The organism is Sinomonas sp. B1-1 (assembly GCF_050474465.1).
Classification (GTDB): domain Bacteria; phylum Actinomycetota; class Actinomycetes; order Actinomycetales; family Micrococcaceae; genus Sinomonas; species Sinomonas flava.
This window is the reverse complement of the sequence record NZ_JBCHVF010000002.1, coordinates 112342-527245: the sequence shown is the minus strand read 5'-3', so window position 1 is coordinate 527245 and position 414904 is coordinate 112342. Positions and strand designations below refer to the sequence as shown.

Below are 414904 nucleotides of genomic sequence, written 5' to 3'. Positions count from 1 at the left end.
CCTCGGCGGCGCGCTGGCGCACGCCCTCGGGGTCGCCGTCGCCCCAGACGGCGGAGCCGACGATGGCCTGGTGGCGGAAGTCGATCGGGTCGTCGCACACGGCCTGGCCCTTGAGGTGGTTCGAGATCGCCCAGAGCTTCAGGCCGTGGCGCTCGAGGATGCCGAGGCGTTCGTCGATGTAGGCCGCATCGTCCCAGCGGGCGGCGTCGAGGTGCTCGCCGGAGACGGCGATCTCGAGGCCGTCGTAGCCCCAGCCGGCCGCGAGCTCGGCGACCTCCTCGAGCTTCAGGTCGGCCCACTGGCCGGTGAACAGGGTGAACGGGCGGGGCATCATGATCTCCTTAAGCTGGCTGGCCGTCGAGGTCGGCTTGGCTGTCCCAGCCCTCGACGATAGGTGGAAGGGGTGAGAAGCGGCGGTGCGGCCCCTCACCCCTTGCGCTGTTCCTGTTAGCCCGCCAGTTCGGCGACGCTGGAGACGTCGATCCATTCGCCCTTCGCTGACGACGCAACGATGGCCTCGTCGATGAGCGCCGTCTGGTACCCGTCGGCGAAGTTCGGGCTCACGCTGCCACCCTCGGCGATGGCCTTGAAGAAGTCGTGCGCCTCGATGATCTTCGTTTCCCCGTACCCGATGCCCAGAGCCGGGATGGGCCAGAGGCCCTCGCCGTACGGGTGGGCCGGGCCGGTGTAGACGGTCCGGAAGCCGCGCCGGTCACCGCCGTCTGACGCGAAGCAGACCTGGAGCTCGTCCCGGCGCTCGTAGTTGAAGACGATGCTGCCCTCGGTGCCGTGGATCTCGAAGGTGATGAAGTTGTTCCGGCCCCAGCCGTTGCGCGTGGCCTCGATGGAGCCGACGGCCCCGTTCCCGAAGCGGATCATGGTCATGACCTCGTCATCGACGTCGACCTCCCCCCGGGGGCCCTCGCCGCCGCGGACGTTGCCGAGCGCGTCGGCGCCGCCGGTCTGCAGCGGTCGATCTGGGATCCACGTCGAGAGCAGCGAGCTGACGGAGGCGAACTCGCCCACGAGGTAGCGGGCCATGTCCACCACGTGCGTGGCGATGTCCCCGAGCGCGCCGGAGCCCGCGATCGACTTCTGGAAGCGCCACGAGAGCGGCGAGTCCGGGGAGGCGCTCCAGTCCTGGAGGTAGGTGCCACGGAAGTTCAGGACCCGCCCGATCGCGCCCTCCTCGATGTACTTCTTGGCAAGGGCGACGGCGGGTGTGCGGCGGTAGTTGAACGCCACCATGTGCACGATCCCGGCATCCTTGACCGCGTCGTACATCGCCTTCGACTCGTCGACGGTCCGGGCGAGCGGCTTCTCGCAGATGATGTGCTTGCCGGCCTGCGCAGCGGCGATCGCGATCTCGGCGTGGAGGTGGTTCGGGGTGGCGATGTCGACGACGTCGATTGCCGGGTCGTCGATGATGCTGCGCCAGTCGGAGGTCGACTGCTCGAAGCCGAAGCGGCGGGCGGCCTCGGCGGCGAGCTGCTCGTTGGCCTCGGCGATCGTGTGGCGGACGGGGATGGCCGGTGCCGGCCAGAAGAACATGGGCATGGCGGAGTAGGCGAGGGAGTGGGCCTTGCCCATGAAGCCGCCTCCGATGAGGCCGACATTGAGGTTCTTCACGGTGATCAGTTCCTTCTCGGTGGTCAGGGTTGGGGTCAGAATCGGGGCGGAAAGGTTACGGGAGGAGCTCTTGGAGATACCTGCGGCTGGCCTCGGCGGCGGTGCGCGGGTCGCCGTCGTACTCGTCCAGCTCGACCATGAGCCAGCTGTCGTAGCCGCTCTCCTTGATCGCCTGGACGATGTCCGGGAAGTCCAGCTCGCCCTGCCCGAGCGGCAGGAACGCGAACGGGTCCCGGCGGAGGTCCTTGAGGTGGACGTGCCGGATCCGCTCGGGGTACTTGCGGATGACGGCGGCGGGGTCCGCGCCGCCCGCGGCGAGGTGCGCCGTGTCCGGGCAGAAGCCGATCCGGGTGAGGCCCATGAGTCGCTCGAGCTCGTCCGGGCTCTCCACGATCGTGGTCAGGTGAGGGTGGTAGCTCGCCGAGAGTCCGAACTCCTCGGCGATGTCGGTGACCCGGTCCAGGGCCTCGCCGAGCCGTCGGTAGTCCTCCTCCGTGGTCCCGGCTGCCCGGCGCGCGCCGCCGCCGACCACGAGGCGCTCGGCCCCGAACTGGGCCGCGAGCTCGGCAGCGCGCCGGATCCGGTGCAGCTCGTCCGGGAGGATGTCCGCGTAGATGAAGTTCGCGCCCGTGTAGACGCTCACGAGCTCGACGCCGGCCCGGTCGAGGATCCCGCGGAGCTCCTCGGGCTTCTCGGCGTAGTCGGCGAGATTCCCGTCGAACATCTCGACGCCGGCGTACCCGGCGGCGGCGATGTCCGCCACGGCCCGGTCCATGGGCCCGTGCGTGAGGTAGAAGAGGTCCTTGACGCTCGTCACCCCGACGGGATGGCCTACAACGCCGCCCCACGTGATGGTGCAGTATCCGAGTTTCATGGTGAGGCCTTTCAGATGCTGGGAGAGAGAGGAGAAGGCTGGGAGGGCACGTGGCCCGCGGGAACGTCGGCCCAGGAACCGCCGCGCGCCGACGCCACGAGCGCCTCGGTGAGCTGGGCGGCCCGCAGCCCGTCCCGGAAGGTCGGCAGGCCATCTGGCGCGTCCCCGCGGACCGCGGCGTAGACGTCCGCCACGAAGGCCGTGAAGCTGTCCTGGTAGCCGAGGGGGTGCCCGGCCGGGAGCCGGGCGTAGCGCCGGCCGCCGTCAGTGGTCAGGGTGTCCGGTCCGACGGCGACCCGGGTGGCGGCGCCCGTGCGGCCCACCCACAGGGTGTCCGGCTGCTCCTGGTCGAAGCTCAAGGACGCCTCCGTGCCGTCGAACGAGAACCACAGCCGGTTCTTGCGTCCCGGGCTGACCTGGCTGACGACGACGGAGCCGGCGGCGCCGTGGTCGGTCTCGAAGAGCACCGTGGCGCCGTCCTCCGTCGCGACGGCGGCCGGGCCGGCCGGGGTGGGCCGCTCCTCGAACGCCCGCGACGTCGAGGCAACCAGCCGCACGATCCGCTGTCCCGTGACGAACTCCATGAGGTCGCACCAGTGGACGCCAATGTCTGCGAACGCGCGGGAGGTGCCCCCTGCGCGGGGGTCCACGCGCCAGTTCGTCGCCTCCGGGCTCGCGAGCCAGTCCTGCAGGTAGGAGCCGTGCAGGAGCCAGGGCCGGCCGGCGTCGCCCCTGGCCACGAGGCCGCGCGCCTCGCGCACCGCCGGGTAGAACCGGTAGACGAACGGCACCGCCGCGACGACCCCGGCCCGCTCCGCCTGCTCGGCGAGCTCGGCGGCGTCGTGCGCGGACGTCGCAAGCGGCTTCTCGCACACGATCGCCTTGCCGGCGTCGATCGCCGTCCTGGCCAGCTCCGCGTGGGTCGCGTTGGGGGTGCAGATGTGCACGACGTCGACGTCGTCCCTCGCGATGAGCTCCTCTGCCGAGGTGGCCGCCGACGCGGCCCCCAGCGCGGCCGCCGCCCGCTCGGCGCTGGCCGGGCTGCTTCCGGCGACGGCGCTCACGAGTCCCCCCGATGCCCGAACCGCGTGCGCGTGGACGGACCCCATGAACCCCGTGCCGATGATCCCCGAGCGCAGGCCCGCGGAAGGGAGCGTGCCCACGGCTACTTCTTCCGGGCCAGCGCGACGGCGAGGATGATGATCGCGCCGCGGACCACCTGCTGCTGGCTGCTGTCGAGGCCGGCGAGGATCAGCCCGTTGTTGATCAGGCCGATCAGCAGGGCCCCGAAGAGGGTCCCGATGACTGACCCGGCGCCGCCGAAGAGGCTCGTCCCGCCGAGGATGACGGCGGCGATGGCGGAGAGCTCGTCGCCCGTGCCCCACTGGAAGCGCCCGGACTGGAGGCGGCCGGCGTAGAGCATGCCCGCGACGCTCGCGACGGCACCGGAGATGAGCAGGACCTGGAACTTGATGCGCTTGGTGTTGATGCCGGTGAACTCCGCGGCGGTGCGGTTGCCGCCCGTGGCGAGGACCTGCCGGCCGAACCTGGTGCGGTTCAGCACGACGGCGCCGATTGCCACGAAGACCGCGCTCCACACGATCAGCCCGGGGACGGGGCCGAAGTTGCCGGAGCCGAACAGGGTGTTGAACGTGTCGTTGAGGATCGGCTGCGGGGCCGAGGCGGTGATCCACTGGGCGGCGCCGACGGCGATGCCGAGCATGCCGAGCGTCACCAGGAAGGAGGGGATGCCCAGGAGGCTCACGAGCGCGCCGTTGATGGACCCGACCACCAGGCCGACGGCGAGGCCGGCCAGGATGCCCGGGATGAGCCCCCACTGGGACAGGGCCATGGCCGTGCACACGCTGGAGAGGCCAGCGGTGGAGCCGACGCTGAGGTCGATCTCGGCGCACGAGATGACGTAGGTCATCCCCACGGCGATGACCGTGATGGTCGCCGTCTGCCGGAAGATGTTCAGCAGGTTCTGCGGCGACAGGAAGCCCTGGTCGCGCAGCAGAACGGCGAAGAAGAGGAACACGACGACGAAGCCGATGTAGATGACGTACCGGCGCCAGTCGAGCTCCTTCAGCGTCGCGCCGAAGCTGCGGGACGCGGGGGCGGTGTCGCCGGCGGTGATGGTGGATGCCTTGCTCACGGGTCAGACTCCCTGGACTGCGAGTTGGAGATATTCCTCGTCAGCGATCTCGCTGCGGGGGATGTCACGGATGACGGAGCCGTCCTTGAGGACGAGAACGCGGTCGCTGACCGCGAGGAGTTCGGGATATTCGGAGGAGATGACGATGACCGCCTTCCCCGCGGTGGCGAGGTCCCGGATCATGTCCAGGATTTCGCTCTTCGTGCCGATGTCGACGCCAGCCGTGGGCTCGTCGAGGATGAGGATGTCCGGGTCGGTGCCCAGCCACTTCGCGATCACGACCTTCTGCTGGTTGCCGCCCGAGAGGAGGCGCACCGGCCGCTGCGGGTGCGCGACCTTGACCGCGAACTTCCGGATCAGTGCGGTGGAAAGATCCTTCCCGGCGCCCTGGTCAAGGAGCGGGCCCCGCTGGATCTGGCCCAGGAGCGGCAGGAGCAGGTTCTCCCGGACCGAGTGGTCCAGGACGAGCCCCTGCGCCCGGCGGTCCTCCGGGACGAGGGCGACGCCGGCGTCGATGGCCTGCTGCGGGGAGGCCAGGCTGACCTTCTCGCCGCGGATCCGGATCTCGCCGCTGTCCACCCGGTCGATCCCGAACAGCGCCCGCGCCAGCTCGGTGCGCCCGCTGCCCATCAGTCCAGCGAGGCCGAGGATCTCCCCGGGACGGAGCGTGAAGGACACGTCCCGCACCCGGCACCCTGCGGTGAGGCCGCGCACCTCGAGGAGGGGGGCGCCGTCGTGCGCCGTGTGGTCCCGCTCGCGGTAGGCGAGCTGGCCCTCGATCTTCTTCCCGACGATGCCCTCGACGATCTGCTCGGGGGTGACACCGGTCAGCGGCTCGGTCAGAAGCCGGCGGCCGTCGCGGAGGATCGTGATCCGGTCCGCGAGCCGGTACACCTCGTCCATGCGGTGGGAGATGTAGATGATCGAGATCCCGCGCGCCTTCAGCCGGTCGATCAGCTCGAACAGGGCCTCGGACTCGTGGCGGGCCAGGCTGGCGGTGGGCTCATCCATGATGAGGACCTGCGCGTTCTGCGAGAGCGCCTTGGCGATCTCCGTCAGCTGCCAGTAGGCGGTGCCGAGGCGGGAGACCTCGGCGCGGGGGTCGACGTCCACCTCCATTTCGGCGAAGAGCTCCTTGGCCTTGCGGACAGCGGTGCGGTCGTCGATCAGCCCGCCGCGCCCAAGCGGCTCCGCCGCGAGGAAGATGTTCTGCGCAACAGTGAGGCTCGGCACGAGGCTGAATTCCTGGAAGACCATGCCGATCCCAGCGGCCTTCGCGTCCTGGATCGAGCTGATCCGGACCGGCTTCCCGCTGATGAGGATCTCCCCGGCATCCGCCTGGTAGACGCCCTGGAGGATCTTCATGAGGGTCGACTTCCCGGCCCCGTTCCCGCCTGCCAGGGCGTGGACCTCGCCCCGGCGGACATCGAAGCCGACGTCCTTGAGGACTGGGACGCCGTTGAAGCCCTTGGAGACCGAGCGCATCTCGACGACGTTGTCTGCGGTGTTCATGGTTGCCCTTTCGGATCGGTGCGGGGGCGCGGGCCCCCGCACCGTCGGACGGTGCTAGTTCTTGTAGGAGTCCTTGAGCTCCTTGGGGGCGTCCTCGTGGTAGACCTGCTTCCACGCGTCGAGGACGTTGGCGTGGTCCACCGGGAGGGCGCTGAGGGCGACGTAGGCCGGTGCCTGCTTGCCGATCAGCGAGCCCGCTGCGAGGCGGGCCTCCGCGGCGCCCTGGTCGAACGGCACCTGCGCGCCCAGGCCGACCACGAGCTCGTTCTTGGCCAGGCTGATGGCGACGTTCTTGCCGAGGTCCTCAGTGGCGATCTTCAGGTCCTGCCGGCCGGAGGCGCGGGCTGCGGCCATGACACCCTCCGCCGGGACGTCCCAGACTGCCCAGATCCCGGAGAGGTCGGCGTACTTGCTGAGCATCGCGTTGGCCGCGGCCTGCGCGTCGCCGGCGAAGTCGGGGCCGGCGATGCCCTTCTCCTCGACGATCTTGATGTCCGGGTAGTCCTTCTCGATCGTCTCCTTGAAGCCCTGGTAGCGCTGCTTCGTCACGAAGAAGTCGGCCTGGTGGAAGACGACGCCGATCTTGCCCTTGCCGCCGAGGGCCTTGGCCATCTCGTGGGCGGAGACGACGCCGTTGCCGTAGTTGTCCGCAGAGACCGCGGAGACGTAGTCCTTGCCCGCGGTGAGCCCCTGCGGGACGTTGTCCATGAAGACGAGCTTGGCGCCGGCTTCCGAGGCCTTCTTGTATGCGGAGGCGGTGGCGACCGGGTCCGTGGGGATCGAGACGATGATGTTCGGTTTCTGGGTCAGGACGGTCTCGAGGTCCGAGACCTGCTTGTCCGGCTTGAAGTTGGCGTCGGTCGTGGCGACGACCTTGATGCCGAGCTTCTCGAACTCCGCCTTGAGGCCGTTCACCTGGGCGGTGGCCCAGTCATTGCCGCCGTAGTGCATCACGATGGCCGCAGTCGCCCCAAGGGCCTTGACCTTGGCGACCTCGTCAGGGGTGAGGTCCGCAGCGGAGACAGGGGAGGGGGCCTCACCGTTGGGGCCCTTGCTGAGCACCTTTCCGGTGATCTCCTTCAGGGCGGCGTCGGCCTTCTGCGAGACGCCGGAATCGACGGTGGCGGTGCTGCTCGCCGATGAGCTGCATCCGGTGGCGGCGAGGGCGAGCGCGAGGCCCGTGGCCGCTGCGAGGAGGGGCGTCCTGCGGATCATGGTGTTCTCCTGGTGGGGATGAGGGTGTGCGGCGGCGGCCCTTAGCAGCTGCCGACGGGTCGGTGACGGGACCGCCGGGGGCCCTGGGCAACGGCGGGGACGGGGAAGCTCAGGCGAGGGCTATCGCGAGAGCGGGGGGAATCGGCGAGAGGACGAGGCCGCCGCCGGCAGCGGCTGCGCGCACTGCGGCAGCCTTGTCGGAGGAGGCGAGGAAGGCCTCGGCGTAGGGCTTGTCGAAGAAGAGCCCGAGGGAGCACGGGCCCAGCCTGCGGCGGACCCACGCCACGACATCGGACGACACCGTCGCCATGTCGCCGCACAGGTCCACCTGAGTCGGATCTGCGGTTGTCACTGTGGTGAGGACCTGGGCCCGATCCACCGTGACCACGAGGCTTGCCCAGAGGGCTCCCTCATGGAAGACGCCGACGACCGCGGAGGAGCCCGGGCGGACGAAGGCGTCAACCGCCCGGGAGATCTCCGCGTCCTTCACCGGCCCGGCGAGGAGCCGCTGGACGTGGGACCACTGGCCGGCGTCGAGGTTGAGGGCCTCGACGGCGGGGTGGAGCGCCAGGACGTCGTTGACATTGCTGCGGTGCATGGTGCTTCTCCTCTCCCTCGAGGTCCGAACGCGGTTCCGTGAACGTTCACGGTCGTTCTATCGTGAACGTTCACGGTGGGCGGTGTCAAGGGTCACAGATAAGTCGGCGTTAGGTCTCGGTTTTGCTCAGGCCTCGGCGCGGAGCCGGGCCGGTATGGCGCTCTCACGGACCACAAGCGTCGGCACGCTCGGCGTCCGGTCTACCTCGCGGCCCTCGATCGCGCCGATGAGCACATCGATGCTGGCCTGTGCCAAGCCGGGGAAGTCCTGCCGCACCGTGGTGAGGGGCGGGAGGAAGTAGTCGGAGCCCTCGACGTCATCGAAGCCCACGATGCTGACGTCGTGGGGAACGCGGATGCCGTGCTCGGCGAAGGCGCGGATGAGGCCGAGGGCCGTGTGGTCGCTCACGGCGAAGATCGCCTGCGGCACTCGCTCCTCATCCACGAGGCGGAGGCCGGTCTCGTAGGCCCATTTGGGGCTCCAGTCGCCCTCGAGGCAGAGCCCCGGCGTGAGGCCCGCCTCGCGGAGGGCCGCCTCCCAGCCGCGCTTGCGGACGCGTCCATCGAACCATTCCATGGAGCCCGCGATGTGGGCGATGTCCGTGTGGCCGAGGTCGATGAGGTGCTGGGTGGCCATGCGCGCGCCCAGCTCCTGGTTCTCGGAGTAGGTGAACACATTGGGGGTGGAGGACGCGCCTGCGGCGATCATCTCGACCGGGACCCGCAGCGTCGCATTCCAGACGGCGGCGGCAAGAGGAACGCGTGGCGCGATCGCGATGATGCCGTCGACGCCGGCGTCCTCGAGCGACTCGAGGGCTTTGGCGACTGAGTCCTCATACGGCTCTTCGACGGTCACCACCGTCGTCCCGTACCCCTTCTGGCGTGCCACGTTCTCGAGGGCGATGAGGGTGCCCATGGGGCCGAATCTCGGGGAGCCGTCCGTCAGGATCCCGAGGACAGTCGACCGGTTCGTGACGAGCGCTGTCGCTGTACGGTTGCGGCGGTAGCCGACCTCCTTGATGACTTCAAGGACACGTTCGCGCGTTGCGGGGCTGACATCCGGGGCACTGTTGATGACCCGCGAGACGGTCTGGTAGGAGACGCCGGCAATTCTGGCCACGTCCGTGATGCTTGGCTTGCGCCGCGCCGGCTCTGCCACCAGCCACTCCCCTCACGCTCTGTTGGCTCAACATTACGGGCGGTGCCGCTCTGCGGGAAACGGGCCCTCTGCGTGGCCTCCCGGGTGACGCCGCCCTGTAGATTCCTGACATGCCTGCAACCGACGCCGCCGCGGCCACCCTCGAAGCCCTCCTCCCCGAGGGCCGCGTCCTGACCTCGGAGGCCTCCTTCGCGGGCTATCTCCACGACGAAGGCGAGTGGGCCGTCTACGGCGACCCGCTCGCCGTCGTGCGTCCCGAGAGCACCGAGGAGGTGGCCGCGGTGGCGCGCTGGTGCGCCGAGACTGGCACCCCTCTGGTGGCGCGCGGGGCAGGGACCGGGCTCTCGGGCGCGGCGAACGCGATGGAGGGGTGCGTGGTCGTCTCGTTCGAGCGGATGAACGCCATCCTCGAGGTCAACGAGGCTGAGCGGTGGGCCCGGGTCCAGCCCGGCGTGGTCAACGACGACCTCCGCGCCCACGTCGCCCAGCACGGCCTCTGGTACCCGCCGGACCCGGCGTCGTCGCCGTGGTCCACGATCGGCGGGAACGTCGCGACCAACGCCGGCGGGATGTGCTGCGTCAAGTACGGCGTCACGCGGGACTACGTCCTCGAGCTCGAGGTGGTCACGGGCACCGGGGAGGTCACGCGGCTTGGCACCCGCACCGCGAAGGGTGCGGCGGGCTACGACCTGGTGGGCCTGATGGTCGGCTCGGAGAGCACGCTCGCCGTCGTGACCGAGGTCGTGGTGCGGCTGCGTCCGCTGCCGCCGGCGCCGATCACGGTGGCCGGCATGTTCGACTCGGTGGTCGACGCCGGGCGGGCCGTCGCGCTCGTGGCGGAGTCCGGAATCAGCCCCTCGGTGCTCGAGCTCGTGGACCGGCACTGCCTCAAGGCCGTGGACGACTGGAAGCACATGGGCCTCTCCACCGACGCGAATGCGGTGCTCATCGGCAGGACCGACGCGCCGGGCGAGCAGGGCCAGTTCGAGGCCGCCGAGCTCGCGCGCTGCTTCGAGGAGGCCGGGGCGAGCCTCGCCGCGATCTCGGCGGACGAGCAGGAGTCCGAGGCGCTCTATGCGGCGCGGCGCCTCGCGTACCCGGCGCTTGAGCGGCTCGGCCCGGTGCTCACCGAGGACGTCTGCGTGCCCAAGGCCAGGGTGCCCGAGGTGCTCGCGCGGATCGAGGAGATCGCCGTGGCCCACGACGTGCTGATCGCCAACATCGCCCACGCCGGCGACGGGAACCTCCACCCGCTCATCATCACCACGCCCGGGGACGACGCCGCGCGGGGCCGCGCGCACGAAGCGTTCAGCGAGATCATCGACGCCGCGCTCGCCGTCGGCGGGACCGTGAGCGGCGAGCACGGCGTCGGGACGCTCAAGCTCGACGGGCTGGCCAAGGAGCTCTCGCCGGTGAGCCTCGCGATGCACCACGCGGTCAAGAACGCCCTCGACCCGCGCGGCATCCTCAACCCCGGCCGCGCGATCCCGCCGCTGGGGTAGGGGCGGGAGGCACGCCGCCCACTTCGCCATGCCGCGCTACACCCCCAGATACACCGTCTTCCCCCACGTGTAGAACTCCACCGCACTCCGCCCCTGCTCCCGGAACGTGTTCGTCGAGGAGTCCTTGACCCCGCCGAACGGCGCGTTGAGATCCAGCCCCGACGTGGGCCGGTTGACCTTCACCACGCCGGCTTGGGCCCGCGCCGCGAAGTCCGTCGCGAGCGCCAGGGAATCCGTGCAGATCCCGGCCGTGAGCCCGTACCGGGACGAGTTCACGGCGGCGAGCCCGGCCTCGTAGTCCGGCACCTCGAGCACCGCGACCACGGGGCCGAAGACCTCCTCGGTCACGATCGGATCGTCCTCCGCCATCCCGGCCAGCACCGCCGGCGGGAAGAAGAGGCCGCCGGTGGGGTCGGCGTCGTGCGCCCCGGCCAGCAGCTCCGCGCCGCGCTCCACGGCCAGGCGCACGGCGGCGGCGTCCTGCGCGAACTGCGCCTCGCTCACCACGGCGCCCATCCGCGCCCCCGCCAGCCCGTCGCCGGGCGCGTACTCGCCGGCAATCCGCACGAGCGCCGCCGTGAACGCCTCCCGCACGCCCGGCGTCACGTACACCCGCGACGTCGCCGTGCACGCCTGCCCCGTGAGCCCGAACGCCCCCGCCGCGACCACCGCGGCGGCCGACTCCGGGTCCGCGTCGCCCAGCACGAGCACGGCGTTCTTCCCGCCCATCTCGAGCTGGACCCGCGCCCGGCGCGCGTCCAGGACCCCCTTGAGATGCAGGCCCACCGCCGTGGACCCCGTGAAGGACAGCCCGGCGACCCGCTCGTCGCGCGCGAACGCCTCGCCCACCACGCGCCCGGACCCGTGCACCACGTTGAACACCCCAGTCGGCAGGCCCGCGTCCTGCAGCGCCCGCGCCAGGTGCGTCGCCGAGAGCGGGGTCAGCTCGGCGGGCTTGAGCACGACGGCGTTGCCCGCCACGAGCGCCGGCGCCGCCTTCCACGCGGGGATCGCGATCGGGAAGTTCCACGGCGTGATGAGCGCGAACACGCCCAGCGGCTCCCGTCGGGTGGTGATCGTGGTCCCGGGGAGACCCGAGGGCAGCACGTCCCCGGACGGCGCCCAGCCGAGCGAGCCGAAGAACCGCAGGACGTCCGCGGCGCGCTTGACCTCGCCGGTGGCCTCGGCAAGCGTCTTGCCCTCCTCGCGCACCAGGTCCGCCGCGACCGCAGTGGCCCGGTCCTCGAGCAGCGACGCGGCCTTGAGCAGGATCGCCCCCCGGGCCGGGGCCGGCAGCGCGGCCCACGCCGGCTGGGCGCGGACAGCTGCGGCGACGGCGGCGTCGGCGTCCTCGGCGGTGCCCGCGGGAGAGAGGGCCACGATCTCGTGCGGCCGGGCCGGGTTGCGGCGCTCGGTGATGGGCGTGCCGGTCCACGCCCCGTCGATGAGGTGGCGGGCGAGGCCGGGCTGGGGGCGGGCGGCCGAGTCGGTGGTTGCGGTTCCAGCGGCGAGCGTGGTCATGGGAGTCCTTGCTGTGTCGGGGAGGCCGCCCAGGGGAGGCCGGGAGGGGAGCCTGTCAGAGGCTGCGGATGAGCCCGCCGTCGCACCGCAGCGCGACGCCGGTGATGTACGACGCGGGCGCGCTGCACAGGAACGCGGCGGCGGCGCCGAACTCCTCGGGCGTGCCGTAGCGGCGCGCGGGAATGGTCCTGCGCGACTCGAGCTGGACCTCGTCCAGAGTGGTGCCGCGGCGCTTGGCGGCGGCTGAGTCGAGCTCGGCGACGCGGTCCGTCGCGATGCGCCCGGGCAGGAGCAGGTTCACGGTCACGGCGTCGAGCGCCACCTCCGCGGCGAGGGTCTTGAGGTACCCGGCCAGCGCGGCCCGGCCCGTGTTGGACACGGCCAGGTTCGGCAGGGGAGCGGTGACCCCGCTCGAGCCGACCGCCAGGACCCGCCCCCAGCGCCGCTCGCGCATCCCGGGCAGCACCCGGGAGACGAGGGCGTGGTGCGGGCGGACGAGCAGGTCGAACGCGCTCGCGATCTCGTCCACGCCCAGCGCCGCGGCCGCGCCCGGCTTGGGGCCTGGGCCGTTGAGCACCGCGATGTCGATCGGCTGCCCGAGGGCCTCCTCGGCCCGGTCCACCGCCTCCGCTGCGCCGGCCGGCGTGCCGAGGTCCCCGCCGACGGCGACGGCGCCCGGCAGCTCCGCGGCGATCCGCTCGGCCCGCTCGCGGCGGCGGCCCGTGATGGCCACGCGGGCGCCCTCGGCCGCGAGGGCCCGCGCGATCGCGAGCCCGAGCCCGCCCGTGGACGCCGCGACGAACGCGGCCTTGCCGTTGATCCCGAGGTCCATCAGCGCACCCCCGCCGCGAGGCTGTCGAGCGCCTCGAGGGCCGCGTCGAGCTGGCCCTGCAGCATAGCCCCGAGCTCGGCCGGGAAGGGCGCGGCGGGCGTCCGCACTGACGCGTCCGCGATGAACCCGCGCCGGAGGAACAGCTCCTTGCGCAGCGCGAGGGCGATCCGCGGCTGCTGCTCGAAGTTCACAAGCGGCAGGAACGGCGCGAACACGGCGGCGGCCGCCTCCGGCCCGCCGTCGTGCGCCGCCCGGACGGCGGCGACGAGCGCCTCGGGGAACGAGAACCCTGTCATCGCCCCGGCCGCACCGGCGGCGAGCTCGTCCAGCAGGCCCTGCCCGCCGAGCCCTCCGAACACCGGCACGCCCCCGGCCCCGAGCGCTGCCAGGAGCCGGGCGATGTTCAGCGCCGTCGGCGGCGCCTCCGCCTTCACCGCGGCCACGAAGGGGCAGCGGCGCACGACGGCGGCAACCGCCCGCGCGGGCACGCTCACCCCGCTCGCAGCCGGGTAGTCCTGGAGCACGATCCCCGCGCCCGTGGCCCGGTGGATGCCCTCCAGGTGCTTCGCGAGGGAGTCCGGGTCCGCGGTGTTCGCCTGGACCATGACGGCCCGGAGCCGGTCGCCGAGGACGGCCTGGGCGGCGAGGACCTCGTCGATCGCGGGGCGCGTGGCCAGGGCCGTGACCCCGGCGACGATCGGCAGGGACGAGGCCTCCGCGGCCGTCTCGAGCACGAGGGCCTTCTCGGCCACGCTCAGCGACGCGGCCTCGCCGAAGACGCCCAGCACGGTCAGGCCCACGGCGCCGACGGCCTCGTAGTGCTCGACGAGCTGCGCGAGGCTGTCCGTGTCCACGTCCAGCGCGCTTCCGGTGAACGGCGTGGGGACGACGCCCCACACACCGCGGTCGAGGATGATGCTCACGGTTCCTCCTACTCTCCCGGCCAGACGGGCGCGCGCTTCTCCTGGAAGGCGAGCACCCCCTCGGCCGAATCCTTGCTGTCCATCGCGTCCATGAGCGCCGGCAGGCGCATGGCCCGCGCCTCGGCGGCGGTCAGGTGCGCGGTGCGGGTGACCATCTGCTTCACGGCGCGCACCGAGGTGGGCGCGCAGGCCCGGATCATGCCCAGCCAGCGCTCCACGGCGGCGTCGAGCTCCGCGGCGGGGACCACCTCGTTCACGAGGCCCATCGCAGCCATCTCCGCCGCCGGGGCCTTCCGGCCCGTGAGCAGCATCGACATCGCCTGCGTGTACGGGACGCGGCGCACGAGCTGGTGGATGCCGCCGTCCAGCGCGAGCCGGCCCACGCGCGGCTCGGTGAGCCCGAACTGGGCGTGCTCGGCCGCGACGACGATGTCCGCGCCGAGGACCATCTCCATGCCCCCGCCGAGCGCGTACCCGTTGACGCGGGCGATCACGGGGATGTCGAGGGTCTGGCGCACGCTCAGCCCGCCGAACCCGTTCGGGTCCAGGTCCGCCCAGTACTCGAGGCCGGTCTTGTCCACGGCGCTCGCGGACATGTCCGCGCCGACGCAGAACGCGCGTTCGCCGGCTCCCGTGACCACGACGGCGCGCAGCGAGCGGTCGGCCTCTATCTGCTCCCAGATCCCGTTCAGCCTCGCAGTCGTGGGACCGTCGACGGCGTTGAGCACCCGCGGGCGGTCGATCACCACCCAGGCGACGCTGTCCCGCACGGCCAGCCGGACGCCGTCGTGCGCTGCCGCCTCCGAAGACCCCTGCGAAACCGCCTCCGCGGCGGCCGCCGAAGCAGCCGCGCTCATCGCAGCACCCCCAGCTCCTGCAGGCGCGCGATGGTCTCCTCGTCGAAGCCGTTCTCGCGCAGCACCTCGGCGTTGTGCTCGCCGAGCCGCGGGGCCGGGCGGCGCACCGAGGCCGGCGTCTCGGAGAGGCGGATCGGGGCGTTGAGCATGCGCACGGTGCCGACCGTGGGGTGCTCGGCCTCGACGATCATGCCGTTGACGCGGGTCTGCTCGTCGGCGAGGGTCTGCTCGAGCGTGAGCACGGGCGCATTGAGCAGGTCCTCGGCCTGGAGCCGCTCGGTCCAGTACTCTGTGCTGCCGGTCGCGAAGCGCTCGCGGAAGATCGCCTGGAGCGCGGCCTTGTTCTCGAACTGCCGCGGCAGGTCGGCGAACTCGGGCCGCTCCGTGAGGTCCTCGTCGAGCCCCAGCGCGCGGGAGATGCGCAGGAGCGGGTCCGGCGTGAACCCGCCCACGAGGCAGATGGCGCCGTCGGTCGTCTCGAAGACGCCGCTGAGGGGCATGGCTCCCCAGTTCACCTCGTAGCCGCGGTTGAGCTGCATGCACGCCTCCTGCATCTGCAGGTGAAGCATCGAGTCGTACATTGCGACCTCGACCTTCTGGCCCACGCCCGCGGTCTCGCGGGTGCGCAGCGCGAGCAGGATGCCCTGGAACAGGTGCATGCCGGTGATGTAGTCGCACAGGGTGGTCGGGTAGATCGATGGCGGCAGGTCCTCGCGGTTCCGGCGCCACATGACGCCGGAGTAGGCCTGCGCGATCGCGTCCTGCCCGCCCTTGTGCGAGTACGGGCCCTCCGGCCCGAAGCCCGTGCCCGAGGCCCAGATGACGCCCGGGTTGGTGCGGCGGATGTCCTCGTAGCCGAAGCCCATGCGCTCCATGACGCCGGCGCGGAAGTTGCTGACCACGACGTCCGCGTCCGCGACCAGCCGGGCGATCACCTCGCGGCCCTCCTCGGTGCGCGTGTCCACGCTGATGCCGCGCTTGTTGCGGTTGATCGAGAGGAAGATCGGGTTGTCCTTGCCGTCCGGGTCCGGGAAGGAGTTCCGCGAGATGTCCCCGACGCCCGGCCGCTCGACCTTGACCACGTCGGCGCCGAAGTCGCCCAGCAGCTGCGTGCAGCTCGGCCCCATGAACACCTGCGTGAAGTCCACGACCTTGATCCCGGCCAGCGGAAGCACGACGCCGGTGCCCGCCTCGGGTGCCTCGGCTGCGGTCGGGCGCGGGCTGGGGCGCTTCTCGGCGGCGAGCGCCTCGGCGACGGCGCTCATGCCCCCACCCCCGCGAGAGTGGCGGCGGAAGCGGGAGCTGCCGAGCCGGCGTCGACCGTCGCGTTCGCCGCGGGCACGTCGCCCGGGTCCGCGCCATGGCGCCGCATGCCCGCCTGGATGTCGCGGGCGTCGACGGCCCGGACGAGCGTCCCGGTCTCCACCGCGAGGGCCGCGGCCACCCCGACGGCCTGGCCCATGGCCATGCACGGCGGGATCTCGCGGGACATCTTCTGCGCCTCCGGCGTCGCCGAGTAGTGCCGGCCTGCGACCAGGAGCTGGTCCACCTCGCGGGGCAGGAGCGAGCGGTACGGGTAGTAGTAGTCGCGGCCGCGGGCCACGGAGTCCTCGAAGTGGCGGCGCGAGACGACGTCGTCCTTCGTCATGACGTACTCGCCCTGCAGCAGGCGGGTCTGGCGGACCCCCATCTGCGGGGCCGTGTCCAGGATGTGGGCACCGCGGAAGCCCGGCAGGTGCTCCTTGACGTACGCGACGGCCTCGGCGATGCGGTCGCGGGCCGCGAACTCGGCAGCGGTGAGGTCCACGGGGTCCACGCCGTCGAACCCGCTCATGTGCGGGGCGTTGCACCAGACGACGCCGTCGAGCGGGGTCTTGAGCCACCACAGCTCCCACGCACCGCCGAGGAGGCGCTTGACCTTGCGGTTGATGGCGCGGGCCTCCTTCGGGTTCTCCTGCTCGAAGCGCTCCGCCTCTGCCGTGTCCACGCCGCCGAGGCGGAACACGAGGGTCGTGATGTAGGAGTCGTGGGCGTGGGCTGCCCCGGCCCGGGAGGCGACGTCGATGTCGCCGGTCGTGTCGATCACGACGTCGGCGAGGTAGGCCTGCGGGCCAGCCTTGGTCTCGGCGAGCACGCCCTTCATGACGCCGTCCTCGACGATGGGGCGGGAAAACCACGAGTGGAGGCGCAGGGTGACGCCAGCCTCGCGGACCAGATCGTTGGAGACGCGCTTCCAGCCGTCCGGGTCGAACGCGGCGGCGTAGCAGATGGGCTTCGGGTTCGAGTGGGAGTGGAAGTCGAAGGTGCCGAACCGGCCCCACGTGTTCCACAGCTCCTGCGAGGTCCTGCGGTCCTCGGCCGGGGGCACGACGGCGAGGCCCAGCGCCTGGAGCCGCTCGACGTACTCGGAGACGATGCCGGTGACGGTGATCTCGGAGCCGTTGATCATGTCATCGAGGACGAGGACCATGCCGCCGGAGGCGAGGCCGCCGAGGTACGAGTAGCGTTCGAGGAGCGTCACGCTCGCGCCGGAGCGTGCGGCGGTCACGGCGGCGGCGACGCCGGCGGGGCCGCCGCCGACCACGAGCACCTGGGAGCGGTTGACCACGGGGGCGGCCAGCTCGGAGGGATGGATGCGGAGGTCAAGGGTATCCACGGTGGGGGGGTTCCTTACTTGCCGATGTAGAGGCCGGACGAGCGGCGCGCGAGGATGTAGAAGACGACGCTCAGGATGGACAGGACGGCCACGTAGACGGGGAAGACCCAGTCGGCGTGGAGGGACTGGAACCAGACGAGCAGGTAGGAGGCGGTGCCGCCGAAGACCGCGACGCCGATCCCGTAGCCCAGGGCCACACCCGTGCCGCGGATCGACTTCGGCATGAGGGAGGCGCTGACCACGTTGTAGATCGTCATGTTCAGGACGAGCACGAGGGACCCGCCGAGGAGCACTGCGGCGAAGCCGGCGATCCCGGGCTGGACGTAGAAGAGCATGAGGAACACCGAGGGGATCGCCGCGAGGCGCGTCACGATGAACCAGCGCGAGAGGGCCCTGCCGTCCGTGAAGCGCCCCACGACCCAGCTGCCGACGACCAGCACGACGGCCAGCGCCGTCGTGAGCGCGAAGACCGCGGTGGGGTCCTCCTTGAAGCTGCTGCGGGCGGCGGTGGGCAGGCCCACGTTCCACGCGTAGTTGTACGCCTGGGCGGCGCCGACCACGAAGATGATCGCGAGGACGGCGAGCCAGTGGCGGCGGATCCCGCCCCAGACGCCGCTCGTCTTGGCGGCGGCGAGCTCCTCGGGGCGCATGGTCTCGGGCAGGGAGCGGCGCAGGTACACGACGACGAAGCCGAAGAGGCTGCCGACGATGAACGGCACGCGCCAGCCCCACTCGCCCATGGCCGCGCCACCGATCATGAGGCTGCTCGCGAAGCTCACGAGGGAGGCCATGAGGATGCCCAGGTTGACGTAGAAGCTCATGAGGCCGGCGACCATGCCCTCGCGGCCGGGAGGCGCGAGCTCGACGGCGTGGGAGGTGGAGAGCGGTGCCTCGATGCCGGTGGAGATGCCCTGTACGCAGCGGCAGACCAGGAGGATGACGCCGGCCCACGCGCCGATCGCCGCGTAGCCCGGGGTGACCGCGATGACGAGCGTGGTGACCGCCATCAGGACGATCGAGAGGAGCATGACGCGCCGTCGTCCGATCCTGTCGGCGACGGTGCCGAGGATCACGCCGCCGAGCGGGCGGAACGCAAAGCCGACGGCGAACACCGCGAGGGTGTTGAGCGTCGCTGAGAGAGGTTCCTGGGACGGGAAGAAGTTCGGCCCGATGTAGGCCGAGAGGAGGCCGAAAACCATCCAGTCGTACCATTCGAGGGCGTTGCCGAGCCCCAGGCCGAGGAGGCCCCGGCGGACCTCGGGGGTGAGCTTGCGGGATGTCGAAGGGTCAGCAGTGACCACATTGTCGATCATGGGGGGTCCTTTGCCGCGCCGCTACCGGGCGCGCGAGGGTATGACGCATCGTCAGACGGGCGATGCGAAAGAGGGGTGGGTGGGGTCAGACCACCGACGACGTGCCTGGCTGTGCCGAGGACGCCTGACGGGCTACCACGCGCGGGGGGCGCTGACCCAGATCGCTACGCATTCCTCTTCGTAGCCGTTGATGTACCAATGGGGGATCTCGGAGTTGAAGGTGATGGAGTCGCCCTCGCTGAGGGTGTGGCGGACTCCGTCGAGGTAGATGTCCGTCCGGCCGGAGACGATGAGGCCGAATTCCTCGCCGCTGTGCCGGAAGGGCGTCGCGCTCGTGTCGTGCCCCGGGGGCGAGACAATCCACTGGACCTCGAGGGCTCCGTTGAGGCTGGGCGTGAGCAGTTCATGGACTGCCTCGCCGACCGACTCGCGGGTGACGCCTTTGAGGTTTCTCCGCTCGGATTTCCTCACCACGGGGGAGACGCCGTCGTCCTGGCCGGTGAAGAACCGGCCGACGGGGATGTCCAGCCCATGCGCGAGCTGCGCGAGGGTTGTGAACGACGGGTTGGCCAGGCCCCGCTCGATCTGGCTCACGATCGCCTGGCTGAGGCCAGTGGCGTCGGCGAGCTGCGCGAGGGTCATGCCGAGCTCCTTGCGGCGGGCGCGGACCTTGTTGCCGGCGGAGGCCAGCAGTGCGGTCGTTGCCGCCGGGGTTCCGGCAATGCTCTCGGTCGTCATCGCTGCCTCTCGCGGGGGTGATCTGATTCACATAACTATAGTGAAGATCTTCACCGGATCAAGGGGTTCTGTTCACTTTCCTGAAATTCTTCACTGGCGGGGCCATACTTGCGCAGGGGACGTGCGGGTCCGGACGGCGGACCGTTTCCCACGGCTACCCTTGCAGCCATGACGCACGCGTCGTCGCCCATCGATCGCATCAGCAGCAACGACCTGACCGTGCTCGCCACCGACCACGGGTCCGTGCCCATGCAGATGGCGGCCATTCTCGAGTTCGACGCCGCCGACGCCCCCACGTTCGCCCAGCTCGAGGCAGTCATGGCCGCGCGGATCCAGCGGGTCCCGCGCCTGCGCCAGCGCCTCGTGCGGACGCCCCCGGGCTGCGGCCGCCCCGTCTGGGCCGACGACGCCGACTTCACCCTCGCGCGCCACCTTACCCAGACCGTCGGCCCGGGCGGCCGGGAGGCCGTGCTGGAGATCGCGGCAGACCTCGCCTGCACGCGGCTTCCCCTGGACCGTCCGCCGTGGACGGCCCGGTGGGTGCGCGGCGCCACGGGTGGGACGTCCGCGCTGGTCTTCGTGGCCCACCACGTCATGGCTGACGGCCTGAACGGCCTCGCCGTCCTGACTGCACTTAGTGATTCCGGCGCGGGCGACGGCGCCCCCGCGCCCGCCCCTGCGCCGTTCCCCCGCCCGATGCCGGGCCGGCGCGACCTCCTCATCGACGTCTGGCGGGAGCGGCTGGCTGCGCTCGCACACCTCCCGGCGCGGCTCGTCGGCGTCGTGCGCGGGCTTCGCGAACTCGGCGTCACTGCCCGCCACGGCACCCACGTAGCGTCGACGTCGTTCAACCGGCCCACAGGCAGCACACGCCGCATCGCGACGGCCGCCGTTCCGCTCAAGCCAGTCCTCGACCTCGCACACGCCCGCGGCTGCACCGTGAACGACCTAGTCCTCGTCGCGGTGTCCGGGGCGATGGCCTCCACGCTGCGCGCCCGGGGCGAGTCACCGGGCCCGTTCGTGGTCTCGGTGCCCATCTCAGCACGGCCCGGCACAGACGTCGCGCGGCTCGGCAACGCCGTCGGCATCGTCCCGATCGAGGTGCCCAGCGACCCGGACCCCGAGGTGCGGCTCGCCCGCGTGGCGGCGGAGACCGCGGCGCGCCGGGGCAGCGCCCGCGGCTCCTCGGCCGCGCCCCTCGGCTTCGCACTCCGGGCGCTGGGCCGGACCAGCCTCTTGCAGCGGTACATCGACCGGCAGCGGCGCGTGAACACGTTCCTGTCCAACATGCGCGGCCCCGCCGAACCGATCAGCATCGCGGGACATCGCGCCGTCTCCGTCGTGCCGTTCGGGCTCACGCCTGGAAACGTGGGCGTCTGCTTCGCCGTCGTTTCCTACGCCGGCCAGCTGGTCGTGACCTTGGTGGCCGACCCCGACGTCGTGCCGGAACTGGACGAGCTCGCGGGGAGGCTCTCGGACGAACTGCGCGCCCTCACGGAATCAGCGCCCCCGTGATCTGACCTTCGCGCCCGACGGCGACGCGACCCGGATCCGCCCGCCTACGCCGCCTGCCCGAGGAAGCGCCGGAAGAGGCTGAGGATCTTCTCCGAGGGATGGTTCAGCGCGCTGTGGCCGGCCCGCGGGATGACCACGCTGGTGCTCCCCGGCAGGGAAGCTGCGAGGCCGGAGGCGATGGTCCGGAAGTACCAGGGGCTGTGCGCCCCGGCCAGGAGCAGGAGGGGAACCCGGATGCCGGCGTACCGGTCGGCGGCGGCGTGGGTGCCGTCCAGCAGCGTGATCTCGTGCGCGAGGGAGGGGACCATCTCCTTCCAGGAGTGCCCCTCTCTGGTCAGGCGGGATGCGGCCCAGACGAGCGCCCGGGCGGCCGGATCGGGCAGCGGCACCCGTGCCAGGACAGGGTCCATCTCCCGCGAGAAGACCATGACGGCGCCGACGTGATCGCCCCTGGCCGCCGCCGCGACGAGATCGGGGAGTGTCTGCGTCGGAAGGCACCCGTCGATGTTGACGGCGGGGTCGTAGACGGCGACGCGGCTCACCGGCAGGCGGAGCGCCGCCTCGAGCGCGATGCCGCCGCCGTAGCTGTGCCCCAGGACGACCCGGCTCCCGGTGGCGTCGAGGACGGCCTTCAGGTCGTTCACCTCGGTGTCCATGGAGTAGTCGGGCGGCTGGGGGCTGGAGCCGCCGCGGCCCCGCCGGTCGTACACGTGCACCGGCATCGTGGCCGAGAGCCTGCTGGCGAATCTGCCGTAGAGCAGAGTGCGGGTGAGGCTGCCTGCGGCGAAGACCGCACCGGGTCCGCTGCCGTAGCTGAAGACGCGCAGCGAGCCGCCGTCTGAGGTTCGGACTAACTGGACTTGGGGGGCGTCCACAGCGTGCTTCTTTCTTGCTGGACTGCGCCCCCAGCCGCAATGTTGTGTGGACATGATAGGCCCGTCCCCTGATGGGGCACAGGGCGCGATGCGATCTCGGGCAAAGAGAGAGCGACGCCGTCACCAGCCGCTGCGGGTGGGCGTGTGCCCCTGGCGGGCGTCGTCGGGCATGGCCATCTCGGCTCGGAGCCCCAGGAGCCGGATGGGCCGGCCGGGCTCGATGGCGGCTGCGAGGCCGAGGGCGTGGGCGAGGATCTCGTCCCGGTCGGAGGTCTCGGCGATCTTCCGCCCGTGGGTCGTGGTGGTGAACGGGGCGTACCGGACCTTGAGGGTCAACCCCACCACGGGTCTGCCCTCGGCCGCGACGTCCTCGAGGACCCGCGCCGTCAGCTCACGCACGGCCGCGTCCACTTGCGCTGGGTCGGTCAGGTCGCGCTGGAAGGTCGTCTCGCGGCTGTGCCCGTGGGCCACCCAGGGGGTGTCATCGACGACGCTGCTGCCCTCCCCGCGGCCGAGCTGCGCGTACCACGGGCCCATTCTGGGGCCGAACTCGGGGACGAGGTCCTCCGGGTCCGCCGCCGCGAGCTCGGCGACGGTGGTGATGCCGAGCTTCCCGAGACGAGCGGAGACCTTGGTACCGACGCCCCACAGGTCCCTCGTGGGCCGGCCGCCCATGACCTCGAGCCAGTTCCCTGAGGTCAGACGGAAGACGCCGGCTGGCTTCCCGAAGCCGGTGGCGACCTTCGCGCGGACGAGGGTGTCGCCGACGCCGACGCTGCAGTGAAGCCGTGTCCGCTTCAGGACGGCTGCCTGAAGTTGGCGGGCGTAGGCCTCCGGGTCCTCGGTCTCGACGCCCACGAACGCCTCGTCCCAGCCGAGGACCTGGACGACGGCGCCGGGCTGGGCGCGGAGCGCGGCCATCACCTCCTCCGACGCCGCGAGGTAGGCCTCGTGGTCGACGGGCAGGATGACCGCGTCGGGCACCTTGCGGGCGGCGATGCGCAGGGGCATCCCGGAGCCGACGCCGAAAGCCCGGGCCTCGTAGGACGCCGTCGAGACTACCGCGCGCTCCGTCGGGTCGCCCCGGCCGCCGACGATGATCGGCCTGCCGGCGAGCTTCGGGCGCCGGAGCACCTCGACGGCAGCGATGAACTGGTCGAGGTCGACGTGCAGCACCCACCGCATTCCGCTCACGGCACCCGTCTGGTCCCAGACTCGCCCGCGGACGTCACTGCTTGTCCGTGAGGGCGAGGACGGCGGCCGCGACCTCCGCGGGCCGTGTGATCTGCCAGTCGCGGAGCGGCGGCCGAGAGGAGGAACCCGCCCCAGCTGTGCCCCACGAGCGTCACGCCGCGGAGGTCGCGCCATTCGACGTACGCGACGAGCGCGTCCACGGCGACGCCGAGCCCGACGCCGGCTGGGTCGTCACCGGGCGTGAGGCCCGGCGACGTCGGGGCATGCACGACGTGCCCCGCTGCATGGAGCCTTGCCCCGACGGGCCGCCACGCCCACCCCCCATGCCACGCGCCGTGCACCAGGACGAAGGTCTCAGCCATCCCCGCAGGGTAGTGCGGGTGCGGGTGCCTTGAGAACGGGTGGCACGGTGCTCTTGGCGGCTACTGTCTGAGCGCCTACTGCAGCAGGTCGCTCAGGGGTCCGCTGGGGATGTGGATCCAGCCCTCGGAACGGGCGAGGTCGGCCTGTTCTTCGTTCGGTCGAAGCGTTGCGCCGATGGCGACGGCTCTCGCACTCAGGGACGCGACGACGGCGTCGAACGCGTCGTCCGAATGGGCCATCGCGTCCTCGTGGCCGTTGGTGCCGAGCCACGGCGCCGCCGCGGAGAGCTGGCTGATGACCTCGGCGCGTGCGGCCGCCTCGGTGGCGTTCGTCCCCTTGTACCGGCGGGCATGGAAGCCCCATAGCCGGAGGGAGGCTGCCGGGTAGACCTCCGCGAGACGGCCGGCGCCGTCCCGCGGTTCCGGGCCGAAGCGCTGGACGATCTTGGCCTGGATGACGGCGCATCGCATCGCGGGATGTGCGAGGCGGTCGGCCGAGACGCTGAGCGGGACGAGCCCCGTCCTGCGTGTGACGAAGCGGTCCGTCTCGCGGTAGGCGAGCAGCCGGCGCCCCTCGAGGCCGTCGTACTCGAGCACCTTCGCGAGATCGCCTCCGAGGTGTCCGCTCACGAAGTCCAGGAACGGCAAGGGCCAGCCCACCGGGCAGTCGATGCCGGTCACGTCGCAGTCTCCGAAGAGGCCCACGATCATCTCGTCGGAGACTCCGAGGCGGAGCTCCTCGATCCAAGCCATTTCCGGTGCCCATTCGATGACCGCAGCCGCCGTCTTCTTCGGATCCGCGGCCAGGTCGATGCCGAGGGTCCTCACCTGGACTCGCTCATGCTCCCGGCACCCCCGACACCTCGAACACCCGTCCCAGCGCCGGCAGATGCATGAGCACCCGCAGCACGGGCCTGCCGGTCGCCGCCTCGACGGCCTCCCGGTAGGCGGCCATCTGCCCGAGGTAGTGGGCACGGATGTGACCCTCAGGGTCGGTGCCCGGGTAGGTCTTGTGGTCCACGAGCACGAATCCGTCCGGTCCCTCGAGCAGCAGGTCGATCCAGCCTTCCATGGTCTGCCCCTCCGGCCGCCACCCGATGGCCGCCTCGCGGTGCCGCGCCCAGCCGGGGAACTCGGCGTCGAGCCAAGCCTCGAAGCGCTCACCCGCGGTGGTGAGGAGCGCGGCGTCGACCGTCGTCCCCACACCCCAACGGGCCACGAGACGCTCCGCGAGGCGGAGCCGTCCCGCATCGTCGAGGGCGCGGAACTCCGTGCCCAGATACGCGTGCACCGCAGAGCCGACGGCGCCCCAGTCGTCCGAGCCGTGCTCCGCGAGCCTCCCGCCGAGAACGGCGACCTCGCGGATCTCTGCGTCGAACCCGGCTGCCAGAGACTCGCTCGCCTTGAGCCGTGCCGGCTTGCGCGCCACGGCCGGAGTCGTGACCGGCGCCTCGACGAACCGGCCCAGCCACTCGCCGTCGGACGCGGGCACGGCAGCCGGCTCGAGCGCCTCGATCCGCGCGGGCACGGAAATGTCCCCGCCGATCGACACGGCACCGTCCTTCCAGGAGACGAACCGCTCGCCGAGCCCCAGGTCGTTGAGCACGCCCGGGGACCCGGTCTTGGAGGTCAGCACGGTCGTCTCCGCAGCCCGCGTCATGCCGACGTACATGAGCCGCGCCTGGCTGCGCTGGTCGCGCTCGAGAAACCGGGCGGCCGCGTCACTGGCCTTCGCGGCCGTGTCCAGGGGCGACCCGCCATAGGGGAACGGGCTCGGCCACAGCCGGATCCACCGGCCCGCGAGCGGGTCTGCCAGATCCAGCGCCCGGGTCGACTCGACGCCCGCCCCGAACGGGCGCAGCTTGGACTCCTTGTCCAGGCTCTCCATCACCACCACCGGCCACTCGAGGCCCTTCGCCTTGTGGTACGTCAGGACGTTCACCACGTCGGGCCCGGCGTTCTCGGCGGAGTCGTGGTCGTCGGAGGCGAAGAAGTCCAGGAACCCGCGCAGCGTCGCCGGCGACCGCAGTGCCCTGCACCGCTCGTAGTACAGCTCGATCGCCCCGCGGAACGCGTCCAGATTGCGGAGCCGCCGCTCCGGGGCCGACCACCCCGCCACCAGCCGCGGCAGCCCGACCACGCCAGTCACCGCCTCGAACACCTCAGTCGGCGTCGCCGCCGCGGCCTGCTCGCGGAGGGCGTCCAGCGCTGCGACGACGGGCGCCTGCCGCCACGACGCGTGCACGGCCCGGGTGCCGACCGGCTCCGGCGCGGCCCCGCCGTCGTGCGCGCCCTCCTGCAGCGCGTCCGGGCTCGTGGGGCGGGGCACGACGGCGGCGAGCAGCTCCCGCTGCCACGTCCCGTGCGAGGGGTGCTCGGGGTGCAGGGCGACGAGCTCGGCCAGGGCGACCGTGTCCCACCCGTCCGCGACGTAGGCCATCGCGGCCCGCGCCAGCTGCACCTCCCGCGCGGCGCCGAGTGCGCGGGGATTGCGGCTCGCGCGCAGGCCCAGCTCGTCGAGGGCCGCGGAGAGCTTCTTGACCTCGTCGTTGGACCGGGCAAGGACGGCGATGTCGCAGGGCCGCAGGTCTGGGCACCGTGCCAGCAGGCCCGCGACCCCGGCGGCGGTCGAGCGGAGCCGGTCCTCCGCCTTGCCCTGGTTCCTGGTCCACGCCTCGACCGACCCCATGCTGCCCGCGTACTCGGCGGCCTTTGACGGCGGGAGCTCGAGGTGCACGGACTCGGTTGTCATCCCGTGCGCCGCGAACACGCGCTCGAACACCGCGTTGGAGAGGTCCACGGGCGCCTGGCGCGAGCGCCACGTCTCGGAGAGCTGCCTGCGGCTCGCGTCCGGCACGGCGGCCATGACGGCTTCCATGAGCTCCGGGTCGGTGCCGCGGAACTCGTAGATCGCCTGCTTGGGATCGCCCACCCACACCGCCTGCTCCACCAGCGAGCTGAGCTCGAGGAACAGGGCGAGCTGGAGCGGGCTCGTGTCCTGGAACTCGTCGACGACGAGCACCCGGATCCGCCCGGCGAACGATGCCCGGAACGCGGCGTTGTGCCGGGCGAGCTCGAGGACCTTGGCCTCCTGGTCCACGAAGTCCATGAGCGCGTTGTCCCGCTTGAACTCCTCGTAGGCGTCGAGGCAGTCGGCGGCGCACGTGAGCACGCCGCGGATGTACCCCTCGATGTCGCGGTGGAACGCGGGGTTGGAGAGCAGCTCGGCGTGGATGCGCTCGCGCAGGTCCCAGAAGACCTTCTTCAGCGGCGCCGCGGGGCTCGAGCCGACGAACCCGCGCCACACCTCCCACGGTGTCGTCTCGACGGCCTGCGCCTTGGCGATCTTGGCGAGCGCCTTCGGGTACTGCTCCTCGAACGCCTTCGTCGAGAGCTTGGCCTTCGTCCCGTCGCTGTGCTCGCCGCGCTCGACGGTCTGCTCCATCTCCGCCCGCAGGGCGTGCAGCTCGCGCAGCCAGTCCGCACGGTTGTCTGCGGACGGGGGGTCGAGGAGAGCCTCCCGGAACTCGGTCCACGACCGCTCCGCGCAGGCCCGCACCGCGTCGGCGTCGAGCAGGTTGGTCCGCGCATACGTCACGACCCGCTGCACGGTCGTGCCCCACGGCTCGGTGCTGTACTCCGCCTCCTGATCGGGGTGCGTGCCCAGGCGCCACGCGACGGGCGAGAGCGTCTCGGCATGGTCGGCCAGCACCTCGTCGGTCGCGAGCCTGAACATCGCGTCCAGCTGGTCCTCGCCGATCACCTCCAGCGCGGGGGAGAGGCCGGCGTCGATCGCATATTCCGACAGGAGCTGGCCGCACACGCTGTTGACGGTGCCCACGAGGCTCGCGCCGAGCTCCTGCGACGCCGTACCCAGTGCGGAGTCGCCCGCGTCGAGGAGCCGGGCGGCGATGCGCTCGCGCAGCTCGCCGGCGGCCTTCTTCGTGAAGGTCGTGGCCATGATCTGATCGGGACGGACCCCGGCGCGGATGTGCTCCACGATCTTCTCGGTGAGGGTGTACGTCTTGCCCGTCCCGGCGCTTGCCGAGATCATCGAGACGTTGCCCAGGATGTCCCGGTTCAGGACGTCCCGGTCCACGACGCCGTGGTCCCCGAGGCCTAGTGCCCTGCTCTCCGTGCCGACCGCGCTCATGAGTAGTCCCCCTTCAGCCCGCACAGGGCTCCGAACCGGCAGAACCGGCACCCCGGCTCGACATAGAGCCGGCCTTCCGCGGTCTCCCTCTCCTCGACAGTCGTGGGGCCGGCGGGGACGGGAGCGGACCCGCCCTCCGCGCCCGTCGCAGCGGAGCTCTGCGAAGCCTGTGCCGCTGCGGCGGCGAACGCGTCGGCAAACGGCTTCGTTGCCGTGACATGCCCGGCAAGGACATCCGCGACCACGTGCTCCGCCGCATGGACCGCCCGCCTCCACAGCTCCTCGGGCGCCCACACCCGCGGCACCGACGGGCCGAAGTGCGCGTGCGCCGAGGCGAAGTCGTGCTGCTTGAGCAGGTAGTACGCGGTGGGGTGGTCCGGAGGGGCGTCGCCGCCGTTGAGCGCCCACTGGTACAGGGCCAGCTGGAGCGCCGTGCCCTTCTGGACCTTCTCGCGCAGGTACCGGCCGGTGGAGGACCACTTGAGGTCCACGACGACGGTTCGCCCCTCTTCGTCGACCCCCACCGCGTCCGCGCTGCCCACGACCGGGATGCTCAGCACGCCGTCGTCGGTGACGAGCCGCAGGTCCTTCTCGAACTCCTTCTCGACCGCCTGCAGCGCGACGCCGCCGCGCTGGAGCGTGGCGAAGAAGGTGCGCGCGGCCTCGGCGACCGCGGCCACCACCGTGAGCCGGCGGGCCTTCTGCCCGGGCAGCAGCAGCTCGGAGGCGAACTCGGGCAGGAGTTCCTCGATCGCCGCGTCGACCTCGCCGCCGGTCGGCACCGCCCGGTTCTCGGCGCGCAGCACCTCGTGCAGGCGCTCGATGACGCGGTGCGCGAAGGTCCCGATCATGCGCGACCCTTCGGGGATGTCGGCGGCGTCGGGGACCGTCAGCCGTCCCTTGCGCTCGAGCGCCCAGCGCAGCGAGCAGCCCAGGAGCACCTCGAGCTGGGAGAACGAGAGCCGCTCCGGAGCGAGTGCGGCGTTCGGCCCGACCTCCAGTTCGGCCCGCGGCACCACCGGGCGCCGTGCCGCCGCGCGCGTGAGCCGGGCCTCGCGCCCGGCGAGACGCCACACGCCGTCGTGCGCCCCCGCGCCCGGCACCATGAGGTCCGACGGCGCCCTGGTCACCGACGCGATCCGCTCCGCCGTGCCGCTGCCCGCCTCCGCCGCGCCGGACCCGGCTCCGGTGCTCGCGGGCTGCCCCGCGACGAGCGCCTCGAGGAGAGGGTTCGCCTCGACGCGCTCGCCGTTGCGCTGGGCGATCTGGACCACGACGAGCCTCCGGCACCGGCCCGCCGCGGCGAGCGTCTCCCGCACGGCGAGGGCGGTGAGCTCCTGCGGCGTGGGAAGCTCGACGCCCACCTGGGCGAGGGCCGCGGCGTCGTGCGCGTCCCAGCGGCGGACGGCGGGCGTGGACGCGGACTGGAACCCCCACCACAGGGCGTCGTCCACGTCCTCGCCCAGCTCCGCGAGGTGGTTCAGACGCAGCCAGGGCGCGGCCTCGGCACCCACGAGCGGTTCGGCGCCTTCGGTCACGACCGAGGCGATGATCCGGCGCAGGTCCCGCCGGGATACCTGGGGCAGCGGCGCGAGGAGCGCGAGGACGCGGCCGAGCTGCGCCGCGGTCGCCTGCAGGCGGGGCACGACGGCGGCGCGGGCGGTGAGCGCGGACGTCAGCCATGCCGTGGCCTCGACGAGCTGCGCGCCCGACGCGCGGTCGGCCTCGGACAGGAGGCGGGTGCGGAACGTCCGGTCGAGGGCAGCCGCGAGGTCGGGTCCGAGCGATTCGTCGGCGGCGATCGCCGCGATGGCGCCGGACCATGCCGCACCGTGGACGCCGGGTTCCTCCGCGAGGGCCCTGAGCAGGTGCTTCGCCGCGCCGCGGCGGACCGGCGAGTCCGGGAGCGTGAGGAACTCGGCCAACAGGTGCACGTTGGCTGGCTCCCACACGAGCTCGAAGAACAGCGGAATGAGCTGGTCCTGGGCGCGCCACGCCGAGCGCTCGCCCACCCCCAGACGCGGCCGGCCGTGAAGCGTGAGGTACTGGTCGAGGACAGCGGTGGGGTCGGAGCACACGACGGCGGTGCGCTCGTTCGTTCCGGCGGCGAGCCAGCGCGCGGCGTGCTCGGCGGCCTCCCACTCCGTCTCGGCATGGAGCACCGTCAGCTCCGGGACGCGCTGTGGCGTCGCGGCCACACTCACGCGGACGCCACGGTGACGGAGCGCACCGATGATCCGACGCCACACCGCTGGGAACGTGTCTTCCGGGTGCGCGAGGACGAGCTCGTCGATGCCCAGCGGCAGGGGGGTGGACTTTAGTTCGGCGATCAGCTCGACGATGTCGTCCGCGAGCGACGGCGCGAGCTCGCCTCCGGGGACGCCCTGGCCGGCGCTCTCCGCGGCGGCGAGGGTGCGCAGCAGCGGCGAGGGGCCGCCGTCGTGCGTTCCCCGCTCGGGCTCCGGAAGGGTGCCGTCCCAGCCGTTGGCGACGGCATCGTCCCGGGCGCTGAGAAGCTCGTAGGCCGTGGACCACGGGTCGGCGGCGAGGGAGCGGTGGAACCACGCGTCAGACGAGTCGAGGCGCTCGAGCCGGCGCAGGTACTGGCTCACTCGCTCCGCGTTCTGGGTGTCGGGGCGCGTGAGGCCGAGGCGCGTCTGCAGGAGGGAGACGAAGCCCTTGCGGCCCACCCGGACACGGTTCAGTCCCGGGCGCGTGTACGCCCACGGCGCGCGGTCCAGGAACCACCCGAACTCGACGATCATTGTGTGCCCCCTCTGCCAGCCCCGGCTGTTCTATCACGGTACCGAGGGGCTCCGACATTCGAGCCCCGTCGCCGGGTGCGAGGTCGGATCAGGGGCGGGCTCTCATGCCGGCAGAAATCGCACGGGCGGACTCGTCGAGTGCGAGGTGCCCGCCCGCGACGCCTACAACGAGGTCGAAGCCCTCATCGGCGCCGATAGCGAGGATGTAGCCGTTCATCCAGAGGAACAAGGACGTGAGCGTCCACGCCGTACGCTTGTTTCCATCAACGAGCGCGTGGTTCCGGGCCAGGGACTCCAGTAGGGCTGCCGCCTTCTCGGGGAGTGACGGATATGCGTCTGCGCCGCCGACGGTGGTGATCGGCCGAGCGAGTGCCGAGGCGAGGAGGCCAGCATCCTTGACATGGAAGCCCATGCGTTGAGCAACGAACAAGGCGTCGTCCAGATCAAGGAACACCGTCATGCGTCAGCTAGCCGCTCGAGAAGCTCTCTGTCGCGCGTGAGGACGAAGTTCAGACCTTCTTCCAGCTGCTTCCGGCGCTCGTGACGTTCGATGACGAGCTTCGCTCCTTGGAGCAGGAGGGCGTTCTTCGACATGTGCTCGGCAGCGGCGACCGCCTCGAGCTGTCGGTCGAGTTCCTCAGGGATTCGAACGTTGATGGCCATGCTCCATGGTACCGCTTTGGTACTACGCAGCCGCAGCGTCCTGCAAGGATTCCCTGAGCTTTCGCGGACACCCCTTCCCGCCGGTCGCCGCGTCCCCCTAGCTTCTTCTGTGGAGCTGGCCGCCGGCCAGCTTCAGAAACCACCACCAGAGGGGGCGTTTCCTATCAGGAAGCTACTGTCTGCCGCCGTCGCCGGACTGCTCGTCGCAGCGGCCGCCGTCACCGGAACCACTGCCGCCAGCGCGACGCCGCCCGTCGGGAAGGCGGATGAGCACTCGATCAAGGTCTGCTCGGACCCGCGGCCTGGCGAGGCCGCCTGCGCTGCGCGGCAGGCCACCGACCCCGCCGGCCGGGTCATCACCAACGCCACCACCCCGCCCGGGACAGCTCTCACCCCCTCGCAGCTGCGCTCCGCGTACAGCCTGGACGGCACCGCCTCCGGGGGCCGCACGGTGGCGATCGTGGACGCATACGGCTACCCGAACCTCGAGCGCGACCTCGCCACGTACCGCCAGCAGTACGGCCTCCCCGCCTGCACGACGGCGAACGGCTGCCTGACGATCCTCGACCAGAACGGCGGCACCCGCCTGCCCAGGTTCGACCTCGGATGGGCGCAGGAGCAGGCCCTCGATGTCGACGCCGTCTCCGCAGCCTGCCCGGACTGCAGGATCACCGTGGTACAGGCCGCGTCGGCGTCGTTCACCAACCTCGGGACCGCCGTCCAGACCGCCGCCAGGCAGCCCGGCGTGGTCGGCGTCTCCAACAGCTACGGCGGCTCCGACGCCTCGGACGCGACCTACGGGAAGTACTACAGGTTCCCCGGGATCGCCGTGACCGCGAGCGCCGGCGACTCCGGCTACCAGGGTGCCTCCTACCCGGCATCGTCCTCCTACGTCACGGCCGTGGGCGGGACGAGCCTCAACCCGGCCCCCGGCACCGCGCGCGGCTGGGCCGAAACCACCTGGTCCGGCACGGGCTCGGGCTGCTCCGCCTACAACGCCCCGCTCGCCGCGGCGGGGGGCTACGGGACGGGCTGCGCGAACCGGGCGATGAACGACGTCGCCGCCGTCTCCGACCCCTCCAACGGCGGCCTCGGCGTCTTCTACCCGACATCGTCCAAGAGCTCCACGTGGGGCCAGTTCGGCGGGACGAGCCTGGCCTCGCCGATCATCGCGTCCGTGTACGCGCTCGCGGGCCACACCGGCGCAGGCCTCACCGGCTACGCCAACGCGATCCCGTACGCCAACGCGGGCTCCCTGTTCGACGTCACGTCCGGCTCCAACGGCTCCTGCCCCACCGCCCAGTGGTGCACGGCGCGCAGCGGGTGGGACGGCGTGACCGGGCTCGGCACCCCGAACGGCGTGGGGGCCTTCTGACCGACGGGACACCGCCGCGCCCACGGGGCGACGGTTCCCTGATGCGCGGTGACGGGTCAAACCCGGTTTGACCCGTCACCGCGCGGGGGCAGGCATGCCCCTGCCATCGTCCGCGCCATCCCCTCGGCCCACGGGAGGGCGCCGCAGGATTCGCCAAAGATCGGCTCAGGACCGGAGGTCCCGCGCCGCCCACGGCACCGAAGCAGCGCTCCTCCTCGAGACGATCCCGGTCAACGCGAGTAGCCGCGGGCGAGCCTACGCTGGTCCTACCGCAGCCAGACCGGGAGGCAGCCATGGGACGCAGGCCGAGCATCGACCGCATCAGCAGCAACGACCTCACGCTCCTCGCGACGGACCGCGGTCAGGTCCCGATGCACATGGCCGCGGTCCTGACGTTCGACGCCGGGGTGGCGCCGTCGCTCGCCGAGCTCACCGCAGCGCTGGGGGAGAGGATCGCGCGCGTTCCGCGCCTGCGCCGCCGCCTCGTTCCGTCGCCGCCCGGGTTCGGGCGCCCGGTCTGGGTGGACGACGCCGCGTTCAGCCTTCCGCGACACCTCTCGGAGGGTGCCGTCCCCGGCGGCCGCGAGGACCTCCTGCGCGAGGCTTCCAGGCTCGCGTGCGAGCGGCTCCCGAAGGACCGGCCCCTCTGGAGGGCCCGACTGGTCCGCGCCGAGAACGATGGCGCGGGGGCGCTGGTCTTCATCGCACACCACGTGATGGCCGATGGCCTCGGCGGCCTCGCCGTGCTCTCCGCACTCGGCGACGACCGCCCGGAACCCGGCGCGGCGCCAGTGCTGCCGGCGCCAGAGCTGCCGGCCCCCGTGCCGAAGCCCCCCGTGCCGACGCCGCCCGTCACGCCGTTCCCGCAGCCCGGCCCCACACCGCGCGAGCTGCTCGCCGACGCATGGCGGGAGCGCCTGAGCGCGCTCGCCGACGCGCCCCGCGCCCTCGCCTCGGCGGCGCGGGGGCTGCGCGAGCTCGGCCTCACCCGCCGCCACCGCACCCATGGGTCCGCCACCACCTCGTTCAACCGGCCCACCGGGAGCACCCGGAGCGTCAGGACCGTGGCGCTGCCCCTCAAGGACGTGCTCGGTGCCGCCCACGCGCGCGGCTGCACGCTCAACGACCTGGTCCTCGTCGCCGTCTGCGGGGCCCTGGCCTCCACGCTCCGCTCCCGCGGCGAGGCCCACCGGTCCTTTGTGGTGTCGGTGCCCATCACCCCGCGCGGCCCCAGAGAGGCCACAGCGCTGGGGAACATCAACGGGATCGTCCCCACGGAGGTGCCCGCCGATCCGGACCCCGCCGTGCGCCTCGCGCGGGTCCTGGAGCAGGCCGGGGCCCGGAGCGGGCCGTCGCGCGGAGCCTCGGTCGGGCCCCTTGGCGTCGCCTTCCGGGCGCTCGCCCGCGCTGGCGTGTTCCAGCACTTCATCGACCGGCAGCGGCTCGTGACCACGTTCCTGACCAATGTGCGCGGCCCGGCCGAGCCGATCCGCCTGGCTGGCCACCGCATCGCCTCGATCGTCCCGATCACGATGACGCCCGGGAACGTGGGCGTGTGCTTCGCCGTCCTCTCCTACGCCGGCGAGCTCGACACCCTCGCGAAAACCTGACGGTGTGTGTTCCGGCGGCCGGGCGGACCGTACGGTGTATCCATGACCCAGGTCACTTCCCCCGACGGAACCACCATCGCCTACGACCGCCTCGGTGCGGGCACCCCGCTCATCCTCGTCTCCGGGGCCTCGGTGCACCGCCGCGCGGACGCCCACATCGCCGAGGCGCTCGCCGAGGCCTTCACCGTCTACAACTACGACCGGCGCGGGCGCGGCGACAGCACCGACACCCAGCCGTTCGCCGTCGACCGCGAGATCGAGGACATCGGCGCGCTGCTCGACGCCGCCTCGCACGAGCGCGGGGGAGCGGCCCTCGTCGGGCTGTCCTCCGGCGCGGTGCTCGCCGCCCGCGCCGCCGCCGCGCTCCCCGTCAGCGCGCTGGTGATGTGGGAACCGCCGTTCATGACGGACGACGCCGGCCGCGCCCGCGCCGAGGACTACACCCGGGACCTGAACGCCAGGCTCGACGCCGGCGACCGCGACGGCGCGCTCGAGACCTTCATGCGCTACGTCGGCGTGCCCGACGAGGCCATCGCCGGGGCGCGCCAGTCCCCGTACTGGCCGGCCGGCACGGCGCTCGCCGCGACCCTCGCCTACGACGACGCCGCGATGGGCGAGGGCTCCGTGGTCCCCGCAGACGTGTTCGGCCGGATCACCGCCCCGACCCTCGTCCTCGCGGGCGGCGCGAGCCCCGAGTTCCTGCACGCCGGCGCCCGTGCCGCCGCGGAAGCCATCCCCGACGCCCGGCTCGAGGTCCTCGAGGGCCAGACCCATGACGTCGACGCGCAGGTCTTCGCCAAGGCGCTCCGGGGCTTCTTCGAGGTCTAGCAGCGAGGCCTGGCAGTGCGAGCGTGAGACTGAATGCCGGTTGACCTGAAACGGAGTTTCACGCCACACTCGATGTGGCCTACGCCACAGTAACGTCCCGTCAGGAGCCTCCATGAACCTCGCCGAGCACCTCGTCGCCACAGCGTCCCGGCACGGCGGCCGCACCGCCATCACGTGCGCCGGGGAGGCCTGGACCTACGCCGACCTCGAGGACGCGACGGCCCGGCTCGCCGGCATGCTCGTGCGGGCCGGGATCGCCCCCGGGAGCCGCGTGGGCGTGATGCTGCCGAACGTCCCCGAGTTCGCCGTCGCCTACTACGGCGCCCTGCGGGCGGGCGCGATCGTCGTGCCGATGAACCCCATGCTCAAGGAGCGCGAGATCGCCTACTACCTCGGCGACTCCGGCGCCGAGGTGCTCCTCGCCGCCTCGGCCGTCGCGGACGAGGCCGCGGCGGGCGCTCAGGGCGCCAGGACGCGGATCATCACGGTCGAGCCTGGCGCCTTCGCGGGTGTCCTCGAGGGCGAGGAGCCGCTCGGCGACGTCGCCGAGCGCGCCGAAGGCGACACCGCGGTGATCCTCTACACCTCGGGCACCACGGGCCGGCCCAAGGGCGCCGAGCTCACGCACCGGAACCTCATCCTCAACGCGGACCTGACCGTCCGCACGCTCCTGACCCTCACCTCGGAGGACGTCGTGTTCGGCGGCCTGCCCCTGTTCCACACGTTCGGCCAGACCTGCGCCCTCAACACGACCGTCCTGGCCGGGGCGACGATCGCCCTGCTGCCGCGGTTCGCCCCGCAGGACGCCCTCGAGATCATCGAGTCCCAGCGGGTGACCGTCTTCGCGGGCGTCCCCACCATGTACGGCGCGCTCCTGAACCTGCCGGACCACGGCCGCTACGACACCTCCTCCCTGCGCGTGTGCATCTCGGGCGGCGCGGCCCTGCCCGTGGAGGTCCTGCACCGGTTCGAGGACGAGTTCGGCTGCATCATCCTCGAGGGCTACGGCCTATCCGAGACGTCCCCGGTCGCCGCGTTCAACCACCCCGACCGCGTCCGGAAGCCCGGCTCGATCGGCACCGCCGTGGAGGGCGTCGAGCTGCGCGTGGTCGGGCTCGAGGGCGAGGAGGTGCCCGAGGGCGAGGTGGGGGAGATCGCCGTCCGCGGGCACAACGTCATGAAGGGGTACTGGAACCGGCCCGACGCCACCGCCGAGGCCATCCGCGACGGCTGGCTGCTCACCGGGGACATGGGCCGCGTCGACACCGACGGCTGCTACTCGATCGTGGACCGCAAGAAGGACCTCATCATCCGCGGCGGCTACAACGTCTACCCGCGCGAGGTCGAGGAGGTCCTCTACGAGCACCCTGCCGTGGCAGAGGCCGCCGTCGTGGGCATCCCGGACCCGGAGCTGGGCGAGGAGGTGGTGGCCGTCGTCGCGCTCACCGCGGAGGGCGCGGCGACCGCGGAGGAGCTGCGCGACTTCGTCAAGTCGCAGGTGGCCGCCTACAAGTACCCCCGCGAGGTGCGGATCGTGGACCAGCTGCCCAAGGGCCCCACGGGCAAGATCCTCAAGCGCGAGATCCGCTCGGGGCTGGCCCCGGCGCACGACGCCGCCGGGTCGCCGAGCGCGGGGAACGCCAGCTAGGACTGGTCCGGCGGGGCGACGCGGCTCGCGGCGTCGCGTGCCTGGAGGGCAGCGGTGAGCCGGGCGACCTGCTCGGTGAGGGCTTGGACCCTGGCTTCGAGCGACTCGTCGAGGGCCTCGACCTCCGCCTCGACCTCCTCGACCTCGGCCTCGACCTCATCCAGCTCGGCGGCCGTGCGCGCGGACACGCTCTCCACGAGCCACGCGGCGATGGAGGCCGTGATGACGCCGAGCACCGCGATGCCCGAGACCATGAGGGCTGCCGCCACCAGCCGCCCGATCACCGTGATCGGGTAGTGGTCGCCGTAGCCGACCGTCGTGATGGTCTCGAGGGCCCACCAGATCGCGTCGCCGAAGCTGCGGATGTTGGCCCCGGGGATGTTCTGCTCGACGTCCTCGACTGTGAGCGCACCGCAGTAGGCGAGGGTCGCCGCGGCGGCAATGACGTACACGACGAGGCGCCCGCGGAGCGCGGAGCCCGCCTTGTTGTGGACGATCCGCAGGAAGGTCACGAGCCGCAGCGGCCGCAGGGCCGGCAGCGCGAGGATCGCCAGCTCGTGCAGGTTCCGGATGAACCAGCGCCCGCGGCGCGGGGCCAGCCACAGCTGGCCTGCGTAGTCCACCACGAACACCGCCCAGGCTCCCCACAGGAAGATCTCTGCCCAGAGGCCCTCCTCGGGATCCAGGTTCCCGATCACCTGCACGGAGTACGCGGCGAGGAACACGAAGGCGGCGGCGAGCGTGGGCCACTCAGTCAGCTTCCGCCATCGCTCCTGGGTCATCTATCGAAGGGTACCGCCGGAATCACGCCCCGCCGCGGTGCTGCTTCAGCACGTCGAGGCGGGCGCGGTACTCGGCCTCGTCGATCTCGCCGCGGGCGAAGCGGTCCGCGAGGACCTGCTCGGGTCCGGGTCCGGGGCCGGGGTACTGCCCGGGAGGCATGCCGCCCGGCATCGCCCCGCCGCCCCACCCGGGCTGTCCCCAGGATCCCGAGCCCTGCCCGCCGTGCCGGACGGAGCGGGCGAGGAACACGATCCCCGTGATGATGGCACCCCAGAACAGCAGGAAGCTCAGGATCATGAAGATCCAGCCCCACACGCCCATGTTGCCGTTCCAGTACATCATCGCGGCCACCTCCGATCGGTAGGGGACGCCGTCCGCGTCCCCTACCCGCAGTGTCCGCCCGCCCGGCGCTCCTGCCCAGAGTCCACGGGCCCTACTTCGCCCGCGCCTGGGCCGCGGCGCCGTACGCTGATGCCATGGATGCCGCCCTGATGGCCCGGGTCCTCGCACTGCGCTTCCTGTGGCGCGCCCGCGACCGCTGGAGCGCCGAGCGGATCGCCGCCCACCGCGAGCGGGCCGTGGCCGCGGCCCGTCGCCACGCCGTCGAGCGCTCCCCGTTCTACCGCCGCCTCCACGCCGGGCTCGAGGACGCGCCCCTGACGGCGCTCCCGCCCGTGACCAAGGCCCAGCTCATGGAGCACTGGGACGACGCCGTCACCCGCCCCGGCCTGCGCCTCGCCGACGTCGAGGCGCACCTCGCCGACCTCGTGGAGCACGACGGCAACCCCGGACGCCCGTGGCGCGGGCGCTGGTGGGCCGCGGCCACCGCGGGCACGACCGGCCGCCGCGGCGTCTTCGTCTGGGACCGCCGCGAATGGGCGACTGCGCTTGCCTCCTACTCGCGTCCCAACGACTGGGCCGGCATCAAGGCCGGCCCCCTGCACCCTCCGCGCATCGCCTTCGTCAGCTCGGCGCGCCCCACCCACGCCTCGGCACTGCTGGGGGCCACCCTGGGCGCGGTCACCCCGACCCTCCGGCTCGACGCCGGCGCGCCCCTGGCCGAGACCGTCGCCGCGCTGAACGGCTTCGCCCCGGACATCGTGGTGGCGTACGCGTCGGCACTGCGGCCCCTCGCGGCCGAGCAGGCGGCGGGGAAGCTGCGCATCTCCCCGCGCCAGATCACGAGTTCCTCCGAGGTGCTTTCCGCCCAGACGGCGCGCGACGTCGAACGCGCGTGGGGCATCCGGCCCCTGGACTCCTATGCCGCCACCGAGACCGCGGCCATCGCGTCCGTCTGCACAGCCGGGCGGCGGCACCTCTACGAGGACCTCGTCATCGCCGAGTCCGTCGACGCCCGCAACCGGCCCGTGCCGCCGGGGACGCCGGGGGAGAAGCTCCTCGTCACCGTCCCGTTCGCGCGGACCCTCCCGCTCATCCGCTACGAGATGTCGGACCGCCTGGTGATCGACCGCCCGGGCTGCCCCTGCGGGCGCGCCTTCGCGATCGTCACGCGGATCGACGGCAGGGCCGAGGACGTCCTCGAGCTGCCCGGCGTCCACGGAGCCGTGAGCGTCCACCCGATCGTGTTCGAGGACGCGCTCGAAGACCTGCCCGCCACGGGGTGGCAGGTCGTCCAGCGCCCGGACGGCATCGACGTCCTCCTCGAGGGGCTCCCACCGGGGACGGAGACGGACGCCGTCGGCGCCCGGGTCGAAGCCGCGCTCGCCGCGGCGGGCGCCGCGGGGGTCCCCGTGCGCATCGTGCCGGTCGCCGCACTCGAGCGCACGGCCCTGGGCAAGGTGCCGCTCGTGCGAGGCCTGCCCCGCGCATGATCCCTGCGATACCCTGTGCCCGGGGAGAGGGGCCGGAACGGACAGCAATGACGCGCGCGCGTCCCCTCGCCACGGCCCCCGCCCTGGCCCCCGCGGCCGCCCTGGCCGCCGTAGCCCTGGCACTGGTCATGGCTGGCTGCACCCCGGCCTCCACAGCTCCGGCGGCCTCGTCGTCGGCCGCTGCCAGCACCCCGACGGGCGGTGCGGAGGCCGGGAACGGCGCGTCGCCGTCGTCGTCTGCCCCGGCGATCGCGAAGGTGAGCGACGACGAGATCCGCACCGCCTTCAACGACGCCGCTAAGGAGATGCAGGTCCCCGGCGCGGTCCTGCTCCTGAAGCGACCCGGCCAGCCGAACCTTGAGCTTGCATACGGGACGCGGGAGCGCGGCGGCGGGGAGGCGGTGACGGTCGGGGACCACATCCGGGTCGGGTCCAACACCAAGACCTGGACCGGGACCGCCATCCTCCAGCTCGCGCAGGAGGGCAAGATCGGGCTCAAGGACCCGGTCTCGAAGTACCGCGACGGAGTGCCGAACGGGGACAGGATCACCATCGAGCAGCTGCTCGAGATGCGCTCGGGCCTCTACAACTACACCTTCGACCCGGACTGGAACCGGGCCGTCGACGCCGACCGGATGCGCGTGTGGAAGCCCGACGAGCTGCTGAAGGTGGCGTTCTCGCACGCGCCCACGTTCGACCCGGGCGCGAAGTGGGAGTACTCGAACACGAACACCGTGCTCCTCGGGACGATCGCGGAGAAGCTGGACGGCAAGCCGCTCGAGCAGATCTTCCGCGACAGGCTCTTCACCCCGCTCGGGCTGACCGAGACGCAGCTCCCGGCCCCGGACTCCTCGGCGATCGCGGCCCCATTCGCACGCGGCTACTCGTACGGGACGTTCGAGAGCACGATCGAGACCTCCCTCCTTCCGCCGGACCAGCTCGCCTCCGCCCGCGCCGGCACGCTCGCCCCGACGGACTACACGGAGGTGAACCCCTCATGGGCGTGGGCCGCGGGATCGGGGATCTCGACCGCGCCCGAGCTCGCAACCTGGGTCGAAGCCCTCGGCTCGGGCAGGCTTCTCTCCGCGGACATGCAGCGCACCCGCATGGAGAGCATCCAGATGACCCAGCCCAACGCCGGCTACGGCATGAACATCGCGCAGTTCGGGGCGATGTTCGGCCACACCGGGGAGCTCCCAGGCTACAACTCCTTCATGGGATACGACCCGGCGAACAGGGTCACGCTCGTGACGTGGGCCAACCTCGCCCCGCTTCCGGACAACCGCGCCCCCGCGACCGAGCTCGCCAAGCTCGTCATCGGGAAGCTGTACCGGGCATCCTGAGCGGGGCCCTTGACCGGGCCCCGAGGGGTTTGTAAAATCGAGTTACAAATTAACAGGCCGGCCCGGATATTCCCCAGCTGACGGGCCGGCCGCACTCTTCGGCCAGGCCACGGTCTTCGGGCCGGGCACCTACAGGGGCCACGCACGACGGCGGCGACGCACCCAGCGCGGATGCGTCGCCGCCGTCGTGGGCAGTGCGGGCAGGTCAGCCGAACGTCGAAGACGTCGCGTAGCCCTTGCCGTTGTACTTCTGGACGAGCACGGTCGAGATGGCCGGCTGGCCGTCCTTCGTCGTGTCCACCGAGGTGCCCTTGAGCATGAGCGGCGCCTCGAGGCCCTTGATGTTCCTCAGCGCCTTCATGAAGCTGTCGCGGGTCGGGTCGGTCATGCTCCCGAACGCCTTCTCGAGGGTCGCTCCGGCGATGTAGCTCCACATGCAGTGCGGGAACGCGGGGGCGTCCGAGTAGTTGCCGTACTGCTTGAGGTCGGAGAGGAACTTGACCACGTCGTCGTCCTTCGCGAACTCGGGGCTCTGCGGCGCCTTCGCGAAGGCGACCGTGTACACGCCCGGGTACGCGGTGGCGCCGCCGGGCTGCAGGATCGCGGTGGGGCTGGACGTGTTGGAGGGCAGGAACCAGCTGGGCTTCCAGCCGATCTGCTGCGCCTTCTGCAGCGAGGCGATGACGAGCGGGGTGATCGACATGGCGTTGAAGAACACGTCGGCGCCCGTCGCGGCGAGCTGGGTGAGCTGCGCGTCCACGGACGTGTCCGTGGCCTCGTAGGTCTGCTCCCCGACGACCGTGATGTTCGAGTTGCCCTTGATCGCGTCCTTGAAGCCCTGGACGTAGCCCTTGCCGTAATCGTCGTTCTGGGACAGGATCGCGACCTTGTGCGCTCCGCCGGACGCCGCGACGAGCTTGCCGAACGCCTCGCCCTCGTTCTGGTAGATCGGCACGAGGCCGAGCTGCCAGGGGCTCTGCTTCTGGTCGCTGAACAGCGGGTCGCCCGTCATGACGAGGATCTGGGGGACCTTCTGGCTGATCGCGGCCTCGCGGAAGGCACGGTTCGTCGGGGTGCCGAGGCCGATGCCCTCGGCGAAGACGTTGTCCGAGACCATCTGCTGGAAGTTCGCCAGCGACTTCTGCGGGTCGTAGCCGTCGTCGTAGGTCTTGATTTCGACCTTGCGGGTCTTGCCGTCACCGAACTTGATGCCGCCCTCGGCGTTCTTCGCGCCGAAGTACGCCTTGGCGCCGGCGACCGTGCAGGTGCCCGGGCCAGCGGTGGCGCCGCTGAGTGGCGTCGTGATGCCGAGCGTGATGGTGGTGTCCGTGATGCCGGGGGAGGCCGCCGAGCCCCCGCCCCCGCCGCTCTCGTTCGCGCTTCCGCGGCAGCCTGCCAGGGAGAGCGCGAGGACCGACGCCACTGCGACGGCGCCGAGGACTCCGTGCGTCCTTCTTCGTTCCTTCATGACGGATCGTGCCTCTCTGTGGTGGCGGGTGCTGTGCCTGGGGGTGCTGTGCCTTCGGGTGCTGGGTTCTGTGGTGCCGGGTCCGGGGAAGCGTGGCTCGAGGGCGGTGTTCCGGCAGGGGCCGCCCGGGCCGGCTTCCGGCGGGTGAGGCGCCGGAGCACGCGGGGGAGGCTCACGAGCCCCTCGGGCAGCAGGAACAGCACCGCGAGGAGGATCACGCCCTGGCTGATCGTGGTGAAGTTCGGGTCGACCGCATTCGTGAGCTGCGGGACGAACACGTAGTACGCGCCGCCGATGAGCGAGCCGACGATGCTCCCCGCCCCGCCGATCACCATCGCCGCGAGCAGGCTGATCGAGTGCCCGAAGCTCAGCGTCTCCGGGGACGTGTACTGCACCGCGGCGAGGTAGAGGAAGCCGCTAGCACCGCCATAGACCGAGGCGATCGTGAAGGCGAGGACCTTGGTCCAGTACGGCGAGATGCCCATCGAGGCCGCCACCGCCTCGTTGTCCTTCACGACGGCGAACGCCCGGCCGTACTTGCCCCGGACCAGGGCCCGGGCCAGCAGGAACCCGCCGGCCGTGACGATCAGGATGATGTAGTACTGCCACTGGTCGTTGAACAGGCCCGACCAGTCGGGAGCGGTGGAGAAGATCGCGGAGATTCCCTGCGAGCCGCCGGTGAACATGTCGAGGCGCTTGGCCAGGGGGACGCCGACGATCGGCAGGGCGATGGTGACCATCGCGATCGCGAGGCCGCCCAGCCGGGCCGCGGCGAGCGCGAGGAGCAGCCCCACGAGGCCGGCGATGACGCACGCGGCGACGAAGACGATGAGGATGTTCCAGCCCTGCTTGACGCCGTAGGCCGTCACGTAGGCCCCGAGCCCGAGGAAGAAGATCTGGCCCAGGTTGACCTGGCCGGCGTAGCCCATGACGATGTTCAGGCCCAGGACGGCGACGGCGTACACCCCGACACGGACAAGGCTCTGGTTCGTGATCGCGGGCAGGAAGAGCGGTGCCGCGAGGAGCACGATCACGACCACGGCGATGAGCGCGATCCGTGCCGCCCTGCTGCGGAGGGATGAACTGAGGGTTGCCATCAGACTCGCACCACGACCTTCCGCCCGAACAGGCCCTGGGGCCTCAGCACGAGGATCACGAAGATGAGCACGAACGGCACCGCGATCTTCAGGTCGTGCCCGATGAGCGGGATGTACACGGCCACGAGGTTCTCCAGCACGCCGATCGCCCAGGCCGCGGCTACGGCGCCGACCGGGCTGTCGAGGCCGCCGAGGATCACGGCCGCGAGCGCGTAGACGAGCGCGCCGTCGAGCATCCCCGGGGTGAGGGTCAGCTGCGGTCCGACGAGGGCGCCTGCGATGGCCCCGAGCGCGGCGGCCAGGCCCCACCCGACCATGAGGAGCCGCCCGACTGGGAGCCCGGAGAGCGCGGACGACGCCGGGTTGTCGGCGACCGCGCGCAGGGCCAGTCCGAGCTTGGTCTTCATGAAGAGCAGCTGGAGGATGCCCATGATCGCAAGGATCGTGAGGGTCGTCGCGAGCGAGCGGAGGCTCACGACGGCGCCGAGGATGTCCACGCTCGTGAGCGGGAAGAGCGAGGGGAACTGCCGGTTGTTGTACCCCCAGACCACGGCGACGATCCCCGTGACGAGCGTGAGCAGGCCGATGGTCGCGACGACGGCCGTATCCGGGTCGCCGCGCTCGAAGCGTCGGATGAGGAAGCGCTCGACCAGCGCGCCGATGCCGAACGAGGCCAGGACCGCGACGAGGAGGGCCAAGATGAGCGGCAGGCCCGCCTCGAGGAAGGCGTAGGCGAGGTACGCGGACAGGACGGCCATGCCGCCCTGCGCGAAGTTGATCAGGCCGGTGGCCTGGTTGACGAGCACGATGGCGAGGGCGAGGGCGGCGTAGACAGAACCCGTCGAGAGGCCGTCCACGGTGAGCTGGATGAAGGTTTCCACGCGGGTCAGCCCCCCAGGTAGGCGCGGCGGATCTCGTCCATGCCCTTGAGCTCGGCGGAGGTCCCGGTCAGCACGCTGTGGCCGGTCTCGAGCACCGTGGCGGTGTCGACGAGGGTGAAGGCGAGGTTGGCGTTCTGCTCGACGACGAGCATCGCGATGCCCGACTCGACCCTGAGACGGCGGATGGCCTCGTACACGGTCTTGGCGGTTCCGGGGGCCAGCCCGAGGGAGGCCTCATCGAGCAGCAGCAGCTTGGGCTTGGCCATGAACGCCCGCCCCACCGCGAGCATCTGCTGCTCGCCGCCAGACAGCGCGGCCGCACGGGAGCCGATCCGTTCCCTCAGCTGCGGGAAGAGGTCGAGGCAGTACTCGATGTCCGCCGAGATCTTCTTGCGGTCTTTGCGCATGTAGGACCCGACGAGGAGATTCTCCCGCACGGAGAGCTGCGCCAGTGTCCCGCGGCCCTCGGGGACGTGGGCGATCCCGAGCGCCGCGACCTGGTCGGGGCGGCGTCCGCGGATGTCCCGGCCCGCGAACCTGATGCGGCCGCCGGTGCGGACCGTGCCGCTGATGGCGCGCAGCGTCGTCGTCTTCCCTGCGCCATTCGCGCCGAGGATGCCCACGGAGCCGCCCTCGGGCACGGTGAGGGAGACGCCGTCGAGCACCTGGACCGGGCCGTAGGAGGCGGTGACGCTGTCGAGTTCAAGCAGCGTCATCCGCGGCGTCCTTCCCGATGTAGGCCTCGATCACGCGCGGGTCGGACTGGGCCTGGGCGGCCGTGCCCTCCATGAGCTTGCTGCCGTGGTCCAGCACGACCACGCGGTCGGTGAGCGCGGAGATCAGGCCCATGTGGTGCTCGACGATGACGATCGTGATGTCCTGCTCGGTGCGGACCTGCCTGACGGTGTCGATGAGCTGCTCGACCTCGCCGTGGGAGAGCCCCGCAGCGGGTTCGTCGAGCAGCAGCAGGGACGGCTTCGACAGGAGCGCGCGCCAGAGCTCGATGCCCTTGTGGAGCCCGTGCGAGAGCTCGTCCGCGGGCAGGTGGGCCGCCCAGCCGAGGCCAGCGCGCTCGAGCAGCTCGAGGGCCTCCGCGCGCATCGCGCGCTCGGCGCGGGTGGTGTGCGGCAGCGAGAGGGCCCACGAGACCGGGCCGCCCGGGAGCCGCAGGTGCCCGCCGAGGAGCACGTTCTCGAGGACGGTCGCCCGCAGCTGCAGCGCGGGGTGCTGGAAGGTGCGCGAGAGGCCGAGCCGTGCGAGCCGCGACGGGGCGCTGCCCACCACCTCGGTGCCGTCGATCGTGATCGAGCCGGAGCTCGGCTTGTAGTGCCCGCTGATGCAGTTGAACAGCGAGGTCTTGCCGGCCCCGTTGGGCCCGACCAGACCGAAGATGCTGCCGGGCTCGACCTCGAAGCTCACGTCCTGGAGGACCTTGACGCCGCCGAAGTGCAGGCTGACGTCGTTCAGGGTCAGGCGTGCCGCCATCCCGCACCCCCTTCCGCGTCGTCGCCCTCGAAGAGCGCGGCCGATGTGACTGCTGTCACTGACGCTACGGATCCGGAGACGAGATTGTCAACGATTTTGGATGGGTCTTAGGATTGCAGCCGACGCCGTCGCCTGCGTCGGGGCCGCCGCCCTGTCCGCCGATTCCGGGGAGTGAGTGCACATGTCGTCAGCCGCGGAGAAGGCGCCGGCGGGGGCGGCTGTCCCGGTGGGGGAGCGGGGCGTCGCAGACCTGATCCGCGACGCGATCATGCGCGGCGAGTACGCGCCGAACCAGCGGCTCATCGAGGCGGACCTGACCGAGGCGTTCTCGGCGAGCCGGGCCACGGTGCGCACGGCACTGCTCGAACTGGCGGCCGAGGGCCTGATCGAGAGGCTGCCGAACCGTGGGGCCCGGGTCCGGGCGGTGACGCTCGAGGAGGCCATCGAGATCATCGAGGTGCGGATCGGCGTCGAGGGCCTGTGCGCGGCCAAGACGGCGTCGAGCCTGTCCGAGGCGGATGCGGAGGCCTTCGCGCGGCTCCGTGCGGACATGGTCGCATCCGTCGCGGAGGGCGACCTCGTGGAGTACGCGCGGCTGCACCAGCTGCTCGACCGGCGCGTCCGGGAGCTGGCCCATCACGGCACCGCCGCGGAAGTGCTCGGGCGCCTGCACGCGCAGAGCGTCCGCCACCAGTTCAAGCTCTCGTCGCGTCCGGCGCGCGCCAAGGTCTCGGTGCTGGAGCACGCCGCCATCATCGACGCCATCCTGGCCCGTGATCCCGATGCCGCCGAGCAGGCGGTGCGCCGCCACCTGCTCAGCGTCATCGACGCGCTCCGGGAGCTGACCGCCTGACCCCCGGCCTCAGCGGCTCCCGGCGCCGGCGGTCCTCCAGCCCCCGTGGTACTCGGTGCGGGCCGTCACCGAATACGGCGCAGGGCTCACGACGGCGCGCACGCTGATCTGCTCGTGCGGCTCCACGGTCGTCTTGCGGGACCCGCCGTCGGGCTCGCCCCACATCACGCGGACCTCGGCGCCGAGCGGGACGTTGGGATCCAGGGTCGCGAGCGAGAGCCCCCGCCGCTCGTTGGCGGTGAGCCCGGTGAAGAGCGAGAGGCCCACCACGGCGCCGTCGGCGTCGACCACCGAGTCGTAGTTGGACGAGCCGTAGTTGGCGTTGGGCACGTCGAAGAACTGGTAGCCCGGCCGGTCGCGGTCCAGGAACGAGGCCCAGATCTCCGCGAGGTCGTCGTCGTTCCACGCGAGGGTAACCTTGCGGCGCTGCGCGGCCGGCTCGAGCTTCTCGAGGGCGTCGCGGCCGATGAAGTCGTGGTCGAACTTCACGAAGGACCCGTAGCCGAGCTCCCACGGGTTCAGGTAGTAGTCCTCGATGTCCCCGGACACGAAGGAGCCGGCGAGGGCGTTGATGGCCTCGTAGCTGTTCGCGGGCAGCCACTGCCGGTAGGACCGCTCGGCCTCGCCCGTGTAGATCGCGGGCAGGGGCGAGGGGATCCAGCCCGACTCGAGGGTGTTCGAGGAGTAGGCCCGCGAGCCGCACGGCTCGATGCCGAACTCCGCGCCGGCTTCGAGGACCGCGTCGCGGATCGCGCCGTGCTGGGCGTAGGGACCCCAGATCTCGAGGCCCGGCGCCCCGGCCATGCCGTGGCGGAGCGTGCGGACCTGCTCGCCGGCGATCGTCATGTGGCCCATGTGGAAGAACTTCACCTTCTCGACCGGGCCGCCGGCGAGCTTCTCGATGATCTGCCACGCGTTGGGGCCCTGGATCTGGAAGCGGTAGTACGAGCGCGTGACGGCGGCGCCGTAGGGCCTCGAGGGGGAGCGGTCGTCGTAGGCGACCTCGACGTCGTAGCCGCCGGTCTCGGCGTGGAACTGGAGCCAGTTCGCCACGGGCGCCCGGCCGACGAACACGAAGTCCTGCTCCGCCTCGTGGAACAGGATCCCGTCTCCGATCACACCGCCGTTGGATGCGACCGGCACGAACTGCTTCGCGGTGTCCACGGGGAAGTTCGCGAAGCTGTTGATGCCCGTGTCCGAGAGGAGCCTGAGCGCGTCCGGCCCCTTGAGGAAGAAGTTCACCATGTGGTGCGACTGGTCGTAGAGGACCGCGGTCTCCCGCCAGGCCTTCTGCTCGCGCCGCCAGTTGGTGAACTCGGCGGGGACCACCGGGTAGATGTACGTGCCGAGCTGGGAGTTGCGCAGGAGCTCGACTGTGCCCTGCGGCGTGCCGCCCGCCGCGTCGAGAACGTCCTGGAGGTTCTGGGGTGCCATCGTGCCGATCTCCTTCGGTTGACGCGATTGTGGACAATAATGTATTGGACTGCTTGACCTGAGACCAGAGCGGTGGTTGTCTGGCACCAACCCCCGCCTCAGGGCGCCTGCCCTGCGCCGAAAGGAAAGGTCGACGATGACCTCCGAATCCCTCGCCCAGGCGATCGCCCGAGCCGGCAGCCCTGTCGAGCTCCTGCGCAACCAGAACTGGCCTGCCTTCACCTTCCCCGTGGCCCCCGAGTTCACGAACTGGCGCGACGAGATGCGCGCGTGGAACACGACGGTGGCGCTCATGGACCAGTCGCACCACATGACGCAGCTGTTCCTCTCGGGGGCGGACCTCATCCCGCTGCTGTCCTCGATCTCGCCGAACACGTTCGGCACGTTCCGGCAGGGTGTCGCGAAGCAGCTCATCGCCGTCAACCAGGACGGCTACCTGATCGGCGACGGCATCCTGTTCTACAACGCCGAGGGCCCGGAGGGCATCGTGCTCATCGGCCACCACCTCCTCATCGACTGGGTGCGCTTCAACGTCGAGAAGGCCGAGGCCGACGGGCGGGACGTCCACTACCGCCTCGAGGCGAACTCGCACATGCGGCAGGGCCCGCCCACCTTCTACCGCTACGAGCTCCAGGGCCCCCGCGCGAACGAGGTCATGGAGAAGGTCTTCGCCGGGCCGATCCCGGAGATCAAGTTCTTCCACATCGGCGACGTCGAGATCGCCGGCCGACCGGTGAAGGCGCTGCGCCACGGCATGGCCGGGCAGCCCGGCTTCGAGTTCTACGGTCCGTGGGAGGACAACGAGGCCGTGCTCGAGGCGCTCATGGACGCGGGCGCCGAGTTCGAGATCCGCAGGGTCGGGGCGAAGGCGTACTCGGCCTCCCCCCTCGAGTCGGGCTGGGTCCCCACGCCGTTCCCGGCGATCTTCGACGACGACCTCGCCGAGTACCGGGACTGGCTCCCGGCGGCCCGCGCGGGGTCCATCGGAGGCTCGCTGTATTCGGCCGACGTCCACGACTACTACATGACCCCCTACGACATCGGCCTCGGCAAGTCGGTGCGCTTCGACCACGACTTTCACGGCCATGCGGCCCTCGAACGGCACGCCGAGGACCAGCGCCGCCGCAAGGCCACGCTGATCTGGAACGCGGAGGACGTCGCCGCCGTCGTGCGCTCGCAGATGGAGCCGGGGACGCCGGCCAAGTACCTCGACTTCCCCAAGGCCCGCTACGGGCTGTTCCAGATGGACGAGGTCCTCAAGGACGGCCAGCGGGTCGGGATCTCGACCGACGCCGGGTACGTCGCCTACGACCAGCTGTACATGTCCCTCGCCACGGTCGACACCCAGGTGCCGGACGGGACCGAGGTCGAGGTGGTGTGGGGCGAGGACCCGGTCTCGCGCAAGGCAGCGGTCGACGCCGACCACCGCCAGGTGCGCATCCGCGCCACCGTGGCCCCCGCCCCGTACCACGAGTTCGCCCGGACGGTGTACCGCGCATGAACGGCAGGCCTGGGGGATGAAGGCGATCGAGACGTTCCACACGCACTGGACCCCGATCGTGCAGAAGTGACACCGTCAGGAGGCACACCATGACCGAGACACTCAGCACCGCCGCGCCGAAGGCGCCCGTCAGCACCGGGCTGTACATCGGGGGCCGGGAGCGCCAGGCCGCCGCGACGCTCGAGGTCCCCGACCCGGGGAATCCGGGCACCGTCGTCGGGCACGCCGCCGCAGCGAGCCCCGCCGACGTCGACGACGCGATCGCCGCCGCGAAGGAAGCGTTCCCTGCGTGGTCCGCGCTGAGCGCGCAGGAGCGCGCCGAGCACATGCGGGCGGCGATCGAGGGCATCGCCGAGGCCCGCGACGAGGACGCGGCGATCCTGTCCCAGGAGAACGGCAAGATCCGCATGGAGGCGTGGGTCGACTCGCTCGTGTTCGAGATCCGCTGGAACCTCGCCGTCGCCCTGGCGGACGAGGTCGACACCGGCAAGGTCCTGGACCCGGCTCCCGGCATCCCCGTCACGACCACGGTGAAGTACCAGCCGCTCGGCGTCGTCACCGTGATCGTGCCGTTCAACTGGCCCATCGCGATCCTCGGCGCGTCCCTGCCGCACGCCCTCATCGCGGGCAACACCGCCATCGTCAAGCCGCCGCCCTCAACCCCGCTCGCGACCACCCGCGTGGTCCAGCGCGTCGCGGAGAAGCTGCCCCCGGGAGTCCTGAACGTCGTCACGGGCAAGGACGCGGACATGTCCGCGCTCATCACGAGCCCGGACGTCGCGAAGGTCTGCTTCACCGGCAGCGTCGCGGGCGGGAAGCGGATCATGGAGATGGCCGCGAAGTCGCTCACCCGCGTCACCCTCGAGCTCGGCGGGAACGACGCCGCAGTCATGCTCGAGGACGCGATCGTCGACGACACCCACCTCGACCGCCTCTACGCGGCGATCTTCGACACGACCGGGCAGATCTGCATGAACGCCAAGCGCGTCTACGTGCACCGCTCCCGGCTCGACGAGGTGGTCGCCGGCCTCTCGGCGCGGCTCGAGAAGGCGGTGATCGGGTACGGGCTCGACGAGGGCACCACGATGGGGCCCCTCAACTCCTCCGCGCAGAAGGCCTTCGTCGCGGAGATCATCGAGGAGGCCAAGTCCTCCGGTGCGGACGTGCGCGAGTTCGGCGCGCTGCCGACCGACCCGGAGCTGGCCGGCGGCAACTTCCTGCGCCCGGCGATCGTCGTGGACCCGGACCCGTCGCTGCGGGTCGTGACCCAGGAGCAGTTCGGCCCAGTGATCCCCGTGATCCCGTTCGACACCGAGGACGAGGCCATCCGCGCCGCGAACGACACGTGGGCCGGGCTCTGCGGGTCCGTCTGGACCGCGGACCCCGACGCCGCGAACCGCGTGGGCGGGCAGCTGGCGTGCGGCTACGTCTGGGTCAACGACCATGGCGCCACGAGGCTGGACCTGCGCGCACCCTTCGGCGGCATGAAGCAGTCCGGCTTCGGCCGGGAGCAGGGGATCGAGGGCGTCCGCGCCTTCCAGGACACCCGTTCGATCGCGCACCTCGACCCGGACGCGCTCGCGGCCGGCTGAGCGTCCATGGGTCGCGAGGCGCGGGAGCAGGCATCCACCCGGGTGCGGCGCCCGCGCCTCGCGCTCCTGGCCGCGGTCCTGCTCGTCGCGGCGAACCTCCGCTCGCCGATCACCGGAGTCGGGCCGCTCCTGAACCAGATCGCGGCGGACCTGGGGACGACCGAAGCAGCGCTGGGGCTGCTCGCGGCCATCCCGCTCATCGCGTTCGCGGTCGTCTCGCCGCTCGCCCATGCCCTCAGCGCGCGGTTCGGCACCGGCCCGGTGGTGCTCGTCTCCCTCGTCGCCCTAGCACTCGGAACGCTCTGGCGCTCGGTGCCGGGCGCCGAGGCGAACGTGTGGGCCGGGACGGTCCTCGTCGGCTCGGCCCTCGCCATCGCGAACGTGCTCCTGCCCGCCGTGATCAAGAGCGACTTCGCCGACCGCGTCCCTGCCGCCACCGCCGTCTTCACCGCGACGCTGAGCGGTTTCGGCGCGCTCGCCTCGGGCGTGGTGGTGCCGGTCTCGCACCTCGACGCCGGCCAGGGACCGCTCGGCTGGCGCTGGGCGCTCCTCGCCTCGGGTGCCCTCGTCCCGGTGGCGATCGCCGTCTGGGCTGCCGCCCACGGGCTGCGTCGCCGCGCGCCGTCGTCCGCCGCCCGCGCTGGAGTGGCGCACGACGCCGCCCGGCCGCCCGCCGCGGGGCGCGGCCCCTCGCGTCTGGGGGTCTGGGGCGACGGGGTCGCGTGGCAGGTCCTCGCGTACATGGGTGTGCAGGCGATGACGTTCTACATGCTCGTCACCTGGCTCGCGCCGCTCTCGCTGAGCAACGGCAGGCCCGAGGTCGTGGCGGGCGCCGACGTCATGCTGCTGCAGGTCAGCTCGCTGGGCGGCTCGCTCGTCACCCCGTTCCTCCTGCGGGGCCGGCTCGCCCGGTGGGCACCCGCGCTGATCCCGGTGGTCGGGCTCGCGGCCATGGCGGGCCTCCTCGCCGTACCGGGCCTGTTCCTCACGTGGGTGCTGCTGTTCGGGCTGTCCTCGGGCGCGTCGCTGGCCACCTCGTTCAGCCTGTTCAGCCTGCGCGCAGGGACTCCGGCTGTCGCGGCGCGGCTCTCGGGCATGGCCCAGTCCGGCGGCTACGCGATCGCCGCGGTGGGACCCGTGGCGTTCGGCGGGCTGCTCACGGCCACGGGCGGGTGGCTCGTCCCCCTGCTGTTCGTGGTCCTCGTGCTGGGCGCGCAGCTCGCGGTGGGGCTCGCCGTCGGCCGCGAGCGGCACGTGCTGGCCGGCCCCTGACAGATACCTATAGACAGTCCCTATGTGCATAGGTAAAGTCGAAGGAGGCGCACCGCCGCGCCGCCGAAAGGAGTCCGGCACCGTGAGCAGAACCGCCCCCGCGAGGAACCGTTCAGCCTCGCTCCAGCTCGTCAACGGCTTCTCGCTCGAGATGACGGGCAAGGACGTGCCCGCCCTCCTCGAGGCGAAGGACCGCATCCCCGAGGGCACGAGGATCAACGTCACGTTCCTCGGCAACGAGGACCTCGAGATGCGCGTGGCCGCCGCGAAGGCGGTGCGGGACAGCGGCTTCGTCCCCGTCCCGCACGTCTCCGCCCGCCGCCTCGCGTCCCAGGCGCAGCTCGAGGAGTTCCTCGGGCGCCTGCAGGAGGTCGGCGCCTCCGAGCACATCTTCGCCGTGGGCGGCGACCCCGCCACCCCGGAAGGGCCCTACGAGGACTCGCTGTCCGTCATCGAGAGCGGCATCCTGCCCCGGTACGGGGTGAAGGAAGTGGGCATCGGTGGGTACCCCGAGGGCCATCCGGACATCCCCAAGCCGGTCCTCGCCAGCGCGCTCGAGGACAAGGCCGCGGCCCTCAAGCAGCAGGGGCTCGGAGCCGTCATCATCACGCAGTTCGCGTTCGACATCGACCCCGTGGTCGCATGGATCGACGCGGTCCGCTCCCGCGGCATCGACGCGCCGGTCCGCGTCGGAACCCCGGGCCCAGCCGGCATCAAGCGGCTCCTCGGCTTCGCCCGCCGCTTCGGAGTGGGCGCCAACGCGATGATCGTGAAGAAGTACGGCTTCTCGCTCACCAACCTGATGGGCGACGCCGGCCCCGACCGCTTCGTCGACGACCTCGCCGCCGCGCTCGCCGTGCCGCGGCAGGGAGAGCCGGCGCAGGAGAGCGAGGCCGAACGGCTGAGCGGGGTGGGCCTGCACTTCTACACGTTCGGCGGCCTCGGAGCGACCGCCGACTGGGTCCGGTCCTTCACGGCAGAGCGCAGCTGAGGGGACCGGGCATGGTCGTGCACACCGGGCCCGAGCGGGACCAGGCCTGTCTGATCGTCCACGGCCCGGACCGGCCGGGGATCGTCGCCGCCGTCGCTGCCCTCGTGACGCGGCACGAGGGCAACATCGTCAGCCTCGACCAGTACTCCACCGACCCAACGGGAGGGGACTTCTTCCAGCGGGTCGTGTTCGGCCGGCGGGACCTCGCCGTCGCGATGCCGGACCTCGAGGCGGACCTCGCGCAGACCCTCGGGCCGATGGGCATGGAGTGGTCGCTCACCGACCGGTCCGTGCCGAAGCGGATGGCGATCATGGTCTCCACCTCGGACCACTGCCTCCTCGAGCTCCTCTGGCGGCACCGCCGGGGGGAGCTGCCCGTGACGATCCCCATGGTCATCTCGAACCACACCAACGCGGCCGAGGACGTCCGCTCCTTCGGCGTCCCGTTCTTCCACGTCCCGTCCGCGGGCCCGGACAAGTCGGCCGCCGAGGCCGAGATCGTCAAGCTGCTCGCCGGGAACGTCGACTTCGTGGTCCTCGCGCGCTACATGCAGATCCTCTCGCCGGACTTCCTTGACGGCATCGGCGTGCCCCTGATCAACATCCACCACTCGTTCCTTCCGGCGTTCATCGGGGCCGCGCCGTACCGCAAGGCCAAGGAACGCGGGGTCAAGCTCATCGGGGCCACGGCGCACTACGTGACCAAGGACCTCGACGAGGGGCCCATCATCGAGCAGGACGTGGCCCGCGCGACCCACGCCCATTCCGCCGCCGACCTCCAGGCCCGCGGTGCCTACGTCGAGCGCGCCGTGCTCTCCCGGGCCGTCGAGTGGCACGCCACCGACCGGGTGATCCGGCACGGCAACCAGACCATCGTCTTCTAGACCACCGTCAGAACAGCACCGAACCAGCCCTACCGAGACAGAACGAGAGGTTCACCGTGGCACCCAGGAATCTGCAGGAAGTCCTCGACGCATCGGGCAACACCGTCGAGCTCCTGCGCAACTCCCAGATCGGCTCCTACATCTACCCCGTGGTCCCGGCCGACTTCCAGAACTGGATCAAGGAGCAGAGGGCCTGGCGGGAGACCGCCGTGCTCTACGACCAGTCGCACCACATGGACAACCTGTTCATGCGCGGCTCGGACGCCATCAAGCTCATCACGGCCACGGCCATCAATTCGACCGCCAACTTCCCCGTGGACAAGGCCAAGCAGTACGTCCCGACCACCGCCTCCGGCCACGTGATCGGGGACGGCATCCTCTTCCGCGAGGCCGAGGACGAGTACGTCTACGTGGGACGCTCTCCTGCGGCCAACTGGCTGCTGTTCCACGGCGAGACCGGCGGCTACAGCAACCTGGACATCGAGGTCGACCGCCGCTCGCCGTCGCGTCCCTACGGGCACGCGGTCTCGCGCCGGTACTACCGCTTCCAGATCCAGGGCCCCAACGCGTGGCAGGTCATCGAGAAGCTCAACGGCGGCCCGCTCGAGAAGCTCAAGTTCTTCAACATGTCCACCATGACGATCGACGGCACCACCGTCCGCACGCTCCGGCACGGCATGGCCGGCGCGCCGGGTCTGGAGATCTGGGGGCCGTACGAGGACCACGACCGGATCATGAACGCCATCGTGGAGGCGGGCGCGGAGTTCGGCCTCGTGCCGGTCGGGTCCCGGGCCTACCCGTCGAACACGCTCGAGTCCGGGTGGATCCCGTCCCCGCTGCCCGCGATCTACACGGGTGAGGCGGAGCGCGCCTACCGCGAGTGGCTCCCGGCCGACGGCTACGAGGCCACCGCGACGCTGGCAGGCTCCTTCGTGTCCGAGAATATCGAGGACTACTACCTCACCCCGTGGGAGCTCGGCTACGGCTCCTTCGTGAAGTTCGACCACGACTTCATCGGCCGCGACGCCCTCGAGAAGGTCGACCCTGCGACCCAGCGCCGCAAGGTCACCCTGGCATGGAACGCCGAGGACCTGGGCAGGATCTTCTCCTCGCTGTTCGATGTCGACGGCCCGCACTACAAGTTCTTCGACCTCCCGCTGGCGAACTACGGCTCGGCGAACTACGACTCGGTGGTCGACGCCGACGGCACCGTCGTGGGCTTCTCAATGTTCACGGGCTACAGCGCGAACGAGCGCCGTGGCCTGTCGCTCGGCACGGTGGACGCGAACGTGCCCGAGGGGACGGAGCTCAAGGTGGTCTGGGGCGAGCCGAACGGCGGAAGCTCGAAGGCCGCCGTCGAGCCCCACGAGCAGATCGAGGTGCGCGCGGTCGTCAGCCCGGTGCCGTACTCGACGGTGGCGCGCGCAACGTACCACGGCGGCTGGCGGACGAACTACCAGCCCGCGTAAGGTTGTGGCCCCGGCACGGGGGAGCGGGCTCCCCGTGCCGCAGGCCCACCCCCCACGCCGAAGGAGACCGCCATGAGCCTGAAGTTCGCTCTGCTCGCGCTGCTCCGCGTCGGTCCGCTCTCGGGGTATGACCTGCAGAAGCAGTTCTCGCTGTCGGTCGGCCACGTGTGGCACGCGCCCGACTCGCAGATCTACCCGGAGCTGCGCAAGATGGAGGCCGAGGGCCTTATCGAGGGCGAGGAACAGGCGAGGGGCCAGCGCGGGACGCGCCGCGTGTACCACGTCACGGACGCGGGGGAGCGGGCCTTCGCCGCGTGGATCCGGACGCCGCTCGAGTACGCGCGCGTCCGCGATCCCGCGCACCTCAAAGCCGCCTACCTCGAGAACGCGACCCCGCTCGCGGCGCGGGCGTTCTTCCGCGCGCACATCGAGCAGTGGGAGGCGGAGCTCGCCCAGTGGGAGGGCGAGCTCCAGCGAATCGCGGCTGTCGAGAACCCCATGCTCGTGCGCCGCCTCGCGGTCACGCCCGCCGAGGACCAGGAGCGCACGATCGCCTTCAAGCGGTTTGCCTACGAGGGCCTCGTCGAGCGGGCCCGCGGCGAGATCGCGTGGGCGCAGCGCGGGCTCGGCCTCGTCGACAGCCTATCCGGCACGGACGGCTCCTGGGCCGCCAGCACGACCGTCGCCGAGGCGTAGCCGCGCTGCTCGGCGGTGCTGCTGCTCAGCGGTGCTGCTCGTCGGTCGCGCTACTCCGTGTTGGCGTGGGCTGCCCGGGCCGCGTCGTTGTCGACCTGCCTTCGTTCGGCGAGGACGAGGCACGCCGCGTCCAGCGAGAGGTGGGTGGCCTGGTCGAACAGGCTCGAGAGCGGCTGGCGGCTGGGGGCCTCGCCGGGCCGCCGGTGCTTGGTGGCCGCGGGCAGGACCAGCCTCGTCGCCGCCAGCCGCGCGAGCGCGGACTCGGCATCGGAGGTGACCGCGTGGACCCGCGCCCCGGCCGCGACGGCGGCCTTCGCGACCTGGACGGTGTGGGCCGTGGTGCCGGATCCGGAGACCGCGACGAGGAGGTCGCCGTCGCGGAGGGCTGGGGTCGTCGTCTCGCCGACCACGTAGGCGGTCAGGCCCAGATGCATGAGGCGCATCGCAAACGCCCTGCCCATGAGGCCGGAGCGGCCCTCGCCGGTGACGAAGACGCGCGGGGCCTCCTCGAGGGCGCGCACCGTCCCTTCGATCTCGTCGCGGTCGACGCCGGCCAGGACGGGCTCCAGTTCGCGGGCGATCGTGGTCAAGGAATCATCGGCCACTGCGGGTCCTTTCGAGGCTGGTGAGGCGGCGGCGCAGCTCCTGCGCCGCGGCGAGCGGGTCGGCAGCGCCGGTGACGGCGCTGCCCACGATCACGCGCAGGCGCGGGATGCCTGCGAGGGTGGGCAGGTCGTCGGCCCCGAGCCCGCCGGCGAGCGCGAGCCTCCGGCCGGTGGCCCAGGCGCCGAGCAGGCTGGCCGGCCCGTCCTGCGCGGACTGGACGTCCTTGGCCACGTGGGCGGCCAGGACGGCGTCGTCGGGCAGGCTCGCGGCCAGCTGCGCGCGCCGCCCCCCGGTGGTCGCCATGAGGTCGACGACCGTCTCGGCACCGTAGTCTTCGGCGGTGCCGAGGGCCTTCTCGAGGGTCGCGTCGTGGGCGACGGCGAGCACCGTCGCCGCCCGCGCCCCCGCCTCGAACGCCATGCCGAACTCGGTGGCGGCGTCGTCGGCAGTCTTCAGGTCCGCGAGGACGGGCGTGGGTCCGGCCGCCGCGACGATCTCACGGACCACGTCCATGCCGTGCGCCTTGATGAGCGAGGTGCCCACCTCGACGACGTCGGCCGACGGGGCCAGCTCGTGGGCGAGGGCGAGCGCCCGTGCCCGGGGGAGGCGGTCGAGTGCTATCTGGAGCTCCAAGCGGGTCCTCCTAGGTGGTCGGGGCCATGGCCGCGGCGGCGATGAAGGCGTCGAGCCCTCCGCGCGTGGGCAGGCCGTCGCGGTCGCCGCGGTGGGTGGTGGCCAGGGCCCCCACGGCGCTCGCGCGCTCGAGGGCGGCCGCGTCGTCGAGCCCGTCGAGGTAGGCGCTGATGAGGCCCGCGGCGAACCCGTCGCCCGCCCCGACCGTGTCGACGACGCCGACCCGGAAGCCCGCGTGGTCGAGCCGGCCGTGGGCGGTGTGCAGGGACGCCCCGGCGGCGCCGTCCTTGACCGCGACGCGCGAGGCGCCGAGGGCGAGGTAGAAGTCGGCGATGCCGTCCGCGCTGTCCCGGCCGGTGAGCAGCAGCCCTTCGGTCCGGCCCGGCAGCACCCAGTCGGCCGCGGCAGCGATGGCGTTCGTCGCCTCGACGAGCTCGGCCTCGCTGCTCCACAGGGTGGGGCGGATGTTCGGGTCGAAGGAGACCGTCGCTCCGTTGGCCCGCGCGATCTCGAGGGCGCGCACCGCGAAGGCGCGGGTGCTGGCGGAGAGTGCGAGCGGGATGCCGGTGAGGTGGAGGTGCCGGGCCGAGGCGATGCACGCGTCTGTCGCCTCGCTTGGGGTGAGCCGGCTTCCGGCGGATCCCTTCCTGAAGTAGAACACCTCTGGGTCGCCGCCGAGGGCCAGTCCCTTGAGCTGGAAGCCGGTGGGGGCGGCGTCGTCGACCGTGGTTGCTCCCGTGTCCACGCCTTCGGCGCGGAGCGTGGCGAGGGCGTAGCTGCCGAAGGGGTCTGCCCCCACCCTCCCGATCCATCCGGACCGGTGCCCGAGCCGGGCCAGGCCGACGGCGACGTTGGTCTCCGCCCCGGCCAGTCCGCGCTCGAAGGCAGTCACCTCGTGGAGGGGCCGGGGCTCGCAGGCCATGAACATGGCCATGGCTTCGCCGAACGTGACGGCGTCCAGGGCGCTCATGCCGCGGCCCCCTGCCGCGCGTGCCAGGCCTCCACCGGGTTGCTGAGCTCCCCGAGCCCGTCGATGCGCACGCCGACGGCGTCCCCGGCGCGCAGGGGTGCCTCGGGGCCGGGGGCCCCGGTCAGGACGAGGTCGCCCGGACCCAGCGGCATGAGCCGGGCCACATAGGCCAGGATCTCGCCGGGGTCGCGGGCGAGGCCGGCGGTGGAGGCGCGGCTGGCCTCGACGCCGTTGACGGTCACGGTGATCTGGAGGTCGCCCGCGTCCAGGCCGGTCTCGGTCCACGGCCCGACCGGGGTGAACGTGTGCCTGCTCTTGGCGGCGGTCCACAGCGGATCGTCGTGCTGGGCGCTCCGGTCGGTGACGTCGTTGGCCACGGTGAGGCCGAGGACGCACGAGAGCAGATCCGAGGGGCGTACGCCCGTGGTCTCCCGGCCGATCACGAGGGCGAGCTCGCCCTCGGCGACGGTCCGGCCGGCGTCGTCCGGGAGGCGCACGGCGGCGCCCGGGCCGACCACGGAGCGCGCGGCCTTCAGGAAGGCGGCCGGCGGGAGCGCCCTGTCGGCCGCGCCGGTGTTGTGCGCCATGCCGACCACCGTGCGGGGCTCCGCCGGGGCGAGCAGCCGCGCCACCGCGGGGGAGATCCTCGTCCCGGTGTGGCGCGGCCGGGGTGCGAAGGGGTCGGCCAGTACGGCGAACTCCTCGCCCTCCCAGCTGGCGTAGCTGGTGCCTCCGGCGTGGGCGATCCTGCAGATCCGCATCGTCTCAGGACTCCGCCGTGCCGAGCGCGGACCGGGACGGCTTCGCGGCGCGCGGGCGGACGAGCGGGATGAGCACCGCGGACCCCGCGAGGCTGACCGCCATGAGCAGGAACGAGGCGCTGCTCGATCCGGTGGCGCCGTCGAGCCAGCCCACGAGGTAGGACCCGGCGAATCCGCCGAGGGCGCCGAGGGAGTTGACGAGAGCAATCGCCGGACCCGCCACGTCGCGGGGCATGAGCTCCGGGATCGCGGCGAAGAACGGCCCGTACGGGGCGTACATCGCGGCGCCCGCGACCACCAGCAGGACGAAGGCCGCCCAGAAGTTCGAGGGCCCGATGAGGTAGGAGCCGTAGAACGCCACCGCGCTGAGTGCCAGCCACGGCCAGACGTACCGGTTGCGGTGGCCCGAGAGGTCCGAGAGGCGGCTGTTGACGACCATGAGGATCACCGCGAAGACGTAGGGGATGGCGGAGATGAGCCCGGTCATCCCGATGCCCTCGCCGCTGGCGGCCTTCACGATCGAGGGGAGCCAGAAGACGAAGCCGTAGACGCCGACGCTCCACAGGAAGTACTGCACGGACAGGATGACGACGTTGCGGGACCGCAGCGCGCTCCACAGCGAGGCGGCCGGGGTCATCGAGCGCTGCTCGGCGTCCAGTGCGTCCTCGACGTAGCTGCGCTCGTCCTTGCTGAGCCAGCGCGCCTGGTGCGGGTGGTCGGCGACGAGCGCCCGGAAGACGAAGGCCCACGCGATGGCCGGAACACCCTCGATGATGAACATCCACCGCCACGACGTCGCCTCGACGAGGTAGCCGGACACCGCGGTCAGCCACAGGACGGTGACCGGGTTGCCGAGGATGAGGTAGGTGTTGGCCCGGCCCCGTTCGGCCTTCGTGAACCAGTGGCTCAGGAAGATCACCATGGCGGGCAGGACGGCGGCCTCGACGACGCCGAGGAGGAACCGCACCACCATGAGCCACGTAACGTCGGAGACCACGCCCTGCAGGGACGCGAGGACGCCCCAGGCGATGAGGCTCCAGAAGATCAGGGTCCGCGCGCTGCGCCGCTCGGCGTAGATGCCGGCAGGCACCTGGAACAGGAAGTAGCCGAGGAAGAACAGGGCGCCCAGGAGGGCCGAGACGCCCGCGTCCAGGTTCAGGTCGGTCTTCAGGCCGCCGGCGACGCCGATGGAGTAGTTCGAGCGGTCCAGGTACGCGAGCGAGTACGTGACGAACGCTATCGGGAGGAGCCGCGCCCAGCGGGCCCGTCCCGGAGACGCTGCGACCGCAGGGGCGGGCCCGTGGCTGGTTGCGGAGTGATGGGTCATGAGATCACCTCAGTGTGATGTTCCATAATATGGAATGGCTTGTCGCCAACCGGAATCAAGTGTGCGCCTCCGTGGGGGTGGGGCACAAGGGGGAGCGAGCGACTTTTTCCTTCTACCGGCACGGTCTCCCACATCGTGGAACGGCTCTGGCATACTGGGGGCATGACGCCGACTCCTCCCGACATGGTCGGAAAGGCCCTGCTTCTCCTGACCCTGCTCGGCGACTACCCGGACGGGGCATCCCTCTCCGAAGTGGCCAGGAAGGCCGGCTTCCCGCCGAGCACCGCCCACCGGCTGGCCACCGCCCTCGTGCGGGACGGCTACGCCTCGGTCGACGAGGCCAGCAGGCGCTACAGCCTCGGGCTGCAGACCTTCTCCCTCGCGAGCCGTGTGGCACACCGGCACGGATTTGCGGGGTCCGCCCTGCCGGTGCTCCGCAGGCTCGCGGACCGGACCGCGGAGAGCGCGCTCATGTCGGTGATCGACGGGCACCACCAGCTCTACGTGCACCATGTCCAGGGCAGCCATTCGGTCAGCGTCAGCGGCGAACCCGGACGGCGCGGCCCGCTCCACTGCACCTCGATGGGGAAGGTGCTCGTGGCCTTCGCGGCCGAGCCTGCCCGCACCGAGCTCGTGGAGCATCTGGAGCTCACGGCCTTCACGCCGCACACCATCGTGGACAGGCAGCGGTTCCGGGACGAGATCGACGACGTCTCCCGTCAGGGCTACGCCGTCGCCGACGAAGAGCACGAGGCGGGCATCCGCGCCATCGGGGTCCCCGTGCGGAATCCCGACGGCGTCACGGTGGCCGCGCTCTCGGTCGCCGCCCCGGCCTACCGCGTCAGCCGCGAGAGGCTCCTCGACTACCTTCCCGCCCTGAACGAGGCCGCGCAGGAGCTGACCGTCCGACTGCCCCCGCGCTGACCCGCCGGGAGGTCCTCAGCGCGGCTCGAGCCGCTCGAGCCGGCGCGCCCAGCTCGGCGCGTGCTCGGGCCGGGGTCCGATCGCGATGAGGCGGGCGGGGACGCGCTGGAGGAGCGGGAAGCGGGCCAGGAGCCGCAGCGGGAGCGGGACCCGGGTGGCCGACGTCGCGAGCGTGCCCTTGAGCGCCCGGCTCACGACGCCGCGGTGCGCGAGCCGCTGGAAGGCCTGGACGAGCCGGGTGGGCGGCAGCCGCCGCGCCTGGACCTCGGCGAGGACCTTCTCCGGGACGGGGCCGGGCGCGTGCCGCATCCACTGGCCGACGATCCGGGACGCGGCGACGGCGTCCTGGATCGCGAGGTTGATGCCCACCCCGCCGACCGGGGACATGGGGTGCGCGGCGTCGCCGATGAGGAGCAGGCCGTCCCGGTGCCACTCGCGCAGGCGCTCGACGCGGACTTCGAGGAGCTTGACGTCGTCGAGCGAGCCCGGCCACCGTGTGAGCCGGTCGGCGAGCCAGGGCTGCAGCCGCGCGAGCCTGGCCTGGAACGCCTCGAGGCCTTCGGCGCGCAGCTGCGCGTCCTGGCCCTTGGCGATGAGGTAGCCGCACTGCCACTCGTGGCCGCGGTCGATCATGACCATGAACTCGCGCCCGGAGAGCCGGCCCACGCCGCCGTCGGGATCGCCCTCGTGGCGGGGCAGCCGGAACCACCACACGTCGATCGGCGCGCCGAAGGTCTCGGCCGAGAGCCCCGCGGCCGCGCGCACGTCCGACCAGCGGCCGTCGCACGCGACGACGAGGTCGGCGCCGAGGAGGTGCTCGGGGAGGGGTTTCGACTCCGCTGCGCTGCGCTCAACCGCCGTGGGGCGGTAGTCGCGCCACCGCACCCCGGCGACCCGCCCGCCGTCGTGCGCCAGGCCCACCGCCTCCGCCGAGCGCAGCAGCGTGAAGTGCGGCTCGCGCTCCGCGGCCTCGGCGAGCATCTCGAGGAAGTCCCACTGCGGGACGAGGGCCACGTGCCGGTGCAGCCCGGGCAGGGAACGGCCCAGGTCCGCGAGGCGCACCGTTCCGGCGTCGAGCTGGATCTCCGCCCGGTCCATGAGCCGGTGGGGGAGCTCGGCGAACGCGGAGCCCAGCCCGAGCTCGTCCAGGAGCGTCAGGGTCGACGCGTGGACTGTGTCGCCGCGGAAGTCGCGGAGGAAGTCCGGGTGCTTCTCGAGCACCGCCGTCTCGATCCCGCCCCTCGCGAGGAGGAGCCCCAGGACCATGCCCGCGGGGCCGCCGCCCACCACCGCCACGCGTGTCCGCTCGGGTGCAGCCATGGCTCCAGCGTACGCGGGGGCGCCCGGGGAGTCAGGCGGCGCGTCCTAGTCGATCTGCTTGACCGTGATGGTCACCGGCTGGCTCGTGGTCCCCTGGTACATCGCCGTGATCCGGGAGGTCCCGGCCTTCTCGGGGTAGGCGTTGCCGTGGTCGTCCATCCGGACCGCCTCGCCGTTCTCGGAGGACCAGGACACGGCGTCCACGGCCTCGGACTTCCCGGTCGTGTAGGTGACGGTCGCGGTCAGCTTCACGGGCTTGTCGCCCACGAACAGCGGGGGCACGGTCGCGGGCGCGATCTGCACCCGCACCACCTCCGGCGGGGTCACGACGACGAGGGCGAGCGCTTCGTACGAGGCCCCGAGCGGGTCCTTGGCGGTGGCCGTCAGCAGCGCGCTGCCCGGCGCGACCCCGGTGACGGTCCCCGTCGCGTCCACCGTCGCGATCTTCTCGTCGCTGGTCTTCCAGGTCAGCTGGGAGGCCGGGATGACCGAGTTGTCGCTCAGGCGCAGCTGGGCGGAGAACGCGGTGGTCAGCCCAGCCCGGACGCTCGTGCTCTCCGGGTCGACCTGCAGCGCGCGGACCGTGACCGAGGGGGTGGGGGTGAAGGTGGACCCGGGGACCACCGAGAACGTCAGCGATGAGGTGAAGCCGCCGAACGTGGCGCTGACGGCGGTGGAACCCTCGGCGACCGCCGTGAGCAGCCCTGCGCCGTCGACCGCGACCACGGAAGGATTCGCGCTCGACCACACCACCCCGTCCTCGAGCTGCCGGGTGCGACCGTCGCTCAGGGTGGCCTTGGCCGAGGCCTGGATCTTCAGGCCCGGCGGGAGCTGCTGCCCCGGCGCCGTGACGACGATGCCGATCACCGTCGCGGAGCGGCTGCCGTCGCCCCCGGCCGTCCCGACGAGCCGCACGATGACGAGCGCCGCCGCGGCCGCGAGCACAGCGACCGCCGTGAGGACGCTCAGGAGCGTGACACGGTTCCGGAGCCGCTCGTGCCCGCGTGCGACGGCGCTCTCCAGGTCCGCGGGATGCCTCGCCGCGAGCTCGGTCGCCTCGGCGTAGAGCCGCTGCCGGAGATCGCTGTTCACGGCGACCCGCTCCCGGTGGGGCCGCTGCCGAGCGAGAGCTGGGCCTGCTCGTTGGCGCGCGCGAGGCGGTCGGTGACGGTCGAGGTGGTGCTCTCGGTCAGTCCGGCGATCTCGGCGATGGTGAGCGCGGCGAAGTCGTGGAGCACGACGGCGACGCGCTCGCCGATCGGCAGCTTCGCCAGGAGGGTCTTCGCCTCGGCGGGGGTCTCGGGCCGGGCCCAGCGGTCCCTCTTCTCAAGGAGCTGGACGAGCACGCACAGCGTGTAGAGCCGCAGCTGCGGGGTGACCGGGCCGCGCCAGACCTCCGCCGTCCGCGACCAGGCCGCCTCGAGGAGGGCCTTGGCCTGCTCCGGGTCTCCGCACAGCAGCTGCGCGCAGAGCTGGAGGTCCCCGCGCTGCTGCTCGAAGACGCTCTCGATGTCCTGCTGCCGCCCGGACAGCGCTGCGGTGAGCTTCAGGTCTCCCGGCAGGCCGAGCTCGATGTCCCGCACGGCGGGCACGACGGCGGCGAGGAGGACCAGGGCCCCTGCGCCGATCGGGACGGCGGAGAGGAGCGTCGGCACGAGCCACCCGGCCGCGATCGCAGCGATCCCGACGGCGGCGACGAGGACCCGCGCTGGACGGATGGCCGCCCTGAAGCGGCGCTTGGGCAGATCGCACATGACGCACCCCTGAGGTCTGGACCCATTTTACGTCCAGCAACTGGAGCAACGTGAGGGTCCACGACCGTCAGGGGTGGGCGCGGGCGTCCTTCCCGGTGCCTGCTAGTTCTTGACGTAGCCGTTCGGGTTGAGGACGTACTTGGTGGCGGCGCCGGCGTCGAACTCGGCGTAGCCGCGCGGCGCGTCGTCGAGGCCGATCGCCGTGGCGTTGACGTTCTTCCCGATCTGGACGCGGTCGTGGAGGATCGCCATCATGAGCCCCCGGTTGTACTTCATGACGGGGCACTGGCCGGTGGTGAAGGACAGCGACTTCGCCCACCCCGTGCCGAGCGAGAGGGACAGCGAGCCCTTCTGGGCGGACTCGTCGATGCCGCCGGGGTCGCCCGTGACATAGAGGCCCGGGATGCCGAGGGCGCCCCCGGCTGCGGTGATGTCCATGAGCGAGTTCAGCACGGTGGCCGGGGCCTCCTTCGCCCCTGAGCCGTGGCCCTTGGCTTCGAACCCCACCGCGTCGATGCCGCAGTCCACGAGCGGCTCGCCGAGGATCTGCTCGATCTGCTCCGCCGGGCCGCCCTTGGTCAGGTCCACGGTCTCGCAGCCGAAGCTCGCCGCCTGCTTGAGCCGGTCCGCGTTCATGTCCCCCACGATGACGACGGCGGCGCCCAGCAGGAGCGCGCCCGTCGCCGCCGCGAGGCCCACCGGTCCGGCCCCGGCCACGTACACGGTCGAGCCGACCCCGACCCCTGCGGTGACGGCGCCGTGGAACCCCGTGGGGAAGATGTCCGAGAGCATGGTCAGGTCCATGATCTTCTCCAGCGCCTGGTCGCGGTCAGGGAACACCAGGAGGTTCCAGTCCGCGTAGGGGACCAGGACGTACTCGGCCTGGCCGCCGACCCAGCCGCCCATGTCCACGTACCCGTACGCGCTGCCGGGCCGGTCGGGGTTGACGTTGAGGCAGATGCCGGTCTTGCGCTCCTTGCAGTTCCGGCACCTGCCGCACGCGATGTTGAACGGGACCGAGACGATGTCCCCGACCTTGACGAACTCCACGTCGGGACCGACCTCGACGACCTCGCCGGTGATCTCGTGCCCGAGGACGAGGTCCTTCGGCGCGGTCGTGCGGCCGCGCACCATGTGCTGGTCGGAGCCGCAGATGTTCGTGGTGACCGTCTTCAGGATGGCTCCGTGGGGGACCTTCCGCCCCACATTCGCCGGGTTGACCCCGGGCCCGTCCTTGAGCTCGAACGTCGGGTAGTCGGTGTCGATGACCTCGACCTTGCCCGGCCCCTTGTACGCGACCGCTCTGTTGCCTGCCATGGATGATGGCCCCCTGCCTTGGTTCGGCGGGGCCGGTCCCGACCCCGCGTGCTGATGCAGTCGATCTGCCTGGCGCGGGCCGGGCGCACGGTGCCCGTGCGGGTGGCCCGCGTCACTTCTCGGCGGTACGGGCACCGTAGGCAGAGGCGCAGGGGCAGGTCAAGGCACGCCTCAGCCGGCGCTGAGGGGCCAGCCGGTGACCTTCTTGGGGCGCGGCGGCGCGTAGGTGCGCACCTTGGACGTGCTCAGCCCGAGCCGGACCAGGCCCTCAGCGACGGCGACGGCGGCAGCGACGCCGTCGACCACGGGAACGCCGCAGCGCTCGCGGATCCGGGCGTCGAGGCCGCTCATGCCGCCGCAGCCGAGCACGATCACCTCCGCCCTGTCGTCGCCCACCGCTGCCTCGGCCTGGGCGACGATCTCCTTCACAGCCCGCTCGGGGTCCTCCTCGAGCTCGAGCACGCCGAGCCCCGACGCGCGCACCGAAGCGCAGCGGGCATCGAGCCCGGCGAGCCTGAGCCGGTCCTCGATCAGCGGAACGGCCCGGTCCAGCGTCGTCACCACGGAGTACCTGTGGCCGAGGAACATCGCGGTCGAGGCGGCGGCCTCGGTGATGTCCACGACGGGCACGTCGAGGAGCTCCTGGAGGCCCTCCCGCCCGTGCTCGCCGTAGCCGGCCTGGACCACGGCGTCGAACTCGCCCTCGTAGCGGGAGACCGCGTCCATGACCGCGAGCGCGGCCAGGTAGGACTCGAAGTTGCCCTCGCACGAGTCGGCGCCGAAACGTGGCGTGATGCCGACGATCTCCGTGCCCGCCGATGCGGCCGCGCGTGCGGCCGCGGCGATGGAGTCGGTCATGGACTGGGTGGTGTTGACGTTGGCGACAAGGATGCGCATGGGAGTACCTGGCTTCTGCTGGTGAGGACGCCCCGCAGGGGGCTGCGGTGGTCACGACGGCGGCGGGCCGGGCGCGGGGGCCGGTCCGCCGCCGTCGTGCTCGGGATGGTGCCGGAGGCGGGCGTCAGTGGACGCTGGGGACGGCGATGGCTTCGCCGTCGGTGTCGGTGAAGGCTCGGGTGCGGTCGGCGATGAACCAGTAGTTCACGGCGGCGATGCCGGCGCCGAAGAACCAGGCGAACGCGCTCAGCATGGACAGCGCGGGGATGAAGGCGATCGCCAGGGCGACGGCCGCGGCCGGCACGAGGGCGGCGATGGCGCGGGGGTTGACGCCCTTGGTGTAGTGGTAGTCGGCGGTCGCCGCCTCGGTGTACAGCGCCGGGACGTTCACCTTGCCGCGGCGGATGAGCCAGTAGTCCGCCATGATGACGCCGAACAGCGGGCCGAGGAGCGCGCCGAGGCCGCCGAGGAAGTACACGATCACGATCGGGTTGTTGTAGAGGTTCCACGGCAGGATCACGAGGCCGACCACGGCCGAGACCATCGCGGCCCTGCGGAAGTCCAGGCGGCGCGGGAACAGGTTGGTCAGGGCGTAGGTCGGGGCGACGAAGTTTGCCATGAGGTTCACGGCGATCGTGAGGACGAGGAGCGCCATTGACGCGGCGGCGAGCAGGAATGTGTTCGGGATCGAGGCGACGATGTCCGACGGGCTCGTGATGATCTGGCCGTTCATCCTGAACTGGGCCCCGGCGAGGACCACGGTGATCGCGCCGAAGAGGAGCATGTTGACCGGGATGCCCCAGAAGTTGCCCTTGACGATCGCGGCCTTGGTCTTGGCGGAGCGGGTGAAGTCGCAGAAGTTGAGCACGAACGTGCCGTAGATGGAGACCCAGAGGGCGCCGCCGCCGAGGATGTGCAGCCACATGTCCCCGCCGGTGAGGCTCCGGTCGGTGCTCCACGCGATCTCGAAGCCCGCCTGCGCGAACATCCAGACGGCGAGGGCGAGCATGGTGGCGAGGATGATGGGCCCGGCGAAGGCCTCATACTTGCGGATCATCTCCATGCCGTAGGAGACGATGACGACCTGGACGACCCACAGGCCCACGAACGCGATCCACCCGAGAGGGGAGAGGCCGAGGATCTGGCCCTCGTCGAGCGGGGCGAGGCCGGGCGCGACGGCGATCAGCAGCACGCGCAGCACGACCGAGGCCAGGTAGGTCTGGATGCCGAACCACGCGATGGCGACGGCGCCGCGGACGAGGGCGGCGATCTGCGCGCCGTGGATTCCGAAGGCGATCCGGCTCATGACGGGGAACGGGACGCCCGTCTTCTGCCCCATGAAGCCGGAGAGGTTCAGGAGGGCGAACAGGAGGACCGCGCCGACGCCGAGCGCCGCGAGGACCTGCCAGCCGCCGAGGCCCAGGGCGAAGAGGCCGATCGCGAACGCGTAGTTGCCGAGGCTGTGCACGTCGTTGGCCCAGAGGGTGAAGATGCTGTAGGCGCTCCAGCTGCGGCCGACGCGCTGGGTGGGGGCAAGGTCCTTGTTGTAGAGGCGGGTGCTGAGCCCGGCGGGGACGGCCGACGGCGCGTGGCCGCGCGCGGCGTCCGTCGGGACGGCGGCGGTGTCCAGCTCGGGGACGACGGTGTCCGGGGTGCTGTTCATTGGCTGACTCTCTGGGAGGGGGACAAGGAGACTGCGCAACTTTTTGGGACGAGACGGGAGGGTGTGATCCGCGTCTCTCCTTTTGGTATCCCAAATGTACAGTCCTTGGTATCCCAGCGCAAGGGTGGTCTCAAGGCCTTTCCCGCAACCGCGTCCCGGCCGCTGGCCGACCGGGGACGAGAGAAGCGCCGCACCAGGACCCGCCGCGGTGCCCGCGAGGGCGGGTGGGCGAGTCCTGGTGCGGCGCTGAGGGGGAGGGTGGTTGCGCGCGGCACCGGGGGGTGCGGCGCCGCGCGCGTCCGCCCGGCCTTACTGGGCCGGGAGCTGGAGGACCTGGTTGACGAAGATCAGGTTGGGATTGCTGATGGTGGAGGCATTCGCGTCGGCGAGCGTCTGCCATCCGCCCTTGATGCCGAGCTTCTGGGCGATCCCGCTCAGCGTGTCGCCCGCGGCGACCGTGTAGGTCTTGCCGCTCAGCGGGACCTGCGCGGCGTGGCGGCCCTGGGTCGGCGCGGCCTGCGCGGGAGCGGCGGCCTTGGCCGGTGCCTTCTGCACGGGTGCCTGCTGCACGGGCGCCTGCTGGGTCTGGACCGGGGCGGGGGCCGGCGCGGCCTGGACGGGAGTCGGGTTGGCGCCGGCCGTGCCGTAGAGGCCCAGCTTTGCGGAGCAGGCAGGCCATGCGCCCCAGCCCTGTCCGGCGAGCACGCGCTCCGCCACCGCGATCTGCTGGTCGCGGCTGGCGTTGGCGGGGGATCCGGAGCCGCCGTACGCGGCCCAGGTGCTCTGGGTGAACTGGAGGCCACCGTAGTAGCCGTTGCCGGTGTTGGCCGACCAGTTGCCGCTGGCCTCGCACTGGGCGAGAGCGTCCCACGTGGAACCCGAGACGGCGTTGGCGGCGGGGGCTCCGAGGGCGGCGGCACCGAGCGCGGCACCGGAGGCGGCCATCACGGCGAGGGAGCGGCGGGCGGAGGAAGCGAAAGATGTCTTCTTCATAACGGTATGTATGCTCGGGACTCCACCGGCACTCCCTCTGTCCCCAGAAGTCTTCGTGCGCCACCGGCCCCTGACGGTCAACGGTCAGGTCGAGGTGTCTGCTCAGACGGCGGCGAACGGTGGACGGCAGCACCCGGCATATGCAGCCGACAGCGTCAAGGCCGCGGCGATTGTCAACCTCCGCCTCGCGGGGTAGAGGCTTTGGTCCGTTATCGAACCTTGACCTCTACCGTAGAGGATCGGTCCTCCGTTGCCAAACCGTGATCTTTACTGAGAGTCTGCTGGGATTCCGCTGTCTTCTCGTGTCCGTCGGTTTCTTCAGTTCCGGGCCGCCTCAGCCGGGCCTCCCACTTTCGGGAGGCGCCTCAGTCCAGGAGGCTCCGGACGTCGTCGGCGGTCAGGGTCGAGGCGAACATGGCGTCGTCGTCCATGACGGAGGAGAAGAGGGCGGCCTTCTTCTCCTTGAGCTCCATGACCTTCTCCTCGATCGTGCCCTTGGCCACGAGCCGGTACGTCATGACACGGCGGGTCTGCCCGATGCGGTGCACGCGGTCAACGGCCTGCGCCTCGGCCGCGGGGTTCCACCACGGGTCCAGGAGGAAGCAGTAGTCGGCCTCCGTCAGGTTCAGCCCGAAGCCGCCCGCCTTGAGCGAGATGAGGAAGACCGGCGCCTCGCCCTCCTTGAAGCGTGACACGACCTCCCCGCGGCGGCGCGTCGACCCATCGAGGTACTCGTAGGCGATGCCCTCGGCCTCGAGCCGTGCAGCGGCCTTCTTGAGGAAGGACGTGAACTGGCTGAACACCAGCGCGCGGTGCCCCTCGGCGACCACGTCGTCGAGCTGCTCGAGGAGCGAGTCGAGCTTCGCGGGGGACACCCCCTCGTGCGCATCGTCGACGAGGGACGGGTCGAGGGCCATGAGCCGCAGGAGGGTGAGGGAGCGGAAGACGATGAAGCGGTTGCGGTCCAGGTCCTCGACGAGGCCCAGCACCTTCTCCCGCTCCCGCTGGAGGTACTGCTGGTAGAGCTTGCGGTGCCTGGGGTCAAGGTCCACGTCGAGGCGCTGCTCGAGCTTCTCCGGGAGCTCCTTCGCGACGGCGTCCTTGGTGCGGCGCAGCATGAGCGGCCGGACACGCCGCCGGAGCCGGGCGAGCCGGTCCGCGTCGGCGTTCTTCTCGATCGGCTTGGCGAAGTCCTGGCCGAAGTGGTGGGCCGCCGGGAACAGGCCCGGGGCCACGATCGCGAAGAGGGACCACAGCTCCATGAGGTTGTTCTCGAGCGGCGTGCCCGTGAGGGCGAGCTTGAACGGCGCCTCGAGGTCCCGGGCGCACTGGTGGGCCTTCGTCGCGCGGTTCTTCAGGAACTGTGCCTCGTCCATCACGAGGCCCGACCAGGCCTGGGCCGCGTACGCCTCGAAGTCCAGCCGGAACAGGGCGTAGCTCGTCACGACCAGGTCCGCGTCCGCGCACGAATGCGCGAGCGGCACGCCGGACTTCCCCTCGGTGTCGGTCAGTGCGACCGTCCTCAGGCCGGGCGCGAAGCGCGCCGCCTCCGTGGCCCAGTTCGCCACGACCGAGGTAGGCGCCACGACGAGGAACGGCGGCTTCGGCCCCCCGGCCCGCACGTGCAGGATGAGTGCGAGCGTCTGGAGGGTCTTGCCCAGCCCCATGTCGTCCGCGAGCACGCCGCCGAGCCCGTGCCGGTGGAGGAAGGCGAGCCACTGGAACCCCTCGTCCTGATAGGGGCGAAGCTCCGCCTGCAGGTCGGCGGGCACCGGGACCCGGTCGAGCGCATGCGGGTCGAGGAGGCCGTCGACCGCGGTCCTCCAGCGCGGCGCCTGGACGGTCTCGCCCGCGATCTCGGCGATCTCGTCCCAGAGCCCGGCCTGGTACAGGCTCAACCGGGGCGGCTTCTTCGAGGTGCTCTCGGCGCGCCACTCGCGCAGCTCGTGGGATTCGTCGATGAGCCTCTTGAGGCGGCGGATCTCAGGCGTGTCGATGCGGAACCAGGTCTTGTCCGGCAGCATGACCTTCTCCCGCCCCTTGGCCAGGGCCGTGAAGATGTCCTGGAACGGGATGGAGCGGCCCTCCACCGTGACCATGAGCCCGAGGTCGAACCAGTCGCGCTTCTCGCTCTCGACCGTGCTGACCACGAGCTCGGGGGCGCCGTGGAGCTGCCGGTAGTCGGGCCTTGTCCCCTCGACTCGGACCTCGATCCCGTCCGCGGCCTCGAGGACGGCAAGGGTGCGCTCCGCGAAGTCCGCGGTGTCGAGGCCCTCGAGCCTGGCCGGGCCGAGCGGCTTCCCCTTCAGGACGCTGTCCGCGAGGGCCGCCGCAGCCGCGGCTGTCCTGGACTCCTCCTCCGACTCGTCCCGGCGCATGCCTTCGCCGGGGGAGGCCACGAGCGGCAGCCGCCGGACGGCGTCGCCCGAACGGTACTCCCAGTGCCAGTCCAGCCGCAGGACGTCGCGCGGCTCGAAGCGGGCGGTGAGCACGAGCGCGGGCGGCTCGATGGGCGGCAGGCCGAGCGCGTCGTCGTCCGCGGTGAGGGTGACCGCGCGGGCGAGGTCCGGGTAGAACTCGGCGACGAACGACTCGCGGTCGTCCGCGGGGATCTCGATGCCCTCGGGCGTCTGCAGCAGGGCCCGCTCGCGGTCGCCCAGGCGGGACGCAGCCTGGGCGAGGATGATGCGCTCCTCGGTGCCGGCGCGCACGACGGCGTAGGCCCCGTGGTCGCCGATCGTTCCCGCCGCGGTGGTCGGCGCCGGGACGCCGCCGATGGCGAGGACGGGCACGAGGCGGATCGCGCCGTCGTCCGCGGGAAGCGCCTCGAGGCTCACCGAGGCGAGCTCACGCGCGACCTCGACCGAGACGCCCTTGCGGGTGCCCACGAGCTCGACGCCCACGTGGGCCGCCGCATCGAGGAGGGTCCACAGGAGGGGGCTGATGAAGTCGTCGAGGTAGATCCAGGGGTCATTGCCGTTCCAGTACCCCGACCCCGTCCCGAGGCGGAGGGCCTGGATCTCGCGGAAGCAGGCGAAGTGGGCCTCGACGTAGTCCCCGTTGTAGTCCTGGCGGCCGAACGTGCTCCACGTGAGGTTTCCCTTGACCCATTTGCCGGTCTTCGGGCTGCTGGCCACCGGGCGCATCGCGAGCTTGCGGCCCTGGCTGAAGCGGGGCGCGTGCGGGCCGCTGAAGCGGCGGGAGAACGCGGCGTCGAGGTCGCGGAACTCGAACTGGAGGCCCAGGCGCTGCGCCGCCGCGCCCGAGCGGCTGCGCGCGCCGGACGGGGAGATGATCTGCCGCAGCTCCGCCTTCCATGCGGGCTCCGCGGCCTCGGCGCGGCCCCGGGCCGCGCCCGCCAGCCCGCGGAGGTGGTCCGCGTTGGAGGCCAGCACAGTGGCGGCCATGTGCTTGCAGTCCGTGCCAACGGGGCAGGTGCACCACCCGCCGTCGTACCTGAAGGTGGAACCGGAGGGCTGGAGGTACACCTTGACCTCGTACGGCTCGGGGTCGCTGCCCTGGACCAGGCCGCCGAGCTCGAGCGCTCCGGAGTTCCAGTCCAGCTCGAGGACGTGCCCACCACGCGTGTAGGCGTTGGCCTTGGCCATGGCGGCCGGACCCACCCGGTGCAGCATCGTCACCGCGTCGACCAGCGGCAGGCTGGCGATCGCCAGACCGTCGCGGGGTGCGGGGAAGGGGGTGGGGGCCATGGATTCCATGCTCCCACGCCCCGCCGACGCGTTTCGAACCGGGACCGCGCCCTGTGGACAGATCTTCGCTCCGGGCTGACAGGGCGGGTCAGGCGACCTGGACCCGGGCCGCATCGCCGGTGCCGACGCCGTGGACCGTCCATCCGGCCGCGCGCCACTCTGTCCGGGGCAGGACATTGCGGGCGTCGATGATCACGGGACGGCGTACGCGGCCCGCGAGGTCGAGCGGGTCGAGGGCGCGGAACTGGGGCCACTCCGTCAGCAGCAGCACGATCTCGGCCCCCTCCACGGCCGCCGCGAGGGACGACTCGAACTGCAGCTGCGGGTACCGCATCCACGCGTTGTTGATGGCCTTGGGGTCGGTCACGACCACATGCGCTCCTGCGCCCGCGAGCCGCACCGCGACGTCGAGCGCGGGGGAGTCGCGGATGTCGTCGGTGTCCGGCTTGAACGCGGCGCCCAGCACCGCGATCCGGCGGCCGGAGACCGCGCCGCCGCACAGCTCCGTCGCCAGCGCAGCCACCCGGCCGCGCTGGCCCACGTTGATCGAGTCGACGAGGCCCATCCACGCATCCACCGAGTCCACCGCGAGCTCGCGCGCCTGCGCCCGGAAGGAGCGGATGTCCTTGGGCAGGCAGCCGCCGCCGAAGCCGAGGCCGGCGGCGAGGTACCGCTGGCCGATCCGCGGGTCGAGCCCCATCGCTGCGGAGAGCTGGGTGACGTCTGCGCCGGCGGCGTCGCACAGCTCGGCCATGGCGTTGATGTAGGAGAGCTTCGTGGCGAGGTACGCGTTGGCGGCGGACTTGATGAGCTCCGCGGTTGCGAAGCTGGTCACGATCCGGGGGACGCCGGCGTGCAGGAGGGGAGCGTAGACCTCGTCGAGCGTCCGCACGGTGCCGGGTCCTGCGGAACCCGGCCCGGCGGCGTCGTCCGGGTCCTCCACCCCGTACACGAGGCGGTCCGGCACGAGGGAGTCCTTCACCGCGGTGCCCTGCCGCAGGAATTCCGGGTTCCACGCGAGCGCCACGTCGGCTCCCGCGAGCCACTCCCGGACCCGGTGCACCGTGCCGACGGGGACGGTGGACTTGCCCACGACGGCGGAGCCCGCCTTGGCCCGCGCGCCCACCGCCCGCGTCGCGGCCTCGAGATAGCCCAGGTCCGCGAGGTCGCTCGTCTTCGACTGCGGTGTGCCGACGCACAGGAAGTGCACCTCGGCGTCGGCCATCCGGTCCATGTCGGTGGAGAACGTGAGGCGCCCGCTGTCCCGGCCGTCGGCGAGGAGGTCCTCGAGCCCGGGTTCGAAGAACGGCGCGAAGCCCCTCGAGAGGTGGCCGACCTTGTCGGCGTCCGTGTCGATGCCCACCACGTCGTGGCCCATCGACGCCAGGGTCGCGGCGTGGACCGCGCCGAGGTATCCGCAGCCGATGACAGAGATCTTCATGGTGTTCCCTTTCGCTGGTCAGCCGGCCGCGAGCGACGCCCGCCGGGCGATCACGGCCTCATAGTGTCCGATGAGCTGCTCGGAGATGGTGCGCCAGGACCGGCCCTGCACGCTGCGCCAGGCGGCTGCGGCGAAGGCGGCGCGCTTGGCGTCGTCACCAAGCAGGTCGAGGGCGTAGGAGCGCAGCTCGTCGAGGCGCCCCGGCGAGTACAGCCAGCCGGTCTTCGAGTTGTCCACGAGGTCGAGGGGCCCTCCCCGTCCCGTGGCGACGACGGGGACCCCCGAGGCCATGGCCTCCTGGATGGTCTGGCAGAACGTCTCGAACTCGCCGGGGTGGACGAAGAGGTCGAAGCTGGCCACGATCCTGGCAAGGTCTTCCCCGCCCTGGAAGCCGGTGAAGTGGGCAGACGGCAGCTGGGCTTCGAGCTGGGTGCGCAGCGGGCCGTCGCCGACCACCACGAGCTTCGTCCCGGGGATGTCCGCGAGGACGTGGAGGTCCTCCACCTGCTTCTCCGCGGCGAGCCGGCCCACGTACCCGATCACCTTCACCGGGCGCCCCTCGCGGGTGCAGCCGGCGACGGAGGCCCGCCACGCGGCGTCGCGCTTCGAGGGGGTGAAGCGCACGGTGTCCACGCCGCGGCGCCACAGCTCGACGTCGAGCACTCCGCGGCCGCGCAGCTGGTTGAACGCGAAGGTCGACGGCGCGAGCGTGCGGTCCGCGAGGAGATGGATGGCCTCCACGCGCTGCCACGCCCAGTTCTCGAGGAACGGCAGGCCGTAGCGCGCCGCGTACCCGGGCACCTCGGTCTGGTAGACGGCGATGGTCGGCAGGCCCAGCTGGTCCGCGGCGCGGACCGCGCGCCACCCCAGCTCGAACGGGGAGGCGAGGTGGACGACGTCCGGGGCGAATGCCCTCAGGATGCGCTTGACCTTGGGCACGGCGCCGAATGCGACGCGCACGTTCGGGTACCCGGCCACGGGAAGGGCGGGCAGACGGTGCACCTGTGCGCCGGCCACCCGCTCCCGCACCGGGAAGACGGCGCTGGCACCCTCACCGGAGGGGGCGATGACGAGCACCTCGTCGCCGCGCTCCTGGAAGTGGTCGAGGATCCGCAGGATGGAGTGCGTGACCCCGTTCATCTGCGGCAGGAACGACTCGGCAATAATCGCGATCCTCACGTTTCCACCATCCTGTGACCATTTGACCGAAGGGCAGAGGAGGCGTGACGCGACGTGGAAGCCTAAGTGAACGCGGGGAGGACGGGGTGCGCCAGTCGGGGCCTGGCGCGGGAGGTCAGTCCTGGGCGTGGGACGGCGTGCGCGGGGCTGCGAGCCCGGCGAGCGCTACCGCGCCTGCCAGCGCCGCGAGGCCCCAGCCGAGGCCCGCTCCCGCGGCGATCGCCCCGACCAGGAGCGGGCCGCCGGCGTCGCCCGCCTCCCGTCCGATCTCGGCCGAGCCCATCGTGCGGCCCATCCGCTCGGGCGGGGTGGCGTCGGCGAGGTGCGCGAACGCGAGCGGGGTCGCGAGGCCGATCCCGGCGCCCGCAAGCAGCGCCGCGGCGTAGACGGCGACGCCGGCGGCCGCGGTCCCGGCCATTGCCCCGACAGCCCCGACGAGCGCCCCGACGACGATGAGCCCGAGGCCGAGGAGGATGCCGCGCGTGTCGGTGAGGCGGGCGGCGTCCCTCAGCGCGCCGACGCGCGGCTGGACGAGGGACGAGGCGACGGCGAGGACGGTCACGGCCGCAATCGCGGCGGCGGTGCTGAGCCCCGACTGGGCCGCGAGGGCGGGCAGGAAGCCCACGGCAGCGCCGAGCGATCCCGTCGCCGCGGCGAGCACGAGGGTGGGGCCGAGGAACGAGCGGTCGCCGATCTGGCGCGCGAGGTCCGCCACGGTGTAGCGGCGGCGGGGGAGCGGTTCGGGGCGCGGCATCGCCGCCGCGACCCAGACCGCGACGGCCGCGGCGACCAGCGAGAGGACGCCGAACAGCAGAGGGAACCCGCCGAGGTAGAGCGCGGCGGCGCCGAGCAGCGGCCCGATCGCGTACCCGATCCCCTTCCACGAGCCGTAGCGCCCGAAGTACCGCCCGGTGAGCGGGCCGGCCAGCCGTGCGACGCTCGCCGACGACGCGGGCGAGAAGGCCGACGCCGCCGCGCCCTGCCCGAGCCGGGCCACGGCGAGCGCCCACGGCGCCTGGACGAAGACACCGACGAGCGAGGCCGCGGCGAACGCCACGAGCCCGCCGACGACCACCGGCTTGGGGCCGAGCCTGTCTGCGAGGGAGCCGAAGAGGGGCTTGAGGAAGACCTCCGCCAGGTCGTACAGGGCCAGCAGGACGCCGAGCGCGAAGAGGTTCAGGCCCAGACCGCCAGGGCCGCTCTCCGCGCCGAGGCCCGCTGCGATGCTGTGGGCGCCGAACGCCGTCGTGAACCCCGCCGCGTAGAGGGGGACGACGGCCGCGAAGGGCGGGGGCGCGGGAGCGGGCTGGGTCACGGCCCCGATTCTAGGCTGGGCAGCGAGCGGCGCGGGCAGCCAGCGGCGCGGGCCCCGAGCAGGGCCCGCGCCGCGGTGGCAGGGACAGCAGGACGCGAGGTGCCTAGGCCCTCTCCTCCTCGACCGAGCTGCGGGTGAACAGCCAGCTGCACACCATCATCGCCAGCCCGAGGACGGCGAACGCCCAGTTGTCGGCCATGTTGGAGGCCAGGACGTTGGCGGCGGACGCGGTGCCGACCGCGAACCCGTAGACGCCCAGCAGGACGTAGACGACGCCGAACCAGAGCAGGAAGCTGCGCGCCCCTGTCCACCTCTGCGCCATGGTCAGGCCGACGGCCCCGATGGCCAGGTGCACGATGTTCAGCAGCATGGACACCTGGAACACGCCCAGGAACATGGCGTGGGAGTCGGGCCCGATGAACCTCAGGTCCCCGTAGCTGCCGGTGATTCCCGGGACGAACCCGAGGATGCCGACGAGCATCACGATGATGCCGACGCCGATGGCGACGTTCTGGACGTCCCTGCGCCCGAAGTGGACACCATGTGCGTGCGGCGCGGCGGTGGTCATGTCTCCTCCGAACCCCAAGCTGCCCGGGGGCTCGTGCCCGGCGGGCGCCGGTGGAGTGCCGCTCCGCCGACACCTCAATTCTACGCCGTGTAGTGATTCGCGTCACAGGTGGGGGCGTCCGGGAATGCCCCGCACTGGACCACCGGTTGGGCTTGTCATGACAACCGAGCACGCGCCTGACGCCACGTCCACCGCCCCGCTCTCGAGCCTCTTCACCCCGTTCGAGCTCGGACCCGTCCGCCTCCCGAACCGCTTCGTGATGGCCCCCATGACGCGCGAGTTCTCCCCGGAGGGCACGGTGACGCCCGACGTCGCGGGCTACTACGCGCGCCGCGCCGCGGCCGGTGTGGGCCTGCTCATCACCGAGGGCGTCTACGTCTCGCAGGATTCGGGTCCGAGCACGTCTGTCCCGCGGCTGTTCGGCCGCGAGCAGCTCGACGCCTGGCGCCGCCTCGTCGACGCCGTGCACGCAGAGGGCGGCCGCATCGTCCCCCAGCTCTGGCACCTCGGCGCGGCGCGCGGGAACCATGCGGAATTCAACCCGCAGCTGCCGAGCCTGAGCCCCTCCGGAATCGCTCCCAACGGCGCCGAGCGCGGCCGCGCCGCCACCGTCGAGGAGCTCGCCCGGATCCGCGAGGACTTCGCGCGTGCCGCGGTCGCGGCCCAGGAGGCCGGGTTCGACGGCGTCGAGCTCCACGGAGCCCACGGCTACCTCCTCGACCAGTTCCTCTGGGCCGGGACCAACCGCCGGACCGACAGCTACGGTGGCTCGCTCGAGGCGCGTCTCCGCTTCCCCACCGAGGTCGCCGCGGCCGTGCGCGCCGCCGTCGGGCCCGACTTCCCCGTCATCTTCCGCTTCTCGCAGTGGAAGTCCGGCGACTACGGGGCCCGGATCGCCGAGACTCCCGAGGAGCTGGGCACCATCCTGAAGACCCTCGCCCACGCGGGCGTCTCCGCCTTCCACCCCTCGACGCGGCGCCACTGGGAGCCGGCCTTCCCCGAGGCGGACGGCGCCGGGGACAGTGAGGGCGCCCGGCTCGGCCTCGCCGGGTGGACCAAGAAGGTCACCGGTCTCCCCGTGATCACCGTGGGCTCGGTGGGCCTGGACAACGCGTTCGAGGTCACGTGGCAGGAGGGCGGGCGCTCCGAGGTCCGCGGCCTCGAGACGCTCCTCGCCCAGTTCGCCCGCGACGAGTTCGACCTGGTCGCCGTCGGCCGCGTCCTCCTCTCCGATCCCGCATGGGTCGCCAAGGTCCGGGACGGACGCACCGACGAGATCCGTCCCTTCAGCGCCGAGGACCGTCTCCGCCTCTCCTGACCCCGGCGACGGGTGGGCCGCACGCGCGACGGCGCGTGGCCGCCGTCGTGCGCGGGCGGGGGCGAGCACGGTGCGCCTGAGCCCGCGCGCGGCGCGTCCGTGGCACAGTGAAGGGCGATGAAACTCCGCGCCGACCAGTCAGGAATCCGGGGCCTGCCCATGCCGCTGTGGCTCCAGGGCGCGGTCGAGGCCATCCAGGCGATCATCATCTCCGCCGTCCTGGCGCTCGTCCCGATCGTCGCGGTCTGGCTGACCGGCGGCCTCGGGGCGTGGGGACCGGAGCCGGTCGCGCGGCTCGGCGGGCAGGCCTGGCTCCTCGTTCACGGCGTGCCGCTCAGCCTCAGCGTCGCTTCCCCCGCGGCCGGCGCAGACGTCCCGGCTGAGGCGGGGACTCTCTCGCTCATCCCGCTCGGGCTGACCCTTGTCCCCATCCTGCTCGCGTGGCGCTCGGGCCGGCGGCTGGCCCGCGCCTCCTATGCGGACAACCTGTGGCAGGCGCTCGCCGGTGCTGGCGCGGCCTACGCCGCCTTCGGCTTCGCGACCGGCTTCCTGTGCCGCACCCCCCAGGTCGGCGTGGGGCTCATCGCCGCAACGCTGACGCCGCTGGCGCCGTTCGGCCTCGGGCTCGTGATCGGGGCCCGGCGCGAGGCGGGATCCTGGACGCGCCTGATCGGTGTCGACGCCGTCGACTGGATTGCGCGGACCGGCCAGTACTCGCGGTGGGCCGGAAGCTACATGTGGGCCGTCCTGCGCGCCGGGCTCGTCGCGCTGCTCGGCTCCCTGGCACTGTCCGGCCTGCTGCTCGCGGCCAGCCTCGTGGCGCACTGGGCCCAGATCGTCACCGTGTACGAGGCCGTCGGTGCCGACCCGGTTGGCGGAGCCGCCCTCACAGTCGCGCAGCTGGGGTACGCCCCGCACCTGCTCGTGTGGACGCTGGGCTGGGCCTCGGGCGCGGGCGTCACGCTCGGGGCAGGCTCGACGGCGGGGGCGCTCGCGACCGCTGTCGGGCCCCTGCCGCCCGTGCCGGCGCTCGCCGCCCTCCCCAGCGGGGAACTCCTCCTGGGCCCCGCGGCGCTGGTCGTCCCGGTGCTCGCCGGGGTCCTGGCAGGCTGGTGGTTTGTGCGCGAGGGCGAGGACCACTTCGACGAGTGGCTATCCATCAAGGTCAGGGCCCGCTGGTTCACCGCCCCCGTCTCCGCGCTGTTCCTCGGCGCCCTCGTCGGGGCCGCCGCCGGCGCGCTCGCGGCGGGGCTCGCGTGGCTGACGGGCGGTTCCGCGGGCATGGGCCGCTTCACCCAGCTGGGGGTCGACCCCCTGTGGATGCTCGTCTGGGTCGGCGCAGAGACCGCCGTGGGCGCCTGCATCGGGTACGCCCTCGGACCGTGGCTCGAGCGGTCCCGCGCGGAGCGGGAGCTGGCCGCCGACTCCCTCTGACGCCGAGGTCATCCCGTGTGGTGCCGAGGTCACCTCGTGTGGTGCCTCTGAAAGGTGATCCCGCGCTCACAGGCGGTGATCTCGCGCTCAGAGGCGGTGACTTCGCGCTCACAGGCGGTGACTTCGTGCCCAGTGGGGGTGACTTCGCGCTCACTGGGGGTGACCTCGGCGCGGGGGAGGAGCGGTGCCCGCCGGTATGGTGGGTCCATGCGCATCGTGGTCCTCGTATCCGGCACCGGCTCGAATCTCCAGGCTCTGATCGACGCCGTGGAGTCCGGCGACCTCGCGGGCGTCGAGATCGCCGCCGTCGGCGCCGACCGCGAGGGGACCTACGGGATCGAGCGGTCCGAGGATGCGGGCCTCGAGACCTTCGTCGTGAACTTCAACTCGTTCCCCACCCGCGACGAATGGGATGCCGCGCTCACCGCGAAGGTTGCCTCCTACAGCCCGGACGTCGTCGTGTCCTCAGGCTTCATGCGGATCGTGAGCCCGGACTTCATCGAGCGCTTCAAGGGCAAGTACCTCAACACGCACCCCGCGCTCCTCCCGGCGTTCCCCGGAGCGCACGGCGTCCGCGACGCGCTCGCGTACGGCGTCAAGGTCACCGGCTGCACGGTCCACTGGGCCGACGCCGGCGTGGACACCGGCCCGATCATCGCCCAGGAGGCCGTCGTCATCGCCGAGGGGGAGGACGAAGAGTCCCTCCACGAGCGCATCAAGGTGGTCGAGCGCCGGCTGCTCATCGACGTCCTGCGCCGCATCGCGGTCGGGCAGGTTCCGGCCCCCGTGGCGTAGCCACAGCGCACGACGCCGCGTGCCCGCGGTGGCGAGTACGCGGCGTCGTGCGCTGCGTGAGCTGGATCAGACGGGCGTCAGAACGCGTCGCCGGTCTGGGGCCGGGAGTCCACGTCGCCTCGCCAGGCACCGGTGGCGCCGTGGGACTCGACGAACTCCTTGAACCGCTTGAGGTCCTTCTTGACCTGGGCGTCGTCGGCGCCGAACGCAGCGCCGAGCTTCTCGGTGGCCGAGTCCGGATCCCACTGGAACTGGACCGAGACCCGGGATTCGGTGTCGTTGAGCCGGTGGAACGTGACGACGCCGGCGTGGTTGACGCCTTCGGTGGTCTTCCACGCGATCCGCTCGTCGGGGTGCTGCTCGGTGATCTCCGTGTCGAACTCGCGCGTCTGGCCCGCCACCTTGGTGGTCCAGTGGAGGTGGGTGTCGTCCCGCTGGACGACCGACTCGACCCCGCCCATGAACTCGGGGAAGCTCTCGAACTGGGTCCACTGGTTGTACGCGGTGGACACGGGGACGGCGACGTCGATGGATTCCTGCACTGTGGACATGCGTTGCTCCTTGAGGGTTGGCGCTGTACTTCGGCAGTGGGGCGGCGCCTGTCAGGCGGTCGCCCTGTGCCTGCGGCCTCTCTCCGGACCGTCACTCTTCCGGCTACCCGACGCGGTGCGGCCCAAACACGGTGCGCTGCCCCGGCCAGCCAGCGCGAGCTCAGGAGAGCGAGCGCTGCCGGGTCTCGGGCGCGGACACTGCCATCCACAGGATTGCGAGCACCACGAGGCCGCCCGTGAGCGCGAAGGAGGCCGCCAAGCCGAGGGTCGGCCAGAACCATGCCGCGAACACGAGCGGGCCGATGCCGGCGCCGATGCGGGAGAACGTCGAGGCCCAGCCGAAGCCGGAGCCGCGCAGCTCCGTGGGGTAGAGCTCGGACACGTAGGCGTACAGCACCGGAATCGCCACCTGGACGACGAAGCCGAACGCGAGGAGCCAGCCGATGGCGGCGGCTGGAACGTCGACGACCCACGCGACGACCACGAGGGTCAGCGCCGAGAGCGGCCCGGTGACCGCGAGGATCCACTTGCGTCCCACGCGTTCCACGATGAGCGCGGCGACCACGACGCCGAGCAGGCCGACGGCGGCCATGCCCGCCGTTGTGAGGAAGGCCCGGTACTCGGCGAAGCCGGCCCCGATGAGGATGCGCGGCATCCAGGTGAGGGCGAGGTAGTAGACCAGCAGGATGCTGAAGAAGAGCGCCCAGGCCACACCCGTGACCCTCCAGTTGAAGCGCCACACCCTGCCCAGCTGCTCTGCCCACGAGCCGGGCGAGAGCCGCGGGACGTCGTGGGGCTCGGGGAGGCGGTACTCGGTGGGCTCGGCGCCCGTGCGCTCGACGAGCCCGTCGATCACGGCTCGAGCCTCCGCACCGCGGCCCTTGCGGATGAGGAACAGCGGTGACTCGGGGACGCCCCGGCGGATCCAGAACACGAGCAGGGCGGGCAGGACCATGACGAGCAGCGGCAGCCGCCAGTCCGCGAACGCCCCCACGAGCCAGGCGGACACGAAGCCGCACAGGGCGGCCCCGACCGGCCACCAGCCGTCCATGGCGGTCAGGACGCGTCCGCGCTGCCTCCGCGGCGTGAACTCGCCCACGAGCGCGTAGTCCACCGGGACGCAGCCGCCGAGGCCGAAGCCGGCGAGGAACCGGAAGACGCAGAACCACACGATGTCCGGGCTCAGGGCGCCGGCCACCGTGAAGACGGAGAAGATGAGCAGGGTCGCGGTGAACGCCACCTTGCGGCCGACCGTGTCGGCGATCGTGCCCCACGCGAAGGCGCCGACGGCCATCCCGATGAGGTTCGCGGTGCCGATCCACGCCGCCTGGGCGGGTTCGAGGCTCCAGTGGGCGGAGAGCAGCGGGATCAGGACGCCGTTGAGCGTCACGTCCCAGGCGTCGAACATGAAGCCCAGCCCGCCGATCAGGAAGATCTTCCCCTGCACCCCCCAGCGCCAGGGAAGGTTCTGCACGACGGTGTCCCCGGTGGGCAGCGCAGTGGAGGTGCTCATGAAGGCAAGCCTAGCCCCGCCCCTCCCCCCGGTCTCGGGTACGCAAAAACGCACCGTGCGCGCTCTCGGGTACGCCAAAACCCGCATCTGGCGCTCTCGGGTACGCACGACGGCGGGTGCCCGGGCCGCGCGCGCCGCGGCGCCGACGTCGGGCGTACCCGAGATGGCGGGGCGGCGAATCTGGCGTACCCGAGACGGCGGGGCGGCGAATCTGGCGTACCCGAGACGGCGGAGGTAGAGGGGCCAGCGCTACTTGGTGATCTTGCGCACCTTGGCCTTGGCCGTCTTGAGGGGCTTCCTCGGGCGGCGGCTGACGAGGAGGGCGACGCCGATGGCGGCGAGCCAGACGTCCTTGGCCATGGTGAGGCCCGCCTGGGTGGGCCGGACGCCGTCGGACTCCGTCATCCCGGGCGTCTTGGCGTACACGGCCAGGAGGCCTCCCGAGAACGCAGTGAGGCCGAGCGCCGCGAGCCGGGTCGGGACGAACGGGGCCAGGAGGGCGGCGCCGAGGCCGATCTCGGCGGCAGCCACGGCCTTGCCGAACGTCTCCGGAGCAAGCTGCTGGGCTTGCGGGAAGGCGTTGGCGGTCATGTCCCGCAGGCCGGTGGCGCTGTCCCGGTCGAGCCGGAGCTTGGACAGGCCTTGGTTGAGGATGAACGCGCCCGTGGCGAGGCGGAGGACGGAGCGGCTGAGGCTGAATCCCATGATGGTCCTTCTCTGGTGGCTTCGGTGGACGCTGGTGATTGGACAATACGACGTCGCTCAGGCGTCGCGGAACGACCGGAGGACCTTCCCGGGGCGGCAGATGGCGGCCAAGTCCACCCGGACGATGGCTTCGTTCGGGTGCTCGATCGCCGGGATGTCCTTCTCCTCGACCCGGATCTTGTGCGCTCCGCGGTAGACCATGGCTCGCATGCCATGACAGATGCCCTTCCCGCCCCGGCGGGAAACATGCTGGACCGGGGCGCTGGGACGGGGCGGGCCCCGCGGGCGGTCGATAGAATGGCCGGGACCCCTCCCCGCCCCGTTTCGAGAAAGACGAGTGCCTGTGATCCAGCTGGACCGTGTTCCCATCCGCCGAGCCCTGATCTCGGTCTACGACAAGACGGGCCTCGAGGACCTCGCGAAGGGGCTGCACGAGGCCGGCGTTCGGATCGTCTCGACCGGTTCGACGGCGAAGCGGATCGCCGGCGCCGGGGTCCCGGTGCAGGAGGTCGAGGAGGTCACCGGCTCCCCGGAGATGCTCGACGGGCGCGTGAAGACGCTGCATCCGCGCGTGCACGGCGGCATCCTCGCCGACCGCCGCGTGCCCGAGCACATGAAGACCCTCGAGGACATGCAGATCGAGGCGTTCGACCTCGTGGTCGTGAACCTCTACCCGTTCGTCGAGACGGCCCGGTCGGGCGCCGCGCTGGACGACGTCGTCGAGCAGATCGACATCGGCGGGCCGGCGATGGTGCGCTCGGCCGCGAAGAACCATGCCGCGGTCGCGATCGTCGTCGACCCGGGGGCGTACGGCGACGTCGTCGCCGCGGCCAAGGCCGGCGGTTTCGATCTCAAGACCCGCCAGCGCCTCGCGGCCAAGGCGTTCGCCCACACCGCCGCGTATGACACGGCGGTGGCGACGTGGACGGCCAGCCAGTTCCTCGACGAGGACGGCGACGGGGTGGTCGACTGGCCGGCATACGCGGGCCTGGCCCTCGAGCGCTCCGAGGTGCTCCGCTACGGCGAGAACCCGCACCAGCAGGCCGCGCTGTACGTGGACAAGGCGGCCCCGGCCGGGATCGCCCAGGCGGACCAGCTCCACGGCAAGGCCATGAGCTACAACAATTACGTCGACGCCGACGCCGCCGTGCGCGCCGCGTTCGACTTCGACGAGCCCGCCGTCGCGATCATCAAGCACGCCAACCCGTGCGGCATCGCCGTGGCCACGCCCGGTGCCGAGGACCCCATCGCCGACGCCCACCGCAAGGCCCACGCCTGCGACCCCGTCTCCGCGTTCGGCGGGGTCATCGCCGCGAACCGCACGGTGACCAAGGGCATGGCCGAGACCGTGGCCGGGATCTTCACCGAGGTCGTCATCGCCCCGGACTTCGAGCCGGAGGCCGTCGAGATCCTTTCGAAGAAGAAGAACATCCGCCTCCTCGCCCTGCCGGAGGGCTACGGCCGGTACGCCACCGAGATCAAGCAGATCTCGGGCGGCGTGCTCATCCAGGTCTCGGACACCTTCGCGGCCGAGGGCGACGACCCCGCCAACTGGACGCTCGCCGCCGGCGAGTCCGCCGACGAGGCCACGCTCGCGGACCTCGCGTTCGCCTGGAAGGCGTCCCGGGCGGCGAAGTCCAACGCGATCCTCGTCGCCAAGGACGGCGCCTCGGTAGGCATCGGCATGGGCCAGGTCAACCGCGTCGACTCGTGCCGCCTCGCCGTCGAGCGCGCCAACACCCTCGGGGTCGAGGTGGCGTCCGACGTCGACTCGGCCGGCGGCGCCCAGGGAACCGGCGGCGCCGGCTCGGCTCCGGAGCGCACCCGCGGTGCGGTCGCGGCGTCGGACGCGTTCTTCCCGTTCGCCGACGGGCTGCAGATCCTCATCGACGCCGGCGTGTCCGCGGTGGTCCAGCCCGGCGGTTCGGTGCGCGACGAGGAGGTCATCGAGGCGGCGAAGGCCGCCGGCATCACGATGTACTTCACGGGCTCCCGGCACTTCTTCCACTGACACGAGGGAAGACTGAGGGAGGTCGGGATCATCCCCGACCTCCCTCAGCGCGTCTCGGGGCCAGTCCTGGGCGCCGCGCGGGGGTCTGGTCCCGCGGGGGGCCGGCTCCTGGCCAGAGCCGGGTCAGCCAACAGAGACGCCGAACCCCTGGAGCGCGGTGGCCGCGGCAGTTGAACCGATCGTTGCGGCGTTGATGGCGAAAGCCATATTGACTCCGATGACAGGAGCGACGTTGATCGTCGGACTGACGTTGAAGGTCAACATGGTGTCGCGGGCGGGGAGGAGGTCAGCATGCTCCTCCTTGATGTCCACACATTCTCGAACTGACATACTGTGCTCCTAGTGGTAAAGGGTGCCCGGCGTCAGACGCAAGGGGAGGCGAAAGACGCCGGGCAGGTCAGGGTGCGCGTTCAGCCCTGAATGACGTTGATGCTCTGGACAGCGCCAGCGGTCGCGACTGAGCCGATGGTCAGAACATTGGCGGCCAGCGCGGTGTTGGTCGCACCCACCAGTGCCCAGTTCAGGCTTCCGAGGTTGGCAAGCATCGTGTCGCGGCTCGGAAGCAGCTCGATGTCCTCTGCGGCGAGGTCAGCTGTGGTGATCTTCTGCATGGTATTCACCTCCTTTCGACCGTGAGGGTCGGATCTCTCAACGAGTGAGAGCGATCGTCTGAAGTCCGCCTGTCTAGCTGTGGCGTCCGATCCTGAGCCGGCGGGACGGGACTGCATGCCGGGGGAGCGGGCGCGGAGGTCTGACCCGGAGACGGCCCACCGCCCACTGTCCGATTGAGAGGGCAACCTTCGAGAGGACCAGGACCGCACCTACAGTTGGCATTGCCAGAAGCAGGATCCCCAGGAGGGCCATGGTGGCCTCGAGAGGCTGTGCGAGGGCGACGGCGACGGCGAGAGTCTGCGCATGGATCGCTGCTGCGCCGATGGCCTGGCTGATGATGAAGGGGAGGCTTATCGCTACCCACGCGAGCACGAATCCCAGGAACGGGATGATGATGAGGACCCACGAGGTCACGATCCATCGGGAGACGGGCCGGAGTTCGAGAACGCGCGGGTCCGGCGAGCGTCCCGGGACGAGACTCTTGAGGACAGGGACGACCCGCGAGAAGAGGTCCGGAACGCCCGCAAGGTCGGCCAGGACGAAGTAACCGTCGAGGCGAACAGCCGGCGGCAGCTGCTGCACCATCTGCAGCTGGGTCACGATGACGAGCAAGAGCAGCAAGGGGCTCCCCGTGAGCAGATAGCCCGCTCCAGCCGACAACACCCACCACAGGTGGAAGTAGAGGCCGCCGAGGTCGGTGCGGAGGCGCCCCGCACGATCGAGTCGGTACGAGTCGGTGACATCCGTGTAGAACGCGGGGAAGACGAGGTAGAGTCCGACGCCGATCACGCCTGGGGTCGCGCCGCCATAGCGGCAGGCCGTTGCGTGGCCGACTTCATGGACGAGGGCTCCCACAGTCATGAGGACAACGAGGGCCAGCATCATCTGGGGCGTCATGAGTACGGCGGTGAGTGCGGTGGCGGCATCGGCAACGACGAAGAGCTGGATGTCGAGTGCCACGAGGGCCAAGCACCCGGCAATGACGACGGGTGGCCAGAAGAGGATCTTCAGGAGGCCGGACAGGCGTTCCACCGCACGGCGCGGCACGATCGTCGTCTTCGCGCTGAGGGCCAGAAGAGGGGCTGCGGTCGGCGCCGGAGCCGAAACGTCCGTGCCCGGATGCTTGAGCAAGCCGAGCGGCTCGAGCTTCGACTCGGCCAGGAGGGTGAGGCCGTCGACGTCGAGTTCGCGGCCATAGCTGTTGCTGACCCGCTGGGCCAGCTCCGTGGGGGGGAGCGGTCGCTCCGCCTCATTGAGGATCCAGTGGAGGAGTTCGGTGAGTTGGACGACCTGGCCATCCGCGCGCCGCACCAGATAGCTGCTGCGATTGAGCCCGGTTCCAGAGACGAGGCCGAGGAGCTCGAGACCAGCCGCGCGCTGCCAGCGCGTGGGGTGTGCTGCGAGTTCCTGCGTCATGTCCTGCTCCTGTCTCCGTGCGGCTTAGGCCTGTCGAATGCGCTTCCGGGGATGGCCGCGATGCGGCGGCCACCCCCGTGAGGCGCAGTGGGCGCTAGAGCTGGACGACGTTGATGGACTGGCCAGCCACGGCGGTGGCTGCCGAGAGAGCCGTGCCGACGTTGAGCGCGGCTGCCGTGTTCGCGGCCACAACGCCCGCGATGTTGGCGCTGAGGACGTTGAGGACCATCGTGTCGCGGCTCGGGAGCAGCTCTACGGTCTCGGTTGCGAGGTCGGCGGTGGACAGCTTGGTCATTGCAATCACTCCTGATGCGTTGCGGATTATTCAAGTCGATTGCTGATCCAATCGATGGCACCAGTCAATCCGGTGGCGAGTTATCCGCCCGTTATCAGGGCGTTATCGCTGTGACGTGGGAAAACTCCGGCGGCCTCATCGGTCGTTCCACGGAAGAGGCCCCCTCCAGCTGTGTCAGCCGAGGGAGGCCCCGGGAAGCGCGTGAAAGCGCTCAGTCCTCCGTGTCGACGTCCACACGGGATTCGACAGAGGCTCCCGTGTCGGCCGCAATGACGGCACGGGCCCGCTCGGCAGCGTCATTCGCCGAGGCGCGGGCGCGCGCCGACCGCTCACTCTTGGGGCGCCATGAGTCACTCTGGAAGGTGAAGCCCAGCTGCTGCTCGATCTGCCGCACGATGCTCCTTGCTGCGTCTGAGAGGGCCTCCGCCTTGCCGCCCACGATGATGTACTGGAGCGCCGCCGTCGTCGAGGCGCACCCCGTGCAGCCTTCGTTGACCGACAAGGCACGGTTGTTGGCCATGATCACGTTCGACCGTGTGGCCGTGACGACCTGCACCGAGACCGCAGCCGACGACGCCCAGTCTCCCGTCGTGTAGGCGCTGGCCGTGTTGTTGGCCCAGATGTTGGCGGCCTGAGCAGAGGAGAGGACCTGGAGGGTGGTCGCCTGGGCCGAACAGCCGGAGCAGTTGGCCTGAGCGCTCGCAGTGGCCGAGGCCGGCGAGTCGTCGGACGACCTCAGCGGACCCCAGACGGCGGCGGAGTCGAGGGCGACCCTGTGGGCTGGGTTGGCGACCGCCCGTGAGGTCACGTTGAGATACTTCCCCCATGCAGTGCCTTGGCCCTGGCTCTGCCCCGGTGCGGCTGACGCGGGCGCCAGCGGCACCACGAGCAGTCCGGCGGCGGTGAGAGCGGCTGCGGTGGCCGTTGACAGGAACTTCGACTTGTTCTTCACGGATCCTCGTTTCTGATGGGCCACCTCAGGCACAGGGTGACGGAGCGCTGTAGCAGGGCAGGGCGGACCGACCCGGCGCCAGAGCGTCGGGAGGCAGGGGAGGTGAGGCTGCGCCGTCGTGCGCTAGGCGGGGCGCATAGCGATCGGTGAGAGGCGGGCGCGGGGACGCGGGTCGGGACGGGCTGCCCGCGAACGGCCGGGTTCGGCCGGTCCGGTCGTGGCGATCTTTCGGACGGTCGCCATCGCGACCGGTCCGAGCAGGCTCCTGAGGCCGTCGGAGGGTTCGACGCCGAGCTCCTCCCAGAGGCGGGCCTCGAAGTCGATGAAGGTGCGCCGGGCCCCGGCCGCGTTGCCGGCCCGGAGCTGGACCTCGATGAGCAGGCGCTGCGCGGATTCGCGCAGGGGCTCGATGGCGGCGGCCGACCGGGCGGCGTCGAGTGCGCGCTCGGTGTCCTCGTCCAGCAGGTGCCGGCGGGAGAGGGACTCCAGGACCAGGACCCGCTGCTCGCGCAGCCGCTCCTGCTCGAAGAGGACCCAGTCGTCGTACCAGCCCGGCAGGAGTTCGGCGGAGCGGAGCACGTCGGTGAAGTCCGCCGGGACGTCGGCTGGCCCTGCCGCCCCGGCCCCTGCCAGGTGCGAGCGGAACTCGTGCAGGTCCACCGTGACCGAGCCGCTGAGGCCCACCGGTTCGGTCCTGTCGTCGAGCAGGCCGGGCAGCTGGTGGCTGATCTTGAACAGGGCCGCCCTGAGGTTGCCGCTGGCCTGTGCCTCAGAGCTGTCGGGCCAGAGCAGGCCGGAGAGGAACTGCCGTGGGCGTTCGCCGAGCAGAGCGAGGGCGGCGATCAGCCGCTGCTGCCGGAGCCCCACCTGAACGGTCTCTCCATCGCGTTTGAGTTGCCAGCATCCGAGTAAACGGACTCGCCATACCACCGCACTGATCCCCTCGTCATACCGTGATACTTCAGGCAGCAGGACAAGGACGCCCTCGAAGATCGGCGAGTTGCAGTGTTCAAACGCGAGCCCGGCTGCTGCGTACGATCAGGATGATGACGCGGTCACGAGCCTGTCAATAACGGGTGTGCAATTGACAAATTCCTTCAAGGACCAGCTATTCGGCTCCCGATATCGGGCTCACGCGCCAGCGGCGCGGCGCGCATCGGATGAATCCTCCCCCGCCTGCTCCTTCAGCCACGCCTCGACCGCGTGGAGGACCGAGTCGGGACTGTCCGTGACGAGGACGCTCGCAGGCGCCTCCGCGCCGGAGGCGCTCAGCAGCCGCACTCGCAGCCGCCCGTCCGGCTCCCGCCATGATCGGAGCACGAGTGTGCCGAACCCGGCCGAGTCCTCCGGGTCCTCGTGGATCTCCCTGTGGCTGCCTGAAGGCATCGACGCCTCGGATGTCATGTGTGCTGCCCCCAGCTAGTGACCGGGGGCAGGGCCCCGGTGCGCGTACCACCTGAACGTCACACAGTGTAAAACGACTCAGTCTGCCACGCGAGGAAGGCTCGGGTAGATTGGACCCGTTGATCTGGAAGAAGATCCCGCACAAGCAGCTCCACAGGGAGGCGCCCACCCATGGCCACCATCATCTATACGCATACCGACGAAGCGCCGATGCTCGCGACCCACTCGTTCCTGCCCATCGTGCAGGCATTCGCCTCGACGGCTGGGATCGACATCGAGACCCGCGACATCTCCCTCGCGGGGCGCATCATCGCAGCGTTCGGTGATTACCTGACGGAGGAGCAGCGCACGTCGGACGCGCTTGCGGAACTGGGTGCCCTGGCGAAGACGCCGGAGGCGAACATCATCAAGCTCCCGAACATCAGCGCCTCCGTCCCGCAGCTCAAGGCCGCCGTCGCCGAGCTCCAGTCGCAGGGCTATGCCCTCCCGGACTACCCGGACAACCCCTCCTCGGACGAGGAGACGGACATCCGTTCGCGCTACGACAGGATCAAGGGCTCCGCGGTGAACCCCGTGCTCCGCGAGGGCAACTCGGACCGCCGTGCCCCCCTCTCCGTCAAGAACTATGCGCGCAAGAACCCGCACTCCATGGGTGCCTGGACCGCCGATTCGAAGACCAACGTCGCCACGATGGGCGAGAGCGACTTCCGTGCCAACGAGAAGTCCGTCGTGCTGCCTGCCGACGACTCGCTGACCATCCAGCTCGTTCTCGAGGACGGCACCGTCAAGGAGCTCAAGAAGGGCATCAAGGTCCTCGCGGGCGAGGTCGTCGACGGCACGTTCATGGACTCCGCTGCCCTTGACACCTTCCTCGCGGACCAGGTCACCCGGGCCAAGGAAGAGGGCGTCCTGTTCTCGGCGCACCTCAAGGCCACGATGATGAAGGTCTCGGACCCGATCATCTTCGGCCACGTCGTCAAGGCGTATTTCGCCGAGCTCTTCGACACCTACGGCAAGCAGCTTGCCGCCGCCGGCCTGAGCCCCAACAACGGCCTGGCCTCGATCCTCAACGGCCTCGACGACCTCCCTGAGGACGTCCGCGAGGGCGTCAAGGACGGGATCCAGAAGTGCCTCTCGGACGGACCGGCCCTCGCGATGGTCGACTCGGACAAGGGGATCACCAACCTCCACGTGCCCTCCGACGTCATCGTGGACGCCTCCATGCCGGCCATGATCCGAATCGGCGGCCACATGTGGGGCCCGGACGGCAAGGAGCATGACACGCTCGCCGTCCTGCCGGACTCCTCGTACGCGGGCGTCTACCAGACCGTGATCGACGACTGCCGCGAGCACGGCGCCCTCGACCCCACCACCATGGGCACCGTCCCGAACGTGGGCCTCATGGCCCAGGCGGCCGAAGAGTACGGCAGCCACGACAAGACCTTCGAGATCCCTGCCGCCGGAACCGTCCAGCTGGTCAACGTCGCCGGCGACGTCCTCCTCGAGCACGCCGTCAAGGCGGGAGACATCTGGCGCGCCTGCCAGACCAAGGACGTGCCGATCCGTGACTGGGTCAAGCTCGCCGTGAACCGCGCCCGCGCCACCGGCTCCCCGGCCGTCTTCTGGCTCGACGAGGAGCGCGCCCACGACCGCAACCTCATCGCCAAGGTGCGCGAGTACCTCGGCGAGCACGACACCGAGGGCCTCACGATCGAGATCCTCGCGCCCGCCGAGGCCACCGCCTACACGCTCGACCGCCTCCGCAAGGGGGAGGACACCATCTCGGTGACCGGCAACGTGCTCCGCGACTACCTCACGGACCTCTTCCCGATCCTCGAGCTGGGCACGAGCGCCAAGATGCTCTCAATCGTCCCGCTCATCGCGGGCGGCGGCCTCTTCGAGACGGGTGCCGGCGGCTCCGCGCCCAAGCACGTCCAGCAGCTCGTCAAGGAGGACTACCTCCGCTGGGACAGCCTCGGCGAGTTCTTCGCCCTCGTGCCGTCCTTCGAGCTCTACGCCGAGCAGGCGGGCGTGCCCGCGGCGAAGGTCCTCGCGGACACCCTCGACCGTGCCACGGGCACGTTCCTCGAGGAGAACAAGTCGCCGGGCCGCAAGCTCGGCACCATCGACAACCGCGGCTCGCACTACTTCCTCGCCCAGTACTGGGCGAGGGAGCTCGCCCAGCAGACGGACGACGCCGACCTCGCCGCCGCGTTCGCGCCCGTCGCCGAGGCCCTGACCTCGAACGAGGAGGCCATCGTCTCCGAGCTCCTGGCAGTCCAAGGCTCGTCGGTCGACCTCGGCGGCTACTACCACCCGGATGAGGCCAAGGTCGCCTCGGTCATGCGTCCCTCGGCGACCCTCAACCGGGTCGTGGACGGCCTCCGAAAGTAGGTCCCTCATCGACTGCTGAGAAAGTGTCGTTCTGACGGCTCATAACGACATTTCTGGAGCAGTCGATTCACGCGCACGACGGCGCCCCGCACCTCAGGCGAGCAACTCGCCCGAGGTGCGGGGCGTCGTCGTCGTCCGTCTGGCTGCGGTGATCTCCGGCACAGTATTGCGGGGGAAGTCGGGGCCGCTTTGACACCATGCATCGACGGCAGCACAATGGTTGAAGATTCAATTGAAGATTGAACAGCGTGTCGCCTGCTGGGCGGCCACCGATCCCGATGACCACCGACAGCAAGGAGCCTCCATGGCCACGACTTCCAGCCCCGCCCTCGCCGACGCCGCCCGCGCAGTCCTGCGGATCGCCCTGGGTGCGGTCTTCTTCGCCCACGGCTGGCAGAAGTTCTTCGAGTACACCATCCCGGGTGCTCAGGGTGCCTTTGCCCAGATGGGTGTCCCCGCCGCGCAGGTTGCCGCGCCGATCGCGGCCGGTCTCGAGCTCGTCGGCGGTGCGCTGCTCATCGTCGGTCTCCTGACCCGCGTGGCCGCGACGCTCCTGGCCGTCGAGATGCTCGGCGCGCTGTTCCTCGTCCACGTCTCGGCGGGCATGTTCGTCGAGAAGGGCGGCATGGAGCTCGTGCTGGTCCTCGCCGCCGGCGCCGCCGCGGTGGCCCTCGTCGGACCGGGCCGCATCTCGCTCGGCGCCGCCATCTTCGGCCGCAGCTCGGGTCGTCTCGCGGCCATCGCAGCCTGAGCCAAGGCTGTTCCAAGGCACGACGGCGCCCCGCGCCTCAGGCGATGTTTCTCGCCCGAGGTGCGGGGCGCCGTCGTGCGCGCTGTGTGGATCGCCGACGGCTTGAGGACCTGTCCTCGTCGCCCGGGCCGGCAAGCCCGGGCGACGAGGACTCTGTCAGGCCCGCACCCGGCGGCGAACAGTGCCGCCGAGGACCATCCCAAGGGTCAGGCCGATGGCGAGCGCCGCTGCGGCGAGGAGCGCAGCGAGCGTGAGAGAGACCCCGCCCACGGTGTCCTCGGCCATGGAGGCCAGGCACATGGCCGCCGGTGCCGCCGCGGGTGCTGCGGCCGCCGAAGGTGCGGCCGAGGCTGCACCCGCGCCGGCTGCCTGCGTGGATGCGGCCGGTCCGGCAGCCCCCGCCGAAGAGGTGCCCGCAGCGTAGGCTCCGCCTGCCCCCGTCAGCACGGGTGCTGGGGCGGCAACGGAACCGGCCGCGGCGCCGGTCGTGGCACGAGCGGTGATGTCCGCGGCGCCGACAGGCGTTACGGTTCCGGGAACGCCCTCAGCTGCGGCGCCTGCATCCGGGACGGTCCCCGGCGCCGTTCCCGTGGTGCAGGAGCAGGGCGTGGTGCCCGAACCTGTGCCGTCGCCCGCGGGCGTGCCGGTTCCCGGTGTCGCGGCCGGTGTCGCGCTGCCGCCGCAGGTGCCCGCGGGCAGGGCTGCGGCCTCACCGTTCGTCGTCAGGGACAGCGGAGCCGATAGGCAGACAGCCGGGACGGTCGTGAGGGTGGTGTCGCCCAGGACCGCGCCCGTGCCGGTGCCGGCGGTGCTGCCGGCGGTGCCGGTGAGGAGGCCGTCGGTGGTGAGCTGGGTGGGGGCGGTGGCCGCCACGGCCGGGATGGTCGTGAGGGTGGTGTCGCCCAGGACCGCGCCCGTACCGGTGCCGGCGGTGCTGCCGGCGGTGCCGGTGAGGAGGCCGTCGGTGGTGAGCTGGGTGGGGGCGGTGGCCGCCACGGCCGGGATGGTCGTGAGGGTGGTGTCGCCCAGGACCGCGCCCGTACCGGTGCCGGCGGTGCTGCCGGCGGTGCCGGTGAGGAGGCCGTCGGTGGTGAGCTGGGTGGGGGCGGTGGCCGCCACGGCCGGGACCGTGGTGAGGGTCGTGTCGCCCAGGACCGCTCCGGTACCGCTGCCGGCGGTGCCGCCCGTGCCGCTGCCGGCGGTGCCGGCGAGGAGCCCGTCGGTGGTGAGCTGGGTGGGGGCGGTGGCCGCCACGGCCGGGACCGTGGTGAGGGTCGTGTTGCCCAGGACCGCGCCCGTGCCGCTGCCGCCAGTGCCGCCCGTGACGCTGCCGGCGGTGCCGGCGAGGAGCCGATCGGTGGTGAGCTGGGCGGGGGCAGTGGCCGCCACGGCCGGGACGGTGGTGAGGGTCGTGTTGCCCAGGACCGCGCCCGTGCCGCTGCCGGCGGTGCTGCCGCCGGTTCCGGTGAGGAGCCCGTCGGTGGTGAGCTGGGTGGGGGCGGTGGCCGCCACGGTGGGGACGGTCGTGAGGGTCGTGTTGTCTGCCGCGGTTGCGGCGGCTTGGCCGAGGCCGAACAGACCTCCGGCCATGAGGGTGCCAAGGAGCACCCTTCGAGCGAGGGTATTCACAGTCTTCTCCTGACTAGGACGGAAATGGCGCGGAGCGCCGGGGGATGCGGGTCTGCGTGAGGGCAGACGCGTCCCCTCTAGTCGGGAGTTGAGCCTGGATCGAAGGCCGGTGCGGCCGGCAACGGCGGGCCGGCGAGGCGCAGCCTTGCTCCCATGAGCCGCAGGAGCCCGAGGGAGAACGACGCGGCCGCCAGCGCCGCCGCTCCGATCGGTCCTCCGCCCAGACCGGACGACGAGCCCCCCAGCGAGCCCGGGGCTGGAGCCGGCGGAAGGACCGAGATCAGCGGCTGCCCATCAGAAGGCAGCACGGGAACGATGCCCGAGAGCGCGTCTGCGGCATGGTGAGCAGCGAACGCCGTGAAGGCGTAGCCGGACGTCAGCGACCAGGGCGCTGGGGCGCTGACCGCTCGAGGGCCCACAGACGGTGCGGGATCTAGGACCGCGGCCTGTGCGGGTGCGGCCGGCGCCTCAGCTTCGGCGCCGACCGGCGGAACGGACTCTGGCACGGGTGCTGGCAGGGCCGGTTCGACCGCCACGGCGATCTGGGCCACCGGCGTCGCCAGGTCGGCGACCGGGAGGGCGGCGTCGTCCACTGCTCCGCCCGCGGCGTCTCCCACCGCGGAGACCACCCCGCCTACCGCGGCCGTGGTGCCGCCGACCACGGGATCCAGGATGGGGGCAACGGGAGCGAGGGGACCATGCGTCACCGGTGCGAGCACGTCAGGAGCGTTCTCGACGACGGCACCGAGAAGGGCGGTCGTACTGCTGACGGCCTCGCCCGGGGTCCCGCCTGCAGGGCTCGCCGCGGGAAGGGCGTTCACGATGGCTGCAGCCTCCGACACGGCAGGGGAAGCCACGCTGGAGACAATGGACGACGGCGACGCAACGGTGCCGCCCAGAAGGTCGCCGGACGCCGCGGAGGCGGGGGAGCCTGAGACGACGAGCCAGGCGAGGCCAAGGCCGGCGGCGGCTGCGGCGTGGCGGGCAAGGGCGACGGCGCGGACTCGCCACGGTGTGGCAGTGCGCATCGGCCCTCCTCCCCACGAGGTCGTACGGCAGCCATGCTAAACGGGTCCGCCGCTGGAGGTCCAGAGCCGGAGGAGAAGAAGCTGCGGGCGCCCCGCTCAGCGGCGGACGTCGTTGGGGTAGCTGATCCCCAGCTGCGCGCGCACCCCGTCGAAGAGGCGCATGGTGTCGAGGGTGTGCCGCCACGGCATGGTGGGGCTCTCGGTGACTCCCTGCTGGATGCAGCGGGTGACCTCGCGCAGCTCGTACACGTACCCCCGCGCGACGATCTCGAGCTTCTCCACGCGGGCCGGGTCCCATCCACGGCGGACCACGAGCTCGGTCGGGTTGTTGATGCTCCCGACGGTCGTCAGCACTCCCTCGGTCCCGGCCACGGTGGCCGTCCGCGGTCCGTGCGCGAGGAGGGAGGATGTCAGGGCCGCGAGCTGGCCGCCGCTGTAGGCGAGGGTCAGGATGTTCTGGGAGTCCACGCCGTCGTCCGTGAGCGTGCCCACCGCGGTGAGCGAGTCGGGGAAGCCGAGCGTCCCGATGGCCCACAGCAGCGGGTACACCGTGAGGTCGAGGAGCGCGCCGCCGCCCGCGGCGACGTCCCAGAGCCGACTGGCAGGGTCCTTGGGGGCGGGGAACCCGAGATCGGCCGAGACCCACTGCACCTCGCCCAGCTCCCCGGACTCGGCGATCTCGAAGGCCCGCTGCATGCCCGGAACGAACCGGCTCCACACTGCCTCCATGAGGAACAGTCCCCGCGCCGCCGCGAGGTCGACCAGTTCCTGCGCCTCGTGGGCGGTGACTGTGAAGGCCTTCTCGACCAGGACATGCTTGCCCGCCTCGAGGGCGGCCTTGGCCACCTCGTGGTGCTGCCCATGCGGCGTCGCCACGTACACCACGTCCACATCCGGGTCCTCCACGAGGCGGCGGTACCCGGGGACCCCGGCCTCGTCCCCATAGGCGTGCGCGAAGCCGAGCTCCCGGGCGAACTGCACCGCACGGTCCGCGCTGCGCGAGCTCACGGCGTGCAGGCTCGCGTCCGGCAGCAGCGTGAGGTCCCGCGTGACCGTCCTGGCTATCCCGCCGGTGGAGACCACGCCCCACCGCAGCGTCTCGCCGGTGGCGGCGAGCGGATCCGACGGGGTCTGCAGGGACAGCCACGGGTGCTGGATGTGACGCGTCATACGGGCCATCCTTCCACGTCCGGTGCGGCTGACGAGGACAGCCTCGCCTTGCTGGACGCGCACCGAGGTCAGGGGCAGGATCGGAGCATGGGGATCGTGGGTGTGGCCGGTCAGAATCCGCTCGTCGTCGCGGCGATCGCCGTCCTCGCCCTGTCCCTGGGGCTGGCAGCCGCAGGCCAGGATGGGCCGGCGCGCATCATCGCGAGCCTGTTCGCCGGGGGGGTGGCCGCGTGGACTGCCGTCGGCATGGTCCGCTCGCTCCTGAAGGGCAAGTGGGGGCTGGACATCCTCGCCGTCACCGCGATCGTCGCGACGCTCCTGGTCGGGGAGTACGTCGCCGCGATCATCGTCGTCGTCATGCTCACCGGCGGCGAGGCGCTCGAGGACTTCGCGGCGGGGCGCGCCAAGCGCGAGCTGAAGGCCCTGCTGGACCGCGCTCCCCGCGTCGCGCACCGGCAGGTGGACGGCGGGTTGGTCGAAGATGTGCTGCTCGAGGAGATCCGCCCCGGCGACCTCCTGGTCGTGAGGCCCTCGGAGGTCGTCCCCGTGGACGCCGTCCTCGTCTCGGCCGCCGCGAGCTTCGACGAGTCGTCCCTCACCGGCGAGAGCCTGCCCGTGGACCGCGAGGAGGGCGAGGACGTCCTCTCCGGCTCCGTCAACGGCACGGCCGCCGCCCTCGTGAGGGCGACCACCTCGGCGGCGGACAGCCAGTTCTCCCAGATCGTCGCCCTCGTGCGGGAGGCTTCCGAGAGCAAGGCCCCGGTGGTCCGGCTCGCCGACCGGTATGCCGTGCCGTTCACCCTCTTCTCGCTGGCCCTCGGCGTCCTCGGCTGGTGGCTCTCGGGGGACCCGCACCGCTTCGCCGAGGTCCTCGTCGTCGCCACGCCCTGCCCGCTGCTGATCGCCGCGCCGGTGGCCTTCATGGGCGGCATGAGCCGGGCCGCGAAGCACGGCGTGATCGTCAAGGGCGGGGCCGTCATCGAGGTCCTCTCCCGCGTCCGCACGGTCGCATTCGACAAGACAGGCACCCTCACGCGCGGCCGCCCCGAGCTGGTCGACGTCCGGCCTGCCGGCACGTTCGACGCCGCCACCCTCCTGACGCTCGCGGCCTCCGCCGAGCAGTACTCGACCCACGCGCTCGCCTCGTCGGTCGTCGACGCCGCCGTCGCCCGCGGCCTCGTGCTCGAACGGGGCGAGGGAGCCGAGGAGGCGGCGACGAATGGCGTCCTCGCCCACGTCGGCGGCCACCGCGTCCTGGTCGGCAAGCGCGCCTACGTCGGCTCGGAGGTCGGCGCCCGCCTCGACGAGCCGGACCTCGGGCCGGGCGAACTGGCCGTCTACGTCGCCGTCGACCGCGCCTTCGCCGGCGTCGTCGTGCTCCGGGACCTCCCGCGCCCCGAAGCGAAGGGGACCCTCGAGCGGCTCGCGGCGGCCGGCGTCGGGCACACCCTCATGCTCACCGGCGACTCGCCCACCACTGCGCGCAGCATCGCGGGGGAGCTGGGCGTCACGGACGTCCGGCCCGAGCTGCTGCCGCTCGACAAGGTCGAGATCGTTCGCGCCGCCGAGCCGCGCCCGGTCCTCATGGTCGGCGACGGCGTCAACGACGCCCCGGTCCTGGCCGCCGCCGACGTCGGGATCGCCATGGGCGCGCGCGGCTCCACGGCCGCGAGCGAATCCGCGGACGCCGTGGTGCTCGTCGAGGACATCTCGCGCACGGCGAAGGCCGTCGAGATCTCCCAGCACACCGTCCGCGTGGCACTCCAGTCGATCTGGCTGGGCATCGCGCTCAGCGTCGGGCTCATGCTCGTCGCGCTCACCGGTGCCCTGCCCGCCGTCGCCGGTGCCCTGCTCCAGGAGCTCGTGGACCTCGCCACGATCCTCAACGCCCTGCGTGCCATCGGGCGGGTGCGCCCACGCACGGCGGCGGCCGCCCCCGGAAGGGGAGCGGCCGCCGTCGTGCGCTGAACGCCCAGGGGCAGGGCCCCCGGTGCCTGAGCCCTGCTACTTGGTGTACTGGCTCAGCGTCGGGTCGTTCGCGTAGGCCTCCTTGGCGTTGGCCTTGGTCACGATGACCGGCGGGAGCAGGAACGCGGGGACCGTCTTGACGCCGTTGTTGTAGGACTTCTCGTCGTTCACGTCGACCTTCTGGCCCGCCTGGAGCTGCTTGACCATGTCGATGGCCTTGTTCACCAGGTTGCGGGTGTCCTTGTTGATGGTCGAGTACTGCTCGCCGGCCATGATCGACTTGACCGACTCGACCTCGGAGTCCTGGCCGGTGACGATCGGGATGGCCTTGCCGGCGCCCTTCACCGAGGTGATGATCGCGCGGGCGAGCGTGTCGTTCGGCGAGAGCACGCCGTCGAGCGCTGCGCTCGTGTAGTTCGCGGCGAGGAGCGTGTCCATGCGCTTCTGCGCGTTCTCGGCCTTCCAGCCCTGGGTCACGGCCTGCTCGAACGACTTCTGGCCCGAGACCACGTTGAGCGTCTTGTCGTCGATCTTCGGCTGGAGGACGCTCATGGCGCCGTCGAAGAACACCTTGGCGTTCGCGTCGTCGGGGGAGCCGGCGAAGAGCTCGATGTTGTACGGGCCGCTGGGCTTCTTGGCCTTCATGCCGTCGAGGAGGGCCTGGCCCTGGAGCTGGCCGACCTTGTAGTTGTCGTACGCGACGTAGTAGTCCACCGCGTCCGTGTTCTTCAGCAGGCGGTCGTAGGCGATCACGGTCGCCCCCGAGGCCTTGGCCTGCTGGACCTGGGTGCCGAGCTGCGATCCGTCGATCGCGCCGACGATGATGACCTTGGCGCCCTTGGTCACCATGGCCGAGATCTGGTTCTGCTGCTCGGACACACCGCCATTCGCGAACTGGACGTCGCCCTTGAAGCCGGCTCCCTTGAGGCCGTCGTTGAACAGCTGCTCGGCGAGCACCCAGTTCTCCGACGTCTTCTGCGGCAGCGCGACCCCGATGAGCGCATCCTTGGCGAAGCCGCCGGAGCCGCTGGCCCCGCCCGTCCCACCGGAGCTGCTCGGTTCCGAGCGGCCGCAGGCCGTCAGCGCCAGTGCTGCGATGCCAACGACCGCGACGGCCCTGGCTGCCCTTGAAAACATGCGCATGTTCTCCGCTTTCTTCTGTGTGTTCGTGATGGTGTTTCGTGGGGAACTTGTGGCCGGCACCGCGCGCGGACGCACGACGCCGTGTGGTTGGCCGGGTGCCTCAGGCGTCCTTGGCCAGGACCTCGCTGGTCTTGGTGGTCTCGTCCGGCTGGAGCGGGGTGCCCTTGGTGCCGGTGCCGCCGCCACCGCCGCGGATGAGCAGGCCGATGATCGAGCGCTTGCCCTGCGTCTTGTTGTAGACGTCGAACGCGACAGCCGCGAGGAGCACGAGGCCCTTGATGATGGCCGTGAGGTCCGCGCCCACGCCGAGCAGCTGCAGGCCGTTGTTGAGGACCGCCATGACGAGGCCACCGACGATCGACCCGATGACCGTGCCGACGCCGCCGGTGACTGCCGCACCGCCGATGAACACGGCCGCGATCGCGTCGAGCTCCCAGCCGGTGCCGTCGAACGGTCCGGACGCCGTGGAGCGGGCCACGAACACCATGCCGGCCAGGGCCGCGAGGATGGCCATGTTCATCATGACGAGGAAGTTGACCTTCTTGGACTGCACGCCAGAGAGCTCGGCGGCGTGGCGGTTGCCGCCGACCGCATAGATGTGGCGTCCGATGACGGTCTTGGCCGAGATGAAGCCGTAGAGCAGGACGAGGATGCCGAGGATGATGCCCGAGACGGGGAACGAGGTTCCGGGGCGGCCGGTGGCGAAGAGGTAGGTCGCGTAGAGGATCGCGCCGCAGATCAGGACGAGCTTGGTGACGGTCACCCACAGCTCCGGGACCTCGGCCCCGAGCTCCTTCGCGGTACGGCGGTTCCTGACCTCGAAGAAGACCACGGCGGCCGCGCCGAGGAGCCCGAGGAGCAGGGTGAGGTTGTTGTAGCCCGTGTCCGGGCCGATCTCCGGGAGGAAGCCCGCGCCGATGGTCTGGAAGTCACGCGGCACGGGGATCGTGTTCGACTTGCCGATGTACTGGTTCACGCCGCGGAAGATGAGCATGCCGGCGAGCGTGACGATGAAGGCGGGGATGCCGACGTACGCGACCCAGAAGCCCTGCCACGCGCCGATCACCGCGCCGATTGCGAGGCCCAGGAGGAACCCGACCCACGAGGGGAGGCCCCAGTCGCGGATGGCGAGGGCCACGATGATCCCCACTGCCGCCGCGACCGAGCCGACCGAGAGGTCGATGTGGCCCGCGATGATCACGAGGACCATGCCGATGGCGAGGATCAGAATGTAGGAGTTGCCATTGAAGAGGTTGATCACGTTGTCCGGGGTCAGCGTGAGACCGCCGGTCAGGATCTGGAACAGCACGATCAGCGCCACGAGGGCGAAGATCATGCCGAACTGGCGGGTGTTCCCGCCGAAGAGCTTCTTGAGGGCGTCCATGGGGTGTCCTTCGGTCTCCTGGTTCTTCGTCTCAGGCCGTCTTGCGGGTCTGGGTCATGAGTTTCATGAGGCTCTCCTGCGAAGCCTCTTCCTTGGTCAGGACCCCGGTGATGGCGCCCTCGAAGATGGTGTAGATGCGGTCCGAGAGGCCGAGGAGCTCGGGCAGCTCGGACGAGATGACGATGACGCCCTTGCCCTGGCTCGCGAGCCTCTGGATGATGCCGTAGATCTCGTACTTCGCCCCGACGTCGATGCCGCGGGTCGGCTCGTCGAGGATGAGCAGCTCGGGGTCGGTGAACATCCACTTGGCGAGGACGACCTTCTGCTGGTTGCCGCCCGAGAGCTTGGCCACCCCCTCGTCCACGCTCGGGGTCTTGGTCCGCAGCGACCGCCGGTACTCCTCCGCGACCTTGTACTCGCGGTTGCGGTCGACGACGAGCCCCCGGGTGATCTTCTTCAGCGCTGCCGAGACGGTGGTCGTCTTGATGTCGTCCAGGAGGTTCAGCCCGAGCGACTTGCGGTCCTCGGTGACGTACCCGAGGCCGGCCTCGATCGCCTGGGCGACCGTGCGCATCCTGACCTCCTTGCCGTGCATGAAGGTCTGGCCCGAGAGGAACTTGCCGTACGAGTGGCCGAAGATGCTGCGGGCGAGCTCCGTGCGCCCGGCGCCCATGAGTCCGGCGAAGCCCACGATCTCGCCCTTGCGCACGAAGAAGCTCGAGTTCTTGCACACGAGCCGGTCGGCGACCTGCGGGTGCTGGACGTTCCAGTTCCGGACCTCGAACAGGACCTCGCCGATGGTGGGCGTGTGGTCAGGGAACCGGGACTCGAGCGTGCGGCCGACCATGCCCTTGATGATGCGGTCCTCGTCCACGCCGTCCGCCCTGACGTTGAGGGTCTCGATGGACTTCCCGTCGCGGATGATCGTGATCTCGTCCGCGATCTGCTCGATCTCGTTGAGCTTGTGGGAGATCATGATGCTCGTGACGCCGCGGCCCTTGAGGCCGACGATGAGGTCGAGCAGGTGCTGGGAATCCGACTCGTTCAGCGCGGCCGTCGGCTCGTCGAGGATGAGCAGCCGCACCGACTTGTTGAGGGCCTTGGCGATCTCCACCAGCTGCTGCTTGCCGACGCCGATCTCCTTGATCGGGGTGTCCGGGTCGTCGCCCAGGCCCACGCGGGCCAGCAGCTCGAGGGAGCGCTTGCGGGCTTCCTTCCAGTCGATGACGCCGCGCTTGGTCGGCTCGTTGCCGAGGAAGATGTTCTCCATGATCGAGAGCTCGGGGATGAGCGCGAGCTCCTGGTGGATGATCACGATGCCCGCCTGCTCGCTGGCACGGATGTCCTTGAACTCCTGGACCTCGCCCTGGTAGACGATCTCGCCCGAGTAGGAGCCGTGCGGGTAGACACCCGAGAGCACCTTCATCAGCGTGGACTTGCCGGCGCCGTTCTCCCCGCAGATGGCGTGGATCTCGCCGGCCTTCACCTTCAGGTTCACGTTCGAGAGTGCCTTGACTCCCGGGAACTCCTTCGTGATGGACCTCATCTCGAGGATCACCGCTTCGTTCGGCGCCATGTGCCGCTGCCTCCTGGTCGAACGTCGTTGTCCGGCGGCCTGATCGGCGGCGCCGTCTGAGTAGAAAGTAAACAAGCATGCACAGGTTGCCGTCAAGCCTTTAACGCAAACGTGGTGAGGTCACCGCGCGTGGTGCGTGGCCGGCGTCGGGCGCGAGCGGTCAGTGGTGGGCGATGTCCGCGTTCTGGAAGACCAGCGCGGCGGCGCCGAGCACCTCGGCGCGGGCGCCGAGCGCGGACATGGTGACGGTGGTGGTCTCGCCGATGAGCGGGACCGCGTGGCGGAGCAGCCCCCGCCGGGTCGGCTCGAGCAGGATCTCCCCGAGGTCCGCCAGGGGCCCGCCGATGACGATCACCTCGGGGTTGATGAGGTTGGCGACGTTGCCGAGGGCGCGGCCGACGGCGAGCCCGGCGTCGTCGATGACCCTCAGCACCGCGGGGTGGCCCGCGAGCGCCCGCCGGACGATCTCGTCCGGGGTGAGCGGCTCCGGCTGGCCGCGCGAGAGGAGCTCTGACATGGTGGTCGTCGAGGCGACGGTCTCGAGGCATCCGCGGTTGCCGCAGCGGCACACGGCCCCGTGCTCGACGATGGTGGCGTGGCCGATCTCGCCGGTCACGCCGACCTGCCCGTAGAACAGCAGGCCGTTGAGGATCAGCCCGGCGCCGATGCCCGAGCCGATCTTGACGAAGACGAGGTTCTCGACCCCGCTGTGCGGGCCCCACGTGACCTCGCTCAGCGCGCCCAGATTGGCGTCGTTGTCTACGAAGACGGGCAGTCCCAGCCGTTCCTCGAGGTGCGCGAGGAGGTGGAACCCGACCCACTCCGGAAGGATGGCGCCCTGGGCCACCGTGCCCGTCCGATGGTCGATCGGACCCGGGATGCCGGCGCCTACGCCCACGACGTCCGCGCGGCGCACCCCGGCGTCCTCGAGGAGGGAGTCCAGCAGGTCCACGGCCGCGGAGATGCTCACGTCGGCCTCGTGCCCGAGCGGCAGCGTGATGTTCTGCTCGGCGAGGACCTCGTAGGCGAGGTTGGCCAGGACGACGCGCAGGTGCCGCCGGCCGAAGTCGATCCCGACCGCCACCGCCGAGTTGCTGTTGAGGCGGACGCTCAGGGCCCTCCGGCCGGAGCTCGTGGTCGGCTCGGTGGCGACCACGCCGGCGTCGTGCAGCACCTTGACGATGTTGGACACGGTCGCGGTGGAGAGGCCGGTCTGCCGCGACAGCTCGGCCTGCGTGGCCGGGCCCGCCATGAGGGTTTCCACGATGCGCTGCTCATTGAGCTTTCTCAGGGCCGATTGGGAGCCCGGGTTGTCGGTGGCGCTCGTCGTCGAACGCAGCGTGGAGACCATGCGGTACAGCTTCCCCTTCATCCGGCTTGTCGTCAAGAAATAAACGCAATAGGTGCGCCAACGGTTCCAGTCTTGCGGAGTCGGCGGCCCCGCCGCGCACGGGCTGCGAGGCGCAACTACGCTGAGGGCATGAGCCCAGTCATCGAATTCGGCGGCGCTGCCCCGGATATCCATCCCAGTGCGTTCGTCGCGCCGACGGCGAGCATCATCGGCGACGCGCACCTCGCAGAGCACTCGAGCGCGTTCTACGGCGTCTCCGTCCGCGGCGACACCGCCACCATCTCTGTCGGCGCGGGGAGCAACCTCCAGGACAACGTCGTCCTCCATGCGGACGCCGGCTTCCCCTGCACCGTCGGCGCCGGCGTCTCGGTGGGGCACAACGCCGTCGTGCACGGGTGCACCGTGGAGGACAACGTGCTGGTCGGAATGGGCGCGACCATCATGAACGGCGCCGTCATCGGATCTGACTCGCTCGTGGCGGCGGGCGCCGTCGTGCTCGAGGGCACCGTGGTCCCGCCGCGCTCGCTCGTTGCCGGCGTCCCTGCGAAGGTCCGTCGCGAACTGTCCGACGAGGAGGTCGAGTCGGTGCGCCGAAACGCCACGCACTACGTTGACCTGGCCCGCGCACACCGGCAGGCCAACGGCCACCACTCCTGACCGGCCCGCCGAGGTCACCCCGTGTGGCGCCGAGGTCACCCCGTGTGGCGCCGAGGTCACCTCGTGTGGTGCCGAGGTCGCCTCGTGTGGCGCGGTAAAGGGTGACCTCGAGCCGACAGGGGGTGACTTCGGCCGCAGAGGGGGTGACGTCGCGCCCAGAGGGGGTGACTTCGCGCCGACAGGGGGTGACCTCGGGCGCAGAGGGGGTGACCTCGGCGGCGGGGGCAGGGGGCAGGGTCAGGCGAAGACGACCGTCCGGTGCCCGTCGAGGAGCACGCGGTGCTCGGCGTGCCACTGCACGGCCCTGGACAGGGTGCGGCCCTCGACATCGCGGCCCAGCTGGACCAGCTGCTCGGCGGTCTTCGAGTGGTCCACCCGGATGACCTCCTGCTCGATGATCGGCCCCTCGTCGAGGTCGGCGGTCACATAGTGCGCCGTGGCGCCGATGATCTTCACGCCCCGCGCGTGCGCCTGGTGGTACGGCCGGGCGCCCTTGAACGAGGGCAGGAACGAGTGGTGGATGTTGATCGCCCGGCCCTCGAGGGCGCGGCACAGGTCATCGGAGAGGATCTGCATGTACCGGGCCAGCACGACCAGCTCGACCCGGTGCTCCTCGACGAGGGCGAGGAGCTTTGCCTCGGCGTCCGCCTTGGTCGCGGAGGTCACGGGCAGGTGCACGAAGGGGACCCCGTAGAACTCGGCCATCGGCGCCAGGTCGGTGTGGTTCGAGACGACGGCGGGCACCTCGATCGGCAGCGTCCCGGTGCGCTGCTGGAACAGCAGGTCGTTGAGGGTGCGCCCGTCCTTGGAGCACATGATGAGCGTGCGGACCGGCTCGCCGCCGTTGAAGATCCCGAGCTTCATCGCGAAGGCGTCCGCCACCGGCGCGAGCGAGGCCTCGAGCGCCGCCCGCTCCGAGGGGGTCTCGACAGTGACCCTCATGAAGAACGTCCCCGTGTCCGGGCTCTCGTACTGGCGGGACTCGGTGATGTTGCACCCGGCGTCGAGAAGCGCGCCCGACACGGCGTGCACGATGCCGGGCCGGTCCGGGCACGAGAGGGTCACGATGAAGGTGTTGCGTTCCACGCGTCCTAGGGTACCGACGCGAGCGCGTCCTTCCGCGGCGCCTGGGCGGACGACGCCGCCCCGCTCGCGTCTGAGAGGAACCTCACGGCGGCCAGGGCCGCGGCGCGCCCCGCCCGGGTGGCCCCCACGGTCGAGGCGCTCGCCCCGTACCCCACGAGGAACAGCCGGGGCTCGCGCACGACCCGCACGCCGTCGTCGGCCATGAGGACCCCGCCGCCCGGCTCGCGCACGTGGAGGGTCGCGAGGTGTCCGAGGGAGGCCCTGAAGCCCGTCGCCCAGAGGATGGCGTCGAGCTCGAGCTCGGTCCCGTCGGCGAGGACGGCACCCGAGCGGGTGATCCGCGCCAGCGGCCCCCGCGAGACCAGCACGCCCGCGTCGATCCCGGCGCGGTACTGCTCCGTGAGGGGAAGCCCTGTCGCGGCCACGACTGACAGCGGCGGCAGTCCGGCACGCGTGCGCTCGCCCACCCGGCGTTCGACGGCGACGCCCCAGTCGGCGTCGAAGGGCACCTCGGTCCACTGCGGCGGCCGCCGGGTCGACCAGACGGTCCGGGCGCCGGCGGCGTCGAGCTGGAGCAGGAACTGCGCCGCGCTCGTCCCGCCGCCCACCACGAGGACCCGCTGCCCGCGGAACTCCTCCGCCGAGACGAAGTCGTGGGTGTGCAGCTGCCGGCCCTGGAACGCTTCGCGTCCGGGGTAGTGCGGCCAGTAGGGGCTGTCCCAGGTCCCGGTGGCGTTGATGACCGTCTCCGTCCGCCATTCGCGCCCGTCGGCGGCGCGCACGAGGAGGGCGCCGCCGTCGTGCGCCCGCTCCACCCAGGCGACCCGCACGGGCCGGATCACCGGCAGCGCGAGGGCGCGCTCGTAGTCGGCGTAGTAGCGGCTCACGACGGCGGAGGCCGGCTCGTGCGGGTCCGGTGCCTCGAGCGGGAGGCCGGGGAGCGGGTGGAGGCCGTGCGCGGCGTCGAACGTGAGGGAGTCCCACCGGTGGCGCCATGCTCCGCCGGGCCCCTCGTTGGCGTCGAGGACCACGAAGTCCTCCCAGGCCCGGAGCCCGCGGCGACCGAGCCAGTACGCGGCGCTCAGGCCCGCCTGGCCCGCTCCGATGACAACTGCCTTCATCCTGTCCTCCCTGAGAAGCTCACTGACATGTCAACTATCTGTTCCAACATGCGAGCGCCTCTTCCTGTTCCCGGGCGTGCGGATATGCTGGAGCGGTCGCGACTGGCGTTGGGGTGGGTCACCACCGGGGAGCGGCATGCTTTTGGGACACCGCGGATCGTACGCCTGGGCCGGGGGTCGAGAAGCCGCGCCTTCATGCTCCGCCATCCAGTACCGGGCGGCGGGCAGGGCCGGTAGCCTGACCAGTAGCCTCCCGCAACCTTCGACCAGGAGATCCCGTGAGCCCCACCACTCCTACCGTGTCCACCGTCAGCAATCTCCCGCTGAGCGAAGTCGACCCCGAGATCGCGGCCGTCCTCGACCAGGAGCTCGGCCGCCAGCGCAACACCCTCGAGATGATCGCGTCGGAGAACTTCGCGCCGCGCGCCGTCATGGAGGCCCAGGGCTCGGTCCTGACCAACAAGTACGCCGAGGGCTATCCCGGCAAGCGCTACTACGGCGGCTGCGAGTACGTGGACGTGGCCGAGAGCCTCGCGATCGAGCGCGTCAAGGCGCTCTTCGGCGCGGAGTACGCGAACGTCCAGCCGCATTCCGGTGCCCAGGCCAACGCCGCGGCGCTGTCCGCCATGATCAACCCGGGTGACAAGATCCTGGGGCTCTCCCTCGCCCACGGCGGCCACCTCACGCACGGCATGAAGCTGAACTTCTCTGGCAAGCTCTACCAGGTCGCCGCGTACCAGGTCGAAGAGGACACCTTCCGGGTCGACATGGACAGGCTGCGCGAGCAGGCGCTCGCCGAGCGCCCCAACGTCATCATCGCCGGCTGGTCCGCCTACCCGCGCCACCTCGACTTCGCGGCGTTCCGCTCGATTGCCGACGAGGTCGGCGCGCTCCTCTGGACCGACATGGCCCACTTCGCCGGCCTCGTCGCCGCAGGCCTGCACCCGAGCCCCGTCCCGCACTCCCACGTGGTGACCTCGACCGTGCACAAGACCCTCGCAGGCCCGCGCTCGGGCGTGATCCTCGCGAAGGAGGAGTTCGGCAAGAAGCTCAACTCCAACGTGTTCCCGGGCCAGCAGGGCGGCCCGCTCATGCACGTCATCGCGGCCAAGGCCGTCGCCTTCAAGATCGCTGGCTCCGATGAGTTCAAGGAGCGCCAGGAGCGCGTCCTCGAGGGCGCGAAGATCATCGCGGACCGCCTCAACCAGAAGGACGTGGCCGACGCCGGCGTGTCCGTCCTCACCGGCGGCACCGACGTGCACCTCGTCCTGGTCGACCTGCGCAACTCGGAGCTCGACGGCCAGCAGGCCGAGGACCTCCTCCACGAGGTCGGCATCACCGTGAACCGCAACGCCGTCCCGTTCGACCCGCGGCCGCCGATGGTCACCTCGGGCCTGCGCATCGGCACCCCTGCGCTCGCCACCCGCGGGTTCGGCGCGACCGAGTTCACCGAGGTCGCGGACATCATCGCGACCGCGCTCAAGGGCGGCGCAGGCTCTGCCGGTTCCGGCCTGGAGGCCCTGCGGGCGCGCGTCGACAAGCTCGCGAACGACTTCCCGCTCTACCCGGGGCACGAGGAGTGGTGAGCGAGACAATGTCGCCGCAGACAGAGAACAGGGCCGTCGTCCTCGACGGCCGCGCAGCCGCCGCGGAGATCAAGGCAGAGCTCGCGGAGCGTGTCGCTGCGCTCAAGGCCAAGGGCATCACCCCTGGCATCGCCACCGTGCTCGTGGGTGCGGACCCTGCCTCCCAGCTGTACGTGGGCATGAAGCACAAGCAGTCCAAGGCGATCGGGATGAACTCGATCCAGAAGGAGCTGCCGGCGGACGCCACGCAGGCCGAGGTCGAGGCCCTCATCGACGAGCTCAACGCCGATCCCGGCTGCCACGGGTACATCGTCCAGCTCCCGCTGCCCAAGCATCTGGACACGGACGCGGTCCTCGAACGGATCGACCCGGCGAAGGACGCGGACGGGCTCCACCCGACCAACCTCGGGCGCCTTGTGCTCAACGTCAACGGGAAGATCGACACGCCGCTGCCCTGCACGCCGCGCGGCGTCATCGAGCTCTTGGTCCGCAACGGCTACGACCTCAAGGGCAAGCACGTGGTCGTCGTTGGGCGCGGAGTCACGATCGGTCGCCCGATCCCGCTGCTGCTCACGCGCCGCGAGATCAACGCCACGGTCACGATCACCCACACCGGCACCGAGGACTTGGGCAGGCATCTGCGCGAGGCGGACGTCATCGTCGCCGGCGCGGGCGTGAAGCACATCGTCAAGGCCGAGGACGTGAAGCCGGGAGCGGCGGTGCTCGACGTCGGCGTGACCCGCGAGGACGACCCCGAGGGCGGCAAGCCGAAGGTGTTCGGCGACGTGCACCCCGATGTCGCCCAGGTCGCGGGATACCTGTCGCCCAACCCGGGCGGCGTGGGACCGATGACCGTGGCCCTGCTCATGACCAACGTCGTCGAGGCCGCCGAGCGCGCCGCAGGCCTCGCCTGACTCCTCCCGTCTGGGGGTCACCTTCTGGGGGTCACTTCCTGGGAGTCACATCGCGTGACCCCCAGAAGGTGACCCCCAGAGTGCTGTCGGGACGCCCAGAGTGCTGTCGGGCGCCTACTCCGCCGGGAGTACGCGCCCGCCGCCCGCGTTCCGCCGCGCGGACGACGACGCCGCCCCCGCACGCGCGTAGGCTCGGCCTATGCGTGGGTGGACTGAGGCGGGGCCGCGGCCCGCGTGGGCAGGCCGCCGCCCGCCGTGGCCGTTCCGCGTGGCGGGCGTCGCCGTGCTCGCCCTCGTCCAGGTGCTCGGCACGCACGGTGCCGCGGTGCGCCAGCCGGACGCCCGCGCCGTCGACCTCCTCGCTGTCCTGCTCCTCGTCGCGGGGCCGGCGCTCCTGCTGGCCCTCCCGCGCTGGCCGGGGCCGGCGGCCGCCGCAGCCGTGGCGGTGGCCATCGCCTACTTCGCCCTCGGCTACCCGTGGGGCCCGGTCCTCGCGGCGCCCGCCATCGCCCTCGTCCTGGCGACTGCCGCCGGTGCCCGCCTCTGGACATGGTCCGCCGGCGCGGCGTTCGTGGCGGCGGCCGCCGCATGGGCAGCCCCCAGCGGCGAGTGGCTCAGGGTCGCGGCGGTCGGCGCGTGGGCCGCCGTCGTGCTCCTGCTCGGGGAGGGCCTGCGCATCCGGCGGGAACGGTTCGCCGCCCGGCGCCGCGAGTGGGAGGCCCATCGGCGCCAGGCGCGCGACCAGGAGCGCCTCGAGCTCGCGCGGGACATCCACGACGTGGTGGCGCACTCGCTCTCCCTCATCAACGTCCGTGCGAGCGTCGCGCTGCATCTGGCCGACCGACGGCCCGAGGAGCTCCTCCCGGCCCTCGAGGCGATCAAGAACGCGAGCCACGAGGCGCTCGGCGAGGTCCGCGAGCTCCTCGGGGTCCTCCGGCAGGACGCCCCCGTCGGCCGCGACGAGCCTCTGGACCGGGTGCCCGCGCTCGTCGAGGATGCCCGGGGGACGGGCCTCGAGGTGACCCTGACGGCCCAGCTGGACCCGCCGCCGTCGCCCGCGATCCAGCGGATCGTGCACCGGGTGGTGCAGGAGGCGCTCACCAACACCGTGCGGCACGCGGGCGCGCGCACCGCCGGGGTGAGGATCGCGCGCGAGGGCGGCGCCGTCGTCGTGGAGGTGCACGACGACGGCTCGGGCCTGCGCGGCGCCGCGCCCGGGTCGGGGCTGACCGGGATGCGCGAGCGGGTCGAGGCGGTGGGCGGGTCCCTCACCCTGAGGGACGACGCCGGGCTGCACCTCCGCGCGGAGCTCCCGGAGGCGTGGGCCGGGGGAGGGGAGCGCCGGTGATCCGGATCCTCGTCGTGGACGACCAGGCCCTCATCCGCGCCGGATTCCGCGCGCTGCTGGACGCCGAGCCGGACATGGAGGTGGTCGGGGAGGCGGGGAGCGGATCGGCAGCCGTGGCCGAGGCGGCGCGGCTCGCACCCGACGTCGTCCTCATGGACATCCGCATGCCCGGCGGCGATGGCCTCGAGGCCACCCGGACCATCCTCGGCGCCCACCGGGAGGGCCTCAAGGTCATCATCCTGACCACATTCGAGCTGGACGACTATGTCACCGGCGCGATCCGCGCCGGGGCGAGCGGCTTCCTGGTCAAGGACACCGAGCCCGAGGACCTTGTCCGCGCGGTGCGCGCCGTGCACGACGGCGACGCGATGCTCTCGCCGTCGGTGACCCGCAGGCTCCTCACCCGGCTCGCAGCGGAGGGGCCGGCCGAGCGGGCCGAGCCGATCGACGTCGGCCTGCTCACCGAGCGCGAGCGGGAGGTGGTGGCACTGGTGGGCCAGGGGCTCAACAATGCCGAGATCGCCGAGCGGCTCTTCATCACGCCCCTGACCGCGAAGACGCATGTCTCCCGGGCGATGACGAAGCTGGACCTGCGGGACCGGGCGCAGCTCGTGGTCCTCGCCTACGAGTCGGGGCTGGTACGGCCGGGGTGGCTGGGGTGAGGGCTGGGACGTGTGTGCTCCCGGCGGTGCTTCCGGCGGTGCTCCCGCGGGAGTAGGGGTCCGGCCGAAGTGTCTCCCGGCGGCCGACGCGCCCTGCGGCCGCGGCGCGAAGACTGGAGTCAGCGGCTGAAGGACAGCCGATGTCGAGTCAAGGAGACGTGCGCCATGAACGCAGCACTCATCGCCACCCAGAACGCGGCGGACCATTGGGGAGGGCCCTGGTTCCCCTGGTTCCTGCTCTTCCCGCTGTTCTGGTTCCTCGTCCTGATCCTCTTCTTCGTGTTCGCGCGCCGCTTCTGGTGGCGGCGGCACTGGCAGGAGGCGTCCGGGGCGGGGGCCGAGTCGGTGCTCCGCGAGCGGTACGCCCGCGGCGAGATCGACGAGACGGAGTACCGGCAGCGGCTCGAGGTCCTGAGGGCGGACCGCGGAAAGTCCCGGTGACCCAGCCCTCTGGGGGTCACATCCTGGGGGTCAGACTCTGGGGGTCACACTCTGGGGGTCAGACTCTGAAGGTCAGGTTCTGGAGGTCACGTGAAGTGACTTCCAGAACCTGACCTTCAGGACGTGACCCTCAGACGGGGGGTACCGGGTGTCAGGCCTTCGCGGCCTCGGTGGCCGCGGGCGCGGAGCGTGTACCGAAGACCGTGGCGCCCGTGGCCTGCTCCGCCTCGTGGTCCGGGCCGAGCGGAATGCCCCGCCGGTCACGGAGCATCAGGACCGCGGCGATGGAGATGACCGTCATCACGAGGAGGTAGGCCGAGACGGCTGCGGTGGTGCCGGTCTCCTGGAGGAGTGCCTGGGCGATGGTGGGCGCGAAGGCGCCGCCGAGGATGGCACCGATCGCGTACGAGATCGAGACGCCGGAGAACCGGACCGAGGCGGGGAAGATCTCGGAGTACCAGGCCGCCTGCGGCCCGTAGGTGAGCCCGAGCCCGATGGAGAACAGGACCAGGCCGGCGTAGAGGCCGCCGAGGTTGCCGATGTTGACGAACCAGAACAGCGGGAAGACCATGAGCGCCTGGAACGAACCCGATGAGGTAGGTGGCCTTGCGGCCGATCCTGTCGGCGAGGATCCCGGCGACGAGCGTCGAGACGAACCACATGGCGGACGCGACGGTCGCGGCGAGCAGCACGGCGGTGGAGTCCATCTTGAGTCGGCCCGTGGCGTAGCCCTGGATGAAGCCGCCGGTGGTCATGTAGCCTGCGGCGTTGTTGCCGACGAAGACGAGCGAGGCGAGGACCACGAGGTGCCAGTGCTTGCGGAACAGGGCCACGATCGGCACCTTGGTCTGCTGGCCGCGCTCGGCGATCTCAGCGAAGACGGGGCTCTCCTCGACCGCACGCCGCACGAAGTAGCCGACCACGATCAGCACGACGCTGAGCAGGAACGGCACGCGCCAGCCCCACTCGAGGAATGCCTTGCCGGGGGAGACAAGCCCCGTCATGATCGCCATGACGCCGGAGGCAAGGAGCATGCCGAGCGGGACGCCGAGCTGCGGGAACGCGCCGGCGAGGCCGCGGCGGTGGTTGGGGGCGTGTTCGACGGCCATGAGGACTGCCCCGCCCCACTCGCCGCCGGCGGAGACGCCCTGGAGGATGCGCAGGAGCAGCAGCAGGATGGGCGCGGCCATGCCGACCTGGGAGAACGTCGGCAGCACGCCGATGAGGGTGGTCGCAGCGCCCATGAGGATCAGGGTGATGACGAGCATCGCGCGCCGGCCGATCACGTCGCCGAAGTGGCCGGCGAGGAAGGCCCCGAGCGGGCGGAAGAGGAAGCTGATGCCGACGGTGGCGAACGAGAGCAGGAGGGCGATGTCGTTGCCCGCCGGCTTGAAGAAGAGCTCGGCGAACACGAGGGCCGCGCCCGTGGCGTAGATGAAGAAGTCGTACCACTCGATGGTGGTCCCGATGATCGTGGCGAACGCGACGCGTCGCTGGTTCGCTGCGGAGGATGGGGCTGAGGCTGCGCCGGGTGTGGTCATTGCGTGTCTGTCCTTGGGGTGCTGGCATCGTCGGTGATGCCACTCGGATGCGGTCTCGCCGCGGGGTGCGAAGGGTGGTCAGCGGAGCCCTCATGGGGCGGACTGAGGAAAGGACGGTAAGACCCATCGTGGCCTATACCACTTCCTCGTGTAAACTTCAGAGAATCGGCAAAGTACTTCGAGATAGCTTAAGTTGGGACTCGTTCCCCTCCGGAGGTCCTCATGGCAGACGTGACGCTCAGGCAGCTCGAGCTCTTCGCGGCGCTGCCGGACTACGAGACGCTCAGCGCCGCCGCGGTCGACCTGCACATCTCGGAGTCCGCGCTGTCGCAGGCCATCACCGGGCTGGAGAGGACGGTGGGCGAGCAGCTGTGCGTGCGCCGCAAGGCCCGCGGCTTCGCGCTGACTCCCGCCGGGCAGCACTTCGCCACCCAGGCGCGCGGGATCCTCGCGGACACCCGCGAACTCGTCCTGGACACCCAGAGCGGGGGGAAGCTGCGCGGCCCCGTGAAGCTGGGCTGCTTCGCGAGCTTCGCCACGAGCATCGTGCCCGCCGTCGTGGACGGCTTCCCCCGCCGGCATCCCGGGATCGACCTCGAGATCACCGTCGGGACCCACGAAGACCTCCTGCCGGACCTCGAGGCAGGCAAGCTCGACGTCGCGATCGTCTACGACCTCTTCCTCCCTGCCGGCTACCGGCACCGGGAGATCTATGCCACGGAGCTCGAGGCGCACCTGCACCCTGACCACCCGCTCGCGGCGAGGGACGCCGTCGACCTCGCCGACCTCGCCGACGAGCCCCTCGTCATGTACGAGGCGCGTCCCAGCATCGAGAACACGCTTCAGGCGTTCGCGGCGCGCGGGCTGACGCCGCGGGTGGCGGCGCGGGTGCCGCAGATCATCCTCGTCCAGGCGCTCGTGGGCCGTGGGGTGGGCTACGGGCTGCTCATGTCCCGCCCGAACACGACCGCGGCCTCCGTTGAAGGCCGTCCGATCGCGGTGCGCCCCATCGAGCCTTCGGCGACGCGCACGAACGTCGTGGCCATCTGGCCTGAGGACATGGACCTCACGCCGCGCGCCGCGGCCCTCCTGGACTACGCGGTCGAGATCCTGGGCTGCTACGGGCGCCAGGCCGGGCACGACGGCGCGGGGTCGCCCCCCGCGGCGGCCGGCAGCCCGCGTGACACGCGGGGGTGAAACGTTCGTTGTGAGACCTGCCGCGCGGCACTAGAGTGCGAGAGGTGTCACGCTGTGGTGCCATGCAACTCGGGGGGAGTGCAGTGGGAGAGGCGACGAGCAATGCCGTCATCTCGGCACGCCACCTGACGAAGTCCTTCGGCGAGGTCACAGCGGTCGACGGCATCTCCTTCGACGTCGCCGCCGGCGAGTCCTTCGGCCTGCTCGGGCCCAACGGCGCCGGCAAGTCCACGACGATGCGCATGATCGGCGGAGTGAGCCAGCGGACCTCGGGGCAGCTCACCATCATGGGCATGGACCCCGAGCTGCAGGGCCCCGAGGTGCGCGCCCATCTCGGCGTCGTGCCCCAGCAGGACAACCTCGACGAGGAACTCCGCGTCCGCGACAACCTCATCATCTACGGCCGCTACTTCGGCCTCCCCACCGCGTACCTCAAGCGCCGGGCCGACGAACTCCTCGCCTTCGCCCAGCTCGAGGACAAGGCCGCGGCTCGCGTCGATTCGCTGTCCGGGGGCATGAAGCGCCGCCTGACGATCGCCCGTTCGCTCGTGAACGAGCCGACGATCCTCCTCCTCGACGAGCCCACCACGGGCCTCGACCCCCAGGCCCGGCACGTCCTGTGGGACCGGCTGTTCCGCCTCAAGGAGCAGGGGGTCACGCTCGTCCTCACGACCCACTACATGGACGAGGCCGAGCAGCTGTGCGACCGGCTCATCGTCGTGGACAAGGGCCGGATCATGGCGGAGGGGTCGCCGCCCGCGCTCATCCGCGAGCATTCGAGCCGCGAGGTTCTCGAGCTGCGGTTCGGCGCGGAGCGCAACGCCGCGGTCCTCGGGGAACTCGGGGGGGTGGGGGAACGCACCGAGCTGCTCCCGGACCGCGTCCTGGTCTACACGCACGACGGCGAGTGGTCCCTCGAGCAGGCCCGGGCGAGGGGGCTGCGGCCGCTCACCTCGCTCGTGCGCCGCGCATCGCTCGAGGACGTATTCCTCCGGCTGACGGGCCGGTCGCTCGTTGACTGACCAGCGCGCACGGGCCGGAGGCCGTCCAGCCGCGCGGGACACCCGCGCCCGGCACCGCTCCAGCCTCGTGCGCGCGCACGGCCCCGGCGTCTCGGCCGCCAAGGCCAGACGCTGGGGCGCCCTGTACTTCGCCGAGCACATGCTACGCAGGATGCGCGCCTACCTCGTCACCATCGTCGTGACCAGCGTGGGCAACCCGCTCCTGTACCTCTTCTCGATGGGCGTGGGGCTGGCCACGATCGTGGACCGGTCCGGCACCGGCTCCGCGGCGTTCGACGGCGTCGGGTACCTCGCGTACGCCGCCCCCGCACTGCTGGTGTCCAGCGCCGTCCTGACGTGCGCCAACGAGATGATGTACCCGGTGATGGACGGCTTCAAGTGGCGCCGCGTCTACTACGGGCCGCACGTGACCCCGCTCGCCCCGGGCCAGCTTGCGACGGGCCACATCCTCGCGGTGGGCGTCCGGCTGCTGGTCCAGTGCCTCGTGTTCTTCCTCATCATGCTCGCGTTCGGCGCGGCACCAGGCCCGTGGGCGTTCCTGCTCGTGCCGCTCGGCGTCCTCACCGGGATGGCGTTCGGCGCCCCGGTCATGGCCTACTCCGCATACATCGAGAAGGAGAACTTCCAGTTCTCCATGATCCAGCGCTTCGTCATCATGCCGCTGTTCCTGTTCTCCGGCACCTTCTATCCGCTCGGGACCATGCCCGCGGGAATGCAGTGGATCGGCTGGATCTCGCCCCTGTGGCATGGGAACCAGCTCGCGCGCATCGCCTCGTACGGCCTCAGCCTCCCCGTCTGGCTCGTCGGCGTGCACCTCGGCTACCTCGCCGCGCTCGGGGTCCTGGGAATCTGGTGGGCGCGCCGGAACTACACGAGGAGGATGAGCACGTGACCCTCATGGCCAACCGCTCCGGCGCCACTGCTGCCGGGCGGGGCCCGCTCGGGGGGCTGTACGCGGGGAACGCGCGCGCCGTCGTCGAACGCGGATTCCGCGTGATCAAGAGCCAGAACTGGATCATCCTCGTCTCCGGGTTCTTCGAGCCGGTGTTCTACCTGCTGTCCATGGGGGTCGGCCTGGGCTCCCTGGTCGGCACGGTCGAGGGGCCGGGAGGGACGCTGATCTCGTACGCCGCGTACATCGCGCCGGCCCTGCTCGCAGTCTCGGCAATGAACGGCGCCATCTACGACTCGACGTGGAATGTGTTCTTCAAGATGCACTTCGGCAAGCTCTACCAGGGCATGCTGTACACGTCGCTGGGGCCGCTCGACATCGCCATGGGGGAGATCCTCATGGCGCTCTTCCGCGGCTTCCTGTATGCGCTGGGCTTCACGGGAGTCATGGCGGCCATGGGACTGATCACGACCCCCTGGGCCCTCCTCCTCGTGCCGGCGTCGGTCATGGTGGCGTTCGGGTTCGCGTCGTTCGGGATGGCGGTGACGAGCTACATGAAGACCTTCCAGCACATGGATCTGATCACCTTCGTCATGCTGCCGATGTTCCTCTTCTCCGCGACCTTCTATCCGCTCTCGGTGTACCCGAAGCCGATCCAGTGGATCGTCGAGGCGTTCCCCCTCTGGCACGGTGTGGAGCTGATGCGGCAGATCAGCGTAGGCGTCTTCACGGGCTCGACCTGGGTCCACCTCCTCTACTACGCAGGCATGATCCTCTGCGGAGTCGCCTTCACGACTCTCCGGCTGCGGGCCCTCTTCCTCCGCTGACGCCGAGGTCACCCCGTGTGGCGCCGAGGTCACCTCCTCTGCACCCGAGGTCACCCCGTGTGGCGCCGAGGTCACCCGGTGCCGCTGTCAGCGGGGGTGACTTCGCGCTCACAGGGGGTGACTTCGCGCTCACAGGGGGTGACTTCGCGCTCACAGGGGGTGACCTCGGCGGGCGGGACGGGGGCGCCTACCGTGTCTGGAAGAATGGGGGCATGCAGAGTCTCGGCCCCCAGAACCCGTCCATCCAGTCCGGCGCCGGTGCCCAAGCCCGCCGTGGGGGAGGCTTCAGGATCGGTGCGCTGGGCCTGTCGGTCCTCGTCCTGGCCTTCCTCGTCGCCGTAATCTTCGCCGCCAACCAGAACGATGTCATCGGCTGGATCGTGGTCATCGTGTCCTTCGGCTGGCTCGCGTTCGCGACGTTCGTTTTCCTGACGGTCCGGAGCGCGGGGCGCCGCGCCCAGGAGCGCTTCGAGCGCGCGGCCGAAAAGCTGACCGGCCGGGCGCCGTCGCTCGCCGGGACTGCAGGGGAGGCGCGCTCGGTCGACGACGTCCGCGACCTCAAGCTCGACCATTCGTTCAAGATCATCCAGGTCCAGGAGCGCGTGATCCGGGAGCACCTCGGGGGCGACCCCGAGATGGTGGCGCGTGCCCTCGAGACCATCCAGATCACGGCGTCGAACGCCCGTGACATGCTCCGTCCCGACGATGACACTCCCGTCTCCGGGACCGTCGTCGACGAGGGGTAGAGTGACTAGGTGAGTTCCACGGAGGCGGCCCCCAAGGACGGGGCTGTGCGCATCGCGACTGTCAACGTCAACGGGCTCCGCGCGGCGTGGCGCAAGGGCATGCCGGAGTGGCTGGAGCCGCGGGACGTCGACATCCTGTGCCTGCAGGAGGTCCGCGCACCCGACCCGACCGTCCACGAGTGCTTCGACGGCTGGCATGTGCTCCACGCGGAAGCGGACGCCAAGGGGCGCGCGGGCGTGGCGATCGCCTCGCGCGAGACGCCCACCGAGACCCGCATCGGGATCGGCGACGACTACTTCGCGACCGCCGGCCGCTGGATCGAGGCGGATTTCGCGCTCGACGGCGGGCGGCAGCTCACGGTGGTGAGCGCCTACGTCCATTCCGGCGAGGTCGGAACCCCCAAGCAGGATGACAAGTTCCGCTTCCTCGACGTCATGCTCAAGCGGCTCCCGGAGCTGGCGGAGTACTCCGACTACGCGCTCGTGGTCGGGGACCTGAACGTGGGCCACACCCCGCTGGACATCCGCAACTGGAAGGCAAACCAGAAGCGGGCCGGCTTCCTGCCTGAGGAGCGGGCCTATTTCGACCGCTTCTTCGGCCAGGAGATCGGGTGGCGGGACGTGCACCGGGACCTGGCCGGGCAGGTCGACGGCCCCTACACCTGGTGGTCCCAGCGCGGCAAGGCGTTCGACAACGACGCCGGGTGGCGCATCGACTACCACATGGCGACGCCGGCCCTCGCGGACGTGGCGCGGAACGCCGTCGTGGACCGCGCGAGCGCGTGGGACACCCGATGGTCCGACCATGCCCCCCTCGTGATCGACTACAAGCTCTAGACCCCGGAAGCGCCTACTCCATGACCTCCAACGCTCCCGCCGCCCGCCAGCGGCTCCTGTCCGGCATGCAGCCCTCGGGCGACTCGCTCCACCTGGGCAACTATCTCGGCGCCCTCGTGAACTGGGTCGCGCAGCAGGATGAGTACGACTGCTTCTACTTCATCCCCGACCTCCACGCGATCACGGTGCCGCAGGACCCCACGGAGCTGCGCCACCGCACCCGCCTCACCGCGGCCCAGTACATCGCCGGCGGGATCGACGTCGAGAAGTCCACGCTGTTCGTGCAGTCGCACGTCCCGGAGCATGCCCAGCTCGCGTGGGTCCTCATGTGCCTCACCGGCTTCGGCGAGGCCTCCCGCATGACGCAGTTCAAGGACAAGTCCGCCCGGCACGGCCACGACGCCGCGAGCGCCGGCCTCTTCACGTACCCGATGCTCATGGCGGCGGACATCCTCCTGTACAAGCCGTACGGCGTGCCGGTCGGCGAGGATCAGCGGCAGCACCTCGAGCTCGCCCGGGATCTGGCCCACCGCTTCAACACGCGCTTCGGCGAGACCTTCACCGTCCCAGAGCCGCTCATCCCTCGCACCTCGGCCAAGATCTACGACCTCCAGAACCCGACGGCGAAGATGTCCAAGTCCGCCGAGTCGCCGAACGGACTGATCAACCTCCTCGACGATCCGAAGGTGACGGCGAAGCGGATCAAGTCCGCGGTGACGGACGCCGAGACGGAGATCCGCTTCGACCGCGAGGCGAAGCCCGGGGTCTCGAACCTCCTGAGCATCTACTCGACCGTCACGGGGCGCAGCATCCCCGAGCTCGAGGCCGCATACGAGGGCAAGATGTACGGCCACCTCAAGGTGGACGTGGCCGAGGCGGTCGTGGACACGCTCGCCCCGATCAAGGCCCGCACCGAGGAACTGCTCGAGGATCCGGCCGAGCTCGACCGGCTGCTCGCCGTCGGTGCCGCCAAGGCCCGTGAGATCGCCGTGCCGGTCCTCGCCGAGGTCTACGAGCGCGTCGGCTTCCTGCCCGCACTGGCTCCGGCGGCTGCGGCCCTCGCCTGAGGCCATGCCGGACTTCGAGGAAGGCACCGAGCCCGACGGCGTCGCCCCCGCCGGCCCGACGAGTCCTCTCGTCGGGGTCATCCTGGGATTCCCTGACCGGGTCGCCGCGGAGCTGCGGGCCTGGCGGGCCTCGTTCGGCGACCCGATGGCCGAACTCATCCCGGCGCACATCACGCTCGTGACCACGACGGCGACCGACGACTGGGACGCGGCTGTCCGCCACGTCCGGTCGGTGGCGCGGCGTGCCCGCCCGTTCACGGTGGGGCTTAAGGGGACCGGCTCGTTCCGCCCCGTCTCTCCCGTGGTGTACCTGAACGTGCTGGATGGGTTCGACCAGTGTGTCCGGCTGCATGAAGAGCTCCAGCAGGGGCCGCTCCAGCGGGAGCTCCCGTTCCCCTACCACCCGCACGTGACGGTCGCCCACGACGTGCCCGCGGAACGCCTCGACGAGGCAGAAACCGCCCTCGGGTCCTACTCCGAATCCTTCACGGTGGCTAGCATGGGCCTGTACGAGCACGACGCCGACGGATTCTGGCAGCTGAGGGAAGAGCTTGACTTTGGCACAGGAGCAGCGAAGACCCAGGGGCCGGACGCCGGCTGACGATCCCCTCCCGACCGAACGGGCCAAGCTCCTTCTGGACGTGCTGCACAAGCGGCAGGACGTCGGACGGGCCCGGCGCGAGGGCGGCCTGCCGAGGCAGGCCCTCGCGATCGTGATGTGGACCGTGGCGAGGATCAAGGCGCTGCTGCCCGTGAGGGCCTTCCAGCAGTACTCGCTCCAGCACGGCCCCCTCATGAGTGCCGGCATCGGCTTCAACATGTTCTTCTCGATCTTCGGCCTCCTCGCCACGGGGTTCTCCTTCGCGGCCCTCGTCCTGGCGGGCAACCCGGGGCTGCTCGACACGGTTGTCCAGAACGTGGCGAAGGCGGCGCCGGGCCTCCTGAAGGTCGACGGCGGCGACGGCCTCGTCGATCCCCAGCAGCTCCTCAACCCCACGGGCCTGAGCGTCACCGCGATCATCGCGACCGTCGTCACCATCTTTTCGTCGCTGGGCTGGATCACCGGACTGCGCGACGGCCTCCGGGGCGTCCTGGGCTTCGGCCCCATCAGGGCGAACCCGATCCTCGTGAAGCTGCGGGACATCGGCACGCTCCTGCTCCTGGGCGTCCTCCTCGTGCTGACCTCGGCCGTGAGCGTCGTGTTCACGGCGGCCTTGGACTACATTGCCGAGCAGCTGAGGATCGACGGCGCGTTCGTGAGGCCGGTCGGGTGGGCGGTGGGACTCGCCGTGCCGCTCGCCCTCAACATCCTGACGGCGTTCATCCTGTTCCGCTTCGCGGGCTGGCTCCGGATCTCCCGCAGGGCACTCATCGAGGGGACCATCCTCGCGGGCGTCGGGACGTCGATCCTCCAGGTCTTCAGCACTCAGCTGCTGGCCCGGGCCGGGTCCAACCCGCTGCTTGCGCCGTTCGCGATCGTGGTAGGCCTCCTCATCTGGTTCAACCTCGTGAGCCAGGTGTACCTGGTCTCGGCGGCGTGGAGCGCGGTCCGGGAGGCCGACTTCACCGCGGCTACCCGCCACGCCGAACGGCATCCGGAGGCGTTCGGTTCCGGCCGCCCGGCGCTCCACGCCTCGGCAGCGTGGATCGCCTCACTCAGGGGAGGCAGGCGGCGGGCCGCGGCGCGCTGAGCCGCGGCGCGGCTGTGCCCGAGATGCGCGAGGGGCGCCGCTTCGTCAGAAGCGGCGCCCCTCGCTCGTGGGAGAGCTGGAACCTCAGAACTGGCGGGCCAGGATGGCCTGCTTGACCTCTGCGATCGCCTGTGTCACCTGGATGCCGCGCGGGCACGCCTCGGTGCAGTTGAAGGTCGTGCGGCAGCGCCACACGCCCTCCTTGTCGTTGAGGATCTCGAGGCGCATGTCGCCGGCGTCGTCACGCGAGTCGAAGATGAAGCGGTGCGCGTTGACGATGGCGGCGGGGCCGAAGTACTGCCCGTCCGTCCAGAACACGGGGCAGGACGACGTGCACGCGGCGCAGAGGATGCACTTGGTGGTGTCGTCGAACCGCTCGCGGTCCTCGATCGACTGGATGCGCTCCTTCGTGGGCTCGTGGCCCTTGGAGATGAGGAACGGCATGATCTCGCGGTAGGACTGGAAGAACGGCTCCATGTCCACAATGAGGTCCTTCTCGACCGGAAGGCCCTTGATGGGCTCGACCGTGATCGGTTTGGACGTGTCGAGGTCCTTCAGGAGCGTCTTGCACGCGAGGCGGTTGCGGCCGTTGATGCGCATGGCATCGGAGCCGCACACGCCGTGCGCGCAGGAGCGGCGGAACGAGACCGAGCCGTCGTGCTCCCACTTCGCCTTGTGGAGGGCGTCGAGCACGCGGTCCGTGCCGTACATGGTCAGCTTGAAGTCGTCCCAGCGGACCTCGTCGGAGACCTCCGGGTCGTACCGCCGCACGCGGAGTGTGACGTCGAAGCTCGGAACCGAGCCGCCGCCGGCCCCTTCGGGGAGTTCGACCTTGGATGCGGGTTCGGCAGGTGCAGCAGTCATCAGTACTTACGCTCCATGGGCTCGTAGCGGGTGAAGATGACGGGCTTGGTCTCGAGCCGGATACCAGCCACGCCGTCGGGTGAGGACTGCGCCGTGACGGACGGGTCCTTGTACGCCATCGAGTGCTTCATGAAGTTCACGTCGTCGCGCTCGGGGAAGTCCTCGCGGTAGTGGCCGCCGCGGGACTCCTTGCGGTGGAGGGCGCCGACCGTCATGACCTTGGCGATCTCGAGCAGGAAGCCGAGCTCCACGGCCTCGAGGAGGTCGAGGTTGAAGCGCTTGCCCTTGTCGCCGACCGAGATGTTCCGGTAGCGCTCCTCGAGCACGGCGATGTCGCTGAGGACCCGCTCGAGGGAGTCCTTGTCGCGGAACACCTGCATGTTCGCGTCCATGGTCTCCTGCAGATCGCGGCGGATGTACGCGACGCGCTCGGTGCCGTTGGAGTTCCGCATGCCCTCGAGGAGGGCCTCGGTGTAGCCCGCCGGGTTCTCGGGCAGCTCGACGTAGTCGGCCGTCTTCGAGTACTCGGCAGCGTTGATGCCGGAGCGCTTCCCGAAGACGTTGATGTCCAGGAGCGAGTTGGTGCCGAGGCGGTTCGACCCGTGGACGGACACGCACGCGACCTCACCCGCGGCGTACAGGCCGGGGATGACGGTGTCGTTGTCCTGGAGCACTTCGCCCTTGATGTTGGTCGGGATGCCGCCCATCGCGTAGTGCGCGGTGGGGTAGACCGGGACCGGGTCGGTGAAGGGCTCGACGCCGAGGTACGTGCGGGCGAACTCCGTGATGTCCGGGAGCTTCGCCTCGATGTGCTCGGGCTCAAGGTGCGTCAGGTCGAGGTAGACGTAGTCCTTGTTCGGGCCGGCACCGCGGCCCTCGCGCACCTCGTTGGCCATGGCGCGGGCGACGATGTCGCGCGGCGCGAGGTCCTTGATGGTCGGCGCGTAGCGCTCCATGAAGCGCTCGCCCTCGGAGTTGCGCAGGATCGCGCCCTCACCGCGTGCGCCCTCGGTGAGGAGGATGCCGAGGCCGGCGAGGCCGGTCGGGTGGAACTGGAAGAACTCCATGTCCTCGAGCGGGATGCCGCGGCGGAACGCGATGCCCATGCCGTCGCCTGTGAGGGTGTGGGCGTTCGAAGTGGTCTTGAAGACCTTCCCGGCGCCACCGGAGGCGAAGACGACCGACTTGGCCTGGAAGATGTGGAGCTCGCCCGAGGCGAGGTCGTAGCTCACGACGCCGGCCACGCGCTTCTGCTTGTACGGCGTGCCGTCCTCGCGGGTCGCGTCCTCCTCGGTCAGGAGGAGGTCGAGCACGTAGTACTCGTTGTAGAACTCCACGTTGTGCTTGACGCAGTTCTGGTAGAGCGTCTGGAGGATCATATGGCCCGTGCGGTCGGCGGCGTAGCAGGCGCGGCGCACCGGCGCCTTGCCGTGGTCGCGGGTGTGGCCGCCGAAGCGGCGCTGGTCGATCCGGCCCTCGGGGGTGCGGTTGAAGGGCAGGCCCATCTTCTCGAGGTCGAGGACCGCGTCGATGGCCTCCTTGGCCATGACCTCGGCAGCATCCTGGTCGACGAGGTAGTCGCCGCCCTTGATGGTGTCGAAGGTGTGCCACTCCCAGTTGTCTTCCTCGACGTTCGCGAGGGCTGCGCACATGCCGCCCTGGGCGGCTCCCGTGTGCGAACGGGTGGGGTACAGCTTGGTCAGCACGGCGGTGCGCGCGCGCTGGCCGGACTCGATGGCTGCCCGCATGCCGGCGCCGCCGGCGCCGACGATCACCACGTCGTATTTGTGGACCTGCATGCTCTGATGCTCTCTTTCCGGGGGACTTACGAGGCGGGGCAGTAGTCGGCGACGTGGCGGACGCCGTCGATCACCGGGCACGGGTCGAACGTGAAGATCACGAGGGTGCCGAGGATGATGATGAGCGCGGACGCCGCGTAGAGGACCACCTTGAGCCAGAAGCGCACCGCGTCGCGCTCGGCGTAGTCGTTGATGATCGTGCGGACGCCGTTGGTGCCGTGGAGCATCGCGAGCCAGAGCATCGCGAGGTCCCAGAACTGCCAGAACGGGTCAGCCCACTTGCCCGCGACGAAGCCGAAGTCGATCGCGTGGATGCCCTCGCCGACGAGGAGGTTGACCGTGAGGTGGCCGAAGATGAGGACCACCAGGACGATGCCCGAGAGGCGCATGAACAGCCACGCGAGCATCTCGAACTGGGTCCTGGGGCTGCGCGAGCGCTTGTACTGCGGCGCGATGCGTCCGCTGACGGACGTGGCGCGGGGCTCGGGGATGACAGGCAGGGCGCTCATATCAGTGGCCTCCCAGCGCGAGCGAGAGATGGCGGATGGCGAAGCCGGCGAAGGCGATCACCCAGATCACGAGGACGGCCCACAGCATCTGACGCTGGTACTTGGGGCCGCTCTTCCAGAAGTCGACGAGGATGACTCGCAGGCCGTTGAAGGCGTGGAAGAGGATGGCGGCGACGAGGCCGGTCTCGCCGAGGGCCATGAGCGGGTTCTTGTAGGCGCCGATGACGGCCGTGTACGTCTCGGGGGACACGCGCACCAATGAGGTGTCCAGGACGTGCACCAACAAGAAGAAGAAGATGACGACGCCGGTGACCCGGTGTCCGACCCAGGACCACATGCCTTCACGGCCGCGGTACAGGGTGCCAGCTGGTTTTGTCGGCACTGAATAAACCTCCCTGCGGGCACCGGTGCCCGCATGGGGCCCATGCGGAGGGGGCTACCGGTGCGCCAGCTGCCCTGCAGGACGCAGGGCGCGCTCTTCTCGAGCTCCAGCCTAAATCTAGACTTCGCCCACAGCTTACTCAATTTGGGTATTTGGTCCTGTGCAGAGGCGTGGTAATGGTCACAGTCGGGCGCGCTGCATGCCGTCGGGGTCGTCGGCGCCGGGAGCGACTGACTTAGAGTTAGGGCGATGAAACTCTCTTCTGCTGCGCCCGGATCGGTCCTCGACCGCTTCGTGGCCGTGATCCCCGCCGGCGGCGTGGGGACGAGGCTCTGGCCGCTGTCCCGTGCCGCCGCCCCGAAGTTCCTCCACGACCTGACGGGCTCCGGCAGCACCCTCATCCGAGCGACGTACGACAGGCTCGCCCCGCTGGCCAACGGCCGGTTCCTCGTCGTGACCGGCCTGGCCCATGAGGCCGCCGTCTGCCGGCAGATCCCCGAGCTCGACCCGTCTGATGTCGTGCTCGAGAGCGAGCCGAAGGACTCCGGGGCGGCCATCGGACTGGCCGCGGCCATCCTGTATCGCCGGAACCCGGACATCATCATGGGCTCCTTCGCGGCGGACCAGGTCATCAGCCCCGACGACGTGTTCCAGGCCGCCGTGCGCGAGGCGGTGTACACCGCCGCCGCGGGCGAGCGCGGGAAGATCGTCACCATCGGCATCGAGCCCACTCACCCCTCGACCGGCTTCGGGTACATCCGGGGCGGCGAGGCGCTGGACGTCGAGGGCGCCCCGAGCGCCCGCGCGGTCGCGGAGTTCGTCGAGAAGCCCAGCCGTGAGGTCGCCGAGAAGTACCTGGCGTCGGGGGAGTACCTCTGGAACGCCGGGATGTTCGTCGCCCCCGTGAAGCTCATGCTCGAGCACCTCGCGGCGAACCAGCCGGTCCTCTTCGAGGGGCTCACCGAGATCGCCGCCGCGTGGGACACCCCTGACCGGGACGAGGTCACCGCACGGGTGTGGCCCACGCTGCCGAAGATCGCGATCGACTACGCGGTGGCCGAGCCCGCAGCGGCAGCCGGGGACGTCGCCGTCGTGCCCGGCGCGTTCCGCTGGGACGACGTGGGTGACTTCGCCGCGATCGGCCGGCTCAACAGCGCCCGCGAGGTGGACGCCGTCACCGTCATCGGCGAGGGTGCCCGCGTCTTCACCGAGGACGCGAGCGGGATCGTGGTCTCCGACACGAAGCGCGTCATCGCGCTCATCGGCATCGAGGATGTCGTCATCGTCGACACGCCGGACGCGCTGCTCGTGACCACCAAGGAGCACGCGCAGAAGGTGAAGAACGCGGTCGCCGGGCTCAAGGCCAGCGGCGACACCGACGTGCTGTAGAAGCGGTCGGCCGGGGCGGCAATCACTGGTGCACAGCACGGTGACGCTAGAGTGAACGGGTGCGAAACTACACGACAGAGGCGGAGCCGACCCCGCTCGTGGGTCCCCGGCTCGAGGGGTTCCTGGACGAGCTGATCGCGTTCCGCCGGGACCTCCACGCCCATCCCGAGCTGTCGTTCCATGAGTACCGCACCACCGACCGCATCGTCGCGCGCCTCGAGGCGGCGGGGCTCAGCCCGAAGCGGCTCGAGGGCACCGGCGTCGTGGTGGACATCGGGAGCGGACCCATCGCCACGGCCATCCGGGGCGACATCGACGCGCTCCCCATCATCGAGGAGTCGGGGCTGCCGTTCGCGTCCCGCAACCACGGCGTGACCCACGCCTGCGGACACGATGTGCACACGACGGCGGCGCTCGGCTCCGCCCTCATGCTCGCCGAGCTGGACCGCGAACGGCCCCTCCGGGCCACGGTCCGCGTCCTGTTTCAGCCGGCGGAGGAGACCATGCCCGGCGGCGCCCTCGCGTGCATCGACCAGGGCGTGCTCTCCGGGGTCCCGCGGATCGTCGCGCTGCACTGCGACCCGCGCATCGACGTCGGCAGGATCGGCACGCGCATCGGGCCGATCACGTCGGCTTCGGACACGATCAGGATCGAGCTGACCGGCCGCGGGGGGCACACCTCGCGCCCGCACCTGACCGAGGACCTCGTCTTCGCCCTGTCCCAGATCGCGATCAACGTCCCTGCCGTCCTCTCCCGCAGGGTGGACGTGCGCAGTGGCGTGTCGATGGTGTGGGGCCAGATCTCCGCAGGCTCCGCGCCCAACGCGATCCCGGCGTCGGGCTCGATGGCCGGCACCATGAGGTGCCTCGACCGGGAGGCGTGGCACAGCGCGGGCGAGCTCCTCGACGAGGTCGTCCAGCAGGTCGCCGCACCCTATGGCGTCGACGTGAGCCTCGAGCACACCCGGGGCGTGCCTCCGGTGGTCAACTCGGAGCACGAGACGGCGCTCATCGAGGCCGCAGCGCGTGCCGAACTGGGGGAGGACGCCGTCGTGCTCACTCCCCAGTCCATGGGCGGGGAGGACTTCGCGTGGTTCCTCGCGGAGGTCCCGGGCTCGATGTTCCGCCTTGGGACCCACACCCCCGGCGGGGAGGAGTACGACCTCCACCGCGGGGACCTCGTGGTCGACGAGCGGGCCATCGGCTACGGCGTGCAGGTCCTCACGGCGACGGCGCTGCGGAGCGTCCGCGACCTCTGAGACGGGCGTAGCCGCCACCGGCGCGGGCCTCGTGCGGCACAGGTAACGAATCGCCAACGATTGCCTGTCCGCTGGCGCCGCCGCCTATGTGAAGGATTCGTTTGGCGAGTAGGTTGTGAGTCGTACCACGCGCCCGCGTCTCTGGAGGACTCCATGAACCCCACACGTTTCCGTCTGCCCAAGGCCGGATTCGCCGGCGTCGCCGCTGCCGGTGCCGCCGCGCTCGTGCTTGCCGGATGTGGTCAAGCGCCCTCGAGCGGGGGCTCCTCGGGCAGCGCCTCGGCCTCGAACTACCTCGGCTGCATGGTCTCCGACTCCGGGGGCTTCGACGACAAGTCCTTCAACCAGTCCGGGTACGAGGGCCTGCAGAAGGCGGCCAAGGACCTCGGCATCCAGGAGAAGCACGTCCAGTCCAAGGCGGACACCGACTACGACCCGAACCTGCGCTCGATGGTCCAGGCTGGCTGCAAGCTCACCGTGACGGTCGGCTTCCTGCTCGGCGACGCGACGAAGAACATCGCCACCGCCAACCCGAACAGCCACTTCGCCATCATCGACTTCGCGGACCCGTCGTTCCCGAAGAACGTCAAGCCGATCGTCTACGACACTGCCCAGGCCGCCTTCCTCGCGGGCTACCTCGCCGCCGGCACCTCCAAGACGGGGAAGGTCGCGACCTTCGGCGGCCTCAACATCCCCACCGTGACGATCTTCATGGACGGGTTCGCGGACGGGGTCAAGTACTACAACCAGAAGAAGAACAAGAACGTCCAGGTCCTCGGCTGGGACAAGGACAAGCAGGACGGCACGTTCGTGGGCGACTTCAAGTCGATCGACAAGGGCAAGGTCCTCACGCAGGGCTTCCTCCAGCAGGGCGCGGACATCATCCTCCCCGTGGCCGGCCCGGTCGGCGCCGGAGCAGGCTCCGCCGTCCTCGACGCGAAGAAGGCCGGGACCGACGCGAAGCTCATCTGGGTCGACTCGGACGGCTATCTCACGGCCCCCGACTACAAGTCGGTGCTCCTCACCTCGGTCCAGAAGACCATGGCCAACGCGGTCGAGTCGGTGATCAAGGACGACAAGGACGGCAAGTTCGACTCCACCCCGTACGTGGGCACCCTCGAGAACGGGGGAGTGGCACTCGCGCCGTACCACGACCTGGACTCGACGGTCCCCTCCGACCTCAAGAGCGAAGTCGACCAGCTCAAGAAGGACATCATCTCGGGCTCTGTCAAGGTGACCTCGAAGTCCAGCCCGGTCTCCAAGTAGCCGCAGGGCTGCGTCCGTCAGCATCCAGCACGAGCGCCGCGCCGTCCGCCCTCACGGGCGGGCGGCGCTGGCATGATGGGCAGTGACGCTGGCCCCACCCACGCGAAGGGGATGGTTCCACCCGTGAAACTCGAACTGCGCGGCATCACCAAGCGCTTCGGCACGTTCGCCGCCAATGACCACATCGACCTGACCGTCGAGGACTCGCAGGTGCACGCACTCCTCGGCGAGAACGGGGCCGGCAAGTCGACCCTCATGAACGTCCTGTACGGGCTGTACGAGCCCACCGAGGGCGAGATCCTCGTGGACGGCCGCGCCGTGTCCTTCCGCGGGCCGGCGGACGCGATGGCCGCCGGGATCGGGATGGTGCACCAGCACTTCATGCTCGTGCCGGTCTTCACCGTCGCCGAGAACGTCGCCCTCGGCGCCGAGTCGACGAAGGCGGCGGGCTTCCTCGACCTCGAGGCGACCAGGAAGAGGATCCGGGAGATCTCCGCCCGCTACGGGTTCGACGTCGACCCCGACGCGCTCGTCGAGGACCTCCCCGTCGGGGTCCAGCAGCGCGTCGAGATCATCAAGGCGCTGGTCAGGGACGCCAAGGTGCTCATCCTCGACGAGCCGACTGCCGTCCTGACGCCCCAGGAGACGGACGAGCTCCTGGCCATCATCGGCGAGCTCAAGGCTTCCGGCACGTCGATCATCTTCATCTCCCACAAGCTGCGCGAGGTCAAGGCCGTCGCCGACGTGATCACCGTGATCCGCCGCGGCCGGGTGGTGGGCGACGCCGCGCCGTCGGCCGCCCCCGCGGAGCTCGCGACGATGATGGTCGGCCGGCCCGTCATCCTCACCCTCGACAAGGCACCCGCCGAGCCGAAGGACACCACGTTCTCCGTCCGGGACCTCACGGTCGCCGCGCCCAACGGGCAGCGGGTGGTCGACGGGGTCACCTTCGACATCGCCCAAGGCGAGATCCTCGCCGTCGCCGGTGTCCAGGGGAACGGCCAGACGGAGCTCACGGAGGCCATCCTGGGGCTCGCGAAGCACGCGACCGGCTCGGTGGTCCTCGACGGCAAGGAGCTGCTCGGCCGGTCCGTCAAGCACATCCTGGAAGCCGGGGTCGGGTTCGTCCCGGAGGACCGCTCCCACGACGGCCTCGTCGGCGCGTTCAGCGTCGCCGAGAACCTCGTCCTCGACCTCTACGACAGGGCGCCGTTCGCCAGAGGGCTCGCGATGAGGCCCTCGCGCATCGCCGCCCAGGCCAAGGAGAAGATCGAGGAGTTCGACATCAGGACGCAGTCGGCAGACGTGCCGGCGTCCTCGCTCTCGGGCGGGAACCAGCAGAAGGTCGTCATGGCCCGCGAGCTGTCCCGGCCCCTGCGCCTCTTCATCGCCTCCCAGCCCACCCGCGGGGTCGACGTCGGCTCCATCGAGTTCCTGCACCGCCGCATCCTCGCCGAGCGGGACCATGGGACTCCCGTGATGATCGTCTCGACGGAGCTCGACGAGATCATGGAACTCGCCGACCGCATCGCGGTCCTGTACCGCGGGCGGCTCATGGGCGTCGTGGACGCCGGCACACCGCGCGACGTCCTCGGCCTCATGATGGCCGGGATGAACGCCGAGGAGGCGCGCGCAGCCGCAGCCCAGGAGACCGAGCAGCCCCCGCCGGCCGGCGACCACACCCGAGGAGAGACGCATGGCTGAGACCCGAAACGCCCCGGAGTCGGCGCAGGGCCCGCGGCCGGTCCCCGCGCCCGAGGCTCCTGGCCGGCACGACGAGGAGTCTGTCTTCCGGCGGATCGTCACGGGGACGCCGATGGTCTCGCTGCTCTCGGTGGTCCTGGCCATCGTGATCGGCGGCGTCCTCATGGCGGTGACGAACCCGAAGGTCGCCACGGCGGCGGGCTACTTCTTCGCCCGGCCGTCCGACACCATCTCCGAGGTCCTCCGGCCCTACGCGGCACTCGTCCAGGGGTCGATCTTCAACTGGGAGGGCACCGACGCTGCGGCGATGTTCTATCCTCTCGCCGAGACCCTCACCGTCTCGGCACCGCTCATCTTCGCGGGCCTCGGCGTCGCCATCGCGTTCCGCGCAGGCCTCTTCAACATCGGCGCCCAGGGCCAGCTGATCTTCGGCGCCCTGTTCGGGGCCTATGTGGGGTTCACGTGGCATCTGCCGGCCGCTGTGCACCTGCCGCTTGTGGTGCTCGCGGGGATTGTCGGCGGTGGCCTCTGGGGCGGCCTCGTCGGCTTCCTCAAGGCGCGCACCGGCGCCCACGAGGTCATCGTCACGATCATGTTCAACTACATCGCGAGCTTCCTCCTGCTGTTCCTCCTGACGCAGCCAGGCTTCCAGCGCTCCGGCTCGACGAACCCGATCTCCCCGTTCCTGGATGAGACAGCCCTCTTCCCCGCGCTCCTCGGACCGCAGTTCCGGCTGCACGCGGGGTTCATCCTCGCCATCCTCGTCACGTGGGTGGTGCGGTGGATCCTGTCCCGCTCCACGACCGGCTTCGAGTTCCGTGCCGTGGGCGCCAATCCGAACGCCGCGCGGACCGCCGGGATCAACGTGAACCGGGCCACGGTGCTCGTCATGGCCCTCGCCGGCGCACTGGCGGGGCTCGCCGGGATCGCCCAAGTCTCAGGCACCGAGAAGTACCTCTCCGCAGGCGTCGCGGCGTCGATCGGCTTCGACGCCATCACGGTGGCGCTCCTTGGACGTTCGACGCCGTGGGGCACCTTCTTCGCGGGCCTCCTGTTCGGCGCCTTCCGGGCCGGCGGCGTCTCGATGCAGGCCGTCACGCAGACGCCGATCGACATCGTCCTCGTCATCCAGTCGCTCATCGTCCTGTTCATCGCGGCCCCGCCGCTCGTGCGCGCCATCTTCGGCCTCAACCCACGCCGGAAGAAGCGGGACGGCACCGCGTCCCCCACCCCCACCCCGGCCGCCTCGGGCCAGAGCGGAGCCGCGTCATGACCGCCACCACGTCAGCGCCTCGGTCTGCCAGTGAGAGCGCCCTGGCGGGGGGCGGGGCGCTCGTGAGCCGGAAGACCGCTGTCGGCCTGTCCATCCTCGCGGTGGCCGGGACGCTGATGTTCGGCGTCCTCTCGGGCAGCAAGAACGCTGCCTTCGGCCTCGTCGACACCGGGGGCGAGGCATCGATGGTCGCGGCGTGGCTTGCGTTCGCCGTCGCCCTCGCCGCCGCCGGCTGGTTCGGCTACCTGTGGTACCGCCAGCGCCGCACCCCGGCGCGCTGGGTTCCCGGCGCCTTCGCGGCGGCCGTCGTCGTCTTCGTCCTGTCCATCCTCGGCGTCGCGAACGTCACGCTGATCACGCTCAGCGCGCCCGTTGTCGGGTGGCTCACCGCGGTGATCATGCTCGCGGTGGCCGGGTACTCCGTGTGGCTCACCGTCCGGTCGCGTACGACGCCGCGCTGGGCCACCGCCGTCTTCGCCGTCGCCTTCCTGGTGGGCTTCCTGACCTGGATCGTGGCCGGCGGCGCGGCCGAGACCCCCTACATCTCGCTCGCCGGCCTGCTCGCCGGCGCGGTCACCCTCGCCGTCCCGCTCGTGTTCGGGTCGCTTTCGGGCGTCCTGTGCGAGCGCTCCGGGATCGTGAACATCGCGATCGAGGGACAGCTCCTCATGGGCGCATTCAGCGCCGCCGTCGGGGCGACGATCGCCCAGAACGTCTACGTGGGCCTCGTCTCCGCGGCGGTTGCGGGAGCTCTCGTCTCCCTCGTCCTGGCCCTCGTGAGCATCAAGTACCTCGTGAACCAGATCATCGTCGGCGTCGTGCTGAACGTCCTGGTGGTGGGGCTGACCAACTTCCTCTTCTCGACGCTCCTGACGGAGAACCCCGAGGGGCTCAACAAGCCCCCGCACCTGGGCAGCATCGCGATCCCGGTCCTCGCCGACGTCCCCCTCATCGGGCCCATCCTGTTCCGCCAGTCGCTCGTGGGCTATCTCATGTACATCGCGGTGATCGTGGTCTACCTGGGACTGTTCCACACCCGGTGGGGCCTGCGGGTCAGGGCGGTCGGGGAGCACCCGCAGGCTGCGGACACGCTGGGCGTCAACGTCAACCGGACCAGATTCTGGAACACCATCCTCGGCGGAGCGGTTGCGGGGATTGGCGGATCCTTCTTCACGCTCGTGGCGGTGGATGCCTTCAGCAAAGAGATGTCTGCCGGCCGCGGCTACATCGCCCTGGCTGCGCTCATCTTCGGACGCTGGAACCCGATCGGCGCGTTCCTGGCCTCGCTGCTGTTCGGCTTCGCGGACAACCTGCAGAGCATCATCACGATCATCGGCTCGCCGGTGCCGAGCCAGTTCATGGCGATGCTCCCGTACGTCGTCACGGTCTTCGCCGTGGCCGGGCTGGTGGGCCGCTCGCGCCCGCCGGCCATGGAAGGCATCCCCTATGTCAAGCAGTGAGCCCCGCGTGGCCGGCCACCGGATCGACTGGGACGCCCTCACGGCCGCGGCCAGCGAGGCGATGGCCGCGGCCTACGCGCCGTACTCGAGGTTCCCGGTGGGCGCCGCGGCGCTCGTGGACGACGGGCGCACCATCACGGGCTGCAACGTCGAGAACGCCTCCTATGGCCTCACGCTCTGCGCCGAGTGCACGCTCGTGGGCCAGCTCCAGCTCGGTGGAGGCGGACGCCTCGTGGCCTTCGTGTGCGTCGACGCAGAGGGCACAGTCATCATGCCCTGCGGGCGCTGCCGCCAGCTCCTCTACGAGTTCCGTGCGCCCGGCATGCGCCTGCTGACGGTGAGCGGGGAACGCTCCATGGACGAGGTCCTCCCGGACGCCTTCGGGCCGCAGGACCTCCCCGACGACCGGAAGGACACCACGTGACCCTGCCAGAAGCCGCAGCCGAGGCACACGAGCCGCACGACGCCGTCGACGTCATCCGCGCCAAGCGCGACCGGGGCGAGCTCACCGACTCACAGATCGACTGGGTCATCGACGCCTACACACGCGGTGCAGTCGCCGACGAGCAGATGTCCGCCCTCGCCATGGCGATCCTCCTGAACGGGATGACCCACCGCGAGACGGCCCGATGGACGACGGCGATGATCGCCTCAGGCGAGCGCCTCGACTTCTCCTCGCTGCGGACACCCTCCGGCGGACAGCGCCCCACGGCGGACAAGCATTCGACCGGAGGAGTGGGCGACAAGATCACGCTCCCGCTCGCCCCGCTCGTCGCCGCGTTCGGTGTGGCCGTGCCCCAGCTGTCCGGAAGAGGCCTCGGCCACACGGGCGGGACGCTGGACAAGCTCGAGTCGGTCCCGGGCTGGCGCGCCTCTCTCACGAACGCCGAGATGATGGCCCAGCTCGACGGGGTCGGCGCCGTCATCTGCGGCGCGGGCGCGGGGCTCGCGCCGGCCGACAGGAAGCTCTACGCCCTCCGGGACGTCACCGGGACGGTCGAGGCCATCCCGCTCATCGCCTCCTCGATCATGAGCAAGAAGATCGCCGAGGGAACCGGCGCGCTCGTCCTCGACGTCAAGGTGGGCTCCGGCGCGTTCATGAAGGACGAACAGTCCGCCCGCGAGCTGGCCCAGACCATGGTCGCGCTGGGCCAGGATGCGGGGGTGAACACGGTGGCGCTCCTGACCGACATGGGCACCCCTCTCGGCCTCACGGCCGGCAACGCCATCGAGGTCGAGGAGTCCGTGGAGGTGCTCGCCGGCGGCGGCCCCGAGGACGTCGTCGAGCTCACCGTCCGGCTCGCCGAGGAGATGCTCGCCGCGGCGGGGGTGCGCGGCGCCGATCCCGCCGCGGCGCTCAAGGACGGCCGCGCGATGGACGTCTGGCGCCGCATGATCTCCGCCCAGGGCGGCGACCCCGACGCGCCCCTGCCACGGGCCAAGGAGTCCGAGACCGTCTACGCGCCCGCCGACGGGACGCTGGTGGGGCTCGATGCCCTCGCGGTGGGCGTCGCCGCGTGGCGGCTCGGAGCCGGCCGGGCGCGGAAGGAGGACGCCGTCCAGGCGGGAGCGGGCGTGCGGCTGCATGCCAAGCCCGGCGCGTCGGTCCGCGCCGGCGAGCCGCTGATGACCCTCCTGACCGACACCCCCGAGCGCTTCGATCGCGCCAAGGAGGCCCTCGAAGGTGCCGTGACTATCGCCCCGGAGGGGGCGCGCCCGGGACGGAGGCTCATCATCGACCGCATCGCCGGCTGAGCCGCGCCCCTCGCCTACGCCTCAGGACGGGTGACGGCGCGCCGGGCCGCGTGCGACACTGGACTGACCGATATTCGCGAGGAGTCCCCGGCATGCTGGAAAGCATCAATGAAGTGATTCTCCATGCCGCCGGGCAATGGTGGATCTACCCCATCCTGCTCGTCTTCTTCTTCATAGACGGCTTCGCGATGGTGGCTCCGAGCGAGACGCTCATCGTGGCGCTCGCGGCCTACTGGCGCCACAGCGGTGAGCCCAACCTCTGGATCCTCGGGCTCACGGCGCTCGTCGGCGCGATCGCCGGCGACAACATGGCGTACATGCTCGGCCGGAAGATCGGCACCGAGCGGTGGAAGTGGATGCGCCGGCCCAAGGTGCAGAAGGTCTTCGGCTGGGCACGCCACGAGCTCGACAAGCGCGGCGCGGTGCTGATCTTCACCGCGCGCTACATCCCGTGGGGCAGGGTCGCAGTCAACTACGTCTCGGGCAGCACGGGGTTCAGGCACCGCACGTTCTTCCTGCTCGACGCGTTCGCCTGCCTGACCTGGGTCGGCTACTCGCTCGGCGTCGGCCTGCTGGCGAGCTCCTTTCCCTGGCTGCACCACAACCCGCTGCTCAGCGTCGTCGTGGCGGTCGTCTTCGCGCTCGTCCTCGGCGTGGCCCTCGACCACTCGATCACGCTGTTCCACCGCTGGCGCGACACCGTCGATGCTCGGAAGGCGGCGGCCCGCGCCGCCGCGGACCACGAGCGGGAGCTGCGCGAGCACCCGCACGCCCACGCCGACGACTACGCTCCGCGGGAGCACGAGAGTTCCACCACGCCGCGCGAGTAGCGCGCCGTCTGGCCCGCGGGTCGGGGCTTCTCTAGAGTTGAGCCCGTGACTGAGCCGAACATCGACGCCGCCCCGGACCTGACCTTCGACCTGCGGAACCTCCCGAAGGTCTCCCTGCACGACCACCTCGACGGCGGCCTCCGCCCCGCCACGATCATCGAACTGGCCGCCGAGGTCGGCCACGAGCTGCCGTCCACGGACGCGGTCGCCCTGGGCGCATGGTTCCGCGAGGCCGCCGACTCCGGCTCGCTCCCGCGGTACCTCGAGACCTTCGACCACACCGTTGCCGTCATGCAGACCGCGTCCGCGCTCCGCCGGGTGGCACGCGAGTTCGTGGAGGACCTCGCGGACGACGGCGTGGTGTACGGCGAGGTGCGCTGGGCGCCCGAGCAGCACCTCGCCAGGGGACTCACGCTCGACGAGGCTGTCGAAGCCGTCCAGGCTGGCCTCGAGGAGGGCGTCGCCGCGGTCGAGGAGACCGGGCGCGTCATCGCCGTCGGCCAGCTCATCACCGCCATGCGCCACGCCGACCGTGGGATGGAGATCGCCGAGCTCGCCGTGCGCCACCGGGACCGCGGCGCGGTGGGCTTCGACATCGCCGGCGCCGAGGACGGGTTCCCGCCGTCGCGCTTCGCGGAGGCCTTCAGGTACCTCGCGCAGAACAACTTCCCAGCCACGGTCCACGCCGGCGAGGCTGCCGGGCCCGAGAGCATCCAGTCCGCGCTCGTGGACGGGCGCGCGGTGCGGCTGGGCCACGGCGTCCGGATCGCCGAGGACATCGCCGTCGAGGCGACCGACGAGGTCGACGAGGACGGCGTGCCGATCCTCGACGTGACGCTCGGGCAGCTCGCCGCCTGGGTCCGCGACCGTGGCATCCCGCTCGAGCTGTGCCCGTCCTCGAACCTCCAGACCGGGGCCATCTCCCAGTGGGGAGAGGACATCCTCGACCACCCCTTCGACATGCTGTATGAGCTGGGCTTCAACGTGACCGTCAGCCCCGACAACCGGCTCATGAGCGGGGTGAGCCTCACGGACGAGTTCCAGCTCCTCGTCGAGGCCTACGACTACGACCTCGACGACCTCCTCGAGCTCACGCTCAACGCGGCCGAGGCGGCCTTCCTGCCCCTCGAGGACCGCGAGGACCTCGTGGAGTACATCAACGAGGCCTACTCGAACCTCTCCAGCTAGCGCGCCCTGGCGAGGAAATGAGCCAACCGTGAGCGCCGCCGTCGACCGTCTCGTCGAGGTGATCCGCCTCCTCCGCGAGCACTGCCTCTGGACGGCCGCGCTCACGCATGCCTCCCTTGTGACGTACCTCGTGGAGGAGTCGTACGAGCTCGTGGAGGCCATCGAGGATGGGCATCCCGAGGAAGACCTCAAGGGAGAGCTCGCCGACGTCCTGCTCCAGGTCGTTCTGCACGCCGAGATCGCGCGGGAGCGCGGAGCCTTCGACCTCGACGCGGTGGCGGAGGCGCTCACGGAGAAGATGGTGCGCCGCAACCGGCACGTCTTCACGCCCGACGGCGGCCTGCAGCCGAGCTTCCCGGCCACGGTCGAGGAGATCATCGCCTCGTGGGACGAGGCGAAGCGCGCGGAGAAGGCGGCACTCGCCGAGGGAACCGCGGACGACGGCGACGCCTCGCCGCACCTTGTCGGCCCCACCGCGCTCGAGGGGCTTCCGCGGCACCTTCCGGCGCTCGCCCTCGCGGACAAGGCGCTCGGGCGGGCGGAGCGGCGTCGTGCGCTCGACGGGGTGACTTCGGCGTCAGAGGGGGTGACCTCGGCGTCAGAGGGGGTGACTTCGGCGTCAGAGGGGGTGACTTCGGCGTTCGGGACGGAGGAGGAACTCGGGGACTTCCTGCTCGGCGTCGTGCAGGCGGCCCGGGCGCGAGGGCTCGACTCCGAGCGGGCGCTGCGCACCGCCGTCGGGCGTCTCTGAGCGCCGGCAGCGGGCCCGAGCCGCCCGCGGAGGGCAGGCGTCACATGGTCGCGGGCCAGCTGGGGGCCGACTAGGCTGGGGACGACACCGTGGTCACCCCTGGTATCACCACCTTCGAAGTCAGCACGTTTCCACCAAGGAGCACATCCATGGCGCTTATCGATGCCATCCACGCCCGCGAAATCCTGGACTCCCGCGGCAACCCGACGGTCGAGGTCGAGGTCCTGCTCAGCGACGGCTCCCTCGGGCGCGCGGCCGTCCCCTCGGGCGCATCGACCGGCGAATTCGAGGCTGTGGAGCGCCGTGACGGCGACAAGGGCCGCTACCTGGGCAAGGGCGTCCAGCAGGCGGTCGAGGCGGTCCTCGACCAGATCGCCCCGGCGCTGAACGGCTTCGACGCGACTGACCAGCGTGCCATCGACCAGGCGATGATCGACCTGGACGGCACCGCCAACAAGTCCAACCTCGGCGCGAACGCCATCCTCGGGGTCTCCCTCGCCGTCGCCAACGCCGCTGCGGACTCGGCCAACCTCCCGCTCTACAAGTACCTGGGCGGCCCGAACGCGCACGTGCTGCCCGTGCCGCTCATGAACATCCTCAACGGCGGCTCCCACGCCGACTCCGACGTGGACATCCAGGAGTTCATGATCGCCCCGCTCGGCGCCGAGACCTTCTCCGAGGGCCTCCGCTGGGGCGTCGAGGTCTACCACAGCCTCAAGGGCGTCCTGAAGGAGAAGGGCCTCTCGACGGGCCTGGGCGACGAGGGCGGCTTCGCCCCGAACCTGCCCTCCAACCGCGCGGCCCTCGAGCTCATCACGGAGGCCATCCAGAAGGCCGGCTACACCCCCGGCAAGGACATCGCCCTCGCCCTCGACGTCGCCTCCTCGGAGTTCTTCGAGAACGGTGCCTACCAGTTCGAGGGCAAGTCCCTCTCCGCCTCCGAGATGAGCGCGTACTACGCCGAGCTCGTCAACGACTTCCCGCTCGTCTCCATCGAGGACCCGCTCGACGAGAACGACTGGGAGGGCTGGAAGATCCTCACCGAGAGCATCGGCGACAAGGTCCAGCTTGTGGGCGACGACCTGTTCGTGACCAACCCGGAGCGCCTCCAGCAGGGCATCGACGCGCGCACGGCCAACTCGCTGCTCGTGAAGGTGAACCAGATCGGTTCGCTTACGGAGACGCTCGACGCCGTCTCCCTCGCCCAGCGCTCGGGCTACACGACCATCACCTCGCACCGCTCCGGCGAGACCGAGGACACGACCATTGCCGACATCTGCGTGGCCACCAACGCCGGCCAGATCAAGACCGGTGCCCCGGCCCGCTCCGAGCGCGTGGCCAAGTACAACCAGCTCCTGCGCATCGAGGAGGAGCTCGACGACGCCGCCCGCTACGCGGGCCGCAGCGCCTTCCCGCGCTTCAAGGGCTGAGTCACCCTCGCCGGCCGAGGACTCGGCCAGCTGAACGGAACCTAGGAGTCCGGCACCCGCCCGGGGCCCTGCACGGATTCGCCGGCCGCGGCGGCTATGGTGGAAGACACCATGGCCGCCGCGGCCGGTTGTGCATCCGGCGGCCCCGTCCCACGTCAGGAGCGCCCATGGCCACGCGTCGACCGGCGGTGCCCCGCACCCCCGGCACGAAGCGCAGGCCGCCCGCGCCCGCGACCGGCGGCCCCACCGGCGGCCCCGTCCCCAAGGACACTGCCCGCCCGAGCGCAGCCGCGCCGAAGGCCGCCTCCGGGTCGTTGGCGTCGTCGTCGCGCGCCACTGCGGCGCCGTCAGGACGCGCCGCGACCTCGGCAGCGGAGGCGCCCGTCCCGGCCCGGGCGTTCTCGGGCCGGATCCTCGCACTCGCCGTCGTGCTCGTCGCGATCACGGTCATGCTCGCGCCGACGGTGCGGGTGTTCCTGAGCCAGCGTGCCGAGATCAGCTCGCTCGAGCAGGACATCGCGGCAAGGAAGACCGAGCAGGACGGGCTCCGCCAGTCGATCTCGCGGTGGGAAGACCCCAACTACGTCAAGCAGCAGGCCCGCGACCGCATTAACATGGTCATGCCCGGCGAGACGTCCTACTGGGTGTTCGGCGACGTCGGCTCCACCTCGCCGGCAGCCGGGAGCCCGGCGTCCCAGAGCGGTGGAGACCGTCCGTGGGCCGAGGGCTTCTGGGACTCTTTCGTCCGTGCCGCCACGGAGTGAGCAGCTCCCGCGGCTGAGCCGCCCCTGACCGACCAAGCAAGGACCACCGTGACCGAGAACTCCACCGCGCCCAGCGACGCGCCCACGCCCGCCGACCTCGAGGTGCTGAGCCGGCAGCTCGGCCGGCCGGTGCGCGACGTCGTCGCCATCCCGGCCCGCTGCGTCTGCGGCAATCCCCTCGTCGCGGCGACGGCGCCGCGGCTGGGCAACGGCACGCCCTTCCCGACCACCTTCTACCTCACACACCCCGTGATCACGTCCGCCGTCTCGCGGCTCGAAGCCGCCGGCGTCATGGCCGAGATGAACGCGCGCCTCGAGGCAGACCCGGAGCTTGCCGCGTCCTACCGGGCGGCGCACGAGGCCTACCTGGCCGCCCGCGAGGAGATCGGGCGGCAGGCCGGGACCGGTCCCGTCCCCGAGATCGATGGCGTCTCCGCCGGCGGCATGCCCTCCCGGGTCAAGTGCCTGCACGTCCTCGTCGGGCAGTCGCTCGCGATGGGGCCCGGCGTCAACCCGCTCGGGGACGAGGCGATCGAGCGCATCGCCGAATGGTGGACGCGGGACCGGTGCTGGTGCGAGGGCGCGTGGGACACGGAGGGCGCGGCCCCCAGCCGGGACCTATCGCGCCATGGGCCGCAGGGCCTGCCGTCGATGACCGGCCGGCCGGCGCCCGCCAGGCGCTCGGACGCCGGAGACTCCGCCACCGAGGCTGCCCGCACTGAGGGCGGCGGAAAGGCATGAGGGTCGCGGGGATCGACTGCGGGACCAACTCGATCCGCCTCCTGGTCGCCGATGCCGGTGCAGACGGGCCCGCGGCGCACGACGGCGGCGCGGCGGCAGAGCGGCCACCCCGCCTGTCCGACGTGCACCGCGAGATGCGGATCGTGAGGCTCGGGCAGGGCGTCGACGCGACCGGCGAGCTCGCCCCGGAGGCCCTCGAGCGGACGTTCGCGGCCGCGGACGACTACGCCGCGACGATCCGTTCCCTCGGGGCGGAGCGCATCCGCTTCGTCGCGACTTCCGCGACGCGCGATGCCCGCAACCGCAGCGTCTTCGTCGACGGCATCAGGGCCCGGCTCGGCGTCGAGCCCGAGGTCGTGAGCGGAGACGAGGAGGCGGCCCTGAGCTTCGCGGGAGCGGCCAGCGTCCTCGCCCTCGAGCCGGGCGTCCCCGTTGTCGTCGTCGACCTCGGCGGCGGGAGCACCGAATTCGTCCTCGGAGACGCTGAAGGCGTGCGCGCAGCGCGCTCGGTCGACATCGGCTGCGTGCGCCTCACCGAGCGGCACCTCCGGTCCGACCCTCCGACGCCCGAGCAGATTGCAGCGGCCGAGGCGGACGTCGACGCGGGCATCGAACAGGCCCTCGCCGCCGTGCCCCTGGCCGAGGCCAGGGCGGTGATCGGGGTCGCCGGCTCCGTCACCACCCTTACGGCGCACGCCCTTCAGCTGCCGTCCTACCTGCCCGAGCGCATCCACGGCACGGAGCTCCCGACAGCGCAGATCGCGGCGGCGTGCACGTCGCTGCTGGACATGAGCCACGCCGAGCGGGCCGCCCTGCCGTACATGCATCCCGGGCGCGTGGACGTGATCGGGGCCGGTGCCCTCGTGTGGCGCCGCATCCTCGCACGGATGGGGGAGCTCACCGACGGCCGGATCGCCACTGCCGTGACGAGCGAGCATGACATCCTCGACGGCATTGCCCTGAGCGCCCTGGCCCCCGAGTCGCTGTGACGCGGAACCGAGCAGTGGCCCGAGCGGCCGCGGCCCTCTTCGCAGTGCTGGTCGCGGTGGCGGCAGTCCTGCCCGCCGCGGTCGCCGCCCTCCTGATCCCGGCGGCACCGGCCAGAGCGGACAGCATCCGTGACCGCGAGTACTGGATCGCCGAGTACGGAATCGACAAGGCCTGGCAGGTCTCGAAGGGCGCCGGGGTCAAGGTCGCCGTGATCGACAGCGGAATCGACGGCCGGCACCCGGACCTCCGCGGCGTCGTCGTCGGCGGCCACGACGCCTCGGGTGCAGGCGCGGCGGACGGCCAGAAGCCCCTCGGTGCCAAGCCCGAGCACGGCACGCTCGTCGCCACGATGCTCGCCGGCCGCGGACACGCGACCCAGGCCAAGGACACCGACCCGGCGGGCGGCCCCGACGGCGTCGTCGGCGTCGCGCCGGAGTCCTCCCTCCTGACCGTCTCGACCTGGCTCGGCTCGGTGAATCCGTCGGGCCGGTCCGACCAGGACCAGATTCCCGAGGCGGTGCGCTGGGCCGTGGACCAGGGCGCGAAGGTCATCAACATCTCCCTCGGCAGCTCCTCGCCGGCATGGCCCCAGAGCTGGGACGAGGCGTTCCTGTACGCCGAGCAGAAGGACGTCGTGATCGTGGCCGCCGCCGGGAACCGGGGCGGAGGCAACGTCCAGGTGGGCGCACCCGCGACCATCCCGGGCGTCCTCACGGTCGCCGGCCTGGACAGGGCCCGCACGGCGAGCGTCGACTTCTCGGCGCAGGGCATCAGCATCGGCGTGGCCGCGCCCGCCGAAGGCCTCGTGGGCGGCATGCCCGGGGGCCAGTACGCCGAATGGGCCGGCACCTCCGGTGCGGCTCCGATCGTCTCGGGGGTCGCGGCGCTGATCCGCGCGAAATGGCCCGCGATGAGCGCGTCGCAGGTCATCAACCGGATCCTCTCGACCGCCAAGGACGCCGGACCGGCCGGCCAGGACCCGATCTACGGATTCGGGATCCTCGACGCGGAGGCCGCCCTGAAGGCCGACGTCCCGGAAGCGGCGGCCAACCCGCTCGGGTCGATCGCGGACTGGATCCGCGTGCACCGGAAGGGCACGCCCGCGACCGCCGCCCCGGGCGCGGCCGCTGCCTCCTCGGCCCCGGCGGCAGCGCTTCCGGAGCCGGCCGCGCCCGTGCCCCATGAGCCGTCGGCCGCGGACAACCCGTGGCCGCCGATCGTCGTCGTCGGGTGCTCGGCGCTCATCGCCGGGATCGCCATCACGGGAGGGCTCCACATGCGCCGCGTGGCATCGAGGACGCGCCTCACCGAGCGCTAGTGAATATTTTCACAAGCTGCTACGCTGGTTGCATGCCTTCCTCCTCCCTGCAGCTTGTCGAGCGCCCGCGCGTCCTCGTCGTCGGCGGCGGCTACGTCGGCCTCTACGTCGCCCTCAACCTCCAGAAGAAGATCGCCGAGGCCGGTGGCATCGTCACCGTCGTCGATCCGCTTCCCTACATGACCTACCAGCCGTTCCTGCCCGAGGTGGCCGGCGGCAACATCGAGGCGCGCCACGCCGTCGTCTCCCTCCGCGAGCACCTGAAGAAAACCGAAGTCATCCAGGGCTCCGTGACGGCCATCGACCACGAGAACCGCAAGGCCGTCGTTGCCCTTCCGGGCGATCAGGGCACCGTCGAGGTCCCGTACGTCGACGTCGTCCTCGCCGCGGGCGCGATCACCCGCACGTTCCCGATCCCCGGCCTCGCCGACAAGGGCATCGGCAACAAGACCATCGAGGAGGCCGTGGCCCTGCGCAACCAGGTCCTGGAGCGCATCGAGTTCGCCTCCACCGCGACCGACCCGGCGGAGCGCAAGCGCGCCCTGACCTTCGTCGTCGTCGGCGGCGGGTTCGCCGGCATCGAGACGATCGCCGAGCTCGAGGACCTCGCCCGCGAGGCCGTGCGCAACAACGGCCGCCTGCACCAGGACGAGGTCCGGTTCGTGCTCGTCGAGGCCATGGGCCGCATCATGCCCGAGGTCACGGCCGAGCAGGCCGACTGGGTCGTGGAGCACCTCCAGAGCCGTGGCGTCGAGGTCCTCCTCAACACGTCCCTCGCCAGCGCCGAGGGGCCGCTCAAGCTCATCAGCATGCCGGACAAGGCTCCCGCAGACGAGTTCGAGGCGGACACCCTGATCTGGACCGCCGGCGTCCAGGCCAACCCCATGGTCCGCTCGACCGACTTCCCGCTCGAGCCGCGCGGCCGCGTGCGCGTCCTGCCCGACCTGCGCATCGCGGGCGACGAGGGCATCATCGAGAACGCCTGGGCCGCCGGCGACATCGCCGCGGTGCCGGACCTCACCGGCAAGGGCCTCCCGGACGGAACGTGTGTCCCGAACGCCCAGCACGCCCTGCGCCAGGCCAAGGTCCTCGCGAAGAACCTGTGGGCCAGCCGCTGGGACAAGCCGCTGACCGACTACAAGCACAAGAACCTCGGTGCCGTTGCCGGCTTCGGTGCCTGGAAGGGCGTCGCGAACATCAACCTGTTCGGCCGGATCGGCCTCAAGGGCCCGCTCGCCTGGCTCGCCCACCGCGGCTACCACGGCATGGCGATCCCCACTGCCGAGCGCAAGTTCCGGGTCATCCTCGACTGGTTCTCCTCGCTGTTCGCCGGCCGCGACACGACCCCGATCCAGGGGCTCGACAACCCGCGCGCCGCCTTCGAGGCCGCTGCCCGTCCCGCCCCGAAGCCCGCTGCCGCGGCCCCCGCCGCGCCCGCTGCAGAGAAGGTTCCCGCCGGAACCAAGTAGTCCGGCGTCCCGGCCGCTACGGCAGTCACTCCTGCGTCGGACCGGATTCGCTAGGCTGGTGTGCACGCCCCAGTAGCCCAATCGGCAGAGGCAGCGGACTTAAAATCCGCTCAGTCAGGGTTCGAGTCCCTGCTGGGGCACGTCTTCCATGTAGTCCCCATCCGTTACCAGCATGTGACCTGAAACACTGTATTCAGGGTTAAGCGTTGAATTAGCCTGTCTTCTAATCAGGAACACCTGGTTGTTCGCATCAGGGTGCCCGGCACCTTCGATGGAGGAGATTACGCATGATTCAGCGCCTTCAGGCTACGCCCCGGGCGGCGAAACTCGCCGCGCTCGGTGTCGGCGTCGCCCTTCTCGCCACCGCATGCGGTGGAGGCTCCAGTACGTCCTCAGGCAGCAGCTCCGCCAGCGCGGCGCCGCAGGGCGTTGCCTGTCCCGCGCCCCAGAGCGGAAGCGGTGGTGCAAGCGCCGCCCCCACCCGCGCATCCGGATCGGTCCCGCCTGCCACGACGACGACAGACACTCCGCTCAAGCTCGGTTCACTGCTTCCGACGACCGGTTCCCTCGCGTTCCTCGGGCCGCCGGAGATCGCCGGCGTCAACCTCGCCGTCAAGCAGGTCAATGACGCCGGCGGTGTGCTCGGGAAGCCCATCGAGGTCATCCACCGGGACTCCGGTGACACGAAGACGGACATCGCGACCCAGTCCGTCACGAACCTGCTCGGCCAGAACGTGAGCGCCATCATCGGCGCGGCGTCCTCCGGCGTGTCGAAGACGGTCATCAACCAGATCACGGGCGCAGGCGTGGTGCAGTTCTCTCCCGCCAACACGTCGCCCGACTTCACGACCTGGGACGACAAGGGCCTCTACTGGCGCACGGCGCCCTCGGACGTCCTCCAGGGCCGCGTGCTCGGCAACTACATCGCCAGCTGTGGGGCCCAGACCCTCGGCATGATCGTCCTCAATGACGCCTATGGCACGGGCCTCCAGAAGAACGTCAAGGACGCGTTCCAGTCTGCTGGCGGCAAGGTCGTGGCCGAGGAGCTCTTCAACGAGGGCGACTCGCAGTTCAGCACCCAGGTTGACAAGGTCCTCGCGGCCAAGCCGGATGCCATTGCGCTCATCACCTTCGACCAGGCCAAGCAGATCGTTCCGCTGCTGACCGGCAAGGGCGTCAAGCCGACGTCCATGTTCATGGTGGACGGCAACACTTCCGACTACAGCAAGGACTTCCAGGCCGGCACCCTGAAGGGTGCGCAGGGCACGATCCCGGGCACGTTCGCGAAGGACGACTTCAAGAAGCAGCTCCTCGCGATTGACCCCTCCCTCAAGGACTACTCCTACGCCGGCGAGTCCTGGGATGCGGTGAACCTCATTGCCCTCGCGGCTGAGGAGGCCAAGAGCACCAAGGGCGTCGACATCGCCAAGCACCTCAAGGACGTCTCCGAGGGCGGCGAGAAGTGCGGTGACTTCGCGTCCTGCGTCACCCTCCTGCGCCAGGGCAAGGACATCGACTACGACGGCAAGTCGGGGCCGGTGACCTTCTCCGATGCCGGCGACCCGACTGAGGCCTACATCGGCATCTACCAGTTCGACGACAAGAACGTTCCCCAGCCGATCAAGGAGGAGTACGGCAAGCTCAGCTGAGCCCAGCGTCCTGACGCACACGGATGGGAGGGCCCCGGTTCCCGAAGGAACCGGGGCCCTCCCGTTTGGCGCGGGATCGCGGACGCTCTACTTGTCCTCACCCTCCACAGTGTCGGCAAGGGTGCCCAGGTAGAGCTGGATGACCTTCGGGTCGTGCAGGAGCTCGCGCCCTGTGCCCGTGTAGGCATCGCGGCCCTGGTCCAGGACGTAGCCCCGATCGCAGATCTGGAGGCAGCGGCGGGCGTTCTGCTCCACCATGATGACTGAGACGCCTGCGCGGTTGATTTCGTGGACGCGGAGGAACGTCTCGTCCTGCTTGACGGGGGACAGGCCCGCCGAGGGCTCGTCGAGGAGCAGGACGGCCGGCTCCATCATGAGCGCGCGCCCCATGGCGACCATCTGGCGCTCGCCACCTGAGAGGGAGCCCGCCCGCTGTGCGCGTCGCCGGCCGAGCTCGGGGAACAGCTCGACCACGAAGTCCCACCGCTCCTTGAAGACCTTGGGCCGCTGGAAGAGGCCCATCTGCATGTTCTCCTCGATCGTGAGGGACGTGAAGACGTTGTTGGTCTGCGGGACGAATCCGATGCCGCGGCTCACGAGCCTGTTCGCCTTGAGCCCGGTGAGGTCCTGTCCCCGCACGACCACGGAGCCCGAGTGGACCTTCACGAGGCCGAACATGGCCTTCAGCAGCGTCGACTTTCCGGCGCCGTTGGGTCCGATGATGCCGATGAGCTCTCCCTTGCGGGCCTCGATGCTGCAGCCGTTGAGGATGTTCACGCCCGGGATGTACCCGGCCACGAGGTTCGTGACCGTCACGACGCGCTCGTCCGTCACGGTGCCGGCCCCCTGGCTGCTGGTGCTGCTCTCGCTCACTTCCCCTCCTCCTTCCGGGTGTCGGCGCCGCGTTCGTGCTTCGGGGCATCGACCTTGAGCGTCTCGGCGTCTCCGAGCACGCTCTCGGGTGCGATGATGCCGGCGTCCTCGGTCCCCACGATGGACTCCTCGTCCTGCGCGAGTTCCTGCTCGAGGGCCTTGACGCCGCCGCTCGTGCCCAGGTCCACATCGTGGTGTGCGCCCAGGTACGCGTCAATGACGGCCTGGTCCTTCATGACTTCGGCCGGCGGGCCCTCCGCTACGATCTTGCCCTCGGCCATGACCACGACCCAGTCCGCGATGTGGCGGACCATGTGCATGTCGTGCTCGACGAACAGCACCGTCATGCCCTCCGCCTTGAGGTTCTTGATGTGGTCGAGCAGGCTCTGGGTCAGTGCCGGGTTGACCCCGGCCATGGGCTCGTCGAGCATGACGAGCTTGGGGTTGACCATGAGGGAGCGGGCCATCTCGAGGAGCTTGCGCTGACCGCCCGAGAGCGATGCCGCGTAGTCGTCCCGCTTCGTGTCGAGTTTGAACTTGGTCAGGAGGGCCTCGGCTTGAGAGGTGATCTCCTTCTCGCGCGCGCCCCAGATGCCTTGGAAGAGCGCGTTCCGGAGCCGCTCCCCGGGCTGGGCGGAGGCACCGAGGCGCATGTTCTCCATCACGGTGAGCTTGCCCATGACCTTTGTCAGCTGGAACGTGCGGACCATGCCCATCCGGGCGACCTTGTAGGAGGAGATGCCGGCGAGGTCCCTGCCCTCGAACTGCCACTTGCCCGAGTTGGGTGTGTCGAAGCCGGTGAGCAGGTTGAACAGCGTCGTCTTGCCCGCACCGTTGGGGCCGATGAGCGCTGTGATCTTGTGCCGGGGGATCTCGAGGTGTTCGACATCGACCGCGTTGATCCCGCCGAAGCTCCGGCTCACGTTGTCCGCGATGACGATCGGGTCCCTCTTCCGGCAGCCGGGCCCAGGCTCGCCCTCGGCGATGGGCCTGGAGTCCGTCATGTACTCGTTGCCGGACAGGTCCGGCTCGCGGGCCGGGCCCTGGGGTGAGGATGCAGCGTGGCTCATGTGAATGCCAGTTCCTTCTTGTTGCCGAACACGCCCTGCGGCCGGAAGATCATGAGGAGCATCAGCGCCACACCGACGAGGATGTAGCGGAGCTGCCCGGCCTGGGTGGTGGTGAGCCAGGTGACGGTCCCAGACTCGATGAGGCCGTAGAGGACCCCCTGCGTGAGGGAGAGGACCACCCAGAAGATCATCGCGCCCACTACCGGGCCGAGCACCGTGGACATGCCCCCGAGGAGGAGGCACGTCCACAGGAAGAACGTCAGCTCCGTCCCGTAGTTCGAGGGCTGAACGACGTCACGGGGGAGGGTGAAGACCATGCCCGCGAGCGCTCCGAGGATGCCACCGATGATGAGCGCCTGCATCTTGTAGGCGTAGACATTCTTCCCGAGCGAGCGGACGGCCATCTCGTCCTCACGGATGCCCTTGAGGACGCGGCCCCACGGGCTGCGCATGAGCAGCCAGACGAGTACGCCCGCGATGATCACGATGCCCCAGCCGAAGAACCGGTAGAAGAAGTCCGGGCCGCTGTAGCCGAAGTAGTTCCCTTCGGGGAACGGGTTCAGCCGGAGGAAGTCCTGCCGGAAGGCTGCCAGGCCGTTCGCCGAGCCCGTCACCGAGGTGAGGCTGTTGGTGGTCACAACGTAGCGGACGATCTCGGCCGCAGCGATCGTGACGATGGCGAGGTAGTCGGCCCGCAGCCGCAGAGTCGGTACGCCGAGGAGGAGTGCGAAGACCACCGACGCGACGACCGCGATGAGGAGGCCGACCCAGAAGGGGGTGCCGAGATGGATGGTCGACATGGCGAACCCGTAGGCTCCGACGGCCATGAAGCCGGCCTGGCCGAAGTTGAGCAGGCCGGAATAGCCGAAGTGGACGGCGAGGCCGAGCGCCGCGAGCGCGTAGGCCGCCGTCGTGGGGCTGACGAGCTCGCCGAGCGCGTTGGTGAGGATGAATCCGAAGTCCATAAGGCGTCTCCCTTAGCCCACTCGCTCGCGGCGGCCCAGGATGCCCTGTGGCCGGAACAGGAGGACGGCGATCATGATCGCCAGGGCTCCCACGTACTTGAGGTCGCTCGAGACCCCGAAGACGGTCGTCAGCTCGACGAAGACGCCGACCACGACCGATCCCACGAGGGCGCCGAAGACGGTCCCGAGGCCGCCGAGGGTCACCCCGGCGAAGATCATCAGCAGGATCTGCTGGCCCATGTCGAAGGTGACTCCGGGCCGGTAGTACGCCCAGAGGATGCCGCCGAGGCCGGCGAGGAGGCCGCCAGTGACCCAGACGATGCGGATCACCCGGTCCACGTCGATGCCCGAGGCGGCGGCGAGCGCGGGGTTGTCGGCGACGGCGCGGGTCGCCTTGCCCAGCCGGGTCCTCAGCAGCACGATGCCCACGGCTGCGATCACCACGGCGGAGATGAGCAGGGACCACAGGTTGTTCGGCGAGATCGAGACGGGGCCGAGCTGGATGTCCGGGCTCTGCGCGTAGGGGAGCTGCTGGGTGGCGCCGCCGAAGAAGAAGAGGATGACGTACCGGACCGCGAGGGCGAGGCCGATGCTCACGATCATCATCGGAACGAGGCCGGTGCCTCTGCGCCGCAGGGGCCTCCAGAGTGCGGCGTCCTGCACCCAGCCGAACGCCGCGCTCGCCACGAGGGCGAGGAGCACCGCGAGCCAGAACGGCAGCCCCGCCGCCGCCAGCCCGAACACCGTCACGGCGCCGAGCGTGACCATCTCGCCGTGGGCGAAGTTGGTGAGGCCCGTGGTTCCGAAGATGAGCGACAGGCCGACCGCCGAGAGTGCGAGCAGCAGGCCGAAGCTCAAGCCCGCGACCAGCCGGTTGATGATCTCCTGGCCCAGGTTGGCCTGGGCGACCTGGATGCCCTTGCCGAAGGCGAAGATCGCGCTGACGTTGGAGGTCTGGTTGAACGTGACGTTGCGCGGGTTCTCCTGCCCTTCCGCGAGCTTGACCCCCTCTGGGAGCGTCGAGGTATTGACCTCGACCTGATACGTGCCCTGACTCGGGACGCCGACCGACCAGGCGCCGTTGGCTCCCGAGCGGGTGCTGCCCTCGAAGCCATTGCCCTTCACCTTGATCTCGACATTCTGCAGCGGCTGCCCCTCATTCCTCAGGAAGCCGCTGATCGTATTCTGGTACACCGTCTGAGAGGGGTTGGGCGACGGGCTCGGCGAGCTGGTCGCCTCGGCCGCGGGCGCCAAGGCCAGCAGCACGGCGAGGACGGCGCCGATCAGGGCACCTGCGACCGCCAGCACCCTGGGCGGGTGGGCGGCCTGGGCTGCGCTTTTCACGTAGGGGGCCTCCATAGGTCCGGGCGCCGGCCAGCCTGTGGGCAGGCCGGGCAGTGGGTCCGGCGGGCGTGCAGCATCACGACGAGTTGTGACGTTGATCACCCGTTGGAACGCCATCGTACCTGTGCGGCATGGCCCCGAAGCCGGGTCGGTAGGCTGCGGAACGTCGCGATCCGGTAACAACTGTGAAGAGACGCCTCAGCGGCCTGAGTGTCCAGCTTCACGATGGCTGCACCATCCTTGCCGGACACGACGAAGGCCCCGGGACGACGAAGGCCCCCGGACCGAGCGGTCCGAGGGCCTTCGGGCGGGGGCAGATCCGCCGTGGCGCGTCAGTCGTTGCTGTTGAAGATCGCCAGCAGGCGGAGGATCTCGGTGTAGAGCCAGACGAGCGTCACCGTGAGGCCGAACGCCGCGGTCCAGGCGAAGCGCCGCGGAGCCCCTGCGCGCACACCCTGCTCGATGCTGTTGAAGTCCAGGATCAGGGAGATCGCGGCGAGGACGACCGCGATCAGTCCGACGATCACGCCGAGGGGGATGCCCATGATCGTGATGCCCCGGAGGCCCCACGGGCTTGAGACGACCCCGAACATCACGAGCCCGAGGTTGATGAGGCTGAAGGCCAGGTAGCCGACGATCGCGATGAGGAAGAACTTCATCAGGCCGGGCGTCGCGCGCACCTTGCCGCTCTTGTAGAGGGCAAGGGTAACGCCAGCGACGGCGACCGTCCCGAGGACGGCCTGGAAGCCCACCCCCGGGGCAATGCTGTCGATCACGCGGGTGATCCCGCCCAGGAACAGACCCTCAAGGGCCGCGTAGGCGAGGATCAGGCCAGCGACGGGCTCGCGCTTGAAGGAGTTGACGAGGGCGAGCACGAAGCCGCCGATGGCGCCCAGGACCATGAGGCCCATCGCCGCGCCGGCGGGGACGAACAGCGTGACGGCTGCGCCGACGACGACGAAGCCGAGGCACGCGAGCGTCTTCATGATGACGTCGTCGTAGGTCATGCGGCCCGTCTCGACCGGACCGGCCGACGGCGCCTTGTACATCTGGTCGAGCTGCTCCGGGCTCATCTGCCCGTACGGGGCCTGCTGGCCGTAGGGCTGGCCGTACGGGTTCTGCTGGCCGTAGGGCTGCTGCCCGTAGGGTGCGTGCGGGACAGGCGGTGCGGTCGTGACGGCGCTTCTGAAGTTCTTCCCCCGGAAGACCGGGTTCCCCCCGAATGCCATGTGTCGGCTCCTTGTCGACGGCCCGCTACGGTGGCGGGCGATGGTGGTCGGCTGGTGTGGCCCCAGCCGATTGTCCCGGTCCGCGGCTTCGATGGTCCGCGTGAGGACGCTGTCCGTTCCACGAACGGCGGCAGGAAAGAGTTCCCCGGGCATCGCTCGCCTAGAATGATGCGGTGCCACACCGAGATCCCGACGCAGCCGAGACCGCCCCCAAACCTCCTGCAGCCCCGCGGCGGCTCCCGCTGCGCATGCTCCACGACAGGGTCCTGGTCGCGCTCGACAAGGACGCGAGCGAGCGTCGCTCGGTCTCCGGCATCGTCATCCCGGCGACCGCCATGCTGGGGAAGCGCCTCGCGTGGGCCGAGGTCGTGGCGGCGGGACCGACGGTGCGCCAGGTCGCCGTCGGGGACCGTGTTCTCTTCGATCCCGAGGACCGGGCCGAAGTCGAGGTCTCGGCCCATGACTACATCCTCCTGCGCGAGCGCGACCTCCACGCGGTCGCCGAGCGCGACGAGCCCGCGAGCGACGTGGGCCTCTACCTCTGAGGCTCCCGCTGCTGGTTCCGAGGCTTCTCCCTCCTGCGCTACAGGAGCCGGCGGGCCCCGTCTGCGGGTGAGACGCTGAAGACCTCGGGCTCGCGGTAGCCGGCCCGGGCGAACGCGGTGGTGATGTCGGCCCGGACGGAGGCCTCCGCCGTCGTCGGCACGAGGGCGACCGCCGAGCCGCCGAACCCGCCCCCGGTCATGCGTGCGCCCACGGCGCCGCTGGAGCTGGCAGTCTCGACGGCGAGGTCGAGCTCGGGGCACGAGATCTCGAAGTCGTCCCGCATCGACGCATGGCTCTCGTCGAGGAGGGGGCCGATCGCGGCCGGCCCCTCGGAGCGGAGCACCTCGACGGTGCGGAGCACGCGCTCGTCCTCGGTGACGACGTGGCGCACGCGTCGGAACGTCACCTCGTCGAGCAGGCCCCGCGCCTCGGCCAGGTCAGCCGAGGTGACGTCGCGGAGCGCGTCCACCCCGAGCACCTCCGCCCCGAGCTCGCACGCCGCCCGCCTGCTCGCGTAGCCGCCGTCGGCGTGGGAGTGCGCGACCTTGGTGTCGACGACGAGCACGGTCAGCCCTGCGGCGGGGGCGTCGAACGGGATGAGCTCGGCGTGCTGGTCCCGGCAGTCGAGGAACACCGCGTGGCCGGCGGTGGCGCGCAGGGACGCCGACTGGTCCATGATGCCCGTGGGTGCGCCCACGAAGTCGTTCTCGGCCCGCTGCGTGAGCAGCACGAGCTCCTCGGTGGAGAGCTGCGCGCCGCTGAGCTCGGCGAGTGCGATGGCGACGGCGCACTCGATCGCGTGCGACGACGACAGCCCCGACCCCAGCGGCACGTTCGACTCGAGGACGAGATCGAAGCCCGGGACCTCGATTCCGCGCTGCCGCAGCGCCCACACGACGCCGGCCGGGTAGACCGTCCAGCCGCGCGCAGCCTCGCGGGTGATCCCGTCGGGGCCGAGGTCGACGACGCCCTCCCGCCCGTAGGTCGAGGCCAGCCTGACGCGCCGGTCGGGACGGGCGCGGACGGCGACGCGGGAGGAGCGGTCGATGGCGAAGGGAAGCACGAACCCCTCGTTGTAGTCCGTGTGCTCGCCGATGAGGTTCACGCGCCCGGGCGCCTGCCACACGCCGTCGGGCGTGCCGCCGTAGGCTGCCGCAAAGGCCTCGAGGACGGGGCCGGCCTGGCCAGGGATCGCGGAGCTCACGCGCGTGCCTTCCGTCCTGTGCTGGGTTCGGCCGCCGGGGCAGGGAGCCCGGCGAGTGCCGAGCGGAGGCGTGCGGCGACCTGCTCGGGCCTGGTGTCGGTGATGAAGGCGCCCATCGCGGCCTCCGAGCCGGCGAGGAACTTGAGTTTGTCCGCCGCCCTGCGCGGGGACGTGAGCTGGAGGTGGAACCTGCCCGCGGGCCGCAGGACGGTGTCGAGCGGCGCCTGGTGCCAGGCGGCGATGTAGGGGGTGGGGGCGTCGTACAGCGCGTCCACTGCCTGCAGGAGCCGCAGGTAGACCTCGGTGAGCTCGTCCTTCTCCTCGCCCGTCAGGTCCGCGAAGTCCGCGGCGTGCCGGTGGGGCACGAGGTGGACCTCGAGCGGCCAGCGCGCGGCGAAGGGCACGTAGGCGCTGAAGTGCGCGCCCTCGAGGACCATGCGCTCGCCCGCCGTGCGCTCGCGGTCCAGAAGCACCCCGAGGAGCGTCGCACGGCCGCCGGCCTCGTCGTAGAGGCGCCGCGCGCGGGCACCGAGCTGCGCAGCCCGGGGCGTCACGTAGGGGTAGGCGTAGATCTGGCCGTGGGGGTGGTGCAGCGTGACGCCGATGTCCGCGCCGCGGTTCTCGAAGGGGAAGACCTGGCGGATGCCGGGTAGTGCGTTGAGCGCGGCGGTGCGGTGGGCCCAGGCCTCGACGACGGTCCGTGCCCGCCCGTACGGAAGGCCGCCGAAGGACCCGGTGTGGGAGGAGGTGAAGGAGACCACCTCGCACCGTCCGGCGGCGGGGGCGCTCTGACCCCACGGCAGGGAGTCCGGGAGCTCCGCGAGCGCGGGTCCCAGGGACGGGAAGCGGTTCTCGAACACGACGACGTCGTAGTCCTCCGCGGGGATCTCCGAGAGGTTCCCCGGGGTGCTCGGGCACAGCGGGCACGCCTCCGCCGGCGGGAGGTGGGTCCGGGACTGGCGGTGGGCCGCCACCGCGATCCAGTCGCCCGAGAGCTCGTCGTACCGCACCTCGCCGGGCTCCGCGCGCCCGGGAAGGCCCCGTGCATCGGGCGGGGGTGTGCGCGGCGGCCTGCCGGGGTCGTCGAAGTAGATCAGCTCGCGTCCGTCGGAGAGCCGCGTGCTGGTGGCCGCGGGGGAGTGGGCGCTCATGGTTCCTCCGAGGGTCGGGACACCGGGGTCAGGCGATGGGGGCGACGACGAGGTCCGGCACGCTCTGCCTGAGCTCGTCGAGGGCGGCCTCTGAGAGGCCGTCGTCCGTGATGAGGGTATCGATCGCATCGAGCGGGAGGATCTTCGCGAGGCTCACGAGGCCGTACTTGCTGTGGTCGGCCAGCACGACCAGCCGGGCGGCCGCCTCCGCGGCCGCGCGGTTGACCTCCGCCTCGAGCATGTTGGGCGTCGTCAGGCCGGCTCGGGGATGGAGCCCGTGCACCCCCATGAAGCAGGTCTCCACATGGAGCTCGGCCAGCGTCGCGGTGGCCAGCGGTCCCACGAGCGCTTCCGACGCGGTGCGCTCGCCGCCCGTGAGGATCGTGCGCACGCCTCCCTGGGAGGGCGTGCCCAGCGCCTCCGCGACCTTGATCGAGTTGGTCGCGACGGTCAGGTCCGGCACCGAGGCGAGAAGGCGGGCGAAGGCGAAGGTCGTGGTGCCCGCGGTGACGAAGATCGTCGCGCCGGGCCGCACGAGCTCGAGGGCGCGCTGGGAGATCGCGCTCTTCGCGTCGGGCCTCTGCTCGCTCTTGACGGCGAAGCCCGGGTCGGCGAAGCCGACGTCCGCCGGGCGTGCGGCGCCCCCATGGACACGCCGTGCGAGCCCCTGCGCCTCGAGGTGCTCGATGTCCCGCCTGATGGTCATCTCGGACACTCCCAGGGTGGCGGCGAGTTCGGCGACCCGCACCGCTTCCCTCCGTTCGAGCTCCGCGACGATCCGCGCGTGCCGCTCCGCTGCGAGCATGGCCCGCCCCCCTTCACACAAACAAAATGTTTCTAACAAAAGATAACATCTGGAGCGGCCGGAGGGAAGACCGCTAGCGTGACTCCATGACCTCTCCCAGCATCCCTGCCACCGGGCGCCAGTATGAGCTCCGCTCAGGTGGCGCCGTCGCCGTGGTGACCGAGCTCGCCGCGACGCTGCGCTCCTACTCGCGCGACGGCGTCGTGCTCACCGAGACGTTCGGCGACGACCAGATCCCGCCCGGCGCGACCGGCATCACCCTCGCGCCCTGGGCCAACCGGATCGAGGACGGCAGGTGGACGCTGGAGGGCCGGCCGCAGCAGCTGGACCTCACCGAACCGTCGCGCGGCCACGCGAGCCACGGCCTGCTCCGCAACACCGGGTACGCGCTCATCGGCGGCTCGGAGTCCTCCGCGGTCCTCGAGGCGAGCGTCTTCCCGCAGCACGGCTACCCGTTCCTCGTGCGCCACCGGGTCGAGTACGCGCTCGACGGCGACGGCGCCCTGAGCGTGACGCAGAGCCTCACGAACCACTCGCCCGCCCGGGCGCCATGGGTGCTCGGCGCCCACCCCTACCTGCGCATCGGCGACGTGCCCACCGAGGACCTGGTCCTCACGGTCCCGGCCGCCACCAGACTGGTCGCGGACGAACGCCTCATCCCGCGCTCGCACGAGCCGGCCGCAGGGGAGAACGACCTGCGCCGGGGCCGCCGCGTGTCGGAGCTCGCGCTCGATGCGGCTTTCACGGACCTCGAGTTCCAGGACGGGCGTGCGCGCAGCACGCTCACGGCGCCCGACGGCCACTCGGTCTGGCTGTGGCAGGAGGCTGCATGCCAGTACGTCCACGTCTTCGTCAGCGTGACCTTCCCCGGGCGGACGAAGGCCGTGGCCCTCGAACCCATGACCGGGCCCGCCAACGCCTTCAATTCCGGGGAGGGGCTCGGGTGGCTCGGCCCGGGGGAGACGGCGTCCATGCGATGGGGCATCGGCTCGAGCCTCTGAGCGCTCGGGCCGCTGAGCGCTCGGGCCGCTGAGCGCTCGGGCCGCTGAGCGCTCTGGCAGGATGGGCCCATGGAGCCGACTAGTCCGCGCCGCCTGCCCCCACGCCCCGTCACCGACGCCGACCTCCCGTTCGGGCTGCGCATCGCCGCGGCGTGGTCGTGGCGGCTCGCGATCATCCTCGTCGTCGCGTCCGCCGTCGCCTGGGGGCTCGCCCAGCTGAGCTTCCTCGTCATCCCGGTCCTTGTCGCGGCCCTCCTCGCAGGGCTCCTGGCCCCGGCCGTGGGCTGGCTCATGAGGGCCGGGATGCCGCGCGGGCTGGCCGTGGCCATCACCGAGATCGGATTCGTCGCCGTCGTCGCCGGCCTCCTGACGCTAGTGGGCCGGCAGATCTCGGCCGATTTCGCCCAGCTGTGGGATGAGGCGCTCGCGGGCCTGTCCGAGATCCAGCGGTGGCTCGCCGAGGGCCCTCTGCAGATCACCGCGGCCCAGATGGACACGTACATCGCGGACGCCCGCAACATCGTGCAGAACAACCAGGGCAGCCTCGTGAGCGGTGTGCTCTCCGTTGGCTCCTCGGCGGGGCACATCCTCACGGGCGCGCTCATCGCCCTCTTCGTGCTCGCGTTCTTCCTGCTCGAGGGCGAGCGGATCTGGGGGTTCCTCGTGGGCCTGCTGCCGCGTGCCGCGCGCCGCGCCACCGACGGCGCCGGACGCGTCGGCTGGACCTCGCTCGTGCACTACGTCCGCATCCAGGTCGTCGTCGCGGCGGTGGACGCCATCGGCATCGGCGTGGGCGCGGCGATCCTGGGCGTCCCGCTGGCGATCCCGCTCGGGATCCTCGTGTTCGTGTTCTCGTTCATCCCCGTGGTCGGCGCGCTGGTGAGCGGCGTCGTCGCCGTCCTCCTCGCGCTCGTGGCGAACGGCCTGGTGAACGCGGTGATCATGCTAGTCATCGTCCTGGCGGTGCAGCAGCTCGAGAGCCACATCCTCCAGCCGCTCATCATGGGCCGGGCGGTCTCGCTCCATCCGGTCGCCGTGATCCTCTCCGTGGCGGCCGGTTCGTTCCTGGCCGGCATCCCGGGCGCCCTCTTCGCGGTGCCCACGCTCGCCGTCGCAAATTCAGCTGTGCGCTACATCGCCTCGCGGGCGTGGGAAACTGGAGACGTGCCTGTTGCAGAGCCCGACGCCGGTGCGGCGCCGGAGCCGCCCCGGGCCGCCGACTGACTGCCACTGCTGAGGAGCACACGCGCATGGAAACTCTCTCGACTCTCGCTGTGACGCTGGACGACGTCCTGAGCGCGCAGGAGCTGCTCGAGGGGATCATTGCGAAGACTCCCATCGAGACCTCCCGGGCGCTGGGAGCGCAGGTCGGCACCGAGGTCTACTTCAAGTGCGAGAACCTCCAGCGGGCCGGCTCCTTCAAGGTCCGTGGGGCCTACGTGCGCATGGCGCGCCTGAGCGACGAGGAGCGGGCGCGCGGCGTCGTCGCGGCCTCGGCCGGCAACCACGCCCAGGGCGTCGCCGTCGCCGCGAAGCGCCTCGGGATCCGTGCCCGCATCTACATGCCGCTCGGGGTCGCCCTCCCGAAGCTCCAGGCCACCCGCTCGCACGGCGCCGAGGTCGTCCTGCACGGGCACAACGTGGACGAGGCGCTCGCTGAGGCCAAACGCTACGCGGACGAGACCGGCGCGGTCTTCGTCCACCCCTTCGACAACCCGGACGTGGTCGCCGGGCAGGGCACGCTGGGCCTCGAGATCCTCGAGCAGGTGCCCGACGTCGACACGATCATCATGGGCGTCGGCGGCGGGGGCCTCCTCGCCGGGGTCGCCGTCGCCGTGAAGGCCAAGGCCAAGGAGCTCGGGCGGGACATCAAGGTGATCGGAGTCCAGGCTGAGAACGCGGCCGCTTATCCGCCGTCCCTCGCCGCCGACGCGCTCGTCCCCCTCCAGAGCACCGCGACCATGGCGGACGGCATCGCGGTGGGCCTCCCCGGCCAGCTGCCGTTCAGCATCATCCGCGAACTCGTCGACGACTTCGTGACCGTGAGCGAGGAGTCGCTCGCCCGGGCCCTCGTCTTCCTCCTGGAGCGGGCCAAGCTCGTGGTCGAGCCCGCAGGCGCCGTCGGGGTCGCGGCCCTCATGGACGGGAAGCTCGCCGAGCTGGGGATCAACGCGAAGAAGACTGCCGTGATCCTCTCCGGCGGCAACATCGACCCGATGCTCATGCTCAAGGTCATCCAGCGAGGCCTCGCCGCCGCGGGGCGCTTCTTCACCGTCCGGATGATGCTCGACGACCGGCCCGGATCGCTCGCGACGATCTCCCGCATCATCGCGGAGAACGACGCCAACGTCACCGGCGTGGACCACACGCGCGTGGGCGGCTCGATCAGCATGGGCGACGTCGCGATCACCATCGACATGGAGACCCGCGGCCACGAGCACTGCGAGCAGGTGCTCCGCGCCCTGCGGGCAGAGGGCTTCCAGCCGATCGTCATCCACGTCTGAGCGGGAAGCGCATGGTCCGGAGGCCGTCAGCGCGGCAGGCGGAGCTCGCCAGCCGGGCCCGGGCCGGCATTGCCACCATGGCCGGGATCATCGCGGTCCTCTATGCGATCCAAGTGGCCAACATGCTCACGTTCGGCTGGCTCTCGCTGACGTTCGGCATCCGGCCGCGGGACGTGACGAGCCTTCCGGACATCCTCACCTCTCCGCTCGTCCACGACGCGTCGAGCTGGAACCACCTCGCGGCCAACACGCTGCCCCTCGTGGTCTTCGGCTTCCTCGCGTTCCTCGCAGGGCTGCGGCAGTTCCTCACCGCCGTCGCGCTCTCGTGGCTCGCCTCCGGCGTGGGGGTGTGGCTGTTCGGCGGCAGCCTCTTCGGCCACTCGGTCACCGTCGGGGCGTCGGGGGTGATCTTCGGGCTGTTCGGCTTCCTGCTCGTGCGCGGATTCTTCAACCGCTCGTGGTGGCAGATCCTGCTGGCCGTCCTTCTCCTCCTCGCCTACGGCAGCGTTCTGCTCGGGGTGCTTCCGACGGTCGGGCGGGGGATCTCCTGGCAGGCCCACCTGTTCGGCCTCGCGGGCGGGGTCATCGCGGCCCTGGTCATGCGCCCGCAGCGGCCCCGCCGGGCCATCTCCTAGCTGATCGGGCCCTCTACTAGGACGCGTGCGGACCAGCGGAGACGGCGACGGCGCCGCTCCCCGAGCGGGGGCGGCGCCGTCGTGTGTGCTGTGCTTGCTGGGCTGTGGCGAGTCTCAGCCGTTGTACGGCGTGGCCGAGATGATCTCGACCGCGATCTCCTTGCCGTTCGGCGCGGTGTAGGAGAGCTTGTCGCCCTGCTTGTGGCCGACGATCGCGGCGCCGAGCGGGGACTTCTCGCTGAAGACGTCGACGTCGCTGCCGCCGTCGGCGATCTCGCGCGAGCCCAGGAGGAAGCGCTCCTCCTCGCCCGCGATCTTCGCGACCACGAGCATGCCGGGCTCGACCACGCCGTCGTCGGCCGGCTTCTCCCCGACGTGCGCGTTGCGCAGCAGCTCGGTCAGCTGGCGGATGCGGGCCTCGATCTTGCCCTGCTCCTCCTTGGCCGCGTGGTAGCCGCCGTTCTCCTTGAGGTCGCCCTCCTGGCGGGCGGCCTCGATCCTCTCGACGATCTCGTGTCGGCCAGGCCCCGAAAGGTGGTCCAGCTCGGCCTTGAGTCGGTCGTACGCCTCCTGCGTGAGCCAGGCGCCGCCCTGATGGGTCGTGGTGGACATCTTGTCTCCTCGTCGCGTCTTTCCATGCAAATACCCCGCCTGCGGCTGTGCGCAAACCCCCTGAGGCAGGATGCCTCGGGAGCGCTTCTGGCCACCGGCGGGGCAATGGGTATTAGTACATTCTAATGATCGCGGGAGCCCAAGCCAAAGACAGCCCTTGGCGTGTCCCGCGTCACACCGACTACCTGGACGTGAGCCAGCACGAGTCGACCACTGCTGAGACGGCCGCGCTCTCGGTGCGGATCGCCGCGGTGGTGAGGGACGTCGTCGTGCCCGTGGCGGTGCGGTCCGGGCCGACCGCCACCTCGCGGTACCCCACCACGGCGTACGTCTCGGACAGGGCCTTGACGGCGCAGACGGCGCTCGCCGAGGCGTCCTTCGTCACGGCGAAGTCGAGCTCGGCATGCCAGGCGTCCGGCGTCCGGAAGCCGATGTCCTTGGAGGTGACGGCGTTGCGGGTCGTGCTCAGGACGGTGAGCCATCCAGCCACGGCAATCCCGACGACGAGGGCGACGACGACGAGGATCCGCGCAGTGCGCTTCGGCAGCCTGCGCCGCGGCGTGCCGTAGCGGGAGGCGAGGGTGGGGGTCTGGCTCACCCGACTATTCTAGGAGGCGTGTCCCAGAACCCCCGATCGTTCCGGCTCCTGACCGTCCACGCCCACCCCGACGACGAGTCCAGCAAGGGTGCTCCCATGATGGCGAAGTATCTGGCGGAGGGCCACGAGGTCATGGTGGTCTCCTGCACGGACGGCGCCCGTGGGGACATCCAGAATCCCCACCTGCTCGACGCGCCGCACCCGAGGCGGGACATGGCCGGCGCGCGCAGGATCGAGATGGCCGCCGCACGGGAGATCCTCGGCGTCCAGCACCGGTGGCTAGGCTTCATGGACTCGGGCCTCCCGGAGGGGGACCCCCTCCCGCCCCTTCCCTGGGGGTCCTTCGCGACGCTCCCGCTCGAGCAGGCCTCGGCGCCGCTCGTGAAGCTCATCCGCGAGTACCGTCCCCACGTCGTCGTCGCCTACGACGAGAACGGCGGCTACCCCCACCCGGACCACATCATGGCCCACCGCGTGGCCGTCGAGGCCTTCCGCGCCGCGGGCGACCCTGACGCCTACCCCGGCACTGGCGAGCCGTGGGCGCCGGCGAAGCTGTACTACGACGTCCCCTTCAATCCGGACCGTGTCCGCCGCATCCACGACGCCCTGGTCTCCGCCGGGCTCGAGTCGCCGTACGCCGACTGGGTGGCGCGCGCGGCGGAGAACGACGCCGAGGGGCACCGCCCGTGGACCTCGCGCCACCCTGTGACGACCCAGGTGGAGTGCGCGGAGTACTTCGGGGTCCGGGACCGGGCGCTCCTCGCCCACGGCACCCAGATCGACCCCGACGGGTGGTTCTTCGCGGTCTCGCTCGAGCTGCGCCAGCGCGAATGGCCCTGGGAGGACTACTCGCTCATCGAGTCAACGGTCGGCTTCCCCCAGGAGGGCGAGACAGAGGGGGACCTGTTCGCCCGGCTAGGATAGACCGGTGCAGAACCTCCTCATCGCCCTGTCCCAGACCCCGCCGTCCCCCGAGGGGACGCTGCGTCCGGGACTGAGCGAGGACCAGATCACGCCGGGAACGTGGGGGTTCCTGCTGACGGCCTTCGTGGTGGTCCTGACCATCCTGCTCATCGTGGACATGGTCCGCCGCCTGCGCCGCGTCCGCTACCGCGCCCAGGTCGAGGAGGCCCGCGAGGCCGAGCGCGAGCCCGACGAGGCCGAGCGCGAGCCCGAGAAGGGCGAGCCCGGAGCCTGAGCCCCGCTGCCCTCCATGCGGCAGACTGGGGCCATGGCCAACCGACTCGCAGGATCCCCGTCCGCGTACCTCCGCCAGCACGCTGACAATCCGGTCCACTGGCAGCCGTTCGGCGAGGAGGCCTTCGCCGAGGCTGCGCGCCGCGACGTCCCCGTGTTCGTCTCGATCGGCTACGCCGCCTGCCACTGGTGCCACGTCATGGCGCACGAGTCCTTCGAGGACGAGGCGACCGCCGCAGAGCTCAACCAACGCTTCGTCCCCGTCAAGGTCGACCGGGAGGAGCGGCCCGACGTGGACTCCGCCTACATGGCCGCGTGCCAGGCGATGACAGGCCAGGGAGGCTGGCCCCTGAGCATCTTCGCCCTCCCGGACGGCCGCGCGTTCTACGCAGGCACCTACTACCCGCCGACTCCGCACCCGGGACAGCCCAGCTTCCGCCAGATCCTCGAGGCCGTCTCCGACGCGTGGCGGAACCGCCGGGAAGCCGTCGAACGCCAGGCGGCGGCGCTTGCCGAGGCGCTCGGCGGCCTCTTCTCGGACCAGCTCCTGCGCCTCGACGCACCCGAGGCAGGGATCGACGACGGCGAGCTGGCCGCCCTCGCGCGCGACGCCGTCGTCCGCCTCGGCCGGGAGGAGGACGGCACCCACGGCGGGTTCGGGCGCGCGCCGAAGTTCCCGCCGTCGCCCGTGGCGGAGTTCCTCGTCCGCCACGCCGCAGGGGGCACGGCGACCGCGGCCGCGGCGAAGGCGCTCGCCGGGCGCACCCTCGCGGCCATGTGCCGCTCGGCGCTGTTCGACACCCTGGCGGGTGGGTTCGCGCGCTACTCCGTCACCGCGGACTGGTCCCTGCCGCACTACGAGAAGATGCTCTACGACAACGCCCAGCTGCTCCGCGCGCTCGCCCACTGGGTGCGCCTCGGCGCCTCGCCGGAGTTCCCGGCAGACGAGGCCCGGGAGGCCGCGGCGCTGACCGCGGACTGGATGGTCCGCGAGCTCGGCCTCCCCGGCGGCGGCTTCGCGTCCTCGCTCGACGCGGACTCGGAGCGCGGTGGCCAGCACGTCGAGGGTGCCTACTACGTCTGGACCCCCGGGGAGCTCGCGGAGGCGGCGGGAGCGCACGACGGCGCGCGGCTGGCGTCGGTGTTCGGCGTGCGGCCGGGCTCGCCGCCCGGCTCCCACGGCGGTCCCGGGTGGCCACTCCACGCGGGCCGCGAGCTGGGCGCCGACGAGAGGGAGCTCCTCGCGCGGACGAGGGCCGCGCTGCTCGAGGCGCGTTCCCGCCGGACGCCGCCGGGGCGGGACGACAAGGCGGTGGCTGGCTGGAACGGGCTGGCCGTGGCGGCCCTCGCCGACGCTTCGGTGGTCCTGGACCGCCCGGACCTCCTCGCGGCGGCAGAGACCTCGGCAGCCCTTCTCGCCGAGGTCCATTGGAACGGGCAGACGCTGACGCGGGTCTCCCACGGCGGCGCCGCCGGGGGAGTCGAGGGCATGCTCGCCGACTATGCGGGCTGCGCCGAGGGCGCCCTCGCCCTCTTCGCGTGCACGGGCGAGGCCCGCTGGTACAGGTGGGCAGGGCAGCTCCTCGACGCCGCCCGGAGCCGCTTCGTCGAGGACGGCCTGCTCTCCGACGCTTCCCTCGACCTCTCGGGGGCCCGCACCGGCGCCACCGCCGCCCTCGGCGGGTCCCGCGCCCTCGACGCGATGGACAACGAGGCGCCCTCGGGGGCGTCGCTGCTCGCCGGCGCCCTCACGTCGTTCGCCGCCTACAGCGGCTCGGGCGAGCATCGCGCCGTCGCACGGGCCATCCTCGCTGGGCTCCCGCGCCTCGTGGGCCAGTCACCCCGGGTCGCCGGGTGGCTCCTCGCCGTCGCCGAGGCCACCCTGGCCGGCCCGCTCGAGGTTGCGGTGGTCGGCCCCCTGCAGGACGGAGGAGCCTCGGAGACGCGCCTGCTCCACCGTGCTGCCCTCCTCGACCCGAGCCCGGGGCTCGCCGTGGCACTCGGGTCTACGGACCACGCCACCGCGGCAGGGGCGGGGGACAGCGCGGGGCGGGCAGACGGCGGCGGGCGCGCCGGCGCCGTCGTGCCCCTGCTGGAAGATCGGCCGGGTGCGGCCGACGGCGGCCCGCTCGCCTACGTGTGCCGGGACTTCGCCTGCAGGCTCCCCGTCCGCACCGCCGACCAGCTGCGCGAGCAGCTCGCGCCCGGCGGCTGAGCCGGAGCCCCGCCGGCGCTCCGCTTAGCCGGCGACCGGCAGGCCCACGACGGCGATCAGGATCGCGACGAAGTGGGCCGCGAAGCCGAGCACCGTGAAGGCGTGGAAGAACTCGTGGAAGCCGAAGTGGTCCCAGCTGAAGTTGGGGCGCTGGAGGCCGTAGAACACCGCGCCCGCGATGTAGAAGGCGCCGCCCACGCAGATGAGGATGGCCGCCGGAACGCTCGCCGCGAAGAAGTCCGGCAGGAACAGGAGGGCGGCGCAGCCCAGCACCACGTAGACCGGCACGTAGAGCCACCGAGGCGCCCGCATCCAGATCACCCGGAAGGCCACCCCGACGAGCGCGCCCGTCCAGATGAGCGTCAGCAGGAGCAGCGCGGTGGGGCGGGGGAGCAGGACCCAGGACAGCGGCGTGTAGGTGCCGGCGATGACGAGCATGATGTTCGTGTGGTCCAGGCGCTTGAGGACCGCCTTGGCCCTCGGCTTCCAGTTCCCGCGGTGGTACACCGCGCTGACCGAGAACAGCAGGAGGCCCGTGAAGGCGTAGATGCCGCTCGTGACCTTCCGGTCGGTGCCGGGGGCCAGAACCACGAGCACGATCCCGGCCGCGAGGGCGAGCGGGGTCGCGACCGCATGGATCCACCCACGCCACGAGGGCTTGAGGGCAAGGAGCTCTGCGCGGGCGGCCTGAAGCTGCATAGAGAGCATTTTATCGTACGGGCCGGTAGGTTACCGATGAGTAGAATCCGCTGCCGCTCGTGCCCGGGTTGTCTGGGGGTCCGGCGCGGGGAAGGCCATGGAGCCTGCGGTAGCCTAGGAGGCGGCATCTACAGGCCTGTGATGGCATGGGAATCAATCGGGCGGGAGGGGCATGGAACTGCCCGGTTTCCTCTACGGCTACTACGAGCGCCGTCTCGTCCGGTCGCTCAGCCCGGAGAGCATTCCCGGCCACATCGGTGTCATGGTCGACGGGAACCGGCGGTGGGCCCGCCAGTTCAACGCCCCGACGAGCCAGGGCCACCGCGCCGGCGCGGACAAGATCCACGAGTTCCTCGGCTGGTGCCGGGAGCTCGGCGTGCGGGTGGTCACGCTCTACATGCTCTCGACGGACAACCTGAGCCGCTCGACCGAGGAGCTCCGTGAGCTGACTGAGATCATCGCCGAGACGCTCGACCGCCTCGACGACGACCCGAACGTCTCCGTCCACGCCATGGGCGCACCCGAGATCCTCCCGGACCACCTGGCCGAGCGGCTTGCCCGGCTCACCGCGAAGCCCAGCCCGTCCGAGCCCCTCCACGTCAACGTGGCGGTCGGCTACGGGGGCCGCCGGGAGATCGTCGACGCGGTCCGGGAGCTCCTCCGTGATGCCCTCGCGCGCGGAGAGGACATCGCCGAGCTGGCCGAACGGCTGGATGTCGAGGACATCTCGCGGTTCCTGTACACGGCGGGGCAGCCGGACCCTGACCTCGTGATCCGCACCTCGGGAGAGCAGCGTCTCTCCGGATTCCTCATGTGGCAGAGCGCCTACAGCGAGTTCTACTTCTGCGAGGCCCTCTGGCCGGCCTTCCGCAGGATCGACTTCCTCCGCGCGCTCCGCGACTACGCGGGGCGCCAGCGCCGCTTCGGCGCGTAGGCCGCGCCGCCGGAATTACACAGCTGTCATTTACCGGACACTCCCTCCGATGTAACCCGGAGGTCATGTGACGAGGCGTACATTGGCGCCATCGGGCGGCAACCGCCACCCGATGCGGGGAGGCCGAGTATGGACGTTGCGTCGCAGCAGCTCCAGGAGGCCGGTCCCGGCCTCGCGGCCGAGCCGGACGCACTGGAGAACACCGGGGAAACCTGGGGGCTGGAGTCGACGTGACAAGCATCGGGGCACACCACACCGCACTGCCCACCGAGTCCGCCGCAGCAGGCGCCACCGCCGAAGCCGCGCGCAGGACCTACGTACTGGACACGTCCGTGCTGCTCTCCGACCCGAGGGCGCTCCTGCGGTTCGCGGAACATGAAGTGGTGATCCCCGTCGTGGTGATCACCGAGCTCGAGGGCAAGCGCCACGACCCCGAGCTGGGGTACTTCGCCCGCAAGGCCCTCCGGCTCCTCGACGACCTCCGGGTCGAGCACGGGAGCCTCAGCCGGCCCGTCCCGCTCGAGAGTGACGGCGGCGCCCTGGGCGGCACGCTCACGGTGGAGCTGAACCACATCTCGGCCGAGGTCCTCCCCGCCGGCTTCCGCTCGGGGGACAACGACGCGCGCATCCTCGCCGTCGCCAAGAACATGGCCAACGAAGGCCGGGCGGTCACGCTCGTGTCCAAGGACCTGCCCATGCGGGTCAAGGCGTCCGCGATGGGGCTCGACGCAGACGAGTACCGCAACGAGCAGATTGTCGACTCGGGCTGGACGGGCGTCGCCGAGGTCGACGCCGACGAGGAGCAGGTCGCGACGCTGTACGGCCACGAGCCCGTCTTCCTCCCGGAGGCCGCGGAGATGCCCGTCAACACGGGGCTCGTGATCCTCTCGCCCCGCGGCTCCGCCCTCGGCCGCGTCGGTGCCGACAAGCAGGTGCGGCTGGTGCGCGGAGACCGGGAGCTCTTCGGCCTGCACGGGCGCTCCGCCGAGCAGCGGCTCGCCATCGACCTCCTCATGGACCCCTCCGTGGGCATCGTCTCGCTCGGCGGCCGGGCGGGCACGGGCAAGTCCGCGCTCGCCCTGTGCGCCGGCCTCGAGGCCGTCATGGAGCGGCGCGAGCACAAGAAGGTCGTCGTCTTCCGGCCGCTCTTCGCGGTGGGCGGCCAGGAGCTCGGCTACCTTCCGGGGTCCGAGTCCGAGAAGATGAACCCGTGGGGCCAGGCGGTCTTCGACACCCTCGGCGCCCTCGTGAGCCAGGACGTTGTCGACGAGGTCATGGACCGCGGCATGCTCGAGGTCCTGCCGCTCACCCACATCCGCGGCCGCTCGCTGCACGACTCCTTCGTGATCGTGGACGAGGCCCAGTCCCTCGAGAAGAACGTCCTCCTGACGGTCATGAGCCGCATGGGCCAGAACTCCAAGATCGTCCTGACCCATGACGTCGCCCAGCGCGACAACCTCCGCGTGGGCCGCCACGACGGCATCGCGGCCGTGGTCGAGACCCTCAAGGGCCACCCGCTGTTCGGCCACGTCACGCTCACCCGGTCCGAGCGTTCGCCGATCGCGGCGCTCGTCACGGAGCTCCTCGAAGGGGCCGAGATCTAGGGGCCGACCCCGCTAGGCGCCGACGCCGAGGAAGGCGGCCGCCGCCCCGTGGCCCTCCACCGAGAGGGTCCACTCGGGGCGGCGGAACGCCTTTCTGGGCAGCCGCAGCAGCAGCTCGCGTTCGACGACGCCCGGCCGGCTCACGCGGCGCCTCTCGCCGTTCGGCTCGTACCCCAGCTTCCTGCTGACCCCGAGCGAGGGCTCGTTCCAGTCGTAGGCCGCGGTGAGGGCGACCTCCGCGCCCAGCCAGTCGAATGCCCATGCCAGGGCAGCGGCGCGCATCTCCGACCCGAGGCCCTGCCTCTGGACGTCTCGGCGCAGCCACGAGCCCGTCTCCACGGTCGCGAGGTGTGCGAAGTCCTCGGCTCCGACGTCCTGCAGGCCCAGCAGCGCGCCGTCGTGCGCGAACACGCCGAACTGGACGAGCCAGGATTCCGGCCGGGTCCGCGACCGGCACTCCCAGATCCAGCGGGCCGAGTTCGCGGGGATCTCAGCGGCGGGCGCGTCTGTCCAGGGCAGGGCGAAGGGTGTCCGCTCGGGGGCGTGGATTCCGGACCGCGCGGCGTCGGCGAGGCCCGGGAGATCGTCGTCGCGAAGGGGTCTCAGCGTCAGGCGCGGGGTGCCGAGCGTGAGCCCGAACAGTGGCCAGACGTCGGCAAGGCTGGTCATGCCGCCACGCTACCGCAGGCAGGGCGGCGGGCCGCCGCCCATCCGATAGGGTCCAAGGGTGACCCACCGCCTCCCCGAGCTCTGGCAGGACGCACCGTTCTCGTTCTGGCTCGTCGTCGCGTGCCTCGCCTACTTCGCCTGGATGTCGGCGCGGCTCGCCGTGATCGACATCCGCAGCCACCTGCTGCCGAACCGGATCGTGCTGCCCAGCTACTGGGCCGCGCTCCCGCTGGCCGGCGCGGCGGCGCTCGGCGGCGGCGCGCTCGACGTCGGCGCCGCGCTCCGCGTCCTGGGCGGCGGCGCGGTGCTGTGGCTCGTGTACTTCGTCCTGCGGGTCGTGTACCCGGCGGGGATGGGATTCGGCGACGTCAAGCTCGCCGGCGTCCTGGGGCTCTACCTGGGCTTCCTGAGCTGGTCGCACCTGTTCTGGGGCACGGCCGCGGCGTTCCTGCTCGGCGGACTCTTCGGGCTCGCGCTGATCGTCACGCGCCGCGGGACGGCGAAGTCGGCGATTCCCTTCGGCCCCTTCATGCTCGCCGGCACGGTCCTCGCGCTGCTGCTGCCGGCCTGACGAGCCAGTCCCCGCCGGCGTCAGGCCTCCGCGACGCTCGGCGACCCGACGAAGTGCGCTCGGCGCTCCGGATCCAGCGCCCACTCGACCGCACGCCGGTGCAGGGGCGGAAGGTCCGGCAGGGCATCGGCAGGGAACCACCCCACCTCGAGGTTCTCGTCGTCGTTGACGCGCTCCTGGCCGGCCACGAACGCGCAGGCCATGACGACGTCGAGGTACTGCGCCTGGTCCCCGTTCGGGTAGATGACAGGCGCGGTGATCCCGACGCCCGCCAGATGCGTCACCGAGACGTGGACTCCGGTCTCCTCGAAGACCTCCCGGACGGCCGTGGCGGCAGGCTCCTCTCCCGGCTCGACGATCCCGGCAGGGACGGTCCACCGGCCGTTGTCCGCGCGGCGCACCAGGAGAAGCCGTCCGGCGTCGTCCGCCACGACCGCCTTGACTCCCGGGAGCCAGAGCGGGTGGACGCCGATCATGTCGCGCAGGGTGAGGATGAAGTCAGGCGTGGGCATGGAACCAGCCTAGGGGAGCACGACGCCGGCCGCCGCCTCGCGCTCGAGGCGACGGCCGCCGTCGTGCTCCCGTGGGAGGCTACTTGTTGGGGCCCGTCATGGTGGTGACGTCGAGGGCCTTCTCGAGGTCGGCCTCGGAGACCTTGCCCTCGCCCTCGCCCACGAAGCCGAGTGCGACGGTGGCCTCACGGACCGTCAGGCCCTCCTTGACGGCCTTCTTGGCGATCTTGGCCGCGTTCTCGTACCCGATGAACTTGTTCAGCGGGGTCACGATCGACGGCGACGCCTCGGCCAGGAAGCGGGCGCGCTCGACGTTGGCCTCGATGCCGTCGATCATCTTGTCCGCCATGACGCGCGAGGTGTTCGCGAGGAGGCGGATCGACTCGAGGAGGTTCGCGGCCATGACCGGGATGCCGACGTTGAGCTCGAAGGCGCCGTTGGTCGAGGACAGCGCAATCGTCGTGTCGTTGCCGACCACCTGCGCGGCGACCATGATCGCGGCCTCGCAGATGACCGGGTTGACCTTGCCCGGCATGATCGAGGAGCCGGGCTGGAGGTCGGGGATCGCCAGCTCGCCCAGACCGGTGTTCGGGCCCGAGCCCATCCAGCGGAGGTCGTTGTTGATCTTCATGAACGAGTAGGCGATGTTGCGCAGCTGGCCGGACGCCTCGATGAGGCCGTCGCGGTTCGCCTGGGCCTCGAAGTGGTTGCGTGCCTCGGTGATCGGCAGCTTGGTGTCGGCCGCGAGCAGCTCGATGACGCGCTGCGGGAAGCCGGCCGGGGTGTTGATGCCGGTGCCCACGGCAGTGCCGCCCAGCGGGACCTCGGCGACCCGGGGGAGCGAGGCCTGGATGCGCTCGACGCCGTAGCGCACCTGCGCCGCGTAGCCGCCGAACTCCTGGCCCAGGGTCACGGGGGTTGCGTCCATGAGGTGGGTGCGGCCCGACTTGACGATGTCCCTGAACTCCTCGGCCTTGCGCTCGAGCGAGGCGGCGAGGTACTCGAGGGCGGGCACGAGGTCGTTCACGAGCGCGTCCGTCGCGGCGACGTGCACCGAGGTCGGGAACACGTCGTTCGAGGACTGGGAGGCGTTGACGTGGTCGTTCGGGTGGACGCTCGTCTCGGAACCCGCCTCGGCGAGCGCGCGGCTCGCGAGCTCGGCGATGACCTCGTTGGTGTTCATGTTGCTCGAGGTGCCGGAGCCGGTCTGGAACACGTCGATCGGGAAGTGCTCGTCGAATGCGCCGGCAGCGACGCGGTCCGCCGCGGCCGCGATGGCCTGGGCGCGCTCGTCGTCGAGCACCCCCAGCTCCGCGTTGGCGAGGGCGGCGGCCTTCTTCACGCGCGCGAGCGCCTCGATGTGCTTGCGCTCAAGGGTCTTGCCCGAGATCGGGAAGTTCTCTACGGCGCGCTGCGTCTGCGCGCGGTAGAGGGCGGCCGCGGGAACGCGGACCTCGCCCATCGTGTCGTGCTCGATCCGGTAGTCGTCGGTTGCAGGGGCCTGCACTGCAGAGTCAGTCATGGCTCCCAGAATAGGCCCCCGCACCGACGCGTTCCGAACGGTGTCGCCTAGATCTCGCCGATCTGGGAGACGAGCTCCGCCTTGCCCTCGCGGAGGTGGTAGCAGACGCTGAGCACCGCGGTGCGGCCCTCCTCGACGGCGGTGGCGATGGTCTGCGACGTCTCGATGAGCCGGGCGCCGGCCTGCTTGGCATGCTCGACCACTGTGCCGTCGACGTCGGTGACGCCGTTGCGCTGGGCTGTGAGCACGCTCGGCATGATGCGCTCGACGAGGTCGCGGACGAATCCGCTCGGCATGGTCCCGGTCTCGTACGCCTCGACCGAGGCCGTGACCGCGCCGCACGAGTCGTGGCCGAGGACCACGATCAGCGGGACGTTGAGCGGATCGATCGCGTACTCGAGGGAGCCGAGGACGGCTTCGTCGATGACGTGGCCGGCGGAGCGGACGACGAACGCGTCCCCGAGGCCGAGATCGAAGATGATCTCAGCGGCGAGGCGGGAGTCCGAGCAGCCGAAGATGACGCAGACGGGGTTCTGCGACGCGACGAGTTCGTGGCGGCGCGCCGAGTCCTGATTGGGGTGGACGCTCGCGCCCTCCACGAATCGCTGGTTTCCGTCGCGCAGGATGCGCCACGCCTGGGCAGGGGTGAGAGTCTGGGGCACGCGCCTACTCTAGCGCCCGGCTAGCGGTGTGTGGCCGACGTGACGACGGCGCCCGCCACCTCGTCCAGCTCGGAGAACCCGGCAGAGCCGCTCAGCACCACCGTGGTACCGCCGACGGTCGCAACGAGGCTCTTCTCGATGCCGGGCTTGTCATACAGCGTCCAGTCGACCCCGGCCACGCTCCTCGTGCCGGTCACGGGCGCCCTCTTGACCTGCTCGTTCAGCCAGGTCGGGTTGGCGGTGCCGGTCTGGACGACCGAGACGAACTGCTGGGCGGGTGTGAGGTATCCGATGTCCCAATGTGACACGCCGTCGGTCCCGGCGCCGTTCCACCGGGCGTAGTTCGGCGAGTAGCCGTCGGGCAGCGACGGCACGACAGGGGCGAAGCCCGCGACGCCGGCGGCGTTGGCCGCGCTCGAGGAGACGTCGACGACCGGCCTGCGGGGCTCCGACTTCGGCGCGGCGTTGAGCAGCACCACGGGCAGGATCGCCAGGAGGCTCACGGCGAGGGCCATGATCATGCCGATGACGGAGGCGTTCGCGCGCTTCGCCGCGGCGGCAGGGATGACCGGCTTGACCGGCGTGGCCTCCGGGGAAGCCTGGGGGGACTGTTCGGTGCTGCTCACCCCTCCATGGTCCCGCACGGAGCCTCCCTCCCGCCAACCGGCTGCGGGGCCGTGAGCCGCGTCATCGTCGCGGCGGGGACATCCCGGACGACTATGATGCGTACAAAGCCCGCTCGAAGAAGAGGTCTCCGTGTCCCCTGCGCCCGACGACAGCCAGTACTCGACCCTTTCCAGCTCGCTCCATGTAGGAGCCGATGAGCCAGACCGCAACCTCGCCCTCGAGCTCGTCCGTGTGACCGAGGCCGCCGCGATCGCCGGCGGCCACTGGGTCGGTTTCGGCGACAAGAACAAGGCCGACGGCGCCGCCGTCGACGCCATGCGCTCGTTCCTGCAGACCGTGCACTTCAACGGCGTCGTCGTGATCGGCGAGGGCGAGAAGGACGAGGCCCCGATGCTCTACAACGGGGAGCGCGTCGGCGACGGCACGGGCCCCGAGGTCGATGTCGCGGTCGACCCGATCGACGGCACGCGCCTGACGGCCCTGGGCATCAACAACGCCCTCGCCGTCCTCGCGGTGGCCGAGCGCGGGACCATGTTCGACCCCTCCGCGGTCTTCTACATGGAGAAGCTCGTCACCGGCCCCGAGGCTGCCGACCTCGTGGACCTGCGTCTGCCGGTCAAGCAGAACCTGCACCTCATCGCCAAGGCCAAGGGCGTCAAGATCAACCAGGTCACCGTCTGCGTGCTCGACCGCGACCGCCACAAGCCGCTGGTCGAGGAGATCCGCGCCGCGGGCGCACGGACGAAGTTCATCATGGACGGCGACGTCGCCGGAGCCATCGCCGCGGCCCGTTCGGGCACCGGCGTCGACGCCCTCATGGGCGTCGGCGGGACCCCTGAGGGCATCGTTGCCGCCTGCGCGATCAAGGCGCTCGGCGGGGTGATCCAGGGCCGTCTCTGGCCGACCAGCGACGAGGAGAAGCAGAAGGCGCTCGACGCCGGGCACGACCTCGACAGGGTCCTCACCACCGACGACCTGGTCACGAGCGACAACTGCTACTTCGCCGCGACCGGCATCACCGACGGCGACCTCCTGCGCGGGGTCCGCTACCAGAAGGACCGCGTCAAGACGCAGTCCATCGTCATGCGCTCGAAGTCCGGCACGGTCCGCTTCGTCGACGCCGAGCACCACGCGAGCAAGTGGGAGAGCTGGGCGCGCCGCGCCTGACCCCCGGCCGCCGCGGCGGGCCCGCGGCTAGAATGGGGCGCGGCCTTGGCCGCGCCCCATCGTGCTGCCGAGGACACACTGCCGCGCATCATCCAGGAGGAACATGAGCCCCGAGAGCCAGCTGGCCGCCCGCGATCTGACCGTCCGCCCCTGCACCGACCGCGCAACGTGGGACGGCCTGGTCAACGGACTCGGGGGGCATCCGCTGCAGCTGTGGGGGTGGGGCGAGCTCAAGGCCGCCCATCACTGGCGCACCGAGCGGCTCCTCGTCAGCGAGGGCGAAACGGTCCTCGGCGGCGCACAGGTCCTCTACCGTGGCCTCCCGTGGCCGCTGAAGTCCTTGGCCTACGTCTCACGCGGCCCCGTCTGCGCGCCCGAGGATGCCGAGCGGGTGCTCGCCGCCGTGGGCCGCGCGGTCCGCGAGGCCCACGGCTCCGTGGCACTCGTCGCCGAGCCGGACTGGGAAGCGGGATCCGCAGGGGAACGGGGTCTCGCCGCCGCGGGCTTCCGCCGCACCGAGAGCACGATCCTCATCCCGCGGACCCTCATCCTCGACCTCACCCTGAGCGAGGACGACCTCATGGCGGGCATGTCGCGGACCACCCGGGCCAACGTCCGCAAGAACCTCAGGGGCGGTCTCGAGTTCCGCACGGTCGCGACCGAGGCCGAGCTCGACCAGGTCCTCGCGATCTACCGCGAGACGGCCGCCCGTGCGGGCTTCGGCATCCATGAGGACCGGTACTACCGGGACATCTGGCGGTTCCTCGGGGAGGACTCGCCCGTCGTGGCGGCATTCGACGGCGACCAGGTCGTCGCGTTCGTCTGGATCGCCAAGAGCGCCGGCACGGCGTTCGAACTCTACGGCGGCGTCAACGCCGCGGGACAGAAGGCCCGCGCGAACTACGGCGTCAAGTGGGCCGCGTTCACGGCCATGAAGGCCGCAGGCTGCACGCGCTACGACCTCAACGGGCTGCTCAACGACGGCATCTCCGACTTCAAGAAGCAGTTCGCCCAGCACGAGGATCTGCTCGCCGGAACCTGGGAGCTTCCGCTCTCGCCGTTCTACCCCGTCTACTCGACCGGGATGCCCATCGCGCGGCGGACCCTCCAGCAGGGCCGCCGGGCGGCGAAGGCCGCCGTTCGCCGTGCCAGGGGCGCCGCCGGAAGGGCGCGCCAGCTCGTCCGACGCTGACGCGCCCGACTCCCGGGGCCGGCGTCGTGCGCCTGCGGGAGGCGCCTAGGCCAATCCCGAGGCCGGACGGAGACCGGTGGTCACAGCGAAGGCCAGGACGCCCTCGGGGCCGGGATGCGCGAGGGCGGGAGCCTCGGCATCGGGGACGAAGGCGCTCTGGCCGCGTCCGAGCGCTAGGTCGCCCTTCGGGGTGTCCAGCGTCAGCGATCCGTCCACCACGAGCACGACCGCCGCACCGGCCTGCGCCACGGGCACCGGCGCGGGGCGGCTGCCGTCCGCCGCGACCGCGATGCGCTGGAGCTGGAACTCTGCGAACGGCGGCCTGTACAGCTCCTGCCCGAGGTCGGACTCCTGGGCGGCCAGCATGGGCACCTCGGAGGGGGCGAACACGACCGTCCTGAGAAGCTCGGCGACGTCGACGTGCTTGGGCGTGAGCCCGCCGCGCAGGACGTTGTCCGAGGATGCCATGACCTCGATCCCGACGCCCTTCAGGTAGGCGTGCACGTTCCCGGCGGGGAGGTAGAGAGCCTCGCCCGGGGCGAGGCCGACCCTGTTGAGGATGAGGGAGATGAGCACGCCCGGGTCGGAGGGGTACTGGGCGGCGAGATCGACGACGGTGCGGAGCGCCGCATCGTCGTCCCCGCCGGATCCGTGCGCGCCGCCGGGGGAGAGGTGGATGCCCACGGCCGCCGCCACCGCATCGACGCACGAGCGCACGTCGCGCCCGCCCTCGATCAGCCGGCCGAAGGCGGCCGCAAGCGCCGCCGCCTCGTCCGGGCCGCGCAGGAGCTCGGCCACCTGCTCCGTGACCTCGGCGGCGTCGGTCCCCGCGACGAGCCCGGTGAGCCGCTCGAACAGCGCCGCCGCCTCCGCAGGGGCCCGGAAGCCGCAGAGCGCCTCGAAGGGCGTGAGCGCGAAGAGCATCTCGGGCTTGTGGTTGTCGTCCTTGTAGTTGCGGTGCGGTGCCGAACGGTCGACGCCGGCCGCCTCCTCCGCGGCGAAGCCCGCCCGGGCCTGGTCGAGCGTCGGGTGGACCTGGAGGGACAGCGGCGAGTCGGCGGCGAGGACCTTGAGGAGGAACGGCAGCCGCGGACCGAAGGCCTCGACGCTCTCCGGACCGAGCGCCGCGGCAGGGTCCGCAGCGATGGCCTCGTGCAGCGGGACGGACGTCTCGCCGTCGACCATGCGGGAGGGGCCGTCGGGGTGGGCCCCGATCCACAGCTCGGCCTCGGGCCGGCCGCTCGGCTCACGGCCGAGGAGCGCCGCGATCGCGGTGGGCGAACCCCACGCATAGTCCCGCAGGGTGTTGCTCAGCAGATGCATCGAAGTCCTCTCAGAGCGGCGTGCACTCGCCGTTGCCGGCCATGATCTCGTCCAGCAGCTGGTTCTGCCCGGTCCGGAACAGGTGGTCGAGCCGCTGGGCGGTGACCTTCACGCCGTCGGGCCCGATGTCGTTGTACGGCCCCGCCGGGACGTCCGAGGAGACGCTGGACACCAGGGCGGCGGGCAGCAGGCCCGGTGCGCCGAGCCCGGCCTGGCCGCCGGCGCCCGCCGCCTTCGGGCTGGGGGAGTCGGAGGAGGAGCCGGTCGCGGACTTGATGACGTCGGCGACCTTCGCATGGATCGCATCGAAGTCCGGATACGTCGGGAAGGACGCGTCGAAGTCCGGAGGCCCGATCACGAGGCGGCTCGTGGGCTGGCTCTTGCCCTTGAGCGCGAGGTCCACGAAGCTGCCGAGCTGGTTGGCCGAGATGTTGGACTCGACGACCTTCGTGCCCGCGCCGGCGATGTCCTGGAACTTGCTCAGGAGCGTGGCCGGATTGAGCTGGTTGATCATCGCCTGCTGGATGCACTGCTGGCGCGCGATGCGGTCGTAGTCGCTCGCGAACTCGCGGCTCCGCCCGTACCAGAGGGCGTGGAAGCCGTCGAGCTTCTGCTCCCCGGGGGCGATCCACCCGATCGGCGGCTCGTGCGTGCCGGAGTTGTCCACCGAGGCGCCGCTGATGGGCACCCATCCGCCGGCCTTGATCCGGATGCCGCCCATGGCGTCGATGAGCTGCTGGAAACCTGCCATGTCGACGACCACGTACGCCTGCACCGTGATGCCCAGCGTGCCCGAAGCTGCCTCGAGCGTGGCCTGCGCGCCCGGGTCGTCGACGCCGGGGTAGAGGTCCCGGTACTTCTCGTTCACCTCGGTGTTGATCGCGTTGATGAGGCACTCGTCGCCGCAGTTGTACCCGTCCGGGTAGATCTTGCGCATCGGCGAGCCCTCGGAGAACTGGGCGTTCTGGAGATTGCGGGGGATCGAGATGAGGGCAGTGCGGCCGGTCGCGGCGTCGACGCTGATGATCGAGAGGCTGTCGGGGCGGCGCCCCACGCGGTCTGCACCGGCATCGCCGCCCATGACCATGAAGTTGTAGCGGCCGTCCACCGGGCTGATGGCCGGGCCTCCGCTGAAGATCGTGCCGATCGCGCCGCGGCCCACGCCGATGAGGTACGCGGCGTATGCGAGGCTCCCGCTCGTGGCGACCATCGCCGCCACGAGCGCGACGACCACGAGGGCGCGCATCCGGCGCGCGAGCAGCGGGACGCGGATGAGGCGCAGGGTGTTCAGGAACAGGATGGCCCAGCCGAGCGCGAGGGCCAGCAGGAGCACGATCAGCACGAGCGAGATCACGGGGTGCGTGAAGATCGTCAGCACCGCTCCGCGGTTCGTCAGGCCCACCACGAGCACGACGGCGGCGACTGCCCACACGCTGAGCGTCACCATCAGCGCGCGGCGGCCGAGCCGGCGGCTCCCGGCGACCAGCTGCGCCGAACCGGGGACGAGGACCGTGAGGGCGAGGAGCGTGAAGGCCCGCTTGGTCCGCACCGCTGACGGGGCGTCCTCGGGATGCCGGATCGGATCCGTGTGGTGGCTGGGCAATCCGGCGAGGTCGTGTCGCCGCGGGCTGTGCAGGGCCATCCTGGTCGTCCCTTCCCTAGCGCCCGCCCCGGGCCTGGACGTGCTCCGCTGCGAAGACGGTGGACACCTTCTCCCGCAGCGAAGCGCCCTTCCGGGTGGCCGTGGCGTTGAGGTCGCTGGCGAAGTCCGCGAGCTCGTCCGCGAGGCGCCGGCCGAGCTCGTCGTGGGCCGAGGCGAGCATGCGGACGGCGAGGAGGCCCGCGTTCCGCGCACCTCCGATGGACACCGTCGCGACGGGGACCCCGGCGGGCATCTGCACGATCGAGAGCAGCGAGTCCATCCCGTCGAGCGTCTTGAGGGGAACCGGCACGCCGATCACGGGCAGGGTCGTCACCGAGGCGAGCATCCCCGGAAGGTGGGCTGCCCCGCCGGCGCCGGCGATGATGACCCGCAGGCCCCGCTCGCGTGCGCCCTTGCCGTACGCGATCATCTCCTCCGGCATGCGGTGCGCCGAGACGACGTCCGCCTCGAAGGGGACGCCGAACTCCGCGAGCGCGTCTGCCGCGGCCTCCATCACGGGCCAGTCCGAGTCGGAGCCCATCACGAGCCCGACGAGGGGGGCTCGCTCGGGCCGCGGCGGGGTGCTCGTGCTCATGCCTTCTCCTTCGGGCGGGCAGACAGGTCCTGGGGTGCCTCGGCGCCGCCGGGCGCCGAGGCGCCGTCGCGGATGATCGCCGCGACCCGGGCGGCGCGTGCGCGCAGCTCGTCGGGGTCTGACCCCGCGCCGCCCACGAGGTTGACGTGGCCGATCTTGCGGCCCGGACGGACGGACTTGCCGTAGCCGTGCACCTTGGCGGCGGGGTCGGCGGCCAGCGCGGCGGGATAGGCGCTGAAGAGGTCCTGGTTGGCCCCGCCGAGGTAGTTCTTCATGATCGCCCACTCGCCGAGCACGTCGGTCGCGCCGAGCGGCAGGCCCAGGACGGCGCGCAGGTGCTGCTCGAACTGGCTCGTGACGCAGCCGTCCTGCGTCCAGTGGCCGGTGTTGTGGGGCCGCATCGCGAGCTCGTTGACCAGGAAGCCGACGCCGCGCCCGGGAGTCTCGAACAGCTCTGCGGCCATGACGCCGGTGACGCCGAGCTCGTCGGCGATGCGCAGCGTCGCCTCCTGCGCGGCGGCGGCCACGGCGGGATCGATGCCGGGAGCGGGAGCGATGACCTCGTCGCACACGCCGTGCACCTGGATGGTGTGGACCACCGGCCACGCGCGCGACTGGCCATCGGGGGTACGGGCCACGAGGGCGGAGAGCTCGCGGCTGAACTCGACCATCTCCTCTGCGAGGAGGGGAGTCATCGTGCCGAACCAGTCGATGGACTCCTCGGCGTCGGCGCGCGAGCGCAGCACGCGGACGCCCTTCCCGTCGTAGCCGCCCCGGGGGGTCTTGAGGACGACGGGCCAGCCGATCTCGTCGCCGAACGCCACGAGCTCCTCCACGTGGTGCACCGCACGCCAGCGCGGATTCGGCAGGCCGAGAGCGTCGACGGCCGAACGCATGCGCAGCTTGTCCTGGGCGTGGACGAGCGCGCCGGGCCCCGGCTGGACGTTGACGCCCTCGGCCATCAGGGTCAGCAGGTGCTCGGTCGGCACGTGCTCGTGGTCGAAGGTCAGGACGTCGACGCCGCGGGCGAACTCGCGCAGGTCGTCGAGGCTGCGGTAGTCCCCCACGGGGGCGTTGGGCACAGCAGGGACCGCGGAGACGTCCTCGGCCTCTGCCAGGACGCGCAGTTCGAGGCCGAGGGCGGTTGCGGCAGGGGCCATCATGCGCGCCAGCTGGCCGCCGCCGACGACGCCGATCACAGGGAAAGTCACCCACCCAGCCTACAGAACGTCAGGAAGCCCCAAGCCTGCGGCGGTAGAATCACTGCGCCCCCGGCGGCTCGCGTCAGGTGGCAGGGAACTGTGGAGGACCATGATCAGGACCATCTCCGACCGCCTGCGCGGTCTCGTCTCGCTCTTCTGGCGCGAGGTCGCGAAGTTCGGGACGGTCGGTGGGCTCGCGTTCGTCATCGACTCCGCGGTGTTCATCTGGTTGCTCAACGGACCCCTGCACAGCGGTGAGGTCTGGGCCAAGTCCATCGCCACCGTCGTGGCCAGCATCTTCTCGTGGGTCGCGAACCGCTACTGGACCTTCCGCCACCGCAAGCAGACCAACGCGGTCCGCGAGGCCGTGATGTTCGCGATCATGAACGGCATCGGCCTGCTCATCGCGGCCGGCTGCGTCGGCTTCACGAAGTACATCCTCCATATGACCGACAAGGTCTCGATCTTCGTCGCTGGGTCTGTCGTAGGCCTCATCCTCGGCACGATCTTCCGCTTCTTCGCGTACCGCTTCTGGGTCTTCAACGAGGAGCTGGACGCCGAGCCCGGCTACGAGGGCGACCACGAGCTCATCGAGGTGCACCATGACGGCGAGCTCGCGTCCGGACACGCGGGCGACGGCGCGGGTGGCCCCGAGCGCGGCACCACGGATTCGGGGGTTCCGGACCCGGGCGTGCACGGTCTCGGGAGCACAGGGGAAGGGCCGACCGGCCGCTAGGAGGCCTCCGGCCGGGCAGCCCGGCTGCGCCGCTCAGGCGGTGACGTTCTCCACGCGGCGGAGGTGCTCGACGTCGTCGATTCCCGGGTGCGCGAGGACGGCCGATCCGCCGGCGGACCACGCCCCGATGAGGCGCGCGAGCGCATCCATGAGCCCGGAACTCCCCGCCACGAGGACCCGCGCCCCATCGGCCGCCGGGACAGCGAAGCGCGAGAACAGCTCGGTCTGGGTGAACGTGTGCTGGCCGTCGACCGCGGGGTCGCCCTCCACGGGAGGGTCGAAGGGCTCGTAGGAGTCCGCGAACTGGCGCACGAGCGCCGCGTAGTCCAGTGCCCCGGCGGGCAGTTCGCCCGGATACGCCATCTCGAGCGCCCCGAGCGCGACGGCGACGCGCACGCCGCCGCCTGCCTCGCCGCCGTGCGACTCCGGGCCCGTGAACGTGATGTCCGCCGGCGCCGTGTCCACGAGGACCGCACCCGTCTGGAGCGTCGCGAGCGCGATGACGACCGACTTCCAGTGCGGCGGAAGGTCCAGCCGGACCCGGGTGCCGCGGCCGGCGTCGAGTTCCTCCGAGAGGAAGTTGGATGTCTTGGCGACCCAGTTGTCCAGGACGCGGCCGGAGAGCTCGACCCGCTCGCCGTCGGGCCCGTACCAGGTCAGGCGGGGCGATGCGGAATTGCCGGCGCGGAGGTGGTGCGTGAGGTCGAGAATCGTCGAGGGCATGGCCCTATTGTGCCCGCCCGCCGCCGTCGTCACGAGAGCGTCCCCGCCGTCATCCGTTTGGGCGTGTTGAGCGACTAAACAAATTTCTTCTGCCTAGAATCCGCCGTTCCCGCTTGACTCCCGCAACTTACACGCATGTAATTAGGACTGGACAGTAACTGCGCCGGCGGACGTCGATGAACCGATCATCGCATGCTCCGAGGGGAACCGGCACCGGGAATCTTCCTGGCGCTGGTCGCCGCGGCTCGCCGCGCAGAAAACGACCCGAGGAGGAGCACCGTGGGACAGGCGGAGCGTATCCAGTACGAGTCGGCGGTCGCTGCGCAGGCGTCCGCCGCCTACCGGTCGAGGGGGATTCCCGCGGACTGGTATGTAGACCCTGCGGACCCCGACGCGCACGAAAGGTATCAGGCCCTGTCGGCGAACGCGCTCGAGGAGGCCGCGACGGCGTTCCTCACCGAGCATGCGGTCCACAGCGACGGCCCCGTGGACGACCTCGACGAGCCCGAGGACGAATCCGACGAGCCGGCGGACGAGGCCATCGAGAGGGCGCTGGCGCTCCTCGCGAGCCCGGCAGACCACACCCCCAAAGGGGTGCTGATCGACCTCCTCCACCCTGGCGAGCCGGAGGAGGGGGAGCTCGCGTGGCAGGCAGAGGCGCTGTGCGCCCAGACCGACCCGGAGGCGTTCTTCCCCGAGAAGGGCGGCTCGACCCGCGACGCGAAGAAGGTCTGCGGGTCGTGCACCGTCCGGGCACAGTGCCTCGAGTACGCGCTCGCGAACGACGAGCGGTTCGGCATCTGGGGCGGCCTCTCCGAGCGCGAGCGCCGCCGCCTGCGCAAGCGGGCGGTCTGATCCTGGAGGCTGTGCACGTCACCGCAGTCGTCGTCGCGCACGACGGCGGCGCCTACCTGCCCCTGACCCTGGCCGCGATCTCGTCGCAGACGCGGCCGGTCGACGTCGTCCTCGGTGCCGATACCGGATCCGGGGACGATTCCGCCGAGGTCCTCGGCCGCGCCCTCGGTGCCGACCACGTCGTCGCCGTGCGCGGCTCAGGCGGCTTCGGTGGGGCGGCGCGCCGCGCCCTGGACAAGCTTGCCCCTGCTCGGAGCGGCCCTGAGGGGCCTACCCAGCAGTGGGTCTGGCTCCTGCACGACGACTCGGCCCCTGCACCCGACGCTCTCGCGGAGCTGCTCGGCGCCGTCGAGCGCGCGCCGAGCGTCGCCGTCGCGGGCTGCAAGCAGCTCGACGCCGACGCGCCGCGGCGGCTCCTGGACGTCGGCCTCTCCGTGAGCCGGTGGGGCGAGCGGCTGACCCTCATCGACGTTGATGAGCAGGACCAGGGGCAGCACGACGCGCGCAGCGACGTCTTCGCCGTCAACTCGGCGGGAATGCTCGTCCGCCGCGACGCGTGGGAGCAGCTGGGCGGGTTCGACCCCGGGCTGCCGGCCACGGGTGACGACGTGGACTTCTGCTGGCGTGCCCGCCTCGCAGGCCACCGGGTCGTCGTCGTGCCCTCGGCCCGGATCCTGCACTCCCAGCGGCCGGAGGCCGCGGGCACCCCCTTCGCAGCCCGACGCGCCGAGGTGTACTCCCGGCTCAAGCACTCCCCGGGATGGCAGCTCCCGTTCCAGGCTCTCGGCGCCCTCCTCGGCGGGCTGTGGCAGTTCCTGCTCGGGATCGTCCTCAAGGAGCCGGGCGTCGGCGCCGCCAGGCTCGGGGCGAGCCTCGCGGCCCTCGGCGCTGTCGGCCATCTCGCACGCGGCCGCCGGGCCGCGCGCCGGACTCGGACCGTCTCGCGCAGCACCCCCCGCGAGCTCCAGACGTCGCGTGCCGAGATCTGGGCGCACCGCCGGGCTCTCCTCGAGTCCGCGGCGGCGGACTCCGAGGCCGTGGTCGGCGACGGATCCGGCAGTGCCGCCGGGCCGGAGGAGCCCACGGGAGACTCCGAGCACGACTTCGCGGCCCTCGCGGTCGCCACGCGCGGCTGGCCAGGCACGGGCGCGATCGTGGTCGCGGCCGCTGCGCTCCTGGCCTCCCTCGTCGCGCTCGCGCCCCTCCTCGGGGCGCAGGCCGCGGTCGGCGGCGCGCTCATCCCTGTCTCCTCCGCGCTGGGCGACATCTACGCCAACGCGACGGCATGGTGGTCCCGTCTGGGAGCGGGAGAGCCCGGCTACGGAGACCCGTTCGACCTCGTGCTGTGGCTCCTGGGCCTCGTGGGCTTCGGCGACGCGAACCGGGCCCTCGCCCTCGCGCTCGTGGCGGCCTCCCCGCTCGCGGCGCTCGGCGCATGGGCGCTGGCGGCGAACCTGACCGCGCACCGAGCGCCGAGAGTGCTCGCCGCCGTCGTGTGGGCGGCGGCGCCGGCGCTCCTCATCGCTGTCGGCGAGGGGCGGATCGGGGCGGTCGTGGCCCACGCGGCCCTGCCGTGGGCGGCGCTCGGGCTCCTCCGCGCGGTCGGCGGCGCGCGCGTGCGGGCCATGACGGCCTCGCAGCAGCATGAGCCGCGTCCCGGTTCGGGGGGCGTGCCCTCATGGACCGCTGCCGCGGCAGGCGGGCTCGCGCTCGGCCTCGTGACGGCGGGCGCCCCCTCGCTGGTGCCGTTCGCGGTGATCCTGGTCGTCGCGGGCGTTGTGGCCCTGCGCGGTCAGGCGCGTGCGCTGTGGTGGGCACTGGTCCCGACGGTCGCCGTCTTCCTTCCGCTGTGGGTCTCCACGGCCGAACGGCCCCGGGCCTGGATCGCGGACCCCGGCCTTCCGACCCCGTTCGCGGTGGCGTTGCCGTGGCAGATGCTCCTGGGCCAGCCGCTCGCCTTCGACCCCGCGGCGCCCCTGAGTGGCCTCGCGTTCCTCCCTGCTGGCGTCCCGTGGTCGCTCGTGGGGGCGCTCGTCCTCGCCGCGCCCCTCCTGCTCGGGGCCGCCGCCTCGGCTGTCCTCCTCAGGGGCCGCCGCGGCACAGCCGCGCGAGCCCTCGTGGCCATCGGGATCCTGGCGCTGGCCTATGCCTGGGCCGTGTCTCGGATCCCGGTCGCCGTGTCCGGGGATACGCTCGTGGCCCCGTTCGCGGGTCCGAGCCTGGGCGCCGCCACCTTGGGCTTCCTCGGTGCGGCCGTCCTCGGAGCGGACAGGCTGATAGAGCACCGCCGTGCCGCCGCGAACCGCGTGGCTGACGGCGACGCACACCAGGAGCGGGCGACCCGCCGCAGGGCCCGGACCGCTGCCGCGGTCACTGCAGTGGCCCTGATCGGTGCAGGCGCGGGACCGGCGGCCGCACTCGCGCACTGGGCGTGGGCGGGTCTGAGCCCCGCGCGCGCCGAGGCGCACGGTCTGGGCCCGGACATCCAAGTGGCGCCCGGCGCTGCGCGGACCCTTCCAGCCACGGCAGCAGACCTCGGCCTCGGTCCGCAGCAGACGCGCACGCTCGTCCTGGGCAGCGCCGACGACGGAAGCGTGACTGCCTCCCTCATGCGCGGCGCCGGCACCACCCTCGACGCCCTGTCCGCCGCCGCCTCGGCGAGCCGCATCACCGGCCCGTGGGGCGCGGAGCGCATCGCTGACGACGACGGCGCCCTCGTTGCCCTTCGCCGTGCCGTTGCCACCGTCGGCGGCGCCGCGAGCGGGGGAGCGGCCGGGGTCGATCCATCGAAGGACCTCACTGCCCTCGGAGTCGGATTCATCGTGCTGAAGGACCGCTCGGCGGCCGACGAGGTCGCGGCCGCCCGCATCGACTCCGTCCCGTCCCTCGTGCCGGTGGGCCGGACTGACGCCGGCTGGCTCTGGAGGGTCACCCCGAACGGGCCACAGGCGGGCGATGCGTTTGCCATCGCGCAGCGCACACGCATCGTCGACTCGAAGGGCCAGACCCTGTCCTGGCTGCCGTCGGGGCCCGAGCAGGTCTCCGTGGACGTTCCTGCCGCCGGTGGGGCCCGGCGCCTCGTCCTCGCCGAACGCGGCGCGCCCGGGTGGACGGCGACCCTGAACGGCGTCGCGCTGGCGCCCACCGCCCAGGACTGGGCCCAGGCGTTCGAGCTCCCGGAAGAAGGCGGACGGCTCGAGGTGCGCTATGCGGTGCCGGCGGCCGCACCGCTGGGGCTGCTCGCCGCCGTCGCGATCGGGCTCACGGTCCTCCTCGCGGTGCCGGCCCGGATCCGGCGCCGCACATCCCGCGGACGCACCGGTGCTGGGCTCCTCCTCCCGGAGACGGCTGCCAGGCGCCACCGCCCGGACGCGCCTCGTCCCGAGGCGCGCAGTCTGGACACACGCCGAGACACGCAGGACGACGGCGGAACCGCCGACGACGCGGCGGATGAGCAGGGTCCCGACAAGCAGGAGGACGCTCCCGGAGGCAGCGGCCGCCGTGGCGCGGAGCGTCGCCGAGGCGGAGAGGAAGCCGACCCGCCGGACGAGACGGACGCCGGGAATGCGAACCAAGGGGAAGATGCCCAGCCGGAGGGAAGGGAACGTGCAAGCGATGAAGCGTCCGTCTGAGGGCCGCGGGGCGGCCTCGGGCCGGAACACGCCGACGGGCAGGGGACGCCGGGCCCGGACAGTGGGCGCCGCAATCGCCGGGGGCCTGCTCGTGGCCGCCGGAGCCGCTCTGACCGTCTACGCGTCGGGGATCCCGGCCCCGGCCTCGCTCGCCGCCGGGACAGCGCGGTCGGCGGAAGTGCCCGCGGGCGACGCCGTGCGAGGCTGTGCCGGGCCCGCACGCCTTCTCGAGGGAACGCCCGTGCAAGGCGATCCCCAGTTCAGCCCGGCGAGCAAGACCGCCCGCACGGATGTCTCAGCGGTCGTCCTCTCGGACACCCAGGGCACGCTGCCGGACGCCTCGGTGACCGGGGCCGACGGCGCCCTCCTCAAGTCCCTGCCGGGACAGGCCGTCGCCGCGGGCACGGCAGCCCAGCCGAGGGCCGCCGTCGTGCCCGCCCAGTCGGTCAGCGCCGCCGCAATCCTCACGGCCCGCGCGGCCGGGGGAGACGTCCCGGACATCGCCGGCCTGACACGCTTCTCCGCGTCCGACGGCGACCTGCGGGGACTGGCCACGGCGTCCTGCACGGTCCCGGCCAATGACCAGTGGCTCCTGGGCGCCTCCACCACGGTGGGCAGGACGTCGGTCCTGACGCTGACGAACTCGAGTGCCACTCCCGCGACCGTCGACCTCGAGTTCGTGGGGGACAAGCCTCTCGCGCAGGCTCCGCCGTCGAGCCGCGGGCTGCAGGTCAAGCCGAACAGCTCGGCGTCGTACGTGCTCAGCGGCTACCTGCCCGGACAGGCCAACCTCTCCGTCCACGTGCGCAGCACCGGCGGTCCCGTCTCGGCCGTCATCCAGCAGTCGACCCTCCGGGGACTCACGCCGGGCGGCGTCGAGCTCATCACCGCGGCCGCAGCCCCCGCCGCGCGCCAGACCGTTGCGGGGATCGACCTGCAGGACCCTGCCCAGGCCAAGCAGCTCGCGGCCCGTCAGGGCTTCGCCGACGCCGCCGCCTCGCTTGCCCTCACGGTCCCCGGTGCCGCCGACGCGGTCGTGCAGCTGCGTGTCTACGGCAGGAACGGGCCGGTCGCGCTGCCGGGCGGCGGAGTGGTGACGGCGAAGGCAGGCACCGTCACGGAGGTCTCTCTCGCGGGCCTTCCCGCGGGCACGTACAGCGTCTCCGCCTCGGCGGACGTCTCCTTCACCGCCTCCGCCCGGGTTCCCCGCGGGCTATCCGCCACGGAGCCGCTCGACTTCGCGTCTCCGGGGGCGTCGATCCGGCTCGGGGACGACCACGTCCTCGCGGTGGGCAAGGGCCTCACGCGGAGGGTCGTCGTCGGCGTGCCGGACGGCCGGGCCCAGATCCGCGCGGTGCCGGTCACCGACGACGGGCGGCTCCACGCAGCCCAGACGGTCGACGTCGCGGGAGGGACGACGGCGGTCGTCGACGTCCCGGCCGAGGCCGAGGGCTCACCGGTGGCGGCCCTGCTCATCTCGGCGACGGGCGATCCCGCCTACGGCACGCTCGTCACGACCGGCGACGGCAATGCGATCGCGGCAGCCTCCATCGTCGCTCCGGCAGCGGGGGCCCAGGCCCTCCCGGTCACGCTCGGCTACTGAGCCGGCGGCGTCAGTAGCCGCGGTAGTACGGATCGAGGGTCTCGGGCGCCACGCCGAGCATGAGCGCGGTGTACTCGACGACGATGTCGTGGACGAGGTCCTGCAGCTCGGTGCGGGCGCCGGCCTCGGTCTCGACGACCCTCCGGTAGATCGTGATGCGCGGCGCACGGCCCGCCCCGCCGGGGGTGTACTTGCCCTGGGGGACACGTCCCCGCTCCACGAGGATCTGCTCGAGACCCGGCGGGATCTCTTCGACGGCGTACTCGACGCCGTCGAGCCTGGAGCCGTTGAGGTCCTGGAGCCGCTCCGCTGCGTCGAAGACCCAGTCCTCGAAGCGCTCGGCCCGCGTGCGCGACGCGGGGAGGACAGCGGGCAGGATCTCGCCCCTGAGCCCCCGGCCGTGCCGATTCCGCCGCCTCTCGCGGAAGCTCCTGCGGCCGCGGCCGCTCGGCTCGTCCGCGGCTGGGACGGCCCGGATGCGAAGGCTGCCGCCCTCGGCCCCGGAGCCGTGGGCCAATGAACGATCCTGCATACATCGACTCTAGTCGCCGCCGCCCCGGCGGGCGAGCCGGACCGGCGGCACACGCCCGGTCGCGGGGTTCAATGCCCGCTTCCGCCGGAGAGCGGGAGTAGGGTTCTGTGCCGTGGGTCCACTACGCCATTGTTCTCGATCGGCTTGCCGCCAGGCCGCGGTGGCCACGCTCACGTACGTCTACGCCGAGTCGACGGCCGTCCTGGGTCCGCTGGCGACCTTCGCCGAGCCCCACAGCTACGACCTGTGCTCTGAGCACGCCGCTCGGCTCACCGTGCCACGCGGCTGGGAGGTCCTGCGGCTGGCCCTTCCCCCGGCGCCCCCGCGCAGCCCCGACGACATCCTCGCCATAGCCGACGCCGTGCGCGAGGAGGACGAGCCCGTCCCCACCGAACAGCCTGACTCCTCGGACCGGCCTCCGCGCGCCCCGCTCGAGGCCCCGGCCGGCGCCGAAGCCGTCGTGCGGCGTCATCTGCGGCTGCTCCGCGAACCCTTCTAGTCCCGGCCCCTGAGGAAGCAGTCGCCGCCGCTCTGCGCGCCGCGCGCATGTCTGTAGGCTAGTGGGCATGCCGAACCTCAGCCCGTCGCTGCTCGCCGTCCTCCGGTGCCCCGTCACGGGGTCCGCCCTCGTCCAGGACGGTGACTCGCTCGTGGCCACGACGCGGGCCAAGGACGGCACGACCCCCCGCTACGCGATCGAGGACGGGATCCCCGTCCTCCTCGCCCCCGAGCACACGCAGGCCATGGCCGCCCCGGGCGGCCAGCACGAATCCAGCACCGCACAGGAGCAGCACGCATGACCCTCGAGTACAAGGTTGCCGACATCTCCCTCCATGAGGCGGGGCGGCACCAGATCCGCCTCGCCGAGCACGAGATGCCCGGCCTCATGGCCCTGCGCGAGGAGTTCGGCCCGTCTCAGCCGCTGGCAGGCGCCCGCATTGCAGGGTCACTCCACATGACGGTCCAGACGGCTGTGCTCATCGAGACGCTCGTCGCGCTCGGCGCGGAGGTCCGCTGGGCGTCGTGCAACATCTTCTCCACCCAGGACGAAGCGGCGGCCGCCGTCGTCGTGGGCGCCGGAACCGCCGAGGATCCCCAGGGAGTGCCCGTCTTCGCTTGGAAGGGGGAGACGCTCGAGGAGTACTGGTGGACCGCGGAGCAGATCCTCACCTGGCCCGGTGCCGACAGCGATCCGGCCCTCGGCCCGAACATGATCCTCGACGACGGCGGCGACGCCACGCTCCTGGTCCACAAGGGCGTCGAGCTCGAGGCCGCCGGGGCGGTCCCCGAGGCGACCGACGAGGACCCCGAGGAGTACCGCATCATCCTCGATGTCCTCCGGGCGGGGCAGGCCCGCGACCCCCAGAAGTGGACCCGCATCGCCGCGGGCATCAAGGGCGTGAGCGAGGAGACGACCACGGGCGTCCACCGCCTCTACCAGCTCGCCGAGCAGGGCAGGCTCCTCTTCCCGGCGATCAACGTCAACGACGCCGTGACCAAGAGCAAGTTCGACAACAAGTACGGGATCCGCCATTCCCTCCCGGACGGCATCAACCGGGCCACGGACGTCCTGATGGGCGGCAAGGTCGCCGTCGTGTGCGGCTACGGCGACGTCGGCAAGGGTGCCGCAGAGGCGCTGCGCGGGCAGGGTGCGCGCGTCATCGTCACGGAGATCGACCCGATCTGCGCCCTCCAGGCCGCCATGGACGGCTACCAGGTGGCCCGGCTCGAATCGGTCCTGGACCAGGGCGACATCTTCATCACGACCACCGGCGGCAAGGACATCATCCTCGCAGAGCACATGGCCGGGATGAAGGACAAGGCCATCGTCGGCAATGTGGGCCACTTCGACAACGAGATCGACATGGCGGGCCTCGCCAAGGTGCCCGGGATCCGCAAGGTCGAGATCAAGCCCCAGGTCCACGAATGGGTCTTCCCCGCCTCGAGCGGCCCCAACGGGGCCTCCCCGGAGCATTCCGTCATCGTCCTCTCGGAGGGACGCCTGCTGAACCTCGGCAACGCGACCGGCCACCCCTCGTTCGTGATGAGCAACTCGTTCGCGAACCAGACGATCGCCCAGATCGAGCTGTGGACGAAGCGCGACCGCTCCGAGGACGGCCAAGACTCGACGCGCGAGTACGAGAACCGGGTCTACGTCCTGCCGAAGATCCTCGACGAGAAGGTCGCCCGCCTCCACCTGGCGGCGCTCGGAGTCGAGCTCACGGAGCTGAGCAAGGACCAAGCGGAGTACCTCGGCCTCGACGTCGCCGGCCCCTACAAGGCGGACCACTACCGCTACTGAGCCGCCTCGCGAGGCGTCGCCGCCGCGCCCCGGCCACCCCCGGCCTCTGCCCCCGGGTTGACCGGGGCGCGCGTCGCTCTGGCGTACCCTTGAACGAAGGCCGGACGAAGGGGGACTCACCTGTGGCGGAACGCAGGAAGCTGGGGCGGGGGTCCAAGGCGGCCCTCGCAGGCATTGTCGTGGTCGGTGTCCTGGGGGGTGCGGCCGGGATAGCCATCGCCCAGCCGTGGACGCAGCAGGCCCCGGCGTCGGAGGCCGGAACGCCCCTGCGCACCCAGCCCGGGCTCGTGACCCCGGTCGTCAAGCCGTTGGAACTGGGAGTCACGCCCACCGACGGCGCCACGGAGGTGAACCCGGCGATGAGCCCGCAGGTCAAGGCGGTCAACGGCCGGGTCGTGTCCGTGCACCTCGCGGACGCCAAGGGCGCCGAGGTCAAGGGGTCAGTGAGCGCCGACGGCGTGACCTGGACTGCGCAGGACCCGCTCGCGTTCAACATGGCGTACACCTACGAGTTCACGCTCGCGGACGGGGCCGGACGCGAGACCACGAAGAAGCAGACCTTCCGCACGGTCACAGCGGCCAACGAGGCCGACGCCGCGGTCTTCCCCCGCAACGGCTCCACGGTGGGCACGGGCCAGCCGATCCAGATCACCTTCAGCGAGCCGGTGACCAACAAGGAGGCCGTCGAGAAGGCCGTCGCCATCACCTCGACCTCCAACCAGGACGTCAGGTGGCACTGGTACAGCGACAAGATGGCGCGCATCCGCCCTGCGACCTTCTGGGCGCCGAACACCAAGGTCACCCTCGCCCTCAAGCTCTTCGGAGTCGACTTCGGCAAGGGCATGATCGGCAACTTCAACGCCGACGTCAGCTTCACCACCGGACCCAGCAGGCTCGCAGTCGTGGACGACACGACGAAGACGATGCAGGTCTTCCTCGACGGCCAGCACGTGAAGACCTTCCCGGTGACCCTCGGCGACGCCGGGTGGCTCTCGCCGACCGGGTACGCCGTGATCATGGAGCAGGAGCGGTACTCGCACTTCAACGCGGGCAGCATCGGCCTCAAGCCGGGGGACAAGGGGTACTACCCGCCCCTGACCGTGGAGCACGCGAACAGGCTCACGAACTCGGGGGTCTATGTCCACCAGGCCCTCCCGTCCGCGATTCCGTATGTGGGCAACACGAACGTCTCCCACGGCTGCGTGGGGCTCCTGCCGGATGACGCCGCCTGGTTCTTCAACACGTTCAAGCCCGGAGACATCGTGCAGACCCTCAACACGGGTGCGCCCCCGATCGAGCCGCTCGAGGGCTGGGGCGACTGGAACATGGACTGGGCCACGTACGCCAAGCACTGAGCCACGCGCTGACCACCCCGCCGGGCGCCCTGCAGACGCCGGGTAACGCTTCGGCCACACGTCGATGACGCTGGCGGGTTGGGGCGGGGCAAGCCGGTACGGTGGGAGGAAGACCTTGCTGACTTGAGGCCCTTGCGGGGCCGCTACTGGATGGTGGCTGTGTTGACCGACAAGAGATCCGGATCCGAACCGGGGGCTGACTTCGACGAGCCGAAGGACAGCGGCGAGCCGGACTTCGCATGGATGAAGACGGACGACGGCGCCACGGCAGTCCCAGCGGAGCCGCACCCCACCGGTGCCCTCAACGTCCGGCCCCCGGAGAACGAGGTCCAGCGGCGCAAGGACCAGCGCGAGGCCGCCGCCCGGTCGAAGCCCGTGGGTCCCCGCATCGTCCAGGTCTTCATGGCGGTCCTCCTGCCGTTCCTGCTGCTCGTCGCCGCCGTCCGTGCGGTCGCGAGCCCCCTGTTCCTGTGGGCGGAGTACTTCCGGCCCGGTTTCCCTGGGGACGGGTACGGCTTCACTCCGGACGACAGGCTCACGTACGGCTCCTACGCGGTGGACTTCCTCGCGAACGTCGCCGGGCCGCGGTACCTGGGGGACCTGGTCTTCCCCAACGGCGACCGGCTGTTCACCAGCGGCGAGGTCAGCCACATGGCGGACGTGAAGCTGGTCGTCCTCTCGTCCTACGGGGCTGGGCTCGCGATCCTGATCTTCTTCGTCGTCGCGTTCATCGGGCTGCGGAGGACACCGCGCGCCTTCGCCCGCGGGATCTTCGCCGGCTCGCTCGTGACCGTCGGCCTCATCGGCGCCCTCGCCGTGGCGGCGGCGCTGGGCTGGCAGCAGTTCTTCACCGAGTTCCACCGGCTGTTCTTCGCCGACGGAACCTGGACCTTCCGTCTCGAGGACACGCTCATCCGGCTGTTCCCGGCGCAGTTCTGGATGGATGCCGCGATCACGATCGGCGTGCTCGTGCTGCTCGTGTCGGTCCTCATGGCGATCTTCTGCTGGCCCACGCCGAAGCGCCGCGAGGGCGCCGCGGGCCATGTGGAGGGTCAGGCCGAGTAGAGGCCCTCGATCTCGTCGCGGAACGCCTCGGTGACCGGCTGGCGCTTGAGCTTGAGGGACGGGGTGAGGTCGCCGTCCTGGAGCGTCAGCTCGCGGGGGAGGATCACGAACCTGCGGATCGACTCTGCGCGGGAGACCGTCTCGTTGGCCGCGTCGACCGCGGACTGCACCTCGGCGAGCACCTCCGGGTCGGTCCTGGCGTCCTCGAGGGTGAGCACGCGCCCGCGCCGGCGGGCCCACACGGGGAGCTCATCGGCGTCGAGCGCCACGAGGGCGGCGACGTAGGGGCGTCCCTCGCCCACCACGATGGTGTGCGCGACGAGCTCGCACTCGCGGACGGCCTCTTCCAGCGGGCCGGGGACCACGTTCTTCCCTCCCGCTGTCACGATGATCTCCTTCGTCCGTCCCGTGAGCGTGAGGAAGCCGTCGTCGTCGAGGGAACCCAGATCCCCCGTGGCGAAGAACCCGTCCTCGTGGAAGGCCGCGGCCTCGGGCGAGCCCGGGGACGCCGAGCGGTACCCGCGGACGACGCCGATGCCCTTCACGAGGACCTCGCCGCTGTCCGAGATGCGGATCTCGGTGCCGGGCACGGGCCGGCCCACGCTGCCGATCCGGGTCGCCTCCGGCGTGTTCACGGTGCACGGCGCGGTCGTCTCGGTCAGGCCGTAGCCCTCGAGCACGGTGAGCCCGGCCCCGCGGAAGAAGTGCGCGAGTCCCGGGCTCAGCGCGCTCGCACCGGAGACGATGGTGGAGACCTGCCCGCCGAAGGCCGCCCGCAGGCGCCCGTAGACGAGCCGCTCGAACACTGCATGCCGGATCCGCAGCCGGCGCCCGGGGCCCTCGCCGCCCGTCGCCTCCGCTTCGAGCGCCTCGGAGTACTCCCGGGCCGTGTGCGCCGCCCGCTCGAACAGGGACCCGCGCAGCCCGTTGGCCGCCTTGGCGTGCGCGGCGGCGTAGACCTTCTCGAAGACCCGCGGCACCGCGAGCAGGAAGGTCGGCCGGAAGGTGGCCAGGTCGCGCAGGAGGTTGGCCTGGCGCGAATGCCCGACCACGACCCCGGCGGCGACGCACGTGACCTGCACGGCGCGGGCCAGGACGTGCGCGAGGGGGAGGAACATGAGGGTGCGGCTGCCGGGACCGACCACCGTCGGGAGGTGCGCGGCGAGGTTGACGGCGAGCAGGCACAGGTTGCCGTGGGTGACCTCGCAGCCCTTCGGCCGCCCGGTCGTGCCGGAGGTGTAGACGAGGGTCGCAAGCGTCTCGAGGTCGGCTGCGGTGCGGTGCCGCTCGAGCTCGGCGTCGCCCACCCCGAGGCCCGGGCCGGCGAGGCTGCGCAGGGTGGCCCCTTCGCCGTCCTCCGTCATGACCGTCACGGGGAGCCAGGACTCGCCCAGGGCAGGGGAGGCATCGATCGCCTCCTGCACGGACTCGGCGAGCTCGCGGCTTCCGGCGAAGACCCGCTTCGCCCCGGCGTCCTCGAGGATCCAGGCGATCTGGGACGGGGAGGACGTCTCGTAGATCGGGACTGGGACGCCACCGGCGTACCAGACGGCGAAATCGACGAGCGCCCACTCGAAGCTCGACGGCGAGATGATGGCCACGCGGTCGCCGATGTCTAGGCCGCTCGCGATGAGCCCCCGGGCGAGCGATCGGACCTGCTCGGCGAACTGCGCCGCAGTGACGTGCTCCCAGCCGGCCGCGGTGCGTCGGGAGAAGAGCTCGGCGTCCGGCGTCGCGGCCGCGCGGTCCTCCAGCAGGTCGGTCACGTTCGTGGCGCCGGGGAGGCTCGCCACAGCCTCTGCGGACACCTCCGTACGGCTCCGGCGCTGTCCCGTTTCCGCGCTGCCTGCCACGTCGTCACCCTTTCGTCCCGCGTGCTCCGCCTCGTCCCCCATGTCCATCCTGCCATCTGGCGCTACGTCCAGCTCGGCATCCACAGCCTGAGCCGCCATTCGATGTACGGGATGGGTTCCGCGTTCCAGATCGGCATGAGGTAGGCCGAGATGACCAGCGCCGCCAGCAGGTACATGCCGACTGCGAGGAAGCCCGCCTGGCGGCGCCAGAGCGGGTCGGCCGGCCTGCCGAGGACGAGCCCCAGCCCGAACGCCAGGGCGAGGATGAGGAACGGCTCGAAGGAGACGGCGTAGAAGGCGAACATGGTCCGGGTGGGGTAGAGGAACCACGGCAGGTAGCCCGCCGCGACTCCCGCGAGGATGGCCCCGGCCCGCCAGTCGCGCCGTCCGGCCCAGAGCAGGGTCACGACGGCGAGCGCGACGACGGCGGTCCACCAGATCAGGGGATTGCCGACTGAGAGCACGGCGGAGGAGCAGTGCTCCACCCCGCACGTGTTGGCCGGCTCGGCGTAGTAGAACGAGGTCGGGCGGCCCTGCACCAGCCAGCTCCACGGGCTGGAGGCGTAGGGGTGCGGCGAGCTGAGCCCGTTGTGGAACGCGTATGCCTCGGAGTGGTAGTGCGCGAGCGAGCGGAGCGAGTCCGGGATCCAGCTCCAGGAGGGGTCCGGATGGTCCCTCGCCCAAGTGCGGTAGAAGCCGTTGTCCGAGAGGAACCAGCCCGTCCACGACGCGAGGTAGACCGCCGCCCCCACGACGACGATGCTCACGGCGGCCAGCGGTGCGTCGCGCACGACGGCGCCGGGCAGCCAGGCGCGGATTCCCGCCCTCCGGCGCGCTCCGGCATCCCACAGGACGGTCATGAGGCCGAAGGCGGCGACGAACGCGAGGGCGGACCACTTCACCCCGACGGCGAGCCCGAGGCATACGCCGGCGGCAATCCGCCACCACCGGATCCCGAGCCAGGGGCCGGTGACGAGCGCTGTGGGCCTGAGGCGGCCGTCGGGCCCGGCGAGGCGGCCGAGCCGGTCCGCGAGGCGCCGTCGGCCATCGTCGCGGTCGATCAGGAGGGCGCAGAACGCGGCGAGGAGCCAGAACGAGAGGAAGATGTCCAGGATCCCGGTGCGGGACAGGACGATGTGGTGGCCGTCGATCGCCAGCAGCAGGCCGGCCGCCGCCGCGAGCGCGTGGGAGCGGAAGAGCCGGCGGGCGGCCCACGCCGTCATCACCACGGAGAGCACGCCCACCAGCGCCGCGCTGAAGCGCCAGCCGAACGAGCTCCCCGGTCCGAAGAGCGCCATCCCGAACGCGATCATCCACTTGCCCACGGGCGGGTGGACCACGTATTCAGGGCCGTCCTGGAGGCCGCTCATGTCGCCACGGAGGAAGAGCGCGTTCGCGTTCTGGCTCCATGAGCGCTCAACCCCGGAGACCAGGTAGGAGTAGGCGTCCTTGACGTAGTAGGTCTCGTCGAACACGAGGGCGTGCGGGCGGTCGAGCTGCCAGAAGCGCAGGAGCGCGGCGATGAGGCCCACCGCGAGGGGGATCGTCCAGCTCAGCAGCCTGTCCCGTGCCGACCGTTCGCGCCACGCGAGCTGGGCTCCCAGGAGCCGCTGCCTGAGGGCCTCCGCAGTGCCGAGGGCCGCGTCCTGCACGGGGTCGACGATCCGCCGCCGGGGCGTGTTCCAGCCGCGGACCGGCGGGCGGGTCTGGGTCGGGGAGGTCATCCTGCCCCATGCTACCGGCGTAGGCTGGGCCCCGTGCACGAGCCCGACAGCGATCCCACGCCCCCCGCAGACACCGAGCCGCACGACGCCGCCGGCACCCTCCCGGGCAGCGCGGGAAGCGGCGCGGTGGTCCTCGCGGCGACGCCGATCGGGAACCTCGGCGACGCGAGCCGCCGGCTCGTCGAACTCCTGGGGGAGGCGGACCTCATCGCCGCCGAGGACACGCGCAGGCTCCAGCGGCTCGTCGCCGGGCTGGGCGTGAGGCCCCGCGGTCGGGTGGTGAGCTACCACGAGCACAACGAGGCCGCCAAGACGCCCGAGCTCGTCGACGCCGTCCGGGCCGGCGGCACCGTCCTGCTCGTGACGGACGCCGGCATGCCGGTCGTCTCCGACCCCGGCTACCGGCTGGTCGAGGCGGCAGTGGCCGAGGGCCTGACGGTCACGGCGCTCCCGGGCCCCTCGGCCGTCCTGACGGCGCTGGCCCTGTCGGGGCTGCCGACGGACCGCTTCTGCTTCGAGGGATTCCTCCCCCGCAAGGCGGGCGAGAGGGGCCAGCGGCTCTCCGAGCTGCGCGGCGAGCGCCGCACCATGGTCTTCTTCGAGGCGCCGCACCGTCTGGCAGCGATGCTCCGGGCGCTCGCCGACGCGTTCGGCGCGGACCGCAGGGCCGCCGTCTGCCGCGAGCTCACCAAGACGTACGAGGAGGTCCTGAGGGCCAGCGCCGGCGAGCTGGCCGCCTGGGCCGAGTCGAGCGAGGTCCGGGGCGAGATCGCCGTGGTGGTCGAGGGCGCGGGGGAGGCGCCGCCGTCGAGCATGGAGGACCTCGTCGCGGAGGTGCGCTCCCTCGTCGCGGCCGGGACCCGGCTCAAGGAGGCCGTGGCCGTCGTCGCCGAGGGCTCCGGGACGAGCAAGCGGGAGCTCTATGCCGCATCGGTGGCCGCCCGCTGAAAAGCCCGGAATTCCGCGGAAGTAGATTGTGCAGTTGCACAGGTGAAGTGCGTCACGGTCGTCCCGTCATGCATGGACACCCATGCGGCAGGGGCCTAGCGTGGAATCAGTCCACCCACGCTCGCCGGTGAGCGTGCTGCGAAAAGGAGCCTGACGTGTCCGAGAACACCGCTGTCACCCCTGAGCGCGAGCAGGAGCTGCTCGCGAAAGTTCCGACCGGCCTGCTGATCAACGGCGAGTGGCGCGACGCCACGGGCGGGGCGACCTTCGCTGTCGAGGACCCCGCGACGGGCAAGGCCCTCCTGGAGATCGCCGACGGCACGAGCGAGGACGCGCTCGCCGCGCTCGACGCCGCCGCCGCCGCCCAGGCCTCGTGGGCCCGCACCGCCCCGCGCGAGCGCGCCGAGATCCTCCGCCGCGCGTTCGACCTCGTGACCGCGCGCGCCGAGGAGTTCGCGCTCCTCATGACGCTCGAGATGGGCAAGCCGCTCCCGGAGTCCCGCGGCGAGGTCACGTACGGCGCCGAGTTCCTCCGCTGGTTCTCCGAGGAGGCCGTGCGTGACTACGGCCGCTACGTCACCACTCCCGAGGGCAAGAACAAGATCCTCGTGCAGCGCAAGCCCGTGGGCCCGTGCCTGCTCATCACGCCGTGGAACTTCCCGCTCGCCATGGCCACCCGCAAGGTCGGCCCGGCCCTCGCCGCCGGTTGCACGGTGATCATCAAGCCGGCCAAGTTCACCCCGCTCACCACCCAGCTCTTCGCCGCCGTCCTCGTCGAGGCGGGCGTGCCGGCCGGCGTCGTGAACGTGGTCTCCTCGTCCTCCGCGTCGAGCATCTCCGCGCCGCTCATGAAGGACCACCGCCTGCGCAAGGTCTCCTTCACCGGCTCGACCCCGGTGGGCCGGCGTCTGCTGGCCGACGCGTCGCAGAACGTGCTGCGCACCTCCATGGAGCTCGGCGGCAACGCGCCGTTCATCGTGTTCGACGACGCGGACCTGGACAAGGCCGTCGAGGGTGCCATGGCGGCCAAGATGCGCAACATGGGCGAGGCCTGCACGGCCGCCAACCGCTTCCTCGTGCACGAGTCGGTGGCCGAGGAGTTCACCTCCAAGTTCGCTGCCGCGATGTCAGCGCTCAAGCCGGGCCGCGGCACGGAGTCCGACACGACCGTGGGACCCCTCATCGACGGCGGTGCCCGCAAGGACGTCCACGCTCTGGTGACCGAGGCGGTGTCCGCGGGCGCCCGCGTCGCGACCGGCGGCTCCCCGCTCGAGGGCGACGGGTACTTCTACGCCCCGACGGTCCTTGCCGACGTCCCGAACGACGCCGAGATCCTCAGGAACGAGATCTTCGGCCCCGTCGCCCCGGTGACGACCTTCGCGACGGAGGAGGAGGCCATCCGCCTCGCCAACGCGTCCGAGTACGGGCTGGCCTCGTACCTCTACACCCGCGACTACGCCCGCATGTTCCGCGTCGCGGAGCAGATCGAGTTCGGCATGGTCGGCTTCAACGCCGGCGTCATCTCGAACGCGGCCGCCCCGTTCGGCGGCGTCAAGCAGTCCGGCCTGGGCCGCGAAGGCGGCGCCGAGGGCATCGCGGAGTACACGACGACGCAGTACATCGGCATCGCCGATCCGTACGCGGGCTGACCGCCCTTGGCGGGCACAGCGGACGGAGGAACGACCAGCATCGCCGATCCGTACGCGGGCTGACCGCCCTTGGCGGGCACAGCGGACGGAGGAACGACCAGCATCGCCGATCCGTACGCGGGCTGACCGCCCTTGGCGGGCACAGCGGACGGAGAAACGACCGGCATCGCCGATCCGTACGCGGGCTGACCGCCCTTGGCGGGCACAGCGGACGGAGGAACGACCAGCATCGCCGATCCGTACGCGGGCTACCGCCTCCGCCTGACCCACCGTGCGGCGGCCTTCGCCGCGGCACGGACTGTGGCCCCTGCAGCCTTGGCTGCGGGGGCCACTGCCGTCAGTGCCCTCGCGAGCCACGCGAAGGCAGACGGCGGCAGCGCGGCGATGCGGGCCCGCCGGACCGGGCGCTGTGCGTGCCGGGCCGTCTCGTGCACGACGGCGACGGCGCGGCGGGCGGCCTCCTCGTCGGCGTCGTACCCGGGGCGTCCGAAGGCGTGGCGCTCGTATTCGGCGGTGAGGGTGTCGAGCGCGCGTCTCAGCCCGCCGTCGTCCGTCTCCCAGGCCGTGAGGCGCTTCGCGTAGGCGCGGGGGGAGTCCGCGGGGTCGGGCGGGAGGCCGTGGTCGACGCCCACGGCCTCGAGTTCCTCCCAGATGCCGTCGAGGCCGCGGTCGAGGCGGCGCCGGCGCTGCGCTGCGCGGAGCGCGGCGGGCAGGGTGAGGACGAGTGCGGCCGCGAGCACGCCCAGGGCCACGAGCGCGGCGGCAACCCAGGGGGAGGCCTCGGTGGAGGCACCCGACGCCGCCGGGGCCGAGGCCTGGGACTCGGCGGGAGGCGCGCCCGGAACGCCCGAGGGGAAGAGCCCCTCGTTGAGCTGGTCCAGGTTGGTGCTGCCGGACTGGGCAGCGGAGTCGGTGAGGGAGTAGGCCGGGGTGACGCCGCGTGACGGCGTGGGCTCGAACGGTACCCATCCGAGCCCTTCGAAATACAGCTCGGGCCACGCGTGGGCGTCCCGGCCGTCGACCTGGTACTCAGTCAGGGCCTGCGCCGACGGGATCGCGACCGTCTGCCCGGTGGGCCGGCCCGGGGCGAAGCCGACGGCGATCCGGCTCGGGATGCCGACGATGCGGGCCATGACCGCCATCGCCGCGGCGAAGTGGATGCAGTAGCCGGAGCGCTTCTGCAGGAAGGTCTCGAGCACGTCCATGCCGGTGCCGTCGTAGCCGTCCTCGACGGGGGCCCGCTCTGAGTACTGGAACGTGCGCAGCCACGCCTGGATCGCGACAGCCCGCTCGAAGGCGGTGGCCTTGCCGCGGGTCACGTCCTCGGCGGCGGAGCGCACCGAGGCCGGGACGCCCCGCGGCACGTCCCGCACCTCGGAGCTGAGGCCCCGGGGGGTACCGTTCGCCGTCGCCAGGGCATCGCGCGTGATGTCGGGCCTCGTGGAGCGCACCGTGTAGAACTGGTCGCGGCTCGCGCCCGGGTCGCCCTTGATGCTCAGGTCCGCAGGGTCCCAGCCGAACCGGCCGCGCTGGCCGTCCACGGTGGTCGGGGCGTAGGGGGCCGGGAGGTACGGGCTCGTGAAGCCGCCGGTGGTGATGACGGTGGTCGTGGTGACGCTGGGCGCCGCCGTGATGGGAGTGCGCGGCGTGATCCCTGTGAGCGGGTACTGCAGCTGGTCGTCCCGGTTGTCCGGTGCCCACGAGCCGCCGTCGAACGTGGACACGGTCACGGTCCGGAGGTAGAGCGGGATGGTGGAGTTCGTCGCGTAGCGGAGGATGCCCACGCCTTCGGCGCTGCGCAGGTCGCTCCCGAGGCTGATCAGAGGGTTGAGGCCGACATTCTGTCCGAAGCTGCGCAGCCGGGCACCTTCGGGGAAGAGCCCGCGGTCGAACCCGGGTACCACCTGCGGCAGCGCGAGCGCCCCGGCGACGATCGCCGCGATGAGGATGATGAGCCGGCCCGGAGAGAGCGCGGCCGCCGCGAGCTCCCCGGGTGACCGCTCGGGCGCTCTCGCTCCGCGCGTCGGCTCTTGGCGGGACCGCCGGCCCTCGGGCCCTCCGCCGTCCGGCCTTCCCCCATCTGCCTGCGCCGTGGCGAGGATGCCGAGGTATCCCGCTGCGGCGGCGGCGAACCCGACGGCCCCCACGCTGTTCGGCTTGAGCGTCGCGGGCACCACGAGGACCGCGAGGAGGGCGATCCCGGCGAGCGCAGGCAGGCGGCACGAGATGGCGATCGTCTCCGCGACGAGCGCGATGAGCCCGAGGGCTCCTGCCAGGAGCGCGACGATTCCGACGTTGGGTGCCGCGGGCACGGCGTCGAAGACCACGGTGTGCCACGCCTGGTCGAGGGCCTCGTGCGCGGAGGCGATGGTCCGCGGGCCGGGAATGAACCCGGCGAAGCTCGTGGCGCGGAAGAACATGGCGCACATCGCCGCTACCCAGGCCGCGAGGCCCGCGACGGCGACCACCACCGGGTGCCACGGGGCGCCCCGACGCCCGGCGAGGGCCGCGCGGGCCAAGGCGGTCCCGGCGAGGGCTGCGCAGGTGACGACGATGACTGGGTAGAGCCAGCCGAATCCCCGCAGCACGCCGCCGTAGGAGGCGGCGCCGCCCGCGACGGAGAGGGCCAGGAAGGCCTCCACGCCGAGGTGCGCGAAGCGGCGGGCCCTCATCGCCGTCCGCCCGGTTCCGGACTGTCGTCGACGAGCGCGGCCCAGGCGGAGGCCACCGGGGTGCGCGGTGTGCACTCGGCAGCCATCCAGCCGCTTAGGCGGAGTGCCTCGACCGCCTCGCGGCCGCCGCCTGCAGCGGGGACGACCACGACGGCGAGCGCGCGCTCGGCGAGGAGGGCCGCGGGGGCGAGCTCACGCGCGGTGTCCCGGGAGGTCCTGCCGAGGATCGCGACGATCGGGCCTCGCCCGCGGTGGCCTTCGAGCCGGTCGAGCAGGAGGTCGGAGAACCCGTCCCCTGCGGACGCGGCAGCCTCCCTGGGGGTGATCGCGGCGAGGGACTCCCCGATGGCGGCCAGTCCGGCGGCTCCTGCGTACTCAGGGCTGTCCGGCTCCGGCGCCGACGCGGAGCGGGCGAGCGCGAGGGTGCCGTCGGGTGCGAGGAGCCTGATCGAGTAGTCGAGCGAGACCAGATGGGCGCACACCGACATCGCGGTGGTCACGGCCCATTCGAAGGCGGGGGAATCCGGGGCGTCTGAGGCCGCATGCCCGGGAAAGGGGAACGCGGAGCGCCGCAGGTCCAGGATCAGGGTCGCCTCGGGCGACGTCGCGGACTCCTCCTGCCGCACCATGAGCTCCCCCTGGCGTGCGGTTGCTGCCCAGTGCACGCGGCGCATGGGGTCCCCGGGACGGTACTCGCGGGTCATCACGTCATCATCGCTGGGCATGGACTGGATCCGTGCCGCGACCGTCCCCTCGGTCCCGCGCCGCCCCGCGAGGACGCCTGCGGCGAGGGGCAGCACGGCTGGGGTGACCGTCAGACGGGTGGGGGCGCCGATGCGGCTGTGGCGTTCCGCGAGCCCGAAGGGATCCGTGTGCTTCGCCTCCACGGGACCCAGGAGGTACAGGCCGCGCCGGGGACTTGCGAGCTCGTAGCGGTAATGGCTCCTCCCGTCCCTTCCGACCGACCTTCCCGGGTACAGGAAGCCCGGCCCTGCGCCGAGGCTGGGCGGGAGCTGCTCGGTCATCGACATGCGTCCCGAGAGCAGGCCGCTGTGGGCGAGGCTGAGTGCGACCTCGGTGGTGTGCCCGGCCTCGACGACGTCGGGCGACGGCGTGCGGCGCACATCGAGGGAGGGCCGGAACAGCAGGTTCGAGGCCAGGGCCGCGGCCGGTATGAGGCCGAGGAAGACGGCGAGGTGGAGGAGGTCGCGCCGGCCCAGGAGCTCGGCGCCCAGGAGCACGGCGATGGCGGCGCCCACGAAGCCCCAGCCGCGAAGCGTGAGGGCGCCCCTCCAGTCCGTGCGCACGACGCCCTGGTAGTGGTGGGCGCCGCCGGCCCGCTGCGACGCGCGCCGACTCTCCGACCGGCCCACTGCGTGCCCGCCTCAGGCCCGGCGGCGCTGCTGGCCGGTGGCCGGGATGGGGACCGACTCGATGATCGAGCCGAGGACCGCTGCTGCGCTGAACCCGCTGCCGGCTGCCCTCCGGTCGAGCACGAGCCGATGGGCGAGGACCGCGGGAGCCATCGCGGCGACGTCGTCCGGGAGCACGAAGTCGCGGCCCGAGAGGGCGGCCCGCGCCTTCGCTGCGCGCAGGAGCTGGAGGACCGCGCGGGGGCTCGCGCCCAGCCTCAGCTGCGGGCTCTCCCGGGTCGCCCGGCCCAGGGCGACCGTGTACTCCTTCACGGGGCCGGAGACGTAGACCGCCTTGACGGTTGCGGTCATCGAGCGCACCTCGGCCGCGTCGACCACGGGGTGGACCTTGAGCAGGGGCGAGTCCGACTGGTGGGTCTCCAGCATCTCGGCCTCGGCTGCCGCGTCCGGGTAGCCCATCGAGATGCGGGCCATGAAGCGGTCGCGCTGGGCCTCCGGCAGTGGGTAGGTGCCCTCCATCTCGATCGGGTTCTGGGTCGCGACGACCATGAACGGGGACCCGAGGGCGTAGGAGGTGCCGTCGACGGTGACCTGGTGCTCCTCCATGCACTCGAGGAGCGCCGACTGGGTCTTCGCCGAGGCCCGGTTGATCTCGTCCCCGATCACGATGTTCGCGAACACCGCTCCCGGGCGGAACTCGAATTGCCGGGTGGCCTGGTTGTAGATCGACACTCCCGTGACGTCGCTCGGGAGGAGGTCCGGGGTGAACTGGATGCGGCTGACCGAGCAGTCGATGGTGCGGGCGAGGGTCTTGGCGAGCATGGTCTTGCCGACTCCGGGGACGTCCTCGACGAGCAGGTGCCCTTGGGCGAGCAGGACGGTGAGGGCGAGCCGCGCGGCGTCGGACTGCCCGTCGATGACCTGGCCGATGGAGGCCAGGATCCTCTCGCACGTCGCCTTGAACGCCTCGGCTCCCATCGGGACCGCTGCCGCGCCGTCGAGTGGGGCTGCACCCCGGCTTCCGTTCTGGCTGCCGGCCTGCTGGCCGGCCGCATCCAGGCCGGCGGCACGTTCGAGGCCCTCTCCGAGGTTCTGTCCGACGTGATGGCCGTCCATGCATCCCCCTTCCGGGCGGGCCGGCGACCGCCGGGCCCGTGTGCCGTTCGCCACACTCTAGGACCACGTTACCCGCCCGGACGCCTTACGGCACCGGGGTCCCTGGGAGGGCCGCCACCGCCCGCCAGCTCAGCCCGCCAGCATGCCCGCCACTACAGTTGGTGCCATGTGTGCATCCCACCCGCCCGCCGCCTACCGCTGGACCGAGGACGACGCAGACGAGCAGGCCGTCGGGGGAGCGGACGCTCGGCGGGACGCGCGGGAGCGGCGCGCCGCGCACGACGAGTCCGGCCGGAAGCGGCGCCTCGAGTACCCGCCTGCTCCCGAGCCGCTCCCGGTTCCGGTGGTGGACAACCACACCCACCTCAACTTCCGCGACGGGCTGGTCGAGGTGGGGGTGAGGGACGCGCTCGACGCCGCTGCCGCCGTCGGCGTCGACCGCGCCGTCCAGGTCGGATGCGACCTGCCCTCGTCCCGCTTCACCGTCGAGGCCCTCGAGCACGAGCCGCGGCTGCTCGGCGCCGTCGCCCTCCACCCCAACGACGCGCCGCGGTACGCGGCCCGGGGCGAGCTCGAGGCCGCGTACGAGGAGATCGAGCGCCTCGCAGCCCACCCCCGGGTGAGGGCGATCGGCGAGACCGGGCTCGACTACTTCCGCTCCAAGGGGGACGCGCTCGCAGTCCAGCACGATTCCTTCCGGTGGCACATCGACCTGGCGAAGCGGCTCGGCAAGACCCTGCAGATCCACGACCGGGACGCCCACGACGACGTCGTGCGCATCCTCGCCGAGGAGGGCGCTCCCGAGACGGTGGTCTTCCACTGCTTCTCGGGCGACGAGGACCTCGCCCGGACCTGCAACGAGCACGGCTGGTACATGTCGTTCGCCGGGACGTTCACGTTCAAGAACGCGGAGAACCTGCGCCGCGCCCTGGCCATCGCCGAGCCGTCCCGGGTCCTCGTCGAGACCGACTCCCCGTTCCTGACCCCGCATCCCTATCGCGGCCGCCCCAACGCGAGCTATATGGTCCCCTACACCGTCCGTTCGATGGCGGAGGTCCTCGACGCGGACCTGGCAGCCCTGTGTGCCGCCCTCTCGGCGAACACCGAGGCGGCGTACGGCGGATGGGAGTGACAGAGGTCTCTCATTCGTAGCCGCAGCGTTACGGAAATTGGCCTCTGATAACGTTTCGATTACAGTGGTGTCCGACAGCCGGGGTCGGGGAAGGCCGCCGGACGCTCGGCGCCCCCCTGCCGTTCCAGTCCGACGTCTGCCGTGCCCGGGTGGAACCACGATCGGTGACCCCTTGAGCAGATACTCCGCGCGCAGCGCCTCGACGACCACCCCTCCCGGCACCCGACGCTCCCCGGTCCGCATCGCGGGCCAGGCCGCCGTCGTGGCGGCGCTGGCCCTCGGGACCACCGCCTTCGTCGCCAACAGCAAGACCGTGACGCTGAACGTCGACGGCCAGGCGAGCACCGTGACGACCTTCGCCGGGACCGTCGGGCAGGTCGTCAACGGTGCCGACGTGGAGGTCCGCGGGGCCGACCAGGTCTCGCCCTCGCTCGACGCTTCCGTCGCGAACGGCGCTGTCATCACCGTCAGCCGCGCGAAGCAGGTGACTGTGCAGCTCGACGGCGCGGAGAAGACCGTGAGCACCACCGCGCCCGACGTCCAGAACCTCGTCACCGAACTCGGCGTGGCCTCCACCGCAGTCGTATCCCTCGGAGGGGACACGCGCCTCGCGCCCGAGGGCACCGTCGTCGAGATCACGACGCCGAAGGACGTCGCCGTCGTCGTCGACGGCCAGCCCGTGACGCGCACGACGACGGCCGCGACCGTCGGCGACCTCCTCGCCGAGCTCGGGGTCACCGTGGGCCCGACGGACAGGCTCTCGGCCCCGACCTACGCGCCGATCGTGGCCGGCATGTCCGTCAAGGTCACCCGCCTCGACGCCAGCCAGGGGGCAACCGTGAGCGAGGCCCTCCCGTTCACGACCGAGAAGACCGAGAGCGCCGACCTCACCCAGGGGGAGACCAAGGTCGTGCAGGCCGGCGTCGCGGGCACCGTGGAGAAGAAGTACAGCCTGCTCCTCGTCGACGGCCGCGAGGCCGCCCGCTCCCTCGTCTCGGAGACCGTGACCCGGCAGCCTGTTGCCGAGAAGGTGCTCGTCGGCACCAAGCCCAAGACGCAGCCCGCAGCGCAGAGCGCGCCGACGTCCATGGCGGCGCCTCCGGTGGCGAACCTCGCCATGTGGGAGGCCATCGCGAAGTGCGAGTCGAGCGGCAACTGGTCCGCGAACACCGGCAACGGCTACTACGGCGGCCTCCAGTTCGACATCCCGTCCTGGATCGCCAACGGCGGCGGGCAGTACGCCCCCAACGCCTCCCTTGCCACCAAGGAGCAGCAGATCGCGGTCGCGAACACGTACTACGCCAAGGCCGGGCTCGCGCCCTGGGGCTGCCGCACCGCGGTGGGCGGCTGACGCCCGCCCTGCCGCGGACCGGGCGTCCCGTAGGATTCTCGGGTGACTGAAGCCCCCGGATCCCAGCCCTCGCCCGGATCCCAGCCCTCTCCCGGGCCGCAGCCGCTCCTCGGCGCCGCGGACATCCGCGCCCTCGCGGGCGAACTCGGAATCCGGCCGACCAAGACCCTCGGCCAGAACTTCGTGATTGACGGCAACACCATCCGCCGGATCGTCGCAGCCGCCGGCATCCATCCCGCGGAGACGGTGCTCGAGGTCGGCCCCGGGCTGGGGTCCCTCACCCTCGGCCTTCTCGACGCCGCGGCGCGGGTCGTCGCGATCGAGATCGACCCGGTCCTCGCCCAGCGCCTGCCGGAGACCATCGCACGGTGGCGCCCGGACGCCGTCGGGCGCTTCGACCTCGTGCTCTCGGACGCGCTCAAGGTGACGGACCTGCCGGGGACGCCCGAGGGCCCGGGCGCCCTCGTGGCGAACCTGCCGTACAACGTCGCCGTCCCCGTGGTGCTCCACCTGCTCGAGCACTTCCCGAGCCTGCGGCACGGCCTGGTCATGGTCCAGGAGGAGGTCGCCGACCGGCTCGCGGCCGGACCCGGATCGAAGACCTACGGCGTTCCGAGCGTCAAGGCCGCGTGGTACGGGACCATGCGGAAGGCCGGCGTCATCGGCATGAATGTCTTCTGGCCCGCCCCCAAGATCCACTCGGGCCTGGTCGCCTTCACGCGCACCGCGCCGCCGCCCACGACGGCGCCCCGCGAGGAGGTCTTCGCCGTGATCGACGCCGCGTTCGCCCAGCGGCGCAAGACGCTCCGTGCGGCCCTCTCCGGCTGGGCCGGGTCCGGTGCCGCGGCCGAGGCCATCCTCCGCGCCGCCGGCGTCGACCCGAGCGCGCGCGGCGAAGTCCTCGGTGTGGCGGAGTTCGCGCGCATCGCCGAGGAGAAGCGCGCCGCAGGCTCCGCGTCCGCCGCCTCGGAGGCCCTCGGCTAGCGTGGGGACCATGAGCACCCCCCGTCCCCGCTCCGTGAAGGTCAAGGCCCCCGGAAAGGTCAACGTCTCCCTGCGGGTCGGCCCGGCCCGCCCCGACGGCTACCACTCCGTGGCCAGCGTGTACCTCGCCGTGTCCCTGTTCGAGGAGGTCACGGCCACGAGCACGCCGGAGCCGGGGGTCACCGTCAGCCTCAGCCCGGACAGCACGCTCGACCTCGACGAGCTCGACATCCCCCTCGACGAACGCAACCTCGCGGTCAGGGCGGCCCGCCTCATGGCCGAGGTCACCGAACGGCCCACGGGAGTCCACCTCGAGATCACCAAGCGGGTCCCGGTCGCCGGCGGCATGGGCGGGGGGTCGGCGGACGCCGCTGCCACCCTCCTCGCCTGCGACGCCCTGTGGGGCTCCGGCCTGTCGAAGGAGGAGCTCGCCCACCTCGCGGCCGAGCTCGGCGCCGATGTCCCCTTCGCGCTCCTGGGCGGCGCCGCCGTCGGGCTCGGGGTGGGCGACCAGCTCTCGCCGGCTCTCGCCACGACACGGCTCGACTGGGTCCTCGTCCCGGCCGAGTACGGCCTCAGCACCCCTCGGGTCTTCGCCGAGCTCGACCGGCTGCGCGCGGCCGAGGGGTTCGACGCTCCCGAGCCCACCGACGTCGAGCCCGGGATCCTCACCGCGCTGCGCAGCGGCGACGCCGGCGGGCTGCGCCACCTGCTCGTGAACGACCTGCAGCGGGCCGCCGTCGCGCTCGCGCCGCAGCTGCGCGACACCCTCGGCTGGGCCGACTCCCACGGCGCGCTGGCCTCGATCGTCTCCGGCTCGGGCCCGACGGTCGCGCTGCTCGCCGTGGACGCCGCCGCTGCCCGGGACCTCGTCGACTCGTTCGCGCGCCAGGGAGTCGAGGCGCTCGCCGTGCACGGGCCGGTCGCCGGCGCCAGGATTGTGAGCGACACCGTGCTGTGACGGCTAGGCTTCTGTCGTCGCTTTCCCCAGCACAGTGAGGACCCCATCCCGTGGCACACCTTCTCGGCGGCGAGAACCTGAGCATCTCCTTCGGCACCCGGACGGTGCTCGACGGGGTGACGGTCGGCCTCGAGGAGGGCGACCGCATCGGGGTCGTGGGCCGCAACGGCGACGGGAAGTCCACGCTCATGCGCCTGCTCGCCCAGAAGGCGACGCCCGACGCCGGCCGGGTCACCAAGCGCCGCGACGTCAACGTCGGCTACCTCGACCAGAGCGACGTCCTCGACGGCGACCTGACGGTCGGCGCGGCGATCGTGGGGGACCGCGCAGACCACGAGTGGGCCGCCAACCCGAAGATCCGCGACATCATGGGCGGCCTCGTGGCCGACGTCGACTGGCACGCCCAGGTGCGCTCGCTCTCCGGCGGCCAGAAGCGGCGCGTCGCCCTCGCGAAGCTCCTCATCGAGCCGCACGACGTCATCATGCTCGACGAGCCCACCAACCACCTCGACGTCGAGGGCGTCGCGTGGCTCGCGCGGCACCTCAAGACCCGCTGGCGGCCCACGGAGGGCGCCTTCCTCGTGGTCACACACGACCGCTGGTTCCTCGACGAGGTCTGCACCGACACGTGGGAGGTCCACGACGGGATCGTCGACCCGTTCGACGGCGGCTACGCCGCCTACGTGCTTGCACGCGCCGAGCGCGACCGCATGGAGGCCGTGGTCGAGGGCAAGCGGCAGAACCTCATGAAGAAGGAGCTCGCCTGGCTCCGCCGGGGCGCGCCCGCGCGGACGTCCAAGCCCAAGTTCCGGATCGAAGCCGCGAACGCGCTCATCGCCGACGTCCCCGAGCCGCGCGACGCGGTGGCGCTGTCGAAGATGGCCACGGCCCGCCTGGGGAAGGACGTCATCGACCTCGAGGACGTCAGCCTCGCCTACGACGACCCGTCCGCCGGGGCGGCGGCGCTCTTCGACCGGATCACGCTTCGGCTCGCGCCCGGGGAGAGGGTCGGCGTCGTGGGGGTCAACGGCGCGGGCAAGTCCACCCTGCTCCGCCTGCTCGCCGGCGAGATCGAGCCGACCTCTGGCCGGGTCCGGCGAGGCAAGACCGTGGTGCCCGCCGTGCTCAGCCAGGAGGTCCGCGAGCTCGACGAGGTGTCGGACCTGCGCGTCGTGGAGGTCATCCAGCGCGAGAAGCAGACGTTCGCCGTGGGCGGCAAGGAGCTCACGGCGGGGCAGCTCGTCGAGCAGCTCGGCTTCACGAACCAGAAGCAGTGGACACGCGTGTCCGAGCTTTCGGGCGGCGAGCGGCGCCGGCTCCAGCTCCTGCGCCTCCTCGTCGGCGAGCCCAACGTCCTCATGCTCGACGAGCCGACCAACGACCTCGACACGGACACCCTCGCCGCGGTCGAGGACGTGCTCGACGGCTGGCCCGGCACGCTCGTCGTCGTGAGCCACGACCGCTACCTCCTCGAGCGGGTCACCGACCACCAGCTCGCGCTGCTCGGGGACGGGAAGGTCCGCGACCTGCCCGGCGGCGTCGAGCAGTACCTCCGGCTGCGCGAGGAGGCGCTCGCCGCGTCGGACGCCGCCTCCTCTGCCGGAGCCGCGTCCGGCGAGGCGAGCACGACGGCGGGCACCGCCTCGGGCGGGGGCGCGTCAGCGGCGTCGGCCCACAGCGAGGCCGAGAAGCGCGACGCGCGGAAGGAGCTGGCGCGGATCGAGCGCCAGCTGGGCAAGATCGCGGCCCAGGAGGAGAAGCTCCACGCCCAGATGGCCGAGTCCGCAGACGACTACGGTCGCCTCGGGGAGCTCAACGCCGAGCTCCAGGGGCTGCTCGGGCAGAAGGAGGAGCTCGAGCTCGCATGGCTCGAGGCCTCCGAGGTCCTCGAGTAGCCGGTGGTCGAGTAGCCCGTTGTCCCTCCGGACGACCGCCCCCGGATGTTCACCTCGGCGTCATCCTCCCGGCACGCCCGCTGCGTAGGCTCGGGACCGGCTGCCGAACGGCAGCGGCAAGGGGGATGGCCATGGGCGCGCGCGGCGACGACTTCGCACTGGTGCTGCCGGGTGACCCGGTCACCGTCACGGCACGCGGGCGTCTCGCGGTGTCCGGAACGGTCGACGCCGTGGCTCCGGACGGATCGGTCCTGTGGGTCATCGAGGACGGCGGCCAGGGACGCCACATGGTCCACCGTACGGACGCCGCCACGGTCGTCCGCCACGAGCCCTGAGCCGCCACGCATCTGCTCCCGCGGCTGGCACGCCGGGCGGGCGCGCCCTAGGATCGACCGGTGGGTGACATCGTTGCCGCGGTCCTCTCCATCCCGCCGCTCGCGGCCTACCTGCTCGTGTTCGCCCTCGTCTTCGCCGAGGACGCGGCCTTCGTCGGCTTCGTGGTCCCCGGGGAGACGGCCGCCGTGGTCGGGGGCGTCATCGCGAACCAGGGCAAGGCCGACATCTGGGTGATGGTCCCCCTCGTCGTGGTCGCGGCGGTCGCCGGGGACACCGCCGGATACGAGGTCGGCAAGCACCTGGGCCCGAAGCTCCTGGGATCCCGCGCCCTGCGCCGCCACCGCGAACGCCTCGGGGACGCCCAGGAGTTCCTGGCGAGGCGCGGGGGATGGGCGGTGTTCCTCGGACGCTTCGTCGCCTTCTTCCGGGCCGTGACCCCCGCGCTCGCCGGCGCCTCCCACATGCGCTACCGGACATTCCTCGCCTACAACGCCCTCGGCGGCCTCGTGTGGGGGACCGGCTTCACCCTGCTGGGGTACCTCGCCGGCGCCTCGTACGAGGCGGTGGCGAAGACCGTCGGGCGGGACGTCGCCGCCATCGTGGTCGCCGTCGCGCTCGTCGTGGTGATCGTGTGGCGCGTCCGCAGGTCCCGCCGGAAACGCCGCGTCCAGCGGCGCAGCGGGGGAGGCCAGTAGGCCGGGCGGGGCACCGGGCCATCCGTGGCAGAATTGGTCTCTGTGCCGCGCGCCGCGGGCCGTCCCCGTCGTTCCGGGGCCGGGCTGCTGCACAGCACTCCGCCCTGGTGTAATGGCAGCACGCCGGCCTTTGGAGCCGTGCAGTCTAGGTTCGAATCCTAGGGGCGGAACGTGGCCGCCCCGCCCCCGCGGACGGCGCGGATAGAATGGCGGAGCCACACGCGCCTCAGCCGATCGATCAGGAGAGCCAGCGACAGTGAATGCGGACATGCCCGGCAACAGCGTCAACGCACCCGGTGCGGAGTCCGCACAGACCCCCGAGCGATCGGAACCCGGCCAGGCGTCGGCAGCCCGGGTCGCAGCCGTCGTCGTGCTCGCGGCCGGGGCCGGGACGCGCATGAAGTCGCGCACGCCCAAGATCCTCCACGAGCTCGGCGGGAAGTCCATGGTCGCCCACGCGCTCGCCGCAGCCCGGGGCCTCGCTCCCGAGCGCCTCGCCGCCGTCGTGCGGCACGAGAGGGACCGCGTCGCCGAGCACATCGCCGCCGTGGACCCGGACGCGGTCATCGTGGACCAGGACGAGGTGCCGGGCACGGGCCGGGCGGTCGAGGCCGCGATCGAGGCGCTCGACGCCGCCGTGGCCGCCGAGGGCGGCTCCCTCGCCGGCACGGTCGTGGTCACCTACGGCGACGTGCCCCTGCTCACCACCGAGCTCCTCGCCGAGCTCGTCCGCGAGCACGAGGCCGGCGGCAACGCCGTCACGGTCCTCACGGCCGTCCTCGACGACGCGACCGGCTACGGCAGGATCCTGCGGGGCGGCGACGGCACGGTGACCGGCATCCGCGAGCACAAGGACGCCACCGAGGACGAGCGCGCGATCCGCGAGGTGAACTCCGGGATCTATGCCTTCGACGCGGCAGTCCTCCGCGACGCGCTCAAGCAGGTCACCACCGAGAACGCCCAGGGCGAGAAGTACCTCACCGACGTGCTCGCGATCGCTCGCGAAGCCGGCGGCCGGGTCGCGGCGCTGGCCACGACGGACCGCTGGCAGGTCGAGGGCGCCAACGACCGCATCCAGCTCCAGGCGCTCGCCGCCGAGCACAACCGCCGCACCGTCGAGGCGTGGATGCGCGCCGGCGTCACGGTGGTCGATCCCGCGACGACGTGGATCGACGCGACCGTCCGCCTGGCCGAGGACGTCACCGTCAAGCCCAACACCCAGCTCCACGGCGCCACGGTGGTCGAGCGCGACGCGGTGATCGGCCCGGACACCACGCTCACCGACGTGCTGGTGGGGGAGGGCGCCACCGTGAAGCGGACCGACGGCACGAGGGCCGAGATCGGCGCCGGTGCGACGGTGGGCCCGTTCACCTACCTCCGCCCCGGCACCAGGCTGGGCGCGGAGGGCAAGATCGGCGCGTTCTACGAGACGAAGAACGCCGTGATCGGGCGCGGCGCGAAGCTCTCGCACCTCGGCTACGTCGGCGACGCCGAGGTGGGCGAGGGGACCAACATCGGCTGCGGCAACATCACGGCCAACTACGACGGGGTCAACAAGCACCGCACCGTGATCGGGGCGCACGTCCGCACCGCGTCGAACACCGTCTTCGTGGCCCCCGTGACCGTGGGCGACGGCGCCTACACGGGCGCGGGCGCCATCGTGCGCAAGGACGTGCCCGCCGGAGCTCTGGCCCTGTCCGTCGCGCCGCAGCGCAACGCGGAGGGGTGGACCGAGGCGAACCGCGCGGGCTCGCCGTCCGCCGCGGCGGCTGCCCAGGCCCGCACCGCTGCCGCGCAGGCCCGCGAGGCCGCTGAGACTTCCCAGTCCGCCGCATCCCCGACGAAAGAAGAAGGCAAGTAGATGACCGACATCACGGCACACGGCGAGAAGCGCCTGGTCCTCGCCTCCGGGCGAGCCCACCCGGAGCTCGCGCAGGAGATCGCCAAGGAGCTCGGCACCGAGCTGCTGCCGACGTCGGCGTATGACTTCGCCAACGGCGAGACGTACGTCCGGTTCGAGGAGAGCGTGCGCGGCACGGACGCCTTCGTGATCCAGGCCCACCCGGCGCCGATCAACAACTGGATCATGGAGCAGCTGATCATGATCGATTCGCTCAAGCGCGCGAGCGCCAAGCGGATCACGGTCGTCTCGCCGTTCTACCCCTATGCCCGGCAAGACAAGAAGCACCGCGGCCGCGAGCCCATCTCGGCCCGCCTCATGTCGGACCTGTACAAGACGGCCGGCGCGGACCGGCTCATGAGCGTGGACCTGCACACGGCGCAGATCCAGGGCTTCTTCGACGGCCCCGTCGACCACCTCATGGCGATCCCGCTGCTGGCCGACTACGTGCGCACCCGCGTGGACCTGAACAAGGTCACGGTCGTCTCCCCGGACACCGGCCGAGTGCGCGTCGCCGAGCAGTGGGCCGAGCGCCTCGGCGGCGCCCCGCTCGCCTTCGTCCACAAGTCGCGCGACGTCAACGTCCCCAACTCGGCGGTGTCCAAGACCGTGGTCGGCCAGATCGAGGGCCGCGACTGCGTGCTCATCGACGACATGATCGACACCGGCGGCACCATCTCGGGCGCCGTGACGGTCCTGAAGAACGCCGGGGCCCGCTCGGTGATCATCGCCGCGACCCATGCCGTGTTCTCCGATCCCGCGGCGCAGCGGCTCGCCGAGTCGGGCGCGCGCGAGGTCGTCGTCACGAACACCCTCCCGATCCCGCCGGAGAAGCGCTTCGAGCAGCTCACCGTGCTCTCGATCGCGCCGCTCATCGCCCGCGCGATCCACGAGGTCTTCGACGACGGCTCCGTCACGAGCCTCTTCGACGGCCGCAGCTGACCAGGCACGCCCCGCAGCGGCGGGCGCACGACGGCGGGTGCCCACCCGGCGTCGTGCGCCCGCCGCGCGCGTTCCACCCTCGGCGGGCTGGTAGGATGGACGGCGAACCTTGGCGAGGGAGTGTCCTTCCTGCAGCAGTGCAGGCACTGCTCCGTGATCGACTGGGTCAGATCTCCTTCGGCGGCGTGCTGGAGGCCGTGAAGACTCGTCCTGTCGGCCTCGCCCCGAACCTCTAAGGAGCCACCATGAGCGAGAAGCTCGCAGCCGAGAAGCGCACCGAATTCGGCAAGGGCTACGCCCGCCGCATCCGCGCCGCCCACAAGATCCCCGCCGTCATCTACGGCCACGGCGCCGAGCCGATCCACGTCGCCCTCCCGGGCCACGAGACCATGATCGCCGTCCGCGTCCCGAATGCCCTCCTCACGCTCGACATCGAGGGCGAGGAGCACCTCGCGATCGTCAAGGACATCCAGCGCAACGCCATCCGCCAGACGATCGAGCACATGGACCTCCTCACGGTCCGCCGTGGCGAGAAGGTCGCCGTCGACGTCCCCGTGCACGTGGCCGGCGAGGTCGCCCCCGGGCTCGTCGCCACCCAGGAGGCCGTGACCGTCTCGGTCGAGGCCGAGGCGACCCACCTGCCCACCGCCCTCGAGGTCAGCGTCGAGGGCCGCGAGGCCGGCCAGCACATCCACGCCTCGGACATCGCGCTCCCCGCGAACGTCACGCTCCTGGCCGACCCCGAGACCCTCGTGGTGAACGTCTCCGAGGCTGTCGCCGCCGAGGAGGAGGAAGCTCCCGCCGAGGGCGCCGAGGGCGCCGAGGCCGCCGAGGCTCCGGCCGAAGAGGCCGCGGCCGAGTAGTCTCGCACCCGGGACTCCAGGCGGCCCGTCCCACCCGGGGCGGGCCGCCTTTCCCTTGTCCACTCTCTGGTCCACGTCCTACCGGACCTGTCCAGGTCCCCTTCCCAGGAGCGCATCCATGACCGACACCTGGCTCATCGTGGGCCTCGGCAACCCGGGCCCCGAGTACAGCGGCAACCGGCACAACGTGGGGCAGATGGTCCTCGACGAGCTCGCGGGCCGGATCGGCGGGAAGTTCACCTCCCACAAGGGCGCGCGCGCCGTCGTGCTCGAGGGGCGGCTGGGCATCGGCGGCCCGCGCGTGGTGCTGGCCAAGCCACTGACGTACATGAACGTCTCGGGCGGCCCGACGTCGTCGCTCGCCAAGTACTACGGGATCGACCCCGACCATGTCATCGCCGTGCACGACGAGATCGACATCCCCTTCAACTCCATCAAGCTCAAGCTGGGCGGTGGGGAAGGAGGCCACAACGGCCTGAGGGACATCTCCAAGGCGCTCGCCACGAAGGACTACCTGCGGGTGCGCGTGGGGGTGGGCCGGCCTCCGGGCCGGATGGACGCGGCCGACTTCGTGCTGCGCGACTTCGGCACAGCGGAGAGGAAGGAGCTCCCGTTCCTCCTCGACGAGGCCGCCGACGCCGTCGAAGCGCTCGTCCGCGACGGCCTGCTCGACGCCCAGCAGCGATTCCATCCGGCCAAGGCGTGACCGGGGCCGCCAATATGTGACGTTAGACCCTGCGGCCCCGCGGAGCGTAGCTGTATCGTTTCCCCTGCGACGTTCTATGGGGGACGTGCCGACGCGCTGGGGCGGAGGTTCTATGGGGATCAAGCTCGACGTGCCCGGGCCAGGGCACCTCGTCCGCGAGGCCAGGGAGAGGTCGGCCGACAGGCTCCGCTGGGCGCGGACAGTCCGCGGCAAGGAGATCGCGGAGGCAATCGCAGTGCTCCGGGACGCGAGGTCCTACGGCGTCGTGCTCACCGGCGACGCGAGCCTCGGCAAGTCTGCCGTCGCCTCCGTCCTCGTCTCGGAACTCGATGCCACCGCGCACACTGTCCGCCTGCGCAGCACGATCGTGGGTCGGGAGACGCCCTACGGTGCGCTCGCCCTCCTGCTCGCCCGCCTCCCCGAAGTCGACCAGGGCGACCCCGGGTCGATCATGCGCGGCATCCTCAAGCTGCTCGCGGCGGATGCGGGCGGCCGCATGTCGGTGGTCGCGCTCGAGACGGCGAACAACCTCGACGAGCTGAGCACGGCGACGCTCGTCAACGTCATGGTGACGGGCACATCGAAGCTCATCATCGTCGCCGACCGGGCCAGCGACCTCCCCGTCGACTTCCACTGGATGATCGCCGAGGAGCGGCTCCGGGAGGTTCCGCTCGCTCCGCTCGCGCCGGAGCAGACCCTCTCTGCGCTCTCCGAGCTGCTCGGCGGGCTGGTGCCGCGCACGGTGGGCCTCCAGCTCCACGCGATGTCCCGCGGCAACCCGCAGGTCGCACTGCTGACCGTCTCCGAACTCCTGCAGAAGGGACTCCTCGTCGAGGCCGACGGCGTATGGAGGCTCTCGCCCGACGCGGACACCGGGTCGATCCGCCAGCTCGACGACCTGGTCCGCGCGAGGATCGAGCGGGAGCCGGCCGACGTCCAGACCGTCATCGAGGCGCTCGCGTGTGCGCGCCGCATCTCCCTCGAGCGGCTCCTCTCGGCGTTCGGCGACGAGGTGATCGCGCGCATGGAGGACGCCGGGCTCATCGCCGTGGACGAGGGCGGGCGCCATTCGACCGCGCTCACCGACCCCCTCGTCGGGGACGTCGTGCGCGGCTGGCTCTCGGTGCCACGGAGGCGCGAGCTGCGCAGGCTCCTCCTCGCAGACGGAGAGCCCCCCCTCGAGGTGATCACGACGGTCGAGCTCCTCGGCCTCGCCGCCTGGACCAGGGAGTGCCACACGCCGCTCCCCGTCGCCCACGCGATCGCCGCCGCCGCTGCGTCGCTGCGCCTCTACGACCCCGGGTTCGCTCTCGAGTGCCTCGACGGCGTCGAACGCGAGCCCTCGACCTGGCCCACCGTCCAGCGGCTCAGGGCGCGCGCCTCCCTGGCCCTCCAGCTGCCGCGCCAGGCCCTGCAGTACCTCGAAGACGTGACCGAGGAGGAGCTCGACGAGCTCACTCCCACTGCCGCGGCCAAGTTTGCCGTCTCCCGCGCGGAGGCGACGCGATGGGTTCCGGGGCGAGGCGTGGAGGTCGCGGGACTGCTCGCGGACGCCCGGGGCGAGGTGCTCCTGCGCATCGGCATGGGAGGCGCGGACGACGCCGAGGCGCGCCATGCCATGGCGCTCCTGGACCTGGCAGAGTTCGAGCATGCGGCGTTCACCGGGGACTACGCCGGCGTCGTCGACCGCCTCGAAGCCATGGCCGCAGGCAGGGGCGCGCCCGACGACGAGCTGCGGCTCATCGCCGCCTGCATCCTCATGGAGGCACGCACCGTGCTCGGCCGCGAGCAGGAGGCGCTCGCGCTCATGCACGAGATCGCGAGCCAGCTCGACCGCCACCCCACGGCCGCCCGACTCCGGCACGAGTACGGCTCGCGAGCGTTCATCGTCCTGCTGTACAACGGCCACTGGCGCCAGTGCCTCGCCCTCCTCAAGGGGATGCCGCAGTGGCCGCTCGCCCGCCTGCGCACTGCCGGGGCGTCGGTGGAGCTCGCGATGGGCCTCGCCTACGTGTACGCGGGGCGGGGCAGGGACGCCCTCTCCTACCTGCTCTCCGCGACAGCCCTCCTCGAACAGCAGCCGGTCCTGAACTCGCTGGGCTCCGCCTACGCCGCAACGGCGTTCGCGTACGCCCAGCTGGGCGACGCCGTCGGCGCCCGCCTGTGGCTTTCCCGACTCGATGGGCTGGCCCTCCCGAGCAGCTCCGCAGCCCAGACCGTCACCGAGTTCTGCGCGGAGATGGCGAGGCGCTGGATCGGCGACCCGGGCGCATCACGCCGGCTCGTGGCCTCGGCGCAGGAGGACATCCTCCGCGGTCGCTGGAACAGGGCGGGGATCAAGCTCGTGGGTGCCACCGTCGAAGGCGGGCCGGAGGAGCTCAGGCTGCTCGAGGCGGTGTGCGCGCGCCGGCAGGGACCCCTCGCGGAGGTCGGGCTGTTCCTCGCCCGCGGCTCCCGCACCGGGGACCTCGCCGAGCTCACCCGCGCGGCCGACCTCGCCTCCGGCCTCGAACTCGACGCGCTCGAGTCCCGCTGCGCCGCCGTCGCCCTCGAGAAGGCCAGCGAGCAGGGCGACACCGTCACGCTGCGCCTCATGCAGGCCCGCCTCGACGCCCTCGCCGGGCGCCTGCCGGTCCTTCCCGTTGCGCCGAGCAGGGCCCTGCCGGTGCTCACCGTGCGTGAGCGGGAGGTCGCTGTGCTCGCGGCGAAGGGGACTTCGAACCGGAAGATCGCCGAAGACCTCGGGCTCTCGGTGCGCACGGTCGAAGGCCACCTGTACCAGGTGTTCGCCAAGCTGTCGGTCTCGACCCGGAGCGAGCTGGCAGGCATCCTGTGAGGCCCGGCCCCGGGAGCCGGAGGTGAAGACCGAGCGGGTGGTGGGGCGGGTCCGCGACGTCGAGCGCACCACCGCGCTGCTGCGGCGCCCCGGGACCGCCGCGGTCCTCGTCATGGGGGAATCCGGCTACGGGAAGTCCATCCTGCTCGACGCGACCGCCCGGGCGTTCGACGGCGAGCTCGAGCCCCTGCGCATCCACGGCAGTCCCGCACTGGCCAAGGTCCCGTTCGGGGTACTCGCGCCCTTCCTCGGGGGCCTGCCCGCCGAGGAGGCCGGTTCCCGGGTCGAGGTCCTCCGGGCGTTCTGGCGCCAGGTCGAGGACCTCACCCGGGTCCGCGAGCGCGGCCTGCTGCTCGTGATCGACGATGCCCACGAGCTCGACGACTCCTCGAGCGAGGTCGTGGCCGAGGTAGTGTCGGCACGGTGGGCCAAGGCCATCGTGGCCGCTCCGAGCGGCGCCGCGCTCCCGAGGCCGCTCCGCGAGCTCTGGCTGGACGGCGGGGTCGAGCGCCTCGACCTCGTCCCGCTGCGCCTCGAGGAGGCGAGGGACTACCTCGAGTCCACGCTCCTGGGCCGGTTCCTTCCGTCGGTCGTCCGGGTGCTGTGGCAGGAGTCCAATGGCAACCCGCTCGTCCTCGGCAGCCTCGTGGACGAGGCGCGCCGCGAGGGCTCCCTGATCCAGCGCGGGGGGACCTGGATCCTGGCCGGCGAGCTCCCACGGCGCGCCGACGGGCTGCTGGGGCTGGCCCGTGCGCAGATCGCGCGGCTCTCCGCCGAGGAACGGGACTGCCTGAGCCTCATCGTCGTCGCGGAACCGGCGCCGCTCGAGCTCGTGGAGCGCGAGTGCAGCCCGGAATCGGTACGGCAGCTGGTCGCCAAGCGCCTCGTGCGCCAGCCGGAGGGCGCCCACGGGGTCCTCCGCCTCAGGCACCCCGTCTACGGCGACGCCCTCGTCCAGCTCATCCCCCGCACCCGGGCGATCCAGCTGCACCAGTCTGCGGCGGCGTACGTGCACGAGCAGACCTCGACCGCCGAAGGGCTCCTCCGAGCCGTCTCCTGGGCCCTCGACAGCGGCTTCGAGACCGACGACGCCACGCTCCTGCGGGCGGCCTCCCTATCCGTGCGGCTCTTCGAGAACGCGCTCGCCGAGCGCGCCGCGAAGGCGGTGCAGGAGCCGCAGGCGCGAGCGCGCGCCAAGGAGATCCTCGGCCAGATCGCGTTCAACCGCGGCGAGTACGCGGAGGCACAGGCCGTCCTCGCCCCGACCGTGGGGCGCGACGGCAGGGTCCGCCCGGGGCTCGGCGGCTGCCTCGTCTGGCTCATGAGCCGCGCCCTCCTTGGTCACGACCCGACGGCGGTGCGGAAGGACGCCGAGGCCCTGGGCGGGGGGGACCCCGGCACCGGGGGCCTCCTTGCCCTGGCTGCGGACTTCCTCCACGGCGACGTCGACAGCGTCAGGACTGGGCTCGTGACGCTGCTGGCCGAGGAGCCGGAGTACGACGACGAGGCCGGCGTCGTGCTCGCTGTCCTCGAGGCCCAGGTGGCCGTCGCGCAGGGCCGCCCCGTGCAGGCCCTGGCCACGGCGCGGAAGGCCGTCGAGCGCCTCGCGGGGGACAGCGCGGCCGATCCCTTCGTCGTGGGCCTCGGCGCCGCGAACATGGTGGCCGCGGCGCAGGCCGCGGGTGACTGGGCGGCGGCAGAGGATGCGCTGACGCGGTACCTGACCGCATCGAATGCCGGCCTCATCTGCGCGGGGGCCGCGGCGGAGTGCGCCCGCGGACTCGCGCTCGTGCGGCGCGGGCGGTTCCGGGAGGCGTGGCCCCTCCTCGCCGTCGCCGTCGACGGCCTGCGCGAGCGCGACCCGCAGCGCGTCCTGCGGCTCGCGGAGGCCCTGGCCGCCTACGCCGGGGCCGGTGCCGGGCGGCAGGCCGAGGCCGAGGACCTCCTGCGCGAGGCGGGGGCGCGGGACGGGCAGTGGGCGGGCTTCGTGGGGCCGCTCGCCGACCTCTTCCTCGCGGCTGCAGCGCACTCCCTGGTCCCGGACGCCCGCAGGCGGCGCGCACTGGCCAAGCTCGTGGCCTCGGCCGAAGCGGGCACGAGGCAGGACGTCGCGCTGCAGGCCGAGCTCCTCTGGTTCGAGGCGGGAGGGCGCGATCGGCTCGGCCGGCTGGGACGGCTCGCCGGAGGCGTCGAGGGCCCCTGGGCCCTGGCGGCCGCCGCCCTGGCCGACGCCCTCGTGGAGGGGGAGGCGGAGGACCTCCTCGCCGCCGGCGAGCAGCTCTTCGCTGCGGGCTACGAGCGCTACGCGCGCGAATGCTTCGCCGAGGCGTCGAAGGCCCTCGACCGGGGGCTGCGCAGAAGCGACGCGAGGGCGGTGTGGGCGCGGAAGACGGCGTGCGACACGCTGCTCGGCGACGAGGGCGGTCCCATCGCTGCCACCGACCCGCGTTCCCTGACCAAGCGCGAGCGCGAGATCGCCTCGTTCGCCGTGGCGGGGCTGAGCGACCGGGAGATCGCCGACAGGCTCACGGTCTCGGTCCGCACGGTCGAGGGCCACCTCTACCGTGCCTACGCGAAGCTCGGCGTGACCAGCCGGGAGCAGCTCGCCTCGTCGCTGGGCCGCACCCGCCAGAAAACCGAGTACACCGCTGGCGGGGCCAAGTAGTCCTCCTGGCGACCGCGTAAGAAAAACAAGTACCAAGTACCCATGTGCTCCCGCGGCCACGGTGTCACAGTGGATGTGTAGCCGGAGCCGAGAGGCTCCGTCTACAGACCCAAAGGACAGGGTCGGCGACGTCGGAACCTCCCCGAGACCAAGGTTCCTCCCCCCAGCCGTCGCCGGCCCTCCTTTGGTGTCTGCAGGGGTTCGTGACCAGTCGTGGGACAATGGATTGCGCCATATCCGTATGCCGTAATTGATAGTGCTGCCGCCGAGCAGCTTTTTCCCGCCCGAAGGAGCCCAGCCCGTGGCCCTGGTCAAGACCCCCATGACCCTCCAGCACGCCCCGTCCGGCGTGGACGACGCCGAGGCCGAGCGCATCCGCAATGACTTCCCCGCGCTGGCCCAGGAGGTGCACGGCCACCCCCTCGTCTACCTCGACTCGGGCGCCACGAGCCAGAAGCCACGCAGCGTGCTCGAGGCCGAGCAGGAGTTCTACGAGCAGCGCAATGCCGCCGTGCACCGCGGCGCGCACGAGCTCGCCGTCCGCGCCACGGATGCCTATGAGGACGCGCGGGCCACCGTGGCGCGGTTCGTGGGGGCCGATCCCGATGAGATCGTGTGGACCTCGAACGCGACCGAGGCCATCAACCTGGTCGCCCAGTCGCTCGCGACCGCCTCGGTATGGGCCGAGCGCGGCCGCGGTGGCGCGGACACGCGCCGCCTTGCGATCGGGCCAGGCGACGAGATCGTCGTCACCGAGCTCGAGCACCACGCGAACCTCATCCCCTGGCAGGAGCTCGCGTTCCGCACGGGAGCCACGCTGAGGTGGATCCCTGTCGACGACTCGGGCCGGCTCCGGATGGACGAGGCCGAACGCGTGATCGGACCCCGCACCCGCGTCCTCGCCTTCGCGCACGCCTCCAACGTCCTCGGCTCGGTCGCCCCGGTCCAGGAGCTTGTCGCGCTGGCCCGGCGGGTCGGCGCCCTCGTGGTCCTCGACGCATGCCAGTCCGCCCCGCACCTTCCGCTCGACCTTGCGGCGCTCGACGTGGACTTCGCCGCCTTCTCGGGCCACAAGATGCTCGCCCCGACCGGCATCGGCGCCCTCTACGGGCGGCGCGAGCTCCTCGACGCCCTCCCGCCCTTCCTCGTGGGCGGGTCCATGATCACGACCGTGACCATGGAGAGGGCCGAGTACATGCCGGCGCCGCAGCGGTTCGAGGCAGGGACCCAGCGCATCTCGCAGGCCGTCGCCTTCGCGGCCGCCGTGGACTACCTCTCGCACACCGGCATGGAGCGCATCCACGCGTGGGAGTCCCAGCTGGGCGCGCGGCTCGCCGAGGGCGTCGCCTCCATCCCGGGGGTCCGGCTCCTGGGCCCGGCGCCGGGCGAGGAGTGGCACGGCAGCGGCCGCATCGGCCTTGCGGCGTTCGACGTCGAGGGCGTCCATGCGCACGACGTCGGGCAGTTCCTCGACAGCGCCGGGATCGCCGTCCGAGTCGGCCACCACTGCGCCCAGCCCCTGCACCGGCGGCTCGGCCTCACCGCCTCCACCCGGGCGAGCGCCTACCTGTACACCACGAACGGGGACGTCGAGGCCTTCCTCGGCGCCCTCGCCGAGGTCCGCGGCTACTTCGGGGCGACGCGATGAGCCTCGACTCGCTGTACCAGCAGCTCATCCTCGAGCACGCGAAGCAGCGGCACGGCAGCGGCCTCGCCGGCGAGCCGGGCCCGCACGAGGGGCAGTCGCACCAGCTCAACCCCGTGTGCGGCGACGAGGTGACGGTCCGCGCCCAGGTCGCGGACGGCGTCGTGCGCTCGCTGCGCTGGGAGGGGGCGGGCTGCTCGATCTCGATGGCCTCCGCCTCGGTCCTCCACGACATGGCGGAAGGGACCAGCACCGACGAGTTCGCCGCGCTCGTGGACGCCTTCCGGGAGATGGTGCGCTCCCGCGGGACGGTGGCCGCGGACCCGGAGGTCCTCGGTGACGCGGCGGCGTTCGAGGGGGTCTCCCGCTACGCGGCACGCGTCAAGTGCGCCATGATTGCGTGGGTTGCAGCCGAGGACGCGGTGCGCAAGGCGCAGAGCTGACCCAATGCCCCGCGGGGATCCGCCACTCGGTGGATTTTTGTGAGGCCTGTTGTACCGTCAAGCGCACGGCTACCCTAAGGGTGCGCCGGACCATTGAGCCATGGTGGACGGTGCAGGAGGCTAAGCATGGGGACAATGGCCTATGAGTCCGTCGCTGACAGTGGCGTGGCCGAGGGGCACGGCACAGAGGCGAAGGGCCGCCAGACGGAGCGCGTCCGCTGGTCCGTTCTGGCACGGCCGGCCGAGACCGAGGCTGCGCGCGCCGCGCTGACCGCGTCCGGCTCGCTCGGGATCGTCATCACGGGGCCGCCGGGAGTGGGGAAGTCCTTCCTCGCCAGCGGTATCGCGGGCACGCTCGGCCGTGGGGCGCACACCGTCCACATCAGGAGCACCGAGGCCGCCTCGCGCGCAGACTACGGGAGCCTGGGCTTCCTCCTGGCCCGGCTGCCGGCCGGGGCAACGGACTCCCGCCCGGGGCTCCTCCTGGCTGCCGCGGACATCCTGCGGCGCGACGCCCAGGGCAGGCCAGTCGTCCTCCTCATCGAACTCGCCGCGCCCCTGGACGAGGCGAGCGCCGGCGTCGTGCTCCACCTCCTGCTCTCCCACACGGCCCGCGCCATCGTGGTCGCCCAGCGCGCGGCCTTCCTCCCGCCGGACCTGCTCAGGCTGCTGCGCCGCGGCCGGCTCACCGAGGTGCCGCTCGCCGGGATCGGCGTCCAGGACCTGAAGAGGCTCGTCGTCGGCCTGCTCCACGGGAGGGTCACGGCCGGCGCGCTCGGCGCGCTGCACGAGGCCTGCCACGGCAACCCCGCCGAGCTCCAGTCGATCATCGGCGAGGAACGCGAGAGCGGGAACCTCCACCTCCACTCCGGCGTCTGGACGCTCAGGGGGCCGATCGTGCCGCGCCACGGGACGGGGTACGACGACCTGCTCAGGGCGCGCTGGGCCCGCGAGGCGCAGGACGTGCGCGAGGTGATTGAGCTGCTGTCCGTGGCCAGGCGCGTGCCCCTCACGGACCTCGCGGACCTCTTCGGCAGCGACGTGCTCGTGGACATGGACGACGGCGGCCTCATCCTCACCGAGGCCGGCGACCGCCGCTGCGTCGTGCTGCGCGAGCCGCGCATGGCCGAGCTCGTGCGCGCCCGGCTCAGCGCCGAGCGCTCGCGAGAGCTGATCGGCCTGCTCACGGGTCGGGACGCCGGCCGCCCGCCCGAGGCCCTCAGCCGCTCGGAGCTCGTCGCCGATGCGGAATGGGCCCTGCGCTCCGGGGACACGATCTCCCCGGAGGTGGCCGTCGCAGCCGCCCACGCCGCCGTCGCACTGTTCGAACCCGAGAAGGCGCTGCGGTTCACCGGCCTCGTCCCGGAGCAGCACGCCCTGCGCGCCGTCGCCGCCCGCCACCGGGCCGCCGCGCTGTCGCTGCTCGAGCGGACCGAGGAGGCGCTCGAGGTGCTCCGCAGCGTCAGCGAGGACGCGCTCGAGAGGGTCAGCGCCGTCGACGCTGTGCGGCACGCGGTCGCGCTCGCCGCACTCCTGCGGGCGATGCCGGGACAGGGGAGGCCCCTCGACGTCCTCGCGGACGCCCAGACGGTCCTTGCCCGGCGAGAGGGGAGCGCGGGCAAGGTGCGGCCGGGCGGCACGGTCCGCGACGGGCCCGACAGCCTGGCCGAGGCCGCAGAGGTCCTCGAGTCCGCCCGCTATGCGGAGCTGTGCTTCGCCGGGGACTTCGCCGCCGCCATGCCGGGACTCGAGGATGCCGTGGCGAGGCCAGGCGTGAGCGAGCGCTTCCGCCGCGCCTGCACGGTCATGCTCGCTGACGCGTGGAGCGCGTGCGGGCGGGAGGACGACGCCGAGCGGCTGCTGGACAGCCTCGGCGACCCCCAGGACTGGGCCACCGGCCAGGACGCCGACGCGTTGGCCGGGAGCGCCTTCACGGTCTGGCTGTGGACCGGCCGGTGGCAGCGGTGCGTCGCGCTGACGGCCCACTACCTCGAGCACAACGCCCAGCGGCTCGCGTTCCGCGGCGGCATGGCCGAGATGGCCCTCGGGCTCGCGTACGTGACGGCAGGACGCGGGGACCTCGCAGCGGATCCGCTCATGGCAGCGTGCGCGCAGCTCGAGCGCACCCAGGCCGGGAACGCCTTGGCCACGGCCCAGGCAGCCGCCGCCTTCGCGTTCGCCCAGACGGGAGAGCGCGCCGAGGCCGAACGGTACCTCGCGCTCGCCGCCCAGAGCCGCCGCCCGACCTCCTGGCGCCTCGAATGGACCGCCGACTTCTGCGTGTCCATGGCGCGCCGCTGGCTCGGCGACCCGGAAGCCTCTGCGGCGCTGCACCGTCTCGCCGAGAAGGACGAGGCCGTGGGGCGGGTCTCCGCGGCTGGCATTGCCCTCTTCGGCGCCAGTGTCCCCGGGACCGAGGAGGAGTTCCGCGCGATCGAACGCCTTGCCGCCCAGCGCCAGGGCCCCCTCGCGATGGTCAGCGGCCTCGTGGCCCAGGGCAGCCGGCTCAAGGATGCGGGCCTCCTGCTCAATGCCGCGGAGCTCGCCCACGGCCTGCTGCTCGACGCAGTGGAGGCCCGCTGCGCTGCGCTCGCCGTCGACTTCGCGCGCATGGCCGGCGACCAGACGCGGGCGGGCGAGGCCCAGGTGCGTCTGGACCGGCTCACACGCACCTTGCCCGCCCTGCCGATCACCCCGCAGGTTCCTGCGCCCATGCTGACCGAGCGCGAGCACGAGGTGGCCCGGCTCGCGGCCAACGGCGCCAGCAACAGGGAGATCGCGGCCGCGGTAGGACTGTCCGTGCGGACGGTCGAAGGACACCTGTACCAGGTGTTCACCAAATTGGGGGTGACGTCTCGTGGCGGTCTTGCCGGCTTGGTATGAGCCGCATCAGGGGGGTCCTGCGTGGTCCTCGCGCGGGTCAGAGGGGACGGAGGGGCCTAGGGCCTTGGGTTCGGCGGCCGTGGTCGACGCCGCCGTGGCGTCGCTGAAGTCCGGGGACCTGGGCGCGGTCCTCGTCGTCGCGGAGGCTGGCGCCGGGAAGGCAGACGTCGCCGACTCGATCGCCGGGGCGCTCGAGGGGGAGTTCGCCGTCGTCCGGCTGCTGGCGAGCCACGCCCTCAAGGGGGTGCGGCACGGTGCGATCCTGTCGATCCTCGACTCGCTGGAGCCCACAGACTTCGCGGCGCCCCACGGAGCAGCCAACGGGAGTACGGCCAACGGGAGTACGGCCAACGGGAGTACAGCCACCGGGCGTGCCCGCGCAGCGGGCCCGGACCGGGGCATGGCGGGGCATGTGGCCGTGCTGCGGTCCTTATGGACCATGGTCGACACGAAGGCGCGCGACGCCGGGCGCCCGGTGCTGATCGTCGCCGAGGACATGCACCACGCGGACGAGGGAACCGCCTCGGTCCTCGCCGAGGCCGTCTCCTCGCGGTGGGTGAAGCTCGTGGCCACCGCCCGCCTCCGGCCGGGCATGCCGCCGGGCCTCCTCGAGCTCTGGCACGACGGCCTGGGCGAGCGGCTGGAACTCGGGCCCATGGACCTGGCTGGAAGCCACACCATGTCCGAGGCCCAGCTGGGTGGCGCCGTCTGCAGAGCGGCCGCGGCCGTCCTGCACCACGTGAGCGGAGGCAGCCCCGAGCGGCTCCCGCTGGTGATCGGCGAGGCGCTGGGCAAGGGCGCCCTCGTCGCCCGGCGGGGAATCTGGGTCCTCGCCTCCGACTTCGTCAGCAGCGGGGCGGCCCTCGAACAGCACGTCCGCGCCGACCTGGACACGCTCAGCCCGGCGCAGCGCTCCGGCCTCGCGCTCATCGCGCATGCCCAGCCGCTCCAGGAACAGTCCGCCCGGGCCCTCATTCCCGAACACGTCCTGATCGAGCTGGGCGAGCGCGGCTGGCTCGCCGACCGGGAGGACGGGTTTGTGCGGATCCGATCGGCGCTCGTCGCCGACGCCATCCGGCTGCTCACCTCGATCCCGCGCAAGCTCCAGATCCACCAGAAGCTCGAATCCCTCGGCGAGCCGTGGGGTCCCGACCGGCCCAACGCGCTCGGGCGCATCGCGCTCGCGCTGGACGTGGGCGCCGAGGTGGGCGACGCCCAGCTGGCCGCGGGTGCCGAGCTCGCCGTGCGCCAGTCCGAGAACGCCCTCGCCCTGCACTGCATCAGGCTCATCGACGACGAGGGCATCCGCTCGCGGCTGCGCGGCGCCCGTGCCCGCGCGCTCTTCAACAGGAGCGACTACTCGGCATGCCTCACCTCCCTCCTTTCCGGGCCGCGCCGCAAGGCGGACGCCGGCGACCTCCTCGTCGGAACCCTCCTCCTCTCGCATGTGCGCTCCGTCCTCGGACAGGCCCACGCCAACCCGGGCGACGCCGACCACCTCGCAGCGATGGCCCGGGAGCTGCCGCCGGACTTCCCGCCGGACCGGCCAGACGGCCCGCGCCACGCCGTCGAGCGGAGGGCCCGCCTGCTGAAGTCCATGGCGCTGGCCTACGGGGGAGACTTCCATCGGGCGCTCGCCGCCGACCCCGCCCAGGGGCGAGCGTTCGACGGCGGCCGGGAGCCCGCCGTCGAACGCGCCATCTGGTCCCTCATGCGGGCGGAGGCGGACATCGTGGGCGGCAGGTTCGAGGGCGCGATGCGCTCCGCGGGCGCGGTCCTGGCCCGGCCCGTGGAGGATGACGAGCACTATCCCCTCGAGGGGCACGCGCTCATGCGCTATCTGGTCGCGGCGATCCACGTGGGCTCCTGGGAGGCCGTCGACTCCGCCGTCGAGGCCTACGGGACCGGGCGCACGTGGCCGGTCGTGGTGTGCGGCCCGGCGCTGTACACCGCCCAGGCCTACGCACTGGTCCGCCAGGAACGCGTCGACGAGGCCCTCCAGGTACTGCCCGAGATCATCGAGTGCCTCCGCGTCGGGGACCCGTACAAGCTCCTCGGCGTCACCCTCGCGCTCGCAGCCTATGCTGCGGCCGCCGCCGGGCGGACCGAGGAGGCCCAGACGTGGCTCGAGGAGGCCGAAGCCGCGGCCAACGTGGGGCGCGCGCTGACCGGCTGGCTCGCCCGGCTGCACCGGATCGCCGCCGAGGTCCGGCTGGGGGTGCCCGATGCCGCGGGCCGCCTCGTCGAGTTCATCGAAACGCTGCGCCAGGACGGGCACGTCGGGATCGAGATGGCCGCGCGCGCGGTGGCCCTCGAACTGGACCTCGAGGCCGGCCACGGCCCCGATCCGCTCGAGGCCGCCGAACTGGCGCCCGCGTGCGAGGGCGGCTGGACGGCCGCGATGGGCGCCTGGGCGCGAGCGATCGTCAGCGGCAAGCCCGAGGACCTCATGCAGGCCGGCGAGCTCCTGCGGGAGCTGGGCATCCTGGGACGCGCGCGGAGGGCCTTCGCCCGCGCAGCGGCCGCCTTCGACGAGGCAGGCGACCGCGCGAACGCGCGCCTCGCCGGCCAGGCAGCGCGCCGCTGCGAGGCCCCCGGCAGCCCGGCCCCCGCCGACGACGCGGGTGAGGCGGTGCTCGCTTCCTTCCAGCTCACACCGCGGGAACAGGACATCGTGGGGCTCGCGCTCGACGGACTCAGCGACCGGCAGATCGCCGAGAAGCTCCACCTGTCCGTGCGTACCGTCGAAGGGCACCTCCACCGCAGCTACGCCAAGCTCGGCGTGGCCAGCCGCGCCGAACTCGCCGCCGCCGTCGAGGACTGAGAGCCCCCCCCACCGCGCCTCTGCGTAGTCACCACGCCCATGAGTGGCTGACGCCCAGTGGTCCGCGTACCCCACGAGGGGGACATCCGAGTACCGTTCCGGGGTACCCACGGGATACGCCCGGGTAATGTCGGGTACCCGCTACGGATGCGCTGTGTACAGCCCGGCGAGTGTACTGGTTGTGGGAATCCGCCGGCCGAGGCGACGACGCCGGCGGTTCCCGCCAAGTTCTCGCGGGGGTGAGCAAGACGTGCACCCGCGTGAAGGAACCACTCGCAGCCAGAGGGGACCGCCATGTCGTCAGCCCCGGCCGGTGCACGCCACTCGACTCTCATGCCCACCGGCCTTCCCTTCACCCGGGACCACGCCACTGGCCTCGGCGCTTCCGGCCCGCTCAGGCGGGCCCTCCCACTCCATCCGGACCACGCGCGGATCGCGCGCTCGGCGGCGGCCTCGGCCTGGCCCCGCCGCTACGGGCTGGCACTGCGCGTGGTCGACACCGCCGTCGTCCTCGCCACGCTCTCCGTCGCCGCCGCCTCCGTGGCCGACAGCCCCAGCGCGCTGGCGCTGCTGGCCGTGCTCGCGGTCATCTGGCCCGTGGCCCTCGGTGCCTACCGCAGCCGCGAGCCCGCGGTCTTCGGGGCGGGGGCCGAGGAGTACCGTCGGGTCGCCACGGCGTCGGTCCACATCGTCGCGCTGCTGGCCCTCGTCGTCGTGCTCTCCGGGGTGGCGACGCCGCCGGCCCTCGTCGCGACGATGCTGCCCCTCGGCGTCGTGGGACTCCTCGCCGGACGGTGGGCGTCCCGCCGCTGGCTGACCCACGAGCGGGCCAACGGGCTGTGCCTCACGCCGGCCGTCGTCGTGGGGGAGCCCGAGGACGTCCGGTACGTGATCCGCCGCATCGCGGCGGCAGCCGGTGCCCCCTACAACGTCCTCGGAGCGGCGCTCCCGGGCGGCCGGCGCGGGCAGACCCTCGCGGTCGACGGCGAGCGCGTGCCCGTCCTGAGCTCGATCGACGACGTCGTGCGCACCGTCGCGCTGAAGAAGGCCGCGGCGGTCATCATCGCCGGACCCGTCCCGGGCGGGAACCAGTACGTGCGGGAGCTCGGGTGGCGGCTCGAGGAGCACGACGCCGAGCTCGTCCTCGCCTCGTCCCTGACCAACGTCGCAGGTCCGCGCATCCACTGGCGCCCCGTGCAGGGGCTGCCGCTCATGGAAGTGGACCTCCCGCAGTACTCCGGCGGCAAGCACCTCATCAAGCGCGGCATGGACATCGTGCTCTCCGCGGCGGCCCTCGCCGTGCTCGCCCCGGTCCTCGGGGTGCTCGCGCTCATCGTCAGGCTCGATTCGCCCGGGCCCGTCATCTTCCGCCAGGAGCGCGTGGGCCGCGGCGGCGCCCCGTTCACGATGCTCAAGTTCCGTTCGATGGTGCACGACGCCGAGGCCCGCCGCACCGCTCTGGCCCAGCAGAACGAGGGCAGCGGCGTCCTGTTCAAGATGCGCACCGACCCGCGGGTGACCAGGTGCGGCCGATGGATGCGCAAGTACTCGCTCGACGAGCTGCCCCAGTTCGTGAACGTCCTCACGGGGGACATGAGCCTCGTGGGGCCGCGGCCGCCCCTGCCGCGCGAGTTCGGAGCCTACGAGTCGTACACGTTCCGCCGGATGCTCATCAAGCCCGGGATCACGGGGCTGTGGCAGATCAACGGCCGCTCGGACCTGGAATGGGACGACGCCGTGCGGCTCGACCTCTACTACGTCGAGAACTGGTCCCTCACCGGGGACCTCATGATCCTGTGGCGGACGCTCAAGGCCGTCATCACCCCGGTCGGAGCGTACTGAGGATGCGGTTCGGCCGGACAGGCAAGCTGCCACCGGAGAAAGTGGCGCACAGCATGGGAGGCAGCATGGAGACTTCGCACCCTGTCCTCCATCTGCAGGAGCTTCAGGAGCGACTGCGGGTGGCCGTCATCGGGGCGGGCTACTGGGGGCCCAACCTCGCCCGGAACTTCCGGGCGAGCCCCGACTGGGAGCTCGCGGCGATCTGCGACCTCGACACCACACGCGCTTCGGCGCTCGCTGCCTCCATCGGCGGCGCCCGCGTGGTCGGGTCCCTGGACGAGCTGCTCGACACGGTCGAAGTCGACGCCGTCGCGATCGCGACACCGGCGCGCACCCACCACGGCGTGGCACTCACGGCCCTGCGTGCGGACAAGCACGTGCTGGTCGAGAAGCCCCTTGCGGACAGCCTCCCGCGTGGGAGGGACATGGTCGCCGAGGCTGCCGCCCGGGGCCTCGTGCTCATGGCCGACCACACGTACTGCTACACACCCGCGGTCCAGAAGATCCGCGACCTGGTCCGGGCGGGCGAGCTCGGCGAGATCCTCTATGTGGACTCGGTCCGCATCAATCTGGGCCTGGTCCAGCCGGACGTCGACGTCTTCTGGGACCTGGCTCCCCATGACCTTGCCATCCTCGACTACGTGCTTCCGGGTGGACTGCACCCCGCGGAGGTGTCCGCGCACGGCGCGGATCCCCTCGGGACGGGCCACGACTGCGTGGGGCACGTCACCTTCGCCCTGCCGGACGAAGCCATGGCGCACATCCACGTCAACTGGCTCAGCCCGACCAAGATCCGCCAGATGGTCCTCGGGGGCACGGAGCGGACCCTCGTGTGGGACGACCTGAACCCCCAGCAGCGCCTGAGCGTGTACGACCGGGGCGTGCAGATGCCCACTCGCCGGGCGAGCCGTCAGGACCGCCGTGCGGCCGCGATCTCCTACCGGCTCGGAGATACGTGGTCGCCGGCCCTGCCGGAGCGCGAGGCGCTCTCGCTCATGGTCTCCGAGTTCGCCGCATCCATCCGCCAGAACCGTCCCGCTGCCACGAGCGGCACCTCGGGGCTGCGCGTCCTCGCCGTGCTCGATGCGGTGAGCCGCAGCGTGGTGGACGGCGGCGGGGTGGTGTCCGTGGACGACGGCGCGTTCGCACCGCCGGGGGCGTCCTCCGCCCAGACGGCGGCAGCGGGCGCTCCGGGTTCCCCGCCGCTCGCCTCGCCGGCCGCGTTCGCCGCGGCGGCGGGGACGCTTCCGGCGCAGGAGGTGCTCCGATGAGCGTGCTTGCCGGAGCGGACGTCCTGGTCACGGGCGGGGCGGGGACCATCGGCTCGACCATCGTGGACCAGCTCCTCGACGCGGGCGCGGGTCGGGTGGACGTCCTCGACAACCTCGTGCGCGGGCGCACCCAGAACCTGTCCCGGGCCCTCGCATCCGGGAGGGTCCGCCTCATCGAGGGGGACATCCGGGACCGCGACCTCGTCCACGACCTCACTGTGGGCAAGGACCTCGTGTTCCACGAGGCCGCGCTGCGCATCACGCAGTGCGCCGAGGAGCCGCGGCTCGCACTCGAGGTCCTCGTGGACGCCACCTACACGGTGTTCGAGGCTGCGGCCCAGCACGACGTCGACAAGGTGGTGACGGCGTCGAGCGCGTCCGTCTACGGGATGGCGGACGAGTTCCCCACCGCCGAGCGGCACCACCACCACTCCAACGACACGCTGTACGGGGCGGCCAAGAGCTTCTCCGAGGGTCTGGCGCGCAGCTTCCACAGCATGTACGGCCTCGATTCCGTCGCCCTGCGCTACTTCAACGTGTACGGGCCGCGGATGGACGTCCACGGCCTGTACACGGAGGTCCTCGTGCGCTGGATGGAGAGGATCGACGACGGCCGGCCGCCCCTCATCTTCGGCGACGGGAGCCAGACGATGGACTTCGTCTTCACTGAGGATGTGGCCCGGGCGAACATCCTCGCCGCCGTCAGCGGCGTCCGCCACGGGGAGTACAACGTGGCCAGCGGCGTGGAGACAAGCCTCCTCGCGCTCTCGGTGGCCCTGCTCGGCGCCATGAAGTCCGATCTCACGGTCGAGTTCGGGCCCGAGCGGGCAGTGAACGGTGTCCAGCGCAGGCTCGCCGACACCGCCGGCGCCCGGCGGGACCTCGGCTTCGTGGCGCAGGTACCGCTCGACGAGGGGCTGCGGAGGCTCGTGGAATGGTGGCGACCGCTGCGCGAGGAGATCGCGGCGGCGAGAGTGCTGGCTGCCCAGTGAACGCCGCGCAGCCCGTGGACGCCGTCGAGCCCGTGGACGTCCCCCAGCCCCGCAGCTCCGGCGGCGAGCGCATCAACGTCATGAAGCCGTGGATGGGCCGCGAGGAGGCGGAGGCCGTCGCGGAGGTCATCGCCTCCGGCTGGGTGGCCCAGGGACCGCGTGTTGCGGAGTTCGAGCGGGCCTTCGCGGACTCGGTCGGCGTCGCGGAGGGCGTCGCGGTGTCGAGCTGCACGGCGGCCCTGCACCTCGCGCTCGCCGTCGCCGGTGTCAGGCCGGGCGACGAGGTCGTGGTGCCGTCCTTCTCGTTCATCGCCACGGCCAACGCCGCCCGGTACCTCGGAGCGCGCCCCGTGTTCGCCGACGTCGACCCTCTCACCGGCAACCTCACCGAGGCGAGCATCTCCGAGGCGATCAGCGGGCGGACGGCGGCGGTCGTCGTCGTCGACCAGGGCGGGATGCCCGCCGACGTCGGCCCCATCGCCGCCCTGTGCCGCCCGCTCGGGATCGCCGTGGTCGAGGACGCCGCGTGTGCGGCGGGCTCGCGCTACCGGGGGGAGGCAGTGGGGCGGGCGGCGGATGCCGCGGCATGGTCCTTCCACCCCCGCAAGCTCCTCACGACGGGGGAGGGCGGCATGCTCACGACGCCGATCCGCGCCTGGGCGGACCGTGCGCGGCGGCTGCGCCAGCACGGGGCCTCGGTGCCCGCGGATGTGCGGCACGCGAGCGTCCTCGCCCCCGAGGAGGAGTACGGCGAGCTCGGGTTCAACTACCGCATGACGGACCTCCAGGCCGCCGTCGGGCTCGTTCAGCTGGGGCGTCTGCCCGAGATGGTGGCGCGGCGCCGCGAGCTCGCAGCGGTGTACCGCGAGGCCCTGTCCGGCCTTCAGGGGCTGCGGCTCTCGGCCGATCCCCAGCACGGGCAGAGCAACTTCCAGTCCCTGTGGCTCGAGGTCCTGCCGGAGTTCCCCCTGGACCGGGACGGCCTCCTGGCCGCGCTCGCCCAGGACGGGATCTCGGCCCGGCGGGGGATCATGGCGGCGCACAGGCAGCCGGCGTTCGCCGGGATCGCTGCCGGGCCCGACGGCGGCCTCACGCTGCCGCTGCCCAATACGGAGCGTCTCACCGATTCGACGCTCATCCTGCCGCTCTACCACGAGCTGCGCCGCGACGAGCTCGAGCGGGTCGTCGACTCGATCCGCAGGGCGGCGCGGGCTCGTACCGGCTCGTCCCTGATCACCGGCCCTTCCCGGAACGGGAGGACCGTGTGAGCGAGCTGCTGATGGTCGGGGCGAGCGGGCTCGCGCGGGAGGTTATGGCGTCGGTGAGGTCCGGGAGCGACTTCGACATCCTCGGACTGCTCGACGACGATCCCGCGAAGGAGGCCGCCGAGATCGACGGCGCCCACGTCCTCGGCCCCGTCACCGCCGTCACGCGGTTCCCCCTCGCGCGGGTGGTGCTGTGCGTCGGGGCCGGGACGGGCCGGGAGCGGCTCGCCCGGCGCCTCGCGGGCCTGGGGCTCGGGCAGGACCGCTACGCGACCATCATCGACTCGTCCGCCCGCGTCCCGGAGGGGTGCCACGTGGGCGCGGGCAGCATCCTCCTTGCCCACGTGACGCTGACCGCCGCTGTCCGCCTGGGCCGGCACGTCGTCGTCATGCCCCACGTGACGCTCACACATGAGGACGACGTGGACGACTTCGTGACCCTCGCCGCCGGCGTCTCGCTCGGCGGCGGCGTCCGCGTGGGCCGATGCGCCTACCTCGGCATGAACTCGTCGGTGCGGCAGCAGGTCGTGGTGGGCGACAACGCCGTGGTCGGGATGGGAGCCGCCGTGCTCGACGACGTTCCGCGCGGCGAGGTCTGGGCCGGTGTGCCGGCGCGGCAGCTCTCCGTGAGCGGCGCCGGGAGCAACGGCTCGCTCGGGAGGGAGGCGTCATGACCATCAGCGCGGCGCGTGCCGCCCATGCCTCTGTGCCGTTCGTGGACTTGGCGGCGCAGCACCGGGAGATCGCCGACGAGGTCCTCGGCGAGGTGCAGCGGGTCCTCGAGGAGGGCGCCTTCATCGGCGGCCCGGCCGTCGCGGGGTTCGAGGCCGAGTACTCAGCCTTTCTTGGGGTGCGGCACTGCGTGGGCGTGGCGAACGGGACGGATGCGCTCGAGCTGGCGCTGCGCGCCGTCGGCGTGCAGGCAGGGGGAGAGGTGATCCTCCCTGCGAACACGTTCGTGGCGACCGCGGAGGCCGTGATGAGGGCCGGTGCCCGGCCGGTGCTCGTCGATGTCGATCCGGTGCACCTGCTCATCGATCCGGAGGCTGTGGAGCGGGCCGTGGGGCCGCGGACGCAGGCCATCGTCCCGGTGCACCTGTTCGGGCAGACCGCCGCGGTGGAGCGGCTGACGCCCGTTGCCCTGGAGCGCGGCGTGGCCATCGTCGAGGATGCAGCCCAGGCGCAGGGGGCGCGCCGGTTCGGCCGCGCCGCCGGGACGCTGGGGGACGCGGCGGCGACGAGCTTCTACCCCGGCAAGAACCTCGGTGCTGCGGGTGATGCTGGCGCGGTTACGACCAACGACGGCATCCTCGCCGACGAGGTGCGGCTTCTGGCCGCGCACGGGAGCCGGACCAAGTATGTGCACGAGCGGGTCGGTGTGAACTCGCGTCTGGATGCGCTCCAGGCTGTGGTGCTCCGCGCCAAGCTGCGGCGCCTCGAGGCATGGAACGCACGACGGCGCGCGGCGGCCGAGCTCTACGGGCAGCTGCTCGCTGGGGTGCCCGGTCTCGTGGTGCCGCGGAGCATGCCCGGCAATGAGGACGTGTGGCATCTGTACGTTGTGCGGGTGCTGGGGGAGGGGCGGCGCGACAGCGTCCAGGCCACGCTTGGTGCTGCGGGGATCTCAACCGGCGTCCACTACCCCACGCCGGTGCACCTCACGCCGGCTTTCAGGTTCCTCGGCTACGGGGCCGGCACATTCCCCGTAGCCGAGGCCGCGGCCTCGCAGATCCTCTCGCTGCCGATGCACCCGCATCTGACGCCGGAGCAGGTGGAGCGGGTGGCCGGGGCGGTCGTGCGGGCGGTGGCGCAGTGCTGAGATTGGAGGCTCGCCAACCATGAGCACAATGCTGCGGAAGAGAGCACGACCACGAGGAGCTCGGACCGCATCACGCGCCTTCGCACTGAGCCTCGTCAACACGGTGGTCTCCAAGTTTGGCACGATAGCGATCGGCGTCATGCTCGCGCGGATGCTCGGGCCCGCGCAGTTCGGCACGTACGCGATCGCTCTTGTGGCTCTCCTCGCGATCCTGAGCTTCAACGAGCTCGGAGTGAGCCTCGCCATCGTGCGCTGGCCGAGCGACCCCGCCGAGATTGCGCCGACGGTCACAACGATTTCGGTACTGAGCAGCACGCTCATTCTCTTAGGGTCATGGGTGGCTGCGCCTCAGTTCGCCACCGCGATGGGGGATGCCGCGGCGACGGATGTTGTGCGTGTCATGGCCCTATGTGTCGTGATAAACGGACTCGCGGCCTCCCCGGCAGCGCTCCTTCAGCGAGAGTTCAGGCAGGGAACGCGGCTTGCTATTGACCAGGCGAACGTCTGGATTGGCGCCATCGTCTCGGTGGTCCTGGTGTCTCTCGGCGTGGGAGCGATGAGCCTCGCTCTGGCCCGCGTTGCCGCCAGCACCGTAGCAGCCGGGCTCTTCGTCGTCATGTCTCCCCTTCCTGTCCGGTTCGGATGGCGGCGTGACCGAGTGCGTCCCCTCCTTGGTTTCGGGCTTCCGCTCGCGGGAGCGAGCATCGTGGCGTTCCTTGTGGGCTATGCCGATCAGTTGGCTGCGGGAATGCTCGTCGGGGGGGCCGGACTCGGGCTCTACGTGCTCGCCGCGAACTTGGCCAATTGGCCGGCCGGTATCTTCTCTCAGCCCCTTCGGGGGGTAGCGCCACCGGTCTTCGCGAACTTCCAACACGAGCCTGAGGCAATGCGGGACGCCTTCCTCACGCTTCTCGGTGCGACGGCCGCCATCGTCGTCCCCATGGTGACGGTCATCAGCCTGACGGCGCTTCCGCTCGTCATGGTTGTCTATGGAACTGCGTGGGCTGCCGCCTCCCAGGCCCTTGTCTGGCTGGCCACAGCGGCAGGCCTGCGAATCTTCTTCGAACTCGTCTACGACTACCTCGTGGTGCTCGGGAAGTCCCGTCCAATCCTTTGGGTGCAGATTGCATGGTTCGCGGGCCTCGTCCCCGCCCTCCTCTTTGGCGGATACATTGCTGGCATCTCGGGCCTTGCGGCCGCTGTGCTGGTGGACGGAATCGCGGTTGTCCTTCCCATCTATCTCGTACTTCTGAGGGGAAACGGTTTCACACTCGCGGTCCTCGCGGCCCGCGTGCTGCCGCCGCTGGCAGCGTCCGTTCCGCTCGCGGGCGCCGTGCTTGTCATCGATGCAACCGTGGCCCAACCGTTGGCGGTCCTTCTCGCCTCCGCCGGGTGCGGTGCCATGGTCATTGCGATCCTCCTGGTGGCGTCGCGCTCCAACCTTGCAAAGATCCGCTCCTGGGGTCGGGAAGCGGGATGACGGCATGAGAATCCTTATCTACCCACACGATTTCGGAATCGGTGGAAGCCAGCTGAACGCGGTTCAGCTCGCGGTCGCAGCCCGAGAGCATGGCTGCGAGGTGCTCGTCTACGGGCAGCCAGGCCCGCTCGTCGAGAAGGTCATCGCGAGCGGCCTCGAATTCGTAGAATCACCGCCCGTGCATACTCGGCCCACGCCCCACATCGTCGCGCACCTCGCTCGCGTTGTGGCGTCCCGTGAGGTTGACATCGTGCATGGCTACGAGTGGCCGCCCTCGGTCGAAGCATTCCTCGCTTGCGGGATCGCGCGAAGGGGACACGCCGTCTCGACCGTGCTCTCGATGTCGGTTGCGTCCTTCATTCCGCGCTACCTGCCGCTCGCAGTCGGTACTGCGCAGATCCTCGATGCTGAGCGTCAGTCGGGACGTACGGCCCTCCGCGTTCTAGAGCCGCCGGTCGACGTCGTCGAGAACGCTCCCGGAGCGGTGTCTACGGCAGCGTTCAGTCAGCAGCATGGACTACACCCCGAGGCTTTCAAGATGGCGATCGTCTCGAGGCTCTCGCGGGAAATGAAGCTTGAGGGAATCCTCGCGGCGATGGATGCCGTCGCACTTCTGTCGCTTGAGGGACCAGCGCAGCTTGTGGTGGCCGGTGATGGTCCAGCAGGGGATGAGGTTCGGGCGCACGCGAAACGAGTCAACCGGGAGGCGGGGACCCGGGTCGTGGTCTGCACAGGCGAACTGCGGGACCCCAGGCCGGCATACGCCATTGCAGACGTCGGACTCGGGATGGGGAGCTCGGCGCTCCGGTCCATGGCTTTCGCGATTCCTTTGGTGGTCCAGGGCGAGCGAGGGTACTGGCGCACCCTTTCGCCTTCGAGTCTGGGGGAATTCCTCTGGCAGGGGTGGTACGGGGCGGGCCCCGGCTCGGCCGGCTCCGCGTCTCGTCTCGCCGCTTGCCTCCGCGAACTGAGGGATGATCGAGAACTCCGGGCACGGCTTGGACGCTTCGCGCGCGAGACCGTGGTCGCGCGGTTCGCGACGGACATCGTGGTCGGCCAACTGCTCGAGTTCTACCGCGGGGCGCTGACGGGTGAAGCTCAACGCGTGCGGGTGGGAGAAACCCTCCGGTCCATGGGGCGCTTCGTCGGTTACACGGCACATCGTTTCTTTGAGGAGAAGTCCGGAGGTGCTCCCACGGACGATTTCAATAGTCGTCCTCTGGCTGCGGTCCCGGCATCAACCCACGGGATGCGCGCGTGAAAGACACGGAGAATCGGACAATCGTGATCGTTCCGGGGAACCGATGGACCGACACTTACGGCACCGACCACCGGCTGGCGGTCGCCTTGGCCGAGTTCGTCCCGGTTCTCTGGGTCGATCCGGTTGTACCGGTCCTTGGACGCCGCACTCCCGGAGGCCGAGTGCCGATTGTCCCGGGCTACGAAGTGGATGAGGTGGCTGCCAACGTCCGTCGGCTCCGGACCGCAGGGCCACCAGGTTTCACCCGCCGAGGAATGCGCCGTTGGGCAGAATCCCTCATTGCACGCGCTGTCAACGCTTTCATTGACGCCGAGCGAATCAGCGCCGCGGCTGTGATCCTCATGTCAGGACGGAGCACCTTCCCCGGCGGAGTGAAGGCGCCAGCGATACTCCACGTCACCGACGACTGGCCCGCCGGTGCTGCCCTCATGGGACTCGATCGCGTGGTTGTCGAAGACACGCTGCGCCGCAATATTGCGGCGGCTGACGTCGTCACGGCAATCACTCCGGGACTCGCGGAGTCGATCAAGGCGTTCGGCGCGGAGGCGGTGCAGGTCATACCGAACGGATGCCCCCGGCCGAGCGACGATGACGGCGGTTCGCACCGACCGGTGGCTGGACTGCTCGGGCAGCTAAACGAGCGCCTCGACGTGGAACTCCTCGACGAGCTCAGCCATTGGGTCGATCTGGAGGTGGTCGGCCCGGTCACTGCACGGGATCCGGAGACGGCAGAACGCCTCGAGCGTTTTCTCGGTTCTGATCGTGTCACCTGGTTCGGCCCGCTCTGTGCCTCGGCTGCCGCGGACCGCATGAACGGCTGGACGGTTGGTGTCACACCGTACCGGGACAATGCGTTCAACCGATCGAGTTTTCCGCTCAAGACTCTGGAGTACCTCGCTGCGGGTCTCGCCGTCATCTCGACCGACCTCCCGGCCTCCCGCTGGCTCGGGTGTGAATGGGTCCGCATAGCCGCGTCGATCGATGCTTTCGTAGATCTTGTGCGCGAGGAGATCGGGCGCCCGGTGCGCGCCGAGGACATCCGGGCGAGGAAGAGTGCAGCTATGGGGCACACCTGGCGTGCTCGGGCCCTCGACCTTCTGGCAACCGTGGAGGTGACCACATGATTAAGGCATGCAGCCGGAATCACTCGGTGAGGCCATTTGTCGGCGCGCTCCTCGCGTGGCTTGCTGTTCTGTGCAGCGGCTGCGATGGTTCGGCGGTCGGAGCGTCCCCGGCACTGGATCTTCCGCGGATCCCCTGGGAAGGTGGGTCGTCCTATTGGGCCTCGTTCGACAAGGCGAAGGCGGGTGGCTGGACTGACCCCTCATTCTTTCCGATTGTCGCTTGGTATGACGGAGTTTCGTCGACCGAGGAGGTATCGTTCGACAAGTCTCTCGGCATCAACACCTATATAGGCATGCCGAACACGCTGGATTCATCCCTCCTTGACAGCTCAGGGCAGTTTTGGATCGGAGGGAAGCTGAACGACTCCTTCAGCGCATCCACGAAGAGCTGGGTGGGCTATTTCCTTGACGACGAGGTGGATGGTCGCTTCCCGCCGGCTGAGGGGCGGGCGCACCTTGATTCATTGCGCAAGGAAATGCCAGAAGGTCTCTTCGCCTACGCGAACTTCACCTCAATGGTCCTGGAGACCGACTTGGCGGCAGGAGATTCGGAGAAGTTTGTCAACGGGTACACCGACGCTGTCTCGGTCGACAAGTATTGGTACACAATTCCGCAATGCTCCCAAATGCCCTACAGGAATCCGTTTTTGGTCCCCATTGCCCAGAAGGAACGCAGATCTGCGTCGAGTTATGGGCGGACAATCGATGCCCTGCGAAAACGCGATGATGCCGATGGAAAGCCTCAGCCCCTGTGGGCATTTATTGAGAACATGGGCGGCGTAGACAATGCCAGCGCGTTCTCTGGATATATCACGCCGGACCAGCTGAAGGGTGCCGTCATGAATTCCATCCTTCATGAGGCGCGCGGGATCCTGTACTTCAACCAGAGTTTCACGGGCCCGTGCCAGAGCAGCAACGTCTTCCGCAGTGCTCAGGTTATCCCCTCGTTCTGCGGGATTCCCCAAGTGAAGGCTGTGCAGGCGGTCGACGAGGTGATCAAGAATCTGGCCCCAGTGATAAATACCCAGTCGTATGTCTGGAATTTCGGGGAGGGCCTCGACACAATGCTCAAGGCAGACGGCGGCTACGCGTACATCTTTTCCATGCCGAGTGCGGCTTCCCGGCCGGGCGCGAGAGATTTCCAGCTTCCTGCTCAAGTCATGGGACGGAGTGTGGAAGTGCTGAACGAATCTCGCACGCTGTCTGCCGATTCCCACGGGCGGTTCACCGACTCTTTTCCCCAAGAGTGGAGCTTCCACATCTACAAGGTGAAGATCTGATGCCGGCCATCGACCACGTGCTCCTGACCCGATTCAACTTGCCGAGTGCCGGCATCGAGAGCCGCATTCGCGCACGGTCGGGATGGCTGAGGGACCGCATGGCGCTATTCGAGGCCTACTGCCTGCCTTCGGTTGCTGCCCAGCGCAACGCAAACCTGAACTGGATCATCTATCTGGACCCCGCGAGTCCATCGTGGCTGAAGGAGCGCATGGATGCGCTCGGCAGTGCTGGAGTGTGTACGCCGGTCTATCGCGAGGAGGTGCCGCGTGAGGCCCTCGTCGGAGATCTGGCCAGAGTCACAGGGTGTGGTGGCGACGTACTAGTGACAAGCAACCTGGACAACGATGACGGTCTGGCGGTGGACTTCGCCGCGAGGCTTCAGGCCGCGGTCATCGACGGTGCTCGAATCGCTCTATATTTCGCCGAGGGTCTCATTCGCCACGACGATGAGCTATTTCGGTGTCGCGACACGCACAACGCATTCTGTTCTGTGTCCGAGCCGTGGGACGAACCCCTCACGTGCTGGGCCGACTGGCACAATCGGCTCGGGGACATGATGCCTGTGCGAGTGCTCGATGGTGAGCCCGGATGGCTGCAGGTGGTCCACGGCGGGAACGTGAGCAACCGGATTCGAGGAAGTCGCGTTGGGCCGGAGCGATATGCCCGGCTCTTCACTACGGGCATTGATGGAGTCAGAGCGCCCAGAGCCCTGGAGCGTGTCGCCGATCAAATGTGGAACCTTCCGCTGCGAACCGTTCGGTCTGGGCTTCGCTCGTCGGCCAGGCGGGCTATCGTCGACCTCTTCGGCAAGGATGCCTTGGACAGGACTAAATCAGCGCTTGCCGGACAGGTCCGCATGCGCCATGACGCCACAACGGGCATTCCAGATGGCGAGGGCCACTGGCTGAATCAAAGGCAGAAGCCTTAGGACTGGGGGTCGAGGAATGCTACTGGGAGATATGCTGAGAAGCTGCCTGCGTCGGTGGTACTTCATGCTGGCCGGTCTCCTGCTGGCGGCGGTGGGCACCTACCTGACCTACACGTCTGTGCACCCGTCCTACGAATCGAGAGCCAGCATCGTTCTTATCCCCCCCAAGGTGGCCGTGACGGTGGGGGACAACCCGTACCTGTATCTGGGCGGCCTCGACCAAGCGCTCGGGGTCCTTCAGGTGAAAGTCTCGTCTCCCGAGATCTCGGGGGAGCTTGTCAAGCGCTATCACGGTGGTCTCCTCACTGTGGCCCGGGATGCCACGACGACCGGCCCGATCCTTTCGATCACCGCGACAGCCGATGATCCGGCGTCAAGTCTGAAGTTGCTGCAGGGAGCGGAGGACCTCGTGCCGTCGACCCTCGCGACCCTCCAGGCCCAACTGAAGGTGCCAGCCGACTCTGTCATCACGTCAATGCAGCTGTCCGCGGATGACAGTCCGAGCAAGGTCAGCAAGAAGCAGGTGCAGGCGACGGCGACGGTCGGAGTGGGCGGTGGCGCAGCCACGCTCGTTCTCGTGGGGCTCATCGACCGCCTGTTGGCGAGGCGCAGTGAATCAAAGCCCAGAACGAAGGAGGAACGTTCGAAGGTCAGGGAGGGTCGCGGAGGCGGCGAGCACGGCAGCAGAGTTGCTGATGCAGAATCCGGGCGCCGCGGCCAGCGGCCGGTGGACTCCCTCCGCGAGCGACCCTCGAACCGTCGCCGGGTCGGAGCCGGCGAACAAGGGCCAAGCGCCTCCCGCCAGCCGGGATCGGCCGCGCACGCTGAACAGCGTCTCGAACTCTCTCCGGCTTCGCTGGACGATGCCCGCTCGTGACCATGCTGCCCTGAGGGCGCCGGCGAACGAGGGCAGCCCTCTGGCGGCCCACCTGCCGCAGCGGGCTGTTCGTGTCGATGCCGTGTCCGTTCTCTCCGTCTACGTCTTCTTGCTCCTCGCCATTCCGTCAGACCGGGGTATCGCCGCGCTCGGCGCCGCGGGCTCTCCAGCAACCATCTATGCACTGGCGATGCTCATTTGGTGGATATGGCATCACATTCGACATCCCGTGGAACACGCTGTATACCGGCTCGGTGCTGTCCGGCTCGCCATGTTCGCATTCGTGGTCGGTGTCCTCATCTCCTACGCCGTCGGGGCGGCGTCCGCACTGCCGGCGGAGGAGGTGAAATCAACCGACATGGCGCTCCTGAGCGTCGCCTCCTACGCCGGGGTCCTGCTCGTCGCGAACGACGGCATCAGGGATCGCGAGCGCTTCCGTGTCCTCGTCCGCCGCATAGCGGTGATGGGGGGGCTCTACGCGTGCGTGGGCCTGGTCCAGTTCTTCAGCGGGGAGAACATCGTCGACTCCTTCCAGATCCCGGGCCTGACTTCCAGTGGAAGCGGCGGAATCGACGTTCGCGGCGGATTCCTCCGTCCCGAAGCGACCGCGCGACACGCACTCGAGTATGCCTCTGTGCTTTCGATGGTCCTCCCGCTCGCGGTGACGCTGACACTCGCGCGTCCGATTAGTCAAGTCTTTCGGCGCTCGTGGCCCGCGGCAGCCGTCGCTCTGGCCGCAGTTGTCTCGGTCACCCGCTCGGCGCTCCTGGGAGTCGTCGTCGGCGTCGGGATCCTCGTGCCCTCATGGGACGCCAGAATCCGGCGCGCGGCGTTGGCCGTCGGCGCCGTGGCTCTTCTTGGGATGTACTTTCTGGTGCCCGGTCTGGCGGGCACGATCCTCGGGATGTTCAGCGGGGACGATCCGAGCCTGAGGTCGCGCACCGCGAGCTACGACGTGTTCTGGAGCTATTTCTCAGTTCGCCCGGTGTTCGGCCGTGGCCTCGGATCGCTTTCTGCGTCTTACCACATCTTCGACAACCAGTTCGTGGGGCTCCTCATAGAAACCGGCGTCGTCGGGACGGCTCTGTTCTGTCTCCTCGTCATGGTGGCGGTCATCACCGCATATCGCAGCAGGTTCGTCGAGGGCATTAGCGGATTCGGACCGGCCACGGCCGGGATGGTCCTCGCAGGGACGCTCTTGTGCGCCTTCTTCGACGCCTTTCACTTCCCCCAAGCGGTCGGCATGCTGTTCCTTGGCCTCGGAATGTGCGGGGCGCTAGGTAACCTCAAGGCATTCGTCTCCCGAGCCGGTCGTTCAAGAGGCCACGCCCAGACCCAACCGGGGCAGACATTGGTGCGCATCCTGGTCCGCCGCTGGTACATCTTCGCATCAGTCGCGCTGCTCACCATTCCGGTGGCACTGTCCGCACGGGCCCCGTCAGGGGTGTACTACACGAAGGTTACGGTCGAATTCCAAGCTCCTCCGGGCGCCACCAAGGACAATCCCTTGCGCACTGAGCCCTGGTCGCTCGTGGGGTATGCCGCGATCATTCAGCGCCTCTACGGGGAGGGCAGTCTGCCTCCGGGCCTCCTGCCGAACTCGGCACCGCTCTATGGCACGGGCCTCACGGACGGGGAAGCCGTGTACCTTCGTAACAACGGCGGACAATGGCAGTCGACATTCGACGTTCCGCTCATTGATGTCGAGGTCGTCGGTCACACGGCTCTTGACGTCACCGCCCGCGCACAGACGGCGGCCGCACAGCTCGTCAGCCTCACCCCGAAACCACAGGAAGACATCGGTGTAGACAGACAGGCGCAGATCACCGCCGTCCAGCGGCCGCTCACGCCAGCTGTGATCTACGTGCCGCCGCGTCCCCGAAACGCTCTCCTTGCGTGGATTGCAGCGATTTTCGGGACCGCAGTCTGTGCGACGCTTCTCGTGGACCGGAGCCTGGATAGCCGTGCTGCGCGTCGCCTCCGCAGCGCCGCACGGGAGTTGCGGCGACACCGCGTTGGGCGTGGACGGGCCCATGCCGCACCCTCACCTGGGTGAAGACGCATGCGATCGTAGAACGCAGTCTTCGGGAGTCCCTCGAAGGACGGTGACTCTGTCTGGCGTTCTTGTTGTGGCCGGCGGTTTCAAGGCGACCGGCGTCCGCGCGAGGGCCCTCAAGTAACAGGTCGCGCCCACCCTCGAAAACACCCCGAGGATGTCGCACGGCCGCTCGCCGTGGCCTCTAAGACCTGCCGGCCAAAGAGGACCGAGGGCCCTTGGTTCTGGCCGAGCGGTGGCCGCCAGACGTTCCGACCCTGCCCGCTGCGGACCTTGGCCTGAGTACCGTGCCCGGTCGGCCTCGTCGAAAAGTGCGGCGGGTTCCGTGGCCCTGAGTGGGCGGGACCTTGGTCTGCGCCGTTCCGATCGGGATCAGCACGGTTCTCCCCAGGCGCTTTGTCGAGCACGAGCGGGCGGCCCGAACGGTCTGGGCCGCCCTCCTCAGAGGGCCGAGCATACTGCCGCGGCTGTATTTCACGGCGTCGTGAACACCAGATCCACCCAGTAATTCGTCGCGTTGAAGCTGTTGGTCGGGAAGCCCGATGTGCCGTACCGGTAAACGCCGTTGAGATGGCTTGCTGTGCTCTGCAGGCCGTGCAACGGTGGGGCATCGGTCGATGAGGTGAAGTAGCTCCCGTTGGCGGAGTAGTTGCCATTCGGCGCGTAATAGGAAACGACATAGGTCGTATTGGCTGAGATGGCCACGGGGGTTTGAAGTGGGGCTGTCTGCCAGCCGTCCGTGGTCTCGCCGCTGAAGGTCACGGTCGCGAGAAGTGTGCCGCCGGCGGTCCACAGGTGGCCGACATGTGTTCCTGTGTTCTGCGAGCCTTTGTAGAACCTGATCGCTGTGACCGAACCCCCGGTGTCGGCGGTGAACTGCATCCCAAGCTCCACCGCGTTCGCATCGTTCGCGTTGACCGTCGCTGGCACCGCAGACGAGCTGAAGAGGCTGCACGGGCAGGAGTATGCCGATGACCCGGTCGTGAAGCTCCATGTAGAGGAGGACGCCGTCGCCTGTCCGTTCGTGCTCTTTACGCCTGAGACGGTAGCCGTGTAGGTGGTGTTGCTTGCGAGCGACGCGTTCGGAGTGAAGGTATAAGAGCCGGTTGCGGACACAGCTGCAGTAGTGCCGGCCACGGATGACGGTCCGGCGAGTGTGAATGTAGCCGAGGAGGCGTCGATTGCCTGGTCGAAGGTCGCAGAGATGGCCGACGTCACTGCGACGCCGGTCGCCTTCGCGGCCGGCGACGTGCTGATGACTACCGGCGCTGCGAGCGCGCCGGCATTGAAGACCGCATCGACCCAGTAGTTGGTTGCGCTATACGTTCCCGTAGGGAAGGACGACCCGGCCCCGTAGGCATAGACACCGTTTCCACCGGTCGACCCCCCGCTGGCGAGGCCGACGATCGGCGCCGACCCCTGACCTGTTGAGAAGCCGCTGATCGTGTACGAGTAGTCGCCGTTCGGGGCGTAGTAGGAGATGACGTAGGTCGTATTGGCCGCCACCGAAACGGGCGACGCGAAGTAGGCCTGCTGCCACCCCGCCGTCGACTCATTGACGAAGGTGACGGTTGCCAGCTTCGTGCCGGTCGAGGTCCAGAGATTGCCCACATGGGTTCCCGTGTTTCCGGAGCCCTTATAGAAGCGGACGCCGGTAATCTGCCCGTCGGTCGTCGTCTGGAACTTCATGCCCAGCTCGACGCCGCTCGCGTCGGTTCCATTGACTGTTGCGGGCGTCGCGTTTGACGGGAACACACTGCACGGACATGAGTACGAGGCGGCAGTCGTGAAACTCCAGCTGTACGGGGACATCGTCTGCCCGGTTGAATTGGTTGCCCCACTCACCGTGGCTGTGTACTGCATGTTGTTTGCGAGTGAGACCGAGGGCGTAAAGGTCGCTGTCGTCGTCGCAGCAGAGTAAGACACGGTCCCGGAGATGGGGGTGCCGGTGGCGTCCTTGAGTGTGAAGGTCACTGAGGAGGCGGTGACGGCCTGGTTGAAGGTCGCGGTGGGCGCGGTGGAGACGGCGACGCCGGTGGCGTTGGAGGTCGGGGTCGTGGAGCTGACGGCCGGGGCTGGCGGTGCGGCGACGGTGGTGAAGGACCACGAGTAGGGGCTGGCCATGGTCTGGCCGGTGGAGTTGGTGGCGCCGCTGACGGTTGCTGTGTAGGTGGTGTTGTAGGCGAGGGCGGAGGAGGGGGTGAAGGTCGTTACGGTGTTCGCCGCAGCGTAGGTCACGGTCCCGGAGACGGTGGTGCCGGTGGCGTCCTTGAGTGTGAAGGTCACTGAGGAGGCGGTGACGGCCTGGTTGAAGGTCGCGGTGGGCGCGGTGGAGACGGCGACGCCGGTGGCGTTGGAGGTCGGGGTCGTGGAGCTGACGGCCGGGGCTGGCGGTGCGGCGACGGTGGTGAAGGACCACGAGTAGGGGCTGGCCATGGTCTGGCCGGTGGAGTTGGTGGCGCCGCTGACGGTTGCTGTGTAGGTGGTGTTGTAGGCGAGGGCGGCGGAGGGGGTGAAGGTCGCTGTCGTCGTCGCAGCAGAGTAGGACACGGTCCCGGAGATGGGGGTGCCGGTGGCGTCCTTGAGTGTGAAGGTCACTGAGGAGGCCGTGACGGCCTGGTTGAAGGTCGCGGTGGGCGCGGTGGAGACGGCGATTCCGGTGGCCCCACTGGCCGGCGTCGTGGACGTGATCGCCGGCGCCGGGTTAGCGCTTGGCGAGAACACTGGGTCCACCCAGTAATTCTCGGAGTTGTAGATCTGGTTGGGGAACGTCGAGGCCGAGGCGTAGGCGTAGAAACCGTTCGGTGTTGCGGGAAGGCTCCGAGTGAAGTGGAGCGGCGGGGAGTCGACTGAGCCAGCACCGGCTGGCGGCGGCGACGGGTTGTTGAAGAAGTAACCAGTGTCCTCGGAGTAGTGTCCTTTGGGTGCAAAGTAGGACACGATGTAGTTCGTCCCAGCCGTTATTGAGACCGGCTTGGAGAAGGTGACGGTTTGCCATCCCGACGAGGATTCGCCCGTGAATGTGGCGCTCGCGAGATTTGTTCCCGACGCCGTCCAGAGATTGCCGATGTGAGTTCCGCCGTTTCCGGTGGCTTTGTAGAACCGTACTCCCGTGACGGTTCCGTTGACATCGGACTTGAACTGGCTTCCGAGCTCGACGCTGTTGGGATCACCCGAATCGGGGTTCGCCGGAGCCGCCCCGGTGCCCAGAATGGAGCACGGGCAGGGAATGCTGAGGGTTATGCCCCCGCTTGGCGATTCGATGTTGCCGCTGTCGTCCACGGCGCGGCTCTTGATTGTGGCCGATGGGTTTCCGTGGGCAACCCAGGTGTAGGTCCATGCCGTCGTTCCGGTCGCCGGGCGCCAGCTGGTGCCGCCGTCGGTGGAGACCTCGACGGCGGCTACTGTCCCTCCGCCGTTGTCTGACGCTGAGCCCTTCACGGTGATGGCGGTGCCGTCGGGTGTCGTGGTTCCGGTCGTCGGCGATGTCACTGTGGATGTCGGCGCGGCGGTGTCCGTTGATGCAGTTGCAGCGACGAGGCCGCTGAGCACCGTCACGGGTTGCACCCCCATGTCCGCGAAGAGGTTGACGGTGGCCTGCTGCATGTTCACGTCAGTGCTCTTGCCGGTTGTGAAGTTGTCGAGACCCCAGGACCACTGAACTGTCCCGGCGCCGAACACGAGGGCGCCGCTCGGCGCACGGTATTCGGTGAGATGGTGGGTGGCGGTCTTGCCGCTCGCGGTAGTGCTCCCGTAGTCCGTGAATACTTCGGCATTGGCATAGGTCGTCGAAGAGAGATCGAAGAGACCGGCCGGTCGGAAGCCGTCATTCGCGTCGATATCCCACTCGTAGCCCAACGTGCCGAGGCCGGAGCCGAGAGTGAGGGATTGGGTTCCGGTCAGCTTCGCGGCGGCAGTGTTGCGCCAGAGGCGCAGGGCGGCGTACTGAGCTGGAACCTTGATGTCTGTTGTCCCCGAATTGACGTTGAAGAGCTGCCCGGTTAACGCGTTCTGTGGATTGCCCCCGCCGTTCGCCGTGCCGAAGCGAGGGTCCGCGTAGGTCCCCGTCCATGTCACCGGATCGGTGGGCTCGTTGAAGTGGGTGTCCTTATAGCAGGTGAGGGTGCGTCCCGATGTCGTCGGGCCCGCCGCACTTGATTCCCACCGAGTGCGCCAGAATACTTCGTTTCCCGTGAACATTGCGAGGTGCACGCCCTTGTCCCGGGCGGCTTCGACGTTGGCACGTTGATCATAGGACCAGTACTCGTCGTGGCCGGCCGTGACGTAGACCTTGTGGTTGGTCAGAAGCGGTCCCCGCGTGGCTGCATCGATGCCGGCCATGTAGCTCATGTCGTAGCCATTGGCTTCCATGAAGCGGATCATCGGCAGCTCGGTGACCGTGAGGTAGTTTGTCCCGTCGCTAAGGAATGGGCGGTTGTATGAGACCTTGAAGGCGCCTTTGTAGGCCTGTGGGCTGCCCGGCGGGCAGGCGACGTTGCACTGGTAGAGGCTATTGCCTCCATACGTGTTGTACGCTTCCCAGGTTTCGTCGGCCGTCTGAAATACCATTGCCGTCGTCGCGGCGTCGTTTCTCACGACGAAGGGAATCCAGCTCGCGCCACCTGTGTCGTTCCTCACCAGAAGGGCGATGTAGATGCCGGAGACCACGTTCGTGGGCACTGCCCACGACGCCGAGAGTGCCCAGTTGCCGCAGTCGACGAGGCCTGTCGCCGAGAAGGTCTGGCACGCCGGCTGATTCTGTGGCAAAGCGGCGCTCGGGAGGATATTGCCCGCGATTTTCCTCGCGCCGTTCCCTTGGTAGTAACCCAGGCGATAAATGTCGATATGATAGGACTTCGCGTTGGTGCTGACCTTGAATTGGACTGTGTCGCCGAGGTTGACGCTCATCTGCGTCGAGAAGCCTTGGATAGTGGAGTCGCCGGAGCCGGAAACGTACCAGTCGGAGGCGGGGTTCCCCGGGAGCGAGTTCTCACAGGCGACCGCGCTGACGACTGGTGAGCAGGGGTTTGCGGCAGCCTGCGCCGTCCCAGCGGTCTGGAGACCGACGAGCGCTGAGGCAATGAGCAATGCGACCATCCAAGCCGACGCCATGCGATGCATGCCGTCTTTCAGAGGGCTTCGCAGGACATGACGCACCGATCGATCTGCTGCTGGCTTGCCCACGGTGACTCCTTGCTAGGGACGGAGCGGAGCTCTCTGACACGTCAGCTCTGCTTCTGGCGAGCTGACCTGGTAATCGGGTCCCAGCACCCGTGATGCAGTCCGCCGCCTCATCGCCGGCTGCTCTCGTCCCGCTCCCAGCGGGACACGCCGCGAGCGGATGCAGACTGCCGCCGGCCCATCAGTGCGAAGGACGCGTAGACGGCCGCGTCGACCAGCGAGAGCGGTCCCCGCACCGAGGCGACGAGGCCGCGCAGGGTGCGTGCCGGCGTCGCCCGCTGGCCCGTTTCGGCCGGTGCGCGGTACACCCGGTGGAGGGTGGAGAGGAGCGAGCCCGCCGTCCTGGGGGGACGTACGACGACGGGCTCGCAGTCGAGGAGGACCTTCTGCTCGGCACTGAACAGGGTGTCCACGTAGAAGTCGTCGGGTGCGCCGGCGGGGAAGGCTCCGAGGAGTTCGTGCCCGGCTTCGGTCATGGCGTAGCAGCCGGCTCCCCACAGGGCCTCGTGGGTCGCGGGGACCCGCACCCGCGCCCGGTAGTAGGCGCCGACGAGCGGCCCGCAGCCGGAGGTGTCGTACCGGAAGTCTGGCCGGCCGGCCAGGTACCGCCCACGGCCCAGCTCGGTGAGCACGCTCCTTAGGGCCGCGGGCGGGATCTCGATGTCGGCGTCCAGGTACACCCGCGGCCAGCGCGTGGCCACGGCGTCAGCCGCGTTGAGGGCATTGGTCTTGCCGGGCACGGGCAGGTCGAGGACGCGCACACCCGGAACGTCGGCTGCGATGGCGGCGGTGCGGTCGGTGCACGCATTGCATGCGACGATCACCTCCACCGTGCCGCTCTCCAGCGCGGGCCGCAGCCCCTCGAGCGTCCGCCCGATGACGGCTTCCTCGTTGTGGGCCGGGATGATCACGCTGCCCTCGGGATGCTCGGCGCCGTCGTCGGTCGCGCCCTCCGCCGTCCGCACGGCATGCGGCAGCGTCCCCCAGGTCCAGGGCGCCAGGAGGGTCGCGAGCGTCTGGCGGTGGCCGGCGTCGCCCGCCCTCAGCACCTCGCGCACGACGACGCCCCCGGCCCCGAGCGCGGCCCGCGCCGGAGTCGCGTGCTTGCGCAGGTACCGGACCTTGTTGACCGCCATGAGGGCCGCGAGCTCCCCGGAGGATCCGGACCCGGCGCCGGCGTGCCGCACGCGCGCGGCAGGTTCGAACCAGACTTCGTACCCCAGCTGTCGCAGCCCCCGGCAGTAGTCCGTCTCCTCGGAGTACATGAAGTACCGCTCGTCCCAGGGCCCGGCCGCGGCTGCGGCGTCGGCGGAGACCATGATCGCCGCGCCGGTGGCCCAGTCGACGGTGTGCGCGTGGGCGTAGCTCTCGTCGTGGAAGTCGGTCTCCGCGCACCACTGCGGTCGTCCAGGGAAGCGGGCGCCGAAGAGCGCGTCGCCCCACGCCCGTGCGGCCGTGGGTTCGCGGCGCAGCGAGGGGTACCGCTCGCCGTCGTCCGTCAGCATGAGGGGCACGACGGCGCCCGCCCCCGCCCGCAGTCGCGCGAGCATCGCGTCGACGGCGCCGGGCAGCACCGTGGTGTCCGGGTTGAGCACGAGGTATCCCTCGGCCTGACCCGCGGCGGCCATCGCCGCGTTGATCCCTCCCGCGTACCCGAGGTTGCCGCCCGTTCCGAACGCGAGGACGTCCGGATGCGCGTCGAGGGCCTCGAGCGTCGAAGGATCCGGCGAGTTGTCCGCGACGACGACCCGAAGGCGAACGCTCCGCGCGGCCCCGCGCAGGGAGTCGATGAGGGGGCCGAGGGCGTCGGCGCTGTTGTAGGCGACGATCAGCGCCGCGACGTCGGCCGGCTCCTCCACCGGAATGAAGCCGCCGTCGGGACGGGGGCGGGGGCTCCCGGGCTCCAGCCCCCGCCCCGCGGGGTGGGCCGCCCGCGACGCATCGCGGGCGGCCGCCGCTCGGGCCGCCGCCGTCAGCGCGACCGTGCCCGGGGCGCTGTTCCGCCGCAGGCGCAGGTAGGCCTCAGGCCCCTGCACCAGGTACCGCTCGGAGAGCCGCGCCGGCTCGAGGGCGAGCCTCCACGCCCACTCGAGTCCGTGGTCTGAGACCCACACGGGGGCCCTCCGCATGCGTTCGGCGAGGAAGTCGACGACGGCTCCGAACGCGAGCAGGACACGCGCGCCCGTCTCGGCGCCGTGTTCCGCGATCCAGAGCTCCTGGCGCGGCTTGCCGAGCCCGACGACGAGGAGGTCCGCGCCGCCGTCCGCGATCCGGCTCGCGACAGCCCGGGACATCCGGGGATCCTCGAGCTCGCCGCGGCTGGGGCCCCAGAACCCGGCGATGCGCAGCGCCGGCCGCTGCTCGGCGAGGCGGCCGCGCAGGAGCTGGTGCGCCTCCGGGAAGCCTCCGAGGAAGCCGACCCTCAGCCCGTCCGCCTCGGCCCGGTCGAGGAGCGGACCGATGAGGTCGCTTCCCGCGAGCCGGGGCCACTGCTGGCCCGTGATGCGCTCGGCCGCGGACGCGAGGGGAGCGCCGTCGAGCAGGGTGAGCCACTCGAGGCCCTCGACCGCATCGAGCGTGCGCTCCCAGCGCCCGCCGGAACCGAAGTGGTAGACGTGGTCGAGGTTCGCCGACACGACGCCGAGCGGCACCTCGCGCTCGAGGCACCCGCCGAGGATGGCCTCGACGGCCTCGCTGCTGTCCAGCAGCGTGACCTTGGTGCCTCCGAGCGTGACGTCGAGGCTCCTCGCGCCTGTCGGGTGGATCCGGGCCATTCGTCCTCCCATGCCGGGTACCACTGCAGGGGTCTGCGCCCCTGGTTCACGGTCGCCGTGGGGGAGGATGCGGGACAAGGACGATGGGCCGAAACGCGTCCTGACAGGCGTGGAAACGAGTGGTCAGGCAGGGGCTCTGCGTGGTGGCCGAGTACGTGCCGCGGAGTCGGCCAAGTAGTGCGGAGGCATAGGCGGGCGGGGAGTGAGTACCCGGGAGGCCCCGGCTACTGCGGGTCCCGCTGGAACACGTCCGGGATGCCGTCGCGGTCCGCGTCGACGAGCTCCGCCTGCTCGACCCGGCGGTAGTGGCGGTTCCGGATGCGGAGCACGACGGCGGCTAGCAGCGCGGCGGTGAGGGAACCGGCGAGGATCGCCGTCTTGGCATGCTCGCCGTGGGGGCTCGACCCGAAGCTGAGCTCTGCGATGAGCAGCGAGACGGTGAAGCCGACACCGGCCAGCAGCGCGATGCCGAACACGTCGACCCACTTCAGGTCCGGGTCCAGGCTCGCATGGCGGGTCTTGGTCACCAGCCAGGTCGACCCGAAGACGCCCACCGACTTGCCGACGACGAGCGCGACGGCGATGCCCACCGCGATCGGGTCCGTCGCAGCTGCAGCCATCCCCTCCCAGCCGCCGAGGGCGACGCCCGCGGAGAAGAAGGCGAACACCGGAACGGCGATCCCCGCGGAGAGCGGGCGGACCCTGTGTTCGAGGATCTCGGCGAGGCCGGGGCCTGCCTCCGGTCCGCCGTTCTTGGCGCTGCGCAGGACGGGGACAGTGAAGCCGAGAAGGACTCCGGCCACCGTCGCGTGGATGCCCGAAGCGTGCACGAGCGCCCATGTGGCGACGGCCAGGGGCAGGAGCAGGTACCACGCGTGGATGCGCTTCTGGACGAGGAACGCGAAGAGCCCGAGCGGGATGAGGGCGAGGCCGAGCAGTCCGGGCTGCACGCCCGTGCCGTAGAAGAAGGCGATGATGGCGATCGCGATGAGGTCGTCCACCACCGCGAGCGTCAGGAGGAAGGTGCGCAGGGCCGCGGGCAGGTGCGTGCTGATCACGGCGAGGACAGCGAGTGCGAAGGCGATGTCGGTCGCGGTGGGGATGGCCCATCCCTTCAGCCCGTCCGAGCCGGTCCCGAGGATGATGCCTGCGTAGATGAGCGCAGGGACCAGCACCCCGCCGCAGGCGGCGACGATCGGGACGGCCGCGGTCGAGGGCCGGCGCAGGTCCCCGGCCACGAACTCGCGCTTGAGCTCGAGCCCCGCGACGAAGAAGAAGATCGCCAGCAGGCCGTCCGAGGCCCAGTGGCCGACGCTGAGCTCCAGGTGCCACGGCTCGTAGCCCACGCGGAAGTCGCGCAGGGCGAAGTAGGCGTCGCCGGCCGGGGAGTTGGCCCAGACGAGGGCAGCCACCGTGGCGAGGAGCAGGAGCGCCCCGCCGACCGTCTCCTTCCTCAGGATCCCGGCGATGCGCTGGTACTCGAGGTAGCTGCCGCGGGCGAGGGTCCAGTGGTGGGCGCCCGGGCCGGGCGGGCCCGCGGGTGTTTGGCTGCGGCGGTCCATGGGAATCCTTAACGTCGAAGAAGAGGTCCTGAAGGGTCCTCGAGGACAACGCCGACCAGACTTCCCGGCACACCGGAAGCCAGTCTACAGGCGGTTCTCAGGGCCTTCGAAGATTACGAAATGGTAAAGTTGACAGCCTATGCAGATGGTGACGACGACCTCACGGGGCCCACGGGAACGCGAGCAGAGCCTGCGGGCGCGGGAAGGAACTCGGGGCGCTCCGCCCTCGTCACGGCTCGCTTCGCTTGACGGGCTGCGCGGCGTCGCCTCTCTCGTCGTCCTGGTCTGCCACACGCTGCTGACCGTCCCGCGGCTGGCCGAGACCGGCTTCCAGTCCGGCAGCGCCGCGCCGGGGTCATGGGAGTGGTGGCTCGTCGCGACGCCCCTGCACGTGCTGTGGGAGGGTACCGGCGCGGTCTACCTCTTCTTCGTGCTCTCCGGCTTCGTTCTCACGCTGCCGTTCACGAGGCCTGCGGACCGGCTGCCGTCCTGGCGCTCGTACTACCCCAAGCGACTCGCCCGCCTCTACCTGCCCGTCTGGGCGGCCGTGGCGTTCGCCGCGGCGGTTTGGGCCGTCGTCCCGCGCCCCAAGACCGGAAGCGGCTGGATCGACGCGATGGGGGCCGGGGTCACGCCCGAGCGGATCCTCGGCGATGCGACGCTCCTGTTCACGGACGGCCTCGTGGTCCCGCCCCTGTGGTCGCTGCGCTGGGAGATGTGGTTCTCGCTGCTGCTGCCTGCCTACGTGCTAGTCGCCGTCGCCCTGCACCGCGCCGCCCGCGCCCCCTGGATGCGCTGGGCCCAGTGGGCTGCCGCCGCTGCGCTGATCGGCGTCGGCACCACCACGGTCAACGGGTTCGTCCGCGATCTGCCCCTGTTCCTCCTCGGCGCGCTGCTGGCCGCGCACCGCGAGGAGCTCGCGGCCACGGTGACACGCCTTCCCCGGTGGATGATGCCCGCCCTCGCCGCCCTCGGCGTCGCTGCCCTGTGGCTGCCCTGGGTCGTGGGATCCGGCTCGCCCGCCGCCCACATCTCGCTGTCGGCCGCCGCGGTGGCGCTCGTCGTCGTCGCCCTCCACTGGCGCCCGGCGGTGCGGGCGCTTTCCGGCCGCGCTGCGGCCTGGCTCGGCACGGTCTCCTTCAGCCTCTACCTCACGCACGAGCCGATCGTGGTGGCCGCGTACCACCTCATCGGTCCGCTCCTGCCCGCGCAGACGCCCATCGGCCCGGCGGCGCTGTGGGTCTCCATGCCGGTCGGCCTCGCCGTATCCCTGGCGGTCGCTGCCGCGTTCCACTGGATGGTCGAACGCCCCAGCCACCGCGTCGCGCAGTGGCTGGGGCGCCGGTTCGCCTGATGGCCGCTCCTAGGAGACGAGCGCCCTGACGCCCACGATCGCGACCGCGACCCCGAGGGTCACCGAGATCGCGACGAGGAACAGGTGGACGGTCAGGAACCGCGTCGGGCGGCCCTGCTCGTCACGTGCCCGCGGATCCTTCATGACCCGGCGGAGGAACTGCGGCCACACCACGAGGTTCCACACGCCGGCCACGATGAGCAGCCAGGACAGGGCGACGGGGAGCTGCATCAGACGGTCTCCCCGGCCAGCCACGCCTCGGCCTGGGTCGCCTGGATGTTGAGGGCCTTGCCGACCATGGGCTCGGCGGCCGAGGCGATCTTGCCACCAAGGAGCGGGACGGAAGAGCTCACGGTGCCGTTGAGCTCGACGCGGGTTGCCCCGCCCTCGGCGGCGAGGCGCTGGACGGCGGCGACGTCCACCGGGGCGCCGGCGACCTTGACGGTGATGTCCGCCTGGCGCGAGCCGTCGGCCTCGGGCGCCGCCCAGGTCTCGGTCTGCGTGACGTTGACGAACTCGCCGACGACCTTGCGGGCGATCTCAGGCAGGCGCTGGGTCGGGAGCTGGCGGACCACGGTGGCGGTGAAGGCGCCGGCCACGTCGCCGTCGAGCGTGAAGGACTCGAGGCGGCCGCCCACGAGCTCGCTCACGTGGCGCTGGAATGCCTCGTCCGCGAACACGGCGGCGACGCGGTCGACGGGGTAGTTCAGGGTGGTGCTGGCTGAGAGTGCCAAGGTGGTCCTTCCTAGAGACTGGGGGCCGACCGGGCGCTCGCGGCGCACCGGTCGCAGGGGCGCGAGGAGCGCCGAAGACCATCCTAGGGCCGTGCGGGAGTGCTGTCGGACCGCCCAGCGGGCCTCGGCGCCGTCGGCCTGCGGCGCACGACGGCGACCGTCGCCACCGTGCCGAGGAGCGCCCCGATCGTGTTCGCGGCGATGTCCGCGACGGACGCGGTCCGCTCGGCCAGGAACAGGAACTGCGCCGCTTCCGCCGCGCAGGACGCCGCGAAGCCGCCCAGGACCGCGATCCACGCCCGGAACCCCAGCAGGACCGCGAACACGCCGAACGGGACGAAGAAGGCCACGTTCGCCAGCCACTCGAACTGCCCGTACCCGAACCAGCCGGGAACGCCGTGGCGGTGGAGCCAGCTGAACATCCGGGCGAGGCTGCCCGCCGCCGGACGGTCCACGGGGGCGGGCCAGAGCACGACGGCGGCGACCCCGGCCAGGTACGCGAGGGCGCCGGCCCAGAGGACGGCCCGACGGCGCGCGGCCCGGGCGCCGGGCTGGACGGGACGGGAAGGAGGCGTCTCCACGCGTCCCATGCTAGGCCGCCGGCCCTGCCATCGCCTGTGGAGTTGGCTAAGCTGGGAACACCCCCGGCCTCAGCGAGTGCCGGGGTTGTTGTGCTGTCCTGCTGTCTTCCGTGAGGAGCCCACCGTGACCGTCGACGTCCTGCGTCCATCAGGCCTCGAGGGCCTGCCCGCCCTCGACGGGCTCCGCCGCGCCGTGGGCGAGGACGCAAGCCTCGCGCGGCTGCGGGAGTACGCCTCCAAGCCCGCCGCGCGGCGCAGCCAGGACCTCCAGGTGGCCGCACCGGCCGGCCTGCGTCCGGTGATCGTCGCGGAGGTGCTGGAGAGCCTTCCGGAGGCGGGCGGCGTCGTGCTTGCCGTGACCGCCACCGAGCGGGAGGCGGAGGACCTCGTCGCGGCGCTCGGCGCGTACCTGCCAGCGGGCTCGGTCGCGCTGTTCCCGAGCTGGGAGACGCTTCCGCACGAGCGGCTCTCGCCGCGTTCGGACACCGTGGGCCGCCGCCTCGCCGTCCTGCGAGCGCTCTCACACCCCGAGACGCGTGCTGGGGAGCCCCTGCGGGTCGTCGTCGCCCCCGTGCGCGCCGTCCTGCAGCCGCTCGTCGGAGGCCTGGGGGACCTCGCGCCCGTCTCCCTCGCGATAGGGCAGGACGCGCCGTTCGACGACGTCGTGCATGCGCTGGCGGACGCGGCCTATGCGCGGGTGGACATGGTCACCCGCCGCGGCGAGTTCGCCGTGCGCGGGGGCATCATCGACGTCTTCCCGCCCACCGAGGACCACCCGGTGCGGATCGAGTTCTTCGGCGACGAGGTCGAGCAGATGCGCTGGTTCGCCGTCGCCGACCAGCGCTCGCTCACCGGGCCTGGCATCCACCACCCCACGTCCCTCTACGCCCCGCCGTGCCGCGAGCTGCTCATCAGCCCAGCCGTCATGAGCCGCGCGGCCAGGCTCAAGGACCGCCTGCCCGCCGCCGCCGAGATGCTCGAGAAGATCGCCGGCGGCATCGCGGTGGAGGGCATGGAGTCCCTCGCTCCGCTGCTCGTGGACCGCATGGTGCCGTTCATGGACGAGCTGCCCGAGGGCTCGCTCGCGCTCGTCATGGAACCGGAGAGGGTCCGCGCCCGCGCGCACGACCTCGCCGCGACCAACGAGGAGTTCCTCGCCGCGGCGTGGGCCACCGCGTCCGACGGCGGCGCCGCGCCCCTCGATGTCAGCCTCGCCGGCGGCGCGGGGTCGGGGGAGGACGCGGAGCACGCCGGGCGGCTCGAGGACGCCTCGTTCCGCACGCTCGCCCAGACCCGCGCCGACGCGCAGGGTCACGGGGTCTCATGGTGGTCGATCACCTCGCTGGGGGTCGACGAGGAGACGGTGCTCGACGTCGACGTCGTCACGATCGCCGCGCGGGAGCCCCGCGGCTACCAGGGGGACGTGGCCGAGATGATGGAGTTCATCGGCTCCCGGGTGCGCGACGAGTGGCGGATCGTCGTCGCGACCGACGGCCCGGGCCCCGCTCAGCGCCTCGCCGAGCTGTTCCACGACGCTGGCATCCCGTGCAGCCGAGTGGAGGGCCTCGACCGCGGGCCCGAGCCGGGAATCATCGAGATCACCAAGGCCCCCACGGGCAAGGGATTCGTCCTCGACGGGCTCAAGCTGGGGCTCCTCACCGAGGCGGACCTCCTCGGCCGGGCGAGCGCCGCCGGTACCCGCGACATGCGGAAGATGCCCTCGCGGCGGCGCAACGCCGTCGACCCCCTCTCGCTCCACGCCGGGGACTTCGTGGTGCACGAGCAGCACGGGATCGGGAAGTTCGTGGAGCTCGTGCAGCGCAAGGTGTCCGGCGGCGCGCCCGGCGCGGCTCCGACGCGCGAGTACATGGTCCTCGAGTATGCGCCGGCCAAGCGCGGCGCCCCGGGGGACCGGCTCTTCGTCCCGACGGACCAGCTCGACCAGGTGACGCGCTACGTGGGCGGGGACGCGCCGTCGCTCTCCAAGATGGGCGGGGCGGACTGGGCTGCCACCAAATCCAAGGCCAAGAAGGCGGTCAAGGAGATCGCGGGGGAGCTCATCCGCCTGTACTCCGCCCGGATGGCCTCGCGGGGCCACGCGTTCGGGCCGGACACGCCGTGGCAGCGCGAGCTCGAGGAGGCCTTCCCGTACATCGAGACGCCGGACCAGCTCACCACCATCAACGAGGTCAAGGCGGACATGGAGCGCGAGGTGCCCATGGACCGCCTCGTCTCGGGCGACGTGGGCTACGGCAAGACCGAGATCGCCGTCCGCGCCGCCTTCAAGGCGGTCCAGGACGGCAAGCAGGTGGGCGTGCTCGTGCCGACCACGCTGCTCGCCCAGCAGCACTTCGAGACGTTCTCGGAGCGGTTCTCCGGCTTCCCGGTTCGGGTGCGGGCGCTGTCCCGGTTCCAGACGGCCGCCGAGGCGAAGGAGACGCTGGAGGGGATCAAGAACGGATCGGTCGATGTCGTGATCGGCACGCACCGGCTCCTGTCGAAGGAGGTCGGGTTCAAGGACCTCGGACTCGTCATCATCGACGAGGAGCAGCGCTTCGGCGTGGAGCACAAGGAGGCGCTCAAGAAGATGCGCACCAACGTCGACGTCCTGGCGATGTCCGCCACGCCGATCCCGCGCACGCTCGAGATGTCGCTCACGGGCATCCGCGAGACGTCCACGCTCGCGACCCCGCCCGAGGAACGGCACCCCGTGCTCACCTACGTGGGCCCGTACACGGACAAGCAGGTCTCCGCCGCGATCCGGCGCGAGCTCATGCGCGAAGGGCAGGTCTTCTTCGTGCACAACCGCGTGTCCTCGATCGAGAAGCAGGCCGCGGCGATCCGGGAGCTCGTCCCCGAGGCCCGGGTCGAGGTGGCGCACGGGCAGATGTCCGAGTCCCGGCTCGAGAAGATCATCGTCGACTTCTGGGAGAAGCGCTTCGACGTGCTCGTGTGCACCACGATCATCGAGACCGGCCTGGACATCTCCAACGCCAACACGCTCATCATCGACCGGGCCGACTCCTACGGACTCTCGCAGCTGCACCAGCTGCGCGGGCGGGTGGGCCGCGGGCGCGAGCGGGCCTACGCCTACTTCCTGTACCCGTCCGAGAAGCCCCTCGGCGAGGTCGCGCTCGAGCGGCTCAAGGCCGTCGCGGCGCACAACGAGCTCGGCGCCGGCATGCAGCTGGCCATGAAGGACCTCGAGATCCGCGGCGCCGGCAACCTCCTCGGCGGCGAGCAGTCGGGCCACATCCAGGGCGTCGGATTCGACCTCTACATCCGCCTCGTGGGGGAGGCCGTGGCCGACTACCGCGGCGAGGGGGAGGAGAAGGTCGCCGAGATGAAGATCGAGCTGCCCGTCAACGCCCACCTCCCGCACGACTACGTGCCGGGAGAGCGGCTGCGGCTCGAGGCGTACCGCAAGCTCGCCGCCGCCAACGACGACGCCGCGATCGCCGAGGTCATGGAGGAGCTCACCGACCGCTACGGCGAACCGCCCGCGCCCGTGGCCAACCTGGCAGCGGTTGCGCGCTTCCGGGTGCGTGCCCGCGCGGCCGGGCTCACCGACGTCGCCCTCCAGGGGAGCATGGTGCGGTTCGCGCCCGCGGACCTGCCCGAGTCCAAGCAGATGCGGCTCACGCGCATGTACAAGGGGGCCCAGTACAAGCCGGCGCTCAACGCGGTGCTCATCCCGAAGCCCAAGACCGCCCCCATCGGCGGGCACGACCTCGCCGACGGCGAGATCCTCGACTGGGCCGATCAGGTGGTGCAGGCCATCTTCACCCCCTGACCGTCTCGGGTACGCCAAACCCGCCCTCACACCGTCTCGGGTACGCGAAATCGTGGTGAGTTGCGTCTCGGGTACGCGAAATCCCAGGGTTCGCCACCGAGGGACCCAAGGGTTCAGCCCCTGTAGCCGTGGGCCCGGAGTGCCTCGCGGACCTTCGCGACGACGTGCGCTTCGCCCTTGGCCATGTCCTCCTTGGTGATCTTCACCTGGAGCCACCCTGCCGCGCGCGTGCGCCGGTCCCGGACCGTATCGAAAGCCTTCTGCTGGTCGGTCAGGTGGTGCTCGCCCTCGTACTCGACCGAGACGCGGAACTTCGGGTTCCCCAGATCGACCCAGAGGGTCGCGCCCCAGGGGTCCGTCACCGGGCAGTTGGGGATGAACAGCGGTAGCCCGGCCCGCTCGAGCATCTGGCGCAGGTAGGACTCCTGAGGCGAGTCGACACCGACGGCCAGGAGCTCGAGCGCGACGCGCGCCCGCCCGAGCCCGACCACGCGATGCCGGCTCTCCACGAACGAACGGAGACCGGCAAGAGGAACGACGGCGGTCCGGGGGTAGTAGGCGCGCTGGTGCTCCGACACGAGGTACTCGCCGGCGGCAATGACGTCGTCCATGGTCAGGCGCCGGACTGAGCAGAGGTCCAGCCACGTCCTGGACGGAGTCGTGATGCGGGTTCCCGCCAGCGCCATGACCTCGTCGTCCTTCAGCCGCAGACGGTGCCCTCGGATTTCGGCACGCCGGGGCTGGCCCAGGCGTTCGTGCTTCGGGTCGTCCGGCGTGGCCGCCCGCGAAAGGTCCAGGAGCGTCGCGTCCTGCGCCCATGCCGGGAGCGGGATCCTGTGCGCCATCGCGGCGCTGAGGTGACTGAGCGCCGTCGTGCGGTGGAGGGCGGTGTACGGCCTCGCCCGCTGGAGGAGGGTCTGCCGGGCCAGCTCTGGGGTGCGGATGCCGCGGCTTGGCATGAACAGGTCATCCCCGCTCAGCCTCCGCCTGTCGACGCCGAGGCGGAGCGCCTCGTCCGCCGTGAACGAGGCGAGGGCCAAGGACGGCGGCAGGGGCTCACGAGGCATGGGCTCATTGAGCCACAGACGCCGCCCCGGCCGCAGAGGTTATCCACAGGACGCGCTTTTCGGGTACGCGAACGACAGGGCAATTGATGGGGAGACGCCAAATGCCCGACCGGACATTGGGCCGGCCGGGCATTTCGTGTACCCGAGACGCTGGTGGGTGGGGGTTTGGTGTACCCGAGACGCCGTGGGTGGGGGTTTGGTGTACCCGAGAGGGTCAGCGGTGGTCTCCGCCGGCGTCCGAGCGGCCGAGGAACGTCATCGGGATGAAGTACGCGAGGGCGAAGAGCAGGATCAGCGCCGCCATGGGCCACACGCTCGTGAAGTCGAGGAACTGGACGAGGTACAGGCCGAGGAGGAACACCACCATGAGGACGGCGAAGATCACGATGCTCCCGCCGAGGTTGTTCTCGTTCTCGAGCGGGCGCTTCTTCGACTCGTTCATCTTCTCTCCCTCTTCGGTGCGACTAGTAGCCCCCGGCGGCAGGCTGGCCGGAGACGATGGCCACGCCGGAGCTGGCTCCGATCCTCGTGGCACCAGCAGCAATCATAGCCCGAGCATCGTCGGCGGTTCGCACACCGCCGGACGCCTTGACACCGAGGTCGGGACCCACCGTGGCGCGCATGAGCCTGACGTCCTCGACCGTCGCGCCGCCGCCGTTGAAGCCTGTGGACGTCTTCACGAAATCCGCCCCCGCCTCCACTGCCGCTTCGCACGCGAGCACCTTCTGCTCGTCCGTGAGCAGCGAGGTCTCGATGATCACCTTGAGGATCGACGAGCTTCCGTGCACGGCCTCCGCGACGGCCTGGATGTCCTCGACGAGGGCGCCGCGGTCATTGGCCCGGGCGGCGGCGATGTTGATCACCATGTCGACCTCGTCCGCGCCGTCCAGCGTCGCGCCGCGGGCCTCGAAGACCTTCACGTCGGTCGGCGTCGCCCCGAGCGGGAAGCCCGCCACGGCGCACGTGAGCACGCCTGAGCCTCTGAGGGCCTTCGTCGCCGTCTTGACCCAGACCGGATTCACGCACACCGACTTGAAGCCGAACTGCACGGCCTCGCTGCACAGCTTCAGGATGTCGGCCTCGCTCGCCTCCGGCTTCAGGAGGGTGTGGTCGATGTAGCCGGCGAGGTCCGCGGGGCTCAGCTCAGGCTCGGAAGACACGTCAGCGTCCTTTCCGTCGGGGTCGTACAGGGCGTACCGGTGCACCCCATACTGGCACACCGCGCCCCGCGCCGACCCCCTAGCCCACCACGCGCAGCCGGTACCCGCGCTTCACGACCGTCTGGATGAGCTCCCCGTCTGGCAGGGAGGCGCGCAGCCGGTTCACCGCCATGTCGAGCGCGTGGTTGGACGCGGTCGTCGAGACGAGCCGCGCGAGGGTCTCGCGGGGCACGACGGCGCCGCCGGCGTCGAAGAGCGCGCGGAACAGGAGCATCGCGGCCGGGGGGAGGATGAGCTCGTCCCCGGCGATCGCCATGGTCCGCCCGCGCAGCTCGACAGGACCGGCCGTGGTCTCGAGGCGCCGCACCTTCCGCCGGGACAGGTTGTCCGTGACGAGCTTGATGAGCGCGCCCATCCGGAACCGGTCCGGCACCCAGGGCCGCAGTCCCGCGGCCTCGAGCGGGGCCGCGGTCACGGGCCCGACGGCGGCGGTCGCCACCCGCTGCCGGAAGGCGGCCAGCAGCTGGGCGTGGACCCCGAGCTCGTGCGCGGTGCTGAACAGCGCGTCGACCGCCGGCGCGCTCGTGAAGGTGACAACGTCGAGCTCCCCGGCGCAGACCGCGGCGATGAGGGCCTCGAGCCGGTCGCCGCCCTCGGGCCGCACCCAGCGGTACGGGGTGACGGTGATGAGCTCCGCGCCGGCCTCTCGCAGCCGGTCGAGCTGGACGCGGTCCGTGTAGCCGTGCAGCTGCATGACGACCGTCTGCCCGTCGAGCCGGCCGCCCGCGTCGCGCAGGACCAGGTCGACGAGGGTCGCCGTGGTCTCGTCGTGGGAGATGCCGACGTCGGCAAGCCCGGCCGCGCGCACGGCCCCCCGGGCCTTGGGCCCCCGCACGTAGAGCCGGGCGGCGCTGAGCGTCTCCTGGAGCTCGTCGCCGAGCCCTGCGGCGTCGGCGACCTCGAGCCAGCGCCGCATCCCGTACGCGGTCGTGACGATGCACAGGTCGGGCCGGGCGGCGATCGTGCGGTGGGTGTCCTCGATGACGCCGAGGTCCTGGTCCACGGGTGCGATCGTCAGCACGGGGGCGTGGAGCACCTCCGCGCCGCGCCGCTCGAGCGCCTGGATCAGGTCCTCGGCGCGGCGGTGCGAGGTCACGCCCACGCGGAAGCCCTTGAGCGCCGTCGTGAGCTCGGTCCCGACCTCGGGTTCAGACGCCACTGCCACTGCTCCGTCCATGTGCCTCACCTGCGCGTGCCTGACGACGATTCCATCATGAACGCGCCCGCGAGCCCCTCGAGGTCCTCGCGTGTGACGCCGCCCGCGAGCCCGGTCGCCGCCGCGGCCCGCACGACCTCGCCGATGACGATCACGGCCGGGTTGCCGCACGCCGCCGTGTCCGGCTCGGCGGTGCCGAGCTCGGTCACCGTGGTGCGCTGGCCGGCCTGGTGCCCGCGCTCGACGACGGCGAGCGGCGTGGCGGGGGAGAGCCCCGCCCGGCGCAGCCCGGCGGCGAGGTGCGGGAGGTTCGCGACGCCCATGAGCACGACGACGGTGCCCCCTTCCGCGGCGAGCCCGGCGAGGTGGAGGTGCTCGGCGTCGGTGAGGGGAGCGTGGCCGGAGATGACGGTGAACGAGTGGCTCACGTTGCGGTGCGTGACCGGGATCCCGGCCGCGGCGGGCACCGCGATCGAGCTCGAGATGCCGGACACCACCCGCACGGGGACGTCGTCCTCGGCGCAGGCCGCAGCCTCCTCGGCGCCGCGGCCGAACACGAACGGGTCCCCGCCCTTGAGCCGGACCACGTTCGCCGGCCGCCCGTCGACGCCGTAGAGCGCGTAGTCGACGAGCAGCCGGTTGATCTTGTCCTGGGGGACCTTGTGGTGGCCCGGGAGCTTGCCGACGTCGACGAGGCGCGCCGTCGTGAGGCCCTCGAGCTCGCGCCAGGGGGCGAGCCTGTCGAACAGGACAACGTCGGCGTCCCGCAGGGCCTCGACGGCGTCCACCGTGAGCAGTCCCCGCGAACCCGGGCCCCCGCCCACGAGCGTGACGTGGCCGCGCGCGCCTGCCGCCGGCTCGCTGACCTGCGGCACCCCGAGCGCGCGGTAGTGGTCCAGCACGGGCGACCAGTCGCCGTCGTGCGTCCCGCCGTGGCCGTCGGCCCCGCCCACGACGGCGACCAGGGCCGGCCGCGCGGGAAGGGCCACCGCGGCCCTGTAGGCCTCGGGCGAGTCGAAGAACGCGATCTTCGCCCCGGCCTTCCGGTAGCGCGCGAGGGCCTGGCGGGAGGCGTCGGCTCCGCCGAGGACGACGACGGGCAAGCCCCGCAGGGACAGGGAGAGGTTCAGGTTCAGCTGCATGTCAGCCCTCCTCGGAGGCGGCGCCGGCGACGGCCGAGGCGCGGAGCGGGATCGTCGCGCCGAGGGAGACCTTCTCCTGCACCGTGGCCGGCCGGATCTGGTCGCGCTCGGCGACGTGGACGATGGACTCGTCGGCGGCATCGGGGGCGTTGACGAAGGAGCGGAACCGGCGCAGGCGCTCGGGGTCCTTCAGGGTCGCGGCCCACTCGTCCTCGTAGTGCTCGACGTGGGTGGCCATGGCGGCCTCGAGCTCCGCCGCGATGCCGAGGGAGTCCTCGACGACCACCTGGCGCACGTGCTCGAGCCCGCCGTCGAGCTCCTCCTGCCAGCGCGCGGTCCTCTGGAGGCGGTCGGCGGTGCGGATGTAGTACATGAAGTAGCGGTCGATGTACTTGATGAGCGTCTCGTCGTCGAGGTCCTTGGCGAGCAGCTCGGCGTGCGCGGGGGTGGCGCCGCCGTTGCCGCCCACGTAGAGGTTCCATCCGTCGGCCGTGGCGATGACGCCGACGTCCTTGCCCCGGGCCTCGGCGCACTCGCGGGCGCAGCCGGAGACGCCGAGCTTGAGCTTGTGCGGGCTGCGCAGGCCCCGGTAGCGCAGCTCGAGCTGGATGGCCATGCCCACCGAGTCCTGCTGGCCGTACCGGCACCAGGTCGAGCCGACGCAGCTCTTCACCGTGCGCAGGCTCTTGCCGTAGGCCTGCCCGGACTCCATGCCCGCGGCGATGAGCTCGGCCCAGATGTCGGGAAGCTGCTCGAGGCGCGCGCCGAACATGTCGATGCGCTGGCCGCCCGTGATCTTCGTGTACAGGTTGTACTTCTGGGCCACGGCGGCGATGACGCCCAGCTTCTCCGGCGTGATCTCGCCGCCCGGGATGCGCGGGACCACCGAGTAGGTGCCGTCCTTCTGCATATTCGCCAGCGCGCGGTCGTTGGTGTCCTGGAGCGTGCCGCGGCCGGCGTCGAGCACGTAGGCCGAGTGCTGGGAGGCGAGGATGGACGCGATGGTGGGCTTGCAGATGTCGCAGCCGGCGCCCGTCCCGAACCGCGACATGATGTCCTCGAACGAGGTCAGCTGGGCCACGCGGATGTGGTCGAACAGCTCTTGGCGGGACAGCGAGATGTGCTCGCACAGCGCCTTCGAGACGGTGACGCCGGACTTGGTGAGCTCGGCCTCGAGGAGCTTCTTGATCATCGGCACGCAGGAGCCGCACTGCGTGCCGGCGCGGGTGCAGGCCTTGAGGCCGGCGACGTCCTGGACCGGGTCCTTCCCCTCGCAGGTCCCGCAGCCGTTCACGGCATCGCGCAGCGTCCCCGCGGCGACGTTGTTGCACGAGCACAGGACGGCGTCGTCGGGAAGCTCGGTCTCCGGCGCATCGCCGCCGCCGGCGGCGCTCAGGAAGGCGCCCGGCTCGGCGGGGAGCTCGCGGCCTAGGAGCGGGCGCAGGCTGAGGTAGGGGGAGGCGTCCCCGACGAAGATGCCGCCGAGGAGCGTGCGCGCGTCGTCGGTCGTGACGATCTTCTGGTAGACGCCGCGGGCCGGGTCCGCGTAGACGATCTCGAGCGCGCCCGGTGCGGCCGCGAACGCGTCGCCGAAGCTCGCCACGTCCACCCCGGAGAGCTTGAGCTTCGTCGCGGTGTCGAAGCCGGGGAAGGTCGCCCCGCCGCCGTGCAGGCGGTCCGCGACGATCTCGGCCATCGTGTTGGCCGGGGCCACGAGGCCCAGGCACATCCCGCCGAAGCTCGCGACCTCGCCGATCGCCCACACGTTCGGCGCGCCGGTCGCGCAGGTCTCGTCGATCACGACGCCGCCGCGCGGGCCGAGCTCGAACGGCGCCGAGCCCTCTCCCGAGGCGCCGGCCTCCTCGACCGCGGCGCGGACCAGCTCGTCGCGGGGACGCACCCCGATGGCGACGACGACGAGGTCCGCGGGGACCACGCGATCGTCGGCCATGAGCACGCCGGTGACCAGCCCGCCGTCGTCCGTCACGACCTGCGAGGGGAACACCCCGCCGTGGACGGTGAAGCCCTTGGCGGCGATCAGCCGGGTGAGCGCCTGGCCGGCGCCCTCGTCGAGCTGCCTGTTCATGGGCCACGGAGAGCCGTCGATGATGACGGCATCGGCGCCGAGGGACTTGGCGCCCGCCGCCGCCTCGATGCCGAGGAGGCCGCCGCCGATCACCGCGACCCGCGCAGGGCGGCCGAGGGCCTCGGCGAGCCGGCCGATCTCGGCGCGGAGGAACCAGACGTCCTCGAGCGTGCGGTACACGTACGACCTGTCGGCGCCGGGGATCGGGAGCCGGGCGGCGTTCGAGCCGGTGGCGAGCACGAGCTCGTCGTAGGGGTGAGCCTCCTCCTCGTCGCCGGTCCGGGTGAGGACCGTCTTGGCGGCGGTGTCGACGCGGACGGCGCGCGCGCCGGTGCGCAGGGTGATGCCGGGCGTCTCCCACAGCGCGGCGTCGCCGAGGGTGAGGTCGACGTCGGCGGGGTCGCCGGTGAGCGCCTTGGACAGGGCCACGCGGTCGTAGGGGAGGTGCGCCTCCTCGGTCAGCACGGTGACGTCGAAGCGGCCGAGGCCGCGGGAGGCCATCGCCTCCACGAACCGGTGGGCGGCGGGGCCACCGCCCACGACGACGACGCGGCGCTTCGCGGGGATGGAACCGGAGGTGGGGGTCTCGATCGGGCTGGTGCTGCTCACGGTCGGTGCCTTCCGTAGAGAGGGGGCCGGGCGGTCCGGCGGGATCAGGGGAGCTGACATCAGCCTAGGAACTGGCGATTTCACCTCAGTTGCCCCTGTGTAACGGCCGATTAACTTCACTGTCACGGGCATGTTTCGCCGGCGGTGAGCCCGGTTTTACGCGGCCGTGACACGGCTTCAACCCGGGTGAAACGCCCCCGTCCGTAGCGTTGAGGGCATGACGATCACAGCACCTGCCCCCCTTGATCTCCACCACGCCGACTTCGGAGCGGAGCCCGCCGGCGCTGCCTGGCACAGCGTGTGCAGCCTGCACGACCTCGAGCCCAACTGGGGCGAGGCGGCGCTCGTGGCCGGCCGCCAGGTGGCGCTCTTCCGCCTCTCCACGGACCAGGTCTTCGCCGTCGAGCAGCGCGATCCCGCAACCGAGGCCCACGTCATGGCCCGCGGCATCGTCGGCTCCCGCGGTGAACGCCACACCATCGCCTCGCCGCTGCACAAGCAGGTCTACGACCTCGCGACCGGCGAGCGGCTCGACGCCCCCGGCGCCCCGATCGCCGCGTTCCCGGCGCGCGTGGTGGACGGGATCGTCCAGATCGCGGCCTGAGGCGAGTGTCAGTCTGTATTGACAAGTCTACCCGAGTCAACCTAGACTGACACGTGTGGACGACCAGCAGTTCTCACTCTCCCTCGACTCCGACGATCCCGCCGTGGGCCTGCGGGCGGTCGGCGCGCTGCACCGGCTCGCCGAGGTGACCGAGGCCCGGTATGTCGCACTCGCCCGCGAGCGCGGCTGGACCTGGGAGCAGATCGGGGATGCCCTCGGGGTGTCCCGGCAGTCCGTCCACGTCAAGCACGGCAAGGCCCGCTGACGCGCGCCGAGCCCTGAGACGAAGGGACGGATGGGATGTTCGAACGATTCGCCGCTGCTGCGCGCAGCACCGTCACCGAGGGGATCCTCGAGGCCGAACGCCGCGGAGACCGCCGCATCGGCACCCAGCACCTGCTCCTGGGACTCCTGCACGACCCCGAGAGCGCGTCCGCCCTCGGGACCAGCCTCGCCTCGGCCCGTGCCGCGGACGAGGACCTGGACCGCATGGCACTCGCGGCGGTCGGGGTCGACCCCGGGAAGGCTCCCCTGGCGGGACCCGCAGGGAAGGCCGGCCGGCTGCCCTTCACCTCGGCGGCGAAGGACGTGCTCGCCCGTTCGGCACGGCAGGCGGCCGCCGAGAAGTCCCGCACGATCACCGGGCGACACCTGGCGCTGGCCCTGCTCGAGGGCGCCGAACCGGACCCCGCCGCGACGCTCCTCTCCCGCCTCGGGGTGGACGCCCGGGCCGTGCGAGACCGCCTGGGCCAACAGGGACAGCAGGAAGGCTAGGGCGCGGGCCTCAGAGCCCCAGGGCCTCCCGCAGGTCCTCGAGGGCAGCGTCCATCGCCTCGCGGGCGGCGCGCCTCGCCTCGATGAGCTCGGCCGAGCTGTCCACCGGCCGGATGACCTCGAGGTAGCACTTGAGCTTCGGCTCGGTGCCGCTGGGCCTGACGATCACGCGGGTCGAGTCCCGTGTGGTCCACGAGATCCCCTCCGTGGGCGGGAGGGCCTCGGAACCGAGCGAGAGGTCCACCGCGGACTCCACCGGGGACTCGGCGAAGGCCGTCGGAGGGTTGTCCCTCAGCCGCGTCATCATCGCGTCGAGGAGCCCGAGGTCCGCCACGCGCACGCTCAGCTGGTCCGTGAGGTGCACGCCGTGGAGCACGTGCAGGGCGTCGAGCCGGTCGAAGAGCGTCTCGCCTTGGGCCTTCGCGTCCGCGGCGAGCTCGGCGACGAGGAGCGCGGCGGAGAGCCCGTCCTTGTCCTTGACCAGCTCCGGCGCGACGCAGTAGCCGAGGGCCTCCTCGTACCCGTACACGAGCCCCGGGACGCGGGAGATCCACTTGAAGCCCGTGAGGGTCTCGGCGTGGGCCACCCCGGCGGCCTTGGCGATCCTGCCGAGCAGACGTGAGGAGACGATCGAGTTCGCGAACACCCCGGTGGGCTCGGGTGAGTGCTCGTCGTCGAGGCCGAGCCGGCGCACCACGTGCGCCCCGATGAGGGCGCCGACCTCATCCCCGCGCAGCATCCGCCACTCGCCCGTCTCCGGGTCGGGGAGGGCGACGGCGCAGCGGTCGGCGTCCGGGTCGTTCGCGATGACGATGTCGGCCCCCGCCTCGCGCGCGGTCTCGAGCGCGAGGTCCAGGGCGCCCGGCTCCTCCGGGTTCGGGAACGCGACCGTCGGGAATGCCGGATCGGGCTCCGCCTGCGAGCCCACGAGCGAGACGTCGTCGAACCCGGCGGCCTTCAGCACGCCCAGGAGCGTCTCGCCGCCCACCCCGTGCAGCGGGGTCAGGACCGCCTTGAGGCGGCGGGACGGGAAGAGGTCCGGCCGCGCGAGGCGCACGACGGCGTCGCGGTAGTCCGCGGCGACGCTCGCCGGGAGCGTGGCCCATCCGTCCTCAGCGAGAGGGATCTCGCCAACAGGCCCGACGGCGGCGATGAGCTCGGCGATCTCGGCGTCGATGGGGGCGACGATCTGGGCGCCGCGGCCGGCCTCGTCGACGGCCCGCCCACCGAGGTACACCTTGTACCCGTTGTCCTGGGGCGGATTGTGGCTCGCGGTGACCATGACGGCGCCGTCGCAGTCCAGCGCCCGGAGCGCGTACGCGAGGACGGGCGTCGGGAGCGGGGACGGGAGGAGGCTCGTCTCGATCCCGGCCGCGGTGAACACGGCAGCCGTGTCGCGGGCGAACACGTCGGAGTTGGTGCGCGCGTCGTAGCCGACCACGGCGCGCGGCACCGCCCCGGACCCCGGTGAGCCGGCGCCGTCGTGCGCTGCGACCCGGCGGCGCAGGAACTCGGCGAAGCCGGCCGCGGCGCGGCGGACCGTCACGCGGTTCATGCGGTTCGGCCCGGGGCCGAGGGCGGCGCGCAGGCCCGCGGTGCCGAACTGGAGGGTCCCGCAGAAGGCGTCAGAGAGCTCCTGCAGGGCGGCGGGCTGGCCCTCGGCGGCCTGGGCCACCGTGAGGCGGAGCTGGGCTGCGGTGTCGGGGTCGGGGTCTGCGGCGGCCCAGGCCTCGGCGCGCGGCCGGAGCTCATCGAGTGTGGCGGGGGAGATGCTCATCGGGTGGTGTCCTTCTCGAAGACTCTCAGATCGCTGCGATCACGTCGGCCAGCAGGCGGGAGATGCGCGGCCCCGCGGCCCGGCCCGCCGCGAGGACCTCCTCGTGGCTCAGCGGCTCGGGGCTGATGCCGGCAGCGAGGTTCGTCACGAGCGAGATGCCGAAGACCTCCAGGCCGGCGTGCCGGGCGGCGATCGCCTCGAGCGCCGTGGACATGCCGATGAGGTCGCCGCCGATCCGCTTCGCGTACTGCACCTCGGCGGGCGTCTCGTAGTGCGGGCCGGGGAACTGGACGTACACCCCCTCGGTGAGGCTCGGATCCACCGACTTCGCGACCGCTCGGAGGCGGGCGGAGTAGAGGTCGGTCAGGTCCACGAAGGTCGGGCCCTCGAGCGGGGACGTGGCGGTGAGGTTGATGTGGTCGCTGATGAGCACCGGAGTGCCGGGCGCCCACGCCGGGTTGAGGCCGCCGCACCCGTTCGTGAGGACCACGACCCGGCAGCCCGCCGCCGCCGCGGTCCGGACGCCGTGGACCACAGCGCGCACGCCCCGGCCCTCGTAGTAATGGGTCCTGGCCCCCAGGACGAGCGCCCGCTTGCCGTCCGCGGCGCGCACCGAGCGGATCGTGCCCACGTGGCCCTCGACCGCAGGCGCCGAGAAGCCCGGCACTTCGTGGGCGGGGAGCGTGGCCGTGGTCTCGCCGATGAGGTCCGCGGCGCCGCCCCAGCCCGAGCCGAGGACCAGGGCGATGTCGTGCTGGGCGACGCCCGTGGCGCTGGCGATGTGGTCGGCGGCGGCCTGCGCGAGCGCGAAGGGCTCGGCGGACTGAGCGGTTGTCGTCACAGATAGAACCTACCAACCTGCATCCCCTGTGGCACGCGCCGCAGTGTGCCGTACAGCACACCACGCCGCTGAGTGGCGCCCGCGATGGCACGGGTGCACGCAGGGAAGGCAGAATGGTACTCCGTGACGATGAACCCTGATTTCGCGGCCCCCCATATCGCAATCCTGGGCGGCGGCCCCGGCGGCTACGAAGCCGCCTCGGTCGCGGCGTCGCTCGGCGCCCAGGTCACGATCGTGGAGCGCGCCGGGCTCGGCGGCTCGGCTGTGCTGACCGACGTGGTCCCCTCCAAGACCCTCATCGCGACCTCCGACCTCATGACCCGCGTCGAGGAGGCGGCCGCCGCCCTCGGCCTGCGCTTCGACACGGACAACGGCGCGCCCCTCACCCGCTCGGCGCTCCGCGCGGACCTGAAGGTGGTCAACAACCGGCTCCTCGGCCTGGCCCGCCAGCAGTCGGCCGACATCCGGGCCGGGCTCGAGGGCCAGGGCGTGCGGGTCGTCCTGGGCTCGGGCAGGCTCGTGGACCCCCACACCATCGAGGCCCTGACCGCCGAGGGCACCGAGCGCATCGTGGCCGACGCCGTCATCGTCGCCGTCGGCGCCCACCCCCGCGAGCTCCCGACCGCGCGGCCCGACGGCGAGCGGATCCTCAACTGGGCGCAGATCTACAGCCTGGACGAGCTTCCCGAGGAGCTCATCGTCGTGGGGTCCGGCGTGACGGGCGCCGAGTTCGCCTCCGCCTACAACGGCCTCGGCTCGAAGGTTACGCTCATCTCCTCGCGCGACCGCGTGCTCCCCGGCTCCGACACGGATGCCGCCGAGCTGCTCGAGAAGGTCTTCGAGCGCCGCGGCGTGCGGGTCCTGTCCCGCTCGCGCGCCGAGTCGGTCGAGCGCACGGGCGACGGCGTCGCCGTGACCCTCGGCGACGGCACGAAGGTGACCGGCTCGCACTGCCTCCTGTGCGTCGGCTCGATCCCCAACACGGACGGCATCGGCCTGAAGGAGGCCGGCGTGGCGCTCAGCGAGAGCGGGCACATCAAGGTCGACGGCGTCTCCCGCACCTCGGTGCCCAGCGTCTACGCGGCGGGCGACTGCACGGGCGTGCTCGCGCTCGCCTCGGTCGCGGCCATGCAGGGCCGGATCGCCGTGGCCCACATCCTCGGCGACCAGGTCACTCCGCTCAACCTCGACCACGTGGCCTCGAACATCTTCACCTCGCCGGAGATCGCCTCGGTGGGCGCCACCGAGGCGGACGTGGCCGCTGGGAGGATCGCGGGCGACGTCGTGACCCTGCGCCTCAAGAGCAACGCGCGCGCCAAGATGCGCAACACGACCGACGGGTTCGTCAAGATCATCTCCCGCAAGGGCTCCGGGACGGTGATCGGCGCCGTCGTGATGGGCTCCAACGCCTCCGAGCTGATCTTCGGCCTGGCCATGGCGGTGGAGCAGAAGCTGCACGTCGACGACGTTGCCAACACCTACGCCGTCTACCCGTCGCTGTCCGGTTCGCTCGCGGAGGCCGCGCGGCGCCTGCACGTGCACATGTAGGGGCCGCCGGGATCGAGGACCATCAGCCTCGGGCGCTGGCAGGCCCTTCGCCCCTTGAGCCGCCGGTGGCCCGGGTTCGATGATGGGCCCATGGCACACGGGCACGCAGACCACGAACTCCATTCCGACGACGAGGCGCTGGCCGCCATCGAGCACCACCACGCGCACATGCTCGAGCGGGTGACGGCCCTGGCCGAGGCGATCGTCGCCGCCGTGGGGGCCGGCGACATCGGCACCGCGCACGACGAGAAGGCCAACCTGGTCGAATGGTGCGAGAACGACCTGATCCCGCACGCCGTCGCCGAGGAGGGGCCGCTCTACGGCGGCGCCGGCCGGACGGACAAGGGGCACCTGCTCGTCGAGGGGATGCTCCAGGACCATCAGGCGATCATCGGGCTCGTCGAGGAGCTCAGGGCGGCCGAGGGCGCCCGGGCTGCCGCGGTCGGGTTCGCCATCGCCCGCGCGTTCCAGCTCCACCTGCGCAAGGAGAACGGGCTCCTCTTCCCGTACATCGCCGAGCACCCCGACCTCTCGCTCGCCGAGTCGGTCCGGGGGCTCGAGGAGATCGTCGGGTCCTGACGCGCCGCTGCTGAGGAGGTGCCTCCCGACCTGTCGGCTCCCCACGAGCGGGTTCCTGCCCGATTGAGACGCCGGACGAATCAGCTCATATCCGCGCTTTCCGCTACCGTGGCCCCCGTCACAGCGAAGGAGCGGCGATGAGCAGCACGGCACAGCAGAGGGCACAGCGGACCGGTGCGGCAGGGCAGGAGCATTCGGCGGAGGCCAGGAACCGGCCCGCCGAGCGCCTCGGCATCCTGCGGGCCACGTCCTTCTCGGCCATCGCGGCGGGGTTCATCGCCGTCGCCGTCTCCTACGCGGGCCCCATGGTCGTGGTCCTGCAGGCCGCCCAGGCCGCACACCTGAGCGCCGAGCTCACGACGTCTTGGGTCAGCGTGATCGCGATCGCCAGCGGCATCACGTGCGTGGTCCTGAGCCTCATGACGCGCCAGCCGGTCGTCGTGGCTTGGTCGGTCCCGGGGGCCGCCCTGCTGCTGACCGCGCTCGGCCAATACTCGTACAGCGACGCCCTCGGCGCCTACCTCGTCGCGGCCGGGCTCGCCGTCGTGCTCGGGGTGACGGGGATCTTCGGCAGGATCATGGACGCCGTCCCCAAGCCGGTCGTCGCGGCGGTCCTGGCCGGAGTCCTGCTGCCGTTCGTGCTCAAGGCGAGCGCCGCCGTCGTGCAGGCGCCCGTGGTGGGCGGGGGCCTGGTCCTGGCGTTCCTCCTCGGGCGCCGGTTCGCCCCGCGGTACGCGGTCCTCGTGGCGCTCGCGGCCGGGGTGGCGCTCGCCGCCGCGACCGGCGACCTGGCAGCGCCCACCCTCGCGTGGGAGTTCGCGGGCCCCGTCTGGACCACGCCGACCTTCGGCCTGCCCGCGATTATGGGCATCTCGGTGCCCCTGCTGGTCGTGACGATGGCCGGGCAGAACGCCCCCGGGCTCGCCATGATGCGCCAGCTCGGCTACACCGCCGGCGACCGCCTCATGGTGGGCGGGGCGTCCGTCGCCTGGCTCGTCTCGGTGCCCTTCGGCGGGCACGGGATCAACCTGGCCGCCATCACCGCCGGCATCTGCGCCGGCCGCGACGCCCACCACGACCCGGCCCGCCGCTACGTCGCCGGGATCTCGTGCGGCGCCTTCTACATCCTCTTCGGCCTCTTCAGCACACCGGCGGTCGCGCTCGTCGCCGCCGTCCCGGCCACGCTGCTGACCGTGCTGGCCGGCGTCGCGCTGCTCGCGGCGACCCAGGGCGCGATCGTCGACTCGGTGAGGCACGACGCCGCCTCGCCGCACGCCGTCGAGGCCGCCGTCATCACCCTGGCCGTGACCGCGTCCGGGGTGAATGCCTTCGGGGTCGTGTCGGCATTCTGGGGGCTGCTGGCCGGCGCGGCGGCCTATGCGCTTCTCGGCCTGCTCAGGCCGCCACGGCCGCGAAGTGCCGCTCGATGAGGTCCCGCACCCCGTCGCGGCAGCCGCCGCAGCCCGTCCCGGCGCGCGTGGCCTTCGAGACCTCCTCGACGGTCGAGCACCCGCCCGCGATGGCGGTGGCCACTTCGCCCTGCGTCACGCCGGCGCAGCGGCACAGCGTCGCGTCGGGGCCGGCCGCCGCGCCTGCGGGGGACAGCGCGGCCTCGGGCCCGTCCAGGCGCAGGATCACCGAGCGGTCCGCCGGCAGCTCGGCGCCCGACTCGAACAGGAGCGTCAGCTCGGCGGCCGCGCGTGGCATGCCCAGCGCGACGAAGCCGGCCAGGACACCGCCCCGCGTGGCCATCTTGACGTAGCCCCCGTGCTCGGGGTCCGCCCACAGGGAGACCTGCAGGGGAGAACGGCCGTGCGCCGGGCAGTCGCCGCCGTCGAGGGCGAACACGTCCCACGGGTCGGCCATGACGTCCCCGGCGACGGCGAGGTTGATGCCGCGGGCCTTGAGCAGGATCACGCCCGGCTTCTCCGCCGCGAGCGGGGCCGGCTCGGCTTCGCCGAGGAGTTCGTGGCTGAAGCGCGCCGCGAGCCAGTCTGCCTGCCGCCAGCCCGGGGCGATGAGGCCGCTCGGGGCACCGGTGCGCCCGTCCGCTGTGCACTCGGCGCACAGCGGGTCGGCGCAGCGCACCTGGGCGCAGTCGCCGATCGCGAAGACGTGCTCCGTGTGGTGGGCGCGCAGCCCATGGTCCACGAGGATGCCCGCTTCGACGGCGAGGCCCCCTCCCTCGGCAATCTCACGCCGCGGCCGGGCCCCGCACGCGAGCAGGAGCAGGTCGCCGTCGACCGCGGAGCCGTCCTCGAGCAGGAGCGCGCGGAAGGCGCCGTCGTGCCCGGTCTCGATGCCCGTGGAGCGCGCGTTCCCCGCGATCCGCACGCCCTGGCGGCGCAGCGCGGCAGCGAGCGTCGCGCCCCCGGCGCGGTCGATGGACCGCCCCAGCGGCCGGTCGCCGTGGTGGACCACCGTGACGGTCGCGCCCTCCTCGCTCGCCGCGAGCGCGGCCTCCAGACCGAGGACGCCCCCGCCGAGCACGACGACGCGGCGCCGCCCGGCCACTGCCTCGGCCAGCCGGGCGGCGTCGGCCAGGTCGCGCAGGGCGGTGACCCCCGGCGGCAGGACGGGGTGGAGAGGGTCCGGGTTGATGCCGGTCAAGTTGGGCACGACGGCGCGGGCACCCGTCGCGAGGACGACGCGGTCATAGGGCAGCGCCGTGCCGTCGGCGAGGACCACGCGGCGTCGTGCGCGGTCGAGGCGCGCGGCCCGCGTCCCGGTGAGCACGCGCACGCCGTCCGCGGCGAGCTCATCCGGGTCGGCGAGGCTCATCGCGGCCAGGCTCGTCCGGCCGACCCCGAGGTCTGCAACGAGGACCCGGTTGTACGCGGCCTGCTGCTCCTCGCCCACCACGGTGAGCTCGACGGCGCCGGCCGCCGCGGCCGGGCGGAGCTCGTCGACGAAGCGCGCCGCGACCGGGCCGAAGCCCACGACGACGATCCGCGGCCGGGCTTCTCCTGGAGTGGTCCTGCTCTCGGGCTGCTGGGGCTGCTGGGCCGGGGCAGTCATGGTCACTGCTCCTCTCGGTGGGAGGGGACGGCGGAGGCGAGGAGGGGCGGACCCGCGACGGCTGGCTCGACGACCGCGGCTTCGACGACGACACGCGTCGTCTTGAACTCGGGCATCCCGGAGATGGGGTCGGTGCGCTGCTCGGTCACCCGGTTCGCCGCCGCGAGGCCCGGGAAGTGGAACGGGAGGAAGACGGTGTCCGGGCGGATGTCCGCCGTGAGCTCGGCACGCGCCAGCACCGCCGGTTCGGGCCTCGCGCTCGGCGCGGGAAGGCCGTCTCGGGCGGCCACGAGGACGGCGCGCTCGCGGCGGACGCGCACCCACGCGCCGTCGGCAATCCCGAGCCGGGCGGCGGCCGCCGGGTGCAGGGAGAGCCGCACTTCAGGCTGGGCGGCGGTGAGCGCCGCGACGCGGCGGGTCTGTGCCCCGGACTGGTAGTGCTCGAGGAGGCGCCCCGTCGCGAGCGTGAAGGCGCCCGCGGTCGGGTCCGCCGCGAGGGGAGCGGGGGTCCGGACGGCGACCAGGCGGGCGCGCCCGTCCGGGTGGGCGAAGCGCTCGGCGAAGAGCCGCGGCGTCCCGGCGTGCGGCGGGGCACCCGGGGCGGCGTCGGGGCAGGGCCAGTGCAGGGCCTCGCCGGCGTCGAGGCGCGCGTAGGTGATGCCGGAGTAGTCGGCGAGCCCTCCCGCAGAGGCCAGGCGGAGTTCTTCGAAGACCGTCTCGGGGTCGTCGGGAAAGCTCGACGGCGCGTCCAGCAGCGCCGCAAGCCGGTTCATGATCCACAGCTCGCTGCGTGCGCTGGCGGGCGGGTCCACGGCGCGCCGGCGCCGCAGCACGCGGCCCTCGAGGTTGGTCATGGTGCCCTCTTCCTCGGCCCACTGCAGCACGGGGAGGACGAGGTCCGCCTCGCGGGCGGTCTCCGAGAGGAAGAAGTCGCACACCACGAGGAAGTCCAGCGCCCGCAGCCCTTCCCGCACCGCGGTGACATCGGGCGCCGACACCACCACGTTGGCCCCGTGCACGAACAGGCAGCGCACCCCGCCCGGCTTCTCCGGGGACGCGGGCCTGCCCAGGGAGGCCAGAAGCTCGACGGCGGGCACCCCCGGCCCGGGAATGGCCGCTTCGGGCACGCCCCAGACCCGGGCCATGTGGGCGCGGGCGGCCGGGTCGGTGATCTTGCGGTAGCCGGGGAGCTGGTCCGACTTCTGGCCGTGCTCTCGCCCGCCCTGGCCGTTGCCCTGCCCGGTGAGGGTGCCGTAGCCGCCGCGCGCCGAGCCGGGGAGGCCCAGGAGCAGCGCGAGGTTGATCGCGGCGGTCACAGTGTCGGTGCCGTCGGCGTGCTGCTCGATCCCACGGCCGGTGAGGATGTAGCACGAGCCCGTGCGGGCAGACTGGGCGAGCCGTCCCGCCGTCTCCCGCAGGAGCGTGGCCGGCACCCCAGTGGCGGCCTGGACACGCTCGGGCCACCAGGGGGCAACGGAGCGGGCCACCGATTCGAGGCCTTCGGTGCGCTGGGCGAGGTACGAGCGGTCCAGCAGCCCGTCGTTGAGGACGACGTGCGCCAGGCCCAGCAGGAGGATGAGGTCCGTGTGCGGGGCGGGCGCGAGGTGCGTGCCGGCGCCATCGGCCGTGAGCGCGGCCGTCGCGGAGCGGCGGGGGTCGACGACGATGAGGCCGCCCGCGGCGCGGGCGCCGGCGAGGTGCTGCACGAAGGGCGGCATGGTCTCGGCGACGTTCGAGCCGAGGAGCAGGATCGTGTCCGCTGCGCCGAGGTCCTCTACCGGGAACGGGAGGCCCCGGTCGATCCCGAAGGCCCGGTTGCCGGCCGCCGCCGCAGACGACATGCAGAACCGGCCGTTGTAGTCGATGCGCGACGTGCCCAGCGCGAGCCGGGCGAACTTGCCCAGCAGGTACGCCTTCTCGTTCGTCAGCCCCCCGCCGCCGAAGACTCCCACCGCGTCCCGGCCGTGGGCGGCCTGGGTCTTCCGCACCTCTGCTGCCGCGCGCTCGAGGGCGACGTCCCACGAGACCGGGCGGAGCTCGCCGTCGTCCCCGCGCAGGAGCGGCTCCGTGAGGCGCTCCGGGTGGGCGAGGAGGTCGGCGGCGGTCCAGCCCTTGCGGCAGAGCCCGCCGCGGTTGGTGGGAAAGTCGCGGCCGGCGACCTCGAGCGCGGTGCCACTCGTCCCGGAGGCGGTGGGGCTGAGCGACATCGCGCACTGGAGCGCGCAGTAGGGGCAGTGGGTGGCGGTGGGCGCCTCGGTGCGTGGAGTCATGGAGTCAGGCCTTGGAGGTGGCGACCAGGCTGCCCTTGCGGAGGTAGCAGAACGCCGTCACGGCGAGCATGAGGACGTACGCGGCCACGAAGCCGAAGAACGCGGGCACGTAGGAGCCGGTCGCGGAGCTAGACGCCCCCAGCACCTGCGGGATGAAGAAGCCGCCGTAGGCGCCGATCGCGGAGATGAGGCCCAGGGCCGCGGCGGCGAGCTTCGCGGTCTGCGCCGGGGCGGCGCCGGAGCGGGCGGCCCGGCTGGAGGTGCTGAAGATGACGGGGATCATGCGATAGGTCGCGCCGTTGCCGAAGCCGCTGGCCGTGAAGAGGGCCAGGAACAGGACGAGGAAGAGCCAGAAGTTCTTCAGCGGCAGGGTGGCGATGACCAGGAGCGTGACGACCGCCATGGCCGCGAACGCGGCGACGGCCATGCGGGCGCCGCCGAACCGGTCGGCGAGCCGGCCGCCGTAGGGGCGGGCGAGGGAGCCGACGAGCGGGCCGAGGAACGCGAGGGAGAGCGCGGCGGCGCCGACGGCGAAGGACGAGTACGCGGGGAAGAAGTCCTTGATGAGCTTCGGGAAGACCCCGGAGAAGCCGATGAAGGAGCCGAACGTGCCGATGTAGAGGAAGGCCATGATCCACAGGTGCGGCTCCTTGAGCGCTGCGACCGAGCCGGCCAGGTCGCCCTTGGCGCTGGCGAGGTTGTCCATGTTGCGGTACGCGCCGACGGCGGCGACGAGGATCAGCGGGACCCAGAGGAGCCCGGCGACGCCGAGCCCCGCCCCGGAGACCACCGACGCCGTGAGGCTCACCGCGATCGGAACGACGAGCTGGGCGACGGCGGCGCCCAGGTTGCCGCCGGCGGCGTTGAGTCCGAGGGCCCAGCCCTTCTCGCGGGCGGGGTAGAAGAAGGTGATGTTGGCCATCGAGCTGGCGAAGTTGCCGCCGCCGAACCCGGCGAGGGCCGCCACGGCGAGCAGCACCGGGAACGGGGTGGCGGGGTTGGAGACGCACACCGCCAGCCCGATCGAGGGGATCAGCAAAAGCATCGCCGAGACGATCGTCCAGTTGCGGCCGCCGAACTTCGGGACCATGAACGTGTAGGGGATGCGCAGGGTCGCGCCCACGAGGCTCGGCATCGACAGGAGCCAGAACGTCTCGGATGTGCTCAGCTGGAAGCCCGCGCCCGGGAGCTGCACGACGACGATCGACCACAGCTGCCAGACCACGAAGCCGAGGAACTCCGCGAAGATGGACCAGCGGAGGTTCCGGCCGGCGATCGCCTTGCCCTCGGACTCCCACTGCTGGGTGTCCTCCGGGTTCCAGTGCTCGATCCAGCGGCCCTTGCGCGTGTCGAGGCGGAGGCCCTCCCCGGTGGGGCGCGGCGACGTGCGGGTGGTCGACGATGCCGGCGGGGTCTGGGGTTCAGTGCTCACGGTTCCTCCTGGAGGGGGACGGGATCTGGGATTGGTTCCACGCTAGAAATCCCGCGTTTCGCCCGTGGGCGTCAGCTGTAAACACGCTGTGACATCTGGCTCTCGCCAGTGCAGGCGAGGCCGTGAGCGGCGGGGGAGGGGCCGCCGTCGTGCGCCGTTCGTCTCACATAGTGAACTCAATGTCCGATCTTCGGAACGCCCGGGCGTAGGATGCCCTGTACTCAAATCCCGGACCGGCTGTCAATCCTCGGTCCAGCATGTGAAAGCGAAACCATGTCCACCTCTTCAGCGGTGACGGAGCCCTCAGCCGGCAAGGCGGCGAATACGAGGGGCCGAGTCATCTTCTCGAGCCTCATCGGCACGACGATCGAGTTCTTCGACTTCTACGCCTACGCCACGGCCTCGGTCCTCGTGTTCCCGAAGCTCTTCTTCCCGAACTCCTCCGACATCAACGCGATCCTGTCCTCGTTCGCGATCTTCGGGGTCGCCTTCGTGGCGCGCCCGGTCGGCTCGGTCCTGTTCGGCCACTTCGGCGACAAGCTCGGCCGCAAGGGCACCCTCGTGGCATCCCTGCTCACCATGGGCCTCGCGACATTCTTCATCGGCCTCCTCCCGCCGGCCACGACGTCCGGCTGGATCGTGCTCGCGCCGCTGCTCCTCGTGCTGCTCCGGTTCGCCCAGGGCCTCGCGCTCGGCGGGGAATGGTCCGGCGCGGCGCTTCTCGCGACCGAGAACGCGCCGGCGAACAAGCGCGCCGTGTGGGGGACCTTCCCGCAGCTCGGCGCCCCGATCGGCTTCATCCTCGCCAACGTGCTGTTCGTGGTCCTGGACCTGTTCCTCGACGACAGGCAGTTCATGGACTTCGGCTGGCGCATCCCGTTCCTCGCGAGCATCATCATGGTCGCCATCGGCCTGTACGTGCGCCTCAAGCTTGTCGAGAGCGTCTCGTTCCAGAAGGTCGTCAAGGAGGAGAAGGTCGCGAAGGTCCCGATCGCCGCGACGTTCAAGCACCACTGGCGCGCCGTCATCGCGGGCACGTTCATCATGCTCGCGACCTACGTGCTCTTCTACCTGACCACGAGCTTCACCCTCACGTACGGCACCGCGACGGACAAGGTCGAGGTCGCCAGGGCCGCCGCCGAGAAGGCCGGCAAGCCCTTCGACCCCTCCACGTTCGTGCCCGGCCTCGGGATCGACCGCAGCGAGTTCCTGTGGATGCTGATCCTCGGCGTCGTGTTCTTCGGGGTCTTCACGGTGCTCTCCGGCCCGCTCGCGGAGAAGTACGGCCGTCGCAAGTTCCTCATCTGGGTCACCGTCGGCATCCTGCTGTTCGGCCTCACCTGGGGCCTGATGTTCGGCCCGGGCAAGGGCGCGGCCATGGTGGGCCTCATCGTCGGCTTCACGCTCATGGGCCTCACGTTCGGACCGATGGCCGCGATCCTGCCCGAGCTGTTCCCGGCGAACGTGCGCTACACGGGGTCTGCGGTCGCCTACAACCTCTCGTCCGTCCTGGGCGCGGCCCCGGCGTCGTTCGTCGCGATCGCGCTGTGGCAGTTCGGCAAGGGCAACACCGTCTGGGTGGGCGTCTACCTCGCCATCTCGGCTGTCCTGACCCTCGTCGCCCTCTGGCTGACCAAGGAGACCAAGGACAAGGACTTCGAGGAGAACGTCTCGGCCTAGGGACGTGACCCGCAGCCCGCGTCCGCGCGTTTCGGGTACGCGACATCCCGCTCGGCCACGCTGGCGCCTCGCCGCTCGTGGCGGTGCGGGGTGGTCCGAGACGGCTTGTTGCGGGTGAGATCGCCAGAAGGCATCTCACCTGCAGCAGGGCGTCTCCCCGGGGTCCGGACGGCGTCTCATGTGCGTGGAGGCGCCTCGCCTCGCCTCCCTCAACGTCAAAGAGGTGGCTCCTCGACGGGATTCCCGTCGAGGAGCCACCTCTTTCGCATTGCCGGGAAGGCGGATCCGCGGCGACGGCGGATCCGTCCGTCTGGCTGGTCAGTCCTCGATGGTGGCGATGAGCGCGCCGGCGGACACTGTCTGGCCCGCCTGGGCCGTGAGCCCCCGCACCGTGCCCGCCCGGTGCGCGGTGAGCGGCTGCTCCATCTTCATGGCCTCGAGCACGACGACGAGATCGCCCTCGGCGACCACGTCGCCGTCGGCCACGGCGACCTTCACGATCGTGCCCTGCATCGGGGCGGTCAGGGCGTCGCCGCCGGCCGCTGCGGCGGACGAGCCGGCGCCGCGCGCGCCGCGGACCTTCTTCTTGGCCTTGGCAGGCTTGCCCGCGCCGAGCGAGAGGCCCGCCGGGATCGTCACCTCGAGCCGCTTGCCGCCCACCTCGACGACGACGCTCTGCCGCTCGCCGGCGTCGTCCGCCTCGGCGCCCGCGCCCGCAGCCGCCGGGTACGGCGGAATGGTGTTGTCGAACTCGGTCTCGATCCAGCGCGTATGGATGCTGAACGGGCCCTCCGCGGGTGCGAACGCCGGGTCGCGCACGACGGCGGCGTGGAACGGCACCACGGTGGGCATGCCGGTGATGACGAGCTCGTCGAGGGCACGGCGCGCGCGCTGGAGCGCCTGGGTGCGGCTCGAGCCGGACACGATGAGCTTGGCGAGCATCGAGTCGAAGTTGCCGGAGATGACGTCCCCTGCCATGACCCCCGAGTCGACGCGCACGCCGGGACCGGTCGGATAGGTGAGCGTCTCGACAGTGCCGGGCGCGGGCATGAAGCCGCGGCCGGCGTCCTCGCCGTTGATGCGGAACTCGAAGGAGTGGCCGCGGATCTCCGGGTCGTCGTAGCCGAGCTCCTCGCCGCGTGCGAGGCGGAACTGCTCGCGCACGAGGTCGATCCCCGTGACCTCCTCGGACACGCAGTGCTCCACCTGGAGGCGCGTGTTGACCTCGAGGAAGCTGATCGTGCCGTCCTGCCCCACGAGGAACTCGCACGTGCCCGCCCCGAGGTACGCGGCCTCCTTCAGGATGGCCTTGGACGCCTCGTACAGGCGCTTGGTCTGCTCCTCGGAGAGGAACGGCGCCGGCGCCTCCTCGACGAGCTTCTGGTTGCGGCGCTGGAGCGAGCAGTCGCGCGTCGAGACGACGACGACGTTGCCCGCCGCGTCCGCCAGGCACTGGGTCTCGACGTGGCGCGGCGCGTCGAGGAAGCGCTCGATGAAGCACTCCCCGCGGCCGAACGCCGCGGTGGCCTCGCGCACGGCCGACTCGAACAGCTCGGGGATCTCGTCCATGGTCCGGGCGACCTTGATCCCGCGGCCGCCGCCGCCGTACGCGGCCTTGATCGCCACGGGCAGGCCGTACTCCTGGGCGAACGCGAGGACCTCGTCCGCCGAGGCGACGGGGTCCGCGGTGCCGGGCACGAGCGGCGCGCCGACCTTCTCGGCGATGTGCCGCGCCCGGACCTTGTCGCCGAGCGCCGCGATGGCCTCCGGCGAGGGCCCGATCCAGGTCAGTCCCGCGTCGATGACCTTCTGCGCGAACTCAGCGTTCTCGGAGAGGAAGCCGTAGCCGGGATGGATCGCATCGGCGCCGGAGGCGCGGGCGGCATCCAGGATCTTGTCCATGACGAGGTACGACTCGGCGGCGCTTGTGCCGCCCAGGGCGAAGGCCTCGTCCGCGAGCCGGACGTGGAGCGCGTCGCGGTCCGGCTCGGCGTAGACGGCTACCGAGCCGATGCCCTCGTCGCGGGCTGCGCGGATGACTCGGACGGCGATCTCGCCTCGGTTGGCGATGAGCACCTTCGTGAGGGGCCTGCTGGCGGCAATGGGGGACAAGGCTACTCCGTTCTGTACTGCCGGAAGCCTAGCGCTCCTTTGGTGGATTCGCCCATATCAGTGCGTCATTCGGCGGCTCGGCCGAGGATCCTTTGTAGGTCTCCTACAAATAGCCCGTCGCGCGGGAGGGGCAGGCCTCAGCGCACGACGGCGGCGGCCCACCAGTCCGTGAGCCTCACCCCGGCTTCGCCCAGGAGGGCGCGCAGGGCCGAGACGGACAGGCCCACGACGGCGTGGGGGTCGCCGTCGACGCGGGCCAGGAAGGCGCCCCCGAGCCCGTCGATGGTGAACGACCCCGCGCAGTGGAGCGGCTCGCCCGTTGCCACGTAGGCGTCGATCTCGTCCGGGCCCATCTCGGTGAACTCGACCCCCGCGGAGGCGAGCGCTCCGCGCCCGGGCGAGGGGGCGGCGTCGTGCGTGCCGTCGGCGGGGGAGCCGTGCAAGCCTCGGCAGTCCACGAGCCAGTGGCCCGTGTGGAGGATGCCGGCGCGGCCGCTCATCGCGGCGAGGCGCTCGCGGGCCACCTCGGGGGTGTACGGCTTGCCGAGGGCCTGGCCGTCGAGCTCGAAGACGGAGTCGCAGCCCAGCACGAGAGCGCCCGCGGCGGCGGGGAGGGCTGCGACGGCCTCGGCCTTCGCCCGGGCCAGGAGCAGAGCGGTCTCGGCGGGCGTGGCGTCGGGATGGCCGCCCGCGACCGCCTCCTCGTCCACGTCCGAGACGAGGATCCGATGGGGGACGCCCGCCTCCTCGAGCAGCTTGGTCCGGGCGGGGGACTTCGACGCGAGGATGAGGGTGGGCGGGGTGAGCGGCGCGGCGTGGAGGGTCACGGCGCCAGCCTAGTCCCGGTGCGCAGGACCTGTACGACGGTTCCCTGGACGGTGCGGATGTTGCCAAGAGCGGACTGCGAGCCATCTCCCCGCTACCAGCTGCCCCAGGAAAGCGCTCCCCGAGCTCTGTACGCACTGCGCGAGGCCGGTGCACTGTCATGGATGCAGGGCCCAGTGGTCGGCAATGAGTTCGGCGGATCGGTCTGGCGCTTCGAGGGGGACAAGGTAGGCCGCATGACGGACGACGGCGGCCGAACCACGGCGGAGCAACCGCGCGGCGGCGGTCGCCTTGCCGGGCGTCCACTCGGGATGGTCCTCGCCTGTCACGAGCAGCACCGGGGCGCCGATGCGCGGAAGGGCGTCTGTGAGATTGGGGCGGCGGATCGCGACGCAGCGGACGGCCCGGGCGAACGCGCGCGGCTCGTTCCGCTCGAGGCACGCCACGACATAATTTACGGCCTCCGGGTCTGTTTGGCGGGTGTGGGCGGACAGGAGCGCCGCAACGATGGCTTGCCCGAGCCATCCAGACATGCCGAAGACGGCGCGAGAGGGGGCGATGATCGCCTCTTGGAGCCTGAACGCGAGTGACGGCGCCTCGACTGGCGTGCCGAAAGTAATGAGCGAGCGGCAACGGTCGGGATGGGTGGCCGCGAAGATGATACCGACGTGACCGCCGAGGGCGTTGCCGACCCAGTCGGCCGGACCCTTGATGCCTAGGGCGTCGAGGACCTCGAGGGATGCCTCTGCGATGTCGGTGAGGGTGTAGGGGACGCCCGGGTCGCCGCTCTGCCCGTGGCCGGGGGCCGTGATGAGCACGAGCCTCCGTTGCGCAGCGAGGCGCTCCAGAACACGGCTCCACGAGCCGGAGTCGACGAAGAGGCTGTGCATGAGGACGGCCGGCGGCCCATCGCCGAAGGTCTCGACCACGAGCGGGCCGACCGACGTCTGGATTCTGGGCTGGGCCATTGCCACCACTCCCTCAGAGACAGGTTGACACTGTCAACTCAACTTCTGAGTATGATGGTCCTCGCCGAGGTTGACAGTGTCAACCCTTGGGATCGGCTGCCCATGCGGAAGGAGCGCCAAAATGTCAGACGGCGGACCCACGTTGCGCGACAAGCTCGTCGCTGTGGCCCTTGAGGAGCTCTCGCGCATTCCCGCCGAGCGACTGAGCATACGCGATGTGGCACGCAAGGCCGGGGTCAGCCATCAGGCCCCATACGTCCACTTCGGTGGTAAGAGGACGTTCCTTGCAGCCGTGGCGGGCGCCGGGCTCGACGCCGCCGCCACCGAGGCGAGGAGTGCCGTCGAAGCCGCGGGTCAGGACCCGGGAACGCGGCTGCACGCCCTGGCCAGCGCTTACCGGGCCTTCACGCTCGAGCAGCCCCACGTTCACGATCTCGCGTACGGGCCCCTTGTCGCCAAGGCTGACCACCCTGACCTGCAACGAGCCGCGGCCCACTACTGGCACCTCGTGGAACGGGTGGTCGGGAGCTGCCAGCCGCCGGGAGTCGAGCGTGGCGAAGTGCTTAACCGGTGCGCGGAGGTATGGGGGCTCATCTACGGGCTCGGCCGCTTGGGATCGCTGCGCCAGATCCCGGGCCTCGTCCCCGCGCCCCTCGACGTGCTGATGCACGAGGGCATCGAGACCATGCGCCGCGGCTGGGGATGATGTGTGCCCGTGCCGGACGAACCTGACGTACCAGACGAGCATGAACGCCATAGTGACGACGTAGAACCCGTGCAGCGCCCAGATCGGCCCGGCCGGCAGGCTCAGGACATAGAGGGTGTGGATCCCGTTGGCCACGTTGGCCAGGACGAGATTCGCCAGGCTGTACGAGGCGAGGTTCCGCGTCCGGGCGGCCTTGACCAGCATCGGCGCGTTGCTGGCCGCGAAGAGCGCCGTGGAGACTGTTCCGGCGAGGACCGCTGCTTCCATGCCTCGACGGTACGCGGGGCGCCCCGCCCCCGAATCGGCACCGCGGCCCATTGTGGGCGCCAGGGGCACTGGCTATTTCTGCCCAGGTGCCACGAGGCCCGTGCGGAACGCCTGGGCTGCCGCGGCGGTCCGGGATGGCACCCCGAGCTTGGCGAGGATGCTCCCCACGTGGTGGGCGACCGTGCGTTCGCTGAGGAACAGCTGCGACGCGATGGACTGGTTGGACAGGCCCGCGCAGACGAGCTGGAGGACGTCGAGCTCGCGCGCGCTCAGGGGCGCGTCCGACGGCGGCGGGGCGGGCGGCGTCGTCGGGGCGCCCGAGGGACGGGTAGCCCCGCCGTCGGCCGGAAGCCCGTCCAGGGCAGGCCGCGCGCCGAGCTCCGCGAGGATGTCCCTCGCGAGCGCCAGCCCGAGGCGGGCCGGAGCCGAGTCCGAGAGGGCAAGGCAGGCACGGGCCTTGAGGACGAGGCATCGGGCGGCCTCGTACGGCACGCCGAGCTCGGACCACAGCGACCAGGCCCGGTCGGCGGCGTCGAGTGCCTCGACGTAGCGACCCTGGCTGGCGTGGACCCTGGCCGCGGCAGCGGCCTCGAGCGCCCGGGTCCACGGCGTCCCGTGCTGCTCGGCCAGCCGCGAGAGCTCCTCCCAGGCCGCCGTGGCCGCGTCCTCGTCGCCGGCGGCCAGCTCGACCTCGACGGTCGCCGCCAGCAGCTGGCGCCGGTACGCGCCGTCGTCCCTCAGGGTCGAGCGGCGCAGCAGCGACTGGGCCTCGGCGGGGCGCCCCTGGTCCAGCCGGAGCAGGGCCAGGCCGGGCAGGGGGTCCCAGCCGCAGCGGAGGGCTTCGGAGTACGCGCGGTCGGCATCGTCGTACCGTCCGCGCAGCCGGAGGACCTCCGCCTCTTCGTAGAACGAGCTGAACCCTGCGCTGAAGTCGCCCGCGCGGAACTTCTCCTGCGCCTCGTGGGCGGCGCGGACCGCGTCGTCCCACGCCCCGTGGAGGCGGAAGAGCTCGGCCCGGTGGGCGTCGCACTTCCCGCTGAACTCCACGAGGGGTTCCCTCCGCCATCCGCCACGCATCCAGCGCCGCCGTCCATTCGCGGGCGCGGGGCAGGTCGAAGGCCAGATGGCAGCACTCGATCGCGTGGCAGTAGACGAGCCCCGCGGCGATCGGACCGGTGGCCCCTGACCCGATGATCGCGATGGCCTCGTCGAGGAGTCCGAGGGCCTCGTCGAACCCGCCCGAGCGGACGAGCGAGAAGGCGAGGCCCACCTCGGCGATCGAGACGACCTCGGGGTTCCCGAGCGGCCGCGCGATCTTCAGCGCGCGGCGGAAGAGCTCCTCGGCCTGCGCCTGGTCGCCCCTGAACTCGAGGGCGAACGCGCCCGGCGTGAGGGCGAGGGCGTGCTCGGGGGTCGGTCCCGGAAGCTCGTCGAGGAGCCGCTGGGACCGTGCGGCCCAGCCCCTGCACTGCGCGGGCTGGGCGCGGATCAGGAGGTAGAACGCCAGCCAGATCCCCACCCGTGCCGCAGCCCGGGCGTCGCCGGCGCGCTCGTACTCGTCGTGGGTCCTGGCCAGGGCGGCAATCGTCTCGGCAGTGCGGCCCAGCATCCAGTAGCTCGTGGCCAGCCGCTCGACGTCCGGCGCCTCCAGGGGAGCCCGGCTGTCCGTGGCCACGAGCTCCTGCACGGCCACGTCCCAGTGCCGTCCGGCGAAGGCCTCACGGGCGGCGTCCACGGAACCGGCCATCGCGGCACCTCCTCGGTCAACCGCTCCAAGCGCCGAGGGCGGGCATCCCGCACACGGAAGGTGCGCCGGGGTGCCCGCCCTGCTGCCGTCAGGATAGACCTGCGGCAAGGATGTCTCAACGGCCCGCGCTCACCGGCCTACGGGCTCGGGTTCCCCGGCCGCGCTGGGGCGGGCGGCCGACGTCGTGCGCTCCAGCTTGGCGCCCTCGATGTCGAGGTCCGGCAGGAGCCGGTCGAGCCAGCGGGGGAGCCACCACGCGCCCCTGCCCAGCAGGCGCATCACCGCGGGCACGAGGGTCATGCGGACCACGAAGGCGTCCAGCAGCACGCCGAGGGCGAGTCCGAAGCCGAGCGGCCGGACCATCGTCAGGTGGCTGAAGATGAAGCCCGCGAAGACGCTGACCATGATGATCGCGGCCGCCGTGATGACCCGGGCGGCGTGGTGGAAGCCGGTCCGGACCGCCAGATGCGCCTCCTGCCCGTGCGCGTAGGACTCGCGCATGCCGGAGGTGATGAACACCTGGTAGTCCATCGCGAGGCCGAACAGGATGCCGATGAGCAGGATCGGCAGGAAGCTCAGGATCGCCCCCGGATGGGTGACGTCGAAGACGGGCCCGAGCCAGCCCCACTGGTACACGGCGACGATCGACCCGAACGCCGCCCCGAGCGTGAGGAGGAAGCCTCCGGTGGCCAGGAGCGGGACGAGGAGCGAGCGGAACACGAGCAGGAGCAGGATGAAGGAGAGGCCGACGACGATCGTCAGGTAGGGCGGGAGAGCGTCGGCGAGCTTCGCCGAGATGTCCACGTTCGCCGCCGTCTGGCCCGTGAGGCCGATGGTCACGCCGGTCTGGGACTGGATGTCCGCGCCCGTCGCGCGCAGGTCGTGCACCACCTGGACGGTGCTCGTGCTCGCGGGACCGTCGGTCGGGATGACCTGGAAGACGGCGGTGCGCCGGTCCTCGCTCAGGGTCGCCGGCACGGCGGCGACGACGCCGTCCACGGAGCGGAGCTGGTCGGCCACGTCGTACTGCTTGGCCTTCGCCGCGTTCGCGTCCAGACCCGCGGGGAGCTCGCCGACCACGATGATCGGGCCGGTCATGCCCGCGCCGAAGTATTTCCCGGTAGCGTCGTACGCCTTGTACGCGGTCGACTCGACAGGCTCCGACCCGCCGTCGGGCAGCGCCAGGCGCAGGGACGCGGCCGGGACCGCGAGCACGCCGAGCAGTGCCACGGACGCGACGAGGGACAGCCAGGGGTGCCGGGTGACCCAGGCGCCCCATCCGCGGTTGGACGCGGCGAGATCCTCGCGCTCTTCCTCCTGTTCGTGCCCGGCGCGCGCGTTCTCCTCATCGGCCCGGGCCCAGCGGCGCCTGGAGATGATGCGACGCCCCGCGAAGCCGAGCACCGCCGGCAGCAGTGTGATGGCCACGAGGACCGCGACCGCGACGGTGGCAGCGGCAGACAGGCCCATGACAGCCAGGAACGGAAGGCCCGGGACCACGAGAGCGGCCAGGGCGATGACCACCGTGAGTCCCGCGAACACGACGGCGTTGCCCGAGGTGCCGGTCGCGAGGGCCACCGACTGCCGGGGGTCCATGCCGCGCAGGAGCTGGTTCCGGTGGCGGTTGACGATGAACAGTGAGTAGTCGATCCCCACCGCGAGGCCGAGCATGAGGCCCAGCATCGGGGTCACAGAGCTCATCTGGACGACGCCGGTCAGGGCGAACGTGCCGCCCACGCCGACCGCGACGCCGGCCAGCGCCATCAGGAGCGGCAGGCCCGCGGCAATCAGGGTGCCGAGCATGACGACCAGGACGACGGCAGCGACGGCGACGCCGATCGCCTCGGACGCGCCGAAGATCGAGGAGATGTCCTGCGTGAGCTCCTTGCTCGCGTGCGCCTCGACCCCGGGGACCTCGCCCGCGATGCGCTGGATGTCACTGCGCAGGGACGGGGGGAGGCCGTCGGTGGCACCCGTGAACTGGATCGAGGCGATCGCGGCCTTGCCGTCGCTCGAGACGAAGCGGAGGTCCTTGGCCGCGTCGGCCTGGCGGGCCGCGAGGGCGAGATCGGCCTTGCCCTGGGCAATCTTCGCGGCGCCGTCGTCGGCCTGCTTGCGGCCGGCGTCGTACTGGGCCTGCCCGGCATCCAGCTGGGCGCGCCCGCCGTCGAGCTGGGCCTGGGCCGAGGCCGTGGCCTGCGCGATCGCGGCGTCCGGCAGCCCTTGCGCGGCGAGTGCCTTCTTCTGGGCGTCGAGCTGGGCCTGACCGGCGTCGAGCTGGGCGCGGTTCGCGTCGAGCTGGGCCTTCGCGGCGGTCAGCTGCGGCTCGCCGGCGGCGAGCTTGGCCTCGTTCGCCGCGATCTCCTGGTTGCCGGCCGCGATCTGGGCGGCGGCGCCGTCGAGCTGTGCCTGCGTGGCGAAGGGGTCGGTGACGTTGCGGACGCCGTCGAGGCCCTTGATCTCGTTCAGCTTCGCGCTGAGTGCCTGCTTCTGCGCGTCGGTGAACGCGCCGCTGGGCGACTCGAACACGATCGACGCGCTGCCGCCGGACGCTGAGGGCAGGTCTGCCTTGAGCTTGTCCGCCATGCGCTGGGTCTCGGTGCCCGGGATCTGGAAGTTGTTGGTCATCTGGCCGTGGAACGCGGCCGCGGAGCCGCCGACGGCGGCGACAATCACGAGCCAGACGGCGAGGACGAGCCAGCGGCGGTCATAGGCGAACCTGCCGAGGCGGTAGAGGAGGGTAGCCATGGGGAGCCTTCTGCGGGGGGGTGGGCGGGGCGGGACGGGCGTGCTGCCTCAGGGCGCGGCGAAGCCGGCTTGGAGGTGCGTGATGGAGTCGGTGAGGAGCTCGCGGAGCCGGGCGAGGGACGACGGCGTGAGCTCGCCGCCCCGCTCGGCCATCCACACCTCGAGGGAGGTCTTGCCGCAGGCGATGACGCACCCGGCGAGGGCGCGCACGTACAGCTCCGGCAGGCCGGAGCCGCCGGTGCGCTCGCGGATGGCGGCTGCGATCTTCTCGCCGCACTCGTCGAAGGCCTGGAGCTGGAAGCGCGTGACGGGGTCGTGGCCGCTCGCAACGATGAAGGACTGGGCCATCGGCGCGATGAGCTCGTTGTCGGCGAGGCCGGTCAGCACATGGAGGGCTGACTCGAGGAGGGGCTCGCCGGCCGGCCGGTCGCTCAGCTTGCCGAGTGCGGCGTCGAGGAACCCGAATGTGGGGGCCGCGAGGGCCTCCTCGAGGCTGCCGAAGTAGTTGAAGAAGGTCCGGCGGGAGACGCCGGCCGCCTCGGCGAGCTCTTCGATGGTGAACCCCCCGATGCCCCGCGACGAGGCGAGGTCGAGGCCGGCGGCGATGATCGATTCCCGGGTCGCGGCCTTGTTCAGTTCGCGGCGGGAAGAGGCTTCGGCAGTCACATGATTACACTACGTGCAAGTTTGCACTGGGAGCAAGTTTGCACTCCGCGCAGTGCAGAGGTCGACGGGTCATGTCCCCGCACGGAGGGGTCGCATGTCTCGCCCGCATGCAAAGACGCCCTGCCGCAAAGGAGATCGCCTGAGGACGTCTCATTCGCGACAGGGCGTCTCGTGCCGAGTCATGGGCCAGTCAAGGCAGGGACATGACCCCTCAACGCGGGGCCGAGCCCCCACCGCGGAGAGCCGAGCGTTTGGCGGGCGTCAGCGCGAGGCGGCCAGCTCGCCGTCGTGCGCCTCGGCGGAGGAGGCCTCAGGCGCGGCCTCCGTGGACGACTCGTCGTTGAACGGGTCCCCGTGGCGCGGCGCGTTGTAGAGCGCCTCGTCGAGGATGCCCTGGCGCTTGGCCACGATGGTCGGGACGAGGGCCTGTCCCGCGACGTTCACGGCGGTGCGCCCCATGTCCAGGATCGGATCGATGGCGAGGAGCAGCCCGACGCCGGCGAGCGGCAGGCCCAGGGTCGAGAGCGTCAGCGTGAGCATGACGACGGCGCCCGTGGTGCCCGCGGTCGCGGCGGAGCCGAGGACCGAGACCAGCACGATCAGCAGGTACTGGCTGAAGTCCAGGTTGATCCCGAAGAACTGCGCCACGAAGATCGCGGCGACGGCCGGGTAGATGGCGGCGCAGCCGTCCATCTTGGTGGTTGCGCCGAGCGGCACGGCGAAGGACGCGTACCCCGAGGGGACGCCGAGGTTGCGCTCCGTGACGCGCTGCGTGAGCGGAAGCGTGCCGATCGAGGAGCGCGAGACGAACGCGAGCTGCACGGCCGGCCACACGCCGGAGAAGTACTGCTTGACCGAGAGGCCGTGGGACCTCACGAGCACCGGGTACAGGACGAACAGGACGAGGACGAGGCCCACGTAGATGGCGCCGGTGAACTTGCCGAGGGCGCCGATGGTGTCCCAGCCGTAGACGGCCACGGCGTTGCCGATGAGGCCCACGGTGCCGAGCGGCGCGATGCGGATGATCCACCACAGGACCTTCTGGATGACGGCCAGGGCGGACGCGTTGAGGTTCAGGAACGGCTCGGCCTTCGCGCCGACCTTGAGGGCGGCGACGCCGACGGCGATCGCGATCACGAGGATCTGAAGGACGTTGAAGCTCACGCTCGTGGTGACGGCGCCTCCGTCGGCCACCGTGGAGCTGGCGCCGAGGCCGAGGAAGTTCTTCGGGAACAGGCCGGTGAGGAAGGCCCACCAGTCGCCGGTCTTGCCGGTGTACTTGGCCTCCTGGGTGATGCCTGTGCCGGCGCCGGGCTGGAAGACGACTCCGAGCCCGATCCCGATCAGCACGGACACGAACGCCGTGATGGCGAACCACAGGAGCGTGTTCCACGCGAGTCGGGCCGCGTTGGAGACCTGGCGGAGGTTCGCGATCGAGCTCACGACCGCGGTGAAGATGAGGGGGACGACGGCGGTCTGCAGCAGCGAGACGTAGCTGGACCCGATCGTCTTGAGGGTGTCGCCGAGGGCGTTCGGAGTCTTCGCCGTGTGCCCGGTGTACTTGGCCAGGAGGCCGAGGGCGACGCCGACGACGAGCGCCGCGATGATCTGCGGGCCGAAGGCTGTGGCCCACTTCGGGAGCCGGCGCGCGCCGGTCTGGGTGCTGGTGGAGGTGCTCACCGGAACACGGTAGGGGGAGCATTATTAGCAGACGAAGCTTGCGTTGCGAAATGTGACATCGAGTGTGACGCCCACTCTTGCGGATGCGCCGCGGAATCCAGCGGATTTCCGGGCATTTGTTACGCCATTCCCTCACCGGCTGTGGGCATTCTCACGTTCCTCGGGCCGTCATCTGAGCAGCGCCCGGCGGAGCGTGTCCAGGCCGACGGACCCGAGGTTCAGGGCCCGGGTGTGGAACTCCTTCAGGTCGAACCCGTGCCCGGCCGTCTCCGCCCGCTCGGCCAGGTCTGCGCGGATCTGCTCCCACAGCCGCTGGCCCACCTTGTACGAGGGCGCCTGCCCCGGCCAGCCGAGGTAGCGCGTGAACTCGAAGCGCAGCTGGCCCTCGCTGATCGGCAGGTTGGCCCGCAGGAAGGAGTAGCCCTTCTCCGGCGTCCACGGCCCGGAGCCCCATCGCCCGGGCATCTCGAGTTCGAGGTGCACGCCGATGTCGAACACCACGCGGGCCGCCCGCATGCGCTGCATGTCGAGCATCCCCAGGCGGTCGCCCGGATCGGAGAGGTAGCCGAGCTCCTCCATGAGCTTCTCCGCGTACAGGGCCCAGCCCTCGCCGTGGCCCGAGACCCAGCAGATGGTGCGGCGCCAGGCGTTGAGCATGTCCCGCCGGTACGTCGCCGTGCCCACCTGCAGATGGTGGCCGGGGACCCCCTCGTGGTAGACGGTCGTCGTCTCGGACCACGTGGTGAACGAGTCGTCGCCGGTGGGGACGGACCACCACATGCGGCCCGGGCGGGAGAAGTCGTCCGACGGCCCGGTGTAGTAGATGCCGCCCTCGTGCGTCGGGGCGATCCGGCACTCGAGCGTCCGCAGCGGCGCGGGGATGTCGAAGTGGGTGTCCGCGAGGTCGGCGATCGCGCGGTCGGACAGGCCCTGCATCCACGCCCGGAGCGCGTCGGTGCCCTTCAGCTGGCGGGCGGGGTCCGCGTTGAGGACCGCCTTCGCCTCCTCGACGGAGGCGCCGCGCCTGATCTCCTCCGCGACGCGCTCCTGCTCCTGGATGAGCCGGTCGAGCTCCTCGACGCCCCACGCGTAGGTCTCCTCGAGGTCCACCTCCGCGCCGAGGAACTCGCGCGAGGCCAGGGCGTAGCGCTCGCGGCCCACCGCGTCCTTCTCGGGCGCCTGCGGCAGCAGCTCGGCCTTCAGGACGTCCGCGAAGGCCGCGTACGCCCGGGACGCCGCCTCGCAGCCGCGGGAGAGGGCCTCGGCGACGTCGTCCGGGAGGGGCGCGGCGGCGTCGTGCGCCGTGGACGACGCCGCGTGCTCCGGCCCCTGCCCCAGCCGGGCGTCCCCGGCGAGCTGGGCGAAGAACCCCGTGCCCGGTTCGGCGTACGCGCGGGCCTGCCCGACGACGGTGCGCACCTGGCGGGCGGCGGCCACCCGGCCGTCTGCGGCGGCGGCGCGCAGCGAGGCGAGGTAGCCGTCGAGGGCAGCGGGGACATTGGCCGCCCGCCCCGCGATGTGGCGCCACTGCTCGGCGGTGTCCGTGGGCATGAGGTCGAAGATCGCCCGGATGCCCTGCGCCGGGGACTCGATGTTGTTCAGCTGTGCCAGCTTCCAGCCGCTCTCGTGGATCTCGAGGGCGAGCCCGAGGCGTTCCCGCATCGCGTCGAGCGTGACCTCGTCGGTCGGGTCGGCCGCTGTGGCGGTGTCCAGTTCGGCGAGGGTCGCGCGGGCCAGGGCGGCCTTGGCCTCGTGGCCGACGGGGGAGTAGTCCGGGTACTCCGTCTCGCGCCCGGGGAAGCCGAGTTCGGTGGCGAGCGACGGGTCCAGCTCGAGGAGACGCGCGGTATAGCTGTCCGCGATCGAGTCGACGGCGGTCGGCTCGCCGTGGGCGGCGGCGGTGGTGGTCTCGTCGCGGTTGTGCGTCACCCGACGAGCCTATCCCGCGTCCCGCGGCTGTGAAAGGACACCTGCGCATCCGCCGGGCCGGGGCGTCTGGCCGTTTGCGGGGAGGGCTGGCGGGTACGAAGGCGGTGTTCCGGGGAAGCTGAGATTCCCGGCAGATGCCTCCGGTTCGGCGGTCCGCCGGGCCGGTACCGACGTGAGGAGTGGACCGTGCCAGAGAGTTCTGACCCCATCCAGACGCAGGAGTTCCTTGCCGGCGTGGACTATCCGGCCCACCGGAACACGCTCGTCGCCGCCGCCGAGAAGAGCGGTGCGGACGAGGACGTGATGCGCGCCCTGCGGGGGCTCCCGGACCGCACCTACGGCCAGCCGACCGAGGTCAGCCAGGCCATCTCCGGCGGCGGCCCCAGCGCCGACCCCGCGGGAGACGAGCCTGAGCCGGACGACGACGAGCGCACCGGCGAGCGCTTCGACGCCGGCTGAGCCGCTGACGACTAGAGCCGGCCGCGCCGCTGGGCGATCATGTGCCTGGGGCGCAGGGTCGCCTGGCGGATGCGCTCGCGCCGGGTCGGGGCCGCGGGTGCCTCCACAGCCTCGGCGGACGAGGCGGCGGCGATCACCGCGGTGAGCGCGGCGAGCTCTTCCGGCGTCGGGCTGCCCTTCGTGACGGAGAAGAGCGGCGGCAGGCCGACGACGGCGGGCGAGTCCCCGCCGTCGTGCGCCTGGGCGTTCTGGGCCGTGCTCACAGCGGGATGTTCCCATGCTTCTTGGCGGGCATGGACGCGTGCTTGTCGCGCAGGCCGCGCAGGCCGCGCAGCAGCTGGACGCGGGTCTCCGACGGCGCGATGACGGCGTCGACGTAGCCGAGCTCGGCGGCCTGGTACGGATTGAGGAGCTCCTCCTCGTACTGCTGGATGAGCTCGGCGCGCTTGGCGTCCACGCCCGCGGCCGTCGCGTCCTCGTCGGCGGCGGCTGCGGCGAGCTCGCGGCGGTACAGGATGTTGACTGCGCCCTGGGCGCCCATGACGCCGATCTGCGCGGTGGGCCAGGCGAAGTTCAGGTCCGCGCCGAGCTTCTTGGAGCCCATCACGATGTACGCCCCGCCGTACGCCTTGCGGCAGATGACGGTGAGCTTGGGGACGGTGGCCTCGGCGTAGGCGTAGAGGAGCTTCGCTCCCCGGCGGATGATCCCCTGGAATTCCTGGTCCTTGCCGGGCAGGAAGCCCGGGACGTCCACGAGCGTGATGATCGGGATGTTGAACGCGTCGCAGTGCCGAACGAACCGTGCAGCCTTCTCCGAGGCGGCGATGTCCAGGGTCCCGGCGAACTGGATCGGCTGGTTCGCGACGATCCCGACCGTGTGGCCCTCCATGCGTCCGTACCCGATGATCACGTTCGGCGCGTACAGGGACTGCATCTCGAGGAAGTGGCCGTCGTCGACGATCCCCTCGATGACGGTGCGCATGTCGTAGCCCTGCGAGGCGGCATCCGGGACGAGGGTGTCGAGGACGGCGTCCTCGGGGCTCTCCTCGAGCTCCTGGTCGGACTCGAGCACGGGGGCCTCGACGAGGTTGTTCGAGGGGAGGAAGTCGAGCAGTTCGCGCACGAACTCGATCGCATCGGCCTCGTCCGAGGCGAGGTAGGTCGCGGTGCCGGTCGTGGCGTTGTGCTGGCGCGCGCCGCCGAGGGTCTCCATGTCCACCTCCTCGCCGGTGACCGTCTTGATCACGTCGGGGCCGGTGATGAACATGTGGCTCGTCTTGTCCACCATGACCACGTAGTCGGTCAGGGCGGGGGAGTAGGCGGCGCCGCCGGCGCACGGGCCCATGATGAGGGAGATCTGCGGCACGACCCCGGACGCGGCCACGTTGTTGCGGAAGATGTCCGCGAACATCGCCAGCGAGGCCACGCCCTCCTGGATGCGCGCGCCGCCGCCGTCATTGATCCCGACCACGGGGCAGCCGTTGCGGAGCGCGAACTCCTGGACCTTGACGATCTTCTCGCCGTTGACCTGGCTCAGCGAGCCGCCGTAGACGGAGAAGTCCTGGCTGTACACCGCGACGAGGCGGCCGTCCACGGTGCCGTAGCCGGACACGACGCCGTCGCCCAGCGGCTTCTTCTTCTCCATGCCGAACGCGGTGGAGCGGTGGGTGCGGAGGGCGTCGAACTCGACGAAGCTGCCCTCGTCCAGGAGCAGGTCGATGCGCTCCCGGGCGGTGTTCTTCCCGCGCGCGTGCTGCTTCTCGATCGCCTCCTGGCCCGAGGGCGCGAGCGAGGCCGCCCGCCGGTCGCGGAAGTCCGCGATCTTGCCTGCGGTCGTGGTCAGGTCGTGGGTCACGCTCTCTCCAGCTGTCGGTCCATGCGCCCTCGGGGTGCTCTGTAGGTTCCGCACAACCGGCGGACACGTCACCTCAGTCTAGTGAGGCGTCCGCGGCGGGCGGCTGTAGGAACCCTACAATTTCTGGCCTGCGGCGGTCGCGTGGCGCACGACGGCGGCGGGCCGGCTCGGGCGGGTATCGCCCGGACCGCTTGTTACTCGTCGGTAACATCATCGCCTACACTGTTCCCATGACCTCGATCACACCCGGCTCCGCCGCGTCCCTGTCCGGCCGCACCATCCTCATGAGCGGCGGCAGCCGCGGGATCGGCCTGGCGATCGCCAAGCGCGCCGCAGCAGACGGCGCGAATATCGCGCTGCTGGCCAAGACGGCCCAGCCGCACGCGAAGCTCGCCGGCACCGTCTACACCGCGGCCGAGGAGATCGAGGCTGCGGGCGGCCACGCCCTGCCGATCGTCGGCGACGTGCGCAGCGACGAGGACGTGGCTCGCGCGGTCGAGGCGGCGCTGGCGCGCTTCGGAGGCATCGACGCCGTCGTCAACAACGCCTCTGCGATCGACCTCTCCCGCACGGACGCGGTGGACATGAAGCGCTACGACCTGATGCAGGACATCAACGTCCGTGGCACGTTCCTCCTCTCCAAGCTCTCCCTCCCGGCCCTGCGCGCCTCCGCGGCGTCGCGCGGCGGCGCCCACATCCTCACGCTCTCCCCTCCGCTGAACCTTGACCCGGCGTGGGCAGGCCGGCACCTCGCCTACACGATGGCCAAGTACGGCATGAGCCTGACCACGCTCGGGCTTGCCGAGGAGCTGCGCGGGGACGGGATCGGCGTCAACTCCCTGTGGCCCGCGACCCTCATCGACACCGCGGCGATCCGCGCGATGCCCGACGGCGACGCCCTCGCCTCCGTCGGACGCTCGCCGCAGATCGTGGCCGACGCCGCCCACGCCGTCCTCACCGCCGACCCGCGGGCCACGACAGGAAACTTCTTCATCGACGAGGACGTCCTCCGCGCTTCCGGCGTCACCGACTTCTCGCCCTACAGCCTCGGCGCGCCCGAGGACCGCCTGGTTCCCGACATCTTCCTCTGAGTTGCCCCGCAGCTGGCGGGGCCGCAGCCTTCGGCAGAGGCGGCGTCGGTAGGATTCACGCATGGACGAACACGCGCAGACCCCGGCCCGCGGACCCCTCGACAGGACGCTCCTCGGGGCCGGCGCCGCGCGTGAGGCCGGTCTGTCCCGCCTTGAGATCGTCGACGAGGCCGACTCGACGAACGCCCAGCTCACCCGGCTCGCCACCGAGGCCCCCGAGGAGTGGGGCGACCTCGCCGTGCTCGCAGCGAGCCACCAGACCGCCGGGCGGGGAAGGCTCCAGCGGCACTGGGAGTCCCCGGAGGGCACGTCCATCGCCGTCTCGGTCATCCTGCGGCCCCACAACCGGGCCGGTCGGCCCCTGCCGACCCAGAGCTACTCGTGGTTCTCGCCGCTCGCCGCCCTCGCGCTGCGCGAGGCCCTCGCCGAGACCGCCGGCCTCGAGGCCAGCGTCAAGTGGCCCAACGACGTCGTGGTCGACGGCCTCAAGATCTCCGGGATCCTCGCCCAGCTGGCACCCGGCGCGCACGAGGAGCCGCCCGCCGTCGTCCTCGGCACCGGGATCAACGTGGGCCAGGCGAAGGAGGAGCTGCCTGTTCCCACCGCCACGAGCGTCCGTGTGGCCACCGGCCGCGACCTGCCCCGCGAACAGGTCCTCTCCGCCTACCTGGCCGCGTTCGCCCGGCGGTACCGGCAGTTCTGCGCGGTCGACGGCGACCCCGACGCCCCGCTTGCAGGCGGCCGGGGGCTCGCGGGCCAGGTCGAGGACGCGACGGTCACGCTCGGCAAGCGCGTGCGCGTCGAGCTCCCGGGCGGGCGCATGCTGGAAGGCCGGGCCACCGGGCTCGACCGCCACGGCGCCCTGCTGGTGGTCGAGGACGACGGTGCGCGGCACGCCGTGGCGGCGGGCGACGTCGTGCACCTCCGCCCCGCCGCCGGCGGCTATGCGTAGGATCCTCACCCCGGGGGAGCAGCTCATCGTCCGCACGCGCCGCCAGCCGCGCATGCTCGTGCTGCCCGCGGTCGCCTTCGTGGCCGTCTGCGGCGCCGCGGCCTTCGCTGCCGGCTGGCTCTGGAGAGGGCGGCTCGAGGGCCTCCTGCCGTGGGTGCCGCCCGCCACCCGTGCGTGGCTCCCGTTCGTCCCCGTGGCGTTCGCGGCGTGGGTGGCGCTCGGGTACTGCGTGCGCCGGGTCGTCGCGTGGCGGTCCGTGAGCTACGTCCTCACGAGCCGGCGGGTGATGCGCCGCCAGCGGGGGCTCCGCCGCCTGGACCGGGAAATGCCCCTGTCGATGGTCCGAGACGTGGACGTCCGGCAGGGCGTCCTCCAAGGGATGCTCGGGTCAGGGACGCTAACCTTGGCTTCGGGCCATGCGGCGCAGCTCACGCTGACCGATGTGCCCCAGGTGCGCCGCTTCCGGCAGTTCGTCCTCGACGCCATCGAGGAGCTCCCCGCCGCCGAGTGGGTGCCCGTCGACGACGACGAGACGATCACGGACTTCACCGACGAGTCGCTGCCGTGGGAGCTGAGGGATGAATGAGGGGAGGGGAGTGATGGAGGAGCCAGTGCCTGACGAGCCGCGGTATGACGAGCCGGCGTTCGACGAGCAGGAGTCCCGCGCGGTCCAGCCGACGCTGCCCCCGGAGCGGCGTGTCTCCCCGAAGGAGCTCGAGGCGATGCTGCTCGGCGGTGAGCGGACCCTCAAGCGCCGCGAGGTCGCGGCCGGGGTGGGGCTGTCGCTGTACTCCGCCCGCAAGCTCTGGCGGGCCCTGGGCATGCCCAACTTCACCGACGATGACCTCGCCTTCACCCAGGCAGACCTCGAGCACCTCAAGGTGATGCCGCGCCTGGTGCGCGAGGGCGTCCTGACCGAGGACGCCGCCATCTCGGTCACCCGCGCCATCGGCCAGATGACGGACCGCATGGTGGTGTGGCAGGTCGAGGCCCTCATCGAGGACATGGTGTCCACGGAGGGACTCTCCGACGCCGAGGCCCGACGCGCCCTCATCGACCGCATCCCGGAGCTCATCGGCCCGCTCGAGGAGATGCTGGTCTACTCGTGGCGCCGCCAGCTCACCGCTGGCGTGCAGCGCCTGGCGCTGCGGGCCCAGGCCGGGCTCGAGCGCAGCGCCGAGGGCCGCGACGGCTCCGAGGACGACGCGCCGCTGCCGCTCGCGCGCGCCGTCGGCTTCGCGGACCTCGTCTCCTACACGTCGCTGTCCCGGCGCATGAACGAGAAGACCCTCGCCCAGCTCGTGCAGCGCTTCGAGAACCGCTGCGCCGAGATCATCTCGGTGGGCGGCGGCCGGCTCGTCAAGACGATCGGTGACGAAGTCCTCTACATCGCCGAGACCCCGGTGGCTGGGGCCCAGATCGCGCTCGCCCTGGCCAGGGAGTTCGCGGAGGACGAGATCCTGCCCGAGTGCCGCGTCGCGATGGTCTGGGGACGCGTCCTCTCCAGGCTGGGGGACATCTACGGCCCCACCGTCAACCTCGCTGCCCGGCTGACGGCCATCGCCGAGCCGGGCCAGGTGCTCATCGACGACATCACGGCGAAGGCCCTCGGGGAGGACGAGCGGTTCGTGCTCGACCCGCAGGCCCCGCAGCTCGTGCGCGGCTTCGGGGAGATCCACCCCGTCGCGCTGCGCCCCGGGACCGGCCCGGGCATTGTGCTCGACTGACCGGCGCCCGCGGGGCCGGCCGGGACGGGGAGGCCTCCCCATCGCGGGCCCCAGCGGGAACCCACTAGGCTGTTCCGGGACGTCGCGGCCGGGCTCGGGGCCCGCACGGCCGGACGCAGGAACAACCACTTCCAGGGGGAACTCATGACGTTGACGACCGAACAGGCCGCGTGGTTCGCGGAGACCTTCGAACGGCTCGCCGCCAACGTCGGCCAGGCGGTGCTCGGCAAGGAGCATGTCGTGCGCCTCGCGTTCACCGCCATGCTCGCCGAGGGGCACATCCTGCTCGAGGACGCCCCCGGCACGGGGAAGACCTCCCTTGCGCGCGCCCTCGCCGCCACCGTCCAGGGCACCAACTCCCGCATCCAGTTCACTCCCGACCTGCTGCCCTCCGATGTCACCGGCGTGACGATCTACGACCAGCGGAGCCAGCAGTTCGAGTTCCACAAGGGCCCGATCTTCGCCAACATCGTCCTCGCCGACGAGATCAACCGGGCCTCGCCCAAGACCCAGTCCGCGCTTTTGGAGGTCATGGAGGAGTCGCGCGTCACCGTCGACGGCGTGACCTACGACGCCGGCCGGCCCTTCATGGTCATGGCCACCCAGAACCCCATCGAGCAGGCGGGAACATACAGGCTCCCGGAGGCCCAGCTGGACCGCTTCCTCATCAAGACCTCGATCGGCTATCCGGACCACGCCTCGACGGTGCGCCTCCTGGGCGGCTCCTCGGTCAAGGACCGCTCCCGGGACCTCAGCCCGATCATCACGACCCACGCGGTCGCGGAGATGGCCGAGCTGGCGGCCCAGAACCACGTGGACACGGCCGTCCTCGAGTACATCTCGCGGCTGTGCGAGGCCACCCGCAACGCACCCGAGACCCGGCTCGGGGTGAGCGTGCGCGGCGCGATCGCCATGGTCCGCGCCGCGAAGGTCTGGGCCGCGTCCGACGGCCGGAACTTCGTCCTCCCGGACGACGTCAAGGACCTCGCCCCTGTCGTGTGGACCCATCGCTTCGTCATGGACCCCGAGTCCGAGTTCGCGGGCGTCACCGCCGAGCGCGTGCTCGAGCGCGTCCTCGGCGAGATCGCCGCGCCGCAGTCGCGCGCCGCCGTCTGACGCCGTGCGGATCCGGCTCCGCCCCCTGCGCGAGGCAGGGGAGCTCGTCGCGCTCGCCGCGGCGCCCTGGGTTGCCCGCGCCGCTGCGCTGTACCGCAGGCGCGTCGACCCGGTCGCGTCGACCGTGAGCCCGCTCGGCGGGCTCGTCGCCGCCGCCACCGCGGCGCTCGCCGTCGCCGGCGCAGTCTGGGGATGGCAGGAGGCGACCGCAGCCGCGCTGCTGGGCGTCGCGCTGTTCCTCGTCTCGGTGCCGTTCGTCCTCGGCCGCAGCACCTACGCCGTCTCGCTCGACCTCGCCCGCACCCGCGTGGCGGTCGGGGACCACGCCGTCGGCAGCATCGAGGTGGTCAACACCGCCCAGCGGCCCGTCCTGCCCTCGCTCCTCGAGCTCCCCGTCGGCCCCGTCACGGCGCTGTTCCACCTCCCGCGCATGCGTCCGGGCGTCCCGCACGAGGAGCTGTTCACCATCCCCACGCAGCGGCGGGCCGTGATCGTCGTCGGGCCGGTGCGCTCGGTGCGGGCCGATCCGCTGGGCCTCCTGCGCCGGCAGGTCACCTGGACCGACCCGCAGGACCTCTACGTCCACCCCCGCACGGCAGTGCTGGGGACCTCCGCCGCGGGCTTCATCCGGGACCTCGAGGGCATGCCCACGAACGAGCTCGCGAGCTCCGACGTGTCCTTCCACGCCCTGCGCGAGTACGTGCCCGGAGACGACCGCCGTCACATCCACTGGAAGACCACCGCCCGCACCGGCACGCTCATGGTCCGCCAGTTCGAGGAGACCCGCAGGGCCCACCTCGCCGTGTGCCTCTCGGCGAACCTCGGCGAGTACGAGCACGACGACGACTTCGAGCTCGCCGTCTCCGTCGCCGGGTCGATCGGGCGGCAGGCCCTCGCCGAGCAGCGCGAGCTCAGCGCCCTGACGCAGCGCGGCCCCCTCCGCACCGGCAGCCCCCGCCGGTTCCTCGACGACCTGACCCGCCTCCAGGCCGCTGCGATGCGGACCACCGCGGTCGATGCCGCCCGCATGGCCGCGGACGCCGTGCCGAACGCCTCCGTCGTGTTCCTCGTGGTCGGTGCGCACGTGACCCCCACGCAGCTCCGTGCGGCCGCCGCTGCGATCCCGCCGGGGATCCGGACCTTCGCGATCCGCTGCCACACCGGCGCGGCCCCTGCCCGTGCGAGCATCGCCGACCTGGACGTCCTCACCGTCGGGGCCCTGGACGAGCTCGCCCCCGTGCTGCGGAAGGCCGCCGCATGAGAGCCGAGCGGGCGGGCCTCCGCCAGGCGGTCGACGCTGCGGCGATCCTCGTCCTCGTGGGGCTCGCCATCGCGGGGTTCCACCTCGCGTACGGCGGCGACCTCCACTACCTGCTCGCGGGCCTGGCCGGGGCCGTCCTGGGCCTCGGCGTCGCCTTCGCCTCGGCGCGGCTCCGGCTCGGCGTCCTCGTCACCGTGGCCGCGGCCTTCCTCGCCTACCTCCTCGTCGGCAGCCTCGTCGCGACCCCCGACGAGTCCGCGGCCGGCGTCGTGCCCACCCTCGCCTCGCTGCGGACGCTCCTGCTCGGGATCGTCGTGTCGTGGAAGGACAACCTCACCGTCGCTGCCCCTCTCGGGACGGGTGCTGGCATGCTCGTGGTCCCCTACCTGAGCGCCTTCGCATGCGCTCTGGCCGCGGGCCTCACCGCGTGGCGCGTGCGCCGTCCGTACTGGCCCCTGCTCCCGCTCGCGGCCCTGTTCGCCGTCGGCATCGCGTTCGGCACCAACGAGGCGTTCCTCGCCCTCCCGCGCGGCGTCGCGTTCGCCGTCGTCGGCGTCATCTGGGCGTCCTTCCGCCGGCACGCAGAGCGGGGCCGGACCACCCACGTGGTCTCCGGCGAGACGACTGTGCCGGACGCGGGATCGGCGAGGGCAAGCCGGCTCCGCCGGGCAGGACTCGGCGCGGCCATGGTCGCCGCGGCTGCGGCGCTGAGCCTCCTCGCAGCGCCTGCGCTGACGGCCGGCGCCCAGCGCGACGTGCTCCGCGACCGGGTCGTGCCCCCCTTCGACCCGCGCAGCTACATCAGCCCGCTCGCGGGCTTCCGCAGCCTCGTGAAGGACCAGCGCGACACGACGCTCTTCACGGTCGCGGGCCTGCCCGAGGGCGGCCGCGTGCGCCTTGCCGCGCTCGATTCCTACGACGGCACCGTCGCCAACGTCGACCAGAGCGGGTCGGGCAGTTTCGCCAAGGTAGGGGACGCGGCGTCGATCGCCGCCGCCGACGCGTCCGGCACCGCCAGCACCCGCTACGCGCTCGACGTCACCGTGGGCGGCTACCGCGGCTACTTCCTCCCCAGCGGGCGCACGACGACGGGCATCGCCTTCGCGGACCCGGACAGCGCCGCGGGGGAGGGGCTCTACTTCAACCCGCTCACCGACACCGCGATCACCACGGCGGGCCTCGCCGACGGCGACCGCTACACGGTCCAGGTCGAGGAGCCGAAGCGCCCCGACGACGCCCAGCTCGCGCAGGCCGAGTTCGCCAAGACGACCCTGCCCACGGTCGACGGCGTGCCGCAGGTGCTCCAGGCGAAGGCCGGGGACATCCTCGCCGACAGCCAGACGCCGATCGAGCGGGTGCGCACCCTCGAGTCCTACTTCCAGAAGTTCGGCGCCTTCAGCAACGGCCTCATCGCCGAGGGGCAGGTGCCGAGCCTGTCCGGCCACGGCGCCGGCAGGCTCCGGACGATGCTCACCGCCAAGCAGATGGTCGGCGACGACGAGCAGTACGCGGTGACCATGGCGCTCATGGCCCGCGAACTGGGCATTCCCGCCCGGGTCGTCATGGGCTTCTACCCCGAGCAGCCGCAGCCCGCGGGCGCGAGGCTCGAGATCAAGGGCAAGGACGTCCATGCCTGGGTCGAAGTGGCCTTCGCCGGGTACGGGTGGGTTGCTTTCGACCCGACGCCGCCCAAGGACAACGTCCCCATCCCGCCGGACCCGCAGGCGCAGTCGAAGCCGCGCCCCCAGGTCCTCCAGCCCCCGCCCCCGCCCCAGGCCCCGGTGGAGCTGCCGCCGGACTCGCGCCCGGATGTGCTGGACGACGAGGAGAAGAAGAACGACCTCTGGCTCCTCCTGGGCCCGATCCTCGCCGTGATCGGCATCGGCCTCATCCCGGTCGCCGTGCTGGCGCTCCCGCTGCTGCTCATCGCGTGGCTCAAGCTGCGCCGGCGCCGCAGGCGCCTCGGTGCCGAGCGCGCGGCGGACCGCGTGAGCGGCGGCTGGAGCGAGGTCACCGACGCCGCGACGGACCTCGGCGCGAGCCTCGACACCCGCAGCACGCGGCGGGAGACCGCCGTCGCCCTCGGGGAGGCGTTCCCGGACACCGCACGCACGACGACGGCGCTCGCCCACCGCGCGGACGCCGCCGTGTTCGGGGCAGGAAACCCGAGCGAGGCCGAGATCGAGGCGTACTGGGCCGACGTCGACGGCTCGCTCGAGAGGATGCACGGCTCGGTGGGCTTCTGGCGCCGCCAGCGCGCCAAGTACTCGCCGCGGTCGCTCGTGGCCGAGGCCAGCGTGTTCCTCGCGGCCCGGCGTGCCGTGGCACTGGCGCGGCGACGCGGACCGCGCGGCACGACGAGGGGGACGCCGTGAGCGCTGACGTGTGCGCCGCCTGTGGCAGTATGGTCCGGCGGGGGGCGCTCTACTGCCCCACCTGCGGTACCCCGGCTCCACGCCGGCACGCAGCTGGCCCGGTCCCGGGAGTGCCGACGCACGAGCGGCCGGGACGCGAGGGGCACGGACGTGAGGGGATGGTGGGGACCGTGGTGAATCTTGAGCTGGCCAATGCGTCGACCGGCAAACGGGCGGGCGCGAAGCTCATCGACCTCGGGATCGCGTGGCTCCTGCAGCTCGTCCCGTTCGCGCTCGGGGCCGCGTCGCTCCTGAGCCTGTCCGGCAGCCGCTACCCGACGAGCGCCGACCAGCAGGCCCTGCTCGCCGCCACCGTCTGGTACGTGGTGGGCGGCGTGCTCGGGCTCGCCCTCTGGGTGTTCTGCTGGGCCTGGGAGGCCAAGACGGGGAAGACCCCCGGCCAGGCGATGCTCGGCCTGCGCACGAGCAGCCTCGAGGGGTTCGCCCCGGGCTGGGGTGCGGTGTTCGTCCGGAACCTCGTCTTCGGGCTCATCTGCCTCATCCCGTTCGTCGGGGTCGTGCTCGCCCTCATCTCCAACGCGTTCGACCCGAACAGCAAGCGCCAGGGCTGGCACGACAAGGCCGCGCGCACCTTCGTGTTCGACGTCCGGGCAGGGCGGGACCCCCTCACGACCGGCGGCATCAATGGACCCGCCTCGTTCGCGCCGCGGCCCGAGCTCCCCGCCGTGCAGGAGGTGGCCTCGCCCATGCCGGTGCGCAGCCCGGCCCCCGTGACCAGCGCGGCCCCGGTGACCAGCCCGCCGTCGTCCGTGCCCCGCCCCGACCGCCAGCCCTCCGCCGCCCTGCAACCCGACGCCGCGGTGCACCCCGACGCCGCGGTGGGACAGACGCGGTTCTCCCGGGCTGTTGGGGAGCGGGCCGGCGCCGCGGACGAGGTCGTGCTGAGCTTCAGTGACGGGCGGCGCGTCGCGCTGCGCGGGCCGGTGCTGGTGGGCCGCAACCCGGCAGGGTACGAGGAAGAGACGGTCCAGGAACTCCTCGCGGTGGACGACCCGGGGAAGAGCGTCTCCAAGACGCATCTGGCGGTATGGAGCGACGGGAGCAGGGTCTGGGTGCAGGATCGCAGGTCGACGAACGGGACGCGCATCGTGCGGGGTGACGGCGGCTCGTCGCCGGCCCCGGCCGGTCAGCCAGTGGAGGTCGAGGCCGGGGACGTCGTGCATTTCGGCGACTACTTCTTCTCTGTGGGCAGGAGCCGCGCGTGACCGAGGGACATTCGCCCGAGCTGGAGCCCCGGCTGACACTCACCGTGGGATTCGGCACCGACCGGGGCCTGCGCCGGGAGCTCAACGAGGATTCGTTCCTGGCCCAGGACCCCGTGTTCATGGTCGCGGACGGGATGGGCGGCCACGAGGCGGGCGAGGTCGCGAGCCAGCTCGCTGTCGACACCCTCCGGGAGGCACCCGAGCTCGAGCCGGGGACGCACCGCGCCTCCGCCCAGGACATCCAGCAGATCATCGAGCGCGCCGATTGGCGCATCCGTGAAGCGACGGGGGCCCGGGCGGGCACGACGCTCACCGGGGCGGTGCTGATCGAGATCTCCTCGGTCCCCTACTGGCTCGTGGCGAACGTGGGCGACTCCCGCACGTACCGGCTCTCGGCCCAGGGCCAGCTCGACCAGATCAGCGTGGACCACTCCGAGGTCCGCGAACTCGTCGACGCCGGCGAGATCACCCCGGAGGAGGCGCTGGTCCACCCGCGGCGGCATGTCGTCACGCGGGCGCTCGGCACCGGGGAGGACGCCGAGGCGGACTTCTGGCTGCTGCCCGTCGAGGATGGAGACCGGCTCCTCATCTGCTCGGACGGACTCACCAGTGAGCTCCGCGACGGGGAGATCCACTGCGTCCTCATGACCCGCCAGCACCCTCAGGACGCGGTCGAAGCCCTCATCGACGCCGCGATCAAGGCCGGCGGACGCGACAACGTCACCGTCATCGTGGTGGACGCCCGAGACACCGCCAGCGAGCTCGGCCTGCCGGAGACGGCACCGCGGCTGGCCCCCGGGCAGGACACGCGGGACCGCGACGCGGACGGCACCGGGCAGGCCGCCCACCCGGGGCCCACAGCCGAGCGGGGGCCTGAGGAGGGGGTGACCGATGACGGCGCGTGAGCACGGCGGCCATCGCGAGTACAGGCCTGGGCACGACGCCGTGCTCCTCGTGCGCGGGTCCCTCACCGTCCTAGTCCCCGCCACGCTCCCGGACGCCATCCTCGGGCGGCTCTGGCAGACGGTCGCGTCGGAGGGCGCAGACCTCTACTCCGTCCTCGACTCGCTGACGGCGGAGTTCGGCGTGGGGCGGCTCCCGTCCTTCGGCATCGCCGAGCACGGGGACCGGCTCCGGCTGCTCGTCCGCGGTGACGTCCGGGCCACGGTCACGACGCCGACCGGCGCTGAACGCGTCAGCGGCGCCGAGGTGGGGACGTGGATCGAGCGGGCGTTCGCGTCGTGGTCGGCGGTCGAGCTGCTGGGCGCGGCCTCGCAGGACGGCGCCGAGGGACGGAAGCTCCCTCTCCTGGGCGGTGCCGTGGGAGCGGACGCCGTCGTCGTCTCGGCCGGTGCACAGGAGCCCGTGCCTGCGGCCCCTGACGCGGCGAGCGTCGCCGAAGCCCTGGTACCTGACGCCGTGGCACCCGACGCTCCGGCGCCCGACGCCACACTGGCTCCCGAAGCCACCGTGGCCCCCGATGCGACGGTAGCCGGCGATGCGGCGGAGGCATCCCAGATGCGGGAGGCCTCCGATGCGGCGGAGGCACCCTCCGCGGTCCCCGATGAGGAGCTCCCGACCACCACCTCCGGCTACGACCACCTGTGGGGAAGCACGGTCCTCCGTTCGGTCGAGGACGCGGCCGTCCGTTCCGAGGACGCCGACGGCGTCCCCGACAATGACGTCGGAGACGACGTCGACCTGGGCCCGGACACGGTGGCACCTGCTGTCACGCCTACCGCTGGCACGCCCGAACCCGAGCCTGTTGCTGAGCCTGAACCCATTGCCGACCCCGAGCCCGCGCCCTGGACTCCACCGTCGCTCATCGACTCGGTGCCGTGGGGCCCCACTTCCGACCGGCCCGAGCACCACGCCACCCCCGAGCACCACGCCACCCCCGAGCGCTCCACCACCCCCGAGCGACCCGCCGCTCCAGAGCGCTCCATCACCTCCGAGCTGTTCGGCGACCATGACGGCGAGACGGTCATGCGCAGCGACGTCGACGCGTTGGATCTCACGGTCCCCCCCGAGTCCCAGGGTCGGCCGGCGGGCGAGGCGGCCCCGCCGGCGTCGTCCGAGGGGAGGCGCACGCCGGGACCGCTCGTCGTCGGGCGCCGCTGCCCGCAGGGGCACGCGAACCCGCCGTCGTACGCCCAGTGCGCCGCGTGCGGCGATCCGATCTCGGGGGAGCCCGAGCAGCTGCCGCGCCCGGCCCTGGGCAGGGTCCGCTTCTCGGACGGCGAGGTGGTCGAGCTGAGCCAGCCGCTCGTGGTCGGGCGGCAGCCGTCCGTCTCGCGGGTGGCGAGCGGGGGCATGCCTCGGCTGGTATCGGTCACGAGCCCGTCCGGCGACATCTCGCGCAACCACCTCGAGGTGCGCCTCGAGGGGTGGCACGTCATGGTGCGGGACCTCAAGGCAACCAACGGGACCGTCCTGGAGCGGCCCGGGCAGGCGCCGCGGCGGCTCGCCCAGGGGGAGATGATGATCGTGCTCGATGGCGACATCGCCGATCTCGGCGACGGCGTCACCCTGCGCTTCGAGGCCGTGCCGTGAGCTCGAAACGGCCGCCCGCGCCGCCGCCGCAGCTGCCGGGCTTCCGCTACCTGAGCCTGCTCGGCTCGGGCGGCTTCTCGGACGTGTTCCTGTACGAGCAGGACCGGCCCCGCCGGAAGGTCGCCGTGAAGGTCCTCGTCTCGGACCTGCGCACCGAGAGCGCGCGCAGGCAGTTCGAGTCTGAGGCCAACCTCATGGCCCAGCTCTCCTCGCACCCGTACATCGTGACGATCTACGAGGCCGAGACCACCGCCGACGGACATTCGTACCTCGCCATGGAGTACTGCTCCCGGCCCAGCCTCGACATCCGCTACCGCCGCGAGCCGCTCAGCGTCGACGAGGTGCTCGCCATCGGCATCCAGGTCTCCTCGGCCGTCGAGACCGCGCACCGGGCCGGCATCGCCCACCGGGACATCAAGCCCGCCAACATCCTGGTCACCGACTACAACCGCCCGGCGCTGACCGACTTCGGCATCTCGGGCACCGTCGAGGGCGGCGGTGACTCCGACATGGGCATGTCGATCCCGTGGTCGCCTCCCGAGTCCTTCCGCGGCGGCGCGGTCGACGGCGTCGCCCTGGACGTGTGGGCCCTCGGCGCCACCCTCTACACGCTCCTCGCCGGACGGTCGCCGTTCGTCATCCCGGGCGGGGACAACTCGCAGCGCTCGCTCGTTCAGCGCATCCACTCCTCCCCGGTGCCCCCGATCGGCCGGGCCGACGTGCCGGGGTCCCTCGAGCTCGTCCTGTCCACGGCGATGTCCAAGTCGCCCGAGGGCCGCTACTCATCTGCCCACACCTTCGCGCTCGCGCTCCAGCGGATCCAGAGCGAGCTGAACCTCTCCGTGACGCCGTTCGAGGTGCTCGAGGAACCCACGGACGACGATGACCCGGACTCCGCCTTCGAGCAGACCCGGGTGCGCGGCATCGTGTCCATCAGCCCGCAGGGCACGGGCGAGGCCGGGCGCCCGGTCGGCACGGCCGCCGGCCGCACCGCCCGCGCGCGGGCAGGGGCCCAGCGCGCCCCGGAGACTGCGGCTGCGGCGCCCCCGCCCGCGGAGGATTCCACCGTCCTTCGAACTCGGCCTGGCACAGGCACAGGCACAGGCACAGGCACAGGCACAGGCACCGGGGACGGCCAGACCGCGCCCAGCGCCGGCGCAGGGACCGGCCTCGCAGACCCGACCGTGCCGCGGGGCGATGCGGCGCCCGGGCGGGACGACTCGGCGCGTGCCCTAGACGATTCGGTGCAGCGGGGCGCTGGCGACACGGTGCTCCGCGGGGATGCGACGGTGCTGCGCGGGGACGCGACGGTGCTGCGCGGCGACCAGGACCAAGCGGCCCCGCGGCGACCCGGTCAGCGGTCACAGCGAACGACCGCGGCGCCCGGGGCACCCGGGGCGAGGAGGCGGCGTCGTGCGCTCATCGCGTCCGCCGCCTCGGGAACAGTCCTCGTGGGGGCGGTCGTGGCGGGCGTGCTGCTTGCCCCTGGCCTTGCGGCGCGGCCGGCCCCGAACCAGACGGCGCACAGCGCCCCGCCGGTCGACGCGGTCGACTCGGGAGCCGTGCCGAGCGTGGCAGACCTCAGGGGGACGGCGGCGGCCTCCGGGGTCACCTTCACCTGGAAGAACCCCGATCCGAAGCCCGGCGACGCGTACATGGTCACCGTCCTGCGGGTCACGGGGCAGCAGCCGCCCACCTCGGTCACGCAGCCGAGCGTCACCGTCCCGAAGGAACCGGGGCAGACGTGCGTGCGCGTCGTCGTGCGGCGCAGCGACGGGAGTGCCGGAGCGATGGACGAGAGCGCGCCGAGCGCATGCGTCCCCGGCTGAGACGGGACGCGGGACAACCACACGCCGAGCTGGGGAGCGAAAGGCACATGGACCACACTGCACATACCGACGGCACTGCACACACCGACGGCGCTGCACATGCCGACGGCGGCTCGGGGGCTGCCGCGCACGACCTTGTCGTGGAGTTCTGCGGCGAACTGTTCCGCCCGGACACGGAGGACGTGTTCAGCATCGGCCGGGAGGGCGACCTCGAGGTCGACGACAACCCGTACCTCCACCGCCGTTTCCTCGAGATCTCCCGCGTGGACGGGATCTGGTGGCTCGCCAACGTCGGGTCGCTGCTGTCCGCGACGGTCGCCGACGTGGGCGGCGGGCTGCAGGCATGGGTCGTGCCGGGGGCGCGCATCCCGCTCGTGTTCGGCCACACCAACGTGATCTTCACGGCGGGCTCGACCACGTATGAGTTCTCCGTGCACCTGCGCACCCCGGCGTTCCGGCAGCGCCCTGCCGAGGACGCCGGCGACGACATCGGCGAGACCACGATAGGTCCCATCACGTTCACCGACTCGCAGAAGGCTGTCATCGTGGCGCTCGCCGAGCCGATGCTGCGGCGCGACGGGACGGGCCTGAGCTCCATCCCGACCTCCGCTGCCGCTGCGAAGCGGCTCGGGTGGGCGCTGACGAAGTTCAACCGCAAGCTGGACAACGTGTGCGACAAGCTCGACCGGGTCGGCGTCGTGGGCCTGCGCGCCGGCGGGGGGAAGCTCGCCACCAACCGCAGGGCGCGGCTCGTGGAGCACGCCGTGAGCTCGCACCTTGTCACGCCCGCCGATCTGGCACTGCTGGACAGCCAAGCCGAGGCGGGGCGCGCGCAGCACGGGACGGAGGGGGACTAGGTGCGGATCAGGCTCACGCTGCGGCGGGACCCCGAGGCCGCGGCGGACCTCGCCGTGACCGTGGACGGCCTCGCCACGGTCGGCGACGTGGCACGCGAGCTGTGGCTCGCCGACCCCGCGCGCCGCCAGGAGGGACACATCGGCGCGGGGGCGCTTTCGGGCCTCACGCTGCGTGTGGACGAGTCGGTGCTCGCTGGGGGCATGACCGGAAGGATCCTTGACCCGGCCGCGAACCTGCTCGAGTCGGGGCTGCGGCAGGGATCTACGGTGTCGATCTCGCGCGTCGACCCGGACTCCCCGGCCGGTGGGATCGACCGCGGGCCGGCCGCAGCGACCCTGCGCGTGCTCAGCGGGCCCGACGCGGGCAAGGAGTTCTCGCTCCCGACCGGGGCCAGCCTCATCGGCCGGGGTGACGGCGCCGACGTGCCGCTGACGGACCCGCTGGCCTCCAAGCGCCACGCCCGCATCACGGTCGGGGAGACGATCGAGATCGCGGACCTCAACTCGTCCAACGGCCTCGTCGTGGACGGGCACACCGTCTCGCGGGCCGTGCTCGCGTCGTCGGACGCCGTGACGCTGGGGGACACGACGGTCTCGGTGGTCGGCCTGGGGCACGGCGCGGGCCGGTCCCAGACGTCTCCGCTGGTTCCGTTCAACCGGTCGCCGCGCGTCGTGCCCCGCTTCCCGCAGCAGGAGCGCGAGCTGCCGGAGGGACCGCAGCGGCCCAAGGACCAGCCGTTCCCGGTCGTCATGATCATGCTGCCCATCGTCATGGGCGTCGTCATGTTCGTGGTCCTGCAGAGCGTCCTGTCGATCATCTTCATGGCGATGATGCCGCTCTTCGCCATCGGGATGTGGCTCGAGTTCCGGCGCCAGACGAGGAAGGAGCTGCGCGAGGAGACGCGCATCTTCGAGGAGCGGCTCGTCGAGTTCACGCGGCAGATGACCGAGCTGCAGGACGTCGAACGGGCAGTGCGCCTGCAGGAGGCGCCCTCCGTGGCCGAGACCGTCGACTCGGTCTACCGGCTCGGTCCGCTGCTGTGGACCCACGCCCCCGAGCACCGAGCGTTCCTCTCCGTCCGGCTCGGGCTCGGCGCGGCTCCCAGCCGCGTCCGGGTCTCGGTCCCCAAGGAGGGCCAGACCCTGCCCGAGTTCACCCGGCGGCTGCACGCGGCCGCCGAGCGCTTCGCCGTCGTCGACGCCGTGCCCATCATGGCGAGCCTGCGGCAGGGCGGCGGACTCGGGATCGCGGGGCCGCGCGGCCTCGTCGAGAACGTCGCGCGCGGCGTCGTGCTCCAGGTCGCGGGGCTGCACTCGCCCGCCGAGGTCGCGATCGCGGGGCTTGCCTCGCACGAGTCGAAGGAGCGCTGGGCCTGGCTCCAGTGGCTCCCGCACGTCGGGTCCCCGCACTCGCCCCTCGCCGGCGACCATCTTGCGGCCGGGTCGGCCGCGGGAAGCCTCCTGCTGATGCGGCTCGAGGAGCTCCTGGCCGTGCGCGCCGGGGCCGACCCGTCGTCGTCGCCCGCCCTGCGCGCCGCGGGAGGTCGGCGCGGCGCCGTCAAGGACGAGCACGACGGCACGACCGAGGCGATCGTGCCGACCGTCGTCGTCCTCGTCGAGGACGACGCTCCCGTGGACCGGGGCCGTCTGACGCGGATCGCCGAGCTGGGGCCCGACGTCGGCATCCACGTCGTGTGGGTCGCGGCCGGTGCCGAGCAGCTTCCGCAGTGCTGCCGCGACTTCATCGTGGTCGACGGCGAGCACGGGGCCACGAGCGGCCAGGTCCGCCTCGGCCGGCACACATACCCCGTGAGCTGCGAGAGCGTGGACGCGGCGCTCGCCGTCCAGCTCGGCCGGATGATGACGCCGGTCGTGGATGTCGGCAAGCCGGTGGACGACGACTCCGACCTCCCGCGGTCCGTCTCCTACGTCACCCTCGCCGGGAAGGACATCGCGGACGACGCCGGCACGGTCGCCGAGCGCTGGAGGCAGTCCAACTCGGTGCGCGGGACCGCCGTGCCGAATCCGAAGGCGAAGGGGAGCCTCCGCGCGCTCGTGGGCTCCAAAGGGGTCGAGCCGTTCTTCCTCGACCTCAAGAACGACGGCCCGCACGCGCTGGTGGGCGGCACGACCGGCGCCGGCAAGTCCGAGTTCCTCCAGTCGTGGGTCCTCGGCATGGCGAGCGCCTACAGCCCAGACCGGGTCACGTTCCTGTTCGTCGACTACAAGGGCGGCGCCGCGTTCGCGGACTGCGTCCACCTCCCGCACACCGTGGGCCTCGTCACCGACCTGTCCCCGCACCTGGTCCGCCGGGCGCTGACCTCGCTGCGCGCCGAGCTGCACTACCGGGAGCACCTGCTGAACCGGAAGAAGGCCAAGGACCTCCTCTCCATGGAGCGGGCAGGAGACCCCGACACGCCTCCGTACCTCGTGATCGTCGTCGACGAGTTCGCCGCGCTCGCAACCGAGGTGCCCGAATTCGTGGACGGCGTCGTGGACGTCGCGGCGCGCGGGCGGTCCCTCGGCCTGCACCTCATCCTCGCCACGCAGCGGCCCGCCGGCGTCATCAAGGACAACCTGAGGGCCAACACGAACCTGCGCATCGCACTGCGCATGGCGGACGAGGCCGATTCCGAGGACATCCTCGGCGAGAAGACCGCCGCCTACTTCGACCCGTCCATTCCGGGGCGCGGCGCGGCCAAGACCGGGCCGGGCCGGGTCCAGGGGTTCCAGACCGGCTACGCCTCCGGGTGGACCACAGACCGGCCGGCGAAGCCACGGATCGACATCGCCGAGATGGACTTCGGCACGGGAGCCTCCTGGGAGTCCCCGGTCGACCCCTCGGACGGGGGCCCGGAGACTGAGGGTCCCAACGACATCGCCCGCATGGTCCGCACCGTGTCGACGGCGGCGGACCGCCTCGCGATCGACGTTCCCCGCAAGCCGTGGCTGGCCGAGCTGCCGCAGACCTACGACTTCGCTAAGCTCCCCAACCCCCGCACCGATGAGCGGCTCCTGCTGGGCGTCGTCGACGATCCCGCCCACCAGAGCCAGCCGACGTTCTCCTACGAGCCTGACCGCGACGGCAACATGGCCCTGTACGGCACGGGCGGCGCCGGCAAGTCGGCCGCCCTGCGGACCATCGCGGTCGCCTCCGCCGTCACGATGCGCGGCGGCCCCGTCCACGTGTACGGGATCGACGCCGGGTCGCGTGGCCTGCACATGCTCGCCGACCTGCCGCACGTCGGCGCGGTGATCGACGCGGACGACGCCGAGCGCGTGGGGCGGCTCATGCGGCACCTTGCCGCTCTGGTCGACGAGCGTTCGGATCGCTATGCCGCCGCCCGCGCGGGCACGATCGGCGAGTACAGGCGCCTCGCGGACCGTCCTGACGAGGCACGCATGATCGTCCTGATCGACGGCATGGGCGCGTTCCGCGAGCTCTACGAGTACTCGGCGGACAACGACGTGTTCGACGTGCTGACGCAGCTGGCGTCGGATGGCCGCGCCGTCGGGGTTCACCTCGTCATGACGGGCGACCGCACCAACTCCATCCCGGCCTCGATCGCGGCGAGCGTCCAGAAGCGCATCGTCCTGCGCATGACCGGCGAGGACGACTACATGATGTTCGGCCAGCCGAAGGATGTCGTGACGCCCCAGTCTCCTCCGGGCCGCGGCGTCGTCGACGGCCTCGAAGTCCAGCTCGCCGTCCTGGGAGGGAACGCCAACGTGGCGGTCCAGGCGCGCGAGGTGGTCAGGCTTGCCACGGCGATGCGGCGCCAGGGCGTCGCGGAGGCGCCGGGCATCCGGAACCTGCCCGACGTCGTCGTGGGCGCCGACCTCCCGCTCGACAGCGGCCGCGTTGCGCTCGGACTCGAGGACTCGACCCTCGAACCGCTCTTCGTCGACCCGTCCGGGGCCTTCATGCTCAGCGGGCCGCCGGGGTCCGGACGCACGACCGCATTGGTGGCCCTCGCGGCGGCGCTGCGGCGGGCGCGGCCCGAGGTGCGGCGCGTGTACGTCGGATCCCGGAAGTCTCCGATCGCCGGGCTGCCGCTGTGGGACGCGAGCTATGTCGGCGAGGACGCGGTCGCTGCCGCGGCAGACGGGCTCCAGCTGGACGTGGGCGTGCGCGAGTTCGCCCTGTTCGTCGAAGGGCTGCCAGAGTTCGACTCGACGCTGGCCGAGGCCGGGCTCTCGTCGCTGGTCACCGCTATGGACCGGGAGGGCCTGTGGGTCGTCGGGGAGTCCGAGACCTCGGGCTGGGGCTCCGCGTGGAGCCTGTCCCAGCCGTTCAAGAACGGTCGGCGAGGGCTCCTGCTCAACCCGACCGAGATGGACGGGGACTCGCTGCTCAGCACGTCGCTCGGCAGGATCCGCAATCCCAAGTACGTCCCCGGCCGCGGCTACTACGTGGCCCGGGGGAGGGCGCTCAAGGTCCAGACGGCATACGAGGACCTGGCCGTCTGACATCAGAACGGCGGAGGTTCGTCGTTGTGCGGATAGGTCACGTAGGTCCGGCCCGAGGGGGACGTCCATTCGAGCGTGCCCGGCTGTGGTCTCTGACCCGCAGGGCCGTCCATCGCCGCTCGTCCCCGGGCGACCGCATCGTCCTGCCGGGCGCCGATCTGCGCCACTGTCCAGTGGCCGAGGGACTTGAGCCGGTGGTGCTCCCGGCACAGGAGGGCGAGATTGTCGGTCGAGGTCGCACCGCCGTCGGCCCACTCGTGCGCGTGGTCCGCCTCGGTGGCCGCTGCCGGTCGGTCACACCCGGGAAAGCGGCACGTGCGGTCCCGCGCGCCGAGGAACCGTCGCATCGCCGCGGTCGGCGCGTACCGGGCCCGGCCGATGGCGAGCGGTGCCCCATTCGAGGGGTCCACCCAGAGCTTCGTCCAGGTCGCTGCCTCCAGCGAGGGCCCGGGCCGTCTCGGCGTCGAGGGGGCCATAGCCGACGATCTCAGCCGGCGTGTCCGCACTGCCCGCGAGCGTTGCCGCCGGGATCGTCACCACCACTTCACACCGGATGCCGGACGCCGCGCGACCACGCACGGTCTCCCGGTCCGATGCCGGCGCCCCGCAATCGAGGGCGAGGTCTGCCAAGGCGTCGGCGCGCAGTTGTGCGAGCGTACGGTGCTCATCGGGCGACTGGAGCGAGCGTGCAACCGCTTCCAGGTATGTGTCGATGGCGCTTCCCACCTCGAGAGGCAGATAGGCAGTGAGCCAGCACATGCCGTCAGCGGCCGCCTCCAGGTCCACTCTCCGCTCCGTGATCGCCTTGGCGCGGCGCGCTGACAGGGGCTCGACTGCGTACTCTTCTGCCAGACGATTGAGCTTCCTCCGCAGGGCGCTCGGGTTCGGCACGCGGTCGGGGTCTTCGGGGCAGGCTGCCGCGACGGCGGCCCCGAAGAATCCACTCAGCTTCTCCGCCGGCACCGGAACGGCGGCATCCATGACCGCCATTGCCCGTCGCCGTGAGAGGCGACCATCGGCGAGAGCTTCAAGGACTGCATTGGCAGCAGGCTCGGTAAGCGCCTGTGCCTCCGCCACCATTCCCTTGGCCGTCCTCGCGGAGACCTTCAGGGCTGCCGAGATCTCGGACGCCGCGACCGATGCCGCGTCGGCCCTCCAATCCGGGTCAATCTCAGGCCCGCATGCTCGAATGAGCGCCGTGATCGTTGCCGCCCGTTCGGCGATCCGCGCCGATTCGAGTCTTTCGAGGTGCAGTAGATGATCCACGAGGTCGTCGGCGGCTGCCTCCTGGAGCGAGGACGCGAGGACGCGAGGAGCCAGTTCGGCTCCCGCACCGTGAGCAGGTCCTGCGCCTGCGCCCGAGCCGTAGCCGTACGAAACGTCCCGAAGCGCCCACTCGGCCTCCAGCCACCCTGGCGGTTCCAGAGCTTCCCCGATGGGCTCGGACACCATGGCGGCAGCCTCCCACCCCTGAAGCTTCTGCTCGAACCTTTCTTCTTCCCACATATAGACAGATTAGAAGGTATCTTCGAAGAATGGAAGGCCTGCGACGGCCGCGTCGAAGCGACCGCGCCGCCTCCCGCGTCCCGGGCCGTCAAGGCAAGGGGAGTGCCGCTCATCCGTCCCCGTCGGGGAACAGTGTCGGAGGGTTAGGGCAAGATAGTCACCGTGAGCGCTGAATCCGTGAGCCAAGCCGTCTCCGACGAGGCCGTAGTCCCGCCCGAGTCCCTGAGGGAGGAGTACGAGGCCCTTTCGGACGAGGTGCGCAGGCACCGCGCCGCGTACTACAACGAGGACGCGCCGCTCATCTCCGACGCCGAGTACGACGTCCTGTACCGGCGCCTGGAGGAGTTCGAGGCCCTGCACCCCGAACTCGTCTCGAACGACTCGCCAACCCAGGAGGTGGGAGGCGAAGCGACAGCTGCGTTCGCGCCCGTCGGACACCTCGCACGCATGTACAGCCTCGAGGACGTCTTCTCGATCGACGAGCTCGAAGCGTGGATCCGCCGCGCAGAGGCGAGCGTTGCCGCCGTCGGCCTTCCGCCCGCGAAATGGCTCACCGAGCTGAAGATCGACGGGTTGGCCGTCAACCTCCTCTACCGCAAGGGCGAGCTCGTCCGCGCGGCGACCCGCGGCGACGGGCGCACCGGTGAGGACGTCACCCACAACGTCCTCACTATCAAGGACATCCCCCAGCGTCTGGCCGGGAACAGCCACCCCGACGAGGTGGAGATCCGCGGCGAGGTCTACATTCCCACCAAGGCGTTCAACGAGTTCAACGAGGCGCTCATCGCCGAGGGCAAGGCGCCGCTCGCCAACCCCCGCAACGCCGCCGCCGGTTCGCTGCGTCAGAAGGATCCGGCCGAGACCGCCAAGCGGCCCCTGAGCATGTTCGTCCACGGAATCGGTGCCCGGGAGGGCCTCGCGTCGTCGAGCCAGGCCGAGACGTACGAGCTCCTCAAGGCGTGGGGCCTGCCCACGAGTCCCTACTACGAGGTCCTCGACACCTATGAGGAGGTGCTGGCCTTCATCGAGCGCTACGGCGACAAGCGCCACAGCCTCATCCACGAGATCGACGGGATCGTGGTCAAGGCGGACGACTTCGCGACACAGCGCGCGCTCGGCCACACCTCGCGGGTCCCGCGCTGGGCGGTCGCCTTCAAGTACCCGCCGGAGGAGGTGCACACCAAGCTCCTCGACATCCGCGTCAACGTGGGTCGCACGGGCAGGGTCACCCCCTACGGCGTCATGGTCCCCGTGAAGGTCGCCGGTTCGACCGTCGAGATGGCCACCCTCCACAATCAGGACGTCGTGAAGGCCAAGGGCGTCAAGATCGGCGACGTCGTCGTGCTGCGCAAGGCCGGCGACGTGATCCCGGAGATCGTAGGGCCGGTCCTCGCCCTCCGCGAGCAGCAGGATCCGCCGGTCCGGGATTTCGTGATGCCCTCCGAGTGCCCCTTCTGCGGCACGCCCTTGGCGCCGTCCAAGGAAGGCGAAGTGGACGTCCGGTGCCCCAACGCGCGCTCCTGCCCCGCCCAGCTGCGCGAGCGCGTGTTCCACCTGGCAGGCCGCGGCGCCTTCGACATCGAGGCGCTCGGCTGGGAGGCAGCGATTGCGCTGACGCAGCCCGCTGCTCCCGAGACTCCTCCGCTCGAGAACGAGGCGGGCATCTTCGACCTCGCCCCGGAGGACCTCCGCGACGTCATGATCCGCCGCGAGAAGCGCGCGAAGGGGGCGGGCACGGGGGAATGGGAGCTCGTGCCGTACTTCTACACCAAGCCCACGGCCAAGACACCGTCGAAGCCCACGGCCAACACCGAGAAGCTCTTCCGCGAGCTCGAGAAGGCCAAGTCCCAGCCGCTGTGGCGCGTGCTCGTGGCGCTGTCCATCCGGCACGTGGGGCCGACGGCGTCGCGCGCACTCGCAACCCGCTACGGCTCCATGGATGCCCTGCGTGCGGTGCTCGCGGCCCCGGACGCCCGCGAGCAGCTCTCTGAGGTCGACGGGGTCGGGCCGATCATCGCGGACGCCCTCATCGAATGGTTCGCCGAGGATTGGCACCGGGAGATCGTCGACCGCTGGAAGGCCGCGGGCGTGGCCATGGCCGACGAGCAGCATGCTTCCGCAGCCCGCACGCTCGAGGGGCTCACCGTCGTCGTGACCGGAAGCCTGGAGGGCTTCAGCCGCGACGAGGCCAAGGAGGCCATCATCATCCGCGGCGGCAAGGCCTCCGGCAGCGTGTCCAAGAAGACCGACTATGTGGTGGCCGGCGAGAGCGCGGGATCCAAGCTCGACAAGGCCGAACAGCTCGGGCTGCCGATTCTGGACGAGGCGGGCTTCGTCAAGCTCCTTGCCGAAGGCCCGGGGAAGGCGGAGGCTGCGGCGGCTGAGGGCGAAGCGGCACCAGAGGCGGGGACTCCCTCGGACGACGACGGCGCCTCCACGGGCGAGGAACTCGCCGCCCGGATCGGCGAGGCCGAGGAGGACCCGGAGACGGACGGGGAGGCAGCGCCGTGAGCGCCCAGTACTCACTGGACCTACTGGCGGGCCTGCTCGCGACGGCCCGGCGCGCCGCTGCCGCCGGGGCGGCGGTCCTGTCCGGCCGCGAGGCGGGGACCCTTGCCGTGGGTGACGCCGAGCAGGAGACGAAGAGCTCCGGCAGCGACTGGGTCACCGCTTTCGACTTGGCCGCGGAGAAGGCCGTGAGGGACGTCCTCGCGTCCGAACGGCCCCGCGACGTCATCACGGGCGAGGAGGACGGGACCACAACCGTCGAGGATCCGAGCGGCTTCCGCTGGTCGATCGACCCGCTCGACGGGACCACGAACTTCATCCGGGACATCGTCTACTACGCCACGAGCGTCGCGGTGGCCGATGCCGAGGGCCACTGGCTCGCCGGCGTCGTGAGCGCGCCGGCTCTGGACCGGGAGTACTGGGCCGTGCGGGGCGGGGGAGCGTTCCGCTCCGACGGGCGTGGCGCCCCGCGCCAGCTGGAAGGCCCCACAGCGGGCCGCGCCGGCGCCGGGTCCGCGCTCCTTGCGACCGGGTTCAGCTACGACCCCGGTGTCCGCGCAGAACAGGCGGCCTTTCTGCCCGGCCTCATGGACGGCTTCGGGGACATGCGCCGGCTCGGGTCGGCAGCGCTGGACCTCTGCCTCGTCGCTGACGGCACGCACGACGCGTACGGCGAGCGCGGCCTCAACGAGCACGACTTCGCCGCAGGCGCCCTCATCGCCGAGGAGGCCGGCTGCTGGGTGCGCCGGCCCGCGCTCACCAGCCCTCTCGACGGCGGCCCCTCCGACGCAGAGCGTCTCGCAGCCTGGACCTGCGCGGGCAGCATCGAGTTCTCCGGCCGCTTCCCGATCGAGTGACCGGAGTGGCTGACCCGTCGAAACGCGAGATCGCCGCGTCCCTGGCCATTCGCGAGGCGACTCCGGAGGACTATCCCGAGATCGCCCGCATTGCCGCCGAGGCATATCTTGCAGCAGGGTATTTCGAGGACCCGGAGCACCCGTACATGAGGCAGGTGGCGGACGTCGCATACCGGGCGGCGCGCGGCACCGTTCTCGTGGCCGAAAGCGGCGGGAGGGTCGTCGCCTCCGTCACGGTCATGGCGTTCGGAGACGGCTTCGAGCAGGTCGCCACGGAGGGCGAGTTCGAGTTCCGGCTCCTCGTCGTCGACCCCGCAGTCCAGCGCAGCGGGGCTGGGAGCGCGTTGGTGCGCGAGGTCGAGGCGAGGGCCCGGCGCGCCGGCGCGACCGCCGTCGTGCTTACTACAGGGGCGGGCTGGGAGGGGCCGAACGCCCTCTACCCGCGGCTGGGCTACGAGCGCGCGCCCGAGCGCGACTGGCCTATCCCGGGCACTGACATCTGGCTGCCCGTGTACGTCAAACCGCTCTGATCTAGGTTCCGGGGTGACCTGGGCGGCACACGGGGTGACCTCGGCGGCACACGGGGTGACCTCGGGTCAGCCGGGGAGGCCGTAGCGGTGCTCGGGGCGCCCTGTCGAGCCGTAGCGGAGCTGGATCTCCACCGCGCCGTCCTCGGCGAGCGCCGCGAGGTACCGCTGCGCCGTGGCCCGCGAGACGCCGACGACGGCGGCGACCTCGGCCGCGGACAGGAGCGCCCGGGCGGAGCCTGGAGCCTGCGCGAGAGCCTCGAGCACGGCGGTCTCGGTCGCTGAACGGGACCGGCTCGGACCCGCCGACGACGGCGCGTCCCCGCCCCCGAGCAGCGCGCGCCGGGCCCGGTCGACCCCAGCCTGGTCGAGCGAGCCGGTCCCCGCCAGCACCCGCCGGTAGCGGGCGTAGCCGCGCAGGGCTGCGGCGAGGTCGTCGGCGCTGAACGGCTTGATGAGGTACCCGAGCGCCCCGCGGCGCAGGGCCGTCCGCACGGACTCCGGATCGGCGGCCGCCGTGAGCATGATCGCGTCCGTGTCGATCGTGCGCAGGAGCTCGAGCCCGGTCGTGTCCGGAAGGTAGGTGTCGAGCAGCACGAGGTCGGGCCGCAGCGAGTGGGCGGCCTGGAGCGCGAGCGCCGCCGTCCCGACCGGGGCCAGCGCCGCGAAGCCCGGCACCGCGTCGACCCACGTGGCGTGGAGCCGGGCGACGTGGAAGTCGTCGTCGACGATGAGCACCCTCAGATCAGCCATTCCCCGTCCTCCCCCTGGGATCGGCCCGTCCGAGCCTCGAGTCCCGGTCCGCCTTCTCCTCGTCCGTCAGCCCCACGATGCGGGCACCGAAGACGGCGCCCGGCCCGCCCGGGCGCCCGGGGGAGATGACCCACACGTCCCCGCCGTGCCGGCGCGCCAGCTGACGCGACAGGTGCAGGCCCAGGCCGTGGCCGCCGGGCTGTTCGGCCGCGGGCAGAGCCGTCGTGAACCCCCGCTCGAACAGCTGCTCCGGCTCGATCCCGCGGAGGCCGTCACCCGAGTCGGCGACGACGAAGTGAAGCGTGGGGCCGTCGTCGAGCAGTTCGACCTCCACCCACCGCTCGCCGCCGGGATCCGGAGAGCCGGCGACGGCGGCGCGCACCGCGTTGTCGACGAGGTTGCCGAGCACCGTGGTCACGTCCTGCGCGGCCGCCACCGGATTGCGGACGAGGGTCTCTGCGCCGAGCCGCAGGACGACGCCGCGCTCCGAGGCCTCGATGCCCTTCGCCCCGAGGAAGGCCTGCAGGCTCGGGTCGCCGAGCAGCTCGGCCTGCTCGAGCGGGAAGCTCAGGGGCCCGGTCGCACCCAGCCGCCCCAGCACTGAGCGGGCCTCCGCCACCTCGCCGAGGTCCAGCAGCCCGGCCACCGTGTGCACCTGGTTGGAGAACTCGTGCCGCTGGGCGCGCAGGGCCTCGCTGAGCGCGCCGACCGCGTCGAGCTGGCGGGTGAGACCGCGCAGCTCCGTGCGGTCGCGGAGCATGACGACCCACCCGAGTTCCTCCCGCGCGTGCACGACGCGCCGCGCACTGGCCACCAGCACCCGCTCGCCGACGACGAGCTGCCGCCCTGTCCCTCCGCTGGCCTCCGCGGGAACGCCGCCGGCCGTCAGCTCGCGCAGCTCGGCCGGCACCGAGGCCGAGTCCCACCGCTCCCCGGTGAGGTCGACGCCGAGGAAGCGCCGCGCGGCGTCGTTCGCGACGGTGACCCGGCCGTCGCGCCCGACGCCGACCACGCCCTCGTCGATCCCGCGCAGCACGGCCTCCTGGTCCTGGACGAGGGTGCCGATGTCCTCGGGCTCGAGCCCGAGAGTGAGCCGCGCGAGCCGCCGCCGCAGCGCGAGCGAGGCGACGACGCCGGCCGCGAGGGCCAGCACCGCGGTGGTCCCGACGGCGATGGCATCGGCGCCGAGCCCCTCGGCCACGCCCGAGCGCGCGTAGCCGACGCTCACCTCGCCCACCACCGAGCCCTCGCCCTGGGGAGCGCCGGCCGGGGCGTAGACGGGCACCTTTGCGCCCACCGAGGGGCCGAGGGTCCCGGTGTTCCTGGTGGTCTCCTCGCGCCCGGACAGCGCCACATCCGGGGGCGTGCTCACGCGCTCGCCGAGCCGCGCCGGGTCGGGGTGCGCCAGCCGCAGCCCCTCCTCGTCGGTCACGACGACGAACAGCGCACCCGTGCTGGCCCGTGCCGACTCCGCCGCAGCCATCACCGGCCCCGAGGCGAGCTCCGCGGGCGGGGGAGTGCCGGCACCCGCGGCGATCTGCGCCGTCGTGCGCCGCAGCACCGGGTCGGAGGCGAGGGTGCGGCCGAGGGTGAGGGCGTTCTGCTCCGCCTCGGTCCAGAGGCGCTCGTAGGCGAGCCAGAGGTGGGCCCCCGCGGCAAGTACGACGGCGAGCGCGACCGCCCCGACCTGCAGCAGGAGGGTGCGGGTCGAGAAGCGCATCTGCCCATCGTAGGCCCGGTTCCACCCGGTGAGCAGAATGCGCAGAACCCGTCGAATGAGCAGAACATCAGCCAATGCCGGCAAACCCGCGGCGCGTCCTGCCGCCCAGCTACTTTCGTAGCGCGCATCACACCGCGGTGATGCGGTTCACAAGAGAGGAGCCACCGATGCTGGTAGTGCTCGGCTTCGCGATGATCGCCGTGTTCATGGCGCTCATCATGACGAAGAAGCTCACCCCGGTGCTTGCGCTGATCATCGTCCCGACCATCTTCGGCCTGTTCGCGGGCGCGGGGCTCGGGATCGGCCCGATGGTCATGACGTCCCTGAAGTCCATGGCCCCCACGGCCGCCCTGCTCATGTTCGCGATCGTGTACTTCGGGCTCATGATCGACGTGGGCCTGTTCGACCCGCTCGTGAAGTTCATCCTCCGCAAGCTGGGCAACGACCCGGCGAAGGTGGTGCTCGGCACGGCCATCCTCGCCGCGGCGGTCTCGCTCGACGGCGACGGCTCGACCACGTTCATCCTCACCACCGCGGCGATGCTGCCGGTGTACCTGCGCCTGGGGCTGAGCCCGGTGGTGCTGACCTGCGTCGCGGGCCTCGCGAACGGCACGATGAACATCCTGCCCTGGGGCGGCCCGACCGCCCGCGCCGCGACCGCGCTGAAGATCGACGTCAACGACGTCTTCGTCCCGATGGTCCCCTCGCTCATCGCGGGCCTCGCGATCGTCATGCTGTTCGCATGGCGGCTCGGCCTGCGCGAGCGCAAGCGGCTCGCCGTCGAGCGCCCCGAGCTGTGGGGCCCGGAGGCGGGCACTGCGGGCGCTGCGGGCGCTGCAGGCGGCGCCTCGTCCGGCGTCGCCTCGAACAGCGGCGGCCTCGGCTCGCCGAAGGGCTCGCGCACGACGCCGGGTGGCGGGGTTGCGCTGCTCGACGCGCCGGAGCTGGTCGACCAGATGGACTCGGCCATGGCGGACACCGCGCTTGACCCGCACCGCAGGACGCTGCGCCCCAAGCTGTTCTGGTTCAACCTCGCCCTCACGGTGGCCATCATGGTCCTGCTCGTGGCGGACGTCCTGCCCCTCGCGTACGTGTTCATGGTCGGCGCGGCCGTCGCGCTCGTGGTCAACTTCCCGCGCGTGAAGGACCAGGCCGCGCAGCTCATCGCCCACGCGCCGAGCGTCGTCGCCGTCGTGTCCATGGTGATGGCTGCGTCCGTGCTCACCGGCGTGCTGACCGGCAAGATCGGCGAGACGACGATCGTGACGGAGATGTCCAACTGGCTCGTCTCGGTCATCCCGGCGGACGCAGGCCCGTTCATGGCGGTCATCACGGGCATCCTGTCCATCCCGATGACGTTCTTCATGAGCAACGACGCGTTCTACTTCGGCGTCCTGCCCGTCCTGTCCGAGACGGCAGCGCACTACGGGATCGGTGCGGCGGACATGGCCCGCGCCTCCATCGCCGGCCAGCCGTTCCACCTGCAGAGCCCGCTCGTCCCGGCGATCCTGCTGCTCGTCTCGCTCGCGAAGGTCGAGCTCGGCGACCACCACAAGCTGGTCCTGTGGCGGACGGCGGTCATCTCGCTCGTCATGCTCGCGGTCGGCGTCCTCGTGGGGGCCATCGCGATCGGCTAGCCCGCACTCCTCCGTCTGGGGGTCACGTCCTGAAGGTCACCTCCTGTTGGTTTATGTCCGCACATTGGCCAACAGGAGGTGACCTTCAGGCGTGGGGAGGCTGTGCGTGGGAGGCACCGCCGTCGCCCGCACCGGCCCGCGACTAGACTGGACCGCGAACCTTTGTCACCACCCACCCAGGGAGATCCATGGCTGAGATCACTCGCGACGACGTTGCGCACCTCGCGCAGCTCGCGCGGATCGAGATGAGCGACACGGAGCTCGACAAGATGGCGGGCGAACTCGCCCACATCGTCGACGCCGTCAAGAGCGTGAGCGAGGCCGCCGGGCCTGACGTCCCGGCCACGAGCCACCCGATCCCGCTGAGCAACGTCTTCCGCGAGGACGTCGTCGGCCACGTCCTGACCCCCGCCGAGGCGCTGTCCGGCGCCCCCGACTCCGACGAGGGCCTCTTCAAGGTCCCCGCAATCCTGGGGGAGGAGTAAGCCATGAGCGAGAAGAACCTCAGCGACCTCATCACGTCCAGCGCCTCGGCCCTCGCCGAGAGGCTCACCGCCAAGGAGGTCTCCTCCGAGGAGGTCACGCAGGCGCACCTCGACCGCATCGCCGAGGTTGACGGCGGGGAGCGCGGCGTCCACGCGTTCCTGCACGTCAACACGGAGGAGGCGCTCGCCGTCGCCCGCGAGGTCGACTCGGTCCGCGCCGCCGGCGGGGACGACGCCGCCGCCCTCCACCCGCTCGCGGGTGTCCCGATCGCGATCAAGGACCTCATCGTCACGGTCGGCCAGCCCACGACGGCGGGGTCCCGCATCCTCGAGGGCTGGATGAGCCCCTACGACGCGACCGTGATCAAGAAGATCCGGGCTGCGAAGCTGCCGATCCTCGGCAAGACCAACCTCGACGAGTTCGCCATGGGCTCCTCCACCGAGCACTCGGCGTTCGGGCCGACCCGCAACCCGTGGGACCTGGACCGCATCCCCGGCGGCTCCGGGGGCGGCTCCGCCGCGGCCGTCGCCGCCTTCGAGGCCCCGCTGGCCCTCGGCACCGACACGGGCGGCTCGATCCGCCAGCCCGGGGCTGTCACCGGCACGGTCGGCGTCAAGCCCACCTACGGCGCGGTGTCCCGCTACGGCGCGATCGCCATGGCGTCGAGCCTGGACCAGATCGGCCCCGTCTCGCGCACCGTCCTGGACTCGGCGCTGCTCCAGGAGCTCGTCGGCGGCCACGACCCGTTCGACTCGACGTCCCTCACCGACCCGTTCGACACCCTGGTCGCTGCCGCGAGGGCCGGCGCCGCCGGTGGAGGCCTCGAGGGGCTCCGCATCGGCGTCGTGAAGGAACTCGGCGGCGAGGGCTACCAGGCCGGCGTCGAGAGCCGCTTCCACGAGGCGCTCGGGCTGCTCAAGGGCGCTGGCGCGCAGATCGTCGAGGTGTCCTGCCCGAACTTCAAGTACGCCCTCGGTGCCTACTACCTCATCATGCCGAGCGAGGTCTCCTCCAACCTCGCCAAGTTCGACGGCGTCCGGTACGGCCTGCGGGTCCTGCCCCAGGACGGCCCCATGACGATCGAGCGCGTCATGGGCGCCACCCGCGCCGCCGGGTTCGGCGACGAGGCCAAGCGCCGCATCATCCTCGGCACCTACGCCCTCTCGGCCGGCTACTACGACGCCTACTACGGTTCGGCGCAGAAGGTCCGCACGCTGATCCAGCGCGACTTCGACGCCGCGTTCGCCCAGGCGGACGTGCTCATCTCCCCGACGGCGCCCACCACGGCGTTCCGCCTCGGCGAGAAGCTCGACGACCCGCTGGCCATGTACCTCAACGACGTCGCGACCATCCCGGCCAACATGGCCGGCGTCCCGGGCCTGTCGCTGCCGGGCGGCCTCGCGGAGGAGGACGGCCTGCCCGTGGGCATCCAGCTCCTCGCCCCCGCCCGTGAGGACGCGCGCCTGTACCGCGTCGGCGCGGCGCTCGAATCCCTGCTCGAGGCGCAGTGGGGCGGCCCGCTGCTCGCCCAGGCCCCGGCCCTCTAAGGAGAGAACGAGAGATGTCATCTGACGAGATCCTGTCCTTCGATGAGGCCATGGAGCGCTTCGACCCGGTCCTCGGCTTCGAGGTCCATGTCGAGCTGAACACCAAGACGAAGATGTTCTCCTCGGCGCCGAACGTGTTCGGCAACGAGCCGAACTCCGACGTCAACGAGGTGGACCTCGGCATGCCCGGCGTCCTGCCCGTGGTGAACAGGGCCGCCGTCGAGTCGAGCATCAAGATCGGCCTCGCGCTCAACTGCGAGATCGCCGAGTCCTGCCGGTTCGCGCGGAAGAACTACTTCTACCCGGACACGCCGAAGAACTTCCAGACGTCGCAGTACGACGAGCCGATCGCCCACGACGGCTGGATCGACATCGAGCTCGAGGACGGGACCGTGTTCCGCGTCGAGATCGAGCGCGCGCACATGGAGGAGGACGCCGGCAAGCTCACCCACATGGGCGGCGCGACCGGCCGGATCCAGGGCGCCGAGTACTCCCTCGTGGACTACAACCGCGCGGGCGTGCCGCTCGTCGAGATCGTCACGAAGCCCATCGTCGGCGCGGGTTCCCGCGCGCCGGAGCTGGCCAAGGCGTACGTCTCGGCGATCCGCGAGATCGTGAAGAACCTCGGCGTCTCCGATGCCCGCATGGAGCGCGGGAATGTCCGCTGCGACGCGAACGTCTCGCTCATGCCCAAGGGCGCCACGCAGTTCGGCATCCGGTCGGAGACGAAGAACGTCAACTCGCTGCGGTCGGTGGAGCACGCCGTGCGCTTCGAGATCCAGCGCCACGCCGCCGTCCTGTCCGCGGGGGAGAAGGTCACCCAGGAGACGCGCCACTGGCACGAGGACACGCGCACGACGACGGCCGGCCGCCCCAAGAGCGACGCCGACGACTACCGCTACTTCCCCGAGCCGGACCTCGTGCCCTTGGTCCCGAGCCGCGAGTGGGTCGAGGAGCTCCGCGCGTCCCTGCCCGAGCCCCCGGCCGAGCGCCGCAAGCGGCTCAAGGAGGCCTGGGGCTACGCGGACGCCGAGTTCCGCGACGTGGTCAACGCCGGGGTCGTGGAGTCGATCGAGGAGACGATCGCCGCCGGTGCGACACCCCAGGCCGCGCGCAAGTGGTGGATGGGCGAGATCGTAGGCCGCGCCAAGGCCGCCGACGTCGACCCCGCCGACCTCGGTGTGGCTCCCGCCGCGATCGTGGAGCTCAACGGCCTTGTGGAGGGCGGCAAGCTCAACAACAAGATGGCCGGCCAGGTGCTCGACGGCGTCATCGCCGGCGAGGGCACCCCGACCCAGGTCATGGAGGCCCGTGGGCTCGTGCTCGTCTCCGACGACGGCCCGCTCCTCGAGGCGATCGACGCCGCGCTCGCCGCGCAGCCGGGGGTCGCGGACAGGATCCGCGGCGGCAAGGTCCAGGCCGCCGGCGCGATCGTGGGCGCTGTCATGAAGGCCACCCGCGGCCAGGCCGACGCCGGCCGCGTCAAGGAGCTGATCCTCGAGAGGCTCGGCGTCAACGCGTAGCCGCGCCCACCCGGCACTGTTCCGGGAACAGCGCACGACGGCGCCCCGCACCGGAAGGGACTTCGGAACCTTCCGGCGCGGGGCGCCTCGTGCGTAGGGTGGCCCCATGTCGCCGCTCATCCAGTACCACGCCACCGTCCTCGGCACCCCGGATCCCCAGGCTGCGGCCCGCTTCTACGCCAACCTGCTGGGCTGGGAACTGGGCGACGACGAGAGGGAGTGGGCCACGGTCCTCAACCCTGCCGGCGGGCCCAAGCTCTCGTTCCAGTTCGAGGAGGACTTCGAGCGTCCCGTCTGGCCTGAGCAGCCCGGGAAGCAGCAGATGATGATGCACCTCGACCTGCTCGTCGACGACCTCGAGAAGGCGGCCGCGCACGCGAAGGAGTGCGGCGCGCGGAGGGCCGACCACCAGCCCCAGGACGACGTCCTCGTGTTCTTCGACTCGGACGGCCACCCGTTCTGCCTCTTCGAGAACTGAACCTGTGACGCTCCTAGTGGTTTCCTGTCAGTTGCCACGGGTTCCGCACAGCTTCCGGTCCCATGGGCGCAAGATGGAGTCATGAGTTCTACCACGCCACATCGCGTTCGCCGCGGCATCGTCATCGGAGCCCTCGCCCTCGGGCTGGCAGGCGGGGGCGGCGCCGCAGTCTGGGCCGCCTCGACGCCGTCGCCTTCTCCATCCGCGCCCTCGCAGGGCTCGGCACCCTCACAGGGCAATCAGGGGCAGGGCAGTCAGGGGAAGGGGCACGCCTTCGGGCGCGGCCTGGCCCTGGGCGGCCTCCACGGCGAGATGACGGTCAAGAAGAGCGACGGGACGTTCGCGACGGTCCTCTCCCAGCGCGGCACCGTCACCGAGGCCACGGGCACGAAGCTCACTGTCAAGAGCGAGGACGGGTACGAGCACTCCTACACCCTCAACGGCGACACCAAGATCCACGCTGCGGGCCAGAAGGGCGCCGCGCTGACCGCCGGGGACCTCAAGGTCGGAGACGAGGTGGCGGTGCGCGCCCTGCGCGCGGGGAGTACGGACACCGCCGAGCAGGTCATGAAGGGTCCGTTCCCCGCCCAGGGCAGCCAGAACGGCCAGAACGGCCAGAACGGCAAGGGCCACATGAAGCACCAGAACGGCAGCAGCCCGGCCCAGCCGCAGTCGCCGTCGCCCAGCCCGTCGGCAACTGGCTCGGTCTCCTCCTGACGCCCGCGTAGACCGATTCTTAGAGGCCTCTGAGAACCGCGCTCCTAGTCTGGGACTGCTTCGTCTGAGCCCGTCCCAGGAGGAACCGCGTGTCCGAGCAGCACCCCACCGCCCGAGCCCTTCGGAACCCTCTGGCCGAACGCGCCGCGCGCGCCTTCGACCTGGACTTCCCGAAGGGGCGGCGCCAGCCCTCCCTCGCACGCTTCGTCGTCGCGAGCGTGGTCGCGATTGTCGGGTCCGTCATGGCCTGCGCAGCGCTCGCTGCCGCTGCCGTCGCCGCAATGCCGGACCTGGCCGGCTACGAGCACTTCCAGTTCGGCGAGTACACGAAGCTGACCGTGGCCGGGGTGGTGCTCGCGTGCCTCGCCTGGCCGGCCATGGCCTGGCTCTCCTCCAAGGCGTGGAAGCCCTTCCTGTGGCTCGCCGTCGCCGTGACGCTGGCCGGCCTCGCGCCCGACGCATGGATCCTCCTGAAGGGCCAGCCCGCGGCGGCCGTCGGCGTGCTCGTGCTCATGCACGTGGCCCTCGCACTCATCACCTACCCGGCACTCGTGCTCATCGCGCCGCAGCGCAGCCCGGGAGTCCGCGCCGCAGGGCGCAACCGGCTCCGCTGACCGCGCGTCCCCGTTGTCCTGACCCGCCTTCTGCCCTTGAATGGGCCCATGAAGGCCCTCTACAAGCCCGGCCCGCAGCCCGGCCTCGAGCTCACCGACCGACCCGAGCCGCAGGCTGGGCCCGCGGACGTCAAGATCCGTGTGCTCGCTACCGGGATCTGCGGAACGGACCTCCACATCCAGGCGTGGGACGCGAGCGCCCAGTCGATGCTCGTCACCCCGCTCGTGCCGGGGCACGAGTTCTACGGCGAGGTCGTCGAGGTGGGCGAGGACGTGCGGGAGGTCCGGGTGGGGGACCGCGTCTCGGGCGAGGGCCACATCGTGTGCGGGATGTGCCGCAACTGCCGGGCAGGCCGCCGCCAGATGTGCATCAACGTCGTCAGCGTCGGCGTGCAGCGCGACGGGGCCTTCGCCGAGTACGTGGTGATCCCCGAGGCCAACGCCTGGGTCCACCACGACCCGTCGGTCACGCCGGAACTCGGCGCGATCTTCGACCCGTTCGGCAACGCCGTCCACACGGCGCTCAGCTTCCCGCTCGTCGGCGAGGATGTGCTCATCACCGGGGCGGGGCCGATCGGGCTCATGGCCATCTCGGTCGCCCGGCACGCTGGGGCCCGGAAGATCGCCATCACCGATGTCTCGGCCCAGAGGCTGGACCTGGCGCGGCAGATGGGAGCGGACCTCGCGGTCGACGTCTCGCGCATGACCGTCGCCGAGGCCCAGCGCGAGCTCGGCATGCTCGAGGGCTTCGACGTGGGCTTCGAGATGTCCGGGCGTCCCGCCGCGCTGCAGGGGATGATCGAGAACATGAACCACGGCGGACGGATTGCCCTCCTGGGCCTGCCGGCCGAGGCCGCCGAGATCGACTGGGGCAAGGTCGTCACGCACATGCTCACGCTCAAGGGGATCTACGGCCGGGAGATGTTCGAGACCTGGTACGCCATGAGTGCCATGCTGTCCTCGAATCCTGTCCTGCGGCGCCATGTCGCCTCGGTGGTGACCGACGTCCTCCCGGCCGAGCGCTGGGAGGAGGGGTTCGCCGTCGCCCGCTCTGGCACGGGCGGCAAAGTGGTGCTGGACTGGTCCGGCGTCTGAGCGGGACGAAGGGCCGGCGGGACGAGGACCGGCGGGACGAGGGGACAGGGAGAAGAGATGTTCGCAGGAATCAGGGAGCAGTTGGCCGCGGAGCTCGACGAGATCCGCGCCGCCGGGACCTTCAAGGAGGAGCGGCACATCGACTCGCCGCAGTCGGCCCACATCCAGGCCGGCAACCTCGGACAGCCAGCGGGGGAGGTCCTGAACTTCTGCGCCAACAACTACCTCGGCCTCGCCGACCACCCGGACCTCATCGCGGCCGCCAAGCAGGCCCTCGATGAGCGCGGGTTCGGCATGGCCTCGGTGCGGTTCATCTGCGGCACGCAGGACGCCCACCTCGCCCTCGAGCGCCGGGTCTCCGAGTTCCTCGGCACCGAGGCCACGATCCTGTTCTCGAGCTGCTTCGACGCCAACGGCGGCGTGTTCGAGGCGCTCCTCGGCCCCGAGGACGCCGTCATCTCGGATGCCCTCAACCACGCCTCGATCATCGACGGCATCCGCCTCTGCAAGGCCGCCCGGCTGCGCTACGCCAACCGGGACATGGGCGAGCTCGAGGCCCGCCTCCAGGAGGCCGCGGCGATGCACGACGGCGCCGGGGCGCGCCGGGTGCTCGTCGTCACCGACGGTGTGTTCTCGATGGACGGCTACCTCGCGCCCCTGGCCGAGATCTGCGACCTCGCCGAGAAGTACGGTGCGATGGTCATGGTCGACGACTCGCACGCCGTGGGCTTCATGGGCGCCACCGGCGCCGGCACGCCCGAGCATGCAGGCGTCTCGGACCGGGTCGACATCTACACGGGCACGTTCGGCAAGGCCCTCGGCGGGGCCTCCGGCGGCTATGTCTCGGGGCGCGCGGAGATCGTCGCCATGCTGCGGCAGCGGGCCCGGCCGTATCTCTTCTCCAACTCGGTGGCCCCCGCGATCGTCGCCGCGACCCTGCGCGCCCTCGATCTCGTGGCCGAGTCCGGCGAACTGCGCGCCCGGCTCTTCGCCAACGCGGCCCTCTTCCGGCGCCGCATGGGCGAGGAGGGCTTCGACCTGCTTCCCGGCGAGCACGCGATCGTGCCCGTCATGTTCGGCGACGCGGCACTCGCCGGACGCATCGCCGCCGAGATGCTCGCCCACGGGGTGTACGTGACGGCATTCTCGTACCCGGTGGTCCCGAAGGGCCTCGCCCGGATCCGTGTCCAGCTCTCCGCCGCCCACACCGCCGACGACGTCGAGACGGCCGTGCACGCGTTCGCCGCGGCCCGCAAGGCGGTCGCCGGGCAGGGGCCAGGGGCTGGCTAGAGTCCATCGGCCCCCTGTGGGCCGCGTCACACGCGGGCTACAGTGAGGCCATGAGCGCTACCACGAACAGCACCCATGACGTCGACGTCCTCATCGTGGGAGGCGGCATCGCCGGCCTCTCCCTCGCCTCCGAGCTCGCCGGCAAGTGCCGCGTCGCGCTGGTCGAGGCGGAACCCTCCCTCGCGTACCACACGTCAGCACGCTCGGCGCAGCAGCTCATCCCGAGCTACGGCCCCGCGCCCGTCCAGGACCTCACCCGCCGCACCCTCGCCAAGCTCGCGGGAGCGGCGGACGCAGGCTCCGCGGCCGGGGGCCGCCCGCTCGTGTGGCCCAGCCGCTTCATGCTCGTGGGAACCTGGGCGGACGTGGGCCAGGCCTCCCATGCCGGTATGCAGCCGCTGAGCCGCGACCAGGCCCGCACCCTCGTACCCCAGCTCCGCGAGGACGCCTTCGAGGCCGCCGCCCTCGACTCGGACTCCGTCCGCGTGGACGCTGCCGCGCTGCTGGCCTACCACGAGGAGAGGGCCCGCGCCGGCGGCGTCGAGATCCAGGTCGGCTCGCCCGTCCACACGGCCCAGAGGGTCGGTGAGGGCTGGCTCGTGGGCGCGGGCGCCGAGGGCTTCCACGCCGCCAACGTGGTCAACGCCGCCGGCGCGTGGGCGGACGACCTCGCCATCCTCTTCGGCGTCGAGCGACTCGGCCTCCAGCCCTACCGGCGCACCGCAGCGCTCGTCTCGCTCGCCGAGCCGCTCGATCCGGACCTGCCCATGGTGGCCGCCGCGGACAACACGTGGTACTTCCGCCCCGACGAGGCCGGAGCCCTGGTCTCCCCGAGCGAGGCCGAGCCGAGCCGGGCCGAGGACGCCGTCCCGCGCCCCGGCGACATCGAGGCCACGCTGGACCTCATCAGGTCTGTCGCCGACCTCAGGGTCACCGGCATCGTGAAGGCGTGGACCGGGCTGCGGACCTCGCCCAAGGACGGGCTGCCGGTGCTCGGCTTCGACCCCGAGGGTCCGGGGTTCTTCTGGCTGGCCGGGCAGGGCGGCTACGGCTTCCAGACCTCCTCGGCCCTCGCGGAGGACGCCGCCGCCGCGCTGCTGGCGGGCCCCGATGCCCTCCGCTCGGGCGCGAGTCCGGTATCGGAGACACAGCGGGCCCTGGATCCGCACCGCCTCTCGGTCCGGACGTGAAGATGGAGGCATGACCCTCCTCATCGACAACATCGGCGAGCTGTCCACCCAGCACCTCACGGGCGAGGCGAGCCCCGGCTCGGGCGAGGCCGCCGGCGTCATCCGCAGCGCCGCCGTCGTGCTCGAGGGCGAGCGGATCGCGTGGGTGGGGCGGTCGTCGGCCGCGCCCGCCGCCGACGAGCGGTACGACGCCGGCGGCCGCGCCGTCCTGCCGGGCTGGGTCGACTCGCACTCGCACCTCGTCTTCGCCGGCGACCGGACCGCCGAGTTCGAGGCGCGCATGGCCGGCCAGGCCTACGCGGCGGGCGGCATCGGGGTCACGACGGCGGCCACCCGCGCCGCGTCCGACGGCGAGCTGCGGGGCCTGCTCGCCGCCCGCCTCGCGGAGGCCGTCGCCGGAGGGACTACGTACCTCGAGACCAAGACCGGGTACGGGCTCGACGTCGAGAACGAGCGGCGCAGCGCCGTCCTCGCGGGCGGGGTCGCCGACGAGGTCACCTACCTCGGGGCGCACCTCGTCCCGGCGGGGGCAGATCCGGACGCGTACACCGAGCTCGTGTGCGGCGAGATGCTCGAGGCGGTGCGGCCGCACGTGCGCTGGGCCGATGTCTTCTGCGAGCGGGGAGCCTTCACCGAGGAGCAGTCGCGGCGGGTCCTGCTCGCGTGCCGCGACGCCGGGCTCGGGCTCCGGGTGCACGGCAACCAGCTCGGCCACGGGGCGGGGGTACGGCTCGCCGTCGAGGTCGGCGCCGCGAGCGTGGACCACGTGAACTTCCTCGAGGAGGCGGATCTCGAGGCGCTCGCCGGGACATGGGAGGGGTGGGCCGCGGCGGGATCACCGGGAGACGCTGGCACGGTCATGACAGCCGGCACCGTCGCGACCGTCCTGCCCGCCTGCGACCTCTCGACCCGCGCCCCCCTCGCCCCGGCCCGGGCCCTCCTCGACGCCGGCGTCCAGATCGCGATCGCCTCGAACTGCAACCCCGGCACGAGCTACACGAGCTCCATGAACTTCTGCGTCACGACCGCGGTCCTCCAGATGGGGCTCTCCGTCCAGGAGGCCGTGCGGGCGGCCACGTTCGGCGGCGCGCTCGCCCTGCGCCGTCATGCGGGCCCGGACGAGGACGGGCAGCGGGCGGTGGGGTCGATCGCCGTCGGGCACCGCGCCGACCTGCACGTGCTCGACGCGCCCTCCGCCACGCACCTCCCCTACCGGCCGGGGATGCCGCTCACCCACGCCGTCTGGCGGGCGGGGCGGCGACTGCGGTAGGCAGCGCTACAGTTCGTCGACGGTGGTCTCGACGACGGTGTCCCGGGTCGTGCGGGGCGCCCACTGGCTGAACGGCGGAGAGAGCCGGTACCGCCCGCTGGGCTGGCGGACGAGGGTGTGGACTCCGGCGTTCTCGGGGTTGTTGAGCGACTCGAAGTACTCGACCGTCCAGCGGAACCAGCGCATGCAGAACAGGCGCATGGTCAGCCCGTGCGTCATCAGGAGCGCGTTCGGCGGGTAGGCCGGCCTGGCCCAGTGGCGGTAGAGGGTCTCCATGAAGCCGGTCACGCGGTCGTACACGTCGCTGCCGGACTCGCCGTCGCGGAACCGGTAGAAGAAGTGGCCGTAGGTGTCCCGGAGCCGCTTCTGCTCCTCGATCTCCTCGGGCACCTGGTAGTTCGCCCAGTCCTGCTCCCGCAGCCGCGGCTCCTCGACGACGCTGTCGGTGAGGTCCTCGATCCCCAGGGCCTCGAGCGTCTGGTAGGCCCGCAGGTACGGCGAGACGTAGACGCGGACCTGCTCGCCGTCGAGCTGGCGCCGGATCTGCCGGCCCGCCCGGCGCGCCTCGTCGACGCCCTGCTCGGTCAGGGGTATGCGGTAGTCGGGGACGCGCTCGTAGATGCTCGTGTCCAGGTTGGCGGCCGAATGGCCGTGCCGGACCATGATGATCTGCCGCGGCGCGCTCATGGAACCCCAGCGTAGGCCAGCCGCCCTGCATGAGGCGTCCAACCTGCAGGAGGCGCCCAGCGACGGCAGGCAAGATAGGGTGCATGCCGGAAGCACCCGCCGTCGTCCGTTCCGCGTCCCGTTCCCGCTGGCGGGCCCAGCTGCTCATCGTCCTCGGGCTCTCGCTCGGGCAGTCGGCCGTCTACTCGGTCGTGCAGCTGATCGACAAGGCGACCCGCGCGCCGCTGTCCGAGGGGACCTCCACCCTCAACCGGTCCCTCAACTCGCGCGAGTACTTCGACCTCACCTACCAGCTGCTCGACATCCTCTTCGCGCTCGTGCCCGTGGCGCTGGTGCTCTACTTCGTGTGGGACGCGGCGGCGCGCCGGGGTGCCGTCGCCGCCAGATGGACGACGCCGTTCGCGCGCCTCGGGCTCGACCTCGCCCGCCCGGGGCGGGACTGGCTGTGGGGCGCGGGGCTGTTCCTCGCGATCGGGATCCCGTCCCTCGGCCTCTACTGGGCGGGGCGAGTGCTGGGAATCACCACGGCCATCATCCCCAGCGGGCTCGACCAGTACTGGTGGACGGTCCCGGTGCTCATCCTCTCGGCCGTGCGGCACGCGCTCGTGGAGGAGGTCATCGTCGTGGCGTTCATGCTCGGGTGGCTGCGGCGGCTGGGATGGGGGGCACCGGCGGCCGTCGCGGCGAGCGCGCTCCTCCGCGGCAGCTACCACCTGTACCAGGGGATCGGGCCGTTCGTGGGGAACGCGGTGATGGGCGTCGTGTTCGCCTTCGTGTACCGCAGGTACGGGCGGGTCATGCCGCTGGTCATCGCGCACGCCCTGCTGGACATCGTCGCGTTCGTGGGCTTCAGCGTCGCTGGCAAGGCCATGGGACTGGGGTAGGGACGGGACCCCGCAACGAGCGGGACCGGACCCCGCAAACGTTGTGGGGTCCCGTCCCGTCCCTTGCGGGGTCCTGTCCCGTCCCTTGCGGGGTCCTGTCCGCCCCCGTCGTCCGGTGCTCCGGTGCTCCGGTCAGATCGTGACGGCGCCCTTCGCCGTCTCGAAGGTGACCGACATGATGCCGGGGGTGCCCTTCGGGGAGACCCACTCGACCTCGACGTCCTCGAGAGGCTTCTCGACCGGCTCGCCGAGCCACTCGGTGACGCGCTCCGCCGAGCCGGCGATGGTCAGCCGGCTCATCCGCACCGTGGCCGGGTAGGCGTTCGAGGGGTGGAGGGACGGGTCGCCCTCCCACTTGAGCATGTACGGGACCTGCGGGTCGGCGATGAGCCCGAGGATGCCGATCTGCTTCCACACGAGCTCGCGCCCGTCGGGGAACTTCCGGTTGCCGGGAACCGCCTGGCGCCCGAGCCGCTCCTCGAACGGCGCGAGATCCCGGACCTCGACGCACCAGCCCATCCAGCCCCCGCCCGCGGCGCTGCGGGCGCGGACCGCTTGGCCGAACGGCGCCTTGTCCGACGCCGGATGGTCCAGGACCTCGACGACCTCGAGATAGTGGTGGTCCGTGAGGGGAATGATCATATTGCGGGTACCGAAACGCGGGTGGACCCCGCCCTTGACGGCCTCGACACCGAGGGCGTTGGCGATCCGCTCCGTCGTGGCCAGCAGACCGTCCGCTTCGCAGGCATAAGAAACATGGTCCATACGCATGGAAGTCATGGTGCCACTTTGTGATCGGCGCCTCAGCTTAGGTTCGCCTAAGTAGCGGCGAGGGGCAGGGAGACCTCCATGGTGGTGCCGCCGGACCCGGTCTGCGCGATGCGCACCGAGCCCCCGTTGCGCACGGCGATGTCCCGTACCAGGGCAAGCCCGAGCCCGAAGCTCCGCCTCCCGCCCGGCGCGGGGGCGGGGCTGCCGGCGTACCGCTCGAACACCCGCTCGGGGGCCGGTCCGGCAATCCCGGGACCGGTGTCCGCGACGGTGAGCACCGCCGTCGCGCCTCCCGGGCCGCGCCCGCCTTCGGCGACCCGCACGGCCACGGTGACCCTGCCGCCGTCGGGCGTGTACTTGAGCGCGTTGTCGGCGAGGGCGACGACGACGCGCCGCAGCGGTGCGGGGGCAACGGCTACGGGCACGGGGTGGCTCGGGGCCAGGGCCGAGAGCGCGATCCCGCGGTCTCCGGCGACCACGGCAAGGTCGCCGACGACGTCGCGGGCGAGGTCAGCGAGGTCGGTGGGCGTATTGGGGGCATCAGGGCCGCCGGAGACGCTGTGGAGGAGGTCCTCGATGACCGCGGCGAGCTTCGCCGAGTCCCCGCGCAGCTCGGCGAGCACCCCAGCGGCCTCGCTGTCGGGACCCAGACGCTTCTGCGCGAGCTGGATGCGCGTGTCGATGACCGTCAGCGGCGTGCGGAGCTCGTGGCTCGCGTCCTGGACGAACCGGCGCTGGAGCGCCAGGGACTCGCCGAGCGGCCTCACAGCCTGCCGCGCGACCAGGACGCCCACCACTCCGGCGAGCACGATCCCCGCGACCCCGCCGACGACGAGGGCGAGCAGGACATCGACGGTGTCGAGGACGACCTGCGGCTGGTCCCGCTCGAGGTGGGCGAGGACCTGGGCGGGCTGGGACTTGACGGCGACGTACACCGCCGCTGCGGCAATCATCGCGACGACGACGACGGCGACGGCCGCGGCGATCTGCGTCCCCACCCTCAGGGCGGCGCGCCGCAGCGCCATCTCGTCCGAGTTCAGGGGCCGCCGCGGCGGTCGAGGGGTCCAGAGGCGGGGGCTCATTCGAGGCCGCCGAGCTGGTAGCCGACCCCGTGCACGGTCCTGATCACGGTCTTGTGCGTCTTCTTCCTGATGTAGTGGACATACGTGTCGACGACGCCGGGGGTGTCGCCGGCGTCGAACACGGCTGCGAGGAGTTCGGCCCGGGAGTGGACGCGCGCTGGCTCCCGGGCGAGGTGCGCGAGGAGGGCGGACTCGGCGGCGGAGAGCTCGACCCGGTCGCCGTAGGGTGAGGTGAGGACGCGTGCCGCAGCGTCGAGGTCCCAGGCGCCGACGGACAGCAGCGCGGGCGGCGGCGCCTCGTAGGTGCGGGTGAGCGCCCGGAGCCGGGCTGCGAGCTCCTCCGAGTCGAAGGGCTTGGGCAGGTAGTCGTCCGCGCCGGCGTCGAGTCCCTCGACCTTGTCCCGCACCCCCCCGAGGGCTGTGAGCATGAGGATCGGGGTCCCGATGCCCTTCGCCCGCAGGGCCTTCACGAGGGAGACGCCGTCCACGAGCGGCAGCCCGCGGTCGACGACGAGGGCATCCCACGCTTCGCCCAGCGCGAGGCGGAGGCCCTCGCGGCCATCCGCGGCCAGGGTGACGGCGAACGCGTCGCCGAGAAGCTCGGCAACGAGGGGGCCGAGCTGGCCGTCGTCCTCGACGAGGAGGACGCGGGGCGGCCCCGTCCGCGGATGTCTGGGCTCCATGGCTGCCATTGTGCCAAGCGGAGGTGACTCGCAGGAGGCGACCCCCAGGAGGTGACCCCCAGGAGGTGACCCCCAGGAGGTGACCCCCAGGAGGTGACCCCCAGAGGGAAGGGGGGTGTCAGTCCTCGTCGGCGCGGACGCGGACGGGCTCCGGCTCGGGCTGGCCGGCCTTGCGCCGCCGTCGGACGATCTCGATGGTGATCGGGATGACGGACGCCGCGACGATCAGCACGGACAGGACGTCGATGTTCTTGGCGACGAACTCGACATGGCCGAGCCAGACGCCCAGCAGGGTGATGGACACGGCCCACGCGACGCCCCCGAGCACGTTCCAGCCGAGGAACTTCCGGTACGGGTAGTGCGCCATGCCGGCCACGAGCGGGACGTACGTGCGCACGATCGGGACGAAGCGGGCCAGGACGAGCGCCCTCCCGCCGTAGCGTCCGAAGAACTCCTCGGCGCTGTCGAGGTAGGAGAGCTTGAGGACCTTCGCGTCCGCGCGGAACCACCTCTTCCCCACGAACTTGCCGAGGAGGTACCCGGCCTGGTCCCCTGCGACGGCCGCCCCCGCCACGACCAGCATGAGGAGGGGCAGGCTCAGTCCGAGCTGTGCGTGGAGCAGCCCCACGGTGAACAGGAGGGAGTCGCCGGGCAGGAACGGGAACAGGAGCCCCGACTCGACGAAGACCAGCAGGGCCACGACGCCGAGGACCCAGGGGCCGGCGTCGAACAGGAGGGATGTGGGATCAAGCATGGGGCATCAGCGGCTCTCGAGACGGGCAATGAAGGGGAGTTTCCCGAGGATCGGCGGGGCCAAACGGTTCCAGATCCCGGAGAAGAGCAGGATCCCCGCGATCGAGGCGGGGAACGAGGCGAGGACGTCCATGGGGTAGTGCACGCCGACGTACACGCGGGTCCACGCCGCGAAGGCCGAGACCGCGAAGCCGGCCGCGAGGATCCACGGGCTCCACCGTCGGTGACGGAGCAGGAAGTACAGCGCGATGGTGAGCGAGACGGCGAAGCACACGTGGCCGCTCGGGAAGCTGTTGGGATCCATGTCGGGGGAGAGCGGGTCGGCGAGCAGGCCCGGATCCGGGCGGTGCCGATGGATCGCGTACTTGAAGATCAGGCTGAAGACCCAGCCGAAGGCCGTCACGCCCACGACGGCGATCGCGTCCACAGGCGTCCGGCGCACCGCCCACAGGCCGACGAGCAGGAGCAGGAGGATCGCGATCGCCCCGCGCGGGCCGAGGATCTGCTCGATCGCGAGCGAGACGGCGTTGAGCCAGGCCACGTGCTCGGTGCTGAGCCGCTGGTCGATCGCGAGCTCGGAGGCCTGGTACGCCGGGGTCATGGCGGCGAGGCCGAGCGCGAACACGATGACGCTCATCCCGAAGGGCACCGCTATCCAGTGCCGGAGCTGCGGAAGCTCCAGGAGCCGGCTGCGGGCAGGACGCTCGCGCACCGGCTCGACGCGGAGCCCTGCGCCGTTCTGTCCTGCGTCATTCTGTGGGGTCATGGGTCCATCGTGCGCCGGGGGGTCTAAGACGGTTCTAAGAACCGGGAGGCGCGCTCCGGGTCGCAGAGAACGGAACGATCGTGCCGATGGGTCCGCTGGCGCGTGACTTGACTCACAGCCTTCCGGTGCTCACGCTAGAAAACGGAATGAACGTGCCGATCCCCTCGTCCACCGGGAGCCTCGCCCTCGCCGCAGAGGTGCGGGGGCGGCGTCGTGCGCTCGGACTGAGCCAGCAGGACCTCGCCGACCTCGCGGGGGTGAGCGAGCGGTTCGTGCGCTTCGTCGAGCAGGGCAAGCCCAGCATCCAGCTCGACGCGCTGCTCGGCGTCCTCGACGCGCTCGGACTCGAGCTCGTGGTCCGCAGGAGGGGCACGTGACGCGCCACCGCATCGCGGACGTCTACAAGGCCGGCGTCCTCGCGGCGCGGCTCGAGCGCTTCGAGGGCGGGTCGCGCTTCTCCTACCTCCCGGCCTACCTCGCCTCCCGCGGCGAGCCGGTCGCGACGACGCTGCCCCTCACCGACCGCCCCGTGGACACCGGATCCGGCGCGGTCCCGCCGTTCTTCACCGGCCTCCTCCCGGAGGGCCGCCGCCTCGCATCCCTGCGGCGCGCCGTCAAGACCAGCGCCGACGACGAGCTCGGCCTCCTCATGGCCGCCGGATCGGACCCGGTGGGCGACGTGCAGATCGTCCCCCACGGCGAGCCCCTGCCCGCCGACACGGGCGCCGGCGTTCCGGCGGAGGGCCCGGAGCACGCCGTCGAGCTGGACCCCCGCCGGCCGCCGGACTTCGCTGCCCTCGTCGACGACCCGTCGCTCGTGGACCCGAAGGCGCTCGCGGGGGTCCAGGACAAGGTCAGCGCGGGGATGATCTCGGTGCCCGCCGCGCAGGCCGGACGCCGGTACATCCTCAAGCTCAACGCCCCCGAGTTCCCGCACGTCGTGGAGAACGAGCACCTCATGTACCGGCACGCGGCCAGGCTGCGCATCCCGGTGAGCACGGCCAGGATCGTCCACGACGTCGCGGGCCGCGCCGGGCTCCTCGTGGAGCGCTTCGACCGGCCGCCGCAGCCTGCCGGCAGCGCGCCCGGGACGGCGACCGTGCGGCTCGCGGTCGAGGACGGCTCCCAACTGTTCGGCCTCTATCCGGCAGACAAGTACAACGTGGGCTACGGCGAGCTCATCGCGGAGATGGCGCGCCGGTGCGCGGCGCCGCTCCCGGCCCTGCGCAACCTCGTGCTCCAGGGGGCCTTCGCGTGGCTCACGGGCAACGGGGACCTCCACGCCAAGAACGTCTCCCTCGTCAGGACCGCGCCCGGGCCCGCGACGGCCGAGACGCCGGGGGAGTGGCGTGTCGCGCCGGTCTATGACATCCCCTCGACCGTCCCCTACGGCGACAGGACCTTCGCCCTCCCCCTGGGCGGCAAGCGCTCCGGGATCTCCCGCCGCCACTTCCTCGCGTGGTCGGGGGAGCTGGGGCTGCCCGCCCGCGCCGCCGAGGGGGTGCTCGCCGTCGCTCTCCGGGCGGCGGGCCCGCTGCTGGCCTCCCTCGAGGCGGACGACGGCGGCCCCTCGCCCTTCGCCCCCGCGCAGACTCGGGCGTGGGTCAGGGAGCTGCGGCACCGGCGCCGGCTCATGGAGGGCTAGCAGCAGTCTCATGCGGGTGAGGGGGTCACAGACCGTCACAGAGTTGCCTGCCCCTTCGCGGCGTTCCCTAGACTCTTGAAGAGGTCATGAGTGCCAGCGCGAAACCCCGGTTTGCTGGCCGGCAACCCTCCTGATGCGGTGGGGTGCCCCGGGTGAAGACCTGGTCCGGCGAGAGCCGCCGGTCAAGCGCAGCGCAAAGGAGCTTGCTATGTCCAGCAACCCCGAGTGGTCCTTCGAGACCCGCCAGATCCACGTCGGCCAGACCCCGGATTCCGAGACGGGGGCCCGGGCCCTCCCGATCTACCAGACGACCTCGTTCGTGTTCCCGAGCGCGGAGAGCGCCGCGAAGCGGTTCGCCCTCGCCGAGCTGGCCCCGATCTACACCCGCATCGGCAACCCGACCCAGGACGCGGTCGAACAGCGCATCGCGAGCCTCGAGGGCGGCCTTGCGGCCCTCCTGCTCTCCTCGGGCCAGGCCGCGACCACCTACTCGCTCCTGAACGTCGCCGAGTCCGGGGACCACGTCGTCGCGAGCGCGAGCCTCTACGGCGGCACCTACAACCTCCTGAAGCACACCTTCGCGAAGTTCGGCATCGAGGTCACGTTCGTCACGGACCCCGACAGCGTCGAGGAGTGGAAGGCCGCCGTGCGGCCGAACACCAAGGCGTTCTTCGCCGAGTCGATCTCCAACCCGCGCCAGAACGTCCTGGACATCGAGACGGTCGCGGACATCGCCCACGCGGCCGGCGTCCCCCTGATCATCGACAACACGGTCGCGACCCCGTACCTCGTCCGCCCGCTCGACCACGGGGCAGACATCGTGGTCCACTCCGCGACGAAGTACCTCGGCGGGCACGGCTCCGCGATCGCCGGGGTGATCGTGGACGGCGGCTCCTTCGACTTCGCCCGTGACCCCGAGCGCTTCCCGGGCTTCAACACGCCGGACGAGAGCTACAACGGGCTCGTTTTCGCGCGCGACCTCGGCGCGGACGGGCTCCTCGGGGCCAACCTCGCGTACATCCTCAAGGCCCGGGTCCAGCTCCTGCGCGACCTCGGCTCCGCGGTCGCGCCGTTCAACGCGTTCCTCATCGCCCAGGGCCTCGAGACCCTTTCGCTCCGCGTCGAGCGGCACGTCGAGAACGCCCAGAAGGTGGCCCGGTGGCTCGAGGAGCGCGCCGACGTCGCGTCGGTGGCCTACGCCGGGCTCGAGTCCAGCCGGTGGTACGGGCTGGGCCAGAAGTACGCCCCCAAGGGCGCCGGCGCGATCGTCTCCTTCGAGCTGGCGCTGGAGGACGCCTCCGGGGTTTCCCCCGCCGCTGCCGGCGCCGCGTTCGTCGACGCCCTCGAGCTGCACTCCCACGTGGCCAACATCGGCGACGTGCGCTCCCTCGTGATCCACCCGGCGTCGACCACCCATGCGCAGCTGTCCGAGGAGCAGCAGCGAGCGGCCGGCGTCACGCCGGGCCTCGTGCGCCTCGCGGTGGGGATCGAGCACATCGACGACATCCTGGCCGACCTCGAGAAGGGCTTCGCCGCCGCGGCCTCCGCCGCCCAGGACAGCGCGGCCTCGGAGGCTGGGGCCGACCCGGTCGCGGAGCCCGTGGCGTGACGATCCTCGACCGGTCGGCCATCGACGGCGCCGCCCCCGGCGGGAGCAGCGAGCGCACGACGGCGGCGCCTGCGAGCGGGACCAGACAGGACGGCGTCGTGCGCACCACCGCTGTGGGTGCCCTCCAGCTCGAGGCGGGCGGCGCCCTCCCCGAGGTCGAGCTGGCCTACGAGACGTGGGGAACGCTCAACGCCGACGGGACCAACGCGGTCCTCATCCAGCACGCGCTCACCGGGGACACGCACGTGGCCCGGGGCGAGGGCGACGAGCCGGGCTGGTGGGAGGCCCTCGTCGGCCCCGGGAAGCCGGTGGACACCGAGAAGTACTTCGTGGTCGCGGCCAACATGCTCGGCGGATGCTACGGCTCGACCGGGCCGAGCAGCCTCGACCCGGAGGGCGTGCCGTGGGGCTCGCGGTTCCCGTTCGTGACCATCCGCGATTCGGTCCGCGCCGAGGCCCGGCTCGCGGACCGGCTGGGCGTCCGCGCCTGGCACGCCGTCCTCGGCGGGTCCATGGGAGGCGCCAGGGCGCTCGAGTGGGCGGCCACGTACCCGGAGCGGGTGCGGCACTGCGTCGTCGTCGCCATCGGCGCCTACTCGACCGCCGAGCAGATCGCCCTCGCGCAGGCGCAGGTCCTCGCCATCCGGCAGGACCCCCACTTCAACGGCGGCGACTACTATGGCGGGCCGACTCCCGTGGCCGGGCTCGGGCTGGCGCGCCGGATCGCCCACATCTCGTATCGCTCCGAGCCTGAGCTGAACTTCCGCTTCGGCCGCCGCGGCCAGGGCGCCGAGAACCCGATCGAGGCCCCCGGCCACGCCGCTGGGCGCGGCCGCTACCAGGTGGAGAGCTACCTCGACCACCAGGCCGCCAAGCTCGTGAACCGCTTCGACGCCAACAGCTACATCGCCATCACGGAGGCGCTCATGAGCCACGACGTGGGCCGCGGCCGCGGCGGCCTCGTGAGGGCACTCGCGAAGACGAAGGCGGAGTTCTTCCTCGCCTCCGTCAACTCGGACCGGCTCTACTTCCCCGAGCAGAGCGACGAGCTCGCGCGCGCCCTGCCCGGCGAGGTCCCCGTGCATTCGATCGATGCCAAGATCGGCCACGACGGGTTCCTCACCGAGATCGGCCAGCTCGGCGGCGAGCTGCGGCGGAAGGTCTTCACGCTCTGACCGGTGCGAAAGCACAGCCTGCACACAGCTTTCTCCCTTTGAAGGCATAACTCGCGCGTCCATGCTGGAACCAGACCAGAGGAGGACGCGATGGGTGAGAGCATCCGTGAGACGGGACGGCGGCGGGCGCGCCTGACGGCCGTGGCGGTCGGCGCGGCAAGTGCCGTCGCCGCGGGCGCCGTCGCGGCAGCCGTGTACATTCCGGCGGCGCAGGCAGCATCGACGACCGTGGGGAGCACGACCGGTTCGGACGACGGGACCGGGTCCGGCGGGTACTCGGAGGAGGGGCCCCAGGAGCATTCGGGCCCGGGAACCCAGAGCCACCGGTCGCCGGGCTCGAGCTCCAGCTCCGGAAGCCAGCAGTCCCAGCAGGGGCTCCGCCCCTCGCGCGGCGGCGGCGCCGTCGGCCATTCCATGGGGTCCTGACGTGGCAGCTGTCGCGGACTTCGAGGCGTTCACCTGTGCGTGCCGTCTGGCCGTCACGGACCCCGCCGCTCTCGGCCCCGCCCTCGCCCACGCCCAGGAGTTCCTGGGCCGGGTCGACCAGGCCGCCAGCAGCTTCCGCCCCGACTCGGAGCTCAGCCGGGTGCAGAGGGCCGGGGGAGGGGCGGTGACCCCGCTGCTGGCGGGCCTGATCCGCACCGCGCTCGACGCCGCTGACCGGTCCGGGGGCGCCGTCGTCCCGACACTGGGCCGCGAGCTGATCGACCTGGGCTTCGGGCCGCTGCCGGAGGACGCGCCCCCGGCGCCCGGCCCGACGGTGTCCAGCCGCCCGCTCCCTGCGGAGAGCTGGCGGCAGGTCACGCTCGACGCCGACGTGCTCGCCATCCCGCCGGGCGTCCGCCTCGACCTCGGCGCCACGGCGAAGGCGGCGGCGGCCGACCGGGCGGCGGCGGAAGTGCACGCCCGCTTCGGCACATCCGTCCTCGTCTCCCTCGGCGGGGACCTCGCCACGGCCGGCGACGCCGCGTGGGAGGTGCTCGTGCAGGACCTCCCCGCCGACCCCGCATGCCAGGTGAGCGTGGCCGGCGGCTGGGCGATCGCGACGTCGAGCACGCAGAAGCGACGGCGGCGCTCGGGAACGCTCGAGGCGCACCACATCCTCGACCCCTGGACGGCCCTCCCGGCCCCGGAGGCCTGGCGCAGCGTCACGGTGGCGGCCCCCGACTGCGTCAGCGCGAACACGGCGAGCACCGCCGCCGTCGTGCGCGGGACTGGTGCTGTGGCATGGCTCCGCGGCCTGGGATACCCCGCGCGCCTCGTGCGGGCCGACGGCCACGTGGTGGAGCTCAACGGCTGGCCCGCCGACTCCACGGACCACCGGCCGGCCCTCGCGGCAGGGGCCCGGCGATGAACGAGATCCTGTGGGCCTTCGGCCGGGCGAGCGGGATCGTCTCCCTCGCGCTGCTCACCGCCGTGCTCGTCCTGGGCATCGTGAGCCGCTCGGGGCGTCAGCTCGCCGGGCTTCCGCGCTTCTCTGTGGCGCTCGTCCACCGCAGCACCGCCCTGACCGCCGTCACGTTCCTGGTGCTGCACGTTGGCACCCTCATGCTCGACCCGCACGCGAAGCTCGGCCTGGGCGACGCCGTCGTGCCCTTCCTGGCGGGCTGGAACCCGTTCTGGGTGGGACTCGGCACGACGGCCTTCGACCTCGTGGTGGCCCTCGTGGTGACGGGACTGCTGCGCCACCGGCTCGGGCAGCGGGCCTTCCGGGCCATCCACTGGGCTGCCTACGCCCTCTGGCCGATCGCGTTCGCCCACGCGCTGGGCTCGGGGACGGACGCGGGGTCGCTGTGGTTCCAGGCCTACGCGTGGGCCTGCGCCGGGGCCGCGGCATCCGCCGTGCTCTGGCGCCTCAGCGCGGGATTCGCGGAGACTGCCGCCGCACCGTTCGGGCGGGTGTGAGCGTCCATGACTGAGACGGCTCTCGGACTGCCGGCCCTGGGCACCGGACGGCTCTTCGCGTCCGCCGGCCCGGATCTGGCAGCCCATGAGGCGGCCTACGGGCCGCGGAGGACCGGCTGGACCCGCGAGGCGCTGCTCGCGGAGCTCGAGGCATCGGGTCTCGCCGGGCGCGGAGGCGCCGGATTCCCCGCCTGGCGCAAGCTGTCCTCCCTCGGAGCGCGCCGCGCCGTCGTCGTGGCCAACGGCGCCGAGGGCGAGCCGCTGAGCCGCAAGGACGCCGCGCTCCTGACCGGGGCGCCCCACCTCGTCCTCGACGGTCTCCTCACAGCGGCCGAGGCGCTGAACGCGTCGCAGCTCTTCGTCTACGCGCCCGCGGCATCGCTCGCGGGCGTGGCCGCCGCCCTGGCCGAACGCCGCGACGGACGGCGCATCTCGCTCGTCGAATCGCCGGGAACGTTCGTCTCCGGCGAGGCCAGCGCGGTCGTCTCGGCGCTCGAGACGGGGGTTGCCCTGCCGCGGGACAGCGCGACGCGCCTGACCACCGCGGGGTACCGGGGACTGCCGACCCTCGTGCACAACGTCGAGACGCTCGCCCAGCTCGCCCTCGTGGCCCGGTACGGCGCCGACTGGTTCCGCACCGCAGGGACCGACGACGATCCGGGCACCCGTCTCGTCAGCGTCTCGGGGGACGTGCCGACGCCTCGCGTCGCGGAGGTTTCCGGCGGCACACCGCTCCGCGACATCCTCTTCGGCACCGGCGCCGACCCGGCTTCCCTGGGCGCCGTCCTCGTCGGAGGCTTCCACGGCGCCTGGGTGCCGGCGAAGGCCCTGGACCGGCGCGCGAGCGCCGCGGGCCTCGCGGACTACGGCGCGCGGCCCGGCGCCGGGGTGCTCCTCGCCCTCGGCGCGGGGCGCTGCGGCCTGGCGGCGGCCGCACCGATCGCCCGCTACCTTGCCGACGGCTCGGCCCGCCAGTGCGGGCCGTGCACGTTTGGGCTGCCCGCCATGGCGGCCGTCCTCGAACGGATCGCCGGCGGGGAGCGGAGCCCCTGGCTCGCGGCCGAGGCCGAGCGACTGGCGGGCCTTGTCACGGGCAGGGGAGCGTGCCACCACCCCGACGCGACGGCCGGGTTCGTCCGCAGCACGCTGAAGGTGTTCCGGCAGGAGGTGCGTGCCCATCTGAACGGGGACTGCACGGGCACCCGGGGGTGGCGGCCGTGAGCCGGGAACGCCTCGCGCTGCACATCGACTTCACGCGGTGCGACGGGCGCGGCCTGTGCACCGAGCTGCTGCCCGAACTCCTCGTCCGCGACGACTGGGGCTACCCGCTCGGACGCGGCGGCCGGGACGTGCCGGTTCCCTCCGGGCTCGCCGGGGCGGCGCAGGACGCCGTCGCACTGTGCCCGGTGCAGGCCCTGAGGCTGCGGTCGGCCGGACGGGACTGACCCGCGCGTGCCTCAGCTGGCGCTGGCCTCCCCGGACCCGAGGGGAGCGCCCGCGCCGAAGACGGGCTGCGCCGTCGGGCGCTTGGCCAGGATGCCGTCGCCGCTCGACTTGTGCCGGAGCCGGCGGACAACCCACGGGACGAAGTACTCGCGCGCCCACACGAGGTCCTCGCTGCGGGCCGCGCGCCAGCTGCGCGCGGGCATCGGGCGGGGCTCCATCGGTTCGAGGCTGTGCCTCACATTGAGGGCCTCGAGGGCCATGATCGCAATCGTGTGGTGGCCCAGCGGGGAGAAGTGGAGCCGGTCGCTGTCCCACATGCGCGGATCGGAGAGCTTGCGCAGCGCCCACATGTCGGCGATGACGGCATCGTGGCGCGCGGCGATGACCCGCAGGTTCTCGTTGTAGATCGCGACCTTGCCGCGGATCGCCGAGAGCACGGGCGTCGAGCCGATGTCCGGTCCGTTGAACAGGAGCACCGTCGCACCGGAGTCCGCCAGGCGGCCCACGGCGCCGTCGAGCCTGAGCGCGAGGGCGTCCGGGTCGCTGCCGGGCCTGAGGAGGTCGTTGCCGCCGGCGGAGAGCGAGACCAGGTCCGGCCGCAGCTCGAGCGCAGGCTCGAGCTGCTCGTCGAGGATGCGTCCCAGGAGCCGCCCGCGGATCGCCAGGTTGGCGTAGGCGAAGTCGGGGGCGCCGTGGGAGAGCTCCTCCGCGAGCCGGTCGGCCCAGCCGCGGTGGCGTCCGGGATTGTTCTGGTCGGGGTCGCCGATTCCCTCCGTGAAGGAGTCGCCGAGGGCAACGTAGCGGTGCCACGGGTGGTGGTAGCCGTCGGGTCCGTCCTCGACGCCCGGGGAGAGCCGGTCAGAGATCGTACTCACGGGTACATTGTGCGCCGGGCGAGCGCGGAGTCCAAGACGGCCGACATTTAGTTGACAGTTCAACTATGTGCAAGAATGGACCCATGACTGATGCCGTTGCCGATGCCCAGCGTCCCGCGGGCTACCCCGCCGACTACCCCGACCACCAGATCCTGTGGAGCCGGCCCGAGGCCGAGCGTGCCGGCACGCCGCTCATCGTGATGTTCCACGGGTACGGCTCGAACGAGGCCGACCTCATGGGGCTCGCGGGCTACCTTCCCGAGGACTTCACGGTCGCCGCGCTGCGAGCTCCCCAGACGCTCGCGCCGGGCGCCTACCAGTGGTTCCCCCTCATGGCCGCCCGGGACTTCACGATGGACTCCGTCGAGGCCGCAGTCGAGTACGCCCTCGCATGGCTCGACGAGGTCCGCTCCCAGCACTCCTCCGTGACCCTCCTCGGATTCTCGATGGGCATGGCCATGGCCACCTCCCTCCTGCGCCGGCGCCCGGCGGACTTCGCCGCCGTCGTGGGCCTCTCCGGCTTCGCCGTGGACCCCGCCGCCGCTGGGGCAGCGGACTACTCCTACTTCCGCGACGCCGAGCTCACCGGCACGGTGCCCCTGTTCTGGGGCCGCGACCAGGCCGATCCCGTCATCACGGCCGACAAGGTCGAGTACACGATGGGCTGGGTGCGCGGCCACGTCGCGCTGACCAAGATCACCTACCCCGGCATCGGCCACAGCGTCAGCGGGCCCGAGATCGCCCACGTCAAGGAGTTCCTCGAGCAGGCCGTCCTCAAGCCCTGACGTCTCGGGTACGCGAAACCGCGCCCCTGACCGTCTCGGGTACGCGAAATCGCGCCCCTGAGCGTCTCGGGTACGCACGACGCCGCGCGGCCGCCCGAGCGGTCAGCGTCGCGACACGAGCCGCACCCGCGCGCCATTGACCTCGACCACGTCCCCGGCGCCGAGCTGGCGCCCTCGGCGCTCCTCAATCTCCCCGTTGACCTTGACGAGCCCGTTGCGGATCAGCTCTGTGGCCTCGACCCCGTCCTCGACCAGAGAGGCGAGCTTGAGGACCTGCCCGAGGCGGATCGTCCCCTCGCGGATCTCGACCGTGTCGAGGCCGTCGTCGGGGGCGGGCATGCTGCGCGGTTCGCTGGGGGACATGGTGCAACTGTAGGCCGTGCAGCCCCTAGGCTGTCTCCAGTGACCGCGCCCCGACCCTTTCCCCTCCCGCTCGGCCTCGCCGCGGCCGTGGCGGCCGGCGTCGCCATTCCCGCGCAGGGCCGCATCAACGGGGCACTCGGCGCGCGACTCGGCGATGGCATCGCCGCGGCGCTGACCAGCTTCGGCACCGGGCTCGTGGTCCTCGCGGTCCTGGCGGCGGTCCTGCCCGCAGGCCGTGCAGGGGTGCGGGGCATCGGGTCGGCCGTGCGGTCGGGCACGATTCCGTGGTGGTACCTCGGGGCGGGCCTGTGCGGGGCACTCTTCGTCGTCGCGCAGGCTGTCACCGTCGGCGTCCTCGGGATCGCGGTCTTCACCATTGCCGCCGTCACGGGGCAGACCATGAGCGGCCTCCTCGTGGACCGCGTGGGCTTCGCGCAGGGGCGGCAGCGTCCGCTCACGGGCATGCGCGTCTTCGCGACCGTCCTCACCCTCGCCTCGGTGGCCTATGCCGTGGCACCGAAGTTCGGAGCAGCGCAGGACCTTGCCGCGCTGACCGCCCTCGTGGTCCTGCCCTTCGCGGCAGGGTTCGCGCAGAGCTTCCAGTCCGCCATGAACGGGGCCAGCGCGGTGGCCTACAGCAGCCTCCTCGCGGCCACGCTCATGAACTTCGTCTCGGGCATCGTCGGGCTCGCGGTCGCGTGGGCCGTCAAGGTCGCCGTGGCGGGTCCCGGCAGGCCCCTTCCCGCCGACTTCCCGGGGGACTGGTGGTACTACACGGGCGGCCCCCTCGGCATCGTGTTCATCGCCGTCGCCACCGTGCTCGTCCGTCGCCTCGGAGTGCTCCTGACGGGCCTCGGGATGATCGCCGGCCAGCTGCTCGGCTCCCTCGCGCTCGACGCGTTCGCGCCCGCGCCGGGCACCGTCGTCGCGCTCCCCACCGTCGTCGGCACCGTGGCGACCCTCGTCGCGATGGTCCTGGCGACCCTGCCGTGGAACCGGCGCATGATCCGCACGAGGTGACCGGCCGGCGTCGTGCGCCGGTAGGCTTGTCACTGCACGCTCGTCTGTGCGCCTGACTCACTGGTGCACACCGCCGGACCGCACCCAGCGGCCTGAGAAGTACGGAGGAACCCCTTTGGCACCGAAGACCCCACTGGACTCGATCGTCTCCCTGGCCAAGCGCCGCGGATTCGTCTTCCAGGCGGGTGAGATCTACGGAGGCTCCCGCTCGGCCTGGGACTACGGCCCGCTCGGCGTCGAGCTCAAGGAGAACATCAAGGAGCAGTGGTGGCAGACGTTCGTCCGCGGCCGCGAGGACATGGTGGGCCTCGACTCCTCCGTGATCCTGCCCAAGCAGGTGTGGGAGGCGTCGGGCCACGTCGCCACGTTCACCGACCCCCTCGTCGAGTGCCTCCAGTGCCACCACCGCTTCCGCCAGGACCACCTCATCGAGGCGTACGAGGCGAAGAAGGGCCGCGCGCCTGAGGGCGGCATGGACTCCATCGTCTGCCCGAACTGCGGGACCACGGGCAAGTGGACCGAGCCGCAGATGTTCTCGGGCCTGCTCAAGACCTTCCTCGGTCCGGTGGACAACGCCGAGGGCCTGCACTACATGCGTCCCGAGACGGCGCAGGGCATCTTCGTGAACTTCAACAACGTGGTCACCACGAGCCGGAAGAAGCCGCCCTTCGGCATCGGCCAGATCGGCAAGGCGTTCCGCAACGAGATCACCCCCGGCAACTTCATCTTCCGCACCCGCGAGTTCGAGCAGATGGAGATCGAGTACTTCACGGCGCCCGGCGAGGCCGACGAGTGGTTCAAGCACTGGGTCGAGGAGTGCTGGAACTGGTTCGTGGACCTGGGCATCAGCCCGGAGAACATGCGCCGCTTCGACGTCCCGGAGGACGAGCGCGCCCACTACTCCGCGGGCACGATCGACATCGAGTACCGCTTCGGCTTCCAGGGCAACGAGTGGGGCGAGCTCATGGGCATCGCCAACCGCACCGACTACGACCTGGGCAGCCACTCGAAGGCCTCGGGCCACGAGCTCGCCTACTTCAACCAGGCGACGAACGAGCGCTACATCCCCTACGTGATCGAGCCCTCGTTCGGCCTCACGCGCTCCATGATGGCGTTCCTCGTGGACGCGTACACCGAGGACGAGGCCCCCAACACCAAGGGCGGCGTCGACAAGCGCACCGTGCTGCGTCTCGACCCGCGCCTCGCGCCGGTCAAGGCCGCGGTGCTGCCGCTGAGCCGCAACGAGGACCTCTCGCCCAAGGCCCGCGACCTCGCCGCCCAGCTGCGCAAGCACTGGAACATCGAGTTCGACGACGCCGGCGCCATCGGCCGCCGCTACCGCCGCCAGGACGAGATCGGCACGCCGTTCTGCATCACGGTGGACTTCGACACCCTCGAGGACCAGGCCGTGACCATCCGCGAGCGCGACACGATGGGCCAGGACCGCGTCTCCCTCGACAAGGTGGCCGGGTACCTCTTCGAGCGCCTCGAGAAGAACTGAGCCCGTGGCCCAGCTGACGTACCGCGCCTGGCGCGACGGAGACGACCACGTCCTCCTGCAGCTCTGGGGCGACGCCGAGGGCGCCGCCGCGGAGCAGTTCCGCGGCGCCTTCGGTCCAGATTCCGACGTCGTCCAGCAGGGTGCCGCCGCCGGTGAGGGGGGCGCGCACGACGGCGCCGGCTCGGCACCGGGGGCGTGGCGGCGCTGCGTCGTGGCAGAGGACCAGGGAATCCCGGTTGCCGCGGGCGTCGTGTACGCCTCCGCGCTGCATCCCCAGCGGCACTGGGCGTACGTCGAGGTGGCGCGGGACCACCGCCGGCAGGGCGTCGGCACAGAGCTGCTGCGCCAGCTGCGCGAGGCGGCGGAAGCCTCGCCGTCGGGCGTCGCGGCCCTGCGCTCACGGGTGACGGTCGGCACGCCGGGGGCGGACTTCGCCGCAGCGCGCGGGTTCAGCACTCTGCAGCGGTCGCGCCACGTGGTGGTGCGGCCTGGCTCGCTCAAGCTGCCGGTCTTCGGTGACGGCGAGGACTCCGGCGATTCCCCGCTCGTCGAGGACCTCGCGACCGGCTCGGTCGAGCTCTCGGACGCCGTGGCGCGCTACTACACCGAGATCAACGGCTGGGACCCGCCTGCGCCGATCAGCGTCGGGCGCGCCCAGCAGCTCTTCCTCTCGGAGGCGGCCGGCGCCCACGGCGCCGTCGTGCTGCGCGCTCCGGCGGAGAGCGCTTTCGGCTCCGCCGTCGCCCCGTCGAAGCGGAAGGGGCGCCTGCGCGCGTTCGCCGTCAGCTATGCCGCGCCGGGAGGCGCCGCGGCGGACGACCCGAGCGAGGTGCTCCTCGGCCATGAGGTCCGGCTCGACGCGGAGGACGCCCGGGACGCCGTCCGCGGTCTTCTGGCGCTCATCGCGTACCAGCACCCCGTGAGCCTCGAGCTGGACGATTCGATGGTGGCGCTCCGCGCGACCGTCGAGCCGCTGCTCGCTGCCGGCGCCGCTGAACAGGTCGGCGCGGACACGCTGACCGTCGGGGACTGAGCGTGGGCGCGGGACACGGGGCCGGGCACGGTTCCGCCGGGCACGGTTCCGCCGGGCACGGTTCCGCCGGACACGGGCACAGCCATGGAGGCCCGCCCGCCGGCCCGGCCGCGGTGGCGGCCCGCCGGCGCGCCACGTGGATCCTGGCGGCGGTCCTCGTCCCCCTCGGCCTCCTCACCCTCGTCGGGATGGTCTCGCTCTGGCCCTCGGGTGACCGTTCGGGGCTCCAGCTCTCCAACCCCTACTCCGTCGCGCAGGGCGTCACGATGGACACGGGCACGGTCAGGACGGTGACGTCCGAGGCCTGCCCGGGCGCGTCGTCGTCCCCTGCCTCCTCCGGGACGTCAGCGAGCACGTGCAGCTTCGCGTCGACCCAGCCTGACGCCGGCGGGGCCGAGGTGCGCGTGGCACTCAACCCGGACATCGTGAAGTCGCACGGGGTCAAGCCCGGGGACCGGATCCGGTACCTCAACCTCTCGCGCATCCAGCCCCAGACCCAGGGCAGCTCGGGCCAGGGTGGCGCGGCCCAGCAGGCGAGCGGCGCTCCGGCCTACGTCTTCACGGACTTCGTCCGGACGGTCCCGATCCTGCTCCTCGCGGCGCTGTACGCCGTCGTGGTCGTGGCCGTCGCCCGCTGGCGGGGCCTGCGCGCCCTGCTCGGTCTCGGGGGCGCGTACGCAGTGCTGGTCGCCTTCGTCCTCCCCGGGCTCGTCGAGGGGAAGCCTCCGCTCCTGCTGGCCCTCGTGGGGTCGACGGTCATCATGATGGGCGTCCTGTACTTCGCGCACGGGCTTTCGGCACGCACCTCGACGGCGCTGCTGGGGACGATCTTCGGCCTCGGCGTGACTGCCCTGCTCGCGGCCTGGTCGACCGACGCCGCCTACCTCACCGGTGTGGGGAGCCACGACGCGGCGAGCCTGGTCAACGTCGGCGGGAACATCTCGATCTCGGGGATCATCCTCTGTGGGCTCATCATCTCGGGACTCGGAGCGCTCAACGACGTCACGATCACCCAGTCCTCGGCGGTGTGGGAGCTCTACGAGCTCGCTCCGCACACCCCAGCCCGCAAGCTGTTCACCTCGGCCCTGAGGATCGGGCGGGACCACATCGCCTCGACCGTGTACACGATCGCGTTCGCCTACGCCGGGGCCGCCCTGCCCCTGCTCATCATCGTCTCGCTCTACGACCGGCCCTTCCTCGAGGCCATCACGAGCTCGGAGCTCGCCGAGGAAGTCGTGCGCACCCTCGTCGGCTCCGTGGGCCTCGTGCTCGCGATCCCGATGACCACCGCCGTCGCGGTCGCCGTCGTCAAGGCCACAGGCGCCTCCCGGTTCGAGGGCCGGCCGTCCGAGGCGGCCCGGCTCGCGGGCGAGGAGACGGATCGCCTCGCCGCCGGCCGCTCACCGCGCACGACGGCGGGCACGCGCCGCGGCGAGGCGGGCTCGGCTTCCAGTCCGGACGACGGCGGCGCTCCCGCAGTCGCCACCGGCATTGCCACAGCCGCCGGCACCTCCGGAGTCGGGGCAGGCGCCCGGGCCGATGCTGATGGGGCCGATGCTGATGGAGTCGCGCAGGACGGCGGCGCAGGGGAGTACCCGACCCGGAGGTCTCGCCGCGGCCGCTGACGCAGGCCCTCACATCTTGTCGCGGTCCGGCCGCAGGCCGTGCGAAGCGTCGAAGGCGTCCCAGATGTCCCTCTCGGCCTCGGTGGGCGCCCCGCCCCCGTCCTTGGCAGCGACCCACCATGCACCTCGGGGGCGCCCGAGCGGGAAGTCCCCGGCCGCGACGTCGACCGCCTCCTGGAGGGCCCGCTGCAGCCGTCGGGCCGACTGTTCGGGCGGCTCGCCCTCGCCGAAGGCGACCGGTGGACCGAAGTGCACGCGGACGGGTGCCATCCAGGCGTCGCGGACCGAGCCGCGGTGCGTCCGGTTCCGCGGGCCGTGGCCGCGCGTCGTGATGCGGTGTCCGCCCCATACCCCGACGGGGATGAGGGGAACGCCCGTGGCGAGGGCCATGCGGACCGCACCGGTGTGGCAGCGGCGCACCGTGAAGCTCCTGCTCACGCCCGCCTCGGGGAAGAGGGCGATGCTCCAGCCGGCGTCGAGGGCGCGCATCGCCGCGGACAGGCTCGCGTGGTCGGCCCCGCCCAGCACGGCCACGCCGCCGCAGGCGGTGATCGCAGCGCCGAGCAGCCGGCTCCGGTACGGCCGTGGCCCGACCAGGAAGCGCAGCCGGTCGTGCCTGTCCGCCCACCAGGCGAGGGCAACCGGCACGAAGTCGCCGTAGCCGAAGTGGGTGACGGCGAGGACCACCTGCCCTTGGGGCACCTCAGAGAGCCCCGTGGGGATGATCCGGAGTCGGAGGGCACGGACAAGCCAGCCGGCCACACGCCGGGCGGTGTCGTAGAGCCAGAGGTTCCCGCGCCGGGCGGCGCGTACTCCAAGACCTGCGCCAACGCCTGCGGAGCTGCTCATGGGGCAAGCGTAGGCCGCCCCCGCTGGTGCGGGCCGCGGGCGCCGTGGTCCTGCACGGGCGCCTGCGAGGGTGGCCTTCACAGGTTGCCGATTGGTCCTCCACAGCCAGACGTTCGGAGGAAGCCTGGGCTGTGTTCCTCGGTGTTCCTTGGCGTTGTCCACATAGGGGCCCGAGGTGCTGCCCGCCGGCGGATCGCTGCATAGCGTCAATGGCGAGGCGCCGGCACGGCGCCCAGCAGAGCGAAGGGGAACCGGCATGGGCAAGGCACAGCGGAACCGGGCAGAGCGGGCAGACGCCATGAGGACGTCGGCCTCGGAGACGGTCCAATCCGTCGCGGGCGAGGACCTCTCGGGGCCGGACCGGTTCATCCCCGGATTCACTGGCCGGCAGGCCGACCTGCTCAGGGGACACTGTGCCGAGGCGGTCCGGGCGCGGGGCCTGCGGGCGCGTGACTTCGGGAGCCATCTGGCCGTCACCGGAGGTCCCTTCCGCGGATCCGGAGCCCAGCTGGGGCTGACCTCCATCGCGCGTGCCGCAGCGCGCGTGCCCGAGGAGGTGTGGGGCGAAGTGGCGAGCAGCATCGTGGGACAGCTCGTCGGGGGCGCCCTCGAGGCGGCGCAGGCCGGAGGCGGCCGGCCCGGAAGTGGACTCGGCTACGCCGGGAAGGCCCTGCGGGAGCGGCTGTTCCCGAGGTTCTCGGCCCCTGGACGGATCCCTGACGAGGTACTGGGGGAGGACTACACGTACGCGCGCAAGATCGCCGGGCTCCCGCTCCTCCTCGCCTTCCGCAGGGAGGAGACGTCCCTCCTGCTCGCCGACGTCCATCTGGCCAAGGCCGGCGGCCTCGAGGCAGCGTGGGAAGCTGCCGAGGCGAATCTCTTCTCCGCGGGCTTCGATGAGGTCCAGGCCTACGCCAAGGACGGCGTCACGGTTCTCCACCTCGAGGGCGACCATCCGCGCATGGCCTCCTGGCTCGCCTATCCCGACCGGCTCATGGTCGAGCTGGGCCTTGAGCCGGGCAGGCTCGGCGTCTTCTTCGGGGTTCCGGCACTGCGGATGATCACCCTCCACCTCGTGGACGAGGAAACGACGGTCGAGGGACTCGAAGGGATGCTCGGCCTCAACGCGATCCTCGGGAAGGAGGAGATCGCGCCCCTGAGCGGCCACCTGTACTGGTGGCGTCCCGGCGAACAGGTCCAGGCGGCGACCTCGAACGAGGACGGTGCCCTGGCACTGACGCTTCCCGCGAGCGTGATGAGGGCTGTCGCTGGACCCGACGGCGACTACTGGGAGGTCGCATGATGGCGGCCTCAGGGCGGCGCGCCGCTGGAATTTGCCCCGCTTTGACACAATAGACGGGTGACTGCAGTGCCAACCGCCCTTCCCTCCGCCCCTGCGGGCCCAGACCAGGCCCGTCGGGGGTCCGGCCAGGACGCCGAGCCGGTGCGCCTCGAGCTGCCGCCCCTGAGTCTCGGCAGGCTGACGATCGACACCCCGGTCGTGCTCGCGCCGATGGCCGGTATCACCAATACCGCCTTCCGGCGGCTGTGCCGCGAGTACGGCGGCGGCCTGTACGTGTCCGAGATGGTCACCTCGCGTGCCCTCGTCGAGAGGCACCCGGAGTCGCTGCGCATCATCAAGCACGACGGCGACGAGCAGGTGCGCTCGGTGCAGCTGTACGGGGTGGATCCGGTCACGGTGGGGCAGGCGGTCCGGATGCTCGTGGACGAGGACCGGGCAGACCACATCGACCTCAACTTCGGCTGTCCGGTGCCCAAGGTCACCAAGCGCGGCGGCGGGTCCGCGCTGCCCTGGAAGACGGACCTCTTCACCCAGATCGTCCAGACCGCCGTGCGCGAGGCGAATCGGGGAGGGGTCCCCCTCACCATCAAGATGCGCAAGGGCATCGACGACGACCACCTGACCTACATCGAGGCCGGGAAGATTGCCCGGGACGCCGGCGTTGCCGCCGTGGCCCTCCACGGCCGGACGGCGGCCCAGTTCTACTCCGGGACAGCGGACTGGAGCGCCATTGCGCGCCTGCGCGAGGCGCTTCCGGACATCCCGGTCCTTGGCAACGGGGACATCTGGAGCGCCGAGGACGCCGTCCGAATGGTCCACGAGACGGGAGTGGACGGCGTCGTCGTCGGGCGCGGGTGCCAGGGCAGGCCGTGGCTCTTCGGTGACCTCCAGGCCGCCTTCGAAGGACGTGCCGAGCGTATCCGGCCGGGGCTGGCAGACGTGGGGGAGGCCTTCTACCGGCACGCGCAGCTCCTCGTCGAGTACTTCGAGGACGAGGGCAAGGCGCTGCGGGACATCCGCAAGCATGTCGCGTGGTACTTCAAGGGCTACGCGGTCGGAGGAGAGCTGCGGGCCCGGCTCGCCCAGGTCAACACTCTGGACGAGCTGCGTGGACTGCTCGACAGCCTTGACCCCGAGACCCCCTACCCGGGCCCTGACGCCGAGGGCCCGCGGGGCCGCGCTGGGTCGCCCAAGCGCCCGGCGCTGCCCCACAGATGGCTCGAGAGCCGCACCATGGACGACACGCAGACCCGTGAGATCGCCGCGGCAGAACTGGACGTGTCCGGTGGCTGAGACAGTAGCTGAGGACACGCGCGGCTATTCGGTCCAGGACTCCACCCGCTGGGTCGTCGAGCCCCCGAAGAAGGGCTACCGGAGCGACTTCGAGCGGGACCGCGCGCGGGTCCTCCACTCCTCTGCGCTCCGCCGGCTCGGTGCCAAGACGCAGGTCGTCGCCCCGGACACCGACGACTTCGTCCGCACCCGGCTCACGCACTCCCTCGAGGTTGCGCAGGTGGGCCGCGAACTGGGACGGGTCCTGGGATGCGACCCGGACGTGGTCGACGCCGCGTGCCTGAGCCACGACCTCGGGCACCCGCCCTTCGGCCACAACGGCGAGAGCGCCCTCAACGACATCGCCCACGCCATCGGCGGCTTCGAGGGCAACGCGCAGACACTCCGGCTCCTGACGCGGCTGGAGCCCAAGGTCCTCGATGCCGAAGGCCGGCCCGCAGGGCTCAATCTCACGCGGGCCAGCCTCGACGCCGCCTGCAAGTACCCGTGGACGGCGGTGGACGCGCCGATCATCCACGGGCATCGGACGAGCAAGTTCGGCGCCTACGAGGACGACCTCAGGATCTTCGCCTGGGTCCGCGAGGGTGCCCCGTCCGGCAGGTCATGCATCGAGGCCCAGGTCATGGACCTCTCCGATGACATCGCCTACTCGGTGCACGATGTCGAGGACGCCATCGTCGCCGGCAAGTTCCAGCTGCGGTGGATGGAGAACCCCGACCACCGGGCGCGTGTCATCGGCTACACCCAGCAGTGGTACCTCCCGCACAGCGACCCCGCCGAGATCGACGCCGCCCTCGCCAGGCTCGAGTCCACACCGGTGTGGGTGCGTGAGGCCGACGGGTCCCGCCGTTCGATGGCGGCGCTCAAGAACATGACGAGCCAGCTCATCGGGCGCTTCTGCGACAGCGCCCTGTCGCTCACGCGCGCAGCCTACGGCGAGGCTCCGCTCACGAGGTACGCGGGCGAGGTCATGGTGCCCCAGGAGACGGTCCAGGAGATCGCGGTGATGAAGGGCCTCGCGACGACGTTCGTGATGACCACGGACCACCGCCAGCCCATCTACGAGCGCCAGCGCGAGGTCCTCCACGCCCTCGTCACCGCGCTGAGCGCCTCGGGCGACCGGCATCTGGAGCCGATGTTCGCGGCCGACTGGAGGGCGGCGGACGACGACGCCGCACGGCTCCGCGTCATCGTGGACCAGGTGGCCTCGCTCACCGATGGGTCGGCCCTCGCCTGGTACGAGCGGCTGGTGGGCAGCCTTCCGAGCCTCTGGTGACTAAGGTGGTCCAGTGGCAGGCCTGATCAAACCCGAGGACATCGCGGAAGTCCGCTCGCGCACGGACATCAGGGAGGTCGCCGAGGGATACGTGACCCTCAGGAGCGCAGGGATCGGGTCGTGGAAGGGCCTGTGCCCGTTCCACGACGAGCGGACGCCGTCCTTCCATGTGCGTCCCCAGGTCGGCACGTACCACTGCTTCGGCTGCGGCGAGAGCGGCGACGTCATCAGCTTCGTCATGAAGATGGACCACACCGCGTTCGCGGAGACCGTCGAGAAGCTCGCCGCAAGGATCGGCTACGAGCTCCACTACGAGGACGGTGCCGGGCCGCGGCGGGAAGAGGTCGGCCGGCGGCAGCGGCTGCTCGACGCGCACAAGGTCGCCGCCGAGTACTTCCAGGCCCAGCTCCTGACCCCGGGTGCGGCCGCGGCGCGGCAGTTCCTCTTCGAGCGCGGCTTCGAGCGGGACGTCGCGGAGCAGTTCGGGGTCGGCTTCGCCCCCCAGGGATGGGACAGCCTGCTCAAGCACCTGCGCACGAAGGGCTTCCGCGACGAGGAGCTCAAGCTCACTGGAATGTTCTCCGAGGGCTCGCGGGGCCTGTACGACCGCTTCCGGGGGCGCCTCATCTGGCCGATCCGGGACATCGCCGGAGACGTGATCGGCTTCGGAGCGCGGAGGCTGTTCGAGGACGACCAGGGCCCGAAGTACCTCAACACCCCGGAGACGGCGCTCTACAAGAAGTCCCAGGTGCTGTACGGGATCGACATGGCCAAGCGGAACATCGCCAGGAAGCGCCAGTTTGTCGTCGTAGAGGGCTACACCGACGTCATGGCGTGCCACCTTGCGGGCGTGGACACCGCCGTCGCGTCCTGCGGAACGGCCTTCGGGACCGAGCACATCAAGATCGCGCGCCGGCTCCTGACCGATGACGGCACCGGAGGGGAGGTCATCTTCACCTTCGACGGTGACGAGGCCGGCCAGAAGGCTGCTCTGAAGGCCTTCGACGAGGACCAGCGCTTCGTCGCCCAGACCTATGTGGCCGTCGAACCGCACGGCATGGACCCGTGCGACCTCCGCCAGCACCGGGGGGACGCCGCCGTCCAGCAGCTCATCGAGAGCCGCCGTCCGCTCTTCGAGTTCGCCATCCAGGCTTCGCTCCGCCGCCACAATCTCGAGACCGTCGAGGGCCGTGTCGCCGCTCTGCGCGAGGCGGCGCCGGTCGTTGCCCGCATCCGCGACCACGCCATCCGGCCCGCCTATGCCCGGGAGCTGGCCAAGTGGATCGGGGTGCCGCTCGACGACGTGACGCGCGCGGTGGCCTCCGCGGCACGCCGGCCATCGTCCGAACCGCACGGGGGCCCCGGTCCCGAGGCGGGCCGCCGCCCGGCACAGGGGGCGCCTCCCGGCGAGGCGACGCCGTCGCCCGCGGCGTGGCGGCCGGATCCCCGCGACCCCGTGGCCGTCATGGAACGCCAGGCGCTCGAGGTTGTCCTCCAGCAGCCGGCCATGCTCGACGCGGCCGCGTGGGACGAGTTCGCGGCGGCCCGGTTCGTGGCACCGGCCCACGCCGCCCTGCATTCCGCCATCGCCGCCGCCGGCAGACAGGGGGAGCAGGAGGCGGTCTCGGCGTGGATAGAACGGGTCCGCCACGAGCTGCCCGAGGGGCTGCGCCCACTCCTGGCCGAGCTCGCCGTGACGCCCCTGCCGGCGACCACCGAGGAGTCGCTCGAGCGCTACTGCCGGGACATCCTCGCCGGGCTCGCCGAGCTGCAGATCACCGCGCAGAAGGCCGAGCTGATGGGACGCCTCCAGAGGCTCGACGCCGCCGCCTCACCTGAGGAGTTCCAGCAGCTCAACAGGAGGCTCATGGAACTCGAGCTGCGCCGCCGCGCGCTCCGTTCCCGGGACTGAGGCGCCGATTTCGCCTCAGCGGCACAGCCCTGCTAGGGTAGATCCCGCTGCAATCCCCCGTAGCTCAATTGGCAGAGCATTCGACTGTTAATCGAAGGGTTACTGGTTCGAGTCCAGTCGGGGGAGCAATTGCAGCCATTCCCCCGTAGCTCAATTGGCAGAGCATTCGACTGTTAATCGAAGGGTTACTGGTTCGAGTCCAGTCGGGGGAGCTTGCCTCCCGGTCGCGCACCGGAAGGCCGGAGGCCCCGCCACGGCGGGGCCTTCGGCATTTATGATGAAGCTATGTCCGCGCCGTCGCGACCCCTTCCGCCCGGATGGACCCGCTACGACGGACCGCTGCTGACCATCTGGCGGTCCAGGTACGAGGCGGTCCACGGGGAGGCGGCGGCCAACTCCTTCGCCGACGGAATGCTCGTGCGGGACCACCGCCGGCCCATCGCCCAGTGGATCAACTACGGCCTCCGTTCCGCGGTGCTCGTGGCACCGGCGTCTCCGGCTGCTTGGCCCGTGCAGCGGTTCGCGATCTACTACGCGCCGCCCCGTGAGGGCTTCCAGACCGTCGAGACCGCCCGCCACGAGTGGATGCCCCGCGGGCCGCGTGGCTCGACGACCGACGCCGACGCCTTCACGGGCGCGGTGGAGGCCGCCGAGCAGTTCCTCCAGGTCGAGGCGACGTTCGGTGCGCTCGGCTGACGAGTCCTCGGACCGCGGCATCCGGCGCCGGGCAGGGTGAAACGCCCGGCCGTGGCGAATGGGCCCTTCGCCCCCGCCTCTGGGGGCCCAGATGATAGTTTGGTCGAGGATTGCGCCTCACGCGTTCCGGACCGACAGGAAGGGGCCCGACGATGAGTGGACGCCACAGTATGCCCGTGGACCGGCGGCCGCGGCTCGCCGCACTGCCGGATCTCGTCGGGCTCGCGGCCCGCCTTGCGCCGCGGCAGCTCAGCGACGAGATCGCGCTCGCCCGGATCGAGCTGAAGAAGAAGGGCGTCAACGCCGGCATCGGCGCCGCGCTGTTCGTCGTGGCCCTCGTCTTCCTCGGCCTGCTGGTCATCGCGCTCGTCGTCGCGGCGATCCTCGGGCTCGCCACCATCATGCCCGGATGGCTTGCAGCTCTGCTCGTCGGCGCTGCGTTCCTTGTCATCCTCGCGATCGCGGCGCTTATCGGCTTCGGGAACGTCAAGAAGGCCATGCCGCTGATGCCCGAGGACGCGATCCGCGGGCTGCGCTACGACGTCGGGATTGTGACGGAGGGGCGCACCTTCGACCCGCGGCTCCTCGACCCGACGACGATCCAGTACAAGAGGGCCCAGGCCACGAAGGAGGCCGAGAAGGCTCGCGCCAAGGCCGAGAAGGACGCCCAGGATCGGGCCCACGGCAAGGTGCACCTCCCGCCGCCCACGGAAACCGAGCTGCGAGACCGCCTCGACAAGCGCCGCGCGCACCTCCTGGATGTCAGGGAGGACCTCGTCAAGGAGTTCGACGTCAAGCGCCAGGCCGGGCACCTCGCCGAGGACGTCAGGGCCCGCTTCGCCTCAGGCCCCTCCGGGCGGACGACGGCGAGCGGCCTCTCCGCGAAGCCGAAGGCCTTCGGGTCGAAGGGGTCCGATGCCGCAGAGCTGATCAGGGAGCGCTGGGCACCGCTCACCGTGTTCGCCGTCTCGACCACCGCCTTCGTCGTGTTCCTGCGCAAGCTGGTGAAGAGCTGACCGGCCCAGGTCCTGTGGCGCACTCGGCATGATGAGGATCTTCGGGGCGGGTGCCAGGCCCGGCCAGGAGCAGATCGACCACGACCGGGTCGTGACCGTCCCCAACGTGCTCACGGTGGTCCGCTTCCTGGGCGTTCCGCTGTTCATGTGGCTTGTCCTGGCCCAGAAGGAGTACGGCTGGGCGGTCGTCGTGCTCGCCGTCATGGGCAGCACCGACTGGGTCGATGGCTATGTCGCCCGACGATTCGACCAGACCTCCAAGCTGGGCCGCGTGCTGGACCCCGCTGCCGACCGCCTCGCGCTGATCGCGGTGGCGGTGACGCTGGTGCTCGCCGGCGTCGTCCTGTGGTGGTACCTGGCCGCGCTGCTCGTCCCGGACCTTGTGCTGGGCATCTCGTCGCTGTTCTACTTCCGCAGCCACCCCGACCTCCCCGTCTCCCGGGTGGGCAAGGTCCGTACCGCCCTGCTGCTCGCGGGTACACCGCTGCTGGTCCTGTCCAAGCTCGCCATTCCCGGCGCAGCGGCGTATGCCGTGATCGCGTGGGTCCTCCTGGCGCTCGGGCTGGTGGGGCACTGGATCGCGGCGGTGAACTACTTCCGCGCCATCGTCCGGAAGGGGCGCCCCGTCCGCACGGGACGTCTTGAGGACCGCGACGGCGAGGCGGGCCACTGATGGTGTGGCTCGCCGTCTTCCTCGCCGTCCTGGGCGCGTTCTTCCTCGCATTCGGTGCCCAACGCCAGGGCAGTGCCGTGAAGGCCGACATGGGCGGCCTCGCACTCAGCTCCCGCAGTGCCCTCAGGCTGGTCCGCAACCCGCGATGGATCTTCGGCCTGCTGCTCCTGGCGACGGGAATGGTGTGCAACATGATCGCCCTCGTCTCCGCGCCGCTCACCGTCGTCCAGCCGATCGGGGCGATCGCCCTCGTGATCACCACGGTCGTGAACTCCAAGGACCAGGGCATCACGCTCAACCGGCCCACCGTCGTCGCGATTTCGTCCTGCGTGACCGGGTCCGCGCTCTTCGTGCTCCTCGCAGTCAACGCCACGGTCGAGAACCACAATGTGGAACCGGATGAGGAACTGGCGATCGTGCTCCTCCTCGCCCTCGCCGTCGGCATCTTCGGCACCCTCGCGGCCATGTTCCGGCACCGCATGAGCGCGTTCGTGTACATCATCGGCGCGGGAGTCCTCTTCGGCTTCGTCGCGGTGCTCACCCGGATCATCGGCCGCGACCTCCTGGACCCGAACGGGCAGTTCCTGCTGAACGTCCAGTGGTACTCCGTCCTCGCCATCGTCGCCGCGGGCGGCCTCGGGTCGTGGTTCGTCCAGAGCGCGTACTCGTCGGGTCCGCCCGATCTCGTGATTGCGGGGCTGACGGTGGTGGACCCCATCGTCGGCATCGCGATCGGCATCACGATCCTCGGTGAGCTGCGACCCGATGTCCCCGCCGTGCTGGCCGTGGCCATGGCTGCCGCCGCCGTCGTTGCTATCGTGGGGGTCATTGCCCTGTCCCGGCACCACCCGGAGGTCGCGAAGCGGAGGAAGGACGCCGCGCGCGAGCTCCGTGGGGGCGGCGGGCCGGAGGCGCGATCCCACACCGGCGGCTGATGTCCAGCGTGCCGCCGGGCACGCGGACCGGAACCGCCGGACCGCCCGACCAGGAGACCATCGTGACGATGCCTGACCCCGAGACGGAACCGACACAGAACCCCCGAAGCAACGGCACCAGGCCCCTGACGATCCTCATCGGCGCAGACACCTATCCGCCGCACGTCAACGGGGCCGCCCAGTTCGGCTACCGGCTCGCGAAGGGCATGACGGCGCGCGGCCACAACGTGCACGTGGTGGCGGTCCGCGCGGAGAAGGGCAGGAGCTTCACCGAGACCCGCCCCGAGGCAGTGGTGCACAGGCTCCGCTCCCACTCAGTGCCCACGCACGAGTATTTCCGGATCGTCTTCCCCTGGGAGGTCAAGAAGGAGATCTCCCTCCTGTTCGACCACGTGCAGCCCGATGTCGTCCACATCCAGAGCCACTACATGATCGGCGAACACGTCCTCTACGAGGCGGTCAAGCGCGGGATCCGTGTCATTGCGACGAACCACTTCATGCCCGAGAACCTGAACCCGTTCCTGCCCTTCCCCCAGTGGTTCCTGAACATCGTGGGGCGCATCTCCTGGAAGGACATGGGCAAGGTCATGGGGCAGGCGGATGTCGTCACGACACCGACTCCGCTGGCCGCTAAGGCCATGCGCGACCATGCATTCCTGCGCGAGGTGATGCCCCTCTCAAACGGGATCGACGTCTCCGCCTACGAGCCCAGACCGGGCGAGACCGTGGAGAAGAACCCCTACCCCACGGTCCTCTTCGCCGGCCGGCTCGCCGAGGAGAAGCACGTCGACGTGCTGATCCAGGCCATCGCGAAGACCCCCGCCGAACTGGACGTCCACCTCGAGATCGTCGGCGGGGGAGAGGTGCGCCCGGCTCTCGAGCAGCTTGTGGATCGACTCGGCGTCCGCTCCCGCGTCAGGTTCCTGGGCCTCGCGCCCGACGACGAGCTTCGGCTCGCCTACCTCAGGGCAGACGTCTTCTGCATGCCCGGGACGGCCGAGCTCCAGTCGCTCGTGACGCTGGAGGCGATGAGCGCGTCGACGCCGGTGGTCCTCGCGGATGCCATGGCGCTCCCGCACCTGGTCGAGGACGGCGTGAATGGCTACCTCTTCCGCCCGAACGACAGTGACGATCTGGCGGAGAAGCTCACCGCCGTGCTTGCCCAGCCTGCCGAGGACCTTCGCCGGATGGGAGCGGAGAGCCACCGGATGGTCCAGAAGCACGGCATCAAGGCCACCATGGACACATTCGAAGCGCTCTACCGCGGGGCCGACACGGCGGAGGACCTCGGCTGAACCGAGTCTCCATCCCGCCCGCGCTGCTCCGCAGAGGTGCCCGCCGGGGCACTAGGATGGAGAAGTCCCTGACGGGACGGGGGGCGTTAGCTCAGCCGGTTAGAGCAGGGGACTCATAATCCCTTGGTCGTGGGTTCAAGTCCCACACGCCCTACCTCGAGGGGCTCGGAACCCAGCGTTCCGAGCCCCTTCTGCGTCTTCCGGGTTGTCAGCGAGGGGGAATCGAGGATAAGTTACTGATCAGTAACTACTCGTGGTAGCCCCCTGGAGGATCTCGTGGCGCACACCGGCCCTGCTTCCCTGCCCTATGCGGACGGCGACTTCTACTCGTTCGAGGCCCTCCTGTCGCAGAAGGAGCGCGACCGGCTGCACGAGGTGCGGGAGTGGCTCGGCCGAGAGATCCGTCCCATCGCCGTCGACTGCTGGAACCGAGCCGAGTTTCCCCACGACATCGTCCCGAAGATCGCCGAGCTCGATGTCGTGAGCCCGATCCGCCGACAGGGCCACTCCCAGCTCCTCGCAGGCCTCACGCATGCGGAGTTCACGCGCGCAGATGCCTCCATCGCCACCTTCATGGGAGTCCACGACGGCCTCTTCACCGGCACGCTCGAGCTCCTCGCGTCCGCCGAGCAGCAGGCGGAATGGCTGCCCGACGCATACTCGCTCGAGAAGATCGGCGCCTTCGGGCTCACCGAGCCGCTCGGCGGCTCGGACGTCGCCCGCGGCATCCGCACCACGGCGCGGCGCGAGGGCGATGTCTGGGTCCTCAACGGCGCGAAGCGGTGGATCGGAAACGCAACCTTCGCCGACTGGGTCGTGCTGTTCGCCCGCGACGAGGCGGACCATGAGGTCAAGGGCTTCCTCGTCGACACGACCCTGCCGGGATTCAGCGCCACCCGGATCGAGAACAAGATCGCCCTCCGCACCGTCCAGAACGCAGATATCGCACTCGAGGACGTCCGCGTCCCCGCCGACTTCCGGCTCGCACATGCCAACAGCTTCAGGGACGTCAACAAGGTCCTCAAGGTCACGCGGCTCGCCGTGGCCTGGCAGGCAGTCGGCCTCCAGATGGCGGCCTTCGACGTGGCCCGCCGCTACACGCTCGCCCGCGAGCAGTTCGGTCGCCCCCTCGCCTCCTTCCAGCTGGTGCAGGACCAGCTGGTCACGATCCTCGGCAACACCGTGGCCTCACTAGGCATGATGGTTCGCCTCGCCCAGCTTGAGGAGGCCGGCCAGGCCCGGGACGAGCAGTCGGCTCTGGCGAAGGCGTTCACGACTTCACGCATGCGCGAGTCGGTGGCCCTGGGGCGCGGGCTCCTCGGCGGGAACGGCATCGTCACCGACTATGAGATGGCCAAGGTCTTCGCCGACGCCGAGGCGATCTACTCCTACGAGGGCACGCACGAGGTGAACACGCTGGTCGCGGGACGGGCCATCACCGGCCACTCCGCCATCGTGTGAGGCCTGGCGGAGCCTTCCGCCAGCAGGGGCCAATCCCGCGATCATGTCGCGCCCGGGACGGCACCAACGCGCTCACGGCGGACCGGCCCACGGCAGGAGGACCGAAGGCCTGCGGTCCTCGACGAACTGAAGCGGGTCGACGTACTCGTCTCCGCGCCTGACGCCCCAGTGGACGCATGCCGCGGGGGCGCAATGGCCCGCTTCTGCCGGCCCCAGAGTGCCGAGGGGCGCCTCCTTCTCCACCTCAGCGCCTACCGCCAAGGGGCTGTCTACCGGCTCGAAGCTGCTCCTGAGGCCGTCGCCGTGGTCTATGGTCACTACCGGCCGGTCCACGACCCAGCCGACGAACACGACGGTCCCCGGGGCCGGAGCACGTACCGCCGCGCCAGCGGTGGCCGCCAGGTCCGCGCCGCGGTGGCCGCTCAGCCAGGGGCGCTCCGGAGGGTCGAAGGGATGCACGACGGCGGGTCGCGGCTCGAGCGGCCACGACCACGACGCTTGTGGAACCGGCGCCTCGACCGGGCGCGGCGCCGCGGGGGCGTCGCCGAGGAGTGCTGCGGCGAGCAGCAGCAGCGGCGTGATGCGGCGGATCGGATTCATGCCCCCAGCCTTTCCTCCCCCAGGCCTCCCCGCCGGCGCGGCGTAGGCCATGTGGACGACGCGCCGGTGCCGCGTCCTGTGGAGGGCGAATGACCCCCTCGGCGCATCGTTCCACGGGGGAGCGGGCCGCGGAGAATGGCGGCGCGGGCCGGGGAGCGGCGCGCGGGAGGGCGCGACCCCTGTAGTACACTGGGAACCGCGGCTTTTCGCGCCTCCTTTGCTGTGCCACGATCCCCATCACGGGGTGAGTATCCCAGCGGTGACGCGAGGGCCGACTCCGCGCATCCAGCGCGCTTCCCCATGTTTCAAGTGCCCTTCGGCCAGAGGATGGGGATGCGCACTGCACGTCTGACGGTCCGTCTCGGCGGCTCGGGCGGGCAGGGGGTGCCAGGGGCGCGCGGCCAATTCAGGCTGAACGTCGTCAACAACCGTCAACTATGGCAGGGGCAAGGGCCGCCGCGAGGCGCCCTCGAAAAGAAGACCTGCCGGAAGGAGCGTCGGCATGCCCGTCGTTACCATGCGCCAGCTGCTCGACAGCGGCGTCCACTTCGGTCACCAGACCCGCCGTTGGAACCCGAAGATGAAGCGCTTCATCTTCACCGAGCGCAACGGCATCTACATCATCGACCTCCAGCAGTCGCTGTCCTACATCGACCGCGCCTACGAGTTCGTCAAGGCCACGGTTGCCCACGGCGGCACCGTGCTCTTCGTCGGCACCAAGAAGCAGGCCCAGGAGGCCATCGCCGAGCAGGCCACGCGCGTCGGCCAGCCGTTCGTCAACCAGCGCTGGCTGGGCGGCATGCTCACCAACTTCTCCACGGTCGCCAAGCGCATCCAGCGCCTCAAGGAGCTCGAGGAGATCGACTTCGAGGACGTGGCCGGATCGGGTCGCACCAAGAAGGAACTCCTCATCCTCGAGCGTGAGAAGGACAAGCTCGAGAAGACCCTTGGCGGCATCCGCAACCTCACCCGCACCCCGTCGGTGCTGTGGATCGTGGACACCAAGAAGGAGCACCTCGCGGTCGACGAGGCCAAGAAGCTCGGCATCCCGGTCGTGGCGATCCTCGACACGAACTGCGATCCCGACGAGGTCGACTTCCCGATCCCGGGCAACGACGACGCCATCCGCTCCGTGAACCTGCTCACCCGTGTCGTCGCCGACGCCGTCGCTGAGGGCCTCATCGCCCGCACGAACCGCGCCGCCGGCAATGAGGGCGCCCAGGCCGAGCCGCTCGCCGAGTGGGAGCGCGAGCTCCTCGAGGGCCAGAAGGCCGAGGCCGCTGCCGCCGAGGCCCCCGCTGCCGCCGAGGCCCCCGCTGAGGCCGCTGCCGCCGAGGCTCCCGCTGAGGCCGAGGCCGCTGCTGAGGCTCCTGCCGAGGCTGCCGGCGAGTCCGCCGAGTAACTCGATCCACGAATTCTCCGTGACCCCCGGGACACGGAGGCCGCCGCGAGGATGGCGCCCCCTGCGTCAGGGGGTGCCATCCTCGCGGCCGGAAGAGAACTGCAGAACAACTGACGTAAGGGGTTCACATGGCGAACTACACTGCTGCTGACATCAAGGCCCTGCGCGAGCGCACCGGTGCCGGCATGATGGACGTCAAGAAGGCTCTCGACGAGGCCAACGGCGATTCCGAGAAGGCCATCGAGATCATCCGCATCAAGGGCCTCAAGGGCGCCACCAAGCGCGAGGGCCGCTCCACCGCCGAGGGCCTCGTTGCCGCCAAGGTCGAGAACGGCGTCGGCGTCATGGTCGAGGTCAACTGCGAGACCGACTTCGTGGCCAAGTCCGCCAAGTTCATCGAACTCGCCGACAAGGTCCTGGCCACGGCCGTCGCCTCGGGTGCCGCCGACCTCGATGCGCTCCTGGCTGCCGACGTCGAGGGCAAGCCGCTGAGCGAGTTCGTCGTCGAGGAGGGCGCCGTCCTCGGTGAGAAGGTCGCCGTCCGCCGCATCGCCCGCATCGAGGGCAAGACGGTCGACGCCTACCTCCACAAGACGTCCAAGGACCTCCCGGCCCAGGTCGGCGTCCTGTTCGCCGTCGACGGCGAGGGCGAGGCCGCCCAGACGGCCGCGCACGACGTCGCCGTGCACGTGGCCGCGATGGCCCCGAACTACCTCCGCCGTGAGGACGTCCCGGCCGACCTCGTCGAGTCGGAGCGCCGCATCGCCGAGGAGACCGCCAAGGCCGAGGGCAAGCCGGAGGCCGCCATGACGAAGATCGTCGAAGGCCGCGTGACCGGCTTCTACAAGGGCGAGGTCCTCCTCGACCAGGCGTTCGCCAAGGACGCCAAGAAGTCCGTCGGCCAGGTGCTCTCCGAGGCGGGTGTCGAGGCGACCGCCGTCGCCCGCTTCCGCGTCGGCGCCTAGCACTCCCGTAGAGGGGCGGCCACTTCGGTGGCCGCCCCTTTGCTGTGCCGACCATGGCGTGTCACGCTCACGCCCAGCCCGTGCCGCTACTCTAGACCAAGGCCTTTCGCCCACGTTCGCCCGAGGGGACTCACTCATGGATACCGTTCAGACCACCGACGCCGACCTCGCCCCCTCCGCCTTCCCCGAGCCGGATGCCCGGGACAGCGATCCCCGCCCGCAGCGGCGCCGACGCGTGCTGCTCAAGCTCTCCGGAGAGGTGTTCGGCGGCGGCAAGCTCGGCGTCGACCCGGCCACCGTCCGGGGGATCGCAGACCAGATCGCCGCGGCGGTCGACGACGTCGAGATCGCCATCGTGGTCGGGGGCGGCAACTTCTTCCGCGGCGCCGAGCTCTCCCTGTCCGGGATGGACCGCTCGCGCGCGGACTACATGGGCATGCTCGGCACGGTGATGAACTGCCTCGCCCTCCAGGACTTCCTCGAGCAGGCGGGCGTCGAGACCCGCGTCCAGAGCGCCATCACGATGGGCCAGGTCGCGGAGGCCTACATCCCGCGCCGCGCCATCCGGCACATGGAGAAGGGGCGGGTCGTGATCTTCGGTGCCGGGGCCGGCCTGCCGTACTTCTCCACCGATACTGTCGCGGCCCAGCGCGCGCTCGAGGTGCACGCCGACGTCGTGCTCATGGCCAAGAGCGGGGTCGACGGCGTCTACACCGCCGATCCGAAGAAGGACCCCACTGCCGAGAAGCTCGACCGGCTCACCTACGACGACGCCCTGCGCCGCGACATCCGTGTCATGGACCAGACCGCCATGACCATGTGCAAGGACAACAAGCTGGACATGGTCGTCTTCGGCATGGAGGGCGAGGGCAACGTCACGAAGGCCATCCGCGGCGACAGCCTCGGCACGCTCGTGACCGTCTAAGCAGGACCCCTTCCTCGCGGCTAGGATGTTCCTAGCCCAGCGGCCGGGCACCGTACCGGCCGCACCCTGAGCTGCAACGATTCCCTTCTAGGAGACAGACGTGATCGAAGAGACCCTGCTCGAAGCCACCGACAAGATGGAGAAGGCCGTCGAGGTGGCCAAGGAGGACTTCGCGTCGATCCGCACCGGCCGTGCCAACCCCGCCCTCTACGCGAAGGTGATGGTGGACTACTACGGCACCCCCACGCCGCTGCAGCAGCTCGCCTCCTTCCAGGTCTCCGATGCCCGCACGATCCTCATCACGCCCTACGACAAGAGCGCCCTGCGCGAGGTCGAGAAGGCGCTGAGCGACTCGGAGGTCGGCGCGAACCCGTCCAACGACGGCAACGTGATCCGCGTGGTGCTTCCGGAGCTCACCCAGGAGCGCCGCAAGGAGTACGTCAAGATCGTCAAGGGCAAGGGCGAGGACGCGAAGGTCTCCATCCGCAGCATCCGCCGCAAGGCCAAGGAGTCGCTCGACAAGCTCGTCAAGGACGGCGAGGTCGGCGAGGACGACGGCGTGCGCGGCGAGAAGGAGCTCGACGTCCTGACCAAGAAGCACGTCGACGCGGTCGACGAGCTCGTCAAGCGCAAGGAATCGGAACTCCTCGAGGTCTGATGAGCACCCCGCATCCCGAGGTGCCGGCGTCCGGGCCTCCCGCACAGGGCGGCCCGGACCTTGGCGACCCCCGGGCGCGGAAGGCTTTGCGGGCCGCGAGGGTCTCGCGCGCCGGACGCAACCTGCCGGCCGCAGTCGCCGTCGGTCTGGTGCTCCTGGCCGCGCTCCTCGCGGGCCTGTTCCTGTGGCCCCTGGGCTTCCTGCTCATCGCCCTGACGGCAGTGCTGCTGGGCTCGTGGGAGGTCTCCCGGGCCCTCGAGGCACACGGCACGCACGTGCCGATCGTGCCTGTCATGGCCGCAACCTTCGCCATTCCCGTGGCGGCGTACTTTGGCGGTCAGGAGGCGCAGCTGTTCACCCTCGTGCTCGGATGCGCGGCGGTGCTCCTGTGGCAGAGCCTCGAACACCTGGAGGGCGCCGCCAAGAGCGTCTTCGCGGGCGTGTTCGTGATCCTGTGGGTCCCCTTCCTCGTGGGGTACGCGGTCCTGCCGCTGCATGACGCGCCGGTCCCGCCGGGCTTCGGACTGTGGCCGGGCGGCATGGTCCCCGCCGGCACGCTCCAGCTCGTGCTCACGCTCCTGCTGGTGGTGGCCAACGACACCTTCGGCTACATCGTGGGTGCCAGCATCGGGAAGCATCCGATGGCGCCGAAAATCAGTCCGAAGAAGTCCTGGGAGGGGTTCGCCGGCTCGGCCGGCGGGGCGATCGTGGTGGGGGTCCTCGGGGCCGTGCTGCTCCTGGGCAGGCCGTGGTGGTTCGGCGTCGTCCTCGCCGTCGTCATGGTCGCCGCCTCGACGGCGGGCGACCTCGCGGAGTCCATGGTCAAGCGGGAGCTGGGGATCAAGGACATGAGCAGCATCCTCCCGGGCCATGGCGGCATGATGGACAGGCTCGATTCGATCCTGTTCGCGACGCCGGCGGCGTACCTCGTGTTCGCGCTGGTGCCGGGTTCCTAGTGGGCGAGCAGGAGGCATGATGGAGCTAGTCAACAGAAGGGGAGGACGCGGCACCGTGGCGCACACCGACGACAGCGCTGCTGCAGGTTTCGACCGGGTAGGGCGCGGCGACCTCGGGTACAGCCCGAAGCAGGTGGAGAAGTTCATGGCCGCCGCGCGCGCCTACCTGGAGGACTCCTCGGCACCCGCCGTGACAAGCCACCAAGTACGCATGGTGTCCTTCGACGCCGTCCGCGGCGGCTTTGATGCGAGCGAGGTCGACGCGGCGCTCGACCGCCTCGAGGACGCGTTCGCGCGGCGTGAGCGCGAGGAGCTCATCGAGCGTTCGGGCGAGGAGGCCTGGCTCAGGGAGATCGGCCAGCTCGCGGGAGTCCTGCGGGGACGGCTGGCGAGGCACGACGGCGAGCGCTTCCGCCGCCCGAGCAGCCAGAAGGCGCCGTCGTACCAGGTCCAGGACGTCGACGCCCTCTGCGTGCGGCTCCTCGACTACCTCGAGAACGGCTCCTCGATGAGCGCCGACGAGGTGCGCACCGCCGTCTTCCGCACGGTGACGGGGCAGGAAGGCTACGAGGAGACCCAGGTCGACGCGTTCCTCGACCGCGTGGTCGAGCTCATGGCCGCCATCGACTGAGGCCGGGACAGCCAGGGCGCGAAGCAGCCCGGCGCGGGCGCAGCCCGGCCAGGCTGCGCGGTCAGTCGGCCGGTTCGGGCGAGTGGATCCGGACGAGGAAGCGGTCCGCCCCGCGGGGGACGCGCCGCCGGCTGGCCCGCGACACGATCGCCATGACGGCGAACGCGAGGGGAACGGTCCACGCCGCGGGCTGGGCACACAGCGCGGCGGCGACCTTCACGGGGGGATCGACGGGACCGCTGGCAGCCGCCGCGGCGCCGAGCACCCCCGAGGCGACGAGTGCGCCCCCGCACGCGAGGGCGCCTGTCACCATCCCGGCGACCGCGCCGACGCTCGTGAGCCGGCGCCACCAGATCCCGAGGACGAGCAGGGGGCAGATCGTCGAGGCGGTGAAGGCGAACACGAGCCCGACGCTGCCGGCGAGGGCCTGCGGGCCCGCACTGAGCGCCGCGACGAGCGGGACGAGCGCGGACAGCGCCGCAGCCGCGCGGAACCCCCGCACGTTGCCGCCGAAGAACTCCTGGCTGATGACGCCGGCGACGGACACGAGCAGGCCCGAGGTGGTCGACAGGAACGCCGCCATGGCCCCGGCCAGCACGAGCGCCGAGAGGGCCGTGCCGAGCGGCCCCGGCACGAGGCGCTGCGGCAGCAGGATCGCGAGGGCGTCCCCCTCGCCGGCCAGCTCGGGCGCCGCGAGGCGGCCCAGGACCCCGAACATGGTCGGGAACACGTAGAACACCGACAGCAGCCCGAGCACGATCACCGTGGTCCTGCGCGCGGTGCGCCCGTCGGGGTTGGTGTAGAAGCGCACGAGGACGTGGGGGAGCCCGAGGGTCCCGAAGAGCAGGGCGACCATGAGCGAGACGGTGCGGTAGCCGCCGTCGGGCGTGCCGAGCTGATTCGGGATGCCGTCGAGCGCGGAGGGGTCCGACGACGGCTCCACGCCCTGGCCCGCGAAGTGCAGCGCGAGGAACACCGCCGGCACGGCGATGGCCGCGAGCTTGAGCCAGAACTGGAACGCCTGGACGAAGGTGATGGAGCGCATCCCGCCCAGCATGACGGCGAGCACGACGACGGCGACCACCGCCGCGGACCCGGTCCAGCCTGGCAGGCCCGTGGTGATGCGCACCGCGAGCGCGGCACCCTGGAGCTGGGGCACGATGTACAGCCATCCGATGAGCACGACGAGGACGCTGGTGGTGCGCCGCGCCGCGAGCGACCCGAGGCGCGCGGCGGCGAAGTCGGGCACGGTGTAGGCGCCTGACCGGCGCAGGGGAGCCGCGACGAAGAGGAGCAGCATGAGGAACCCGGCGGTGTACCCCACCGGGTACCAGAGCCCCGTCGCGCCGGTGACCATGATGAGGCCGGCGACGCCGAGGAAGCTCGCCGCCGAGAGGTACTCGCCCCCGATCGCCGAGGCGTTCCACCACGGCCGGACGGTCCGGGAGGCGACATAGAAGTCCCCCGTGGTGCGGGAGATCCTCAGCCCGTAGAAGCCCACGAGCACCGTCGCCGCGGCGACGAGCCCGATCGCGGAGAGCCCGATCGCGGGGGTCACGGGCGGTCCTCGAGCAGCTCGGCGTAGCGCTGCTCGTTCCGCGTGGCGGCGCGGTAGTAGGCGATGCCGCAGACGACCGCAGCCGGGTACGGCAGGCCGCCGATGAGCAGCCACACGAGCGGCAGCCCGGGGAGCCACGGCAGCTGCGCGGCGAGCTCGGAGACCGCCCAGACGGATCCGATCGCCGCGAGGAACGCGCCCGCGACGACGAGCGCGAGCCGCAGCTGCGAGCGCATCAGGGACCGCAGGACGACGCCGCCCACGTCCGACTGCTCGGCCACCTCGCGGGAGAGGGAGGGGGAGCGCGGGGCCGGCGCGGCGCTCGAGACCGGCGCCGTGACCCGGACCCGCTTGGAGCGGTCGACGGCGCGCATCGCCTCCGGGTCCTCCCCGCCCGGTGCGGTGCTCACGTCAGCGGCCTGATCCTGGTCGCCGCGAGCCGCTCGCGGAGCCCGGGCAGGAGCCGGCGGCTCACGGGCAGCTCCGCGCCGCCGGCGACCACGAACGGCTGCGGGCCCCCGAGCCTCAGCTGCTGCACCGCGTCCATGGCGACGAGGTAGGAGCGGTGGATGCGCACGAACCCGGCCGGGCCCCACTGCCGCTCGAGGTCGGTCAGCGGGACGCGCACGAGGTACGAGCCCTCCGGCGTGTGCAGGCGCGCGTAGTCGCCCTGTGCCTGGACGAACGCGACGTCGTCCCGCCTGATCATCCGGGTCACCCCTCCCTGCTCGACGGTGATGACCTCCGGCGCGGCGTCGGGGTGGGGGCGCGCGCCGTCGTGCTGGTCCACGATCCGCCCCACGCAGCGCTCGAGCCGCTCGGGCCGGACGGGCTTGAGGAGGTAGTCGACGGCGGCGAGGTCGAAGGCCTCGAGGGCATGGTCCTCGTCGGCGGTGACGAAGACGACCGCCGGGGGAGAGGCGAAGCGGGCGATGACGCGGGCGAGCTCGAGGCCTGTGAGGCCGGGCATGTGGATGTCGAGGAAGATCGCGTCCACGTCCTCGCGCTCGAGGACCTTGAGCGCCTCCGTCCCCGAGGTCGCCGTGTGGACCGTCGAGACGCGCTCGTCGCGGCCGAGGAGGTAGGAGAGCTCCTGGACGGCGGGCAGCTCGTCGTCGACGACGAGGGCGGTGATCATGCGCCTCAGTCTAGTGGCGGCCGCACATCGTGCTGGGGCTGCGACTTGGGGATGCGCAGCGTGATGAGCGTGCCCGCCCCGGGGGCCGTCTCGACGACGAGGCCGTGGTCATCGCCGTACACCTGGCGCAGGCGGGCGTCCACATTCCGCAGCCCCACGTGTACCCCGCCGGCGTGCCCGGCGAGGACCTCGCGGAGCCGCTCGGGGTCCATGCCGGCTCCGTCGTCCTCGATCCGCACGATGGCCTCGTTCGGCGAGTCCTCGGCCGTGATCGAGATGTGCCCGACGCCCTCGCGGGCCTCGAGCCCGTGGCGGACTGCGTTCTCGACGAGGGGCTGGAGGCTCAGGAACGGCACGACGGTGCCGAGCACCTCGGGCGCGATGCGCAGGCTCACCTGGAGCCGCTCGCCGAAGCGGGCCCGCTCGAGCAGGAGGTACCGGTCGATGCTCTTCAGCTCCTCGGCGAGGGTGGTGAAGTCCCCGTGGCGGCGGAACGAGTAGCGGGTGAAGTCGGCGAACTCGACGACGAGCTCCCGGGCGCGCCCGGGGTCGGTGAGGATGTAGGAGGCGATGGCGTTGAGCGAGTTGTAGATGAAGTGCGGGCTGATCTGGGCCCGCAGCGCCCGCACCTCGGCCTCCATCAGGAGCGTCCTGGACCGGTCCAGCTCGGCGAGCTCGGCCTGGGTCGCGACCCAGTCCGCGACCTCGCCCGTGGCCCGCACCAGCCCGGCCCCCGCCCCCGGCGACGGCGAGAACGCCACGACGGTGCCGATCACGCGGTTCGCGGCACGCACCGGGGCGACCACCGCTCCGCGCACCGGGCAGTCGCGCTCGGTGCAGCCGGCGGCGGCGCAGTCCAGCTCGGCGTCGTCCACGACGCGCGTGCGGCCGGCGGCGAGGGTCTGCTGCGCGAGGGCCATGACGGTGCTCTGGTGTGCGCTCCCGGCGCCGTCCCAGGCGATGAGCCGGGACTCGTCGGTGAGGGCCAGCGCGGGAGCGCCGAGCATCGAGCGCAGGTGTCCCGCGGCCTTCGCGGCGCCGTCCGGGTCGAGGCCGCCCCGCAGGTACCGGCCGGCCTGGGCGGCCGAGTGGAGGATCGTGTAGCTGGCGCGCTCCGCGTCGCTGCCGAAGTCCCTCCGCGAGCGCCCCACGCGCCAGGCGACGAGGGCCACGACGGCGCCCGCCACCAGCACGAGCGCGATGACCGCGAGCGAGAGCGCATCCTGGGACATGGAGCCAAGGCTATCCGCCGCTCGCCGTCGAGGGTGCGCCGTTCGGCGCACGCCCGCCTCCGCTGGGCGATGCAGGCGCGAAACCTCTGGAACGGCACTCCGGGCGCACGCGAGAGTGATGTGCATCACCCACATGCCGGGGCCGTGATCCCGGCCTCCCGAGGAGGATCCATTGGGCAATGACGCCTCGCGGGACGCGACGGCACAGGCCGCGCATCCCGACTTCCAGCTGGTCCAGTCCAGCGGAGAGTTCCGCGAACTGCGCAGGAGCCACCGCAGCTTCGTCTTCCCCCTCGCCGGAGCGTTCCTGCTCTGGTACTTCCTGTACGTGCTGCTGGCCGACTACGCGCACGACTTCATGTCCATCAAGGTCGCCGGGAACATCACCCTGGGACTCGTGCTGGGCCTGCTCCAGTTCGTGAGCACCTTCGGCATCACCGCGTGGTACGTCCACCACGCCAACAAGAAGCTCGACCCGGCCGCGGAGGCGATCCGCAGCGAGATCGAGCACCACGACTTCGACGCCGCGGCCCGCACCGCCTCGGCCGGAGAGGAGACCCCGCGATGAACCTCGCAGCCAACCTGCAGGAGAGCTCCTGGCTCAACATGGCGATCTTCGCCCTCTTCGTCGCGGTGACGATCGTGATCGTGCTGCGCGCCAGCAAGAACAACAAGACCGCCGCCGACTACTACGCCGGCGGCCGCTCCTTCACAGGAGGCCAGAACGGCACCGCCATCGCCGGCGACTACCTCTCGGCAGCCTCGTTCCTGGGCATCACCGGCGCGATCGCCGTCAACGGCTACGACGGCTTCCTGTACTCGATCGGGTTCCTCGTCGCGTGGCTCGTCGCGCTCCTGCTCGTCGCCGAGCTCCTGCGGAACACCGGCAAGTTCACCATGGCGGACGTGCTCTCCTTCCGGCTCCGCGAGAAGCCGGTCCGCATCGCGGCGGCCATCTCCACGCTCGCCGTGTGCTTCTTCTACCTTCTGGCCCAGATGGCCGGCGCAGGCGGGCTCATCGCCCTCCTCCTGGGCATCTCGGACTGGGCCGGCCAGTCGGTCGTGATCACGGTGGTCGGCGCCCTCATGATCATGTACGTGCTCCTCGGCGGCATGAAGGGCACCACCTGGGTGCAGATCATCAAGGCCGTCCTGCTCATCATCGGTGCCTTCGCCATGACCATCTGGGTCCTCGCGATCAACGGCTTCAACCTCTCCACCCTCCTCGGCAGCGCCGTCGAGGCGGCCGGCGCAGGCGGCGAGAAGATCCTCAACCCGGGCCTGCAGTACGGCAAGTCCGACACCTCCAAGCTCGACTTCATCTCCCTTGGGCTGGCCCTCGTGCTCGGCACCGCCGCCCTCCCGCACGTGCTCATGCGCTTCTACACAGTGCCCACCTCAAAGGAGGCCCGCAAGTCGGTCGTGTGGGCGATCTGGCTCATCGGCGCGTTCTACCTCTTCACGCTCGTCCTCGGCTACGGCGCCGCTGCCCTCATCGGCGCGGACGCGATCAAGGCCGCCCCGGGCGGCGTGAACTCGGCGGCTCCGCTGCTCGCGTTCCAGCTCGGCGGACCGCTCCTGCTGGGCTTCATCTCCGCGGTCGCGTTCGCGACGATCCTCGCCGTCGTCGCCGGCCTGACCATCACGGCGGCGGCGTCGTTCGCCCACGACATCTACGCCAACGTCCTCGCCAAGGGCAAGACCACCCCCGCCTCCGAGGTGAAGGTGGCCCGCCGTACCGTGATCGTGATCGGCATCTTCGCGATCATCGGCGGCATCTTCGCCAACGGCCAGAACGTGGCGTTCCTCGTGGCCCTCGCGTTCGCGGTCGCGGCGTCGGCCAACCTGCCCACGATCCTCTACTCGCTCTTCTGGAAGAAGTTCACCACCCAGGGCGCCCTGTGGAGCATCTATGGCGGCCTCGGCTCGGCGATCCTGCTCATCGCCTTCTCGCCGGTCGTCTCCGGCACGAAGACCTCGATGATTGCCGGCGCCAACTTCGCCTGGTTCCCGCTGAGCAACCCGGGCATCGTCTCGATCCCGCTCGCGTTCCTGCTCGGCTGGCTCGGCACGGTGCTCGACAAGCGGCGCGAGGACCCGGCCAAGCAGGCCGAGATGGAGGTCCGCTCCCTCACCGGCATCGGCGCGGAGAAGGCGGTCTCGCACTAGCGGCCCGCGCTCGCACCGCCCCGGAGGGGGCGCACGACGGCGGCCGGCTCACCCAGGTGGGCCGGCCGCCGTCGCGCGTGCCGGCCAGCTCCGGCGGTGTCACCGCGGCTGGATCTTGATCCCGTCGAGGAGGAGCGGGTCGCCCTCCCACACGTAGGAGAGGCCGAAGGCGCGGCTGCCGCACACGAGGACACCCGAGGCGGTGCCGCGGGGCCGCTGCCCCGGCCGGGCAAGCGACTCGGCCTGCTGGATGTCGGCCGAGCAGGAACCGTCCAGGGCGAGCTCGGTGAGCCTGCTCCTGAGATCCGTGACGGAGAGGTTCTGCTTCAGGGCCGGCGTGAACTGGGCGTGCGCGGCGTCCAGCCGACCCGCGGCGAGATCCTCGCTCATCTGCTCCGAGGCGCGCTTGACCCCCGCGCCGGGGCTGAACACGACCAGGGTGAGCACGATCGCCGCGGCCACCGCGAGTGCCACCGCCCCGCCGCCCACCCCGAGGCCGATCCAGAGCCAGCGCCGGTCCCGCGGCGCCCCGCCGCCGGGGCCGTTCCACAGCTCCTGCTGGGTGGGCTGACGCGGCCGGGAAGGGCCGGCGTGGCTCTGGTTCGGCAGGGACGGAAAGGTCATGGCGGTGTCCTGGGCGCTAGGCGGGCGGTCGCGGGCCCCGCTCGAGCAGCGGGTCCATCCTGAATGGTATGAGGTCGCCCATGGCCAGGGCCGTGTCGGTGCGCTCGACCCCGTCGCACGCGAGGATCTTGCCGTTGATTCGGAAGAGGTCCTCGGCGTCGACCGCGACCACCCGCAGGAGCAGGTCCGCCGTGCCGGTGAGCCCGTGCCCCTCGAGCACTTCCGGGATGCGCGCGATCTCCGCTGTCAGGGAGGCCAGCTTGCGCTGCTGGACGTGGACCGTGATGAAGGCGAGCAGCGGGTACCCGAGCGAGGACGGATTGATGCGTCGGTCGAAGCCGAGGAACACGTGGCCGGCGTCGAGGCGGGAGAGCCGGGCCTGGACGGTGTTGCGGGACAGCCCGAGCTGTTGGGCGAGGGCCACCACGGTGCGGCGCGGGTCCTCGGCGAGGGCCCGCAGAATGCGGGCGTCGGTGGCGTCAACGACGTGCATGCTGCGCAACGCTAGCACGGCGGCTCGCCCTCGCATTGTGCATCCTGCCCATGTTTTGTTCGTTCAGTTGTGCCCCCTGTGCCTTGTGAGTATGGTCACAGTAATTCGAGGCGGACGCGCCCCGACGGCGATGTGTACCGGCAGTGGCGAGCAGTGGAGAAGAGAACGTGTCGATGTACCAGATGACCGCGGGAGCCGACGGCCAACCCGTCCAGCTCCTGGCAGCGGACGGCAGGCGCGCCCACGACGCGCGCTTCGACAAGTACCTGGCGGACGTCGACGGCCCCGGCGGTGCGGACGTCCTCGCGGGGCTGTACGAGGACCTTGTGGTGGTACGGCGCATCGACGCGGAGGCGACGTCCCTCCAGCGGCAGGGGGAACTCGCGCTCTGGCCGCCGTTCCTGGGCCAGGAGGCCGCGCAGATCGGCTCGGGCCGGGCGCTGCGGCCGGACGACTTCGTCTTCTCGAGCTACCGCGAGACCGCGGTCGCGTACTGCCGGGGGGTCGAGGTGGCGGACATGATGCGCGTCTGGCGGGGCAACGCGAACGCGGGCTGGGACCCCTTCGCTGTCAACATGGCTCCCACCCAGGTGATCATCGGCGCCCAGACCCTCCACGCCACCGGGTACGCGATGGGCATCCAGTTCGACGGCGGGGAGTCTGCGGCCATCACCTACTTCGGCGACGGCGCCACGAGCCAGGGCGACGTCAACGAGTCCATGGTCTTCGCCGCCAGCTTCCAGGCGCCGGTGGTGTTCTTCTGCCAGAACAACCAGTGGGCCATCTCCGAGCCGGTGGCCCTGCAGGCCCACGTGCCGATCGCCAACCGGGCCCCTGGGTTCGGCATCCCCAGCGTCCGGGTGGACGGCAACGACGTGCTCGTGTGCCTCGCCGCGACGCGGGAGGCCCTTGAGCGGGCCCGCAGCGGCAATGGCCCCTCCTTCATTGAGGCGGTCACCTACCGCATGGGCCCCCACACGACCGCGGACGACCCGACGCGCTACCGCGACGCGAACGAGCTCGAGGACTGGAGGGAACGTGACCCGATCGCGCGCTTCGAGGCCTACCTGACGGCGCGCGGGATCCTCGACGACGCGCTCCGCGAGCGGGTGGCCGCGAAGGCCGACGACGTCGCCGCGCGCCTCCGCGACGAGACCATCCACATGCCCGATCCCCCGCACGAGGCGGTGTTCGAGCACGTCTACGCCGAGCCGAACTCCTGGCTGGACCGCCAGCGTGACCACTACGAGCGCTACCTCGCGGGGCTCGACGCCGGTCAAGGCCCCGCCGCGGAAGGAGCCTGACCATGGCCGAGATGACATTCGGCAAGGCCCTCAACGCCGGCCTCCGCCGCGCCCTCGAGCGCGACCCGAAGGTCGTCCTCATGGGCGAGGACATCGGCCGGCTCGGGGGAGTCTTCCGCATCACCGACGGGCTGCAGAAGGACTTCGGCGCGCACCGCGTCATCGACACGCCGCTGGCCGAGGCCGGCATCATGGGCACGGCGATCGGCATGGCGTACCGCGGCTACCGGCCCGTCGTGGAGATCCAGTTCGACGGCTTCGTGTACCCGGCGTTCGACCAGATCGTGTCCCAGGTCGCCAAGCTGCACTACCGGACGCGGGGGATGGTCAGGATGCCCCTGACGATCCGCATCCCGTTCGGCGGAGGCATCGGCTCTCCGGAGCACCATTCGGAGTCCCCCGAGGCGTACTTCACGCACACGTCCGGCCTGCGGGTCGTCGCCGTCTCCAATCCCCAGGACGCGTACTCGATGGTCCAGCAGGCCATCGCCTCCGACGACCCTGTGGTGTTCTTCGAGCCCAAGCGGCGGTACCACGACCGGGGCGAGGTCGACGAGTCGGTCGGGCTCGAGGGGCCGCTCGGGCTGTCGATGGGCCAGGCCCGGGTCGTGGCCGAGGGCGGCGACGTCACGCTGGTCGCCTACGGGCCCCTCGTCAAGACCTGCCTCGATGCCGCGGTGGCCGCCTCCGACGAGGGGGTGTCCGTAGAGGTGGTCGACCTGCGCTCGCTCTCGCCCGTGGACTACCCGACGCTCGAGGCGTCGGTGCGGCGCACGGGCCGGCTCGTCGTCGCCCATGAGGCGGGCGAGTCCGGCGGGCTTGGCGCGGAGATCGCCGCGAGCATCACGGAGCGCTGCTTCTACCACCTCGAGCACGCCCCCGTCCGGGTGACCGGCTTCGACATCCCGTACCCCTACTCGAAGATCGAGCACCACCATCTGCCCGACCTCGACCGGATCCTCGACGGGGTCGACCGCGCCCTCGGCCGGCCGAACTCACTCAGCGGGCTGGAGGAGGGCCAGTGACCGTGGCCGAGACGGTGATCCGCGAGTTCCGCCTCCCCGACCTGGGGGAGGGGCTGACCGAGTCCGAGATCGTGGCCTGGCGTGTCTCCCCGGGCGACACGGTGTCGCTCAACCAGGTCATCGCAGAGGTCGAGACGGCCAAGGCCGTGGTCGAGCTGCCGAGCCCCTACTCGGGGCGGGTGGCTCGGCTGCTGGCCGAGCCCGGCACGATCGTCGCGGTGGGAACGCCGATCGTCGCCTTCGAGGTCGCCGCGGAGGCGGCGCGGCTCACCGCTGGGGGCTCCCAGGGGGCCGCCAAGCCGAAGCGCGAGCCCAACCTGGTCGGGTACGGCGCCGCGATCGAGGACACCGGGCGACCGGCCCGGAAGACGAGGGCCTGGGCGGCGTCGAGGCCGGCGCCTGGCGAGCCCGGCGGAACGGAGCAGGCACATGCGCCGGAGCCGGAGGCGGCGCTTGAGCCGGAGGGAGCCCCTGAGCCTCGGGCGGCTGAGCGTCCACGCTCCACCCCGCCGGTGAGGAAGCTCGCCAAGGACCTCGGCATCGACCTCGAATCGCTGACCGGTACCGGAACCCACGGGCTCATCACCCGCGACGACGTGCTTGCCGCGGCCGGAACCCCCGATGTGGGTGCTGAGGCCGCTCAGGAGGCGGCCGGCGTCGTGCGCCCGAGCCCGGGCGAGCGCGAGACCCGAACCCCGATCAAGGGCGTGCGGAAGCTCACGGCGGCTGCGATGGTCGCCAGCGCGTTCACTGCGCCGCACGCGAGCGAGTTCCTGACGGTCGACGTCACGGCGTCGATGGAGCTGCTCGCGCGGCTGCGGGAGAACCGCGCCTACTCCGGCCTGAAGGTCACGCCGCTCACGCTCGTGGCGAAGGCCGTGCTCGTGGCGCTGAGGCGGAATCCGTCGCTCAACTCGCACTGGGACGAGGCGGCGCAGGAGATCGTCCAGTACCACTACGTCAACCTGGGCATCGCGGCTGCGACGCCGCGCGGGCTCGTCGTGCCGAACGTCAAGGACGCGCAGGACCTCACGCTGCCAGAGCTCGCCGAGGCCATTGCCGGGCTCGCGCAGAACGCCAGGGACGGCCGCCCCACGCCCGAGGAGCTCTCCGGGGGGACGATCTCGATCACAAACATCGGCGTGTTCGGGATCGACGCCGGAACGCCGATCCTCAACCCGGGCGAGGCGGCGATCGTCGCCATGGGCCAAGTGCGCCGGCTGCCGTGGGAGTTCCACGGCGAGGTCGCGCTGCGCGAGGTCATGACGCTCTCGCTGTCCTTCGACCACCGGCTGGTCGACGGCGAACAGGCGTCCCGCTTCCTCGCCGACCTGGGCGCGATCCTCGCGGACCCGGGCCTGGTCATCACCATGGTCTGACGGGACGGGACCCCGCAAGCCCCCGCCAAGGACCCCGCAAGCGCGGCGGACCTTGCGGGGTCCCTGCCGGAACGTTGCGGGGTCCCGTCACTCGGGGGCGTTGAGGGCCGCCGTGGCCATCGCCTCGAGGAGCCGGCGGGCGGACGACGCCGGGACGCGCCCCCCGTGCCGGCGCACCGAATGCGGGGTCGAGTTGATGAGCCCGAACACCGCCAGAGCGCGCATGCGCAGCCGCGCGGGGTCCTCGTCCGGGTGGAGCGGAGCGAGGGCCGCCCGCCAGACGTCCACATACGCGAGCTGGAGGGACCGCACGCGCTCGCGGTCGCCCTCGGCGAGGGAGGCCAGGTCCCGGTCCTGCACCCGGATCACGTCGGGCCGCGTGAGCGCAAAGTCCACGTGGAAGGCGACCAGCGCAGCCAGCCGCGCGGCGTCGTCGTGCTCTGCCCCGGCCACGCGCCGGCCTCCCGCGAGGAGCTCCTCGCTGACCCCCACGAGCAGCGCCCCGAGCACCGCCTGCTTGCCGGGGAAGTGCCGGTAGATGGCTGGCCCGCTCACGCCGGCCGCGGCGCCGAGGTCCTCGAGGGAGGCCCCCGCGTACCCCTGCGCGGAGAACAGGCCGGCCGCGGCGTCGAGGATGGCCCGGCGGCGCTCGGCCTTCGCCTGGATGCGCGGGCTGGCTGCCTCTCCCATGTCACTCCTGCGGTTCAGGGGAACCCTGTGCTGGACATCACAGTTAATCCACATTAACTTAGAATCCAGTTAGCCGTCACTAACCGAGTTCGTCGGACCGGAGGTTCAATGGAGACCCTGCTCAGCCGGCTGGACCCCGCAGCAGCCGCGTTCGCCGAGAACGACGCCGCCCAGCGGGCCCTCGCCGCCGAGCTGCACGAGCGCCTCGCGGCGGCCGCGCTCGGCGGCCCGGAGAGGTCGCGCGAGCGGCACGTGGCGCGCGGCAAGCTGCTCCCGCGCGAGCGCATCGACGTCCTGCTCGACGACGGCTCGCCCTTCCTCGAGATCGCCTCCCTCGCGGCGGACGGCATGTACGACGGCGAGTGCCCGGCAGCGGGGGTCATCGCCGGCATCGGCCTCGTCCACGGCCGCCACGTGATGGTCGTCTCGAACGACGCGACGGTCAAGGGCGGCACGTACTACCCGATGACGGTCAAGAAGCACCTGCGCGCCCAGGAGATCGCACTCGAGAACCGCCTCCCGTGCATCTACCTCGTCGACTCGGGCGGCGCCTTCCTCCCGAAGCAGGACGAGGTGTTCCCGGACCGCGAGCACTTCGGCCGCATCTTCTACAACCAGGCGCGCCTCTCGGCGGCGAAGGTCCCGCAGATCGCCGCCGTCCTCGGCTCCTGCACCGCCGGCGGGGCGTACGTGCCTGCCATGAGCGACGAGACCGTGATCGTGCGCAACCAGGGCACGATCTTCCTGGGCGGGCCGCCGCTGGTGAAGGCCGCGATCGGGGAGATCGTCACGGCCGAGGAGCTCGGCGGGGGAGACGTCCACGCGAAGGTCTCCGGGGTCGCGGACCACCTCGCGGACAACGACGAGCATGCCCTCGAGATCGTCCGCAGCATCGTGGAGACGTTCCCGCCGCCGGCCGCGCCGCCGTGGGAGGTGCGTTCCGCCGTCGAGCCCAAGGCCGAGGCGTCGGAGCTCTACGGGGCCGTCCCGACGGACGTGAATGCGCAGTACGACGTGCACGAGGTCATCGCGCGGCTCGTGGACGGCAGCGCGTTCCACGAGTTCAAGAAGGACTACGGCGCCACGCTCGTCACAGGGTTCGCGCACGTCCACGGCCACCCCGTCGGCATCGTGGCGAACAACGGGGTGCTGTTCTCCGAGTCCGCCATGAAGGGCGCGCACTTCATCGAGCTGTGCGACCAGCGCGGGATCCCGCTCGTGTTCCTGCAGAACATCTCCGGCTTCATGGTCGGGCGCGACTACGAGCACGGGGGGATCGCGAAGCACGGGGCCAAGATGGTGACGGCCGTCGCCACGACCCGCGTGCCCAAGCTGACGGTGGTGATCGGAGGCTCGTTCGGGGCCGGCAACTACTCGATGTGCGGCCGTGCGTACTCGCCGAGGTTCCTGTGGATGTGGCCCGCGAGCCGTATCTCCGTCATGGGCGGGAACCAGGCCGCCAGCGTCCTCGCGACGGTCAAGCGCGACCAGTTCGAAGCCCGCGGAGAGGACTGGGCCGACCAGGACGAGGAGGCCTTCAAGGCGCCCATCCGCGCCCAGTACGAGGCCCAGGGCAGCCCCTACTACTCGACAGCCAGGCTCTGGGACGACGGCGTCATCGACCCCGCCGACACGCGCCGCGTGCTCGGCATGGCCCTCGCCGTCGTCGCCCAGTCCCCCCTGCCGGAGACGTCCTTCGGCGTCTTCAGGATGTGAGCGCACCGTGACCCCCTTCACGAAGGTCCTCGTTGCCAACCGCGGCGAGATCGCCTGCCGCGTGATCCGCACGCTCCGGCGGCTGGGCATCGCCTCGGTCGCGGTCTACAGCGACGCCGATGCCGCGGCCCGCCACGTGCGCGAGGCTGACGAGTCCGTCCGCATCGGCCCGGCCGCCGCGGCCCAGAGCTACCTGAGCATCCCGGCCATCGTCGACGCGGCCCGGGCTTCCGGCGCGGAAGCGGTCCACCCCGGCTACGGCTTCCTGAGCGAGAACGCGGCCTTCGCGCAGGCGCTCGCGGACGCCGGCATCGTCTTCGTCGGCCCCGGCGTCGAGGCGCTGGCCGTCATGGGGGACAAGATCCGGGCCAAGAACCATGTGGCGGGCTACGGCGTGCCGGTCATCCCGGGAGTGTCGGAACCGGGCCTGTCCGACGCGGACCTCGTGGCGAAGGCCGACGGCGTGGGGTACCCGCTGCTCATCAAGCCCTCCGCAGGGGGCGGCGGCAAGGGCATGACCGTCGTCGAGTCCGCGGCCGAGCTCCCTTCCGCGCTCGCGGCCGCGCGACGCGTCGCGACTGCGGCGTTCGGGGACGGGACGCTCCTGCTCGAGCGGCTCGTCCGGGCGCCCCGGCACATCGAGGTCCAGGTCCTCGCGGACGTCCACGGCACGACGATCCACCTCGGCGAGCGCGAGTGCTCGCTCCAGCGGAGGCACCAGAAGGTCATCGAGGAGGCGCCGTCCCCGCTCCTCGACGCGCAGACGCGTGAGCGGATCGGGGCGGCCGCGTGCGACGCCGCGCGGTCGGTCGGGTACGTCGGCGCGGGAACGGTCGAGTTCCTCGTCTCCGACGAGGCCCCGGACGAGTTCTTCTTCATGGAGATGAACACCCGGCTCCAGGTCGAGCACCCGGTCACCGAGATGGTCACGGGGGTCGACCTCGTCGAGCAGCAGCTCCGGGTCGCCGCCGGGGAGCCGCTGGCCATCGCCCAGGACGACGTCCGCCTGGACGGGCACGCGATCGAGGCCCGCGTCTACGCGGAGGTCCCCGCGCGTGGGTTCCTCCCGGCGACCGGCCGCGTCGAGCTGCTGCGCGAACCCGGGTCCGCTGACCCGGAGGGCGCGCCGGTGCGGGCAGGCACGCACGACGCCGGCGCCCGGGTGCGCGTGGACAGCTCGCTCCTGGCGGGACTCACCATCGGCTCGGACTACGACCCGATGCTGTCCAAGTGCATCGCGTGGGGCCGCGACCGGGCCGAGGCCCTCTCGGCCCTCGACGCCGCGCTCGCCGACTACACCGTGCTCGGCGTCGCGACCAACATCGAGTACCTGCGCCTCCTCCTGGCGGATCCCGACGTGCGCGCCGGCCACCTCGACACGACGCTCATCGAGCGCCGCCTCGAGCACCTCGCCTTCAGGGCGCCCGGCGAGCCGGAGTACGCCGCCGCCGCCCTCATCGCCGCGCAGGACCCGGCCGGCCCTGCAGGCGCGGGCCCCTCAGGAGCGGGCCCCTCAGGCGCGGGCGCGGCAGGCGCTGGCCCGTGGGCGCCGGACGGCTGGCGGATCAGCGCCCCGGCGCCGCCGCGGGTCACCCTCGGCACTCCGGACGGGGGCATCGCCACGGTGAGCGTCGGGCCCTCCACCGTGCGCCTCGACGGCGGGCCGGAGCGCAAGGCGACCCTGGCCCCGGACGGGCCGGGCGTCGTCGTGCTCGCCCTCGACGGCGAGGACCGCCGCTACGCGTGGGCGGATGCGACCGAACCGACGGGGGAGCGCACTCTCCTCCTCGGCGATGCGGGATGGTCGGTCGCGCTGCCGGTCCTGGGCCGGGCAGCCCGCCTCGAACGGGTGCGCGCGGCTGTGCACCGCCACGAGGGCGAGGCGGATCCCGAGGTCCGCACGCCGATGCCCGGCACCGTCGTCTCGGTCGCGGTCGAGCAGGGCGCGCGCGTCGAGGAGGGCCAACCCCTCGTCGCGGTCGAAGCCATGAAGATGGAGCACCAGCTCGTCGCCGCCCTCGCCGGAACGGTCCAGCTCCACGTGACCCCGGGCGCCCTGGTCAAGGCCGACCAGGTCGTCGCCACCATCACCCCGTCCGCTGGCTGACAGGCCCGCCAACCACCCTCAGGAGGACCCCCATGGTCGACTTCCAGCTGTCCGACGAGTACAAGGAGCTCAGCGACACGGTCCGCGAGTTCGCCGACGAGGTGGTCGCCCCCGTGGCAGGGAAGCACGACGAGGAGCACAGCTTCCCCTACGAGGTCATCGCGCAGATGGGGGAGCTGGGCCTGTTCGGGCTTCCCTTCCCCGAGGAGTACGGCGGCATGGGAGGGGACTTCTTCGCCCTCGCCCTCGCGCTCGAGCAGCTGGGCAGGGTGGACCAGTCCGTCGCCATCACGCTCGAGGCCGGCGTCTCCCTCGGCGCGATGCCCATCTACAAGTGGGGCACCGAGGAGCAGAAGCAGACGTGGCTCCCGGACCTCGCTGCCGGGAAGAAGCTCGCCGGCTTCGGGCTGACCGAACCGGAGGCGGGCTCCGACGCCGGGGGAACTAAGACGACCGCGCGGCTCGAGGACGGGCCGGACGGGAAGCAGTGGGTCATCAACGGCTCGAAGGAGTTCATCACGAACTCGGGCACGGACATCACGAGCTTCGTGACGGTCACCGCCGTCACCGGCACGGGCCAGCGCGACGACGGGAGCCCGCGGAAGGAGATCTCCACAATCATCGTCCCGTCTGGGACGCCGGGGTTCCGGGCGGAGAAGGCCTACAACAAGGTCGGCTGGAACGCCTCGGACACCCACCCGCTCTCGTTCAAGGACGTGCGCGTCCCGGAGGAGAACCTCCTGGGCGAGCGGGGACGCGGGTACGCCAATTTCCTCACCACCCTCGACGAGGGGCGCATCGCGATCGCGGCCCTCGGCACAGGCGCCGCCCAGGGCTGCGTGGACCTGTCGGTGAAGTACGCCAAGGAGCGCAGCGCGTTCGGGCACCACATCGGCACCTACCAGGCGATCCAGTTCAAGATCGCCCGCATGCAGGCCCGGGCGCACACAGCCCGGCTCGCATACTACGACGCGGCGGCGCGGATGCTCGCCGGGAAGCCGTTCAAGACGCACGCGGCGATCGCGAAGATGGTCGCCGGAGAGGCCGCCATGGACAACGCGCGCGACGCGACCCAGGTGTTCGGCGGCTACGGGTTCATCAACGAGTCCGCCGTGGCGAGGCACTACCGGGACTCGAAGATCCTCGAGATCGGCGAGGGCACCACCGAGGTCCAGCTCATGCTCATCGCGCGCGAGCTCGGGCTGTGAATCGGCCTCTAGCCAAACTCCGCGGGCCTGCCGTTGGATGGGGACAGCGGACTTCACACGGAACGAGGAGGGGCACGTGATCGACAAAGTGGTGGCGAGCGCCGAGGAGGCGGTCGCGGACATCGACGACGGCGCGTCGCTCGCCGTCGGAGGCTTCGGCCTGTGCGGCATCCCCGTGGCGCTCATCGACGCCCTGCACCGCCAGGGCACGAGGGACCTCACCACGATCAGCAACAACTGCGGCGTGGACGACTGGGGGCTCGGCATCCTCCTCTCCGACGGGCGCATCCGGCGGACCATCAGCTCCTACGTGGGGGAGAACAAGGAGTTCGCGCGGCAGTTCCTCGCCGGCGAACTCGAGGTGGTCCTCACCCCGCAGGGCACCCTCGCGGAGAAGCTCCGTGCAGGCGGTGCCGGCATCCCGGCGTTCTTCACGGCGGCCGGCGTAGGGACACTCGTCGCCGAGGGCGGCCTCCCGCAGAGGTACGACGCCGAGGGGAACGTCGTGCTCGCCTCCTCGCCGAAGGAGGTGCGCGCCTTCAACGGGGCCGACTACGTCCTGGAGGAGTCGCTGACCCCGGACTTCGCGCTCGTCCACGCCCAGAAGGCCGACCGCCACGGCAACCTCGTGTTCCACGCGACGGCCATGAACTTCAACCCGCTCTGTGCCATGGCAGGGAGGATCACGATCGCCGAGGTCGAGGAACTGGTCGAACCGGGCGAGCTCGACCCCGAACATGTCCACCTGCCGGGCATCTTCGTCCAGCGGATCGTGCACGTCCCGGCGGGGAGCCCGCACAGCGAGAAGAGGATCGAGAAGAGGACGGTGTCCTGAACCATGCCCTGGACGCGCAACGAGCTCGCCGCCCGCGTGGCGCGGGAGCTGAGGAACGGACAATACGTGAACCTGGGCATCGGGATGCCCACGCTCATCCCCAACTACATCCCCGCGGGCGTGGAGGTGGTGCTGCACTCCGAGAACGGCATCCTCGGCACCGGACGGTACCCCCACGAGGACGAGGTGGACCCGGACCTCATCAACGCGGGCAAGGAGACCGTGACAGTGAACCAGGGCGCCGCGTTCTTCGACTCCGCCACGTCCTTCGGGATGGTCCGCGGCGGCCACGTGGACGTGGCGGTCCTGGGGGCCATGGAGGTCTCCCAGAACGGGGACCTCGCCAACTGGATGATCCCGGGCAAGATGGTCAAGGGCATGGGCGGCGCCATGGACCTCGTCTTCGGCGCCAAGCGGCTCATCGTGATGATGGAGCACACCGACAGGAACGGGAACCCCAAGATCCTGCGCGAATGCACGCTGCCCCTGACCGGCCGCGGCTGTGTGGACCGGATCATCACCGACCTGGCGGTGATCGACGTCGTGCGCGACGGGGTGGGCGCCGGGATGGAGCCCGGCACCGGCTCCGTGCTGGTGCTGCGGGAGCTCGCTCCCGGTGTGACCGAGGACGAGGTCGCGGCGAAGACCGGCGTGGACCTCGAGGTGGAGATCCATGACAACGAGCCCTGATCCCGCAGCCGGCGGCGAGGACGCGCCGCGCGTCATCGAGCAGCGGGGGCTGTACTACGACGAGCTCGAGGAGGGCGTGGTCTACGCGCACCGGCCCGGCCGGACCGTCACGGAGGCGGACAATGTCCTCTTCACGACCTTGACCATGAACACCCAGGCGCTCCACCTCGACGCTGCGTGGAGCGCGGGCCAGCCGTTCGGGCAGCGGCTCGTGAACTCGATGTTCACGCTGTCCACCATGGTCGGCCAGTCGGTCGCGCAGCTGACCCAGGGCACGATCGTCGCCCAGCTGGGCCTCGGCGACGTCGCGTTCCCGCACCCCCTCTTCCACGGCGACACCCTCTACACCGACACGATCGTGACCGAGAAGCGGCTCTCGTCCTCGCGGCCGGGACAGGGGATCGTGACGATGGAGCTCACGGGACGCAACCAGGACGGCGTCGTGGTGGGCCGGGCGCGGCGGTCGTGCCTCATGTGGCTCCGCGACGCGCACCGCGCGGGCGCCTAGGCTGGGCGCATGACGCCGATCAGCTCGCCCGGGTTCTCCATGGGCCCTGCCCTCCTGTTCTGCCCCGCCGACCGCCCCGAGCGCTTCGCCAAGGCGGCCGAGCGCGCCGACGCCGTCATCCTCGACCTCGAGGACGCCGTCTCCCCGGACGCGAAGGCGGAGGCGCGCCTGAACCTCGCCGAGGTCCCGCTCGACCCCGAGCGGACCATCGTGCGCGTCAACTCGGCCGGTCCGACGCTCTCCTCAGGGGACTTCGAGGCCGATCTCGAGGCGCTCGAGGCCACCCCCTACCGCACCGTCATGCTCGCCAAGGCCGAGTCCCCGGAACAGCTCGCGCTCCTGCGCCAGTACCGCGTCATCGCCCTGTGCGAGACGGCTGCGGGCGTGCTCGCCGCGCCGTCGATCGCGGCGGAGCCGAACGCTGTCGCCCTCATGTGGGGCGCGGAGGACCTGGTCGCCTCCCTCGGCGGCACCTCGAGCCGCGCCGGCGACGGCGCCTACCGCGCCGTGGCGCTGCACGCGCGCTCCTCGGTGCTGATTGCCGCCGGGGCATGCGGCAAGGCCGCGATCGACGCCGTCTACACCGACATCCCCGATCTCGACGGGCTCGCCGCCGAGTCCGCGGACGCCGTCGCTTCCGGGTTCGCGGCGAAGGCGTGCATCCACCCGTCACAGGTTGCGGCCGTCCGCGCGGCCTACGCGCCCACGCCCGAGGCTGTCGAGGCCGCGCGCGAGCTGCTCGCCGCCGCCGAGGACGCCGGGGCGGCCGTGTTCCAGTTCCACGGGAAGATGATCGACGGCCCGATCCTGAGGCATGCCGAGGCCGTGCTCCGACGCGCAGGCCTGGACTAGGACCGGGCCTGGACTCAGGCCTGGGCTAGGGGCGATCGGGCGTGCTGCCGGCGCCCGTCTCGACCACGGGCCAGTAGACGTCGGTGCGCCACGTGGAGGAGTCCGGCTCCTGGCCCGGGTCCGACATGTAGACCTCCCACACGGCCTGTCCCGGGGCGAACCCCTGCCCCTGGATCCAGGCGGCCATGCTCTGGTACGTCTCCGAGAGCCCCTCGTAGGGGCCGAGGTGCGTTCCAGCGGCCACCCGGCCGCCAGGGAGGGTGCTGGCAGAGACGCCGTCGCCCTCCGTGAACCCGGCCTCGACCGGGAAGCCCGCCTCCACGTCCACCGTGTCGGAGGGCATGCCCGTGTACTTGGCGAACGGCGGCCCGACCGGCTGCGCCCCCTGCTTGCCGAGGGCGGCCATCACCGTGCCGTAGACGTTGTCGAAGAAGGACTTGAGCTGGTCCATCGGGATGCGGTCGCGGACGACGGCAGTGGGCTGTTCGGTCAGCTCTTCGAGCCTGAACTCAGTCATATGCCCATCCTGCCGGGCCTGCCGGGGCGGCGAAAGGGCCCACGCGGCCCTCGGGCCGATCAAGGCGGTGATGTGCCATGGGTCTCGCGGTAGTGTGACGTTTGACCAGAATCCCCCTAGACGGAATCTTTCTGAGGATTATTGCACTGTAAGGAATGACGCCCCGCCGCGCGGGACGCAGTCCATCAATCCAGCAAGGAGCAGAGCAATGTCTCAGCGCGTACTCATCACAGCCGGTGCCGGCGGCATCGGTCTCGCCGTCGCCAAGGCCTTCGTGGCCCAGGGCGCCCGCGTGCACATCTCGGACATCAACGCGGACGCGGTGGCCAAGATCGTGGCCGAGAACCCGGGCGTCACCGGCAGCGTGGGCGACGTGAGCAGGTCCGAGGACGTCGACGCGCTGTTCGCCGACGTGCGTGAGCAGCTCGGCGGCCTCGACGTCCTGGTCAACAATGCCGGCATCGCAGGCGCCACCGCTCCCGTGGAGGAGTACCCGGCCGACACCTTCGCCGCCGTCCTGGGCGTCAACCTCATCGGAACGTTCACCGTGACCCAGCGCGCGATCCCCCTCCTGAAGGAATCCGAGGCGGCCTCGATCATCACGATGTCCTCGCTCGCCGGCCGCTTCGGCTACCCGAACCGGGTCGCCTATTCGACCACCAAGTGGGGGCTCGTGGGCTTCGCCAAGACCCTCTCGATGGAACTCGGTCCCTTCGGCATCACCTCGAACACCATCCACCCCGGTGCCGTCGACGGCCCCCGCATCATGGGCGTCTTCGAGGGCCGCGCCAAGGTCTCCGGCCGCACCGTGCAGGAGGAGATCGACAGCGCCATGGCCAACCAGTCGGTGAAGAAGTTCATCGACCCCGACGACATCGCCGCCCTCATCCTTTTCCTCGCGGGCCCGCACGCCCGCACCATTTCGGGCCAGATGTTCCCGATCGACGGCGACTCGAAGGCGGCGCAGTAGGAATGGCCGCCTTCGCAGCCTCCGCCGGACGGGCGCTGGAGAACCCCGACGCCCGCCGTGGCCTGTGGAAGGGACGCGGCGCCGTCATCGTCGGCCTCGTCCTCCTGGGCATCGGGCTCCGGTACGCGATCACCGGGATGTCTCCCCTCCTCTCCGACGTCCGCGCCGCCCTGGGCATCGACACTGCCGGCGCCACCCTCCTCGGCATGCTGCCGACGCTCTCCTTCGGCGTGGGCGGTTTCCTCGCCCCGGCCCTCGTGCGCCGGTGGGGGCCCGAGGCGACGGCGCTCATCGCCGTCGTGCTCGCTGCGGTCGGCGCCCTCCTGAGGCCGTTCGGCGGCGGGACGCTGCCGTTCCTCGGGCTGACCGCCGTGGCGCTCGTGGGCATGGGCCTCGGGAACGTGGCCGGTGCCCCGCTCGTGAAGAAGTACTTCCCGGACCGCCAGGCGTCCATGATCACCCTGTTCTCGCTCCTGATGCAGGCCGGTGCCACCCTCCCCGCGATGACGGCGCTGCCCCTGGCCAACGCCGTGGGCTGGCAGGGCTCTCTCGCCTCATGGGGCCTGCTCTCCCTGATCGCCGTGCTCCCGTGGGCGGCCCAGTTCGTCGCCTCGCTCCGCGCCAGGCACGACGCCGGCAGCGGCACCCGGGTGCCGACGTCGCCCGCGCTGAAGGTGGGCTTCGGTGAGCTCGTGAGGAGCCCGGTCGCGTGGGGCACCGCGGTCTTCTACGCGATGGCCTCGCTCAACACCTACGCCATGCTCGCCTGGCTGCCCACCATCCTCGCCCAGTACGGGGGCCTGTCCAAGGCAGACGCCGCGGGCGCGTTCTCGATCTTCACGTTCATGACCCTCCCGATGGCTGTCGTCACGCCGCTGCTCGCGAACCGCCTCAGGAACCCGACGTGGCTGGCCGTGGCACTCGCCGCGACACTGCCCGTCGGCTACCTCGGCCTCCTGAGCCACGCCGGCCCCGCCTGGGTCTGGGTCTTCGTGGCGGGCATCTCCGGCGGCGCCTTCCCCTTCGCGATCGCGATGTTCAACCTGCGCACGCGCACGACGGCGGGCTCGGCCGGCGTGGGCGGGTTTGCCATGGGCATCGGCTACCTCGCAGGCACCCTGGGCCCGCTCGTAGGCGGAGGGCTCTTCGCCGCGACCGGCGGCTGGGCCGCGCCGCTGTGGGTGTATGTGGCGACATTCGTGCCCATGGCCCTCGGCGCCGTCATCATGGCCAGGCCCGGCCGTTACGTCGAGGACGCCCTGGGAACGCGGTCACCGGAGGCTGGCTCCCCGGCCACCGTGGGCTAGGGTCACTGGAGAACCATGGCGGAGGAACCTGTGAACGCGAAGTCCCCGGCGGGAGCGTCGCCCGTCGAATCGGTCGACCGTGCGCTGCGGCTCGCGCTGGCGCTCCGCGCGGGGGAGCCGCTGACCGTGGCCGGCGCCGCGCAGCTCCTGGATGTCGCGCCGTCGACCGCGCACAGGCTCCTGAACGCGCTCGTGCACCGCGGCTTCGCGGTCCAGGAGAGGGACCGGTCCTACACGGCCGGTCCCGTCTTCGTCGGCCGGCCGGCGGAGGTCCCTCACGAGACCCTTCGGCATCTCGCCCTGCCCGTGCTCCAGGAGCTCGGCGCGCGCATCCATGAGACTGTCCAGGTCATGGTGCTGAGCGGCAACAGCGTGCGCTTCCTCGACGGCGTCGAGGCCACCGACCGGAACCTGCGGATCGGTGCGCGGCGCAACGACCTCATGCCCGCGTACTGCTCCGCGGGAGGCAAGGCGATCCTGGCGGAGATCGCCAACCCGGAGCTGGAGGCCCTCTACCGCGGGGGCCTGACGCCGTGGCCCACGGCACGCTTCACCACGCTCACGGCGCTCAAGCGCAATCTGGCCACCGTCCGCAGGGTCGGCTACGGCACGAGCATCGAGGAGACCGAACAGGGCGTGCGCGGCCTCGGGGTCGCCGTGAACGGCCCGGACGGGAAGACCGTCGCCGCGCTCACGGCCGCGGTCCCGTCGGTGCGCTTCCGCCGCGAGGAGACCGCGCCGATCGTCGCGGCGCTCCACGACGCCGCCGAGGCCCTCGCCGAGAGCCTCAGGCGGGCCGCGGCAGAGGGCTAGACGGTCACGCCTGCGCCAGGACCGCCTGGATCCGCCCCACCGTCTCTTCCAGTCCGGCCGCACCGACGGCCGCACCGCTGTCGAACGCGGTGCCTGCCTCAGCCCCCTGGACCATCCGCTTGAGCGGTATCTCGAGCTTCTTGCCGGTCGCCGTCCTGGGGAGCGCAGGGACGCGGACGACCACGTCGGGCACGTGCCTCGGCGAGAGCTCGGTGCGCAGCACGGTGCGGATGCGTGCCTCGAGGGCCGGCCACGCGGCGTCGTCCACGCTGGCCTCGGTCTGGGCGATGAGCACGAGCTTGCCCATGCCGCCGTCGTCCTCGAAATGAAGGACCATCGTGTCCGCCAGGCCCGGGACGGGGTCGAGGGCCTCGTAGAACTCCGCCGTCCCGAGGCGCACGCCGCCGCGGTTGAGGGTCGCGTCCGAGCGGCCGGTGATGACCCACGTGCCACGCTCGGTGCCCACGAGCCAGTCGCCGTGCCTCCATGCCCCTGGGTACACGCCGAAGTAGCTGCTGCGGTAGCGCTCCCCGTCGGCGTCGCCCCAGAAGAACGCGGGCATCGAGGGCATCGGCTGGGTGCAGACCAGCTCGCCCGGCTGCTCCCTCACTGGGCGGCCGTCGGCGTCCCACGAGTCGACCGCCACGCCGAGGGGCCGGCAGGCCATCTCGCCGGCGTGGACCGCGGTGAGCGGCGAGGCGCCGATGAAGGCTCCGCAGATGTCGGTGCCGCCCGAGGTGGGCGCCAGCAGCAGGTCCTGTCCAACCTCGGCGTAGACCCACCCGGCGACGTCTGCGGACAGCGGCGACCCGGAGCACTGGATCTCGCGGATCCGGCTCAGGTCCCACGTGGCCCCGGGGCGGAGCCCGGCGTGGGCGCAGGCGGCCAGGTAGGCGGACCCGGTGACGAAGTAGGTTGCCTCCGTCTCGGCGGCGATCGCCCATTGGGACCACTCGCCGTCGGGCGAGGGCCAGTTCGGGTCGCCGTCCTCGATGACGAGCGACGCCCCGGTGAGCAGGGTCGACACGCTGAGGTTCCACACCATCCAGCCGGTCGTGCTGAACCAGAAGGCGCGGTCCGTCGCGTCGAGGCCGAAGTGCAGGTGCACCGCCTTGGAGTGCTCGAGCAGGAAGCCCCCGTGGGTGTGCACGATGGCCTTGGGCTTGCCGGTGGTTCCCGAGGAGAACAGGACGACGAGCGGCTGCGCGAACGGAAGGGGCACGAACTCCGGCTCCGCGGCCTCCGCGGTGAAGTCCCGGTAGGCGAGGGCACCCGCCGGCGCCTCGGCGTCCGGATCGAGGTACGGCAGGAACACGGTCTGGGTCCCGGGGAGGCCCTCGGCGAGGCGCGCGAGCTCATCTGCGCGGCTCACGTCACGCTTGCCCCACCGGTAGCCGTCGACGGCGATGAGCACCTTCGGCTCGAGCTGCGCGAGACGGTCCAGTGCGCTGCGGGCACCCATCTCCGGCGGCACTGAGCACCACGCCGCACCCAGCCCAGCCGCGGCAAGGTAGGCCGCGACGGCCTCGGGGATGTTCGGGATGTAGCCCGCGACCCGGTCGCCCGCGCGGACCCCGAGGGCGACGAGGCCGCGCTGGATCCGGCCGATCTCCTCCAGCAGGCGCGCGCCCGTCCAGTCCGTGCTGCCGGTGGTCTGGCTGCGGGAGAGGAGCCGGACGGCGTCGGGACGCTCGGCCAGGGAACGGGCAATGTGCTCGGCGTAGTTCAGCCTTGCCCCCGGGAGCCATTCGGCTCCGGGCATCGAGCGGTCGCCGAGGATCGCGCTGAACGGGGTGTGCGCCACGAGGCCGCACTCGTCCCACACCGACTGCCAGAACTCGTCGAGGTTCTCCACGGACCACCGCCATGCCGCCTCGTAGTCGTCGAAGCGTTCGCCGATTCGCGCCTCGACTCCTTCGAGGAACCGTCCCAGGCGGTGCTGGTTCCATTCGCTGCGGGCCGGAGCGGGGCGGAGCAGCGTGCCGGTGGGGGTGCGGGAGAGCGACATGGCGTTCCTTGAGTCCAGTTCTGTGTGCGTGGTGGTGGCTGGGAGATGGCGGCGGAGACGCCGTCAGCGGGCGACGGCGTCCGTCGGCTGGGGTTCGCGCGCGCGGCCTGCGTCGGCGCGGCGAAGCGAGACGCCCAGTGCGACGACGGCGGCGGCGGCGCCGAGCAGGGGGAGGGCGAACAGGAAGAAGATGTTCTGCGGGGCCCAGCCTCCCGAGATGAGGTAGCCGACGAGGATCGGGGCGACGATGGAGATGAGCCGCCCGAGTCCGATCATCCAGCCGAGTCCGGTGGCGCGGGCGCCTGCCGAGTAGACGCCCGGGGCAATGGCGTAGAACCCGGCGATGCCCGCCGTCGTGAGGATGCCGAGGAGGACGGCGAGCGCCACGGCGAGCGCGACCTGGCTGAAGGCGAGGCCGAAGACCACGTAGGCGGCCCCTGCGGCGACAAGGGACCCGGCGAGGAGTCGGTTGCTGCGGTAGCGGATCGCGAGCGCGCTGAAGATGAAGCAGCCGAGGATGCCGCCGAAGTTCGCTACGGTGCCCACGGTCACGCCGAGGGAGTCGTTGCCCGAGACGCCGGCCATGATCTTCGGAGTCCAGGTGTTCGCGAAGTAGTACGCGGCGACGAGGAAGGCGTAGCCGATCCAGAGCATCACGGTGCGGAACAGCTTCTCCGTGCCGAGGACCTCGCGGACGGCCGCGTTGCCGCGCACCGGCGCGCCGGAGGCCATGGACGGCAGCTCTGCCAGGGCGGGGCGCCCCATGCGGGCGAGGATGGCGTTGGCGCGGCCGAGGGCGTTGGCCGGGCGGCGGACCAGCAGGAAGTCGAGCGACTCGGGGAGCCAGACGGCGGAGGCGACGAGCATGGCGACGCTCAGGACTGCGCCCACCAGGAAGGCGGAGTGCCATCCGAAGGCCGGGATGAGGGGGCCTGCGGCGAGGCCGCCGATGGTCGCGCCGATCGGGTAGCCGGCCGCGTAGATGCCGATGATGGGGCCGCGCCGCCGGTCGGAGGCGTACTCGGAGACCAGCACGTTCAGGTTGGCCATCATGCCGCCGACCCCGAGCCCTGTGAGGACGCGGAACGCGAGGAGCTGGCCGGCGTCGGCCGCGACGACGGAGAGGACCATCCCGACGCTGATGACGGCCATCGAGATGAGCGTGAGCGGGCGCCGCCCGATGCGGTCCGCCAGCGGGGTCAGGAGGATGGAGCCCGCCGCCATGCCGAACAGGCTCGCGCTGAGCAGGTAGCCCAGCATCACCGGGTCGATGTGCCATTCCCGCGAGATGGCGGGCGCCGCATAGGACATGACAGCCACATCGAATCCGTCGATGAGGATCAGGACGAGGGCGATGCTGACTGCCACGACCTGGAACCGGCCCATGGGGGACCGGCGGATATCGGAGAGAACGTCCACGGTGAGTTCCTTGAGGTGAGTTCGGGACTGAGGCTCGGGCCTCGTTCAGAGTGACTGTAATCACTCGCGCGCGTGTGTTCCGATACTTTTGACGGACATTCCCTAGAACGGAATCGTTGAGAACATCAACGAACCCGATATACAGGCCTAAGGCTGACGGCTTTGTGCCGGCTTTGACGCCATCCACCAGCCACCGCTTCCGGTTTTTGTAACCCATATTCCGTTACGAGGAATATGCAACCGCCCGCGGCGGCCGCCCTAGAATCGAGGGGTGTTCGCCCTCGTCCTCCTGGCCGTCGTGGTGGGGGCGATGGCCCAGCGGGTGGCCGGCCTCGGCTTCGGCCTCATGGTCTCGCCCGTGCTCGTGGTCCTGCTCGGCCCGCTCGACGGGGTCATGATCGTCAACGCGTGCGGGGCCGCGTCCTCGGCGCTCATCCTCGCCCGCGTCCGGCGCGACGTGGAGTGGGGCCGCTACGTGGGGCTCATCGTCCCGGGCTTCGCGGGCATCGCCCTCGGTGCCCTGCTCGCGAGCCGCGTTCCGGCGGCCCCCCTCGAAATGGGGATCGGGATCACGCTGATCGCCGCCCTCGTGGCCTCGCAGCTCGTGGCGCGGGCCAGACGCCGGATCGACGGGCTGGGGGTCATGGCCGGATGCGGGTTCGCGTCCGGGCTGATGAATGCGGCCGCGGCGGTCGGAGGCCCGGCGGTGACGGCCTACGCCGTCCTGAGCCGCTGGGACCAGCGCCGCTTCAGCGCCACGCTCCAGCCCTTCTTCCTCACCACTGGCACCACCTCGATCGTCTCGAAGGCCTTCGCCACCGGCTGGCACTGGCCCGCCCTCGAGGCGTGGCAGTGGGGGGCGGTGCTGGCGTGCATGCTCGCCGGGATCGCGGTGGGGGACCTGCTTGCCCACCGGCTGCCCGGGCATGCGGTGCGCCGCGCCGTCGTCGGCATCGCCTACGCGGGCGCGGCGATGGCGATCGCCAACGGCGCCGCCCGGCTGTAGTTTCGCCGCGGCCTCGGCCAGCGGGGATACTGGGCACATGCAGAATCCCGGCGCCGAGCAGCGCACGCCCGCCTCACCCGAGGCACAGCGTTCGGTCATCCTCCTCGGCTCGACCGGAAGCATCGGGACCCAGGCGATCGAGGTCATCGACAACGCGCCCCACCGCTTCCGCGTCACCGCGCTCGCAGCCGGGGGCGCCAGCATCGACGCGATCGCCCGCCAGGCGGTCCACACCCGCGCGGAGGCCGTCGGCATCGCGGTGGGCAGCGCGGACGAGCTGCGCGTCGCGATCGAGGAGGCCGCCGACATGCGCGGGGTCGGTGGCTACGATCCCGAGCTGTTCACCGGCCCCGGCGCGGCCACCCGCATCGCCGCATGGAACGGCGCGAGCGGCCCCGCCGACGTCGTGCTCAACGGCATCACCGGGAGCATCGGCCTCGCGCCGACGCTCGCGGCGCTGCGCTCCGGCGCCACCCTCGCGCTGGCGAACAAGGAGAGCCTCATCGTCGGCGGCGCGCTCGTCACGGGCGCTGCCGGACCCGGCCAGATCGTCCCCGTCGACTCCGAGCACTCGGCGATCGCCCAGTGCCTGCGGTCCGGGCGCCGCGACGAGGTGGAGCGGCTCATCCTCACCGCCTCGGGCGGCCCGTTCCGCGGGCGCAGCCGGGCCGAGCTCGACGGCGTGACCCCCGCCGAGGCGCTCGACCACCCCACGTGGAGCATGGGACGCGTCGTCACGACGAACTCGGCGACCCTCGTGAACAAGGGCCTCGAGCTCATCGAGGCGCACCTGCTGTTCGGGGTGCCGCTCGAGGCGATCGACGTCGTCGTGCACCCCCAGTCGATCGTGCACTCGATGGTGCAGTTCGCCGACGGCTCGATCATCGCCCAGGCCTCGCCGCCGGACATGCGCCTGCCGATCGCCCTCGGGCTCGGCTGGCCCGAGCGCGTCCCGCACGCAGCCGCGCCCTGCGACTTCACGTCCCCCTCCGCGTGGACGTTCGAGCCGCTCGACGAGGTGGCCTTCCCCGCCGTGGCGATCGCCCGCGACGCCGCGGAGCGGGGCAGCACCTTCCCGGCGGTCTTCAACGCGGCCAACGAGGAGGCCGTCGAGGCCTTCCACGCCGGCCGCATCCGGTTCACCGACATCGTCGCGACGGTCGAGACCGTGCTCGCCGAGCACAGTGGCTCCTCCGAGCTCTCTGTGGATTCCGTCCTCGCGGCGGAGGAGTGGGCACGCGCGCGGGCCCACGAGCGTTTGGGAACACGGAACTAAGGAGATGTGTCCGTGACCCCTGTCGTCCTCTTCATCCTCGGCGTCCTGTTCGTCGCGCTCGGCATCGCCGCCTCGATCGCCCTGCACGAGGTGGGGCACCTGCTGCCCGCCAAGCTGTTCAACGTCCGCGTGACCCGCTACATGATCGGCTTCGGGCCCACCGTCTTCTCGAGGAAGCGGGGTGAGACCGAGTACGGGATCAAGGCGCTCCCGCTCGGCGGCTACGTGGCGATGGTCGGCATGTACCCGCCCAACCGGCGGGACGGGTCAGTGCGGTCCTCGAGCACGGGCATGTTCCAGGGCCTCGCGGAGGCGGCGCGGGACGCGGCCCACGAGGAGGTCCGTCCCGAGGACCACGGGAGGCTCTTCTACCAGCTGCCGGTCTGGAAGAAGATCATCATCATGCTCGGCGGCCCGGCGATGAACATCGTCCTGGGCGTCATCTTCACCGCGATCCTGCTCATGGGCTTCGGCACGCCCCAGCCCACAACCCAGGTCGCCGGCGTCTCGGCCTGCATGGTGGCCGAGGGCAGCGACCAGCAGAACGTGGACCAGTCCACCTGCACGAAGACCCCGGCCGCGGCGGCGGGCTTCCAGCCGGGCGACACCGTGCTCACGTTCGACGGCCGCACGGTCACGGGGTGGGACCAGCTCACCGCCTGGATCCGCGCCTCCGCCGGGCGGGAGGTCGCCGTCACCCTCAAGCGGGGCGACGCCGAGGTCGCCGCGACGGTCACTCCGGTGCTCAACGAGCGCCCGGTGCTCGGCACGGACGGCAAGCCGGTCAAGAACGCCGACGGCTCGTACCAGACCACGCAGGCGGGCTTCCTCGGCATCGCTCCCCGCCAGGAGCTCACCCCGCAGCCTGCTACCACCGTCCTGCCCACCGTCGGCGAGAACATCGCCCAGGTGACCGGCGTCGTCGTCAACCTCCCGGCGCGCGTCGTCGCCGTCGCCCAGGCGGCCTTCGGTCCCGAGGAGCGGGACCCGAACGGCCCGATCAGCGTGGTCGGCGTCGGCCGTGTCGCGGGCGAGGTGGCGGCCATGGAGGAGGTGCCGCTCGAGGCCCGGATCGGGACGCTCGTCGGCATCCTCGCCGGCGTCAACCTCGCCCTCGCGGTGTTCAACCTGGTCCCGCTCCTGCCGCTCGACGGCGGGCACGTCGCCGGCGCGCTCTACGAGGGCGCACGACGGCGCGTGGCCGCCTGGCGGAAGCGCCCCGACCCCGGGCCGTTCGACATCGCGAAGCTCCTGCCGCTGACCTACGCCGTGGCCAGCGTGCTGATCGCGATGAGCGTCCTGCTCATCTACGCGGACATCGTCAAACCCGTGAAGCTGTTCGGCTGAGGACGGCCGCCGGCCCGAGGAGGGATAGGCTGGACCCATGACTGTCTTCGCCGTCGAATACCGCTACGAGTCCGGCGCCGATGAGCGCATCGCCGAAGTCCGCCCCGCCCACCGCGCGTGGCTGAGCGGGCTCGCGGACGAGGGCACCGTCCTCGCGAGCGGACCGCTGGCCGACGGGTCGAGCGCGCTGATCGTCTTCCGCGCCGAGGACCGAGGGTCCCTCGACGCCCTCCTCGCGCAGGACCCCATTGCGGGGCTCGTCGCCGAGAAGACCGCGACGGAGTGGAACCCCATCATCGGCCTCCTGGCCGAGTCCGCGGCCGCCTGAGCCCCCGCACCCATCCTGAAGCACCTCGAAGGAGCCACCCAGTGACCTCGGTCAGCCTCGGAATGCCAGCCGCACCGCCACCTGTCCTCGCCCCGAGGCGCCCGACCCGCCAGATCAGGGTGGGCTCGGTGGGCGTCGGCTCCGAGTCCCCGGTCAGCGTCCAGTCCATGACGACGACGCCCACGACCGACATCAACGCCACGCTCCAGCAGATCGCCGAGCTGACGGCGGCCGGCTGCGACATCGTCCGCGTGGCGTGCCCCTCCGCCGACGACGCCGAGGCGCTGCCGATCATCGCGAAGAAGTCGCAGATCCCCGTCATCGCCGACATCCACTTCCAGCCGAAGTACGTCTTCGCCGCGATCGAGGCCGGCTGCGCGGGAGTCCGCGTGAACCCGGGCAACATCCGCAAGTTCGACGACCAGGTCAAGGAGATCGCCCAGGCCGCGAAGGACCACGGGACCTCCCTGCGCATCGGCGTCAACGCGGGCTCCCTCGACCCGCGCCTGCTGCAGAAGTACGGCAAGGCGACCCCGGAGGCCCTCGTCGAGAGCGCGCTGTGGGAGGCGAGCCTCTTCGAGGAGCACGACTTCCACGACTTCAAGATCTCCGTCAAGCACAACGACCCCGTGGTGATGGTGCGCGCGTACGAGATGCTCGCCGAGCGCGGCGACTGGCCGCTCCACCTCGGCGTGACCGAGGCGGGGCCCGCGTTCCAGGGGACCATCAAGTCCGCGACCGCGTTCGGTGCGCTCCTGTCGAAGGGCATCGGCGACACGATCCGTGTCTCCCTCTCGGCTCCTCCGGTCGAGGAGGTCAAGGTCGGCATCCAGATCCTGCAGTCCCTGAACCTGCGCCCGCGCAAGCTCGAGATCGTCTCGTGCCCCTCGTGCGGCCGCGCCCAGGTGGACGTGTACAAGCTCGCCGAGGAGGTCACCTCAGGCCTTGAGGGCATGGAGGTCCCGCTGCGCGTGGCCGTCATGGGCTGCGTCGTGAACGGCCCGGGCGAGGCGCGCGAGGCGGACCTCGGCGTCGCGTCGGGGAACGGCAAGGGGCAGATCTTCGTCAAGGGCCAGGTCATCAAGACCGTGGCCGAGGCGGACATCGTCGAGACCCTGATCGAAGAGGCGATGAAGATCGCGGAGGAGATGGGGGAGGCCGATGGCGAAGATGCTGTCCAGGGCGGCCCCGTGGTCACCGTCTCGTAGCCGCAGCGCCGCGCCCCAGGTGCGGCGGCTCGTGCACGAGGACACCCCGGCGCTCGCGGAGCTCGTCTCGGCGGACCCGGTGGCCAACGTGTTCGTCGCCGCCCACCTGGATGCGACCGGCTCCGCTGCAGCCATGGGCAGCGGCGCGGAGATCGTCGGCGCGTTCGACGGCGACGGGCGGCTCACGAGCGCCTGCTGGCTGGGCGCCAACATCGTCCCCGTCGAGGTCGCGCCGGCGCTCGCGCCCACGTACGCCCAGGCCATCCGCGGCTCGCACCGCCGCTTCGCGTCCATCTTCGGGCCCGCCGAGGCGACGCTCGCGATCTTCTCGGCGCTCGACGGCGCTCCCGCCCGCGACGTGCGCCCCGACCAGCCGCTCCTCGCCCTCGACGGGCCGCCGGCCGTGCCCGTCGACCCCCTCGTGCGGGTCACGACCGAGGCCGACTTCGACGTCCTCGCCCCCGCGTGCGTGTCGATGTTCGAGGAGGAGGTCGGGTACTCGCCGGTGGCCGGCGGGAGCGAGAACTACTACCGCCGCGTCCGCCAGCTCATCGCCGCGGGGCACTCGTTCGCGCGGTTCGGCGAGCGGGGCGAGGTCGTGTTCAAGGCGGAGCTCGGGTCCGTCTCCTCCGCCGCCACCCAGGTCCAGGGCGTCTGGGTCGATCCCCGGCACCGCGGCACGGGCCTGAGCCACGGGGGGATGGCGGCCATCGTCGAGCATGCCAGGGCCATCGCGCCGATCGTGAGCCTGTACGTCAACGACTACAACCACCGCGCCCGTGCGGCCTACCGCAAGGTCGGCTTCGAGCAGGTGGGGACCTTCGCCACGGTCCTCTTCTGATCGACCCGCGCCGGCACGACTTGCACCTGGGGGGAAACAGCATGCCCATGCCACCGATGAGCCGCGCCCGGACCGGCCGCACTGCGCGCGCGAGCCGGCCGGCGGGGCGGACTGTCATGCTTCTCGCCGCGGCCGTCCTGGCCCTGGCCGGATGCCGGCCCGGGCTCGCGGTGCCGCCGCCCGGCGGCGAGGGCCGCCCCGGCCTCAACGCCTCCGGCACCCAGCGGTCGTTCAGCGCGCAGGAACTGGTCACGGCCGCGGCCGAGACCAGGACAGCGCTGCGGCTCGGGGGATCCGTGCTGGACCAGGGCCAGCTCGCGGCGCAGGGGGAGCGGGCGGTGCCTTCGCCGCTCACCGGTGCGGGGCCGGCGTCGTGCGCCGCACTCACGACGCCGGCGACCCTCACCGGGCTCGACAAGGCCTCCGCCGCCCTCATCGTCGCGCCCTCCGACGCGCGGGCGCAGACGACCGCCATCGGCTTCGCCAGCCACGCCTCGCCCGACGCCGCGGCGGCGACCGTGACAGCGCTCGGCGCCCTCGCGGCGTCGTGCGCGCGCTACGACGCGGCGCTGGGCGGCCAGCGCGTCCCCGTCGTGGTCCGCGCCGCCGACCCCGCCGCGGATGCACCGCACGCGGTCATGGTCATCTCCACCGCGCAGGTCCCGGATCCCACCGAAGGAAGCACTCCGCAGGAGCGCAGCATCGTGCGGGCCGTCGCGGCGAAGGGCACCGTGGCCGTGGAGGTGCTCCTGGTGGACACGCGCCCCGAGGACGCTGCGGCGACGGTGCGTGCCTACGCCGACATGGCGCTGGACCGGCTGCCCCTCTAGCGGCCGGGGCCGGTATCCGGTTCCGCGAGCTCGCCTGTGAGGTATCGCTGCAGCGCGGGGGCCACGAGGGCGACGGCCTGCTCCCGCGGGAGGGAGGCGAGCGGCTCAAGCTGCACGACGTACCGGAGCAGGATGAACCCCATGACCTGGGTGGCGGCCAGGGTCGCGCGGAGCTCGAGCTCCTCCCGGGGGCCCTCCAGCCCTTCGAGCACGCGCGGCATGATCCGCGCCCGGAACACCTCGCGCACCGCCGCCGTGCGGGCGCGCGAGCCCAGTGACCCTCGCACGAACGCCGCGAGGGCGTGGCGCTGCGGCCCCTCCCAGAGTCTGGCGATCGCACTCAGGAGCGCTGTGCCCCGGTCCTGCGCCGCGAGGGAGGCCATGCCGGCGAGGACGTCGTCGGGGTCGGCGGGGAGCTCGACCGACGCGGCGAACAGCTCGTCCTTGCCGGAGAAGTAGTGGTGGACCAGCGCGGGGTCCACGCCGGCGTCACGGGCCACCTGCCGCAGGCTGACCGCGTCGAAGCCCTCGTCGGCGAACAGCCGCGTCGCGCTGGCGACGATCCGGGCGCGGCGGTCGCCTCCGTCGTCGGGCCTGCCACGCCGGAGCGGTGTCACGAGCTCTTCCGCGGGAGCGTGAACGAGGCCAGGGCGAGCAGTCCCAGGACGATCGCGCCCATGATCCCGAAGTCGCGCCACATCGCATCCGTGGCGTCCGCGTTCTTCGCGATCTCCTGGAGCGCATCGACCGAGTAGCTCAGGGGCATCCAGTCGGAGAGCGCGTGGAAGACGTCGTTCATGTGGTCCCGCGCGACGAACAGCCCGCACAGGAGGATCTGCGGGATCACGACGACGGGCATGAACTGGACCGCCTGGAACTCGGTGCGCGCGAACGCGCTGCAGAACAGGCCCAGCGCCACCCCGAGCACGGCATTCACGACGGCGACCAGCACCACGTAGCCGCCGTTGCCCCGGATGTCGAGGTTGAACACCCAGTAGGCCACGCCGGTGGCGATCGCCGACTGGAGGGCGGCCATGACCGAGAACGCGATGCCGTAGCCGAACAGGAGGTCGGCCTGGTGGATCGGGGTGGTCATGAGCCGTTCGAGGGTGCCGGTCGTGCGCTCGCGGAGCATCGTGATGGACGTGATGAGGAACATGATCACGAAGGGGAAGATCGCGAGCATGATGAGGCCCACGCGGTCGAACGTGCGGGGGGCCCCGGGCGGCAGGGCCTCGTTCTCGAAGAGCCAGTACACGACAGCGAGGAGGACCGATGGCACCACCAGGATCATGGCGATGCTCCGGTGGTCGTGGCGGAGCTGGGTCAGGACCCGGGCGGCCGTCGCGCCGAGCATCCGGGGATTCATGCTGCATGCTCCTTCGTCCTGGCCGGGAGCCCGGCGGCCTGCCGTTCGAGGTCGGCGCGGATGATGCCGAGGAAGGCCTGTTCAAGGTCCTCGCTCCCGCCCCGCTCGCGCAGGGCGTCGGGGGTGAGCTGCGCCAGGAGCCGTCCCTCGCGCAGGAGGAGGAGCGAGTCGCAGCGGCTCGCCTCCTCCATGACGTGGCTCGAGACGACGAGCGTGGCACCGCGGTCCGCGAGCGCCCGGAAGCGGTCCCAGAGGTCCACGCGGAGCACGGGGTCGAGCCCCACCGTGGGCTCGTCGAGCACGAGCAGCGTCGGGTCGCCGACCAGCGCGCACGCGAGGGACACCCTACTGAACTGGCCGCCGGAGAGGTCCGCGGCCTTGCGCTTGGCGAGGTCGGCGAGCCCGACGGCGGCGACCGCCTCCCGCGCGTCCGCCGCCGAGCGTCCGTGGAGGGCGCCGAAGTAGCGGACGTTGTCGAGGACGGTCAGGTCGCGGTAGACGCTCGCGTCCTGGGTCATGTACCCGACCTCGCGCCGGAGGGAGGCCGTCCCCGCCGGCCGGCCGAGGACGGTGAGGGTTCCGCGGGCGATCCTCTGGACCCCGACGATCGAGCGCATGAGCGTGCTCTTGCCGCTGCCCGAGGGCCCGAGGAGCCCCGTGATGCGGCCGGTGGGAACCGTGAATCCGAGGTCGTGGAGGATCGGCGAGCGGCGGATGCGGACGGAGAGGGAATCGGCCTCGATCGCCGGAGCGGTGGGGGCGGCGTGGGACGGGACGTGCGGCATGGCTGGCTCCCGAGGGGACGAAGACGCTCAATTCATCACGTGATGAATTGAGGGTAGGTCCGGGGCCGGGCGCCGTCAATCCACCCCCCTTCCGTTTCGGGTACGCGAAATGCGCGCCGTCGCCGTCTCGGGTACGCGAAATGCGCGCCGTCGCCGTCTCGGGTACGCGAATTCGCGGCCCGAAGGCCCGTCGACCCACGGCTCTGGCCCGCCGCATGCACAATGAGCGGATTTGGCGTACCCGAGAGCGTCAGACAGCGGTTCTCGCGTACCCGAGAGCGTCAGGGCGCGGATCTGGCGTACCCGAGAGCGTCAGGGCGCGGATTTGCCGTACCCGAGACCGAGGGGTGGTCAGGCCTCCCGGCGGAACTGCACCTTCCACTCCTCCGGCCCCTCCGTGAGGTAGGACGCCTCGAACGCGCCCTCGCGGTACCGCTGCTGCACCTGGGCCAGCAGGGGCAGCGGGTTGTGGCTGGCGACGATCACGAGCCCCGCCCCCACGGCCAGCGAGTCCAGCGCGCCGAAGATCGTCGCGTGACGGATGGCGTGGGGAATCAGGCGGACGTCGAGCTCGGGGAAGCCCTCGCCGTCGTGCTCTCCGCACGCGCACGACGACGTGGGGGTCAGGGTGAGGGGCTGGCGCTGGGTGTCCATGGCGGTCCTTTCGCGGTGACGTCCTGTGCCCCAGACTTTACTACAATGAATTCCGTGGAAAATAGTCTCGGTCCCCGGCCGGCGCCTCCCGGCCCCGCGACACCCCTCTCCGCCGCGCGCGCCGCACTCCTGGACCTCATCCGCGCCCAGGGCGGCCCGTGCACCGTCGAGGACCTTGTGCGGGCGACCGACCAGCACCCCAACACCGTGCGCGAGCACCTCGAAGCGCTCGTGGGCGCGGGGCTGGCCGCCGTCGTCGACGGCCCGGCGCCGCAGCGGGGTCAGGGGAAGCGCGGGCGGCCAGCGAAGCACTACCTCGCCCTCGAGCCCGAATCCCGCACGGAGGGCTACGCCGGCCTCGCAGGAGTCCTCGCGGCGGAGGTCGCCCGGCTGGCTCCCGACCCGGTCGCCGCCGGCGAGGACGCCGGCCGACGCTGGGCCCGCCGCAGCCTCGGTCCCGCGCCTGCGCCCGCCTCGGCCCCGGACGCACGACGCCGCGTGCTCGCCGAGCTCGACGACCTCGGGTTCGGCGTCGAGCCCCGGCCCGAGCAGGCCCGCGAGCCTGTGCGCGAGGCCGCGTCGGGGCAGGCCGGCGCGCTAAACGAGTCCGAGACTGTCCGCCTCGTCTCATGTCCCCTCCTCGCCGCCGCCAAGGACGAGCCCGGCGTCGTGTGTGCTGTGCACGCCGGCCTGGTCGACGAGTCGCTGCGGCTGCTCGGCCACCCCGACCTCGCCTCGCGGCTCGAGCCCTTCGCGGAGCCGGGCG

At 71.5% G+C, this 414904-nt stretch carries 358 protein-coding genes, 5 tRNA genes, 2 pseudogenes and 2 riboswitches (1 of these 367 cut by a window edge); of the genes and pseudogenes, 208 read left to right on the top strand and 157 right to left on the bottom strand.

Features of this window, described 5'->3' with window-relative positions; all coding sequences use genetic code 11:
- From ACQ5BE_RS07015 to ACQ5BE_RS06975, 9 genes and pseudogenes are all read right to left on the bottom strand, one after another.
- Window positions 1–331 (bottom strand): annotated as a pseudogene (locus tag ACQ5BE_RS07015) (sugar phosphate isomerase/epimerase); the annotation flags it as partial.
- 116 nt (window positions 332–447) lie between these two features.
- Window positions 448–1629: a Gfo/Idh/MocA family protein gene (locus tag ACQ5BE_RS07010; RefSeq protein WP_430296265.1), complete on the bottom strand. Its 1182-nt coding sequence runs from the start codon at window positions 1627–1629 to the stop codon at window positions 448–450.
- Between the two features lie 55 nt (window positions 1630–1684).
- Window positions 1685–2503, bottom strand: a complete 819-nt coding sequence (locus tag ACQ5BE_RS07005; protein ID WP_430296264.1) for a sugar phosphate isomerase/epimerase family protein — start codon at window positions 2501–2503, stop codon at window positions 1685–1687.
- Between the two features lie 11 nt (window positions 2504–2514).
- The gene (locus ACQ5BE_RS07000) at window positions 2515–3666 is read right to left on the bottom strand and encodes a Gfo/Idh/MocA family protein (protein WP_430296263.1); all 1152 of its coding nucleotides are present in this window, start codon (window positions 3664–3666) and stop codon (window positions 2515–2517) included.
- Window positions 3667–3668: 2 nt separating this feature from the next.
- Window positions 3669–4658: an ABC transporter permease gene (locus tag ACQ5BE_RS06995; protein ID WP_430296261.1), complete on the bottom strand. Its 990-nt coding sequence runs from the start codon at window positions 4656–4658 to the stop codon at window positions 3669–3671.
- Window positions 4659–4661: 3 nt separating this feature from the next.
- Window positions 4662–6170, bottom strand: coding sequence for a sugar ABC transporter ATP-binding protein (locus tag ACQ5BE_RS06990; protein ID WP_430296260.1), 1509 nt, complete (start codon window positions 6168–6170; stop codon window positions 4662–4664).
- Between the two features lie 54 nt (window positions 6171–6224).
- Entirely contained in the window at window positions 6225–7385 is a 1161-nt protein-coding gene (locus ACQ5BE_RS06985) for a substrate-binding domain-containing protein (protein ID WP_430296259.1), read from the bottom strand.
- A 109-nt stretch (window positions 7386–7494) separates the two neighbouring features.
- Window positions 7495–7983 carry a hypothetical protein gene (locus ACQ5BE_RS06980; protein WP_430296258.1) on the bottom strand — a complete coding sequence of 163 codons (489 nt, stop codon included), beginning with the start codon at window positions 7981–7983 and terminating at the stop codon, window positions 7495–7497.
- A gap of 126 nt (window positions 7984–8109) precedes the next feature.
- Complete coding sequence (locus ACQ5BE_RS06975) at window positions 8110–9141, bottom strand: LacI family DNA-binding transcriptional regulator (RefSeq protein ID WP_430296257.1); 1032 nt, start codon at window positions 9139–9141, stop codon at window positions 8110–8112.
- A gap of 110 nt (window positions 9142–9251) precedes the next feature.
- On the opposite strand from ACQ5BE_RS06975, the gene ACQ5BE_RS06970 reads away from it, so the two are divergent.
- Window positions 9252–10643: an FAD-binding oxidoreductase gene (locus ACQ5BE_RS06970; RefSeq protein ID WP_430296256.1), complete on the top strand. Its 1392-nt coding sequence runs from the start codon at window positions 9252–9254 to the stop codon at window positions 10641–10643.
- Window positions 10644–10679: 36 nt separating this feature from the next.
- Here ACQ5BE_RS06970 and ACQ5BE_RS06965 read toward each other — a convergent pair whose 3' ends face one another.
- The 8 genes from ACQ5BE_RS06965 to ACQ5BE_RS06930 all read right to left on the bottom strand — a co-directional run bounded on the left by ACQ5BE_RS06965 (window position 10680) and on the right by ACQ5BE_RS06930 (window position 19483).
- Window positions 10680–12164, bottom strand: coding sequence for an aldehyde dehydrogenase family protein (locus tag ACQ5BE_RS06965; RefSeq protein ID WP_430296255.1), 1485 nt, complete (start codon window positions 12162–12164; stop codon window positions 10680–10682).
- A gap of 55 nt (window positions 12165–12219) precedes the next feature.
- Window positions 12220–12996 carry an SDR family oxidoreductase gene (locus tag ACQ5BE_RS06960; protein WP_430296254.1) on the bottom strand — a complete coding sequence of 259 codons (777 nt, stop codon included), beginning with the start codon at window positions 12994–12996 and terminating at the stop codon, window positions 12220–12222.
- Entirely contained in the window at window positions 12996–13919 is a 924-nt protein-coding gene (locus ACQ5BE_RS06955; RefSeq protein ID WP_430296253.1) for a dihydrodipicolinate synthase family protein, read from the bottom strand. The genes ACQ5BE_RS06960 and ACQ5BE_RS06955 overlap by 1 nt, the downstream gene beginning before the upstream one ends.
- A gap of 8 nt (window positions 13920–13927) precedes the next feature.
- Complete coding sequence (locus ACQ5BE_RS06950) at window positions 13928–14776, bottom strand: enoyl-CoA hydratase-related protein (protein ID WP_430296252.1); 849 nt, start codon at window positions 14774–14776, stop codon at window positions 13928–13930.
- Entirely contained in the window at window positions 14773–16041 is a 1269-nt protein-coding gene (locus ACQ5BE_RS06945) for a CaiB/BaiF CoA transferase family protein (protein WP_430296251.1), read from the bottom strand. Before ACQ5BE_RS06945 ends, ACQ5BE_RS06950 begins: the two co-directional genes overlap by 4 nt.
- Window positions 16038–17432, bottom strand: coding sequence for an FAD-dependent oxidoreductase (locus tag ACQ5BE_RS06940; protein WP_430296250.1), 1395 nt, complete (start codon window positions 17430–17432; stop codon window positions 16038–16040). The genes ACQ5BE_RS06945 and ACQ5BE_RS06940 overlap by 4 nt, the downstream gene beginning before the upstream one ends.
- Window positions 17433–17446: 14 nt before the next feature.
- Window positions 17447–18745 (bottom strand): MFS transporter, encoded by a 1299-nt coding sequence (locus ACQ5BE_RS06935; RefSeq protein ID WP_430296248.1) that lies wholly within the window; start codon window positions 18743–18745, stop codon window positions 17447–17449.
- 132 nt (window positions 18746–18877) lie between these two features.
- The gene (locus ACQ5BE_RS06930) at window positions 18878–19483 is read right to left on the bottom strand and encodes a helix-turn-helix domain-containing protein (protein WP_413250246.1); all 606 of its coding nucleotides are present in this window, start codon (window positions 19481–19483) and stop codon (window positions 18878–18880) included.
- 168 nt (window positions 19484–19651) lie between these two features.
- On the opposite strand from ACQ5BE_RS06930, the gene ACQ5BE_RS06925 reads away from it, so the two are divergent.
- A complete protein-coding gene (locus tag ACQ5BE_RS06925; protein ID WP_430296247.1) occupies window positions 19652–20998 on the top strand; it encodes a wax ester/triacylglycerol synthase domain-containing protein in 1347 nt (448 codons plus the stop codon).
- A 44-nt stretch (window positions 20999–21042) separates the two neighbouring features.
- Here ACQ5BE_RS06925 and ACQ5BE_RS06920 read toward each other — a convergent pair whose 3' ends face one another.
- The 8 genes from ACQ5BE_RS06920 to ACQ5BE_RS06885 form a co-directional block, all read right to left on the bottom strand.
- Entirely contained in the window at window positions 21043–21873 is an 831-nt protein-coding gene (locus ACQ5BE_RS06920; protein ID WP_430296246.1) for an alpha/beta fold hydrolase, read from the bottom strand.
- Window positions 21874–21993: 120 nt separating this feature from the next.
- Window positions 21994–23058 (bottom strand): DNA polymerase IV, encoded by a 1065-nt coding sequence (locus ACQ5BE_RS06915; protein ID WP_430296301.1) that lies wholly within the window; start codon window positions 23056–23058, stop codon window positions 21994–21996.
- Window positions 23059–23063: 5 nt separating this feature from the next.
- A complete protein-coding gene (locus tag ACQ5BE_RS06910; RefSeq protein ID WP_430296245.1) occupies window positions 23064–23429 on the bottom strand; it encodes an alpha/beta fold hydrolase in 366 nt (121 codons plus the stop codon).
- A gap of 75 nt (window positions 23430–23504) precedes the next feature.
- Window positions 23505–24257: a DUF429 domain-containing protein gene (locus ACQ5BE_RS06905; protein WP_430296243.1), complete on the bottom strand. Its 753-nt coding sequence runs from the start codon at window positions 24255–24257 to the stop codon at window positions 23505–23507.
- A 10-nt stretch (window positions 24258–24267) separates the two neighbouring features.
- Entirely contained in the window at window positions 24268–27582 is a 3315-nt protein-coding gene (locus ACQ5BE_RS06900; protein ID WP_430296242.1) for a UvrD-helicase domain-containing protein, read from the bottom strand.
- Window positions 27579–30347, bottom strand: coding sequence for a RecB family exonuclease (locus ACQ5BE_RS06895; protein ID WP_430296241.1), 2769 nt, complete (start codon window positions 30345–30347; stop codon window positions 27579–27581). Before ACQ5BE_RS06895 ends, ACQ5BE_RS06900 begins: the two co-directional genes overlap by 4 nt.
- A gap of 88 nt (window positions 30348–30435) precedes the next feature.
- Window positions 30436–30807, bottom strand: a complete 372-nt coding sequence (locus ACQ5BE_RS06890; RefSeq protein WP_430296240.1) for a type II toxin-antitoxin system death-on-curing family toxin — start codon at window positions 30805–30807, stop codon at window positions 30436–30438.
- Window positions 30804–31010: a toxin-antitoxin system HicB family antitoxin gene (locus ACQ5BE_RS06885; protein WP_430296239.1), complete on the bottom strand. Its 207-nt coding sequence runs from the start codon at window positions 31008–31010 to the stop codon at window positions 30804–30806. The genes ACQ5BE_RS06890 and ACQ5BE_RS06885 overlap by 4 nt, the downstream gene beginning before the upstream one ends.
- Before the next feature lie 109 nt (window positions 31011–31119).
- Here ACQ5BE_RS06885 and ACQ5BE_RS06880 point away from each other — a divergent pair, with 109 nt between their 5' ends.
- From ACQ5BE_RS06880 to ACQ5BE_RS06865, 4 genes are all read left to right on the top strand, one after another.
- Window positions 31120–32385 carry a S53 family peptidase gene (locus ACQ5BE_RS06880; RefSeq protein ID WP_430296238.1) on the top strand — a complete coding sequence of 422 codons (1266 nt, stop codon included), beginning with the start codon at window positions 31120–31122 and terminating at the stop codon, window positions 32383–32385.
- A gap of 293 nt (window positions 32386–32678) precedes the next feature.
- Window positions 32679–33995, top strand: coding sequence for a wax ester/triacylglycerol synthase domain-containing protein (locus tag ACQ5BE_RS06875; protein WP_430296237.1), 1317 nt, complete (start codon window positions 32679–32681; stop codon window positions 33993–33995).
- A 42-nt stretch (window positions 33996–34037) separates the two neighbouring features.
- Window positions 34038–34823, top strand: a complete 786-nt coding sequence (locus tag ACQ5BE_RS06870; RefSeq protein WP_430296236.1) for an alpha/beta fold hydrolase — start codon at window positions 34038–34040, stop codon at window positions 34821–34823.
- 112 nt (window positions 34824–34935) lie between these two features.
- A complete protein-coding gene (locus ACQ5BE_RS06865) occupies window positions 34936–36471 on the top strand; it encodes a long-chain-fatty-acid--CoA ligase (RefSeq protein WP_430296235.1) in 1536 nt (511 codons plus the stop codon).
- Here the strand turns inward: ACQ5BE_RS06865 and ACQ5BE_RS06860 are convergent.
- Window positions 36468–37253 carry a potassium channel family protein gene (locus tag ACQ5BE_RS06860; RefSeq protein WP_430296233.1) on the bottom strand — a complete coding sequence of 262 codons (786 nt, stop codon included), beginning with the start codon at window positions 37251–37253 and terminating at the stop codon, window positions 36468–36470. The two genes, ACQ5BE_RS06865 and ACQ5BE_RS06860, sit on opposite strands and share 4 nt — an antisense overlap.
- 22 nt (window positions 37254–37275) lie before the next feature.
- Window positions 37276–37596, bottom strand: a complete 321-nt coding sequence (locus tag ACQ5BE_RS06855; protein ID WP_430296232.1) for an SHOCT domain-containing protein — start codon at window positions 37594–37596, stop codon at window positions 37276–37278.
- A gap of 134 nt (window positions 37597–37730) precedes the next feature.
- Between ACQ5BE_RS06855 and ACQ5BE_RS06850 the strand changes: the two genes are divergently transcribed.
- Window positions 37731–39086: a phenylacetate--CoA ligase family protein gene (locus ACQ5BE_RS06850; protein WP_430296231.1), complete on the top strand. Its 1356-nt coding sequence runs from the start codon at window positions 37731–37733 to the stop codon at window positions 39084–39086.
- Window positions 39087–39133: 47 nt separating this feature from the next.
- Complete coding sequence (locus ACQ5BE_RS06845; protein WP_430296230.1) at window positions 39134–40429, top strand: serine hydrolase domain-containing protein; 1296 nt, start codon at window positions 39134–39136, stop codon at window positions 40427–40429.
- Window positions 40430–40634: 205 nt separating this feature from the next.
- Here the strand turns inward: ACQ5BE_RS06845 and ACQ5BE_RS06840 are convergent, their stop codons facing one another.
- Genes ACQ5BE_RS06840 through ACQ5BE_RS06820 form a run of 5 tightly spaced genes read right to left on the bottom strand, consistent with a single transcriptional unit; the run spans window position 40635 to window position 45360 of the window.
- Complete coding sequence (locus ACQ5BE_RS06840) at window positions 40635–41897, bottom strand: ABC transporter substrate-binding protein (protein ID WP_430296228.1); 1263 nt, start codon at window positions 41895–41897, stop codon at window positions 40635–40637.
- Window positions 41894–42994 (bottom strand): ABC transporter permease subunit, encoded by a 1101-nt coding sequence (locus ACQ5BE_RS06835; protein WP_430296226.1) that lies wholly within the window; start codon window positions 42992–42994, stop codon window positions 41894–41896. The genes ACQ5BE_RS06840 and ACQ5BE_RS06835 overlap by 4 nt, the downstream gene beginning before the upstream one ends.
- A complete protein-coding gene (locus tag ACQ5BE_RS06830; RefSeq protein ID WP_430296224.1) occupies window positions 42994–43875 on the bottom strand; it encodes a branched-chain amino acid ABC transporter permease in 882 nt (293 codons plus the stop codon). Before ACQ5BE_RS06830 ends, ACQ5BE_RS06835 begins: the two co-directional genes overlap by 1 nt.
- A 5-nt stretch (window positions 43876–43880) precedes the next feature.
- Window positions 43881–44591, bottom strand: coding sequence for an ABC transporter ATP-binding protein (locus ACQ5BE_RS06825; RefSeq protein WP_430296223.1), 711 nt, complete (start codon window positions 44589–44591; stop codon window positions 43881–43883).
- Entirely contained in the window at window positions 44578–45360 is a 783-nt protein-coding gene (locus tag ACQ5BE_RS06820; protein ID WP_430296222.1) for an ABC transporter ATP-binding protein, read from the bottom strand. Before ACQ5BE_RS06820 ends, ACQ5BE_RS06825 begins: the two co-directional genes overlap by 14 nt.
- Before the next feature lie 181 nt (window positions 45361–45541).
- Here ACQ5BE_RS06820 and ACQ5BE_RS06815 point away from each other — a divergent pair, with 181 nt between their 5' ends.
- Entirely contained in the window at window positions 45542–46213 is a 672-nt protein-coding gene (locus ACQ5BE_RS06815) for a GntR family transcriptional regulator (protein WP_430296220.1), read from the top strand.
- Between the two features lie 9 nt (window positions 46214–46222).
- Here ACQ5BE_RS06815 and ligM (ACQ5BE_RS06810) read toward each other — a convergent pair whose 3' ends face one another.
- Window positions 46223–47647: a vanillate/3-O-methylgallate O-demethylase gene (ligM, locus tag ACQ5BE_RS06810; protein WP_430296219.1), complete on the bottom strand. Its 1425-nt coding sequence runs from the start codon at window positions 47645–47647 to the stop codon at window positions 46223–46225.
- A 136-nt stretch (window positions 47648–47783) separates the two neighbouring features.
- Here ligM (ACQ5BE_RS06810) and ACQ5BE_RS06805 point away from each other — a divergent pair, with 136 nt between their 5' ends.
- The 7 genes from ACQ5BE_RS06805 (at window position 47784) to ACQ5BE_RS06775 (ending at window position 56052) form a co-directional block, all read left to right on the top strand.
- The gene (locus ACQ5BE_RS06805; RefSeq protein WP_430296218.1) at window positions 47784–49148 is read left to right on the top strand and encodes an aminomethyl transferase family protein; all 1365 of its coding nucleotides are present in this window, start codon (window positions 47784–47786) and stop codon (window positions 49146–49148) included.
- 89 nt (window positions 49149–49237) lie between these two features.
- Complete coding sequence (locus ACQ5BE_RS06800) at window positions 49238–50740, top strand: aldehyde dehydrogenase family protein (RefSeq protein ID WP_430296217.1); 1503 nt, start codon at window positions 49238–49240, stop codon at window positions 50738–50740.
- A gap of 6 nt (window positions 50741–50746) precedes the next feature.
- Complete coding sequence (locus ACQ5BE_RS06795; RefSeq protein WP_430296215.1) at window positions 50747–52012, top strand: MFS transporter; 1266 nt, start codon at window positions 50747–50749, stop codon at window positions 52010–52012.
- Between the two features lie 151 nt (window positions 52013–52163).
- Complete coding sequence (locus ACQ5BE_RS06790; protein ID WP_430296300.1) at window positions 52164–53003, top strand: methylenetetrahydrofolate reductase; 840 nt, start codon at window positions 52164–52166, stop codon at window positions 53001–53003.
- A gap of 11 nt (window positions 53004–53014) precedes the next feature.
- On the top strand, window positions 53015–53887 hold the full coding sequence (purU, locus tag ACQ5BE_RS06785) for a formyltetrahydrofolate deformylase (RefSeq protein WP_430296214.1): 873 nt from the start codon (window positions 53015–53017) through the stop codon (window positions 53885–53887).
- A 56-nt stretch (window positions 53888–53943) separates the two neighbouring features.
- Window positions 53944–55356 (top strand): vanillate/3-O-methylgallate O-demethylase, encoded by a 1413-nt coding sequence (ligM, locus tag ACQ5BE_RS06780; RefSeq protein WP_430296213.1) that lies wholly within the window; start codon window positions 53944–53946, stop codon window positions 55354–55356.
- Between the two features lie 72 nt (window positions 55357–55428).
- The gene (locus ACQ5BE_RS06775) at window positions 55429–56052 is read left to right on the top strand and encodes a PadR family transcriptional regulator (protein WP_430296211.1); all 624 of its coding nucleotides are present in this window, start codon (window positions 55429–55431) and stop codon (window positions 56050–56052) included.
- A gap of 50 nt (window positions 56053–56102) precedes the next feature.
- On the opposite strand, the gene hxlB is transcribed toward ACQ5BE_RS06775, so the two are convergent.
- From hxlB to ACQ5BE_RS06750, 5 genes are read right to left on the bottom strand one after another with little or no spacing between them, the layout of a single operon-like run.
- Window positions 56103–56657 carry a 6-phospho-3-hexuloisomerase gene (hxlB, locus tag ACQ5BE_RS06770; RefSeq protein ID WP_430296209.1) on the bottom strand — a complete coding sequence of 185 codons (555 nt, stop codon included), beginning with the start codon at window positions 56655–56657 and terminating at the stop codon, window positions 56103–56105.
- On the bottom strand, window positions 56647–57291 hold the full coding sequence (locus ACQ5BE_RS06765) for an orotidine 5'-phosphate decarboxylase / HUMPS family protein (RefSeq protein ID WP_430296208.1): 645 nt from the start codon (window positions 57289–57291) through the stop codon (window positions 56647–56649). Before ACQ5BE_RS06765 ends, hxlB begins: the two co-directional genes overlap by 11 nt.
- A gap of 10 nt (window positions 57292–57301) precedes the next feature.
- Entirely contained in the window at window positions 57302–58261 is a 960-nt protein-coding gene (locus ACQ5BE_RS06760; protein ID WP_430296206.1) for a sugar kinase, read from the bottom strand.
- Window positions 58258–59022 carry a fumarylacetoacetate hydrolase family protein gene (locus ACQ5BE_RS06755; protein ID WP_430296204.1) on the bottom strand — a complete coding sequence of 255 codons (765 nt, stop codon included), beginning with the start codon at window positions 59020–59022 and terminating at the stop codon, window positions 58258–58260. Before ACQ5BE_RS06755 ends, ACQ5BE_RS06760 begins: the two co-directional genes overlap by 4 nt.
- 4 nt (window positions 59023–59026) lie before the next feature.
- A complete protein-coding gene (locus tag ACQ5BE_RS06750) occupies window positions 59027–60349 on the bottom strand; it encodes an MFS transporter (RefSeq protein WP_430296202.1) in 1323 nt (440 codons plus the stop codon).
- Between the two features lie 162 nt (window positions 60350–60511).
- Here ACQ5BE_RS06750 and ACQ5BE_RS06745 point away from each other — a divergent pair, with 162 nt between their 5' ends.
- Window positions 60512–61273 carry an IclR family transcriptional regulator gene (locus tag ACQ5BE_RS06745; protein ID WP_430296201.1) on the top strand — a complete coding sequence of 254 codons (762 nt, stop codon included), beginning with the start codon at window positions 60512–60514 and terminating at the stop codon, window positions 61271–61273.
- 15 nt (window positions 61274–61288) lie between these two features.
- On the opposite strand, the gene ACQ5BE_RS06740 is transcribed toward ACQ5BE_RS06745, so the two are convergent.
- From ACQ5BE_RS06740 to ACQ5BE_RS06685, 12 genes are all read right to left on the bottom strand, one after another.
- Window positions 61289–62593 carry an FAD-dependent oxidoreductase gene (locus ACQ5BE_RS06740; protein ID WP_430296200.1) on the bottom strand — a complete coding sequence of 435 codons (1305 nt, stop codon included), beginning with the start codon at window positions 62591–62593 and terminating at the stop codon, window positions 61289–61291.
- A 45-nt stretch (window positions 62594–62638) separates the two neighbouring features.
- Window positions 62639–63685 (bottom strand): Ig-like domain-containing protein, encoded by a 1047-nt coding sequence (locus tag ACQ5BE_RS06735; RefSeq protein ID WP_430296199.1) that lies wholly within the window; start codon window positions 63683–63685, stop codon window positions 62639–62641.
- Complete coding sequence (locus ACQ5BE_RS06730) at window positions 63682–64347, bottom strand: RNA polymerase sigma factor (RefSeq protein WP_430296198.1); 666 nt, start codon at window positions 64345–64347, stop codon at window positions 63682–63684. The genes ACQ5BE_RS06735 and ACQ5BE_RS06730 overlap by 4 nt, the downstream gene beginning before the upstream one ends.
- 102 nt (window positions 64348–64449) lie before the next feature.
- Entirely contained in the window at window positions 64450–65664 is a 1215-nt protein-coding gene (gene fdhA, locus ACQ5BE_RS06725; protein WP_430296197.1) for a formaldehyde dehydrogenase, glutathione-independent, read from the bottom strand.
- Window positions 65665–65835: 171 nt separating this feature from the next.
- The gene (locus tag ACQ5BE_RS06720) at window positions 65836–66561 is read right to left on the bottom strand and encodes an aspartate/glutamate racemase family protein (protein WP_430296196.1); all 726 of its coding nucleotides are present in this window, start codon (window positions 66559–66561) and stop codon (window positions 65836–65838) included.
- A 124-nt stretch (window positions 66562–66685) separates the two neighbouring features.
- Window positions 66686–68224, bottom strand: a complete 1539-nt coding sequence (locus tag ACQ5BE_RS06715) for an NCS1 family nucleobase:cation symporter-1 (protein ID WP_430296195.1) — start codon at window positions 68222–68224, stop codon at window positions 66686–66688.
- Window positions 68225–68533: 309 nt separating this feature from the next.
- Window positions 68534–69217 (bottom strand): transglycosylase family protein, encoded by a 684-nt coding sequence (locus tag ACQ5BE_RS06710; protein ID WP_430296194.1) that lies wholly within the window; start codon window positions 69215–69217, stop codon window positions 68534–68536.
- Window positions 69218–69582: 365 nt separating this feature from the next.
- Window positions 69583–72927, bottom strand: coding sequence for an SNF2-related protein (locus ACQ5BE_RS06705; RefSeq protein ID WP_430296193.1), 3345 nt, complete (start codon window positions 72925–72927; stop codon window positions 69583–69585).
- A gap of 88 nt (window positions 72928–73015) precedes the next feature.
- A complete protein-coding gene (locus tag ACQ5BE_RS06700) occupies window positions 73016–74368 on the bottom strand; it encodes a UDP-glucose dehydrogenase family protein (RefSeq protein ID WP_430296192.1) in 1353 nt (450 codons plus the stop codon).
- Window positions 74369–74386: 18 nt separating this feature from the next.
- Window positions 74387–75547, bottom strand: a complete 1161-nt coding sequence (locus ACQ5BE_RS06695; protein ID WP_430296191.1) for a glycosyltransferase family 4 protein — start codon at window positions 75545–75547, stop codon at window positions 74387–74389.
- 115 nt (window positions 75548–75662) lie between these two features.
- On the bottom strand, window positions 75663–76862 hold the full coding sequence (locus ACQ5BE_RS06690; protein ID WP_430296190.1) for an MFS transporter: 1200 nt from the start codon (window positions 76860–76862) through the stop codon (window positions 75663–75665).
- Window positions 76863–76965: 103 nt separating this feature from the next.
- A complete protein-coding gene (locus ACQ5BE_RS06685) occupies window positions 76966–77430 on the bottom strand; it encodes a DUF4383 domain-containing protein (RefSeq protein ID WP_430296189.1) in 465 nt (154 codons plus the stop codon).
- Between the two features lie 157 nt (window positions 77431–77587).
- Between ACQ5BE_RS06685 and ACQ5BE_RS06680 the strand changes: the two genes are divergently transcribed.
- The 3 genes from ACQ5BE_RS06680 (at window position 77588) to purN (ending at window position 80977) form a co-directional block, all read left to right on the top strand.
- On the top strand, window positions 77588–78748 hold the full coding sequence (locus tag ACQ5BE_RS06680) for a 12-oxophytodienoate reductase (protein ID WP_430296188.1): 1161 nt from the start codon (window positions 77588–77590) through the stop codon (window positions 78746–78748).
- A 117-nt stretch (window positions 78749–78865) separates the two neighbouring features.
- Entirely contained in the window at window positions 78866–80182 is a 1317-nt protein-coding gene (locus tag ACQ5BE_RS06675) for a cell division protein PerM (protein WP_430296187.1), read from the top strand.
- 207 nt (window positions 80183–80389) lie between these two features.
- The gene (gene purN, locus ACQ5BE_RS06670; protein ID WP_413250293.1) at window positions 80390–80977 is read left to right on the top strand and encodes a phosphoribosylglycinamide formyltransferase; all 588 of its coding nucleotides are present in this window, start codon (window positions 80390–80392) and stop codon (window positions 80975–80977) included.
- A gap of 77 nt (window positions 80978–81054) precedes the next feature.
- Here purN and ACQ5BE_RS06665 read toward each other — a convergent pair whose 3' ends face one another.
- The 4 genes from ACQ5BE_RS06665 to ACQ5BE_RS06650 all read right to left on the bottom strand — a co-directional run bounded on the left by ACQ5BE_RS06665 (window position 81055) and on the right by ACQ5BE_RS06650 (window position 83956).
- Window positions 81055–81528, bottom strand: coding sequence for an SRPBCC family protein (locus tag ACQ5BE_RS06665; RefSeq protein WP_344299497.1), 474 nt, complete (start codon window positions 81526–81528; stop codon window positions 81055–81057).
- A 160-nt stretch (window positions 81529–81688) separates the two neighbouring features.
- Window positions 81689–83041: an MFS transporter gene (locus ACQ5BE_RS06660; protein WP_430296186.1), complete on the bottom strand. Its 1353-nt coding sequence runs from the start codon at window positions 83039–83041 to the stop codon at window positions 81689–81691.
- Window positions 83042–83290: 249 nt separating this feature from the next.
- Window positions 83291–83746 carry a DoxX family protein gene (locus tag ACQ5BE_RS06655; RefSeq protein ID WP_344299499.1) on the bottom strand — a complete coding sequence of 152 codons (456 nt, stop codon included), beginning with the start codon at window positions 83744–83746 and terminating at the stop codon, window positions 83291–83293.
- 57 nt (window positions 83747–83803) lie between these two features.
- Window positions 83804–83956, bottom strand: coding sequence for a hypothetical protein (locus ACQ5BE_RS06650; RefSeq protein ID WP_430296184.1), 153 nt, complete (start codon window positions 83954–83956; stop codon window positions 83804–83806).
- A 127-nt stretch (window positions 83957–84083) separates the two neighbouring features.
- Here ACQ5BE_RS06650 and purH point away from each other — a divergent pair, with 127 nt between their 5' ends.
- A complete protein-coding gene (gene purH / locus ACQ5BE_RS06645; RefSeq protein ID WP_430296183.1) occupies window positions 84084–85757 on the top strand; it encodes a bifunctional phosphoribosylaminoimidazolecarboxamide formyltransferase/IMP cyclohydrolase in 1674 nt (557 codons plus the stop codon).
- A 123-nt stretch (window positions 85758–85880) separates the two neighbouring features.
- On the opposite strand, the gene ACQ5BE_RS06640 is transcribed toward purH, so the two are convergent.
- The 7 genes from ACQ5BE_RS06640 to ACQ5BE_RS06610 all read right to left on the bottom strand — a co-directional run bounded on the left by ACQ5BE_RS06640 (window position 85881) and on the right by ACQ5BE_RS06610 (window position 90436).
- Window positions 85881–86069, bottom strand: coding sequence for a hypothetical protein (locus ACQ5BE_RS06640; protein WP_430296182.1), 189 nt, complete (start codon window positions 86067–86069; stop codon window positions 85881–85883).
- Between the two features lie 98 nt (window positions 86070–86167).
- Window positions 86168–86368 carry a hypothetical protein gene (locus ACQ5BE_RS06635; protein WP_344299503.1) on the bottom strand — a complete coding sequence of 67 codons (201 nt, stop codon included), beginning with the start codon at window positions 86366–86368 and terminating at the stop codon, window positions 86168–86170.
- A gap of 73 nt (window positions 86369–86441) precedes the next feature.
- Window positions 86442–87785, bottom strand: a complete 1344-nt coding sequence (locus tag ACQ5BE_RS06630) for a hypothetical protein (protein ID WP_430296180.1) — start codon at window positions 87783–87785, stop codon at window positions 86442–86444.
- A 94-nt stretch (window positions 87786–87879) separates the two neighbouring features.
- Entirely contained in the window at window positions 87880–88080 is a 201-nt protein-coding gene (locus ACQ5BE_RS06625) for a hypothetical protein (protein WP_430296179.1), read from the bottom strand.
- Window positions 88081–88291: 211 nt separating this feature from the next.
- Entirely contained in the window at window positions 88292–89032 is a 741-nt protein-coding gene (locus tag ACQ5BE_RS06620; RefSeq protein WP_430296178.1) for a hypothetical protein, read from the bottom strand.
- Between the two features lie 123 nt (window positions 89033–89155).
- Window positions 89156–89899 carry an AfsR/SARP family transcriptional regulator gene (locus ACQ5BE_RS06615; protein WP_430296176.1) on the bottom strand — a complete coding sequence of 248 codons (744 nt, stop codon included), beginning with the start codon at window positions 89897–89899 and terminating at the stop codon, window positions 89156–89158.
- Window positions 89900–90163: 264 nt separating this feature from the next.
- Window positions 90164–90436 (bottom strand): hypothetical protein, encoded by a 273-nt coding sequence (locus ACQ5BE_RS06610; protein ID WP_430296174.1) that lies wholly within the window; start codon window positions 90434–90436, stop codon window positions 90164–90166.
- Window positions 90437–90607: 171 nt separating this feature from the next.
- Here ACQ5BE_RS06610 and ACQ5BE_RS06605 point away from each other — a divergent pair, with 171 nt between their 5' ends.
- Entirely contained in the window at window positions 90608–92830 is a 2223-nt protein-coding gene (locus tag ACQ5BE_RS06605) for an NADP-dependent isocitrate dehydrogenase (protein ID WP_430296173.1), read from the top strand.
- 304 nt (window positions 92831–93134) lie between these two features.
- Window positions 93135–93581, top strand: a complete 447-nt coding sequence (locus tag ACQ5BE_RS06600) for a DoxX family protein (protein WP_430296172.1) — start codon at window positions 93135–93137, stop codon at window positions 93579–93581.
- 156 nt (window positions 93582–93737) lie between these two features.
- Here the strand turns inward: ACQ5BE_RS06600 and ACQ5BE_RS06595 are convergent, their stop codons facing one another.
- The 3 genes from ACQ5BE_RS06595 to ACQ5BE_RS06585 form a co-directional block, all read right to left on the bottom strand.
- Window positions 93738–95210 (bottom strand): hypothetical protein, encoded by a 1473-nt coding sequence (locus tag ACQ5BE_RS06595; RefSeq protein ID WP_430296171.1) that lies wholly within the window; start codon window positions 95208–95210, stop codon window positions 93738–93740.
- Between the two features lie 77 nt (window positions 95211–95287).
- Window positions 95288–96238: a hypothetical protein gene (locus tag ACQ5BE_RS06590; protein ID WP_430296170.1), complete on the bottom strand. Its 951-nt coding sequence runs from the start codon at window positions 96236–96238 to the stop codon at window positions 95288–95290.
- 96 nt (window positions 96239–96334) lie between these two features.
- Entirely contained in the window at window positions 96335–97408 is a 1074-nt protein-coding gene (locus tag ACQ5BE_RS06585; RefSeq protein ID WP_430296169.1) for a Gfo/Idh/MocA family protein, read from the bottom strand.
- Window positions 97409–97495: 87 nt separating this feature from the next.
- Here ACQ5BE_RS06585 and ACQ5BE_RS06580 point away from each other — a divergent pair, with 87 nt between their 5' ends.
- Complete coding sequence (locus tag ACQ5BE_RS06580) at window positions 97496–99376, top strand: heavy metal translocating P-type ATPase (protein ID WP_430296167.1); 1881 nt, start codon at window positions 97496–97498, stop codon at window positions 99374–99376.
- 36 nt (window positions 99377–99412) lie between these two features.
- On the opposite strand, the gene ACQ5BE_RS06575 is transcribed toward ACQ5BE_RS06580, so the two are convergent.
- The 4 genes from ACQ5BE_RS06575 to ACQ5BE_RS06560 form a co-directional block, all read right to left on the bottom strand.
- Window positions 99413–100519: a substrate-binding domain-containing protein gene (locus ACQ5BE_RS06575; RefSeq protein WP_430296166.1), complete on the bottom strand. Its 1107-nt coding sequence runs from the start codon at window positions 100517–100519 to the stop codon at window positions 99413–99415.
- Between the two features lie 100 nt (window positions 100520–100619).
- Window positions 100620–101903, bottom strand: coding sequence for a multiple monosaccharide ABC transporter permease (gene mmsB, locus ACQ5BE_RS06570; protein ID WP_430296164.1), 1284 nt, complete (start codon window positions 101901–101903; stop codon window positions 100620–100622).
- Between the two features lie 31 nt (window positions 101904–101934).
- Complete coding sequence (gene mmsA, locus ACQ5BE_RS06565; RefSeq protein WP_430296163.1) at window positions 101935–103479, bottom strand: multiple monosaccharide ABC transporter ATP-binding protein; 1545 nt, start codon at window positions 103477–103479, stop codon at window positions 101935–101937.
- Between the two features lie 160 nt (window positions 103480–103639).
- The gene (locus tag ACQ5BE_RS06560) at window positions 103640–104830 is read right to left on the bottom strand and encodes an ROK family transcriptional regulator (RefSeq protein WP_430296299.1); all 1191 of its coding nucleotides are present in this window, start codon (window positions 104828–104830) and stop codon (window positions 103640–103642) included.
- Window positions 104831–104959: 129 nt separating this feature from the next.
- Between ACQ5BE_RS06560 and ACQ5BE_RS06555 the strand changes: the two genes are divergently transcribed.
- Window positions 104960–105487 (top strand): gamma carbonic anhydrase family protein, encoded by a 528-nt coding sequence (locus ACQ5BE_RS06555; RefSeq protein WP_413250310.1) that lies wholly within the window; start codon window positions 104960–104962, stop codon window positions 105485–105487.
- A 237-nt stretch (window positions 105488–105724) separates the two neighbouring features.
- Here the strand turns inward: ACQ5BE_RS06555 and purU (ACQ5BE_RS06550) are convergent, their stop codons facing one another.
- Complete coding sequence (purU, locus tag ACQ5BE_RS06550) at window positions 105725–106573, bottom strand: formyltetrahydrofolate deformylase (RefSeq protein WP_430296161.1); 849 nt, start codon at window positions 106571–106573, stop codon at window positions 105725–105727.
- Between the two features lie 5 nt (window positions 106574–106578).
- Entirely contained in the window at window positions 106579–107694 is a 1116-nt protein-coding gene (locus ACQ5BE_RS06545) for an NAD(P)-binding domain-containing protein (RefSeq protein WP_430296159.1), read from the bottom strand.
- Window positions 107695–107782: 88 nt separating this feature from the next.
- Window positions 107783–107872, top strand: a riboswitch (ZMP/ZTP riboswitch).
- A 100-nt stretch (window positions 107873–107972) separates the two neighbouring features.
- Between ACQ5BE_RS06545 and glyA the strand changes: the two genes are divergently transcribed.
- From glyA to ACQ5BE_RS06520, 5 genes are all read left to right on the top strand, one after another.
- Window positions 107973–109280: a serine hydroxymethyltransferase gene (gene glyA / locus ACQ5BE_RS06540; RefSeq protein WP_430296158.1), complete on the top strand. Its 1308-nt coding sequence runs from the start codon at window positions 107973–107975 to the stop codon at window positions 109278–109280.
- Between the two features lie 8 nt (window positions 109281–109288).
- Complete coding sequence (locus tag ACQ5BE_RS06535; RefSeq protein WP_430296298.1) at window positions 109289–110194, top strand: bifunctional methylenetetrahydrofolate dehydrogenase/methenyltetrahydrofolate cyclohydrolase; 906 nt, start codon at window positions 109289–109291, stop codon at window positions 110192–110194.
- A 199-nt stretch (window positions 110195–110393) separates the two neighbouring features.
- Entirely contained in the window at window positions 110394–111542 is a 1149-nt protein-coding gene (locus ACQ5BE_RS06530; RefSeq protein WP_430296157.1) for a sensor histidine kinase, read from the top strand.
- The gene (locus ACQ5BE_RS06525; RefSeq protein WP_430296156.1) at window positions 111539–112204 is read left to right on the top strand and encodes a response regulator; all 666 of its coding nucleotides are present in this window, start codon (window positions 111539–111541) and stop codon (window positions 112202–112204) included. Before ACQ5BE_RS06530 ends, ACQ5BE_RS06525 begins: the two co-directional genes overlap by 4 nt.
- 165 nt (window positions 112205–112369) lie before the next feature.
- Window positions 112370–112645 carry an SHOCT domain-containing protein gene (locus ACQ5BE_RS06520; protein WP_208711954.1) on the top strand — a complete coding sequence of 92 codons (276 nt, stop codon included), beginning with the start codon at window positions 112370–112372 and terminating at the stop codon, window positions 112643–112645.
- Window positions 112646–112796: 151 nt separating this feature from the next.
- Here ACQ5BE_RS06520 and ACQ5BE_RS06515 read toward each other — a convergent pair.
- Window positions 112797–114186: pseudogene (locus tag ACQ5BE_RS06515) on the bottom strand (MFS transporter).
- Window positions 114187–114408: 222 nt separating this feature from the next.
- Between ACQ5BE_RS06515 and ACQ5BE_RS06510 the strand changes: the two are divergent.
- From ACQ5BE_RS06510 to ACQ5BE_RS06470, 9 genes are all read left to right on the top strand, one after another.
- Window positions 114409–115383: a LysR family transcriptional regulator gene (locus ACQ5BE_RS06510; protein ID WP_430296154.1), complete on the top strand. Its 975-nt coding sequence runs from the start codon at window positions 114409–114411 to the stop codon at window positions 115381–115383.
- A gap of 83 nt (window positions 115384–115466) precedes the next feature.
- Window positions 115467–116405: an ABC transporter ATP-binding protein gene (locus tag ACQ5BE_RS06505; RefSeq protein WP_430296153.1), complete on the top strand. Its 939-nt coding sequence runs from the start codon at window positions 115467–115469 to the stop codon at window positions 116403–116405.
- A complete protein-coding gene (locus tag ACQ5BE_RS06500; protein ID WP_430296152.1) occupies window positions 116398–117297 on the top strand; it encodes an ABC transporter permease in 900 nt (299 codons plus the stop codon). The genes ACQ5BE_RS06505 and ACQ5BE_RS06500 overlap by 8 nt, the downstream gene beginning before the upstream one ends.
- Window positions 117298–117302: 5 nt before the next feature.
- Complete coding sequence (locus tag ACQ5BE_RS06495; protein ID WP_430296297.1) at window positions 117303–118124, top strand: ABC transporter permease; 822 nt, start codon at window positions 117303–117305, stop codon at window positions 118122–118124.
- A gap of 212 nt (window positions 118125–118336) precedes the next feature.
- Entirely contained in the window at window positions 118337–118870 is a 534-nt protein-coding gene (locus tag ACQ5BE_RS06490) for a hypothetical protein (RefSeq protein ID WP_430296151.1), read from the top strand.
- A 9-nt stretch (window positions 118871–118879) separates the two neighbouring features.
- Window positions 118880–119707 carry an exodeoxyribonuclease III gene (locus ACQ5BE_RS06485; protein WP_430296150.1) on the top strand — a complete coding sequence of 276 codons (828 nt, stop codon included), beginning with the start codon at window positions 118880–118882 and terminating at the stop codon, window positions 119705–119707.
- Window positions 119708–119727: 20 nt separating this feature from the next.
- Window positions 119728–120774 (top strand): tryptophan--tRNA ligase, encoded by a 1047-nt coding sequence (gene trpS, locus ACQ5BE_RS06480; RefSeq protein WP_344299530.1) that lies wholly within the window; start codon window positions 119728–119730, stop codon window positions 120772–120774.
- 4 nt (window positions 120775–120778) lie between these two features.
- A complete protein-coding gene (locus tag ACQ5BE_RS06475) occupies window positions 120779–121375 on the top strand; it encodes a 2'-5' RNA ligase family protein (protein ID WP_430296148.1) in 597 nt (198 codons plus the stop codon).
- Window positions 121326–122465 (top strand): YihY/virulence factor BrkB family protein, encoded by a 1140-nt coding sequence (locus ACQ5BE_RS06470; RefSeq protein ID WP_430296146.1) that lies wholly within the window; start codon window positions 121326–121328, stop codon window positions 122463–122465. Before ACQ5BE_RS06475 ends, ACQ5BE_RS06470 begins: the two co-directional genes overlap by 50 nt.
- A gap of 84 nt (window positions 122466–122549) precedes the next feature.
- On the opposite strand, the gene ACQ5BE_RS06465 is transcribed toward ACQ5BE_RS06470, so the two are convergent.
- From ACQ5BE_RS06465 to sdhC, 4 genes are read right to left on the bottom strand one after another with little or no spacing between them, the layout of a single operon-like run.
- On the bottom strand, window positions 122550–123329 hold the full coding sequence (locus ACQ5BE_RS06465; protein ID WP_344299533.1) for a succinate dehydrogenase iron-sulfur subunit: 780 nt from the start codon (window positions 123327–123329) through the stop codon (window positions 122550–122552).
- On the bottom strand, window positions 123329–125128 hold the full coding sequence (sdhA, locus tag ACQ5BE_RS06460) for a succinate dehydrogenase flavoprotein subunit (RefSeq protein WP_413250326.1): 1800 nt from the start codon (window positions 125126–125128) through the stop codon (window positions 123329–123331). Before sdhA ends, ACQ5BE_RS06465 begins: the two co-directional genes overlap by 1 nt.
- Before the next feature lie 26 nt (window positions 125129–125154).
- A complete protein-coding gene (locus ACQ5BE_RS06455; protein ID WP_430296144.1) occupies window positions 125155–125637 on the bottom strand; it encodes a succinate dehydrogenase hydrophobic membrane anchor subunit in 483 nt (160 codons plus the stop codon).
- 1 nt (window position 125638) lies between these two features.
- On the bottom strand, window positions 125639–126019 hold the full coding sequence (gene sdhC, locus ACQ5BE_RS06450) for a succinate dehydrogenase, cytochrome b556 subunit (RefSeq protein WP_208711964.1): 381 nt from the start codon (window positions 126017–126019) through the stop codon (window positions 125639–125641).
- 249 nt (window positions 126020–126268) lie between these two features.
- Here sdhC and ACQ5BE_RS06445 point away from each other — a divergent pair, with 249 nt between their 5' ends.
- The 19 genes from ACQ5BE_RS06445 to ACQ5BE_RS06355 all read left to right on the top strand — a co-directional run bounded on the left by ACQ5BE_RS06445 (window position 126269) and on the right by ACQ5BE_RS06355 (window position 147255).
- Window positions 126269–127408, top strand: coding sequence for a mannose-1-phosphate guanylyltransferase (locus tag ACQ5BE_RS06445; RefSeq protein WP_430296143.1), 1140 nt, complete (start codon window positions 126269–126271; stop codon window positions 127406–127408).
- A gap of 59 nt (window positions 127409–127467) precedes the next feature.
- Window positions 127468–128667 (top strand): amidohydrolase, encoded by a 1200-nt coding sequence (locus tag ACQ5BE_RS06440; protein ID WP_430296141.1) that lies wholly within the window; start codon window positions 127468–127470, stop codon window positions 128665–128667.
- A gap of 153 nt (window positions 128668–128820) precedes the next feature.
- Window positions 128821–129933 carry a BMP family lipoprotein gene (locus ACQ5BE_RS06435; protein WP_430296139.1) on the top strand — a complete coding sequence of 371 codons (1113 nt, stop codon included), beginning with the start codon at window positions 128821–128823 and terminating at the stop codon, window positions 129931–129933.
- A 123-nt stretch (window positions 129934–130056) separates the two neighbouring features.
- The gene (locus tag ACQ5BE_RS06430) at window positions 130057–131637 is read left to right on the top strand and encodes an ABC transporter ATP-binding protein (protein ID WP_430296137.1); all 1581 of its coding nucleotides are present in this window, start codon (window positions 130057–130059) and stop codon (window positions 131635–131637) included.
- The gene (locus ACQ5BE_RS06425) at window positions 131630–132910 is read left to right on the top strand and encodes an ABC transporter permease (RefSeq protein ID WP_430296136.1); all 1281 of its coding nucleotides are present in this window, start codon (window positions 131630–131632) and stop codon (window positions 132908–132910) included. Before ACQ5BE_RS06430 ends, ACQ5BE_RS06425 begins: the two co-directional genes overlap by 8 nt.
- On the top strand, window positions 132907–134370 hold the full coding sequence (locus tag ACQ5BE_RS06420; protein WP_430296135.1) for an ABC transporter permease: 1464 nt from the start codon (window positions 132907–132909) through the stop codon (window positions 134368–134370). The genes ACQ5BE_RS06425 and ACQ5BE_RS06420 overlap by 4 nt, the downstream gene beginning before the upstream one ends.
- Window positions 134357–134794, top strand: a complete 438-nt coding sequence (locus tag ACQ5BE_RS06415; RefSeq protein WP_430296134.1) for a cytidine deaminase — start codon at window positions 134357–134359, stop codon at window positions 134792–134794. The genes ACQ5BE_RS06420 and ACQ5BE_RS06415 overlap by 14 nt, the downstream gene beginning before the upstream one ends.
- Entirely contained in the window at window positions 134791–136125 is a 1335-nt protein-coding gene (locus ACQ5BE_RS06410) for a thymidine phosphorylase (protein WP_430296133.1), read from the top strand. The genes ACQ5BE_RS06415 and ACQ5BE_RS06410 overlap by 4 nt, the downstream gene beginning before the upstream one ends.
- Window positions 136126–136220: 95 nt before the next feature.
- Window positions 136221–136955, top strand: a complete 735-nt coding sequence (locus ACQ5BE_RS06405; RefSeq protein WP_430296295.1) for a DedA family protein — start codon at window positions 136221–136223, stop codon at window positions 136953–136955.
- A 45-nt stretch (window positions 136956–137000) separates the two neighbouring features.
- A complete protein-coding gene (locus ACQ5BE_RS06400) occupies window positions 137001–138143 on the top strand; it encodes an adenosine deaminase (protein ID WP_430296132.1) in 1143 nt (380 codons plus the stop codon).
- Between the two features lie 28 nt (window positions 138144–138171).
- Window positions 138172–138894 carry a MazG nucleotide pyrophosphohydrolase domain-containing protein gene (locus ACQ5BE_RS06395; RefSeq protein ID WP_430296131.1) on the top strand — a complete coding sequence of 241 codons (723 nt, stop codon included), beginning with the start codon at window positions 138172–138174 and terminating at the stop codon, window positions 138892–138894.
- A gap of 149 nt (window positions 138895–139043) precedes the next feature.
- Window positions 139044–140324 carry a phosphopyruvate hydratase gene (gene eno, locus ACQ5BE_RS06390; protein WP_208711973.1) on the top strand — a complete coding sequence of 427 codons (1281 nt, stop codon included), beginning with the start codon at window positions 139044–139046 and terminating at the stop codon, window positions 140322–140324.
- Between the two features lie 167 nt (window positions 140325–140491).
- Window positions 140492–141088: an FtsB family cell division protein gene (locus tag ACQ5BE_RS06385; RefSeq protein ID WP_430296130.1), complete on the top strand. Its 597-nt coding sequence runs from the start codon at window positions 140492–140494 to the stop codon at window positions 141086–141088.
- 48 nt (window positions 141089–141136) lie between these two features.
- Window positions 141137–141829 carry a DUF501 domain-containing protein gene (locus ACQ5BE_RS06380; RefSeq protein ID WP_430296129.1) on the top strand — a complete coding sequence of 231 codons (693 nt, stop codon included), beginning with the start codon at window positions 141137–141139 and terminating at the stop codon, window positions 141827–141829.
- The gene (locus ACQ5BE_RS06375; protein ID WP_430296128.1) at window positions 141826–142818 is read left to right on the top strand and encodes an exopolyphosphatase; all 993 of its coding nucleotides are present in this window, start codon (window positions 141826–141828) and stop codon (window positions 142816–142818) included. The genes ACQ5BE_RS06380 and ACQ5BE_RS06375 overlap by 4 nt, the downstream gene beginning before the upstream one ends.
- A 14-nt stretch (window positions 142819–142832) precedes the next feature.
- The gene (locus tag ACQ5BE_RS06370; protein WP_430296126.1) at window positions 142833–144137 is read left to right on the top strand and encodes a S8 family serine peptidase; all 1305 of its coding nucleotides are present in this window, start codon (window positions 142833–142835) and stop codon (window positions 144135–144137) included.
- Between the two features lie 32 nt (window positions 144138–144169).
- Window positions 144170–145606 (top strand): NAD(P)/FAD-dependent oxidoreductase, encoded by a 1437-nt coding sequence (locus ACQ5BE_RS06365; protein WP_430296125.1) that lies wholly within the window; start codon window positions 144170–144172, stop codon window positions 145604–145606.
- A gap of 66 nt (window positions 145607–145672) precedes the next feature.
- A tRNA-Leu gene (locus ACQ5BE_RS06360) sits at window positions 145673–145746 on the top strand.
- Window positions 145747–145893: 147 nt separating this feature from the next.
- Window positions 145894–147255 carry an ABC transporter substrate-binding protein gene (locus ACQ5BE_RS06355; protein WP_430296124.1) on the top strand — a complete coding sequence of 454 codons (1362 nt, stop codon included), beginning with the start codon at window positions 145894–145896 and terminating at the stop codon, window positions 147253–147255.
- An 87-nt stretch (window positions 147256–147342) separates the two neighbouring features.
- Here ACQ5BE_RS06355 and ACQ5BE_RS06350 read toward each other — a convergent pair whose 3' ends face one another.
- From ACQ5BE_RS06350 to ACQ5BE_RS06330, 5 genes are all read right to left on the bottom strand, one after another.
- Window positions 147343–148128 carry an ABC transporter ATP-binding protein gene (locus tag ACQ5BE_RS06350; RefSeq protein ID WP_430296123.1) on the bottom strand — a complete coding sequence of 262 codons (786 nt, stop codon included), beginning with the start codon at window positions 148126–148128 and terminating at the stop codon, window positions 147343–147345.
- On the bottom strand, window positions 148125–149198 hold the full coding sequence (locus tag ACQ5BE_RS06345; RefSeq protein WP_430296122.1) for an ABC transporter ATP-binding protein: 1074 nt from the start codon (window positions 149196–149198) through the stop codon (window positions 148125–148127). The genes ACQ5BE_RS06350 and ACQ5BE_RS06345 overlap by 4 nt, the downstream gene beginning before the upstream one ends.
- Window positions 149195–150163 carry a branched-chain amino acid ABC transporter permease gene (locus ACQ5BE_RS06340; RefSeq protein WP_430296121.1) on the bottom strand — a complete coding sequence of 323 codons (969 nt, stop codon included), beginning with the start codon at window positions 150161–150163 and terminating at the stop codon, window positions 149195–149197. The genes ACQ5BE_RS06345 and ACQ5BE_RS06340 overlap by 4 nt, the downstream gene beginning before the upstream one ends.
- A 12-nt stretch (window positions 150164–150175) precedes the next feature.
- On the bottom strand, window positions 150176–151522 hold the full coding sequence (locus ACQ5BE_RS06335; RefSeq protein ID WP_430296120.1) for a branched-chain amino acid ABC transporter permease: 1347 nt from the start codon (window positions 151520–151522) through the stop codon (window positions 150176–150178).
- A gap of 317 nt (window positions 151523–151839) precedes the next feature.
- A complete protein-coding gene (locus tag ACQ5BE_RS06330; protein ID WP_430296119.1) occupies window positions 151840–152736 on the bottom strand; it encodes a Bax inhibitor-1/YccA family membrane protein in 897 nt (298 codons plus the stop codon).
- Between the two features lie 248 nt (window positions 152737–152984).
- On the opposite strand from ACQ5BE_RS06330, the gene ACQ5BE_RS06325 reads away from it, so the two are divergent.
- The gene (locus ACQ5BE_RS06325) at window positions 152985–153281 is read left to right on the top strand and encodes a GroES family chaperonin (protein WP_430296294.1); all 297 of its coding nucleotides are present in this window, start codon (window positions 152985–152987) and stop codon (window positions 153279–153281) included.
- Window positions 153282–153319: 38 nt separating this feature from the next.
- Here the strand turns inward: ACQ5BE_RS06325 and galK are convergent, their stop codons facing one another.
- Genes galK through ACQ5BE_RS06310 form a run of 3 tightly spaced genes read right to left on the bottom strand, consistent with a single transcriptional unit; the run spans window position 153320 to window position 156442 of the window.
- Window positions 153320–154486, bottom strand: coding sequence for a galactokinase (gene galK, locus ACQ5BE_RS06320; protein WP_430296118.1), 1167 nt, complete (start codon window positions 154484–154486; stop codon window positions 153320–153322).
- Window positions 154483–155637, bottom strand: a complete 1155-nt coding sequence (gene galT, locus ACQ5BE_RS06315; RefSeq protein ID WP_430296116.1) for a galactose-1-phosphate uridylyltransferase — start codon at window positions 155635–155637, stop codon at window positions 154483–154485. The genes galK and galT overlap by 4 nt, the downstream gene beginning before the upstream one ends.
- Before the next feature lie 28 nt (window positions 155638–155665).
- Entirely contained in the window at window positions 155666–156442 is a 777-nt protein-coding gene (locus ACQ5BE_RS06310) for a DeoR/GlpR family DNA-binding transcription regulator (RefSeq protein WP_430296113.1), read from the bottom strand.
- Between the two features lie 86 nt (window positions 156443–156528).
- On the opposite strand from ACQ5BE_RS06310, the gene ACQ5BE_RS06305 reads away from it, so the two are divergent.
- The 4 genes from ACQ5BE_RS06305 to ACQ5BE_RS06290 all read left to right on the top strand — a co-directional run bounded on the left by ACQ5BE_RS06305 (window position 156529) and on the right by ACQ5BE_RS06290 (window position 160582).
- Window positions 156529–157443, top strand: coding sequence for an aldose 1-epimerase family protein (locus ACQ5BE_RS06305; RefSeq protein WP_430296112.1), 915 nt, complete (start codon window positions 156529–156531; stop codon window positions 157441–157443).
- Window positions 157444–157512: 69 nt separating this feature from the next.
- Entirely contained in the window at window positions 157513–158667 is a 1155-nt protein-coding gene (locus ACQ5BE_RS06300; protein WP_430296111.1) for an AI-2E family transporter, read from the top strand.
- Between the two features lie 26 nt (window positions 158668–158693).
- The gene (gene ilvA / locus ACQ5BE_RS06295; protein ID WP_413250352.1) at window positions 158694–159947 is read left to right on the top strand and encodes a threonine ammonia-lyase; all 1254 of its coding nucleotides are present in this window, start codon (window positions 158694–158696) and stop codon (window positions 159945–159947) included.
- 11 nt (window positions 159948–159958) lie between these two features.
- The gene (locus ACQ5BE_RS06290; RefSeq protein WP_430296110.1) at window positions 159959–160582 is read left to right on the top strand and encodes a rhomboid family intramembrane serine protease; all 624 of its coding nucleotides are present in this window, start codon (window positions 159959–159961) and stop codon (window positions 160580–160582) included.
- 114 nt (window positions 160583–160696) lie between these two features.
- Here the strand turns inward: ACQ5BE_RS06290 and greA are convergent, their stop codons facing one another.
- Both greA and ACQ5BE_RS06280 read right to left on the bottom strand, forming a co-directional pair.
- A complete protein-coding gene (gene greA / locus ACQ5BE_RS06285) occupies window positions 160697–161194 on the bottom strand; it encodes a transcription elongation factor GreA (RefSeq protein ID WP_430296109.1) in 498 nt (165 codons plus the stop codon).
- A gap of 181 nt (window positions 161195–161375) precedes the next feature.
- Window positions 161376–161792, bottom strand: coding sequence for a DUF4307 domain-containing protein (locus tag ACQ5BE_RS06280; protein ID WP_430296108.1), 417 nt, complete (start codon window positions 161790–161792; stop codon window positions 161376–161378).
- A gap of 18 nt (window positions 161793–161810) precedes the next feature.
- Here ACQ5BE_RS06280 and mca point away from each other — a divergent pair, with 18 nt between their 5' ends.
- From mca to ACQ5BE_RS06265, 3 genes are read left to right on the top strand one after another with little or no spacing between them, the layout of a single operon-like run.
- Window positions 161811–162716: a mycothiol conjugate amidase Mca gene (gene mca / locus ACQ5BE_RS06275; protein ID WP_430296106.1), complete on the top strand. Its 906-nt coding sequence runs from the start codon at window positions 161811–161813 to the stop codon at window positions 162714–162716.
- Between the two features lie 4 nt (window positions 162717–162720).
- The gene (locus ACQ5BE_RS06270) at window positions 162721–162990 is read left to right on the top strand and encodes a hypothetical protein (RefSeq protein ID WP_413250357.1); all 270 of its coding nucleotides are present in this window, start codon (window positions 162721–162723) and stop codon (window positions 162988–162990) included.
- A 33-nt stretch (window positions 162991–163023) separates the two neighbouring features.
- Complete coding sequence (locus tag ACQ5BE_RS06265) at window positions 163024–165204, top strand: thioredoxin domain-containing protein (RefSeq protein WP_430296105.1); 2181 nt, start codon at window positions 163024–163026, stop codon at window positions 165202–165204.
- 24 nt (window positions 165205–165228) lie between these two features.
- On the opposite strand, the gene trhA is transcribed toward ACQ5BE_RS06265, so the two are convergent.
- Window positions 165229–165903 (bottom strand): PAQR family membrane homeostasis protein TrhA, encoded by a 675-nt coding sequence (trhA, locus tag ACQ5BE_RS06260; RefSeq protein ID WP_430296104.1) that lies wholly within the window; start codon window positions 165901–165903, stop codon window positions 165229–165231.
- A 172-nt stretch (window positions 165904–166075) separates the two neighbouring features.
- On the opposite strand from trhA, the gene ACQ5BE_RS06255 reads away from it, so the two are divergent.
- Both ACQ5BE_RS06255 and ACQ5BE_RS06250 read left to right on the top strand, forming a co-directional pair.
- Window positions 166076–166837 carry an isoprenyl transferase gene (locus ACQ5BE_RS06255; RefSeq protein ID WP_208711991.1) on the top strand — a complete coding sequence of 254 codons (762 nt, stop codon included), beginning with the start codon at window positions 166076–166078 and terminating at the stop codon, window positions 166835–166837.
- A gap of 260 nt (window positions 166838–167097) precedes the next feature.
- On the top strand, window positions 167098–168441 hold the full coding sequence (locus ACQ5BE_RS06250; protein WP_430296292.1) for a PhoH family protein: 1344 nt from the start codon (window positions 167098–167100) through the stop codon (window positions 168439–168441).
- Between the two features lie 12 nt (window positions 168442–168453).
- On the opposite strand, the gene ACQ5BE_RS06245 is transcribed toward ACQ5BE_RS06250, so the two are convergent.
- Window positions 168454–169110 carry a GNAT family N-acetyltransferase gene (locus ACQ5BE_RS06245; protein ID WP_430296102.1) on the bottom strand — a complete coding sequence of 219 codons (657 nt, stop codon included), beginning with the start codon at window positions 169108–169110 and terminating at the stop codon, window positions 168454–168456.
- 58 nt (window positions 169111–169168) lie between these two features.
- Between ACQ5BE_RS06245 and ACQ5BE_RS06240 the strand changes: the two genes are divergently transcribed.
- Window positions 169169–169681 carry a prepilin peptidase gene (locus ACQ5BE_RS06240; protein WP_430296101.1) on the top strand — a complete coding sequence of 171 codons (513 nt, stop codon included), beginning with the start codon at window positions 169169–169171 and terminating at the stop codon, window positions 169679–169681.
- A gap of 20 nt (window positions 169682–169701) precedes the next feature.
- On the opposite strand, the gene ACQ5BE_RS06235 is transcribed toward ACQ5BE_RS06240, so the two are convergent.
- The 4 genes from ACQ5BE_RS06235 to ACQ5BE_RS06220 form a co-directional block, all read right to left on the bottom strand.
- Window positions 169702–170193, bottom strand: a complete 492-nt coding sequence (locus ACQ5BE_RS06235) for an NUDIX hydrolase (RefSeq protein WP_430296100.1) — start codon at window positions 170191–170193, stop codon at window positions 169702–169704.
- Window positions 170194–170272: 79 nt separating this feature from the next.
- Window positions 170273–171715 (bottom strand): class II fumarate hydratase, encoded by a 1443-nt coding sequence (locus ACQ5BE_RS06230; RefSeq protein ID WP_430296098.1) that lies wholly within the window; start codon window positions 171713–171715, stop codon window positions 170273–170275.
- A gap of 47 nt (window positions 171716–171762) precedes the next feature.
- On the bottom strand, window positions 171763–172377 hold the full coding sequence (locus ACQ5BE_RS06225; protein WP_430296097.1) for a carbonic anhydrase: 615 nt from the start codon (window positions 172375–172377) through the stop codon (window positions 171763–171765).
- Between the two features lie 20 nt (window positions 172378–172397).
- The gene (locus tag ACQ5BE_RS06220) at window positions 172398–173003 is read right to left on the bottom strand and encodes a DUF4245 domain-containing protein (RefSeq protein WP_430296096.1); all 606 of its coding nucleotides are present in this window, start codon (window positions 173001–173003) and stop codon (window positions 172398–172400) included.
- Between the two features lie 130 nt (window positions 173004–173133).
- Here ACQ5BE_RS06220 and glpX point away from each other — a divergent pair, with 130 nt between their 5' ends.
- Together glpX and ACQ5BE_RS06210 are read left to right on the top strand one after the other, a co-directional pair.
- Complete coding sequence (glpX, locus tag ACQ5BE_RS06215) at window positions 173134–174171, top strand: class II fructose-bisphosphatase (RefSeq protein WP_430296095.1); 1038 nt, start codon at window positions 173134–173136, stop codon at window positions 174169–174171.
- A gap of 103 nt (window positions 174172–174274) precedes the next feature.
- On the top strand, window positions 174275–175363 hold the full coding sequence (locus ACQ5BE_RS06210) for a lipid II:glycine glycyltransferase FemX (protein WP_430296094.1): 1089 nt from the start codon (window positions 174275–174277) through the stop codon (window positions 175361–175363).
- A gap of 45 nt (window positions 175364–175408) precedes the next feature.
- Here ACQ5BE_RS06210 and manA read toward each other — a convergent pair whose 3' ends face one another.
- Genes manA through ACQ5BE_RS06190 form a run of 4 tightly spaced genes read right to left on the bottom strand, consistent with a single transcriptional unit; the run spans window position 175409 to window position 180134 of the window.
- Window positions 175409–176686, bottom strand: a complete 1278-nt coding sequence (manA, locus tag ACQ5BE_RS06205; protein ID WP_430296093.1) for a mannose-6-phosphate isomerase, class I — start codon at window positions 176684–176686, stop codon at window positions 175409–175411.
- Window positions 176687–176696: 10 nt separating this feature from the next.
- Window positions 176697–178328: an LCP family protein gene (locus tag ACQ5BE_RS06200; RefSeq protein ID WP_430296092.1), complete on the bottom strand. Its 1632-nt coding sequence runs from the start codon at window positions 178326–178328 to the stop codon at window positions 176697–176699.
- A gap of 16 nt (window positions 178329–178344) precedes the next feature.
- Window positions 178345–178923 (bottom strand): 5-(carboxyamino)imidazole ribonucleotide mutase, encoded by a 579-nt coding sequence (gene purE, locus ACQ5BE_RS06195; protein ID WP_430296091.1) that lies wholly within the window; start codon window positions 178921–178923, stop codon window positions 178345–178347.
- Entirely contained in the window at window positions 178920–180134 is a 1215-nt protein-coding gene (locus tag ACQ5BE_RS06190; RefSeq protein ID WP_430296090.1) for a 5-(carboxyamino)imidazole ribonucleotide synthase, read from the bottom strand. The genes purE and ACQ5BE_RS06190 overlap by 4 nt, the downstream gene beginning before the upstream one ends.
- 100 nt (window positions 180135–180234) lie before the next feature.
- Between ACQ5BE_RS06190 and ACQ5BE_RS06185 the strand changes: the two genes are divergently transcribed.
- Window positions 180235–180861: a GtrA family protein gene (locus tag ACQ5BE_RS06185; RefSeq protein ID WP_430296089.1), complete on the top strand. Its 627-nt coding sequence runs from the start codon at window positions 180235–180237 to the stop codon at window positions 180859–180861.
- Window positions 180862–180894: 33 nt separating this feature from the next.
- On the opposite strand, the gene ACQ5BE_RS06180 is transcribed toward ACQ5BE_RS06185, so the two are convergent.
- On the bottom strand, window positions 180895–181584 hold the full coding sequence (locus ACQ5BE_RS06180; RefSeq protein ID WP_430296088.1) for a TIGR03089 family protein: 690 nt from the start codon (window positions 181582–181584) through the stop codon (window positions 180895–180897).
- A 279-nt stretch (window positions 181585–181863) separates the two neighbouring features.
- Here ACQ5BE_RS06180 and ACQ5BE_RS06175 point away from each other — a divergent pair, with 279 nt between their 5' ends.
- From ACQ5BE_RS06175 to ACQ5BE_RS06165, 3 genes are read left to right on the top strand one after another with little or no spacing between them, the layout of a single operon-like run.
- Entirely contained in the window at window positions 181864–182439 is a 576-nt protein-coding gene (locus tag ACQ5BE_RS06175) for a WhiB family transcriptional regulator (protein ID WP_430296087.1), read from the top strand.
- 11 nt (window positions 182440–182450) lie between these two features.
- Complete coding sequence (locus tag ACQ5BE_RS06170) at window positions 182451–186071, top strand: glycosyltransferase (RefSeq protein ID WP_430296086.1); 3621 nt, start codon at window positions 182451–182453, stop codon at window positions 186069–186071.
- Window positions 186055–187674: a DUF5719 family protein gene (locus tag ACQ5BE_RS06165; RefSeq protein WP_430296084.1), complete on the top strand. Its 1620-nt coding sequence runs from the start codon at window positions 186055–186057 to the stop codon at window positions 187672–187674. The genes ACQ5BE_RS06170 and ACQ5BE_RS06165 overlap by 17 nt, the downstream gene beginning before the upstream one ends.
- 10 nt (window positions 187675–187684) lie before the next feature.
- On the opposite strand, the gene ACQ5BE_RS06160 is transcribed toward ACQ5BE_RS06165, so the two are convergent.
- On the bottom strand, window positions 187685–188206 hold the full coding sequence (locus ACQ5BE_RS06160) for a metallopeptidase family protein (RefSeq protein WP_344299587.1): 522 nt from the start codon (window positions 188204–188206) through the stop codon (window positions 187685–187687).
- A 112-nt stretch (window positions 188207–188318) separates the two neighbouring features.
- Here ACQ5BE_RS06160 and ACQ5BE_RS06155 point away from each other — a divergent pair, with 112 nt between their 5' ends.
- From ACQ5BE_RS06155 to ACQ5BE_RS06135, 5 genes are all read left to right on the top strand, one after another.
- On the top strand, window positions 188319–188705 hold the full coding sequence (locus ACQ5BE_RS06155; protein WP_208712022.1) for a DUF3499 domain-containing protein: 387 nt from the start codon (window positions 188319–188321) through the stop codon (window positions 188703–188705).
- 67 nt (window positions 188706–188772) lie between these two features.
- Window positions 188773–189006 carry a Trm112 family protein gene (locus tag ACQ5BE_RS06150; RefSeq protein WP_430296083.1) on the top strand — a complete coding sequence of 78 codons (234 nt, stop codon included), beginning with the start codon at window positions 188773–188775 and terminating at the stop codon, window positions 189004–189006.
- Entirely contained in the window at window positions 189003–190508 is a 1506-nt protein-coding gene (gene ahcY / locus ACQ5BE_RS06145) for an adenosylhomocysteinase (protein ID WP_430296082.1), read from the top strand. Before ACQ5BE_RS06150 ends, ahcY begins: the two co-directional genes overlap by 4 nt.
- Window positions 190509–190630: 122 nt before the next feature.
- Window positions 190631–191863, top strand: coding sequence for an Ig-like domain-containing protein (locus ACQ5BE_RS06140; protein WP_430296081.1), 1233 nt, complete (start codon window positions 190631–190633; stop codon window positions 191861–191863).
- A gap of 162 nt (window positions 191864–192025) precedes the next feature.
- Entirely contained in the window at window positions 192026–192928 is a 903-nt protein-coding gene (locus ACQ5BE_RS06135; RefSeq protein ID WP_430296080.1) for a TIGR01906 family membrane protein, read from the top strand.
- Here the strand turns inward: ACQ5BE_RS06135 and ACQ5BE_RS06130 are convergent.
- Window positions 192916–194736 carry an AMP-dependent synthetase/ligase gene (locus ACQ5BE_RS06130; RefSeq protein WP_430296079.1) on the bottom strand — a complete coding sequence of 607 codons (1821 nt, stop codon included), beginning with the start codon at window positions 194734–194736 and terminating at the stop codon, window positions 192916–192918. The genes ACQ5BE_RS06135 and ACQ5BE_RS06130 overlap by 13 nt on opposite strands.
- A 107-nt stretch (window positions 194737–194843) precedes the next feature.
- Window positions 194844–196505: a dolichyl-phosphate-mannose--protein mannosyltransferase gene (locus ACQ5BE_RS06125; protein ID WP_430296078.1), complete on the bottom strand. Its 1662-nt coding sequence runs from the start codon at window positions 196503–196505 to the stop codon at window positions 194844–194846.
- Between the two features lie 126 nt (window positions 196506–196631).
- On the opposite strand from ACQ5BE_RS06125, the gene rsmI reads away from it, so the two are divergent.
- Window positions 196632–197453, top strand: a complete 822-nt coding sequence (gene rsmI, locus ACQ5BE_RS06120; RefSeq protein WP_430296290.1) for a 16S rRNA (cytidine(1402)-2'-O)-methyltransferase — start codon at window positions 196632–196634, stop codon at window positions 197451–197453.
- Between the two features lie 155 nt (window positions 197454–197608).
- Entirely contained in the window at window positions 197609–199102 is a 1494-nt protein-coding gene (locus ACQ5BE_RS06115) for an NAD-dependent succinate-semialdehyde dehydrogenase (RefSeq protein ID WP_208712030.1), read from the top strand.
- A gap of 248 nt (window positions 199103–199350) precedes the next feature.
- Here ACQ5BE_RS06115 and ACQ5BE_RS06110 read toward each other — a convergent pair whose 3' ends face one another.
- Genes ACQ5BE_RS06110 through ACQ5BE_RS06100 form a run of 3 tightly spaced genes read right to left on the bottom strand, consistent with a single transcriptional unit; the run spans window position 199351 to window position 204263 of the window.
- On the bottom strand, window positions 199351–201774 hold the full coding sequence (locus tag ACQ5BE_RS06110) for a transglutaminase TgpA family protein (protein WP_430296077.1): 2424 nt from the start codon (window positions 201772–201774) through the stop codon (window positions 199351–199353).
- Entirely contained in the window at window positions 201771–203147 is a 1377-nt protein-coding gene (locus ACQ5BE_RS06105) for a DUF58 domain-containing protein (protein WP_430296076.1), read from the bottom strand. Before ACQ5BE_RS06105 ends, ACQ5BE_RS06110 begins: the two co-directional genes overlap by 4 nt.
- 12 nt (window positions 203148–203159) lie before the next feature.
- Window positions 203160–204263 carry an AAA family ATPase gene (locus tag ACQ5BE_RS06100; RefSeq protein ID WP_430296075.1) on the bottom strand — a complete coding sequence of 368 codons (1104 nt, stop codon included), beginning with the start codon at window positions 204261–204263 and terminating at the stop codon, window positions 203160–203162.
- A 166-nt stretch (window positions 204264–204429) separates the two neighbouring features.
- Between ACQ5BE_RS06100 and ACQ5BE_RS06095 the strand changes: the two genes are divergently transcribed.
- The 31 genes from ACQ5BE_RS06095 to ACQ5BE_RS05945 all read left to right on the top strand — a co-directional run bounded on the left by ACQ5BE_RS06095 (window position 204430) and on the right by ACQ5BE_RS05945 (window position 245520).
- Window positions 204430–205395, top strand: coding sequence for a TatD family hydrolase (locus tag ACQ5BE_RS06095; protein ID WP_430296074.1), 966 nt, complete (start codon window positions 204430–204432; stop codon window positions 205393–205395).
- Window positions 205396–205567: 172 nt separating this feature from the next.
- Window positions 205568–206746 carry a ubiquitin-like domain-containing protein gene (locus ACQ5BE_RS06090; RefSeq protein ID WP_430296073.1) on the top strand — a complete coding sequence of 393 codons (1179 nt, stop codon included), beginning with the start codon at window positions 205568–205570 and terminating at the stop codon, window positions 206744–206746.
- Window positions 206747–206788: 42 nt separating this feature from the next.
- The gene (rsmA, locus tag ACQ5BE_RS06085) at window positions 206789–207730 is read left to right on the top strand and encodes a 16S rRNA (adenine(1518)-N(6)/adenine(1519)-N(6))-dimethyltransferase RsmA (protein WP_430296072.1); all 942 of its coding nucleotides are present in this window, start codon (window positions 206789–206791) and stop codon (window positions 207728–207730) included.
- Window positions 207731–207740: 10 nt separating this feature from the next.
- Window positions 207741–208691, top strand: coding sequence for a 4-(cytidine 5'-diphospho)-2-C-methyl-D-erythritol kinase (locus ACQ5BE_RS06080; protein WP_430296071.1), 951 nt, complete (start codon window positions 207741–207743; stop codon window positions 208689–208691).
- Between the two features lie 50 nt (window positions 208692–208741).
- Window positions 208742–210586: an ABC-F family ATP-binding cassette domain-containing protein gene (locus ACQ5BE_RS06075; RefSeq protein WP_430296070.1), complete on the top strand. Its 1845-nt coding sequence runs from the start codon at window positions 208742–208744 to the stop codon at window positions 210584–210586.
- A gap of 131 nt (window positions 210587–210717) precedes the next feature.
- Window positions 210718–210921 (top strand): hypothetical protein, encoded by a 204-nt coding sequence (locus ACQ5BE_RS06070; RefSeq protein WP_430296069.1) that lies wholly within the window; start codon window positions 210718–210720, stop codon window positions 210919–210921.
- A gap of 60 nt (window positions 210922–210981) precedes the next feature.
- Window positions 210982–211617 (top strand): DedA family protein, encoded by a 636-nt coding sequence (locus ACQ5BE_RS06065; protein ID WP_430296068.1) that lies wholly within the window; start codon window positions 210982–210984, stop codon window positions 211615–211617.
- A gap of 98 nt (window positions 211618–211715) precedes the next feature.
- Window positions 211716–211787 (top strand) — tRNA-Gln (locus tag ACQ5BE_RS06060).
- A 98-nt stretch (window positions 211788–211885) separates the two neighbouring features.
- Window positions 211886–213478 carry a bifunctional UDP-N-acetylglucosamine diphosphorylase/glucosamine-1-phosphate N-acetyltransferase GlmU gene (gene glmU / locus ACQ5BE_RS06055; protein ID WP_430296066.1) on the top strand — a complete coding sequence of 531 codons (1593 nt, stop codon included), beginning with the start codon at window positions 211886–211888 and terminating at the stop codon, window positions 213476–213478.
- Window positions 213479–214459 (top strand): ribose-phosphate diphosphokinase, encoded by a 981-nt coding sequence (locus ACQ5BE_RS06050; RefSeq protein ID WP_208712041.1) that lies wholly within the window; start codon window positions 213479–213481, stop codon window positions 214457–214459.
- A gap of 245 nt (window positions 214460–214704) precedes the next feature.
- Window positions 214705–215322, top strand: coding sequence for a 50S ribosomal protein L25/general stress protein Ctc (locus ACQ5BE_RS06045; RefSeq protein WP_413250394.1), 618 nt, complete (start codon window positions 214705–214707; stop codon window positions 215320–215322).
- A gap of 118 nt (window positions 215323–215440) precedes the next feature.
- Entirely contained in the window at window positions 215441–216028 is a 588-nt protein-coding gene (pth, locus tag ACQ5BE_RS06040) for an aminoacyl-tRNA hydrolase (protein WP_430296064.1), read from the top strand.
- Window positions 216029–216140: 112 nt separating this feature from the next.
- Window positions 216141–218864 (top strand): LuxR C-terminal-related transcriptional regulator, encoded by a 2724-nt coding sequence (locus ACQ5BE_RS06035; protein ID WP_430296063.1) that lies wholly within the window; start codon window positions 216141–216143, stop codon window positions 218862–218864.
- A 22-nt stretch (window positions 218865–218886) separates the two neighbouring features.
- The gene (locus ACQ5BE_RS06030; RefSeq protein ID WP_430296061.1) at window positions 218887–221529 is read left to right on the top strand and encodes a LuxR C-terminal-related transcriptional regulator; all 2643 of its coding nucleotides are present in this window, start codon (window positions 218887–218889) and stop codon (window positions 221527–221529) included.
- 301 nt (window positions 221530–221830) lie between these two features.
- Window positions 221831–223177 carry a cysteine desulfurase gene (locus ACQ5BE_RS06025; RefSeq protein WP_430296060.1) on the top strand — a complete coding sequence of 449 codons (1347 nt, stop codon included), beginning with the start codon at window positions 221831–221833 and terminating at the stop codon, window positions 223175–223177.
- Window positions 223174–223617, top strand: coding sequence for a Fe-S cluster assembly sulfur transfer protein SufU (gene sufU / locus ACQ5BE_RS06020; RefSeq protein ID WP_344299615.1), 444 nt, complete (start codon window positions 223174–223176; stop codon window positions 223615–223617). The genes ACQ5BE_RS06025 and sufU overlap by 4 nt, the downstream gene beginning before the upstream one ends.
- A gap of 126 nt (window positions 223618–223743) precedes the next feature.
- Window positions 223744–226500 carry a helix-turn-helix transcriptional regulator gene (locus tag ACQ5BE_RS06015; protein ID WP_430296059.1) on the top strand — a complete coding sequence of 919 codons (2757 nt, stop codon included), beginning with the start codon at window positions 223744–223746 and terminating at the stop codon, window positions 226498–226500.
- A 64-nt stretch (window positions 226501–226564) separates the two neighbouring features.
- Window positions 226565–229324: a helix-turn-helix transcriptional regulator gene (locus ACQ5BE_RS06010; protein WP_430296058.1), complete on the top strand. Its 2760-nt coding sequence runs from the start codon at window positions 226565–226567 to the stop codon at window positions 229322–229324.
- A gap of 294 nt (window positions 229325–229618) precedes the next feature.
- Window positions 229619–231166: a sugar transferase gene (locus tag ACQ5BE_RS06005; RefSeq protein WP_430296057.1), complete on the top strand. Its 1548-nt coding sequence runs from the start codon at window positions 229619–229621 to the stop codon at window positions 231164–231166.
- Between the two features lie 65 nt (window positions 231167–231231).
- Complete coding sequence (locus ACQ5BE_RS06000) at window positions 231232–232437, top strand: Gfo/Idh/MocA family protein (RefSeq protein WP_430296056.1); 1206 nt, start codon at window positions 231232–231234, stop codon at window positions 232435–232437.
- Complete coding sequence (locus ACQ5BE_RS05995) at window positions 232434–233429, top strand: NAD-dependent epimerase/dehydratase family protein (protein ID WP_430296055.1); 996 nt, start codon at window positions 232434–232436, stop codon at window positions 233427–233429. The genes ACQ5BE_RS06000 and ACQ5BE_RS05995 overlap by 4 nt, the downstream gene beginning before the upstream one ends.
- 80 nt (window positions 233430–233509) lie before the next feature.
- A complete protein-coding gene (locus ACQ5BE_RS05990) occupies window positions 233510–234697 on the top strand; it encodes a DegT/DnrJ/EryC1/StrS family aminotransferase (RefSeq protein WP_430296289.1) in 1188 nt (395 codons plus the stop codon).
- A complete protein-coding gene (locus ACQ5BE_RS05985) occupies window positions 234694–235368 on the top strand; it encodes a NeuD/PglB/VioB family sugar acetyltransferase (protein ID WP_430296054.1) in 675 nt (224 codons plus the stop codon). Before ACQ5BE_RS05990 ends, ACQ5BE_RS05985 begins: the two co-directional genes overlap by 4 nt.
- On the top strand, window positions 235365–236513 hold the full coding sequence (locus ACQ5BE_RS05980; RefSeq protein ID WP_430296053.1) for a DegT/DnrJ/EryC1/StrS family aminotransferase: 1149 nt from the start codon (window positions 235365–235367) through the stop codon (window positions 236511–236513). The genes ACQ5BE_RS05985 and ACQ5BE_RS05980 overlap by 4 nt, the downstream gene beginning before the upstream one ends.
- A gap of 19 nt (window positions 236514–236532) precedes the next feature.
- Entirely contained in the window at window positions 236533–237993 is a 1461-nt protein-coding gene (locus ACQ5BE_RS05975; protein WP_430296052.1) for an oligosaccharide flippase family protein, read from the top strand.
- Window positions 237994–237997: 4 nt separating this feature from the next.
- Window positions 237998–239254 carry a glycosyltransferase family 4 protein gene (locus ACQ5BE_RS05970; protein WP_430296050.1) on the top strand — a complete coding sequence of 419 codons (1257 nt, stop codon included), beginning with the start codon at window positions 237998–238000 and terminating at the stop codon, window positions 239252–239254.
- A complete protein-coding gene (locus ACQ5BE_RS05965; RefSeq protein ID WP_430296049.1) occupies window positions 239251–240378 on the top strand; it encodes a glycosyltransferase in 1128 nt (375 codons plus the stop codon). The genes ACQ5BE_RS05970 and ACQ5BE_RS05965 overlap by 4 nt, the downstream gene beginning before the upstream one ends.
- On the top strand, window positions 240375–241658 hold the full coding sequence (locus ACQ5BE_RS05960; protein WP_430296047.1) for a hypothetical protein: 1284 nt from the start codon (window positions 240375–240377) through the stop codon (window positions 241656–241658). The genes ACQ5BE_RS05965 and ACQ5BE_RS05960 overlap by 4 nt, the downstream gene beginning before the upstream one ends.
- A complete protein-coding gene (locus ACQ5BE_RS05955) occupies window positions 241658–242587 on the top strand; it encodes a glycosyltransferase (protein ID WP_430296046.1) in 930 nt (309 codons plus the stop codon). The genes ACQ5BE_RS05960 and ACQ5BE_RS05955 overlap by 1 nt, the downstream gene beginning before the upstream one ends.
- Window positions 242588–242603: 16 nt before the next feature.
- On the top strand, window positions 242604–243464 hold the full coding sequence (locus tag ACQ5BE_RS05950; RefSeq protein WP_430296045.1) for a hypothetical protein: 861 nt from the start codon (window positions 242604–242606) through the stop codon (window positions 243462–243464).
- Window positions 243465–243546: 82 nt separating this feature from the next.
- Window positions 243547–245520: an O-antigen ligase family protein gene (locus tag ACQ5BE_RS05945; protein WP_430296044.1), complete on the top strand. Its 1974-nt coding sequence runs from the start codon at window positions 243547–243549 to the stop codon at window positions 245518–245520.
- Window positions 245521–245994: 474 nt separating this feature from the next.
- On the opposite strand, the gene ACQ5BE_RS05940 is transcribed toward ACQ5BE_RS05945, so the two are convergent.
- The 3 genes from ACQ5BE_RS05940 to nhaA form a co-directional block, all read right to left on the bottom strand.
- Complete coding sequence (locus ACQ5BE_RS05940; protein WP_430296043.1) at window positions 245995–250704, bottom strand: DUF4082 domain-containing protein; 4710 nt, start codon at window positions 250702–250704, stop codon at window positions 245995–245997.
- 107 nt (window positions 250705–250811) lie between these two features.
- On the bottom strand, window positions 250812–253475 hold the full coding sequence (locus ACQ5BE_RS05935; protein ID WP_430296042.1) for a WecB/TagA/CpsF family glycosyltransferase: 2664 nt from the start codon (window positions 253473–253475) through the stop codon (window positions 250812–250814).
- A gap of 224 nt (window positions 253476–253699) precedes the next feature.
- Entirely contained in the window at window positions 253700–255037 is a 1338-nt protein-coding gene (gene nhaA, locus ACQ5BE_RS05930) for a Na+/H+ antiporter NhaA (RefSeq protein WP_430296041.1), read from the bottom strand.
- 145 nt (window positions 255038–255182) lie between these two features.
- Here nhaA and ACQ5BE_RS05925 point away from each other — a divergent pair, with 145 nt between their 5' ends.
- Window positions 255183–256391 (top strand): acyltransferase family protein, encoded by a 1209-nt coding sequence (locus ACQ5BE_RS05925; RefSeq protein WP_430296040.1) that lies wholly within the window; start codon window positions 255183–255185, stop codon window positions 256389–256391.
- A 9-nt stretch (window positions 256392–256400) separates the two neighbouring features.
- On the opposite strand, the gene ACQ5BE_RS05920 is transcribed toward ACQ5BE_RS05925, so the two are convergent.
- From ACQ5BE_RS05920 to ACQ5BE_RS05910, 3 genes are all read right to left on the bottom strand, one after another.
- A complete protein-coding gene (locus tag ACQ5BE_RS05920; protein WP_208712068.1) occupies window positions 256401–256622 on the bottom strand; it encodes an SCO4848 family membrane protein in 222 nt (73 codons plus the stop codon).
- On the bottom strand, window positions 256622–257125 hold the full coding sequence (locus ACQ5BE_RS05915; RefSeq protein WP_208712069.1) for a DUF2505 domain-containing protein: 504 nt from the start codon (window positions 257123–257125) through the stop codon (window positions 256622–256624). The genes ACQ5BE_RS05920 and ACQ5BE_RS05915 overlap by 1 nt, the downstream gene beginning before the upstream one ends.
- An 83-nt stretch (window positions 257126–257208) precedes the next feature.
- Window positions 257209–257706 carry a VanZ family protein gene (locus ACQ5BE_RS05910; RefSeq protein WP_430296039.1) on the bottom strand — a complete coding sequence of 166 codons (498 nt, stop codon included), beginning with the start codon at window positions 257704–257706 and terminating at the stop codon, window positions 257209–257211.
- A gap of 124 nt (window positions 257707–257830) precedes the next feature.
- Between ACQ5BE_RS05910 and mfd the strand changes: the two genes are divergently transcribed.
- Window positions 257831–261499, top strand: coding sequence for a transcription-repair coupling factor (gene mfd / locus ACQ5BE_RS05905; protein ID WP_430296038.1), 3669 nt, complete (start codon window positions 257831–257833; stop codon window positions 261497–261499).
- Between the two features lie 113 nt (window positions 261500–261612).
- Here the strand turns inward: mfd and ACQ5BE_RS05900 are convergent, their stop codons facing one another.
- From ACQ5BE_RS05900 to nirB, 6 genes are all read right to left on the bottom strand, one after another.
- On the bottom strand, window positions 261613–262566 hold the full coding sequence (locus tag ACQ5BE_RS05900) for a hypothetical protein (RefSeq protein ID WP_430296037.1): 954 nt from the start codon (window positions 262564–262566) through the stop codon (window positions 261613–261615).
- Window positions 262567–262780: 214 nt separating this feature from the next.
- Window positions 262781–263008, bottom strand: a complete 228-nt coding sequence (locus ACQ5BE_RS05895) for a hypothetical protein (RefSeq protein ID WP_430296036.1) — start codon at window positions 263006–263008, stop codon at window positions 262781–262783.
- Between the two features lie 22 nt (window positions 263009–263030).
- Window positions 263031–263726 (bottom strand): deoxyribose-phosphate aldolase, encoded by a 696-nt coding sequence (gene deoC / locus ACQ5BE_RS05890; protein WP_208712073.1) that lies wholly within the window; start codon window positions 263724–263726, stop codon window positions 263031–263033.
- A 79-nt stretch (window positions 263727–263805) separates the two neighbouring features.
- The gene (locus ACQ5BE_RS05885; RefSeq protein ID WP_430296035.1) at window positions 263806–264963 is read right to left on the bottom strand and encodes a uroporphyrinogen-III synthase; all 1158 of its coding nucleotides are present in this window, start codon (window positions 264961–264963) and stop codon (window positions 263806–263808) included.
- Between the two features lie 5 nt (window positions 264964–264968).
- Window positions 264969–266072 (bottom strand): uroporphyrinogen-III C-methyltransferase, encoded by a 1104-nt coding sequence (cobA, locus tag ACQ5BE_RS05880; protein ID WP_430296288.1) that lies wholly within the window; start codon window positions 266070–266072, stop codon window positions 264969–264971.
- Between the two features lie 13 nt (window positions 266073–266085).
- The gene (nirB, locus tag ACQ5BE_RS05875) at window positions 266086–268779 is read right to left on the bottom strand and encodes a nitrite reductase large subunit NirB (RefSeq protein ID WP_430296034.1); all 2694 of its coding nucleotides are present in this window, start codon (window positions 268777–268779) and stop codon (window positions 266086–266088) included.
- A gap of 217 nt (window positions 268780–268996) precedes the next feature.
- Here nirB and nirD point away from each other — a divergent pair, with 217 nt between their 5' ends.
- Genes nirD through ACQ5BE_RS05860 form a run of 3 tightly spaced genes read left to right on the top strand, consistent with a single transcriptional unit; the run spans window position 268997 to window position 270157 of the window.
- A complete protein-coding gene (gene nirD, locus ACQ5BE_RS05870; protein ID WP_430296033.1) occupies window positions 268997–269383 on the top strand; it encodes a nitrite reductase small subunit NirD in 387 nt (128 codons plus the stop codon).
- A 55-nt stretch (window positions 269384–269438) separates the two neighbouring features.
- Window positions 269439–269648, top strand: coding sequence for a helix-turn-helix domain-containing protein (locus ACQ5BE_RS05865; protein ID WP_430296032.1), 210 nt, complete (start codon window positions 269439–269441; stop codon window positions 269646–269648).
- A gap of 35 nt (window positions 269649–269683) precedes the next feature.
- A complete protein-coding gene (locus ACQ5BE_RS05860; RefSeq protein ID WP_430296031.1) occupies window positions 269684–270157 on the top strand; it encodes a Clp protease N-terminal domain-containing protein in 474 nt (157 codons plus the stop codon).
- 10 nt (window positions 270158–270167) lie between these two features.
- Here the strand turns inward: ACQ5BE_RS05860 and ACQ5BE_RS05855 are convergent, their stop codons facing one another.
- Window positions 270168–271934 carry a phospho-sugar mutase gene (locus tag ACQ5BE_RS05855; protein WP_430296030.1) on the bottom strand — a complete coding sequence of 589 codons (1767 nt, stop codon included), beginning with the start codon at window positions 271932–271934 and terminating at the stop codon, window positions 270168–270170.
- 25 nt (window positions 271935–271959) lie between these two features.
- Window positions 271960–272775, bottom strand: coding sequence for a purine-nucleoside phosphorylase (locus ACQ5BE_RS05850; protein WP_208712081.1), 816 nt, complete (start codon window positions 272773–272775; stop codon window positions 271960–271962).
- A gap of 123 nt (window positions 272776–272898) precedes the next feature.
- Here ACQ5BE_RS05850 and ACQ5BE_RS05845 point away from each other — a divergent pair, with 123 nt between their 5' ends.
- The 3 genes from ACQ5BE_RS05845 to ACQ5BE_RS05835 all read left to right on the top strand — a co-directional run bounded on the left by ACQ5BE_RS05845 (window position 272899) and on the right by ACQ5BE_RS05835 (window position 276332).
- Entirely contained in the window at window positions 272899–274323 is a 1425-nt protein-coding gene (locus tag ACQ5BE_RS05845; protein WP_430296029.1) for an NAD(P)H-quinone dehydrogenase, read from the top strand.
- Window positions 274324–274413: 90 nt separating this feature from the next.
- Entirely contained in the window at window positions 274414–274902 is a 489-nt protein-coding gene (locus tag ACQ5BE_RS05840; protein ID WP_430296027.1) for a hemerythrin domain-containing protein, read from the top strand.
- 137 nt (window positions 274903–275039) lie between these two features.
- Window positions 275040–276332: a benzoate/H(+) symporter BenE family transporter gene (locus ACQ5BE_RS05835; RefSeq protein WP_430296026.1), complete on the top strand. Its 1293-nt coding sequence runs from the start codon at window positions 275040–275042 to the stop codon at window positions 276330–276332.
- On the opposite strand, the gene ACQ5BE_RS05830 is transcribed toward ACQ5BE_RS05835, so the two are convergent.
- The 3 genes from ACQ5BE_RS05830 to ACQ5BE_RS05820 are packed head-to-tail and all read right to left on the bottom strand — an operon-like array spanning window position 276298 to window position 281622.
- Window positions 276298–277920, bottom strand: coding sequence for an FAD-dependent oxidoreductase (locus ACQ5BE_RS05830; RefSeq protein WP_430296025.1), 1623 nt, complete (start codon window positions 277918–277920; stop codon window positions 276298–276300). The genes ACQ5BE_RS05835 and ACQ5BE_RS05830 overlap by 35 nt on opposite strands.
- A gap of 2 nt (window positions 277921–277922) precedes the next feature.
- Window positions 277923–280190 (bottom strand): molybdopterin oxidoreductase family protein, encoded by a 2268-nt coding sequence (locus ACQ5BE_RS05825; protein ID WP_430296024.1) that lies wholly within the window; start codon window positions 280188–280190, stop codon window positions 277923–277925.
- A 4-nt stretch (window positions 280191–280194) separates the two neighbouring features.
- Window positions 280195–281622: an MFS transporter gene (locus tag ACQ5BE_RS05820; protein WP_430296023.1), complete on the bottom strand. Its 1428-nt coding sequence runs from the start codon at window positions 281620–281622 to the stop codon at window positions 280195–280197.
- Window positions 281623–281895: 273 nt separating this feature from the next.
- Between ACQ5BE_RS05820 and ACQ5BE_RS05815 the strand changes: the two genes are divergently transcribed.
- Window positions 281896–283302 (top strand): MFS transporter, encoded by a 1407-nt coding sequence (locus ACQ5BE_RS05815; RefSeq protein ID WP_430296021.1) that lies wholly within the window; start codon window positions 281896–281898, stop codon window positions 283300–283302.
- A gap of 318 nt (window positions 283303–283620) precedes the next feature.
- On the opposite strand, the gene ACQ5BE_RS05810 is transcribed toward ACQ5BE_RS05815, so the two are convergent.
- The 3 genes from ACQ5BE_RS05810 to ACQ5BE_RS05800 all read right to left on the bottom strand — a co-directional run bounded on the left by ACQ5BE_RS05810 (window position 283621) and on the right by ACQ5BE_RS05800 (window position 287207).
- Window positions 283621–285414: an acetyl/propionyl/methylcrotonyl-CoA carboxylase subunit alpha gene (locus tag ACQ5BE_RS05810; protein ID WP_430296020.1), complete on the bottom strand. Its 1794-nt coding sequence runs from the start codon at window positions 285412–285414 to the stop codon at window positions 283621–283623.
- A gap of 137 nt (window positions 285415–285551) precedes the next feature.
- The gene (locus ACQ5BE_RS05805) at window positions 285552–286241 is read right to left on the bottom strand and encodes a Maf family protein (protein ID WP_430296019.1); all 690 of its coding nucleotides are present in this window, start codon (window positions 286239–286241) and stop codon (window positions 285552–285554) included.
- A gap of 156 nt (window positions 286242–286397) precedes the next feature.
- Window positions 286398–287207: an alpha/beta fold hydrolase gene (locus tag ACQ5BE_RS05800; protein WP_430296018.1), complete on the bottom strand. Its 810-nt coding sequence runs from the start codon at window positions 287205–287207 to the stop codon at window positions 286398–286400.
- Between the two features lie 121 nt (window positions 287208–287328).
- On the opposite strand from ACQ5BE_RS05800, the gene ACQ5BE_RS05795 reads away from it, so the two are divergent.
- Window positions 287329–287913: a TetR/AcrR family transcriptional regulator gene (locus ACQ5BE_RS05795; RefSeq protein WP_430296017.1), complete on the top strand. Its 585-nt coding sequence runs from the start codon at window positions 287329–287331 to the stop codon at window positions 287911–287913.
- A 339-nt stretch (window positions 287914–288252) separates the two neighbouring features.
- Here the strand turns inward: ACQ5BE_RS05795 and ACQ5BE_RS05790 are convergent, their stop codons facing one another.
- The 5 genes from ACQ5BE_RS05790 to ACQ5BE_RS05770 form a co-directional block, all read right to left on the bottom strand.
- Entirely contained in the window at window positions 288253–289227 is a 975-nt protein-coding gene (locus ACQ5BE_RS05790; protein WP_430296016.1) for a LuxR C-terminal-related transcriptional regulator, read from the bottom strand.
- An 829-nt stretch (window positions 289228–290056) separates the two neighbouring features.
- A complete protein-coding gene (locus tag ACQ5BE_RS05785; RefSeq protein WP_430296014.1) occupies window positions 290057–292675 on the bottom strand; it encodes an MMPL family transporter in 2619 nt (872 codons plus the stop codon).
- Between the two features lie 48 nt (window positions 292676–292723).
- Window positions 292724–293341: a TetR/AcrR family transcriptional regulator gene (locus tag ACQ5BE_RS05780; protein ID WP_208712091.1), complete on the bottom strand. Its 618-nt coding sequence runs from the start codon at window positions 293339–293341 to the stop codon at window positions 292724–292726.
- A 261-nt stretch (window positions 293342–293602) separates the two neighbouring features.
- On the bottom strand, window positions 293603–295021 hold the full coding sequence (locus ACQ5BE_RS05775; RefSeq protein ID WP_430296013.1) for a dicarboxylate/amino acid:cation symporter: 1419 nt from the start codon (window positions 295019–295021) through the stop codon (window positions 293603–293605).
- Window positions 295022–295189: 168 nt separating this feature from the next.
- Entirely contained in the window at window positions 295190–296950 is a 1761-nt protein-coding gene (locus ACQ5BE_RS05770) for a DUF885 domain-containing protein (protein WP_430296012.1), read from the bottom strand.
- A 186-nt stretch (window positions 296951–297136) separates the two neighbouring features.
- Here ACQ5BE_RS05770 and ACQ5BE_RS05765 point away from each other — a divergent pair, with 186 nt between their 5' ends.
- Entirely contained in the window at window positions 297137–297409 is a 273-nt protein-coding gene (locus ACQ5BE_RS05765; protein ID WP_430296011.1) for a DUF2795 domain-containing protein, read from the top strand.
- A gap of 11 nt (window positions 297410–297420) precedes the next feature.
- Here the strand turns inward: ACQ5BE_RS05765 and ACQ5BE_RS05760 are convergent, their stop codons facing one another.
- Window positions 297421–297672, bottom strand: coding sequence for an acyl-CoA carboxylase epsilon subunit (locus tag ACQ5BE_RS05760; protein ID WP_430296010.1), 252 nt, complete (start codon window positions 297670–297672; stop codon window positions 297421–297423).
- Window positions 297669–299264, bottom strand: a complete 1596-nt coding sequence (locus ACQ5BE_RS05755) for an acyl-CoA carboxylase subunit beta (RefSeq protein WP_430296009.1) — start codon at window positions 299262–299264, stop codon at window positions 297669–297671. Before ACQ5BE_RS05755 ends, ACQ5BE_RS05760 begins: the two co-directional genes overlap by 4 nt.
- Window positions 299265–299494: 230 nt before the next feature.
- On the opposite strand from ACQ5BE_RS05755, the gene ACQ5BE_RS05750 reads away from it, so the two are divergent.
- The 13 genes from ACQ5BE_RS05750 (at window position 299495) to ACQ5BE_RS05690 (ending at window position 318760) form a co-directional block, all read left to right on the top strand.
- Window positions 299495–300355: an SDR family oxidoreductase gene (locus ACQ5BE_RS05750; protein WP_430296008.1), complete on the top strand. Its 861-nt coding sequence runs from the start codon at window positions 299495–299497 to the stop codon at window positions 300353–300355.
- A gap of 61 nt (window positions 300356–300416) precedes the next feature.
- Entirely contained in the window at window positions 300417–301307 is an 891-nt protein-coding gene (locus ACQ5BE_RS05745; RefSeq protein ID WP_430296007.1) for a biotin--[acetyl-CoA-carboxylase] ligase, read from the top strand.
- Window positions 301300–301893, top strand: a complete 594-nt coding sequence (locus tag ACQ5BE_RS05740; protein WP_430296006.1) for a PH domain-containing protein — start codon at window positions 301300–301302, stop codon at window positions 301891–301893. Before ACQ5BE_RS05745 ends, ACQ5BE_RS05740 begins: the two co-directional genes overlap by 8 nt.
- 13 nt (window positions 301894–301906) lie before the next feature.
- The gene (locus ACQ5BE_RS05735) at window positions 301907–303034 is read left to right on the top strand and encodes an adenylate/guanylate cyclase domain-containing protein (RefSeq protein WP_430296005.1); all 1128 of its coding nucleotides are present in this window, start codon (window positions 301907–301909) and stop codon (window positions 303032–303034) included.
- A 144-nt stretch (window positions 303035–303178) separates the two neighbouring features.
- A complete protein-coding gene (locus ACQ5BE_RS05730) occupies window positions 303179–304150 on the top strand; it encodes an AAA family ATPase (RefSeq protein ID WP_430296004.1) in 972 nt (323 codons plus the stop codon).
- A gap of 4 nt (window positions 304151–304154) precedes the next feature.
- The gene (locus ACQ5BE_RS05725) at window positions 304155–305411 is read left to right on the top strand and encodes a DUF58 domain-containing protein (RefSeq protein ID WP_430296001.1); all 1257 of its coding nucleotides are present in this window, start codon (window positions 304155–304157) and stop codon (window positions 305409–305411) included.
- A complete protein-coding gene (locus ACQ5BE_RS05720) occupies window positions 305408–307786 on the top strand; it encodes a transglutaminaseTgpA domain-containing protein (protein ID WP_430296000.1) in 2379 nt (792 codons plus the stop codon). Before ACQ5BE_RS05725 ends, ACQ5BE_RS05720 begins: the two co-directional genes overlap by 4 nt.
- A gap of 170 nt (window positions 307787–307956) precedes the next feature.
- Window positions 307957–309051 carry an RDD family protein gene (locus tag ACQ5BE_RS05715; protein WP_430295999.1) on the top strand — a complete coding sequence of 365 codons (1095 nt, stop codon included), beginning with the start codon at window positions 307957–307959 and terminating at the stop codon, window positions 309049–309051.
- Window positions 309048–309956 (top strand): PP2C family protein-serine/threonine phosphatase, encoded by a 909-nt coding sequence (locus ACQ5BE_RS05710; protein WP_430295998.1) that lies wholly within the window; start codon window positions 309048–309050, stop codon window positions 309954–309956. The genes ACQ5BE_RS05715 and ACQ5BE_RS05710 overlap by 4 nt, the downstream gene beginning before the upstream one ends.
- Entirely contained in the window at window positions 309943–311604 is a 1662-nt protein-coding gene (locus ACQ5BE_RS05705) for an FHA domain-containing protein (RefSeq protein ID WP_430295997.1), read from the top strand. Before ACQ5BE_RS05710 ends, ACQ5BE_RS05705 begins: the two co-directional genes overlap by 14 nt.
- Entirely contained in the window at window positions 311601–313433 is a 1833-nt protein-coding gene (locus ACQ5BE_RS05700; protein WP_430295996.1) for a serine/threonine-protein kinase, read from the top strand. The genes ACQ5BE_RS05705 and ACQ5BE_RS05700 overlap by 4 nt, the downstream gene beginning before the upstream one ends.
- 47 nt (window positions 313434–313480) lie before the next feature.
- Window positions 313481–314290, top strand: coding sequence for a hypothetical protein (locus tag ACQ5BE_RS05695; protein WP_430295995.1), 810 nt, complete (start codon window positions 313481–313483; stop codon window positions 314288–314290).
- Window positions 314291–318760 (top strand): FtsK/SpoIIIE domain-containing protein, encoded by a 4470-nt coding sequence (locus tag ACQ5BE_RS05690; protein ID WP_430295994.1) that lies wholly within the window; start codon window positions 314291–314293, stop codon window positions 318758–318760. It abuts the gene before it with no gap.
- 2 nt (window positions 318761–318762) lie between these two features.
- Here ACQ5BE_RS05690 and ACQ5BE_RS05685 read toward each other — a convergent pair whose 3' ends face one another.
- Window positions 318763–319107, bottom strand: a complete 345-nt coding sequence (locus tag ACQ5BE_RS05685; protein ID WP_430295992.1) for an HNH endonuclease signature motif containing protein — start codon at window positions 319105–319107, stop codon at window positions 318763–318765.
- Window positions 319055–320266, bottom strand: coding sequence for a DUF222 domain-containing protein (locus ACQ5BE_RS05680; RefSeq protein ID WP_430295991.1), 1212 nt, complete (start codon window positions 320264–320266; stop codon window positions 319055–319057). The genes ACQ5BE_RS05685 and ACQ5BE_RS05680 overlap by 53 nt, the downstream gene beginning before the upstream one ends.
- A 162-nt stretch (window positions 320267–320428) precedes the next feature.
- Between ACQ5BE_RS05680 and ligA the strand changes: the two genes are divergently transcribed.
- Genes ligA through ACQ5BE_RS05665 form a run of 3 tightly spaced genes read left to right on the top strand, consistent with a single transcriptional unit; the run spans window position 320429 to window position 324161 of the window.
- Window positions 320429–322777 carry an NAD-dependent DNA ligase LigA gene (ligA, locus tag ACQ5BE_RS05675; protein ID WP_430295990.1) on the top strand — a complete coding sequence of 783 codons (2349 nt, stop codon included), beginning with the start codon at window positions 320429–320431 and terminating at the stop codon, window positions 322775–322777.
- Window positions 322774–323631: an inositol monophosphatase family protein gene (locus ACQ5BE_RS05670; RefSeq protein WP_430295989.1), complete on the top strand. Its 858-nt coding sequence runs from the start codon at window positions 322774–322776 to the stop codon at window positions 323629–323631. Before ligA ends, ACQ5BE_RS05670 begins: the two co-directional genes overlap by 4 nt.
- A gap of 5 nt (window positions 323632–323636) precedes the next feature.
- A complete protein-coding gene (locus ACQ5BE_RS05665) occupies window positions 323637–324161 on the top strand; it encodes a GNAT family N-acetyltransferase (protein WP_430295988.1) in 525 nt (174 codons plus the stop codon).
- Window positions 324162–324227: 66 nt separating this feature from the next.
- On the opposite strand, the gene ACQ5BE_RS05660 is transcribed toward ACQ5BE_RS05665, so the two are convergent.
- A complete protein-coding gene (locus tag ACQ5BE_RS05660) occupies window positions 324228–324911 on the bottom strand; it encodes a response regulator (RefSeq protein ID WP_430295987.1) in 684 nt (227 codons plus the stop codon).
- The gene (locus ACQ5BE_RS05655) at window positions 324904–326631 is read right to left on the bottom strand and encodes an ATP-binding protein (RefSeq protein WP_430295985.1); all 1728 of its coding nucleotides are present in this window, start codon (window positions 326629–326631) and stop codon (window positions 324904–324906) included. The genes ACQ5BE_RS05660 and ACQ5BE_RS05655 overlap by 8 nt, the downstream gene beginning before the upstream one ends.
- A gap of 167 nt (window positions 326632–326798) precedes the next feature.
- Here ACQ5BE_RS05655 and ACQ5BE_RS05650 point away from each other — a divergent pair, with 167 nt between their 5' ends.
- The 11 genes from ACQ5BE_RS05650 (at window position 326799) to ACQ5BE_RS05600 (ending at window position 338478) form a co-directional block, all read left to right on the top strand.
- Entirely contained in the window at window positions 326799–328268 is a 1470-nt protein-coding gene (locus tag ACQ5BE_RS05650; RefSeq protein WP_430295984.1) for a CitMHS family transporter, read from the top strand.
- 188 nt (window positions 328269–328456) lie between these two features.
- Window positions 328457–328753, top strand: a complete 297-nt coding sequence (gene gatC, locus ACQ5BE_RS05645) for an Asp-tRNA(Asn)/Glu-tRNA(Gln) amidotransferase subunit GatC (protein WP_430295983.1) — start codon at window positions 328457–328459, stop codon at window positions 328751–328753.
- Window positions 328754–328756: 3 nt separating this feature from the next.
- A complete protein-coding gene (gene gatA / locus ACQ5BE_RS05640) occupies window positions 328757–330301 on the top strand; it encodes an Asp-tRNA(Asn)/Glu-tRNA(Gln) amidotransferase subunit GatA (protein ID WP_430295981.1) in 1545 nt (514 codons plus the stop codon).
- 14 nt (window positions 330302–330315) lie between these two features.
- The gene (gene gatB / locus ACQ5BE_RS05635) at window positions 330316–331824 is read left to right on the top strand and encodes an Asp-tRNA(Asn)/Glu-tRNA(Gln) amidotransferase subunit GatB (RefSeq protein ID WP_430295980.1); all 1509 of its coding nucleotides are present in this window, start codon (window positions 330316–330318) and stop codon (window positions 331822–331824) included.
- Window positions 331825–331930: 106 nt separating this feature from the next.
- A complete protein-coding gene (locus ACQ5BE_RS05630) occupies window positions 331931–332302 on the top strand; it encodes a VOC family protein (protein ID WP_430295979.1) in 372 nt (123 codons plus the stop codon).
- A gap of 81 nt (window positions 332303–332383) precedes the next feature.
- Window positions 332384–333019: a hypothetical protein gene (locus tag ACQ5BE_RS05625; protein WP_430295978.1), complete on the top strand. Its 636-nt coding sequence runs from the start codon at window positions 332384–332386 to the stop codon at window positions 333017–333019.
- Between the two features lie 89 nt (window positions 333020–333108).
- Window positions 333109–333633, top strand: a complete 525-nt coding sequence (locus ACQ5BE_RS05620) for a hypothetical protein (RefSeq protein ID WP_430295977.1) — start codon at window positions 333109–333111, stop codon at window positions 333631–333633.
- Between the two features lie 48 nt (window positions 333634–333681).
- Entirely contained in the window at window positions 333682–334728 is a 1047-nt protein-coding gene (tdh, locus tag ACQ5BE_RS05615) for an L-threonine 3-dehydrogenase (protein ID WP_413250478.1), read from the top strand.
- 57 nt (window positions 334729–334785) lie between these two features.
- Complete coding sequence (locus tag ACQ5BE_RS05610) at window positions 334786–336018, top strand: glycine C-acetyltransferase (protein WP_430295976.1); 1233 nt, start codon at window positions 334786–334788, stop codon at window positions 336016–336018.
- Window positions 336019–336068: 50 nt separating this feature from the next.
- Window positions 336069–337208 (top strand): NAD(P)/FAD-dependent oxidoreductase, encoded by a 1140-nt coding sequence (locus ACQ5BE_RS05605; RefSeq protein ID WP_430295975.1) that lies wholly within the window; start codon window positions 336069–336071, stop codon window positions 337206–337208.
- A gap of 10 nt (window positions 337209–337218) precedes the next feature.
- On the top strand, window positions 337219–338478 hold the full coding sequence (locus ACQ5BE_RS05600; protein ID WP_430295974.1) for an amidohydrolase family protein: 1260 nt from the start codon (window positions 337219–337221) through the stop codon (window positions 338476–338478).
- A gap of 6 nt (window positions 338479–338484) precedes the next feature.
- On the opposite strand, the gene ACQ5BE_RS05595 is transcribed toward ACQ5BE_RS05600, so the two are convergent.
- Window positions 338485–339165: a histidine phosphatase family protein gene (locus ACQ5BE_RS05595; RefSeq protein ID WP_430295973.1), complete on the bottom strand. Its 681-nt coding sequence runs from the start codon at window positions 339163–339165 to the stop codon at window positions 338485–338487.
- An 83-nt stretch (window positions 339166–339248) separates the two neighbouring features.
- On the opposite strand from ACQ5BE_RS05595, the gene ACQ5BE_RS05590 reads away from it, so the two are divergent.
- Window positions 339249–340049 carry a CPBP family intramembrane glutamic endopeptidase gene (locus ACQ5BE_RS05590; protein ID WP_430295972.1) on the top strand — a complete coding sequence of 267 codons (801 nt, stop codon included), beginning with the start codon at window positions 339249–339251 and terminating at the stop codon, window positions 340047–340049.
- Window positions 340050–340181: 132 nt separating this feature from the next.
- Here the strand turns inward: ACQ5BE_RS05590 and ACQ5BE_RS05585 are convergent, their stop codons facing one another.
- From ACQ5BE_RS05585 to ACQ5BE_RS05565, 5 genes are all read right to left on the bottom strand, one after another.
- Complete coding sequence (locus tag ACQ5BE_RS05585) at window positions 340182–340820, bottom strand: VOC family protein (RefSeq protein WP_430296286.1); 639 nt, start codon at window positions 340818–340820, stop codon at window positions 340182–340184.
- A 47-nt stretch (window positions 340821–340867) separates the two neighbouring features.
- A complete protein-coding gene (locus ACQ5BE_RS05580) occupies window positions 340868–341902 on the bottom strand; it encodes a sensor histidine kinase (protein ID WP_430295971.1) in 1035 nt (344 codons plus the stop codon).
- A complete protein-coding gene (locus ACQ5BE_RS05575) occupies window positions 341899–342585 on the bottom strand; it encodes a response regulator transcription factor (RefSeq protein ID WP_430295970.1) in 687 nt (228 codons plus the stop codon). Before ACQ5BE_RS05575 ends, ACQ5BE_RS05580 begins: the two co-directional genes overlap by 4 nt.
- Before the next feature lie 118 nt (window positions 342586–342703).
- The gene (locus ACQ5BE_RS05570) at window positions 342704–343339 is read right to left on the bottom strand and encodes a VTT domain-containing protein (RefSeq protein WP_430295969.1); all 636 of its coding nucleotides are present in this window, start codon (window positions 343337–343339) and stop codon (window positions 342704–342706) included.
- A gap of 6 nt (window positions 343340–343345) precedes the next feature.
- On the bottom strand, window positions 343346–344104 hold the full coding sequence (locus tag ACQ5BE_RS05565) for a phosphatase PAP2 family protein (RefSeq protein ID WP_430295968.1): 759 nt from the start codon (window positions 344102–344104) through the stop codon (window positions 343346–343348).
- 146 nt (window positions 344105–344250) lie between these two features.
- Between ACQ5BE_RS05565 and ACQ5BE_RS05560 the strand changes: the two genes are divergently transcribed.
- The 9 genes from ACQ5BE_RS05560 to ACQ5BE_RS05520 all read left to right on the top strand — a co-directional run bounded on the left by ACQ5BE_RS05560 (window position 344251) and on the right by ACQ5BE_RS05520 (window position 351883).
- The gene (locus ACQ5BE_RS05560) at window positions 344251–344481 is read left to right on the top strand and encodes a helix-turn-helix transcriptional regulator (RefSeq protein WP_413250487.1); all 231 of its coding nucleotides are present in this window, start codon (window positions 344251–344253) and stop codon (window positions 344479–344481) included.
- On the top strand, window positions 344478–345749 hold the full coding sequence (locus ACQ5BE_RS05555) for a type II toxin-antitoxin system HipA family toxin (protein ID WP_430295967.1): 1272 nt from the start codon (window positions 344478–344480) through the stop codon (window positions 345747–345749). The genes ACQ5BE_RS05560 and ACQ5BE_RS05555 overlap by 4 nt, the downstream gene beginning before the upstream one ends.
- Window positions 345750–345831: 82 nt before the next feature.
- A riboswitch (SAM riboswitch) is annotated at window positions 345832–345944 on the top strand.
- Window positions 345945–345957: 13 nt separating this feature from the next.
- A complete protein-coding gene (locus tag ACQ5BE_RS05550; protein WP_430295966.1) occupies window positions 345958–347358 on the top strand; it encodes a bifunctional o-acetylhomoserine/o-acetylserine sulfhydrylase in 1401 nt (466 codons plus the stop codon).
- A 2-nt stretch (window positions 347359–347360) separates the two neighbouring features.
- Window positions 347361–348533 carry a homoserine O-acetyltransferase MetX gene (metX, locus tag ACQ5BE_RS05545; protein WP_430296284.1) on the top strand — a complete coding sequence of 391 codons (1173 nt, stop codon included), beginning with the start codon at window positions 347361–347363 and terminating at the stop codon, window positions 348531–348533.
- A 90-nt stretch (window positions 348534–348623) separates the two neighbouring features.
- Window positions 348624–348959 (top strand): hypothetical protein, encoded by a 336-nt coding sequence (locus ACQ5BE_RS05540; RefSeq protein WP_430295964.1) that lies wholly within the window; start codon window positions 348624–348626, stop codon window positions 348957–348959.
- Window position 348960: 1 nt separating this feature from the next.
- Entirely contained in the window at window positions 348961–349887 is a 927-nt protein-coding gene (locus ACQ5BE_RS05535) for an FAD:protein FMN transferase (protein ID WP_430295962.1), read from the top strand.
- Window positions 349884–350438, top strand: a complete 555-nt coding sequence (locus ACQ5BE_RS05530; protein WP_430295960.1) for a ferric reductase-like transmembrane domain-containing protein — start codon at window positions 349884–349886, stop codon at window positions 350436–350438. The genes ACQ5BE_RS05535 and ACQ5BE_RS05530 overlap by 4 nt, the downstream gene beginning before the upstream one ends.
- Before the next feature lie 6 nt (window positions 350439–350444).
- Complete coding sequence (locus tag ACQ5BE_RS05525; RefSeq protein WP_430295959.1) at window positions 350445–351659, top strand: NADH-ubiquinone oxidoreductase-F iron-sulfur binding region domain-containing protein; 1215 nt, start codon at window positions 350445–350447, stop codon at window positions 351657–351659.
- Window positions 351656–351883: a ferredoxin gene (locus tag ACQ5BE_RS05520; RefSeq protein ID WP_344299710.1), complete on the top strand. Its 228-nt coding sequence runs from the start codon at window positions 351656–351658 to the stop codon at window positions 351881–351883. Before ACQ5BE_RS05525 ends, ACQ5BE_RS05520 begins: the two co-directional genes overlap by 4 nt.
- Window positions 351884–351895: 12 nt before the next feature.
- On the opposite strand, the gene ACQ5BE_RS05515 is transcribed toward ACQ5BE_RS05520, so the two are convergent.
- Complete coding sequence (locus tag ACQ5BE_RS05515; protein ID WP_430295957.1) at window positions 351896–352759, bottom strand: SGNH/GDSL hydrolase family protein; 864 nt, start codon at window positions 352757–352759, stop codon at window positions 351896–351898.
- Between the two features lie 83 nt (window positions 352760–352842).
- On the opposite strand from ACQ5BE_RS05515, the gene ACQ5BE_RS05510 reads away from it, so the two are divergent.
- Entirely contained in the window at window positions 352843–353544 is a 702-nt protein-coding gene (locus tag ACQ5BE_RS05510) for an alpha/beta hydrolase (RefSeq protein ID WP_430295956.1), read from the top strand.
- Window positions 353545–353646: 102 nt separating this feature from the next.
- Here the strand turns inward: ACQ5BE_RS05510 and ACQ5BE_RS05505 are convergent, their stop codons facing one another.
- The gene (locus ACQ5BE_RS05505; RefSeq protein WP_430295955.1) at window positions 353647–353907 is read right to left on the bottom strand and encodes an RNA-binding S4 domain-containing protein; all 261 of its coding nucleotides are present in this window, start codon (window positions 353905–353907) and stop codon (window positions 353647–353649) included.
- Between the two features lie 39 nt (window positions 353908–353946).
- On the opposite strand from ACQ5BE_RS05505, the gene ACQ5BE_RS05500 reads away from it, so the two are divergent.
- The 4 genes from ACQ5BE_RS05500 to ACQ5BE_RS05485 all read left to right on the top strand — a co-directional run bounded on the left by ACQ5BE_RS05500 (window position 353947) and on the right by ACQ5BE_RS05485 (window position 359086).
- Window positions 353947–354927 (top strand): DMT family transporter, encoded by a 981-nt coding sequence (locus ACQ5BE_RS05500; protein WP_430295954.1) that lies wholly within the window; start codon window positions 353947–353949, stop codon window positions 354925–354927.
- 115 nt (window positions 354928–355042) lie between these two features.
- Entirely contained in the window at window positions 355043–356428 is a 1386-nt protein-coding gene (locus tag ACQ5BE_RS05495; RefSeq protein ID WP_413250498.1) for a glycine--tRNA ligase, read from the top strand.
- A 4-nt stretch (window positions 356429–356432) separates the two neighbouring features.
- Entirely contained in the window at window positions 356433–357461 is a 1029-nt protein-coding gene (locus tag ACQ5BE_RS05490; RefSeq protein WP_430295953.1) for a GNAT family N-acetyltransferase, read from the top strand.
- Between the two features lie 113 nt (window positions 357462–357574).
- Complete coding sequence (locus tag ACQ5BE_RS05485; RefSeq protein ID WP_430296282.1) at window positions 357575–359086, top strand: YibE/F family protein; 1512 nt, start codon at window positions 357575–357577, stop codon at window positions 359084–359086.
- Window positions 359087–359095: 9 nt separating this feature from the next.
- Here ACQ5BE_RS05485 and ACQ5BE_RS05480 read toward each other — a convergent pair whose 3' ends face one another.
- Window positions 359096–359935: a lysophospholipid acyltransferase family protein gene (locus ACQ5BE_RS05480; protein ID WP_430295951.1), complete on the bottom strand. Its 840-nt coding sequence runs from the start codon at window positions 359933–359935 to the stop codon at window positions 359096–359098.
- A 256-nt stretch (window positions 359936–360191) separates the two neighbouring features.
- Here ACQ5BE_RS05480 and ACQ5BE_RS05475 point away from each other — a divergent pair, with 256 nt between their 5' ends.
- From ACQ5BE_RS05475 to ACQ5BE_RS05415, 13 genes are all read left to right on the top strand, one after another.
- Complete coding sequence (locus tag ACQ5BE_RS05475; RefSeq protein ID WP_430295950.1) at window positions 360192–361238, top strand: hypothetical protein; 1047 nt, start codon at window positions 360192–360194, stop codon at window positions 361236–361238.
- 141 nt (window positions 361239–361379) lie between these two features.
- Window positions 361380–362531: a tRNA dihydrouridine synthase DusB gene (gene dusB, locus ACQ5BE_RS05470; RefSeq protein ID WP_430296280.1), complete on the top strand. Its 1152-nt coding sequence runs from the start codon at window positions 361380–361382 to the stop codon at window positions 362529–362531.
- The gene (locus ACQ5BE_RS05465) at window positions 362524–363807 is read left to right on the top strand and encodes a deoxyguanosinetriphosphate triphosphohydrolase (RefSeq protein ID WP_208712140.1); all 1284 of its coding nucleotides are present in this window, start codon (window positions 362524–362526) and stop codon (window positions 363805–363807) included. Before dusB ends, ACQ5BE_RS05465 begins: the two co-directional genes overlap by 8 nt.
- 13 nt (window positions 363808–363820) lie before the next feature.
- A complete protein-coding gene (gene dnaG, locus ACQ5BE_RS05460) occupies window positions 363821–365719 on the top strand; it encodes a DNA primase (RefSeq protein ID WP_430295948.1) in 1899 nt (632 codons plus the stop codon).
- A 53-nt stretch (window positions 365720–365772) separates the two neighbouring features.
- A tRNA-Asn gene (locus tag ACQ5BE_RS05455) sits at window positions 365773–365845 on the top strand.
- 13 nt (window positions 365846–365858) lie between these two features.
- Window positions 365859–365931 (top strand) — tRNA-Asn (locus ACQ5BE_RS05450).
- Window positions 365932–366004: 73 nt separating this feature from the next.
- On the top strand, window positions 366005–366415 hold the full coding sequence (locus ACQ5BE_RS05445) for a hypothetical protein (RefSeq protein WP_344299724.1): 411 nt from the start codon (window positions 366005–366007) through the stop codon (window positions 366413–366415).
- Window positions 366416–366585: 170 nt separating this feature from the next.
- Window positions 366586–367431, top strand: a complete 846-nt coding sequence (locus ACQ5BE_RS05440; protein WP_430296279.1) for a phage holin family protein — start codon at window positions 366586–366588, stop codon at window positions 367429–367431.
- Between the two features lie 31 nt (window positions 367432–367462).
- Window positions 367463–368104 (top strand): CDP-alcohol phosphatidyltransferase family protein, encoded by a 642-nt coding sequence (locus ACQ5BE_RS05435; protein ID WP_430295947.1) that lies wholly within the window; start codon window positions 367463–367465, stop codon window positions 368102–368104.
- Window positions 368104–369039 (top strand): DMT family transporter, encoded by a 936-nt coding sequence (locus tag ACQ5BE_RS05430; RefSeq protein WP_430295946.1) that lies wholly within the window; start codon window positions 368104–368106, stop codon window positions 369037–369039. Before ACQ5BE_RS05435 ends, ACQ5BE_RS05430 begins: the two co-directional genes overlap by 1 nt.
- A 68-nt stretch (window positions 369040–369107) precedes the next feature.
- Entirely contained in the window at window positions 369108–370334 is a 1227-nt protein-coding gene (locus ACQ5BE_RS05425) for a glycosyltransferase (RefSeq protein ID WP_430296277.1), read from the top strand.
- Window positions 370335–370414: 80 nt separating this feature from the next.
- Window positions 370415–370488: transfer RNA gene (locus ACQ5BE_RS05420), tRNA-Ile, on the top strand.
- Between the two features lie 122 nt (window positions 370489–370610).
- Window positions 370611–371795: an acyl-CoA dehydrogenase family protein gene (locus ACQ5BE_RS05415; protein ID WP_430295945.1), complete on the top strand. Its 1185-nt coding sequence runs from the start codon at window positions 370611–370613 to the stop codon at window positions 371793–371795.
- Window positions 371796–371867: 72 nt separating this feature from the next.
- Here ACQ5BE_RS05415 and ACQ5BE_RS05410 read toward each other — a convergent pair whose 3' ends face one another.
- Window positions 371868–372395, bottom strand: coding sequence for a peptidoglycan DD-metalloendopeptidase family protein (locus ACQ5BE_RS05410; RefSeq protein WP_430295944.1), 528 nt, complete (start codon window positions 372393–372395; stop codon window positions 371868–371870).
- A 502-nt stretch (window positions 372396–372897) separates the two neighbouring features.
- Here ACQ5BE_RS05410 and rpsB point away from each other — a divergent pair.
- The 6 genes from rpsB (at window position 372898) to ACQ5BE_RS05380 (ending at window position 377932) form a co-directional block, all read left to right on the top strand.
- Complete coding sequence (gene rpsB, locus ACQ5BE_RS05405; RefSeq protein WP_430295943.1) at window positions 372898–373797, top strand: 30S ribosomal protein S2; 900 nt, start codon at window positions 372898–372900, stop codon at window positions 373795–373797.
- Between the two features lie 128 nt (window positions 373798–373925).
- Complete coding sequence (tsf, locus tag ACQ5BE_RS05400) at window positions 373926–374762, top strand: translation elongation factor Ts (protein WP_208712148.1); 837 nt, start codon at window positions 373926–373928, stop codon at window positions 374760–374762.
- A gap of 136 nt (window positions 374763–374898) precedes the next feature.
- Window positions 374899–375687: a UMP kinase gene (gene pyrH, locus ACQ5BE_RS05395; RefSeq protein ID WP_208712149.1), complete on the top strand. Its 789-nt coding sequence runs from the start codon at window positions 374899–374901 to the stop codon at window positions 375685–375687.
- Between the two features lie 100 nt (window positions 375688–375787).
- A complete protein-coding gene (gene frr, locus ACQ5BE_RS05390; protein ID WP_208712150.1) occupies window positions 375788–376345 on the top strand; it encodes a ribosome recycling factor in 558 nt (185 codons plus the stop codon).
- The gene (locus ACQ5BE_RS05385) at window positions 376345–377301 is read left to right on the top strand and encodes a phosphatidate cytidylyltransferase (RefSeq protein ID WP_430295942.1); all 957 of its coding nucleotides are present in this window, start codon (window positions 376345–376347) and stop codon (window positions 377299–377301) included. The genes frr and ACQ5BE_RS05385 overlap by 1 nt, the downstream gene beginning before the upstream one ends.
- Window positions 377302–377356: 55 nt before the next feature.
- Window positions 377357–377932, top strand: a complete 576-nt coding sequence (locus ACQ5BE_RS05380) for a DivIVA domain-containing protein (protein ID WP_430295941.1) — start codon at window positions 377357–377359, stop codon at window positions 377930–377932.
- 61 nt (window positions 377933–377993) lie between these two features.
- On the opposite strand, the gene ACQ5BE_RS05375 is transcribed toward ACQ5BE_RS05380, so the two are convergent.
- From ACQ5BE_RS05375 to ACQ5BE_RS05360, 4 genes are read right to left on the bottom strand one after another with little or no spacing between them, the layout of a single operon-like run.
- On the bottom strand, window positions 377994–379490 hold the full coding sequence (locus tag ACQ5BE_RS05375) for a cation acetate symporter (RefSeq protein WP_430295940.1): 1497 nt from the start codon (window positions 379488–379490) through the stop codon (window positions 377994–377996).
- On the bottom strand, window positions 379487–379900 hold the full coding sequence (locus ACQ5BE_RS05370; RefSeq protein ID WP_255405595.1) for a hypothetical protein: 414 nt from the start codon (window positions 379898–379900) through the stop codon (window positions 379487–379489). The genes ACQ5BE_RS05375 and ACQ5BE_RS05370 overlap by 4 nt, the downstream gene beginning before the upstream one ends.
- Complete coding sequence (locus ACQ5BE_RS05365) at window positions 379897–380628, bottom strand: LytR/AlgR family response regulator transcription factor (RefSeq protein ID WP_344299734.1); 732 nt, start codon at window positions 380626–380628, stop codon at window positions 379897–379899. Before ACQ5BE_RS05365 ends, ACQ5BE_RS05370 begins: the two co-directional genes overlap by 4 nt.
- A 5-nt stretch (window positions 380629–380633) precedes the next feature.
- Entirely contained in the window at window positions 380634–381860 is a 1227-nt protein-coding gene (locus ACQ5BE_RS05360; RefSeq protein ID WP_430295939.1) for a sensor histidine kinase, read from the bottom strand.
- Between the two features lie 172 nt (window positions 381861–382032).
- On the opposite strand from ACQ5BE_RS05360, the gene ACQ5BE_RS05355 reads away from it, so the two are divergent.
- Both ACQ5BE_RS05355 and ACQ5BE_RS05350 read left to right on the top strand, forming a co-directional pair.
- Entirely contained in the window at window positions 382033–382428 is a 396-nt protein-coding gene (locus tag ACQ5BE_RS05355; RefSeq protein WP_430295938.1) for a DUF485 domain-containing protein, read from the top strand.
- Window positions 382425–384029: a solute symporter family protein gene (locus ACQ5BE_RS05350; RefSeq protein WP_208712157.1), complete on the top strand. Its 1605-nt coding sequence runs from the start codon at window positions 382425–382427 to the stop codon at window positions 384027–384029. The genes ACQ5BE_RS05355 and ACQ5BE_RS05350 overlap by 4 nt, the downstream gene beginning before the upstream one ends.
- A 99-nt stretch (window positions 384030–384128) precedes the next feature.
- Here ACQ5BE_RS05350 and ACQ5BE_RS05345 read toward each other — a convergent pair whose 3' ends face one another.
- Both ACQ5BE_RS05345 and ACQ5BE_RS05340 read right to left on the bottom strand, forming a co-directional pair.
- The gene (locus ACQ5BE_RS05345) at window positions 384129–384653 is read right to left on the bottom strand and encodes a hypothetical protein (protein ID WP_430295937.1); all 525 of its coding nucleotides are present in this window, start codon (window positions 384651–384653) and stop codon (window positions 384129–384131) included.
- A gap of 16 nt (window positions 384654–384669) precedes the next feature.
- Window positions 384670–385146 carry an Lrp/AsnC family transcriptional regulator gene (locus tag ACQ5BE_RS05340; RefSeq protein ID WP_208712159.1) on the bottom strand — a complete coding sequence of 159 codons (477 nt, stop codon included), beginning with the start codon at window positions 385144–385146 and terminating at the stop codon, window positions 384670–384672.
- 173 nt (window positions 385147–385319) lie between these two features.
- Here ACQ5BE_RS05340 and pdhA point away from each other — a divergent pair, with 173 nt between their 5' ends.
- From pdhA to ACQ5BE_RS05325, 3 genes are read left to right on the top strand one after another with little or no spacing between them, the layout of a single operon-like run.
- Window positions 385320–386450, top strand: coding sequence for a pyruvate dehydrogenase (acetyl-transferring) E1 component subunit alpha (gene pdhA, locus ACQ5BE_RS05335; RefSeq protein WP_430296276.1), 1131 nt, complete (start codon window positions 385320–385322; stop codon window positions 386448–386450).
- Between the two features lie 2 nt (window positions 386451–386452).
- Window positions 386453–387475: an alpha-ketoacid dehydrogenase subunit beta gene (locus ACQ5BE_RS05330; protein WP_430295936.1), complete on the top strand. Its 1023-nt coding sequence runs from the start codon at window positions 386453–386455 to the stop codon at window positions 387473–387475.
- A 2-nt stretch (window positions 387476–387477) separates the two neighbouring features.
- On the top strand, window positions 387478–388854 hold the full coding sequence (locus tag ACQ5BE_RS05325) for a dihydrolipoamide acetyltransferase family protein (protein ID WP_430296275.1): 1377 nt from the start codon (window positions 387478–387480) through the stop codon (window positions 388852–388854).
- Window positions 388855–388941: 87 nt separating this feature from the next.
- On the opposite strand, the gene ACQ5BE_RS05320 is transcribed toward ACQ5BE_RS05325, so the two are convergent.
- Window positions 388942–389544 carry a TetR/AcrR family transcriptional regulator gene (locus ACQ5BE_RS05320; RefSeq protein ID WP_430295935.1) on the bottom strand — a complete coding sequence of 201 codons (603 nt, stop codon included), beginning with the start codon at window positions 389542–389544 and terminating at the stop codon, window positions 388942–388944.
- 108 nt (window positions 389545–389652) lie between these two features.
- Here ACQ5BE_RS05320 and ACQ5BE_RS05315 point away from each other — a divergent pair, with 108 nt between their 5' ends.
- From ACQ5BE_RS05315 to ACQ5BE_RS05285, 7 genes are all read left to right on the top strand, one after another.
- Window positions 389653–391260 (top strand): carboxyl transferase domain-containing protein, encoded by a 1608-nt coding sequence (locus tag ACQ5BE_RS05315; protein WP_430295934.1) that lies wholly within the window; start codon window positions 389653–389655, stop codon window positions 391258–391260.
- A 7-nt stretch (window positions 391261–391267) separates the two neighbouring features.
- Window positions 391268–393367 (top strand): biotin carboxylase N-terminal domain-containing protein, encoded by a 2100-nt coding sequence (locus tag ACQ5BE_RS05310; protein WP_430295932.1) that lies wholly within the window; start codon window positions 391268–391270, stop codon window positions 393365–393367.
- A gap of 32 nt (window positions 393368–393399) precedes the next feature.
- On the top strand, window positions 393400–394575 hold the full coding sequence (locus ACQ5BE_RS05305; RefSeq protein WP_430295931.1) for an acyl-CoA dehydrogenase family protein: 1176 nt from the start codon (window positions 393400–393402) through the stop codon (window positions 394573–394575).
- Window positions 394576–394651: 76 nt separating this feature from the next.
- Window positions 394652–395410, top strand: coding sequence for a CoA transferase subunit A (locus ACQ5BE_RS05300; protein WP_430295930.1), 759 nt, complete (start codon window positions 394652–394654; stop codon window positions 395408–395410).
- Between the two features lie 3 nt (window positions 395411–395413).
- Window positions 395414–396100, top strand: coding sequence for a CoA transferase subunit B (locus ACQ5BE_RS05295; protein ID WP_430295929.1), 687 nt, complete (start codon window positions 395414–395416; stop codon window positions 396098–396100).
- Entirely contained in the window at window positions 396084–396608 is a 525-nt protein-coding gene (locus tag ACQ5BE_RS05290; protein ID WP_430295928.1) for a MaoC family dehydratase, read from the top strand. The genes ACQ5BE_RS05295 and ACQ5BE_RS05290 overlap by 17 nt, the downstream gene beginning before the upstream one ends.
- Before the next feature lie 9 nt (window positions 396609–396617).
- On the top strand, window positions 396618–397460 hold the full coding sequence (locus ACQ5BE_RS05285) for an HpcH/HpaI aldolase/citrate lyase family protein (protein WP_430295927.1): 843 nt from the start codon (window positions 396618–396620) through the stop codon (window positions 397458–397460).
- Between the two features lie 25 nt (window positions 397461–397485).
- Here ACQ5BE_RS05285 and ACQ5BE_RS05280 read toward each other — a convergent pair whose 3' ends face one another.
- Window positions 397486–397977: a GyrI-like domain-containing protein gene (locus ACQ5BE_RS05280; protein ID WP_208712169.1), complete on the bottom strand. Its 492-nt coding sequence runs from the start codon at window positions 397975–397977 to the stop codon at window positions 397486–397488.
- Between the two features lie 208 nt (window positions 397978–398185).
- On the opposite strand from ACQ5BE_RS05280, the gene ACQ5BE_RS05275 reads away from it, so the two are divergent.
- Genes ACQ5BE_RS05275 through ACQ5BE_RS05265 form a run of 3 tightly spaced genes read left to right on the top strand, consistent with a single transcriptional unit; the run spans window position 398186 to window position 401067 of the window.
- On the top strand, window positions 398186–398947 hold the full coding sequence (locus ACQ5BE_RS05275) for an SDR family oxidoreductase (protein WP_430295926.1): 762 nt from the start codon (window positions 398186–398188) through the stop codon (window positions 398945–398947).
- A 2-nt stretch (window positions 398948–398949) separates the two neighbouring features.
- Window positions 398950–400254: an MFS transporter gene (locus tag ACQ5BE_RS05270; RefSeq protein ID WP_430295925.1), complete on the top strand. Its 1305-nt coding sequence runs from the start codon at window positions 398950–398952 to the stop codon at window positions 400252–400254.
- Between the two features lie 15 nt (window positions 400255–400269).
- Complete coding sequence (locus ACQ5BE_RS05265; RefSeq protein WP_430295923.1) at window positions 400270–401067, top strand: IclR family transcriptional regulator; 798 nt, start codon at window positions 400270–400272, stop codon at window positions 401065–401067.
- Window positions 401068–401071: 4 nt separating this feature from the next.
- Here the strand turns inward: ACQ5BE_RS05265 and ACQ5BE_RS05260 are convergent, their stop codons facing one another.
- Window positions 401072–403075: an acetoacetate--CoA ligase gene (locus ACQ5BE_RS05260; RefSeq protein WP_430295921.1), complete on the bottom strand. Its 2004-nt coding sequence runs from the start codon at window positions 403073–403075 to the stop codon at window positions 401072–401074.
- A 63-nt stretch (window positions 403076–403138) separates the two neighbouring features.
- Window positions 403139–404494: an MFS transporter gene (locus ACQ5BE_RS05255; protein WP_430295919.1), complete on the bottom strand. Its 1356-nt coding sequence runs from the start codon at window positions 404492–404494 to the stop codon at window positions 403139–403141.
- Window positions 404495–404765: 271 nt separating this feature from the next.
- Between ACQ5BE_RS05255 and ACQ5BE_RS05250 the strand changes: the two genes are divergently transcribed.
- The 7 genes from ACQ5BE_RS05250 to ACQ5BE_RS05220 are packed head-to-tail and all read left to right on the top strand — an operon-like array spanning window position 404766 to window position 411330.
- Complete coding sequence (locus tag ACQ5BE_RS05250) at window positions 404766–405500, top strand: TSUP family transporter (protein WP_430295918.1); 735 nt, start codon at window positions 404766–404768, stop codon at window positions 405498–405500.
- 37 nt (window positions 405501–405537) lie between these two features.
- Window positions 405538–406776 carry a 1-deoxy-D-xylulose-5-phosphate reductoisomerase gene (gene dxr, locus ACQ5BE_RS05245; RefSeq protein WP_430295917.1) on the top strand — a complete coding sequence of 413 codons (1239 nt, stop codon included), beginning with the start codon at window positions 405538–405540 and terminating at the stop codon, window positions 406774–406776.
- Between the two features lie 12 nt (window positions 406777–406788).
- On the top strand, window positions 406789–408123 hold the full coding sequence (locus ACQ5BE_RS05240; protein WP_430295916.1) for a M50 family metallopeptidase: 1335 nt from the start codon (window positions 406789–406791) through the stop codon (window positions 408121–408123).
- Window positions 408124–408160: 37 nt separating this feature from the next.
- Complete coding sequence (locus ACQ5BE_RS05235; RefSeq protein WP_430295913.1) at window positions 408161–408451, top strand: YciI family protein; 291 nt, start codon at window positions 408161–408163, stop codon at window positions 408449–408451.
- 41 nt (window positions 408452–408492) lie between these two features.
- Complete coding sequence (gene ispG, locus ACQ5BE_RS05230) at window positions 408493–409659, top strand: flavodoxin-dependent (E)-4-hydroxy-3-methylbut-2-enyl-diphosphate synthase (protein ID WP_413250532.1); 1167 nt, start codon at window positions 408493–408495, stop codon at window positions 409657–409659.
- Window positions 409613–410500, top strand: coding sequence for a GNAT family N-acetyltransferase (locus tag ACQ5BE_RS05225; protein WP_430295912.1), 888 nt, complete (start codon window positions 409613–409615; stop codon window positions 410498–410500). The genes ispG and ACQ5BE_RS05225 overlap by 47 nt, the downstream gene beginning before the upstream one ends.
- A 47-nt stretch (window positions 410501–410547) precedes the next feature.
- Window positions 410548–411330, top strand: a complete 783-nt coding sequence (locus ACQ5BE_RS05220; protein ID WP_430295911.1) for a hypothetical protein — start codon at window positions 410548–410550, stop codon at window positions 411328–411330.
- Here ACQ5BE_RS05220 and ACQ5BE_RS05215 read toward each other — a convergent pair.
- The 4 genes from ACQ5BE_RS05215 to ACQ5BE_RS05200 form a co-directional block, all read right to left on the bottom strand.
- Window positions 411327–411947 (bottom strand): TetR family transcriptional regulator, encoded by a 621-nt coding sequence (locus ACQ5BE_RS05215; RefSeq protein WP_430295910.1) that lies wholly within the window; start codon window positions 411945–411947, stop codon window positions 411327–411329. The two genes, ACQ5BE_RS05220 and ACQ5BE_RS05215, sit on opposite strands and share 4 nt — an antisense overlap.
- Window positions 411944–412699, bottom strand: a complete 756-nt coding sequence (locus ACQ5BE_RS05210) for an ABC transporter permease (protein ID WP_430295909.1) — start codon at window positions 412697–412699, stop codon at window positions 411944–411946. The genes ACQ5BE_RS05215 and ACQ5BE_RS05210 overlap by 4 nt, the downstream gene beginning before the upstream one ends.
- Window positions 412696–413484 (bottom strand): ABC transporter ATP-binding protein, encoded by a 789-nt coding sequence (locus ACQ5BE_RS05205; protein WP_430295908.1) that lies wholly within the window; start codon window positions 413482–413484, stop codon window positions 412696–412698. Before ACQ5BE_RS05205 ends, ACQ5BE_RS05210 begins: the two co-directional genes overlap by 4 nt.
- Before the next feature lie 351 nt (window positions 413485–413835).
- The gene (locus tag ACQ5BE_RS05200) at window positions 413836–414138 is read right to left on the bottom strand and encodes a DUF2249 domain-containing protein (RefSeq protein ID WP_430295907.1); all 303 of its coding nucleotides are present in this window, start codon (window positions 414136–414138) and stop codon (window positions 413836–413838) included.
- Window positions 414139–414192: 54 nt separating this feature from the next.
- Here ACQ5BE_RS05200 and ACQ5BE_RS05195 point away from each other — a divergent pair, with 54 nt between their 5' ends.
- Window positions 414193–414904 carry the 5' portion of a helix-turn-helix transcriptional regulator gene (locus tag ACQ5BE_RS05195; protein WP_430295906.1) on the top strand. 29 nt of this gene lie beyond the right edge of the window, so the window shows 712 of its 741 coding nt (coding positions 1–712); the start codon lies at window positions 414193–414195; its stop codon lies beyond the right edge, outside the window.

Excerpts from the sequence above, each read along its gene's own strand:
- ACQ5BE_RS06800 (WP_430296217.1), top strand. The coding sequence starts at position 49,238 with ATGACCGAGACACTCAGCACCGCCGCGCCGAAGGCGCCCGTCAGCACC.
- ACQ5BE_RS05740 (WP_430296006.1), top strand. The coding sequence starts at position 301,300 with ATGCGTAGGATCCTCACCCCGGGGGAGCAGCTCATCGTCCGCACGCGC.
- ACQ5BE_RS06180 (WP_430296088.1), bottom strand. The coding sequence starts at position 181,584 with ATGCCCTCGACGATTCTCGACCTCACGCACCACCTCCGCGCCGGCAAT.
- ACQ5BE_RS05590 (WP_430295972.1), top strand. The coding sequence starts at position 339,249 with ATGCCGGAAGCACCCGCCGTCGTCCGTTCCGCGTCCCGTTCCCGCTGG.
- ACQ5BE_RS06110 (WP_430296077.1), bottom strand. The coding sequence starts at position 201,774 with ATGAGGGCCCGCCGCTTCGCGCACCTCGGCGTGGAGGCCTTCCTGGCC.
- ACQ5BE_RS06605 (WP_430296173.1), top strand. The coding sequence starts at position 90,608 with ATGGCCACCATCATCTATACGCATACCGACGAAGCGCCGATGCTCGCG.
- ilvA (WP_413250352.1), top strand. The coding sequence starts at position 158,694 with ATGGAAACTCTCTCGACTCTCGCTGTGACGCTGGACGACGTCCTGAGC.
- ACQ5BE_RS05345 (WP_430295937.1), bottom strand. The coding sequence starts at position 384,653 with ATGACCTTTCCGTCCCTGCCGAACCAGAGCCACGCCGGCCCTTCCCGG.
- ACQ5BE_RS06980 (WP_430296258.1), bottom strand. The coding sequence starts at position 7,983 with ATGCACCGCAGCAATGTCAACGACGTCCTGGCGCTCCACCCCGCCGTC.
- ACQ5BE_RS06720 (WP_430296196.1), bottom strand. The coding sequence starts at position 66,561 with ATGCGCATCCTTGTCGCCAACGTCAACACCACCCAGTCCATGACCGAC.
- ACQ5BE_RS06310 (WP_430296113.1), bottom strand. The coding sequence starts at position 156,442 with ATGCTCGCAGCGGAGCGGCACGCGCGGATCGTCGCGGAGCTCGAACGG.
- trpS (WP_344299530.1), top strand. The coding sequence starts at position 119,728 with ATGACCTCCAACGCTCCCGCCGCCCGCCAGCGGCTCCTGTCCGGCATG.
- purU (WP_430296214.1), top strand. The coding sequence starts at position 53,015 with ATGGTCGTGCACACCGGGCCCGAGCGGGACCAGGCCTGTCTGATCGTC.
- ACQ5BE_RS05365 (WP_344299734.1), bottom strand. The coding sequence starts at position 380,628 with ATGATCACCGCCCTCGTCGTCGACGACGAGCTGCCCGCCGTCCAGGAG.
- ACQ5BE_RS06700 (WP_430296192.1), bottom strand. The coding sequence starts at position 74,368 with ATGAAGATCTCTGTCATCGGCTGCGGATACCTCGGCGCGGTCCACGCC.
- ACQ5BE_RS06845 (WP_430296230.1), top strand. The coding sequence starts at position 39,134 with ATGACGCGCGCGCGTCCCCTCGCCACGGCCCCCGCCCTGGCCCCCGCG.
- ACQ5BE_RS06455 (WP_430296144.1), bottom strand. The coding sequence starts at position 125,637 with ATGAGCGCCCTGCCTGTCATCCCCGAGCCCCGCGCCACGTCCGTCAGC.
- ACQ5BE_RS06535 (WP_430296298.1), top strand. The coding sequence starts at position 109,289 with ATGTCGCCGCAGACAGAGAACAGGGCCGTCGTCCTCGACGGCCGCGCA.
- ACQ5BE_RS06860 (WP_430296233.1), bottom strand. The coding sequence starts at position 37,253 with ATGACCCAGGAGCGATGGCGGAAGCTGACTGAGTGGCCCACGCTCGCC.
- ACQ5BE_RS05960 (WP_430296047.1), top strand. The coding sequence starts at position 240,375 with ATGATTAAGGCATGCAGCCGGAATCACTCGGTGAGGCCATTTGTCGGC.
- trhA (WP_430296104.1), bottom strand. The coding sequence starts at position 165,903 with ATGCAGCTTCAGGCCGCCCGCGCAGAGCTCCTTGCCCTCAAGCCCTCG.
- pdhA (WP_430296276.1), top strand. The coding sequence starts at position 385,320 with ATGTACCAGATGACCGCGGGAGCCGACGGCCAACCCGTCCAGCTCCTG.
- ACQ5BE_RS06870 (WP_430296236.1), top strand. The coding sequence starts at position 34,038 with ATGACCCAGGTCACTTCCCCCGACGGAACCACCATCGCCTACGACCGC.
- ACQ5BE_RS06445 (WP_430296143.1), top strand. The coding sequence starts at position 126,269 with ATGAAACTCTCTTCTGCTGCGCCCGGATCGGTCCTCGACCGCTTCGTG.
- ACQ5BE_RS06805 (WP_430296218.1), top strand. The coding sequence starts at position 47,784 with ATGACCTCCGAATCCCTCGCCCAGGCGATCGCCCGAGCCGGCAGCCCT.
- ACQ5BE_RS05600 (WP_430295974.1), top strand. The coding sequence starts at position 337,219 with ATGACCCTCCTCATCGACAACATCGGCGAGCTGTCCACCCAGCACCTC.
- nhaA (WP_430296041.1), bottom strand. The coding sequence starts at position 255,037 with ATGGACCGCCGCAGCCAAACACCCGCGGGCCCGCCCGGCCCGGGCGCC.
- ACQ5BE_RS06255 (WP_208711991.1), top strand. The coding sequence starts at position 166,076 with ATGGAACTGCCCGGTTTCCTCTACGGCTACTACGAGCGCCGTCTCGTC.
- ACQ5BE_RS06490 (WP_430296151.1), top strand. The coding sequence starts at position 118,337 with ATGCAGAGTCTCGGCCCCCAGAACCCGTCCATCCAGTCCGGCGCCGGT.
- ACQ5BE_RS06970 (WP_430296256.1), top strand. The coding sequence starts at position 9,252 with ATGCCTGCAACCGACGCCGCCGCGGCCACCCTCGAAGCCCTCCTCCCC.
- ACQ5BE_RS06435 (WP_430296139.1), top strand. The coding sequence starts at position 128,821 with ATGAACCCCACACGTTTCCGTCTGCCCAAGGCCGGATTCGCCGGCGTC.
- mmsB (WP_430296164.1), bottom strand. The coding sequence starts at position 101,903 with ATGGACGCCCTCAAGAAGCTCTTCGGCGGGAACACCCGCCAGTTCGGC.
- ACQ5BE_RS05425 (WP_430296277.1), top strand. The coding sequence starts at position 369,108 with ATGCCTGACCCCGAGACGGAACCGACACAGAACCCCCGAAGCAACGGC.
- ACQ5BE_RS06925 (WP_430296247.1), top strand. The coding sequence starts at position 19,652 with ATGACGCACGCGTCGTCGCCCATCGATCGCATCAGCAGCAACGACCTG.
- ACQ5BE_RS05510 (WP_430295956.1), top strand. The coding sequence starts at position 352,843 with ATGACTGATGCCGTTGCCGATGCCCAGCGTCCCGCGGGCTACCCCGCC.
- ACQ5BE_RS06420 (WP_430296135.1), top strand. The coding sequence starts at position 132,907 with ATGACCGCCACCACGTCAGCGCCTCGGTCTGCCAGTGAGAGCGCCCTG.
- ACQ5BE_RS06850 (WP_430296231.1), top strand. The coding sequence starts at position 37,731 with ATGGATGCCGCCCTGATGGCCCGGGTCCTCGCACTGCGCTTCCTGTGG.
- ACQ5BE_RS05480 (WP_430295951.1), bottom strand. The coding sequence starts at position 359,935 with ATGAGCAGCTCCGCAGGCGTTGGCGCAGGTCTTGGAGTACGCGCCGCC.
- ACQ5BE_RS06465 (WP_344299533.1), bottom strand. The coding sequence starts at position 123,329 with ATGACTGCTGCACCTGCCGAACCCGCATCCAAGGTCGAACTCCCCGAA.
- ACQ5BE_RS05260 (WP_430295921.1), bottom strand. The coding sequence starts at position 403,075 with ATGTCGCTCTCCCGCACCCCCACCGGCACGCTGCTCCGCCCCGCTCCG.
- ACQ5BE_RS05800 (WP_430296018.1), bottom strand. The coding sequence starts at position 287,207 with ATGGCCCAGCCCAGAATCCAGACGTCGGTCGGCCCGCTCGTGGTCGAG.
- ACQ5BE_RS06685 (WP_430296189.1), bottom strand. The coding sequence starts at position 77,430 with ATGACCACCGCCGCGCCGCACGCACATGGTGTCCACTTCGGGCGCAGG.
- ACQ5BE_RS06885 (WP_430296239.1), bottom strand. The coding sequence starts at position 31,010 with ATGGCCATCAACGTTCGAATCCCTGAGGAACTCGACCGACAGCTCGAG.
- ACQ5BE_RS06900 (WP_430296242.1), bottom strand. The coding sequence starts at position 27,582 with ATGAGCGCGGTCGGCACGGAGAGCAGGGCACTAGGCCTCGGGGACCAC.
- ACQ5BE_RS05895 (WP_430296036.1), bottom strand. The coding sequence starts at position 263,008 with ATGAACGAGTCGAAGAAGCGCCCGCTCGAGAACGAGAACAACCTCGGC.
- ACQ5BE_RS06910 (WP_430296245.1), bottom strand. The coding sequence starts at position 23,429 with ATGGCTGAGACCTTCGTCCTGGTGCACGGCGCGTGGCATGGGGGGTGG.
- ACQ5BE_RS05275 (WP_430295926.1), top strand. The coding sequence starts at position 398,186 with ATGTCTCAGCGCGTACTCATCACAGCCGGTGCCGGCGGCATCGGTCTC.
- ACQ5BE_RS06740 (WP_430296200.1), bottom strand. The coding sequence starts at position 62,593 with ATGGCTGCACCCGAGCGGACACGCGTGGCGGTGGTGGGCGGCGGCCCC.
- ACQ5BE_RS05840 (WP_430296027.1), top strand. The coding sequence starts at position 274,414 with ATGGCACACGGGCACGCAGACCACGAACTCCATTCCGACGACGAGGCG.
- pyrH (WP_208712149.1), top strand. The coding sequence starts at position 374,899 with ATGGATACCGTTCAGACCACCGACGCCGACCTCGCCCCCTCCGCCTTC.
- ACQ5BE_RS06960 (WP_430296254.1), bottom strand. The coding sequence starts at position 12,996 with ATGGACCTCGGGATCAACGGCAAGGCCGCGTTCGTCGCGGCGTCCACG.
- tsf (WP_208712148.1), top strand. The coding sequence starts at position 373,926 with ATGGCGAACTACACTGCTGCTGACATCAAGGCCCTGCGCGAGCGCACC.
- ACQ5BE_RS06680 (WP_430296188.1), top strand. The coding sequence starts at position 77,588 with ATGACAACCGAGCACGCGCCTGACGCCACGTCCACCGCCCCGCTCTCG.
- ACQ5BE_RS06000 (WP_430296056.1), top strand. The coding sequence starts at position 231,232 with ATGGAGACTTCGCACCCTGTCCTCCATCTGCAGGAGCTTCAGGAGCGA.
- ACQ5BE_RS06365 (WP_430296125.1), top strand. The coding sequence starts at position 144,170 with ATGCCTTCCTCCTCCCTGCAGCTTGTCGAGCGCCCGCGCGTCCTCGTC.
- ACQ5BE_RS06985 (WP_430296259.1), bottom strand. The coding sequence starts at position 7,385 with ATGATCCGCAGGACGCCCCTCCTCGCAGCGGCCACGGGCCTCGCGCTC.
- ACQ5BE_RS05685 (WP_430295992.1), bottom strand. The coding sequence starts at position 319,107 with ATGCGACGGTTCCTCGGCGCGCGGGACCGCACGTGCCGCTTTCCCGGG.
- ACQ5BE_RS06150 (WP_430296083.1), top strand. The coding sequence starts at position 188,773 with ATGCCGAACCTCAGCCCGTCGCTGCTCGCCGTCCTCCGGTGCCCCGTC.
- ACQ5BE_RS05505 (WP_430295955.1), bottom strand. The coding sequence starts at position 353,907 with ATGTCCCCCAGCGAACCGCGCAGCATGCCCGCCCCCGACGACGGCCTC.
- ACQ5BE_RS06580 (WP_430296167.1), top strand. The coding sequence starts at position 97,496 with ATGGGGATCGTGGGTGTGGCCGGTCAGAATCCGCTCGTCGTCGCGGCG.
- nirD (WP_430296033.1), top strand. The coding sequence starts at position 268,997 with ATGACGATCACAGCACCTGCCCCCCTTGATCTCCACCACGCCGACTTC.
- ACQ5BE_RS06630 (WP_430296180.1), bottom strand. The coding sequence starts at position 87,785 with ATGACGCAGGAACTCGCAGCACACCCCACGCGCTGGCAGCGCGCGGCT.
- ACQ5BE_RS06715 (WP_430296195.1), bottom strand. The coding sequence starts at position 68,224 with ATGAACAGCACCCCGGACACCGTCGTCCCCGAGCTGGACACCGCCGCC.
- ACQ5BE_RS05385 (WP_430295942.1), top strand. The coding sequence starts at position 376,345 with ATGAGCACCCCGCATCCCGAGGTGCCGGCGTCCGGGCCTCCCGCACAG.
- ACQ5BE_RS06475 (WP_430296148.1), top strand. The coding sequence starts at position 120,779 with ATGCCGGACTTCGAGGAAGGCACCGAGCCCGACGGCGTCGCCCCCGCC.
- ACQ5BE_RS06045 (WP_413250394.1), top strand. The coding sequence starts at position 214,705 with ATGAGCGAGAAGCTCGCAGCCGAGAAGCGCACCGAATTCGGCAAGGGC.
- ACQ5BE_RS05605 (WP_430295975.1), top strand. The coding sequence starts at position 336,069 with ATGAGCGCTACCACGAACAGCACCCATGACGTCGACGTCCTCATCGTG.
- ACQ5BE_RS06840 (WP_430296228.1), bottom strand. The coding sequence starts at position 41,897 with ATGAAGGAACGAAGAAGGACGCACGGAGTCCTCGGCGCCGTCGCAGTG.
- ACQ5BE_RS05745 (WP_430296007.1), top strand. The coding sequence starts at position 300,417 with ATGGACGAACACGCGCAGACCCCGGCCCGCGGACCCCTCGACAGGACG.
- ACQ5BE_RS05680 (WP_430295991.1), bottom strand. The coding sequence starts at position 320,266 with ATGTGGGAAGAAGAAAGGTTCGAGCAGAAGCTTCAGGGGTGGGAGGCT.
- ACQ5BE_RS06730 (WP_430296198.1), bottom strand. The coding sequence starts at position 64,347 with ATGTGCGATCTGCCCAAGCGCCGCTTCAGGGCGGCCATCCGTCCAGCG.
- ACQ5BE_RS05660 (WP_430295987.1), bottom strand. The coding sequence starts at position 324,911 with ATGGCTGATCTGAGGGTGCTCATCGTCGACGACGACTTCCACGTCGCC.
- gatA (WP_430295981.1), top strand. The coding sequence starts at position 328,757 with ATGAGCGAGAAGAACCTCAGCGACCTCATCACGTCCAGCGCCTCGGCC.
- ACQ5BE_RS06745 (WP_430296201.1), top strand. The coding sequence starts at position 60,512 with ATGACGCCGACTCCTCCCGACATGGTCGGAAAGGCCCTGCTTCTCCTG.
- ACQ5BE_RS05305 (WP_430295931.1), top strand. The coding sequence starts at position 393,400 with ATGGTCGACTTCCAGCTGTCCGACGAGTACAAGGAGCTCAGCGACACG.
- ACQ5BE_RS06555 (WP_413250310.1), top strand. The coding sequence starts at position 104,960 with ATGAGCCCAGTCATCGAATTCGGCGGCGCTGCCCCGGATATCCATCCC.
- ACQ5BE_RS06100 (WP_430296075.1), bottom strand. The coding sequence starts at position 204,263 with ATGGACGGCCATCACGTCGGACAGAACCTCGGAGAGGGCCTCGAACGT.
- ACQ5BE_RS05815 (WP_430296021.1), top strand. The coding sequence starts at position 281,896 with ATGTCCACCTCTTCAGCGGTGACGGAGCCCTCAGCCGGCAAGGCGGCG.
- ACQ5BE_RS06750 (WP_430296202.1), bottom strand. The coding sequence starts at position 60,349 with ATGACCCATCACTCCGCAACCAGCCACGGGCCCGCCCCTGCGGTCGCA.
- ACQ5BE_RS05435 (WP_430295947.1), top strand. The coding sequence starts at position 367,463 with ATGAGGATCTTCGGGGCGGGTGCCAGGCCCGGCCAGGAGCAGATCGAC.
- ACQ5BE_RS07005 (WP_430296264.1), bottom strand. The coding sequence starts at position 2,503 with ATGAAACTCGGATACTGCACCATCACGTGGGGCGGCGTTGTAGGCCAT.
- ACQ5BE_RS06185 (WP_430296089.1), top strand. The coding sequence starts at position 180,235 with ATGATCAGGACCATCTCCGACCGCCTGCGCGGTCTCGTCTCGCTCTTC.
- ACQ5BE_RS06660 (WP_430296186.1), bottom strand. The coding sequence starts at position 83,041 with ATGAGCACCTCCACTGCGCTGCCCACCGGGGACACCGTCGTGCAGAAC.
- ACQ5BE_RS06050 (WP_208712041.1), top strand. The coding sequence starts at position 213,479 with ATGACCGACATCACGGCACACGGCGAGAAGCGCCTGGTCCTCGCCTCC.
- ACQ5BE_RS06425 (WP_430296136.1), top strand. The coding sequence starts at position 131,630 with ATGGCTGAGACCCGAAACGCCCCGGAGTCGGCGCAGGGCCCGCGGCCG.
- ACQ5BE_RS05290 (WP_430295928.1), top strand. The coding sequence starts at position 396,084 with ATGACAACGAGCCCTGATCCCGCAGCCGGCGGCGAGGACGCGCCGCGC.
- ACQ5BE_RS06165 (WP_430296084.1), top strand. The coding sequence starts at position 186,055 with ATGAAGCGTCCGTCTGAGGGCCGCGGGGCGGCCTCGGGCCGGAACACG.
- ACQ5BE_RS05530 (WP_430295960.1), top strand. The coding sequence starts at position 349,884 with ATGAACGAGATCCTGTGGGCCTTCGGCCGGGCGAGCGGGATCGTCTCC.
- eno (WP_208711973.1), top strand. The coding sequence starts at position 139,044 with ATGGCGCTTATCGATGCCATCCACGCCCGCGAAATCCTGGACTCCCGC.
- ACQ5BE_RS06945 (WP_430296251.1), bottom strand. The coding sequence starts at position 16,041 with ATGAGCGCCGTCGCCGAGGCGCTCGCCGCCGAGAAGCGCCCCAGCCCG.
- ACQ5BE_RS05730 (WP_430296004.1), top strand. The coding sequence starts at position 303,179 with ATGACGTTGACGACCGAACAGGCCGCGTGGTTCGCGGAGACCTTCGAA.
- ACQ5BE_RS05525 (WP_430295959.1), top strand. The coding sequence starts at position 350,445 with ATGACTGAGACGGCTCTCGGACTGCCGGCCCTGGGCACCGGACGGCTC.
- ACQ5BE_RS05550 (WP_430295966.1), top strand. The coding sequence starts at position 345,958 with ATGTCCAGCAACCCCGAGTGGTCCTTCGAGACCCGCCAGATCCACGTC.
- ACQ5BE_RS06005 (WP_430296057.1), top strand. The coding sequence starts at position 229,619 with ATGTCGTCAGCCCCGGCCGGTGCACGCCACTCGACTCTCATGCCCACC.
- ACQ5BE_RS05410 (WP_430295944.1), bottom strand. The coding sequence starts at position 372,395 with ATGAATCCGATCCGCCGCATCACGCCGCTGCTGCTGCTCGCCGCAGCA.
- ACQ5BE_RS05210 (WP_430295909.1), bottom strand. The coding sequence starts at position 412,699 with ATGAATCCCCGGATGCTCGGCGCGACGGCCGCCCGGGTCCTGACCCAG.
- ACQ5BE_RS06820 (WP_430296222.1), bottom strand. The coding sequence starts at position 45,360 with ATGGCGGCACGCCTGACCCTGAACGACGTCAGCCTGCACTTCGGCGGC.
- ACQ5BE_RS05610 (WP_430295976.1), top strand. The coding sequence starts at position 334,786 with ATGTTCGCAGGAATCAGGGAGCAGTTGGCCGCGGAGCTCGACGAGATC.
- ACQ5BE_RS06510 (WP_430296154.1), top strand. The coding sequence starts at position 114,409 with ATGGCAGACGTGACGCTCAGGCAGCTCGAGCTCTTCGCGGCGCTGCCG.
- ACQ5BE_RS05265 (WP_430295923.1), top strand. The coding sequence starts at position 400,270 with ATGGCGGAGGAACCTGTGAACGCGAAGTCCCCGGCGGGAGCGTCGCCC.
- ACQ5BE_RS06210 (WP_430296094.1), top strand. The coding sequence starts at position 174,275 with ATGAGCCCCGAGAGCCAGCTGGCCGCCCGCGATCTGACCGTCCGCCCC.
- fdhA (WP_430296197.1), bottom strand. The coding sequence starts at position 65,664 with ATGGCAGGCAACAGAGCGGTCGCGTACAAGGGGCCGGGCAAGGTCGAG.
- ACQ5BE_RS05225 (WP_430295912.1), top strand. The coding sequence starts at position 409,613 with ATGGCGAAGATGCTGTCCAGGGCGGCCCCGTGGTCACCGTCTCGTAGC.
- ACQ5BE_RS05830 (WP_430296025.1), bottom strand. The coding sequence starts at position 277,920 with ATGACTGCCCCGGCCCAGCAGCCCCAGCAGCCCGAGAGCAGGACCACT.
- ACQ5BE_RS05575 (WP_430295970.1), bottom strand. The coding sequence starts at position 342,585 with ATGGAGCCCAGACATCCGCGGACGGGGCCGCCCCGCGTCCTCCTCGTC.
- ACQ5BE_RS05825 (WP_430296024.1), bottom strand. The coding sequence starts at position 280,190 with ATGACTCCACGCACCGAGGCGCCCACCGCCACCCACTGCCCCTACTGC.
- ACQ5BE_RS06825 (WP_430296223.1), bottom strand. The coding sequence starts at position 44,591 with ATGACGCTGCTTGAACTCGACAGCGTCACCGCCTCCTACGGCCCGGTC.
- ACQ5BE_RS06520 (WP_208711954.1), top strand. The coding sequence starts at position 112,370 with ATGAACGCAGCACTCATCGCCACCCAGAACGCGGCGGACCATTGGGGA.
- ACQ5BE_RS06530 (WP_430296157.1), top strand. The coding sequence starts at position 110,394 with ATGCGTGGGTGGACTGAGGCGGGGCCGCGGCCCGCGTGGGCAGGCCGC.
- ACQ5BE_RS06015 (WP_430296059.1), top strand. The coding sequence starts at position 223,744 with ATGGGGACAATGGCCTATGAGTCCGTCGCTGACAGTGGCGTGGCCGAG.
- ACQ5BE_RS06590 (WP_430296170.1), bottom strand. The coding sequence starts at position 96,238 with ATGCGCACTGCCACACCGTGGCGAGTCCGCGCCGTCGCCCTTGCCCGC.
- ACQ5BE_RS05320 (WP_430295935.1), bottom strand. The coding sequence starts at position 389,544 with ATGGGAGAGGCAGCCAGCCCGCGCATCCAGGCGAAGGCCGAGCGCCGC.
- ACQ5BE_RS06200 (WP_430296092.1), bottom strand. The coding sequence starts at position 178,328 with ATGGCCCTGCACAGCCCGCGGCGACACGACCTCGCCGGATTGCCCAGC.
- ACQ5BE_RS05970 (WP_430296050.1), top strand. The coding sequence starts at position 237,998 with ATGAGAATCCTTATCTACCCACACGATTTCGGAATCGGTGGAAGCCAG.
- ACQ5BE_RS06915 (WP_430296301.1), bottom strand. The coding sequence starts at position 23,058 with ATGCGGTGGGTGCTGCACGTCGACCTCGACCAGTTCATCGCTGCCGTC.
- ACQ5BE_RS06035 (WP_430296063.1), top strand. The coding sequence starts at position 216,141 with ATGGGGATCAAGCTCGACGTGCCCGGGCCAGGGCACCTCGTCCGCGAG.
- ACQ5BE_RS06300 (WP_430296111.1), top strand. The coding sequence starts at position 157,513 with ATGGAGCCGACTAGTCCGCGCCGCCTGCCCCCACGCCCCGTCACCGAC.
- ACQ5BE_RS06160 (WP_344299587.1), bottom strand. The coding sequence starts at position 188,206 with ATGCAGGATCGTTCATTGGCCCACGGCTCCGGGGCCGAGGGCGGCAGC.
- ACQ5BE_RS06665 (WP_344299497.1), bottom strand. The coding sequence starts at position 81,528 with ATGTCCACAGTGCAGGAATCCATCGACGTCGCCGTCCCCGTGTCCACC.
- ACQ5BE_RS05750 (WP_430296008.1), top strand. The coding sequence starts at position 299,495 with ATGACCTCGATCACACCCGGCTCCGCCGCGTCCCTGTCCGGCCGCACC.
- ACQ5BE_RS06650 (WP_430296184.1), bottom strand. The coding sequence starts at position 83,956 with ATGCGAGCCATGGTCTACCGCGGAGCGCACAAGATCCGGGTCGAGGAG.
- ACQ5BE_RS06990 (WP_430296260.1), bottom strand. The coding sequence starts at position 6,170 with ATGAACACCGCAGACAACGTCGTCGAGATGCGCTCGGTCTCCAAGGGC.
- ACQ5BE_RS05855 (WP_430296030.1), bottom strand. The coding sequence starts at position 271,934 with ATGAGCATCTCCCCCGCCACACTCGATGAGCTCCGGCCGCGCGCCGAG.
- sdhA (WP_413250326.1), bottom strand. The coding sequence starts at position 125,128 with ATGCAGGTCCACAAATACGACGTGGTGATCGTCGGCGCCGGCGGCGCC.
- ACQ5BE_RS06585 (WP_430296169.1), bottom strand. The coding sequence starts at position 97,408 with ATGACGCGTCACATCCAGCACCCGTGGCTGTCCCTGCAGACCCCGTCG.
- ACQ5BE_RS05580 (WP_430295971.1), bottom strand. The coding sequence starts at position 341,902 with ATGAGCCCCCGCCTCTGGACCCCTCGACCGCCGCGGCGGCCCCTGAAC.
- ACQ5BE_RS06710 (WP_430296194.1), bottom strand. The coding sequence starts at position 69,217 with ATGAAGAAGACATCTTTCGCTTCCTCCGCCCGCCGCTCCCTCGCCGTG.
- ACQ5BE_RS05565 (WP_430295968.1), bottom strand. The coding sequence starts at position 344,104 with ATGACCCCACAGAATGACGCAGGACAGAACGGCGCAGGGCTCCGCGTC.
- ACQ5BE_RS06895 (WP_430296241.1), bottom strand. The coding sequence starts at position 30,347 with ATGATCGTCGAGTTCGGGTGGTTCCTGGACCGCGCGCCGTGGGCGTAC.
- ACQ5BE_RS06305 (WP_430296112.1), top strand. The coding sequence starts at position 156,529 with ATGACCTCTCCCAGCATCCCTGCCACCGGGCGCCAGTATGAGCTCCGC.
- ACQ5BE_RS05280 (WP_208712169.1), bottom strand. The coding sequence starts at position 397,977 with ATGACTGAGTTCAGGCTCGAAGAGCTGACCGAACAGCCCACTGCCGTC.
- ACQ5BE_RS05630 (WP_430295979.1), top strand. The coding sequence starts at position 331,931 with ATGTCGCCGCTCATCCAGTACCACGCCACCGTCCTCGGCACCCCGGAT.
- ACQ5BE_RS06705 (WP_430296193.1), bottom strand. The coding sequence starts at position 72,927 with ATGGCCCCCACCCCCTTCCCCGCACCCCGCGACGGTCTGGCGATCGCC.
- ACQ5BE_RS06965 (WP_430296255.1), bottom strand. The coding sequence starts at position 12,164 with ATGACCACGCTCGCCGCTGGAACCGCAACCACCGACTCGGCCGCCCGC.
- ACQ5BE_RS05975 (WP_430296052.1), top strand. The coding sequence starts at position 236,533 with ATGAGCACAATGCTGCGGAAGAGAGCACGACCACGAGGAGCTCGGACC.
- ligM (WP_430296219.1), bottom strand. The coding sequence starts at position 47,647 with ATGGCACCCCAGAACCTCCAGGACGTTCTCGACGCGGCGGGCGGCACG.
- ACQ5BE_RS05955 (WP_430296046.1), top strand. The coding sequence starts at position 241,658 with ATGCCGGCCATCGACCACGTGCTCCTGACCCGATTCAACTTGCCGAGT.
- ACQ5BE_RS06330 (WP_430296119.1), bottom strand. The coding sequence starts at position 152,736 with ATGGCATTCGGGGGGAACCCGGTCTTCCGGGGGAAGAACTTCAGAAGC.
- ACQ5BE_RS05285 (WP_430295927.1), top strand. The coding sequence starts at position 396,618 with ATGACGCCGATCAGCTCGCCCGGGTTCTCCATGGGCCCTGCCCTCCTG.
- ACQ5BE_RS05540 (WP_430295964.1), top strand. The coding sequence starts at position 348,624 with ATGGGTGAGAGCATCCGTGAGACGGGACGGCGGCGGGCGCGCCTGACG.
- ACQ5BE_RS06815 (WP_430296220.1), top strand. The coding sequence starts at position 45,542 with ATGTCGTCAGCCGCGGAGAAGGCGCCGGCGGGGGCGGCTGTCCCGGTG.
- galT (WP_430296116.1), bottom strand. The coding sequence starts at position 155,637 with ATGAGCGCCCACTCCCCCGCGGCCACCAGCACGCGGCTCTCCGACGGA.
- ACQ5BE_RS06325 (WP_430296294.1), top strand. The coding sequence starts at position 152,985 with ATGCTCCACGACAGGGTCCTGGTCGCGCTCGACAAGGACGCGAGCGAG.
- manA (WP_430296093.1), bottom strand. The coding sequence starts at position 176,686 with ATGCATCTGCTGAGCAACACCCTGCGGGACTATGCGTGGGGTTCGCCC.
- dxr (WP_430295917.1), top strand. The coding sequence starts at position 405,538 with ATGCAGAATCCCGGCGCCGAGCAGCGCACGCCCGCCTCACCCGAGGCA.
- tdh (WP_413250478.1), top strand. The coding sequence starts at position 333,682 with ATGAAGGCCCTCTACAAGCCCGGCCCGCAGCCCGGCCTCGAGCTCACC.
- ACQ5BE_RS06245 (WP_430296102.1), bottom strand. The coding sequence starts at position 169,110 with ATGACCAGCCTTGCCGACGTCTGGCCACTGTTCGGGCTCACGCTCGGC.
- ACQ5BE_RS05695 (WP_430295995.1), top strand. The coding sequence starts at position 313,481 with ATGGACCACACTGCACATACCGACGGCACTGCACACACCGACGGCGCT.
- ACQ5BE_RS05445 (WP_344299724.1), top strand. The coding sequence starts at position 366,005 with ATGTCCGCGCCGTCGCGACCCCTTCCGCCCGGATGGACCCGCTACGAC.
- ACQ5BE_RS06935 (WP_430296248.1), bottom strand. The coding sequence starts at position 18,745 with ATGATCGACAATGTGGTCACTGCTGACCCTTCGACATCCCGCAAGCTC.
- ACQ5BE_RS06290 (WP_430296110.1), top strand. The coding sequence starts at position 159,959 with ATGGTCCGGAGGCCGTCAGCGCGGCAGGCGGAGCTCGCCAGCCGGGCC.
- ACQ5BE_RS05920 (WP_208712068.1), bottom strand. The coding sequence starts at position 256,622 with ATGCAGCTCCCCGTCGCCCTGTCCTGGCTGCTCATCGTGGCCGGCGTG.
- ACQ5BE_RS06265 (WP_430296105.1), top strand. The coding sequence starts at position 163,024 with ATGGCCAACCGACTCGCAGGATCCCCGTCCGCGTACCTCCGCCAGCAC.
- ACQ5BE_RS05350 (WP_208712157.1), top strand. The coding sequence starts at position 382,425 with ATGAACCTCGCAGCCAACCTGCAGGAGAGCTCCTGGCTCAACATGGCG.
- ACQ5BE_RS05795 (WP_430296017.1), top strand. The coding sequence starts at position 287,329 with ATGTCAGACGGCGGACCCACGTTGCGCGACAAGCTCGTCGCTGTGGCC.
- ACQ5BE_RS06375 (WP_430296128.1), top strand. The coding sequence starts at position 141,826 with ATGAGGGTCGCGGGGATCGACTGCGGGACCAACTCGATCCGCCTCCTG.
- gatB (WP_430295980.1), top strand. The coding sequence starts at position 330,316 with ATGTCATCTGACGAGATCCTGTCCTTCGATGAGGCCATGGAGCGCTTC.
- ACQ5BE_RS05625 (WP_430295978.1), top strand. The coding sequence starts at position 332,384 with ATGAGTTCTACCACGCCACATCGCGTTCGCCGCGGCATCGTCATCGGA.
- ACQ5BE_RS06125 (WP_430296078.1), bottom strand. The coding sequence starts at position 196,505 with ATGACCTCCCCGACCCAGACCCGCCCGCCGGTCCGCGGCTGGAACACG.
- ACQ5BE_RS06790 (WP_430296300.1), top strand. The coding sequence starts at position 52,164 with ATGACGGGCAAGGACGTGCCCGCCCTCCTCGAGGCGAAGGACCGCATC.
- ACQ5BE_RS05560 (WP_413250487.1), top strand. The coding sequence starts at position 344,251 with ATGAACGTGCCGATCCCCTCGTCCACCGGGAGCCTCGCCCTCGCCGCA.
- ACQ5BE_RS06560 (WP_430296299.1), bottom strand. The coding sequence starts at position 104,830 with ATGGTCTCCACGCTGCGTTCGACGACGAGCGCCACCGACAACCCGGGC.
- ACQ5BE_RS05570 (WP_430295969.1), bottom strand. The coding sequence starts at position 343,339 with ATGCTTGATCCCACATCCCTCCTGTTCGACGCCGGCCCCTGGGTCCTC.
- purE (WP_430296091.1), bottom strand. The coding sequence starts at position 178,923 with ATGAGCACGAGCACCCCGCCGCGGCCCGAGCGAGCCCCCCTCGTCGGG.
- ACQ5BE_RS06545 (WP_430296159.1), bottom strand. The coding sequence starts at position 107,694 with ATGAAGGCAGTTGTCATCGGAGCGGGCCAGGCGGGCCTGAGCGCCGCG.
- glmU (WP_430296066.1), top strand. The coding sequence starts at position 211,886 with ATGCCCGGCAACAGCGTCAACGCACCCGGTGCGGAGTCCGCACAGACC.
- ACQ5BE_RS06080 (WP_430296071.1), top strand. The coding sequence starts at position 207,741 with ATGAGCACCCCCCGTCCCCGCTCCGTGAAGGTCAAGGCCCCCGGAAAG.
- ACQ5BE_RS06950 (WP_430296252.1), bottom strand. The coding sequence starts at position 14,776 with ATGAGCGCGGCTGCTTCGGCGGCCGCCGCGGAGGCGGTTTCGCAGGGG.
- ACQ5BE_RS06675 (WP_430296187.1), top strand. The coding sequence starts at position 78,866 with ATGAAACTCCGCGCCGACCAGTCAGGAATCCGGGGCCTGCCCATGCCG.
- ACQ5BE_RS06930 (WP_413250246.1), bottom strand. The coding sequence starts at position 19,483 with ATGACGACCGAGAGCATTGCCGGAACCCCGGCGGCAACGACCGCACTG.
- ACQ5BE_RS06095 (WP_430296074.1), top strand. The coding sequence starts at position 204,430 with ATGTGTGCATCCCACCCGCCCGCCGCCTACCGCTGGACCGAGGACGAC.
- ACQ5BE_RS05315 (WP_430295934.1), top strand. The coding sequence starts at position 389,653 with ATGGAGACCCTGCTCAGCCGGCTGGACCCCGCAGCAGCCGCGTTCGCC.
- ACQ5BE_RS06345 (WP_430296122.1), bottom strand. The coding sequence starts at position 149,198 with ATGAGCCACGCTGCATCCTCACCCCAGGGCCCGGCCCGCGAGCCGGAC.
- ACQ5BE_RS05935 (WP_430296042.1), bottom strand. The coding sequence starts at position 253,475 with ATGGCCCGGATCCACCCGACAGGCGCGAGGAGCCTCGACGTCACGCTC.
- ACQ5BE_RS05925 (WP_430296040.1), top strand. The coding sequence starts at position 255,183 with ATGGTGACGACGACCTCACGGGGCCCACGGGAACGCGAGCAGAGCCTG.
- ACQ5BE_RS05295 (WP_430295929.1), top strand. The coding sequence starts at position 395,414 with ATGCCCTGGACGCGCAACGAGCTCGCCGCCCGCGTGGCGCGGGAGCTG.
- ACQ5BE_RS06855 (WP_430296232.1), bottom strand. The coding sequence starts at position 37,596 with ATGATGTACTGGAACGGCAACATGGGCGTGTGGGGCTGGATCTTCATG.
- ACQ5BE_RS05340 (WP_208712159.1), bottom strand. The coding sequence starts at position 385,146 with ATGCACGTCGTTGACGCCACCGACGCCCGCATTCTGCGGGCCCTCGCC.
- ACQ5BE_RS06495 (WP_430296297.1), top strand. The coding sequence starts at position 117,303 with ATGGCCAACCGCTCCGGCGCCACTGCTGCCGGGCGGGGCCCGCTCGGG.
- ACQ5BE_RS06835 (WP_430296226.1), bottom strand. The coding sequence starts at position 42,994 with ATGGCAACCCTCAGTTCATCCCTCCGCAGCAGGGCGGCACGGATCGCG.
- ACQ5BE_RS06600 (WP_430296172.1), top strand. The coding sequence starts at position 93,135 with ATGGCCACGACTTCCAGCCCCGCCCTCGCCGACGCCGCCCGCGCAGTC.
- ACQ5BE_RS05835 (WP_430296026.1), top strand. The coding sequence starts at position 275,040 with ATGAGCAGCACGGCACAGCAGAGGGCACAGCGGACCGGTGCGGCAGGG.
- ACQ5BE_RS05990 (WP_430296289.1), top strand. The coding sequence starts at position 233,510 with ATGAAGCCGTGGATGGGCCGCGAGGAGGCGGAGGCCGTCGCGGAGGTC.
- ahcY (WP_430296082.1), top strand. The coding sequence starts at position 189,003 with ATGACCCTCGAGTACAAGGTTGCCGACATCTCCCTCCATGAGGCGGGG.
- ACQ5BE_RS05705 (WP_430295997.1), top strand. The coding sequence starts at position 309,943 with ATGACGGCGCGTGAGCACGGCGGCCATCGCGAGTACAGGCCTGGGCAC.
- ACQ5BE_RS06610 (WP_430296174.1), bottom strand. The coding sequence starts at position 90,436 with ATGACATCCGAGGCGTCGATGCCTTCAGGCAGCCACAGGGAGATCCAC.
- ACQ5BE_RS05980 (WP_430296053.1), top strand. The coding sequence starts at position 235,365 with ATGACCATCAGCGCGGCGCGTGCCGCCCATGCCTCTGTGCCGTTCGTG.
- ACQ5BE_RS06760 (WP_430296206.1), bottom strand. The coding sequence starts at position 58,261 with ATGAGCGCCCTGGACGCCGTCACGTTCGGCGAAGCCATGGCCATGTTC.
- ACQ5BE_RS05270 (WP_430295925.1), top strand. The coding sequence starts at position 398,950 with ATGGCCGCCTTCGCAGCCTCCGCCGGACGGGCGCTGGAGAACCCCGAC.
- ACQ5BE_RS05200 (WP_430295907.1), bottom strand. The coding sequence starts at position 414,138 with ATGGACACCCAGCGCCAGCCCCTCACCCTGACCCCCACGTCGTCGTGC.
- ACQ5BE_RS05205 (WP_430295908.1), bottom strand. The coding sequence starts at position 413,484 with ATGCCGCACGTCCCGTCCCACGCCGCCCCCACCGCTCCGGCGATCGAG.
- ACQ5BE_RS05860 (WP_430296031.1), top strand. The coding sequence starts at position 269,684 with ATGTTCGAACGATTCGCCGCTGCTGCGCGCAGCACCGTCACCGAGGGG.
- ACQ5BE_RS06385 (WP_430296130.1), top strand. The coding sequence starts at position 140,492 with ATGGCCACGCGTCGACCGGCGGTGCCCCGCACCCCCGGCACGAAGCGC.
- ACQ5BE_RS05440 (WP_430296279.1), top strand. The coding sequence starts at position 366,586 with ATGCCCGTGGACCGGCGGCCGCGGCTCGCCGCACTGCCGGATCTCGTC.
- ACQ5BE_RS05735 (WP_430296005.1), top strand. The coding sequence starts at position 301,907 with ATGGAGGAGCCAGTGCCTGACGAGCCGCGGTATGACGAGCCGGCGTTC.
- ACQ5BE_RS05360 (WP_430295939.1), bottom strand. The coding sequence starts at position 381,860 with ATGTCCCAGGATGCGCTCTCGCTCGCGGTCATCGCGCTCGTGCTGGTG.
- purN (WP_413250293.1), top strand. The coding sequence starts at position 80,390 with ATGCGCATCGTGGTCCTCGTATCCGGCACCGGCTCGAATCTCCAGGCT.
- ACQ5BE_RS06575 (WP_430296166.1), bottom strand. The coding sequence starts at position 100,519 with ATGCGCATGTTTTCAAGGGCAGCCAGGGCCGTCGCGGTCGTTGGCATC.
- ACQ5BE_RS05650 (WP_430295984.1), top strand. The coding sequence starts at position 326,799 with ATGCTGGTAGTGCTCGGCTTCGCGATGATCGCCGTGTTCATGGCGCTC.
- ACQ5BE_RS06235 (WP_430296100.1), bottom strand. The coding sequence starts at position 170,193 with ATGCCCACGCCTGACTTCATCCTCACCCTGCGCGACATGATCGGCGTC.
- ACQ5BE_RS06655 (WP_344299499.1), bottom strand. The coding sequence starts at position 83,746 with ATGGGATTCAGCCTCAGCCGCTCCGTCCTCCGCCTCGCCACGGGCGCG.
- mmsA (WP_430296163.1), bottom strand. The coding sequence starts at position 103,479 with ATGGCGCCGAACGAAGCGGTGATCCTCGAGATGAGGTCCATCACGAAG.
- ACQ5BE_RS05430 (WP_430295946.1), top strand. The coding sequence starts at position 368,104 with ATGGTGTGGCTCGCCGTCTTCCTCGCCGTCCTGGGCGCGTTCTTCCTC.
- ACQ5BE_RS06635 (WP_344299503.1), bottom strand. The coding sequence starts at position 86,368 with ATGCAGAAGATCACCACAGCTGACCTCGCCGCAGAGGACATCGAGCTG.
- ACQ5BE_RS05220 (WP_430295911.1), top strand. The coding sequence starts at position 410,548 with ATGCCACCGATGAGCCGCGCCCGGACCGGCCGCACTGCGCGCGCGAGC.
- sufU (WP_344299615.1), top strand. The coding sequence starts at position 223,174 with ATGAGCCTCGACTCGCTGTACCAGCAGCTCATCCTCGAGCACGCGAAG.
- ACQ5BE_RS05785 (WP_430296014.1), bottom strand. The coding sequence starts at position 292,675 with ATGGCTACCCTCCTCTACCGCCTCGGCAGGTTCGCCTATGACCGCCGC.
- ACQ5BE_RS05995 (WP_430296055.1), top strand. The coding sequence starts at position 232,434 with ATGAGCGTGCTTGCCGGAGCGGACGTCCTGGTCACGGGCGGGGCGGGG.
- rpsB (WP_430295943.1), top strand. The coding sequence starts at position 372,898 with ATGCCCGTCGTTACCATGCGCCAGCTGCTCGACAGCGGCGTCCACTTC.
- greA (WP_430296109.1), bottom strand. The coding sequence starts at position 161,194 with ATGTCCACCACGACCCATCAGGGCGGCGCCTGGCTCACGCAGGAGGCG.
- ACQ5BE_RS06625 (WP_430296179.1), bottom strand. The coding sequence starts at position 88,080 with ATGACCAAGCTGTCCACCGCCGACCTCGCAACCGAGACCGTAGAGCTG.
- ACQ5BE_RS05330 (WP_430295936.1), top strand. The coding sequence starts at position 386,453 with ATGGCCGAGATGACATTCGGCAAGGCCCTCAACGCCGGCCTCCGCCGC.
- ACQ5BE_RS06775 (WP_430296211.1), top strand. The coding sequence starts at position 55,429 with ATGAGCCTGAAGTTCGCTCTGCTCGCGCTGCTCCGCGTCGGTCCGCTC.
- ACQ5BE_RS05475 (WP_430295950.1), top strand. The coding sequence starts at position 360,192 with ATGGGCAAGGCACAGCGGAACCGGGCAGAGCGGGCAGACGCCATGAGG.
- ACQ5BE_RS05720 (WP_430296000.1), top strand. The coding sequence starts at position 305,408 with ATGAGAGCCGAGCGGGCGGGCCTCCGCCAGGCGGTCGACGCTGCGGCG.
- ACQ5BE_RS06415 (WP_430296134.1), top strand. The coding sequence starts at position 134,357 with ATGTCAAGCAGTGAGCCCCGCGTGGCCGGCCACCGGATCGACTGGGAC.
- ACQ5BE_RS06795 (WP_430296215.1), top strand. The coding sequence starts at position 50,747 with ATGGGTCGCGAGGCGCGGGAGCAGGCATCCACCCGGGTGCGGCGCCCG.
- ACQ5BE_RS05950 (WP_430296045.1), top strand. The coding sequence starts at position 242,604 with ATGCTACTGGGAGATATGCTGAGAAGCTGCCTGCGTCGGTGGTACTTC.
- ACQ5BE_RS06340 (WP_430296121.1), bottom strand. The coding sequence starts at position 150,163 with ATGGACTTCGGATTCATCCTCACCAACGCGCTCGGCGAGCTCGTCAGC.
- ACQ5BE_RS06865 (WP_430296235.1), top strand. The coding sequence starts at position 34,936 with ATGAACCTCGCCGAGCACCTCGTCGCCACAGCGTCCCGGCACGGCGGC.
- ACQ5BE_RS06335 (WP_430296120.1), bottom strand. The coding sequence starts at position 151,522 with ATGGAGGCCCCCTACGTGAAAAGCGCAGCCCAGGCCGCCCACCCGCCC.
- ACQ5BE_RS06755 (WP_430296204.1), bottom strand. The coding sequence starts at position 59,022 with ATGCGGATCTGCAGGATCGCCCACGCCGGAGGCACCAGCTACGCCAGC.
- ACQ5BE_RS05885 (WP_430296035.1), bottom strand. The coding sequence starts at position 264,963 with ATGGACGGAGCAGTGGCAGTGGCGTCTGAACCCGAGGTCGGGACCGAG.
- ACQ5BE_RS06355 (WP_430296124.1), top strand. The coding sequence starts at position 145,894 with ATGATTCAGCGCCTTCAGGCTACGCCCCGGGCGGCGAAACTCGCCGCG.
- ACQ5BE_RS05235 (WP_430295913.1), top strand. The coding sequence starts at position 408,161 with ATGACTGTCTTCGCCGTCGAATACCGCTACGAGTCCGGCGCCGATGAG.
- ACQ5BE_RS05595 (WP_430295973.1), bottom strand. The coding sequence starts at position 339,165 with ATGAGCGCGCCGCGGCAGATCATCATGGTCCGGCACGGCCATTCGGCC.
- ACQ5BE_RS06875 (WP_430296237.1), top strand. The coding sequence starts at position 32,679 with ATGGGACGCAGGCCGAGCATCGACCGCATCAGCAGCAACGACCTCACG.
- ACQ5BE_RS05655 (WP_430295985.1), bottom strand. The coding sequence starts at position 326,631 with ATGCGCTTCTCGACCCGCACCCTCCTGCTGCAGGTCGGGGCGGTCGCG.
- ACQ5BE_RS05900 (WP_430296037.1), bottom strand. The coding sequence starts at position 262,566 with ATGCCTCGTGAGCCCCTGCCGCCGTCCTTGGCCCTCGCCTCGTTCACG.
- ACQ5BE_RS05585 (WP_430296286.1), bottom strand. The coding sequence starts at position 340,820 with ATGCGTATGGACCATGTTTCTTATGCCTGCGAAGCGGACGGTCTGCTG.
- ACQ5BE_RS06070 (WP_430296069.1), top strand. The coding sequence starts at position 210,718 with ATGGGCGCGCGCGGCGACGACTTCGCACTGGTGCTGCCGGGTGACCCG.
- gatC (WP_430295983.1), top strand. The coding sequence starts at position 328,457 with ATGGCTGAGATCACTCGCGACGACGTTGCGCACCTCGCGCAGCTCGCG.
- ACQ5BE_RS06230 (WP_430296098.1), bottom strand. The coding sequence starts at position 171,715 with ATGACTGACTCTGCAGTGCAGGCCCCTGCAACCGACGACTACCGGATC.
- ACQ5BE_RS06890 (WP_430296240.1), bottom strand. The coding sequence starts at position 30,807 with ATGACGGTGTTCCTTGATCTGGACGACGCCTTGTTCGTTGCTCAACGC.
- pth (WP_430296064.1), top strand. The coding sequence starts at position 215,441 with ATGACCGACACCTGGCTCATCGTGGGCCTCGGCAACCCGGGCCCCGAG.